The sequence below is a fragment of the Tenacibaculum sp. HL-MS23 genome (genome assembly GCF_032463465.1).
Taxonomy (GTDB): domain Bacteria; phylum Bacteroidota; class Bacteroidia; order Flavobacteriales; family Flavobacteriaceae; genus Polaribacter; species Polaribacter bernardetii.
Genome location: NZ_CP135989.1, coordinates 2,030,759 through 2,475,000, shown reverse-complemented (window position 1 = coordinate 2,475,000; position 444,242 = coordinate 2,030,759). Strand labels below are relative to the sequence as shown.

411 protein-coding genes, 10 tRNA genes and 4 pseudogenes (2 of these 425 running past the window's edge) are annotated in these 444,242 nt (G+C 31.5%); 217 read left to right on the top strand and 208 right to left on the bottom strand.

Features of this window, described 5'->3' with window-relative positions; all coding sequences use genetic code 11:
* From thrS to RRF68_RS11555, 5 genes and pseudogenes are all read left to right on the top strand, one after another.
* A protein-coding gene (thrS, locus tag RRF68_RS11575; RefSeq protein WP_315944451.1) for a threonine--tRNA ligase crosses the window boundary here: on the top strand, positions 1-1,837 show its 3' portion. It extends 110 nt beyond the left edge of the window; the window shows 1,837 of its 1,947 coding nt (coding positions 111-1,947); the start codon falls outside the window, past its left edge; it ends in the stop codon at positions 1,835-1,837.
* A 72-nt stretch (positions 1,838-1,909) separates the two neighbouring features.
* Positions 1,910-2,428 carry a translation initiation factor IF-3 gene (gene infC, locus RRF68_RS11570; protein WP_315945378.1) on the top strand — a complete coding sequence of 173 codons (519 nt, stop codon included), beginning with the start codon at positions 1,910-1,912 and terminating at the stop codon, positions 2,426-2,428.
* Positions 2,429-2,476: 48 nt separating this feature from the next.
* Positions 2,477-2,674 (top strand): 50S ribosomal protein L35, encoded by a 198-nt coding sequence (rpmI, locus tag RRF68_RS11565; RefSeq protein WP_315944450.1) that lies wholly within the window; start codon positions 2,477-2,479, stop codon positions 2,672-2,674.
* A gap of 105 nt (positions 2,675-2,779) precedes the next feature.
* Positions 2,780-3,123 (top strand): annotated as a pseudogene (gene rplT, locus RRF68_RS11560) (50S ribosomal protein L20).
* A gap of 93 nt (positions 3,124-3,216) precedes the next feature.
* Entirely contained in the window at positions 3,217-3,816 is a 600-nt protein-coding gene (locus tag RRF68_RS11555) for a hypothetical protein (RefSeq protein WP_315944449.1), read from the top strand.
* Positions 3,817-3,890: 74 nt separating this feature from the next.
* Here the strand turns inward: RRF68_RS11555 and RRF68_RS11550 are convergent, their stop codons facing one another.
* Entirely contained in the window at positions 3,891-5,567 is a 1,677-nt protein-coding gene (locus tag RRF68_RS11550; protein ID WP_315944448.1) for a formate--tetrahydrofolate ligase, read from the bottom strand.
* A 207-nt stretch (positions 5,568-5,774) separates the two neighbouring features.
* Here RRF68_RS11550 and secDF point away from each other — a divergent pair, with 207 nt between their 5' ends.
* From secDF to RRF68_RS11530, 4 genes are all read left to right on the top strand, one after another.
* Complete coding sequence (gene secDF, locus RRF68_RS11545; protein WP_315944447.1) at positions 5,775-8,753, top strand: protein translocase subunit SecDF; 2,979 nt, start codon at positions 5,775-5,777, stop codon at positions 8,751-8,753.
* Between the two features lie 87 nt (positions 8,754-8,840).
* On the top strand, positions 8,841-9,959 hold the full coding sequence (locus RRF68_RS11540) for an adenylate kinase (RefSeq protein WP_315944446.1): 1,119 nt from the start codon (positions 8,841-8,843) through the stop codon (positions 9,957-9,959).
* Between the two features lie 125 nt (positions 9,960-10,084).
* The gene (gene obgE / locus RRF68_RS11535; RefSeq protein WP_315944445.1) at positions 10,085-11,074 is read left to right on the top strand and encodes a GTPase ObgE; all 990 of its coding nucleotides are present in this window, start codon (positions 10,085-10,087) and stop codon (positions 11,072-11,074) included.
* A 125-nt stretch (positions 11,075-11,199) separates the two neighbouring features.
* Positions 11,200-11,829, top strand: a complete 630-nt coding sequence (locus RRF68_RS11530; RefSeq protein WP_218772262.1) for a hypothetical protein — start codon at positions 11,200-11,202, stop codon at positions 11,827-11,829.
* A gap of 20 nt (positions 11,830-11,849) precedes the next feature.
* On the opposite strand, the gene RRF68_RS11525 is transcribed toward RRF68_RS11530, so the two are convergent.
* The 5 genes from RRF68_RS11525 to surE form a co-directional block, all read right to left on the bottom strand.
* Positions 11,850-12,320 (bottom strand): C40 family peptidase, encoded by a 471-nt coding sequence (locus tag RRF68_RS11525; RefSeq protein WP_315944444.1) that lies wholly within the window; start codon positions 12,318-12,320, stop codon positions 11,850-11,852.
* 3 nt (positions 12,321-12,323) lie between these two features.
* Complete coding sequence (locus tag RRF68_RS11520) at positions 12,324-12,839, bottom strand: C40 family peptidase (protein ID WP_315944443.1); 516 nt, start codon at positions 12,837-12,839, stop codon at positions 12,324-12,326.
* A 79-nt stretch (positions 12,840-12,918) separates the two neighbouring features.
* Positions 12,919-14,028: a lipid-A-disaccharide synthase gene (gene lpxB, locus RRF68_RS11515; RefSeq protein ID WP_315944442.1), complete on the bottom strand. Its 1,110-nt coding sequence runs from the start codon at positions 14,026-14,028 to the stop codon at positions 12,919-12,921.
* Between the two features lie 12 nt (positions 14,029-14,040).
* The gene (locus RRF68_RS11510) at positions 14,041-14,328 is read right to left on the bottom strand and encodes a hypothetical protein (protein WP_315944441.1); all 288 of its coding nucleotides are present in this window, start codon (positions 14,326-14,328) and stop codon (positions 14,041-14,043) included.
* On the bottom strand, positions 14,316-15,086 hold the full coding sequence (surE, locus tag RRF68_RS11505) for a 5'/3'-nucleotidase SurE (RefSeq protein WP_315944440.1): 771 nt from the start codon (positions 15,084-15,086) through the stop codon (positions 14,316-14,318). Before surE ends, RRF68_RS11510 begins: the two co-directional genes overlap by 13 nt.
* A gap of 351 nt (positions 15,087-15,437) precedes the next feature.
* Here surE and RRF68_RS11500 point away from each other — a divergent pair, with 351 nt between their 5' ends.
* Complete coding sequence (locus tag RRF68_RS11500; protein ID WP_315944439.1) at positions 15,438-17,558, top strand: carboxy terminal-processing peptidase; 2,121 nt, start codon at positions 15,438-15,440, stop codon at positions 17,556-17,558.
* A gap of 116 nt (positions 17,559-17,674) precedes the next feature.
* Here the strand turns inward: RRF68_RS11500 and RRF68_RS11495 are convergent, their stop codons facing one another.
* Positions 17,675-18,469: a DUF2797 domain-containing protein gene (locus RRF68_RS11495; RefSeq protein WP_315944438.1), complete on the bottom strand. Its 795-nt coding sequence runs from the start codon at positions 18,467-18,469 to the stop codon at positions 17,675-17,677.
* A gap of 65 nt (positions 18,470-18,534) precedes the next feature.
* Between RRF68_RS11495 and RRF68_RS11490 the strand changes: the two genes are divergently transcribed.
* Positions 18,535-20,043 (top strand): GH3 auxin-responsive promoter family protein, encoded by a 1,509-nt coding sequence (locus RRF68_RS11490; protein WP_315944437.1) that lies wholly within the window; start codon positions 18,535-18,537, stop codon positions 20,041-20,043.
* A gap of 2 nt (positions 20,044-20,045) precedes the next feature.
* On the opposite strand, the gene RRF68_RS11485 is transcribed toward RRF68_RS11490, so the two are convergent.
* The 5 genes from RRF68_RS11485 to RRF68_RS11465 all read right to left on the bottom strand — a co-directional run bounded on the left by RRF68_RS11485 (position 20,046) and on the right by RRF68_RS11465 (position 24,439).
* Positions 20,046-20,510, bottom strand: a complete 465-nt coding sequence (locus RRF68_RS11485) for a hypothetical protein (RefSeq protein ID WP_315944436.1) — start codon at positions 20,508-20,510, stop codon at positions 20,046-20,048.
* A 35-nt stretch (positions 20,511-20,545) separates the two neighbouring features.
* Positions 20,546-21,799: a tetratricopeptide repeat protein gene (locus tag RRF68_RS11480; RefSeq protein WP_315944435.1), complete on the bottom strand. Its 1,254-nt coding sequence runs from the start codon at positions 21,797-21,799 to the stop codon at positions 20,546-20,548.
* A gap of 8 nt (positions 21,800-21,807) precedes the next feature.
* On the bottom strand, positions 21,808-23,049 hold the full coding sequence (locus RRF68_RS11475) for a M56 family metallopeptidase (RefSeq protein ID WP_315944434.1): 1,242 nt from the start codon (positions 23,047-23,049) through the stop codon (positions 21,808-21,810).
* A 106-nt stretch (positions 23,050-23,155) separates the two neighbouring features.
* Positions 23,156-23,518 (bottom strand): BlaI/MecI/CopY family transcriptional regulator, encoded by a 363-nt coding sequence (locus RRF68_RS11470; RefSeq protein WP_218772250.1) that lies wholly within the window; start codon positions 23,516-23,518, stop codon positions 23,156-23,158.
* 3 nt (positions 23,519-23,521) lie between these two features.
* Entirely contained in the window at positions 23,522-24,439 is a 918-nt protein-coding gene (locus tag RRF68_RS11465) for a hypothetical protein (protein ID WP_315944433.1), read from the bottom strand.
* A gap of 479 nt (positions 24,440-24,918) precedes the next feature.
* Between RRF68_RS11465 and RRF68_RS11460 the strand changes: the two genes are divergently transcribed.
* Positions 24,919-25,419 carry a DUF456 domain-containing protein gene (locus RRF68_RS11460; RefSeq protein ID WP_315944432.1) on the top strand — a complete coding sequence of 167 codons (501 nt, stop codon included), beginning with the start codon at positions 24,919-24,921 and terminating at the stop codon, positions 25,417-25,419.
* A gap of 367 nt (positions 25,420-25,786) precedes the next feature.
* Positions 25,787-27,484, top strand: a complete 1,698-nt coding sequence (lysS, locus tag RRF68_RS11455; RefSeq protein WP_315944431.1) for a lysine--tRNA ligase — start codon at positions 25,787-25,789, stop codon at positions 27,482-27,484.
* 105 nt (positions 27,485-27,589) lie between these two features.
* Here the strand turns inward: lysS and RRF68_RS11450 are convergent, their stop codons facing one another.
* On the bottom strand, positions 27,590-28,387 hold the full coding sequence (locus RRF68_RS11450) for an energy transducer TonB (RefSeq protein WP_315944430.1): 798 nt from the start codon (positions 28,385-28,387) through the stop codon (positions 27,590-27,592).
* A 131-nt stretch (positions 28,388-28,518) separates the two neighbouring features.
* On the opposite strand from RRF68_RS11450, the gene RRF68_RS11445 reads away from it, so the two are divergent.
* Entirely contained in the window at positions 28,519-30,540 is a 2,022-nt protein-coding gene (locus RRF68_RS11445) for a ComEC/Rec2 family competence protein (protein ID WP_315944429.1), read from the top strand.
* 46 nt (positions 30,541-30,586) lie between these two features.
* Here RRF68_RS11445 and RRF68_RS11440 read toward each other — a convergent pair whose 3' ends face one another.
* The 4 genes from RRF68_RS11440 to RRF68_RS11425 form a co-directional block, all read right to left on the bottom strand.
* On the bottom strand, positions 30,587-31,105 hold the full coding sequence (locus RRF68_RS11440; RefSeq protein WP_315944428.1) for a thioredoxin family protein: 519 nt from the start codon (positions 31,103-31,105) through the stop codon (positions 30,587-30,589).
* 105 nt (positions 31,106-31,210) lie between these two features.
* Complete coding sequence (locus tag RRF68_RS11435) at positions 31,211-32,794, bottom strand: peptide MFS transporter (RefSeq protein ID WP_315944427.1); 1,584 nt, start codon at positions 32,792-32,794, stop codon at positions 31,211-31,213.
* A 70-nt stretch (positions 32,795-32,864) separates the two neighbouring features.
* Entirely contained in the window at positions 32,865-34,268 is a 1,404-nt protein-coding gene (locus RRF68_RS11430; RefSeq protein WP_218772241.1) for a peptide MFS transporter, read from the bottom strand.
* Between the two features lie 17 nt (positions 34,269-34,285).
* Positions 34,286-36,430, bottom strand: a complete 2,145-nt coding sequence (locus tag RRF68_RS11425) for a S9 family peptidase (RefSeq protein WP_315944426.1) — start codon at positions 36,428-36,430, stop codon at positions 34,286-34,288.
* A gap of 142 nt (positions 36,431-36,572) precedes the next feature.
* Here RRF68_RS11425 and RRF68_RS11420 point away from each other — a divergent pair, with 142 nt between their 5' ends.
* The 3 genes from RRF68_RS11420 (at position 36,573) to RRF68_RS11410 (ending at position 40,173) form a co-directional block, all read left to right on the top strand.
* Positions 36,573-37,844, top strand: a complete 1,272-nt coding sequence (locus RRF68_RS11420) for a hydroxymethylglutaryl-CoA reductase, degradative (RefSeq protein ID WP_315944425.1) — start codon at positions 36,573-36,575, stop codon at positions 37,842-37,844.
* An 85-nt stretch (positions 37,845-37,929) separates the two neighbouring features.
* On the top strand, positions 37,930-38,880 hold the full coding sequence (locus tag RRF68_RS11415) for a GYDIA family GHMP kinase (protein WP_315944424.1): 951 nt from the start codon (positions 37,930-37,932) through the stop codon (positions 38,878-38,880).
* Between the two features lie 84 nt (positions 38,881-38,964).
* On the top strand, positions 38,965-40,173 hold the full coding sequence (locus RRF68_RS11410) for an NAD(P)/FAD-dependent oxidoreductase (protein WP_218772237.1): 1,209 nt from the start codon (positions 38,965-38,967) through the stop codon (positions 40,171-40,173).
* A 77-nt stretch (positions 40,174-40,250) separates the two neighbouring features.
* Here the strand turns inward: RRF68_RS11410 and RRF68_RS11405 are convergent, their stop codons facing one another.
* The 6 genes from RRF68_RS11405 to RRF68_RS11380 form a co-directional block, all read right to left on the bottom strand.
* A complete protein-coding gene (locus RRF68_RS11405; protein ID WP_315944423.1) occupies positions 40,251-40,697 on the bottom strand; it encodes a KTSC domain-containing protein in 447 nt (148 codons plus the stop codon).
* A gap of 82 nt (positions 40,698-40,779) precedes the next feature.
* The gene (locus tag RRF68_RS11400) at positions 40,780-41,238 is read right to left on the bottom strand and encodes a hypothetical protein (protein ID WP_315944422.1); all 459 of its coding nucleotides are present in this window, start codon (positions 41,236-41,238) and stop codon (positions 40,780-40,782) included.
* Positions 41,239-41,454: 216 nt separating this feature from the next.
* Entirely contained in the window at positions 41,455-41,739 is a 285-nt protein-coding gene (locus tag RRF68_RS11395) for a hypothetical protein (RefSeq protein WP_275316494.1), read from the bottom strand.
* 22 nt (positions 41,740-41,761) lie between these two features.
* A complete protein-coding gene (locus RRF68_RS11390) occupies positions 41,762-41,995 on the bottom strand; it encodes a hypothetical protein (protein WP_218772233.1) in 234 nt (77 codons plus the stop codon).
* Positions 41,996-42,074: 79 nt separating this feature from the next.
* Positions 42,075-43,121 carry a serine hydrolase domain-containing protein gene (locus RRF68_RS11385; RefSeq protein ID WP_315944421.1) on the bottom strand — a complete coding sequence of 349 codons (1,047 nt, stop codon included), beginning with the start codon at positions 43,119-43,121 and terminating at the stop codon, positions 42,075-42,077.
* A gap of 12 nt (positions 43,122-43,133) precedes the next feature.
* Complete coding sequence (locus RRF68_RS11380) at positions 43,134-43,499, bottom strand: MotA/TolQ/ExbB proton channel family protein (RefSeq protein WP_315944420.1); 366 nt, start codon at positions 43,497-43,499, stop codon at positions 43,134-43,136.
* 211 nt (positions 43,500-43,710) lie between these two features.
* Here RRF68_RS11380 and RRF68_RS11375 point away from each other — a divergent pair, with 211 nt between their 5' ends.
* The 7 genes from RRF68_RS11375 to RRF68_RS11345 are packed head-to-tail and all read left to right on the top strand — an operon-like array spanning position 43,711 to position 49,985.
* Complete coding sequence (locus tag RRF68_RS11375) at positions 43,711-44,769, top strand: sensor histidine kinase (RefSeq protein ID WP_315944419.1); 1,059 nt, start codon at positions 43,711-43,713, stop codon at positions 44,767-44,769.
* Entirely contained in the window at positions 44,762-45,469 is a 708-nt protein-coding gene (locus tag RRF68_RS11370) for a LytTR family DNA-binding domain-containing protein (protein WP_315944418.1), read from the top strand. Before RRF68_RS11375 ends, RRF68_RS11370 begins: the two co-directional genes overlap by 8 nt.
* A gap of 34 nt (positions 45,470-45,503) precedes the next feature.
* Positions 45,504-46,583 (top strand): diphosphomevalonate decarboxylase, encoded by a 1,080-nt coding sequence (locus RRF68_RS11365; protein WP_315944417.1) that lies wholly within the window; start codon positions 45,504-45,506, stop codon positions 46,581-46,583.
* A gap of 19 nt (positions 46,584-46,602) precedes the next feature.
* Entirely contained in the window at positions 46,603-47,097 is a 495-nt protein-coding gene (locus RRF68_RS11360; protein WP_275316487.1) for a toxin-antitoxin system YwqK family antitoxin, read from the top strand.
* A gap of 50 nt (positions 47,098-47,147) precedes the next feature.
* The gene (locus tag RRF68_RS11355; protein ID WP_218772226.1) at positions 47,148-48,074 is read left to right on the top strand and encodes a mevalonate kinase; all 927 of its coding nucleotides are present in this window, start codon (positions 47,148-47,150) and stop codon (positions 48,072-48,074) included.
* 9 nt (positions 48,075-48,083) lie between these two features.
* The gene (locus RRF68_RS11350; protein WP_315944416.1) at positions 48,084-49,001 is read left to right on the top strand and encodes a geranylgeranylglycerol-phosphate geranylgeranyltransferase; all 918 of its coding nucleotides are present in this window, start codon (positions 48,084-48,086) and stop codon (positions 48,999-49,001) included.
* A gap of 45 nt (positions 49,002-49,046) precedes the next feature.
* Positions 49,047-49,985, top strand: a complete 939-nt coding sequence (locus RRF68_RS11345; protein WP_218772224.1) for a pseudouridine synthase — start codon at positions 49,047-49,049, stop codon at positions 49,983-49,985.
* A gap of 40 nt (positions 49,986-50,025) precedes the next feature.
* Here RRF68_RS11345 and RRF68_RS11340 read toward each other — a convergent pair whose 3' ends face one another.
* The 3 genes from RRF68_RS11340 to RRF68_RS11330 are packed head-to-tail and all read right to left on the bottom strand — an operon-like array spanning position 50,026 to position 53,111.
* Positions 50,026-50,397: a heavy-metal-associated domain-containing protein gene (locus tag RRF68_RS11340; RefSeq protein WP_218772223.1), complete on the bottom strand. Its 372-nt coding sequence runs from the start codon at positions 50,395-50,397 to the stop codon at positions 50,026-50,028.
* Position 50,398: 1 nt separating this feature from the next.
* Positions 50,399-52,648: a TonB-dependent receptor domain-containing protein gene (locus RRF68_RS11335; RefSeq protein WP_315944415.1), complete on the bottom strand. Its 2,250-nt coding sequence runs from the start codon at positions 52,646-52,648 to the stop codon at positions 50,399-50,401.
* 55 nt (positions 52,649-52,703) lie between these two features.
* Positions 52,704-53,111, bottom strand: a complete 408-nt coding sequence (locus RRF68_RS11330; protein ID WP_315944414.1) for an HYC_CC_PP family protein — start codon at positions 53,109-53,111, stop codon at positions 52,704-52,706.
* 110 nt (positions 53,112-53,221) lie between these two features.
* On the opposite strand from RRF68_RS11330, the gene RRF68_RS11325 reads away from it, so the two are divergent.
* The 8 genes from RRF68_RS11325 to rodA all read left to right on the top strand — a co-directional run bounded on the left by RRF68_RS11325 (position 53,222) and on the right by rodA (position 61,176).
* Positions 53,222-53,674, top strand: coding sequence for a GAF domain-containing protein (locus RRF68_RS11325; protein WP_275316480.1), 453 nt, complete (start codon positions 53,222-53,224; stop codon positions 53,672-53,674).
* Positions 53,675-53,753: 79 nt separating this feature from the next.
* On the top strand, positions 53,754-53,879 hold the full coding sequence (locus tag RRF68_RS11320) for a hypothetical protein (protein WP_255554302.1): 126 nt from the start codon (positions 53,754-53,756) through the stop codon (positions 53,877-53,879).
* A gap of 137 nt (positions 53,880-54,016) precedes the next feature.
* Positions 54,017-55,543, top strand: coding sequence for a bifunctional phosphoribosylaminoimidazolecarboxamide formyltransferase/IMP cyclohydrolase (gene purH, locus RRF68_RS11315; protein ID WP_315944413.1), 1,527 nt, complete (start codon positions 54,017-54,019; stop codon positions 55,541-55,543).
* Between the two features lie 82 nt (positions 55,544-55,625).
* The gene (locus RRF68_RS11310) at positions 55,626-56,654 is read left to right on the top strand and encodes a rod shape-determining protein (RefSeq protein ID WP_218772219.1); all 1,029 of its coding nucleotides are present in this window, start codon (positions 55,626-55,628) and stop codon (positions 56,652-56,654) included.
* 20 nt (positions 56,655-56,674) lie between these two features.
* Positions 56,675-57,481, top strand: coding sequence for a rod shape-determining protein MreC (gene mreC / locus RRF68_RS11305; RefSeq protein WP_315944412.1), 807 nt, complete (start codon positions 56,675-56,677; stop codon positions 57,479-57,481).
* Positions 57,474-57,980: a rod shape-determining protein MreD gene (gene mreD / locus RRF68_RS11300; RefSeq protein WP_315944411.1), complete on the top strand. Its 507-nt coding sequence runs from the start codon at positions 57,474-57,476 to the stop codon at positions 57,978-57,980. The genes mreC and mreD overlap by 8 nt, the downstream gene beginning before the upstream one ends.
* Before the next feature lie 54 nt (positions 57,981-58,034).
* Positions 58,035-59,918 (top strand): penicillin-binding protein 2, encoded by a 1,884-nt coding sequence (gene mrdA / locus RRF68_RS11295; RefSeq protein WP_315944410.1) that lies wholly within the window; start codon positions 58,035-58,037, stop codon positions 59,916-59,918.
* A complete protein-coding gene (rodA, locus tag RRF68_RS11290) occupies positions 59,899-61,176 on the top strand; it encodes a rod shape-determining protein RodA (protein ID WP_315944409.1) in 1,278 nt (425 codons plus the stop codon). Before mrdA ends, rodA begins: the two co-directional genes overlap by 20 nt.
* 178 nt (positions 61,177-61,354) lie before the next feature.
* On the opposite strand, the gene rpsT is transcribed toward rodA, so the two are convergent.
* The 4 genes from rpsT to proS form a co-directional block, all read right to left on the bottom strand.
* Positions 61,355-61,606 carry a 30S ribosomal protein S20 gene (gene rpsT, locus RRF68_RS11285; protein WP_218772214.1) on the bottom strand — a complete coding sequence of 84 codons (252 nt, stop codon included), beginning with the start codon at positions 61,604-61,606 and terminating at the stop codon, positions 61,355-61,357.
* A gap of 35 nt (positions 61,607-61,641) precedes the next feature.
* Positions 61,642-61,713 (bottom strand) — tRNA-Glu (locus RRF68_RS11280).
* Positions 61,714-61,834: 121 nt separating this feature from the next.
* A tRNA-Glu gene (locus RRF68_RS11275) sits at positions 61,835-61,906 on the bottom strand.
* 342 nt (positions 61,907-62,248) lie between these two features.
* Positions 62,249-63,727: a proline--tRNA ligase gene (gene proS / locus RRF68_RS11270; RefSeq protein WP_315944408.1), complete on the bottom strand. Its 1,479-nt coding sequence runs from the start codon at positions 63,725-63,727 to the stop codon at positions 62,249-62,251.
* A gap of 145 nt (positions 63,728-63,872) precedes the next feature.
* Between proS and RRF68_RS11265 the strand changes: the two genes are divergently transcribed.
* From RRF68_RS11265 to RRF68_RS11245, 5 genes are all read left to right on the top strand, one after another.
* Positions 63,873-65,033, top strand: coding sequence for a hypothetical protein (locus tag RRF68_RS11265; RefSeq protein ID WP_315944407.1), 1,161 nt, complete (start codon positions 63,873-63,875; stop codon positions 65,031-65,033).
* Between the two features lie 48 nt (positions 65,034-65,081).
* Entirely contained in the window at positions 65,082-66,434 is a 1,353-nt protein-coding gene (locus RRF68_RS11260) for a hemin receptor (RefSeq protein ID WP_315944406.1), read from the top strand.
* A gap of 103 nt (positions 66,435-66,537) precedes the next feature.
* Complete coding sequence (locus RRF68_RS11255) at positions 66,538-67,431, top strand: NifU family protein (RefSeq protein ID WP_315944405.1); 894 nt, start codon at positions 66,538-66,540, stop codon at positions 67,429-67,431.
* 12 nt (positions 67,432-67,443) lie between these two features.
* Complete coding sequence (gene ubiE, locus RRF68_RS11250; RefSeq protein WP_218772209.1) at positions 67,444-68,172, top strand: bifunctional demethylmenaquinone methyltransferase/2-methoxy-6-polyprenyl-1,4-benzoquinol methylase UbiE; 729 nt, start codon at positions 67,444-67,446, stop codon at positions 68,170-68,172.
* Between the two features lies 1 nt (position 68,173).
* Positions 68,174-68,875, top strand: a complete 702-nt coding sequence (locus tag RRF68_RS11245; protein ID WP_218772208.1) for a porin family protein — start codon at positions 68,174-68,176, stop codon at positions 68,873-68,875.
* A 307-nt stretch (positions 68,876-69,182) separates the two neighbouring features.
* Here the strand turns inward: RRF68_RS11245 and RRF68_RS11240 are convergent, their stop codons facing one another.
* The 5 genes from RRF68_RS11240 to RRF68_RS11220 all read right to left on the bottom strand — a co-directional run bounded on the left by RRF68_RS11240 (position 69,183) and on the right by RRF68_RS11220 (position 71,505).
* Positions 69,183-70,001, bottom strand: a complete 819-nt coding sequence (locus tag RRF68_RS11240) for a mechanosensitive ion channel family protein (RefSeq protein WP_315944404.1) — start codon at positions 69,999-70,001, stop codon at positions 69,183-69,185.
* An 18-nt stretch (positions 70,002-70,019) separates the two neighbouring features.
* Positions 70,020-70,214, bottom strand: a complete 195-nt coding sequence (locus tag RRF68_RS11235; RefSeq protein ID WP_218772206.1) for a hypothetical protein — start codon at positions 70,212-70,214, stop codon at positions 70,020-70,022.
* Positions 70,215-70,219: 5 nt separating this feature from the next.
* Positions 70,220-70,789: a sigma-70 family RNA polymerase sigma factor gene (locus RRF68_RS11230; RefSeq protein WP_315944403.1), complete on the bottom strand. Its 570-nt coding sequence runs from the start codon at positions 70,787-70,789 to the stop codon at positions 70,220-70,222.
* 150 nt (positions 70,790-70,939) lie between these two features.
* On the bottom strand, positions 70,940-71,065 hold the full coding sequence (locus tag RRF68_RS11225; RefSeq protein WP_315944402.1) for a sigma-70 region 4 domain-containing protein: 126 nt from the start codon (positions 71,063-71,065) through the stop codon (positions 70,940-70,942).
* 134 nt (positions 71,066-71,199) lie between these two features.
* Positions 71,200-71,505 (bottom strand): RNA polymerase sigma factor, encoded by a 306-nt coding sequence (locus tag RRF68_RS11220; protein ID WP_315944401.1) that lies wholly within the window; start codon positions 71,503-71,505, stop codon positions 71,200-71,202.
* Between the two features lie 221 nt (positions 71,506-71,726).
* On the opposite strand from RRF68_RS11220, the gene RRF68_RS11215 reads away from it, so the two are divergent.
* From RRF68_RS11215 to RRF68_RS11185, 7 genes are all read left to right on the top strand, one after another.
* Positions 71,727-72,590: an RNA polymerase sigma factor RpoD/SigA gene (locus RRF68_RS11215; RefSeq protein ID WP_028890199.1), complete on the top strand. Its 864-nt coding sequence runs from the start codon at positions 71,727-71,729 to the stop codon at positions 72,588-72,590.
* Positions 72,591-73,618: 1,028 nt separating this feature from the next.
* On the top strand, positions 73,619-74,275 hold the full coding sequence (rpe, locus tag RRF68_RS11210; protein ID WP_315944400.1) for a ribulose-phosphate 3-epimerase: 657 nt from the start codon (positions 73,619-73,621) through the stop codon (positions 74,273-74,275).
* Between the two features lie 12 nt (positions 74,276-74,287).
* Positions 74,288-74,920: a Crp/Fnr family transcriptional regulator gene (locus RRF68_RS11205; protein WP_218772202.1), complete on the top strand. Its 633-nt coding sequence runs from the start codon at positions 74,288-74,290 to the stop codon at positions 74,918-74,920.
* 265 nt (positions 74,921-75,185) lie between these two features.
* The gene (locus RRF68_RS11200; protein ID WP_315944399.1) at positions 75,186-76,703 is read left to right on the top strand and encodes a hypothetical protein; all 1,518 of its coding nucleotides are present in this window, start codon (positions 75,186-75,188) and stop codon (positions 76,701-76,703) included.
* 457 nt (positions 76,704-77,160) lie between these two features.
* A complete protein-coding gene (locus RRF68_RS11195) occupies positions 77,161-77,436 on the top strand; it encodes a helix-turn-helix domain-containing protein (protein ID WP_315944398.1) in 276 nt (91 codons plus the stop codon).
* An 8-nt stretch (positions 77,437-77,444) separates the two neighbouring features.
* Positions 77,445-77,828: a hypothetical protein gene (locus RRF68_RS11190; RefSeq protein WP_315944397.1), complete on the top strand. Its 384-nt coding sequence runs from the start codon at positions 77,445-77,447 to the stop codon at positions 77,826-77,828.
* 100 nt (positions 77,829-77,928) lie between these two features.
* The gene (locus RRF68_RS11185; RefSeq protein ID WP_315944396.1) at positions 77,929-79,335 is read left to right on the top strand and encodes a hypothetical protein; all 1,407 of its coding nucleotides are present in this window, start codon (positions 77,929-77,931) and stop codon (positions 79,333-79,335) included.
* A gap of 281 nt (positions 79,336-79,616) precedes the next feature.
* Here the strand turns inward: RRF68_RS11185 and RRF68_RS11180 are convergent.
* From RRF68_RS11180 to mraZ, 15 genes and pseudogenes are all read right to left on the bottom strand, one after another.
* Positions 79,617-79,690: transfer RNA gene (locus RRF68_RS11180), tRNA-Arg, on the bottom strand.
* Positions 79,691-79,697: 7 nt separating this feature from the next.
* Positions 79,698-80,144, bottom strand: coding sequence for a GatB/YqeY domain-containing protein (locus tag RRF68_RS11175; protein WP_315944395.1), 447 nt, complete (start codon positions 80,142-80,144; stop codon positions 79,698-79,700).
* Between the two features lie 68 nt (positions 80,145-80,212).
* Positions 80,213-82,080 (bottom strand): annotated as a pseudogene (ftsZ, locus tag RRF68_RS11170) (cell division protein FtsZ).
* 79 nt (positions 82,081-82,159) lie between these two features.
* Positions 82,160-83,503 carry a cell division protein FtsA gene (gene ftsA, locus RRF68_RS11165; RefSeq protein ID WP_218772199.1) on the bottom strand — a complete coding sequence of 448 codons (1,344 nt, stop codon included), beginning with the start codon at positions 83,501-83,503 and terminating at the stop codon, positions 82,160-82,162.
* Positions 83,493-84,230, bottom strand: coding sequence for a cell division protein FtsQ (locus RRF68_RS11160; RefSeq protein ID WP_315944394.1), 738 nt, complete (start codon positions 84,228-84,230; stop codon positions 83,493-83,495). Before RRF68_RS11160 ends, ftsA begins: the two co-directional genes overlap by 11 nt.
* 2 nt (positions 84,231-84,232) lie before the next feature.
* A complete protein-coding gene (gene murC, locus RRF68_RS11155) occupies positions 84,233-85,579 on the bottom strand; it encodes a UDP-N-acetylmuramate--L-alanine ligase (protein WP_315944393.1) in 1,347 nt (448 codons plus the stop codon).
* Positions 85,576-86,670 (bottom strand): undecaprenyldiphospho-muramoylpentapeptide beta-N-acetylglucosaminyltransferase, encoded by a 1,095-nt coding sequence (gene murG / locus RRF68_RS11150; protein ID WP_315944392.1) that lies wholly within the window; start codon positions 86,668-86,670, stop codon positions 85,576-85,578. Before murG ends, murC begins: the two co-directional genes overlap by 4 nt.
* Positions 86,654-87,844, bottom strand: coding sequence for an FtsW/RodA/SpoVE family cell cycle protein (locus RRF68_RS11145; RefSeq protein WP_275315493.1), 1,191 nt, complete (start codon positions 87,842-87,844; stop codon positions 86,654-86,656). Before RRF68_RS11145 ends, murG begins: the two co-directional genes overlap by 17 nt.
* 14 nt (positions 87,845-87,858) lie before the next feature.
* On the bottom strand, positions 87,859-89,193 hold the full coding sequence (murD, locus tag RRF68_RS11140; protein WP_315944391.1) for a UDP-N-acetylmuramoyl-L-alanine--D-glutamate ligase: 1,335 nt from the start codon (positions 89,191-89,193) through the stop codon (positions 87,859-87,861).
* A 1-nt stretch (position 89,194) separates the two neighbouring features.
* Positions 89,195-90,421 carry a phospho-N-acetylmuramoyl-pentapeptide-transferase gene (gene mraY, locus RRF68_RS11135; RefSeq protein ID WP_315944390.1) on the bottom strand — a complete coding sequence of 409 codons (1,227 nt, stop codon included), beginning with the start codon at positions 90,419-90,421 and terminating at the stop codon, positions 89,195-89,197.
* A gap of 3 nt (positions 90,422-90,424) precedes the next feature.
* Positions 90,425-91,891 (bottom strand): UDP-N-acetylmuramoyl-L-alanyl-D-glutamate--2,6-diaminopimelate ligase, encoded by a 1,467-nt coding sequence (locus RRF68_RS11130; RefSeq protein ID WP_315944389.1) that lies wholly within the window; start codon positions 91,889-91,891, stop codon positions 90,425-90,427.
* Positions 91,892-93,904 carry a penicillin-binding protein gene (locus tag RRF68_RS11125; protein WP_315944388.1) on the bottom strand — a complete coding sequence of 671 codons (2,013 nt, stop codon included), beginning with the start codon at positions 93,902-93,904 and terminating at the stop codon, positions 91,892-91,894. It abuts the gene before it with no gap.
* A gap of 6 nt (positions 93,905-93,910) precedes the next feature.
* Entirely contained in the window at positions 93,911-94,240 is a 330-nt protein-coding gene (locus RRF68_RS11120) for an FtsL-like putative cell division protein (protein WP_218772191.1), read from the bottom strand.
* Positions 94,240-95,136 carry a 16S rRNA (cytosine(1402)-N(4))-methyltransferase RsmH gene (gene rsmH, locus RRF68_RS11115; protein ID WP_315944387.1) on the bottom strand — a complete coding sequence of 299 codons (897 nt, stop codon included), beginning with the start codon at positions 95,134-95,136 and terminating at the stop codon, positions 94,240-94,242. Before rsmH ends, RRF68_RS11120 begins: the two co-directional genes overlap by 1 nt.
* Entirely contained in the window at positions 95,123-95,590 is a 468-nt protein-coding gene (gene mraZ / locus RRF68_RS11110) for a division/cell wall cluster transcriptional repressor MraZ (RefSeq protein WP_275315486.1), read from the bottom strand. Before mraZ ends, rsmH begins: the two co-directional genes overlap by 14 nt.
* A 203-nt stretch (positions 95,591-95,793) precedes the next feature.
* Between mraZ and RRF68_RS11105 the strand changes: the two genes are divergently transcribed.
* The 7 genes from RRF68_RS11105 to RRF68_RS11075 all read left to right on the top strand — a co-directional run bounded on the left by RRF68_RS11105 (position 95,794) and on the right by RRF68_RS11075 (position 101,411).
* Positions 95,794-96,558 carry an alpha/beta fold hydrolase gene (locus RRF68_RS11105; RefSeq protein ID WP_218772188.1) on the top strand — a complete coding sequence of 255 codons (765 nt, stop codon included), beginning with the start codon at positions 95,794-95,796 and terminating at the stop codon, positions 96,556-96,558.
* A gap of 18 nt (positions 96,559-96,576) precedes the next feature.
* Positions 96,577-97,188 carry a ribosome biogenesis GTP-binding protein YihA/YsxC gene (yihA, locus tag RRF68_RS11100; RefSeq protein WP_275315485.1) on the top strand — a complete coding sequence of 204 codons (612 nt, stop codon included), beginning with the start codon at positions 96,577-96,579 and terminating at the stop codon, positions 97,186-97,188.
* Between the two features lie 33 nt (positions 97,189-97,221).
* On the top strand, positions 97,222-97,908 hold the full coding sequence (locus tag RRF68_RS11095) for an RluA family pseudouridine synthase (protein WP_275315484.1): 687 nt from the start codon (positions 97,222-97,224) through the stop codon (positions 97,906-97,908).
* Between the two features lie 26 nt (positions 97,909-97,934).
* Positions 97,935-98,966, top strand: coding sequence for an alkane 1-monooxygenase (locus RRF68_RS11090; RefSeq protein WP_315944386.1), 1,032 nt, complete (start codon positions 97,935-97,937; stop codon positions 98,964-98,966).
* A 4-nt stretch (positions 98,967-98,970) separates the two neighbouring features.
* Positions 98,971-100,344 carry an aldehyde dehydrogenase gene (locus RRF68_RS11085; protein WP_315944385.1) on the top strand — a complete coding sequence of 458 codons (1,374 nt, stop codon included), beginning with the start codon at positions 98,971-98,973 and terminating at the stop codon, positions 100,342-100,344.
* 35 nt (positions 100,345-100,379) lie between these two features.
* Positions 100,380-101,114, top strand: coding sequence for a nitroreductase family protein (locus RRF68_RS11080; protein ID WP_315944384.1), 735 nt, complete (start codon positions 100,380-100,382; stop codon positions 101,112-101,114).
* Positions 101,115-101,198: 84 nt separating this feature from the next.
* Entirely contained in the window at positions 101,199-101,411 is a 213-nt protein-coding gene (locus tag RRF68_RS11075; protein ID WP_315944383.1) for a hypothetical protein, read from the top strand.
* A 48-nt stretch (positions 101,412-101,459) separates the two neighbouring features.
* Here the strand turns inward: RRF68_RS11075 and RRF68_RS11070 are convergent, their stop codons facing one another.
* Entirely contained in the window at positions 101,460-103,841 is a 2,382-nt protein-coding gene (locus RRF68_RS11070) for a penicillin acylase family protein (RefSeq protein ID WP_315944382.1), read from the bottom strand.
* A 70-nt stretch (positions 103,842-103,911) separates the two neighbouring features.
* Between RRF68_RS11070 and RRF68_RS11065 the strand changes: the two genes are divergently transcribed.
* Together RRF68_RS11065 and RRF68_RS11060 are read left to right on the top strand one after the other, a co-directional pair.
* Positions 103,912-105,063 (top strand): DegT/DnrJ/EryC1/StrS family aminotransferase, encoded by a 1,152-nt coding sequence (locus RRF68_RS11065; RefSeq protein WP_218772180.1) that lies wholly within the window; start codon positions 103,912-103,914, stop codon positions 105,061-105,063.
* Positions 105,064-105,069: 6 nt separating this feature from the next.
* Positions 105,070-105,480: an MFS transporter gene (locus tag RRF68_RS11060; protein WP_218772179.1), complete on the top strand. Its 411-nt coding sequence runs from the start codon at positions 105,070-105,072 to the stop codon at positions 105,478-105,480.
* 60 nt (positions 105,481-105,540) lie between these two features.
* Here RRF68_RS11060 and fabD read toward each other — a convergent pair whose 3' ends face one another.
* Entirely contained in the window at positions 105,541-106,428 is an 888-nt protein-coding gene (gene fabD / locus RRF68_RS11055) for an ACP S-malonyltransferase (protein WP_218772178.1), read from the bottom strand.
* 130 nt (positions 106,429-106,558) lie between these two features.
* Here fabD and RRF68_RS11050 point away from each other — a divergent pair, with 130 nt between their 5' ends.
* From RRF68_RS11050 to RRF68_RS11030, 5 genes are all read left to right on the top strand, one after another.
* Complete coding sequence (locus tag RRF68_RS11050) at positions 106,559-107,254, top strand: queuosine precursor transporter (RefSeq protein WP_218772177.1); 696 nt, start codon at positions 106,559-106,561, stop codon at positions 107,252-107,254.
* 8 nt (positions 107,255-107,262) lie between these two features.
* On the top strand, positions 107,263-108,552 hold the full coding sequence (locus RRF68_RS11045) for a mechanosensitive ion channel family protein (RefSeq protein WP_218772176.1): 1,290 nt from the start codon (positions 107,263-107,265) through the stop codon (positions 108,550-108,552).
* Entirely contained in the window at positions 108,542-109,624 is a 1,083-nt protein-coding gene (locus RRF68_RS11040) for an ABC transporter permease (protein ID WP_315944381.1), read from the top strand. Before RRF68_RS11045 ends, RRF68_RS11040 begins: the two co-directional genes overlap by 11 nt.
* Before the next feature lie 170 nt (positions 109,625-109,794).
* Positions 109,795-110,238 (top strand): acyl-CoA thioesterase, encoded by a 444-nt coding sequence (locus tag RRF68_RS11035; protein WP_218772174.1) that lies wholly within the window; start codon positions 109,795-109,797, stop codon positions 110,236-110,238.
* Positions 110,238-111,038 (top strand): DNA/RNA non-specific endonuclease, encoded by an 801-nt coding sequence (locus RRF68_RS11030; protein WP_315944380.1) that lies wholly within the window; start codon positions 110,238-110,240, stop codon positions 111,036-111,038. Before RRF68_RS11035 ends, RRF68_RS11030 begins: the two co-directional genes overlap by 1 nt.
* Before the next feature lie 62 nt (positions 111,039-111,100).
* On the opposite strand, the gene RRF68_RS11025 is transcribed toward RRF68_RS11030, so the two are convergent.
* Positions 111,101-111,182, bottom strand: a tRNA-Leu gene (locus tag RRF68_RS11025).
* A 101-nt stretch (positions 111,183-111,283) separates the two neighbouring features.
* Between RRF68_RS11025 and RRF68_RS11020 the strand changes: the two genes are divergently transcribed.
* The 4 genes from RRF68_RS11020 (at position 111,284) to RRF68_RS11005 (ending at position 117,008) form a co-directional block, all read left to right on the top strand.
* A complete protein-coding gene (locus RRF68_RS11020; RefSeq protein WP_315944379.1) occupies positions 111,284-112,672 on the top strand; it encodes a dipeptidase in 1,389 nt (462 codons plus the stop codon).
* Between the two features lie 461 nt (positions 112,673-113,133).
* Entirely contained in the window at positions 113,134-113,502 is a 369-nt protein-coding gene (locus RRF68_RS11015) for a BlaI/MecI/CopY family transcriptional regulator (RefSeq protein WP_218772171.1), read from the top strand.
* Positions 113,502-115,823, top strand: coding sequence for a M56 family metallopeptidase (locus RRF68_RS11010; protein ID WP_315944378.1), 2,322 nt, complete (start codon positions 113,502-113,504; stop codon positions 115,821-115,823). Before RRF68_RS11015 ends, RRF68_RS11010 begins: the two co-directional genes overlap by 1 nt.
* An 84-nt stretch (positions 115,824-115,907) precedes the next feature.
* Positions 115,908-117,008, top strand: a complete 1,101-nt coding sequence (locus tag RRF68_RS11005; RefSeq protein WP_315944377.1) for a DUF4407 domain-containing protein — start codon at positions 115,908-115,910, stop codon at positions 117,006-117,008.
* On the opposite strand, the gene RRF68_RS11000 is transcribed toward RRF68_RS11005, so the two are convergent.
* The gene (locus tag RRF68_RS11000; RefSeq protein WP_315944376.1) at positions 117,003-117,461 is read right to left on the bottom strand and encodes an Lrp/AsnC family transcriptional regulator; all 459 of its coding nucleotides are present in this window, start codon (positions 117,459-117,461) and stop codon (positions 117,003-117,005) included. The two genes, RRF68_RS11005 and RRF68_RS11000, sit on opposite strands and share 6 nt — an antisense overlap.
* 164 nt (positions 117,462-117,625) lie before the next feature.
* Between RRF68_RS11000 and RRF68_RS10995 the strand changes: the two genes are divergently transcribed.
* Positions 117,626-118,825, top strand: a complete 1,200-nt coding sequence (locus RRF68_RS10995; protein WP_315944375.1) for an aminotransferase class I/II-fold pyridoxal phosphate-dependent enzyme — start codon at positions 117,626-117,628, stop codon at positions 118,823-118,825.
* A 10-nt stretch (positions 118,826-118,835) separates the two neighbouring features.
* Positions 118,836-119,474, top strand: coding sequence for a MarC family protein (locus RRF68_RS10990; protein WP_315944374.1), 639 nt, complete (start codon positions 118,836-118,838; stop codon positions 119,472-119,474).
* Here the strand turns inward: RRF68_RS10990 and RRF68_RS10985 are convergent.
* The gene (locus RRF68_RS10985) at positions 119,471-120,493 is read right to left on the bottom strand and encodes a metal-dependent hydrolase (RefSeq protein WP_315944373.1); all 1,023 of its coding nucleotides are present in this window, start codon (positions 120,491-120,493) and stop codon (positions 119,471-119,473) included. The two genes, RRF68_RS10990 and RRF68_RS10985, sit on opposite strands and share 4 nt — an antisense overlap.
* Positions 120,494-120,573: 80 nt before the next feature.
* Between RRF68_RS10985 and nhaC the strand changes: the two genes are divergently transcribed.
* A complete protein-coding gene (gene nhaC, locus RRF68_RS10980; protein ID WP_218772163.1) occupies positions 120,574-122,040 on the top strand; it encodes a Na+/H+ antiporter NhaC in 1,467 nt (488 codons plus the stop codon).
* Between the two features lie 103 nt (positions 122,041-122,143).
* Complete coding sequence (locus RRF68_RS10975) at positions 122,144-122,596, top strand: GNAT family N-acetyltransferase (RefSeq protein WP_315944372.1); 453 nt, start codon at positions 122,144-122,146, stop codon at positions 122,594-122,596.
* Here RRF68_RS10975 and RRF68_RS10970 read toward each other — a convergent pair.
* Positions 122,547-122,801, bottom strand: a complete 255-nt coding sequence (locus tag RRF68_RS10970) for a hypothetical protein (protein WP_218772161.1) — start codon at positions 122,799-122,801, stop codon at positions 122,547-122,549. The genes RRF68_RS10975 and RRF68_RS10970 overlap by 50 nt on opposite strands.
* Before the next feature lie 280 nt (positions 122,802-123,081).
* Positions 123,082-125,046 carry a putative porin gene (locus RRF68_RS10965; protein WP_315944371.1) on the bottom strand — a complete coding sequence of 655 codons (1,965 nt, stop codon included), beginning with the start codon at positions 125,044-125,046 and terminating at the stop codon, positions 123,082-123,084.
* A gap of 70 nt (positions 125,047-125,116) precedes the next feature.
* On the opposite strand from RRF68_RS10965, the gene RRF68_RS10960 reads away from it, so the two are divergent.
* Both RRF68_RS10960 and RRF68_RS10955 read left to right on the top strand, forming a co-directional pair.
* A complete protein-coding gene (locus RRF68_RS10960; RefSeq protein ID WP_315944370.1) occupies positions 125,117-125,716 on the top strand; it encodes a ribonuclease HII in 600 nt (199 codons plus the stop codon).
* A 33-nt stretch (positions 125,717-125,749) separates the two neighbouring features.
* Positions 125,750-126,799, top strand: a complete 1,050-nt coding sequence (locus tag RRF68_RS10955; protein ID WP_218772158.1) for a nucleoid-associated protein — start codon at positions 125,750-125,752, stop codon at positions 126,797-126,799.
* 141 nt (positions 126,800-126,940) lie between these two features.
* Here RRF68_RS10955 and RRF68_RS10950 read toward each other — a convergent pair whose 3' ends face one another.
* From RRF68_RS10950 to RRF68_RS10930, 5 genes are all read right to left on the bottom strand, one after another.
* A complete protein-coding gene (locus RRF68_RS10950; RefSeq protein WP_315944369.1) occupies positions 126,941-127,366 on the bottom strand; it encodes a hypothetical protein in 426 nt (141 codons plus the stop codon).
* A gap of 45 nt (positions 127,367-127,411) precedes the next feature.
* Positions 127,412-128,002, bottom strand: a complete 591-nt coding sequence (locus tag RRF68_RS10945; RefSeq protein WP_315944368.1) for a PhnA domain-containing protein — start codon at positions 128,000-128,002, stop codon at positions 127,412-127,414.
* A 162-nt stretch (positions 128,003-128,164) separates the two neighbouring features.
* Positions 128,165-128,695: a ribosome maturation factor RimM gene (gene rimM, locus RRF68_RS10940; RefSeq protein ID WP_218773529.1), complete on the bottom strand. Its 531-nt coding sequence runs from the start codon at positions 128,693-128,695 to the stop codon at positions 128,165-128,167.
* A gap of 20 nt (positions 128,696-128,715) precedes the next feature.
* Positions 128,716-129,225 (bottom strand): 30S ribosomal protein S16, encoded by a 510-nt coding sequence (locus RRF68_RS10935; RefSeq protein WP_315944367.1) that lies wholly within the window; start codon positions 129,223-129,225, stop codon positions 128,716-128,718.
* A gap of 173 nt (positions 129,226-129,398) precedes the next feature.
* Positions 129,399-129,590, bottom strand: coding sequence for a cold-shock protein (locus RRF68_RS10930; protein WP_218772155.1), 192 nt, complete (start codon positions 129,588-129,590; stop codon positions 129,399-129,401).
* 239 nt (positions 129,591-129,829) lie between these two features.
* Here RRF68_RS10930 and dnaE point away from each other — a divergent pair, with 239 nt between their 5' ends.
* Both dnaE and RRF68_RS10920 read left to right on the top strand, forming a co-directional pair.
* On the top strand, positions 129,830-134,203 hold the full coding sequence (dnaE, locus tag RRF68_RS10925; RefSeq protein WP_315944366.1) for a DNA polymerase III subunit alpha: 4,374 nt from the start codon (positions 129,830-129,832) through the stop codon (positions 134,201-134,203).
* 2 nt (positions 134,204-134,205) lie between these two features.
* Positions 134,206-134,562, top strand: a complete 357-nt coding sequence (locus tag RRF68_RS10920; RefSeq protein WP_218772153.1) for a hypothetical protein — start codon at positions 134,206-134,208, stop codon at positions 134,560-134,562.
* Here RRF68_RS10920 and RRF68_RS10915 read toward each other — a convergent pair whose 3' ends face one another.
* The 9 genes from RRF68_RS10915 to RRF68_RS10875 form a co-directional block, all read right to left on the bottom strand.
* A complete protein-coding gene (locus RRF68_RS10915; protein WP_315944365.1) occupies positions 134,563-135,405 on the bottom strand; it encodes an alpha/beta hydrolase in 843 nt (280 codons plus the stop codon).
* 13 nt (positions 135,406-135,418) lie between these two features.
* The gene (gldA, locus tag RRF68_RS10910; RefSeq protein ID WP_315944364.1) at positions 135,419-136,312 is read right to left on the bottom strand and encodes a gliding motility-associated ABC transporter ATP-binding subunit GldA; all 894 of its coding nucleotides are present in this window, start codon (positions 136,310-136,312) and stop codon (positions 135,419-135,421) included.
* A 123-nt stretch (positions 136,313-136,435) separates the two neighbouring features.
* A complete protein-coding gene (locus RRF68_RS10905; protein ID WP_315944363.1) occupies positions 136,436-136,924 on the bottom strand; it encodes a dihydrofolate reductase in 489 nt (162 codons plus the stop codon).
* 20 nt (positions 136,925-136,944) lie between these two features.
* On the bottom strand, positions 136,945-137,130 hold the full coding sequence (locus tag RRF68_RS10900) for a hypothetical protein (RefSeq protein ID WP_315944362.1): 186 nt from the start codon (positions 137,128-137,130) through the stop codon (positions 136,945-136,947).
* Between the two features lie 63 nt (positions 137,131-137,193).
* On the bottom strand, positions 137,194-138,018 hold the full coding sequence (locus RRF68_RS10895) for a thymidylate synthase (RefSeq protein ID WP_218772148.1): 825 nt from the start codon (positions 138,016-138,018) through the stop codon (positions 137,194-137,196).
* A gap of 111 nt (positions 138,019-138,129) precedes the next feature.
* A complete protein-coding gene (locus RRF68_RS10890) occupies positions 138,130-139,848 on the bottom strand; it encodes a NupC/NupG family nucleoside CNT transporter (protein ID WP_315944361.1) in 1,719 nt (572 codons plus the stop codon).
* 13 nt (positions 139,849-139,861) lie between these two features.
* On the bottom strand, positions 139,862-140,470 hold the full coding sequence (locus RRF68_RS10885; protein ID WP_218772146.1) for a bifunctional nuclease family protein: 609 nt from the start codon (positions 140,468-140,470) through the stop codon (positions 139,862-139,864).
* Positions 140,471-140,611: 141 nt separating this feature from the next.
* A complete protein-coding gene (locus RRF68_RS10880) occupies positions 140,612-141,565 on the bottom strand; it encodes an electron transfer flavoprotein subunit alpha/FixB family protein (RefSeq protein WP_315944360.1) in 954 nt (317 codons plus the stop codon).
* 93 nt (positions 141,566-141,658) lie between these two features.
* On the bottom strand, positions 141,659-142,399 hold the full coding sequence (locus RRF68_RS10875) for an electron transfer flavoprotein subunit beta/FixA family protein (protein ID WP_315944359.1): 741 nt from the start codon (positions 142,397-142,399) through the stop codon (positions 141,659-141,661).
* A 213-nt stretch (positions 142,400-142,612) separates the two neighbouring features.
* Here RRF68_RS10875 and RRF68_RS10870 point away from each other — a divergent pair, with 213 nt between their 5' ends.
* From RRF68_RS10870 to RRF68_RS10815, 12 genes are all read left to right on the top strand, one after another.
* The gene (locus RRF68_RS10870) at positions 142,613-143,596 is read left to right on the top strand and encodes a pyruvate dehydrogenase complex E1 component subunit beta (RefSeq protein WP_315944358.1); all 984 of its coding nucleotides are present in this window, start codon (positions 142,613-142,615) and stop codon (positions 143,594-143,596) included.
* 75 nt (positions 143,597-143,671) lie between these two features.
* Positions 143,672-146,200 (top strand): DUF5686 and carboxypeptidase-like regulatory domain-containing protein, encoded by a 2,529-nt coding sequence (locus tag RRF68_RS10865; protein WP_275315440.1) that lies wholly within the window; start codon positions 143,672-143,674, stop codon positions 146,198-146,200.
* Positions 146,201-146,303: 103 nt separating this feature from the next.
* Positions 146,304-146,831 (top strand): inorganic diphosphatase, encoded by a 528-nt coding sequence (locus tag RRF68_RS10860; protein ID WP_275315439.1) that lies wholly within the window; start codon positions 146,304-146,306, stop codon positions 146,829-146,831.
* Between the two features lie 118 nt (positions 146,832-146,949).
* Positions 146,950-149,442 (top strand): sodium-translocating pyrophosphatase, encoded by a 2,493-nt coding sequence (locus RRF68_RS10855; protein ID WP_315944357.1) that lies wholly within the window; start codon positions 146,950-146,952, stop codon positions 149,440-149,442.
* Between the two features lie 115 nt (positions 149,443-149,557).
* Complete coding sequence (locus RRF68_RS10850; RefSeq protein ID WP_315944356.1) at positions 149,558-150,880, top strand: anthranilate synthase component I family protein; 1,323 nt, start codon at positions 149,558-149,560, stop codon at positions 150,878-150,880.
* A 35-nt stretch (positions 150,881-150,915) separates the two neighbouring features.
* Complete coding sequence (locus RRF68_RS10845; protein WP_275315435.1) at positions 150,916-151,836, top strand: sterol desaturase family protein; 921 nt, start codon at positions 150,916-150,918, stop codon at positions 151,834-151,836.
* Positions 151,837-151,841: 5 nt separating this feature from the next.
* A complete protein-coding gene (locus RRF68_RS10840; RefSeq protein WP_218772137.1) occupies positions 151,842-152,075 on the top strand; it encodes a hypothetical protein in 234 nt (77 codons plus the stop codon).
* Positions 152,076-152,078: 3 nt separating this feature from the next.
* On the top strand, positions 152,079-152,900 hold the full coding sequence (locus RRF68_RS10835; RefSeq protein WP_315944355.1) for a lysophospholipase: 822 nt from the start codon (positions 152,079-152,081) through the stop codon (positions 152,898-152,900).
* A gap of 16 nt (positions 152,901-152,916) precedes the next feature.
* Positions 152,917-154,230, top strand: a complete 1,314-nt coding sequence (gene tilS / locus RRF68_RS10830) for a tRNA lysidine(34) synthetase TilS (RefSeq protein WP_315944354.1) — start codon at positions 152,917-152,919, stop codon at positions 154,228-154,230.
* Positions 154,231-154,256: 26 nt separating this feature from the next.
* Complete coding sequence (locus RRF68_RS10825; RefSeq protein WP_218772134.1) at positions 154,257-156,221, top strand: protein-disulfide reductase DsbD family protein; 1,965 nt, start codon at positions 154,257-154,259, stop codon at positions 156,219-156,221.
* 136 nt (positions 156,222-156,357) lie between these two features.
* The gene (locus tag RRF68_RS10820; protein WP_218772133.1) at positions 156,358-157,896 is read left to right on the top strand and encodes a YifB family Mg chelatase-like AAA ATPase; all 1,539 of its coding nucleotides are present in this window, start codon (positions 156,358-156,360) and stop codon (positions 157,894-157,896) included.
* Between the two features lie 77 nt (positions 157,897-157,973).
* Positions 157,974-158,981 (top strand): TlpA family protein disulfide reductase, encoded by a 1,008-nt coding sequence (locus RRF68_RS10815; RefSeq protein ID WP_315944353.1) that lies wholly within the window; start codon positions 157,974-157,976, stop codon positions 158,979-158,981.
* Between the two features lie 1,726 nt (positions 158,982-160,707).
* Here RRF68_RS10815 and ahcY read toward each other — a convergent pair.
* Positions 160,708-162,024: an adenosylhomocysteinase gene (gene ahcY / locus RRF68_RS10810; protein ID WP_218772131.1), complete on the bottom strand. Its 1,317-nt coding sequence runs from the start codon at positions 162,022-162,024 to the stop codon at positions 160,708-160,710.
* A gap of 63 nt (positions 162,025-162,087) precedes the next feature.
* On the opposite strand from ahcY, the gene RRF68_RS10805 reads away from it, so the two are divergent.
* The 8 genes from RRF68_RS10805 (at position 162,088) to cysM (ending at position 169,340) form a co-directional block, all read left to right on the top strand.
* Positions 162,088-162,714 carry a 4'-phosphopantetheinyl transferase family protein gene (locus tag RRF68_RS10805; protein ID WP_315944352.1) on the top strand — a complete coding sequence of 209 codons (627 nt, stop codon included), beginning with the start codon at positions 162,088-162,090 and terminating at the stop codon, positions 162,712-162,714.
* A gap of 80 nt (positions 162,715-162,794) precedes the next feature.
* Entirely contained in the window at positions 162,795-163,055 is a 261-nt protein-coding gene (locus RRF68_RS10800) for a thiamine-binding protein (protein WP_218772129.1), read from the top strand.
* Positions 163,039-163,671, top strand: coding sequence for a nicotinamide riboside transporter PnuC (pnuC, locus tag RRF68_RS10795; protein ID WP_315944351.1), 633 nt, complete (start codon positions 163,039-163,041; stop codon positions 163,669-163,671). Before RRF68_RS10800 ends, pnuC begins: the two co-directional genes overlap by 17 nt.
* Positions 163,632-164,243, top strand: a complete 612-nt coding sequence (locus RRF68_RS10790; protein WP_315944350.1) for an ATP-binding protein — start codon at positions 163,632-163,634, stop codon at positions 164,241-164,243. The genes pnuC and RRF68_RS10790 overlap by 40 nt, the downstream gene beginning before the upstream one ends.
* A 2-nt stretch (positions 164,244-164,245) precedes the next feature.
* A complete protein-coding gene (arfB, locus tag RRF68_RS10785; RefSeq protein ID WP_315944349.1) occupies positions 164,246-164,650 on the top strand; it encodes an alternative ribosome rescue aminoacyl-tRNA hydrolase ArfB in 405 nt (134 codons plus the stop codon).
* A 483-nt stretch (positions 164,651-165,133) separates the two neighbouring features.
* Positions 165,134-167,455, top strand: coding sequence for a TonB-dependent receptor (locus tag RRF68_RS10780; protein WP_315945377.1), 2,322 nt, complete (start codon positions 165,134-165,136; stop codon positions 167,453-167,455).
* A gap of 188 nt (positions 167,456-167,643) precedes the next feature.
* Positions 167,644-168,462: a serine O-acetyltransferase EpsC gene (gene epsC, locus RRF68_RS10775; protein ID WP_315944348.1), complete on the top strand. Its 819-nt coding sequence runs from the start codon at positions 167,644-167,646 to the stop codon at positions 168,460-168,462.
* The gene (cysM, locus tag RRF68_RS10770; protein ID WP_315944347.1) at positions 168,462-169,340 is read left to right on the top strand and encodes a cysteine synthase CysM; all 879 of its coding nucleotides are present in this window, start codon (positions 168,462-168,464) and stop codon (positions 169,338-169,340) included. Before epsC ends, cysM begins: the two co-directional genes overlap by 1 nt.
* 251 nt (positions 169,341-169,591) lie before the next feature.
* On the opposite strand, the gene RRF68_RS10765 is transcribed toward cysM, so the two are convergent.
* The 16 genes from RRF68_RS10765 to RRF68_RS10690 form a co-directional block, all read right to left on the bottom strand.
* Positions 169,592-172,306 carry a carboxypeptidase-like regulatory domain-containing protein gene (locus RRF68_RS10765; protein ID WP_315944346.1) on the bottom strand — a complete coding sequence of 905 codons (2,715 nt, stop codon included), beginning with the start codon at positions 172,304-172,306 and terminating at the stop codon, positions 169,592-169,594.
* A gap of 49 nt (positions 172,307-172,355) precedes the next feature.
* Positions 172,356-173,192 carry a GLPGLI family protein gene (locus RRF68_RS10760; protein ID WP_315944345.1) on the bottom strand — a complete coding sequence of 279 codons (837 nt, stop codon included), beginning with the start codon at positions 173,190-173,192 and terminating at the stop codon, positions 172,356-172,358.
* Between the two features lie 187 nt (positions 173,193-173,379).
* A complete protein-coding gene (locus RRF68_RS10755; RefSeq protein WP_315944344.1) occupies positions 173,380-173,763 on the bottom strand; it encodes a rhodanese-like domain-containing protein in 384 nt (127 codons plus the stop codon).
* 6 nt (positions 173,764-173,769) lie between these two features.
* The gene (locus tag RRF68_RS10750; protein ID WP_315944343.1) at positions 173,770-175,176 is read right to left on the bottom strand and encodes an MBL fold metallo-hydrolase; all 1,407 of its coding nucleotides are present in this window, start codon (positions 175,174-175,176) and stop codon (positions 173,770-173,772) included.
* Between the two features lie 8 nt (positions 175,177-175,184).
* Positions 175,185-176,915 (bottom strand): SulP family inorganic anion transporter, encoded by a 1,731-nt coding sequence (locus RRF68_RS10745; protein ID WP_218772121.1) that lies wholly within the window; start codon positions 176,913-176,915, stop codon positions 175,185-175,187.
* 35 nt (positions 176,916-176,950) lie between these two features.
* Entirely contained in the window at positions 176,951-177,679 is a 729-nt protein-coding gene (locus RRF68_RS10740; RefSeq protein WP_315944342.1) for a hypothetical protein, read from the bottom strand.
* Entirely contained in the window at positions 177,676-178,263 is a 588-nt protein-coding gene (locus RRF68_RS10735) for a hypothetical protein (protein WP_315944341.1), read from the bottom strand. Before RRF68_RS10735 ends, RRF68_RS10740 begins: the two co-directional genes overlap by 4 nt.
* 19 nt (positions 178,264-178,282) lie before the next feature.
* Positions 178,283-179,305: a Holliday junction branch migration DNA helicase RuvB gene (ruvB, locus tag RRF68_RS10730; RefSeq protein ID WP_218772119.1), complete on the bottom strand. Its 1,023-nt coding sequence runs from the start codon at positions 179,303-179,305 to the stop codon at positions 178,283-178,285.
* Positions 179,306-179,455: 150 nt separating this feature from the next.
* Positions 179,456-181,243, bottom strand: coding sequence for a cbb3-type cytochrome c oxidase subunit I (locus RRF68_RS10725; RefSeq protein WP_315944340.1), 1,788 nt, complete (start codon positions 181,241-181,243; stop codon positions 179,456-179,458).
* 27 nt (positions 181,244-181,270) lie between these two features.
* Positions 181,271-182,278, bottom strand: a complete 1,008-nt coding sequence (locus tag RRF68_RS10720) for a cytochrome c oxidase subunit II (RefSeq protein WP_275315405.1) — start codon at positions 182,276-182,278, stop codon at positions 181,271-181,273.
* A 34-nt stretch (positions 182,279-182,312) separates the two neighbouring features.
* Complete coding sequence (locus RRF68_RS10715) at positions 182,313-183,875, bottom strand: quinol:cytochrome C oxidoreductase (protein ID WP_315944339.1); 1,563 nt, start codon at positions 183,873-183,875, stop codon at positions 182,313-182,315.
* A gap of 22 nt (positions 183,876-183,897) precedes the next feature.
* Positions 183,898-184,446 carry a c-type cytochrome gene (locus RRF68_RS10710; protein ID WP_218772115.1) on the bottom strand — a complete coding sequence of 183 codons (549 nt, stop codon included), beginning with the start codon at positions 184,444-184,446 and terminating at the stop codon, positions 183,898-183,900.
* 9 nt (positions 184,447-184,455) lie between these two features.
* Positions 184,456-184,983, bottom strand: a complete 528-nt coding sequence (locus RRF68_RS10705) for a DUF3341 domain-containing protein (RefSeq protein WP_218772114.1) — start codon at positions 184,981-184,983, stop codon at positions 184,456-184,458.
* The gene (gene nrfD, locus RRF68_RS10700) at positions 184,973-186,373 is read right to left on the bottom strand and encodes an NrfD/PsrC family molybdoenzyme membrane anchor subunit (protein WP_218772113.1); all 1,401 of its coding nucleotides are present in this window, start codon (positions 186,371-186,373) and stop codon (positions 184,973-184,975) included. Before nrfD ends, RRF68_RS10705 begins: the two co-directional genes overlap by 11 nt.
* 27 nt (positions 186,374-186,400) lie before the next feature.
* Positions 186,401-189,541: a TAT-variant-translocated molybdopterin oxidoreductase gene (locus tag RRF68_RS10695; protein ID WP_315944338.1), complete on the bottom strand. Its 3,141-nt coding sequence runs from the start codon at positions 189,539-189,541 to the stop codon at positions 186,401-186,403.
* 31 nt (positions 189,542-189,572) lie between these two features.
* Positions 189,573-190,862: a cytochrome c3 family protein gene (locus RRF68_RS10690; RefSeq protein WP_315944337.1), complete on the bottom strand. Its 1,290-nt coding sequence runs from the start codon at positions 190,860-190,862 to the stop codon at positions 189,573-189,575.
* Positions 190,863-191,077: 215 nt separating this feature from the next.
* Between RRF68_RS10690 and RRF68_RS10685 the strand changes: the two genes are divergently transcribed.
* Positions 191,078-191,440: an SPOR domain-containing protein gene (locus tag RRF68_RS10685; RefSeq protein ID WP_315944336.1), complete on the top strand. Its 363-nt coding sequence runs from the start codon at positions 191,078-191,080 to the stop codon at positions 191,438-191,440.
* A 78-nt stretch (positions 191,441-191,518) separates the two neighbouring features.
* On the opposite strand, the gene RRF68_RS10680 is transcribed toward RRF68_RS10685, so the two are convergent.
* Both RRF68_RS10680 and RRF68_RS10675 read right to left on the bottom strand, forming a co-directional pair.
* The gene (locus RRF68_RS10680) at positions 191,519-193,417 is read right to left on the bottom strand and encodes an amidophosphoribosyltransferase (protein WP_315944335.1); all 1,899 of its coding nucleotides are present in this window, start codon (positions 193,415-193,417) and stop codon (positions 191,519-191,521) included.
* A 75-nt stretch (positions 193,418-193,492) separates the two neighbouring features.
* Positions 193,493-194,419, bottom strand: a complete 927-nt coding sequence (locus RRF68_RS10675; protein ID WP_275315395.1) for a PfkB family carbohydrate kinase — start codon at positions 194,417-194,419, stop codon at positions 193,493-193,495.
* Positions 194,420-194,492: 73 nt separating this feature from the next.
* Between RRF68_RS10675 and RRF68_RS10670 the strand changes: the two genes are divergently transcribed.
* The 6 genes from RRF68_RS10670 (at position 194,493) to RRF68_RS10645 (ending at position 198,781) form a co-directional block, all read left to right on the top strand.
* Entirely contained in the window at positions 194,493-194,918 is a 426-nt protein-coding gene (locus RRF68_RS10670; RefSeq protein ID WP_315944334.1) for a SufE family protein, read from the top strand.
* 11 nt (positions 194,919-194,929) lie between these two features.
* Positions 194,930-195,250: an iron-sulfur cluster assembly protein gene (locus tag RRF68_RS10665; RefSeq protein ID WP_275315392.1), complete on the top strand. Its 321-nt coding sequence runs from the start codon at positions 194,930-194,932 to the stop codon at positions 195,248-195,250.
* Between the two features lie 83 nt (positions 195,251-195,333).
* On the top strand, positions 195,334-195,843 hold the full coding sequence (locus tag RRF68_RS10660) for a DUF2480 family protein (protein ID WP_218772105.1): 510 nt from the start codon (positions 195,334-195,336) through the stop codon (positions 195,841-195,843).
* Between the two features lie 19 nt (positions 195,844-195,862).
* Positions 195,863-196,714 (top strand): DUF3078 domain-containing protein, encoded by an 852-nt coding sequence (locus RRF68_RS10655; protein ID WP_275315391.1) that lies wholly within the window; start codon positions 195,863-195,865, stop codon positions 196,712-196,714.
* A 69-nt stretch (positions 196,715-196,783) separates the two neighbouring features.
* Positions 196,784-197,623 carry a DUF3078 domain-containing protein gene (locus tag RRF68_RS10650; protein ID WP_315944333.1) on the top strand — a complete coding sequence of 280 codons (840 nt, stop codon included), beginning with the start codon at positions 196,784-196,786 and terminating at the stop codon, positions 197,621-197,623.
* A 90-nt stretch (positions 197,624-197,713) separates the two neighbouring features.
* Positions 197,714-198,781, top strand: coding sequence for a CNNM domain-containing protein (locus RRF68_RS10645; protein WP_218772102.1), 1,068 nt, complete (start codon positions 197,714-197,716; stop codon positions 198,779-198,781).
* A gap of 335 nt (positions 198,782-199,116) precedes the next feature.
* Here RRF68_RS10645 and RRF68_RS10640 read toward each other — a convergent pair whose 3' ends face one another.
* From RRF68_RS10640 to RRF68_RS10585, 12 genes are all read right to left on the bottom strand, one after another.
* Positions 199,117-201,798, bottom strand: coding sequence for a TonB-dependent receptor (locus RRF68_RS10640; RefSeq protein ID WP_315944332.1), 2,682 nt, complete (start codon positions 201,796-201,798; stop codon positions 199,117-199,119).
* A 38-nt stretch (positions 201,799-201,836) separates the two neighbouring features.
* Positions 201,837-202,568, bottom strand: a complete 732-nt coding sequence (locus tag RRF68_RS10635; protein WP_218772100.1) for an energy transducer TonB — start codon at positions 202,566-202,568, stop codon at positions 201,837-201,839.
* A gap of 153 nt (positions 202,569-202,721) precedes the next feature.
* Positions 202,722-203,402, bottom strand: coding sequence for an energy transducer TonB (locus tag RRF68_RS10630; protein ID WP_315944331.1), 681 nt, complete (start codon positions 203,400-203,402; stop codon positions 202,722-202,724).
* 298 nt (positions 203,403-203,700) lie between these two features.
* Positions 203,701-204,906, bottom strand: a complete 1,206-nt coding sequence (gene hflX, locus RRF68_RS10625) for a GTPase HflX (protein ID WP_218772098.1) — start codon at positions 204,904-204,906, stop codon at positions 203,701-203,703.
* Positions 204,907-205,514: 608 nt separating this feature from the next.
* Positions 205,515-205,874, bottom strand: coding sequence for a Na(+)-translocating NADH-quinone reductase subunit F (locus RRF68_RS10620; RefSeq protein ID WP_218772097.1), 360 nt, complete (start codon positions 205,872-205,874; stop codon positions 205,515-205,517).
* Complete coding sequence (locus RRF68_RS10615) at positions 205,874-207,229, bottom strand: DEAD/DEAH box helicase (RefSeq protein WP_410016831.1); 1,356 nt, start codon at positions 207,227-207,229, stop codon at positions 205,874-205,876. The genes RRF68_RS10620 and RRF68_RS10615 overlap by 1 nt, the downstream gene beginning before the upstream one ends.
* Before the next feature lie 234 nt (positions 207,230-207,463).
* Complete coding sequence (gene nqrF / locus RRF68_RS10610; protein WP_275315385.1) at positions 207,464-208,777, bottom strand: NADH:ubiquinone reductase (Na(+)-transporting) subunit F; 1,314 nt, start codon at positions 208,775-208,777, stop codon at positions 207,464-207,466.
* Positions 208,777-209,535 carry an NADH:ubiquinone reductase (Na(+)-transporting) subunit E gene (nqrE, locus tag RRF68_RS10605; RefSeq protein WP_218772094.1) on the bottom strand — a complete coding sequence of 253 codons (759 nt, stop codon included), beginning with the start codon at positions 209,533-209,535 and terminating at the stop codon, positions 208,777-208,779. The genes nqrF and nqrE overlap by 1 nt, the downstream gene beginning before the upstream one ends.
* 31 nt (positions 209,536-209,566) lie before the next feature.
* Positions 209,567-210,211, bottom strand: coding sequence for an NADH:ubiquinone reductase (Na(+)-transporting) subunit D (locus tag RRF68_RS10600; RefSeq protein WP_218772093.1), 645 nt, complete (start codon positions 210,209-210,211; stop codon positions 209,567-209,569).
* Positions 210,212-210,213: 2 nt separating this feature from the next.
* Positions 210,214-210,954 carry a Na(+)-translocating NADH-quinone reductase subunit C gene (locus RRF68_RS10595; protein WP_315944330.1) on the bottom strand — a complete coding sequence of 247 codons (741 nt, stop codon included), beginning with the start codon at positions 210,952-210,954 and terminating at the stop codon, positions 210,214-210,216.
* Between the two features lie 2 nt (positions 210,955-210,956).
* Positions 210,957-212,162, bottom strand: coding sequence for an NADH:ubiquinone reductase (Na(+)-transporting) subunit B (locus RRF68_RS10590; RefSeq protein WP_315944329.1), 1,206 nt, complete (start codon positions 212,160-212,162; stop codon positions 210,957-210,959).
* Positions 212,163-212,165: 3 nt separating this feature from the next.
* The gene (locus RRF68_RS10585) at positions 212,166-213,518 is read right to left on the bottom strand and encodes a Na(+)-translocating NADH-quinone reductase subunit A (RefSeq protein ID WP_315944328.1); all 1,353 of its coding nucleotides are present in this window, start codon (positions 213,516-213,518) and stop codon (positions 212,166-212,168) included.
* Positions 213,519-213,675: 157 nt separating this feature from the next.
* On the opposite strand from RRF68_RS10585, the gene RRF68_RS10580 reads away from it, so the two are divergent.
* From RRF68_RS10580 to RRF68_RS10570, 3 genes are read left to right on the top strand one after another with little or no spacing between them, the layout of a single operon-like run.
* A complete protein-coding gene (locus tag RRF68_RS10580) occupies positions 213,676-214,896 on the top strand; it encodes a DUF5103 domain-containing protein (protein ID WP_315944327.1) in 1,221 nt (406 codons plus the stop codon).
* A 51-nt stretch (positions 214,897-214,947) separates the two neighbouring features.
* Positions 214,948-215,334, top strand: a complete 387-nt coding sequence (gene apaG / locus RRF68_RS10575) for a Co2+/Mg2+ efflux protein ApaG (protein ID WP_275315379.1) — start codon at positions 214,948-214,950, stop codon at positions 215,332-215,334.
* Positions 215,334-216,449 (top strand): DUF3667 domain-containing protein, encoded by a 1,116-nt coding sequence (locus RRF68_RS10570; RefSeq protein WP_315944326.1) that lies wholly within the window; start codon positions 215,334-215,336, stop codon positions 216,447-216,449. The genes apaG and RRF68_RS10570 overlap by 1 nt, the downstream gene beginning before the upstream one ends.
* On the opposite strand, the gene RRF68_RS10565 is transcribed toward RRF68_RS10570, so the two are convergent.
* Entirely contained in the window at positions 216,427-217,137 is a 711-nt protein-coding gene (locus tag RRF68_RS10565) for an NRDE family protein (protein WP_315944325.1), read from the bottom strand. The two genes, RRF68_RS10570 and RRF68_RS10565, sit on opposite strands and share 23 nt — an antisense overlap.
* A gap of 196 nt (positions 217,138-217,333) precedes the next feature.
* On the opposite strand from RRF68_RS10565, the gene pruA reads away from it, so the two are divergent.
* The 10 genes from pruA to RRF68_RS10515 all read left to right on the top strand — a co-directional run bounded on the left by pruA (position 217,334) and on the right by RRF68_RS10515 (position 231,965).
* Positions 217,334-218,959 carry an L-glutamate gamma-semialdehyde dehydrogenase gene (gene pruA / locus RRF68_RS10560; RefSeq protein ID WP_315944324.1) on the top strand — a complete coding sequence of 542 codons (1,626 nt, stop codon included), beginning with the start codon at positions 217,334-217,336 and terminating at the stop codon, positions 218,957-218,959.
* 137 nt (positions 218,960-219,096) lie between these two features.
* Positions 219,097-221,931 carry a pitrilysin family protein gene (locus RRF68_RS10555; RefSeq protein ID WP_315944323.1) on the top strand — a complete coding sequence of 945 codons (2,835 nt, stop codon included), beginning with the start codon at positions 219,097-219,099 and terminating at the stop codon, positions 221,929-221,931.
* A gap of 119 nt (positions 221,932-222,050) precedes the next feature.
* Positions 222,051-222,965, top strand: coding sequence for a glutaminase (locus tag RRF68_RS10550; protein ID WP_315944322.1), 915 nt, complete (start codon positions 222,051-222,053; stop codon positions 222,963-222,965).
* 193 nt (positions 222,966-223,158) lie between these two features.
* A complete protein-coding gene (locus tag RRF68_RS10545) occupies positions 223,159-225,459 on the top strand; it encodes an MrcB family domain-containing protein (protein ID WP_315944321.1) in 2,301 nt (766 codons plus the stop codon).
* A 3-nt stretch (positions 225,460-225,462) separates the two neighbouring features.
* Positions 225,463-227,766 carry a DUF2357 domain-containing protein gene (locus RRF68_RS10540; RefSeq protein ID WP_315944320.1) on the top strand — a complete coding sequence of 768 codons (2,304 nt, stop codon included), beginning with the start codon at positions 225,463-225,465 and terminating at the stop codon, positions 227,764-227,766.
* A gap of 35 nt (positions 227,767-227,801) precedes the next feature.
* Positions 227,802-228,923 carry a chromate efflux transporter gene (gene chrA / locus RRF68_RS10535; protein WP_315944319.1) on the top strand — a complete coding sequence of 374 codons (1,122 nt, stop codon included), beginning with the start codon at positions 227,802-227,804 and terminating at the stop codon, positions 228,921-228,923.
* Between the two features lie 68 nt (positions 228,924-228,991).
* On the top strand, positions 228,992-230,230 hold the full coding sequence (locus tag RRF68_RS10530) for a DEAD/DEAH box helicase (RefSeq protein WP_315944318.1): 1,239 nt from the start codon (positions 228,992-228,994) through the stop codon (positions 230,228-230,230).
* 267 nt (positions 230,231-230,497) lie between these two features.
* On the top strand, positions 230,498-230,827 hold the full coding sequence (locus tag RRF68_RS10525) for an ArsR/SmtB family transcription factor (RefSeq protein WP_218772078.1): 330 nt from the start codon (positions 230,498-230,500) through the stop codon (positions 230,825-230,827).
* Between the two features lie 49 nt (positions 230,828-230,876).
* Positions 230,877-231,344, top strand: coding sequence for a DUF6428 family protein (locus RRF68_RS10520; protein WP_315944317.1), 468 nt, complete (start codon positions 230,877-230,879; stop codon positions 231,342-231,344).
* An 18-nt stretch (positions 231,345-231,362) separates the two neighbouring features.
* The gene (locus RRF68_RS10515) at positions 231,363-231,965 is read left to right on the top strand and encodes a protein-tyrosine-phosphatase (protein WP_315944316.1); all 603 of its coding nucleotides are present in this window, start codon (positions 231,363-231,365) and stop codon (positions 231,963-231,965) included.
* Here RRF68_RS10515 and rsmG read toward each other — a convergent pair whose 3' ends face one another.
* The gene (rsmG, locus tag RRF68_RS10510; RefSeq protein WP_218772075.1) at positions 231,966-232,595 is read right to left on the bottom strand and encodes a 16S rRNA (guanine(527)-N(7))-methyltransferase RsmG; all 630 of its coding nucleotides are present in this window, start codon (positions 232,593-232,595) and stop codon (positions 231,966-231,968) included.
* Between the two features lie 146 nt (positions 232,596-232,741).
* Here rsmG and RRF68_RS10505 point away from each other — a divergent pair, with 146 nt between their 5' ends.
* Both RRF68_RS10505 and RRF68_RS10500 read left to right on the top strand, forming a co-directional pair.
* A complete protein-coding gene (locus RRF68_RS10505) occupies positions 232,742-233,833 on the top strand; it encodes a fatty acid desaturase family protein (RefSeq protein ID WP_275315364.1) in 1,092 nt (363 codons plus the stop codon).
* A gap of 23 nt (positions 233,834-233,856) precedes the next feature.
* Positions 233,857-235,044: a pyridoxal phosphate-dependent aminotransferase gene (locus tag RRF68_RS10500; protein ID WP_315944315.1), complete on the top strand. Its 1,188-nt coding sequence runs from the start codon at positions 233,857-233,859 to the stop codon at positions 235,042-235,044.
* 88 nt (positions 235,045-235,132) lie between these two features.
* Here RRF68_RS10500 and RRF68_RS10495 read toward each other — a convergent pair whose 3' ends face one another.
* Positions 235,133-235,348, bottom strand: coding sequence for a hypothetical protein (locus tag RRF68_RS10495; protein ID WP_275315360.1), 216 nt, complete (start codon positions 235,346-235,348; stop codon positions 235,133-235,135).
* Between the two features lie 209 nt (positions 235,349-235,557).
* The gene (locus RRF68_RS10490) at positions 235,558-236,040 is read right to left on the bottom strand and encodes a retropepsin-like aspartic protease (RefSeq protein ID WP_315944314.1); all 483 of its coding nucleotides are present in this window, start codon (positions 236,038-236,040) and stop codon (positions 235,558-235,560) included.
* 115 nt (positions 236,041-236,155) lie between these two features.
* Between RRF68_RS10490 and RRF68_RS10485 the strand changes: the two genes are divergently transcribed.
* Entirely contained in the window at positions 236,156-236,920 is a 765-nt protein-coding gene (locus RRF68_RS10485) for a TatD family hydrolase (RefSeq protein WP_315944313.1), read from the top strand.
* Positions 236,913-237,413: a methylated-DNA--[protein]-cysteine S-methyltransferase gene (locus tag RRF68_RS10480; RefSeq protein ID WP_315944312.1), complete on the top strand. Its 501-nt coding sequence runs from the start codon at positions 236,913-236,915 to the stop codon at positions 237,411-237,413. The genes RRF68_RS10485 and RRF68_RS10480 overlap by 8 nt, the downstream gene beginning before the upstream one ends.
* Positions 237,414-237,450: 37 nt before the next feature.
* On the opposite strand, the gene RRF68_RS10475 is transcribed toward RRF68_RS10480, so the two are convergent.
* Complete coding sequence (locus RRF68_RS10475; RefSeq protein ID WP_218772068.1) at positions 237,451-237,903, bottom strand: nucleoside deaminase; 453 nt, start codon at positions 237,901-237,903, stop codon at positions 237,451-237,453.
* Between the two features lie 63 nt (positions 237,904-237,966).
* On the opposite strand from RRF68_RS10475, the gene RRF68_RS10470 reads away from it, so the two are divergent.
* From RRF68_RS10470 to RRF68_RS10380, 19 genes and pseudogenes are all read left to right on the top strand, one after another.
* Complete coding sequence (locus tag RRF68_RS10470; RefSeq protein WP_315944311.1) at positions 237,967-238,731, top strand: UDP-2,3-diacylglucosamine diphosphatase; 765 nt, start codon at positions 237,967-237,969, stop codon at positions 238,729-238,731.
* Positions 238,732-238,829: 98 nt separating this feature from the next.
* Positions 238,830-239,819, top strand: coding sequence for an AAA family ATPase (locus RRF68_RS10465; protein WP_275315354.1), 990 nt, complete (start codon positions 238,830-238,832; stop codon positions 239,817-239,819).
* Positions 239,820-239,893: 74 nt separating this feature from the next.
* Positions 239,894-240,757 (top strand): DUF58 domain-containing protein, encoded by an 864-nt coding sequence (locus RRF68_RS10460; protein WP_275315353.1) that lies wholly within the window; start codon positions 239,894-239,896, stop codon positions 240,755-240,757.
* A 30-nt stretch (positions 240,758-240,787) separates the two neighbouring features.
* A complete protein-coding gene (locus tag RRF68_RS10455) occupies positions 240,788-241,705 on the top strand; it encodes a hypothetical protein (RefSeq protein ID WP_218772064.1) in 918 nt (305 codons plus the stop codon).
* Complete coding sequence (locus RRF68_RS10450) at positions 241,692-242,699, top strand: VWA domain-containing protein (protein ID WP_315944310.1); 1,008 nt, start codon at positions 241,692-241,694, stop codon at positions 242,697-242,699. Before RRF68_RS10455 ends, RRF68_RS10450 begins: the two co-directional genes overlap by 14 nt.
* A 3-nt stretch (positions 242,700-242,702) precedes the next feature.
* Positions 242,703-243,743: a VWA domain-containing protein gene (locus tag RRF68_RS10445; protein ID WP_315944309.1), complete on the top strand. Its 1,041-nt coding sequence runs from the start codon at positions 242,703-242,705 to the stop codon at positions 243,741-243,743.
* A 16-nt stretch (positions 243,744-243,759) separates the two neighbouring features.
* The gene (locus RRF68_RS10440; protein WP_315944308.1) at positions 243,760-244,560 is read left to right on the top strand and encodes a tetratricopeptide repeat protein; all 801 of its coding nucleotides are present in this window, start codon (positions 243,760-243,762) and stop codon (positions 244,558-244,560) included.
* Positions 244,561-244,611: 51 nt separating this feature from the next.
* Complete coding sequence (locus RRF68_RS10435) at positions 244,612-246,372, top strand: BatD family protein (RefSeq protein ID WP_315944307.1); 1,761 nt, start codon at positions 244,612-244,614, stop codon at positions 246,370-246,372.
* Complete coding sequence (locus RRF68_RS10430; protein WP_315944306.1) at positions 246,372-247,133, top strand: tetratricopeptide repeat protein; 762 nt, start codon at positions 246,372-246,374, stop codon at positions 247,131-247,133. Before RRF68_RS10435 ends, RRF68_RS10430 begins: the two co-directional genes overlap by 1 nt.
* Before the next feature lie 56 nt (positions 247,134-247,189).
* A complete protein-coding gene (locus RRF68_RS10425) occupies positions 247,190-247,486 on the top strand; it encodes a hypothetical protein (RefSeq protein ID WP_315944305.1) in 297 nt (98 codons plus the stop codon).
* A 77-nt stretch (positions 247,487-247,563) separates the two neighbouring features.
* A complete protein-coding gene (locus RRF68_RS10420; RefSeq protein ID WP_315944304.1) occupies positions 247,564-249,147 on the top strand; it encodes a SulP family inorganic anion transporter in 1,584 nt (527 codons plus the stop codon).
* Positions 249,148-249,156: 9 nt separating this feature from the next.
* Positions 249,157-249,927, top strand: coding sequence for a universal stress protein (locus tag RRF68_RS10415; RefSeq protein WP_315944303.1), 771 nt, complete (start codon positions 249,157-249,159; stop codon positions 249,925-249,927).
* Between the two features lie 67 nt (positions 249,928-249,994).
* Positions 249,995-251,862: pseudogene (locus RRF68_RS10410) on the top strand (SulP family inorganic anion transporter).
* A 5-nt stretch (positions 251,863-251,867) separates the two neighbouring features.
* A complete protein-coding gene (locus RRF68_RS10405) occupies positions 251,868-252,497 on the top strand; it encodes a carbonic anhydrase family protein (RefSeq protein ID WP_218772058.1) in 630 nt (209 codons plus the stop codon).
* Positions 252,498-252,840: 343 nt separating this feature from the next.
* Positions 252,841-252,969 carry a hypothetical protein gene (locus RRF68_RS10400; RefSeq protein WP_315944302.1) on the top strand — a complete coding sequence of 43 codons (129 nt, stop codon included), beginning with the start codon at positions 252,841-252,843 and terminating at the stop codon, positions 252,967-252,969.
* 90 nt (positions 252,970-253,059) lie between these two features.
* A complete protein-coding gene (locus RRF68_RS10395) occupies positions 253,060-253,821 on the top strand; it encodes a GLPGLI family protein (RefSeq protein ID WP_218772057.1) in 762 nt (253 codons plus the stop codon).
* 120 nt (positions 253,822-253,941) lie between these two features.
* Positions 253,942-254,073, top strand: coding sequence for a hypothetical protein (locus RRF68_RS10390; RefSeq protein ID WP_315944301.1), 132 nt, complete (start codon positions 253,942-253,944; stop codon positions 254,071-254,073).
* A gap of 2 nt (positions 254,074-254,075) precedes the next feature.
* A complete protein-coding gene (locus tag RRF68_RS10385) occupies positions 254,076-254,708 on the top strand; it encodes a GLPGLI family protein (protein WP_315945375.1) in 633 nt (210 codons plus the stop codon).
* Positions 254,687-257,359: a carboxypeptidase-like regulatory domain-containing protein gene (locus tag RRF68_RS10380; protein ID WP_315944300.1), complete on the top strand. Its 2,673-nt coding sequence runs from the start codon at positions 254,687-254,689 to the stop codon at positions 257,357-257,359. Before RRF68_RS10385 ends, RRF68_RS10380 begins: the two co-directional genes overlap by 22 nt.
* 35 nt (positions 257,360-257,394) lie before the next feature.
* On the opposite strand, the gene RRF68_RS10375 is transcribed toward RRF68_RS10380, so the two are convergent.
* The gene (locus tag RRF68_RS10375; RefSeq protein ID WP_315944299.1) at positions 257,395-257,928 is read right to left on the bottom strand and encodes a CvpA family protein; all 534 of its coding nucleotides are present in this window, start codon (positions 257,926-257,928) and stop codon (positions 257,395-257,397) included.
* A 114-nt stretch (positions 257,929-258,042) separates the two neighbouring features.
* Between RRF68_RS10375 and RRF68_RS10370 the strand changes: the two genes are divergently transcribed.
* Positions 258,043-258,399 carry a hypothetical protein gene (locus RRF68_RS10370; RefSeq protein WP_275315331.1) on the top strand — a complete coding sequence of 119 codons (357 nt, stop codon included), beginning with the start codon at positions 258,043-258,045 and terminating at the stop codon, positions 258,397-258,399.
* Between the two features lie 101 nt (positions 258,400-258,500).
* On the opposite strand, the gene RRF68_RS10365 is transcribed toward RRF68_RS10370, so the two are convergent.
* Positions 258,501-259,295 carry an SDR family oxidoreductase gene (locus RRF68_RS10365; protein WP_315944298.1) on the bottom strand — a complete coding sequence of 265 codons (795 nt, stop codon included), beginning with the start codon at positions 259,293-259,295 and terminating at the stop codon, positions 258,501-258,503.
* Between the two features lie 125 nt (positions 259,296-259,420).
* On the opposite strand from RRF68_RS10365, the gene RRF68_RS10360 reads away from it, so the two are divergent.
* Complete coding sequence (locus RRF68_RS10360; RefSeq protein WP_218772051.1) at positions 259,421-260,794, top strand: TlpA disulfide reductase family protein; 1,374 nt, start codon at positions 259,421-259,423, stop codon at positions 260,792-260,794.
* 58 nt (positions 260,795-260,852) lie between these two features.
* Here RRF68_RS10360 and RRF68_RS10355 read toward each other — a convergent pair whose 3' ends face one another.
* Together RRF68_RS10355 and RRF68_RS10350 are read right to left on the bottom strand one after the other, a co-directional pair.
* Positions 260,853-261,212 (bottom strand): YraN family protein, encoded by a 360-nt coding sequence (locus tag RRF68_RS10355; protein ID WP_315944297.1) that lies wholly within the window; start codon positions 261,210-261,212, stop codon positions 260,853-260,855.
* A 3-nt stretch (positions 261,213-261,215) separates the two neighbouring features.
* The gene (locus RRF68_RS10350; protein WP_315944296.1) at positions 261,216-262,127 is read right to left on the bottom strand and encodes an LD-carboxypeptidase; all 912 of its coding nucleotides are present in this window, start codon (positions 262,125-262,127) and stop codon (positions 261,216-261,218) included.
* A 191-nt stretch (positions 262,128-262,318) separates the two neighbouring features.
* Between RRF68_RS10350 and metG the strand changes: the two genes are divergently transcribed.
* Positions 262,319-264,454, top strand: coding sequence for a methionine--tRNA ligase (gene metG / locus RRF68_RS10345; protein WP_315944295.1), 2,136 nt, complete (start codon positions 262,319-262,321; stop codon positions 264,452-264,454).
* A gap of 74 nt (positions 264,455-264,528) precedes the next feature.
* Positions 264,529-266,661, top strand: coding sequence for a Tex family protein (locus RRF68_RS10340; RefSeq protein WP_315944294.1), 2,133 nt, complete (start codon positions 264,529-264,531; stop codon positions 266,659-266,661).
* A 116-nt stretch (positions 266,662-266,777) separates the two neighbouring features.
* On the opposite strand, the gene RRF68_RS10335 is transcribed toward RRF68_RS10340, so the two are convergent.
* The 3 genes from RRF68_RS10335 to RRF68_RS10325 form a co-directional block, all read right to left on the bottom strand.
* A complete protein-coding gene (locus tag RRF68_RS10335; protein WP_218772046.1) occupies positions 266,778-269,660 on the bottom strand; it encodes a TonB-dependent receptor plug domain-containing protein in 2,883 nt (960 codons plus the stop codon).
* Between the two features lie 29 nt (positions 269,661-269,689).
* Positions 269,690-270,499: an energy transducer TonB gene (locus tag RRF68_RS10330; protein ID WP_315944293.1), complete on the bottom strand. Its 810-nt coding sequence runs from the start codon at positions 270,497-270,499 to the stop codon at positions 269,690-269,692.
* A 125-nt stretch (positions 270,500-270,624) separates the two neighbouring features.
* Positions 270,625-270,960: a single-stranded DNA-binding protein gene (locus tag RRF68_RS10325; RefSeq protein WP_218772044.1), complete on the bottom strand. Its 336-nt coding sequence runs from the start codon at positions 270,958-270,960 to the stop codon at positions 270,625-270,627.
* A gap of 161 nt (positions 270,961-271,121) precedes the next feature.
* Here RRF68_RS10325 and RRF68_RS10320 point away from each other — a divergent pair, with 161 nt between their 5' ends.
* The 3 genes from RRF68_RS10320 to RRF68_RS10310 are packed head-to-tail and all read left to right on the top strand — an operon-like array spanning position 271,122 to position 272,003.
* A complete protein-coding gene (locus tag RRF68_RS10320) occupies positions 271,122-271,511 on the top strand; it encodes a GNAT family N-acetyltransferase (RefSeq protein ID WP_315944292.1) in 390 nt (129 codons plus the stop codon).
* Positions 271,508-271,663 (top strand): hypothetical protein, encoded by a 156-nt coding sequence (locus tag RRF68_RS10315; RefSeq protein ID WP_315944291.1) that lies wholly within the window; start codon positions 271,508-271,510, stop codon positions 271,661-271,663. Before RRF68_RS10320 ends, RRF68_RS10315 begins: the two co-directional genes overlap by 4 nt.
* On the top strand, positions 271,653-272,003 hold the full coding sequence (locus tag RRF68_RS10310) for a hypothetical protein (RefSeq protein ID WP_218772042.1): 351 nt from the start codon (positions 271,653-271,655) through the stop codon (positions 272,001-272,003). The genes RRF68_RS10315 and RRF68_RS10310 overlap by 11 nt, the downstream gene beginning before the upstream one ends.
* On the opposite strand, the gene RRF68_RS10305 is transcribed toward RRF68_RS10310, so the two are convergent.
* Positions 272,000-272,470, bottom strand: a complete 471-nt coding sequence (locus RRF68_RS10305) for a CBS domain-containing protein (protein WP_315944290.1) — start codon at positions 272,468-272,470, stop codon at positions 272,000-272,002. The genes RRF68_RS10310 and RRF68_RS10305 overlap by 4 nt on opposite strands.
* A gap of 105 nt (positions 272,471-272,575) precedes the next feature.
* Here RRF68_RS10305 and RRF68_RS10300 point away from each other — a divergent pair, with 105 nt between their 5' ends.
* On the top strand, positions 272,576-274,876 hold the full coding sequence (locus RRF68_RS10300; protein WP_315944289.1) for a M20/M25/M40 family metallo-hydrolase: 2,301 nt from the start codon (positions 272,576-272,578) through the stop codon (positions 274,874-274,876).
* Between the two features lie 58 nt (positions 274,877-274,934).
* On the opposite strand, the gene pyk is transcribed toward RRF68_RS10300, so the two are convergent.
* From pyk to RRF68_RS10275, 5 genes are all read right to left on the bottom strand, one after another.
* Complete coding sequence (pyk, locus tag RRF68_RS10295; RefSeq protein WP_315944288.1) at positions 274,935-276,362, bottom strand: pyruvate kinase; 1,428 nt, start codon at positions 276,360-276,362, stop codon at positions 274,935-274,937.
* Positions 276,363-276,365: 3 nt separating this feature from the next.
* Positions 276,366-276,836 (bottom strand): IPExxxVDY family protein, encoded by a 471-nt coding sequence (locus RRF68_RS10290; RefSeq protein WP_315944287.1) that lies wholly within the window; start codon positions 276,834-276,836, stop codon positions 276,366-276,368.
* An 84-nt stretch (positions 276,837-276,920) separates the two neighbouring features.
* Positions 276,921-277,658: a ribonuclease III gene (gene rnc, locus RRF68_RS10285; protein ID WP_275315315.1), complete on the bottom strand. Its 738-nt coding sequence runs from the start codon at positions 277,656-277,658 to the stop codon at positions 276,921-276,923.
* A gap of 6 nt (positions 277,659-277,664) precedes the next feature.
* Positions 277,665-278,915 (bottom strand): beta-ketoacyl-ACP synthase II, encoded by a 1,251-nt coding sequence (gene fabF / locus RRF68_RS10280; protein ID WP_315944286.1) that lies wholly within the window; start codon positions 278,913-278,915, stop codon positions 277,665-277,667.
* 7 nt (positions 278,916-278,922) lie between these two features.
* Positions 278,923-279,159: an acyl carrier protein gene (locus RRF68_RS10275; protein ID WP_068702406.1), complete on the bottom strand. Its 237-nt coding sequence runs from the start codon at positions 279,157-279,159 to the stop codon at positions 278,923-278,925.
* Positions 279,160-279,337: 178 nt separating this feature from the next.
* Between RRF68_RS10275 and RRF68_RS10270 the strand changes: the two genes are divergently transcribed.
* Together RRF68_RS10270 and RRF68_RS10265 are read left to right on the top strand one after the other, a co-directional pair.
* On the top strand, positions 279,338-279,907 hold the full coding sequence (locus RRF68_RS10270) for a phosphoribosylglycinamide formyltransferase (RefSeq protein ID WP_315944285.1): 570 nt from the start codon (positions 279,338-279,340) through the stop codon (positions 279,905-279,907).
* The gene (locus tag RRF68_RS10265; RefSeq protein ID WP_218772034.1) at positions 279,900-280,538 is read left to right on the top strand and encodes a viroplasmin family protein; all 639 of its coding nucleotides are present in this window, start codon (positions 279,900-279,902) and stop codon (positions 280,536-280,538) included. The genes RRF68_RS10270 and RRF68_RS10265 overlap by 8 nt, the downstream gene beginning before the upstream one ends.
* Positions 280,539-280,592: 54 nt before the next feature.
* Here the strand turns inward: RRF68_RS10265 and RRF68_RS10260 are convergent, their stop codons facing one another.
* The gene (locus RRF68_RS10260) at positions 280,593-280,940 is read right to left on the bottom strand and encodes a nicotinic acid mononucleotide adenyltransferase (protein WP_315944284.1); all 348 of its coding nucleotides are present in this window, start codon (positions 280,938-280,940) and stop codon (positions 280,593-280,595) included.
* A 166-nt stretch (positions 280,941-281,106) separates the two neighbouring features.
* Between RRF68_RS10260 and RRF68_RS10255 the strand changes: the two genes are divergently transcribed.
* Both RRF68_RS10255 and RRF68_RS10250 read left to right on the top strand, forming a co-directional pair.
* Positions 281,107-281,460, top strand: coding sequence for a DUF1304 domain-containing protein (locus tag RRF68_RS10255; RefSeq protein ID WP_218772032.1), 354 nt, complete (start codon positions 281,107-281,109; stop codon positions 281,458-281,460).
* Positions 281,461-281,526: 66 nt separating this feature from the next.
* Positions 281,527-282,333: a mechanosensitive ion channel family protein gene (locus RRF68_RS10250; RefSeq protein WP_315944283.1), complete on the top strand. Its 807-nt coding sequence runs from the start codon at positions 281,527-281,529 to the stop codon at positions 282,331-282,333.
* On the opposite strand, the gene tsaB is transcribed toward RRF68_RS10250, so the two are convergent.
* The 10 genes from tsaB to cyoE form a co-directional block, all read right to left on the bottom strand.
* Positions 282,330-283,007 carry a tRNA (adenosine(37)-N6)-threonylcarbamoyltransferase complex dimerization subunit type 1 TsaB gene (gene tsaB / locus RRF68_RS10245; RefSeq protein WP_218772030.1) on the bottom strand — a complete coding sequence of 226 codons (678 nt, stop codon included), beginning with the start codon at positions 283,005-283,007 and terminating at the stop codon, positions 282,330-282,332. The genes RRF68_RS10250 and tsaB overlap by 4 nt on opposite strands.
* Positions 283,008-283,097: 90 nt before the next feature.
* Complete coding sequence (locus tag RRF68_RS10240) at positions 283,098-284,432, bottom strand: TolC family protein (RefSeq protein ID WP_315944282.1); 1,335 nt, start codon at positions 284,430-284,432, stop codon at positions 283,098-283,100.
* 203 nt (positions 284,433-284,635) lie between these two features.
* Positions 284,636-284,794: a hypothetical protein gene (locus RRF68_RS10235; RefSeq protein ID WP_315944281.1), complete on the bottom strand. Its 159-nt coding sequence runs from the start codon at positions 284,792-284,794 to the stop codon at positions 284,636-284,638.
* A gap of 58 nt (positions 284,795-284,852) precedes the next feature.
* On the bottom strand, positions 284,853-285,341 hold the full coding sequence (locus tag RRF68_RS10230) for a DUF420 domain-containing protein (RefSeq protein WP_315945374.1): 489 nt from the start codon (positions 285,339-285,341) through the stop codon (positions 284,853-284,855).
* Positions 285,342-285,374: 33 nt separating this feature from the next.
* The gene (locus RRF68_RS10225) at positions 285,375-286,022 is read right to left on the bottom strand and encodes an SCO family protein (protein WP_315944280.1); all 648 of its coding nucleotides are present in this window, start codon (positions 286,020-286,022) and stop codon (positions 285,375-285,377) included.
* The gene (locus tag RRF68_RS10220) at positions 286,009-286,689 is read right to left on the bottom strand and encodes a hypothetical protein (RefSeq protein ID WP_315944279.1); all 681 of its coding nucleotides are present in this window, start codon (positions 286,687-286,689) and stop codon (positions 286,009-286,011) included. Before RRF68_RS10220 ends, RRF68_RS10225 begins: the two co-directional genes overlap by 14 nt.
* Before the next feature lie 64 nt (positions 286,690-286,753).
* A complete protein-coding gene (locus RRF68_RS10215; protein ID WP_218772024.1) occupies positions 286,754-287,092 on the bottom strand; it encodes a cytochrome C oxidase subunit IV family protein in 339 nt (112 codons plus the stop codon).
* A 19-nt stretch (positions 287,093-287,111) separates the two neighbouring features.
* On the bottom strand, positions 287,112-288,125 hold the full coding sequence (locus tag RRF68_RS10210) for a cytochrome c oxidase subunit 3 (protein WP_315944278.1): 1,014 nt from the start codon (positions 288,123-288,125) through the stop codon (positions 287,112-287,114).
* A gap of 56 nt (positions 288,126-288,181) precedes the next feature.
* A complete protein-coding gene (locus RRF68_RS10205; protein ID WP_315944277.1) occupies positions 288,182-288,766 on the bottom strand; it encodes a cytochrome c oxidase subunit 3 in 585 nt (194 codons plus the stop codon).
* On the bottom strand, positions 288,766-289,623 hold the full coding sequence (gene cyoE / locus RRF68_RS10200; RefSeq protein ID WP_315944276.1) for a heme o synthase: 858 nt from the start codon (positions 289,621-289,623) through the stop codon (positions 288,766-288,768). Before cyoE ends, RRF68_RS10205 begins: the two co-directional genes overlap by 1 nt.
* A 216-nt stretch (positions 289,624-289,839) precedes the next feature.
* On the opposite strand from cyoE, the gene RRF68_RS10195 reads away from it, so the two are divergent.
* The 13 genes from RRF68_RS10195 (at position 289,840) to RRF68_RS10135 (ending at position 300,232) form a co-directional block, all read left to right on the top strand.
* Positions 289,840-289,911 (top strand) — tRNA-Gly (locus RRF68_RS10195).
* A 53-nt stretch (positions 289,912-289,964) separates the two neighbouring features.
* Positions 289,965-290,048: transfer RNA gene (locus RRF68_RS10190), tRNA-Leu, on the top strand.
* Between the two features lie 65 nt (positions 290,049-290,113).
* Positions 290,114-290,197, top strand: a tRNA-Leu gene (locus tag RRF68_RS10185).
* Positions 290,198-290,440: 243 nt separating this feature from the next.
* Positions 290,441-291,148, top strand: coding sequence for a DUF547 domain-containing protein (locus RRF68_RS10180; RefSeq protein WP_315944275.1), 708 nt, complete (start codon positions 290,441-290,443; stop codon positions 291,146-291,148).
* A gap of 73 nt (positions 291,149-291,221) precedes the next feature.
* Positions 291,222-291,557: an arsenosugar biosynthesis-associated peroxidase-like protein gene (locus RRF68_RS10175; protein WP_218772019.1), complete on the top strand. Its 336-nt coding sequence runs from the start codon at positions 291,222-291,224 to the stop codon at positions 291,555-291,557.
* Between the two features lie 135 nt (positions 291,558-291,692).
* Entirely contained in the window at positions 291,693-292,745 is a 1,053-nt protein-coding gene (gene arsS / locus RRF68_RS10170) for an arsenosugar biosynthesis radical SAM (seleno)protein ArsS (protein WP_315944274.1), read from the top strand.
* Between the two features lie 115 nt (positions 292,746-292,860).
* On the top strand, positions 292,861-293,355 hold the full coding sequence (locus RRF68_RS10165) for a rhodanese-like domain-containing protein (RefSeq protein WP_315944273.1): 495 nt from the start codon (positions 292,861-292,863) through the stop codon (positions 293,353-293,355).
* Positions 293,348-293,947 (top strand): TIGR04282 family arsenosugar biosynthesis glycosyltransferase, encoded by a 600-nt coding sequence (locus RRF68_RS10160; RefSeq protein WP_315944272.1) that lies wholly within the window; start codon positions 293,348-293,350, stop codon positions 293,945-293,947. Before RRF68_RS10165 ends, RRF68_RS10160 begins: the two co-directional genes overlap by 8 nt.
* Positions 293,948-294,037: 90 nt before the next feature.
* Positions 294,038-294,853, top strand: a complete 816-nt coding sequence (locus RRF68_RS10155) for a purine-nucleoside phosphorylase (protein WP_315944271.1) — start codon at positions 294,038-294,040, stop codon at positions 294,851-294,853.
* Positions 294,854-294,925: 72 nt separating this feature from the next.
* The gene (arsM, locus tag RRF68_RS10150) at positions 294,926-295,894 is read left to right on the top strand and encodes an arsenosugar biosynthesis arsenite methyltransferase ArsM (RefSeq protein WP_218772014.1); all 969 of its coding nucleotides are present in this window, start codon (positions 294,926-294,928) and stop codon (positions 295,892-295,894) included.
* 138 nt (positions 295,895-296,032) lie between these two features.
* A complete protein-coding gene (locus RRF68_RS10145; RefSeq protein WP_315944270.1) occupies positions 296,033-296,863 on the top strand; it encodes a hypothetical protein in 831 nt (276 codons plus the stop codon).
* Between the two features lie 65 nt (positions 296,864-296,928).
* The gene (locus tag RRF68_RS10140) at positions 296,929-299,124 is read left to right on the top strand and encodes a transglycosylase domain-containing protein (protein ID WP_315944269.1); all 2,196 of its coding nucleotides are present in this window, start codon (positions 296,929-296,931) and stop codon (positions 299,122-299,124) included.
* Positions 299,125-299,239: 115 nt separating this feature from the next.
* A complete protein-coding gene (locus tag RRF68_RS10135; protein ID WP_315944268.1) occupies positions 299,240-300,232 on the top strand; it encodes a YaaC family protein in 993 nt (330 codons plus the stop codon).
* Positions 300,233-300,271: 39 nt separating this feature from the next.
* On the opposite strand, the gene radA is transcribed toward RRF68_RS10135, so the two are convergent.
* From radA to panC, 4 genes are all read right to left on the bottom strand, one after another.
* A complete protein-coding gene (radA, locus tag RRF68_RS10130) occupies positions 300,272-301,633 on the bottom strand; it encodes a DNA repair protein RadA (RefSeq protein WP_315944267.1) in 1,362 nt (453 codons plus the stop codon).
* 365 nt (positions 301,634-301,998) lie between these two features.
* On the bottom strand, positions 301,999-302,946 hold the full coding sequence (locus RRF68_RS10125; protein WP_315944266.1) for a lysylphosphatidylglycerol synthase transmembrane domain-containing protein: 948 nt from the start codon (positions 302,944-302,946) through the stop codon (positions 301,999-302,001).
* Between the two features lie 2 nt (positions 302,947-302,948).
* On the bottom strand, positions 302,949-303,299 hold the full coding sequence (gene panD / locus RRF68_RS10120) for an aspartate 1-decarboxylase (protein WP_218772008.1): 351 nt from the start codon (positions 303,297-303,299) through the stop codon (positions 302,949-302,951).
* Between the two features lie 48 nt (positions 303,300-303,347).
* Entirely contained in the window at positions 303,348-304,193 is an 846-nt protein-coding gene (gene panC / locus RRF68_RS10115) for a pantoate--beta-alanine ligase (protein ID WP_218772007.1), read from the bottom strand.
* Positions 304,194-304,289: 96 nt separating this feature from the next.
* Here panC and RRF68_RS10110 point away from each other — a divergent pair, with 96 nt between their 5' ends.
* From RRF68_RS10110 to glmS, 3 genes are read left to right on the top strand one after another with little or no spacing between them, the layout of a single operon-like run.
* Positions 304,290-305,108: a glycogen/starch synthase gene (locus tag RRF68_RS10110; protein ID WP_218772006.1), complete on the top strand. Its 819-nt coding sequence runs from the start codon at positions 304,290-304,292 to the stop codon at positions 305,106-305,108.
* Positions 305,109-305,116: 8 nt separating this feature from the next.
* On the top strand, positions 305,117-306,715 hold the full coding sequence (locus RRF68_RS10105) for a DUF4270 family protein (protein ID WP_315944265.1): 1,599 nt from the start codon (positions 305,117-305,119) through the stop codon (positions 306,713-306,715).
* Positions 306,716-306,722: 7 nt separating this feature from the next.
* Positions 306,723-308,579, top strand: coding sequence for a glutamine--fructose-6-phosphate transaminase (isomerizing) (gene glmS, locus RRF68_RS10100; RefSeq protein WP_315944264.1), 1,857 nt, complete (start codon positions 306,723-306,725; stop codon positions 308,577-308,579).
* A gap of 53 nt (positions 308,580-308,632) precedes the next feature.
* Here glmS and RRF68_RS10095 read toward each other — a convergent pair whose 3' ends face one another.
* Complete coding sequence (locus RRF68_RS10095) at positions 308,633-309,592, bottom strand: endonuclease/exonuclease/phosphatase family protein (protein ID WP_315944263.1); 960 nt, start codon at positions 309,590-309,592, stop codon at positions 308,633-308,635.
* Positions 309,593-309,672: 80 nt separating this feature from the next.
* A complete protein-coding gene (gdhA, locus tag RRF68_RS10090) occupies positions 309,673-311,016 on the bottom strand; it encodes an NADP-specific glutamate dehydrogenase (RefSeq protein ID WP_315944262.1) in 1,344 nt (447 codons plus the stop codon).
* A gap of 223 nt (positions 311,017-311,239) precedes the next feature.
* Between gdhA and pheS the strand changes: the two genes are divergently transcribed.
* The 3 genes from pheS to RRF68_RS10075 all read left to right on the top strand — a co-directional run bounded on the left by pheS (position 311,240) and on the right by RRF68_RS10075 (position 314,190).
* Positions 311,240-312,259: a phenylalanine--tRNA ligase subunit alpha gene (pheS, locus tag RRF68_RS10085; protein WP_315944261.1), complete on the top strand. Its 1,020-nt coding sequence runs from the start codon at positions 311,240-311,242 to the stop codon at positions 312,257-312,259.
* An 82-nt stretch (positions 312,260-312,341) separates the two neighbouring features.
* Positions 312,342-312,737: a hypothetical protein gene (locus RRF68_RS10080; protein WP_315944260.1), complete on the top strand. Its 396-nt coding sequence runs from the start codon at positions 312,342-312,344 to the stop codon at positions 312,735-312,737.
* Between the two features lie 85 nt (positions 312,738-312,822).
* Positions 312,823-314,190 carry an alanine/glycine:cation symporter family protein gene (locus RRF68_RS10075; RefSeq protein WP_315944259.1) on the top strand — a complete coding sequence of 456 codons (1,368 nt, stop codon included), beginning with the start codon at positions 312,823-312,825 and terminating at the stop codon, positions 314,188-314,190.
* 715 nt (positions 314,191-314,905) lie between these two features.
* On the opposite strand, the gene RRF68_RS10070 is transcribed toward RRF68_RS10075, so the two are convergent.
* Positions 314,906-315,844, bottom strand: coding sequence for a zinc metalloprotease (locus RRF68_RS10070; protein WP_315944258.1), 939 nt, complete (start codon positions 315,842-315,844; stop codon positions 314,906-314,908).
* A 498-nt stretch (positions 315,845-316,342) separates the two neighbouring features.
* On the opposite strand from RRF68_RS10070, the gene RRF68_RS10065 reads away from it, so the two are divergent.
* Positions 316,343-317,044, top strand: a complete 702-nt coding sequence (locus RRF68_RS10065; protein ID WP_315944257.1) for a Bax inhibitor-1 family protein — start codon at positions 316,343-316,345, stop codon at positions 317,042-317,044.
* Between the two features lie 366 nt (positions 317,045-317,410).
* On the opposite strand, the gene RRF68_RS10060 is transcribed toward RRF68_RS10065, so the two are convergent.
* On the bottom strand, positions 317,411-318,622 hold the full coding sequence (locus RRF68_RS10060) for a cysteine desulfurase (RefSeq protein WP_315944256.1): 1,212 nt from the start codon (positions 318,620-318,622) through the stop codon (positions 317,411-317,413).
* Between the two features lie 93 nt (positions 318,623-318,715).
* Here RRF68_RS10060 and RRF68_RS10055 point away from each other — a divergent pair, with 93 nt between their 5' ends.
* Both RRF68_RS10055 and RRF68_RS10050 read left to right on the top strand, forming a co-directional pair.
* Positions 318,716-320,041, top strand: coding sequence for a serine hydrolase (locus RRF68_RS10055; RefSeq protein WP_315944255.1), 1,326 nt, complete (start codon positions 318,716-318,718; stop codon positions 320,039-320,041).
* Between the two features lie 3 nt (positions 320,042-320,044).
* A complete protein-coding gene (locus RRF68_RS10050) occupies positions 320,045-320,389 on the top strand; it encodes an SdpI family protein (protein ID WP_315944254.1) in 345 nt (114 codons plus the stop codon).
* A gap of 81 nt (positions 320,390-320,470) precedes the next feature.
* Here RRF68_RS10050 and RRF68_RS10045 read toward each other — a convergent pair whose 3' ends face one another.
* Entirely contained in the window at positions 320,471-321,148 is a 678-nt protein-coding gene (locus RRF68_RS10045) for an SCO family protein (RefSeq protein WP_315944253.1), read from the bottom strand.
* A gap of 158 nt (positions 321,149-321,306) precedes the next feature.
* Here RRF68_RS10045 and rseP point away from each other — a divergent pair, with 158 nt between their 5' ends.
* The gene (gene rseP / locus RRF68_RS10040; RefSeq protein ID WP_218771992.1) at positions 321,307-322,653 is read left to right on the top strand and encodes an RIP metalloprotease RseP; all 1,347 of its coding nucleotides are present in this window, start codon (positions 321,307-321,309) and stop codon (positions 322,651-322,653) included.
* Positions 322,654-322,930: 277 nt separating this feature from the next.
* Here the strand turns inward: rseP and RRF68_RS10035 are convergent, their stop codons facing one another.
* The 3 genes from RRF68_RS10035 to RRF68_RS10025 are packed head-to-tail and all read right to left on the bottom strand — an operon-like array spanning position 322,931 to position 326,455.
* On the bottom strand, positions 322,931-324,739 hold the full coding sequence (locus RRF68_RS10035) for a GNAT family N-acyltransferase (RefSeq protein ID WP_218771991.1): 1,809 nt from the start codon (positions 324,737-324,739) through the stop codon (positions 322,931-322,933).
* A 56-nt stretch (positions 324,740-324,795) separates the two neighbouring features.
* Complete coding sequence (locus RRF68_RS10030; protein ID WP_315944252.1) at positions 324,796-326,040, bottom strand: aspartate kinase; 1,245 nt, start codon at positions 326,038-326,040, stop codon at positions 324,796-324,798.
* On the bottom strand, positions 326,027-326,455 hold the full coding sequence (locus RRF68_RS10025) for a GNAT family N-acetyltransferase (protein ID WP_315945373.1): 429 nt from the start codon (positions 326,453-326,455) through the stop codon (positions 326,027-326,029). The genes RRF68_RS10030 and RRF68_RS10025 overlap by 14 nt, the downstream gene beginning before the upstream one ends.
* Before the next feature lie 214 nt (positions 326,456-326,669).
* Here RRF68_RS10025 and fbp point away from each other — a divergent pair, with 214 nt between their 5' ends.
* Both fbp and RRF68_RS10015 read left to right on the top strand, forming a co-directional pair.
* On the top strand, positions 326,670-327,704 hold the full coding sequence (fbp, locus tag RRF68_RS10020; RefSeq protein WP_218771988.1) for a class 1 fructose-bisphosphatase: 1,035 nt from the start codon (positions 326,670-326,672) through the stop codon (positions 327,702-327,704).
* 123 nt (positions 327,705-327,827) lie between these two features.
* Complete coding sequence (locus RRF68_RS10015) at positions 327,828-328,436, top strand: superoxide dismutase (protein WP_275316813.1); 609 nt, start codon at positions 327,828-327,830, stop codon at positions 328,434-328,436.
* Between the two features lie 93 nt (positions 328,437-328,529).
* Here RRF68_RS10015 and RRF68_RS10010 read toward each other — a convergent pair whose 3' ends face one another.
* Together RRF68_RS10010 and RRF68_RS10005 are read right to left on the bottom strand one after the other, a co-directional pair.
* Positions 328,530-329,678 carry a cystathionine gamma-synthase gene (locus RRF68_RS10010; protein WP_315944251.1) on the bottom strand — a complete coding sequence of 383 codons (1,149 nt, stop codon included), beginning with the start codon at positions 329,676-329,678 and terminating at the stop codon, positions 328,530-328,532.
* 46 nt (positions 329,679-329,724) lie between these two features.
* Complete coding sequence (locus tag RRF68_RS10005; RefSeq protein ID WP_315944250.1) at positions 329,725-330,204, bottom strand: DinB family protein; 480 nt, start codon at positions 330,202-330,204, stop codon at positions 329,725-329,727.
* Positions 330,205-330,223: 19 nt separating this feature from the next.
* Between RRF68_RS10005 and RRF68_RS10000 the strand changes: the two genes are divergently transcribed.
* On the top strand, positions 330,224-330,571 hold the full coding sequence (locus RRF68_RS10000) for an arsenate reductase family protein (RefSeq protein WP_275316810.1): 348 nt from the start codon (positions 330,224-330,226) through the stop codon (positions 330,569-330,571).
* A 58-nt stretch (positions 330,572-330,629) separates the two neighbouring features.
* Here the strand turns inward: RRF68_RS10000 and RRF68_RS09995 are convergent.
* Together RRF68_RS09995 and RRF68_RS09990 are read right to left on the bottom strand one after the other, a co-directional pair.
* Positions 330,630-330,701: transfer RNA gene (locus RRF68_RS09995), tRNA-Gln, on the bottom strand.
* 94 nt (positions 330,702-330,795) lie between these two features.
* Positions 330,796-330,867 (bottom strand) — tRNA-Gln (locus RRF68_RS09990).
* A gap of 182 nt (positions 330,868-331,049) precedes the next feature.
* On the opposite strand from RRF68_RS09990, the gene RRF68_RS09985 reads away from it, so the two are divergent.
* Complete coding sequence (locus RRF68_RS09985; protein ID WP_315944249.1) at positions 331,050-334,169, top strand: DUF2723 domain-containing protein; 3,120 nt, start codon at positions 331,050-331,052, stop codon at positions 334,167-334,169.
* Between the two features lie 176 nt (positions 334,170-334,345).
* Here RRF68_RS09985 and RRF68_RS09980 read toward each other — a convergent pair whose 3' ends face one another.
* Both RRF68_RS09980 and RRF68_RS09975 read right to left on the bottom strand, forming a co-directional pair.
* Positions 334,346-334,639: a thioredoxin family protein gene (locus RRF68_RS09980; RefSeq protein ID WP_218771982.1), complete on the bottom strand. Its 294-nt coding sequence runs from the start codon at positions 334,637-334,639 to the stop codon at positions 334,346-334,348.
* An 85-nt stretch (positions 334,640-334,724) separates the two neighbouring features.
* Positions 334,725-335,948: a metallophosphoesterase gene (locus RRF68_RS09975; RefSeq protein ID WP_315944248.1), complete on the bottom strand. Its 1,224-nt coding sequence runs from the start codon at positions 335,946-335,948 to the stop codon at positions 334,725-334,727.
* Positions 335,949-336,054: 106 nt separating this feature from the next.
* Between RRF68_RS09975 and polA the strand changes: the two genes are divergently transcribed.
* Both polA and RRF68_RS09965 read left to right on the top strand, forming a co-directional pair.
* Complete coding sequence (gene polA, locus RRF68_RS09970; protein WP_315944247.1) at positions 336,055-338,895, top strand: DNA polymerase I; 2,841 nt, start codon at positions 336,055-336,057, stop codon at positions 338,893-338,895.
* Positions 338,896-338,907: 12 nt separating this feature from the next.
* The gene (locus tag RRF68_RS09965) at positions 338,908-339,297 is read left to right on the top strand and encodes a hypothetical protein (protein ID WP_275316025.1); all 390 of its coding nucleotides are present in this window, start codon (positions 338,908-338,910) and stop codon (positions 339,295-339,297) included.
* A 27-nt stretch (positions 339,298-339,324) separates the two neighbouring features.
* Here RRF68_RS09965 and RRF68_RS09960 read toward each other — a convergent pair whose 3' ends face one another.
* The 3 genes from RRF68_RS09960 to RRF68_RS09950 all read right to left on the bottom strand — a co-directional run bounded on the left by RRF68_RS09960 (position 339,325) and on the right by RRF68_RS09950 (position 341,664).
* Positions 339,325-340,920 carry an Ig-like domain-containing protein gene (locus tag RRF68_RS09960; RefSeq protein ID WP_315944246.1) on the bottom strand — a complete coding sequence of 532 codons (1,596 nt, stop codon included), beginning with the start codon at positions 340,918-340,920 and terminating at the stop codon, positions 339,325-339,327.
* 52 nt (positions 340,921-340,972) lie between these two features.
* Positions 340,973-341,194, bottom strand: a complete 222-nt coding sequence (locus tag RRF68_RS09955) for a ComF family protein (RefSeq protein ID WP_410016847.1) — start codon at positions 341,192-341,194, stop codon at positions 340,973-340,975.
* Between the two features lie 95 nt (positions 341,195-341,289).
* Complete coding sequence (locus RRF68_RS09950) at positions 341,290-341,664, bottom strand: hypothetical protein (RefSeq protein WP_315944245.1); 375 nt, start codon at positions 341,662-341,664, stop codon at positions 341,290-341,292.
* 52 nt (positions 341,665-341,716) lie between these two features.
* Between RRF68_RS09950 and RRF68_RS09945 the strand changes: the two genes are divergently transcribed.
* The 5 genes from RRF68_RS09945 to RRF68_RS09925 all read left to right on the top strand — a co-directional run bounded on the left by RRF68_RS09945 (position 341,717) and on the right by RRF68_RS09925 (position 346,119).
* Complete coding sequence (locus tag RRF68_RS09945; RefSeq protein WP_255554380.1) at positions 341,717-342,301, top strand: class I SAM-dependent methyltransferase; 585 nt, start codon at positions 341,717-341,719, stop codon at positions 342,299-342,301.
* Between the two features lie 18 nt (positions 342,302-342,319).
* The gene (locus RRF68_RS09940) at positions 342,320-343,222 is read left to right on the top strand and encodes a hypothetical protein (RefSeq protein ID WP_315944244.1); all 903 of its coding nucleotides are present in this window, start codon (positions 342,320-342,322) and stop codon (positions 343,220-343,222) included.
* A gap of 33 nt (positions 343,223-343,255) precedes the next feature.
* Entirely contained in the window at positions 343,256-344,155 is a 900-nt protein-coding gene (locus RRF68_RS09935) for a hypothetical protein (RefSeq protein ID WP_315944243.1), read from the top strand.
* A 99-nt stretch (positions 344,156-344,254) separates the two neighbouring features.
* On the top strand, positions 344,255-345,796 hold the full coding sequence (locus RRF68_RS09930) for a glycine--tRNA ligase (protein WP_315944242.1): 1,542 nt from the start codon (positions 344,255-344,257) through the stop codon (positions 345,794-345,796).
* A gap of 86 nt (positions 345,797-345,882) precedes the next feature.
* The gene (locus RRF68_RS09925; RefSeq protein WP_218771972.1) at positions 345,883-346,119 is read left to right on the top strand and encodes a hypothetical protein; all 237 of its coding nucleotides are present in this window, start codon (positions 345,883-345,885) and stop codon (positions 346,117-346,119) included.
* A 79-nt stretch (positions 346,120-346,198) separates the two neighbouring features.
* Here RRF68_RS09925 and RRF68_RS09920 read toward each other — a convergent pair whose 3' ends face one another.
* Complete coding sequence (locus RRF68_RS09920) at positions 346,199-349,084, bottom strand: TonB-dependent receptor (RefSeq protein ID WP_315944241.1); 2,886 nt, start codon at positions 349,082-349,084, stop codon at positions 346,199-346,201.
* A gap of 191 nt (positions 349,085-349,275) precedes the next feature.
* On the opposite strand from RRF68_RS09920, the pseudogene RRF68_RS09915 reads away from it, so the two are divergent.
* Positions 349,276-350,204 (top strand): annotated as a pseudogene (locus RRF68_RS09915) (bifunctional riboflavin kinase/FAD synthetase).
* 62 nt (positions 350,205-350,266) lie between these two features.
* Positions 350,267-351,541, top strand: coding sequence for a serine--tRNA ligase (serS, locus tag RRF68_RS09910; protein ID WP_315944240.1), 1,275 nt, complete (start codon positions 350,267-350,269; stop codon positions 351,539-351,541).
* Between the two features lie 100 nt (positions 351,542-351,641).
* Here the strand turns inward: serS and RRF68_RS09905 are convergent, their stop codons facing one another.
* Positions 351,642-351,785 (bottom strand): hypothetical protein, encoded by a 144-nt coding sequence (locus RRF68_RS09905; RefSeq protein WP_218771968.1) that lies wholly within the window; start codon positions 351,783-351,785, stop codon positions 351,642-351,644.
* A 121-nt stretch (positions 351,786-351,906) separates the two neighbouring features.
* Here RRF68_RS09905 and RRF68_RS09900 point away from each other — a divergent pair, with 121 nt between their 5' ends.
* From RRF68_RS09900 to mgtE, 5 genes are all read left to right on the top strand, one after another.
* Positions 351,907-353,685, top strand: coding sequence for a tetratricopeptide repeat protein (locus tag RRF68_RS09900; protein ID WP_315944239.1), 1,779 nt, complete (start codon positions 351,907-351,909; stop codon positions 353,683-353,685).
* Positions 353,686-353,760: 75 nt separating this feature from the next.
* Complete coding sequence (locus RRF68_RS09895; RefSeq protein WP_218771966.1) at positions 353,761-354,090, top strand: DUF4286 family protein; 330 nt, start codon at positions 353,761-353,763, stop codon at positions 354,088-354,090.
* A gap of 2 nt (positions 354,091-354,092) precedes the next feature.
* A complete protein-coding gene (locus RRF68_RS09890; RefSeq protein ID WP_315944238.1) occupies positions 354,093-354,281 on the top strand; it encodes a hypothetical protein in 189 nt (62 codons plus the stop codon).
* A 225-nt stretch (positions 354,282-354,506) separates the two neighbouring features.
* Positions 354,507-355,310, top strand: coding sequence for a 16S rRNA (adenine(1518)-N(6)/adenine(1519)-N(6))-dimethyltransferase RsmA (gene rsmA / locus RRF68_RS09885; protein WP_275316013.1), 804 nt, complete (start codon positions 354,507-354,509; stop codon positions 355,308-355,310).
* A gap of 77 nt (positions 355,311-355,387) precedes the next feature.
* Positions 355,388-356,737 (top strand): magnesium transporter, encoded by a 1,350-nt coding sequence (gene mgtE / locus RRF68_RS09880; protein ID WP_218771964.1) that lies wholly within the window; start codon positions 355,388-355,390, stop codon positions 356,735-356,737.
* On the opposite strand, the gene RRF68_RS09875 is transcribed toward mgtE, so the two are convergent.
* Positions 356,734-357,417, bottom strand: a complete 684-nt coding sequence (locus RRF68_RS09875) for a LysE family translocator (RefSeq protein WP_275316011.1) — start codon at positions 357,415-357,417, stop codon at positions 356,734-356,736. The two genes, mgtE and RRF68_RS09875, sit on opposite strands and share 4 nt — an antisense overlap.
* A gap of 25 nt (positions 357,418-357,442) precedes the next feature.
* Positions 357,443-358,492: a ferredoxin--NADP reductase gene (locus RRF68_RS09870; RefSeq protein WP_315944237.1), complete on the bottom strand. Its 1,050-nt coding sequence runs from the start codon at positions 358,490-358,492 to the stop codon at positions 357,443-357,445.
* 203 nt (positions 358,493-358,695) lie between these two features.
* On the opposite strand from RRF68_RS09870, the gene RRF68_RS09865 reads away from it, so the two are divergent.
* From RRF68_RS09865 to RRF68_RS09840, 6 genes are read left to right on the top strand one after another with little or no spacing between them, the layout of a single operon-like run.
* A complete protein-coding gene (locus RRF68_RS09865) occupies positions 358,696-359,034 on the top strand; it encodes a PadR family transcriptional regulator (protein WP_260585497.1) in 339 nt (112 codons plus the stop codon).
* 1 nt (position 359,035) lies between these two features.
* On the top strand, positions 359,036-359,695 hold the full coding sequence (locus RRF68_RS09860; protein WP_315944236.1) for a hypothetical protein: 660 nt from the start codon (positions 359,036-359,038) through the stop codon (positions 359,693-359,695).
* Positions 359,696-359,699: 4 nt separating this feature from the next.
* Positions 359,700-359,828 (top strand): hypothetical protein, encoded by a 129-nt coding sequence (locus RRF68_RS09855; protein WP_315944235.1) that lies wholly within the window; start codon positions 359,700-359,702, stop codon positions 359,826-359,828.
* A complete protein-coding gene (locus RRF68_RS09850) occupies positions 359,821-360,378 on the top strand; it encodes a hypothetical protein (RefSeq protein WP_315944234.1) in 558 nt (185 codons plus the stop codon). Before RRF68_RS09855 ends, RRF68_RS09850 begins: the two co-directional genes overlap by 8 nt.
* A gap of 3 nt (positions 360,379-360,381) precedes the next feature.
* Positions 360,382-361,077: a hypothetical protein gene (locus tag RRF68_RS09845; RefSeq protein WP_315944233.1), complete on the top strand. Its 696-nt coding sequence runs from the start codon at positions 360,382-360,384 to the stop codon at positions 361,075-361,077.
* A complete protein-coding gene (locus RRF68_RS09840) occupies positions 361,078-361,776 on the top strand; it encodes a hypothetical protein (RefSeq protein ID WP_218771955.1) in 699 nt (232 codons plus the stop codon).
* Positions 361,777-361,900: 124 nt separating this feature from the next.
* On the opposite strand, the gene rsmI is transcribed toward RRF68_RS09840, so the two are convergent.
* On the bottom strand, positions 361,901-362,572 hold the full coding sequence (gene rsmI, locus RRF68_RS09835) for a 16S rRNA (cytidine(1402)-2'-O)-methyltransferase (protein ID WP_315944232.1): 672 nt from the start codon (positions 362,570-362,572) through the stop codon (positions 361,901-361,903).
* 38 nt (positions 362,573-362,610) lie between these two features.
* Between rsmI and dxs the strand changes: the two genes are divergently transcribed.
* Together dxs and RRF68_RS09825 are read left to right on the top strand one after the other, a co-directional pair.
* Positions 362,611-364,383: a 1-deoxy-D-xylulose-5-phosphate synthase gene (dxs, locus tag RRF68_RS09830; RefSeq protein ID WP_315944231.1), complete on the top strand. Its 1,773-nt coding sequence runs from the start codon at positions 362,611-362,613 to the stop codon at positions 364,381-364,383.
* Between the two features lie 94 nt (positions 364,384-364,477).
* Positions 364,478-365,815, top strand: a complete 1,338-nt coding sequence (locus RRF68_RS09825) for a cytochrome-c peroxidase (protein WP_315944230.1) — start codon at positions 364,478-364,480, stop codon at positions 365,813-365,815.
* 63 nt (positions 365,816-365,878) lie between these two features.
* Here RRF68_RS09825 and atpG read toward each other — a convergent pair whose 3' ends face one another.
* From atpG to RRF68_RS12820, 10 genes are all read right to left on the bottom strand, one after another.
* Positions 365,879-366,739, bottom strand: coding sequence for an ATP synthase F1 subunit gamma (gene atpG, locus RRF68_RS09820; RefSeq protein ID WP_218771951.1), 861 nt, complete (start codon positions 366,737-366,739; stop codon positions 365,879-365,881).
* A 72-nt stretch (positions 366,740-366,811) separates the two neighbouring features.
* Complete coding sequence (atpA, locus tag RRF68_RS09815; RefSeq protein WP_218771950.1) at positions 366,812-368,392, bottom strand: F0F1 ATP synthase subunit alpha; 1,581 nt, start codon at positions 368,390-368,392, stop codon at positions 366,812-366,814.
* A 19-nt stretch (positions 368,393-368,411) separates the two neighbouring features.
* Positions 368,412-368,969 carry an ATP synthase F1 subunit delta gene (gene atpH / locus RRF68_RS09810; protein ID WP_218771949.1) on the bottom strand — a complete coding sequence of 186 codons (558 nt, stop codon included), beginning with the start codon at positions 368,967-368,969 and terminating at the stop codon, positions 368,412-368,414.
* A gap of 7 nt (positions 368,970-368,976) precedes the next feature.
* Positions 368,977-369,474 (bottom strand): F0F1 ATP synthase subunit B, encoded by a 498-nt coding sequence (locus RRF68_RS09805; protein ID WP_218771948.1) that lies wholly within the window; start codon positions 369,472-369,474, stop codon positions 368,977-368,979.
* An 87-nt stretch (positions 369,475-369,561) separates the two neighbouring features.
* Positions 369,562-369,750 (bottom strand): hypothetical protein, encoded by a 189-nt coding sequence (locus RRF68_RS09800; protein ID WP_218771947.1) that lies wholly within the window; start codon positions 369,748-369,750, stop codon positions 369,562-369,564.
* A gap of 45 nt (positions 369,751-369,795) precedes the next feature.
* Complete coding sequence (atpB, locus tag RRF68_RS09795) at positions 369,796-370,917, bottom strand: F0F1 ATP synthase subunit A (protein WP_315944229.1); 1,122 nt, start codon at positions 370,915-370,917, stop codon at positions 369,796-369,798.
* 139 nt (positions 370,918-371,056) lie between these two features.
* Positions 371,057-371,437 carry a DUF6168 family protein gene (locus RRF68_RS09790; RefSeq protein WP_275316001.1) on the bottom strand — a complete coding sequence of 127 codons (381 nt, stop codon included), beginning with the start codon at positions 371,435-371,437 and terminating at the stop codon, positions 371,057-371,059.
* Positions 371,430-371,660, bottom strand: a complete 231-nt coding sequence (locus tag RRF68_RS09785) for an AtpZ/AtpI family protein (RefSeq protein ID WP_218771944.1) — start codon at positions 371,658-371,660, stop codon at positions 371,430-371,432. Before RRF68_RS09785 ends, RRF68_RS09790 begins: the two co-directional genes overlap by 8 nt.
* Positions 371,629-372,036 carry a polymer-forming cytoskeletal protein gene (locus RRF68_RS09780; protein ID WP_218771943.1) on the bottom strand — a complete coding sequence of 136 codons (408 nt, stop codon included), beginning with the start codon at positions 372,034-372,036 and terminating at the stop codon, positions 371,629-371,631. The genes RRF68_RS09785 and RRF68_RS09780 overlap by 32 nt, the downstream gene beginning before the upstream one ends.
* Positions 372,037-372,055: 19 nt before the next feature.
* Positions 372,056-372,985 (bottom strand): tetratricopeptide repeat protein, encoded by a 930-nt coding sequence (locus RRF68_RS12820; protein WP_410016846.1) that lies wholly within the window; start codon positions 372,983-372,985, stop codon positions 372,056-372,058.
* Positions 372,986-373,625: 640 nt separating this feature from the next.
* Between RRF68_RS12820 and RRF68_RS12815 the strand changes: the two genes are divergently transcribed.
* On the top strand, positions 373,626-373,799 hold the full coding sequence (locus RRF68_RS12815) for a SipW-dependent-type signal peptide-containing protein (protein WP_410016845.1): 174 nt from the start codon (positions 373,626-373,628) through the stop codon (positions 373,797-373,799).
* Positions 373,800-374,461: 662 nt separating this feature from the next.
* On the opposite strand, the gene RRF68_RS09770 is transcribed toward RRF68_RS12815, so the two are convergent.
* The 22 genes from RRF68_RS09770 to RRF68_RS09665 all read right to left on the bottom strand — a co-directional run bounded on the left by RRF68_RS09770 (position 374,462) and on the right by RRF68_RS09665 (position 397,659).
* Entirely contained in the window at positions 374,462-375,157 is a 696-nt protein-coding gene (locus RRF68_RS09770; RefSeq protein WP_218771941.1) for an ABC transporter ATP-binding protein, read from the bottom strand.
* Between the two features lie 26 nt (positions 375,158-375,183).
* Positions 375,184-376,650: a DUF5687 family protein gene (locus tag RRF68_RS09765; protein WP_315944227.1), complete on the bottom strand. Its 1,467-nt coding sequence runs from the start codon at positions 376,648-376,650 to the stop codon at positions 375,184-375,186.
* A 115-nt stretch (positions 376,651-376,765) separates the two neighbouring features.
* Positions 376,766-377,263, bottom strand: a complete 498-nt coding sequence (locus RRF68_RS09760; protein ID WP_218771939.1) for a DUF1761 domain-containing protein — start codon at positions 377,261-377,263, stop codon at positions 376,766-376,768.
* Positions 377,264-377,354: 91 nt separating this feature from the next.
* Positions 377,355-378,347: a DUF4837 family protein gene (locus RRF68_RS09755; protein ID WP_218771938.1), complete on the bottom strand. Its 993-nt coding sequence runs from the start codon at positions 378,345-378,347 to the stop codon at positions 377,355-377,357.
* A gap of 27 nt (positions 378,348-378,374) precedes the next feature.
* Complete coding sequence (locus tag RRF68_RS09750; RefSeq protein ID WP_315944226.1) at positions 378,375-379,901, bottom strand: lytic transglycosylase domain-containing protein; 1,527 nt, start codon at positions 379,899-379,901, stop codon at positions 378,375-378,377.
* Positions 379,902-379,910: 9 nt separating this feature from the next.
* Positions 379,911-380,672, bottom strand: a complete 762-nt coding sequence (locus RRF68_RS09745) for an exodeoxyribonuclease III (RefSeq protein WP_218771936.1) — start codon at positions 380,670-380,672, stop codon at positions 379,911-379,913.
* Positions 380,672-380,902, bottom strand: a complete 231-nt coding sequence (locus RRF68_RS09740) for a hypothetical protein (RefSeq protein WP_315944225.1) — start codon at positions 380,900-380,902, stop codon at positions 380,672-380,674. The genes RRF68_RS09745 and RRF68_RS09740 overlap by 1 nt, the downstream gene beginning before the upstream one ends.
* Positions 380,903-381,130, bottom strand: a complete 228-nt coding sequence (locus RRF68_RS09735; protein ID WP_315944224.1) for a hypothetical protein — start codon at positions 381,128-381,130, stop codon at positions 380,903-380,905.
* A 1-nt stretch (position 381,131) separates the two neighbouring features.
* On the bottom strand, positions 381,132-381,788 hold the full coding sequence (locus tag RRF68_RS09730) for a CoA transferase subunit B (protein WP_315944223.1): 657 nt from the start codon (positions 381,786-381,788) through the stop codon (positions 381,132-381,134).
* A gap of 4 nt (positions 381,789-381,792) precedes the next feature.
* Complete coding sequence (locus RRF68_RS09725; RefSeq protein ID WP_275315996.1) at positions 381,793-382,494, bottom strand: CoA transferase subunit A; 702 nt, start codon at positions 382,492-382,494, stop codon at positions 381,793-381,795.
* Between the two features lie 60 nt (positions 382,495-382,554).
* Positions 382,555-384,852, bottom strand: a complete 2,298-nt coding sequence (locus RRF68_RS09720; RefSeq protein WP_315944222.1) for a transglycosylase domain-containing protein — start codon at positions 384,850-384,852, stop codon at positions 382,555-382,557.
* Positions 384,852-385,340 carry a gliding motility lipoprotein GldH gene (locus RRF68_RS09715; protein ID WP_218771930.1) on the bottom strand — a complete coding sequence of 163 codons (489 nt, stop codon included), beginning with the start codon at positions 385,338-385,340 and terminating at the stop codon, positions 384,852-384,854. Before RRF68_RS09715 ends, RRF68_RS09720 begins: the two co-directional genes overlap by 1 nt.
* A complete protein-coding gene (gene ricT, locus RRF68_RS09710) occupies positions 385,327-386,892 on the bottom strand; it encodes a regulatory iron-sulfur-containing complex subunit RicT (RefSeq protein ID WP_315944221.1) in 1,566 nt (521 codons plus the stop codon). The genes RRF68_RS09715 and ricT overlap by 14 nt, the downstream gene beginning before the upstream one ends.
* 224 nt (positions 386,893-387,116) lie before the next feature.
* Positions 387,117-388,805, bottom strand: coding sequence for a glutamine--tRNA ligase/YqeY domain fusion protein (locus tag RRF68_RS09705; RefSeq protein WP_218771928.1), 1,689 nt, complete (start codon positions 388,803-388,805; stop codon positions 387,117-387,119).
* Positions 388,806-389,130: 325 nt separating this feature from the next.
* Complete coding sequence (locus tag RRF68_RS09700) at positions 389,131-390,978, bottom strand: M1 family metallopeptidase (RefSeq protein ID WP_315944220.1); 1,848 nt, start codon at positions 390,976-390,978, stop codon at positions 389,131-389,133.
* A gap of 1 nt (position 390,979) precedes the next feature.
* Positions 390,980-391,384 (bottom strand): DUF2101 family protein, encoded by a 405-nt coding sequence (locus RRF68_RS09695; RefSeq protein ID WP_218771926.1) that lies wholly within the window; start codon positions 391,382-391,384, stop codon positions 390,980-390,982.
* 64 nt (positions 391,385-391,448) lie between these two features.
* Entirely contained in the window at positions 391,449-393,092 is a 1,644-nt protein-coding gene (locus RRF68_RS09690) for a S8 family peptidase (protein WP_315944219.1), read from the bottom strand.
* A 10-nt stretch (positions 393,093-393,102) separates the two neighbouring features.
* Positions 393,103-393,948: an MBL fold metallo-hydrolase gene (locus RRF68_RS09685; protein ID WP_315944218.1), complete on the bottom strand. Its 846-nt coding sequence runs from the start codon at positions 393,946-393,948 to the stop codon at positions 393,103-393,105.
* A gap of 82 nt (positions 393,949-394,030) precedes the next feature.
* Positions 394,031-394,101 (bottom strand) — tRNA-Cys (locus RRF68_RS09680).
* A 55-nt stretch (positions 394,102-394,156) separates the two neighbouring features.
* The gene (gene folB, locus RRF68_RS09675; RefSeq protein ID WP_315944217.1) at positions 394,157-394,519 is read right to left on the bottom strand and encodes a dihydroneopterin aldolase; all 363 of its coding nucleotides are present in this window, start codon (positions 394,517-394,519) and stop codon (positions 394,157-394,159) included.
* Positions 394,520-394,573: 54 nt separating this feature from the next.
* Positions 394,574-394,786, bottom strand: coding sequence for a zinc ribbon domain-containing protein (locus tag RRF68_RS09670; RefSeq protein ID WP_218771922.1), 213 nt, complete (start codon positions 394,784-394,786; stop codon positions 394,574-394,576).
* Positions 394,787-394,842: 56 nt separating this feature from the next.
* Complete coding sequence (locus RRF68_RS09665) at positions 394,843-397,659, bottom strand: VPS10 domain-containing protein (RefSeq protein WP_315944216.1); 2,817 nt, start codon at positions 397,657-397,659, stop codon at positions 394,843-394,845.
* A gap of 146 nt (positions 397,660-397,805) precedes the next feature.
* On the opposite strand from RRF68_RS09665, the gene RRF68_RS09660 reads away from it, so the two are divergent.
* The 9 genes from RRF68_RS09660 to RRF68_RS09620 all read left to right on the top strand — a co-directional run bounded on the left by RRF68_RS09660 (position 397,806) and on the right by RRF68_RS09620 (position 405,312).
* Entirely contained in the window at positions 397,806-398,717 is a 912-nt protein-coding gene (locus tag RRF68_RS09660) for a RimK family alpha-L-glutamate ligase (RefSeq protein ID WP_315944215.1), read from the top strand.
* A 236-nt stretch (positions 398,718-398,953) separates the two neighbouring features.
* The gene (locus RRF68_RS09655; protein WP_315944214.1) at positions 398,954-399,325 is read left to right on the top strand and encodes a succinylglutamate desuccinylase/aspartoacylase family protein; all 372 of its coding nucleotides are present in this window, start codon (positions 398,954-398,956) and stop codon (positions 399,323-399,325) included.
* Entirely contained in the window at positions 399,322-399,594 is a 273-nt protein-coding gene (locus RRF68_RS09650) for a succinylglutamate desuccinylase/aspartoacylase family protein (protein WP_275315986.1), read from the top strand. The genes RRF68_RS09655 and RRF68_RS09650 overlap by 4 nt, the downstream gene beginning before the upstream one ends.
* 265 nt (positions 399,595-399,859) lie before the next feature.
* The gene (locus RRF68_RS09645; protein ID WP_218771917.1) at positions 399,860-400,567 is read left to right on the top strand and encodes a hypothetical protein; all 708 of its coding nucleotides are present in this window, start codon (positions 399,860-399,862) and stop codon (positions 400,565-400,567) included.
* A gap of 28 nt (positions 400,568-400,595) precedes the next feature.
* Positions 400,596-401,186, top strand: coding sequence for a hypothetical protein (locus tag RRF68_RS09640; protein ID WP_315944213.1), 591 nt, complete (start codon positions 400,596-400,598; stop codon positions 401,184-401,186).
* A complete protein-coding gene (locus RRF68_RS09635) occupies positions 401,146-401,790 on the top strand; it encodes a YiiX/YebB-like N1pC/P60 family cysteine hydrolase (protein ID WP_218771915.1) in 645 nt (214 codons plus the stop codon). The genes RRF68_RS09640 and RRF68_RS09635 overlap by 41 nt, the downstream gene beginning before the upstream one ends.
* 274 nt (positions 401,791-402,064) lie before the next feature.
* Positions 402,065-403,375 carry a DEAD/DEAH box helicase gene (locus tag RRF68_RS09630; RefSeq protein ID WP_275315984.1) on the top strand — a complete coding sequence of 437 codons (1,311 nt, stop codon included), beginning with the start codon at positions 402,065-402,067 and terminating at the stop codon, positions 403,373-403,375.
* 118 nt (positions 403,376-403,493) lie between these two features.
* Entirely contained in the window at positions 403,494-403,952 is a 459-nt protein-coding gene (locus RRF68_RS09625; protein ID WP_255554375.1) for a Crp/Fnr family transcriptional regulator, read from the top strand.
* A gap of 67 nt (positions 403,953-404,019) precedes the next feature.
* A complete protein-coding gene (locus RRF68_RS09620; protein WP_315944212.1) occupies positions 404,020-405,312 on the top strand; it encodes an aminopeptidase P family protein in 1,293 nt (430 codons plus the stop codon).
* Positions 405,313-405,386: 74 nt separating this feature from the next.
* Here the strand turns inward: RRF68_RS09620 and RRF68_RS09615 are convergent, their stop codons facing one another.
* The 3 genes from RRF68_RS09615 to RRF68_RS09605 all read right to left on the bottom strand — a co-directional run bounded on the left by RRF68_RS09615 (position 405,387) and on the right by RRF68_RS09605 (position 408,107).
* A complete protein-coding gene (locus RRF68_RS09615; RefSeq protein WP_315944211.1) occupies positions 405,387-405,749 on the bottom strand; it encodes a cupredoxin domain-containing protein in 363 nt (120 codons plus the stop codon).
* Between the two features lie 38 nt (positions 405,750-405,787).
* The gene (locus RRF68_RS09610) at positions 405,788-406,345 is read right to left on the bottom strand and encodes a carboxymuconolactone decarboxylase family protein (RefSeq protein ID WP_218771910.1); all 558 of its coding nucleotides are present in this window, start codon (positions 406,343-406,345) and stop codon (positions 405,788-405,790) included.
* 925 nt (positions 406,346-407,270) lie between these two features.
* Positions 407,271-408,107, bottom strand: coding sequence for a helix-turn-helix domain-containing protein (locus tag RRF68_RS09605; RefSeq protein WP_315944210.1), 837 nt, complete (start codon positions 408,105-408,107; stop codon positions 407,271-407,273).
* An 84-nt stretch (positions 408,108-408,191) separates the two neighbouring features.
* Here RRF68_RS09605 and RRF68_RS09600 point away from each other — a divergent pair, with 84 nt between their 5' ends.
* The 7 genes from RRF68_RS09600 to RRF68_RS09570 all read left to right on the top strand — a co-directional run bounded on the left by RRF68_RS09600 (position 408,192) and on the right by RRF68_RS09570 (position 414,717).
* Positions 408,192-408,815: a DUF6973 domain-containing protein gene (locus RRF68_RS09600; protein WP_218771908.1), complete on the top strand. Its 624-nt coding sequence runs from the start codon at positions 408,192-408,194 to the stop codon at positions 408,813-408,815.
* The gene (locus RRF68_RS09595; RefSeq protein ID WP_218771907.1) at positions 408,815-409,501 is read left to right on the top strand and encodes an alpha/beta fold hydrolase; all 687 of its coding nucleotides are present in this window, start codon (positions 408,815-408,817) and stop codon (positions 409,499-409,501) included. Before RRF68_RS09600 ends, RRF68_RS09595 begins: the two co-directional genes overlap by 1 nt.
* A 105-nt stretch (positions 409,502-409,606) precedes the next feature.
* On the top strand, positions 409,607-410,671 hold the full coding sequence (gene corA, locus RRF68_RS09590) for a magnesium/cobalt transporter CorA (protein WP_218771906.1): 1,065 nt from the start codon (positions 409,607-409,609) through the stop codon (positions 410,669-410,671).
* A 21-nt stretch (positions 410,672-410,692) separates the two neighbouring features.
* Positions 410,693-411,100: an NUDIX domain-containing protein gene (locus RRF68_RS09585; RefSeq protein ID WP_315944209.1), complete on the top strand. Its 408-nt coding sequence runs from the start codon at positions 410,693-410,695 to the stop codon at positions 411,098-411,100.
* A 143-nt stretch (positions 411,101-411,243) separates the two neighbouring features.
* Positions 411,244-411,936 carry a succinate dehydrogenase cytochrome b subunit gene (locus RRF68_RS09580; RefSeq protein WP_218773521.1) on the top strand — a complete coding sequence of 231 codons (693 nt, stop codon included), beginning with the start codon at positions 411,244-411,246 and terminating at the stop codon, positions 411,934-411,936.
* A 12-nt stretch (positions 411,937-411,948) separates the two neighbouring features.
* The gene (locus RRF68_RS09575; RefSeq protein WP_218771904.1) at positions 411,949-413,961 is read left to right on the top strand and encodes a fumarate reductase/succinate dehydrogenase flavoprotein subunit; all 2,013 of its coding nucleotides are present in this window, start codon (positions 411,949-411,951) and stop codon (positions 413,959-413,961) included.
* Positions 413,962-413,970: 9 nt separating this feature from the next.
* Positions 413,971-414,717 carry a succinate dehydrogenase/fumarate reductase iron-sulfur subunit gene (locus RRF68_RS09570; RefSeq protein WP_218771903.1) on the top strand — a complete coding sequence of 249 codons (747 nt, stop codon included), beginning with the start codon at positions 413,971-413,973 and terminating at the stop codon, positions 414,715-414,717.
* A gap of 52 nt (positions 414,718-414,769) precedes the next feature.
* Here RRF68_RS09570 and RRF68_RS09565 read toward each other — a convergent pair whose 3' ends face one another.
* Together RRF68_RS09565 and RRF68_RS09560 are read right to left on the bottom strand one after the other, a co-directional pair.
* The gene (locus RRF68_RS09565; protein WP_315944208.1) at positions 414,770-415,153 is read right to left on the bottom strand and encodes a DUF1573 domain-containing protein; all 384 of its coding nucleotides are present in this window, start codon (positions 415,151-415,153) and stop codon (positions 414,770-414,772) included.
* A gap of 51 nt (positions 415,154-415,204) precedes the next feature.
* A complete protein-coding gene (locus RRF68_RS09560; RefSeq protein WP_315944207.1) occupies positions 415,205-416,089 on the bottom strand; it encodes a thioredoxin domain-containing protein in 885 nt (294 codons plus the stop codon).
* Positions 416,090-416,664: 575 nt separating this feature from the next.
* On the opposite strand from RRF68_RS09560, the gene RRF68_RS09555 reads away from it, so the two are divergent.
* Positions 416,665-417,249: a sensor histidine kinase gene (locus RRF68_RS09555; protein ID WP_315944206.1), complete on the top strand. Its 585-nt coding sequence runs from the start codon at positions 416,665-416,667 to the stop codon at positions 417,247-417,249.
* Complete coding sequence (locus RRF68_RS09550; RefSeq protein ID WP_315944205.1) at positions 417,246-417,932, top strand: LytTR family DNA-binding domain-containing protein; 687 nt, start codon at positions 417,246-417,248, stop codon at positions 417,930-417,932. Before RRF68_RS09555 ends, RRF68_RS09550 begins: the two co-directional genes overlap by 4 nt.
* A 29-nt stretch (positions 417,933-417,961) precedes the next feature.
* Here RRF68_RS09550 and RRF68_RS09545 read toward each other — a convergent pair whose 3' ends face one another.
* Genes RRF68_RS09545 through RRF68_RS09535 form a run of 3 tightly spaced genes read right to left on the bottom strand, consistent with a single transcriptional unit; the run spans position 417,962 to position 420,542 of the window.
* On the bottom strand, positions 417,962-419,329 hold the full coding sequence (locus RRF68_RS09545; RefSeq protein WP_315944204.1) for an endonuclease: 1,368 nt from the start codon (positions 419,327-419,329) through the stop codon (positions 417,962-417,964).
* Positions 419,330-419,345: 16 nt separating this feature from the next.
* Positions 419,346-419,960, bottom strand: coding sequence for an NAD(P)/FAD-dependent oxidoreductase (locus RRF68_RS09540; protein WP_315944203.1), 615 nt, complete (start codon positions 419,958-419,960; stop codon positions 419,346-419,348).
* The gene (locus RRF68_RS09535) at positions 419,961-420,542 is read right to left on the bottom strand and encodes a MarC family protein (protein ID WP_218771897.1); all 582 of its coding nucleotides are present in this window, start codon (positions 420,540-420,542) and stop codon (positions 419,961-419,963) included.
* A 110-nt stretch (positions 420,543-420,652) separates the two neighbouring features.
* On the opposite strand from RRF68_RS09535, the gene RRF68_RS09530 reads away from it, so the two are divergent.
* Entirely contained in the window at positions 420,653-421,222 is a 570-nt protein-coding gene (locus tag RRF68_RS09530) for a DUF3109 family protein (protein ID WP_275315968.1), read from the top strand.
* Positions 421,223-421,295: 73 nt separating this feature from the next.
* Here RRF68_RS09530 and RRF68_RS09525 read toward each other — a convergent pair whose 3' ends face one another.
* The 8 genes from RRF68_RS09525 to trxA all read right to left on the bottom strand — a co-directional run bounded on the left by RRF68_RS09525 (position 421,296) and on the right by trxA (position 433,352).
* On the bottom strand, positions 421,296-422,003 hold the full coding sequence (locus RRF68_RS09525; protein ID WP_218771895.1) for a hypothetical protein: 708 nt from the start codon (positions 422,001-422,003) through the stop codon (positions 421,296-421,298).
* Positions 422,000-426,232, bottom strand: coding sequence for a thrombospondin type 3 repeat-containing protein (locus tag RRF68_RS09520; RefSeq protein WP_315944202.1), 4,233 nt, complete (start codon positions 426,230-426,232; stop codon positions 422,000-422,002). The genes RRF68_RS09525 and RRF68_RS09520 overlap by 4 nt, the downstream gene beginning before the upstream one ends.
* A 111-nt stretch (positions 426,233-426,343) precedes the next feature.
* Positions 426,344-427,681 (bottom strand): deoxyguanosinetriphosphate triphosphohydrolase, encoded by a 1,338-nt coding sequence (locus RRF68_RS09515; protein ID WP_218773520.1) that lies wholly within the window; start codon positions 427,679-427,681, stop codon positions 426,344-426,346.
* Positions 427,682-427,692: 11 nt separating this feature from the next.
* The gene (locus RRF68_RS09510) at positions 427,693-428,430 is read right to left on the bottom strand and encodes a hypothetical protein (RefSeq protein ID WP_218771893.1); all 738 of its coding nucleotides are present in this window, start codon (positions 428,428-428,430) and stop codon (positions 427,693-427,695) included.
* Between the two features lie 62 nt (positions 428,431-428,492).
* Complete coding sequence (locus RRF68_RS09505) at positions 428,493-428,717, bottom strand: hypothetical protein (RefSeq protein ID WP_218771892.1); 225 nt, start codon at positions 428,715-428,717, stop codon at positions 428,493-428,495.
* A gap of 431 nt (positions 428,718-429,148) precedes the next feature.
* Positions 429,149-431,548: a ribonucleoside-diphosphate reductase subunit alpha gene (locus tag RRF68_RS09500; RefSeq protein WP_315944201.1), complete on the bottom strand. Its 2,400-nt coding sequence runs from the start codon at positions 431,546-431,548 to the stop codon at positions 429,149-429,151.
* Between the two features lie 177 nt (positions 431,549-431,725).
* Positions 431,726-432,697: a ribonucleotide-diphosphate reductase subunit beta gene (locus RRF68_RS09495; protein ID WP_218771890.1), complete on the bottom strand. Its 972-nt coding sequence runs from the start codon at positions 432,695-432,697 to the stop codon at positions 431,726-431,728.
* Between the two features lie 295 nt (positions 432,698-432,992).
* On the bottom strand, positions 432,993-433,352 hold the full coding sequence (trxA, locus tag RRF68_RS09490; protein ID WP_260587305.1) for a thioredoxin: 360 nt from the start codon (positions 433,350-433,352) through the stop codon (positions 432,993-432,995).
* Between the two features lie 164 nt (positions 433,353-433,516).
* Between trxA and RRF68_RS09485 the strand changes: the two genes are divergently transcribed.
* The 3 genes from RRF68_RS09485 (at position 433,517) to glpQ (ending at position 438,913) form a co-directional block, all read left to right on the top strand.
* Positions 433,517-435,673 (top strand): prolyl oligopeptidase family serine peptidase, encoded by a 2,157-nt coding sequence (locus RRF68_RS09485; protein ID WP_315944200.1) that lies wholly within the window; start codon positions 433,517-433,519, stop codon positions 435,671-435,673.
* A gap of 176 nt (positions 435,674-435,849) precedes the next feature.
* A complete protein-coding gene (locus RRF68_RS09480; RefSeq protein ID WP_315944199.1) occupies positions 435,850-437,814 on the top strand; it encodes a M13 family metallopeptidase in 1,965 nt (654 codons plus the stop codon).
* Between the two features lie 97 nt (positions 437,815-437,911).
* Positions 437,912-438,913 (top strand): glycerophosphodiester phosphodiesterase, encoded by a 1,002-nt coding sequence (gene glpQ / locus RRF68_RS09475; RefSeq protein WP_315944198.1) that lies wholly within the window; start codon positions 437,912-437,914, stop codon positions 438,911-438,913.
* Here glpQ and RRF68_RS09470 read toward each other — a convergent pair.
* The 3 genes in view from RRF68_RS09470 to RRF68_RS09460 are tightly spaced (at most 31 nt apart) and all read right to left on the bottom strand, a layout consistent with a single transcriptional unit that may run on beyond the window.
* A complete protein-coding gene (locus RRF68_RS09470; RefSeq protein WP_315944197.1) occupies positions 438,903-440,678 on the bottom strand; it encodes a chloride channel protein in 1,776 nt (591 codons plus the stop codon). The genes glpQ and RRF68_RS09470 overlap by 11 nt on opposite strands.
* Positions 440,679-440,709: 31 nt before the next feature.
* Complete coding sequence (locus tag RRF68_RS09465; protein ID WP_315944196.1) at positions 440,710-441,948, bottom strand: hypothetical protein; 1,239 nt, start codon at positions 441,946-441,948, stop codon at positions 440,710-440,712.
* On the bottom strand, positions 441,935-444,242 hold the 3' portion of the coding sequence (locus RRF68_RS09460; protein ID WP_315944195.1) for a DUF2339 domain-containing protein. The gene runs 167 nt beyond the window's last position; the window shows 2,308 of its 2,475 coding nt (coding positions 168-2,475); its start codon lies beyond the right edge, outside the window — the gene reads right to left on this strand; the stop codon is at positions 441,935-441,937. Before RRF68_RS09460 ends, RRF68_RS09465 begins: the two co-directional genes overlap by 14 nt.

The following is a 444,242-nucleotide window of genomic DNA, read 5'->3' as shown; positions in this document are numbered from 1 at the left end:
TGCAAATTTTAATGGTACCACTATCGAAACCTCCACTCCGCTTACGACAGATGGTTCTTTAATACTATATACCTTTAATGACGAAGGTGGTAAGAAGGCTTTTTGGCATTCTTCTGCGCACGTGTTAGCTCAGGCTATTTTAGAGTTTCACCCAAATGCTAAATTAACAATAGGACCAGCAATTGATAATGGTTTTTATTATGATGTTGATTTAGGAGAGGGAACTATTTCTGATAAGGATTTCTCTGCTATTGAAAAAAAGTTTTTAGAATTTGCTAGAGGAAAGCATGAGTTTAAATTACGTTCTATTTCTAAAGCAGATGCCCTAGCCTACTATAAAGAAGAAGGAAATGAATATAAAGTTGAATTAATTGAAAATTTAACTGACAGTGACATTACTTTTTGTGACCATAGTGACTTTACTGATTTATGTAGAGGTGGACATGTTCCTAACACAGGAATACTAAAAGCCATTAAAGTGATGAGTGTTGCTGGTGCTTATTGGAGAGGTGATGAAAAAAACAAGCAATTAACTCGTATATATGGGATCTCTTTTCCGAAACAAAAAATGCTTACGGAGTATTTAGAGTTATTGGAAGAGGCTAAAAAACGTGATCATAGAAAACTAGGTAAAGAATTAGAGCTATTTACATTCTCTCAGAAAGTAGGAGCTGGTTTACCTTTGTGGTTACCTAAAGGAGCTGCTTTACGAAATCGCTTAGAAGAGTTTTTAAAGAAGGCTCAAAAGAAAGCTGGTTACGAAATGGTAATGACTCCGCATATCGGACAAAAGGAGCTATATGTTACTTCTGGTCATTATGCTAAATACGGTGAAGATAGTTTTCAGCCTATAAAAACTCCTAAAATGGATGAAGAGTTTTTATTAAAGCCTATGAATTGCCCACATCACTGTGAAGTTTACAACTTTAAACCTCATTCTTATAAAGATTTACCAAAACGTTTTGCTGAATTCGGAACTGTTTACAGGTACGAACAAAGTGGAGAATTACATGGATTAACCCGTGTAAGAGGTTTTACACAAGATGATGCTCATATTTTCTGTACTCCAGAACAATTAGATCAAGAATTTAAAGACGTAATTGATTTAGTACTTTATGTATTTAAGTCTCTAGGCTTTGAAGACTTTACCGCGCAGGTTTCTATCAGAGATATGGCAAATCCTGATAAATACATAGGTGATGTTAAAACATGGGAACTTGCTGAACAAGCAATTATAAATGCAGCAACAGATAAAGGTTTAGATTTTGTTATTGAAGAAGGTGAAGCTGCCTTTTACGGTCCGAAATTAGACTTTATGGTAAAAGATGCTTTAGGTAGAAGTTGGCAGCTTGGAACTATTCAGGTTGATTACAATTTACCAGAACGTTTTGACTTAAATTACAAAGGAAGTGACAACGAATTACATCGACCAGTAATGATTCACCGCGCACCTTTTGGGTCGATGGAACGATTTATTGCCGTGTTATTAGAGCATACAGGAGGTAATTTTCCTCTTTGGTTAACGCCAGAGCAGGTTATTATACTGCCAATCAGTGAGAAATATCAAAAATATACTAAAAAAGTTTTAACTTTGTTAGAAAATTCCGAAATTCGCGCCCTGGTAGATAACCGAAGCGAGAAAACTGGAAGAAAGATTCGTGACGCTGAAGTAAGCAAAATTCCATTTATGGTAATTGTTGGTGAAAAGGAAGAACAAGATGGCACGGTATCTGTAAGAAAACACGGAGAAGGAGATATAGGAACATTTACAATAGAAGAGTTTATATCTCTAATACAAAAAGAAGTTAGTGAAGTATTGGTTCCTTTTGGAAACTAAAAAATAAATAATAATTTAAATATATAGGTCATAGCAATTAGAAGAAGAGGCGGACGTAGACCGCTCAGAGTAATCAAAGAAGATCAACATAGAATTAATGATAAAATTAAATATGTTGAGGAAGTTCGTCTTGTTGGCGAAAACATCGAAGTAGGTGTTTATGCTTTGGAAAAAGCCAAAGAGATAGCACGTGAACAAGAGTTAGATTTAGTTGAAATTTCACCTAAAGCCGTACCTCCTGTTTGTAAAGTTATTGATTATAAAAAGTTTTTATACGAACAGAAAAAACGTGATAAAGCTTTAAAATCAAAAGCAACTAAAGTTATTGTAAAAGAGATTCGTTTCGGACCTCAAACTGATGAGCATGATTATGAGTTTAAAAAGAAACATGCTATTAAGTTTTTACAAGACGGTGCAAAGTTGAAAGCATTTGTTTTCTTCAAAGGACGTTCGATTGTTTTTAAAGAACAAGGGCAAATTTTATTATTAAAATTAGCTCAAGAATTAGAAGATTACGGTAAGGTAGAGCAAATGCCTAAGTTAGAAGGAAAACGTATGATTATGTTTCTTGCTCCTAAAAAGAGTAAATAAACTAAAAATCGTTCATAATATATAAGCAAGATAAACTAAAAAACAAAGATGCCTAAAATTAAAACAAAGTCTAGTGCCAAGAAACGTTTCAAGTTAACTGGTTCTGGAAAGATCAAAAGAAAGCACGCGTTCAAAAGCCATATCTTAACAAAGAAGTCTAAAAAACGTAAGCTTGCTTTAACTCATGCAACATTAGTACACAAGTCTGATGTAGCAAACATTAAGCAACAATTAGTTTTAAGATAATATCTTAACCTAATTTGTTAGCCAGGGAATTTAATTATTAACCATGGAGTTAGGCTCAATTAAGTATCGATATTCGGTCGCCTACTACAAAAAACCATTTGAATTATGCCAAGATCAGTAAATTCAGTAGCCTCAAGAAAAAGAAGAAAAAAATCTTGAAGGCAGCAAAAGGTTACTTTGGAAGACGTAAAAACGTTTACACAGTAGCAAAGAATGCGGTAGAAAAAGCGATGACATATGCTTATCGTGACCGTAAAAACAATAAGAGAAACTTCCGTTCATTATGGATTCAACGTATTAACGCTGGAGCTCGTCAGTTTGGAATGTCTTATTCTCAGTTTATGGGGAAAGTTAAAGCTAACAACATCGAATTAAACCGTAAGGTTTTAGCCGATTTAGCTATGAACAACCCAGAAGCTTTTAAGGCCATTGTAGAAAAAGTAAAATAAGTTTCATATACTTGCTTATACTAAAAACCCAAACTTAAACGTTTGGGTTTTTTTAAACCTATTATACTCAATATTTACATAAAATTCTCATCTATGAAAACTTTAAGAATTCTATTTTTAATTATCATAACACAAAACATTACAGCACAAAGTCGTTTATCTAAAAGTCAAGTAGATTCTTTGCCTAATACTATAGAAAATCAGTTTACAAAAATTTACAGATTATCTAACAATTGGCAAGAGTACAAAATGATTAAAAGAACTCAATTTGTGAGTTTTGAAAAAAACATACTTGATAGTGTTTCTGCTATAAAGAAAGACGTAATTACAAAGCAGCTTAAAATAAACGAACAATTAAAAAACTCTAATTCTTTAAAAAAAGAAATTACAACATTAAAAGGTAATTTATCTGTATCTCTTGAAAAAGAAGATGCTATTTCTTTTTTAGGAATACCTTTAAACAAAGCAACCTATAATACTATTCTTTGGAGTATTATTGGTGGTTTACTTATTGGATTGGCTTTTTTTATTTTTAAGTTTAACGGAAGCTACTCTATTACAAAAGAAACAAAAGATTTATTAGTTGATGTTGAGCATGAATTTGAACAGTACAAAAGAAGCTCTATTAGTAAAGAACAAAAGTTAAGACGTCAGTTACAAGATGAAATTAACAAACAACGTGGTGTGAATTAATTTTTTAACCCGATATAAAACAACAAACCCCGAGTTAAATAACTCGGGGTTTGTTGTTTTTAATTGAGGCTTATTTATGACAACCCTGAAATTACACCATTACTATCGATACTCATATTCTCGGAAGCTGGTGTTGCCGGTAAACCAGGCATACGCATCATTTTACCTAAAATAGGAATTACAAATTGTGCCCCTGCTGCAATCTCTATTTCACGAACATTAATGGTAAAACCCTCTGGTCTTCCTATCAACTTATCATCATCAGAAAAAGATTTTTGGGTTTTTGCCATACAAACCGCAAAATCATTAAACCCTAATCTATCAATTCTTCTTAAATTCAATTCTGCTTTTTTATCATAAGTAACAGCATCGGCACCATAAATTTCTTTTGCAATCTTTTCTATTTTATCTTTTACAGGACTTTTCCAATCATATAAAGGTTTAAATTGTGTTTCTCTATTTTCAACCACATTAACCACTGCTTTTGCTAAGTTTTTGGTTCCTTCTCCTCCTTTTTCCCAACCTTCTGAAACTACAGCTTCAACACCTAGTTTTTTACAAGCAGCAATTACAAAACTAACCTCTTCATCAGAGTCAGAAATAAATGAATTGATTGCAACTACTGGCTCGATATTGAACTTGCGAATATTTTCTATATGTTTTTCAAGATTTTTAAACCCGTCTTTAACTTTCTCCAAGTTAAGAGTATTATATTCTTCTTTCTTAGCTCCACCATGATGGCGCAATGCTCTAATAGTTGCAACCAACACAACACACTTCGGATTTAATCCTGCGTATGCAGATTTAATATTTAAAAACTTCTCTGCTCCTAAATCGGCTCCAAAACCCGCTTCGGTAACCACATAATTAGACAATGACAATCCCATTTTAGTAGCAATAATTGTATTTGTTCCTTGTGCTATGTTTGCAAAAGGCCCTCCATGAATAATTGCAGGGTTCTCTTCTAGCGTTTGTACTAGGTTTGGTTTAATAGCATCTTTTAGTAAAATAGCCATGGCGTCTTGCGCATTTAAATCAGCAGCAAAAACAGGCTTTTTATCAAAAGTAAATCCGATAAATATATTACCTAATCGCTTTTTTAAATCATCAAAATTCATCGCCATACAAAGTATTGCCATTACTTCGGATGCTGGCGTAATATTAAAACCATCTTCACGAGGAATACCGTTTGCTGTTCCGCCTAAACCAATCGTAATTTGACGCAATGCACGATCGTTCATATCAATAACACGTTTCCATAAAATAGTACGCGGATCTATATTTAAATTATTCGTTTGGCTTTGTAAATTATTATCTATCAAAGCCGATAATAAATTATTTGCTTTTTCAATGGCGTTAAAATCACCCGTAAAATGCAAATTGATATCTTCCATTGGCACTACTTGTGAATAACCACCTCCAGCAGCACCACCTTTAATTCCGAATACCGGCCCTAACGAAGGCTCTCTTAAAACTACAGTAGCTTGTTTACCTATCTTATTCAATCCTTCGGTTAACCCGATAGAAACTGTGGTTTTACCTTCTCCTGCAGGTGTAGGCGTTAAGGCAGTTACTAAAACTAAATTATTCTCTTTTATTCTATCTTCATCAATTAAATGTAAAGGCAATTTAGCTTTATATTTACCATACATTTCTAGATCATCTTCTTCTACTTTTAGCTTATTGGCTATATACTTAATATGTTGTAAATCTTTTGCTTGCGCTATCTCTATATCGCTTAAATGTGCCATAGCTTATTTTTTTATTTTTAGTTATTGATTATTTATAAATCGAGAAAGTAAATGTACATAATATAATCCCTACAAAAACTGACATTTATTAGCTTTATATAACTAAACTTGGTAGATTCAGATAAATATGATAAAAGAATTGGCAAATCTTTTTTGAAATACTATATTTGCACGTTTTAAAAAAGAACTCGAATTAAACTATTATAGATGCAGAACAAAGGTCTTATTAAATTATTTGCTGTCCTTTTCGGATTAGTAAGCTTGTACCAACTGTCGTTTACATTTTTTGCTAATAAAGTAGAAGATAGCGCTAAAGTATATGCAAAGGAAAACGTTAAAGATAACAAAGGTAGAGAGTTAGCTAGATTTGAGAGAAAATATCTTGACAGTGTTGCTAACGATAAAATAGTAAATTTAGGCGTTGCTGAGTACTCTTATAACGACATTAAGGAGCGTGAAATGAACCTTGGTTTAGACTTAAAAGGAGGTATAAATGCTATTTTACAAGTATCTGTAAAAGATATTTTAGTTGCTTTAGCAAATAACTCTAATAACAGCGTTTTTAGAGAAGCTTTAGAGAAAGCTAACGAAGCTCAAAAAGCAAGTCAAGATAATTACTTAGATTTATTTTTTAGCGAATTCGAAACATTAAGTAACGGAACCGTTAAATTAAGTGACCCTGCAATATTCGGAACAAAGTCTTTACGTGAAAAAATCGACTTTAATAAAACGAATGCTGAAGTAAAAGTTGTTCTTCAAGAAGAAATTAATACATCTATCAATACTTCTTTTGAAGTACTACGTAGTCGTATTGATAAATTTGGGGTAACACAACCAAACATACAACGTATTGGTAACTCTGGTAGAATTCAAATTGAATTAGCAGGAGCTAAAGATATAGAACGTGTTACTAAATTAATTACAAGTACTGCTGAATTACAGTTTTGGGAAGTATATACCAATGCTGAAGTTCAAAACTTTTTCTTTGCTGCAAATGCAAAGGTTGCTGAAATCTTAAAAGATGATTCAACTACTGAAAAAGTTAAAGATTCTACAAAAACTGATGACATCGATGATTTATTAGGTGCATCTGCTGATTCAACTAAAGTTGACAATCAAAAAAACTTATTTACTTACTTGTTTCCTAATGTAGCTCAAAACCAACAACAAATGAGCTCTTTAGTTGCACAAGCTAGAGTACAAGACACTGCTAAAGTTAACAGCTTATTAGCAGATAAAAGCGTAAGAGCTTTATTACCTACTAATTTAAAGTACGTTAAATTCTTATGGGACTACAAAGCACAACCTAGTACTGATGGTTCTGCAGAAATTATAGGTTTATATGCCATAAAATCTAACAGAAACGACAAACCTGCAATTGATGGAGATGTAATAGCTGACGCAAAACAAGATTATGATGAGCTAAGTAAGCCAGTTGTTTCTATGTTAATGAATGGTACAGGAACTAAAAAATGGTCAAAAATGACTAGCGAAAACGTTGGTAAATTTGTTGCTGTTGTTTTAGATGATTACGTTTATACTGCACCTGTTGTAAACGGCGCAATTACTGGAGGAAGTACTCAGATTTCTGGAGGGACAATGAGTGTTACAGAAGCACAAGATATTTCTACAGTATTAAAAGCTGGTAAATTACCTGCTCCTGCAAGAATTATTCAAATGGAAGTTGTTGGTCCATCATTAGGTCAAGAATCTATTGATGCAAGTATCTGGTCATTCGGATTAGCAATCTTATTAATCTTAATATGGATGATTTTATATTATGGTAAAGCTGGTTTATATGCAAACATTGCTTTATTAGTAAACATCTTATTTATCTTCGGATGGTTGGTATCGTTTAACGCGGTATTAACATTACCTGGTATTGCTGGTATTATCTTAACCATAGGTATGTCGGTAGATGCAAACGTAATTATTTTCGAAAGAATTAAAGAAGCCTTAAGAGGTGGTAAAAGTTTAGATACAGCAGTTAGTGAAGGATTTAGTTTTAAAGGAGCTTTATCTGCAATTATCGATGCAAACATTACCACTTTCTTAACAGGTCTTATCTTATTTATATTTGGTACAGGACCAATTAAAGGTTTTGCTTATACTTTAATGTTAGGTATTGCAACTTCATTATTTACTGCAATTTTTATTACTCGTTTATTAATAGACGGATCAGTAAATAAAAAAGCTAACTTAACTTTTAATACAAATATTTCTAAAAACTGGTTTAACAATATCAATATCGAATTCTTAAAGAAACGTAAGTTAGCTTACATTATTTCAGGATTCTTTATTCTTGCTGGTTTAGTTTCTATTTTTACTTTAGGATTAAAGCAAGGAGTAGATTTTAAAGGAGGTCGTTCTTATGTTGTTCGTTTCGATCAGCCAATGAACGCTACTGAAGTTGCTGCTTCTTTACAAGGTGCTTTTGAAGCTGCTCCTGAGGTTAAAACTTACGGTTCAGATAATCAATTAAAAATAACTACAGCTTTTAAAATTGATGAAGAAGGTACTGAGGTTGATGAACAAGTTCAGAATGCTTTATACAGCGGATTAAAATCTTATTTAGGTACAACTTCTTACGAAGACTTTAAACCTGGATTCGAAAAAGCTGGTAGCGGAATTATGAGCTACATGAAAGTAGAGCCAACCATTGCTGATGATATTAAAAAATCTGCATTATGGGCGGTAATCGGTTCATTACTTGTAGTATTCTTATATATCTTATTACGTTTTAGAAAAATGTCTTACTCTATTGGTGCAGTAGCAGCAGTATTTCACGATGTATTAGTGGTATTAGGAGTATTTTCTATCTGTTACAAATTCATGCCTTTTGATATGGAAATCGGACAATCTTTTATCGCAGCTATCTTAACAGTTGTTGGATACTCATTAAATGATACCGTGGTAATTTTCGATAGAATTAGAGAATATGCAGGCGAAAGCAAAACATTTACTGCTGGTTTAGTAGACAAAGCATTAAGTAGCACTTTAGGAAGAACAATAAATACTTCTTTAACTACATTATTAGTAATGTTAGCTATCTTTTTCTTCGGAGGAGATTCTATTAAAGGATTTATGTTCGCATTAATCGTAGGTGTAGTTGTAGGTACGTATTCATCATTATTCGTAGCAACACCAATTATGTTTGATGCTTCTAAAAAAGAAGACAAAGAGTAACATTCTTATATAGATTACAAAAACCGTTTTGAATATTATTCAAAACGGTTTTTTCATTTACAATCAAGCAACTATCTTTGCAGTCTGATGAAAATTACAAAACTCCACGATTTATACTTTAAAGAATTCATTTCTTCAAATGAAATCTCAACGATTGCCAAAAAATTAGCGCAACAAGTAAAAGCTGATTTACCAAAAAATGAAGTACCACTATTTATTGGTATTTTAAACGGATGCTTTGTTTTTACTGCCGATTTTTTACGTGCATACAAAGGCGATTGTGAAATTAGTTTTGTAAAATTAGCTTCTTATGCAGGAACAACATCAACAGATGATGTAAAAAAACTAATCGGTATTAATGAAGATATAACGAACCGTACGGTTATTATATTAGAAGATATTATTGATACTGGCGCAACATTACAGGAGATTTACGAAATCTTCAAAACAAAAAACATAAAAGAATTAAAAATAGTAACACTTTTTTACAAGCCAGATGTATATCGAAAAGAGTTGCCTATAAATTATATCGGAAAGAGTATTGAAGATAAATTTATTGTAGGTTACGGATTAGATTACAAAGGCTATGGTAGAAACTTGCCTGCTATTTACCAATTAACAACACAACCTAAAATGAAAAACATCGTATTATTTGGCCCTCCCGGTGCCGGAAAAGGAACACAAGCCGATTTATTAAAAGAAAAATATAATTTAGTTCATATTTCTACTGGTGATGTTTTCCGTTTCAATATCAAAAATAAAACGGAACTAGGCTTACTTGCTAAAACGTATATGGATGACGGAAATTTAGTTCCGGATGAAGTAACCATTAATATGTTAAAAGCGGAAGTAGAAAGAAATGCAGATGCTAACGGATTTATCTTTGATGGTTTTCCTAGAACAGAATCACAAGCAGAGGCTTTAGACACTTTTTTAGGTGAAAAGAACGAAAGAATTAACGGTATGGTTGCTTTAGAAGTTTCTGAAGATTTATTAGTTGATCGCTTATTAGAAAGAGGCAAAACAAGTGGTAGAACTGATGATACTGATGAAAGTAAAATTAGAAATCGTTTTAACGAATACAATACAAAAACAGCTATTTTAAAAGACTATTACCAAGAACAAGGTAATTATTACGGGGTAAACGGAGTAGGTTCTATTGAGGAGATTACACAACGTTTATCAACCGTGTTTGATACATTATAAGACTCACGTCATTCCGAATGAAATGAAGGAATCTTTAAATAGATTGCTTCAAAATTAACATTTATAGGATAGACGTCAATTAACTTAGTTCTGTTTAAATAAAAACAGAAAACAACTTAGAAACAATGACTGAAGGAAATTTTGTTGACTATATAAAAATCTACGCATCTTCTGGTAAAGGAGGTCGAGGATCAGTACACTTACATCGTGAGAAATTTATTACTAAAGGTGGACCTGATGGAGGTGACGGTGGTCGTGGAGGTCACATTATTTTACGTGGCGATAAAAGTATGTGGACACTTTTTCATTTAAAATTTAAACGCCATTTTAGAGCAGAACCGGGTGGTGATGGTAGTGCGAGTCGAAGTACTGGGCATGATGCAAAAGACATTATTGTTCCTGTACCGTTAGGAACTATTATTCGCGATGCCGATACTGACGAAATTTTATACGAAGTTACGCACCATGATCAAGATATTACCTTATTAAAAGGAGGTAAAGGTGGTCGTGGAAACTGGCACTTTAAATCATCTACAAACCAAGCTCCGCGTTATGCACAACCTGGTATTGATGGTGTAGATGGATGGTTTCGAATAGAACTTAAATTATTAGCTGATGTTGGTTTAGTTGGTTTTCCTAATGCAGGTAAATCTACTTTATTATCAGTAATTACAGCAGCAAAGCCAAAAATTGCAGATTATGCTTTTACAACCCTTAAACCAAATTTAGGTATTGTAGAACACCGTAATCATAAAAGTTTTGTGGTAGCAGATATTCCTGGAATTATAGAAGGAGCGGCTGAAGGAAAAGGTTTAGGGCATTATTTTTTACGTCATATTGAGCGTAACTCAACCTTGCTTTTCTTAATTCCTGCGGATAGCGATGACATTAAAAAGGAATATGAAATTCTGTTAAACGAATTACGCAAACACAATCCTGAATTGTTAGACAAAGATCGTTTGTTAGCTATTTCTAAATCAGATATGTTAGATGACGAATTAAAAGAAGAAATTAAACAAGATTTACCAGAAGGTATTGATGCTTTGTTTATTTCGTCTGTAGCACAATTAGGACTACAAGAACTGAAGGATAAATTGTGGGATATATTAAATTAATATTCTTTCAATAATAAATTTTATAAAAAGCAACCTCAAATGAGGTTGCTTTTTTGTTTTGGCTTTAGGCTGGTTTTCGATAACTATACTATCCATGTCCTAAATGATTTTTCACAAGCTAATAAATGAAACTACAAGAATTAAATAATTGGTTGAAAGAACTAAAATTTATAATAATTGATTTAAACATCTCAATTAATAGCTCTAAATATTTAATTAAGGAAGAAGGCACTAAAACTGTAGAATCGATTAAAGAGCTCAGCTTTTTTAAGCACTATACTTATCAATTAAAATTTATAACTATTATTCAACTTTCCAAATTTTTTGGGAAGAGTAAAAATCAAAAAACCAACATAAACAAACTTTTAAATAAACTGAAAAACGAAGGATATGATACAGATTTAAACAATCTACTTTTAAAAAATTTGAATTCTAACAATGGATATAAGCATAAACAAGATATTATAAAATCTATTAATTTTTTAGAAAAAGAAATACAAAAATCAGAAGCAACTATAGCTAAATTGGTAGACTTAAGGGACAAGGTATATGCCCATAATCAACCAAACAAGGTACTTAAAGACGTATATTGGAATGAATTAGAATTGTTAATAATATTAGCTGCAAAATGTTATGATGAGGTATATAAAAATTTGCATCACATTGAAGTTAAATTTGAAAAAACATTACCTTGGGAAGTGAAAAGAATCATTGTAGGCTTAGCTTATTACAAAGACTTTTATAATAATAACTAACAATTTCTAAATAATATAAACTACAATACTCGTGTCGCTTTTACAAACTCATTTTCCCAATAAGTTTCCTTCATTGAAGAAGTGACTACGCCTTTTGATGTGGTAGAATGCATAAAAAATATTTCATCATTCTCTATTAAAGTTATCAAGCCAACATGGTTTATTTCGCCTTTTAAACGTGCAATATCAAAAAAAAGTAAATCCCCTACTCTCACATCAATTAAAGCAATCTCTTTCCCTTTAACACTCATCGCTTTTGATGAACGTGGTAATTGAATACCTACTTGTTTAAACGATGTATTTACAAGCCCCGAACAATCCATTCCGTTTTTAGTTGTTCCACCTGCTTTGTAAGAAACACCCGTATACGAATTGGCTATTTCTAGTAATTTATTAATTTTAGTATTTGCTATTTTATCGTTTCCTTGAATCGAAAACCTAAAAATAATAAACACCATAATCACAATAAATAAAAGCAGGTTTTTGTTCATTTCTTATAAAATTCTTTTTGCCTTTATAAATGCTTTTTTCCAGTAATCATTATACAAGGAAGTAACAAGAACTCCGCGAGAAGTTGTTGAGTGTATAAACTTAATATTACCGTTATCTATAGATGTTACCAAACCAACGTGATTAACTTTACCTCTTTTTCTAGAAGTTTTAAAGAATAATAAATCTCCTCGTTTCACTTTACGCAAAGAAATATCACGACTTTTACTGTACAACTCTCCAGATGTTCTTGGAACAGTAACATTACGTTGTTTAAAAGATGTATAAATTAAACCAGAACAATCCATGCCTTTTCTGTTCATTCCTCCATACCTGTATGGAACACCTTTATAAGTTACCGCTGTCCAAACAACTTTATCTGCAATTGTTGGATTTTTTAGTGAACTAGCTGATTTATTCTTTACTTTTTTAGGTTTTTTGTAAGTACTTATGTTTTTTGATGATCCGCAGGAAACCATTAAAAAAGAAAGTAGTATTATATAGATTGCTTTTTTTATCATATTATTATCAAATCGAGCGCAGTCGAGAGTTAATTCTACCTATTTTTATATCTCTCGACTGCGCTCGAGAAGACATACATTATTGCAATCCGCTTACAATTAATTTTGCTGTTTTTTCAGAGGCTCCTTTACCTCCTAATTTTTGTTCTAAATCGAAATAAGATAAAAACAATTCTTCTCGATGTTTAGTGTCTAGAATATGCTTTAGCTCCTTTGCAAGCTTCTTTTTTGTAAAATCATTCTGAATCAACTCAGTCACCACCTCTTTATCCATAATTAAATTCACCAACGAAATATACTTTAAAGTAATAATTCGTTTTGCTATTTGATATGAAATATTACTTCCTTTATAACAAACTACTTGCGGCACTTTAAACAATGCTGTTTCTAAAGTTGCCGTTCCTGATGCTACTAAAGCTGCATGCGAAATACTTAATAAATCGTATGTTTTATTGTTAATAAACTTAACGTTAGAATCTCTAATAAATTCTTTGTAAAACTCATAAGGCTGACTCGGCGCTCCGGCAACCACAAATTGGTAATTAGGAAAATCGTCCACTAAAGAAAGCATTACGGATAACATCTTTGTTATTTCTTGCTTTCTACTTCCAGGTAACAAAACAACAATATCTTTGTTACCTAAATTATGTTCCGATCTAAAATCTTTTACGTTTACTTGCTTTCTTCCTGCAATTCCGTCTATTAACGGATGCCCTACAAAATGCACATCGTAGTTATATTTTTGATAAAATTCTTTTTCAAACGGAAGGATAACAAACATAGCATCAACATCACGCTTTATATCTTTTACCCTGCCTGCTCTACTTGCCCAAACTTGTGGAGAAATGTAATAATTGGTTTTAAAACCCTGTTCTTTTGCCCATTTTGCTATCCGAAGATTAAAACCTGAATTATCTATTAAAATTAACACATCTGGCTTAAAATTAGCAATATCTTTTTTACAGAAAGACATCATGCCTAATATCTTTCGTAAATTCATTAACACTTCTAAAAACCCCATAAAAGCTCGTTCTTTATAGTGCTTTACAAGCGTACCTCCTACTTCTTGCATTAAATCACCACCCCAAAAACGAATTTCTGCGGATGGATCTTCTTTTAATAAAGCTTTCATCAAGTTAGCGCCGTGTAAATCACCCGAAGCTTCACCTACAAGAATGTAATATTTCATGAATAGTAATTGTTATATAAATTTTAAAACAAGGGTTATTAAGGCAACAACGATTGTTGTCATTAAAACTCCTCTTGCTCTATAATCTTGATTCTTTTTTAAAAACACCCAAAAAACAAATAAATTAGGAATTGCAGCCAATGCCAAAACAGGTCCTAAAACACCGCCTTCTATTACTTTTTTAAATGTTTCTGCCATTGTATCGTCCGATATAAATTCTAAATAAATAAAAAGACCACACAAAGTTGCGACTATAGATGTTAAAACTCCTATTACAACTTCTTTACTTATATGTCCCATGAGTTTAATTTTTGAATTGCATGATGTGCCGTCATATCAAAATGAACGGGAACCATTGAGATGTAACCGTTTTCTAAGGCCCAAATATCTGTATCTTGTCCTTTATCTCTATTTACAAACTCCCCTGATAGCCAATAGTATTCTTTACCATACGGACTCTTACGTTTATCGAAATTTTCTTTCCAATAACCATTTGCTTGGCGACAAACACGTATCCCTTTAATATCATCTTCCTTTAACTTCGGAATATTTACATTTAACACTACACCTTCTGGCAAACCGTTTAATAAAACATTCAACACTATTTTTTCAATATATTTTTTAGCTGCTCTAAAATCGGCATGCCAATCAAAATCTAATAACGAAAAACCAATTGCAGGAATTCCTTCAATACCTGCTTCTACGGCAGCACTCATCGTACCAGAGTAAAGAACATTAATTGATGAATTTGCGCCATGATTAATTCCTGAAACACATAAATCTGGCGTACGATTTAAAATTTCGTTTTTTGCCATTTTCACACAATCAGCCGGAGTGCCAGAACAACTGTATTCTATTTGTGGTCCGTCGTCAATTGTAATAGGATTACAGTGCAAAACATTGTCTACCGTAATTGCATGTCCCATTCCGCTTTGCGGACTATCGGGTGCCACAACAACTACGTCACCAATTTTATTCATTATTTCTATCAACATACGAATACCAGGTGCGGTAATTCCGTCGTCGTTTGTTACCAAGATTAAGGGTCTTTCTTGCATAGTGTGTTAGTTTTACAACAAATGTAACATAAAAAAAGCACTATTATTTTAACATTTTTTAAAGACAGAATCCTTTATTTTATGCGTAAAATTGTAGTAATCAAACACAAACAACATGGTACGTTTTATTGTTTATTTAACTGTTTTTATTATTTCTATATTTTTTTCGATAATAATCACTTAAAAAACAGATATTAGTTATAATAGTGCCCTTTTTTATTCATAATTTTAAATTAACAAAAATATTAACGATACCTATTAAATCATTTTAAAAAAAATGCCTCACTTAAAAAGTGGCATTATTTTAGTAGTTTAGTATCGCCAAGCACATAATTAAAAGACAGAAGATATATGAAGACGAAATTTATAATTCCTTTTTTAGCTATTACGCTATTATTTTCAAACGCAACTTATTCGAATACGGCTTCTGAACCAGATCCTGATAAAGACAGAGTAATTGTATATGTTTTAAAAAATATTTTAAGCAGGTATCATTATGTTCAAAAAGAACTAAATGATGATTTTTCTGAACATGTTTACAATACATTTATTGATGGTTTAGACCCTAATAAAAGGTATTTTACACAAGAAGATTTAAAAGAATTTTCTCAATTTAAATACCAAATAGATAACCAATTAAAAGACACTAAAATTGATTTTTACAAATTAGTATACAATCGATTTTTAGCAAAACTAGGTACTGCAAAGGATAATTACCGCGCATTATTAGCACAGTCTTTTAATTATAAAAAGAATGAGGTTATTGATGTTGATTACGACAAAATACCATTTGCTAAAAATGAAAGTGAATTAGTTGATTACTGGAGAAAACAGTTAAAACTTTCTATTTTAAGTAGAGTTGAAGATGCTGAAGACTTACAAAATGGTAAAGCTAAAAAAGACACAACTTTTAAAAAGAAAACATTTTCTGAACTTGAAAAAGAAGCTAGAAAAGATGTTTTAAAGAATATGAATGAATTATACCAACGTATTGATGAATTAGAAAATTCGGATTGGTATTCTACCTTCTTAAACAGTGTAGTTAGTGGTTTCGATCCACATACAACTTATATGTCTCCTCGTATTAAATCTCGTTTCGATCAAGAAATGTCAGGTAAATTAGAAGGTATTGGTGCCCGTTTACAGAAAAAAGGAATTTATACACACATTGTTGAACTAATTTCTGGAGGTCCAGCTTGGAAACAAGGCGATTTAGAACCTGAAGATATTATTTTAAAGGTGGCACAAGGAGATGCAGAACCTTTAGATATTGTTGGTATGCGTTTAGATGATGCTATTAAATTCATCAAAGGAAAAAAAGGAACTGAAGTTCGCTTAACAGTTAAGAAAAAAATTGATGGCTCAATTAAAACAATTCCTATTATTAGAGATGTCGTTGAATTGGATGAGACTTTTGTAAAATCGAGTATTGTTGAAAAAGATGGTGAGAAATACGGGGTTATAGATCTACCTAGATTTTATATTGATTTTAATGACTTAAGCCGCAGAGATGCCGCAAAAGACATGGAGAAAGAAATTGAGCGATTAAAAAGCGAAAACGTAAAAGGATTAATTGTTGATTTACGTGATAATGGTGGTGGTTCTTTAAAAACTGCTATTGAAATTGGTGGTTTATTTATTGAAAAAGGACCAATTGTGCAAGTAAAATATAGAGATGAAGCTCCTTTAGTAAAGAATGATACTGATGCTAAAATTCAATGGAATGGACCTTTAGTTGTAATGGTGAATGAATTTTCTGCTTCGGCTTCTGAAATTTTTGCTGCTGCAATGCAAGATTATAAGCGTGGTGTAATTATAGGTGGTAAACAAACTTATGGTAAAGGAACCGTGCAAAATGTGTTGCCTATTAACCGTTTTTATGAAAAATACCCGAGTGATTTAGGCGCGTTGAAAATGACCATTCAAAAATTTTACAGAATAAATGGTGGGTCTACTCAAATTGAAGGTGTGTATTCTGATATATCATTACCTACAAGATATAGCTACATGAAATTTGGTGAGCGTGATTTAGACGGCGCTTTACCTTGGGATAAGGTAGAACAAGCCAAATATAGCACAACAAATACCTATAGTAATTTTGCAGATGCTATTTATAAGAGTCAACAACGTGTTCTTAACGATGAAAAATTCAAGAAAATTAATGAGTATGCTAAATGGTTGAAGAAAAATCAAGAAGAAAGAATCTATTCTTTAAAATATAGCACTTACAAAAAAGAAAGTGAGAACAAAACAAAAGAAGCTGAACAGTTTAAAGACCTTTATAAATTTGATTCTAACTTAACTTTTAACTCACCAAAATACGAGCTAAACTTATTTACAAAAGATACTGTTTTAAAAGAAAAACGTGTTGTATGGCATAAGAACTTAAAAAAAGATATTTATTTAAACGAAGCGCTTAATGTGCTGAGTGAATTAAAAATGAATAAAAATTATACCATTGTAAAACAATAAAAAAAGCAGCCTACGGGCTGCTTTTTTTATTATAGCTGTTTCAAATTATAATCTAACGTCATTCTGAAACTGATTCCGAAACTCATAATAATAATAATAATAATAATAATTACTTACTAAACCAACTCTAATTTAACCACCAAACCTTCGTTAGCTCTAACGTTAAAAACAGTTTCATCTTCAAAAATTAAATATTGCCCTTTAACACCAACCAAAACACCCGTATAAGTTTGTTCTTTTACAATATTTAAACTTTTAGGTTTTAATGGATATTTAGCAACAGGAAAATTAATAATAGTCTCTTTATTATTTTCTATAATGTACTCTTGCGCCTCTGCAGGTATAAACTCTCTTAATTTCTCTTGCCAAGACACTAGGCTTTCATCTACAACATCATTCTTAAGCATTTTTCGCCAATTGGTTTTATCAGCTACATGCTCTTTTAAAGCTACTTCTGTAATTCCTGCTAAATAACGATTAGGAACCTCAACAATTTCAATTGCCTCATGTGCCCCTTGATCTATCCAACGTGTTGGTACTTGTTGTTTTCTGGTAACTCCAACTTTTACATTACTAGAGTTTGCCAAATAAACAATATGCGGTTTTAATTGCACTTTTTTCTCATACTCTATATCGCGATCTTCAATTCCTAAATGCGCTTTACTTAATTCAGGTCGCATAATCCAATCTCCAGCATTTGGTGTTTCAAAAAAGCAACTTTTACAAAACCCTTGACGGTATACCTCTTTTTCTAAATGACAGTTTAAACACTCATAGGTAACAAAACTTAATGTGATGCTTTTATTTAGCAACTGATTCACATTTATAAAATCAGATTTCATATCTAAATAATACTGAACTGTCTCTAAATTTTCAGTTGTCATTTTTTTTAAAACTCCTTGGTATTGCATGTCTTAAATTTTATTACTTTTAGCTTCACAAACTTACAGTAAATAATTAAATTAAGAGGTAATATATGTCGTTTCCATTTATAAATTCTATCATTTCTTGGTTTTTAAAAAAGCGTAAACATCAAGTAGAATTATTTTTAAAATATCCTGTTGATGTACAAGATGAACTACTACAAAAATTACTAAATACTGCCAAGAATACCGAATTTGGAAAACAACATTCTTTTGCATCCATACATAATTACACTGATTTTTCTAACAATGTTCCTATTCAGAAATACGAAAGTATAGAACCTCTTATTGAGCGTTGTAGAAAAGGAGAACAAAATTTATTTTGGCCTACGCCTATTCATTGGTTTGCAAAAAGTAGCGGAACTACAAATGCCAAAAGTAAATTTATACCTGTTAGTGATGAAGCGCTAGAAGGCTGTCATCTAAAAGCAGGAAAAGACATGCTGTGTTTATACATTAATAATAATGAAGACACACAAATGTTTAAAGGTAAAGGATTAAAATTAGGAGGGAGTACAGCTATTTACGAAGACAATAATTCTTATTTCGGCGATTTATCTGCAATTATAACCGAAAACTTACCTTTTTGGGCAGATTTTAGCTCTGCTCCTAGCCAGGAAGTTTCTTTAATGGCTGAATGGGAAACTAAAATGGAAGCTATTATTGATGAAACTATCGATGAAAACATTACGAGTTTAGTTGGGGTTCCTAGCTGGATGTTGGTTTTATTAAATCGTGTTTTAGAAAAAACAGGAAAAGACAATATTTTAGAAGTTTGGCCAAACCTAGAAGTTTATTTTCATGGTGGCGTAAACTTTAGTCCATACCGTGAACAATATAAAAAACTGATTCCGAAAAAGGATTTCAAATACTATGAAACCTATAACGCTTCAGAAGGTTTTTTTGGAATTCAGGACAGAAATAATTCTGATGAAATGCTACTAATGTTAGATTATGGTATTTTTTATGAGTTTATTCCGATGAATACTTATGACGGAGAAAACTCAACTGCAATTTCACTTTCCGAAGTTAAAAAAGGCGTGAATTATGCCATTGTAATTACTACAAATGGTGGCTTATGGCGTTATTTAATTGGTGATACTATTAAGTTTACTTCAACAGACCCTTATCGCATTAAAATTACCGGCCGAACCAAACATCATATTAATGTTTTTGGTGAAGAACTAATTATCGAAAATGCTGAAAAAGCATTAAAAGCGGCTAGTGAAAAAACCGATGCAAACATTAAAGATTACACTGTTGGTCCTATTTTTATGGATGGTAAAAAAAGTGGCGGTCATGAGTGGATTATCGAATTTAGTAAACCGCCTAAAAACATTAAATACTTTACCGAATTGTTAGATAACTCTTTAAAAACTATCAATTCAGATTACGAGGCTAAACGCTACAACAATTTAACATTGGCAATGCCGATTATACATGAAGCTCGTGAAAATTTATTTTACGATTGGCTACGAGAAAAAGGAAAACTTGGTGGCCAACATAAAGTACCTCGCTTATCTAACAAACGTGATTTTGTAGAGGAACTGTTAAACTTATAAATTTAATAAACCTCAAATTTTAAAGGCAATTGATATTGTGTTGTTACCGGAATACCTCTTTTAAAAGCAGGAGTAATTCTTGGTAATTTCTTAATAGCACTTCTTAAAACACTATCTAATTTAGGTAGTTGATTTTTAATAGCTATCGATGCTGTAATTTTTTTAAGCCTAAAATTACCTTTGTTATCAATTAATAAATCAATTAAAACAGTTTCATTAATAGTTTGTTCGGTTACGAAGTTATACGTTATTAAAGAAGCTTGCATTCTTTTATGTATCTCTTCACTAAAACAAACGCTATTTTTTTTAATCGATAAATTTTTACAGTTTTTAAAAGTCGGAGAAACATCTACCTGCGTATAATCAATAACTGTATTTAAGTTGTGATTTTTATCATCTTCTGATAAAAAACCACAACTCAAACTTGTAAAAATTACTATAAAAAAAATCACATAAAAAAATCTCATCTCCTTGATTTTGAGATGAAAATACAAAAAATGATTTACTCTAGCAGTTCTCCTTTTAAGAAATAAAACTTTTTAATTTCTTTTAAACGTGTTTTTACCTGACTCGTTAGTAAAGAGTCACTAGTTCTAAACTTATTCAGGTAGTTTTTATAATACTTGTACGCTATTTTTTTATCCTTATAAAAATTTTCTGATGTATTTGCTAACTGAAATAATGCTCTGTAATTCTTAAAATTTTCTTCATAAGCATCTCGGTAAGCATTCATTTCTTCTTTTGCCTTGCCTAATTCTTTATAAGCTCTTGCTAACTGATAATATTCTGTATCACGCGCTTCTTTACCTACGTATGTTGCAAACCAATAATTAAAACGAGCACTTTTATAGTCTTTTTCAGCAAAATCAATATCACCTAAATACGTGTACGATTTAAAATCTGCTCTATCTATTTTTAGTGCTTTCTTAAAATTATTTCTTGCTTTTTCATAATCTTTCAACTTAAAAAAACTGCGTCCTAACATCTTTTTTGTGTAGTGCTCGTTTGGCTCTAGTGAATCATTTTTTTCCAATAAGTCAATAGCATTTAAGTATTTTTTATTTCTATATAAATTATTAATTTTTAATCTATTTAACGCAATATGGTTTGCGTTTACCTTTAAACCTTTATCAATAAATAAATTGGCAGAATCTTTATCTCTTAAAAGTGTATACGCAACTGCCAATTGGTGAATTGCTTTTATATGTTCGTTGTCGTTTTTATAAGTTGCTAAAAAACTATTAATTTTTAAATCTCTCTTTTTAAGTAACGTATATACAATTGCCATTTGATAATGATAGTTTGCATTGCTTTCATCTTTTTTTATGAGCTCCTCAAAAATAAACTTTGCTTTCTTAGGTTGTTTTGTTTGTAAATACAGTTTTCCTAATTGATAATTTATTAATGAATTATCTGAATCGGTAGTTGTAATTTCTTCAAAAACTGTAATTGCTTTTTGTAACTTTTTTTCTTTTTGATAACTTTTTCCTAAAGCTACTTTAACCGAATACTCGTTGTTTAGCAACAGTGCTTTTTCGTAATATTTAGATGCTTGTTTATAGTTATCAATAGAACTATAAATACTTGCAATTTTTTTGTTTGATTGATAACTCTCTGGCATTTTTTTAAGTTGTATTAATGCTTTTTGATAACGCCCAATATGTACCAAGCTATCTACAGTAATAAAAGTCGAGGTTTGCGCCCCGACTTTAAAAAATGAAATAATAAGAACAATAGTTAAAATTTTCTTTTTCATAGTTAAATTTACTTTATCTCAAATGTAATAGGAAGTGTATAGCCTGTTCTAACTTTTCTTCCAGCTTTTTCTCCTGGTTTCATTTTTGGTAACTTTTTTAGCATCTCAATAGCTTGTTCTTTTAACTTCGGATGGGGAGCACGTGCATTTACACTAACAATACTACCATCTGTATCAATCTTAAACTGCACATAGATTCTTTTTTTACCAGGAACTAACCCCAAAGAATCTTTGTTTTTAATTTTAAAATTTTCAGCTGTAAACTTAGCCATACTTTTATTAAAACAAACTTTATCTCCTTCTTCACATCCTGGGAAAGTTGGGTATTTATCTAAAGTAGAAAATGGGACATCTTGTACTTCTACGACCTCTATAATTTCAACTTTTTTAGTAACTTTTTTAGTACTTGAACAAGAAGCATACAACACCATACTAGCCAACAACGGAATTAATAATAGATACTTTAATTGCTTTACTTGTTTTGATTTTCCTTTTGTCATCATAATAACTCTTTTTTTAATTAATGAATGTTTGTAAAATTGATTTACGAATGAGATGTTTTCTACCTGAAAAATATCAGATAATAAATTGTTGATGTAGTTTTCTTTTTCGGTTGATTTCGTTACTACATCGTCTGAAATATATTCGTGTACCAACGATATACGGTTTTGATACACATACACCATCGGATTAAACCACATGAATATTCTTAAAAACTCGAAAAGCAATAAATCGAAGGTGTGTTTTTGCGAACTATGCACTAACTCGTGTTCAATGATCTTTTCTTGTTTCGCTGCCGGAATTCCTTTTCCCAAAAAGATATAGTTAAAAAACGAAAATGCTTTGGCGTTTTTAGGCAACAACACTAATTTGTATGCCTGTCTGTTTTCACTTCCGTATTTAAAAATTAAACGGACTATTCGCTGTAGTTTTATAATAAAAATTGTTAAAAAAAGTAAACTCCCCGCTATAAATAAAACATCTAAATAATTTATAGATTGATACCAAGCTGCTTTTTCTATTACTCGCTGAGGCGACAAAACTACTTCGGGTAATAAAATGGTGTATTCTAACGGAACTACTTTTTGTATGGTTGGTATTTTAAAAAGCGGTAATAAAAATGAAATAACCGATGTACTTAATAAATACCACCTGTTTTTGGTAAAAAAAGTTTCTTTACTTAAAAAGAAATCATAAACGGCAACAAACAATGTCTGAAATAAGATGACTTGAATTATATAATTTATCATGACTTTTTGTTTTATGTTATAACTTCGAGTTTTATTGATAGAAATAAACTTGTAAAATGTTCTCGATACAAATTTTTTATGCTTCAAAATTTACTCGAACTGACAGTTATTTTTTATTTTTATTAGCTTCCTTTAAAATGCTTTCAAGCTCGTTAATGTTCATTTCGTTTTCTTTCATAAAAAACGACACCATACTTTTAAATGACCCTCCAAAATAACCGTCCATTAACTTATGTAAACTTTGGTTGCTATAAGACGATTTTTCTATTAACGGATAATACACATAACCTCTACCTTTCGTTTTATGCCCTACAAATTCTTTGGTTTCTAAAATTCTGATAATTGTAGAAACCGTATTGTATGCCGGTTTAGGAATCGGTAATTCTTCTATTACACTTTTTACAGATGCTTCTTGCAATTGCCATAAAACTTGCATTATCTGTTCTTCTGCTTTTGTTAATTGTTTCATCTGTTAGTTTTTACTTAACCAGAATACTAAATTTCTGATAAATTCTAAATTATTGGGTGCACTTTCCGCATGGAATCCAAACTTATAAGTCCCCGTATTATTTGTTATTGTCTGAGCCGTAAACATTGCTGCTTCGCCAAAAACTGCTATTTTTCCTTTTCCGTATGTTAAAATTGCGCCTTGGTATTTGTCTTTTAAACCGTGTCTTGGAGTTTCATCATTAAACTGCCAAGCAATTGCTGGCGCTAAACAATAATCATCTTTTTTGAATTTTAAAATTCCTTTTGCTGAATTCGGAATTGTAAAAGCCGAGCCTGTAAAAGTTGTTATCGCATTTATTTTTTCACCTAAAGTTCCGTTTGTAATTTCTGAGCTTACCAATCGCTCGTTATCTTCCGAAAAAACATCCGGCAAGTTTCTTTCTTCTTTTTGTAAATAAGCAAAACCATCGCAAAAATTAAAACCAAAAGCATTTGCTAAATTGTTTGCTGCTCCGGCAAAAGGCATGTGATCTGCAATTAATAATAAGCTACCTCCTTTTTGAACCCAACTTTGTATATACTTAATTTCGTTTTTCGCAAACGCTGTATGAATTGGCTGTCTCCAATTCCTAACATTTTTTTGATGTATCGGATTTGAAATCACCAAAATATCATTGCTCTTTAATATTTTTAAATTGATGAGACTATCTACTTTATAACCATCAGCAGTTAATAAATCAGAAAAAGGTTTGAATCTACCTTCTTTTTGATGAAAATTTTGATGCGTTTGATCTATATATATTGTAGGTCCTGCTGATTTTAAAAACCTAGGATTTTTAATTTTTGGCACATCAATATTAGCAGCTCTTTGTTGTGAGAAACAAAAACTTGTTAAAAAGATTACTACAAAAACTATGTTCCGTTTCTTTATTATGGTCATTTTATAAATTTTAACTCTTCAAATATAACTAAAAAATTAGTTTAAACTAGTTTTTTAGTTATAAATATATGTAACAAACAATTATTGTATTCGTCTTATAATATATAAGTAGGGGTTCTTTAAAAAATAAAGCCTCCTGTTTTTAAACATTAACCAATGCCTATATTTATTCTATAATGAACTTTCAAAATAAATGACACACATTATGCATTAGGGTAAAACGCTGTCAATTCGAGTGAATTTTATGATTGGAATGAGTCAAATTTGTATCGAGAATTTCAGCTTTACTTCGCTAACTTGTTCTCGATACAATTTTATACCGTTATCACTTTATAAAACCACTCGAACTAACATTTTAAAACGGCTATAAATCAAAATACATAATGCGCTAAATAGCGTATTATAATAGGAAGCTAAAAAAGTTTAAATTAACACAAGCTGAATTAGCACTAATTAGAGACAATGAAAAAAATTAAACTATGGATATATTTCTAGCCATTCTCGGCTTCTGTTTTGTGTGTTTAGGAATTATAGGTTCTTTTTTACCGGTATTGCCAGGGCCAATTACAAGTTGGATTGGCTTGTTGTTGTTACATTTAACAAATGCTGTTCCGCAAAACTGGACTTTCCTTGGAATTACCTTAGTGATTGCTATTATTATTTTTATTCTTGATTATTTTATTCCTGCTATGGGGACAAAACGCTTTGGAGGAACTAAATACGGAGTGTACGGAACTACGATCGGACTTATTATAGGTTTGCTGTCTCCTATTCCTTTCGGAATTATAATTGGTGCTTTTTTCGGTGCGCTTATTGGTGAGTTACTTTTTGATAGCAAAGATATCAACAGAGCTATTAAAGCTTCGGTCGGTGCCTTATTAGGTTTTCTTACCTCTGCTACTATTAAATTCTCAATCGCTTTTGTTTATTTTATCTTGTTTTTTACGACACTTTGGGAATATAAAAGTTCATTTATATAATGCTTTATACTTAATAAATATACCTAGCCCCGATTGTAGCATTTGTTTGAGCTCCTCGCAGAGAGCGAGTGCGAAAAGCGGGAAATAGCTTCAAAAAAAAAGTAAAAACTTAAATTTAGGGCAAAAAAAAGCAACCCATCTCAGGGAAGCTTTCCATTGGTTAACAAAACCATGACACTATTTAAAGTGCCTAACAACACAACTAAATGCTACCTTTAAAAAAAAGCAGCCTGCAAATATACAACCTTTTTTAACTTTACCAAAATTTTTTGATTTTTTTACAAAAAACACGAATTTGTTTAGCGTTGTTTAAGTCTGCAATTGATTGTATCTTTGCGGCTTCATTAAAAATTATAAAAAACAACCCATGCAATTATCAGAACAAGAAGTTGTACGTAGAGAAAAGTTAGGGAAACTACGTGAATTAGGTATTAATCCGTACCCTGCTGATTTATTTCCATTAGATTCGAATTCGAAAGTTATTAAAAACGGATTTGAAGAAGGAAAAAAGGTGGTAATTGCTGGTAGATTAATGAGTCGCCGTATTCAAGGTAAAGCATCGTTTGCTGAATTACAAGATAGCGAAGGTCGTATACAAGTTTATTTTAATCGCGACGAAATTTGTGCCGGAGAAGACAAAACATTATATAACGAGGTTTATAAAAAATTACTAGATATTGGTGATTTCATTGGTATTGAGGGTGAGTTATTCACGACTCAAGTTGGTGAAAAAACAGTAATGGTAAAAGGGTTTAAATTATTAAGTAAATCTTTAAAACCATTGCCTTTACCAAAGGTTGATGCCGAAGGAAATACATTTGACGGATTTACAGATCCTGAGATGCGTTACCGTCAGCGTTATGCCGATTTAGTAGTGAACCCACACGTAAAAGAAGTTTTTGTAAAGCGTACGAAGTTATTTACTGCGATGCGTAACTTCTTTAACGACTCAGGTTATTTTGAAGTTGAAACTCCGGTTTTACAACCTATTGCAGGTGGTGCTTCTGCAAGACCTTTTGTAACACATCACAATGCTTTAGATGTACCTTTATACATGCGAATTGCGAACGAGTTATATCTTAAAAGGTTAATTGTTGGTGGTTTTGATGGTGTGTATGAGTTTTCTAAAAACTTTAGAAATGAAGGAATGGATAGAACTCATAATCCTGAATTTACAGCAATGGAAATTTATGTAGCCTACAAAGACTACAACTGGATGATGGATTTTACTGAAAAGTTATTAGAGCATTGTGCTATTGCTGTAAACGGAACAACCGAAACAACTTTTGGAGAACATAAGGTTGATTTTAAAGCGCCGTATGCAAGAGTTACCATGGCAGATTCTATAAAACATTTTACTGGTTTTGATATTATCGGTAAATCTGAAAGCGAGCTTTTTGAAGCTGCTAGAGGAATGGGAATTGAGGTTGATGCAACCATGGGTAAAGGAAAATTAATTGATGAAATGTTTGGTGAAAAATGTGAAGGAAACTACATTCAGCCAACTTTTATTACTGATTATCCGAAGGAAATGTCTCCTTTATGTAAAGAACACAGAGACAACCCTGAATTAACAGAACGTTTTGAATTAATGGTTTGTGGTAAAGAAATTGCAAATGCATATTCTGAATTAAACGATCCTATTGATCAGCGTGAGCGTTTTGAAGCACAACTTAAATTAGCTGAACGTGGTGATGATGAAGCAAGTGAATTTATAGATCATGATTTTTTACGTGCTTTAGAATACGGAATGCCTCCAACATCTGGTTTAGGAATTGGTATGGATCGTTTGATCATGTATTTAACTAACAATGCGTCTATACAAGAAGTATTGTTTTTTCCTCAAATGAGACCTGAGAAAAAAGCGCCTGCTGTTGAATTAAACGATGATGAAAAAGCAGTGTTGGCTTTGATTGAAAAAGCTGAAAAGATTGCTTTAAATGATTTAAAAACACAATCGGGTTTATCTAATAAGAAATGGGACAAAACTATTAAAGGTTTAACTAAAAACAAATTAGCTAAAGTTGAAAAAACTGACGAAGGTTTATTTGTTGAAATAGCATAATACCTTTTTAAATATATTAAAAAAAGCAACCTTATTTAGGTTGCTTTTTTGGTTTATGATATTCATAAATAAGTTAAAATTATATATTATGACAATATATCTTAATTAACAACCTGTATCGCCAATTGTTAATTCAAATTTTTGTTGTACTGATTTTCCTTTACTGTTTTTCGCTGGTTTCCATTTTGGCATTTGCTCTAGCAATTGCTTAATTGCTTTATCAATTGATATGATATCTGAAGATTCTACAATATTTACATTAATTGCGTCTCCATTTTCATCAATCATAAAAGTAGCAGTAGCACTTTGTGTTGGATTAAACTTCCAATTCTTAATTTCTGTAGAACTGTTGTTTGTTAAATAAGATTCTAAAGCATTTTCTGCTCCTTTAAAACAAGCCGAGATATCTGGAACAATAGTTAGGGTCTTTTTTATTTCGCTTGTATTTAAAGAATTCTTAGCCGCGTTCTTGGTTTTATAAACAATTTTAATACGTATATCATCTCCAACTTTTGCATTTCTTAAAAGTGCTTGTTGTTTTGTATTTAAAACAATACTCTTGCATACTTCCTTAATCTCTTTGCTGTTCGTTACTCGGGTAATTTCTATGAATACATATTCTTCAATCCAACTAGTAGGATAATGTTCAAATACTGCTTTTAAGGTTTTTACGTTACTTAATTCACCTTCTGTAATTGTTTTGTTATTCGCCCCTCTTACAAAGTAAGTTAGTTTTCTTACAGGTGCTGATTTTAAAATAGTATTTTCAAAACCAGTAGAAATTGCTTCTGCAGATGCTACTGAAGTTATTTCTTTTTTTGTTTCCTTTTTGTTTACAAATCCGAGAACAACAAAACTTATTATCATTACTAAAATTGCGGCAACGGTTATTCTTGTTTTCATAATCTACTATTTTAAGATGCTACACCACAAATATACGCTTGTATCTATAAGTTACTGAAAATGAATTGTAAAAAAAGTGTGAAAAGAAGTCAAAAACATAGCTAATTATTTTTTATTAACTTTAATGGGTTATGAAAAAGTTGTTACAATATTCTCCTTTCCATTTTTTAAGCTGTTTAATAATCGGAATTATTTTACAGTTTTACACGAATATATGGCGCTATGATTTCAACTTTTTAATCGTCTTTATGTTCTCTTTTTTGCTTCTGCTGTTTCTATTAAAGAGAAATAACAAACGTAAATTATTTTCTATTGTTACACTTTTATTTTTTATCGTTGTTGGGGTTTCAACTTCATTGATACACAACTCTAAAAATAATGATAACTACTATCAACGTCATATTAATGACAACTCAGGAGTAATTGTAAAAATTCGTAAAGTTCTAAAATCAGGAAATTATAATCGCAAATTTATCGCTGATGTAATTCAGGTTGATACTAAAATAACAAGCGGAACTATTTTATTAAATCTAAAAAAAGACAGCATATCAAGAGTTTTAAATGTTGATGATCGTATCTTTTTGAAATCAGAGTTTAAAAACTTAGCCGATCCTTTAAACCCATATCAATTTAATTATAAAGATTATTTAGTAAAGCAATACATCTATCAACAAATATTTATCCAAAAAAAAGATTACAAAAGATTAGAAAAAGGAACTGTTTCTATTTACGGATTATCAGCTCAATTCAGAAACAAGGTTCAAACTTCCTTAAAAAAACATTCTTTTAGTAAAGATGAACTTTCGGTGATTAACGCCTTGTTATTAGGGCAACGACAAGATATTTCTAAAAACCTTTTGGAAAGTTATATCAATGCCGGTGCCGTTCATATTTTGGCAATTTCAGGTTTGCATATCGGAATTATCTTACTCGTATTATCATCGTTATTTAAACCTTTAGAACGATTAAAACATGGCGTAATCATAAAAGCTGTTCTAATCGTTATCTTACTATGGATGTTTGCTTTTATAGCTGGTTTATCGGCTTCTGTCGTTAGAGCAGTAACTATGTTTACTTTTATTGCTGTTGGTGCCTCTTTTAAAAAGAAAAGAATCGTAGAATATTCGCTAATCAGTTCGATGTTTTTCTTATTATTAATTAAACCTTTATTTTTGTTTGATGTTGGATTTCAGTTGAGCTACCTCGCTGTTTTCGGAATTATTTGGGTACAACCCCTACTCTACAAATTATGGAAACCTAAAATTTGGTTGCTAGATAAGATTTGGAGTTTAATTACAGTCTCACTTGCCGCTCAAGTAGGAATATTACCTATTAGCTTGTATTATTTTCATCAATTTCCAGGGCTTTTTATAATATCAAACATCTTAATTATTCCGTTTTTAGGTGGGATTTTAATTGGCGGAATCTTAGTAATACTGCTTGCGTTGTTAAATTTACTTCCGCAGATTTTTGTTGATATTTACGGATTCGTTATTTCTTTAATGAATAAAATAGTTGATTGGGTTTCAAATCAAGAAGGGTTTCTATGGCAAGAAATATCGATGTCTTTTTACGAAATGTTTGGTTGGTATTTTATAATCGTATTTGCGTATCAATTCGTTATTATCAAAAAAACAACACAATTATTATTTTTACTTGCATCCATAGTGATGCTACAAACTGTTTTCATTTTCGAAAAAAAGAATCGACATCAAAAGCAAGAAATTATAGTTTTTAATAAAAGTAGGAAAAACATGTTAGGAAAAAGAAACGGAAAACAATTACATGTTTTTCACAACTTGGATAGTCTTAAAACAACTACTGATAAAGCAATTATAGATTATCGGATAAATGAGAATATAAATAGTTATTTTATCAATAAAACACCTAATTACTTTAAGTTTAATTCTGATAACATTTTAATAATTGATAGTTTAGGTGTTTATAATATTGCGATTAAAAATCCTATTGTACTACTACAACATTCCCCTAAAATTAACTTAACTCGATTGATAAAAACCTTAAAACCAAAGAAAATAATTGCTGATGGAAGTAATTACAGAAGTTATATAAATAGATGGAAATTGACTTGTAAGAAACAAAAAACTCCGTTTCACCATACAGGGCAAAACGGAGCTTATATATTAAAATAACTGTAAGCAAATTGAATCCTTCCTCACAATGATAAACTATTATTGTTTAGATTGAACCTTTAAAGTTCTTTGAGAACTTTGCCCATTTAGTATTCTTGTAATTATCTTTTGCAAAATAGGCTAAAACCATTTCGAATTTCTTTTCATCTAAATACCCAGGAACTGTTTGAATTAATTGTTCTTCTGCGCTAAAAAAAGCGGTAGAAGGGTAACTCATTTTCCCTTTCATAATTGTTGCAGCTAATTCATGATATTTACTTCTTCCTTGCTGAACAAACTTATATGTTTTTCCTTTAAAACTGATATCTTCTTTACCTTCACCATCCATTTTTACAGCATAAAAGTTGTCATTTATAAACTTTACAATTACATCGTTTTTGTAAGTGGTTTTATCCATTTTTTTACACCAACCACACCAATCTGTATACAAATCGACTAAAATAGGTTTTGGTGTTTCTTTGTTTTTTTCTATCGCTTCTTCAAAAGTTAACCAATTAACTTCTTGTTGTGCTTTTACTCCAACTGAAATAAATACAAATACGGTTACTAAAATTAATTTCTTCATATCTCTTAGGTCTCAATAAGTATTCCAAATTTACAAAAAAACCTGTCAATTATTAATAATTGACAGGCTGTAAAGTTTTTTTAACTTTTTTATAAGAGTTTAATACTACTTAACTCCGTGCATTAATTTTTTAACCAATGGTGTTAGGCTCATTAAAATAAACCCGGCAAGAACTGGTACAATCGTAAATATTAAAAAGAATGTACTCATATCATAAGCTGTAGTAATTTTATCAATCATACCTCCCATAGATCCTGCTGCTTTATTACCCATACCTATTGCAATATACCAAAGTCCGAACATTACACCAATTGTAGATGCTGGAACCAGTTTAGAAACATATGATAAACCGACAGGTGACAAACATAATTCACCTAAAGTATGTAATAAATAAGCTAATATTAACCAAATCATACTTACAGAAGCTGTTTGCGCTCCTTGTGGAATTTCTGCAGAACCATAAGCTAACACTCCAAAACCTAACCCTAAAAGCACTAATCCCATTCCGAATTTCACAGTTGCATGTGGGTTAAATTTACTTTCCCATATTTTTGAAATTAATGGCGCAAAAGCAATGATATAAAATGAATTTAAAATAGAGAACCACGATGCTGGCACTTCTGTTTTAACATCACTAAATTGATTTTTCAACATCCAAATAACAACACACCAAATAATAGCAAAACTTGTACCTAAGAAAATATTAGATAATGCATATTTTTTAAAAGTTATTTTAAATAATTGAATTAAAACATATGTTATTATTAATAAAGGTATTACTGTTAATAATGTATTTGCAACTCTAAAGATATCAGCAGAACTTCCTTGTAAAACCCTATTTGTGTAATCACCTGCAAAAATAGTCATAGAACCACCTGCTTGTTCAAAAGCAGCCCAAAAGAAAATTGTAAAAAAGGCAAGAATACCTACAACAATATAACGATCTCTCTGAACATTTGCTGGTACTTTCTCTTCTACAATTGTTGTCTTTTCATCAACATTTTCAATGGCGTCATTATATTCAATTGTTTTAGATGGAGACAATCCTATGCTACCAAAAATTCCTTGAGCAAACCAAAACTGCAACATTCCTAAAAACATAAATATACCTGCTAATCCGAATCCATAATGCCATCCTGCTGTTTCACCAACATAACCACAAAGTAAAATACCAACAAAAGCACCCGCGTTTACTCCCATATAGAATATCGTAAAAGCGCCATCTTTTTTATCTTGGGCATTTTTATAAACACCATTAATAATAGATGTAATATTCGGTTTAAACAAACCATTTCCTGCTACTAACAAACCAATACCTAAATACAAACTCCAAGGTGTGTTTAAAGCCATAGCTGCGTGTCCGAATGTCATTATAAATGCACCGATTGCTACCGAAAATCGATATCCTAAAAACTTATCCGCTAAATACCCTCCAATAATTGGAGAAAAGTAAACTAGCATTGTATATGTTCCGTATAAACCTAATGCATCTTCTCTTGACCATCCCCAACCAGGATTATCTCCTGTAACTGCAGAAGTTAAAAACAATACTAAGATTGCTCTCATTCCGTAATAAGAAAAACGTTCCCACATTTCAGTAAAGAAAAGAACAAATAAACCTGATGGGTGTCCCATCAGTAACTTACGGTTCATTTCTGAACCTTCAAATCTAACAGTGTTTGTACTCATATTTTTGTTATATAATTTATGAATAAAAAAACCTTGCAATAGTAAATATCACAAGGTTTTGTTTTTATTTTTAGTTATTCTCCGCTAATTCAAATCCTTCAGCTTCATTCTTAGAGTGATCTTTAATATCTTCAGCTCCATGTGTTAATCGTTTTAGAGGTTTTAATATTAAAATAATCAATGCTCCAAAAATAGTACAGAAAACTGCAATTCCTGTAAACACCTGAAATTCACCTGCGCCTTCAGACATGGCTCCAACCATTCCTGCTACTTTATTTCCTAATCCTGTAGCTGCAAAGTAAGCCCCCATCATAAAAGATGCATATTTTACTGGTGCTAACTTTGTAATAAATGATAAAGCTACTGGCGAAGCACATAACTCACCAATTGTGTGAAATAAATATGCCAACACTAACCATATCATTGCTGATTTTTCAATTACTTTATCTCCATCCATAACAACTTCTGTACTAGCTTTACTCATAAAGAAAAAACCAAAAGCCATAATAATTACACCGATAGCCATTTTAAATAATGATGAAGATTCTTTTCCTTTTCTCCCCCATTTATGCCAAAATGCTCCAACTGCTGTACCAAATACAATGATAAAAAAAGCATTAATTGATTGGAATGTAGCTGCTGGAACTTCATAACCAATAAAAGCAAGTAATCTATCTGTTTTTTGCTCAGTATATAAACTCATTAATCCACCAGCTTGCTCAAAAGCTCCCCAGAAAACAATAATAATTAAGAATGATAAAAACATTACCAACATTCTGTCTTTTTCAACTGCATTTAATGGTTTGTTCATTAATTCTTTATTAGGAGAGTCTTGTTGACCAATAAAATCACCAACTCCTTCTAAATATTTTAAACCGTACATGTATACAACTTGTCCTAAAGCCATACCGATACCAGCAAGACCAAAACCATAATGCCATCCATATTCTGCTGCAACGATACCAACTGCTAAAGCTCCTAAAAAAGCTCCTAAGTTAATTCCTATATAAAACACATAAAAACCTTTATCTCTTCTATCATCTCCTTTTGAGTATAATCCACCAACCATTGTAGAAATATTTGGCTTTAAGAACCCAACACCTATCACAATAAACAATAACCCCGTAAAGAATGCCCATTGAGCATCAACTGCAAGAATACCATGACCTATACATAATAGAATACCTCCTAACATTACGGCTTTTTTCTGACCAATGTATTTATCTGCAATCCAACCACCAGGTATTGATGTTAAATAAACAAGCATCGTATATGTACCGTAGAAAGATATTGTTTCTGCGTTTGTCCATCCAAAACCTGACTGTGGACTTCCTAATAATATAGGAGCCGCTAAATACAATGTTAAGATGGCTCTCATACCGTAATATGAAAAACGCTCCCACATTTCTACAAAAAATAATACATATAGTCCTTTAGGATGTCCCAAGAAATCTTCTTGTTTAACTGTGTTCATATTTTATATTTTATATTTTATAAGTTATTTTTAATAAAATTCGTCATTTTCGTATACAAGTGTATACGTGTATTACCACCGTAAATTCCGTGATTTTTATCAGGATACACTCCCCATTCGAATTGCTTGTTGGCTTGTATTAAAGCTTCTGCCATTCTAAATGCATTTTGTACATGTACATTATCATCAGCTGTACCATGAATTAACAAGTACTTTCCTTTTAGTAATTCTGGATAATTTAATGGAGAGTTCTCATCATAACCTGTAGGATTCTCTTCAGGTGTTTGCATGTAACGCTCAGTATAAATACTATCATAAAAACGCCAAGTAGTTACCGGTGCAACTGCTATTGCTGCCGCAAATACATCGTTTCCTTTTAAAATACAGTTAGTACTCATAAAACCACCGTAAGACCAACCCCAAATTCCAATTCTATTTGCATCTACATATGATAAGTTTGCTAATTCTTTAGCGACTGCTATTTGATCTTCAACTTCGTATTTACCTAATTGCTTTTGAGTGATTTTTTTAAAATCTCTACCCTTTAAACCTGTTCCTCTACCATCAACACAAACAATCATGTAACCGTTTTGAGCCAACATTTGGTGCCAATAATCGTTAGATCCGTTCCAACTATTTGATACATTTTGAGATCCTGGCCCAGAATATTGATACATTAATACTGGATATTTTTTATTTGAATCGAAATTAACAGGCTTTATTGTATACATATTTAAGTCGTTTCCGTTTATATTAATGGTAGAAAACTCTTTTTCACTTAAATTATATCCTGCAATAACTTCTTTTAAAGCTGCATTGTCTTTTACTATTTTTAATACTTTACCCGTATCGTTTCTTAAAGAATATACATTTGGCGTATTCGCATCAGAAAATGTATTTATAAAATAATGCATGTTCTTACTAAACGATGCGCTATTTGTTCCTAAAGGATTACTTATTATATTTTTATTCTCACCCGTTAAAGAGACACTATAAACACCTCTATTTATAGATCCGTTTTCTACTGATTGATAGTAAATTGTTTTTTTATCAGCATCAAAACCATAATAAGAAGTTACCTCCCAGTTTCCTTTTGTTACCTGATTTATTAATTCACCTTTATTATTGTAGTGATAGATATGATTGTAACCGTCTTTTTCACTCGTCCAGATAAAACTATTATCATTTAAAAATGTTAAATCGTCCGTTACATCCACATAAGCTTCATCCGTTTCTGTTAATATTAATGTAGTATCATATGTTTTAGCATTAATAAAATACATTTTCAAATCATTTTGATGACGATTTAAAGTACGTACCGCTAAAATGTTACCATCCTTTGTCCAATTAATTCTAGGGATGTATTCATACTCTCCGAAAATAATTTTAGCTGTTCCGTTAGTATCTAAAGAATACACATGTAAGGTAACTTTCGCATTATCTTCTCCTGCCTTTGGATATTTAAAAACATCTTGAGTTGGGTATTTCCCTTTACCATAAACATCCATTGAAAATGTTTTTACAGCACTTTCATCAAAACGTAAAAAAGCTAGATTGCTTCCGTCAGCACTCCATTCAAAAGCACGCACAAATCCAAATTCTTCTTCGTAAACCCAGTCGGTAATACCATTTATAATTTTATTTTTCTCACCGTCTTTTGTTATTTGAACAATTGTATTGCTAGAAAAATCTCTAATAAATAAGTTATTGTCTTTTGCATAGGCAACTCTTTTGCTATCTGGCGAAAAAGTTGGTCGCTGAATATCTTCTCCTATTAACTTTAATGTTTTTGAAGCGATATCATATACATAAAATGTACCTAAGAAAGAACGACGGAATATTGGTTTGAAGTTTGTTCCTAAAATCAACTTCGTTTCATCACTATTAAAACTATATGATCTAAATGTATTTAAACCATTTAAATCTTTACTATTAACAATTGTTTCAACTTTTTCTAAAGTTTTATAATTGTATTTATCTACCGACGAATTTCCGTTTTCGTAATTTAATAAAGAATAAAAATCACCATTCATTGAGTTTAATGAATTCATGTAATCGGCTCTAAATGTGCCTTTTTTCCAAATATCTTCTAAAGAAATATCTTTTTTCTGTGCTTGTAACAGCGAAGATAATCCTATGAAAAGCAGTAATATTTTTTTCATCTTAAGTTGTTGTTTATCTAAAAAGTTTGCCAAGTTTACGGAAAAATCGCCATAAAACACATCAAAAAAGTTAGAAATACTAAATATGAAAGCTATTTTAACAAGATTCATTTATCTTTGAGCCACCTAAATTTTATAGACAATGTCTAAAATTATTACTGGATTTTCTAAACTTACTAAAGAGGAAAAAATAAATTGGTTGGCTAAAACTTATTTTAACAACCAACCAGAAATTACACAAACACTAAAACAGTATTGGAATGTAGATGAAAAATTACAACAACTACATGACGATTTTATAGAAAATACGCTTTCTAATTTTTACATGCCGTATGGTATTGCGCCTAACTTTGTAATAAACAATCGCGATTATGTAGTACCGATGGTTATTGAAGAAAGTTCGGTTGTTGCAGCAGCTTCGTTAGTTGCAAAATATTGGAGTACGCGCGGTGGTTTTAAAACTGAAGTTATTGCTACCACCAAAATCGGACAAGTACATTTTATGTATGAAGGTGATAAGACGGAATTAGAAAACTATTTTGATCAACAAAAATCTAAATTATACGACGCAACAGCTTCCATTACAAAAAACATGGAAAAACGCGGTGGAGGTATTTTAGACATTCAATTAGTTGATAAAACTAATAAACTTGCAAATTACTACCAGTTACATGTTACTTTTGAAACAAAAGATAGCATGGGCGCGAATTTTATTAATTCGTGTTTAGAAGCAATGGCTAATCAGTTTAGACGTGATGATATTGAAATCGTAATGAGCATCCTTTCTAACTACGTTACAGATTGTGTGGTTAAAGCAGAAGTGAGCTGTAAAATAGAAGATTTAGGAGGTAAAGACCCTCATAAATTTGCACAGAAATTCGAGCAAGCGGTAAAAATAGCCGAAATAGAACCTTACCGAGCCGTTACGCACAACAAAGGAATTATGAACGGTATAGACGCCGTTGTTTTAGCTACCGGTAATGACTTTAGAGCGATTGAAGCTGGTGCACATGCCTACGCTTCTAAAGACGGACAGTATAAAAGTTTAACACATTGTGAAATTAAAGAAGGCATTTTTAAATTTTGGATTGAAATTCCTTTAGCACTCGGAACCGTTGGTGGTTTAACAGCTTTACATCCGATGGCAAAATTATCGTTAGATATGATGCAAAAACCATCTGCAAGAGAATTAATGCAAATTATTGCTGCTGCTGGTTTAGCTCAGAATTTCGCTGCATTACGCGCTTTAACAACTAAAGGAATTCAGCATGGGCACATGAAAATGCACTTGCAAAATATTTTAAATCAATTAGAAGCAACTGCTGAAGAAAGAGATACTATAACTGCTTATTTTGATAAAAGAACCGTTTCTCATAGCGCTGTAGTTGATAAATTTAAAGAGTTAAGAAAATAGTATTAATTGTCTCCTCGAGCGCAGTCGAGAGGTCAGATTACAAACATTAAAAGAGGTCTCGACTGCGCTCGACCTGACAATTGTATTGGGAAAATATTATTCTAACGGAAAATTATTATTAACAGGTGAATATGTAGTTCTTGACGGAGCAACATCTTTAGCGGTGCCTACTAAGTTTGGTCAAGATTTAATTATCGAACCGATAAAAGAATCACAACTTATTTGGGCTAGCTTTACTAATACAGGCGAATGCTGGTTTGAAGCTACTTTCGATTTACCAAAATTGCGTTTAACCTCAGCTACTTTTAATGCTGATAAACAAGGAAATGCGGAAGTTATTGCAGAAACCTTATCTGATATTTTACATGAAGCTAAAAAGTTAAATCCTGATTTTTTAAATTCTGACGGTGGTTTTATGGTAAAAACGAACTTAACTTTTCCTCAGAATTGGGGATTAGGAAGCTCATCTACATTGATAAACAACATTGCTAATTGGGCAAATGTGAATCCGTTTACCTTATTATGGAATGCCTTTTCTGGTAGTGGGTATGATATTGCTTGCGCTAGTAATAACAACCCTATCTTATATCAATTAAAAAAGAACCTCTCGACTGCGCTCGAGATGACACCTATTGTTAGTGAGGTAAAATTCAACCCCGATTTTAAAGATGAGTTGTTTTTTGTGTATTTAAATCAGAAGCAAAATAGCAGAGAAGGAATCGCACAATATAAAGAACATCGAGAAGAAGCTAAAAAGCTAATTCCGGAAATAAATGAGCTAACTCAAGAGTTTTTAAAGGCTAATTCTTCTAAGAGTTTAGCTAAAATAATAATTGAGCATGAGCAAATAATTAGCTCAATTATTAAACAAACTCCAGTTAAAAAACGTCTTTTTCCTGATTATTTCGGTGAAATAAAAAGTTTAGGTGCTTGGGGTGGCGATTTTGTTTTAGCTGCGGGTAATGAAAATACCTCAACATATTTTAAAGAAAAAGGCTACAATACAATTGTTCCTTACAAAGAAATGATTTTATAAATCAAAACAGGTCTCGACTGCGCTCGACCTGACAAGTTAATCTTAAAATGTCTCCTCGAGTGCAGTCGAGAGGTTTTTCTACAAATGAAAAAAGTAATTATAATTGGCGGTGGTGCAGCAGGTTTTTTCACGGCTATAAACGCTAAAGAAAATAATCCTGAATTAGACATTACCATTCTCGAAAAAGGAAAAGAAGTTTTGCAAAAAGTAAAAATTTCTGGTGGTGGTCGTTGTAACGTTACTCATGCTTGTTTTGAACCTAAGGAACTTGTAAAATTTTATCCGAGAGGAGAAAAAGAATTACTAGGACCTTTTCATCAGTTTATGACTGGTGATACTTTTGAGTGGTTTGACGACAGAGGAATTCCTTTAAAAATTGAAAGTGATAATCGTGTTTTTCCTGAAGCAAACACCTCACAAGCCATTATAGATTGTTTTCAGAATGCTGTTGATAACCTTGGTATTACGGTGTTAAAAAATCACGGTGTAAATTCAGTTTATCAACAAGAAAACAAGTGGGTTATCAACACAAAAGAACAACAATTTGAGGCTAATTCTTTAGTTATCGCCGCGGGTAGTTCTAAGAAAGTTTGGGATTTATGTAAAACCTTAGACCATGCGATTATAGAACCTGTGCCTTCTTTGTTTACTTTTAATATAAAAGATAAACGAATTATCGATTTAGGCGGAATATCAGTGCCAAATGCCGGGGTAAAATTAGTGGGAACAAATCTAGAAAACTCAGGACCTTTATTAATTACGCATTGGGGATTAAGCGGACCCGCAATTTTAAAACTCTCTGCTTTTGGTGCACGAATTTTAGCTGATAAAAACTATCAATACAATGTTGAAGTAAATTGGTTAGGACAAGATTTTGATAGTGTTTTAGATGAATTATCTGATCTTAAAAACGCACAAGCCAGAAAACAAGTGAATTTAAAATCACCTTTTGCAGATATTCCTCGTCGTTTATGGGAACGTTTTGTTGCAGCTGCAGAAATTAAAACGGCTCAGAATTGGGGCGATTTAAGTAATAAACAATTAAATAATTTAGCTACTCAATTAACAAAAGGTTTATTTAATGCAAACGGTCGTACAACTTTTAAAGATGAATTTGTAACAGCTGGTGGTGTAGATTTAAAAGGAATAAACTTTAAGCGATTTGAAAGTAAGCTACATAAAAACCTCTTTTTTGTAGGTGAAGTTTTAAATATTGATGCCGTTACTGGCGGATTTAATTTTCAAAACGCGTGGACAGGCGGATATATTTGTGCGAAAAGCATTGCTGAATAACATTATTTTACACATAAAAAAGACCATTTACTAAACATAGTAAATGGTCTTTTTTAATAATATCGTTTAATTTTATATTAAACTGTAGCTGACGCTTTCATTGATTTTCTGTAGGTAAAAGAATTAAAAATATTTCTTTTTCCGAAGTTATTTATCGATTTAGCGTTTAAAAATTTTAAAAACATTTTTTTAGTAACTCCAAAATACTCGTAGGTATTTCCATCAGTAAAAGTAACTTCTAACAACATACTTTTATGGTGATAATCAGCTACTTTAAACTCAGTAATAGTGGTGTGATATGCTGCTGCATTTGCTTCTTTAGTTTCAGGAGCAATACTTACTAAAAAATGATAACCATCAATAATTTTAGTACTTACATCTTCTGCCTCTAACCTCTTTTCTTCTTCCTGAAATTTATCTGGGTGCCATTCTTTTACCAATCCTCGGTACGTTTTTTTCAAGTCCTTTAAATCGATAGCTCCTTCAACACTAAAAAGCTTTTTATATTCTTTAATACGTTTCATTTGTATGAAATAATTTAGCCCGCGAAATTACTTAAAATATCTGAATATGAGACAGAAAGCTACTTAAATTTCAAAAAAATATTTAATAGCTCATAACGGTACCAAAATACAATAACTGAAATGTCTTAACATCTAAAAGCAAACAGTTCATTGCCATCATAATGCCATAATTAGATTTATCATAAAAACGATATTCAAAATAATCTAATTCATTTTCATCAAAATCATAAAAAACATCATTTGTTTTAAAGTGGCCATTATAAAAATTATCAAGCTGAGATAATTTATGCACATTAATTTTAACGGCATGATTATATAAACTATCTATTTTAGTTTTTAACTTCATTCCTTTAAAACTTAAATCTTTGTCGTTTTTAAACAAGATGTTTTTATAAAAATCTCGCGTTAGCATATCGTACAAAACTTGCTCGGTATTTACCTCTTTCTGAATTACTTCTATATATCTTGAAACATTGTTTGACAATCTATTAAACTCTGCAATTTTTATTTTTGTATTCTGAAACATTAATGGTTTTGCCAATGCCTGTTTTTCAAAAAAGAAGTTCTACCAGCTATTAATTCGTTGTTTATTCGAATTGCTTCTGTTATTGATTTATGTGCTGTATATGTGGAGAATTTATGCTGCGAAAACCCAGCAATAGACATTAAAAGTGTCGTACAAAAAAGAAGACTACCTTTCATAACATTTTTTGTTTGAAAGATAGTCAATTTTATAACAGTTTTTTAAAAACAAAGATTATTCCTCTTCGTAACAATTAAAAACAATTGTGTAACCGTACTCAATTGCTTCTTCATAAAATTCTTTTTGATCTTCGTCAACATCATCTGCAGAATCTAAAGTAAAATATTCTTCTTCTATTTCTGATACTTTCCAACCTTCATCTTTTATGTAATGCTTTGCTAATTTAAGAGCTCCTTCGATATCTTTATAATCGATATATAAGCTTACATAAGCTCCTACAACTTCATTATAATGTTCTGATGATTTTTTTGGTTTTGCTAAAGCGTTTATTAAAAACATAATTTTATTTTATTTAAATTAATTAAGCTAATTCCCCTCTATGAGGCTTTAAAGCGTCTCTAAAAATTTTCATATCACTTTCATCTACTACAATAAAAGCAATGGTGTGCATTGGGTTTAACTCTGTATGATTTACCTCATAATACGTTAAACTATCTATTTGTGCAAATTCTTTTAAATGAATACAATGGTGCTTTGCGGTTGCTAAGCCATCTGGACCTTTAAAGTCCCATATCAGTTTTATTTTTCTACTCATATCAATATGTATTTACAAACACAAAAATACCCATTTTTGTGCTAAAAATGGGTATTTTAAAAAACTAACCAGAAAACGATTACTTCTTTTGATTGATGGTATATTTATACGATTTGAAAATTTGCATTAATTTTTGTGTTGATGAACCTGAAGATGCATTAAAAGTAAATGAAATAGTAAGTTTTAATTCAGGAATATATGCTGCCATCGATCTAAAACCATCAATAGCGCCATCGTGCCCATAAACAACCATACCATTAAACTCATCTACAGAAATACCCATACCCATTTTTTCTTTTGGAGTTGTCATTAACTCTAAGCTTTTTTCTGACAACAGTTTACCTGTAAAAAGCGCATTATAAAAAACACTTACTTCGTTTGCGGTTGCTGTAATTCCTCCCGCTCCCATGGTTCCTAATAAATTTGTATGAAAAGTTATTGGATGCCATTTATTGTTTTCTGGGTAGTAACACATTGCTTCGTTGTTAGAAAAGTCAATATCTTTTCCGAAAGCTGTTTTAGATACTCCTATTTTTTTGACTATTCTGTTTTGAATAATATCTGCAAATGTTTCCTTATCTACATCTTCTGCTATATATGCTAATAAAATATAATTAGAATTAGAATACTCAGTTATAGAATTTGGCGTAAATAAGCTTTGATACTCTTTGATTTTCGCAATCACTTCTGCTCTATCTCGAGGTTCGCTAATCCAAACTTCAAAATTTTTATCAGTTGTTATATTAAAGATTCCGCTACGGTGATACAGCATATCAGAAATTGTAATATTCTCTGAATTAGGAATCGTAGGGAAGAAATCTTTTAGTTTCGTATTTAAAGAAAGTTTACCTTCATCTACCAACTGTAATATAATTGTTGCCGTGTACGTTTTACTAATAGAGCCTATTCGGAATTTTGTTTCAGAATTGTTTTTTTTATTTAAATTGATATTTGAATAACCAATAGACTTTGTATAAAACTCTTTTCCTTCTTTAAAAACAGAAACAGTTCCCATTGCCTTTTTTTCTTTTTCTAGTGATGCTAAATAATCGTCTAAATTTTGATTTTTTGCGCAACTTAAAAAAGAACACACAACCACGATAGTAATTATAAACTTATTTTTCATACTATTATAGTTTTAGTGTTTATTATTCTTTAATGTTAAACCGATAAGCCCCAATCTTGTTATTAAGAACACAAACATACCAAAAGAAGGTGAAAGTAATCCGATTTTTAAACCTCCTGCTAAAATAGGAGAAGCAATATCTCCATTTAAACTAGATATCGAATCAAATGCTTGAATCATCCCCATCATAAATCCAAAAAAACCATAAACTAGTGCAAATAAACTTATGTGCTTAATTAGTAACACTACTTTATCATTTTCAGTGCTTCTTAAGAAGGCTTTTGCAATTAAAGCAATGCAGATAATTAATATAAATAATAACGGGTACATAAACATTGCTCCGCCATCTTGTAATAAATTGATAATTAAAAAATTCATATTAGTAAGTTTTAAAGTTATTATGATTCAAAAGTATCTTTAAAGCTTATACCTTTCTATTTATTTCGATAATTGCAAAGAAAAAAACCGTAAACAACAAGTTTAAAGCATATTTTAGTAAAAATAGGTAAATTGGTATCCTACCTACAAATAAGCGAATTTTATCTCAAAAAAACATAAAACAACGTAAAAAAGTAGATATTGCAAGCGTATGAAAAAACGACACTTTATACCTAAATTTATTATAGAAACAGTAATCCATCTTTTATTTTGGATAGCCGTATATTTATTTTATACTTATTTTTTAGGTTACGGAAGTGAAAACATCGCATACATAAATCGTTTTTCGCTGTTCTTAATGCCAATTACTATTGGTAGTAGTTATTTTTTTTATTTTTATTTAATCCCTAAATATTTACTTCTTAAAAAACAGCAACTATTTATTTTATATACTGCGTACACTTTTATAATTTCTTTCTTTTTTATTCTTGTATCGATATTTTATGGCTTAGTTTTTTCTGACAACTTAAAAACAGGGGATGGCACACCAATTACAAAAGGGCTTATATTTATAACTTTAGCAGTATATTTTATTTTTTTTGTTGCAATTAGTATTGGATTAATTATAAATAATTACAAGTCTGTATTAAAAAACGAAGACTTAAAAAACAAATTCTTAGCAACGCAACTACAACTAAAAGAACAAGAATTAAAGTTTTTAAAAATGCAAATTCATCCACATTTTTTATTCAACACTCTTAATACTTTATATGGTTTTGCTTTAAAAAAGTCTGATGAAGCTCCTGATATGATTTTAAAACTTTCTAATTTATTAGATTATATTTTATATCAGGTAGAAAAGCCATTAGTGTTTTTAAATGATGAAGTTAATCATATTGAAGATTATATCTCGTTAGAAAAAATGCGCTTTCGTGAAAGTTTATTCGTAAGTTTTGATAAAGAAATACATCAAGAAAACATTCAAATTGCCCCGATGTTATTATTGCCATTTGTAGAGAATTCTTTTAAACATGGAGCACAAGTAGATGCTGTTTTAAAGGTTGACATCAAATTAAAAACAGCTAACAATTTACTTTTTTTTGAAATAAAAAATTCAACAAAAAACAATACGTCATCAAAAAAAGGAATCGGGCTAGAAAATATAAAAAAACGATTAGAGATGCTATACGGGAAATCGTATCATTTAGATATTTCACAAACAAAAAACAGTTTTAGAGTTGAATTAAAAACGCCTTTAAAAAATGATTGATAAATTACGCTGTGTTATTGTTGATGATGAACCTATGGCTAGAGAAATAATAGCTTCATTCATTGAAAAAACACCAAACTTAGAGCTTATTAAAATGTGTAAAAATGCTGCTGAGGCAATTATTTTTATGCAAAATGAATCTGTAGATTTATATTTCTTAGATATTAATATGCCCGAAATTACAGGCTTAAGTTTAGCAAAAATTATCAATAAAAAATCTAAAATAATTTTCACAACTGCTTATAGAGATTATGCCGTAGACGGATTTAATTTAAACGTGGTAGATTATTTATTAAAACCAATTGCTTTTGATCGTTTCTTACAAGCTACTCAAAAAGTGCTAGATATAAACACCCCTAAAATCATAGAAAAAACTAAAGAAATTAAGTCTGATTATATGTTTGTAAGAGCAGACAGAAAGATGGTTAAAATAAACTTTAGCGATGTTTTGTATATAGAAAGTCTAGGCGATTATGTAAAAATATTTACCGAAACAAACACAATTGTTACGAGAGAAAGTATTAGTAATTTAGAATTAAAAATGCCTTTAAATAATTTTATTCGAATTCATAGATCGTACATCGTATCTACAAAGCAAATAACCTCTTATACAAACGAATTTATTGAGATTAGTAAAAAGGCAATTCCTATAAGCAGAAGCTACAAAGAATCCGTTTTACAAAAATTAGCAAAAGTGTAGTCTAAATTTTATCTTTACTGCAAAATTTAAACCTTTGAATACAGCACTTTTTATTTCAAAAGAATCAAATAAAACAATTGAAAAAGCTACATATACATGGCAAACACCAAGTAATATCGCTTTAGTAAAATATTGGGGAAAAAGCAATCCGCAAATTCCCAAAAATGCATCGATAAGTTTTACACTTAACAACTGCCATACAATTACTACGATTGAGTTTTTAAAAATTGAAAAATCAAGCGAAGCAAAATTCGAATTGTTTTTTGAAGGAAAAAAGAAGGATGATTTTAAACCAAAAATTGCTGAATTTTTTAAGCGAATAGAAAAATACTGCCCTTATATTTTAGAATATAAAATGGTGATTTCTTCAGAGAATTCTTTTCCTCACAGTAGCGGAATTGCCTCTTCTGCAAGCGGAATGAGTGCTATTGCAATGTGTTTATTAAACCTTGAAAAAGAATTAAATTCTGATTTAACAGACGAATTTATTAACAAAAAAGCTTCTTTTTTAGCCCGTTTAGGCTCTGGTAGTGCCAGTAGAAGTATTGAAGGTCCTTTGGTCGTTTGGGGAGAACACCCAGAAATTGAAGGAAGTTCAGATTTATTCGGAGTAAAATTTCCATATAAAATACACCCTATTTTCGAAAACTATTGCGATACTATTTTATTGGTTGATAAAGGAGAGAAACAAGTTTCATCTACAGTTGGTCATAACTTAATGCACAACCATCCGTATGCCGAACAACGCTTTACACAGGCAAACGAAAATTTATCTAAAATATCTACTATTCTTCAAAACGGAGACATAAAAGAGTTTATTAATTTAGTTGAAAGTGAAGCATTAACCTTGCATGCAATGATGCTTACAAGTAACCCGTATTTTATATTAATGAAGCCTAATACGTTAGAGGTGATTAATAAAATTTGGGAATACAGAGCGCAAAACAACAGTAATATTTGCTTTACTCTCGATGCAGGAGCAAATGTTCATGTACTATACCCAAACACCGAAAAGACTGAGGTAGAGTCTTTTATTAAAAACACCTTAACTGTTTACTGCCAAAAAAATCAGTATATTTGTGATAACACGGGTTTTGGCGCAAAACCCAATTAACCTTAAAATCCCTATTATCATGAGAACATTCACACTACTAATAGTTATGTTTATTGGGTTTTTATCAACCACAGTAACAGCACAAAACACAATTTACCTTGATGGTAACTGGCAAGAAACATCAAAAGAAAATCACGAATATTATAGGCCTGCTCCTAAAGCAATAAATGATGGATTTTGGATTGTTGATTATTACAAAAATGGTCAAGTTCAAATGGAAGGATACAGCACAAATAAACAACTTAACAAGGAAGTCTTTGACGGTTTAATAATGTATTACCATGCTAATGGTAAGCTTTTTCATAAAGCTAATTACGTAAGTGGTAAATTAGACGGTGACCGTAAAGTGTTTTACGAAACTGGCGAACTTAAAGAGCAAGGAAAATATACAAACGGACAAAGAGATGGTGTTTGGAAAACCTTTTATAAAAACGGAAAAATAGAAACAAAAGGAAAGTACCGCGACAATGAAAAAGTTGGCGTTTGGAAAACTTTTTACAAAAACGTATACTAGTTTGTAAACTAGTACTTTTACTTGTACTTTTGCTAAGCAATTAAAAATTTATGAAAGGACCTTTATTTTACGCAAAAATATTACTCTTCGGAGAATATGGAATCATAAAAGATTCTAAAGGACTAGCGATTCCTTTTAACTCATACAAAGGTGTGTTAAAGTCTGCTAGTAACTTAACTGGTGAAGCTAAAAAATCGAATACTAATTTAATTAAGTTTTACACTTATTTAAATAGCTTGAATTCTGATTTAGTTTCTTTTGATTTGCTTTCATTTAAAAATGATATTGATAATGGTATGTACTTCGATTCATCTATACCACAAGGATATGGTGTAGGAAGCTCTGGTGCTTTAGTTGCTGCTATCTACGATCAATATGCAAATAATAAAATTACTGTTTTAGAAAACTTAACACGTGATAAACTGTTAATTTTAAAGCAAGTATTTTCTTTAATGGAATCATTTTTTCACGGAAAAAGTTCAGGACTAGACCCTTTAAATTCATATTTAAGTTTACCTATTTTAATCAACTCAAAAGAACATATAGAGCCTGCAGGGATTCCATCTCAAAAAGAAGGAAAAGGAGCTGTTTTCTTATTAGATTCTGAGCAAGTTGGTGAAACTGAACCAATGGTAAACATCTTTATGAATAAGATGAAAAACGAAGGATTCCGTAAAATGTTAAGCGAAGAATTTTCTTTACATACCGATGCTTGTATTGATGATTTCTTACAAGGTGATATAAAATCATTATTTGGTAACGTAAAAAAATTATCGAAAGTAGTTTTAACAAACTTCAAACCGATGATTCCTTCTGCTTTTCATAAGGTTTGGGAAAAAGGAATTCAAACTAACGAATACTACCTAAAACTTTGTGGTTCTGGTGGTGGTGGTTATATCTTAGGTTTCACTGAAGATTACGAAAAAGCACAAACAAGCTTAAAAGATTATAAATTAGAATTGGTATATAGATTTTAAAATACTACAATGAGTATATTAAAAGTTAATACATTTCTAAAAAAAATATTTAGCCTTCTATCAGTCATTAGAGGTTATAACATTTTAGTACTAATAGCAGCCCAATACTTGGCTGCTATTTTTATTTTCTCTGATCACAAATCTGTAAAACCAGTACTTTTCGATTGGCATTTACTTTACTTAGTTATTGCTACGGTAGCTACTGTAGCGGCAGGATACATCATCAATAATTTTTACGACAAAAAATCTGATCAAATAAACAGACCCATAAAATCGAACTTAGACTCATACATAAAACAAGAAACTAAATTATCTTTATACTTTACCTTAAACTTTATCGGTTTTGGTTTTGGTTGGTTAGTATCCTGGAGAGCTGCTTTCTTTTTTGCTATATATATATTCGGAATTTGGTTTTATTCACACAAATTAAAAAAACACCCTTTTATAGGTTTACTAAGTGTTACTATTTTAACGATACTTCCTTTTTTTGTGGTTTTTGTGCATTTTAAAAATTTTTCGAAAGTAATTTTTGTGCATGCAATCTTTCTGTTTCTAATTATAATGATTCGCGAATTAATCAAAAATTTAGAGAACATTAAAGGAGCCATAATAAATAACTACACTACTTTCCCTATTAAATACGGAGAAAAAAATACAAAAAAGTTAATCATCTTATTAATGGTCTTAACCTTAATTCCGATAGGTGTTTTATTTTACTACCCCGCAATAGAGTACATGAAATATTATTTTTACTTAGCAGCTCTTGTTTTGTTCTTTATAGGTTTTTACACATGGAAAGCAACAAAAACGAATCAATACCGCCTTTTACACAACATTTTAAAGATATTATTGTTAATAGGAGTATTTAGTTTACTGTTTATTGATAAGTCTTTAATTCTAGACAAAGTAGTTATCGCTTTAGATTAGAAATCAAATAATTACCGTACATTTGCACCCTTTTAAAATTTAATTATGAATTCAAAAAACTCGTCGAGAGGACGACAGGCTGATAGAAACAGCAATCCTCGTGAAAAAAAATCATTTAGATCTGATAATAGATCTGACAGAACCGACAGACCTGTTAGAAAATCATCTGAAAAACCAAGATTTGCAACTAGCTCTTCTGACAACAAAAAACAATTTAATAGAGACCTTAAAAAATCAGCTGCTAATAAACCAAAGCAAACTAGCTCTGATGAAAGCACAGGGATTCGTTTAAACAAATACATTTCTAATTCTGGAGTGTGTTCACGAAGAGAAGCTGATACTTATATAGAACATGGTAGTGTTGCTGTTAATGGTAAATTAATGACTCAAATGGGCTACAAAGTACAACCTACTGATGAAGTTCGTTTCGACGGAACATTAATTTCTATAGAACAAAAACGTTATATATTATTAAACAAGCCAAAAAACTATATTACTACCATGGAGGATGATCGTGGTCGTAAAACAGTAATGGAAATTGTAGCCAATGCAACCAAAGAACGTATTTATCCTGTTGGAAGATTAGACAGAAATACTACTGGTTTGTTATTATTCACAAACGATGGTGAGCTAGCTAAGAAATTAACACACCCAAAACATGATGTACGTAAACTATATCATGCTTCTTTAGATAAAAAATTATCAATATCTGATTTAGATAAATTACGTGGTGATGTTATTATTGAAGGTAAAAAAGTTTTTATTGATGCCGTTTCTTATGTAGAAGGTGAAAGAAAAACAGAAGTTGGTATTGAAATACATTCTGGAAGAAACAGAATTGTTCGTAAAATATTTGAAAACTTCGGATATGCAGTAACAAAACTAGATCGTGTTGTTTTTGCAGGTATGACTAAACGTAATTTACCTCGTGGTAGATGGCGTGAGTTAACCGAATTAGAAGTTAATTCATTAAAAATGTTATAAATAAAAAAATCCCGAGTTTAAAACTCGGGATTTTTTTTATTTACTTCTTTTCGTTTTTATGATCGTCTTGTATCTCTTCACTTCGATACTTACAACAACCGTGTAAGCCATCGTAAGCTTCCTTTGTTGCTTTTACTGCTTTCGTATCATGACCAACATTTGCTACATTTTGCTGAATCGTTTTAACATCCGTCTTACGTTCATCAATAATTAATTTTAGCTCATGTGTTTGTACATTCCACTGCGCATATTTTACACCTTTAGTATTTAAAGCTGCCTTTTCAATACGTCCTTTACACATCATACAAACACCATCTACATCAATAGATACTTTGGCATTTTTCTTCTTTTCTTGTGCTGATAAAGATATACTCATCAACAAAACTGTTATTACTAATACTATTTTTTTCATCTTAATCTATTTTAAATCTTAAACCTGCGTAATAATTACTTCCAAATACGGGCGCATATATAATTGTGGTATCAAAACTTGAACCAAAAGGATTATCGCTTCCCAATATCGGATTTTTTTGTTTGTAGTTTGTTAAATTTTCTGCTCCCGCATATAATTCAAACTTTTTAGAAAACACTTTTGTTACCTGAGTGTTTAACAAATTATAACTTTTTGAAAATTCTGGTAATCTGTATTGAGCTGGATTTGACTGCGTGTTTGGTAAACGTTGCTTCCCTATCCAATTATAAGTAACATCAAATTTCCAATGCGCATCATTTTCCTTTTTCTCTGTCTCATAAGAAACATTTGCAAAAAATCGGTGTTTTGCCTGTAATGCCTTATCTAAATTCCCTGATTTATAATCCGTATTTACATCGTAGTATTTATATGAAAAACGAGTATTAAAATATGGTACTATATTTTGATTTACTTCTAACTGAAAACTATTAGCAACACTTTTTCCGTCTAAATTATAAAAAGATATTTCCTGCGGATTTTCCCAATCTACCACAACTTGATTTTCGAAATCTGTTCTGTAAAAATCAAAAGTAATATCTCCTTTTTTACCAAACAATTTATAACCTTGTAAAAAAGATAATCCATAATTCCAAGCTGTTTCCGGACTTAAACCATAAACCTCCCCTCCTACATCATCAATATTAACTTGTCTTGAAGACGCAAAAAATTGTTGATTTTCAGCAAAAATATTTGCACTTCTTCTTCCTTTTCCTATCGATGTTCTAAATACTCCTTGTTCCCAAGGTACATAACGAATATGTAAACGAGGCGTTACAAAGACTCCTAATATACTATGTGTATCAATTCTTAATCCCGCAGTAATACTTATATCATCAGCATTATCATAAGCATATTCGAAAAAGGCACCTACAGAGTTTTCTTTACGATCATAATTACTTGCCGTGGTAACGTTTACAAACTCGTCATACTTATCATACGTAAAACTAAGTCCTGTTTTAAACTTACTTCTAGTATCTCCTATAATTGAATTAAAAATAAAACTACTGTAAAAACTTTGATGTTGAATATTATAATCATTTAATCCAAAATACGAATCTTGTTTATGATTACTATAGGCAGCCTGTACGCCCATACTTTGAAAAGGTAAATCAGGAAAAACGTACCCTAATTTAGCAGAAGTATCAAAGCGTTTTGTTTTAATTTCGCTTCCCCAAACAGTAGTAGATCCTTTATCTAAATCAGGATTAAAATTAACTTCACCTACTTGCTTCTCATCATCTAAATATCTAAAATTAATAAAACTCACCCATCCTTTTTGCGCATCTACATACTGCCAGCGGTTCATGATATTAATTTGCTTTGCTAGCGGATTATCTAAAAAGTTATCATCATTTTTATCAAATTTTTCTCCTCGGTAATTCCCGTGAACATACAAACCTGTTTGCCACTTAACACTTACTTTTTGATTAAAATGGGTGTTAAATTCCATTCTTCCTCCAGCTGATCCGTAAGCATTTACAAAAAAACGATGATTCGTATATGGCTTTACCAATTCGGCATTTATTTGTCCCGAAATACTTTCATAACCATTTACAACACTACCCGCACCTTTTGTTATCTGGATACTTTCTACCCAAGTACCTGGCGTAAAAGAAAGTCCGAATGCCTGTGATGCACCCCGTATAGATGGAATATTTTCTTGCGTAATTAACAAATACGGACTCGTTAAACCTAACATTTGAATTTGCTTTGTTCCTGTTAATGCATCCGAATAATTAACATCAATTGATGGATTGGTTTCAAAGCTCTCCGCTAAATTACAACAAGCCGCTTTTAATAATTCCGCACTGTTAATCATCATTACATTTTGAGCTTGCAAATATGATTTTTGAGTAGCACTTTTTTTTGATTTAACAGTTATCTCTTTTAAAGTATTGTTGTCTGTTAAAAAATGATGGATCGGTTTTAACGAATTAATAGTAATTGTATCCGTTTTAAAACCAACAAAACTAACAACCAATTTCTTATACTCTTGTTGATAAGGAATTGTAAACCATCCTTTTTCGTTTGTAGTTACGCCTACGTTAGTATTCAACCAATGCACACTTGCTCCGTAAACACCTAAATTATCTTTAGATCCGTTTTTATCCATAATCATACCTTTAAACTTCTCTTGAGCAAAGGTGATACTAGATATCAGTATTAAAATACTGAATATATTTATTTTCATTATTTTATATCATATTAAATTTTACAACTCTTACTTATTTAAAAGAATTATAAAATCATATAATATATACTTCGTGAAGTACCTGAATATCATAAACTAAATCAGGTTGAGAATAATATTGATGAAAATTGGGTTGATTTTCATCGTTTTCAAATAATAGATCGTAAGAACTATAAAAAGCTACAAATAATTTAACTTGCTGAAAACTTATTTTTTTTGAAGATACTTTTTGTATTTTATCCTGTCCATCTATCTGATGCACTTCATCTTTACAGCATTTCTTTTTAATTACTGTTGCGCAATCATCTTTTTCACCTTCATTACAACTACTAGTTTCTCCTACATAAGAAACATCAACTAAAAAATCACCACAATAATGTTTAGCTACCGTAAAAGAAAAGGTAGAAAACAACACTAATAAGGCTAATGTTATGGTTGATATTTTAGTAATTACTTGTTTCATTGAATGCAAAGATACGAAAAATTAAAAATTTGTTTTTTAAAACAATTGTTAAAACTATTTTTGTAAGTTATTAGCTCGAATTACGAATAAGACTAAAAAACGTATCAATAATGAATTTACAAGAATTAAAAAACAATATAGATCAGATAACTGAAAGCAATGCTATTAAAGGAGAGAAGTTACAGCAAATTTGCGATTACTTAGCTGCTGAAGTTTCATATTACGATTGGGTAGGTTTTTACTTTAGAAATGGAGATAAAGAGGAATTAAAATTAGCTGAATTTAATGGCGAACCTACAGAACATACGATTATACCTTTTGGTAAAGGTATCTGTGGACAAGTTGCGGTTAGTAATGAAAATTTTGTAGTACAAGACACCAAAGAACAAGATAATTATATTTCTTGTGGTTGGAAAGTAAAATCTGAAATTGTAATCCCTATTTTTGTTAATAACGAGAACATTGGTCAAATAGACATTGACTCTCACACTATTAACCCTTTTACGGCAAATGACGAAGAATTATTAGAGTATGTTTGTAAAAAAGTAGCTTCTTTTATATAAATTTCACGTAAACGTTTGATTATTAGGTTTTTTATCCTTAAGTTTGTATTCTTATTAACCCCACATAATCCCCTAAATTATGAGTACCAAAGAATATCCCTCTTATGCTGCGTTAGGCAATCCTAATGCTCGTACAAAAACACGACAATCTTTTTTCGAAAAAATTACAGTATGGTTTCACGATTTCTTAGAAAACGCTGAATAATACTTTTGTTTTTTTGCAAAAAACACCACCAAATCTCTTAGAGATTTGGTGGTGTTTTCGTTTTACAATAAGCAAAAATAATTATTGTATAACCTTTACTGTTTTAGTAGCTTTGTTCACTTAACAACACAACAACAATGAACAATACAAAAACTATTAAATCTGCCCTAATTTCGGTATTTCATAAAGACGGATTAGCCCCTATAGTAAAAAAACTTAATGACTTAGGTGTTATTATATACTCTACCGGAGGAACTGAGAAATTTATAAAAGATTTAGGAATTAACGTAGTGCCTGTAGAAGAAGTAACTTCTTATCCTTCAATTTTAGGAGGTCGCGTAAAAACATTACACCCTAAAGTATTTGGAGGTATTTTAAACCGTCAAGACCACAAAGGTGATGTTGCTGAAATGCAAGAGTATAATATTCCTCAATTAGATTTAGTAATTGTAGATTTATATCCTTTTGAAAAAACAGTAGCTTCTGGTGCTCCAGAACAAGATATTATTGAGAAAATTGATATCGGAGGTATTTCATTAATCCGTGCAGCTGCAAAAAACTTTAAAGACACTGTGCTTGTTTCTTCAATGGAGCAATACAGCGATTTTTTAAACCTTATTACAGAGAGTAACGGAAATACATCAATTAGCGATAGAAAAAAATTAGCTGCTAAAGCTTTTAATATTTCTTCTCACTACGATACGGCTATCTTTAATTATTTTAATGAAGATGAAGTTGTATACAAAGCAAGTGAAACCAACTCTAAAACCTTAAGATATGGTGAAAACCCACATCAAAAAGGATATTTCTTTGGTGACTTAGAGGCTATGTTCGATAAATTACATGGTAAAGAATTAAGCTATAACAATCTTTTAGATGTTGATGCTGCAGTTAACTTAATGAACGAGTTTTCGGGTGAAGCACCAACTTTCGCTATTTTAAAACACAATAACGCATGTGGTTTCGCACAAAGAAAAACAATTCACCAAGCTTATGTAGATGCCTTGGCAGGTGATCCTACTTCTGCTTTTGGAGGTGTTTTAATATCAAATACTAAAATAAATAAAGTTACCGCCGAAGAAATTCATAAACTATTTTGCGAGGTAGTAATTGCTCCTTCTTATGACTCCGATGCTTTAGAAATTTTAAAAGGTAAGAAAAACAGGGTTTTATTAATTCAGAAAGCAGTAACATTACCTACCCAAACTGTTAGAACTGCGTTAAACGGAGTTTTAATACAAGATAAAGATAACATTACTGATAAATTAGAAGATTTATCATATCCTACAAATACGAAACCATCAGAAAGTGAGTTAGATGATTTGCTATTTGCGTCAAAGCTGTGTAAAAACACAAAATCGAATACAATTATTTTAGTAAAAAACAAACAACTACTTGCTGGCGGAACAGGACAAACGAGTAGAGTTGATGCTTTAAAACAAGCTATTGACAAAGCAACTAGTTTTAATTTTGATTTAAAAGGAGCGGTTATGGCAAGTGATGCCTTTTTTCCTTTTCCTGATTGTGTAGAGATTGCAAATAACGCAGGAATACAAAGTGTAATTCAACCAGGTGGTTCTATTAAAGATCAATTAAGTATAGATTACTGTAATAACAACAATGTTTCTATGGTTTTTACAGGTACAAGACATTTTAAACATTAAGTAACATTGAGTGTAAAATACCCGCAGATTTTTATTAGATTTGTGAGAATACATTAGAAACAGGTAAAACAAAGGAGTTTATATGGGATTTTTCGATTTTATGACAGAAGATATTGCAGTCGATTTAGGTACTGCAAACACGCTTATCATTCACAATGGTAAAGTTGTTATCGACAATCCGTCCATCGTTGCACGTAACCGATTGACTGGTAAAATTATTGCCACGGGTCATGAAGCAAGCAGAATGCAAGGAAAAACTCACGAGAACATAAAGACTATACGTCCTTTAAAAGACGGAGTGATTGCTGATTTTCAAGCATCTGAAGAGATGATTAAAGAATTTGTAAAGCAAATCCCGGCTATCAAAAAGAAGTTTTTTCCTCCTTCATTACGAATGGTTATTTGTATTCCTTCAGGAATTACAGAGGTTGAAAAACGAGCAGTTATAGACTCTGGTCGCCATATGAATGCGAAAGAGATATATTTAATTTTCGAACCAATGGCTGCTGCAATTGGTGTTGGTATCGATATTATGGAGCCGAAAGGAAACATGATTATAGATATAGGTGGTGGTACTACTGAGATTGCGGTAATTGCCTTAGCTGGTATTGTATGTGATCAATCAGTAAAAGTTGCTGGTGATTTATTTACGAGTGACATTATGTATTACATGCGTACACAACACAATTTACACGTTGGTGAAACTACTGCCGAGAAAATAAAGTTACAAATTGGCTCTGCGACTGAAGACCTTGACAATCCTCCAGAAGATATGATGGTACAAGGACGTGATTTATTAAGTGGTAAACCTAAACAAGTGCAAGTATCTTATAGAGAAATTGCAAAAGCATTAGACAAATCGATATTACGTATTGAAGATGCTGTTATGGAAACATTATCTAAAACTCCGCCCGAATTAGCTGCTGATATTTATAACACTGGTATTTATTTAGCTGGTGGTGGTTCTATGCTTAGAGGATTAGATAAACGCTTATCTAGAAAAACAGATTTACCCGTATACATTGCCGAAGATCCACTTCGTGCCGTAGTAAGAGGAACTGGTATTGCTTTAAAAAACCTTGAAAAATACAAGTCTGTATTGATCAAATAAATATTGAATGATTATTATATATGCAACAGCTTATCTATTTCTTTCAGAGGTATAAAAACTTCTTGTTTTTTCTATTTCTAGAAATTATTGCTGTTGCATTAATCATTAACAACCATTCTTTTCATAAAAGTAAATTTATTAGTTCTACTAATTTTATAACTGGTGGTGTTTATCAAAAATCATCAGAATTATCCGAATACCTTAGCTTAAAAAGCAGAAACAAAGAATTATCCGAAGAAAATACGCGTCTTAAAAATAAATTGGATCAACTTTCTATAATTACTGATACTATTAGCAAAACGATTGATAGTGACCAAAACTTCTTATACATTAACGGAAAAATCACAAATAACTCCTACAGTAAACCAAATAACTTTATCACTATAAACAAAGGTTCTGCACATGGTGTTAATGCTGAGATGGCTGTTATAAATAGTAAGGGAATTATTGGCATTACAGATAATACAAGCGCTAAATTCGCAAGAGTACAGTCTATTTTAAATTCTAATAGTAGAATTAATGTTGGGTTTAAGAACAACAATTATTATGGTACACTAAAGTGGGACGGACTAGATTACAACAGTGTTCAGATAACAGATATACCACGCCAGGCAGTTTTTAAAATAGGTGATACCATTATTACAGGTGGTAAATCTACTATTTTTCCTAAAGGAATTCCTGTTGGTACTATTAGTGAAGTTCCTGAAAACCTTTCTGCTTCAAACACTATTGATGTGAAGTTATTTAACGACATGGCTAACTTAGGGCATATTTATATTATTACCAGTCTTAACAAAGAAGAAATTAAAAGAATTGAAGATGAATAGAACGATTTATATCATATTTTTATTTTTTTTCCTTTTATTATTACAAGTACTTGTGCTAAACAATGTTTTGTTTTTGGGGTATATAAATCCGTACTTGTACATTGTCTTTGTTTTTTTATACCCTTTAAACTCTAATAGATTTCCTTTTTTAACTTTAGCCTTTATATTAGGATTATCTGTTGATGCTTTTTCTAACTCAGGCGGAATACATGGTTTTTCTATTTTATGTATCGCTTATATAAGGCTTTTTTTTATCAAAACAATCTTTAAAAAGCACGAACCTGATTATTTATTATTCAGTTTAAGGCTCGAAACATTTGATAAAGTTTTTAATTATACCGTAATTTTAACACTAATTCACCACTTCATTTTATTTAGTTTAGTTAACTTTAGTTTTTACAATTTATCAGAAGTACTTCTAAACACAATATATTCGAGTGTGTTTACGTTAGTATTGTATTTTTTAGGTCGCTTTATATTTAGAAAAAAGCTAACTTAAGTCTTCTTAAACTAAAAACTATTTCTTTTTAACTAGTAAAATCACTAATAATAAATGAAACGTAGTTTCTTACTTATATTTTTAATCACCCTTATTGGACTAATTTATATTGTTAGGTTGTTTCAATTGCAAGTTATTCGTGGCACAGACCAAAACCCAACACAAAGCTCTGCTGTTAAGATTGAATATGATTACCCAGAACGTGGTTATATATACGATCGTAATAACAAATTATTAGTAGCAAATCAATTATCATATGATGTAATGGTAGTTCCTAAAGATGTGGAACCATTAGATACTCTAGAGTTTTGCGCCCTTTTAAAAATAACAAAAGAAGACTTTAAAAAAAGATATAACAAAGCTGAAAAATATGCTCGATGGCTACCTTCTAAGTTTCTAAAACAATTAGCGAAAGAAGATTTTGCTTATCTACAAGAAAAACTACCAAAATACAAAGGTTTTTACATTCAAAAACGTATTATTAGAAATTACCCTATTGATACTGGCGCCAATATTTTAGGTTTTATTGCTGAAGTAAACGAAAAAAAAGCAAGAACAAATGATTACTATGAACAAGGAGAGTTAATAGGTAAACTTGGGGTAGAAAAACAATACGAAGGAGTTCTTAGAGGTGTTAAAGGTAAAAAGCGTTTTAAAAGAAATAACTTAAATAAAATTACCGGTTCGTATAAAGATGGTAAATTCGATACACTTGCTGTTACCGGTAAAGATTTAACACTTACTATTGATAGCGAATTACAACAATACGGCGAATTATTAATGAAAGGAAAAAGAGGTGGTATTGTAGCTATCGAACCAAAAACTGGTGAGATTTTAGCTTTAATAACAGCACCTTCTTACGACCCTAATTTATTGGTTGGTAGAAAAAGATCTCCTAATTCAGTAAAATTATTTAATGATACCATAAACATGCCAACTTTTGACCGTGGATTGCAAGCTATGTACCCTCCTGGCTCTCCATTTAAAATTCTGAATGGATTAATTGGCTTACAAGAAGAGGTTATTGATAAAGACTTTGGTGTGTATTGTCACCATGGATACAGATACGGAGCACGTAAAAATGAGTTCATGGGATGCCACTGTGGTATTACAGGTAGACCAATTCGTTTAAAAACCGCTATTGCCAAATCATGTAACAGTTATTTTGCCACAACTTATAAGAAAATTATTGATAAAACTGGTGATCCTAAAGAAGGAATGGAAAACTGGAACAAACACGTTGAAAGTTTTGGTCTCGGAAATTACCTTGGCTATGACTTACCTGCAGGAAGAAAAGGAATGGTACCTAATGCTGATTTTTACAACAAGTGGTATAAAAATAAATGGCAATCAACCTATACTATTTCAAACTCAATTGGTCAGGGTGAAATACTTGCAACTCCTATGCAACTAGCAAACATGACTGCTGCAATTGCTAATAAAGGTTACTTTTACACACCACATATTGTAAAAAAAATTGATAATAAAACAGTTACAGATTCTGCATATTCTACTCGTAGAAATACTACTATAGACCCTAAACATTTTCCTATCGCTATCGAAGCAATGCACGAAGTTTTTACATACGGAACCGCTAAGTGGTATCAAATAAAAGGAATTGAAATTTGTGGAAAAACAGGAACTGCTGAAAATAAAATTAAAATGATAGATGGAGAAAAGGTACAAGCCCAAGATCATTCTATTTTTATTGCTTTTGCCCCTAAAGATAATCCTAAAATCGCTATTGCAATTTTTGTAGAAAATGGAGGGTATGGCTCAACAATAGCAGGACCAGTAACTAGCCTTCTCATTGAAAAATACCTTAGAGGCTCAATTACAAATAAGCGCCTTGAAGACCGTATGATTAATATGAGTCTTCAAAAAGAATATGATAAATTAATTAAAAAGAAAGACACCCTTGCGTCAGGAACGAAATAACATATTTGAAGGCATCGATTGGTTGCTAGTTTTTATCTATATTATACTTGTTGGTTTCGGCTGGATGAATATTTACGCATCTTCATCAACAGATGAAACTAGAGATGTTTTCGACTTTTCTACTAAGTACGGGAAACAATTAATTTTTATATCCTTAACAATTCCTGTTATTATTCTTATTCTTTTCTTTAATTCGAAATTTTACGAGCAATTTGCAAGTGTTTTATATATATTCTCTTTAATACTACTAGCCGGGGTTTTTGTTTTCGGAAAAAAAATTAACGGAGCTACATCTTGGTATAATTTCGGTGGCATTGGTTTACAACCTTCAGAATTTGCAAAGGCATTTACTGCATTAGCGCTTGCTAAACTAATGAGTGACCGTAAGTACAACTTAAAACTAATAAAAAACCAAGTAAAAACATTTGTTATAATATTTTTACCTGCATTTCTTATTGCATTACAGCCAGATATGGGTTCTGTTTTAATTTACTTTGCTTTCTTTTTTGTCTTAAACAGAGAGGGATTAAGTTTAGTATATTTAATATTTGGTGCCGTATCTATACTTTTATTTATATTAACTATTTATTTCGGAGCCAAACTAATCCTTATTATTTGTTTAGCCCTCATCACTCTTGCAACCATCTATGCTGTATATAAAAATAAACGATTTATTAGGTTTAACGCCTTTAGAATAGTTGCTCTGTATATATTTACAAGTTTATTTGTTTTTGGCATTGGCTATATGTATGATAACATTCTAGAACAACATCAAAAAGACAGATTTGATATTTTATTAGGAAAGGTTACAGATACAAAAGGAATTGGATACAACTCTTATCAATCAGAATTAACAATTAGTTCTGGTGGTTTTTTTGGTAAAGGTTTCTTACAAGGCGATCGAACACAAGGAGATTTTGTTCCTGAGCAACATACAGATTATATATATAGTACAGTTGGGGAAGAATGGGGATTCTTAGGAAGTTCTCTCGTAATAATACTATTTATGTTACTTTTATATCGTATTATATACTTATCAGAAAAGCAAAATAATAAATTTAGCCGTATATACGGTTATGGCATAGCCTCTATCATATTCTTTCACTTAATTGTAAATATAGGTATGGTTATAGGCTTACTACCAACTATCGGAATCCCTTTACCTTTTTTCAGTTACGGAGGCTCTTCTTTATGGGGTTTTACACTACTCCTATTTATTTTCATAAGATTAGACGCTCACAAGAAATACGATTGGTAAAACAACCGTTATTAATCTCTTGCAGACACTAGGATAAAACTTAATACACGTATTCTAAAAAGGTTTTTAGTAAAATCTATACCATAAATCAAACATCTTATTTATATCAAACAAGAGCGCACAAAAAAACGCTTCGATAAAATCGAAGCGTTTTTTTATTTTGTAGCTTTAAATTGTCTTATAAAGATGCAACGTGCTTAGCTAATTTAGATTTTAAGTTAGCTGCTTTATTCTTATGAATAATGTTATTTTTAGCTAATTTATCTAACATAGATACAACAGTAGAAAACATACCTTCTGCTTCCTTCTTGTCTTCAGACGCTTTTAATCTCCTAACAGCATTACGAGTTGTTTTATGCTGATATTTGTTTCTTAAACGCTTAGCGTCGTTACTTCTAATTCTTTTTATTGCTGACTTGTGATTTGCCATTATACTAGATTCTTAATTGTTTATAAAAAACTTTGTAGTCCGTACGGGAATCGAACCCGTGTTACATGGATGAAAACCATGCGTCCTAACCCCTAGACGAACGGACCAAAACAATCATTCTGATTGCGGGTGCAAATATACAATACTTTTTGATATTTGCAATAATTTTATTTTTTTTAATTAACTAATAAAAGATTTAAACTCTTTTAAAAAACTAACTAAACTTTGTAGTCCGTACGGGAATCGAACCCGTGTTACATGGATGAAAACCATGCGTCCTAACCCCTAGACGAACGGACCAAAACAAGCAGTTTTTCCTGATTGCGGGTGCAAATATAGTAACAGTTTTTATTCCTACAAAGCTTTTTTATTTTTTTTTGCTGTTTTTTATATCACTTTAAAATACCCTATCTTAAAAACAAAACCTAATAAGATAGTTTTCAGTACTATTTCGATACAAAAAGGTAAAAATTACCCACAAAAAAACATGAAATAATTTCATTTGACTTCAATTAAATTACCTTACGAATCTATTTTAAGGTTAAAAAACATATGATAATCTAAAATAAGATTTGCCCTTATAAACTTTAGCGGAAAAAATAAGAATAAAAAACCCTGCGTTTGCAGGGTTTTTTATTCTTATTAATATGCTTTCGCAAAAAGAACCTTTTTAGAGGATGGGTTCCCTGTAAATATACACTTCCCTACTTCCTCTTTAGCATCGTTAGGAATACACCTAATGGTTGCTTTTGTTAATTCCTGAATCTTATCTTCTGTCTCAGTCGTTCCGTCCCAGTGAGCAGACACGAAGCCTCCTTTATTTTCTATTACATCTTTAAATTCATCAAAAGTTGCAACCTCAGTAGTGTGAGCTGCTCTATAATCTAAAGCTTTTTTAAATAAGCTCTCCTGAATCTCTTCTAATAGATTAGCAACAACATTTACTACTTCATCTATAGCAATCGTTTGCTTCTCGAAAGTATCACGACGTGCAACTTCAACAGTACCATTTTCTAAATCGCGGTTACCCATTGCAATTCTAACCGGCACACCTTTTAGTTCATATTCAGCAAACTTAGCTCCTGGTCTATAAGTATCTCTATCATCAAACTTAACAGAAACTCCTTTTTTACGCAATTCTTTAACGATTACGTCTACTTTCTCTGAAATAGCAGCTAATTGCTCTTCTCCTTTATATATAGGGACAATAACAACTTGAATTGGCGCTAATCTCGGAGGCAAAACTAATCCTGCATCATCTGAATGTGTCATAATTAAACCACCAATTAAACGTGTTGAAACTCCCCAAGATGTAGCCCAAACGTATTCTTTCTTTCCTTCTTTAGAGGTATATTTCACATCAAAAGCTTTTGCAAAATTCTGACCTAAAAAGTGAGATGTTCCTGCCTGTAAGGCCTTTCCATCTTGCATTAATGCTTCAATAGTTAAAGTATCATCTGCACCTGCAAAACGTTCACTTTCAGATTTAGCTCCTTTTACTACTGGCATTGCCATAAACTCTTCAGCAAATGTTGCATACACTTCTTGCATTTGTTTTGCTTCAGAAATAGCTTCTGCTTTTGTAGCGTGTGCGGTATGCCCTTCTTGCCATAAAAATTCGGCAGTACGTAAAAATAAACGTGTACGCATTTCCCAACGAACTACATTTGCCCATTGATTTATTAATAATGGTAAATCACGGTATGATTGTATCCAACCTTTATAGGTATTCCATATAATAGCCTCAGAAGTAGGACGAACCACTAATTCTTCCTCTAACTTAGCTTCAGGATCTACTCTTAATTTCCCTGGTTTATCAGGATCACTCTGCAAACGATAATGCGTTACAACAGCACATTCTTTTGCGAATCCTTCTGCATTTTTCTCTTCAGCCTCAAATAAACTTTTAGGTACAAAAAGCGGGAAATAAGCATTTTCATGCCCAGTTTCCTTAAACATTCTGTCTAATTCTGCTTGCATTTTTTCCCAAATAGCAAATCCGTAAGGTTTTATAACCATACATCCTCTTACTGCCGAGTTCTCAGCTAAATCAGCTTTTACAACTAATTCGTTATACCATTTAGAGTAATCTTCTTCTCTTTTTGTCAAATGTTTGCCCATAATCAAAAGTTTGGCATAAATATTGTTATTTTTTATGCGTAAATTGTCTATGCAAAACTACATTAAAAAGGGTACAAGCCCAACAAAGAAATAATATTTTGCAACAGATTTTCGAATTAGTTTTTAATAACCTAAAAAATCAGCCATGAAGTTATATTACGCCAAAACCAAGCTCCCTATTTATATTCTATCTTTATTTATGATAATAACACTTGTTTCTTGCGGAACAATGCAAACGGTTGCTGACAGTGGTGATGGTATTTATGCTGACACTCCTCAAGAACAACCTCAAAGAAGAGTTATTATTGCTGATGAAAATGAATATCAGGAATATGAAGAAAACTATTTTACCAAAGAAATTGAACGTTTAGGCGCTTTAAACGGCACCGATATTTTTACTGACATTGAAAACTACACTTCTGATGACGCTGATTACAATGAAGAAGAAGATGTTATATATGAAGAAGAAAATAATATTAATTATAACAATAATGAACCTTGGGGTTATAATGATAGTAATAGTGATGTTGTAATAAACATAAACACTTCACCAAGATGGGGTTATTACAATCAATGGGATAATTTTTACGGATATAATAACTTCAACAATCCTTGGTGGGGACCAAGACATTATGGTTACGGTTGGGGATATAACAATTACTGGAGTCCTTATGATTATAGAAGGTTTAATAACCGAGGTTTTTATGTTGGTTTTGGAGGTTTTTATAACCCGTATTACAGAAATAACTTTTACAATAATCGTTATTATAGAAACAATCCTTATTACAGACCTTATAGAGGTGCTAATTATTATAGAGGCTATAGAACAGCTTCAAACTCAAGAAGAGGAACAATTGGATACAGAAAAGGCTATACTAATAATAACCGAAAATATTCTACTTCTAGAAGGTCTTCAAAAACCTACAGAAGAAGCAACACTAATTCTACACGCTCTACACAAGGTATAAAATCAAGAAGAAGCTCTAACAAAAGATACACAAAAGGATATAACCCTAACGGAAACAGATCTGTAAAAGGAACAAGAGGTAACCGAAGTAGTCGTAGCAGTTCTACAAGAAGTACTAAAAACAACAGATCTTCTTCTAAATCGAACAAAGGAAGCTCTTCTAGTTACAGAAAAAGTAAACAGCCTAAGAGCAATAGTAACTATTCTTCGCGAAGCAAAAGTTCAAGAAGTTATTCTACTCCATCTAGGAGCTCAAATAGCTCTTCGTCTAGAAGTAGTTCCAGTAGAAGTTCAAGAAGCTCTTCTAGTAGCAGAAGCTCTAGGGGCGGTAGGAGATAATTATAATCCATTTTTCTAAATAGATTTTAAAACTAATTAACAAAAAACATGAAAAGAATTTTAATTTTCGCGACTCTGATCGCTAGTACTTATAGTGCCTTTTCTCAATCATTAAGCTATAATGATTTAGGTATTCTTTTTTCTAAAGATGGTAATTACGGAACAGCTCGTTTTGAAAGTATGAGTGGCGCATTCGGTGCTTTAGGAGGTGATATTTCTTCTTTTAGCGTTAACCCTGCAGGTGCTGCCGTTGCGCAAAAAAGTGTATTTTCAGTAACTCTAGGCAACAGAAACACCGAGTATTCATCTATGTATTACGGTAACACCACAAACACACAAGACAATTATTTTGACGTTAGCCAAGCTGGTGGTATTTTAACTTTTGACACCGCTTATAACAGTGATTGGAATCGTTTTGCATTAAGTTTTAATTACAGAATTAAAAAAGATTTTAACGCATTTTATTCAGCTGAAGGTAATAGTAATCGCCTATTCTACAACGAACATGTTGCTGACACAAAACCCACAAAAACACAGTTTGATGCAAGTGTCGACCAATATAACTCTAGCAAAACAGAAGGTGAAGCAAGTGTATTTAATATAGGGTTCTCTGCCGTACACCAAAACAAATTATTTGTAGGAGCCTCTTTAAACTTTCATGATTTAGAGTTTTACAGAGAAGCTTATTTTAATGAAGTTAATGACGATGTTGACGGGAATATTTTAGATGTAGAAAGTTATACAGAAACTTACATACAAGGAAGCGGATTTTCTCTTGGCTTAGGTTTCATCTATAAAGTAAATCAAAACATAAGAATTGGTTTAGCTTATGAAACTCCAACTTGGTATCAAGAAGTTATTGAAGATTATTATGATGAATTGATAATGAATGAAGTTGATGCTTTAAATATTGATGAAGATTTTGATGTTATTGGTCCAGATTCTTATGCTTATAAATTTAAATCACCTGGAAGACTAACTGCCAGTGGTGCTTATATTTTTGGTAAACAAGGTTTAATTAGTGTTGATTATACCTATAAAGATTATAAAAACATTAAATTTAATGATGGTGATTTTAATCAAGAAAACGCAAACTTCTCAAATGACTATCGAAATACACACGCTTTAAACATTGGTACAGAATGGCGTTTCGACAAAATGAGTATTCGAGGTGGATATCATTATGAAAAGGACCCAAACTTACTTTTAGGAGGCAATACCAATAAAGATAATATCAAAGGATATTCAGCTGGTTTAGGTTACAACTTCGGAAACATGAAGTTTGATTTATCTTACAGTAATTACGAAAACAGACAATATTATACAATCTATAATCCTGGTGATTTAAACATAGATAACAATACTAGTAGAATTTCAGGAACCCTTACTTTTAGCCTATAATTCTATCCTAAACAATATATATAAAACATCCTGCTTTTGCAGGATGTTTTATATATACATATCTCACTTTTTTACCGTAATTTTGCACTTTACTTTACAACCTATGAGCACACTAAAAATAACATTACAAGAAACTAATAACGAAACCATTCTTAAATTTGTGAGTAACAAAATTTTAGTAAACGGTGGTAGTTACGAGTTTAACAATATAGACGATGCTAAAAACTCACCTTTAGCGCAACAACTTTTTTACCTTCCTTTTGTAAAAAAAATACTAATCACTGCTAACTTCATTGCTATTCAGCGTTTTGATATTGTTCAATGGGATGATGTTGAAGAAGAAGTTCGCCAACAAATAGAAAACTATTTACAAGAAGGTAATACGCTTGTACAAGAGGAAACAACTAAAAAAGATGCTGTTGAAGTGTATGCTGAAGTTACGCCAAACCCGGCTGTAATGAAGTTTGGTTCAAACAAAGCACTTACGCAAACAGATGTTGAGTTTAAAAACATTGAAGAAGCTAGTAAATCATCTCCTTTAGCAACAGAATTATTTGGATTCTCATTTGTTAAAGAAATTTTCATTTCTGAAAACTACGTATCTATTACAAAATACGATATGATAGAATGGAATGAAGTTCATCAAGAAATTCGTTCATTTATTAGAACCTATATTCAAGACGGAAAAACAATTATACAAGAACTTCCGAAACAGCAAACAACGCAAAATGTTGAAATCCCGAAAGAAGATTTAACAGAGACAGAAGCTAAAATAGTTGACATTTTAGATGAATACATAAAACCTGCTGTAGCTTCAGATGGAGGAAACATTGCGTTTCAATCCTACGATAAAGAAACAAAAAGAGTGAGTGTAATTCTTCAAGGCGCTTGTAGCGGATGCCCGTCATCAACTGTTACTTTAAAAAATGGTATTGAAACCATGCTTAAAGATATGCTACCAAATCAGATTAACGAAGTAGTTGCTATTAACGGATAATTTTAAAATCACATGTCTAAAACCATCAAACCATACAAAAATTCTGAATTAGGAAAAAAAGAACAAGTAGCAAAAATGTTCGATAATATTTCTGAAGATTACGATGGCCTAAACCGCGTTATCTCTTTAGGAATTGATGTAAGTTGGCGAAAAAAAGTGGTGAAATTAGTTGGCGAAAATAATCCGCAGCAAATATTAGATATTGCTACCGGAACAGGCGATTTAGCTTTAATGATGGCGAAATTAAATCCGCAAAGAATTGTAGGTTTAGATATATCTGCAGGAATGCTAGAAGTTGGAAAACAAAAAATAGCAAAAGCAGACTTAAGTGATAAGATTGAAATGATTGTTGGCGATAGCGAAGACATGCCTTTTGATGATAATACTTTCGATGCCATTACAGTTTCTTTTGGAGTTCGTAATTTCGAAAACCTAGATAAAGGTTTAACTGAAATATACCGTATTTTAAAACCCGGAGGTAAATTTGTGGTCTTAGAAACCTCTAACCCTACTAAGTTTCCTTTTAAACAAGGTTATAAGTTTTACACCAATTTTATCTTACCCATTATTGGTAAAATATTTTCAAAAGACAAAGTTGCTTACTCTTATTTATCAGAAAGTGCAAATTCTTTTCCTTTTGGAGAAGCCTTTAACAATATTTTACAAAAAAACGGGTTTAACAATGCAAAGAATTTACCTGTGACTTTTGGAGTCGCATCAATTTATACCGCTTTAAAATAGTATGTTAAAAAAACTTTTGTTCTTCGGATTTTTCGCATTTATCACAATTAGCTTTCAAGCGCAAAGTGAAAAGATATTAAACCTTCCTAGTTTTGATAAACCGATATTTCATTATGGTTTTTACCTAGGTTTAAATAATAATGGATATAAAGTTGCCTACAAACCTAGCTCATTTAATAATGCTGAGATAGAAGTAAGTTCATCTATTGGGTTTAATGTTGGTTTAATTGCTGATTTAAGGTTACATAACAATATTAACCTGCGTTTTGAGCCTGGTTTAATGTCTAACACTAAAACATTGCGTTTTAAACATATTGTTGGAACAGAAAATCAGAAAGAAAGAGAAGTCGGTGCCACATATTTACGTCTACCTTTTATCTTAAAACTTAGCACCAACAGACTTAATAATATTAGACCTTATGTATTAGGAGGTATATCATATGATTATAATTTTTCTAGTAACGAAAGTAATAGTGATGATAATTTTGGTGGTGAATTTAGAACCACTTCTAGCAATATAATGTACGAAGTTGGTATTGGAATAGATATTTACTTAAGTTACTTTAAGTTCTCCCCTTCTATTAGAGGAGTATTTGCTGTTAATAACGAAGCTGTTTACGATAATACAAGCCCAAGTCAATGGACAGATCCTATTGACTTCTTAGGTACAAGAGGAGTGTTTTTACACTTATCTTTCGAATAACAAAAAGCCACTGTTAACAGTGGCTTTTTTATGCTCTTAATTTACTTAAAAGAAAAAATGACTTCCGTTACCGGAAGTCATTTTAGTTAACTACTAGATGATAGATCCCCCCGAATCTATCATCTAGCAGTTTGACACCTCTTTTTTAATTAAGTCACTTTTTTTACAAAAAAAATGACCATCTTTCGATGGTCATAACGACAAAGATAAATCTTTATCTATAAGATAGAAGTCCCCCGAAATCTATCATTTTCTTAATTTACTTTTCATTATTATCAACAAATATAAAATAAAAACCGACAAATCATTAATTTTTAACAACTATTTTACTGTCTACCACCTCCTTAATAGGAAAAACGACTTTTCCTTCAGCTGTTTTAATGGTTAAACAAATATTATCTATAGCTATTACAACACCTTCAACATCACCTATAATAACTTCTTTACCAATACTTACATTTTTCCTCGAATAATAACCATAAAGTAATCTTGTAACCACCTCTTTTGCTCCTAAACCAAAGGCTAAAGTGAACGCTAATAGAACAGAACCTATTAAAAGAGTTAGGTTGCTTTTAATTACTGATGTATCTACACCTGCTTGATCTAGTGCTGTTATTGACAGAAAAATTACTATTAAATAAAAAGCGATATTTCCTACAAGGTTTCCTCCTGATATTTCTAACGATTTAAACATTGTTTGTATTGCCTTCTTAACCATTGTACCTAAATAGGCCCCAGCTACAAAAATACCTAACGCTGTTAATAGTTTTGGTAAATATGCAAAAAAGCTTGTAATACCTTCTGAAACAACTATCAAACCAAAGATATTAGATCCAGCCATTACAAAGGTTAAAATTAAAAACCATTTTAAAACCGCGAGTATTGCATTTGTTAATACTATATTTATGGTAGAATTACCAAATATTTGAGTTTCACTTAATTTTTTAGACCATTCATCAATCTTTGTTTTTGTTAATGCTTTTCTAACAATAAACAAAAAGAGTTTGATGATTAACCATGATAACAATACAAAGCAGATAAAACCAAGTACTGTTGGTAGTGAATCAATAATATTCTGAAAAATATTTTTAAAAGGCTTAATAATATCAATTTGTAATATAATCATAGTTTCGTATTGGTTCTGTTATTCGTTGCTGTTAAATTCATTTTTAGATGCACCACCACCTAATAAATCAGCAATTGTACTTGGGTATTTAACCACAAATAAATCAGCGATATCTATCGATAGTTTAATCATTGCCACATCGTTTAGCACTTTTCCTTTAAGTGCCTCTGGCAATTCTTCATTATGTAATATTTTCTTAAATGGGTTCTCCATAATTATTACAGTGCATTATATGCTTTTATAACTTTTTCTTTTGCTCTTTTTAAACGCATTTTTACTGCGCTATCTCCTAATTCTAATGCTTCTGAAATTTCTCTTATACTCATATCATCTTGATATTTCATTAATAAAATCATCTTTTCTGAAACCTGTATTTTCTCGAGTGCCTTTGCTAACTTATCAGCTTTTAACTCAAATAACGATTCATCATCAATTTCATCTTCATTACTCTCTTCTTTAATATTGTCTGTTACAACAGTTACTTTTTCTTTTTTCTTCTCTTTATTTCTTTGTACATAATTTACACAAAAATTATAGGTAAAAGAATACAACCATGTAGAAAACTTAGACCTTCCTTTAAAAGTTCTTAATTTTATAAATAATTTAATGAACACATCATGTGTTAAATCTTGGGCCTCTTCTTTATTATTTGAAAAACCATAACATTTGTTATACACAATACCAGCGTATCGGTCATATAAAACAGCGAATAAATGAGTGTCATTTTTTTCTACTATTTTACTAACTAGCTCCTCATCGCTTAGTTTTGTATCATCAATGGGTTTCAATAGCTAATTTTGGTTCTAGATTTGCAATTAGGCATCTAATCAATTTAGACACTTCTTTACAAAAAAGGTTACTATATATTTGTTATACATGACAAATTTAACATTTCATCATCAATAAAAATTTTTTTTAAAGAAAAAAATATGAAGTTATTATAGTTCATTATAAATTTTTACAACTTTTTCTTTTGTTCTTTTCAATCGCATTTTTACTGCGCTATCCCCTATATTTAATATTTCTGAAATTTCTTTAATACTCATATCTTTTAGATATTTCATGATTAATAATTCCCTCTCTAAAACACATAAAATATTTAAACTTCTTTGTAATTTAAGAATCTTTAGCTCAGAATAGACAATATTTTCTATTTCATCTTGATTAGTTTTTTCCTTAATATTATCTGTTACTATTGTTACTTTTTCTTTTTTTTCTCCTTATTTCTTTGTATGTAATTCACACAGAAATTATAGGTAAAGGAATATAGCCACGTAGAAAATTTAGACACACCTTTAAAATTTTTTAATTTTAAAAATAACATAACAAATACATCTTGTTTTAAGTCTTCTGCTTCTTCTTTATTTTTAGAAAAGCCATAACAATTAATATATACAAACTTTGAAAAGCGTTGATATAATTCTGCAAAAAGCATGTTATTATTAGTTCTAATTATTTCAAAAACTAAATCTTCATCTGTCATTTCTAATATAATATCATTCATTCTATTTATGTATTTATTACACAAATTAAATGAACGTTTAATCTCAAAAATTTTAAAAACGTTTAGGCAGCATCATTTATCTTCCAAACAACATAATGTATCGGTGAATCGTTTTAAATTTATATTTCGAAAAAGTTTTATTTTTTTTGTAACATTATTGAAACTTCATACGTATAAGCTAATGTAGACGGATAGATGAATTAAAAATAGTACTTAATTAGATGAGACAACTAAAGATTACCAAGCAGGTTACTAATAGAGAAACCGCATCATTAGATAAATATTTACAAGAAATAGGAAAGGTAGATTTAATTACTGCTGATGAAGAAGTTGAATTGGCACAAAGAATTAAAGCTGGTGACCAAAGAGCTTTAGAAAAATTAACGAAGGCCAACTTGCGTTTCGTTGTTTCGGTAGCAAAGCAATATCAAAATCAAGGTTTAACATTACCTGATTTAATTAATGAAGGTAACTTAGGTTTAATTAAAGCGGCAAAACGTTTTGATGAAACTCGTGGTTTTAAATTTATCTCTTATGCTGTATGGTGGATTCGTCAATCGATATTACAAGCATTAGCAGAACAATCTCGTATTGTACGTTTACCGTTAAACAAGATTGGTTCTATCAACAAGATTAACAAAATGTATGCTTTCTTAGAGCAAGAAAACGAAAGACCGCCAAGTCCTGAAGAAATTGCTAAGAAGTTAGATATGACAGTGAACGATGTAAAAGAGTCTATGAAAAACTCTGGTCGTCACGTATCAATGGATGCTCCTTTAATTGAGGGTGAAGACTCTAACCTGTACGATGTATTAAACTCAGGTGAATCTCCAAACCCAGATAAAACATTATTACATGAATCTTTACGTATCGAAATTAACCGTGCGTTAGAAACATTAACACCTCGTGAGGCTGATGTTGTAAAATTATACTTCGGTTTAGGAGAACACCAACCAATGACTTTAGAAGAAATCGGTGAAACGTTCGATTTAACTCGTGAACGTGTGCGTCAGATTAAAGAAAAAGCAATCAGAAGATTAAAACACACTTCTAGAAGTAAAATTTTAATGACTTACTTAGGATAGAAGTCATAGACTTCTTTTAGTATCTCAGTTATGCTTCACAAAAGCATCAAACATATATAAAACTCTCAAATTCATTTTCGGGAGTTTTTTTATTTGAAGCTATTTCCCGCTTTCCTCTCTATCTTTTTATGCTGCTATTCCGAAGCTTGTATTTTACAAACTTTAGTAATCTTATAATTAAAAAGTAGATTGCTTCGTACATCACAATGACGCTTATTTATTTTAAGCATAAAAAGGATGTCACTTCAAATACAACGTATTCAACAACGCTATAAAATATAAAAGCGGAGTTAATCTGAGCTAAAACTATTTACCAAATTTATTATATACTTTATATTAAAGTGTTTTTTTTAGATATAAACGTCATGCTGAATTTATTTCAGCATCACATAAAACTAAGAACTATGGTAAATCAGGATGCGAAACTGAAATAAATTCAGTTTGACAGATTTGATTTTTTAACGATAAGAGGTTTTTAAATGAAGTTTAAACAAGTTCTAAATAAAATAGTAAAACTCTCAAATTCATTTTTCGGGAGTTTTTTTATTTGAAGCTATTTCCCGCTTTCCTCTCTATCTTTTTATGCTGCTATTCCGAAGCTTGTATTTTACAAACTTTAGTAATCTTATAATTAAAAAGTAGATTGCTTCGTACGTCGCAATGACGCTTATTTATTTTAAGCATAAAAAGGATGTCACTTCAAATACAACGTATTCAACAACGCTATAAAATATAAAAGCGGAGTTAATCCGGACTAAACTTAAACCTTTTACAATGGCATACTTTTAATTTTTGCTAGAATTCAAATTGTATGAAACGGCAAGCATCCAAAGAACGTAGTGGTCTGGATGCAATAGTGGAATACAATGCTAGAATTCAAAAAAATTAAAATAAGACTAGATTTTTGTTTCTTTTCAGCAATGGAAAAGAAAAAAAGAGAATTAAAATTACCATTCTTATATTTAAATTTCAAAAAGCAAAGCCTAATTAATTATCTTTACACTACATAACAACACAACAACAAACAAATGAGTAAATTAATTGCACCATCAATTTTAGCGGCAGATTTTGCAAATCTTCAAAGGGACATCGAAATGGTAAACAATAGTGATGCCGATTGGTTTCATATTGATATTATGGACGGCGTTTTTGTACCAAACATATCTTTCGGAATGCCTGTTTTAAAAGCGATAACGAAACACGCCAAGAAAACAATCGATGTACATTTGATGATTGTTAATCCTGATCAGTACATTCAAACATTTGCAGATTTAGGAGCCGATATTTTAACGGTACATTACGAAGCTTGTACACATTTACATAGAACAATTCAAGCTATAAAAGCTGCAGGAATGAAAGCCGGAATTGCCTTAAACCCCCACACACCAATTGCTGTTATAGAAGACGTAATTGCCGATTTAGACTTGGTTTGTATTATGAGTGTAAATCCTGGTTTTGGCGGACAATCTTTCATAGAAAATACCTATAAAAAAGTAACTCAATTAAAACATTTAATCGAGTTTTCGAATTCTGAATGTCAAATAGAAATTGACGGGGGAGTAACCAATAAAAACGCGAACAAACTTATTGAAGCTGGCGCTGATGTTTTAGTAGCTGGTAGCTATGTTTTTAAAAGTGATAACCCTGCCGAAACTATTAAAACACTAAAAGAATTGGCTAACTAAAACTAAAATAAATTGATAGAAAAAATTAAACAACATTACGGTTACTTATTTGAAGATGATTTAATTAACGAAATCGCTAATGTTGCCGTTTATAAAGAATTTAAAGAAGACACTATTATTATTGATGTTGATAGTAATATGGTCTCTATTCCTTTAATAATTAGCGGCGCTATTAAAATTTTAAGAGAAGATAAAGAGGGAGAAGAATTAGTTTTATATTATATAGAAAAGGGAGATACTTGTGCGATGACACTTTCTTGTTGTATGGGAGAAACAAAAAGTAAAATCAAAGCAATTGCCGAGACGGATGTTACATTATTAATGATACCTAAAAACAAAATGTCCGAGTGGTTAAGTAAATACAAAAGTTGGCAAGAGTATATTTTACTAAGCTATCATTCTAGACTTAATGAATTCATTGAAGCTGTAGATTCTATTGCTTTTTTAAATATGGATGAGCGTTTATATAAATACCTTAAAGATAAGGCTATGGTCGTTGGCAATGATGTCTTAAATGTTACTCATTTACAAGTAGCTAATGACTTACACACTTCTAGAGTTGTCATCTCTAGATTATTGAAAGCTTTAGAGAAACAATCGAAGATAGAATTACATAGAAATCAAATAAAAATACTAGCTCTTTAATTTTAAGAAAATTAATATGTTATGTAACTTAAGTTACATAACATAAAATAATTCTTATATACTTTAGCACTTTATTAAAAAAGTTCCCCTTTTTATATTCCCCTAAAAAAGCAGTAGATATTTCTACTGCTTTTTTGTTCTTTTTGTGACCGCGAAGGGATTCGAACCCCTAAATATGGCAAAACCTCAAATAACCTCTACAACCACTATAAACAGTACAAAAACACTTCTTACCGTTTAAAAAGATTTAACGAAATCTAAAATAATGGTACATAATCGTGCCAAATATCGTACCAAAACTTTATATTCGTATTATTCTAACTTTGACACTATGGCAACCATTACTTTTTTATACAGGAGCGCAAAAGAAACAGGTAATTTATCTATTCGATTAATTCAAGGAACAGAAATAGATTTACGAGTATCTACAAAAATTCAATCAAAAAAACTTTACTGGTTTAAAAGAACTACTATAAAAGGCAAAACCAAATTAAAACACCTTAGAGTTGAAAACATATCTAATACTCATTTAGGAGCAACAAAACACAAAGAGTTTTTAAAAGAGGTTAAAAAAGAAATAACAAACAAACTTTTAATTGACTACAACAATGGCAAACCAATAAACAAAGAGTGGTTAAAAGGTGCAACCTTAGATGTTACCAAAATATTAGACACTACCGATAAAATAACAACGGAAGCAAACAACATAATAAACAAAGAAGAAGCAATTCGTTTAGAGGACGAACGTATTAAAACAGCCAATTTATTAACGTCAGCAGTTGAAAATATGTTTATTAAGTATGCAACAAACCCTAACGAACTAAAGAAATATAAGGTAACCCACAATTTACTTTTAAAGTATCAAAAGAAGAAAAAGAAGAAGTTTACAATATTTGATTTAGGTAGTAAGTTCGCACAATCATTTATTAACTGGTGCATCTTAGAAATGGAGTATCAAAAGTCTTACACTAACTCACAATTAAAAAGACTTAGAAAGTCAGCAGTAGATACTTATGAAGCCGATGACGAATATATTATAAAAGTTAGTAAAACGTTGAGGTCTTTTGATTTATGTAAAGATGTTTATAAAGGTAAAATTGTTATTACACTTGACTACAACGAACTTGATAAAATTGACGATCAAAATATTAAAGGCGTTAAATTAATGGATGCAAAAAGGGCGTTGTTAATTGGATGCGAAACAGGTTTAAGGTATTCAGATATGAACCAACTAATAGACGAAAACATAAAAGAAGTAAAAGGTGTTAAGTACTGGAAGTTTAAGGCAAAGAAAACGGATGCGGTCGTACAAATAACAATATCTAAACGAATAACATATTTAATTGATAAATATGGACTACCTACAACAAATTACCCTGATAACGGCGTTAAATTGAATTTAAACATAAAAGAAGTATGCAGGCTTTCGGGAATAGATGAAAAAGTAAAAGGTAGTAAAACGATTGTTAAAATAATAGACGGCGAAAAAGTAAACAGAAAACAAACAGACCTACACGAAAAACATAAACTAATAACTTCACGAACTTTTAGACGTTCTTTTGCCACTAACTACTATGGTAAAATAGACACTTCACTAATTACAGCAATAACAGGACACAGTACAGAAAATCAACTTCGTGCTTATATATCAAACAACGACGTTACGAACATAGGACGAACCAAAGAACAAATTGACAAATTCCACGAATTAAGAGAACACGAAAAACAACAAGCAAAAGAAAACCCTACAATGCGAGTAATTAAAAACGCATCTAATCAATAAACTACTAAGTTGATTAAAAAACACTATTTAAAAACTAATTGACAACATATAATACAATCCTACACATTACGAATTAGCGTTTTTTACGCAGAATTTGACTAAATTAAAACCAACAATCAGTAAAAAACCTATCTTTTTTACTACTTTAAGAAATAAAAAAACACGTATTTCTTTTATTTTAAACCTCTTTTTATAAAATATTTTTTAAAATTAATGATTATTGCCACGTAGTCAATTAAAGTTCTTTAAAACGCTTTAAAATCGCTTAAAATGAATTATATTTGTATGCACCTCTTTAGGTAGCAAACAAAAAAAAACGGTAACCGTAAACAAAAGTTTAAAGAAACCGTATATTATATTTAAAGTTATATTTTGACCGACATAACTTTTGCAAATATACGATTTTCTACAAAACTGATGTACTACTTGTTGCCAAAACACAAAACACATTTTTAATATGGCAGTAATTCAATTTATTCAGTTAACACCACAAGAACTACAAAACGCAATTTTAACAGGCGTTAAAGAACAGTTAAACGAGTTAAAAAACTCATTCCAACCCAAAGAACCAACTACCTATTTAACCCGCACGGAAGTATCAAAACTGTTGTCGGTAGATATTAGTACGGTTCACAACCTATCCGTAAAAGGTATATTACAGAAATATCAAATAGGTGGTCGCATCCTTTACAAACGCAATGAAGTTGAAGATGCTATTGTAAAACTAAACTAAGTAATACAATGGCAACACATAACACACCAGTAACTTATATTTATAAAGAAATAAATACAGGAAGATACACGAGCGTAAAACATTACGAACTTATATCAGAAAGCGGAACTACAAGCGACCTATCTACACACTTAAACATAAGTGAAAATAGAAATTGCGCACAATCTACACCAGACTATTGGTTAAAGAAAAAGAACGGTAAAAAGTGGAGTAAATACCTTACAGGACTATTTAAAACCTCAACAAAACAGGTTTTTAGGGGCGATTTACAGAAAAAGAAACACCTTTTACTATTTAGGTTTTTAGATGACGGACAAACTCTAAAAATACTCTACTTCAAAGACTACTACAAAAGGGATTTAACGAACGTTTTACCTCTAATCATAGAGTAACATCAAAAAAGCACAAGGGGACGTTAAAACCCCCTTTTTAACTTATTCATTAATTGGGTATGTATGGCAATCTACACCCTAAATTTAAAATCATTACTCTATGATAGACTACGTAAAAATATTATTTAAAAATATAGATATCAATCAATTATACAATTTACCTTATTTAGATTTTGAAACTATTGTTAATTTAAAAACAGGAGAACCAACAACAAAAAAAACGGTTATGTATCATTTCTGTAAGATTACCATATACGAAAACGGAACAGTATTATTTACTGGCAGTATCCATAAGTTTCACAACTCTTTAAAAGGCATAAAAGCACCTAACTACAACGAGCAATCAACATACAAAGGTTACAACGGTAACCAGTTCACAATCAATGATATTTTTGCCATAAGAACACACTTACAGAATTTATTTAATTGCAGTGCTGGGCAAATGGTATTTCAAAATATTGAATTTGGAGTTAATACAACACCTTATTTTAACCCTCAATTATTTATTAAAGGCTTGTTATTTCATAAAGGCAAACTCTTTGAATACAGATACAAAGACAGGTTTGCACAAGTTAAACACCAAAGGTATTACGTGAAGATTTACAACAAATCGGAACAGTACGGAATAACAGAAAATACGTTACGTATTGAACTAAAGATAATGAAAACCGAATTTCTAAAACAAACAGGAATAAGAACGTTTGCAGAAGTTACCGAAGAAACACTAAACAAAGCAAAAGAACTGCTCTTAAAAGTTTTTGATGAGGTTAACTACTATGACTACACAGTTATAAAAAAGGATTTAAGCAAACTACAAAAAGAAAGTTTAAAAAACTACTCAAACCCTCGTTACTGGATTTATGATTTAAAACCTCAACACAGACACCGACACATTAAAAAACTGAACCACTTTATAACAACATATTCTAACAATTTGCAGACGTTTATAAAGCAAGATATTAATCAAAAGTGTGTAATAATTAACCGACTATTTAAAGAGCCTAACTGTGTAATAATTAACACTTCATATATAAGGTTAAATACTACACAAAAGGACTCTATAAAATCAGTTAATAAATGTATTGTTACTGGTATTGATTTAAGTAAAGAAAAAGACGATGCAAAGTACATAAGAGTAACAACGTTAAAATACTTAATGCAATACGAGATAAAAACATTTTACAAACTTTGTTCTTTATTCTTAAAAAACACTAAACCAAATCATACAAGATATGAAAACAACCTAATAACACACTTGGCGAAACAGATACGAAATAGGTTTTACAATAAATACGAAATAAAGCAAACAGGCTATAAGTCTAAAATATATAATAATCAATACACTTTAAATTTCACACAGCAAACTGCAAGACCTAGACACTATAAAAAAGAGATACTAAATAATTTTACCACCCTGTATAAAAACCACGTTTTGGACACAATAAAAAAAGAAGTTCAAATAAGTAGTGTTCGAGCCTATAAAAAAGAAAACATTATAGAAACATAAAGAGTTCTCTTACATTATAAAAACTAAGTTTTGAACAATATAAAAAAGAATCGAGTTTTAACCATTGCGTTATTACTCGATTTTTAGATATACAAAACCTAAAATCAAAACAATACACGTCGGCGCACGAGTTTAAAACAGGCAACACCCTTGAAGAAAACAAACCACAAAGCAATACAATCAACGCATAATCGTTCCAAATATCGTACCAAATAACACTTAAACCAAAATCAAAAAACACTTAACATACTGCAAAACAGCAAATTAAGCGTTTATAATTGTGACCGCGAAGGGATTCGAACCCCCAACCATCAGAGCCGAAATCTGATATTCTATCCAGTTGAACTACGCAGCCATTATTATTAAGCTAAGCTTTTTTTAACAATCATTGAAATAGTTTTGCCATCAGCCTTTCCTGCTAATTGTTTTGAAACCATCCCCATTACTTTTCCCATATCTTTCATCCCTTCTGCTCCGACTTTAACAATAGTTTCGTTTACCACTTTTTCAATTTCATCTTCAGATAAAGCTTCAGGTAAAAACTGTTCTAAAACGGCTGCTTCTGCCAATTCAGGATCTGCCAAATCTGCCCTACCTTGTTGAGAAAAAACTACGGCACTATCTTTACGTTGTTTTACTTGTTTCTGAATAATTTTCAATTCATCTGCTTCAGAAACTTTATCTGATCCTGTCTCAGTATTTGCCAACATAAAAGCCGATTTTAATGCTCTAAGTGCTGTTAAAGCAACTGTATCTTTCGATTTCATTGCTTCTTTCATCTTATCCATCACTTGTTTTTGTAAACTCATCTTTCTTTTTTTATGATTAAAAAATTCCCGACAAGGCGGGAATTTTAAAAAAGTATATTCTTATTTTATTAATCTACATTATCATGTAAAAACGAATTATTAGAACGTAACAAATCGTTATTATCTGTATTTAATGCAGTATCTGATCTACTAATATCAGAACCTGTATTAATATCTACACCTAATCTTTTGTAGGCTGGTTGACGCTCAATTTCATCAATATTTTTACTAACTTGATCGTTGAACTTATAATTAAACCCTTTCATTTTATCACGTCTTTCTTGCGTTCTTTTTTGCAATTCCGATATGGTAATTTCTAAAGGTGAAACCTCTTCGCTTGTCGTTTCTATATTATTAATTTCTTCTTTAGTTTTAGTCTTCACTTTAAATTGTAAAGCTTCTTCAACTTCCTCTTTTATAACCGGAGTAGAACTTTTACCAATGGTTGGCTGCGCATTAAAATCATCTAAAACATAACGCTTTTCTATTTGATGAACCTGAGGTTTTACTTCTTGAGCTACAACTTTTATGTTTTTAATTTCATTTGTTGTTGTTACAATTGGCGCTACTGGTGTAATTTCTTCATATGAATTTACCGGTAAGTCAAACAATAAGTCTTGTTGAACAGGCTGTTGTTGTACTTCTTGCTTAACAACTTCTTGCTCAGCAATATTTGTAATAATAAAATCGTCTTCAGAAATTGTTTCTATAGCAACCTCTTCATAAACAACATTAATCTTTTTTATAGCCTCTGTTGTAGGAATTAAATTTGATTTTGGCGCTTCTTTTTCTTCCTCTAAAACATGAACAACTTTACTAGGTGTTGCTGAAGCAAAAGGTTGATTAAGACCTGGTGCTACCTGTACTTTTTTTCTCCAAAATTATAGGTAGCCTTCTGTTCATCTTCTAAGGTGTGAACAATTTTTTTCACCTCAGTATCTGTAATTGTTCCTTGTTGATCTGCAGTAAAACCCGTTGCAACAATAGTAACAGCAATACCATCATCTAAAGACTCATCTTCACCAACTCCCATAATGATGTTTGCATCATAACCTGCTTCATCTTGAATATAGTCATTAATTTCTCCGATTTCATCTAAAGTAACTTCATTAGCACCTGAAACAATTAATAGTAAAACGTTCTTAGCTCCCGTAATTTTGTTATCATTTAACAACGGTGAATCTAATGCTTTTACTATAGCGTTTTTAGCTCGGTTATCTCCTGTTTCTTTAGCAGATCCCATAATTGCAGTCCCACTATTAGAAAGCACAGTTTTAGCATCGTGTAAATCAATATTTTGTTTATAGTGATGTGTTATTACTTCTGCAATACCTTTAGCTGCTGTTGCTAAAACTTCATCCGCTTTAGAAAAACCTGCTTTAAAACCTAAGTTTCCGTAAACTTCACGTAACTTATTATTATTTATAACAATAAGTGAATCTACATTTTGACGTAGTTCATCTATACCTTTTTGAGCTTGTTTGGTACGCATTCTACCTTCAAACTGAAATGGCATTGTAACGATACCTACCGTTAAAACATCCATATCTTTTGCAATCTTTGCTATAATAGGCGCGGCTCCTGTACCTGTACCACCACCCATACCGGCAGTAATGAATACCATTTTAGTATGCGTGCTTAACATTTGCTGAATCTCCTGGATACTTTCTGCTGCTGCTTGTGCACCAACATCAGGATTAGCTCCTGCCCCTAAACCAGAAGTTAGATGTGCTCCTAATTGAATTTTATTCGGAATAGGACTGCTTTCTAACGCTTGCGCATCGGTATTACAAATTACGAAATCTACTCCGTGAATTTGTTTACTAAACATGTGGTCTACAGCATTGCTTCCACCCCCACCAACACCAATCACTTTAATAGCATTCGATTGTGTTTTTGGCATGTCGAATGAAATGTTATTGAATTCTGTACTCATAATAACTTTCCTTTTAATTTTTATTCATTTACTTTCTTTTTCTAGGGGATAAAAAAGAACACTTAATTTATATACTTACTTATTCCGCGTTGTCTAGAAACTCCGTAAATCTTTCTCTAAATTTATCAAAAATAGATTTTGTTTTCCCTCTAACCACTTGTTTTTCAACATTCAATTCCTCCGAAACATTTTCTGCTTCTATAATATTTTGTGTCTCAGCAACTATGGGCTCCTTAGCAACTTCTTCTTCTACCTTGTAAGCATCTTTACGTAAACCCTCCATTAACAAACCTACTGCAGTTGCATATGACGGACTAGATAAAACCTCGTCAGAATCACCTGCTAGGTGCTCATTCGGGTATCCAATACGAACGTCCATACCTGTAATATATTCTACTAGTTGACGTAAATGTTTTAACTGAGATCCTCCTCCTGTTAAAACGATCCCTGCTATTAGTTTTCCTTTCTGAGTTTCGTGCCCGTAATTTTTTATTTCTAAATACACATGCTCTATAATTTCCTGTACTCTAGCATGAATTATTTTCGATAAATTTTTAAGAGTAATCTCTTTAGGCTCTCTTCCTCGTAATCCTGGAATAGAAACAATTTCTGTTTCTTTATTTTCTCCTGGCCAAGCAGATCCGAATTTAACTTTTAACAATTCAGCTTGCTTTTCAATTATAGAACAGCCTTCTTTAATATCTTCAGTTATAACATTTCCTCCAAAAGGAATCACTGCTGTATGGCGAATAATACCATCTTTAAAAATTGCCAAATCAGTTGTACCACCTCCAATATCAATTAAAGCAACACCTGCTTCTTTTTCTTCTTGACTTAAAACTGCTGATGCTGATGCCAATGGCTCTAATGTTATATCTGACAAACTTAAACCAGCACTTTTAACACATCTCCCTATATTTCTGATAGAAGAAACCTGACCAACAACTACGTGAAAGTTAGCTTCTAACCTACCTCCATACATACCAATAGGCTCTTTAATTTCCGCCTGACTATCAACCTTAAAGTCCTGGGGTAAAACATGAATAATTTCTTCACCCGGAAGCATAACCAATTTGTGTACCTGATTTACTAAACTTTCTATATCTGCTTCATTAATTACTTCATCTGATTTTTCACGAGTTATATAATCACTATGATGTAAGCTCCTAATATGCTGACCTGCAATACCCACAACTACATTTTCAATCATCTGGCCAGAAACACTTTGTGCTTCATCTACTGCCTGTTGAATAGATTGAATAGTTTGGGTTATATTGTTTACCACTCCTCGTTTTACACCTAAACTCTTAGCCTTACCAATACCCAAAACCTCTAATTTGTCGTACTCGTTCTTACGACCAATCATAGCAACAATTTTGGTGGTACCAATATCTAAACCAACTGCAATTTTATTATTCTCCATCTTGCTTTTGTTTTGTGCACACAACTTGGTTGTGGTATTTTACATTTATTGTCTTATAATTTTTAATTGTTTTATCAATCAATGCTTTATTATAAAAAGCTATTAACTTTTTAAATTTTACATTTATATTTTCTAGCTTACCAAAAATTATTTGATACTCACCACTTCTAACTGTAAAAACATATTCATCTTGAGTATTTTTTTGAATTGCAATAATTTCTTTACTTAAAAAATCATTGCTTTCAATTACTTTTATCAAGTTTATTAACTCACTGATGTCTTTAATACTCTTTACTCCCGAAACCAACGGAACTCTTGCTGAAAAATTCATCGATAAGGGAATTTTCACTCCAAACTTATCTACATAATAAGACTCATCTTTATTAATAACACGAGCTATTGGTGTACGTTGTTTTATCAGTGTTTTTAAGACGCCATTAATTGTTAAAAAAACAGCTGCTTTTTCAACATAAGGATTCTCAGAAACCTTGGTTTCTAAAAGGTGTAAATCTACTACTCTTTTTGGTTGATTTTTAACAAATTTTTTATTTTGTATTAACAATTTATCAACCATACTGTGTGTCAAAAAGTTATTGTTACCTGCTTCAAATTCAACCACAGTGTTTTCTACCTTTTTAACCCCATTTTTACTAGTTGTAAAGCCATATAAAAAGCCCATAAACACCAGTAACACGAAAAAAGAAAGATATGTTGCTACTTTTTTCATTCTTAAATATTATATTTTTTCTCTAAACTATTCTTTACTTCGTCAACCAATAAACCAATATCTCCCGCTCCTAACATTACTATAATTTTCGATTCAGATTTTAAGATTTCTCTCTCTAAGTTTTCTTTAGATACCAACGCCTTATTAACTGAATTTATTTTATCTAATAACCAAGCAGCAGTAATTCCTTTTATAGGCAGTTCTCTTGCCGGATAAATATCTAATAACAACACTTCATCAAACTTAGAAAGCGCAGTTGAAAAATCTTCTACAAAATCTTTTGTTCTCGTATATAAATGCGGTTGAAAAACAGCCAACACTTTTTCTTTCGGATACATTTCTCGCACAGAATGTTCTACGGCATTAATCTCTGTTGGATGATGTGCATAATCATCAATCAACACTATGCTTTCATTTTTGATTTTATATGAAAATCTACGCTGAACACCTTTAAAAGTTCTTAATTGCTCTTTAATACTTTCTAACGAAACACCATAAACATCAGCCATTGCTAAAGCAGCCAGAGCATTCATCATGTTGTGCTTTCCTGGCAAATGGAATTCTATATTTTTTATTTCTGATGTTGGTGTTTGCACATCAAAAACATACTTCCCTGTTTCAACTTTTACATTGTATGCTCTGTAATCTGCAACATCATCTACAGCATATGTTAATCCTTTTAAAGGCAATCCTTTTGCTACAATTAATGTATCAGAAACTTTATTTGCAAATTCTCTAAACGACTGTTGCAACATTTCATTTTCTCCATAAATATCTAAATGATCAGCATCCATAGAAGTAACGCACGCAATATTTGGAGATAACTTTAAAAATGAACGATCAAACTCATCTGCCTCTACAACTGATATTTTATCTTCACCTAAAATTAAATTCGAGTTATAGTTTTCTGCAATTCCACCTAAAAAAGATGTTGCCTTTTCAGGCTGCATTATATGACCTAGGATTGAAGACGTTGTGGTTTTACCATGCGTACCTGCAACACCTAAACAAAAAGTATTTTTTGTTATTTCTCCTAAAATCTCAGCCCTTTTTAAAATCTCAAATCCGCTATTGATAAAATAATTTAATTCTTGATGCTCACTCGGAATTGCTGGCGTATAAACCACCAACGTTTGTTTTTTATCTAAACAAGAAATATCGATATTTTTAACAGCATCTTCAAAATGGATTTTAACACCAATCTCCTCCAATTTTTTAGTAATCGGACTTGGTGTTTTATCGTAACCAAACACTTGTTTTCCGTTCACAGCAAAATAACGAGCAATAGCACTCATACCAATTCCTCCGACACCTATAAAATAAACGTTATGTACTGTTTTTAAATTCACCTATTTATTAATTTTTCTACCTCGTTAACAATATCACTCGTTGCATTAGGCAACGCTAACTCATTTATATTTTCACTTAAACTCTGCTGTTTTCCTTTATCTTTTAATAATGTTTCTATTACAATCGGAAAAGTATCTAGTTCACTTTCTTTTACTAAAATAGCACCATGTTTATCTACAATAGATTTGGCATTTTTTGTTTGATGATCTTCTGCCACATTTGGTGACGGAATAAAAACAGTTGGTTTACCTACAATGCATAATTCAGATACCGAACTTGCACCCGCTCTTGAAACCACAAAATCTGCCGCCGCATAAGCTAAATCCATTCTATTTAAAAACTGATGTACCTGTACATTTTCAACTTCATTATGTTTTTTATAATCTTCAAAATACAACTTACCACATTGCCAGATTAATTGAATGTTTTGATTTTTAAAAAAGTCTAGATTTTCTTCTATTAGTTGATTTATCTTTCTTGCCCCTAAACTTCCCCCTAAAATTAGCATTGTTTTTTTAGAAGTATCTAATTCAAAAAACTCCTTTCCTTCTGCAGTTTTTGTATGAATACTTAACAAATCTTGACGAACAGGATTTCCTGTTTTTACAATTTTATCCTTCGGGAAAAAACGCTCTAAATTATCATAAGCAACACATATTTTACCTGCTTTTTTACTTAGTAACTTATTTGTAATTCCTGGATATGAATTTTGCTCTTGCACCACAGTAGGAATTCCTTTTTTATTAGCAACCATTAACGTTGGTCCGCTTGCAAAACCACCAGTGCCAATCACTATGTTTGGTTTAAATTTTTTGATAATTCTATGCGCTTTCCATAAACTGCTCAGCAACTTAAAAGGAAACATTAAATTAGCAACTGTCAACTTTCTTTGAATACCTGAGATCCACAATCCTTTTATATTATAACCAGCTTGTGGAACTTTTTCCATCTCCATTTTATCCTTCGCTCCAACAAACAAAATATTAGCCGCTGGATAACGGACTTTTATTTCGTTTGCAATTGCTATTGCCGGATAAATATGCCCGCCTGTACCACCACCACTTATAATAACGTTAATCGATTGTTTCATGTAAGACACTTAAAGGATTATCATCTAGAATTGTTTCTTCTGTTTCATTTTTATGAGCACTAACACTCAATATCATTCCCAAAGCAAAACAAGTCATCCAAATAGAGGTACCTCCACTACTAATTAGTGGTAATGTTTGCCCCGTTACTGGCAATATGTTTACAGCTACAGCCATATTAATCATTGCCTGAAAAACAATTGGTATCCCTACTCCCAACACCATCAACGTCGCAAAGATTGTAGTTGCTTTTTTAGCTGTTATTAAAATTCTAAATAGCAATAAAAAATAAATGAATACAACAATAACAGCTCCTACCAAACCATATTCTTCAACAATAATCGCATATATAAAATCGGAAGATGACTGCGGTAAAAAGTTTTTCTGAACACTTTTTCCTGGTCCATTTCCTAACATACCGCCAGTGGCTATTGCTATTTTTGCTTTTTCTACTTGGTAATTCTCTTTTCCGCCTGAATCAGAAAACCCTTCTAACCTACTCTGCCAAGTACTTACTCTGTTTGGCATTGCATCTGGAAAAGCCTTTGCTACAAGTATGAAAAAAAGCAACGAGAAAAGGCCTAACCCTAATATATACCCTATATACTTTAATGGATATCCTCCTATAAAAGCTAATAATAAAATCATAAAAAAAACAATAGCTGTTGTAGAGAAGTTCGCAGGAAGCACCAACAATAGTATTAAAGCTACAGGCAACCACAGTTGAACTAAACTATCTCTAAACGATATTAATTTCTCTTTATTTTTTGCTAAATATCTAGATACATATACCATTAACACTAAGCCTGCCAACGTAGAAGTCTGAAAACCAATACCTACAAACGGTATACGAATCCACCTACTTGCGTTCGCCCCTCCAATTGTTGTTCCTTGAGCCAATGTAAAACCCAATAACAGCACCACTATCGGTAACATTATAACTGAACCTCCACTGAAATACCTATACGGAACTTTATGTACCCCATAAATTACCGCAAAACCAGTAATTAACAAGACAACATGCTTTACTAAATGCCCTAATGTAGAACCATTACCAACCACATAAACTAAATTGGTACTAGCACTGTAAATAGGCATAAATGAAAATATTGCCAACACAGCAACAATAGCCCAAATAGCCCTGTCTCCTTTTATATGTTGAAAAATGGTTTTCATTAATCTACTTATTTTTATAAATTTTTAATAGCTTCTTTAAACTTATTACCTCTGTCCTCGTAGTTTTCAAACAAATCAAAACTAGCGCATGCTGGAGATAACAAAACAACATCTCCTGCTTTTGCTACTTTATTTGCAACCTTAACAGCTTCTTCCGCTCCAGCTGTCTCAACCATAACGTCTACAACACTACCAAAGGTTTCTATAATCTTTTGATTATCTAAACCTAAACAAACAATTGCTTTTACCTTCTCTCTTACCAATGGTAATAAATCGGTATAATCGTTTCCTTTATCAACACCTCCAACTATCCAAACTGTAGGGCTATCCATACATTCTAATGCATAAAAAACAGCATTTATATTTGTAGCTTTACTATCGTTTATAAATTGTACACCATTAATTTTTTGCACATATTCTAAACGATGCGCTACACCCTCAAAATCCAATAAACTTTCGGCTATTGTTTCTTTTCTTACCTGTAACAATCTTGCAGCCATAGATGCAGCCATTGCATTTTTAGTGTTGTGTTTTCCTTTTAATGCTAATTCAGAAACGTTCATCAATATTTCTTCTGTTGTTAATTTCATTATTATTTTATCTTGTCTTAAAAAAGCACCATATTCTAATTCTTTTTCAACCGAAAAAGGCACTTTTTTTGCGTTAACTTTATTTTTACTTAACCAATTTTGTATCGCTTCATCATCTGCATCATATATTAAAAAATCGTCTTTCGTTTGATTTTTTGTTATTTGAAACTTTGATGCTATATACTTATCAAAACTATACTCGTATCTATCTAAATGATCTGCTGATATATTTGTTATAATTGCAATATGTGGTTTAAACTCTATAATTCCATCTAACTGAAAACTACTTAATTCTAACACATATTCACTGTAATCTCTCTGTGCAACCTGCTGCGCAAAACTATCACCTATATTTCCTCCTACACCAACGTTTAACCCCGATCTTTTAAGTACATGACCTGCTAACAGAGTGGTCGTTGTTTTTCCGTTTGAACCTGTAATTCCGATTATTTTTGCCTTTGTAAATTCAGCCGCAAATTCAATTTCAGAAATTACTTTTATTCCTTTTGAAATCAATTCTTGAACTAACTTTACGCCATCAGGAATACCAGGACTTTTCATTACTACATCGGCATTAAAAATTTTACTTTCTGTATGCTTATTTTCTTCAAAATCGATTGAATTATGTAAAAGAACTTTTTTGTACCTCTCTGCAATACAACCTTTATCAGAAACAAAAACTTCAAATCCTTTTTCTTTTCCTAATAATGCTGTACCAACACCACTTTCTCCTGCGCCAAGAACTACCAACCTTTTCATTTTATCTTAATTTCATGGTTATAATAGTTAACACAGCTAATAAGATTCCCACAATCCAAAAACGGGTAACTATTTTACTTTCGTGGTAATTTAATTTTTGATAATGATGATGTAATGGTGCCATTTTAAAAATTCTCTTTCCTACTCCAAATCGTTTTTTGGTGTATTTAAAATAAAACACCTGAAGAATTACTGATAAATTCTCAACGACAAAAATTCCTGCTAAAATTGGCAACAATAATTCTTTACGAATTGCAATAGCAATAACCGCTATAATTCCTCCGATTGTTAAACTACCTGTATCTCCCATAAAAACCTGTGCAGGATATGTATTGTACCAAAGAAACCCAATTAAAGCGCCTGCAAATGCGAATATAAATACTGTCATTTCTCCAGAATTTGGGATATACATTACATCGAGATAATCTGCAAAAATTATATTTCCTGATACCCATGCAAATATTGCCAATGCGATCACCATAATTGCGGATGTACCAGCCGCTAACCCATCGATTCCATCTGTTAGGTTTGCGCCATTTGATATTCCGGTTACAATAAAAACAACTACGAAGATGAAAACAACCCATCCGTATTTTTCATAACCATCACCTAAAAAGTTAAACGCTTTTGCATAATCTAATTCATTGTTCTTTAAAAACGGAACGGTTGTTTTTGTTGATTTATGTGCCTCACCAAAAACCTTTACTTTTCCGTTTACTTGCTCTACTTGTTGTAAAATAGGAAGCTGCTCTTTAATTGTTACATCTGGATGAAAATAAAGCATAGAACCTACAATTATTCCTAAACCGACTTGGCCTAACACTTTAAATTTACCCTTTAAGCCTGCCTTATCTTTTTTAAATACTTTTATATAATCATCCGTAAAACCTATCACACCCATCCAAACGGTAGTAATTAACAAGATGACGATGTAAATGTTTTCTAATTTTGCCAATAACAAAACCGGTACTAAAGTGGCAAGAATTATAATAAGTCCGCCCATCGTTGGCGTTCCTGCTTTTTGCACCTGCCCCATTAAACCTAAATCTCTTACTGTTTCACCAATTTGTTGTTTTCTTAAAAAATTAATTATTTTTTTCCCGAATATAGTTGATATCAACAAAGACAAAATAAATGCGATTGCAGCACGAAACGTAATAAACTGAAACACACTTGCTCCTGTTAAATTAAATTCACTCTCTAAATATTGAAATATATAATACAGCATGCTCTATGTGTTTTTTAGTTGATTGAAACAATTCTCTACTTCCTCTAAATCATCAAAATGATGTTTTACACCATTTATATCTTGATAATTTTCATGTCCTTTTCCAGCAATCAATATTATATCTCCTTTTACTGCCAATTTGCATGCTGTTTTAATTGCTTGCTTTCTATTTACAATCGACAATGTTTTTTTATAGTTTTCTGGAGACACTCCTGCTTCCATTTCATCAATAATCACCTGAGCATCTTCTGTTCTTGGATTATCTGAGGTAAAAATCGCCTGACCACTTAGTTGAGAAGCAATCAACGCCATTTTTGGTCGCTTTGTTTTATCCCTGTCACCTCCACAACCTATGACAGTAATTACCTTTTCGTTACCTGTACGGATATCATTTATAGTTTGTAACACATTTTTAAGTGCATCTGGTGTGTGCGCATAATCAACAACAGCAGTTACTCCGCCATCCGACACCGTATACTGAAAACGTCCATCTACACTTTCTAACTCACTTATAAGCCTTAAGATTTCTAATTTCTCTAAGCCTAATAAATCTGCAACTCCAAAAATTGCCAATAAATTAGAAGCGTTAAATTCACCGATTAACTTTGTCCAAACCTCAATATTATTAATCGTTAATAAACTTCCTGAAAAACTTTTTTCTAACACTTTAGCTTTAAAATCACCCAATGTTTTTAATGCATAGGTTTGCTTGTTTGCTTTGGTATTTTGCAGCATTATCTGCCCGTTCTTATCATCAATATTTACCAATGCAAATGCTGATTTTGGCAACGAATCAAAAAATGATTTTTTTACATCTCTGTACCCTGCAAATGTTTCATGATAATCTAAATGATCGTGTGATAAGTTTGTAAAAACCCCACCTACAAAGCTCAATCCTTCAGTTCTTTTTTGATGAATTCCGTGAGAACTAACTTCCATAAAGCAATACTCAACACCTGCATCAATCATTAACGATAAGTATTTATTTATCGCTAAAGAATTTGGTGTTGTATGTGTTGACTTATGCGTTTCATCAGCAACCATTATTTTAACTGTTGATAATAAACCAACTTTATAACCTGCTTTTTTAAATAACTGATATAATAAGGTAGCTATTGTTGTTTTTCCGTTTGTACCTGTAACACCTACCAATTGTAATTTACTTGACGGATTCTCATAAAAATTGGCAGCCATAATTGCTAATGCAATATTAGAATCATTAACCTCAACATAAGTTACCCCCTCTTTTTTATCCGCAGGAATACTTTCACAAACAACAACAGTGGCACCTAAGTTCAATGTTTTTTCTATAAACTGATGCCCATCAACAGTAACTCCTTTTTGCGCGACAAACAAGTCGTTTTTTTGCACCAATCGGCTATCAAACTGAATATTGTTGATTGCAACATCAGTATCTCCATAAATTTTATTTACAGCTACTTTATATAATATGTCTTTTAACTTTCTCAATTATGATAACTTTAAATAAACAGTTGCTCCTTTTGATACTTTTAGCCCATTATCTATAGATTGCTCTGTTACTTTTCCCATTCCTGAGAACCTAACCTTCAATCCCATGTTTTCTAATAAAGCAACCGCATCCATTCCACTCATACCTAAAACCCTAGGCATAATTGTTTTATATTTTCTTAATTTCTTATAATAATCCTGGTATTCATTATCAATACTTGTTGATGAAATCTCATCAGATACTAATTGATTATTTACAGGAGTTGTTGTGTATATTTTCTGTGCGATATCCTTAAAAACAGGAGCAGCAACTATAGCTCCGTAATATCCTTTTTCCTTCTTCGGACTATGAACAACTACGATACATGAATATTTAGGCTCATCAGCAGGGAAAAAACCAGCAAAAGATGCTACGTATTTTTTACTAGAATAATGACCATAAACAGTTTTACCATTTTCATCCTTGTACTTAGGAATCCATTTTTTTGCCGTCCCTGTTTTACCTGCCATAGAAAAATTTGAAGAATACACATTCATTGCCGTACCTTTTTCTACAACATTTTCCATAACTTTTCTCACCTTATTCAGGGTCGTTTGAGAGGCTATTTTTTCTTTTAAAACCTGAGTACCAAAACTTTTCTCCGTTTTCCCACCAACTCTTAACTCTTTAACAAAGTAAGGCTTTACCAGTTTTCCGTTATTAGCAACAGCGTTATAAAAAGCCAATGTTTGTAATGGTGTAAGAGAAACTCCATACCCCCAAGCCATCCATTCTAATGAAATCGGACTCCAGCTTTTTTCTGAAGAATTCGGAATGTACGGTTTACCTTCTCCTTTTATTTTAACACCAGTTAACTGGTCTAAACCAAAAGACTTAATCCGTTTTGTAAACTTCTCAGGGTTTTTATCGTAATGTTTTTTAATTGTTTTTACAATACCAACATTAGAGGAAACCTCAAAAACACGCGCTAATGATATTTTACCATACCCACCTCTTTTACTATCCTCTACCTTTCTGTTGTTAATATAAATTCTACCTTTTTCGCAATCAACTACATCCGAAGTATCAGCAACTTTATCTTCTAAGGCAGCCATTAAACTTGCTAGTTTAAATGTAGAACCAGGCTCGTGGCTTTCCCAAACTGCGTAATTTCTTTTTTCGTAGTATTTTCCTTTAGACGTTCTTCCTAAATTCGAAATTGCTTTTATCTCACCCGTTGCTACTTCCATCACCACTGCACAACCATGATCTGCTTCAAAATACTCTAATTGACTAAGCAATGCATGATGCGTTATATCTTGAATATTTACATCGATTGTTGTTATTACATCACTACCATCTATTGGTTCTTTTTCATTTACATCATTAATAGGTCTCCATTGCCCTTTTGCAATCTTTTGTTTCAAACGCCAACCATTTTCTCCCTGCATATAATCAGCAAAAGCACCCTCTATTCCTGCTCCACCTCTTTTATTATCATAGCCAATAGTTCTTTCTGCTATTTTACCTATCGGATGTACTCTTACCGTGCTTTGCTCTGCAATAAAACCACCTCTATAAATTCCCTCTTTAAAAATCGGGAACTTTCTCATTCTTACATAATCGTTGTACCCCACATTACGAGCGATTAATAAATAACGGTTCTGTTGTTTTTTTGCTTGTCTTATTTTTTTCTGATAGTAACTTGTAGATTTACCTAACATCGCCGACAATGATTCCGACAACCCTCGAATGTTCTTCTCAAACACTTCGGATTTTACAGCAACAACATCCATACGAATTGTATATTTTGACATTGAAGTCGCCAATAAATTTCCATCCGCAGCATATACATTACCTCGGTTTGCAAATATAGTGTCGTTTTTTACTGTTTTTTCTTGAGATAGCTTTCTATACTTATCACCATCTACATACTGAAGATTAAATACTCTAAAAACAATAACCACAAAGAAAAGCGTCATTAAAACAACTACCACATAGAGTTTGTTTAATATCCCTTTCTTTTCTACCATGCTTATTTATTCTTTTTTAGTTGTTACTTTTATTTTCTGAGGAGGTTTCTCAGCCGGAAACAATCCTTTTTCTTTTACTCTTTTCCGAATACTACTTTCTAACTTCATCCTTGTTAACTCGGTACTCGTATCAAAATCTTCTGCTCGCAATTCTCTTTTCAGCTTATTTAGCTCCGCAATCTTCACCACTTTCGCATCTAAACTATGAGAACTCGATATCATGATTAATAATAACACTACTACAAAAATTAATATCCGCCAATTATTAAAAGAACTATCATCCGTTAAAAAGCGCCCTCGCAAAACATCGTAAATACCTTCTCTTACCTTAGACATTATTTAAGTGTTGCTGCTCTTAATTTTGCACTCCTGGCCCTATTATTCACTTTCACTTCCTCTCTAGCTGGTATAATCATTTTACCAACCTTCTTTAAAGGAACACTAATGTTTCCGTAAAAATCTTTTTCTGGCTCACCACTAAACAACCCTGTTCTTATAAATCGCTTTACCAACCTATCTTCTAACGAATGATAAGAAATAACACTTAATCGCCCATCTTCCTTTAACAAATCTGGCATTTGCTGTAAGAATTCTTTTAAAACCTCAAGTTCCTGATTCACCTCTATTCTTACTGCCTGAAAAATTTGCGCTAATATCTTATGCTCTTTAGCCTGCGGCAAAAACTCTTTTAAAACTTCTTTTAACTGAAAACTTGTAGCAATTTCTTCTTCTTGTCTTGCCTCCACAATCTTCTTAGCCAGTGTTCGTGCATTTCTTAACTCTCCATACAAAAACAACACATCCGCTAATCTTTCTTCACTGTATTTATTGATAATTTTTTTTGCTGATAAATCCGATTTCTGATCCATCCTCATATCTAAATCAGCATCAAATCTTGTAGAAAAACCTCTTTCTGCCTCATCAAATTGATGAGAAGAAACTCCTAAATCAGCCAAAACACCATCTACCTTACGAATTCCGTAAAAACGAAGAAATCTCGATATAAATCGAAAATTCTCTCCAATAAGCACAAAGCGCTCATCATTAATTGCATTTTGCTGCGCATCTGGATCCTGATCAAAAGCAAACAACTTTCCGCTCTTACCCAATCTACTTAATATCTCTCTTGAATGACCTCCGCCACCAAAAGTAACATCAACATACACCCCATCCTCTTTAATATTAAGCGCATCTACACTTTCTTTCAATAAAACTGGACTATGATAATTCATCTACATCTGTATTTCCCATTACCTCTTCCGCTAAATCAGCAAAATCAACAACAGCATCATCTATTACTTTCTCGTACTTATCTTTATCCCAGATCTCAATAATATTTACAGCAGAAGAAAGCACAACTTGCTTTCCTATACCCGCAAACTGACAGAGATCTTTTGGCACCAAAATCCTACCCGAAGCATCTACATCAACAGTTTTCACACCCGCCGTAAACCTTCTAATAAAATCATTATTCTTCTTTACAAATCGATTTAATTTATTAATCTTTTGCATCATTAAATCCCACTCCTTCATCGGATACAACTCCAAACAAGGCTGAAAAACAGAACGCTTAACCACAAAACCATCTTGCAACACAGCAGACAATTGCTTCTTGAAAGCCGATGACATCATCAACCTTCCTTTAGCATCTACTTTACACTCGTATGTTCCAATTAAATTCACCACGTTACACGCTCATAGTTTGCATCAAAAATAAAGAATTTTTACCACTTTTTACCACTTTTTACCACTTTGTTGATAAGTTTTGAGTTTTAAGCTAAAAAACTGACAGTAAGAGTAGTTAACTTCGCTAATGAGTATGAAATAATAAAAGTGAAATTTTAACAAAAAAGGACTACATTTGTGGTTAAGTCAAACCTATAATATCAATGACTGATTTTTTAAAAAAAGAAGGCGATTTTACATATGCAGAGGCAGGTGAAGGAAGAGCATTAATCGTATTACACGGATTAATGGGGGCTCTTAGTAACTTTGACGAGACTTTTAAACATTTCTCTAAAAAAGGATATCGAGTTTTAATTCCCGAATTACCTTTATACACCTTACCATTACTTAAAACAAATGTAAAACAACTAGCTAGTTACTTACATGATTTTATTGAGTACAAAGAACTTAAAGACGTTGTTCTTTTAGGAAATTCTTTAGGTGGTCATATTGCTTTATATTACACTAAGCATTACCCAAAAGATGTTGGCGCACTGGTTTTAACCGGTAGTTCTGGCTTATATGAAAAATCTATGGGAGATAGTTATCCTAAAAGAGGTAATTATGAGTATATCGAAACAAAAGCTCAGGAAGTTTTTTACGACCCAAAAATAGCTACAAAAGAATTAGTTGATGATATATACAGTATTGTAAATGATAGAGTTAAAGCTTTAAAAACACTTTCTATCGCCAAAAGTGCCATTCGTCATAACATGGCAAATGACTTGCCAAACATGCAACAACCAACATGTCTTATCTGGGGAAAACAAGATGGCGTAACTCCGCCAGAAGTAGCCAATGATTTCCATAAATTATTACCAGATTCTGATTTGTTTTGGATAGACAAATGCGGGCATGCAGCAATGATGGAAACGCCAACAGAATTTAATGAAATTTTAGAAAGCTGGCTTTCTAAACGAAATATATAATAGTATAACTTAGTATTTATGAAAATAAAATCTGCCGATTTTGTGATGAGTAACAGTAATGTTATGAAAGCTCCTAAAGACAGAATACCTGAGTATGCTTTTATAGGACGCTCTAATGTTGGTAAATCTTCATTAATCAACATGTTGATGGAACGTAAAAGTTTAGCTAAAACATCTGGTAAACCCGGTAAAACACAACTTATCAATCACTTTAAAATAAATGAAGAGTGGTTTTTAGTCGATTTACCTGGTTACGGTTACGCTCAAATTTCTAAAAAGAAAAGAACTATTTTTCAGTTTTTCATTGAAAACTATTTCAAAGAAAGAGAACAACTAGTTTTTACATTTGTTTTGATAGATTCTCGTCATGATCCTCAAAAAATAGATTTAGAGTTTATGCAGTTTCTAGGAGAAAACCAAATTCCGTTTGGAATCGTTTTTACAAAAGCTGATAAATTAGGGAGTTCTAAAATAAATCAACAAATTGCTTCTTATAAAAAGAAACTATTAAAACATTGGGAAATTCTTCCAACCTCATTTATTACCTCATCTGAAACAGGTGTAGGACGTGATGAATTCTTAAAATTCATTGACGATACTAATGAAGCTATAGCTAAAGACTTTAAATAATTTCTCGACCAAGCTCGAAGTGATACTTTAAAAATGCATTCTAACAAAGACAATTTACAAGTTTTACATGAAGATAATCACCTCGTGGTTATTAACAAAAGAGCAGGTGACATTGTTCAGGGTGATAAAACAGGAGACAAACCACTTTCAGACGTTGTTAAAGAATACATTAAAGATAAATACAATAAGCCTGGCGCTGTTTATTTAGGAACCGTTCATCGTTTAGACAGGCCAACATCTGGCGTTGTAATTTATGCACGTACCTCAAAAGCTTTAGAGCGTTTAAATAAAATGCTTCGCGAAAAAACCATCAAAAAAACATATTGGGCTGTTGTAAAAAACGAACCTAAGAAAAGCGAAGGCACTCTTATTAATTTTTTAAAGAAAAACCCTAAAAACAATAAGTCTACTGCCTATCCTAAAGAAATTGACGGTAGTAAAAAAGCGATTCTTCATTATAAAATTCTTAAAAAACTAGACAATTATTCTTTACTTGAAATTGACTTAGAAACCGGTCGTCATCATCAAATTCGTGTACAATTATCAAATATCGGTGCTACTATTAAAGGCGATTTAAAGTACGGTGCAAAAAGAAGCAATAAAGATGGTAGTATTCATTTACATGCTCGTAAAATTGAGTTTATTCATCCTGTAAGTAAAGAGCTAATAAGAATTACCGCTCCAACCCCAAAAGAAGCTATTTGGGATGCTTGTTTGTAAGTTGTATCTTTAGGGAAATTTCAAGTATGAAACCCCTTAAATATTTATCAATAGTTATTTTACCAATTACGGTATTTTTAGCTTTTACCAATAAAGGATGGATTACATTCTTACCTATACTAACTTTTTTTGTTGCAGTTCCTTTTGCCGAACTTTTTTTTAAAACAGATAAAAAAAACCTAAACAAAGAAGAAGCGCTAATTGAAAAAGAGAATAAATTATATACACTAATTTTATACGCTACAATACCTATTCAACTACTATTTGTTGGATGGTTTTTTTATGTTATTCAAGAAATTAACCTAACAACTACAGAAATTACAGGTCGTATTCTTGCCTTAGGAGTTATGTGCGGAGTTATAGGTATAAATGTTGGTCATGAATTAGGCCATCGCAATAATCGCTTTGATGAATTTTTAGGAGAACTCTTATTATTAACGTCTTTAAATACACATTTTTTACCTTATCATAATGCTGGGCATCACTTAAATGTAGCTACACCTAAAGACGCTGCAACTGCCAGAAAAAATGAAGTTTTATATTTATTTTGGATACGCTCACACATTACAAGTTATTACCAAGCTTGGCAAAGCGAAAATAAACGTTTAAAAAGCACAGGTAGAAATTGGTTTCATTACCAAAACAGAATGGTTATTTATACTGTTTGCAACCTATTATTTCTCGGATTAATCTATTTTTCCTTTACTCCGTTTGTACTATTCGCTTTTATAGGAGCTGCTGTTTTCGGAATAATATTACTAGAAACAATAAATTATATTGAACATTATGGTTTATTAAGAAAGCAACTTGAAAACGGAAGATATGAGCGCGTAAAAAGAATACATTCTTGGAACTCTGATCATGTAATCGGGCAAGTATTATTATTTAATTTATCACGTCATTCAGACCATCATTATAACGGATCTAAACATTATCAATTATTAAAAACAGTTCCTGAAAGTCCGCAAATGCCAACCGGTTATCCTGGTATGATGCTACTTTCTTTGATTCCGCCTTTATGGTTTTTAGTAATGAATAAAAAACTACAAGAAATTTAATTTTATGGATATATCACAATTGGTTAAATCCCAAAAAAACTTTTTTAAAACGCAACAAACTAAAGACATTTCCTTTAGAAAAAATGCCTTAAAAAAACTACAGAAAGAACTTATCAGAAGAGAAAAAGACATCGTTGAGGCACTTTATAATGATTTTAAAAAATCGGAATATGAAGCTTTAATGACAGAAACATCTATTGTTTTAGCCGAGCTAAAAATGACTATTAAAAACATTCATTCTTGGAGCAAGCCAAAACGTGTTTTACCGTCTTTATTAAATTTTCCTTCTTCTGCTAAAATTCATAGCGAACCTTACGGAACAATATTAATTATTGCACCCTGGAATTACCCTTATCAATTAGCTTTCGCACCTCTTTTAGGAGCAATTGCTGCAGGAAATAATGTGGTCTTAAAACCATCTGAATTAACACCTCACACAAGCAAAGTAACCAAAGAAATTATTGAAGCTGTTTTTAATAAAAACCATGTTGCAGTAGTAGAAGGCGGTGTTGCTGTTTCTCAAGAATTATTAGCACAACGTTGGGATTATATATTTTTTACAGGAAGTGTACCCGTAGGTAAAATTGTAGCTAAAGCTGCCGCAGAATATCTTACGCCTGTTACATTAGAGTTAGGAGGAAAAAGCCCTTGTATTGTAGATGAAACCGCTAATATAAAATTGGCCGCTAAACGTTTAGTTTGGGGTAAATTTATTAACGGTGGACAAACTTGTATTGCTCCTGATTATTTATTGATTCATACTTCAGTAAAAGAAGAATTTATAAATCATTTTAAAAAGGAAATCATAAACGCTTATGGTGAAAACCCCGAAGCTTCTAAAGATTATCCGCGTATTGTAAATACCCGTAATTTCGACAGACTTGCCGCACTTTTACAAGGTGAAAAAATTGCTATTGGAGGACAAATAAATAGAGATGATAACTATATCGCTCCTACTGTTATTGATGAACCTAGTTTAGACAGTGAAGTTATGAAAGGTGAAATATTCGGACCAATATTTCCTTTAATTTCATACGAAACAGAAGAAGAATTCGACGCTATTATTGCTAAATACGACAAACCTTTAGCTTTATATGTTTTTACAACACGAAACCGTTTCGCTAAAAAAATAATTACTAAATATTCTTTCGGTGGCGGAACAATTAACGATACCACTGTTCACTTTGCAAACCATCGCTTACCTTTCGGAGGTGTTGGTGAAAGTGGAATTGGAGGCTATCATGGTAAAAAAACATTTGATACTTTCTCTCATAAAAAGGGTGTAGTTACAAGAGGTAACTGGTTGGATGTTCCTACGCGTTATGCACCTTACAAAGGAAAGTTAAAACAACTAAAATTCTTAATGAAGATAAGTTAATTACCCGCTATTAAAAATAAGAAATAACATAAAAGATGACAGAAAAAACAGTTTCAGCGGCAATTAATTATCGTCGCTCTGTAAGAATATTTGATGCAGAAAGAGCTATTGACACCAATATCGTAAAAAAATGTATTGAGCAAGCAAGTTTAGCTCCAACAAGTAGTAATATGCAATTGTGGGAATTTTATCATATTACGTCTAAAGAAACTATTGCTAAAATTGCACCGTTGTGTTTTAACCAAAACGCTGCAAAAACCGCGCAACAATTAGTTGTTTTTGTTACTCGAAAAGATTTATGGCGTAAACGCGCAAAAGCAAATTTAGCCTTTATGGATAAAACTTTTGGAAAAGATAATCCGAAGGAAGCACAAAGCAGTAGAGAAAAAGTAGCTAGAAATTATTACGGAAAAGTGATTCCGTTTATCTATTTCGATTTTTTAGGGATTTTTGGTTGGTTAAAATACTTGGTAACATTAATTACGGGCTTGTTTAGACCAACATATCGTGAGGTTCGTAATAGTGATATGCGAATAGTAGCACAAAAAACTACAGGATTAGCAGCACAAAATTTTATGATATCTATGGCTGCTGAAGGTTATGACACTTGCCCGATGGAAGGCTCTGATACTTGGCGTGTAAAGCGGTTATTAAAATTACCTAGAGGCGCGAAAATTAACATGATTGTTAGTTGTGGTATTAGAACAGATAAAGGAGTATATGGTGAGCGTTTTAGAATTCCTTTTAATGATGTTTATAAAGAAATTTAATAAATGACTCGCAAAAAAATCACTCTCATTTTCATAGGAATCAGTATTGTAATGGTTGTAATCCTTATCACATCATATAAAGTTGTGACCAAGTTTAATAATATAAATCAAAATAAAGGTGAAGATATTATTGAGAAACACCAAGAGTGGATGCATCAAATAATTACGCTATCAGATACAATCCCTATTAAAACAAAAAACCATAGAGATTCTATAATAAAAGCTGAGTTAAAGTTTTTAAAAACAAACGACAGCTTACTTAAATTAAATAAAAAAAGAGAAACTGTAAAAAATTAGCAGTTTCTCTTTTGTATGTATTTTGTTTAGTTTTAATTGAAACAATTGTTAATCCTTCGGAGAAAAAATCAATTTATTTTCACTCTCTTTAATGCTCGACTGATTCAATTTCATCTTCACAAACTCACCGTTTAAATATTTTTTAGCTTGATCTTTATAGTGCGTACTAAATACATTACCCGATTGCCCTGTTGGTAAAATAGCAATACTGTTTTCTACATCAGAAAAATCTACAATTCTTCGTGTAGAAGGTCCTGCTTTTATGTTATAAACACCTGTACTATCAATTGTATAAATCTGATTGTTAATTACCTGATCGCCTCCATTTGTTTCAAAAGGACCTACATTAAAAAACCTACGCAATAACCCACCTGCTTTTCCTATTGGGTGCTCATACTCTACCGAAGTTACTCTTTTCCAATGCCAACCTTCAACGTTTTCACCTAATTGTTTTTGTAAAAAAGCAACCGTATTCTGAAAAGACTTTGTTACTATGGCTTCTTTATCTTCTATCTTTTTGGTAGTAATATCGTCCCACCAAACAGATTGCTCTTTCTTTACCTGACTCGCTACTGCTTTTTCCTCTAAAGGTGTATTTGCAAACTGCTTAAAAGCCGCACCCATTTCATCTTTATAAGTATTTTTAACAAACTCATACCACAAACGAGTGTAAATAACAGGAGCTATTTCTTCTTTTCCATAATAGCCTTTCCAATTTTTTAGAATATGAAATGCCTTTTTCTCACTTGGCGTAAGCTGAGATCTATTTACACTTCTACTTAAATACATAATAATTTCTGGCACTACTGGCGAGGTAACATCATAAATCATTTCACCAACATCTTCTTTTGTCCAATCGTTTTTAGGAGCTAACAAATCAACAATTCTTCGTGCTCTATCTTCTGATAAATAATACCCTGGATATAGCATTCCTACAATAGAATCTGGCTGATTATTTGCTGAATACACATAATTTAAACTCGGGTTTATCGCTTGAGGATTTTCCTTAAAATCTAACCACTCTTTAATTTCATCTTTTCCTGAAGCTCCGTTTAAAATCAGTTTTGTGTTTAAACTATCTCTATACTTGTATAATTTACCAGAAGCAAACCAAGCAATATTGTCTTTGGCATCTCCATACATTATATTTAAACCAGGAGCATGTAATTTACTCGCTCCGTTTTTAAACTCTTGCAACGATTTAGCGTGCGACATTTCGTAAGAAACGCTTAATAATTGATTGTTTAATTTAGTATAAATCCACTGCATTGCAATTGGTCGCTCATCATCAATAAAATCAATTAAACCATTCATTACAGGTCCGTGCTTACTTACTTTTACTTGAAAAGTAGTATCAGCATCACCTTTAACTTTTATTTTTTTATCAATTAATTTATATTTCTCATATCCAAACGGAGTTTTATATTCCATCGGATTATTAGGATTGTTTTCCTCGTAATAAAAATCAACATCATCGTTTTCAAACATTGTTAATCCATAAGCATAATCACGATTATGACCTAATAAAGGAAATGGAGTTAACGCTAAATTGAATCCGTATATCTCATAATCTGGAGTTTTAATATGTGATTGATACCAAACAGAAGGTTGTGAGAACCCAATGTGTGGATCATTAGCAAAAATTACTTTTCCGCTTTTCGTTTTCTCAGGTCCTAAAACCCACGAATTACTTCCTATAAAAGGTGAAATTGGTAACTTGTCTAATAATGTATTCATTGCTTGTGCAAAACTGGCATTCAACTCAGGTTTTTTCTCACTTTTGATAAATGTAAGATTTTCATAATTTGCCCCGTTTAATTCTTTAAAATAAGCATCGCCTAGTTTTTCTTTTACTTCTGTTAGTAACGGATCTGTTTTATGAGCAACTGCAAAACTAAAAGCCATATAACCGAATACATTATACACATCTTTAATCGTATATTTTTCTTTTTCGAGACCTACTAAATAAAATTCTAACGGAGTGGCTCCTTCTTCTATAAACTGATTTATTCCGTTTAAATAAGCTTCTGTTAATTTATATGCTTCAGAATTTCTATCTAAATTATGAATCGTTTTATTCGCTGCTTCTTCAATTCCTAATCCAGAGAAAAAAGTATCAGTTTTAAGTAATTCTTTTCCAAAAACCTCAGCTAATCTTCCTGCTGCAATTCTTCTAATCAACTCCATTTGCCAAAGTCTATCTTGCGCATGTACATAACCTAAAGCTGTATAAGCATCTTGTTGATTTTTAGCTTCTATATGCGGCACACCAACCTCATCATAATGCACGGTAACTTTATCTGAAATGGCCGATAATTCTAACTCCCCGCTATAAGTAGGATGTAAAGTTTTAGAAAACAACCAAACGGCAGCGACTACTAAAATTAATAATATCAATATAATTTTAAAAAGCTTTTTAAATAACTTCATTTACTAAGGTTTTTCTTCAAAGATAACAGAAATTTAATTCGTATTTTTGAATTCTATAAAATCATGTTAAATGAAAAAAATTCAGATGGTTGACCTGCAAGGTCAATACGCAAAAATAAAACCACAAGTAAATAAGGCTTTCGAAAGTGTTTTAGACACCGCTTATTATATTGGTGGTCCTGAAGTTAAAGGCTTCGGAACTGATTTAGAAAAATACTTAGATGTAAAACATGTAATACCATGTGCTAACGGAACTGATGCATTGCAAATTGCAATGATGGGATTAGGTTTAGAGCAAGGTGATGAAGTTATTACTGCCGATTTTACTTTTGCCGCTACCGTAGAGGTAATTGCGTTGTTAAAATTAACGCCGGTTTTAGTAGATGTTGATGCTGATACTTTTAACATTAATATTGATGCTTTAAAAAAGGCTATTACTCCAAAGACCAAAGCTATCGTTCCTGTTCATTTATTCGGACAGTGTGCAAATATGGAAGCGGTTATGGAAATTGCCAAAGAGCATAACCTATTTGTTATTGAAGATAATGCTCAAGCAATTGGTGCTGATTATACATTTTCTGACGGAACAAAAAAGAAATCTGGAACTATTGGTAATGTAGGTACAACATCATTTTTTCCTTCTAAAAACTTAGGTTGTTATGGTGATGGTGGTGCAATTTTTACCAACGATGATGATTTAGCACATACTATTAGAGGAATTGTAAACCACGGAATGTACAAGCGTTATTACCACGATGTTGTTGGTGTAAATTCTCGTTTAGATAGTTTACAAGCTGCCGTTTTACAAATAAAACTACCTTTATTAGATAGTTTTTGTGATGCCCGTAGAAAAGCTGCTAGATATTATAATAATGCCTTTACTAATAATCCAAATATAATAACACCTTCTACAAGTTCTTGTGGTAACAATATATGCGACACTTGTAATTGCCATGTTTTTCATCAATATACTTTAAGAATTACGAATGGAAAACGTGATGAATTACACCAGTATTTATTAGATAATAATATTCCGAATGCAATTTATTATCCTGTTCCTTTACATGCTCAAAAAGCGTATAAAGATGAACGTTATAATGAAGATGATTTTACGGTTACCAATCAGTTAATTGATGAAGTAATTTCATTACCAATGCATACTGAGTTAGATGAAGAACAATTAGCTTTTATTACAGAAAAAATTAATGCTTTTGTTCAATAAACAACTATGAATCAAAAAATAAAAACACTTAAAATAATTCACCTCGCGTTAATAGCTGGAGTTACTTTAGCTTATTTTTTAATTGGTGATTTTAAAAATATCTTAAATTTAGAAATAGACAATGCTTCATTAATCTATTCTTTTATTCCTGCTGTTGCATACGTGCTTAGCAACTTTATATTTAAAAACACTTTAAATAAAATAAAAGAAGGTGATAGTGATGATGAAAAGTTTGCAATTTATCAAAGTGCCTCTATTTTTAAATGGGCCATTATAGAAGCTGCGTGTTTTATAATTCTATTACTAAAACCAGATTTTATTCTTTTTGGAGTTATTCTTTTATTTTATATGATTCTTTTAGCGCCTAAAGAAGATAAAATATATCAGCTTTTAAAAATTAAAAATCCTGAATTATAGATATTAAAAAAGCGAACTCAAAATTGAGTTCGCTTTTTTAATACTTTATAAATAATTTATCTAAGCGTCAATACTAGCTCCGCTAGCCGCTACACTTCTATCTATTTTACGCATAAGACCCTGTAATACTTTACCAGGACCTACCTCTACAAACTCAGTTCCTCCATCAGCAATCATTGCTTGGATACACTGTGTCCATTTTACCGGAGCTGTTAATTGCGCCATTAAATTTTCTTTTATTTCTGCAGGATTTGTAACTGCTTTTGCAACTACATTTTGATATACTGGACATGTTGGCTCACTAAAAACAGTTTCTTCAATTGCTTTTGCTAACTCTTCACGAGCAGGCTCCATCATTGGTGAATGAAATGCGCCTCCAACAGGTAAAACCAAAGCTCTACGTGCTCCTTTTTCAGTTAACACCTCACAAGCTTTTTCTATAGCTTCTACTTCTCCTGAAATTACCAACTGACCAGGACAATTATAATTTGCAGCAACTACAACTCCGTCAATCTCTGCACAAGTATCTTCAACTATTTTATCCTCTAAACCTAAAACAGCTGCCATAGTAGATGGCTTAATTTCACACGCTTTTTGCATAGCTAAAGCACGTTTAGAAACTAATGTTAATCCGTCTTCAAAAGATAACACTCCGTTTGCTACCAAAGCTGATAATTCTCCTAACGAATGACCCGCAACCATTTCTGGCTTAAAATCATCTCCTAGTACTTTTGCTAAAATTACCGAATGTAAAAATATTGCAGGTTGTGTTACTTTTGTTTCTTTTAATGCTTCTGGTGTACCCTCAAACATTACATCTGTAATACTAAAACCTAGTATATCGTTTGCCTTTTCAAAAAGTTCTTGAGCTAATGGAGATTTTTCATATAAATCTAATCCCATTCCCGTAAATTGCGCTCCTTGACCCGGAAAAATATATGCTTTCATCTGTTTTTCTCTAATTTGTTATTATTTTTTGATATAATCGATAAAAAAAATTATGTCGTTTAATTATCGTAAAATATAAGTTGCAAACATACACAATTTTAAAATCATTATTAATTAGTAATTTCGCTCTATGACTGAACATTTAAAAAATAAAGCGCAACTTATCTATTTAGTTTTAGCTGCATTATTTATTGCTTCTTTGGTTACTTCTAATTTAATTTTTCAGAAATTTTTTTATTGGGAACCATTTAATTTGTATCGCTTTGAAATTTCTGCAGGAATTTTACCGTACCCTATTACCTTTTTAATTACAGATATTTTATCTGAGATTTACGGAAAAAAGAAAGCCAATCAGGTTGTAATAGCCGGTATTTTTGCGTCGTTCTTTTCTATGTTAATTATTTTAGTTGCAGATAATGTTCCTGCAATTAACAGTTCTCCTATTAACAATAAAACCTTTTCTACTGTATTTGGTTTATCTCCACTTGCTGTATTAGCATCTATGCTTGCCTATTTATTTGCTCAGTTTATAGATATTCGTATTTTTCATTTTTGGAAAAAATTAACCAACGGAAAACATTTGTGGTTACGTAATAACTTCTCTACTTTTCTTTCTCAATTTATAGATACTTTTACCGTTGTTTTTTTATTATGCTCTTTTAAAATTCTTCCTTGGGATATTTTTACAAGTTTATTAATTAGCGGATTTTTATTTAAAGTTATTATAGCTGCTTTAGATACACCTATTTTATATCTAATTGTTTTTTGGTTTCGAAAAAAATTCAACTTAAAAGTTGGCCAAGAAATACCTACTTTTGATTCTTAAACTAAATTATGCCAGATAAATTTTTTTATAATCTTTTTAAAGAACAGTTATCACTTTCTGAAACATTAGCAACCTATTTAAACCTTATAGCAAACCTTATTGTTTTTCTTGTTTTAGGTTTTATTCTTTTTAGAGTAATTAGGTATGTTGGTAGAAAAGCTATTCATAAAATAGCTGATAAAACAGGCACTCAGTTAGATGATATGCTTATTAAAAATAGGGTGTTTTTAAATTTTTCTAGAAGTGTAATCTTAGTTGTTATCTTTAATTTCATAAAAGAACTTTTAGCAGATTTCCCCAATGTATTATCCGCTTCCGAGCGCATTCTTAGTATTGCTATTATATTTTCTGTTGTTTGGTTTTTAAAAAGTGTGCTTAACAGTATTAAAGACTTTTTAAGAACTATGGATGCTTTTAAAGACAAACCTTTAGATAGTTATGTGCAAATTTTTATGATTGCATTATGGCTTATAAGTATCATCTTATCTTTCTCTGTATTAACAGGAAAACCTCTTATTAAATTCTTAACTGCATTAGGAGCATTTTCTGCCGTATTATTACTTATTTTTAAAGACACTATTCTTGGTTTTGTTGCCAGTATTCAGGTTGCCGTAAATGACACTGTTAGGATTGGGGATTGGATTACTATGGATAAATACGGTGCCGATGGTGATGTTGTAGAGATTAACCTAACATCGGTTATTATTAGAAATTTTGACAATACCATTTCTAGTATCCCAACCTACTATTTAACTTCAGATTCTTTTAAAAACTGGAGAACAATGAGCAATTCTGGTGGAAGAAGAATTAAACGTGCTATATTGATTAAAATCAATAGTATTCGCTTTTTAACGGAATCGGACATTGAAAATTTCAAGAAAATTGCTTTAATTACTGATTATATCAATGAGGCAAGTGGTAAGGTAAATAATTACAACACCGAACATAACATTGATAAGACCGTTTTATTAAATGGTAGAAACTTAACCAATTTTGGTTCTTTTAGGGTATATTTAGATCATTACATTCAAAATCACCCACAAATAAATCAAGATATGCTATTAATGTCTCGTCAATTAGAACCAACTCCTAACGGAATTCCTTTAGAAATTTATGCTTTTAGTAAAGAAAAAGTATGGGAAGATTACGAACGTGTTATGGCTAATATTTTTGATCATATTTTAGCTTCTGTTAAATATTTCGATTTAGAAATTTTTCAAAATCCATCAAGTATTGATATACAAAATCTAAGAGACCTTTCGGTTACTAAACAAGAAAATACTGTACGTGAAAAATAATCTAAGCAACTCTTTATGGCAATTAGCAATCAAAAAATTTAAGCAAAGTAAAATTGGTGTTTTTAGCTTTTTGTTTATCGTTTTTTGTGGATTAACAGCTGTTTTTTGTTATGTGATTGCGCCAGATAATAGTAATTCTGCAAACCAGATGCATTTAGAAATTCACTCTAAGTCTCCAGGTTTTTCAGTATTGATGCTTAGCATTCCGTCCAAATCTAAACAAGAACAATCGTGGTTTTCTGTTTTTATGGATGGAAAGCAGCATTCACCTACCGAAATACCTATAAAATCATACGAGTTAACAGAGAATCAATTAGAAGTCTTAAAATATTCCGACGGTTTAGCTAAAACTTATCCGTTATCTTTATTCAAGAATCAACCTACAGCATATATTCAGCAAAAAACCTTTTGGTTTGGTACCGATAAATACGGACGCGATTTATTAAGCAGGTTATTAATCGGAGCAAGAATTTCTTTTTTTATCGGATTTATAGCCGTGTTTATTTCGTTGTTAATCGGAATTCCGGTTGGAGCAATCGCGGGTTATTTTGGTGGAAAGGTTGATACTTTTATTATGTGGATTATTAACATTACATGGTCTATACCTACGTTATTATTAGTAATCGCCATCACTTTAGCATTAGGAAAAGGTTTTTGGCAAGTGTTTATTGCCGTTGGTTTAACCATGTGGGTAGAAGTTGCTCGTGTGGTACGCGGACAAGTAATTACCACCAAACAACAACAATATGTTGAAGCTGCAAAAGCATTAGGATTTTCTGATTTCAGAATTATTTTTAAACATATATTACCAAATATTTTAGCGCCTATAATTGTAATATCGGCGGCTAATTTTGCTGCGGCAATTTTAATTGAAAGTGGTTTGAGTTTTTTAGGAATCGGTGCGCAACCTCCTACTCCATCTTGGGGAGCCATGATTAAAAATCATTATAACTATATTATTTTAGGAAAACCATTTTTAGCGTTAATTCCGGGATTGGCAATTATGAGTTTAGTTATGGCTTTTATGTTAATAGGAAATACACTTCGTGATGCTTTAGATGTAAAATCTTAATTTTAACACTTCATTAAAAGTTAATAACTGTATTTGCGTTAGGGATTGTAGCATTTGTTTGAGCTCTTTTGTGAGGCACGAACAAAAAGCGAGTGCGAAAAGCCCGACCCTCTTGGTAACGCTAAAAAAATGAAAATTTGTATCTTCGCTTTTCAAAAAAAAATACAAAAATGAGTTTTAGTGTAGATTTTAAAACAAGATGGTCAGATTTCGATGCCAATATACATATGCGACACACAGCATACAACGATTATGCTGCCGAAGTAAGATTGCGTTTTTTTAAAGAACATAATATTACTATACAGGATTTTACAAAAGAAAAAACAGGTCCGATTTTATTTGAGGAGAACACCAAATTTCTACGTGAGGTTCATATGGGAACCGATATTTCTGTAAATCTTAAAGTAATTGGGTTATCGAGTAAAGGAGAACGTTGGAAAATACAACATGAAGTTTTTAATGAAGCAGGGAAATTATCGGCAGTAATTACCGTGTACGGAGCTTGGTTAGATTTGGTAAAAAGAAAACTATCGGTGCCTCCAACCAAATTTCAAACAATATTTGATCAGGTAGAAAAAACGGATGATTTTAAAGAGATTCTGCTAAAAAGTTAATGAGTACTTCTAAAAAAATAAAATTAGTAGTTGCTATTATCGTTTTAATCGTTGGTTATTATTTAAAACCTCAAGAAAATACTATTGATTTTCCTGCGGATATAGTAATTGAAGATGTAAATGGTTTTAATTATTTACCAAGCTCAACAACAGGTGTAATTATAAAACACGATGGATATCAGTTATCTTATAATGAGGAACACGAACAAGCGGAATGGGTTGCGTATTCTTTAAGTAAAAACGATATTGTTTATAATGATTTTAAGCGTCCTTACTTTATTAATGACCCGAAAGTAAAGACAAAATCTGCCAATTGGAGGAGTTATAAAAAATCTGGATATGATAAAGGGCATTTATGCCCTGCTGCGGATAAACGTTATTCTAAAGAAGCTCATGACGAAACTTTTTACACCTCTAATATTACGCCACAGAAACACGATTTTAATGCTGGTATCTGGAACAAATTAGAGCAAAAAACACGGTACTGGGCTAAAAAGAACCAACATTTATATGTAATAACTGGTGGTATTTTAAAACCGAACTTAAAAACTATTGGAAAAAATAAAGTAAGTGTTCCTACTGAATTTTATAAGATACTCTTAGATTATTCACAGCCAGAAATAAAGGCTATTGCTTTTTTATTTCCTCATGAAGAAAGTAAAAAACCTTTATATGATTTTGTAGTTTCTATTGATACCTTAGAAGAAAAAACTGGAATCGATTTTTTTCCTGAATTACCAGATGCTATCGAAATAAAACTAGAAGCTTCTAGTAATTATAAAAACTGGAGTTTTAGGTAATTGAATGTAACTTTTTAAACAATAAAAAAGCTTCTCGTAAATGAGAAGCTTTTTTTAATCTGTACGGGCAAAGAGACTCGAACTCTCACACCTTGCGGCACTAGATCCTAAGTCTAGCGTGTCTACCAATTCCACCACACCCGCATACAAATTTAATTGTGGCTGCAAATATAAACAATACTTGTAAACTACAAAGGAGAAGCACAAAATTTTTATTATTTTTGATGCTTACTAAATTACAACACATGAAAAACGTACAAGATTATATTGTTCAACATAAAGATAGATTTATAAACGAGCTTATCGATTTATTAAAAATTCCTTCTGTAAGTGCAGATCCAGCCTTTAGCAAAGATGTATTAAACACTGCTGATGTTGTTAAAAACAGTTTAGAAAAAGCGGGATGTGATAAAGTAGAAATTTGCGAAACTCCTGGATATCCTATTATTTATGGTGAAAAAATAATTGACCCAAATTTACCAACCGTTTTGGTGTATGGTCATTATGATGTACAACCTGCGGATCCTATTGATTTATGGACTTCACCTCCTTTTGAGCCTGTAATTAAAAAAACAGACATTCACCCTGAAGGTGCAATTTTTGCGCGTGGTGCTTGTGATGATAAAGGGCAAATGTATATGCACGTAAAAGCAATGGAATACATGACAAGTACAGGAAACTTACCTTGTAATGTAAAATTCATGATTGAAGGTGAAGAAGAAGTAGGTTCTGAAAGTTTAGCTTGGTTTGTACCAAGAAACAAAGAAAAATTAGCCAACGATGTGATCTTAATTTCTGATACAGGAATGATCGCTAACGATATTCCTTCAATCACTACAGGTTTACGTGGTTTAAGTTATGTAGAAGTTGAAGTTACGGGTCCAAATCGCGATTTACACTCAGGTTTATATGGTGGTGCAGTAGCAAACCCAATCAATATTTTAACAAAAATGATTGCTTCATTACATGATGAAAATAACCATATTACTATTCCTGGTTTTTATGACAATGTAGAAGAATTATCTCGTGAAGAGCGTGCTGAAATGGCAAAAGCGCCTTTTTCTTTAGATAAATATAAAGATGCTTTAAAAATTGAAGATGTACATGGGGAAGCTGGTTACACAACCAACGAACGCAATTCTATTCGCCCTACTTTAGATGTAAACGGAATTTGGGGTGGTTATACCGGTGAAGGTGCAAAAACAGTAATTGCAAGTAAAGCGTACGCTAAAATATCAATGCGTTTAGTACCAAATCAAGAATGGAGAGCAATTACCGAATTGTTTAAAAATCATTTCGAAAGCATTGCACCGAAATCTGTAACCGTAAAAGTTACGCCGCATCACGGTGGCCAAGGTTATGTTACACCTATCGATAATATCGCTTATAAAGCAGCAAGCAAAGCGTATACCGAAACTTTTGGAAAAACACCTATTCCGCAACGTAGCGGAGGAAGTATTCCTATCGTAGCTTTATTTGAGCAAGAATTAAAAAGTAAAACTATTTTAATGGGATTCGGATTAGATTCGGATGCAATTCACTCACCAAACGAGCATTTTGGTATTTGGAATTACCTTAAAGGAATTGAAACAATTCCTTATTTTTATAAGTATTTTACTGAATTATCTAAGTAAATATCTCTTTGAGTGCAGTTGTAAAGTTTTAAAAGTTCTCGACTGCGCTCGAACAGACATTATCATCATAAATAAAATCCGTTCAGCAATGAGCGGATTTTTTTATGCTTGTCATTTCGAGTGATTTTATTGAAGTATGAAATAAAATTGTATCGAGAAATTGGGCGTTCCGTAATTATTTTGATAATAATTAAGGCAGGCTTTCAACTATATCTTTTTTCCTAGTAAATCTTAATGCCATTGCAAACAACATAAAGTAATTTCAAACCCCAATGAGATTACTTCGTCGTACCTCCTCGTAATGACGAATATTTAATAATCATAAAAAAGGATGCCGTTTCAATCCTTAACACAAACAGATTTATCAACTTTAAAACCAAAATCAATAAAAATATTTAAACTCTACATTTGTAGAATTAAATTATTTACTCTATGTTTGTAGAGCAAAAAAGAAGTGTACTATGCAATTATCAAAAACCGAAGAACAAGTGATGCAATTATTATGGAAGCTAGAAAAAGCTTTTATGAAAGATTTATTAGCGGAGTTTCCAGAACCTAAACCAGCAACAACAACGGTAGCTACTTTGTTAAAAAGAATGAATGATAAGGGTTTTATTGCCTATAATTTATTCGGAAAATCTAGAGAATATTATCCGTTAGTTAAAAAAACAGATTATTTCTCGAAACATGTAAACGGATTGATAAAAAATTTCTTTAACGATTCTGCTAGTCAGTTTGCTTCTTTCTTTACCAAAGAAACTGATTTATCTGTTTCTGAATTAGAAAGCTTAAAAAAAATTATCGATAGTCAAATTAAAAAGCAACAATAATGATTAGTTATTTCATAAAATCTGCAATTTGTTTAACGCTACTACTACTTTTTTATCATTTGGTGTTAGAGCGAGAAAAAATGCACAAATTCAATCGTTTTTATTTGTTAGGTAGTGTATTATTTTCATTTTTAGCGCCATTATTTATAATTTACACAGAAGCTTCTCCTTTACAAATTATAGAGACTATGAAAGCAACAACAGAACAACCTATTGTTTTTGAAACTGCAGAAGTCATTGAAACACCTGTTAATTATTTTAATTACTTCATATACTTCTCCATTTTTATATCGACAATTTTATTAATTCGGTTTATAAAAAATGTAGTTACTATTTATCAAAAAACTAGAGAAAACTGCACGATAAAACATCAAAAAGCAACGTTGGTTTTAGTTGATGATGAAATAAGTCCGCACACATTTTGGAATTATATTTTCATCAATAAAACTGCATATGATTCACAGAAAATTGAAGAAGAATTATTTACGCACGAACTTACACATGCTACACAAAAACACACTTTTGATGTATTGCTTATTGAAGTTTTAAAAATTGTTTTTTGGTTTAACCCTATTTTTTACTTCTTAAAAAAAACAATACAATTAAATCACGAGTTTTTAGCAGACACAAAAGTGATTTCTAATCATAAAAATATTTCTGAGTATCAACATTTATTATTGAATAAAACTGCTTGGAACAACGATTATTACTTGGCCAGTAATTTGAATTATTTATTAACGAAAAAAAGATTACTAATGATGACAAAACAAAGTTCACGAACCAAAGTCTTATTAAAAAAACTGGCTGTAATACCAGTTACAGTAGGATTCGTATTCTTGTTTGCTGAAAGAGTTGAAGCACAAGAAACAATTATCGAAGAAATTACAGAGGATGTTCCTTTAAAAGAAGGAAAACTATCTGATAGTGAAATTTACAAAAGTTATTTTTACAGAAATAGTTTTAACATTAAAAAAGATAAAAACGGAAACAAAGTTAAAAAACGATTTGATGAGTTAACAAAAAAAGAAAAAGCGCAACTACCTCCTCCACCTCCTTTAAAAACTAAAAAGAAAGTACCAAGTCAAAAATTAATTGAAGATTTAAAGAACAACAAAGAGTATGCAATTTGGATTGATGAAAAAGTGGTAAAAAACGAAATCCTTAATAATTACAAAGCTTCAGATTTCTCTAACTATTCTGTTAGTTTTGTGTACAAAAATGCACGCAGTAAACGTTTTCCTCAAGAACATCAGGCAAGCTTATATACTAAAAAATATTTTGATTATCAAAATAAGAAAAGAGAAAAAGCTTTTTTAAATTACTTAAAAAACGAGTATAAAATTGAAGAGATAACGATTAAAGAAGATCCAAAGAAAAAATATATAGATGCACCTATTAAAAGAGAATCTTCAAAACAAAGTATTGCTTCTGAATCAGTTTTAGATGATGTTAAGCTGAAATTAGAAAACGCTGATGCTCTTAAGTTAAGTATCCAAAATAAAGATACCATTTTACCGCCTCCACCACCAAGGCCTGCAAGTATAAAAGTAATTAAAAAAGGTGAAAAATCTAATATTCCACCGCCACTTGCTCCAATTGTAAAGAAAGGTGAGGTATCCAATATTCCTCCTCCGTCTCCTGCAATAAAAAAAGGTTGGGTAGTAAAAAACGACTTACAAATAATTAAAGATGAAAATTTTAAAAACATAACTTTTTATTTAAACGGAAAAATAATCGCCTATGAAAATTTAAATAAAATTCATCCAAAAGACATTAAAACTACCTCCGTTAAAAAAAACAAAGATGGGTCAGGAAAAATTTATATAACTACTAAAACAAATTCTGACTCTTTTAAAACAAATAAAGAAAACAACAAATCTAAAACTCTAACTTCATCCAAAGAAAAGGCAAAAAACAAATGGGTAGTTGGAAATGAAGTGCATATAATAGAAGATGTAAACTTAGAGAAATTAGCTGCTAAACCACAAGTAAAAACAAAAAACAACTGGGTAGTCGAAGACGAGGTACATATAGTAGAAGATGTAAATACTGAAACCGGCGACGTTTATAAGAGAAAAGACACAAAAGAAAAACCAACATCTAACAAGTCTACTGAATTTAAAAAACTAGATGAAACGTTTAAAAAAAATTATTTTATAGAAGATAAAAAAACATCTAAAAAAGATTTTTTTAATCATCTTAAAAATAATAAAGATTATCATTATGGTTCCGCTTATACTGGTAAAGAAAAAACTGCTATAAATTTGTATATCTCTAAAATTCAGGACAAAATTATAAAGTTAATGCAAAAAGGATATTAAAAAAAATGTTAAAAGCCTCTTAATTGAGGCTTTTTTTGTAACATTTCTTTGAAAGTATCGTTCTTATAGTATACACTTATTTTTATGTTAAAACAATTTTTCTTAATTTGTTCGGGAGTAGACTTACTTTTAATTAAAGATTGCGCTAACGGAGAACAAAACAAATACGCAGGTATTGGTGCTACTGTTTTTTTTACAGCGCTAATGGCAACCATTGCTTGTAGCTATGCTTTATTTACAGTTTTCGACAACTTATACTCCGCTATCTTTTTTGGATTCATTTGGGGGTTGCTAATCTTTAATTTAGATCGTTTTATTGTTTCAACCCTCAAAAAAAAAGAATCTAAACGTCAAGAAATAGCACAGGTAATTCCGCGGTTGTTTTTAGCATTTATTATTGCTGTGGTAATTTCTAAACCTTTGGAATTAAAGATTTTCGAAAAAGAAATAAATCAAGTTTTGCTTACCGAGAAAAATCAAATGACGTTAGCTAATAAATCGCAAATTGCGCAACAGTTTACACCCGAAATAAACAATATTAATTCAGAAATTGCAATTTTAAAAAATGAAATTCTTGCAAAAGAAGGCGAAACAAATTCTCTTTACGAAACATATATTGCAGAAGCTGAAGGCACAAAAGGAACGAAGCGTTTAGGAAAAGGCCCTGTATACAAAGAAAAACGAGCCAAACACGATGCTGCTTTAGCTGAGCTACAATTATTAAAGGAAAGTAATAACAAAAAAATTAAAGCAAAAGAATTAGCGATTATAAACTTACAAGAAAATCAGAAATTAACAGAAACGAAAACCCAACCCATAATTTCTAATTTCGACGGATTAATGGCGCGTATAGAGGCCTTAAATAAACTTCCTTTGTTGCCATCTTTCTTTATTTTCTTGTTATTCTTAGCTATTGAAACTGCGCCTATTTTCTCGAAACTCATCAGCTCTAAAGGAGAATATGATTATAAACTCGAAAACCAGGAATCAATTATAAAAACGTGGATTCAGCAACAAGTACAGCAACGAGAAGCTATTTTAAAAACAGACATTGATATCAACAATAAAGTATATTCCGATTTAAAAACGGAAGAAGAATTATACAATTATAAGCAAAAAATGGCTCGTAATCTCATGAAACTTCAGGCTGATACTTTTTACAAAAACGAACAAAATATCTTATAAAATTATTGCATTAGAACTCTTAACCTTTCCTATAGTAAAAGTACTATGAGTACTCGCTATATGTTTTAAAGTAGTTAATTTATTTACCATAAAATCACGATATTCATCCATGTCTTTTACATAAATCTTTAAAATATAATCGTAATCTCCACTTACATGAAAACATTCTATTACTTCTTCTAGTTTATTAATTTCTCTTTCAAAAACTACAATGTTTTCTTTGGTATGTTTTTCAAGTTTTAAATGGCAAAAAACTAGAAAAGATTTTCCTATTTTATTTTTATCTAATAACGCTACATACTTTGTTATTACTCCTTCTCTTTCTAACTTTTTAACACGCTCGTATACTGCAGTAACCGACAAACCTAAACTTAAAGAAAGTTGTTTAGACGTTTGTTTACTATCTTTTTGAAGTAACACCAAAAGTTTTTTATCTATTGTATCTATTTTCATCTGAAAATCTAACTCCTTTTTTTTAATAAAGAAACAAAAAACGCTCTTTAAATCTGAAATTAATCTAATTTAAAGAAAAATAATCTAAAAGCGTATTATTTTATTGATTTACATTCAAAAAAAGAAGTGTTTTACAGCTTAATAAACAACTAACATTTTTTCCTATGGATTTTAAACCTGCAAACAATATTCAAGATTTACAATATTTTGGAGAATTTGGTGGAGTAAACCCTTCTATTTCTGATTCTTCTACCTATACTTTTTTAGAAGCAAAAACAATGCTCGATACTTTTGAAGGCAATACAGACGGGTGTTACTTATATTCTCGTCATACCTCACCTTCAAACTTATATTTAAGTGAAGCTTTGGCTGCTATGGAAGGAACTGAGGCTGCAAATGTTGCAGGTTCTGGTATGGGAGCAATTACACCAACAATTTTACAAGTTTGTAGTGCTGGAGATCATATTGTATCTAGCAGAACAATTTATGGGGGAACTTATGCCTTCTTAAAGAATTTTACTCCTCGCATGGGTATAAATACATCGTTTGTAAACATTACAAGGTTAGATATAGTAGAAGCTGCTATTAACGAAAATACTAAAATGATTTATTGCGAATCTGTTAGTAACCCGTTATTAGAAGTAGCAGATATAAAAGGATTAGCTGCTTTAGCTAAAAAACACCATTTAAAATTGGTGGTTGATAATACATTTTCGCCCTTATCAATTTCTCCTGCTCAATTAGGAGCAGATGTTGTGATTCATAGTTTAACAAAATTTATTAATGGATCTTCTGATACTATGGGAGGCGTTGTTTGTGCTTCTGCAGATTTTATAAACTCACAAAAAAGTGTGATTGACGGAGCTAGTATGCTATTAGGTTCTTCGATGGACTCTTTACGCTCTTCTTCAATATTAAAAAACATGAGAACTTTACATATTCGTATGAAAAAGCATAGTGAAAATGCTACCTTTTTAGCTAAGAAGTTTGAAGCTGATGGATTAAAAACAGTATATCCTGGATTAAAATCTCATCCTTCTTATGAAATTTTTAAATCTATGATGAACAAAGAATACGGTTATGGAGGAATGCTAACTATTGATGCAGGTTCTTTAGAGAAAGCAAATGCTTTGATGGAATTAATGCAAGAAAAAAACTTAGGCTACTTAGCTGTTAGTTTAGGTTTTTACAAAACATTGTTCTCTGCTCCTGGCACCTCTACTTCATCAGAAATACCTGAAGATGAACAAAAAGAAATGGGCTTATCTAATGGATTAATCCGTTTTTCTATTGGTTTAGACAACGATATTGAAAGAACATATCAAATGATGAAAGATTGCATGTTAAATACTGGAGTTTTATAAATAGTAAACTATGAATGAAGTAATCGCTTTTGGAATTTTATCTTTTACGTCTTTTTTTACGTTGATAAATCCTTTTGGTACCATGCCTATTTTTATGACAATGACAGCCGACTTAGATCAGAGTCATAGAACAAAAACGGCAAAAAAAGCATCGATAGTTAGTTTTATTACTATTTTAATTTTTGCTTTTTCTGGTCAATTATTATTCAACTTTTTTGGAATATCCGTTAATAGTTTTAGAATTGTAGGTGGTGTAATTTTCTTTTTAATGGGAATGGATATGCTGCACGCAAGGTTAGGGAAAGTAAAATTGAAAGATCCTGAAGTAAAAAACTATGTAAACGACATCTCTGTAACACCCCTGGCAATCCCTATGATATGTGGCCCTGGTGCTTTAACAAACGCAATTGTTATGATGGAAGATGCCGATTCTCTTGAGAAAAAAGTAGCACTAATTTTTACGGCTTTCTTAGTAATTTTATTAACTTATATAATACTATATAGTTCTTCTAAAATCATTAAAATACTTGGTCAAACAGGTATTAATGTAATGATGCGTTTAATGGGATTAATTGTTATGGTTATTGCTGTAGAATTTTTCTTTAGCGGATTAAAACCAATATTATTAGATATTTTTAGAGCGCTTTAAATTCCCTTAAATCGTTTTAAAAACTCGTTTAAGTCTTTTTTAGAAGGTGGATTTCCTGAAAACGGAACCATATCCCAGCGATTTCCATCTTTTTTTAATTCAAACTTAAATACTGATGTTGTAAAGTCTTTAGGATTTAATAACGGATAGCGTAAATCTAAATATTGTACGTTTTCTGAAGAATCTATTGGCACTAAATTGTAATAACCATTACTAAACCAAGTTAGGGTTTTTATATCTGGATGATTTACATCTAACAATTTTCTGTTTTTAGGAATCGTTAGTATTGTGTCTACTTTTACTTTGGTGTCTAATAAAGAATAGAATCCTATTTTATAATTCTTCTCTGTTTCTGCAACTCCGTACCACAAAACATTATTAAATATTGTTGGTTGTGTAGAAAATCTGCTATAAGAAATACCTGCTTCATCAAATGATTTTTTAAACACCCTATTTATATAAATCTTATTCCCTAAAGTAAATAACATGTAAGCCGAACTAATATAAACACCTGTTTTTACCCAGGCTACTCTTCTTGTTCTTTTTCGATTATAAAATATCGCAACAACTAAACATATTAAAAACGGCAATGTGTATAAAGGATCTACCACCGAAATATTATTAAATGCAACTCTATAATCAGAAAAAGGTAAAAACAATTGTGTACCGTAAGGTGTAAAACTATCTAAAAGAGGATGCGTGAAAATTGCTAAAAAATAAAGCCAAATCCAATTTTTTAATGTCGTTGTCTCGCTACGTTTACCTTTATTGTATAACTTAAAAGTGATCCATCCGAAGAGAAAAGAACTAAACACAGCAAATAAAATGGAATGCATAAACCCTCGGTGAAAAGCCATCGCATCAATTTCATTACTATACAACCATCCGCCAATAAACACATCTAAATCGGGGATTGTACCACCAATGGCTCCGAATAACAATGCTTTATTTCCAATCTTTTTACCAAGCACTAATTCGCCACAAGCAGCACCTAAAACAATTTGAGTTAATGAATCCATAAAAGCAAATGTAGTAAACGAATTCTACTTGTATAATTCTATACAAAATCGTAACATTACAAACCGAAAAAAAAGATACAATGCAAGACGATAAAAACTTATCTGAAATTAATATAGATAGCCAAAAAATTATTGATAATAAAGAATTAAATATTTGGGAAGCTTTAATTCCTGTAATCATTTTAATGAGTTTATTGGCGTATAATATTTTTTATGCAGACGGCGCTTGGTTAGGAGATTATTCTAATCAATATATTTTATTAATAGGAGGCTTAGTTGCTGCTGGTGTTGGGTTTTACAATAAAGTATCACTTAAAAAAATGGTTTCTGAAGTTTTAGAAAACTGGAAAAGTGTTTTCGTTCCTATTATGATTTTGTTTTTAGTTGGAGCTTTAGCAGGAACTTGGTTGGTAAGTGGAATTATACCTGCCATGGTATATTACGGATTACAAGTATTAAGTCCTGAAATATTTTTACCTGCATCGGTAATAATTGCAGCAATTATATCGGTAGCTACAGGAAGTTCTTGGACCACCTCAGCAACGGTAGGTATTGCATTGGTAGGAATTGGTAGTGCATTAGGAATTCCGACAGGAATGATTGCTGGTGCTGTAATTTCTGGAGCTTATTTTGGCGATAAAATGTCGCCTCTTTCTGACACTACAAATTTAGCTCCTGCTATGGCTGGCACCGATTTATTTACACATATTAAATATATGGCATATACCACAGTGCCAACAATTACAATTACACTTATTGTTTTTGCTATATTAAGTGCAACAATTGATACTACAGGAAGTACAGATATAAGTAATTTATTAGCGAGTATTAAAAATACGTTTCATATTTCACCGGTATTATTTATTGTTCCTGCAGTAGTTATTGCCATGATTTTATTAAAAACAAAACCATTAGTTGCCTTAGGTACTGGAGTTGTTTTAGCTGCTGTTTTTGCTTTTATTTTTCAAGGTGATGTACTAGATGCTTTATCTGAATCTAGATATCAATCAGTTTTAAATGCTGTTATAACAGATACTCAAGTACAAACGGATAATGAAAAGTTAACCGAATTATTTAGCGCAGGTGGTGTTGTTGGAATGCTATGGACCATCTTATTGATTATATGTGCTATGGTTTTTGGTGGAGTTATGGATGCTATTGGTGCCTTAGCAAAACTTACAAAAGAATTATTAGCAATAGCAACTTCTGTATTCGGATTATTTGCAAGTACCGTTATTAGCTGTTTAGGGTTAAATATTATTGCTTCAGATCAATATTTAGCGATAGTAATTCCTGGTAAAATGTTTAAACAAGCTTATGAAGACAAAGGTTTAGCGCCTGAGAATTTAAGTAGAACCTTAGAAGATTCAGGAACCGTAACTTCGGTATTAATTCCGTGGAACACCTGTGGTGCTTACCAAGCTGGTGTTTTAGGTGTTGGTGTTGGCGAGTATGCTTTATACGCCATATTTAATTACTTAAGTCCGTTTATGACGTTGTTGTTTGCTGCTTTTAGAATTAAAATCAGACAAATCGCTAAAAAATAAATACGTTATTACGAAGAATTTTTATTCCGAAGTAATCTTACAATCAAAAAACTATATTTTATAGATTCCGTCACTTTGTTCAGAATGAGGGAATCTTTTTTATATGATACAAAAAGCCACCATAAACGATAGGAATTTATTAACCAATATTGCTTTAACCTCTAAGGGGTATTGGGGCTATTCTAATGAATTAATAGAAAGTTGGCGAAGTGATTTAACTGTTACATCTAAAATGATTGAAGATGTATTTGTTTATAAATTTCTTCAAAAGGATAAAATTGCAGGCTTTTACATTTTAAACCAACCCATAGAAAATAAAATTGAACTAGAAATGCTGTTTATTCTTCCTGAATTTATTGGAAAAGGAATTGGTAAAAATTTATTATTACACGCTTTTACAAAAGCGCGTAACCTAAAAGTAAACAAACTAACTTTATTAGCCGATCCAAATGCGGTGGACTTCTATAAAAGCCAAGGGTTTGTTATAATTGACAAAAAGGAGAGTTCTATTCCGAATCGGTTTTTACCAATAATGCAGAAAGATTTAATAGCATAGATACTGTTAAAAGCAACCAAGGTAATCCGTGTAATAAAACATCAAACCAATCCTTAAATTGCATTGCTTGTTCACCTGAAAAAGCATTTCCTCCTAAAATCCATTTTAGTTTACCAACAATATGTGGCGGATTAAAAGGAGCCAATCCTAAGGTTAAACTAGCTATTAAAAATAGTTTCCAATTATTTTTTAATTGATTTTTCATTTTTTAGATATTATATGATATTTATAAATAGCGAAAAGAAAAATCAAAAATGAATGGAGCGTTATTAACAATAATATCTTAAAATAAAATCCAAATTCTATTTTATCACTTTCTCTAAAATAAATTAATAGTGTGTAAAAAAATAGAATTACGATATTACATGAAATAAAAGAGAATAACTCTTTCCATCTTGCCAGAAAAAAAATACTCAAAAAACTGAATGTTAATGAGAGTATAAGAAAAATCAAAATAAACAACATACGTAATAGTTCTTATTTAATTATATAAACCAATTCCAAACAATTCCAAAACGGATTACAAAATCTCTGTATGGGTTGTTAGAATCAGATAAATAATTCTTTTTTAAGAAAAAAGAACTCACATTGTCTGCCTTAAAGTAAATACGTGTTCTACGCACTCTTGCGTTAAAAAACACATCAACCGTAGGATAACCTATTTCAGTATCATTTTGCAGCCTGAATTCAGCTAATAACGGATTATAAGTATTGGCTTTGTATTCTGAAAAATAATTTAACGTAGTTCCTATTTGCACATATAAAGGATCTCCTTTAAACCAACTATCAGAATAATACAACGTATTTCTTGTTACAATCTCTGGCACTCTAAATACATCATTACCATTTGCTATTTTTTGATACATTACTGTGTTATCCAAAGCAAATTTTCCGAAAGTAAATTCTTTGGCTACTTTTGCTTTTAAATAATTAACACTCCCCGAAAATTGTTGCGGAGAACTTGTTTCATCAAAATAAGTATAATTATCAATATTTGTAATATCTACAGATGCATTTCCCCATTTAGATTCAAACACACCGCCTAATGTTCTTGTTCCTACAGCAGCAAAATCGTTTTCCCAATTATAGTCGTTATAACTACTTTGGTGCAGTAAAAAGTTAAAGTTTGGTAATTTGTTACTTATTTCTAAATGCACTTTTATCGTAAATAAACTATCCTTTTTATAAAAGGCTTCAGCTTTTAAATCGTTTCCAGAAAGTCTTGCGCTACCTGGTGTTAAATTACCAGAGGCATTTATATAAAAGTTTTTTATTTTTCCGTTCCAATTTGCACCAAAAGAAACTGCTTTTCCTATTAACTTATTCTTAGTAATTCCAACTAAATTATTCTGTAGGTTTTCATACCCATAACTATACGAGGTATATCCTGTTTTTACGCGGAACTTCCCCAATATATATTTAGAATTAAAATCTAAAAAAACTTCATTATTGTAAAGTAAATAACTGGCTTTATCATTTATGCTTCCTGATGTGTTTGCGTCACCAAAATAAGATGGTGTTGCAGTTGACTGGTTGAAACGATAGTATTTAGAATCTCTTGTAAAAGAATGTCCTATTTTTAAATTCGAAAAATCATTTTCATGTAAGCTATCTTTTGCTGATAGTAGCTTAAAGGTATGTTCAAAATACAAACGTTTTCCTTCTAGTGTATTTTCGGCATCATTTAAATTCACATCTAATCTACCTCTATTACCACTAAAGTTAGGATCGTCGTTTAAGAAAGCCTCTAAAGAAGTAGCTGTTAAACCTCCGTTTTCTTGATTAAAAAAATCTTGATTAACTGCCTGACCTTTTATAGCATATTGTCCTTTAGGAGTTTCATATTTAAAACTCATTCTAAAATTACCTGAACTTGATAATGCGCGCCTGTAAGCACCTAACGAACGAATCCCTTTGTAGGACAAGCCTACATTAAATCGTTTTGAAAAATTTGTGGTAAATAAAATATCTAAAACTTGTCCTTGCTCTAATCCTGTTCTATATAAAACTTCGGTTGTTGGTGTTGGCACATGGTAATAATCTACATCTTCTTTTTCGAAATAATTAAACTGTTTTGCTCGAAAACCAATATCAGGGAACTGAGAAATACCTTTAAAATTATATCCTAAATTATTAAATGTTTGTCCTTGGTTATGAAAGGGTAATAACTCGAAATTATCCTTTCTTAAAAAATTAAACTTATAATGCTTCTTTAACGTTAACGTAGTATCTACAATTGTAGTATCGTTTTTAAAAGAGATTATCTTATAATCGGTATACTTTGTTTTACCGCTAAGTTTTACATTAACCTCTCCTTCATATATAGAATCATTGCTCTGATTAAAACCACCTCTATTCCCTACATTTAAACCTCTCGGAAGGTCTCTTTTCTGAGAATACATTTGAGCGCTTAACACTAATAAAATAATGATTATAAAAAATTTCTTCATAATGACAAAAGTAAAATAATTAAACGACAAAAATTGTGAATAATTTCTTTGAAAACTGTTAATTTGTAATATGTTGAAATTAAATTATAGCGGACATATTTTAGAGGCAGGAACAGATGAAGCTGGTAGAGGTTGCCTATCTGGACCTGTGGTTGCAGCAGCCGTTATTTTGCCTGAAAATTTTCATCATGAATTACTGAATGATTCTAAGCAAATTTCAGAAAAAAAGCGTCGTGAATTACGCCCTTATATCGAAGAACATGCCTTAGCCTTTGGCGTTGCTTTTGTAGATCATAAAGAAGTAGATGAGATAAATGTTTTACAGGCATCTATAACTGGTATGCAACGCTCTATAGAACAACTTTCTCCGCAACCTGCATTTATTATTGTTGATGGTAATAAATTTAAACCTTATAAAGAAATTCCGCACGAAACAATTGTAAAAGGTGATGCTAAATTTATGAGTATTGCAGCAGCATCTGTATTAGCAAAAACATATAGAGATGAATATATGGAAAAAATTCATCAAGAATATCCGCAATATAATTGGCGAAAAAATAAAGGCTACCCAACAAAAGAACATCGAAACGCAATTCGTGAATTTGGTGCAACTCCTTATCACAGAATGACTTTTAAATTACTTCCCGAACAATTTAAATTAAAACTTTAGTTTCTCTATTTTTGTCTTCCAATATTTTAGAAGATGATTAAAAGAACGCGTGCAGAAATTAGCAAATGTATTATTCATAAAGTTGCTAATAAATACAATAGTGGCCAAAATGCTTTTTCAGAAAGCTTAGTTCGTTTCGATGAGGAAAGCTACGAATTATTGATGCCTTTTTTATTAAAAAACTTTGGTACAGTAACACAAAGTTATCGTTTTAACCATCATGCTGATGTTCGTTTAAACGAAATTAACAAATACACTTCTGATATTTTTGAAGATGAAAACACGTTCATAGAGCATTCTAAAAACATTGTAAATCACTTATACGAACAATCAAATTCTGCCAATATAAAAACAGGTGATGTTTTGGTGGTTTATTTCGAAGGCATCGAATATAAAGACATATTAACCGAAGCTGTTGGTGTTTTTAAAATTGAAAGTAAAGTAGATTTTTTACAAACATATTTAGATGATGATAGTTTTGATGTGGTTGTTCAGAAAGGAATTTCAACTAAAAAATTAGACAAAGGATGTTTAATCATAAATTCTTCTGATACTGAAGGAACCGTAATCTTATCAGTAGATAACAATAATTATGATGCGCAATATTGGATTAAAAATTTCTTAAATGCAAAATTTGCAGATGATCGTAATTTACATACTCAGAATTATTTAGAAATGTGTAAAGATTTTTCTGAAGAAATTATAAAACCTGAATTCGGAAAACATGAACAAAGCAATTTCTTAGCCAATACGGTTGATTATTTTAAAGAGCATGAAAACGTAGATTATCATGGTTTTAAAGAAGAAATTTTTGAAGACGAGAAACATAAAGGCATGTTTGAAGACTACAAAAAACATTTTGAAGGTTTGAATGATGTTTTAATCCGTAATAACTTTGAAGTTTCAGATGCGGTATTAAAAAAAGAAAAAAGTAAGTTTAAAACAGAATTTAAACTCGATACAAATATTCTAATTAAAATTGATGTAGACGCACCTGATGCTTCTTCAGAATATCTAGAACAAGGTTATGATGAAGAGAAAAAAATGAAATATTATAAAGTATTTTATAATACTGAAAAATAAGAATTAAAAAAGGGAACGTTTAAAATGCTCCCTTTTTTGTTACTTAATAAAATAAATTAAAGCCATACGTTGAATTATGTCTCTGATCAGACACTTCTGTTATATAAACTTGTATTGGTTCATTTTTCAACATAATTTTACCTAGTTTATTTCTTTTTTTATTCTTAATCCCCCAGTTTTAAGAAAGGGAACTCCTTTCCTTGTAATATTACCTTTCTTATCTTTAAAACTTACTAAAACAAAATTATACTCCCCTCCATATAGAATTGCCTCTGGAGGACTATCATATTCAAATAAGCTAATGTGGAAATATTTTTTATACTCAGTAATTCTAACAGTTAAATTACTATTAGTAGTTGCACTATTACCAAACTTCCCCTTTGTCAAATAGACCCTTGCTTTTCTTCCTGTGTTGTCTCCAAACTCATCTTTAAAACTAGTTTCTATCCATTCATTATAATTGTCCGTTTTTTTCTCTTGCGAAATAACATTACCACAAATAAAAATTATTAATAGAATTAATAATTTATCGATTATATTATTTTTAATTCCTTTCTTTATTTTCATTTTATGAATTTTTAATATTTTCTATACAAGAATAAAATACATTAACTACTCTTTCTCAGCCATTTTCTTAACGTAATCAGTAATAATAACGATTTGAGTTGGCCCTACTTTACCTTCAATATAATTTGCGTTTTCATGATCTAAAGAAATTCTACGAACAGCAGTACCTTGTTTGGCAACCATACTAGAACCTTTTACTTTTAAATCTTTAATTAATACTACAGAATCTCCTGCTTGTAAAATTACTCCGTTTGCATCTCTGTGAATTATTTTTTCACTTTCATCTAAATGATCTCCACTTTCTTTAGCATAACGTAAATCATCATCTTCTAAATACAACATATCTAACAAATCCTGAGGCCAACCTTCTTTACGAAGTCTAGATAACATTCTCCAAGCAATAACCTTTACGGCTCTAAACTCACTCCACATACTATCATTTAAACAACGCCAATGGTTTGCTTCTGTTTTTTCAACATCTTCAATTTGTTCAACACAAGTATCACAAGCTAATAAGCTACCATCAACACCACCAATAGCCATTGGTTTAACTTCATAAATTGATAAATTATCTTTTGAAGTACATAACTCACATTGATTGTCACTTCTATCTTGTAATTCTTCTAATAAACTCATTCTTTTAATCTATAAATTAAGGTCTGTAAAAATACATTTTTATTTTTCTTCAAGCTTTTATAATAGTTAAAAAGTAATTTTATCCTTCAGTAAAACAAAAAAAGCCTAGAAGATTAAATCTTCTAGGCTTTTTTTATTAATTTATTTTCTAAAAGGAAAAAGTTAATCTTCTAAATACAATTCGATTAATCCTTTTGGCGTTTCTACTTCAATTGTTTTATTCTCTCTATCAACTTTTTTAATAAAGTCATCAATCATAGGAATAAAAATTTCGGTATCTCCATTTTCAATTTCAAAAAGAGGTTGCGCTGCTTTATCATTTATATATGCTAAAGTACCTACCTCTCCGTAATTTTTATCAATAATCGTAAAACCTATAACTTCGTGGTAATAAAATTTATTTCCAGTAAGTTTTGGTAGTAAATTTAAAGGCAAATAAATTCCTGCTCGCATAATAGCATCAGCATCTTGCTCGGTATCTACATCTTCAAATTTTACACGAAACATAGTGCTTTTACTTAACGAAGATTTTTCAATAAAAAAAGGAACCAGATTATTGCCTAAATCGACAAAAACTGATTCCAAATTTTCGTAAAGATCGGGTTCATCAGTGTCTAACTTAATAACCACTTCCCCCTTAAAACTATGTTTTTTAACGATTTTGCCAAGATAAAAACACTCTTCTTTTTGCATCATCATTGTAGTACAGTTTTTTATTCTTCGCTATCTGCTTCGTTATCTGCAGCTACTTCTTCACTATCTGCAACAGGTGCAGCAGGAGTATTAGCAGCAATACGTGCAGCGTTTACAGCTTTTTCAGCTTCTAAAGCTTTTGCTTTTGCATCAGCATCTGCCTTTGCTAAACCATCAACTTTACCAGCTACTAAACCAGTTTTTTCCTCTAACCAAGCAGCAAATTTAGTATCTGCTTGTTCTTGTGTTAAAGCTCCTTTTTTAACTCCACCAGCTAAATGATTCTTTAATAAAACACCTTTATAAGATAAAATGTTTCTTGCAGTATCAGTTGGTTGAGCACCTTTTTGTAACCATTCTACAGCTGTATCAACATCTAAGTCAATTACTGCTGGGTTAGTGTTAGGGTTGTACGTTCCGATTTTTTCTAAATAACGACCATCTCTTTTTGATCTTGAATCAGCAGCTACTACCCAGTAAAAAGGTTTTCCTTTTTTACCGTGTCTTTGTAATCTAATTTTTACAGGCATAATTTTTAATTTTTAAGGTACGCGACCTTGATTATTAACAAATCTCATCATCTCGTGATAAGTGGGCGCAAATGTATAGCTTTTTTTTTATTAAAAATTAAAAACGTAACATTATTGCAATAAAAAAGAGCCTGAAAAACAAGCTCTTAAGAAAATTTTGGTGAGTTTAGATATTACAACACTCTAACGTCAACTGCGTTTAAACCTTTTTTTCCTTCTTTAAGATCATACTCTACTGTATCTCCTTCTCTAATCTCATCGATTAAACCTGATACATGTACAAAATACTCTGTGTTTGATCCTGACTCAGTAATAAATCCAAAACCTTTAGATTCATTAAAGAACTTTACTGTTCCTTCTTTCATTGTAAAAAAATATTATATTTAATAAAGTGCAAAGATACTTCTATAATTCGATTCTTAATTAATTTTATATCAATAAAACTAAAACTTAACATCTACGTAACAATAGATTATGTGTATTTATTGACTATAAAACTCAATATCACGTTACAAACTCGTTAATAACTTCTACTAAAAACAACACAAATTCTTCGTATTTTTACACTTTACTTATACCTAAACGCTTCAATAAAACACTCTAGATGTATTTAATTTTTGATACTGAAACTACCGGACTACCTAAAAGTTGGAATGCGCCTATTACTGACACTAATAATTGGCCTAGAGCTACTCAAATCGCGTGGCAATTACATGATGAATTAGGTAATTTAGTTGAGCATAACGATTTTTTAATTAAACCTGACGGATTTAATATTCCGTATGATGCAGAAAGAATTCATGGTATCTCTACCGATTTAGCGCAGGAGCAAGGAATTGAACTTTCTGAAGGTTTAGCGTTATTTAATGAAGCTTTAAGTAAAACAAAATTTATAGTTGGGCAAAATCTTGCTTTCGACATTAATATTATAGGGTGTGAATTCCATCGTTTAGGTGTTGATAACAACTTAACAAAACTACCAATATTAGATACTTGTACCGAGCATACAGCAAAAATGTGTCAGATTCCTGGTGGTCGTGGTGGTAAATTTAAATTACCAACATTAACCGAATTACACCAACATTTATTTGGAGACGGTTTTGGAGATGCGCACAACGCAACTGCCGATGTAGAAGCAACAACTAGATGTTTTTTAGAATTAATTCGTTTACGTCAGTTTACCAAAGAACAACTTCAGGTTACAGACGATTTTTTTGATCGCTACACTCAAAACAACCCAAGTGTTACTCAAATAATCGGACTAAATCACTTAAATCTTAAAAGAGAAAGTGAAAAAATTCGCGCTAGAAAAGAAAAAGCAAAAGGAGATACAACAACTATAAGTACTAATGAAGGTTTAGCTGAGTTAAAAGATAGTAAGTTCGCACACCTTCATAATCATACACAATATTCTGTTTTACAATCTACCATACAAATTGGTAATATTGTAAAAGCTGCTGCAAAAGATAACATGTCGGCAGTAGCAATGACCGATACAGGTAATATGATGGCTGCTTTTCATTTCGTACAAGCAGTTTTAAATCATAACAAAGCTGTTGATTCGGCTAATATTGAAGCTATAGAAAAAGGAGAAGAACCTACTCAAAAACCTTTAAAACCAATTGTTGGTTGTGAATTTAATATTTGTAACGATCACACTAATAAAAGTCAGAAAGACAACGGTTACCAAGTTGTTTTATTAGCTAAAAACAAAAAAGGATATCACAACTTAGCAAAAATGTCGTCTATTGCTTTTGTTGATGGTTTTTATTACATCCCTAGAATTGATAAAAAAGTAGTAGAACAATATAAAGAAGATATTATTGTACTTACTGGTAGTTTGTACGGTGAAGTGCCAAGTAAAATATTAAATGTTGGTGAAGCGCAAGCTGAAGAAGCATTAATTTGGTGGAAAGAACAATTCGGTGATGATTTGTACATCGAATTGATGCGCCATAATCAAGAAGATGAAAAAGTTGTTAATGAAACACTCTTAAAGTTTTCTAAAAAGCATAACGTAAAAACAGTTGCATCTAACAACACATTTTATTTAAGCAAAGAAGATGCCAATGCGCATGATATTTTACTTTGTGTAAAAGACGGTGAAAAACAAGCAACACCTAAAGGTAGAGGTCGTGGTTATCGTTATGGTTTACCTAACGACGAGTACTACTTTAAATCATCTGAAGAGATGAAAACTTTATTTGCAGATCTTCCTGAAGCCATCATTAATATTCAGGAAATTGTAGATAAAATAGAACCTTATACTTTAGCTCGTGATGTTTTATTACCTGCTTTTGATATTGCTGACGAATTTAAAGATGAAAAAGATAATGAAGACGGAGGTAAACGAGGTGAGAATAATTTCTTACGCCATTTAACATACGAAGGTGCAAAAAAACGATATGGCGAAATAACTGATAGTATTCGTGAACGTTTAGATTTTGAGTTGGAAGTAATTGAAAAAACTGGATATCCTGGTTACTTCTTAATTGTTGAAGATTTTATCCGCGAAGCGAGAAACATGGATGTTTCTGTAGGGCCAGGACGTGGTTCTGCCGCTGGATCTGTAGTTGCCTATTGTTTATGGATTACCAATATAGACCCTATTAAATACGATTTACTTTTTGAGCGTTTCTTAAATCCCGAACGTGTATCAATGCCCGATATCGATATTGATTTTGATGATGAAGGGCGTGGTCGTGTAATGGATTATGTAATCGACAAATACGGTGCAAATCAGGTAGCACAAATTATTACCTACGGTACCATGGCTGCAAAATCTTCTATTAGAGATACTGCTCGTGTATTAGATTTACCGCTTTTTGAAGCTGATAGAATTGCCAAGTTAATTCCTGGAATGAAGCTAAAGAAAATATTCTCTTTGGATGAAAAAACGTTAAAAGAAAAACTTAGGGCTGAAGAAATAGAATTAGTAAACGAACTAAAAAGACTTTCTAATGGAAATGATTTAATGGCAGAGACCATTAATAAAGCTCGGATACTAGAAGGATCGGTTCGTAACACAGGTATTCATGCTTGTGGTGTAATTATTACACCAGATGATATTACCAAATTCGTACCTGTTGCACTTGCCAAAGATTCTGACATGTATGTAACTCAGTTCGACAACTCGGTTGTTGAAGATGCTGGTTTACTAAAAATGGATTTCTTGGGATTAAAAACGTTAACCTTGATTAAGGATACCGTTAAAATTGTAAAAGCACGACACGATGTTCTTTTAGACCCTGAGACCTTTCCGTTAGATGATGTAAAAACCTATGAACTTTTCCAAAGAGGAGAAACTGTTGGTATTTTTCAATATGAATCTCCAGGAATGCAAAAACACATGAGATCTTTAAAACCTACCGTTTTTGAAGATTTAATTGCCATGAATGCCTTGTATCGTCCAGGACCGATGGAATACATCCCTTCTTTTATCCGAAGAAAACACGGAGATGAAGAAATTGAGTACGATTTACCTGCCATGGAAGAATACCTAGCTGAAACCTACGGAATTACCGTATACCAAGAGCAGGTAATGTTACTTTCGCAAAAATTAGCCGATTTTACCAAAGGTGAAGCCGATGTTTTACGTAAGGCAATGGGTAAAAAACAAATTGCGGTTCTTGATAAAATGAAACCAAAGTTTGTTAAACAAGCAATTGCAAACGGACATGATGAAAAAAAATTAGAAAAAATTTGGACAGACTGGGAAGCCTTTGCTTCTTATGCTTTTAACAAATCGCACTCTACTTGTTATGCTTGGATCGCTTATCAAACTGCCTATTTAAAAGCCCATTACCCAGCTGAATATATGGCTGCGGTTCTTTCTAACAATATGAACGATATCAAATCGGTTTCATTTTTTATGGAAGAATGTAAGCGTGCCGGAATTACTGTTTTAGGCCCTGATGTAAATGAATCTTTTTCTAAATTCTCGGTAAATAAAGAAGGAGCAATCCGTTTTGGAATGGCTGCAATTAAAGGTGTTGGTGGTCTTGCCGTAAAGGCAATTATTAATGAACGTGAAGAGAATGGTCATTTTTCTTCTGTTTTTGATCTTGCTAAACGAGTTGATTTACGGGTGGCAAATAAAAAAGCATTTGAAGGTTTAATTTTAGCTGGCGGTTTCGATTCTTTTACAAATACACACAGAGCACAATATTTTGTAGAAGATGAAAAGAATCAAAAATTTATAGAAAAAGCATTACGTTTTGGTAACAAATATCAAGAAAATCAGAATTCTTCTCAGGTTTCTTTATTTGGTGGTGGCTCTGAAGAAGAAATGCCTGAACCAATTATTCCTACTTGTGATACTTGGGGAACCATGGAGCTATTAGGAAGAGAGAAAGAAGTAGTAGGTATTTATATTTCTGCGCATCCGTTAGATGATTTTAAAAACGAATTAAAATTTTGTAACGCTGCACTATCTCATTATAACGACCTTCCTAAATACGAAGGCATGGCATTGTCTTTTGGTGGTATTGTAACCGATGTACAGCATCGTATTTCGAAAGCAGGTAAAGGTTGGGCTACTTTTTTTATTGAAGATTATAGTGAGAATTTTGAGTTTAGAATTTTTGGTGAAGAATATCTTCGTTTTAAACACTTTTTGGTTCCTAATTCTTTCTTATTTGTAAAAACAATGGTAAAACCAGGTTGGACAAATAAAGAAGGTATAAAAGGAGAACCAAGAGTCAGCTTTAACGAGTTTTTATTACTTCATGATATTATGGATAAAATGTGTAAAAAAATAACCATAAAAATGCCTTTACAAGATGTAAAAGAAAACAGAATTAAAGATTTACAGCATTTATTTGCAACTAATAGAGGTTCTCAAAATTTACATTTTACTATTTGGGACACCGAAGAAAAAATAGAGCTGAATTTACCAAGCAGAAATACTAAAATTAAAATTTCTAATGAATTTTTAAAGTTATTGGATGAGCAACATATTAATTATAAATTGAATTAAAAATGCTTTCTAAACATCTTAACAGTGATGCTTTATTAGTAAAGGCAGTTAATGAAAAACTGTATGCAAATTTAATTACTCAGTTAAATAAAGATTTTAGCTTAGCCAATTTAGCAATTAATTTAACTAAAAACAGCACACCAACTACATTAAAGGACGAGTTAACAAAAGTAATAAAGCATTTAATTCTGGCGGATTTAAACAGCTATAAAAATCTTTTATACATTGTTGATATTCCTGAAACAATGACTTATAAAAAAGAAGCATCAAATATTGACACCTATACCGAAAGTATTGTCTTTTTAATATTAAAAAGAGTTTGGAAAAAAGTATGGTTTCGAGCTAATTATTCTAATTAGTTATTTCTCTAAGAAGTGTAAAATAATTTCACTCACTTTTTCTAATTCAGCAGGTAACTGAGTTTCATTCCAAGGATGTTTTACATTAAAAACATGATCTGCTCCTTCAATAACTTGTAGTTTACTTTTAGGATTCCATTCATGCAGTTCTTTTGCTTCATTAATAGAGATTGAAGTGTCATTATCTCCATGGATAATTAAATGCGGAATCTTTAATTGTTCTTCAGCAGATTTGATATTAAGGCGTTTTTCATTATCTTTAAAATCAGTATAAAACTGATAATAATGTGGCATTTGTTGTTTCGTTCTTCCATTTACAACATATTTAACACCAGATTCTTTCCATTCTTTTAAGTTACCAACAGTAGCAGTCCGTTTGCCTAAATCACTAACACTTGCTAATGTAATAAGTTTTGTAATTCTATTATCTTCTGATGCTTTTATTATTGCAATGCCGCCGCCTCTACTATGACCTATTAAATTAATATCGCTTGTATTAAAACTTTCACTGTCTTTAAAATAAGAAGCCGCCCAATCTAACACATCATTTAAATCGTCAAGTTCTTTCGTGTAGTTATTATTCCCGAAGGCTTCTAAATCTGTAAAATCAATAGGATTTTCTATAGTTCCTCCGTTATGAGAGAAGTTAAATTTAACAAAACAAAATCCTACATTAGCAAAATATTCAGCCATTAAATTCCAAGCCCCCCAATCTTTAAAACCTTTATAACCATGACAAAAAATAACAATCGGTTGATTACTCTTTTCTCTTGAAGAAAACACATCAATTAAAATAGATTTTTTATCAACTCTATCTAGAATTATGTTCTTTTTGATTTCCATAATAGGAGTTATTCTAATTAGTCAATTCTCTAAACAAGCTTTCTAAATTTTTATTTTCGGTATTTAAACCAAGAATTTTAAGTCCATTTTCTTGCGCAAAATCAAAAATTACTGGGCGCATATCTTCTGGTGTTTCAAAAGTAAGTATCCAGTTATTTTCTACCGTATTTTTATAATAAACAATATTTGGTAAACGCTGTATAAATTGTTCTTCTAACTTATAATCAAACGTAACTTTAATTGTTTGTTGCTTGCTTGTTTTAAGTTCAGAAATTGGTTTATCAATAACCAACTCCCCTTTATTTATAATAATTACGCGATCGCAAACCGCCTCTACCTCTTGCATTATATGTGTAGACAATAAAACCGTTTTATCTTTTCCGAGTTCTTTAATCAACTCACGAATTTCAACTAATTGATTCGGATCTAAACCTGTAGTTGGTTCATCTAAAACTAACACTTCTGGGTTGTGTAAAATAGCAGCTGCTAAACCCACTCTTTGACGGTATCCTTTTGATAGTTGCACTATTTTTTTATGTGATTCAATCGTTAATCCTACTTTTTCAATTACCTCCGCTATACTCTTTTTATCAACTTTATAAATTGCTGCTTGAAATTGTAAATACTCACGCACATACATATCTAAATACAACGGATTGTGTTCAGGTAAATAACCTATTTTTTTCTGTGCTTCAATAGGGTTTTTAACAACATCTATTCCGCTTACAAAAACAGTTCCTTCACTTGGCTGAATAAATCCGGTTAAGATTTTCATAGTGGTAGATTTTCCTGCTCCGTTTGGACCTAAAAACCCCACTATTTCTCCTTTTCTTGCTTTAAAAGAAATATCATTGACTGCTTTTTGTGTTCCGTAAATTTTGGATATAGAAGTAAGTTGTATTGACATATTTTTATCAATTGAGGTTCTGAAATAAAATCAGAATAACATAAATTATCGTGTCTCTTCGAGCGCAGTCGAGAAGTATTTTATACGGTCTCGACTGCGCTCGACTTGACATTTAAAAACCGTTTATTTTCTTTTGTAAGAAACGAAACTGTAATCGTATTTATTTTTTTCATCAGCTTTACAATCTTCTCTAGATATTTCTTTCCAAACATCTAAATCAATTGTTGGAAAAAAAACATCTGCTTCAAAATCGTGATGAACAATCGTAATATCTAATTGATCAACCAACCCTTTTTCAATGGCTTGTTTATAAACCTGGGCTCCTCCAATTATAAAAACATCCGAAGCTGATTTTGATAATTCAATAGCCTCTTCAATTGAGTTCGCGACCAAACATCCATCTTTAAAATAATCATTATTCCTAGTTATAATAACCGATGTACGATTAGGTAATGGTTTTCCAATACTTTCGAAAGTATTACGCCCCATTAAAATATAATGTCCCGAAGTAACTTTCTTAAATCGTTTTAAATCCGCAGGCAAATGCCAAATTAAATCATTATCTTTTCCTAAAGCATTGTTATTTGCTATTGCAGCAATTATTGTAATCATAGATTGTATTTAATAAATGGCTAGACACTCTTTGCCCACTCTTTAATATAACTTGTTAAATCTCTTTTACTTGTAGTAGCTTCGCCTAAAACATCTGTTTTTATATTATCAACTAAAGTTTCTATTGCTTCTAAAACCTTTTCATCATTAATATCAGCTATTTTATCATACAGAGCATCTTTTAAAACATCAACATTTGTAGTCATTTTCTATATTTTTTAGGTTCCTATTACAAAGCTACTAAAGAAATTATAAAAAATAATGTTAAATTATACTGCTACAGCACCTTTAATATGTGGATGCGGATTATAATCTACTAATTCGAAATCTTCAAAAGTAAAATCTTCAATGTTTTTGATTTCAGGATTCATTTTCATTTTTGGTAATGCCCTTGTTTCTCGAGACAATTGCAATTCTAATTGTTCGATATGATTGCTGTAGATATGTGCATCTCCAAAAGTATGAATAAACTCTCCTGCTTCATAACCACAAACCTGAGCAATCATCATTGTAAATAAAGCATATGAAGCGATATTAAACGGAACACCTAAAAATATATCAGCACTTCGTTGGTATAACTGGCAAGATAATTTTCCGTCTGCTACATAAAACTGAAAAAATGCATGACACGGTGGTAAAGCTGCTTTATCGTTAGCAACGTTTTCAGAAAATGATTTTGAAGTATCAGGCATTACAGAAGGATTCCATGCAGAAACTAACATTCTACGACTGTTCGGATTCGTTTTTAGTGTTTCAATAACATCTTTTAATTGATCAATTTCATCACTATTCCAATTACGCCATTGATGACCATAAACAGGTCCTAAATCGCCGTTTTCATCAGCCCAAGAATTCCATATTTTAACACCGTTTTCTTGTAGATACTTAATATTTGTATCACCTTTTATAAACCAAAGCAACTCATATATAATCGATTTTAAGTGCAACTTCTTTGTAGTTACCATCGGAAAACCTTCACTTAAATCAAAACGCATTTGATAACCAAAAACACTTTTTGTTCCTGTTCCTGTTCTATCACCTTTCTCGTTTCCGTTTTCTAAAACGTGTTTTACTAAATCTAGATATTGCTTCATCTTCTACTTTTGATTTCTGTAAAAATAAAAAAGCTTCAACATTTAATGCTGAAGCTTTTAAAATTATATTAATAAGTTATTAACTATTTAGTTATCTGTGGCGACTCGCCACTACCCAATAATCATACCGGCTATGGTTGCAGACATTAAAGAAGCTATTGTTCCTCCAATTAAAGCCTTAATACCAAATTCTGATAATGTTTTACGTTGCCCTGGTGCTAATGACCCAATACCACCAATTTGAATACCAATGGATGCAAAATTTGCAAATCCGCATAACATATAAGTTGCCATAATAATAGATTTATTATACGTTAAATGCGTTGCGTTTGCAATATTTTTAAGTTCTGCTAACTGAATATACCCAACAAATTCACTTGCAGCTAATTTAATACCTAACAATTGCCCCATTAAAGCCATATCTTCTTTTGCAACACCAATCAACCACATTAAAGGAGCAAAAACATATCCTAAAATTGCCTCTAAAGAAAACTTAGTATAACTTGTATTTGCCGCCATCCAAGTGTTTAGTGATGTGACATCTCCTACCCAACCTAAAACACCATTTATCATAGCTATGAAAGCAATAAAAACTAATAACATTGCTGCTACATTCATTGCTAATTGCAAACCTTCTGTTGTTCCGTTAGCAATAGCATCTAATATATTCGAACCTATTTTATCAGACGAAACCTCAACTTCTGTATTTACTTTTTCTGTTTGTGGATACAAAATTTTAGATATAATTATGGCTCCGGGTGCTGCCATTACTGACGCAGCCAACAAATGCTTTGCATACAATAATCGTAAACCTTCGTCTTCACCTCCCAAAAACCCAATATAAGCTGCTAAAACAGCTCCGGCTACTGTTGCCATACCACCAATCATTACTAATAGTATTTCTGATCGGTTCATTTTTTCTAAATATGCCTTAATCAATAAAGGAGCTTCTGTTTGACCTAAAAATATATTTCCTGCAACAGATAAACTTTCTGCACCTGATATTTTTAACACTTTAGATAAAAGCCATGCTAACGCTTTTACTACTTTTTGAATTAAGCCAAGGTAAAATAATAATGATGTTAATGCCGAAAAGAAAATAATGGTAGGTAATACTTGAAAGGCAAAAATGAATCCGTAAGAACTCATATCTGATACCAAACCACTAAATAGAAATTCACTTCCTGCTCTTGTAAAATCTAACACGCTTACAAATAAACCTCCAACTATTTCAAAAGCTGTTTGAACAAAAGGAACTCTTAAAACACCTATGGCAATAACCAACTGAAAAGCCAATCCTAAACCAACCGTTTTCCAATCAATCCCTTTTCTATTGGCACTAAATAAAAATGCGATAATTAATAAAGAAACCATTCCTAAAACACCACGCCATAAACTCTGTATAGAAAATCCACTACTTGGTATAATAGCTTCTGACATCTCTGTTTTTTCTTTACCTTGATTTGCTATAAACACTGCGTTATTGCTAGATGTAAAACTATATAACACATCTTTTTCTGCTAATACTAATGCTTCTTCTGTTAATTCAACTACATTATAATAACGAACTGTATCATTAGGTTGTTTGTGATTAAGAATTAATAAATTATTCTGATGAATATAATTTCCTGCTGCTTGTAAACTGTCTTTAGCGAGTATAGAATAATTAAAATCACCTCTAGTTAAGTTTAAAACATCTGATGGATTTACGGCAACTACCGAATTACCATCAGTAGTAGTAATCGATGAAAAACTCCACTTTTTCTCTATGCTCTGACCAAAAGTTAGTATTGATGCACAAAGCATTATGAGAGTAAATAATTTCTTCATTTTATATATTTTATTAAGAACGTTTGCTTATTTCGTCGCGAAGTTCTGCTGCTAACTCATAATCTTCGTTAACTACAGCTTCATTAAGTTGTTCGTGTAATTCTTGTAATGATAAATGCGTATATCCCTTTTCCTCTTCAAACTCATCTTCTAAAGAGAATTCTATCTCGTCAGATTCTAGATCTTCTTCTATAATTAACTCTTCGTCTAGCTTTAAGTAAACACCTGCTTTATCTAAAATATTTTCATAAGTAAAAATAGGTGCTTGAAAACGAACTGCCAGTGCAATTGCATCAGAAGTACGAGTATCAATAACTTCTTCAACTCCTTCTCGCTCGCAAATTAAACTAGAGTAAAAAACACCATCAACAAGTTTATGAATAATAACCTGAGTTACTTTGATAGAGAATTTATCAGAAAATGTTTTAAATAAATCGTGTGTAAGTGGTCTTGGTGGTCGAATTTCTTTCTCTAAAGCGATTGCTATAGATTGTGCTTCGAATGCTCCAATAATAATAGGGAGTGTTCTTGTACCGTCCATTTCACTCAGCACTAATGCATAAGCTCCACTTTGAGTTTGGCTATACGAAATCCCTTTAATAGTTAGTTTTATTAAACTCATGTACAATTATAAAATAACAAAAAGCTGTCTAATTTTAGGCTCTACGCTTCAAATTTAGACAGCCTTCTTAAGTGGGCACAATTTACTAAAAATTATGAGTTGAACTCTAATTTCTATAAAAAGAAAATTTACCCACTAAAATTATGCTTGTTTAAAAGCTTTTAATTTTTCTATTAACTGCGGTACAACTTCAAAAGCATCACCTACAATTCCGTAATCTGCAGCTTTAAAGAAAGGCGCCTCTGGATCTGTATTGATAACCACTTTTACTTTTGATGCATTAATACCAGCTAAGTGCTGAATTGCACCCGAAATACCAATGGCAATATATAAATTTGAAGCTACTGGCTTACCAGTTTGCCCTACGTGTTCACTATGAGGACGCCATCCTAAATCAGAAACTGGCTTAGAACATGCTGTTGCAGCTCCTAAAACAGTTGCTAACTCTTCAATCATTCCCCAGTTCTCAGGCCCTTTCATTCCACGACCTGCAGAAACCACGATATCAGCATCAGCAATAGTTACTGTACCACTAGCTTTATTAATACTTTCTGATTTTACTCCTAGCTCTGGCAAAGTTGCATCAAAACTCTCTGTCGATCCGCTTACCGAATTTTCGTGAGCTCCGTATGAATTCTTTGCTACTCCAACTACTTTTTTCTCTGTTGAGATTTCAGTATTGTTAAATCCTTTATTTGAAAAAGCTTTTCTTCTTACAACAAACGGACTAACACTAGCTGGTAAAGCAACAACGTTAGATGCATATCCTGCCTCTAAACCTACGGCAACTAAAGGAGCTACTGTGAAACCATCAATACTAGAATCTATAATTATTGTATTTGCTGATTTTGATTCTGCTACTTGCTTAATAATAGAAGCGTATGCTTTTGCATTAAAAGATGCTACGTCATTTTTTACTTCAATTACTTTTTCTGCTCCGTATGCATATAATTCAGAAGCATCTCCACCGTTGATAGTTAATACCAACATGTCGCTTCCTAATTGTTCTGCTACTTTTTTTCCGTATGAAACTACTTCAAAAGCAGTTTTTTTAAATTTTCCTTCCGATGCATCGGCAAAAACTAATACAGACATATTTTTATATTTTTTTATGTTATTGCGAAAAAAATAATTTTTAAAACAAACTACCTCACTTTATTCGCAACAACGTGGTTTTAAATCTTACTATTAAATTGCTTTTGCTTCGTTGTGTAACAAGTCGATTAATTCATCAACAGTATCAACTAACTTTACAGCTCCTTTTTCAGCAGGCTTCTCAAAATTTTGAGTAGCAGTACTTGCAGCAACACCTGTTGGTTCTACTAAAGCTAAAGGTTTTTTACGAGCCATCATAATTCCACGCATATTTGGTATACGTAAATCTTTTTCTTCTACTAACCCTTTTTGCCCCGCAATTACCATTGGTAAAGTTGAAGAAACTTTCTCTTCTCCTCCATCAATCTCTCTTCTTAAAGAAACATTTACCCCATCTATTTCTGCACCTACACAAGCATTTACAAAATTAAAATCAACTAAAGAAGCTAACATCCCTGGTACCATTTGACCGTTGTAATCTGCTGATTCTTTACCTGCTAAAACTAAATCGTAACCACCGCTTTTAACAACAGCTGCTAATTCTTTAGCAACCATAAAACCATCGGTAGGTTCTGCGTTTATACGAATTGCATCATCTGCACCAATAGCTAAAGCTTTACGTAAAGTTGGTTCTGTTGAAGCACCTCCTACATTTACAACTGTTACACTAGCACCTTGCTTTTCTTTAAACCACATAGCACGAGTTAAACTAAACTCGTCATAAGGATTTATAACATATTGAACTCCGTTAGTATCAAACTTTGTATTGTTATCTGTAAAGTTAATTTTCGAAGTAGTATCAGGTACATGACTGATACAAACTAATATTTTCATATATCGTTGTTTTTAAGAAACTTAATTTTTGAGCTACGAAGTTACGGTTTTTTTTTAATTTACTATGCATGCATAGTATTTTTTTTAACTTCCTAATTATTTAATAACAGAAGGTTACAAAGGTAAGTAACGATTTGTTTAAGTTAAAAACCTATTTCTTATTTCTATTTTTGTTATTTTTGCAATCTTGATAAACAACTACTAATATAACGTATGAAAACAATACAATTTAGAGAGGCTATTTGCGAAGCTATGAGTGAAGAAATGCGAAGAGACGAGAGCATTTACTTAATGGGTGAAGAAGTAGCTGAATATAACGGAGCTTATAAAGCTTCAAAAGGGATGCTAGATGAATTTGGTGAGAAAAGAGTTATTGATACTCCTATTGCTGAATTAGGTTTTGGTGGTATTGCAGTTGGATCTGCAATGAATGGAAATCGTCCTATTGTTGAATACATGACTTTTAACTTCTCTTTAGTTGGTATTGATCAAATTATTAACAATGCTGCTAAAATTCGTCAAATGAGTGGTGGACAACTAAATTGTCCTATTGTTTTTCGTGGCCCAACAGGTTCTGCCGGTCAATTAGGTGCTACACATTCACAAGCTTTTGAAAACTGGTTTGCAAACACACCAGGTTTAAAGGTTATCGTACCATCTAATCCTTATGATGCAAAAGGTCTATTAAAAGCAGCTATACGTGATGATGATCCAGTTATTTTTATGGAATCTGAACAAATGTATGGTGATAAAATGGAAGTTCCAGAAGGTGAATATATCATTCCTATTGGTGTTGCAGATATTAAAAGAGAGGGTACAGATGTAACGGTAGTTTCTTTTGGTAAAATTATTAAAGAAGCTTATAAAGCTGCGGATGAATTAGCTAAAGAAGGTATTTCTGTTGAAATTATCGACCTACGTACTGTTCGCCCAATGGATCATAACGCAATTTTAAAATCTGTAAAGAAAACTAACAGACTAGTAATACTAGAAGAAGCATGGCCTTTTGGTAGTGTATCTTCAGAAATTACTTTTAGAGTACAAGACGAAGCTTTTGATTATTTAGATGCTCCTATAAAAAGAATTACAACTGCTGATACACCAGCACCATATTCACCAGTTTTATTAGCTGAGTGGCTACCAAATGCTAGTGATGTTGTTAAAGCTGTTAAAGATGTTTTATATCTTAACAAGTAATAGAGAAATAAGAAATTAAAAAGAAACAAAAATCCTTTTGACATTTGTCAAAAGGATTTTGCAGTATTAAAAAAAATGAAGAAATCACTCCTAATCCTACTTCTACTCATTACCAGTTCTTTATATTCTCAAATCACATTAAAAGGTAAAGTTGTTGATGAATTTAACAACCCTATGCCTTTTGTTACTGTATTTTTAAAAAATACAGTATTCGGAACGACCACCAACGATGATGGAACATTTTTTTTAAAAACAAAGAGATTTAGAGGTACTCTAGAAGTCTCTTTTATTGGTTTTCAAACACAAACTTTAAAAGTTAATAAAAAAACTAAATACTTAAATATTTCTCTTAAAGAAGAAGCTGATCAATTAGATGAGGTAATAATTGTTTCGAAACCTAAAAAACGATTAAAGAAAAAAGAGAACCCTGCATATCGTATTTTAAAAGAAATCTGGAAAAGAAAACGAAAAAACGGACTTGATTTAGTTGATAATTATCAATATAAGAGACAAAGCACTATTGAATTAGGTCTTAACAATTTAGATACTATTTTTTTAAAAAACATTTTTAAAGATGAATATCAAAAAACAATAGATAAGGTAAAATACGATAGTGATGGTGTTAATTATTACATTCCAATTTATTTAAACGAAGAAGTAGCGAATATATATGGAGATAATAAAAACGAGAATATCAGAGAAGATATTGAAGCTGAAAAATCTGAAGGACTAGGCACGAAAGGTTTTGTTTTTGATAGAATGTCAAACACTTTTCAAGATGTTGATGTCTTTAAAAACAACATCAACTTATTAAGAAAATCTTTTATAAGCCCTTTATCTAACGATGGTTTTGCTACATACGATTATGTACTTTATGACAGCATCGTGAAAAATAACAAAAAATCATACAACATATACTTTTTTCCTATCAGAGATGGGGATCTAGCTTTTCAAGGGAACTTTTGGGTATCTGATAAAACATTTTCTATCGAAAAAATAAAAATGAAAGTCCATAAAAGCATCAACTTAAACTTTGTTAGAGGCTTATCATTTGAAAAAGAGTTTGAAGTAAGAAACGATAGTATTTACATACCTACTAAAAATGCCTATGTAGGTGATTTTACATTTCTTGACAAAAATGAAAGCAACAAAGGGTTAACAATCAAAAAAACAATTCTTTACAACGACTATATATTAGACAAACCACTTGCTAAGGATTTTTACACACAAGAGATTGTTAAAATAAGACCCAACCAATACAGAAAAGAAGACTCCTATTGGAAATCAAAACAAAATGAAGAAAGCAACTCAACATATAATTTTATAAGTATTGTAAAAGAAAAAAAACAAATTAAAAACATAACTGGCTTAATAAATACGGTTGCTAGTGGATTTATAAATACGCCAGCCGGAATTCAGTTTGGACCATTATGGACAATCTTTGCCAACAACCAAGTAGAAGGCTTCAGAACCAAAGTTGGCTTCAGAACCTTTAAATCTAAAGATGATCGTTTTCGTTTAGGTGGTCACTTAGCCTATGGTTTTAAAGACAAGGAATTTAAATACGGTTTAGAAGGTCGCTATTTATTATCATACAAACCAAGAATAGCAGTTGGGTTGGCATATCAGAAAGATATAGAACAATTAGGAAGTGTTTTATTGAATACTACGCAACTCTTAGGTTCCTCTTTTGGTACCGACGCTTTATTTTCTAGAGGTGACAACTTCTTTTTATCTAAAGTAGAAAAAATTGCTACTAATTTCGATTATCAGATTAAAACCAATTTACACGTAGGTGTTAACTTTTCACATGCAACCATAGAATCTGCATCACCGAAAGATTTCTCTATGGATTATCTTGATGAAAACGGAAATATTAGATCTGGAATAACAGATGTTGCTTCTGATCTTTACATTTCTTATACACCTGGTCGATTTGTATACGGACTAGGAGTTGAAAGACGTTTTGGGCGTAATATTTTTCCGACTTTAGTCTTAAATTATCGCAGAGGATACAAAGGAGTATTTAACGGATCACATACTTACGATAAATTACAGTTTAAATATAACCAACCTATTCTTTTAAGTAAATTCGGAGTTTTAGATGCTACTCTAGAAGCAGGTAAAACATTTGGTACACTACCAATAGGTTTATTAAACGTAATACCAGCAAACCAAACATTATCATTAACAAAAAACACATTTGCCTTACTAAATTACTATGATTTTGTTACCGACTCTTATTTAGCGACACATTTCGAGCAGCATTTTAATGGCTTCCTCTTAAACAGGGTTCCTTTACTAAAAAAACTTAAGCTACGTAGTTTGGTTACTTTTAGAGCTGCATACGGAACCATATCTAAAGAAAACAGAGCTATTAACGATGGTTTAGTAAATAGTAGTGGCGCTGCAAATATTAACTACAACACTCCTAATAAACTCTATTATGAATACAGTGTTGGTCTTGAGAATATTGGGTATGGTAACTTACGTTTTTTACGTATAGATGCTATTTGGAGAAGCAACTACACACCTCCCGCAGGCTCATTTGCTCCACCAACTCCGAAGTTCGCAATACGAATAGGAATTAAACCAGGCTTATAATCATTAGTTTAACAATAAAATAATAGTTCTTTTTTGTTAAAAAACACTAATAAATTATTACTTTTGCAAACCGATTTTTAGAAACGAAGAAAAGCAAGATAATATGACTGCAAAAGAAAGAAAAACAGTAGATGTTTTAATTGAAATACCAAAAGGAAGTAGAAATAAATACGAATACGATTTTGACTTAGGAAAAATTCGTTTCGATAGAATGTTATTTTCATCAATGATGTACCCTGGAGATTATGGTTTCATTCCTGAAACTTTAGCTTTAGATAACGACCCATTAGATGTATTAGTTTTAGGAGCTGAACCAACTTTTCCTATGTGTGTTATGGAAGTAAAACCTATCGGTGTTTTCCATATGGCAGATGAAAAAGGACAAGATGAAAAAATTATCTGTGTTCCTGTTTCTGATCCTATCTGGAGTCAATTAAACGACTTAAAAGATATGAACCCTCACCAAGTTAAAGAAATTACTCACTTTTTTCAAGTTTATAAAGATTTAGAAAAGAAAAAAGTAGATGTTGGTGGTTGGGGAGACGCAAACGAAGCTTATGAAATCTTAGATAAGTGTATCGAGCGTTACGAAAACAGCGAGCATAAAGCAAACGGAGATTTCACTATTTAACCAGTAAAATTCTATATAAATTACCAAAACCTCTCAGAACATTCTGAGAGGTTTTTTGTTTAGTCACTGATTTCGTTATATTTACGAACATCAATTAACTAATCAAAACATAATTTATATGGAATCAATAATGATTTGGATGCCAATTGCAGCTGCTGTAATAGGATTACTTTACATGCTCGTTAAGAAAAAATGGGTAATGAAACAGAATTCTGGAGATGGGAAAATGAAAGAAATTTCTGACCATATTTACGAAGGTGCCTTAGCTTTCTTAAATGCAGAATACAAACTATTAACAGTTTTTGTAATTATCGTTAGTATATTACTGGCAATTGTAGCCTACTTCGTTCCAACAACAAGCTATTTAATCGTAATTGCATTTATATGCGGTGCTATTTTTTCTGCTTTCGCAGGAAACATGGGTATGAAAATAGCGACCAAAACAAATGTAAGAACTACGCAAGCAGCAAAAACAAGTTTACCTAATGCCCTTAAAATTTCTTTTGGAGGCGGAACCGTAATGGGACTCGGCGTTGCCGGATTAGCAGTTTTGGGATTAACTACATTCTTTATCGCTTTCTTTTACTTCTTTACGGGAGGTGTTTGGACAAACACCATGGACATGACAATTGTTCTTGAAACTTTAGCTGGTTTCTCTTTAGGTGCTGAAAGTATTGCTTTATTTGCTCGTGTTGGTGGAGGGATCTATACAAAAGCTGCAGATGTTGGTGCCGATTTAGTAGGTAAAGTTGAAGCTGGTATTCCAGAAGATGACCCACGTAACCCTGCTACAATAGCAGATAATGTAGGTGATAACGTCGGTGATGTTGCCGGTATGGGCGCAGATTTATTCGGTTCGTATGTTGCAACAGTTTTAGCTGCAATGGTTCTAGGAAATTATGTTATTAAAGATATGGGAGGAAGTATTTCTGATGCCTTTGGCGGAATTGGACCTATATTATTACCAATGGCAATTGCGGGTATCGGAATTATAATTTCGATGATCGGAACCATGTTGGTAAAAATTAAAAGTAATGATGCTAAAGAGTCTCAAGTAATGGGCGCCTTAAACTTAGGTAATTGGGTTTCTATTGCTTTAGTAGCAATCGCTTGTTTTATTTTATGCAAATGGATGCTTCCAGAAAACATGAAAATGGAATTCTTTGGTGAAGGTTTACAAGACATCTCATCTATGAGAGTATTTTACGCAACATTGGTTGGCTTGGTTGTTGGTGCTGTTATTTCTTCAGTAACTGAATATTATACTGGCTTAGGAAAATCTCCTATTTTAAAAATAGTACAACAATCTTCTACGGGGGCCGGAACAAATATTATTGCCGGTTTAGCAACAGGTATGATTTCTACATTCCCTTCTGTTTTATTATTTGCTGCCGCAATTTGGTCTTCTTATGCTTTGGCAGGATTTTACGGAGTAGCACTAGCCGCGTCCGCAATGATGGCAACTACCGCTATGCAATTAGCTATTGATGCTTTCGGACCAATTGCAGATAATGCTGGTGGAATTGCAGAAATGAGCGAACAAGAACCAATCGTTAGAGAGCGTACAGATATTTTAGATGCCGTTGGTAACACAACTGCCGCAACAGGGAAAGGTTTCGCAATTGCTTCTGCCGCATTAACATCATTAGCTTTATTTGCTGCTTATGTAACGTTTACAGGAATAGACGGAATTAATATTTTTAAAGCACCTGTATTAGCAATGTTGTTTGTAGGAGGAATGGTTCCTGTAGTTTTTTCCGCTTTAGCGATGAATGCCGTTGGTAAAGCAGCCATGGAAATGGTACAAGAAGTAAGACGCCAGTTTAAAGAGATTCCAGGAATAATGGAAGGTACTGGGAAACCAGAATACGATAAATGTGTCGCAATTTCTACAGAAGCTTCTTTAAGGGAGATGATGTTACCAGGATTGTTAACAATCGGATTTCCTTTAATTATTGCTTTTGTTCCAATGTTATTCGGAATGAATAATTTAGCGATTGCCGAAATGTTAGGTGGCTATATGGCTGGTGTTACAGTTTCGGGTGTACTTTGGGCAATATTTCAGAACAATGCTGGTGGCGCATGGGATAATGCTAAAAAATCTTTTGAAGCTGGTGTAGAGATCGACGGAAAAATGACTTATAAAGGTTCAGATGCTCACAAGGCAGCGGTTACTGGTGATACGGTTGGTGATCCTTTTAAAGACACTTCTGGTCCATCAATGAATATTTTAATCAAACTTACCTGCCTAATTGGCTTGGTAATTGCTCCTATTTTAGGCGGACACAATATTGATGCAAATTCTCATTCCGAAGATATTACTATCACAAAAGATGGTGAAACAGTTAAAGTGGAACTTAAAAATGTTACCTATATTGATGATGACGGTAAAACAACCGTCATCAAAAACGAAATCAGTAAAATTGTAAAAGTAGACATTAGTAAAAATGATGACGGAACTGCAAAAGCCATAATCACGACAGCTACAACCGAAAACGGAGAAGAGATTACAAAAGAAGAAGTTATAGAAGGAACTTTAGCCGAGGTAAAAAAGAAAATAAAAGCCTTTGAAAAAAGCGGAGAGAGAATTAAAATTAACGTTACGGAATAAGATCATAAAATCGTTAAAGAAATAATCGTTGATGTTGAAAAAGTAAAATAATTTAACAACTATATTTTATAGAAACCCGATAGTTATATTCTATCGGGTTTCTTATTTTTGTAAGATGTCTAAAAGAACCCAATCTGATTTTAAAATAGAGAACCCGAAAGAGTTTAAGCAAAAATTATTTGCTTGGTCTAAACAGTTTGAAACTGCTATTTGGTTGGATTCTAATAAGTACGAGCAAAAATATTCTTCGTTCGATTGTTGTTTGGCTGCAGATGAATTTACATCGATAAAAACTGATGCTCATAATGCTTTTGATAAATTAAAAGAATATCAATCATACACCAAAGATTATCTTTTTGGCTATATTTCTTATGATGTAAAAAATGATGTTGAAAAACTACAATCCACTAATTTTGACGGGCTTCATTTTCCTGACTTATATTTTTTTCAACCTCAAAAGTTAATTTTCATTAAAGGAAATACGGTTGAATTTCATTATTTACAAATGATAGATGATGAGCTAGAAGAAGATTTTAATGACATCTTAGAAACGAATCCTAATCTTATTTTGAATGAAATCGAAAAATCATCAGAAGAAGAGAAAATCAAAATAAAACTTCGTATTCACAAAGATGAGTACCATCAAAAAGTAACAAAAATTTTAAAACATATTCATAGAGGCGATATTTATGAAGCTAATTTCTGTCAAGAATTTTATGCTGAAAATACCAATATCAATCCTTATAAAATATACACGCATTTAAACGACATATCAGAACCACCTTTTGCTACTTTTTTCAGGCACGAAAACCTGTATTTATTATCAGCAACACCAGAAAGGTATTTAAGAAAAGAAGGAACAAAAATTATATCACAACCAATTAAAGGTACCGCAAAACGATTAATCGATGTTATTGAAGATGATAAAATAGCTTTCGATTTATCACGCGATGAAAAAGAACGAGCAGAAAATGTGATGATTGTAGATCTGGTTCGCAATGATTTATCAAAAACTGCAAAAAAAGGAAGTGTTATTGTTGAAGAACTTTGTAAGGTGCATTCTTTTAAACAAGTGCATCAAATGATATCAACCATAGTTTCTGAGGTAGAAAAAACCATACACCCTGTTGATGTTATTAAAGATACATTTCCGATGGGAAGTATGACGGGAGCTCCGAAAGTATCAGCTATGAAAATTATTGAAGAATTAGAAGAGACCAAACGCGGATTGTATTCAGGAACCCTTGGTTATTTTACGCCTAATGGCGACTTTGACTTTAATGTAATTATTAGAAGTATTTTATACAATACAAACAAAAAATACGTTTCATATTCAGTTGGTGGCGCAATTACAGCCAAGTCAACTCCCGAAAAAGAATATGAAGAGTGCCTACTAAAAGCAAAAGCAATGAAATATGTGCTATTAAACTCAAAGTAGTTCACTATATTGAACCCTCAATATTTAAAAATTCCATGAATTTTACCAATCCATTAGTATATGGCATACCTTGTTTTTTGGGTCTCATTTTATTAGAACTTACTTATAGTAAAACACACAATAAAAAAGACTTATATAACTGGAAAGATTTAGCCTCTAGCCTAACAATGGGAGTTGGATCTGTAATTTTAGCTCCTTTAATTAAAACTATTTCGGCAATTATTATCTTTAATTATGTGTATGAAATTTTTAATCCGCTAGTAAATGGTGTTCGTATGAATATTATGGGTTGGGAGTCTTTTGGATATGCTTGGTATGTTTGGATTGCTTGCCAATTGTTAGATGATTTTAGCTACTATTGGTTTCACAGACAAAATCATATGGTTCGTTTTTTATGGGCGGCACATATTGTTCATCATTCATCAAATAACTTTAATTTAGGAACCGCCGTTCGTAATGGTTGGTTTACCATTTTATACAAACCTTTTTTTTATATGTGGTTACCTGCAATTGGTTTCCCACCAGAAATGGTAGTCGTTTGTTTGGGAATTGAAGCTTTATGGCAATTTCAATTACATTCGGTTTACATATCAAAAATTAAATATATTGATGTAATTTTTAACACACATACAATGCACCAAGTACATCACGCAAAAAATATTGAATATATGGATAAAAATCATGGAGGATTTTTAAACATTTTTGATAGAATATTTGGTACGTGGAAAGAATTAGATGAAGAAATTGATATTGAATACGGTGTAACTCATGCTCCTAATTCATATAATCCTTGGGTAATTTTAACCCATGAATATAAAGATATTTTTAACGATACCAAAAAGTCTAGTAATTGGATTCATAAATTTATGTATATTTTTGGTCCTCCGGGATGGAGTCATGACGGAAGTACGATTAGTGTTAAAGAGATGCGAAAACTTATCGCCCAAAAAAAATAGGAGTAATGATTATAGATCAAGAAGAAAAATTTAAAGAAGTACTTCCTAAAATAGAAGGAAGCGTAAATGAACAAAGTTTTTTTAATAAATTTTTAGAACTGTATCCTGAAGCTTGGAAACAACATAAAATTACATTCTCTAAATTTAAGAGAGGTAAACAATTTGGAAAAACAATTCCGTTACCAAAACCCGAAGTTTCTTTGAGAAAAGAAATAAGAATCTGGTTACAAAAACAATAAACTATGACGCATCAAGGATTCAATTTCGATTATCATAAAACTACTTTTTTTGGTCAGTTTTGGCAACCCGAAACAGTAAAAGCTGTCGTGGTTATTATTCACGGAATGGGAGAACACTCTGGTCGTTACCAACATGTTGCTAAAAAACTAACAGATAATAATTTTGGTGTTATTGCTTTTGATCATTTTGGCCATGGTAAAACTACCGGAAAAAGAGGTCATAATCCTGGTTTTGATACCGTCTTAGAAAGTATATCAAAGTTAATTACAAAAGCAAAAGAGGTTTTCGGAGCTAAACCAATCTTTTTATACGGACATTCTATGGGCGGAAACGCAGTAATTAACTATACACTTCGTAAAGAAAATGACTTAACAGGAATCATTGCCACTAGCCCAATGCTAAAATTAGCTTTTGATCCGCCAGCATGGAAACTTTCTTTAGGTAAAATGATGCAAAAAATTGCTCCGTCAATAACTTTAGGAAATGAACTAGATGCTAATGATGTTTCTCGCGATAAAACTGAAGTAGCAAAATACATTAACGATCCGTTAGTGCATGATAAAATTAGTCCGAATTTTTCTTTATCATTTATTGACTCCGGTGAATGGGCTATTGAAAACGCATCAACTTTAAAAAAACCAATGTTATTATTACATGGAACTGGCGATAAAATTATCGATTATAAAGGAACCGAAGCTTTTGCCAATGCTACAGAAAAAGCAAGCTTAAAACTTTATAAAGGCGGTTACCATGAGCTACAACATGATTTATGTAAAGAAGAAATGATGCAAGACATTGTTAACTGGTTAAATAATCAACTATAAAAATATAGTTTATAAAATGTTACAACAATTAGCGGAACATATTGATAATCATTTTTCGTTTTTAAAAGAAAGAAAACTCTTAATTGCAATCTCTGGTGGAGTTGACAGCGTTGTTTTAACACATTTATTACATCAATTAAACTTTACTATTTCTTTAGCACATTGTAATTTTCAGCTAAGAGATGAAGAAAGCAATTTAGATGAACTGTCTGTTAAAGAGCTAGCCAAAAATCTAAACATTCCTTTTTTCTCAGTACTATTTGAAACATCCAAGCATGCTGAAGAACATAAGTTATCAACCCAAATAGCTGCTAGGAAGCTTCGATACAACTGGTTTGATGAATTGATAAAAGAACATAATTTCGACTATATTTTAACTGGTCATCATGCTGATGATAATCTAGAAACTTTTATTATTAATTTAACCCGAGGAACAGGTTTAGATGGCTTAACAGGTATTCCAGCTATAAACGGAAAAATCGTTCGTCCTTTATTAATTTTCTCACGAGAACAAATAGAAACATACGCCACAGATAACAACATTCAATGGCGAGAAGATGCTAGTAATTCTGAAATAAAATATATCAGAAATAAAATAAGGCATCAAATAGTCCCTCTTTTAAAAGAGCTAAACCCTAGTTTTTCAAAAACACACCTTAAAACTACTACCTTCCTTAAACAGTCTCAGCAAATTGTTACTGATAAAATGGAAGAAGTATCATCCAAAACACTAAGTAAAAAAGGAGCTCTATTAAAAGTAAATATTCTAGAACTACTCAAGTTATCAGATCCAAAAATTTATTTATATCAACTTTTAAAAGAGTATAAATTCACAGAATGGAATGATGTTTACAACTTAATTTATGCCCAATCAGGCAAGAAAGTCGTAACAAATTCACATACTTTATTAAAAGATAGAGATTTTTTACTACTTTTACCCACTAATGAGCAAGATACTATTGAAAATGAAGAGGTTATAATTCATAAGGATAAAATAAGAATAACAAATCCGATTAACTTGTTATTCGAAAAGGTTCTTAAAAAAACAATTATTGATACAAATTGTATTTTTGTTGATAAAATTTTGTTAAATTACCCCCTCGTCATTAGAAAACAAAAAGCTGGCGATTATTTCTACCCAACAGGTATGTTAGGTAAGAAAAAGGTTAGCAAGTATTTTAAAGATGAAAAATTATCTCTTTTTGATAAAAACAACACGTGGTTGCTTTGCTCAAATGATGATAAAATTATATGGATTATTGGAAGGCGACAAGACAAACGTTTTTTACCTTCAAATAAAACAACACAATTATTAAGAATAACTAATTAAAAACAACCCCTTATAAACTAACTCGAATGAAAAAATTCTTTACTCTATTTTTATTATTCATCGGTTTAACGGTATTTTCCCAATCTGATGACAATCCTATTGTGGTAACACCTACCGTTGAAAAAATTTCGGATACAGAATACGACTTAATTTTCGATATTGAAATTGCAGAAGACTGGCATTTATACTCACAGTACAACCCAGAAGATGCTTCTTTACCAATGTCAATTTCTCCAGCTGAAGGACAAACAGGTTACACTCTTAACGGAAAAGCAAAAGAAGGTGATACTGAAACTGAATTTAGTGAAATTTGGGGGAAAGATGAAATATTCTTCGTAGATGAAGGTAGGTTAGTACAAAGAATTACAGTTTCTGATGCTAGCTTAACACAAATAACACTTAATTTAGATGCACAAGTTTGTAAAGAATATTGTCTGCCTTTTGATGAAGATTTTACTTTTTCATTAATTGGAGAAGAAGTTGTACAAACTGTTGTTGAAGTTGATGACAAGAGTCAATCTTTAGCGCAATCTTTAAACCTAAACTTAAAAAACACTGCTTTATTAAAAAGCACAACTCAAAAATCTTCTGAAGAAGACGGAGATAGTTTACTTAACATATTCTTACTAGGATTTGTTGGAGGTTTACTTGCTTTTTTAACTCCTTGTGTTTTCCCTATGGTACCTTTAACGGTATCTTACTTTACTAAGCATAATGAGAAAAAAGGAAAAGGGATTCGTAGTGCTATTCTATATGGTTTCTTTATTGTGTTAATATACGGTTTATTAAGCTTACCTTTTCACTACTTAGATACTTTAGATCCTGAGATTTTAAATAGTATTTCAACAAATATGTGGTTGAATTTATTTTTCTTTACTGTATTAATATTCTTTGCAGGTTCATTCTTCGGATTTTACGAATTAACACTACCTAGCTCATGGAGTAATAAAGCAGATAGCGCCTCTAGTATAGGAGGAATTATTGGTATATTCTTTATGGCTTTAACTTTAGCTATTGTTTCTTTTTCTTGTACAGGACCTATTTTAGGGTCATTATTAGCAGGCTCTTTAGGAAGTGATGGTGGTGCGATGCAATTATCAGCAGGTATGATTGGTTTTGGAGCAGCTTTAGCATTACCTTTTGCTTTATTTGCAATGTTCCCTAAATGGTTAAATTCTTTACCAAAATCAGGAGGCTGGTTAAATACTGTAAAAGTATTTTTAGGTTTCTTAGAATTAGCTTTTGCTTTTAAATTCTTATCAAACGCCGATTTAGTAGGTCACTGGGATTTATTAAAAAGAGAAGTATTTATCGGTATTTGGGCTTTTATATCATTATTAACTGCATTATATTTATTCGGTTTCATAGGTAAAAAGTACGGTAAAATTACTTTTTTTAGAGTATTATTAGGAATGGGTTCTTTAGCTTTAGCTATATACTTAGCTCCTGGTGTAATGGAAAAACCGGTATGGAATCAAAATGCTCTATTAAGTGGGTTTGCTCCACCTCAATTTCATAGTATTTACAAAAAAGACAACAAATGTCCTTTAGGATTAAATTGTTTTAAAGATTTTGAAGAAGGTATTGCTTATGCAAAATCAGTTAACAAACCAGTATTATTAGATTTTACAGGATGGGCATGTGTTAACTGTCGTAAAATGGAAGAAAATATTTGGGTTAAACCAGAAATCTATTCTTTAATTAGTGATGATTATGTTTTAATATCTTTATATGTTGATGATCACGAAAGACAATTACCTGAAGAAGAACAATTCGATTTTATTAAACCAAATGGTAAAGTAAAAAGAATTAGAACTTATGGTGATAAATGGGCTACTTTACAAGTTGCTAACTTTAAAACAGCATCTCAACCATTTTATATATTAATGAGCCCAAATTTAGAGCTTTTAAACTCACCTCAACAATATACAGATCATACATCATACTATAACTGGTTAAAAACAGGATTAGATAATTTTAACAATAACTAATCCATTACAATATATATTTAAAAAACACCTCTTTAATAAAGAGGTGTTTTTTTGTTAGACTAACTAGTAATAACATCACAATCTATAATTAAAAAAAGATAATAATTTTAGCTATCTTTAACAGAAAGAGAAAGTTATGCTAATAAAAACCTATGGATCTGCTGTTTTTGGTATTGAAGCCACAACTATAACTATAGAGGTTAATATAGATAAAGGAGTAGGTTATCATTTGGTAGGTTTACCAGACAATGCAGTTCGCGAAAGCTCATATCGTATTTCTGCAGCATTAAATAATAATGGATTTAAGCTTCCCGGGAAAAAAATAATTATAAATATGGCTCCTGCCGATATTCGTAAAGAAGGCGCCGCTTACGACTTAACCTTAGCTGTTGGTATTCTTGCTGCTTCTAATCAAATTAAAACCACAAATATTAACGAGTACATTATAATGGGAGAACTTTCTTTAGACGGAAGTCTGCAACCCATTAAAGGGGCTTTACCAATTGCTATTAAAGCTAGAGAAGAAGGTTACAAGCATTTTATACTACCAAAAGAAAACGCAAAAGAAGCTGCAATCGTTAATGATTTAAATGTACTAGCGGTTGATAATATTATGCAAGTTATTAATCACTTAGAAAATAAAGAATTAATAACGCCTACAATAGTTGATACTCGTGCAGAATTTTTCAAGCATATTGATTTTCCTGAGTTTGATTTTTCTGATGTAAAGGGACAAGAAAGTATAAAACGCTGTATGGAAATAGCTGCCTCTGGCGGACATAACATTATTTTAATTGGTCCGCCAGGAGCAGGAAAAACAATGTTAGCAAAAAGACTCCCTTCCATATTGCCACCAATGACATTGCAAGAAGCGTTAGAAACTACCAAAATACATTCTGTTGTTGGTAAAATAAAAAATTCGGGATTACAGTTTAGTCGTCCTTTTAGATCTCCACACCACAGCTGCTCGGATATCGCTTTAATTGGTGGTGGAAATAACTTACCTCAACCGGGTGAAATTTCCTTAGCTCATAATGGTGTTTTATTTTTAGATGAATTACCAGAGTTTAAACGCGGAGTTTTAGAAGTAATGCGACAACCTTTAGAAGACAGAGAAGTAACAATATCAAGAGCTAAATTCACAGTAAACTATCCAAGTAGTTTTATGTTGGTTGCTAGTATGAATCCTAGTCCATCTGGTTTTTTTAACGATCCTAGCTCACCAATGACATCTTCGCCTGCAGAAATGCAGCGCTATTTAAGTAAAATATCCGGACCCTTATTAGATCGAATTGATATACATATTGAAGTAACTCCGGTTCCGTTTGATAAATTATCAGAAGAAAGAAAAGGAGAACCTAGTGTAGAAATAAGAAAAAGAGTAACAAAAACTCGTGAAATACAAACAGCACGTTTTAGTAATTCGGATACTGTACATTACAACGCCCAGATGAATGTAAAACAAATTCGTGAGTTTTGTAAACTATCCACCGAAAGTAAAAATTTACTAAAAAGGGCTATGGAAAAACTAAATTTATCTGCAAGAGCTTATGATCGAATTTTAAAAGTAGCACGTACAATTGCAGATATTGATGCATCTATAAATATAAAATCTGATCATCTAACAGAAGCAATTCAATATCGAAGTTTAGATAGAGAAGGCTGGTTGGGATAAAAAGTTAAAACATCGTGTTTGTACAGAAAAATCAGTAATTTAGTAACTTATAAAAAACAATTAAATAGATCAAACCAATGAAAAAAATAGTTTATTTAATGGCAATTGCCATTGCTATAATTTCTTGTAAAAAAGAATCAAATAATTTTGTTACTTTTTCTGGAAAAATAACAAATCAAAATTCTGATTCTATCGTTATTTCTAATCCTCAATTAAAATTTAGTAGAGTAATTAAGGTTAACGAAAACGGCGCTTTTAAAGACACGATGAACCTTAAAGATGGTTTTTATCGTCTATTTGACGGACAAGAATCAACAACTTTATATTTAAAAAACGGTGCAAATGTTAACATGACAATTGACTCAAAAGAATTTGATGAAACTGTTACTTATACAGGTGAAGGCTCTGATGAAAGTAATTTCTTAGCAAAAACATCACTATTGCAAGAAAACCTTTTAAATGATAAAGATTTATTTACATTACCAAAAGATAAGTTTGATACGAAAGTAAATAATTATACTGCTGATTTTAACAAAAGAATAGCAGATACTAAATTAGATTCTACTTTTGTTGCTTCCCAAAAACAAAACATTACAGGGTTAACAAATTACTTAAACAAAACACATGCCGACAAGTTATATTTAGCTACTAAATTAGCAAAAGGTATTGAGTCGCCTAAGTTTGTTGATTACGAGAATTTTAAAGGAGGTACCACTTCTTTAGATGATTTAAAAGGTAAATATGTTTATGTTGATATGTGGGCTACTTGGTGTAACCCTTGTAAACAAGAAATTCCTTTTTTACAAAAAGTAGAAAAGCAATACCATAACAAAGACATTGAGTTTGTAAGTATTTCTGTTGATAGTGAAAGAGATTACGAAACTTGGAAAAAAATGGTAGCTGACAAAAACTTAACCGGAATTCAATTGTATTCTAAAAGAGATAAAAGCTTTGCTGGTGCCTATAAAGTAAATAGCATACCGCGTTTTATCTTAATCGACCCACAAGGTAATATTGTAGATGCAAATGCACCTAGGCCTTCTAGCCCAAGGTTAATTGAATTATTTAATTCTTTAAAGATATAATTCAAGTTTAAAACTTATATAAAAAATCCTGCAACTTAGTTGTAGGATTTTTTTTTGAAGCCAATTCCCGCTTTCCGCACTCGATCTCTGCGAGGAGCTCAAACAAATGCTTCAATCGGGGCTAGGCATTTTAATGCGTTTAATTTTAAAACAATTAGTTACTCTAGTTTATTAATAATGAGTTAACTTATTAGATGTGATTCTGAAATAAATTCAGAATGACGCTATAAAAAAACATATTTGTGTTTAAAGACAAGAACTAAAACCTTTCTCTATAATTATTAATAAAACGTCATTACGAGAGAAACGAAACAATCTTATTATTAGAGATAGATTGCCACAGTTTAAAAAAATAAACTTCGCAATGACGATTACAAAATAGCAAAATCTCTGAAAATGTAATTTTATACTAAGACTAAGTATAAAACCTATTTATACTTCTTAAACAAACGTCATTACGAGAGAAACGAAGTAATCTTATTATTAGAGATAGATTGCCACAGTTTAAAAAAATAAACTTCGCAATGACGATTACAAAATAGCAAAATCTGTGAAAATGTAATTTTATACTAAGACTAGGTATAAAACCTATTTATACTTCTTAAACAAACGTCATTACGAGAGAAACGAAGTAATCTTCTTCTTAAAATAGAATAGCTCCGAAATTCAACATTATTAACTATAATACCAAAACAATTAAAACACAACCTTTCGACTGCGCTCAAGGTGACAGGATTTATTGTTACGAATCGAATCCGTCAAACTGAACTTGTTTCAGGTTCGCATAATTAATAGCAGGTTTCAAGTGATTCTGAAATAAATTCAGAATGACGCTATAAAAAACATATTGGTGTTTAAAGACAAGAACTAAAACCTTTCTCTATAATTCTTAATAAAACGTCATTACGAGAAAACCGAAGTAATCTTATTATTAGAGATAGATTGCCACAGTTTAAAAAAATAAACTTCGCAATGACGATTACAAAATAGCAAAATCTCTGAAAATGTAATTTTATACTAAGACTAAGTATAAAACCTATTTATACTTCTTAAACAAACGTCATTACGAGAGAAACGAAGTAATCTTATTATTAGAGATAGATTGCCACAGTTTAAAAAAATAAACTTCGCAATGACGATTACAAAATAGCAAAATCTCTGAAAATGTAATTTTATACTAAGACTAAGTATAAAACCTATTTATACTTCTTAAACAAACGTCATTACGAGAGAAACGAAGTAATCTTATTATTAGAGATAGATTGCCACAGTTTAAAAAAATAAACTTCGCGATGACGATTACAAAATAGCAAAATCTCTGAAAATGTAATTTTATACTAAGACTAGGTATAAAACCTATTTATACTTCTTAAACAAACGTCATTACGAGAGAAACGAAGTAATCTTCTTCTTAAAATAGAATAGCTCCGAAATTCAATATTATTAGCTATAATACCAAAACAATTAAACACAACCTTTCGACTGCGCCCAAGGTGACAGGAAACAAAATGGAGTTATAATAAATTATTGTTGTGAAACTAAAGCTGCGTTAAGGATAGTAGCGGCATCCTTTTTGAGCCACGAAAAAAGATATAGTGGATAGCCTGTTAAAAATGCCAAAGAAAAACCCTTACAAGTTAATACAAGGGTTTTAAGTTTATGTATGATAAAATTCTAAAACAACCTTTCGACTGCGCTCAAGGTGACAATTTTAGAATAATGAAATTTAGTATCTGTAGTGTTCTGGCTTATAAGGCCCTTCAACAGTTACACCAATATAAGATGCTTGCTCAGAACGTAATTCTGTAAGCTCTACTCCTATTTTAGCTAAGTGTAATTTTGCTACTTTTTCATCTAAATGCTTAGGTAACATGTATACATCATTTTCGTAAGCATCTTTGTTTTTCCAAAGTTCGATTTGTGCTAAAGTTTGGTTTGTAAATGAGTTACTCATTACAAAACTTGGGTGACCAGTTGCACAACCTAAGTTTACTAAACGTCCTTCTGCTAATAAAATAATATCGTTTCCGTTGATGTTATATTTATCAACCTGAGGTTTGATAGTGTCTTTTGTATTACCATGGTTTTTATTTAACCAAGCCATATCAATTTCGTTATCGAAGTGCCCAATGTTACAAACAATAACTTTGTCTTTCATTGCTTCGAAATGACGTCCTTGAATAATGTCTTTGTTACCTGTAGTTGTAATAATAATATCAGAATTACCAACAACAGTTTCTAATCTTTTAACTTCAAAACCGTCCATTGCAGCTTGTAATGCACAAATAGGATCAATTTCTGTAACTGTAACGATAGAACCTGCACCTTTAAAAGAAGCCGCGGTACCTTTACCTACATCACCATAACCACAAACTGTAACACGTTTACCTGCTAACATAATATCAGTTGCACGACGAATTGCATCAACTGCAGATTCTTTACATCCGTATTTGTTATCAAATTTAGATTTAGTTACAGAATCGTTTACGTTAATTGCTGGCATTGGTAAAGTTCCTGCCTTTACTCTGTCATACAATCTGTGAACTCCTGTAGTAGTTTCTTCTGATAACCCGTTAATTCCTGCAGCTAATTCAGGATAACGATCTAATACCATATTTGTTAAATCTCCACCATCATCTAAAATTAAATTCAATGGTTTTTTATCTTCACCAAAGAATAAAGTTTGTTCGATACACCAGTCAAATTCTTCTTCTGTCATATCTTTCCAAGCATATACAGGTGTTCCTGTAGCAGCAATTGCAGCAGCAGCCTGATCTTGTGTAGAAAAAATATTACAAGAACTCCAAGTTACCTCAGCACCTAAAGCCTGTAAAGTTTCAATTAAAACAGCAGTTTGAATCGTCATGTGTAAACACCCTGCAATTCTAGCTCCTTTTAATGGTTGCTCATCTTTATATTCTTCACGTAAACTCATTAATCCTGGCATTTCAGCTTCTGCCAATAAAATTTCTTTCCTTCCCCAATCAGCTAAAGTGATATCTTTAACTTTAAAAGGAACGTATGTAGCGTTTTTTGTGCTCATATTTATGTATATTTATATATCTAAATTTCTAAGTCGCAAAATTACGAAATAACTTTCTAAAATATGCCTGTTCACAAAACATTAACGGTAAACGAAACCACTAAAGTATTGATTTGGAAGATTGAAGAATCTTTTGAAAATTTATCTGAAGGCATTGAACTTACTCAGAGTAGTAAAGACCGAGTTAACAACATGAAATCGGATTTACACCGTAGGGGTTTTTTAAGCGTTCGTCACTTACTAAATAAGTTTGGCTATACCGATGCAGACTTAGTATATGATGAATACGGAAAACCGCATTTAAAAGACGGTAAATTTATTTCGATCACACATTCTTTTACTTTTTCAGGTATTATAATTTCTGATGATAAACCCGTAGGTATCGATATTGAAAAACAACGAGATAAAATTTTAAAAATAGCACATAAATTCACGCCAATTGAAGAATATAAATCGATCGCAAACCATGACGCTTTAGTGAGTAAACTAACGGTTGTTTGGGGAGCCAAAGAGAGTTTGTATAAAATTTACGGAAAGAAAAAATTACTCTTTTTAGACAATATTTACATTGAAGATTTCTCTTTTGAAACAAACGAAACTTCTGGTAAAATTTTATACGAAGGTGTTACCGATGAATATAAAATTTACTTTTTAGAAACCGAAGGTTTTACTTGTGTGTATGCTAGTTAAAAGAACACCTTTAAAAGATCTCTTTCTTCAATAAAATGACAGCTACAAAGTTTGTAACTTCGCTTTTTGAAACTTTTTTTATGAAAATATCTGTAGAACTTACCTTAACGCCACTTCAAAATAAATTTGAAGAACCAATTATCAATTTTATAAAAAAACTAAGAGCTTCTGGCTTAACTGTACTTGAAAATCCTTTAAGCACACAAGTGTATGGAGATTACGATACCGTAATGCAAGTGGTTACTACAGAATTAAAAAACTCCTTCGAATTAATCGATAGCGGAATCTTATTTATGAAAATTGTAAAATCTGACCGTAGCGACTATGAACCAAGTTTTTGATTTTCTTTTTAATCAGTACACAACTTACTCGACCTCAGATATTTGCTTAGAAGTTATTGCCGTAATTTTTGGTTTTTTATCTGTTTGGTTCTCTAAACAGAATAAAATTTGGGTATTTCCTACCGGAATGATTAGCACCGCTATTTTTGTGTATCTGTTATTAAAATGGCAACTATTAGGCGATATGATGATAAATGGCTACTATTTTATCATGAGTATTTACGGTTGGTATATTTGGACTCGTAATGTAGATGCAACTCATGTTACTCCTATTTCAAGAACAACTACAAAAGAAAAGAAAACTAGTGTTTTTATCTTTTTTGCAACTCTAATTTTTGTATTTGCTGTATATACTTATTTTGATAAATGGAACAATTGGACAGCCTATGTAGATACGTTTACTACCGCTACTTTCTTTGTAGGAATGTGGTTGATGGCGAAACGTAAAATTGAAAATTGGATTTATTGGATTATCGGAGATATTATCTCTGTGCCTCTTTATTTTTACAAAGGCTTTACGTTTACAAGTTTTCAATATTTAATTTTTACCTTTATTGCCGTTAGCGGGTATTTAGCATGGAAAAAAAGCTTAAACAAAAAAACAGCAACCTTGTAAAGGTTGTTTTATTCGGACCTGAAAGCACAGGTAAGACAACGCTTTCTGGGCAATTAGCACGTTATTACAGTACCGTTTGGACACCAGAATTTGCGCGCGAGTATTTGCAAGACAAATGGAATAACGAGCGTAAAATTTGTGAACAAAAAGACATAATACCAATTGCCGAAGGACAAATAAAACTAGAAAACGATTTATCGCTAAAAGCGGATAAAGTTTTAATTTGCGACACCGACTTACTCGAAACAAAAGTATATTCAGAAGAATATTATGGTGGTTTTGTAGATCCTATACTCGATGAAGCTGCTATTGAAAACTCTTATGATATTTATTTCTTAACTTATATTGATACTCCTTGGGAAGCTGATGATTTACGTGATAAACCAGGCGAACGTTTAGAAATGTTTACTGCTTTTGAAAACACCTTAAAAAAATACAATCGACCATATATTTTATTAAAAGGAGATAAAGAAACGCGATTAAAAAAAGCAATCGAAATTATTGATGGATTACTTTCTAAAAAAGAAAATCTGTATTCTTTTTCTACTACTTTAAACAAACCTTCTTTATAATTATGAATTCGCACGAACTGGTTAAAGAACTAAAGTTTAAAGCAATAAGAAGCTCTGGTGCTGGCGGACAACATGTAAATAAAGTATCGTCTAAAATCGAATTAACTTTTGATCTTGCGAACTCTAAACAATTATCTGAAAGGCAAAAAGAGATACTCTTTAAAAAACTAGCTTCTCGACTTACCAAAGAAAATATTTTATTGCTGTCTTCTGATGAAACACGTTCTCAACACAGAAACAAAGACCTTGCTATAAAACGTTTTTTAGCGCTAATTACCCAAGGCTTAAAAAGACCTAAAATAAGAAGGACTACGAAACCAAGTAGAGGATCTGTTTTAAGAAAAGCTGAGAACAAGAAAAGAACCTCCGTTAAAAAAACATTGAGAAAGAAACCAAAACTCGATTAAACAGCTAAATACTTCGCAAAAATCTTAGCCCTGATTGAACGGTTTGTTTAAGCTCTTTTGAGGCACGAAAAAAGCGAGTAGAGAAAGCAGGAAATAGCTTCGAAAAAATATTGCTATACTTTTAAATGCTTTATGTTAACTACTTTTTACCAACCTTAACATTACACTTAAAATTATCTATTCTTTTGTTTTCAATTATAAAATTCGCTTTACCTTTGCCGCGTTCTCGTAAAGGGGTGCCTATATCGGCTGAGATCATACCCAATGAACCTAGAACAGGTAATGCTGTTTAGGGAGGCGATAATCGCCATTTTGTAAATAAACTGTTGTAAACCAGGTAACGTAATCTTTATGTAAAAGATATTTTCGCTACCCTCACAATAACGTAAGCAATCAATTATTCAACAATAACAAGGAATAATTACCTCTTTTTATTCGATTTTATTTTATAAAAAAATGAGACCGATGTCTTTTAGTAAACAAATGAAAGCTGTAGCTTTTTTAATCGTATTATTTACTGCTATAACAGTAAATGCACAAAACTTTATTATAACGGGTAAAGTAGTTAACAATAATCAAGAAGCGCTTGTAGGTGCTACCATTGCTGTAAAAGAATTAAAAAAAGGAACCGCTACCGATTTTGACGGAAACTTTAAATTAAAACTAGAAAAAGGAACATATGGTGTTGAAATTTCTTTTGTAGGTTTTAAAACTTTAGTTAAAAAAATAGCTGTTTTAAAAGATCAAAATATTACCTTTCAATTAACTTCTGATGCTACTCTTTTAGAAGAAGTATTAGTTTCTGCAGTGCGTGTACAAGCTGATGCACCTGTAACACACTCTAACTTATCTAAAAAAGAAATTTCGAAACGTAATTTAGGTCAAGACATTCCTGTTTTATTAAACTATTTACCAAACGTTGTTTCTTCTTCAGATGCTGGTGCTGGTGTAGGTTATACCTACATGAGTGTTCGTGGGTCTGATGCTACAAGAGTAAATGTTACGATAAATGGAATTCCGTATAACGATGCCGAAAGTCAAGGAACTTTTTGGGTAAATTTAGGAGATTTTGCTTCATCTACACAAAGTTTACAATTACAACGTGGTGTTGGTACCTCTACAAATGGTGCGGGTGCTTTTGGTGCAAGTTTAAATATTCTTACAGATGCTAGTGCCGAAAAAGCTGGTGGAGAAATTTCTAATTCTTTTGGTTCTTTTAACACAAGAAAGCACACTGTAAAATTTACGACAGGAAAACTAAACAAGCACTTTGAATTTGCAGGGCGTGTATCTAACATTTATTCTGATGGATATATAGATAGAGCTTCTACCGATTTAAAATCGTACTTTTTACAAGGTAGTTATACGGATGAAAATACGTTAATTAAAGCTTTAGTTTTTGGAGGAAAAGAAGAAACATACCAAGCTTGGGACGGAATTTCTGCACAACAATTAAAAGAAGATAGAAGACAGAATCCGTTAACCTACGATAACGAGGTTGACAACTATCAACAAGACCATTATCAATTACATTGGAACGAAAAATTAACTAATAATTGGACCACCAACCTTGGTTTAAACTATACACGTGGTAAAGGTTATTTCGAGCAATTTAAAGACGGTAGAGATGCTGAAGATTATAATAACTTAATTGTTGATGGTAGTGATGTTATTGTTCGTCGTTGGTTAGACAATCATTTTTATGTTGGTAATTTTAATGCTACTTATAAAAATAAAGGTTTAGAAATTATATCGGGAGGTTCTTTTAGTAACTTTAAAAACGATCATTACGGTGAACTTATTTGGGGTAGCGATTTAGCTGCAAATACCAATATTAGAGACCGATACTATGAAGGAAAATCAACTAAAAACGACTTTAGTGTTTTCTCTAAAGTGTCTTTTAATATTACCGAAAAACTTAGAACTTTTATCGATTTACAAGGACGTTTTATTTCTTATAAAACAAACGGATTAACCTCTAAAAGAAAACCTTTAAATGTTGATGAAAATTTTAAATTCTTTAATCCAAAAGTAGGTTTAACTTACAAACTAAATGACCAAAATAGTTTTTACGCATCTTTTGCAAAAGCAAATAGAGAACCAAATAGAAGCGATTTTAAAGCGGGAGTAAATACTTCGGAAAGTTTAAATGACTACGAATTAGGTTGGCGTTTAAAAAATGACTTCGTTAAATTAAATACCAATGTTTACTTTATGGATTATCAGAATCAATTAGTCTTAACTGGTGAAATTGATGATACTGGAGATCCTTTACGTGGTACAAGTGGTAACAGTTATAGATTAGGTTTAGAAATTGATGCAGATATTCGTTTAACAGAGCAGTTTTCTGTACGCCAAAACATTGCGGTAAGTAAAAACAAAAACGTCGATTTCTTTACTAATAGAGACGGATCTTTACAAGAATTAGGAAATACTACTATTGCAAATTCACCAAATATTGTTGCTGGTAACGCATTTACCTATCAACCTTCTGATAATTTTCAGATAGCTTTTTTAACAAAATTTGTTGGAGAGCAATACTTAAGTAATACGGATACAAAAGCATCAAAATTAGATAGCTATTACACAAGTGATTTAAATGTGATGTATGAATTAAAAACAGCATCAATTTTTAAATCAATTGTATTTACAGGTTTGGTAAACAATGTTTTTAACAAAGAATATGTAGATAGAGGTTATATTTATTTAGATGATTGGTCTACTCCTGGAACTACACAAGAAGCACAAGGATATTATCCGCAGGCAACTATTAACTTTTTAGTAGGTGTTACTTTAAAGTTTTAAAAAACTTAAATTTATTGAATCACAAAAAAAACCTGAGTTATAACTCAGGTTTTTTTGATTACTAATTTCTTTTTACCATTGTTTATACTTGGGTGTAAACCTAAATAAATTACCTTATTGAGATAATCAACTAATATTTATAGATTGAGTCTGAAAAATAATTTTTATCTTAAAGATTATTAAAAATAATGACTGAACTTTGTAATAAAGTTTTGAATATCATGGACCATACACGTTTAATTGAAGTTATTAATAGCCAAAAAGCAGCTATTAAAATATCATCTACACTAAAAGCAGAGTCACAACGCTTTACACAATTAATGTTTAATACGTTTTTTGATAGTGAAACTGACACCGAAAAATCATTAATTGATTTAAAAGCGTTATTTATAAAAATAAGAGATATTGCTTGCCCAGAAATTAAAGGTAAGCCCTGTAAAACTTGGAACGATTTTATTAAAGGCATTCCAAACTTATTTTGTAATCTAAAAAAAGATGCAGAAGCTATTTTTAATAATGATCCTGCTGCTAAATCTCTTAACGAAGTATATCTAGCATATCCTGGTTTTTTTGCCATTTCAATCTTTAGAATGGCTAAAGAATTTAACCGTTTAGGCCTTCCTTTAATACCTAGGCTTATGACGGAATATGCTCATCAACTAACTGGTATTGATATTCACCCAGGTGCAACTATAGGTGAATCATTTTTTATAGATCACGGTACTGGAGTGGTTATTGGCGAAACAGTTATCATACATAATAATGTTAAAATATTTCAAGGAGTTACGCTTGGTGCACTTAAGGTAAAAAAAGGACTTATAAATAGTAAAAGACACCCAACAATTGAAGATAACGTAATTATTTACGCAAATGCCACGATCCTAGGAGGAAATACTGTCATTGGGCAAAATAGTATTATCGGGGGTAACGCTTGGGTTACAAGTTCTGTCGCAAAAAATTCTATTGTGACACATAATCCTCTAATTGAAATAATTCCTATGAAATAATGAGTAAAACACTAATAAATCAAATTGGTAACACACCAATAGTAGAATCAATAGCTTTAAATTCTAATCCGAATGTAAAATTATATTTTAAATTAGAAGGCAACAATCCGGGGGGAAGTGTAAAAGACCGCGCTGCCTACAACATGATTAAAACAGCTTTAGATTCTAAAAAAATAAGCACCTCTACAAAATTAATAGAAGCTACTAGTGGCAACACAGGTATTGCTTTAGCTATGATTGCAGGTATATTTAACCTCGATATTGAATTGGTAATGCCCGAAACAGCTACTAAAGAGCGAGTTCAAACCATGAAAGCTTATGGTGCCAAGGTTACCTTACATCCCGATGGTATTGAAGGTGCTCGTGATTACGTAGAAAATAAGGTAAAAGATGAAGGTTTTTATTCTTTCAATCAATTTGCGAATGAAGATAACTGGAAAGCTCATTATAAAACTACTGGACCAGAGATATGGAGAGATACTAACGGAGAAGTAACTCACTTTGTCTCTTCTATGGGAACTACAGGAACTATTATGGGTACTTCTACCTATTTAAAAGAAAAAAATAAAGCTATTCAAATTGTTGGTGTGCAACCAACCGAAGGATCAAAAATTCCTGGTATACGCAAATGGCCTAAAGAATATTTACCAAAAATTTTCGATGCTTCTAAAGTCGATAGCGTTTATGAGGTAAGTAGAGAAGAGGCAATTTTAATGTCGAGAAGATTAGCTAAAGAAGAAGGTATTTTTGCAGGTATGAGCAGCGGTGGTGCTACAACTGCAGCCCTAAGACTTGCCAGCGAACTAAAGGAAGGTGTAATTGTTACCATAATATGTGATCGTGGTGATCGTTATTTATCTTCTGAACTATTTGAATAGTAGCTACAAAATTAGAGTTCTCTAATTTTTGATAATTTATTTTTTCAATATTAGATCTATTCAGCTGTAATAATTTTATTTCATACTGATATAAGAGCTTATGTTGATGTTAAATTTACCAATACAGGCCTAAACATAAGTAATTACAAGTAAACATAAAAAAATAGGGCTATTAGCATCTTAAATGAAACTAATAGCCCTATTTTTAGTATACAATACTTTTATTTAAACTTATAAAATCATCCCAAAAACTACAAAGTATACACAAACCTAAATGTTACAAATCGCGGTTGTATAAATGTTTCTGAACTAAAAACAGAAAGATTGTTAGCGCTATTTCTTACTTGAGAATCAATATTTAAAAGGTTTGTAGCTTTAATTTCATACTCCCATTTTGCATCTCTATCCTTTCTATACGATAAAGTAGCATCCCAGTTCTGAAAAGATTGCGAATTACCGTTGCCTAAATCTTGATTTGTATAGGTATAATTGGTTTTAAATGTGATTCTTTTTTTAATATAAGCATCAAATTCTATTGAAGGTGCATTGGTTGTAAATGTAGTACTTCTGCTTCCTTGGTCATTATTTGTAATACTATAACGGTATCTTAAACTTACATTTGGTGCTTCTCTATAATTAGTTCTTACACCTGGCGTATAACTTTGTGTATAACCCTTATTTAACGACTGAGTTCCCTGTATTAATTGATTTATTTTGCTGTAATTAAAACTTGCATTTAAGCTTGCTCTTATTTTACCAAAAGTTCGTTGTACGCGTCCAAATACATTAACATTTTCATCTGCAAAATTCGAATTAAAAAAAGTACTTGTTCGTATAACATTTTCAAAATTTGTTAAACTTCTTACCTGATCTATATTGCTAGAATATGCCGCTCTGGCAAAAACATTCGTATAATTAAAAAGATTAAAGCTACTGTAAAATAAACTCACATTATGCGATAATGCATTTTGCAAATCTGGCTCACCAAATTGAATACTATTATAGTTATTTAATACCAAACCTTCTGCTAATCTTGTAACATCTGTAAACTGATTTCGCATTTCATATCGCAAAGTTAAAGACTCACTTTTCTTAAACTGAATTCGAGTTTCGAAATCAGGCAAAACTCTAAAAAAGTTATCTTCATACGTTTCTCCGAACTGTACGTTTTCGTTTCCGTATGCATGCAAAGAAAAACCTGGTGTTATTGTAAATTTACCTGCTTTTAATCGATAGTGTACACCTAAATAAATATCACTAAAATTATATGTTATATCGTTAGATGCTTTTCCGTCATTAAAATTCGGCGTAGGCACAAATTTAGATCCATCGTTTAAAAACTGAAATATTGAAGAATTAAATTCCTGTTTACTTATAATTGTTCCTAATGTAAGGTTAAGGTTACTTTTTGTATTTAAAATATTAAAGTAATCTAATTTAGCATCTAGTTGATTAGATTTTATACGCCTATTCTGCCCTAAATCATAAGTATTTAATGATGTGTCTAAACCTAAAGCATCTGCTGTTGTATCAAAAGGATCCTCTCCATTTGGGTCATTACCTAAAACAGCATTGTAAAAAGGATCTTCATTCTTAATTAAATGCTGCGCCTCGAAAGCAAAAATGTTGGTTTCGTTAAGCGTATAATAATAATTTATTTTTTGATTGATGCTAAAAGGTGTTACTTCTTCTAGTTGATTTGTGTTGCCTAATACTGATGAAAAAATACGTTGATCTTGTGTGTCGTTAGATACACGAGCTATAATATCGTATTCTAATTGATTGTTCATGTTCGGCTTATAAGACGCGCTTAATTTTAACAAACCTTGATTAGAGCGCTCAGTACCATTCTGAGTGGTTTCCTCATCAGGAATACCTAAATCAGGATTTGTGTATTGCACAAAACTTGTTTCTTTAGACAGTATACGACTGCTATTGTAAATTAAAAACCCACTAAGATCTAGTGTCTTTTTTGGTGAATAGCTAAAATTTCCTGTAGCTAACTTATTATCTACTTGTAAAGTATTTGCCTGATTTGTTAAAAAATTAAGGCTGTTATCTCCTAAATTAATACTTGTTCCGCTGCTACTACTTGGCGCTCTAAAACCGCCACCAAAACCTCTAATATCTCTACGAGTTAAAGCTAGTTCACCTATATTATTAAGGTCTCCAATAAAGTTAATACTATATTCCGGATTGTAATAAAAAAGCTTAGGTTGCACTAAGTAAAGTTCTTTATCGGGTGAAGATCCGCCGCCTACAGTTACATTACCAAACCAAAAATTCTCTTTCCCTTCTTTTAACTTTATATTTAAAGCTACATTGTTCTGATTGTTACTTACGGCTCTTAATTGACCTACTTCAGAGTAATTACGTAAAACCTCAATCTTATCTACAGCCTTAGATGGTATATTTTTGGTTGCTAGCTTTGTATCGCCATCAAAAAAATCCTTACCATTTACCATTAATTTATTTACAACCTTACCTTCTACTTCTATTTGCCCATTTTCATTAATCTCTACACCTGGTAATTTTTCGAGTACATCTTCTAACTTTCGTTCTGTTCCGTTTTTAAAAGAATCTGCATTATAAATTAAAGTATCACCTTTTACTGTAACAGGCATTTCGTAGGTAATTTCTACTTCATCTAGCGTATTATCTGATAAGAGTATAAAATCTCTATTTAAATCATCTTCTTTAGTTGATATAACCTCTTCAAAGGTTTTCATACCTATATAACTAATTTGAATCTTATAGGTTCCGTTTTTACCTAAACTTAACTTATATTTTCCTTTCTCATCTGTAATACCGTATGCTTCTAAAACACTTGTTTCTTCATTTATAGCAATCACATTGGCTAAATCTAAAGACACGTTTAAACTATCTTTAACAACACCTTCGAGTTTAATTTGCGAAAATGAAATACTAACTAAAAAAAACAAGGCAACAGAAAGTGCTTTTTTCATGATTATATGGTATTGGTTATATTTAATTAAGATATTTTTCTAAAGGATATTAATTTCTTCTTCTTCCTCGATTGTTACGCATCTCAATCATTTTACCTTTAATTGTTGCCTGATAATCATTTTTAGTTATTTCTTTTCCTTTACTAGGCGCTTCTATTTCTATTTTATCTTGTGGATTCATTACAATTTTTGAACACAATAATGTTGTATTACCTGCGCTTACTTCTAAAATAAGACCCGGTAAACCCCAGTATTCTCCCGGACCATGACTTACTGGTATTTTTGGAGTATACCAAGCTTCAACAGCTGTCATTTCTATTGCTGGCTCTGCTGATTTAACGGCTAAAGAATCTGTCTTTTTAGTAGAAGAAGATCTTAAATCTGCCCATGAAAAATTAAACCAAGTAAGTTCTTTGGTTGGTATTAAGGCTGTAGCTTTAAAACATAAATACTGTCCTATTTGCTTTGACTCCTTACCCATTTTCCATTTTATAACTTGTAACTGATCTTTTACTAAAAATTGCTTTCCATAAAACTCTTGACTTTGCACTAAAGCATTTTCCTTTATGTTTTTATATTGATCTCCTTGCGTAAAATTCTTACCCCAAGAGTCTGTTGCTCCAGAAATGGCGTCTAACTTATCTTCCTCTAAAAATATCGATTTCTCTTTATTAAAATTAAGCACATATCTTTTCTCTAACCGATTCTTTAATCGTGCTTGTATTTGTTTCTTTTGAGCTTCACTCATTCGAGCTCCCCAACTACCAAGTTCCATTTTAGATTTAGAAAAATAAAAGGCTTGTCCTTGAAACTCTTGACTATTTGGCGTAAAAGACACTAATAAGACAGACGTTAACAAGATTAATTTTAAGAAAAGTGGTTTCATAATTTATTTTTTTGTTCAACAAATGTAACAAAACATTAAACAATTTATTCAGTTTGTGAAAAATTTAACATTAATGCGGTTTCACCTAAAGCAATATACTCTAAACTTTTAACTTATTTAATACTTATAAAAACCAAAAAACGAGCTTCTAGCTCGTTTTTTGGTTTTTATAAGTACTATGAAATTATTATTTTTTAACTATTTCTTTTTCCCATGCTTTATAACCGCCTAAAACATTATATGGTTGAAATCCTTTTTTTAATAATAACTCTGATGCTATTTTAGATCTACCTCCTGATCGGCAATAGATATATACTGGTTTTGTTTTATCTAATTTAGCCAATGCCTTTTTTTCAAAATCACTACCTGTTACATTTATTTCTATCGCATTTTTAATAGTCCCTTCTACCCATTCTTCTGGTGTACGAACATCTACTAGCTGAACATTTTCATTGTTCTTTAATACAACTTGTAAATCATTAATAGAAATATCTTTCACTCCATCTTCTTTTGAAGCACAAGACATTATTATCGTTAAAATTAATCCTAAATAAAGAATATTTTTTTTCATGTCGTTTTATTTTAATGTTGACGGACAAACATTGACTGTTCTATTGATTGTTGTTTTTTTAATGGCTCCATAACCACCTGCTACATCAATTACATTATGATATCCTCTCGATTTTAAAATAGACGCTGCTATTACCGAACGATACCCTCCCGCACAATGAATATAAAAATCTTCCTTTTTTGGAAATTCAGATATATGGTCATTTAAAAAATCTAATGGTGTGTTTGGCACATCGATAATATGTTCGTTTGCATATTCCCCCGGTTTTCGGGCATCAAAAACTTTCGCTTTATTTTTTATCGCTCCTTCTAAATCATTTGCCGATACAGAACGTAAAGTATCTATTTCTTTTCCTGATTTTTGCCAAGTATCAAAACCACCTTCTAAATATCCTAATACATTATCAAAACCTACGCGAGATAAACGTGTTATTGCTGTTTTTTCTTCTCCTAAAGGAGTTATTAATAAAATTGGCTGAGTTACATCTTTAATTAAAGCACCAACCCAAGGTGCAAAGGCTCCTCCTAAACCAATAAAAATTGATTGCGGTATAAATCCTTTTACAAAATCGAATTGATGGCGTACATCTAAAATGATGGCATCTGTTGAATTACTTACTTTTTCAAAATCTTCGGCAGATAATGCAATTGCTCCTTTTTTAATAACTTCATCAATTGATTCATATCCTTCTTTATTCAACTTTACATTTAAAGGAAAATAGGCTGGTGGTGGCGCTAAACCATCCGTTACTTCTTTTACAAACTCAGCCTTAGTCATATCTGCTCTTAAAGCATAATTGGTTTTCTTTTGATCACCAATAGATCCTACCGTTTCTTTACTTAAGTTTTTTCCACAAGCAGAACCTGCTCCGTGCGCAGGATATACAATAACGTCATCCTCTAAAGTCATTATTTTTGTGCGCAAGCTGTCATATAAAAATCCCGCTAAATCATCTTGAGTAAGTGTTCCTTTCTGCGCTAAATCTGGACGCCCAACATCACCTAAAAATAAGGTGTCTCCACTAAAAACTGCGTGGTTTTTCCCGTTTTCATCTTTCAATAAATACGAAGTACTTTCCATCGTATGCCCTGGTGTGTGCATTGCTGTAATGGTAATATTACCTACTTTAAAAACTTCCCCATCGGTTGCTATATGAGATTTGTAATTTGTTTTAGCCGTTGGACCGTATACAATTGTTGCTCCTGTTTTTTCTGCTAAGGTTACGTGGCCACTTACAAAATCTGCATGAAAATGAGTTTCAAAAATATATTTAATATTCCCGTTAGCTTCTGCTGCTTTTTTTATGTAAGGTGCTACTTCGCGTAACGGATCTATAATTGCTATTTCTCCATTACTTTCTATATAATACGCTCCTTGTGCTAAACAACCTGTATAAATTTGCTCTATATTCATAATCTTATTTATTCGTACGCTTGATGTATATACTGTGCGTATTTTTTTTGATTTTTATTATCTCCTGTTTTAAAAAAATTTACTGCGCCATTGGCACGCATAAAAAAGTGATCTATACTTGCCACTTCTAAAAGACCTCCTCTAAAAAAAGCGTCTCTAACGGGTCCTTTTACTCCTGCAAAATAAAATGCAATGTTTCTTTTATTGTAATATTTTATACGCTCTTTAAGCATTTCTACCCCAGTACTATCAACTCTATTAATACTTTCGGCGTCTAAGACAATTAATTTTAATAATTTTCCTTTTTCCCCGACCATTTCATCTAGTTTTTCATGAAAATAATTTGAGTTGGCATAAAACAATTGTGCATCAAAACGAAATACTAAAATTTTATCATCAATAATTACATCTTTAAATCTGTTTTTATTTCTGTAAAAATCAGAGTTTGGCACCTTTCCTAATTCTATTACATAAGGTCGTGATGTTCTAAAAATTAAGATTACTAAAGACAAGCTTACACCTATTAAAATACCGTATTCAATACCAAAAAAAATAGTCGCTAAGAATGTTGCAATCAACAACCAAAAATCTAAATTATTAGCTGTCCAAAGTCGTTTAGCTTCTTTTATATTTATTAAATTAAATACAGCTACTATGATAATAGCGGCCAATATTGTTTTTGGTAAGTGATAAAATACTGGTGTCAAGAAAAGCAATGTGAGTACAACTATTAGTACCGATACAATTGCTGATATACCTGTTTTACCACCTGCTTCTTCATTAATGGCCGAACGAGAAAAGCTTGATGTTGATGGATAGGATTGAAATAACGAACCTACAACATTGCTTAAACCTAAAGCAATAAGTTCTTGATTTGGTCTTATTCTATATTCATCTTGCTTTGCTTCTAATGTTTTTCCTATCGATATAATTTCTAAATACCCAACCATAACTAAGGTTATTGCTATTGGTAATAATTCTCTTATTAATGCGATATCTATAACCGGAATACTAAAACCTGGTAATCCAGATGGAATCCCTTTTACAATTGCTACATCTATAAAATAATCTTTAGAAAAACGAATTACCAATATCCCTATTACTACAACTATTAAAGCATTGGGTATTTTTTTATTGATCTTTCTAAAAATCATAATTATAATACATGCAATAATTCCGATTACCGCTGTGTTGGTATTAAAATATGAAACTCTTTTAAAGATGTCTTCAATAAGAATATGTACCTGATCACTCTGTAAAAAATCTACTCCTAATAAGTTTCTAAATTGATTTAACCCTATAATTAATGCTACCGCAGATGTAAATCCTACTATTACAGGTCTTGATAAAAAATTAACAATAAAACCTAAACGAAAAAGCCCCATTAAAAGCTGAATACCACCCACCATTAATGCCAATAAAATAGCAATAGCAATGTAACTTTCTGATCCCATTAAGGCCAATGTTGAAACTCCTGTAGCTACAATTAAAGAATCCATTGCTACTGGACCAATTGCTACTTGGCGAGACGAACCAAAAATTGCATACATTAATTGCGGTACCAAAGCAGCATATAAACCATAAATAGGTGGTAAACCTGCAATTAATGCATAAGCAATTCCTTGCGGAATTAAAACCGTTGCTACAGTTATACCTGCTACAACATCACCTCTAAGTTGAGATTTTTTGTAGTTTGGTAACCACTCTAAAATTGGTATGAATTTTTTTAATAATTTCATTAAAATATCAACTTTACTTTTTTTAAAAAATGAGATTAGTTGTTTGTTACTTTGTAAAACTTAATTTTCCATTTCAAGGTTTCCGAATTTTTAAGCTCTTTCCTTACTTTAATAGTATGTATTCCTTTTTTTAAGTTCGAAATATCTAAATAAGAAATGATTCCTGCTTGTTTAGTTCTAGAATGTCCATGTTGCCGCAGAAAATCTGCTGTAATTTTTTCATTATCTATATAAATATGATAATACTCTTTATAACAATTTAAAGTAAAGGCATCCATTTCTTCTCTTGCCAACTCAAATGATTTATCATCCTCTTTTTCTAAAGTACCACACAGTTGAGTTCTTACGTTTTTTTCATAACTAAAAACAGGGATAAAAATCTTTAAAACATCCGAAGTTACTTTGTCTGATTCTATTTCTGGTGTTAATAAAAACGTATTTGTTTTATTTTCGTCTTTATAAAAACTTGCATAAACCTTCGTTGTATTAAAATATTTTTGATGAGATACTAAATAAAATATATTTGTTTTTATTATTTGATTCATTGTTAAAAATAAACCTACAAAAACAAATGATAAAACTAGATATACCAACGATTTCTTCTTTTTAAAATTAGAACCGAAAATCATTGTTATTTGTAAAATTGATTTATATAATGGTCCGAAAGTTAACATTGAAACAAACTTATTTATTTTAAAAGTGATTGTTTGTATTTTCTCTTTTTCTTTATTTACTTTTAAATTAGAAATAAGTGTTATGATCATTTGCAGGAATAAGCAAAACGTAAAAAAGCCTGCAGGATTAATAAAATATATGAAGCTATATATTTTGATAAAAGGTTATATACAAACAAATAAACACTTGCAAAAAGAGACATATATGCGTACATAAACAACAATGTAAATGCTGCTGAAAAAATTACGCTACATAGCTCATCTGTTTTTTGTATTGATTCTTTTAACTTTGGTAAGACTTCTAATATTTTTTTTGTGTAAATTTTAGAATACACACTATCCTCAATACTGTAATCAGGGAAAACAGAATTCAACCCTACCAAACCTATCCAATAAGCTCGTAAAACAAAGTGTATTACAAACATTGCTGCTAACATACTTACCGCCAAAAGACCAAAAGTTACAATGAAATAAGCTATAAAATATTGATTAGGATTTAACACATCAATAAAAAAATTGGTTGCCCAACTAACAATATCAAAAAGCTTAAAAGTTCCGAAAATAGCGATAGCAGAAACCAGTAATTCAGCTTCCCAACTCTCTTCTTTTAACCTTTGTATCCATCCGTTAGATGGCTCTTTAGATATATTTTTATTAATATTTTCTTTTTCCATTTAGAAGTTTAATAATTACTTAAAATAATTCACCTTGATTCTTCCCTTTAATTCGCCCTAAATGTTGGTAAGCCAAATCGGTTACTTCTCTACCTCTTGGAGTACGCATTATAAAACCTTGTTGAATTAAAAACGGTTCATAAACTTCTTCAATGGTTTCTGTATTCTCACTAACTGCTGTTGCAATTGTACTAATTCCTACAGGGCCGCCTTTAAATTTATCAATTATAGTTACTAAAATCTTATTATCCATTTCATCCAATCCATGAGCATCTACATTCAATGCTTTTAAAGCATAAACTGCTATTTCTATAGTAATACTTCCATTACCTTTTATTTGTGCAAAATCTCTAACTCTTCGTAATAATGCATTTGCTATTCTTGGTGTTCCTCTACTTCTACCAGCAATTTCTATAGCTGCTTCCATAGAAATTGGTACGCCTAATATTTGCGAACTTCTTTGAATAATAGTAGTAAGTAATTCTGTTGAATAATAATGTAATCGACTACTGATTCCAAAACGAGCTCTCATTGGTGCTGTTAACAATCCAGATCGAGTCGTAGCTCCTACTAATGTAAACGGTTCTAAATTTATTTGAACCGTACGTGCGTTGGGTCCAGATTCAATCATAATATCGATTTTATAGTCTTCCATTGCAGAATATAAGTACTCTTCTACAATCGGACTTAATCGATGAATTTCATCTATAAATAACACATCTCGTTCATCAAGATTTGTTAACAATCCTGCCAAATCTCCTGGTTTGTCTAAAACAGGTCCTGAGGTAACTTTAATACCCACACCTAACTCATTGGCTAAAATATGTGCCAAGGTTGTTTTGCCCAATCCCGGAGGACCGTGAAACAAAGTATGATCTAAAGCTTCATCTCGTTGATTGGCTGCTTCAACAAATATTTTTAAATTATCAATTGCTTGATCTTGTCCTGAAAAGTCATCAAAAGAAAGCGGACGTAGTTTTTTTTCTACATCTAAATCGTCATTTGATAGATTCGTATTTTCAGGATTTAAGTTTTCGTTCATATAGGTACAAATATACTTGAAATATAATTTTTGCTTTGTAATAATTGTTACGCAACAACATTACCAATGCTAAGGTACATAATAGCATTTAGAATTGTAAAACAAAAAAGCCTTCCAATATTGGAAGGCTTTTTTAAATGCTTTTATTTATTAAGATGGTTCTTCTCCATCTAACAATGGTGTAGTTTGTAATACGAAATCTTTTCCGTGCACATACTCTCCAAATCTAAGATCATTTTCATCATCCCATACTTTACTATAATCATACGCCCATCTGTGAACTTCTGGAATAGCACCTGGCCAGTTTCCGTGAATATGTTCAACAGGTGTAGTCCACTCTAAAGTATTCGATTTCCAAGGATTCTGTTCTGCTTTATTACCTCTATACATTGAGATAAAGAAGTTTGCTAAAAATATTAACTGAGCAGCACCTCCTAAAAATGCCATTAAAGTCATAAATACGTTGATTTCAATTAAATCATCAAACATTGGAAAGTTTGAGTTTGTATAATAACGACGAGGTAAACCAGCTAGTCCAACAAAGTGCATCGGGAAAAATACTCCGTAAGCAGAGATAATTGTTAACCAAAAGTGCCAGTAACCTAATGTTTTATTCATCATTCTACCATACATTTTAGGGAACCAGTGATACACACCAGCAAACATTCCTAATAAAGCAGATACACCCATTACTAAGTGGAAATGCGCTACTACGAAATAAGTATCGTGTACGTTAATATCTAATGCAGAATCTCCTAAAACTAATCCTGTTAAACCACCTGTTACGAATGTAGAAACTAATCCGATAGAGAATAACATGGCTGGATTTAATTGTAAATTACCTTTCCATAATGTTGTAACATAATTAAATGCTTTTACTGCAGATGGAATTGCAATTAATACCGTTGTAAATGTAAATACAGATCCTAAGAAAGGATTCATTCCTGTAACAAACATGTGGTGCCCCCATACAATTGTTGATAAGAAAGCAATCGCGATGATTGACCCAATCATTGCACGGTATCCAAAAATTGGCTTACGAGCATTTGTTGATATTACTTCTGAAGTAAGACCTAATGCTGGTAATAAAATAATATATACTTCTGGGTGCCCTAAGAACCAAAATAAGTGTTCAAATAATACAGGTGATCCTCCTTGGTAATGTAATACTTCACCTGAGATAAAAATATCTGACAAGAAAAATGAGGTTCCGAAACTTCTATCAAAAATTAATAATAAAGCCGCAGATAACAATACTGGGAACGAAATAACACCAATAATAGCTGTAACAAAGAATGCCCACATTGTTAATGGCAATCTTGTCATTTTCATTCCTTTTGTACGTAAGTTTAAAATTGTTACGATGTAGTTTAACGATCCTATTAATGATGACGCAACGAAAATTGCCATAGATACTAACCATAATGTCATACCTGTACCTGAACCAGGAATTGCTTGTGGCAAGGCTGATAAAGGTGGATAAATTGTCCATCCAGCTGATGCAGGTCCTGCCTCAACAAATAATGAAATTATCATTATTACCGATGATAAGAAAAACAACCAGTAAGATACCATGTTTAAGAAACCAGAAGCCATATCACGTGCCCCGATTTGCAATGGAATTAATAAGTTTGAAAACGTACCACTTAAACCGGCAGTTAATACAAAGAATACCATTATTGTACCGTGAATTGTAACCAATGCTAAGTACATATCAGGATTCATAATTCCATCTGTTTGATGGTTACCTAAGAATGCTTCAATAATTGAAAATGATGTTTCTGGCCATGCAATTTGCAAACGAAATAACATAGACATAAAACCTCCTATAACACCCATAAATATACCCGTAACAAGAAATTGTTTCGAGATCATTTTATGATCTTGACTGAAGATGTATTTGGTTACAAATGTTTCTTTGTGATGATGATCTGACATAATCTATATATACTTTTAAAAAATATCTTATTTAATAACTTGAGCTAATGTTTTTTGTTCTGATAACCACTTGTTGTATTCAGCTTCTTCAACAACAGTAATTTTCATTTGCATATTGTAGTGAGATGCACCACAAATTTTATTACACAATAACAAATAATCAAATTCGTAAAGGTCTTCACCTTTTGCTTTTCTAATTTTATTAATTCCATCTGTTTTAGCAATTACCTCAGAGCTTTTACGCATCTCTTCAGTAGTAAACTTAGGTGTAAATGCAAATTGAGTAACCATACCTGGTACACAGTTCATTTGCGCTCTAAAGTGAGGCATATAAGCTGAGTGTAATACATCTTGAGAACGGAACTTAAATAAAATCTTTTTCCCTTTTGGTAAAACTAGTTCTGTTACTTTTTTATCATCCTGAGAATTTGGATCAGACATATCAACTCCCATTGAGTTAATACCTTTTATAAAGTTAACATTTCCTAAACCTAATTCATTATCTGCTCCTGCGTAACGTGCTTGCCAATCGAATTGTCTTGAATATACTTCAATTTCGATAGGGTTTTCGTCATCACCAACATACATAATATTATTCCAAGCCCATAAACCATAACCAATTAAGATTACAATTGTTACTGCAGGAATAGTAGTCCATATTAATTCTAATTTATGACTATCTGCATAAAACAATGCTTTGTTTCCTTTTTTACCTCTATACTTATATGTAAAAAAGAAAATTAAGAATTGCATTGCAAACTGAACAACACCAATTAACCAAAATGTAATGTTAAATAAGTTATCATCATGTTCTCCTTCAATAGAAGCAGACTCTGGTAACATTACTACATTCATTGCTATTAAACAATAAACCATCATTGCATAAAGGGCTACTAAAAACCCTATAGCTAATTTACCTTGTGTTTCATTGTCTTTGTCTGTAGCTATTACAGAGCGAAAATTCATTATACGAGTAATTTGCCAGAAACTAACTCCTATTGCAATTGCTATGAAAATATAAAATAAAGCGAGCATATTATCTAAACTATTTGTTTATTAATTATAATTATTAATGGTCATTACTATCTTCACCACTGTGTTCGATATTGTAGTAATGATAAGTTTCACTTTCGTGTAAGAATGGGTTTCCTTTTGCCAATGTATTTGCTTTTGCAAACGCGCTAAAGGTAGCATAAATAAATAAGCCTAAGAAGAATAAAATCCCGCTTATTTCACCAATCCCAAATCCGTATTGAGCACCAACAGTTCCTGGCATGATCATTACAAATAAGTCTAAATAATGACCTGCTAATATTACAACTCCTCCTATTGTTACAAACCAAGGAACGCTTTTAAAGTCGCTATTGATTAATAATAATATTGGAAAGATAAAGTTCATAACTACCATTGCTAAAAATGGAACTTTATATTCATTGAAACGCAATAAGAAATAAGTTGTTTCTTCTGGAATATCTGCATACCAAATTAACATAAACTGAGCAAACCATAAGTAGGTCCAGAATACTGAAAAACCAAACATATACTTCGCTAAATCATGAATATGACTATCATTTACAAAAGGTAAATGACCTTGCGCTCTTAAATATATTGTTACAAAAGCTATTACTGTTAAAGCAGATACTAAGAAAGTAGCTAAAACATACCAACCAAATAATGTAGAGAACCAGTGAGGGTCTATACCCATAATCCAATCCCAAGACATCATAGATTCTGTAATCATAAATAAGAATAAGAAAACTACAGAAATATTATAATTTCTCTTATGTAATTTTAAGTCACCATTATCTTGAGCTATAGAGCCTTTTCTAATAAAGAAACGATATACATTCCAAACAGTTAAATAAAAGATACTTCTCATTAACCAACCTGGCGTATTTAAAAACCATTTTTTTCCGTCTACAACAGAATCGTAGTTTGGACTTTGAGGGTCAAAAACACCTTCAGCCATCCAAGGGAATAAATGATTCATATGCATAAAAGTAGCGATTAAAAACACTAACATTATAGCACTTACATAGTGTAGATTTGCTGTAATAGCTTCCATTACTCTAAATAATACGATAGACCAACCTGCTTGTGCTACTCTTTGTATTGCATAAAAAGCTAATACTAATAATGTAACTCCTAAAAAGAACATTAAAGCAACAAAAAAAGCTGCCCAAGGACGGTTTTGCATTTGATGAAAAGCGTGTTCAGCATGTTCATCTTCATGGTTTTCTCCGTGTGCCTGTGTAGCATCTGTATGTTTTACAACTGCATCAGCATGCTGTTCTTTTACTTCTTCTTTATGTTCTGCATTAGTTGAATCTGCTACATGTGCAACTTCAGCACTTTCTGTATGAACAGCTATACTATCAGAAACATGATTTTCTTCCTCATGTATTTCTGTTGTAGTCTGTGCTTCTTCTTTAGCGTTTTCAACGTGAGTTGTTGCTTTATGAGAATCAGCAGTAGCATGATCTCCATGATGAGCACCGTGCTGATTTGCTAAAATTTCCTTTGCTTCTTCTAATGTTTTAGGTGCACTATAAAAACTATAAACAGTTCCTATAAGTCCTACAGCCATTAAAATAATAGCAAGCATTTTTAATTTTCCTGAAAACTTGTACATATCTTAACTATCTATTATATACTTATTTTAATTCGCTTCTTAATTTCTCTACATACTGTACAACTTGCCAACGCTCTTTGTACTGTAACTGACTTGAATGGGAACCCATTAAGTTTTTACCATACATAAGTACATGATAAATATTACCTGGAGTTAGGTCTCTATCTTTGTAGTTAGGTATACCATTAAACTTATCTCTTTGAGATAAAACTCCGTTACCATCACCTTTTTTACCATGGCATGTAGCACAATAGATTGTATACAATTCTTTACCCTTTGCCAAGTTCTTTTCAGAAGCTTCGAAAGGATTCTTTAATTCAGCTTTAGCTTTCTCGTATCCTTCATTTGTATCGGGAATATCATAAGCTACTATACCGTTTCTACTTACGGTACCTGCAACAGGCAATCTGTCTGATGTACTGTTAGAAACACCTGTATCCCCATTCGCATCGTAAGGAATAGATACATACATATCAGGCATATACTGTAATTGAGGTGTACGTTTATCTCCGCATGAAATAACACTTGTTATTACAACTAAAGCGACGATTATTTTTACAAAACTTTTCATATCTCTTTATTAGTGCTTTTCTACTATGTTAATTTCTACAGCCCCAGTTGATTCAACCAATGCTTTTAACTCGTCTTCATTACCATGAACAGGAATCTCCATTAAGAAGTGATCATCGGTAGTTCTTGGATCTGGATTTTCTGCTTCTTTAAATGGCCATATTCTACTTCTCATATAAAAAGTAATTACCATTAAGTGGGCTGCAAAAAACACTGTTAATTCAAACATAATTGGCACAAACGCTGGCATATTTGTAAACCAACTAAAGTTAGGCTTACCACCAATATCTTGTGGCCAATCTTGAATCATCATATAATTAGTCATCCAAATAGCAAAGCATAAACCTGTAATTCCGTAAAAGAATGCAGTGATTGCTAAACGCGTTGGTGCTAATCCTAATGCTTTGTCTAGTCCATGGACGGGAAAAGGACAAAATACTTCTTCGATGTGGTGATGTTCTCCTTTGATTTTCTTAACGGCATCCATTAAGATATCATCATCATTATAAAATGCGTGAATTACTTTATTAGTGCTCATTGTTCTCCTCTCTTAATTTTTTATAATTCTCTCCTGAAGATTTCAAGATTGTCTTAACTTCTGCTTGTGCTATTACTGGGAATGTTCTTGCATATAATAAGAATAATACAAAGAAAAACCCGATAGTTCCTACAAAAATACCTACATCAACAAATGTTGGCTCAAAACGCCACCATGTAGATGGTAGATGTCCTTTACTTAATACAATTGCGATAATATCAAAACGCTCAAACCACATACCAATATTAATTATGATTGAAATGATAAAAGAAAAGATAAAGCTTCTTCTTAATTTCTTAATCCATAAAAACTGTGGTAAGATAATATTACACCATAATAGTGACCAAAATGCCCACCCGTAAGGTCCTGCTTCAGCTCCAAATGATAAGTAAGTATAGTTTTCATAAGGTGATCCTGTATACCATGCGATAAAGAATTCTGTTGCATACGCTACAGCTACAATACCACCTGTTAAAAGGATTACGATATTCATATATTCAACGTGTAAACGTGTAATATAAGCTTCCATATTAGTAACCTTACGCATAATACCTAATAAGGTTTGCACCATTGCAAATCCTGAAAAGATTGCTCCAGCTACGAAGTAAGGTGGAAATATAGTAGAGTGCCATCCTGGGTTAATAGAAGTAGCAAAATCCATAGATACAATTGTGTGTACAGAAAGTACTAATGGTGTTGCTAAACCTGCTAATACTAAAGATACCTCTTCAAAACGTTGCCAGTCTTTTGCTCTACCAGACCATCCGAAAGATAATAAAGCATATATTTTTTTCTGAAAAGGCTTTACTGCTCTATCACGAATCATTGCAAAATCTGGTAATAAACCTGTCCACCAGAAAACTAATGATACAGATAAATAGGTTGATATTGCAAATACATCCCATAGTAATGGCGAGTTAAAGTTTACCCATAACGAACCAAATTGGTTTGGCATTGGTAACACCCAATATCCATTCCATGGACGTCCCATGTGGATAATTGGAAACAATCCTGCTTGAAAAACCGCAAAAATTGTCATCGCTTCTGCAGAACGGTTAATTGCCATTCTCCATTTTTGACGGAATAGTAATAGCACCGCCGAAATCAATGTTCCTGCGTGACCAATACCTACCCACCATACGAAGTTGGTAATATCCCAAGCCCATCCTATGTTTTTATTTAATCCCCACACACCGATACCTGTACCGACCGTGTAGAAAATACATCCAAATCCCCATAGCATTGCTGCCAAAGAAATATAAAATGCGATATACCAATTTTGATTTGCCTTACCTTCGATAGGTTTTGCAATGTCTTCAGTGATATCATGGTAACTTTTGTTACCCAACACTAAAGGTTCTCTATAAGATGATTCGTAATGAGACGACATAAATCTATATACTTATTAATTATATTATTAAGCTTCGTTTGTATTTCTAACTTTTACTTGGTAAACTACATTTGGTTTTGTACCAATATAATCTAACACGTGGAAAGCTCTATTATCTTCTTTTAATGCTGTTATAGCATCTTCAGAATTGTTTACATCTCCAAACACCATTGCTCCTGTAGAACAAGCTGATGAACATGCTGTTTCAAATTCGTCTTTATTTACAGCTCTACCTTCTTTTTTAGCTTTTAAGATAGTTGCTTGAGTCATTTGAATACACATAGAACATTTTTCCATAACTCCACGAGAACGAACTACTACATCTGGGTTTAACACCATTTTACCGTATTCGTTATTCATATTGAAATCGAATTCGTTGTTTTCAGCATAGTTGAACCAGTTAAAACGACGAACTCTATATGGACAGTTGTTTGCACAATACCTTGTACCAACACATCTGTTATATGCCATTTGATTTTGACCTTGACGACCATGAGATGTTGCTGCAACCGGACAAACTGTTTCACATGGTGCGTGATTACAGTGCTGACACATCATTGGTTGGAAAGCTACTTCTGGGTTTTCAGCAGAATTTTCTAAAGCGTCAAATAAATCACCTTTACTTAATTCTAAAACTCTTTCTGTATACTTTCTTTCAACGTCTTTGTTCGCTAAATTAGGGTTCTCTGCTTTGAATTCTTCAATAGTCATTGAAGCTTCATGTTGTTTATCTGCAACAGTAGAAGAATAGTAACGATCGATACGCAACCAGTGCATATCTCTACCTACACGTACTTCATCTTTACCTACAACAGGCACATTGTTTTCTGCATGACATGCTACTACACACGCCCCACAACCTGTACAAGATGTTAAATCGATAGATAGGTTAAAGTGATGACCTATTTCACGATTATGTTCATCCCATAAATCTATTTTACTAGCCGCTGTTTCTTGGTGATCATAAGAAACCATTGCTGGTTTATTCCAAGTATGTTTTGGATCTAAATTTTTGTTATTTACTTGTTGTAATGTAGCTTCCTTTAAAATATCATGACGACCCGCTAGTGTACTTTGTACCTGAGTACAAGCAAACTTATGCCATCCTGAAGTTTTCTCGATAGCAACATTGTATTGTACATTGTTACCATCTTTTAAGAAAGGATACGCGTTGATACCAACTTGCATTTCTTCTTTTAAACCTTCAGTTCTACCGTAACCTAATGCTAAACCAACTGATCCTTTTGCTTGACCTGGTTGAATCATCACAGGAACATTCTTAATTGTTACTCCATTTACTGTTACGCTAGCGTAGTTACCATTAATTGCTCCGTTATCTTTTACTGGGTTTTCAAAACCTAATTCTCTAGCATCAGTCATAGAAACGGTTAAGTAGTTATCCCATGATGCACGAGTAATAGGATCTGGTAATTCTTGTAACCAAGGGTTATTCGCTTGTTTACCATCACCTAATGCAGTTGACGAATATAAGTTTAATTCGAAACCTGAAGATGCGCTTGCTGCTTTAACTAATTCAGCTACTGAAGCAGCTATAGCTACTGAAGTTTCAAAAGCTTCTTCTTCTAACATCATTTCTGACTTAAAGAAACCATCATGTAATGCTTGATTCCATGATGCACCTGCTAAAACAGTAGTACTCCAAAATTCTTTTAAAGTATCATAATAGTTTACAGAACTACCTGACCATTTTAATAACACATCTTGTAACTGACGTGTATTAAATAACGGAGAAATAGTAGGCTGCATTAAACTATAAGTACCTGCTGTTACCGTAACATCTCCCCAACTTTCTAAGTTATGAGGTGCTGGTAATGTATATTGTGTTGCCTTAGCTGTTACATCATTCTGAGTAGCTATTGCAACAGATAGTTTTAACTTTTTAATTCCTTCTGCTAATTCAGATGCATTTGCTAATGTATATAAAGGGTTTGTGTTATAAGTAACTAAACCTTTAACCTTACCACTTTTAATATCTGCAACTAATTCAGCTACCTGAGTATCGTTACCTTGACGCGTTAAATTAACTGCTTTAGTATCGAAAATCTCACTATTTAATTTCTCATTAATTGCAAAAGCAATTAACTGAGCGTTTTTATCATTTAAACCTGTAACTACAACTCCTTTTGAACCTGCTTTCTTTAAATCGCTAGCTAGCTTTTTAATTTCTGCATCAAATTTAGTTGCTTTAGATGGAAGTGATTCTCCTGCTACAGCATTATATAAATTAACCAAAGCATATACTTGATCAGAAGGCTTTACAACCATTCTTTTATCAGCATTTGCTCCTGCTAAAGACATGTTACTTTCTATTTGAACATGGTAAGACATTTTACCAGAATCAGCTCTACGCCCATCTGCATAAGACTTTTCATATCCACCTTGCCAGTCACCAATAAAATCAGCCCCAACAGAAACAATAACCTCTGCCTTACTAAAATCATAGTTAGGCACAGCGCGCTTACCATACATTGCTTCAAAAGCATCGGCAGTTGCACTTTCTGAAATCGCATCATAAACAACGTGTTTAACGTTTGGATATGCTGCAATAAAATTAGCAATTACTTTTTCAGTAGAAGGACTCGCTAAAGTACCTGTTAATAAAACTACTGATTCGTTTGCTTCTTTTAATTGATTAAGTTTAGCTACAATTTCTTTATCGGCATCTGCCCAAGAAATTTCAGCTTCTCCTTTTTTAGGTTCTTTTAAGCGTAATTCGCTATCATATAATGATAAAACAGATGCTTGAGTACGTGCATTTGTTTCTCCTCCCGCTTGCTTATTAGGCATTACAAGAATAGGACGACCTTCGCGTGTTTTTACTAATACGTTTGCAAAATCAAAACCATCAGCAATTGTAGTTGCATACCAATCAGCAACACCTACAACGATATCATTTGGTTGCACTACATAAGGGATTGATTTTCTTACGGGACCTTCACAAGCAGCTAATGATGCAGCTGCCGTTGTAAATCCAACGTATTTTAAGAAATCTCTACGTGATGTAGATGATGTTTCTAATGTTTCTTTATCACCTAAAAACTCATCTGTAGGAATATCTTGTACAAACTCATTATTACGCAGCGTTTCAACAACAGAACTACCTTTAAGTTCTTCAACACTTTGCCAGTATTTTTTGTTTGAAGCCATTTATATACGTGTTTTTCTACTTTCTAATTGATTAATAGTGGCACTTACCACACTCTTTTCCTCCTAGTTGAGCAATTGTAACTTGATCAACACCATACTTTGCCGCTAATTCTTTATGAATTTTAGCATAATACTCATTACCCTTTAAATCAACCTTGGTTGCTTTATGACAATCTATACACCAACCCATTGTTAATGAAGAGTATTGATATACTTCTTCCATTTCCTCAACAGGACCGTGACATTTCTGACAAGCTACTCCTCCTACAGTTACGTGTTGTGAGTGATTAAAGTATGCAAAATCTGGTAAATTATGTACTCTAACCCATTTTACAGGCTTAGTGTTACCAGTATATTCTAAGTTTTCAGCATCCCAACCAGCTGCTTCGTATATCTTAGCTATCTCTTTATCTAAATCTGACTTCACTAGAGTATGATCATCCATCACCACTTTAGTATCATCTGCTACTTCAGAAATATTTTTATGACAATTCATACAAACATTTACAGACGGTATACCTGAATGCTTACTATGTTTTGCTGATGAGTGACAGTATTGACAATCTATCTTATTATCACCTGCGTGAATTTTATGAGAGAATGCTATAGGCTGTATTGGTTGATAACCTTCATCAACACCTACTTGGAACAAGGTTCCGAATAAGATATAAATCCCAATTAAAGCTCCAAATAGAACAGCTAAAACATGTAAAAAAGTATTCTTTTTAATACCTGCCCATAACTCAGCCGACTGACCAAGCATACCAGGTGTTTTAGGAGCTCCTTTTAACTCACTAATTGTTTTTAATAAATTAGCAATAATTAAGAAAGCTACAATAATAGCTGCTGCTAAAACATACAACAACCATCTTGGCGAATCTCCTTTTTCAGTACCACCAGCAGCCACTGCTACTTGACCTGGTTTAGCAATCTCACCAACAGTTGTGTAATAAAGAATATCATCGATATTCTGATCTGTTAATTGAGGAAAAGCGGTCATATTAGAACCTTTATACTCTTCAAAAATTGCAATTGCGTCTTTATCTCCAGAAGCTCTTAACGCGGCATTGTCTTTAATCCAAGACTTTAACCAATCGTTCTCTCTTCTCTCTTCAATCCCACCTAATTTAGGACCCACAAGTTTCTTGTCTAACTTGTGACATGAGGCACATAAAGACTTAAATAATTTCTTCCCTTCTTTCTGGCGAGCTTCGTCAACATCTTGAGAAAACGCTGAAAAGCTTATAAATAAAACTAAAAAGAAAGCTAAACTCTTTACGAGTTTTTGGGTTAATTTACTGTGATGTTTCACACTTTTCATACTGTTAAATATAAGTTTTGTAACTGTTTTGGCACATTTTTTTCTATAACGCTATTCTAAAAACAGCAAATAGAAAGTCAGACAAAAGTACTACTTCTCTCTAAATTGTGAAATGTTAAGAGATTGCTAATTTATAATTTATATTTATTCTAAATAACTTAAGCAGACAATCTATTAAATTGCAAGTCGTTACTTTTGTGAAAAGTTTTAATAAAATGAAAAAAAGAAGCATTATACTAAGTTTAATTTTAGGTATTATTATTGGCGTTTTTAATAGTAATGCTCAAGATAACATTACTGAAAATAAAGATATTACTGCACTAATCAATAAAAAAAGACAATACAACAAATACAACGGAACAGGTTATAGAATTCAGTTATACAACGGATTGGAAAGAAAAGCAAAAAGCTTGCGAAGCAGATTTCAGGTTGAATATCCAGGTGTTTATACTAAGTTAGTTTACAAATCTCCTGAATGGAAAGTACAAGTTGGCAACTACAAAACAAGATTAGAAGCAGACAGATCTTTAAATGAAATTAGAGAACAATTTAACGGAGCGATTGTTATTCCATTATAAATTTAAAATAGTAAAGCATAAAAAAAGCGAAATCAATTGGTTTCGCTTTTTTTTGTGTTTTTAATTTAAGAACTATTTTTAATAAGCTCGCTGATCACTTCCTTCATAAAAGTTAATAAAAGCTTGGTTTACCACACGATTACCACCGTCTGTTGGGTAATCACCTGTAAAATACCAATCTCCTAAATTATCTGGACATGCTTTATGCAAACCACTAACAGGTTGAAAAATAACTTCTACTTCAGACTTTATTTCAGGTGTTTTTAACATTTGTGCAATTTTAGCCGAGATTTGCTCATCTTTAAAAGGTGCATAAATTTCTTTTACATAATTTACAACATCTTTATCTTCGCTAACCTCTTGCTTTTTACACTTAGCATATACGGTATCTATAATATGATATTGATTTGTTTCTTTCAACAATTCTAATGTTGCTTTAAAAGCTATAAAATCATTGATTTTTGCCATATCGATACCATAACAATCTGGATAACGAATTTGAGGAGCTGAAGAAACTACTACTATTTTCTTCGGATTTAAACGATCTAATATTTTTATGATACTTTTCTTTAAAGTTGTACCACGCACAATACTATCATCAATAATCACTAAATTATCAGTTTCTTTTACAACTCCATATGTTACATCGTAAACATGGGCCACCAAATCATTACGACTGCTATCATCTGTAATAAAAGTTCTAAGCTTTGCATCTTTAATAGCAATTTTTTCGAAACGTGGTCTTTTTGATAAAATATCTACAACTTCATCTTTCGTCAACTTACCATCACCTGCTAAAATAGCTGCTGTTTTTTGCTGATTTAAAACATCCTCAGCTGCTTCCATCATTCCGAAAAAAGATGTTTCTGCTGTGTTTGGTATGTATGAAAAAACGGCATTTTCTATATCGTTATCAATAGATTTTAAAACTTCTGGAAAAACATATTTTCCTAGATTTTTACGTTCTTCATAAATTGAAGCATCGCTTCCTCTAGAGAAATAAATACGTTCGAAAGAACATGATTTCTTTGGACGCTGCTCTAAAACTGGCGACATTGATGTTTCGCCATTCTTTTTAATAATTAAAGCATGCCCTCTATCGATCTCTTTAATTTTACCAATAGGCACATTAAATACTGTTTGAATTGCCGGACGTTCAGACGCTACAACAACCACTTCATCATCTTGATAATAAAAAGCGGGTCTGATTGCTGATGGATCTCTTAATACAAACGCATCTCCATGACCTAATAAACCAGCCATAGCATAACCACCATCCCAATTTTTTGCAGAACGTTTTAATATATTTTGAATATTTAAATTCTCTTCTATATAACCTGAAGCATCTTTTTTGCTATAACCTTCTTCTTTGGCTTTGATATATAGTTCAGAAACTTCATCCTCTAAAAAATGTCCGATTTTTTCCATAACAGTAACAGTGTCTGTAAACTCTTTTGGATGCTGACCTAAATCTACCAAATCGTTTAACAACTGTTTAGAGTTGGTCATGTTAAAATTACCTGCAACAATTAAGTTTTGATGTTTCCAATTTCTTTGACGTAAAAAAGGATGTACACTTTCTATAGAATTTTTACCAAAAGTACCATACCGAACGTGCCCTAAAAAAAGATTCCCTAAATATGGCACATTTTCTTCTTGCCACTTGATATCATTTGTTTTAGCTGGATTTTCTTCTAAAACACCTGCAATTCTTTCATTAATCTTTCCAAAAATATCCTGAATAGGTTGTGATTGGTTAGATCGTATTCTACTAATATATCTTGTCCCCGGTGCTACATTAAATTTAATACTAGCCAACCCTGCGCCATCTTGCCCACGATTGTGTTGCTTCTCCATTAACAAGTACATTTTATTTACACCATAAAATGCAGTTCCGTATTTATCTTTATAATATTGCAATGGTTTTAATAATCTAACCATGGCAATACCGCATTCGTGCTTTATAGCATCACTCATTTGAAATATTTTTAATTGTGTTGTTGCTGTTTTGTTGTAAAAAAAAATCCGCAGCAAAAAGCGCGGATTTTTTATTTATGATAACTCTATATCAAATTGTGTTAATTCTTTAAAAGCTTGTAAACGTGTTTGCACTTCGTCTTTTGTTAGCTCTTCCATTCGTTGTGTACCGAATTTTTCTACACAAAACGAAGCTAAATTAGAACCATATATAATTCCGTTTTTCATATTCTCAAACGAAATATCTTCAGTTTTTGCTAAATACCCACAAAAACCTCCTGCAAAAGTATCTCCTGCTCCTGTTGGATCAAAAACATCTGCTAATGGCAATGCTGGTGCAAAGAACATTTTACCTTCATTAAATAATAAAGCTCCGTGTTCTCCTTTTTTAATTACTACATATTTAGGACCCATTTCATGAATTTTCTTCGCTGCATTAACCAACGAGTATTCTCCACTTAACTGACGTGCTTCTTCATCATTAATTGTAATAACATCTACACGTTTTAAAACGGTATGTAAATCAGCTAAAGCAATGTCCATCCAAAAATTCATAGTATCTAAAACTACTAATTTAGGTCTTTCGATCATTTGATCTAAAACTGATGCTTGTGTTAATGGGTGTAAATTACCTAACATTACAATACCTGCATCTTTAAAAGCATCTGGTACAACTGGCTGAAAATGCTCCAATACATTTAACTCTGTAATTAAAGTATCGCGAGAATTCATGTCATTATGATATTTACCGCTCCAAAAGAAAGTTTTACCTTCTTTAATTACTTCAATACCATCAGTATTAATTCCTTTATTATTCATCATATCTAAATATGACTTCGGAAAATCTCCACCAACAACAGAAACAACGCCTGTTTTAACACCAAATTGAGAAGCTGCTAAACCTACAAAAGTTCCTGAACCTCCTAAAATCTTATCTGTTTTACCAAAAGGTGTTTCAATAGCATCAAAAGCTACGGTACCTACTGCTAATAATTTACTCATTTCTTATTTTTTTACTGTAATTTTGCTCTTTTAAATATAGTGTCTTTAGACACTGCAAAAATAGTTTTAAAAAATGACTATCAAAGAAATACAAGAAGAAATTATTGACGAGTTTTCTATGTTTGATGACTGGATGGGACGTTATGAATATATAATTGACTTAGGAAAATCTTTACCTTTAATAAACGACACCTATAAATTAGATGAAAATTTAATTAAAGGTTGTCAATCTAAAGTGTGGTTATATTCTGAATTACAAGAAGACACTATTAATTTTACAGCCGATAGTGATGCTATTTTAACAAAAGGTATTGTAGCATTATTACTAAGAGTATATTCTAACCAAACTCCGCAAGCTATTATTGAAGCTAAAACCGACTTTATTGATGAAATTGGCTTAAAAGAACACTTAAGTCCAACAAGAGCAAACGGTTTAGTTTCTATGGTAAAGCAAATAAAAATGTATGCGATTGCACAGCAATCTAAATTAACAGAATAAAGAAGTAGATTATGACCGATAAAGAATTAGAAGTATTAGGAGATAAAATTGTAGGTGTTTTAAAAACAATTTACGATCCTGAAATACCAGTAGACATATATGAGTTAGGCTTAATTTATGATGTATTTGTCTCTGAAGAATACAATGCTAAAATCTTAATGACTTTAACTTCACCCAACTGCCCAGTAGCAGAAAGTTTACCTGTTGATATTGAAGAGAAAGTAAAATCGTTAAAAGAAATTAACGCTTGCGAAGTAGAAATTACTTTCGATCCTACATGGACTCAAGAAATGATGAGCGAAGAGGCGAAGTTAGAATTAGGAATGCTTTAAATAAATTTGTCATTGCGAACAAGAACGAAACTATCTGTTATAAAGATTGCTTAATTTTTATTCGCAATGACGTTTCAAAAAATATGGCTGAAGAAATTATAAACAAAATAGCAACCAGTAAATTAATTACTATTGACCTTGAAGATTATTATCCGAAAGGCCAACGTATTGTTTTTGATATTAAAAGTTGGTTATATGAAGAATTAATTCTTCGTGAAAAAGATTTTAGAGAACAAGTTAAAAATCATGATTGGTCGCAATATAAAGACACTTATATTGCTTTAACATGTTCTTCGGATGCTATTATTCCCTCTTGGGCCTATTTATTATTAACAGCACATTTGTCTGGATTTGCTAAAAAAATAGTTGTTGGTAATTTAGAGTTGCTAGAAACTACTATTTACCAAGAATTAATTAATGAATTAGATAGTACACAATACCAAGACAAACCCGTAATCATTAAAGGATGTACAAATAAACCGATACCTCCATCTGCTTATACATTTTTAATACAAAAACTACAAACTGTAGCAAAAAACATCATGTTTGGTGAAGCTTGCTCAACTGTTCCGTTATTTAGAAAAAACAAATAACCTTCTTGTCCTATTTTTAATGAAAAAACTACTAATAATATTGCTAACTTGGTTCTCTTTCAATATTTTTTCACAAGAAATAAAAAAAGATAGCATACCTAAAAGACTAACCGTAACTGGTAAATACACTTTTTTATTCAATCAATCTTCTTTTTCTAATTGGGCTGCCGGAGGAAGTAATACCATCGCCGGAAATATGGGACTTGAATATGATTTTAATTATAAAAAGAATAAGTGGAACTGGGACAATAAGTTAATTACAAGTTATGGGTTAAGTCATATAAGCGAAAAAGGATTAAGAAAAACAGATGATAATTTTGAATACAATTCTCTGCTAGGGTTAAAAACGTCTAAACTTTGGTTTATCTCTTTTTTTACAAACCTAAAAACACAATACACCAGGGGATATGAATACAAGGAAGGCGTAAAAAAGCCCATCTCAGATTTTTTCTCACCTGCATATTGGAGTTTTGGCCCCGGTATGTTATGGAAAAAATCCGATGAAAGACGAATAAATATTGCTCCCGCAACGGCTCGTTTTACTTTTGTTTCTCGTCAATTTTCAGGAAAATATGGAGTTAAAAAAGGTGAAAAAATAAATTTCGGTTTAGGATTCAATTTATCTGGTTACTTTAAACATGAAGTGATGAAAGATATTACGATAGAAAACGTTCTTGCTGTGTATTCCGATTATTTAAATAAGCCTTTTAATATTGATATTAACTATCAGTTAAACTTTATTGTAAAAATAAACGACTATATATCTACAAATCTTGGCCTACACACTATTATTGATGATGATGCTTCTAGTAAAATACAATTTAAAGAGATATTTGGACTTGGAGTAAATTATATCTTCCATAAAACGTGACTTTTTTATACTAACATTGTCTAAACTAAAAATAGAGATGTAATTTTACATCTTAAAAAAAACTTTATAATGAAAAAAATATTAGCTGTAGCTATTTTATTCGGTGCATTATCAATAAATGCTCAAGAAAAGAAAAAAGAAGAAACCAAAGATGGTTGGAATAAAGAAGGTAACATCTCATTTTTATTCAATCAATCTGCATTTAATAACTGGTTAGCTGGTGGAGTAAATAATATTTCCGGAACTTTAAGTTTGAATTATGACTTCAACTATACCAAAAATGATTGGACTTGGGATAATAAATTAATTGCTTCTTACGGATTAACAAAAATAAAAAAAGAAGAGCTTCAAAAAACAGATGACCGTTTAGAGTTAAACTCTCTTGTTGGTAAAAAAGCATCTAAATACTGGTATTACTCAGCGTTTTTGAATTTTAAAACGCAAATGTCATCAACCGATGTTGACGGTATACAAACATCACATTTTTTCTCTCCAGCTTATTTCCAATTAGGTCCTGGTATGTTGTGGAAAAAATCTGACAAACTAAAAGTTAATTTCGCTCCTGCTACCTCTAAACTAATTTTAGTACATTCTCATTTAACTGATCTTGGGTCAGCCTTTGGCGTAGATCAAGGAGAAAGTTCAAGATATGAATTAGGTGCTTCTATTAGTGGATATTACAAGGCAGAAATTATGAAAAACGTTAGCATTGAAAATATTTTAAACCTATATAGTAACTATCTAGAAGATGCTCAAAATGTAGATATTGATTATACTTTAAACATAGTAATGAAAGTAAATAAATATTTATCTGCCAATCTATCTATGCAAGCTATTTATGACGACAATGCCTTTCAAGGATTTCAGACAAAAGAAGTATTCGGTTTAGGTATAAATTACGGATTCTAACAAACAATTATTCAAAAAAAAAGAAAACCTTAAAGAGTCATATCTTTAAGGTTTTCTTTTTTGCTTACTTTTGCTTAAAATTTAAAAAGAATGACTTTACTACTAATATACGCAACAGTATCAATATTTTTCTCTTTCATATGTTCCATATTAGAAGCTGTTTTACTGAGTGTAACACCAACTTTCGTTAATGTAAAAAAGAAAGAAGGTGTAGGTTTTGCTACTCAGCTAGAAGCATTAAAAAAAGATGTAGACAAGCCTTTAATTGCCATTCTAACCTTAAATACTCTTGCACATACCGTAGGAGCTATATTAGTTGGTACTGAAGCTAAAAAGATATTTAATGACGATGGTTACGGTGTATTTATTGTTTCTGCAGCAATGACTATATTAATTTTAGTTGCTTCAGAAATCATTCCGAAAACAATAGGTGCAACCTACTGGAAACAACTTGCTAGCTTTACCACAACAGCTTTAAAAGTAATGATATTCCCGTTAAAGTGGACAGGTATTTTATGGATACTACAATTAACTACAAAATTGATTGGTGGTAAAGGCGGTCACGGCGAAAGTATTTTAAGCAGGGAAGATTTCACTGCAATGACTGATATTGCTGAACAAGAAGGTGTTTTTCAGCAAAATGAAAGTAATGTAATAAGGAATATGCTTAATTTTAAAGATATACAGGCAAAGCACATTATGACACCTCGCACAGTTATTAAAATTGCTGATGAAAACGAATCAATTGAATCTTTTTTTGAAAATAATAAACTATTGAATTTCTCTAGAATACCTGTTTTTTCTAAAAACCCTGATAACATAACTGGCTACATATTAAAAGATCAACTCTTATTAGCTTTAATTGATAAAAAAGGAGCCGAACCGTTAAAGTCAATTAAAAGAGATATTATTATCGCAGATAGGGATTTATCAATTCCGGGCTTATTTAAGAAGCTAATTGAACAACGAGAACACCTAGCTTTAATTGTTGATGAATATGGCTCTGTAAGCGGATTAATAACTCAAGAAGATGTAATAGAAACCTTATTAGGTTATGAAATTATGGATGAAAGTGATAATGTTGCTAACTTACAAAGCTTAGCTAGAAAAAATTGGAAAAAGAGATTAGGAATTATAAATGATTTAGAAAAGAAGTAATCTTAAAAACAAGTTAGGTCAACAATACATACAACTATAAATAATTAAACCAGAGATTTACATCTCTGGTTTTTTGCTGTGTGAAAATAAGTGTAATTTATAAAAACGAAATGCACATGTGTTACATCTATACCTCAATTACTTTACCCCTAATCAAATTAGTTATAGTTATTGATGTCATTTATAAATTTATAACTGATTACAGGAGGTCGTAATTGTCTTTTTTAACTATTAGATAATATGACTTGAATCTATTTTCTTGCAATAATTATAAGTAAAAACCAAAAAAGGGAGTGATTTAAATCACTCCCTTTTTTATATAATTGTATTTTCAATTAATCATTAATCGTCCAAGATATGTAATACATAGAACCTATTAATCCAGATCCTGGTGCAACGGCATATTCTTTTTTGGTTAAATTAGTTCCACCAACTTTAATTCTTGATTTTAAAGAAGGAATTCTATAATTAATTTGTGCATCTAATACTGTTCTACTATCAACATTTCTACTTAAGAAACCAGACTGCCATAAAAATTCATTTTGCCACCTAGCATTTACATTAAATCCAAAATTATTAAATAAATTTTCATTTCCAAACATCACCTTTACTTGATGCTCTGGTGTATTAAACCCTGGTTCGAATTCTACATCTTCTTCTTGGTCGAAAACTAGCTTACTTAAAGTATAATTGGCTCCAAAGTTAAATGTTCTAAATAATTTTGTATTTAATCCAATACCAATACCATATGATTGAACATCTGCTGTTGTATTAGAGTTTAAGGCAAATTCTGTCGCATCGACTGGACTACCAAGAGGACCTGTAAGAATAGTGTTTCCATAATTAGGAACAATTACATTCTTAGTCGCCACAAAATTTTCATATTGATTATAATAACCATTTACGTCTAACTCTAAAATATTAGTATCTGTTATATTTACTATACTTCTATAACCTAATTCGTAAGATGATACTCTTTCTGGCTTAATAGCCGTAGGTGTTACACTTACATAAGCCCCATTATCTAATACAAATGCTTTTTCAAATACTTGCGCTCCTGTAATAGTATTTGTTGTACCATCATTGTTTAATACTTGCGCAGAAAAACGTTCGATATTATCTAAAGATGTACCTAAAAGAAATTTATTAGGACCAGATCTCAATCCGAAATACTGCTCTATTGTACTAGGTGTTCTAAATCCTGTTTGGTATGAAATTCTTAGTATTTTATTTTCTTTAATTGAGTAGTTTAATGCTACCCTTGGAGAAAAATCCCCTTCAAAATTAGATGATTTATCATAACGAACAGAACCTGTGAACTTTAAACGTTCATCTAAAAACTTCTTTTGTATCTGTGAATAAACACCATACATATCAAATTCAATAGGGCTATTCTCATCAGTAAATAAAGTACCTTGAGAGTTAATATTAAATTTACGATATGAACCACCAATTTGTATTTCACCCCATTTAATTAAATCTCTAAAATTATAATTTGCGTCTGCATGGTAAAAACTTGTTTCATCTTTAACACCTGCTCCACCCTGTGATATAGGTGTTGTAACAGCTTCATCTAATGCTTGATTAAAAGCTGCGGTTCCTGGCTGTAACCTATTTCTATCTGCAAAAGCTCTTGCTGATGCATCATTACCAGGAGTTACTCCTGGAACACCTCCTGCAAAAGCAGTTCCATATTCACCGAACCAAGTTCTATTATCATTATATTTAGAGTTTAAAGCAAGACCTAAAAATCGAACATCATGTGTTCTGTCTCCTCCATCATTACCATTAAAATATCCACGGACAAAAAAGTTTTTACCCAATACTTCTAATTTGTGTTGCTCTACATAATAATCTTCTTGCGAAAATCTGTTTACAGCCTGATACAAGTTATTTCCTTTTGAAAAACGAGAGTTATAAACTATTTCTAGCTTATCATTACCCATTGGTCTAAAATGTAATGATCCGTCAAATTTTAATCCGTAACCATCGTAATCGTATAAATCAGTTTCAGCATATCCTGTCCTACTTACTTTTCCAATACCAGGAAAAGTAAAAGTAGCTTCATCTCCATAAAAATTTACACCGTCATAATCGGGAGTATTATTTCTATTTCCTGCAATAATCTCACCTCCAACACCTGTTGTATTAGAATCATCATTTGCATGCCATTCTTCAGCTTTATAAACTGTTAAATTAACTTTTGCTGCGAAATAATCACTAAATTTATGAGCCATTCTAATACCTACATCATAAAACTGATCAGATCCTGATTGCTCTTGTTCAATAAAACCTGTTTTAAAATATGTACTAATTCCATCATATTTAAAAGGGTTTTTACTTCTCATTAATAAGATACCATTAAATGCATTTGCACCATATAAGGCAGAAGAAGCTCCTGGTAATATCTCAACATCTTTTACATCTAACTCAGATAAACCAACTATGTTACCTGCCGAGAAGTTAAGTGCTGGTATTGATGTTTCAACACCATCTACTAACTGTACAAATCTTGTATTATCAAAACTAGAAAAACCACGTGAGTTTACAGATTTAAATCCATAACTTGCTTCTCTAGAGGTTATCCCTTTTAAGTTAGTTACACCATCATAAAAAGAAATTGAAGTTCCTTTTTTAATATCATTAATACCTAATCTTTCAATAGTTACTGGCGATTCAATAACTCGTTCAGGAGATCTAGAGGCAGAAATTACAACTTCATCTAGACTTGTATTTTCTTTTAATATAATATTTATCTCTTGATCTTTAGAAGTTACTTCTATAACCTCTGTTTTATACCCAAAAGCTGATACTTGAATTGAAAAAGGAAAATTTGACTTTACAGACAAGGTGAAATTTCCGTCAATATCAGAAGTAGTTTTACCTTGTAAAGAATTTATTAAAGCACTAGGAAAAGGCTCTAAGTACTCATCATAAACTTTTCCTGTTACTGCAACTTGTGCTGATAATGCAATACTGCAAGTAACAAAAAAAACTAATAGTAGTTTTTTAAGCATATTATTTGGTTTTAATTGATTGTTCTTATTTGTAAAAATTACTCTTCTAAAGCAAAAGCTATAGGAAAGCCATACTTAACCGAGGTTCTACCTCCGTCTTTCTTTGCAGGAGTAAATTGAGGCAATTTAGAAACTACTCTAACCGCTTCTCTATTTAAAATTTCTCCGTTCTTTGGCCCTAAAGTTTTTATGTTCTTAACTTCCCCGTTCTTATCGATCACAAAACGAACCCATACTTCTCCTTGAATAGATTCCTTAATTGCATCACTAGGGTATCTAAAATGCTTAGATATATGATTCACCATTTGTTCATTAAAACAATCTACTTGCTCTCCTTTTTTCACATTTTTACAAGAGTTAAATAAAGGAATTTTATCGACTGTACTAAATTTAGATGCTTTTCTTAATTCCTCTGCAGACATCTTATTTTTAATATCTTCGATATTATTTTTCAACGATTCTACGGGCTTTACAACAGCTATTTGCTCTGTTGTTTTCTCAATTTCAGCAACGCTTAAAGTTCCAAGACCAGCTGCTTTTTGTTTTTTAATAGGTTCTCTTTTTTTAAGGTACCTTCTGCTTGCAGATACCTTTACTGTAATCTGTCTTGATTTTTTATTTTTCTTGTCTTTTTCTTTAATAGTACACTTAGTTATACTAATACTATTTAAATCTAATTCTGCTTCATCAGGAGTTTCACAAACCTCTTGCTGAGACATAATGCTAATAGGGAAAGCACATACCAATATTAATAATAATAATTTCTTCATCACTTTGGGGTATTACAATCTAAATCAAACACTTACATGAAACATACCTGCAAGCTGAATTAGCCCACAAATATATTTATTTTTTTTTATAAAAAAATGTTAAAATGTAAAAAACAGGAAAAAACCCTATATATTTTATAGGCTATTATTATTTTAATCTAACGTAAAGTTTATAGGGAATTTATAGGAAACAGATATTTTACGCCCTTTATGCTCTCCAGGTATAAAATTTGGCAATAATAACACTATTCTTTGTGCTTCTTTCTTTAATAGACCACTATTGTCAGCTCCCTTAACTTCAACTTTACTTACTATCCCATTTGCATTAATAATAAAACTAACCTCAAGATTACCTTCTATCTCTTTTTCTAACGCCTTTTTAGGATAAATAAAATTATCTATTAAGTGCTTTTGCATTTGATAATTAAAACAATCAACCTTATTTAAATCACTTTCTTTACAAGATATAAATAAAGGTATTGTTTCAACAACATCAAATGATACTTCTTCTACTATTGGTTCTTTAATTAAAACCGCTAATAATTTATCATCTACTTTATTTACAGCCGTTATATTTACAACTGCTTTTGATTGTAAGTTACTTGCAGAATAAACCGTTTGATTTAGATACACTCGCTTTTTTAAATACCTCCTACTTGACATTTGAATATCTTTAGTAGTTTTTACTTTCGGTTTATTTTCCGATATCTCACATTTATTGTTATCAAGAGCATTAACATCAATTAACATCTTCTCCTCAACAACGCACAATTCTTGTGAGAAAAGTTGCTGCACACATAAATTAAATAACGCTATTATAATTATTTTTTTCATTACAATTCTTTTTAAGAACCAGAGATAATAATCCTATATTTTAAAAAACAGCATATTATCAAACTGAATTAATTTAAAATATTAGATAAGAATATGTAATTGAAACTTTACTTTGAATGGTATTGTCGATAAAAAAATTTGACAACCCTAAGTGGTTGGAGTTATTATTTTTCATTTTCTGGGGGGATAAAATGTTAAAATATTATTGTAAATTTTCGCTGAGCGAATATAAATATAAGCAAAAAAGAATAAGAACACAAAATTCTTATTCTTTTTTCATTCAAAATACAGTTTTAATTTACCCTAAATCATCCTGATACAAGAAATTATTATAAGGAAAACGTTGAATATGTATCTTTTTTACCTCTTCATAAACTTTATCTTTAAAGTCTTCTAAATTATCTTTATTCAAGGCAGATATAAAAAGACTTTCTTGACCAAGGTCATTCATCCATGTCTTTTTCCAATCGTCAAGCGTATAATGAATTTTTGATTTCTCAGTAATTAAATCATCCTCTGCAATAGTTTCATGCGTATAAGCATCAATCTTATTAAAAACCATAAGAGTAGGTTTATTTGCACTACCTATTTCATCTAAAATTTTATTTACTGATGCTATATGATCTTCAAAATTAGGATGACAAATATCTACCACATGTAATAATAAATCTGATTCACGAACCTCGTCTAAAGTAGATTTAAAAGATTCTACTAATTGCGTTGGTAATTTTCTAATGAATCCAACAGTATCTGTCATTAAAAAAGGAATATTTTTTATAACAACCTTTCTTACTGTCGTATCAAGAGTTGCAAATAGTTTATTTTCTGCAAAAACATCACTTTTACTAATTACATTCATTAAGGTTGATTTACCAACATTGGTATACCCAACTAATGATACACGTACCATTTTACCTCTGTTTTTTCTCTGAACTGCCATTTGCCTATCAATGGTAGCCAATTTTTTCTTTAACAAAGTAATCTTCTCTCTAATGATACGACGGTCTGTTTCAATTTCTGTTTCTCCAGGTCCACGCATACCAATTCCACCCTTTTGCTTATCAAGGTGTGTCCAAAGTCGTGTTAATCTTGGTAATAAATATTGGCATTGCGCCAGCTCTACCTGTGCTTTTGCAGAACTTGTTTGGGCTCTTCCTGCAAAAATATCAAGAATTAAATTTGTTCTATCTAATACTTTACAATCTAATTCGTTTTCTATATTTCTTAGCTGTGCAGGTGATAATTCATCATCGAAAATTGCGGTACCAATACCATGAGATTCTATATATGCTCTAACCTCTTCTAATTTACCTGTTCCTAAAAAAGTTTTAGGATTCGGCTTCTCCATCTTTTGCACAAAACGCTTTACAGCAACTCCTCCTGCTGTTAAAGTTAAAAATTCTAACTCGTCTAAATATTCGTCAGACTGTTTTTCGTTTTGATGCTGGGTTATAATACCAATTAAAACCGCTTTTTCTGATATTGCTTCACGTGTTTCTACCATAGAATGCAAAAGTACAAATTTATCAACTTAAGAAATCTAAATTATCAATCTTACTTTTCTTTTTAATTATGGGGCTACATCTTTCTTAAACGATGAGTTTTTTATGAACCAAAATCTATTTCTAGTTGATGGATATAATGTGCTAAAATTAATCACGATCAATCTTTCAATATATTACTTGTTTATTTTATCATCCAAGCTTTAAAACTATAAATAAGGCATAAAAAAAACACTCGCCTTTCTTAAAGCGAGTGTTTTTCTTCAAAACTATGTTTTAATTAATGGTTAATTGCATAACCTGCACCTTTACCAAATTCGGCTAGTTGCTCTAAAATGTTTCTGAAAAAGTTTTGAATCCCCTTAAATAATTGTTTTTTCATAATTGTAGTTTTTAATTTCCCCACTACAAATATACATACTTAAACAACTAACATAAACATAAACACCTAACAATGTGTGAATTACATTAAATCATGTATAATTGGTTATGTATATCGTCTTTTTCTACAGAAATTAAAAATTATCCAACACAAAAAAAACATAAAAACCTTGCTAACAAACAATTACCCATTAAATATAAGGATAAAATTAAGGTTTTATGGTAGTGTTTAAATTTTAATAAAGTCGTTAAACGCTATATAATAAGGTTTATCTTTAAACACAGGTAAATCAATACTTTCTGAATTTGCAATACCAATACCCGCAAACCACACTTTTGCGTTTTGCTTTTTAGCATGTTCTTTAAATGTTTCCATCCATAAAACATCATATTCTTCTGGTGATTGAATATTATTTGTGGTTTTTACTAAAACGAAAATGGTAGGCTCACCTTTTTTAAATAAAACAAACTGCGGATGTTTTTTAAGTTCGCTATTAATAGCTACAAACTCATAACCCATTTCTTGTAGTTTTTTACCTACAATATTCATCCCTAAATTATGAAGTTCTTGCTTTGTAAGTGCCTGCATTATTTTCTCTTGCGTCGTAGGTTAAAGTTTTTATCTCCCTTTGTTTTGGGTTTCTTATATTTTTTAGCAATCTCCCTACGATAAGAACCTCCTTGGTTTGTTTTGCTGTTTTTTTCACTCTTTTCATGAAAAGCAGGACCAGGTACATACTCTAAAGAAGTTCTGTTTTTATTGCGTTCTCCCTCTTCTTTCGGCCTCTCTTCTTCTGTTAATTGCTTAGTGATTTCAACTTGTTCAGGAATTTCAGCTTTCGGGATTTCATAATTCATTAATTCCTCAATACGCTGCTTAGCTTCTTGCTCTTTTGCTGTTGAAAAAAGAATTGTTTTACCTTCATGCTCTGCACGACCAGTACGACCAATTCTGTGCATATAATTTTCAGGAAAATGTGGTGTATTAAAGTTAATTACGTGTGTAACTTCTTCTAAATCTAATCCACGAGCAATAACATCGGTAGCTATTAAAATTCGTTTTTCACCTTTATTAAACTGCTCAATAGAACGCATACGATAGTTTTGCGTTTTATTAGAGTGAATTACACATGTCTCTGAAGGGAATTCTTCTTTCACACATTCAAATAACCTGTCAGCGTTTCTTTTATTCGGCGCAAAAACTAGCACTTTACTAAATTCTTGTTTACTACGCAGTAATTCACTTAATAAATTAACCTTTGTATAAAAGTTTGGTACATCGTAGCTAATTTGTTGAATATTATCTAGTGGTGTTCCACTTACTGCTATAAAAATTTTCTTAGGTGCTGTAAAGAAGTCATCAATCAATGCTTCAACATCTTCTGTCATTGTTGCAGAAAACATGATGTTTTGACGGCGTTCTGGCAATAAATCAAAAATATTTAATAGTTGAAATCTAAATCCTAAATCTAGCATTACATCAACTTCATCAATCACTAACTTCTGAATTGACCTAAGTTTTAACATATTACTAACCGCTAAATCATACAAACGTCCTGGAGTAGCTACAATAATATCTGCACCTTGGGCAACGGCTTCTTTGTGTCTGCTTAAAGGAATACCTCCAAACACACCAACCGTATGTATGCTCATAAATTCTGTAAGCTTTTCAATTTCACTAACAACTTGCACTACTAATTCACGTGTTGGTACAACAACTAAAACTCTAGGGTGCACTTGCTTCGAAAATTTTAAATCGCGAAGTATCGGTAACATATAGGCAAACGTTTTACCTGTACCTGTTTGTGCAATACCTACAACGTCTTTACCCGATCGTATAATCGGAAAAGCTTCTTCTTGAATTGGTGTTGGGTTAACAAAACCTAATTCTTCAATTGAATTTCGTAATGGATTTGATAAATCTAAATCTTGAAAAGTAATCATTTACAGTAATTTGCCGCAAAGGTACGCTTTCTATACTCAAATACCATAAGTATATTACTTTGCCTGAATCTGTAACAGAAAGTCTTACTGTTATACAAGAATTAAGACAGTAATAATAGTTACAAAAGCAAAAAACCGATACATTTCTGTATCGGTTTTTTATATATTATAAAATAATCTATTTATTATTGAAAAGATTACTTCGTCATACTTCCTCGTAATGACATTGAGTTCTTATCCTCCAAAGTCATCAAAACGGATATTCTCGTCTGCAAGACCGAAATCTTCTCCCATTTTCTGAACAGCATTGTTCATTAATGGTGGACCACAGAAATACAATTCTAAGTCTTCTGGTGCTTCATGGTGATTTAAGTAGTTTTCTATTACACAATTGTGAATAAACCCTACAAACCCGTCTCCATCTTCATCACTAATGTCTTTTTTAACTTTCCAATTATCAGCCTCTGTTGGGTCAGATAATGCGATATAAAACTTAAAGTTTGGAAAATCTTTTTCTAATGCTCTAAAGTGTTCTATATAGAATAATTCAGCCTTAGAACGACCACCGTACCAATATGTTACTGTTCTTCCTGTTTTTAATGTTCTGAATAAATGATATAAATGTGAACGCATTGGCGCCATACCTGCTCCACCACCTACATATAACATTTCTGCTTCAGATTCATTAATAAAGAATTCACCATAAGGTCCAGAAATAGTACACTTATCACCCTTCTTTAAGTTAAAAATATAAGAAGAGGCAACTCCTGGATTTACATCCATCCATCCACCTTTTACTCTATCGAATGGTGGTGTTGCAATACGTACATTTAACATAATTTCTCTCCCTTCGGCAGGATAAGAAGCCATAGAATATGCTCTTTCTACAGTTTCAGAGTTTTTCATTACCAATGGTCTTAAACCAAATTTATCCCATTCAGCTTCAAACTTATCTGGTGTATCATGCTCTTCTGGGTGCGCAGTTATATCCATATCTGAATACTTTACTTCACAGTTTGGAATTTCAATTTGAATATACCCACCTGCTTTATAGCCCATATCTTCTGGAATTTCAACTACAAATTCCTTAATAAATGTTGCTACGTTATAGTTTCTTACAACTACTGCTTCCCATTTCTTAATTCCGAAAATTTCTTCTGGAATAGAAATATCCATGTCTTGTTTTACTTTTACCTGACAAGATAAACGTACTCCTGCTGCTAACTCTTTACGAGTAAAGTGTGGTGTTTCTGTTGGTAAAGCTTCCCCACCACCAGAGTTTACATGACATTCACACTGCACACAAGATCCACCTCCACCACAAGCTGATGGTAAGAAAATCTTTTCATTTCCTAAAGTAGATAACAATGTACCTCCTGAAGCAACTTCAATTGTTTTATCTCCGTTAATTGTAATTTTTACGGGTCCTGATGGTGCTAGTTTTTGTTTTACAAATAATAACAATCCTACTAAAATTAATAAGATTATTAAAAAAGATATAACTGTTACAGCTACTGTACCTCCTGTACTTACTTCTAAAAATACCATTATTCTATAATTTTTTTAGGGTTATCAGCTAATTTTTCAGCTTCTTCTTTTTGTGCTACTTCCTTTACAGCTTCGTTCTCATTTATATTAGAAGTTACTACTGATGTTTTAGGAGCTTCTTCTTTCTTTACTTCATCATCGCCACCTGTTAACATACCCCCAAAGCTCATAAACCCTATTGCCATTAAACCTGTAATGATAAAAGTAATTCCTAATCCTCTTAAAGCTGGCGGTACAGATGAATATCTAATTTTTTCACGAATTGCTGCAATGGCAACAATTGCTAAAAACCATCCAATTCCAGAACCAATACCATAGGTTAATGATAAACCTAAAGTTGGTATTTCACGAGATTGCATAAATAAAGACCCTCCTAAAATTGCACAGTTTACTGCAATTAATGGTAAGAAAATACCTAAAGAGTTATACAATGCTGGTGCAAACTTCTCTACAATTATTTCTACTAATTGTACCATGGTTGCAATCGTTGCAATAAACATGATAAATGATAAGAAACTTAAATCGTAATCTGCATATTCTGCTCCTAACCAAGATAATGCTCCTGGTTGTAGTAAATATTGATCTAATAACCAGTTAACAGGTACTGTTACGGCTAATACAAAAATAACTGCAGCTCCTAAACCTACGGCTGTTGTTACTTTTTTAGATACTGCTAGGTAAGAGCACATTCCTAAGAAGGTTGCAAATACCATGTTATCAATAAATATCGACTTGAAAAATAATTCTATATGTTCCATTTTTCTATATTTTTAATGATTCCTAACAAGGTTAGTCTTCAATTAGTGCTTTGTTTTTACTACGCTGTATCCAAATAATAATACCTACAACAATTAATGCCATTGGTGATAATAACATGAATCCGTTATTTTCATATCCTAAAGCATACAATCCTGTTAATTCAATTGGATCTCCTAAAACTTTAAATCCTAACAAAGTACCAGAACCTAATAATTCTCTAAAGAAACCTACTGCAATTAAAATAGCACCGTAACCTAATGAGTTTCCAATTCCATCTAAGAAAGCTCTCCATGGTCCGTTTCCTAAAGCAAAAGCCTCAAAACGCCCCATAATAATACAGTTTGTAATAATTAATCCAACAAATACCGATAGTGTTTTACTCAATTCGTAAGCAAACGCTTTTAATACTTGGTCAACAATAATTACTAAAGCAGCAACTACGATTAACTGTACTATAATTCTAATTTTTGATGGAATGATATTTCTCATTAAAGAGATTACTACGTTTCCTATACCTAATACAAATAATACAGAAACTGCCATTACTATAGAAGCTTTAAGCTCTGCTGTAATTGCTAATGCTGAACAGATACCTAATACTTGAATCGTAATTGGGTTGTTATCCAATAACGGATCTGTAATTAATACTGCGTCTTTTTTTGATAAAAGTCCCATATTTATTTCAATGTTTTAAAGTAAGGCACGTATAAACCTAATTCAGATTTAATCATTGCTGCAACACCGTCTCCAGTAATTGTTGCTCCTGCAATTGCATCTACCTCGTTATCATTTTTATCTTTATTCTTTGGATCATTGTTTGATTTAGAAACTGCGATTCCTTTAAAAGAACCATTGTTCATTAAATCTTCTCCAATAAAATCATCCATAAAATAGCGTTGCTTAATATTTGCTCCTAAACCTGGTGTTTCTCCTTTATGATCGAAAAAAGCACCCTGAACTACCATATTTTTATCCATTGCAACATATGCCCAAATAGCATCCCATAATCCTTTACCTCTAATTGGCGCGATATAAAACGCTTTACCGTCTTTTTCACCAACAAATAATGGTAATTTCCTTACTTCTCCTGCTTTTGCTGCTGTTTGCTGCTTTTTTACATCAATTAAATACGCTTCAGCATCTTCAGTAGTTTTATCACCTTCAATAACTAATTGCTTTTTGATGTATTTTGAAAACTCGTCAGCTACTTTGTCTTTAGAAACAAAAACTGCACTGCTTTCATCATTGTCATTTACACCCATAGCATACAAAATGTTTTGTTGCTTTTCGATACGTTTATTTGCATCTATCATTGGGCGAAGCGATGAAGCTGTAAAAGCTAACAACGCACCTACTACTAATACCATACCGATGGCAAAAAGTAGCGTATATCCATTACTGTCTGTATTTTTACTCATAATTAGGCAGTTTTAACTTTAGCTCGTTTTAATCTTCTCTTTACATTTCCTTGAACCACATAATGGTCAATAGTTGGAGCAAAAACGTTCATTAATAAAATAGCTAACATTACTCCTTCTGGATAGGCTGGGTTGAATACACGTATCATAATCGAAATAAATCCGATTAAGAAACCGTAAATCCATTTTCCTTTATTGGTTTGTGATGCTGATACAGGATCAGTTGCCATATAAACGGCTCCAAATGCAAAACCTCCAATTAATAAATGCTTCCAAAAATCTAAACTCATTAATCCGTAAAACTTACTTGTTTCACCAATCCAACCTAAATCAACAACTTGATTAAAGATGAATCCCATTACTAAGGCTCCGATTACTGCAGATAACATAATTCTCCAGCTTCCAACCTTTGTAAAGATTAAGAAAAGCCCTCCTAATAAAATTAATAATGTTGATGTTTCTCCTACAGATCCCGGAATAAATCCGAAGAACATATCAGAAACTGAATGTGTTAATGGTTGTGATTGCGCTAAGCTTCCTAAAACTGTCTCACCAGAAATAGCATCAGCAGTTCCTGCCAATTCTCTTGCGCCTTCTACCCATACTTTATCTCCCGACATCCAAGTTGGATATGCGAAGAATAAAAATGCACGTATAGTTAAAGCTGGGTTTAAGATATTCATCCCTGTACCACCAAACACTTCTTTACCGATAACTACACCGAAAATTACGGCTACAGCTAACATCCATAAAGGTAAATCGATTGGTACAATTAACGGTACTAACATACCTGTTACCAAATACCCCTCTTCTACTTCGTGACCTTTGATTACAGCAAAAATAAATTCTACTACTAATCCTACCACATATGATACAATTACTAATGGTAAAATTTTAACTAAACCTATTAAGAAATTATCCATATTCCAGAAATCTCCACTAAAGAAAGACATTCCTTCTGTAAATCCGTTTACAGCAGCGTTATGTTGATAACCTGCATTGAACATCCCGAAGATTAAACATGGTACTAATGCCATAATAACTATGTTCATTGTACGTTTTAAATCATCGGCCGCCTTTATATGAGTTCCTCCGTGAGTCGTCTCATTAGGTAAATATAAAAAGGTGTGGATTGCGTTAAACGCAGGTGCCATCTTAGTACCTTTATATTTTTCTTTTAAATTATGTAAGTTTTGTTTTAAGCCCATATCTTATCCTAGTTCTTCTCTCATTAAATCTAATCCTTCACGAATTATCTTCTGGTGAGGTTGTTTAGATACACAAATAAATTCTGTTAAAGCGAAATCTTCTGGTGCAACTTCGTAAGCTCCTAATCCTTCCATTTCGTCAAGATCTTTGTACATACTCGCTTTTAATAATTGCATCGGATAGATATCTAACGGAAACACTTCTTCATACGACCCTGTAACCACAAATGCTCTGTGCTCACCGTTTGTATTCGTATTTAAGTCGTATTTTTTCTTTGGTGTTAACCAAGAGAACGTAAATGCTCTAGAAGTAGAAACTTTATCAAAAACTGGCTTATTCCATCCAAAAAATTCATAATCATCTCCTTCAGGAATTGCAGTTACTATATTTTCGTAGTATCCTAAATATCCTTCTTCGCCAACCTGCGTTCCACTTAACACATTACCGCTAATTACACGCGCATTATCAGCATCTAAATTTCCTTTTACCAAACCAGCAATACTTGCTCCTGCTATGGCAGTAACGTATTGTGGCTTGTTAAATTTAGCTCCTGCTAAAGCAATTGTACGCTTTGCGTTAAATTTACCTGTTAACAATAATTCACCGATTACCACTAAATCTTGCGGAGTAACTACCCACACAACTTCTCCTTTATTAATAGGATCTATTTGTGCTATTTGAGTACTTACATTACCAATAGGATGCGGGCCAGAAACTTTATGCAATTCAACTCCTTTTAGCTCTTTAAACGGAGATAAATTTGAGTCTTTTGCAACTGAAACATGTACTTTACCTGCTGTTAACTTTGTTAACGCTGTTAAAGCAGCTTGTAACTCAGCTTCTTTACCTTTTAGTGCATAATCATAATCTGCTGCTAAAGGTGCACTTGCGTATGCAGATACAAAAATTGCTTTTGGAGCTTGATTCGGATTTGCAACAACATCGTAAGGACGTTGCTTTACAAATGGCCAACAACCTGAAGTAAATAAGTGATTTTTCACTTCTTCACCAGACATTGCATCAATATCTTTTTTACCAAAATCTTTGTATTGCTGCTGTGCATCAGCAGTGATTTTAAATGCTAAAACTTTTCTTCTGTCTCCACGAACGATCTCTGTAACTTTACCACTTACCGGACTAGGAAACAAAATACGCTCATCACTTTTTGAATAAAAAAGTGCTTCACCTGCTTTTACTTCGGTACCTTCTTTTGCTAAAATTTTTGGAATAACGCCATGAAAATCGCTAGGCTTAATTGCAAATGCGCTACCCAACGAAAGTTCAGTAGTGATTTGCTCTGCGTCGCCAACGAGCTTGATGTCCAAGCCTTTCTTAATACGGATGTCTTTTGACATAGGAACTGATTAAATTGATTTTCTAAAAACACGCAAATTTACAGATTTTCATTTTTTCGGGTAAGTATTTACATTTTTATCTTTTCGATAGCTCTTTATTTATATCTATTCTAAATAAATATTTGTCTTTGGTCTACATTTTGATACCTTTGCATTTATGATAAAACATCTTGTAATCTTCCTATTCAGTGCGTTATACATAACTGTAAATGCTCAAAATATTAAAACAATTCAACTACAACCTAAGCACAATACAAATCAGTATTCTGCAATTGTAAGGTTAGGTGAGGTTTTAAAATTGTCTTTTGATGATTTAGATGCCGATAATAAAGAATACAAGTATAAAATTGAGCATATGACGCATGATTGGAAACCAAGCAACCTAACTTCTAATCAGTATATAAACGGATTTAATGAAAATGAAATCATTAATATTTCTAACTCTTTTAACACCTTACAACCTTACACGCATTACTCGGTTGAAATACCAAATCAGAATACCGTTATTACGAAAAGTGGTAACTATCTACTTTCTGTTTTAAATGATGATTACGAAATAGTATTTTCTAGACGTTGTGTTTTTTATGAAGACATTACTACAGTTGGCGTGGCAGTTTTTAGAAGTAGAGATACCAAACATAACATGCAAAAACAAACAGTTCAATTCTCTGTAAATCATCCAGAATTGGTAATTAACAATCCAAATCAAGAAATTAATATTTCGTTATTTCAAAATCATAATTGGGCAACCGTTATTAACAACATTCAACCTCAATTTATAAAACCTCAACAATTAGTATACAATCACCTCCTTAAAACAGATTTTTGGGGAGGAAATGAGTTTTTAAATTTTGATAGCAAACACATACGAAGCACAAGTTTAAACATTGCAAAAACCGAAAGAAAAGACATCTATCATAGTTATTTATATACTGATGAACAAAGAGCTGATAAAATTTACACTTACAATCCTGATATTAACGGACAGTTTGTTGTTAGAACTTTAGAAGCAAATGACGCTAAGACTGAAGCCGATTACTCAATGCTTCATTTTTCTTTAGATGCTTTTGAGCCTTTTTACGACAAACAAGTATTTGTATACGGAGCTTTTAATAACTATCAATTATCAAACGAAAACAAAATGAAATACAATGCTGTTGACGAAAGATACTACGCCCAAATTAAATTTAAACAAGGGTTTTACAATTATAGTTATGTTACTTTAGATAAAAATAACACGATTGATTTAAATGAGGTAGATGGCTCTTTTTATCAGACAGAAAATGAATATACTGTAATCGTTTATTATAAACCTTTTGGCGGAATTTACGACAGGGTTATAGGCGTAGGAAACGGTTATTTAAATCAAAACAGGTAATTTAATTTTAAAATAATTGACTGAAAACCTAAAAAAGTTTATATTTAGACAATGTTTCAACAAATAACTAAAGGCATAAAAATATCTGTCAAGACCACATTTAATGGTCTAATTTATCGTGGCTATCAACAATATTATTCTTTTAGCTATTATGTTTTTATTGAAAACAACTCAAAAGACACCGTAAAACTTTTAGAACGTTTTTGGGTAATTTTCGATTCTCTTAACGACACCGAATACATAGAGGGTGAAGGCGTTATTGGAGAAACTCCTGTTCTTAAACCCAACGAAACTTATAATTACCGATCTAACTGTTTTTTACTTTCTACAGCAGGCGCTATGAAAGGAAATTACAAAATGATTAATCCAGATACCTTAGAAGAGTTTCTGGTAATCATACCAACATTTCAATTAACTACCACTCCTACTTTAAACTAATGGCTAAGAAAACCAAGGTTGCAATTATCAAAGAACCTAATTGCTTAAATTGCGGATATCCGTTTTCTCAAAACGAAAAATTCTGCCCAGAATGTGGTCAAAAAAATAAAGGTAAAAAAATTACATTAACTAGTTTTATTCGCGAAGTATTTGCGGGTTTCTTTTCTTGGGATGCGAGGTTTTGGAGGACATTAATTCCACTTTTAATAAAACCCGGAAAAGTATCTAAAGATTATATCAACGGAAAAAGAGATCGCTATTCTAATCCTTTTCGATTTTACTTAACCGTTTCTATTTTGTTCTTTTTAATTATAGGAGTTACCGAAAGCTACGATAAGTTTAACGAATTACAGAGTGGTATTATCTCTAAAAACACCACATCGCAAATAAAAATTAACGAAAACGGCATAAAAGCACTAGAGGTAGATTTAGATTCGATTCAAAAAGAAATCTTTAAAGAAATAAACAAACAAGACTCTACAAAAGCTAACTTAATTAAACAAAGTATTGACTCTTTAAAAATTGACGGAAACTCTAAACAACCAATAGTAAACATTGGATTTGGAAATTCTAATCAACTTTCAAAAATTATTAAATTCCAAAAAAAACACCCAAATATTCATGTTAACAATGCATTAGATAGCTTAGAAATGGACAAAACTTTTACGAATAGATTCCTCTATTCACGTACCGAGGTTTTAAATTCATTTTTATCTAAAAGAGGAGAAACCGATAAGTTTTACCGTCAAATACTATCTTACGCGTCGATAGCCTTATTTATCTTATTACCGCTTTTTACATTATTCTTAAAAATAATTTACATCCGAAGAAAATACACCTATGTAGAGCATTTAGTTTTTGTTTTTCACACCCAAACAGTCTTCTTTTTACTCTCTTCTGTGTTTTATTTAATCGGTTATTTTAAAGAAGCTGAATTTTTATTAGGTATTTTCTTATTGCTTTTTATTATTTATTTATTCATGGCTATGAAAAGGTTTTATGGGCAAGGATATTTTAAAACTTTCGTAAAATACCTTATGGCAAACTTTGTATTTACTATGCTTGCTTTAATAGGTTCTTTTATAATTTCATTTATTGCTTTTGCATTGTATTAGTTCTGTTTTCATTTATAACATCAATATAATCAACTGCAACCTTTTCTGCCGTTTTTTGCACTGAAGTAACACTTACAGTTTCTACCTGTGGCCGTTTCATTTTTAATGAAATTTCCTTATCTCCTTTTGTTTCATCTTTATGAAAAGCAATTATGTTTTCTTGTTTAAAAACAGGGTTTTCCCTTTGCCAATCTGCAAACCAATCGCGTCGTAATAGCTTCACTTCTTCGGTATATAATGTTGATGATGACCATATTTTTGGTGCACTATCTAATTCTTGAAAATGCTTTTTTACGCCATCCCAAACCAACTCATAAGCATTTAAGTTCTTTTCCCAATCAACTAAAACAATCGTAAAAGGCTCAATTCCTTCAAAATTAAAATGATTTATAATTTCCACAGGGTTATCAACCTTTAATAGTTGTTTTACAATTACACCTCTACTTAACCTATAACTATCTGCTCGTTTATGTTTTTCGAAACCACCATTTAGCAAACAAATTAATCGATTTTTATCAGATAAGCCAATCCACGTTCCGCCAGCAAGTTCATCTTTTGGATATATTAATTTTACTCCATCTTCATCATATTCTTTCGGTGCAATAGTTTTTCTTTTTGGATCTTCATCTCTATTTGATGTTAATATAAAATCCTGACCTCCTAAAGGCAAATAAGTTACCGTACACATATTGTATTCTTTTTTGATAAATGAGATATAAAAACAGCTTAGTATTTCTTAAAATAAATGCTAACTTTGTTCTATATAAAAATTATAGCTTTTTTGATTAAAGCAACAACATAATCATTGCAAATTAATGCCATTAGATTTTGTTTATTCGTTTTTAATTAAAAATATTTTTTAAACATACAAACAACATACTAAAATGACAAGAGGATTTTTTAATGTTCCAAAAGCAGTAAACGAACCTGTAAAAGGGTATGCTCCTGGATCTCCAGAAAGAGAAGAGTTATTAGCAACATACAAATCGATGTTTAACAGTAACGTTGATGTGCCTATGTACATTAACGGTGAAGAAGTTAGAACCGGTAATACAAAAAACATCACACCACCACATGATCACAAACATGTAGTTGGTCAATATCATACCGCAGATAAATCGCACGTAGATGAAGCTATTTCAACTGCATTGGCTGCAAGAGAAGCATGGTCTAACGTTAGTTGGATGGAAAGAGCTTCTATTTTCTTAAAAGCTGCTGAATTATTAGCTGGTCCTTATAGAGCAAGAATGAATGCTGCAACAATGATTGCACAATCTAAAAACGTGTTTCAAGCAGAAATTGATGCTGCTTGTGAAATGATAGATTTCTTCCGTTTTAACGTAGAGTATATGACTGATATTTTTAAAGATCAGCCAACATCTTCACCAGGCGTTTGGAACAGAGTTGAATACAGACCTTTAGAAGGTTTTATCTATGCAATTTCTCCATTTAATTTTACATCTATTGCTGCAAACTTACCAGCATCAGCTGCCTTAATGGGTAACGTTGTTGTTTGGAAACCATCTGATCACCAAGCATATTCTGCACAAGTAATTGTAGATTTATTTAAAGAAGCTGGTTTACCTGATGGTGTAATTAACGTTGTATACGGAGATCCAGTTATGATTTCTGATACTGTTTTAGCGTCTCCAGATTTCTCTGGACTACACTTTACAGGATCTACACATGTTTTTAAAGAATTATGGAAACAAATTGGTAACAATATTCATACCTATAAAACATACCCAAGAATTGTTGGAGAAACTGGTGGAAAAGATTTCATTTGGGTTCACAACTCTTCTAACCCATTACAAGTTGCAACAGCAATGACAAGAGGTGCTTTCGAATACCAAGGTCAAAAATGTTCTGCTGCTTCACGTTCTTACATTCCTGCATCACTTTGGCCAGAAGTTAAAAAACATTTAACAGCACAAGTAGGTGAATTAAAAATGGGTTCTCCTGAAGATACTTCTAACTTTGTAAATGCAGTTATTCACGAAGGTTCTTTTGATAAAATCGCAAGCTATATAGATGCAGCTAAAACTGATAAGGATGCAGAAATTATTATTGGTGGAAACCACGATAAATCTGTAGGTTACTTTATAGAGCCAACTGTAATTGTTACTACATCGCCTAAATATGCAACTATGCATACAGAGTTATTTGGCCCTGTAATGACAGTTTATGTTTACGAAGATGCTGATTGGGAAGCTTCATTAAAATTAGTTGATGAAACTTCTGAATACGGATTAACAGGTGCTATCTTTTCTACAGATAGATATATTGTTGAAAAAGCATCTAAAGCTTTAGAAAACGCTGCAGGAAACTTTTATATTAACGACAAACCTTCTGGTGCAGTTGTTGGTCAGCAACCATTTGGTGGGGCAAGAGCTTCTGGTACAAATGACAAAGCAGGTTCTGCACAAAACTTATTACGTTGGACATCTGTTCGCTTAATAAAAGAAACATTAGTATCGCCTACAGATTACAAATACCCTTTCTTAGGATAAGAAAATAAATATATAGTTTTTTAAAACCTCATCAGCTTCTGGTGAGGTTTTTCTTTGCCATAAATTCTAGCATTTATTTAACAATATTCATTTTCATTATTATGTATATTTATCAGCATCAAAAAACAACCAAAACAATGATAAAAAAAGTGCTACTATTTATAGCTGTAATATTCTTTATTGCCTGTAATACCGAACAAAAAGAAAAGAAAACATCCTTAAATGTTCCTTTTGAAAAATTTGAATTAGATAACGGACTTCAAGTTGTTTTACATACCGACAAGTCAGACCCTGTTGTAGCCGTAGAATTGATGGTTCACGTAGGTTCGGCAAGAGAAATTGAAGGAAGAACTGGTTTTGCTCATTTATTTGAACATTTATTGTTTTTAGAATCTGAAAACCTTGGTAAAGGTGGTTTAGATAAAATGAGCGCACGTATTGGTGGTTCTGGTGCCAACGGATCAACATCAAGAGACCGAACAAACTATTTACAAACCGTACCAAATGATGCTTTGGAAAAAATGATTTGGGCAGAAGCGGATAAACTAGGTTGGTTTATAAACACCGTAACTGAACCTGTTTTGGCAAAAGAAAAACAAGTTGTTAAAAACGAAAAAAGACAAAGTGTTGATAACCGTCCGTATGGATTCAATCAACAAATTATCGATCGTAATTTATACCCTAAAGATCATCCATACAATTGGCAAGTAATAGGTTCGTTAGAACATTTACAAAATGCTACTTTAAGCGATGTAAAAGCATTCTTTAAAAAATGGTATGTTCCTAACAATGCAACTTTAGTTTTATCAGGAGATTTTGATTCTGCGAAAGCAAAAGAATGGGTTCGTAAATATTTTAACGAGATTCCTAGAGGTGAAGAAATTACGCCTTTGGTTAAAAAATCAGGAAAAGTTAATGAATCGAAATCTTTGTATTTTGAAGATAACTTTGCACGATTACCAATGCTAACATTGGCATGGCCAACGGTTGAACTGTATCATAAAGATTCATATGCTTTAGATATCTTAACAGAATATTTATCACAAGGAAAAAAAGCACCTTTAAACAAGGTTTTAGTAGATGATTTAAAACTTACCGCAAACACAAGTATGTGGAACTGGTCATCGGAATTAGCAGGACAATCGCAATTAAGTATCCGAGGATTTAATAACGTTGATTTAAATAAAATTAATGACGGAATAAAAACAGCGTTTAAAAACTTTGAAGAAACAGGTATTTCTGATAAAGACTTAAACAGAATTAAAGCTGGTTTAGAAACTAGTTTTTACAATAGCTTATCTAGCGTATTAGGAAAAGGAACAAACTTAGCTTCTTACAACACCTATGCCGGTGATCCTGGTTTTATCAACAAAGAAATTGATTTAACCTTAAATGTTACCAAAGAAGATGTAATGCGTGTTTACAACACCTACATTAAAGGTAAAAACTTTATTGCTACTAGTTTTGTACCTAAAGGGATGAAAAACCTTGCTTTAAAAGATGCTAAAGAAGCAATTATAAAAGAAGAAAAAATTGTTATTGGAGCCGAAGAAAAATTCGATGCTAAAGTTACCGCTCAATACGAAAAAACACCTTCTAAGATTAGCAGAGCAACCGAACCTGCGTATGGTAAATCACCTGCTTTAAGCGTACCAAATGTATGGAATGATGAATTAGCAAACGGAATTAAAGTATTTGGTATTAAAAATAGTGAAGTTCCTTTAGTTCGTTTTAACTTGGTAATTGATGGTGGTCAGTTATTAGAAAAAATGGACAAATTAGGTGTTGCCAACTTAACTGCTCGTTTAATGAACCGCGGTACAAAAAATAAAACCGTGGCGCAGTTAGAAGAAGCTATTCAAGAATTAGGCGCTTCTATTAGTGTGTATTCATCTAAAGAAAACATTACCATAAGCGGTACTACCTTAGCTAAAAACTATACGGAAACTATAAACTTGGTTGAAGAAATGTTGCTAGAGCCACGTTGGGATACAACAGAATTTGAATTGATTAAAAAATCGGTTGTAGGTAATTTACGTCAGCAAGAAGCAAACCCAACTACAGTAACACGAAATGTTTATAATGAATTGATTTACGGAAAAGATAATATCCGCTCTAAAAACACCTTAGGAACAATTGCTTCTGTAGAAAAAATTAGTTTAGACGATTTAAAAGCATATTATACTAATTACATCTCTCCATCTGTTGCAAAAATGCATATTGTTGGTGATGTAAATCAAGAAAAAGCTTTGGCTTCTTTAACAAACTTAACCACTAAATGGACTGCAAAAGAAGTAACGATTCCGGTTTTTAAAACTCCACAAGCTCCTAATAAGCCAACTGTTTATTTTTACGACGTACCAAAAGCAAAACAATCGGTAATTAGTTTTGGCGCACCAGCTTTAGCAGTAACTGATGAAGATTATTATCCGGCAACGGTTATGAATTACATTCTTGGTGGTGGTGGTTTTGCTTCTCAATTAACACAAGAGTTAAGAGAAGGAAAAGGGTATACGTACGGTATTTATTCTCAATTTTCAGGCACAAAAGCTAAAGGTCCTTTTACTATTTCTAGCAGAGTAAGAAGTAATGTTACCCTAGAGTCTGCTCAATCAGTAAAAGACATCATTACAAATTACCCAACCAATTATTCTGAAAAAGATTTAGCAACAACCAAAGGTTTTTTAATTAAAAGTAACGCTCGTCGTTTTGAAACCATGGGTGCTAAATTAAACATGTTAGAAAACATTAGCGCTTACAATTTAAATGCCGACTATGTTAAAGATAGAGAGAAAATTGTAAATGAAATGACTATTGAAAAAGTACAAGAATTGGCAAAGAAATATGTGAACCCTAATAAAATGATTTGGTTATTTGTAGGAGATGCAGAAACACAATTAGAGCGTTTAAATGAATTAGGTTTTGGTAAACCTGTTTTATTAAACAACACCAAAGAAGAAATTAAACTATAAAACAAGTTTTACTTATTTTATAAAAAACAACCTCAGCTGAGGTTGTTTTTTTATGACTTTAAAAGCAATTCCTATTAATTTTGTTTTTATTATTGCCTACCTAAAGTGAACTCAACAACATGAATCATCAAAAAATAATACAAGAAGTATTTTCTAAAGTTAATACATTAGAAAGCAAAGGAAACCTTGCTTCTTATATACCAGAATTAGCCAATTTAAATCCTGATAAATTTGGTGTTCATATTTCTACCACTTCTTCCATAAAATATGGCTTAGGAGATTATAAAGAAAAGTTTTCTATTCAAAGTATTGCTAAAGTGTTATCACTTTGTTTAGCTTTTAAAACATTTGATGGTAATATATGGGAGCGCGTTGATGTTGAACCTTCCGGTACGGCATTTAATTCGCTTGTACAATTAGAGAGTGATAACGGAATACCAAGAAATCCTTTTATAAATGCTGGTGCCATGGTTATTTGCGATATTCTTATTAGCAATCTTAAAAACCCTAAAGAAGATTTACTTGCCTTTATTAAAAGTCTTTCTGCTAACAACGACATTAACTATTCCGCCAAAATAGCTGCTTCAGAAAAATCTGTAGGTTATAGAAACGTCGCGCTATGTAATTTCATTAAATCATTCGGCAACATTAAAAACGACCCCAATGAGGTCCTCGACTTTTATTTCGATTTATGTTCTTTAGAATTAAGCTGCGAGCATCTTTCTGACTTGTTTTTGTTTTTAGCTAACAACGGTAAAACGCCTCATAACAATAAACAAATATTAACAAAAGCACAGTCTCAAAGAGTTAATGCACTAATGCAAACTTGTGGTTTTTACGACGAATCTGGCGAATTTGCTTTTAAAGTAGGCTTGGCAGGTAAAAGTGGTGTTGGCGGCGGTATTATTGCCATATTACCAAACGAATATAGTATTGTGGTTTGGAGCCCGAAATTAAATGAAAAAGGAAATTCTTATAAAGGGATGAAGTTTTTAGAGAATTTTACAACATTGACGGAGCAGTCTCTTTTTTAGTAGAAAAGGTGTTATTAGAACTTAACTAAAAGTAACTTACTTAACCCATTATAATATCACATAAGAACTAAGATATAACAATGACTATTTCTGCTACTATTCAGTGAACTTTTGTAAATTGCTGAAAATCATTAAATGATATTCAAACATAAGACGTTTAAAAAAAAGAGAAGAGCCACAAAAAAGAAAGAAAATGAGTAAAAATAAATTTAGTTGGGTAGAAACACACAAACAAATAACTGAGTTTTTAAAACAAAAAGAATACTCTCAAACTGAATTAATTGATTTACTTAAATCAGTTGGAATAACCCCATTTAATGATAAAGAACTTGATGGAAAGCATGATATTGAATTAAGTGAAATTGACCCGTTTACATTTTTCTGTTATATATACAAATATGGAGCTGAAAGAAGGCTTAAGTATTTACAAGAAATTGCAAAAAAGATAGGAGCATCAATTCCTTCTGATGAAAAAGGAATTCCTTCTGCACAGGCGCAAAAAGTTTGGTTATTTCCTTATAAGTATGAAAGGGTTAACAATGAAGTATCTAGGCTGTGGACTTTCTTTAATAAAGCTCTAGATAATACTATAGAAAATATTGATTTTGAAAATGTTTTAAAAATAAGAAGTGTTGGTAAAACCAAATTATCAGAAGCCCTTTTCTACATTAATCCAATCAAATACCTTCCCATTAACGGACCTACAAAGCCATATATTAATGAGGTTTTAAAGATTGATTCTAATTTCAACACATATTCAGAATATATCTCTTTACTGGAAAAAATAAAAGCAAAAACTGATGTTCCTTTTTATAAATTATCATTTAAAGCTTGGGAATGGAATGAAGGCAAGAAAAAAGACATGAATAACTCTAATATGTATTCAGATCAACTAATTAATTTTTTAGAACAAGCAAAAACAGACAATCTCAAAACAAAACATTTTAATAAACATTATAAAGGTACAAAAGTCAAGGTGAGTTTTGGCCAAGGAGTATCAGCTCGTATTCCTTGGATTTCATTCTTAAAGGAACCATTTACAACTAGTGAAGGTATCTATCCGGTTTATTTATACTATAAAAATGAAAATAAACTTGTTTTGGCATATGGAATAAGTGAGACAAAAAAACCTCAAATTGATTGGGAAATAAGTAATCCAATAACAATCAAAGATTACTTTGTTGAGACTTCATTAAATAGACCTGATAGATACGGAGATTCTTTCCTTTTCAAAATATACGATACTAAGACTCTTCCCCCTAATGAAATTTTAGATTCTGATTTAAACCAAATTATTGAACAATATCAATCTATAAATATGGAAAATGATAAGCTAGTAATTTCTCAAACAGATTTCAATATTTCAAACTTCCGCCAAGACTGTAGAACAGCCAATCTAAAATACTCTAACCAATTAGTTACAAGATATATTTCATCATTAGCAACCAAACCTTTTGTATTACTAAGTGGTTTATCTGGTTCTGGTAAAACCAAATTGGCACAAAGTTTTGCACAATGGATATGTGAAGACTCAACACAATATTGCATTGTACCAGTTGGAGCTGATTGGACGAATAGAGAACCTTTATTAGGTTATGTAAATGCACTAAATCCGGAAGAATATATTTTACCAGAAAATGGAGCTTTACAGTTAGTTATTGAAGCTAATAAAGATGAAAATCAAAATAAACCTTATTTCTTGATATTAGATGAAATGAATTTGAGTCATGTAGAACGTTATTTTTCTGACTTTTTAAGTGTTATGGAATCTAAAGATAAATTCAAACTACATTCTGATAGGGATAATGAAAAATCAAATGTTCCTTTTGAGTTAAGTTGGCCAAAAAATTTATTTGTAGTCGGTACGGTTAATATAGATGAAACAACCTATATGTTTAGCCCAAAAGTACTGGATAGAGCAAATGCTATAGAATTTAGAGTAACAGAAAAAGAAATTAGCAACTTTTTAAAATCACCAAACCAAATTGACTTGACACAATTAGAATCAAAAGGAGCTAATATGGCTGCTGATTTTATTAAAGCTGCAAGAAACAACGAATTTAAAGAAATTAATACTGATGATTTAAATGATACTCTAGTAAATTTCTTTGGTCAACTACAAAAAACAGGTGCAGAATTTGGCTATAGAACAGGAATGGAAATTCATAGATTATACCAGCAATTAACTGTAATAAATGAAGACATTTCAGAAAATGAAAAAATAGATATTGCTGTAATGCAGAAATTATTACCAAAACTACATGGCTCAAGACGTAAACTATGTCCAATTTTAGAAACATTGGGTAATATTTGTGTTAACGATATAAATGTTAAAAAAGCCATCTTTGAAAATGAGGATTTTAAACTTTATAAAGAAGTTGGTGGTAAATCAGTTTTAACAGATGGTGTTTTATATCCATTATCCTTAGAAAAAATCACAAGAATGTACAAGGGTGCTATTGATAACGGTTTTGCTAGTTATGCTGAAGCTTAATCTATGCAAAAAGTAAAAAACATAGAGATTGATTTAGCACATATAGAAAAGAATCTTATTCTTTACATTGATGCCAAAAAAGAAACGGATATTGAAATTGATGAAAACAATCAATATACAAATGAACCTCAATTTCAGTTAAAAGAAGGTTGTTTTTATGATTATGAATTCTCAAATAAAGACTATCGTTTAACTTGTAATGATCAAGAGAATATTGTTCAAAAAAGAGCTAGAAACGAACATATTGGTCGTATTTCTCCTAATATTTTTGTGGGAACACTTTCTCTTGAAATTTTCAACACAAATGAACCTAATAAAAAGTGGGAGCAAAAATTAGAGGTTCAATCCACCAAAACAAGTTATAGAAAGGACTATCAGTACATGCTAAATTCTATTACAGAAAAATGTACCGATCTAATATTACAAGCTAATTCTCCTGTTAGCCATTCTTTTGAAACAGACTTTAATGCGGATAATAAAACATTATACCAGCGGTTTGCTTTTGTAAAATCTATTATCAATTCGGAAGAATTTGAAGATGCTATTCACAGAATTATCAGCTCTCCTACTACAAAGTGGTCAGAAGAAGCAGAAGAGACAGATGTAAGAAAGATAAAACGTTTTAGAAACAGTGAAATTAAACAGTTAATTAACGCTAACAATAGAACTAAATTATCATCTAACCATACACTCTATTCATCTAAATTAAAATCTGTAGCTACTAAAATCAGCTCTTATAAGAAAATAGAAAGTGTAGACACTTCCGAGAACCGTTTTATTAAACATGCTCTCGAAAGTTTTTCTAAGTTCTGCATGGACATTGGCAATCATCCAAACGCAGGTCAAAGATTAAAACATGAAGCAAATGTTGTAACTGAAAAATTAGAAAACCACCTACAACATTCACTTTTTAAAGAAATATCAAGACCAACTACTTTAAAACTAAATAGTCCTACTTTACAAAAAAGAGAAGGTTATAGAGAAATATTAAAAGTTTGGTTAAAATTTGATTTAGCTGCGAAGTTAATTTGGGATGGTGGAGAAGATGTTTATAGTGGAGGCAAAAAAGACATTGCTACACTTTATGAATATTGGTTATTTTTCAAACTTTTAGATGTGTTAAAATCAATCTTTGAAATTGAACCAAAAGAATTAGAAAAATTAATTATTTCAAACTCTAATAATTTAAACCTACAATTAAAACAAGGAAAGTTTACAGCTCTTAAAGGAACTTATACAAAAGAACATAGAGACTTAAATATTCGTTTTAATTACAATAGAAGTTTTGTTGGAAACGATAATATTTCGAAAGCAGGAAGTTGGACAACTACGTTAAGACCAGATTATACTTTATCTATTTGGCCAACTAACTTAAATGAGAAAGATGCAGAAGAAAAAGAGCAAATAGTTCATGTTCATTTTGATGCGAAATACAAAATTGCTAATATCAATCAAATAATTGAAGGCAACCAAGATGAAGAACATCTAAACAATGAAAAGAAAGCCAATTTAAAAGGCATTTATAAAAATGCAGATTTATTAAAGATGCACGCATATAAAGATGCCATAAGAAGAACTAGTGGTGCTTATGTTCTTTATCCTGGTGACACGAACAAACGATTGAAAGGTTTTCATGAAGTTTTACCAGGTTTAGGTGCCTTTCCTATTAAACCATCAGAGAACAGTAATGAAACTATTCATTTAGAAAATTTTTTAAAAGAAGTATTGAGTCACTTTTTAAACAATGCTTCCCAGCGTGAAAACCTTGCTACCAAATCATATAATATTCATAAAAATGATTCTCCAAATATTATAAATGAGCCGATACCTGAATACATTAAAGGTAAAAAGTTAATACCAGATGAAACTTATGTGCTAGTTGGGTTTGCAAAAAATAATAAGCGCTTAAATTGGTATAAAGAAAACTCTAAATATAACTTTAGAATGAATGACGAAAGAGGTTCTTTAATTTTTTTACCGAAAGTAGTTAATGCTAAATTTTTACTATTACGTGAAAGCGGTAAATCAAAAGCATCTATATTATATCAACTAAAAGAAGGAATTCGTGTCTTTTCAAAAGAACATTTAGCCGAATTAGGTCATCCTGAAGCGAATAAAGAGCATTACTTAATATATGAATTTGAACAAAACTCTAAAGACTTAGAAATTTTCAAAAACATGAAATGGAACTTTAAAAATTTAGAGCAATATAAAAAAACAATTGAAGGTAAAAACTTTCGCTCAGCTGCCGGAGCGCCTTTTACAGTATCTCTAACAGAATTAATGCAAGTAAAATGCAATGATTAATTTCACTTCTAATGCTAAACCTAAAATAACCCCAAATGTCTCAAAAAAACGATTTAAAAGAAATAGCTAAACTCTTTTTTAAATTAGGGAGCATCGCTTTTGGTGGTCCTGCCGCGCATATTGCCATGATGGAAGATGAAGTAGTGAAAAAGAGAAAATGGATGACCCAAGAACATTTCTTAGATCTTATTGGAGCTACTAATTTAATTCCTGGGCCAAACTCTACAGAAATGACGATGCACTGCGGTCATGAAAGAGCAGGTTGGAAAGGGTTAGTCGTTGCAGGCTTCTGTTTTATTTTTCCTGCGGTAGTTATTACCTCTGTTTTTGCGTGGTTGTATCAAGAATATGGACAGCTACCAAAAGTTGAACCTTTTATTTACGGTATAAAACCGGCAGTAATTGCTATTATAATTATGGCAGGCTACAGGCTTGGTAAAAAAGCAATTAAAAATACCGAATTGGCTGTTTTAGGAGCAATCGCATTAGTGGCTTGTTTATTAGGTGTTAATGAAATTATAACGCTTTTGGGGTGTGGTCTTTTAGGTTTAGGTTTGTATTTCTTCAAAAGAAACAAAAACAATTTACATAGTTTTGTTCCGCTATTACTATTTCAAGCAAGCGAATTTGCAAACTTAAACAACATAAAAATTCTTTTAACTTTCTTAAAAATCGGAGCGATTTTATACGGTAGTGGTTATGTACTATTTGCTTTTTTAGACTCTGAATTAGTGGCAAATGGTTGGTTAACGCGCCAGGCATTAATTGACGCTGTTGCTGTGGGGCAAATTACTCCCGGACCTGTTTTATCTACCGCAACTTTTATTGGGTGGCAACTAAACGGAATAACTGGTGCAATTGTAGCAACTTTAGGTATATTTTTACCTTCTTTTATATTTGTGTTGGTATTGAATCCGTTAATTCCTAAAATGAGAAATTCTAAAGTTATTCGTTCGGTTTTAGATGCAGTAAATGTTGCTGCCGTAGCTTTAATTATAGCTGTTTGTATAAACATGGCAAAAGATACTTTAGTAGATTGGCGAACAATTGTTATTGCTATTGTGAGTTTAATTGTTGTTTTTGGTTTTAAAAAACTAAACAGTGCTTTTATCGTTTTAGGAGGATCTATACTTGGTTTTGCATTAACTTTTTTTTAGATTTTTGCTCACACAATAATCGAACCTATATTGTTTGATTTAGAGTATCTTTGCAAAAAAAATAATCAATGCAATTTTCAGACTTACATCTTAATCCATCTATTTTAAAAGCATTAAGCGAAGAAAAATATCACACAGCTACGTTAGTACAGCAAAAAGTGATTCCGTTAGTGCTAGATAAAAAAGATGTAATTGTTGGTTCGCAAACAGGATCGGGTAAAACCGCAGCTTTTGCATTGCCTATTATCCATAATTTAGTGCAAGAATTAGCTTTAGTTCCTGAAAGAGGGCCTAAAAAAATAAAAGCTTTAATTGTAAGCCCTACCAGAGAATTGGCAATTCAAATTGAAGAAAGCTTTAACACTTACGCGAAACATACAAATATACTTACCGGTGTTGTATACGGAGGAATATCAACAAAAGCGCAAAAAGAAATTTTAGCAAAAGGAGTAGATGTTTTAGTAGCAACTCCTGGTCGTTTAATCGATTTACATGAACAAGGAAGTGTAGATTTAACGACCTTAAAAACTTTTGTTTTAGATGAAGCTGATTTAATGTTAGACATGGGTTTTATTCAAGATGTAAAAAAGATTGAAGCCTTATGTCCGCGTAAAAAACAAACGCTTTTATACTCGGCAACCATGCCCGAAAAAGTGAGTGATTTGGCTAAACAAATGCTATATAAGCCAGAAATAGTTAACGTGATTCCCACTGATAACACGGTTAACAAAATTGGGCAGTTATTATATTACACGCCTAAAAAACATAAAGTAGATTTATGTTTACACTTACTACGCAATACGATTCAAGGTCGTATTCTTATTTTTAGACGTACTAAATTTGGTGTTGATAAATTAGAGCAAACACTTATAAAAAACGGCTACAAAGTAACGAGTGTTCACGGAGATAAAACACAAATTTTACGTAACCAAGCTATTGAAGATTTTAAAAACAATAAAGCTAATATTTTAATTGCTACAGATGTTGCTGCTCGAGGTATTGATATTCATAAAATTGATGCTGTTATTAATGTAGATATACCAAATGTACCTGAAACCTACGTTCACCGAATTGGTAGAACTGGTAGAGCAGGAAAATCGGGTATCGCATTTTCTTTTTGTAGTGCCGATGAAACTAGCTACATAAAAGGAATTCAGGAATTTTTAAAGAGACCGATAAAAATCATTGAAGATCACCCGTTTCTTTTAGTAAAACCAAAACACATAAAACAACCGAATACCATCAGTAAAAATAAAAAAGGACGAAAGTCTGACGCTTCTAAAAAGAAGAAAAAACGCTGGTATTAATATCTTAAGAGATAAAAAAAAACCTTACGCTAAACAGCTATAGTTTTATATTACGATGTCTGTTCGAGCGAAGTCGAGAACTTTTCTTAGTACCGATATATTCTAAACCCTGCTCTAATTGACAAGATTAACTAAATATTTAGCAGTAATTATTTGCTAACAAATGCTGTTTATAAAGTAACAAAATGCTCCGATAACAAAATATTATCGGAGCATTTTGTTTTAAATCAATTATTAATCGTAATATTGCAATATAATAATTAAACAATGGGAGTTACCAAATCAGAAAAATTTACACCACAGCAAAACGATCTTGCTAAAATAGCTAAAGTACTAGGTCATCCTGCTCGTATTGCTATTTTGCAACACTTATTTAAAATAAATTCGTGTGTTTGTGGAGATTTAGTAAATGAAATAGGATTGGCGCAACCTACCATTTCTCAGCATTTAAAAGAGTTGAAAAATTTAAAATTGATAAAAGGTAACATTGAAGGAACCAGTGTTTGTTATTGTATTGACCAAGAGAATTGGACAACCATAAAATCTTTATTAAATAACTTTTTAAACCTCGACAGCGAATCGAATAATTGCTGTTAAAAAAAATTTACATTAATCCATCGCAATATTACAATTAAAATAAAAAGACATGAAATTATCAGAAATTAAAAAACATTTAGCATCCTTAAAAACAATTGCTTTTCAATTACCAAATGGAGATTTAGTACCAAACCATTTTCACGTAACAGAAGTTGGTCGTGTAACTAAAAACTTTATCGATTGTGGCGGAACTGTAAGAAACGAAGAAGTAGCAAACTTTCAGTTATGGGAAGAAGATGATTATGATCACAGATTGCATCCAGAAAAATTAACAAACATTATTGAGCTATCTGAAAAAGTATTAAATATTGCCGATTTAGATATTGAAGTAGAATATCAAGGTGCAACAATTGGTAAATATGGATTAGATTTTAACGGAACAAACTTCGTATTAACAGCAACTAAAACAGATTGCTTGGCAAAAGATAATTGTGGTATTCCGCAAGAAAAACCTAAAATGAAGCTAGCGCAGATACAAACACAAAATGCTTGCTCACCAGAATCAGGTTGTTGTTAATTTTATAAATTGATAAAAATGTATCCAGCGATAAATAAAACAATATTGGATTTACCTTTTGTTTCCGAAGAAAGAAAACAAATATTGAATCCTTTACTACAATACATTCAAGAAAAAGCAACTAAAAAAGAGCCTATAAATCTTAATTTTATATGTACTCATAACTCAAGGCGAAGTCATTTAGCACAAGTTTGGGCGCAAACTATGGCGCATTATTATGCGGTTTCTTTTGTAAATAGTTATTCGGGCGGTACCGAAGCTACAAGTATGAATAGTACAATTGTTGCGACATTAAGAGATAACGGATTTAAAATTGAATCATTATCAGCAAACACAAACCCAGTTTATACTATTAAACACAGTGATAACTTGCCTGCTATAATCGGTTTTTCTAAAAAGTATGATGATGACTTTAATCCGGTCTCGGCTTTTTGTGCAATCATGACGTGTTCACAAGCAGATGAAGGTTGTCCGTTTATTTCTGGAGCAGAAAAAAGGGTCCCAATTACTTTTGAAGACCCTAAAATATATGATAACACTCCGCAAGAAAAAGAAAAATATTTAGAGCGTAGTTTACAAATTGCAGCAGAAATGCATTATGTATTTTATACTATAAAATAATTATGCTTTAAATTTCATTCCTAAATGAACAACCTTTTTAGTTTCAAAGAATTCTTCTTCAAAGAAATCTGGTAAATCATAAATAGTTGCAGATGTATATTTCTCTAACTCTTCAGTTAAATCACCACCTTTTAAATACAGAATACCGTTTTTTAAATCGTGGTTTTGTTTTTTAGCAATTTTTCCTTTTGTCCATCCAACAAAAGTTTCCATTTGCGCCACTGCTCTACTTACAATAAAATCATACGTGTCTTTTACTTCTTCAACACGACCATTCGTAGTTTTAACGTTTTGCAAACCTAAACCTTCAGCTACTTCATTTACTACTTTTATTTTCTTACCAATAGAATCTACTAAATGAAACTGCGTTTCAGGAAATAAAATTGCCAACGGAATACCAGGAAAACCTCCACCTGTACCAACATCCATCACTTTAGAACCTGGCTTAAACTGCATAACCTTTGCTATTCCTAATGAATGTAATACATGTCGCAAGTACAATTCATCAATATCTTTACGCGAAACCACGTTAATTTTTAAGTTCCAATCTTCGTACAATTCTTGTAGTTTAGAGAACTGTTCTAACTGTGTTTCAGTTAAATCGGTAAAGTATTTTTTTATAAGTTCCATTGATTATTTTTTTCGTTGCAAAAGTAAAAAACTAATTCGTAATAGTCATTTATCTATCAAAAGATATGTTTATTGTTAAAAATTTGCCACTAAGCAATAACCATAGGCTAAAAACGTTTATTTTTGCGATCCCTAATATACAATAAATGAAAACAATAAATTTTTCAAGAATAGATAACGCTAAGTTCTTTAGGACTCTAAACAAGCGTGTTAACTCATATTTTAAAGAAAACAACATTAAGCGTACGGGTAATTGGAAGTTATATTCTAAGGCAATTATCATGTTTGCTACCTTTTTAATCCCTTTTATTTTAATTTTAACCGTAACAATGCCACAATGGGTAATGCTATTACTTATAACAATTACCGGTATTGGTATGGCTGGTGTTGGTATGAATGTAATGCACGATGCTAATCACGAATCATTTTCGAGTAAAAAATGGTTGAATAAATTAATGGGAAGTAGTATTTACATTTTAGCAGGAAACGTATATAATTGGAAAGTACAACACAATGTATTACACCATACGTTTACCAACGTTAAAGGACATGATGAAGATATTGATGCAGGTAGAATTATTCGTTTCTCTAAGCACTCTAAATGGTTACCAATACACAAGTTTCAAAAATTTTACTCTATATTTTTATATGGATTATTAACAATTAACTGGGCTATAACTACCGATTTTAAGCAAATGAGTAGTTATTTAAAACGTAAATTATCGTACGGTAAATTTCCGAACCCTAAAGTAGAATGGACAAAGTTAGTAATCTCTAAAGTGGTATATTATTCTTTGTGGATTGTATTACCTTTAGTGGTAGTAAATATAGCTTGGTGGAAAGTTTTACTAGGTTTTTTTATTATGCATTATACAGCAGGTATGATTTTAAGTGTTGTTTTTCAATTAGCGCATGTTGTACCAAACACTAAAATGCCGTTACCTGATAAAGAAGGAAACTTAGAACATACTTGGGCAGTTCACCAACTATATACAACCTCTAACTTTGCTCCTAAAAACTGGTTAGTTAACTTTTATACTGGTGGATTAAATCACCAGGTAGAGCATCATATTTTTCCACATATTTCGCATGTTCACTATAATAAATTAGCTAAAATTGTAAAAGAAACAGCACAAGAGTTTAACTTGCCATATAACGAATATAAAACAATGACAAGAGCCCTTGCCGAGCACTTTAAGCAATTAAGCTCTTTAGGTAAAGAACCTCAACTAGCATAAACAACACACAACATAACAACACAATGTCAAACGCATTATCAAACAGAATTAACAGCTTACCGATATCACAAACCTTAGCAATGGCTGCTAAAGCAAGAGAATTAAAAGCAGCTGGTAGAGATATTATTAGTTTAAGTTTAGGAGAACCTGATTTTAACACTCCTGAATTCATTAAAGATGCTGCTATTGAAGCAATTAATCAAGATTATAATTCATACACTCCAGTTGATGGGTATGTAGAGTTAAAGGAAGCTATTTGCGTAAAGTTTAAACGTGATAATGATTTAACATATAATCCTAACCAGATTGTAGTATCAACAGGAGCAAAACAATCTATTGCAAATATTGCTCAGGTATTATTAAATCCTGGTGATGAGGTTTTATTACCTGCTCCTTATTGGGTAAGTTATTCTGCAATTGCTACTTTATGTGAAGCTAAATTTGTTGAAATCCCTTCTTCTATCGATAGTGATTTTAAAATTACTCCAGCGCAATTAGAAGCAGCGATTACGCCTAAAACAAAAATGATTTTCTTTAACTCGCCAAACAACCCAAGTGGAACTATTTACAGTGAGGCAGAATACAGAGCGTTAGCAAAAGTATTAGAAAATCATCCGCAGATATATATATTATCTGACGAAATTTACGAACATATTAATTACGGAACGAAACCATTTAGTTTTGCCGCTATCGAAAACATGTTCGATCGTACTATTACCGTAAACGGATTGGCAAAAGCCTTTGCTATGACAGGATGGAGAATTGGTTTTATTGGAGCTCCTGAGTGGATTGCTAAGGCATGCACTAAGATGCAAGGTCAAATTACATCAGGAACAAACTGTATCGCGCAACGTGCTGCAATTACAGCTGTTTTAGCAGAGCCTGTTAAAGTACAATATATGGTTGATGAATTTAAAACTCGTAGAGATATGATTTTAGGTTTATTAGGAGAAATAGACGGATTTAAGCTAAACGTACCTGAAGGCGCTTTTTATGTTTTTCCAGATATTTCTGCTTTCTTCGGAAAAACGATTAAAGGAACTGAAATTAAAAATGCAAACGATTTTTCTATGTTATTATTAGAAGAAGCAAATGTTGCAACCGTTACTGGTGAAGCTTTTGGCGCACCAAACTGTATTCGTTTATCATATGCTGCTTCTGAATTACAATTACGCGAAGCTGTAAAAAGAATTAAAGAAGTATTATCGTAACATCATTACAAACAAAGTGACGTAATTTCTTTATAGTATGCTATAAATTTTAAAAATCTCATAACATCACGTTGTGAGATTTTTACTTTTAAAATACAATTACAACTAAAGCTACTACAAACATAGCAACCTTTAAAATAGTAGCCGTTTCACTATACAAGTTAGTGCTACTACTTCTTAATTTATTTTTAATTCTAAATAAAGATTCAATCTTCATAGAATTTATATTAGCTCTTATTTCTTGTTTATAGGCTGATGTTAAGATTCCTCTTTCTACGACTAAGTTACTTGCTCTTGATTTCATGGTTGTTGATTTTAATTGACTACACTAGTTCGACGGTAGTCAGCAAAAAATGTTACAGCCATTTTTATCGCAACACTCAATTAATCAACAATAAATCTATATGAAATTCATGCTATAATTCAGTAATAATAGTTTACTCTAATTATTTTTTAACATCAAAAAGCACTATTCAAACAATTTAATTTTAACACTTTTTAACTAATTTTATTCTAAAACGGAATCTTAAATAACGCCTCTTTTTTCGATTTTTTTAACTTTTTTAAGTACAATACTTTTTTATCATAATCAATAAAAGCTTTTCCACTTTCTAAAATATCTGCACCAATAATTCCGTCTACTTTTTTAGCTTTATGTAATGTTAAGGCTGTGTTTACATGTGTTAAATCAAACAAAACTAAATTACATTGATTCGTTTTCCACTTTCCTATTTTCAACGAGTTATTTTCCGATTTTCTTGTTTCCATATCGGTTGCTCCTGCTCCTGCGGCTTTCACTTCACTTTCTTCGGACATCAACTTAAACCGTTCAATTAAATCTAGTCCAACACACGAATTTGATGCGCCAGTATCTAAAATAAACTTCCCCTTAACACCATTTATTTCTGCCTTGAGTTCTAAATGATTGGTGACTATTTTTTTAAGTTTTATTTTAATGTATTTCTTTTTCTTTAATATTTTTTTCAGACTTGCCATTTCTTGTACTTTTGTAACGTATATACAAACATACGTCATTACGAACAAAGTGAAATAATCTGAATATTCAGATTGCTTTGGTTCATTTCAATTGCAATGACAAATAACATTAAAAATGATCACCGATACTCACACTCACCTATACTCAGAACAATTCGACGAAGACAGAAACGAAATGATACAGCGCGCTAAAGAAGCCGGTGTTTCTCGCTTTTTTATTCCTGCCATAGATAGTTCTTATACAGAGCGAATGCTCGATTTAGAAAAAAACTACCCGAAAGACGTGTTTTTAATGATGGGCTTACACCCTACTTCTGTTAAAGAAAATTATAAAGAAGAACTGGCACATGTAAGAGAATGGATTGATAAACGTAATTTTTATGCAATTGGTGAAATCGGAATTGATTTATATTGGGATAAAACATTTTTACCCCAACAGCAAGAAGTTTTCAGGACTCAAATTCAATGGGCGAAAGAAAAAAAATTACCCATCGTAATTCATTGCCGTGATGCCTTTGATGAAATTTTTGAAGTGTTAGAAAGTGAAAAAGGAACTGATTTATTCGGAATTTTTCATTGTTTCACAGGAAATATAGAACAAGCCAAAAAAGCTATTTCTTACAACATGAAATTAGGAATTGGAGGTGTAGCAACATTTAAAAACGGTAAAATAGATAAATTCTTAAACGAAATTGACATTAAACATATCGTTCTAGAAACCGATTCACCGTATTTAGCGCCAACTCCCTACCGAGGAAAACGCAACGAAACTTCATACATTACAAATGTAGTTGACAAGTTGGTTGATATTTACGGATTAACTTTCAATGAAATTGCTGAAATAACCACTCAGAATTCAAAAGATATTTTTGGTGTCTGATTTACAAACCACATATTATAAAACACCTATAGGAACCGCAAAAATTGTGGGAAATGAAAACGGAATTCAAAGTGTTTCTGTTTTAGATAATGAATTCTCGACTCAGCTCGAAGTAACAAGCACTAAAGACATTTCAACTTGTTTGCAAAATTGCGTAACACAATTAGAAGAGTATTTTACAGGAACAAGAACTGAATTTAATCTAAAATTGAATCCGCAAGGCACAGCGTTTCAACAAAAGGTTTGGAATGAATTATTAAATATTCCTTTTAATAAAAGTAGTACTTACTTAAAGCAAACCAAACAAATTGGTGACCCGAAAGCGATTAGAGCCGTAGCATCTGCCAACGGCAAAAATCCTATTTGGATAATCATTCCCTGTCACCGAGTAATTGGCTCAGATGGTTCTTTAACAGGATATGCTGGCGGAATATGGCGTAAAAAATGGTTATTAGAACATGAAAGCGGTTGCAAACAACAAACCTTGTTTTAAATTACCATCGTCATTACGAACGTAGTGAAGTAATCTGTTAATTCAAATTACGTTTTTCAACAAAAAACTTCTTTAACAACAAACCACACGCTTCTTCTAGAACACCTGTTACGACTTTCGTTTTCGGATGTAGTTTTGTTTGCAATACACTAAAACCTAATTTTGGCTCACTGGCTCCGTATACTATTTTCCCTATTTGTGTCCAATAACTTGCCCCTGCACACATCTGGCAAGGTTCTAACGTAACATACAGCACACAATCTTTTAAATATTTTCCACCTAAAAAATCAGAAGCTGCAGTAAAAGCTTGCATTTCGGCGTGCGCAGTTACATCATTTAACATTTCTGTTAAGTTATGAGCCCTTGCTATTATTTGATCTTTAAAAACCACCACTGCACCTACAGGAACTTCTCCTTTATCAAAAGCTGTTTCAGCTTCTTGCAACGCTTTTTTCATAAAATAAGTATCGTCAAACGGATTTATTTCCATGGTATTGGTAGTGTTTTCTACAAAAGTAGCTCAAATTAGTTATTTTTACCAAAAATTACAATTTTGATTTCTATCAACACCACCAAAAATAAAAAAGTTTATTTCGCTTCTGATCAACATTTAGGCGCACCAACTGCCGAAGCTAGCTTTCCTAGAGAGCAAAAGTTTGTTCGCTGGTTAAATGAAGTTAAAGAAGATGCTGAAGCTATTTTTTTATTAGGTGATTTATTTGATTTTTGGTTTGAATATAAAACCGTGGTTCCAAAAGGGTTTGTACGTGTTTTAGGAAAATTAGCCGAAATTAAAGATAGCGGAATTCCGATTTATTTCTTCGTGGGAAATCACGATTTATGGATGGCGGATTATTTTGAAAAGGAATTAAACATCCCTGTCTTTCATAATCCACAAGAATTTTCTATAAACGGAAAAACTCTATTAGTTGGTCATGGTGACGGCTTAGGCCCAGAAGACAAAGGTTATAAACGCATGAAAAAAGTGTTTACCTTTAAACCTTTTAAATGGTTGTTTCGCTGGTTACATCCAGATCTAGGAGTTCGCTTAGGACAATACATGTCTGTTAAAAATAAAATGATTTCTGGTGATGAAGATTTTAAATTTTTAGGAGAAGATAAAGAATGGTTAGTTCAATATTGCAAGCGCAAATTAGAAACAAAGCATTATGATTATTTTATTTTTGGTCACCGACATCTTCCTTTAGAAATAAAACTACAAGAAAATAGTAGATACATAAACACGGGGGATTGGGTACAATATTTTACCTATGGTGTTTTTAACAATAATACTATTCGCTTAACTACTTATAATTAAAATTTTGTTAACTCAATACCTTTAACCAACTTTTAACATCTAAAAAAGACGTATTATTGTAGCTTTGTTTCACAAAATTATAATATACTTTAATTACTATGGATGTAGATGTAAGAGCTATTAATGAAAAGATAGAAAGAGAAAGCGCATTTGTTGACTTATTAACAAATGAAATGAGTAAAGTTATTGTTGGTCAGAAATATATGATTGAACGATTACTTATAGGACTTCTTGGTAACGGACACATTTTACTAGAAGGTGTGCCTGGTTTAGCAAAAACTCTTGCCATTAACACACTATCTAAAGCAGTACAAGGTAGTTTTAGTCGTGTTCAGTTTACGCCTGATTTATTACCTGCAGATATTGTTGGAACGATGATCTATAACATGAAAGAAAATGATTTCATGATTAAAAAAGGTCCAATCTTTGCCAATTTTGTTTTAGCTGATGAGATTAACCGTGCGCCTGCTAAAGTTCAATCTGCTTTATTAGAAGCAATGCAAGAGCGTCAGATTACCATTGGTGATGAAACTTTTAAGCTACAAGAACCTTTTTTAGTAATGGCAACTCAAAATCCTGTTGAACAAGAAGGAACATACCCGCTTCCTGAAGCTCAGGTTGACCGTTTTATGTTAAAAACAGTGATTGATTATCCGAAATTAGAAGATGAACAAACAATTATGCGCGCCAATCTAAGCGGAACTTTTGAAAAAGTTAATCCGGTTATCTCTGTAGATCAGATTATAAAAGCTCGTGAAGTTGTTAACGAAGTATATATGGATGAGAAAATAGAAAAATATATTCTAGACATCGTATTTGCCACTCGTTATCCTGAACGCTATAATTTAGAAAAATTAAAACCTTTAATTAGTTTCGGAGCTTCGCCTCGTGGAAGTATCAATTTAGCAAAAGCAGCAAAATGTTACGCTTTTATTAAACGAAGAGGTTATGTAATACCTGAAGATGTTCGCGCAATTGTAAACGATGTTTTACGTCACAGAATTGGAATTACCTACGAAGCTGAAGCCGAAAATATTACTTCTTTAGATATTATAAACTCAATAATTAACGAAGTACAAGTGCCATAATCAATTATCAAGAAACAACAATCAGTATTAAAAACTACTGAATATAAAACTTGTTAATTGACAATTGAAAAGAAATGGATACAAAAGAATTACTAAAAAAAGTTCGGAAAATAGAAATTAAGACACGTCGTTTGTCTAATCATATTTTTGGAGGAGAATACCATTCAACCTTTAAAGGACGTGGTATGACTTTTTCTGAAGTACGCCAATATCAATACGGAGACGATATTAGAGCGATTGATTGGAATGTAACTGCGCGCTATAACGAACCTTACATAAAAGTTTTTGAAGAAGAGCGTGAACTTACCATGATGTTGGTGGTGGATATTTCTGGCTCTGAATCTTTTGGTACTTCTAATCAATTTAAAAAAGATACCGTTACCGAGATTGCTGCAACACTAGCTTTTTCAGCCACACAAAATAATGATAAAGTCGGATTGATCTTATTTTCTGATCAGGTAGAACTTTATATTCCTCCTAAAAAAGGGAAAAGTCATGTATTGCGTATTATTCGAGAATTAATCGAATTTAAACCTAAAAGCAAACAAACAGATATTAGTGAAGCTTTAAAATTTTTATCAAATGTTATGAAAAAGAAAGCCATTGTTTTTATGCTTTCTGATTTTATGGATGACGGTTATGAGCGCACACTAAAACTCGTTGGTAATAAACATGATGTTACTGGTATTAGAGTGTATGACAAACATGATGAGGAAATTCCGAATTTAGGAATGGTTCCAATGCTTGATGCCGAAACTGGAACTACACATTTAGTAAACACAAGTTCGTCATCTGTAAGAAATCAATACAAAGCAAATGCTTTAAGATTGACTGACTATTTCGAAACTACTTTTAAGAAAAGTGGTTCAGGAACTATAAATACACGCGTAGATGAAAGCTATGTAACAAAATTATTAGGCTATTTTAAACGAAAATAAAAACTACCTATTTTAATCGACAAGATAAAAATGAAGACTAAATTACTCTACATATTCTTACTTATTTATGGTGTTGGATTTTCACAATCTAACAAAATAAAAGTTGAAATTGACACTACCAATATTAGAATTGGAGAGCAATTTCAATACAAAATTTCGGTAGATGAAACTGAAAACGTTATCCTTCCTAAATTGAATAATTTAAAAGGATTAGAGGTAATTGATACTTTAAAAATAGATACTGTTAAAAATAAACTGATTCAAAAATATATTTTAACAGGTTTTGATAGTGGTGCTTTTTACATTCCGCAACAACAAGTTTTCATTAAAAACCAACCTTATTTAACAGATAGTTTATTAATTAATGTAGCAACGGTTGCTATTGACACCACTAAAATTAAAAAATTTCCTATTAAGGCAATCAAAGGAGAACCATATCAATTTGATGATTTTAAAAATTATTTCTGGTGGACATTAGCTATCCTTATTGTAATAGGATTGTTACTTTATTTCTTTGTTATCAAAAAGAAAAAAGAAGCCAAAGAAGAAATTATTGTTCCGTTATTACCGCCTTATGAAGAGGCGATTGAAAAACTGCAAGAGTTAGATAAAAAACTATTGTGGCAAAACAATAAAATTAAAAAATACTACAGTGAACTAACCGAAATTGTAAGAGGTTATATAGAAAGGGAATTAAACATACCTGCACTAGAAATTACTACGGATGAATTGGTAGCTATTTTAGACGATTTAAACGAAATAAAATCGATTGAAACAGATAAAGAAACGATATATAAGTTACGAAAATTATTACAAGAATCTGATTTAGTAAAGTTTGCTAAATCTAAACCGATGGCACATCAAATTGAAGGAGATCGTAAAGATGCCAAGAGTGTATTAGATAATTTGAAACCTAAAAAAGAAGTAAAAGAAGATGAAGTGGAATAATTTTGAATTTCATAATCCCGAATTTTTATGGTTGCTGATATTAATTCCGTTATTAGCTTTCTGGAATTACTATTCTAGAAAAAAAGATAGTGCACAATTAACAATATCTAGCGTTAAAGGTTTTAAAGTACAAGGTTCTATTTTATCTAAATTAAAGCCTTTATTGTACTTATTACGACTCGCTGCTTTAACATGTTTGGTTATTGCTTTAGCAAGACCAAGAAACGTAGCGGTAAGTAAAAAAACGAAAACAAATAAAGGTATTGATATTGTTATGGCAATTGATGTATCGGCAAGTATGTTGGCTAAAGATTTAAAGCCAAATCGACTAGAAGCGCTAAAAAAAGTGGCGGTTGATTTTGTAAATCGTCGACCAAATGACCGAATCGGTATTGTAGTTTATGCTGGGGAGAGTTTTACTCAAACACCAATTACAAGCGACAAATCTATCATTAAAAGAACCATTTCTGAAATTAAATGGGGACAGTTAGAAGGTGGAACAGCTATTGGTATGGGATTAGGATCTGCAGTAAACAGATTAAAGGAAAGCAAAGCGAAAAGTAAAGTTATTATTCTTTTAACAGATGGTGTAAACAACGCAGGTTTTGTAGATCCGAAAACAGCAACAGATTTAGCAAAAGGAAACGATATTAAGGTATATACTATCGGAATTGGAACTAATGGAATGGCAGATTTTCCTTGGGCAAAAGATCCTCGAACAGGTAAAATTTCTTTTAGAAAACAACAAGTTGAAATAGATGAAGATTTATTAAAGCATATTGCAAAAGAAACAGATGGTAAATATTTTAGAGCTACCGACAATTCTAAATTAAAAGCCATTTATGATGAAATTGACAAGCTTGAAAAAACAAAAATAGAAGAATTTAAATACTATAATTATACTGAAAAATACAGATTACTAGTATTTTTAGCCGGTATCTTTTTATTACTAGAATTCACATTAAAAAACACTTTATTTAAAAGCTTTATATAAACAATGTATCGTATAGAAGAACCAATATATTTTTATCTGTTTGCAATTATTCCAATAATAGTTGTTATTTTCTTGTTGGTTTTATGGTGGAAAAAACGCACTCAGAAAAAATTTGCAAGCGCAAAGTTATTAGCACAAATTGCTCCGAATTCATCTACATTTAAATCGGTTGTAAAATTGATTTTCTTATTAATCGGACTCTCTTTTTTAATTATCTCCTTGGTAAACCCTAAAATGGGAACCAAGTTAAAAACAGTAAAAAGAGAAGGTGTTGATGTTGTTTTTGCCCTAGATGTTTCTAAAAGTATGTTGGCTGAAGATATTGCTCCAAATAGATTAGAAAAATCAAAACAAATTATTTCTAAAATTATTGATAAGTTAGGAAGCGACAGAGTCGGAATTATAATTTATGCAGGTAATGCGTATCCGTTATTACCAATTACAACCGATCATGCTGCGGCTAAAATGTTTTTGCAAAATGCGAATCCAGATATGGTTTCGAGCCAAGGAACCGCCATAAACGAAGCTTTAAACTTAGCAAAAACCTATTATAATAATGACGAGCAAACCAATCGTTTTTTAATTATTATTTCTGATGGTGAAGATCATCAAGAGGAAACAAAACAAGTTGCTCAGAATATTGCTAACGAAGGCGTAAAAGTATACACCATTGGTGTTGGTACAGAAAAAGGAGGGCCTATTCCTATAAAATTAAACGGCGCACTTATTGGTTATAAAAAAGATAGAAAAGGAGAAACCGTAATTACCAAAAGAACAACAACTGTTTTACAAGATATTGCGGAAGCATCCGAAGGAAAATATATTGACGGTAATAGAACTGATAATCCTGTTGATATTATTGAAAACATTATTGCAAACGCTCAGAAAAGTGAGTTTGAAACAAAACAATTTTCTGATTACAAAGATCAATTTCAGTGGTTTTTAGGAATCGGATTGCTATTTTTAATTATTGATTTGTTCTTTTTCGAAAAGAAAACCAAATGGGTTAAAAAAGCAGATTTATTTAACGAAGAAGGTTCATAGAACTTATTTATAAGAAATGAAACAACTACAAAACATACTATTATTATTTTTAATGTTGATTACTATAAATGTATCAGCACAGCTAGACACCTTAAAACTGCAGCGTGAAGCAAGAAGTTTATTGCGTGAAGGTAATAAGCTATATAACAAACAAAAATTTAGTGATGCCGCTATTTCTTACCGAAAAGCACTAGGAAAAAACAGCACCTACGATAAGGCGAGTTACAATTTCGGAAATACGTTGTATCAAGAAAAAAAATATAAAGAAGCTGTTGCGCAGTTTGAAGTAACCGCAAAAACATCGAAAGATAAGTTCGATAAAGCAGAAGCATATCACAATATTGGAAATGCACAAATGGAGCAAAAACAATATCAGCAAGCCGTAGATGCTTATAAAAATGCCTTAAGAAGAAATCCGAATGATGATGAAACCCGTTATAACTTGGCTGTAGCTCAAAAAGATTTAAAAAAGCAACAAGAGCAAGACAAAAAAGATAAGGACAAGGATAAAAAAGACGACAAAGACAAAAAGGATCAGAAGGACGATAAGGACAAAAAGAAAGATCAGAATAAAGATAAAAAAGGCGACGACAAAGATAAGAAGGACGATAAAAAAGATCCGGAAAATAAAGACAAACAAGATCAAAAAAAGCCTGAAAAGAAAGATCAAAAACCGCAGCCAAAACAAGCACAAATGTCTCCTGAGCAAATGAAGCAATTGTTAGAGAGTTTGAATAACGAGGAAAAGAAGACGCAAAAGAAAATGAATGTTAAAAAATCGAAAGGAAAAAAGGTAAAACAAGAAAAAGATTGGTAATCTTATCTTTTTTTACACTTAACTCTTTTTAATGTTTTTTTGAAAATGAATATGAAGTTGAAAATATATACATCATTATTACTCCTTTTTATAACCCTAACTATTAATGCGCAAGAACCTGCATTAAAAGCAACTGTTAGTAAAAACAAACTAGGTGTTAACCAACGTTTACGGGTTGAGTTTTCGACCAATAAACAAGGAGCGGATAATTTTAAAGCGCCTAACTTTAAAAACTTCAAAATAGTTGGCGGCCCAAGTCAATCTGTTAGTCAATCCTGGATAAACGGAAAGGTTACCTTCTCTAAATCTTACACTTATATTATTCAGCCCAAACGAAAAGGTGAATTTAATATTCCACCAGCAACTATAGAAATTGGTGGGGAAATTATAAAATCGAATACCGTAAAAGTTATTGTTTTAGGCGCTGTTGATATTCCTAAAAACCCTAACGACCCGAATTATATAGCACAACAAAACATCCATTTAGTTGCAGAACTTTCTAAGTCGCAACCTTATGTTGGTGAAAGTGTTTATGTTGAATATCGACTTTATTTTAGTGATAACGTTGGTATTTATGACAATGCAATTACTGAGGCTCCGCAATATAACGGCTTTTGGAATCAAGAAATAAAAAGAAACGGAACCCCTGTAAAAACAGGAATGTATAATGGTGAACGTTATAGATATGCGGTACTTCATAAAGCTTTATTAGTACCAACCAAAAACGGAAGATTAACAATAGATCCTATGAAAATGGATATTATTGTTGCCGTGCCTACAGGGCGTGCAGATTTTTTTGGGAATGTAATTACAAAACAAGTTAGAAGAGAATTTTCTTCTGCTAAAAAAGTAGTTCGCGCAAAAGCCTTACCTCTTAACAATAAACCTGAGAATTTTACAGGCGCAGTTGGTGATTTTTCTTTTGATGTTTCACTTAACAAAGGCTCTTTAAAAGCAAACGAATCTTCGTTAATAAAAGTAGAAGTTAACGGAAAAGGAAACTTAAAACTATTTGAGCTTCCTAAAATAGAGACACCTGAAGAGCTTGAAATTTATCAACCAGAAAGAAAAGAAAAGATTAGCGTTACTTCTAGCGGAATAAATGGATCTGTTAGCGACACATACACTGTTGTACCTGAATTTAAAGGGAAATACAAGATTCCGAAAACGAGCTTTTCTTATTTTGACCCGAAGGAAAAAACGTATAAAACCATAGTTACAGATGATTTATATGTTGATGTATTAGAGGGTAAACCATTGCCAAAAAACCAGTCTGATATTGTTATAAAACAAGATGTAAAAATTACTGGAGATGATTTTAAGTACTTACAAACTACTACAAGTTTTGAACCTGTAAAAACAACTATCTTTTTTAATTCTATCTTATTTTATATTTTATTATTCCTACCAATAATTTCGATTCCTGTTGCTATTTTTATCAATAAGAAAAAAGAAGAACGAGATGGTGATATTGTTGGGAATAAAAAACGAAAAGCAGATAGATTGGCTAAAAAGTATTTATCAGAAGCACAAAAAGAATTAGGAAATAAAGAAGCATTTTATGAAGCTTTAGAAAGAGCATTGCACAATTATTTAAAGGCTAAACTAGGCATAGAAACCTTGGATATTAGCAGTGAAAAAATTACCTTTTTACTACAAGATAAAAAAGTAGATAATACCACTATAAATAGTTTTATAGAGGTTTTAAACGATTGTGATTTTGCTAGGTATACACCAATTACAAACCTACAAATGGAGCAAGAGTATGAAAAGGCAAAAGAAATAATAACACAATTAGACAAACAATTATAATGAGACAGGCTATTGTATTAATATTGTTTTTTATATCAACCGTTGTATTAGCGCAAAACGCTAATGAATTGTTTGTAACTGCAAATACGCTATATAAAGACGGAAAATACCAGGAAGCTATTAAATTATATGAAAAAATAGAAGCTTCTAAAAAGGTGTCGTCTGAATTGTATTATAATTTGGGAAATGCTTATTATAAATTAAATAAAGTCGCACCTTCTATTTACAATTACGAAAAAGCAATTCTTTTAAACCCTTTAAATGAAGACGCTAAAAATAATTTAGTTATAGCAAAAAAGTTAACTTTAGATAGAATTGAAGAATTACCTAAATCTGTTTTTCAAAGGATAAATGAAAATTTCTTACAAAAAATCACTTATAATACTTGGGCTATAATCGTTCTTTTACTTTCTTTTTCAGCGGCAATTTTATACTTATTTTTTTACTTTTCGGATACTCCTAATAAAAAAAGGTTCTTTTTTACAACTAGTATTTTATCTTTTATACTATTAATTGCTGCTTTCGCAATTACATATTCACAATATAATCAATCTAAAAACACCATAAAAGCGATTGTTTTTTCTGAAGAAGTTGATGTAAAGAATGCGCCAACTAAAGATGCTGATGAGATTTTCATGTTGCATGAAGGCACCAAGGTTAAAGTATTAGATACGGTTGACAAATGGAATAAAATTAAACTAGTCGATGGAAAAATAGGTTGGGTTATTAGCAAGGAAATAAAACTGTTAAATAAACTATAATTTATTAAAAGATATAAAAACCTTTCTTATTTTTGTAAACGGTTAAAAAAAATCAATTGAAAGTAAAAATTGCACTCTTCTTCTCAATCTTGTTTATAAGCATGATTATTACACCTACAATTATCACGTTAGTTGATGAAAGTCAAGATATTTCAATTTTTTTAAATTTAACTGAAGAAGAAGAAGAAAAGCACTCTAAAGAGACTTACAAAGAGCTAAAGGTATATCATAATACTGATTTGAATATTTTTTTTAGAAAAATTCAAAAGAAAAAGAACGTGGTTTTTTTCTCTAAAAATTATGTGTCCGAATACCTAAAAATTACTACTCCTCCACCAGAATTTGTTCTGTAATTTATAAAAAAAATCTTCATTAATTATAAAAACAATACTCTAAGTAAATAACACTTAGAGATAAATTATATACATATATGTTTAAATATATTAAAAACGATTTACCAGCAAGTGTAGTCGTATTTTTCGTAGCATTACCTTTATGTTTAGGTATTGCATTGGCAAGTGGCGCACCTCTTTTTTCTGGTTTAATTGCAGGTATTATTGGTGGTACTATCGTCGGGGGATTAAGTGGCTCTAAAATAGGTGTAAGTGGTCCCGCAGCTGGTTTAGCTGCAATTGTATTAACAGCAATAGGAACTCTAGGTGGTTATGAAAATTTTTTAGTTGCTGTAGTTTTAGGGGGAATAATTCAAATCGTTTTTGGCCTTTTAAAAGCAGGAATTATTGGTTATTACTTTCCTTCTTCCGTAATTAAAGGAATGTTAACAGGAATTGGAATTATTATTATTTTAAAGCAAATTCCACATTTCTTTGGATATGATGCAGAAGCAGAAGGAGCAGACAGTTTTATAGAAGCTTCAGGGGAAAATACATTTTCTGCCATTTTAAATATTACAGATAATATTACTTTAGGATCTACTATTATTGGTTTTATAGGTTTGGGAATTTTATTACTTTGGAGTAATATTCTTTCTAAAAAAGGAAAATTTTTTAACATCATTCAAGGACCATTAGTAGCAGTTGTTGCTGGTATTGTGTATTTTTATATAACTGGAGAAAATTCTAAATATGGTATCAATTCGGAGCATTTAGTAAGCGTTCCTGTACCTGATAGTTTCGATTCATTTTTAGGACAGTTTAGTTTTCCTAATTTTAGTGCTATTACAAATCCACAAGTTTGGGTAACGGCATTTACAATTGCTTTGGTTGCTAGTTTAGAAACACTTTTATGTGTAGAAGCTACAGATAAGTTAGATCCTCATAAAAATGTAACCCCAACAAATAGAGAGTTATTAGCACAAGGAACAGGAAATGTTATTTCTGGTTTAATTGGTGGTTTACCAATTACACAAGTTATTGTAAGAAGTTCTGCAAATATTCAGTCTGGTGGAAGAACGAAATTATCTGCAATAATTCATGGGTTTTTATTATTGATTTCTGTAATACTCATACCGACTTTGTTAAATAAAATTCCTTTATCTGTATTGGCAGCAATCTTACTAATTGTTGGTTATAAATTGGCAAAACCATCCGTATTTAAAGAAATGGTTAAATTAGGCTGGAAACAATGGATTCCGTTTTTTGTAACAGTTATTGGTATTGTTTTCGCAGATTTATTAATAGGTATTGCATTAGGTTTAGCTGTTGGTATTGTAGTAATTTTAATTAAAAGTTTCCAAAACTCTCACTTTTTACATATTGAAGATAAAAGTAATGGTAAACATAGTATTAAAATGACACTTGCAGAAGAAGTAACATTCTTTAATAAAGGTGCTATTTTAAAAGAATTAGATAGTTTACCAAGAGAAACTCATTTAGAATTAGATGTTAGAAAAACCAGATATTTAGATAACGATATTATTGAGATATTAGAAGATTTTGCATTTAAAGCAAAAGAGCGAAATATTGATATTCGTTTAGTATCTGAAAGAGGTATTGTAGAAAACCCTCCTAGTTACATAGAGTTTTTTAACCTAAGACCTAAAAAGGTTGCTTAAAATACCTGAATGGAAAATCAATATAAAATTTTAGTTTTATCAGATATAGGTAAATCTTCTGAAACCATGCTAAAAACTAGTATGAATATAGCAAAAATGGTAGAAGGTGAAATAGATATTCTTTGTGTAAAAAAGCCTACTGATCTTGTTGAAAAAGAAAGTCAACTTTCTGCAATGAGAACTATTAATGAAAGTTTTATTAAAGCTGATAATAAAATCAAAACAATTAAAAAAGAGCTTTCTAAAAATACTCAAGTTAATATTAAGCACAAAATATCTTTTGGGAACTTAAAAGATGAAATTAGCAATCATCTTACAGAAACTAGACCTGATATTGTTATTTTAGGAAAAAGAAAATCTAATCTATTATCTTTTTTAGGAGATAACATGGTTAATTTTCTTTTAAAAAAACACAAAGGAACCGTAATTGTTACTGATAACAAAAACATATTAGAAACAAGTTCTGAACTTTCTTTAGGTTTGCTTAATGACATAAATCAAAGTGTAGATAGGTTTACTAAAAAGCTAATATCACAGACTAAAAAGCCTTTAAAACCTTTTCAGACATCAAATAAGAAATCAGTTTTAAACAAAATGATGACTGGTAATAAAATGGCTGAATTTATTTTTGATAAAAAGAGCTCTGAGCTTAAAAATATTGGTGATTCTGTAAGCAAAAACAACATTGATCTATTGTTAGTAAATAGAAATCAAGAAGATATTAATTTTGGCCGTATTGTAAATAACACAGGTTGTTCATTCTTATTTACAAAAGAATAAATCTGTTGATAGAATGTAAAATAGATTCATTATATTGTCTAGTGCATTAATAATCAATAAAAAACGAATGAAAAAATTATTCTCAAATTTTAAAGGAGATTTATTTGGTGGTATCACGGCCGGAATTGTAGCACTTCCATTAGCATTAGCTTTTGGTGTTAGCTCTGGCTTAGGCCCAAGTGCAGGTTTATATGGTGCTATATTTATTTCGTTTTTTGCTGCTCTTTTTGGTGGTACAGACACACAAATATCAGGACCTACCGCACCAATGACAGCAGTAAGTATGGTAGTTATTGCTGGTATTATAGCTGCGAATGAAGGTGATGTTTCAAAAGCATTACCTGCAATTTTAACCATATTCTTATTGGCTGGTTTATTTCAGGTTGCCTTAGGGGTTTTAGGTTTAGGTAAATATATACGTTATATTCCGTACCCTGTGGTGTCAGGGTTTATGACTGCCATTGGTGTGATTATATTAGTTACACAAATTTTACCTGCTGTAGGTTATTATGCAAAAGAAGACAGTCAATTTGTTGAACAATTTAAACCTCTTGCCGAAGAATTAATTTTAGAAAACATTTTAAAAGATGAAGCTGGGGAAAAAATATTAGTGTTAGAAAACTTCGAAGAAACAGTTTCTAGAGCAAAAAAAATAACACAAGCAGACATTTTAAAAGAGAGCGAAACATTAGCGGGTAAAGAATCTTCTGGTGTTTTAGGTACTTTTAAAGTATTACCAAGAGCTTTAAAAAATATTAGTTGGCTTGAATTAATATTAGCATTAGGAACTATATTTATTATCTACGGATTTAAACGTATTACTACCGCAGTGCCTAGCACATTAGTTGCTTTAGTAGTTATGACAAGTATTGCCATTGGTTTCTCTTTGCCTTATCGTGCAATTCAAGAAATTCCAGGAGGGTTCCCTATGCCGAATATGAAAATTTTTACCAACTTTAGTTTTTCTAGTATTACTCCTTATATTTTTACAGCATTAACATTATCTTTATTAGGAGCAATCGATTCATTATTAACATCAGTAGTTGCTGATAATATGACAAAAACAAAGCACAAACCAGATAAAGAATTAATAGGACAAGGAATTGGTAATAGTATTGCTGCTATTTTTGGTGGAATACCAGGTGCAGGAGCAACAATTCGTACTGTGGTAAACATTAACTCTGGTGGTAAAACCAAATTATCTGGTATGGTGGCTGGACTTATGTTATTAGTTATTTTATTAGGACTAGGACCTATTGCTTCTAAAATCCCTGCTGCAGTATTAGCTGGTATTTTAATTACAGTAGGTATTGGTGTTATGGATTATAAAGGCTTAAAAGCAATACCTAACTTACCTCGTGATGCTAAAATCGGACCTTTTAAAATAAGTTCTGAGGTTATTATTATGTTAGTTGTAATGCTCTTATCTACTTTTTGGAATTTAGTATACGCCGTAGGTATTGGTTTAGTAATTGCTTCTTTAATGTTTATGAAAAAAATTGGGGATTTAACAGCCGAACGATCAGATTTAAAATCATTAGATGAAGAAGCTTGGCCGGATGAAATAGATTTTCCGAAAGAATTAAAACAAGAAATCTTTATAAAACACATAAAAGGACCTTTATTTTTTGGATCTACTAGCGATTTCCAAGCACTTGCAAAACAAATACCCGATACAGCTTCTACAGTAATTATGCGTTTAGGTAGAATGCAATATATGGATCAATCTGGTTTATATGCCATGGAAGATATGTTGCAGGATTTAAAGAAAAAAATATTGACGTCTTGTTTGTTAACTTACTAAAACAACCAAGATATATGATGGAACGAATAGGTATCATTCCAAATTTTATTCCCAAAGAACACATCTTTAAAAATTTTAACACTTGTGTTAAATGGATAAAAGAAAACGTAAAAGACGAATTTAAAAATTAAAAAAAATGAGAAATACAGCAATAACTAAAAATGTGCAAAGTGCTTTAACACCTAAAGGCGTTTTACAAAACCTTTTAGAAGGTAATGAACGTTATGTTGCAAATAACTTAACCGCAAGTAATGTACCTGAATTAGTAAAGCAAACTATAGATGGGCAATTTCCAAAAGCAGTAATTTTATCTTGTATAGATTCACGTGTACCGGTAGAAATGGTTTTCGACCAAACAATTGGTGATGTTTTCGTAGCTCGTGTAGCTGGAAATTTCGAAAATGTTGACATTTTAGGATCGATGGAATATTCTTGTGCAGTTGCAGGAAGTAAATTGGTATTTGTTTTAGGTCACGAAAGTTGTGGGGCTGTAAAAGCAGCTTGTGATGGTGTAGAACTTGGTAATATTACTGCAATGTTAGATAATATTGTACCAGCTGCAAAAATGGCTTCTGAACAAGTTGATGGCGAAGCAAACTCAACAAACAGTGCGTTTGTTGCTAAAACGGTTGAAAACAATGTAAAATTAACTATGGAGCGTATTCGCGAAAAAAGTAAAATTTTACAAGAAATGGAAGATAACGGAGAAATTACCATCGTTGGTGGTGTATACTCTTTACATACAGGTAAAGTTACCATGTTGTAATACTACCTACTTTATAAAATTAAAAAATCCGAAGCTAATAACTTCGGATTTTTTTATATCTACAATTAGAATTATAGATATTATAAAACACAAATGTTAAAGAAAAGTTAACAAAAATAGGGTTACCCCTATTTAACTACCCAATACCCCTAACAAACAAATAGGGATATTGGGTATTGTATACTGTATGCTGGGACTGTATGTTTGTATAAGTAATAATTATATTTATTAAAACAAATTTACTAGCAACAACTAGTTACCTAGTAAACCAATACTTAAGCGTAATTAATTTATTGTCCGGTCTTAAACTAATCATTCAAGATCTTAAGGAGATATAAATAGTGTGAAAAAAGTAATTTTTATTTTAGCTTTTATGCTAATGATAACCTATGCAAATAACAAAGCGAACTGTAAAGCTGCAGCTGATGCGGCAGAAGAAAACGCACGTTTAAAAGCTGCCGTTTTAGAATAGGCAGTACATAAACAAGCTCACTTTGTGAGCTTGTTTATCAAAATATGAAAAAGAATTATTACTATAAGATTAACAAATTGAACATCGTAAATGAAAAAAATAATTATACTAATATCATTATACTTTATAACCTCAACTATTTTTGGACAGAATTCTATAGAAGCGACCTACCAAGTAATTAGCAATACTAGTTACAAAGCAGTAGCTATTTTAAAAATAGATAATGATAAGTCTCATTATACTGTTTTGAAAAACAAAAATGGGTTAAAAAAAATTAAAGAAAGAGTTATAGATGGTCAATTAAATCTTTTAATTCCTGATTCTGATAGAAGACCTCAAGTTTTTACAGACATTAGCACTAAAATACTTATTAGTTCAGTACCAATGTTTAGAAAAAACAACATTCTAAAGGAACAATTACCAAAAATTAATTGGAAAATAGTTGATGAATTTAAAAAGATAGGTGACTATAACTGCCAAAAAGCAATAGGATACTTTAGAGGCAGAACCTATACTACATATTTTACAACTAAAATACCTGTACCATTTGGCCCATGGAAACTACAAGGTTTACCAGGTTTAATTATAGAAGCTACAGATGAAAAAGCACAATTTTCATTTAATGTTACTTCTATTCGTTTTAAAGAACATGAACTTACTATTAATATACCTAGTAAAGAAAAAGCAATACCATTTAGAAAATTTTTTGAAGTTATTGTACCAAATAAATTTAAAGCTCTAGATTCAAAATTTAATTCAAGAAATGGTGATAGAAATACAACTGTAACTTCAAAAATTCATAGAGATACAGATAAAGAAATGATATACGAATGGGAAGAAAAACAAAATTAAGGGCGATAACCAAATAATTTCACATCGAGTAAAAAAAGGTACAAAAATTGCAGCAATTCAATTAACAAAATTGAATAATGAACTTATATCTAATTGAAAAAGTAAAATTTCTTTAAAAAAATGAAAAACATAACTCTAAATCTATTTTTATTTTTAATAACAGCAACTGTTATGGGGCAAAACTCATTAGAGGTACAATATGATGTTATTACAAATATTAGTCACTTGTATAAAAAACCACTGGAGTTTTAAAAATAGATAATAATAAATCGCATTATATTGTATTAAAAACAAGTAATGGATTTAAAAAAGAGACTAAAAAAAGGGTAAATGGAAATCTTAATATTACCCTACCCGACTCTGATAATAGACCGCAAGTTTTTACTGATATTAATAAGAACCTATTATTATCTGGTTATACCAAAACAAAGTCGTCTCTTAAAGAACAATTGCCTAAAATTAATTGGAAAATAACAAATGAGTTTAAAAAGATAGGTGAATATAAATGCCAAAAAGCAACTGGGTATTTTAGAGGTAGAACCTATACTACTTGGTTTACAAATAAAATACCGGTACCATTTGGCCCGTGGAAATTACAAGGATTACCAGGTTTAATAATTGAAGTAAAAGATGATAAAAAAGAAGTGTATTTTAGGGTTACTAAAGTGAGTTTTAAAGATACTATAACTATTAACAACTTCCCTAATGAAGAAAAAGCAATACCTTTAAGAAAGTATATTGAGGTTATTGTTCCTAATAGAGATAAAGAAAGAACCGCAAAAATAAATGCAAAAAATAGCGATAGAGGCACTACTGTAATAAAATCGTCTACAGATAGAAATTCTGCTAAAGAGATTATATACGAATGGGAAGAAAAACAAAAATAAATACTTTATTTTTTTTCTTAATATGTACTTATAGTTTTTCACAAACTATAATTTCAGGTACTTTAAAAGATAGCAAGAATAACGTAATAGCAGGAAATGTAATTTTAAAAGATAGTTTACTTAAAGAATATATTTCATATACTTATTCAAACAACAAAGGTTATTATCAACTTAAAACAAATAAAACAGGAAGTTTTAATTTAGTTTTTTCATCCTTAGGATTTAAGCCTAAAACAACCCCAATAGTAGTTAATAAAAACCAAGCTAAAATTACTATTAATGCAGTTTTACAAGAGGATGCTATCAGTTTAGATGAAGTAATTATAAAAGCAGAAAAAGCTGTTTTTATACAAAAAGATACCATTCGTTTCAGAACAAAAGCATTTACCAATGGTACCGAGCAAACGGTAGAAGATTTACTTAAAAAAATACCTGGTTTAAATATTGATAGTGAAGGAAGAATAAAAGTAGGAAATCAAGAAATAGAAAAACTAATGGTTGATGGTGATGATTTTTTTGAAAAAGGCTATCAAATACTATCTAAAAACATGCCTGCACATCCTATTGAAGAAGTAGAGGTATTAAAAAGATATTCTAATAACCATCTTTTAAAAGGCATAGAAAATAGTGATAAAGTTGCTTTAAATTTAAAATTAAACGAAAAAGCAAAACGTATTTGGTTTGGTAACATCAGTTTAGGCTATGGTTTGTTTTCTGAAAATCGTTACGAAACAAAGGCCAACCTAATGAACTTCGGAAAAAAGAATAAATACTTTTTTCTAACAAGCCTTAACAATACAGGTATCGATGTTACGGGTAACATAAACCATTTAATAAACCCCACTAGTTATAACGAACCAGGTAGTATTGGTGATAATCAATCTACCAGAAACTTATTAAACTTATCTATTTTTAATTCATTTTTCGATAAAGAAAGAACCAATTTTAACAATACCGAATTGGCTTCTTTAAACGCCATTTTTAATCCCTCAAAAAAACTAAAAATAAAAGCCTTAAGCTTTTTAAATTGGGATGAAAATAGTGATACCGAAACAAGTATTGATAATATAAATACTGCCAACACCAATTTTACAAACACTGAAAACACTAAATTAAATAATGAAAGCAACATTGCTTTTGGTAAAGTTGATGTAATTTATAACATCAATAAAAATAAAATGCTAGCAACTACTACCAAATATAAGTTTGGTGATTTTAACGATACTTCTAATTTAACTTTTAACGGTAATAGTACTATCGAAAATTTAAAACATCAAAATAATATTTTTGATCAAAAAATAATATTTACAAATAAGCTCAATCAAAAAAACGTTTATGTAACAACAGCACGTTTTATTACTGAAAAATCACCTCAAAATTATCAAACAAATCAATTTTTATTTCAAGATTTATTTCCAAGTTCTACTAATGCAAATAACATACAACAATTAAGCGATAGCGAAATGACATTTGCTGGTTTTAATACACATTTACTAACCAGAAAAGAAAACGGTGATTTATTAGAGCTGCAATTAGGTAATGAATATAGAGCCGATAAATTAAACACACAACTTACTTTATTAGAAAATAATACAATTGTAAATACTCCAGCTGCTTATAAAAACACAACTGAGTACAAGGTTAATGATGCGTATTTAAAAAGTAAATATCATTTAAAAATTAAAAATTTGAGTGTTATTGGTAAATTAAACTTTCACAACCTTACTAACAGTTTAAATGACAATACTCTTAGTAAAAGTGAAAACTACTTTTATATAAATCCAAGTATTGGTATTAATTGGAAAATAAATGATAGCAATAAAATAACCTCTTCAATTTCTTACAATACTACAAATGCAAAAATAGTAGATGTTTATAACAATTTTGCATTAACAAGTTTCCGATCTTTTTCTAAAGGTACCGGTAATTTTAATCAATTAAATTCATCAACTGCAAATTTAAACTACTCGCTAGGTAATTATAGTGATCGCTTTTTTGCTTATTTTAGTTTAATGTATACCAAAAATTACGATTTCTTTTCGAGCAATAGTTTAATACAACAAAACTATAATCAAGCTGAAAAAATTGTAGTAAAAGATAGAGAATATGTAAGCTTAAACTCTAAAATAGATTATTATTTTAAATCGATTTCTTCTAACCTTAAATTAGATGTTGGCTATACTAAAAGCGAGTTTAAAAATAGTGTAAACAATACTGGCTTAAGAAAAGTAACTTCGAACAATTATAATTATGGTGTAAACTTACGCTCTGGCTTTAGAGGTTTTTTTAATTATCACTTTGGTACAAAGTGGAACACTTCTAAAATACAACAATCTGGTTTTAAGAATTCATTTACAAATAATAAAAGCTTCTTAGATTTATCTTTTATTTTTAGCAAGAAATTTAATGCTGATATACAATCTGAACGCTATTATTTCGGAAACTTAGAAAAAGATGCTACTTATAATTTTATAGATGTTAGCCTTACTTACAACCTTATAGAGAATAAATTAACACTTTACCTAACGGGTAAAAACTTATTAAATACTAAAACATTTAAGAGTTTTTCTATTAGTGATATCGGAACATCAACAACAGAATACAGGCTTTTACCAAGGTTTGCATTGCTAAAATTAAAATATAGATTTTAAACAAAAAATCCGAAGTTAATAACTTCGGATTTTTTTTATATCTCAACTTCTAAAGTTTCTTCAATCTCAGGAATTGTTAATTCTCCATCATCTTTAATTATTGATGGAAAAATTGTTGGTGCTATCTTTTTAACAGGAGCATATAAAATAGATTCCTCTAAATTTTCTTTGTTTACAAACGGAATCGTATCATTCATTTTTCCGAAGAAAATAAAAACAACACTTAAAATCAAACCTATTTTTAAAGCGCCAAAAACACCGCCTAAAATTTTATTAATTATTCCTAAAGAAGCAAAATCGGCTATTTTAGTTAATATTTTACCCAATAGAGAAATTGTAATTATAATAACAATAAATGTTGCAGCAAAAGCAGCTAATGAAATATATTTCTCGTCCCAAGAAACGCTATCTTTTAACCAATCGGCAATAAAATACGAAAAATGTATTGCGCCATAAACTCCAGCTACTAAAGCAACCAAAGAAGCAACCTCAACAAATAACCCCTTCATTAATCCTCTTATAAAACCGAAAAGAAGTAAAGCTGCAATAATAATATCAAACGTATTCATAAATATAAAATAATAGCATTTTAATGAAAATATACACACTAAATAATTATGTGTGCACATTCTGCACCAAATATACACAACTCATTTGTATCTTTGCTAACTCAAAAAAAACAGATGGAGAAAGAAGTTAACTTAAAGGAAAAATGGGATTTTCTGGTAAAAAATTTATCAGATCAATTTGCCGACGGTGATGAGTTAAATGTAGATGCGGTTATTTATTTAATTGGTGTACAAGAATTAGGACAAGGGCAACGTAAATTTAAAAAGGACGAAAAAGTAAATCTAATGCATATTGCTATTTGCAAGCTTTTAGAGCCTTACGGATATTACGAATTCGATTTTTTTGATGAAGATGGTTGGCCTCATTATAAAACTTTAACTGAATTACCAAGTTTAAAACCCGGTGAACAATCCGTTTTAATAAAAGAAGCAATTATTAATTATTTTGAATTGATTGACTTTTTTAAGTAGTTTTTATAAACTCGTCATTACGAGGAAGAATAACGAAGTAATCTTTATCTCAATTAAAAAGATTGCTTCATTTTCTTAGCAATAAATTATATACCTTTTATTTAAGTAACACTTAGTTTACGAATCATTTTTGATAAAATTTTAGGAAAAAAACGTTTTACATATACGGCTAACCTTTCTTTGGCTCCGCCGATATATACTTCTTCTCGTTTATTTTTAATAGCTTTTAGCATTAGTTTAGCAAAACGGTCAGGATCAATTCCGTTTGCCGTTGCGCTGTCCATTTTATTTTGCGGAGTTCCATCTCCTGTAAGTGCATTTTTAGAAACATTGGTCGTTACAAAGCCAGGGCAAACCAACGTTACCGAAATAGTATCGTTGTGATGTTCGGCTCGTAAACTATCAAAAAAACCATGTAATGCATGTTTTGTTGCCGCATAAGATGATCGTAACGGAGTACCAATTTTACCAACAATACTTGTAGTTACCACAAAATGACCAGATTTATTTTTAATAAAATAAGGTAATAATGCTTTTGTTAACGCCACGGTTCCTAAATAATTAACATCCATTAAGCGTTTATCTACAGAAATATCAGTGTTTACAACCAATGAACGTTGACTTAAACCTCCGTTATTTACTAGAACATCAATCGCTCCAAAGCACAATAATGCCTCTTTAACTTTAGAATTCATATTTTCATATTTCTCTAAATCAAGCGTAACTATTTTTACTTTCGATATGTTTTTACACTTATTTTTAACCTCTTCCAACGCATTTTTATTTCTTGATGATAAAATTAAATTCACATCGTAGTTAGATAATTCTATTGCTAGAGATTTACCAATGCCCGATGAAGCTCCGGTAATCCAAAACACTTTGTTTTTCAGCTGCATATTTCTATTTTATAAATAAACTTTTTTAAAAATAAGCAAGAAAAAATAAAATTGGTACACTTCTTGGAAAGAAGTTAGCAAATGATTAGTTTTAAATCCTATTTACAAACCTTTAAATTATAATGATGAAAAAATTACTGGCGCTATTAATACTTGCCACTTCTATAGCTAACGCTCAATATACAGTTAAAGGAACCTTAACTCCACCTGAGAAAACCGACTGGGTTATTCTTTATAAAATAGAAGGAGCTAAGCAAAAATTCGTAGCAAATACGACTATAGAATTTGATACTATTGCAGTTGGTGGAGAAAATCAAGTGTTAGGTAGGTTTCAATTCGAGTTAAAAGACGATGCTAAACCTGGTGCATATAGAGCTACTTACAGAAATAAAGGTGCTGGTTTTGTAGATTTTTATTTTAATAAAGAAAATGTAGAATTTATATTTAACCCTAAATACCCAGATCAATCTGTTGTATTTACTGCTTCTAGAGAGAACAAATTATTAAACGAATACTCAATAGCTTACGCAGAAATTCAAAATAAAGTTGACCTAAACCAAGCAACTTTTATAACTGAAGAAAATAAAGATGCCAAAAAAGCTTACAAAAAAGCATTAGATGAGCTTGAGGATTTACAAGACATGTATGAGAATAAATCGGAAGGTATGCTAGTAAATCACTTTATTAAAGCCTCTCAAAGATACAATGAGTCTAATCCGTTTGATAATATGGAAGAGTATTTAGCTGCTACAAATGAGAACTTTTTTAAATATATTGATTTTAAAAGTGATGCTCTTTACAATTCTTCTTTTTTAGTTGATCGTATTTCTGATTTTGTTTTTTACCTAAATTCATCTGAAGATAGCCAAATGCAAAGAAAGTTATTAAGACGATCTATTCTTAAAGTTATGGATGAAGTTCCTAATGGTAAATTAAGAAAAGCTGTTACCGAATTTTTAATTACTTCTTTAACAGATAAACGTAATGGTGAAGCTGTAGATTGGTTATTTGAAAAATACTATGATGTTTTACCAGCCGATCAGTTTGATGCGGAATTTAAAAAAGAAAAAGTACAGTTATTAAGTGCAACTGTTGGTAGAATTGCTCCTGATTTTTCTTGGAAAGAAGGTGATAAAGAAATGAAATTATCTACTTTAAATGATGGTGAAAAATACTTATTAGTATTTTGGAGTACTGGTTGCCCTCATTGTGTTGATGAAGTTCCTGAACTACATGATTATATGAATGCAAACCATGAAAATGTTTCAGTAATTACATTCGGAATTGAAAATGACGAAGCAGATTGGACAGCGTTTATTAAGAAATTACCACATTCTCATAACGCAATAGGAACGCATCCTGATTATAAGTTTGATAATGAAACAGTGCAAAAATATAATTTATTAGGTACGCCTTCTTATTTTATATTAGATGCCAACAAAAAAATAATTGCAATGCCTAACTTGTTAGATGATGTGAAAAATTATTTAAATAAATAATAATAATACTTAAAATAAACAAAAAGCCCAACAATTAAATTGTTGGGCTTTTTTGTGTTTAAAAATATAAGAAAGCGTCTTCTATATGATGTATGTTATAAGTATCTTTATTTTTTAATACAGCAATAATATCAAACCGAACCTCTATATCCAAATCTTTTTCGATTACATAATTATCTATCGCCATAACTAGTAATTTTATTTTCTTTGGGTGTACAAAATCTTGTGGATTTCCGAAATAAGTACTCGATCGTGTTTTAACTTCTATCGCCACTAAAACACCTTCTTTTTGTGCAATAATATCAACCTCAGCTTTTTTAAATCGGTAGTTTTTTTCAATAATAGCATAGCCATTATCCTGCAAATAAGTAATTGCTAACTCCTCCCCTTTTTTACCAAGATCGTTATGCTGTGCCACTATTTAAAAATTTACCGTTGCTGTTTTTTCTTTGATGTTTAACGTAATATTTCTTCCCATAATTAAAGCTCTATTATCAGGTTCATGACCTGCAGGGAAATTAAATAATACTGGTACATCATTCGGAATCACATCTAAAATTAATTGCTCTATTGAAGTTCCCCAAGGCGTAGTATTTTTCTTAACCTTAGTCATATCACCAACAATAATTCCTTTTACTTTCGTAAAATAGCCTGCACGCTTTAAGCTTTGCAGCATACGATCAATAGAATATTTATATTCGCCTATTTCTTCAATAAATAAAATTTTACCATCCGTAGACATTTGACTCGTTGATCCTAGCATAGATGCTAAAATGGCAATATTTCCTCCTACTAATTCTCCATTTACTTTTCCTGATCGATTGTGTTTTGAATTCGAAATTTCATACGCTAAACTCTCTCCAAACAATGCTCTTTTAAGCGATTCAACACTTTTTGCTATTACTTCAGGTGCATCTTGCATGCTTGTCCCCATAATTCCGTGAATGGTTTCTACACCCACATTATGAATATGATTATGAAACGCAGTTATATCAGAATAACCAATCACCCACTTCGGATTTTCTTTAAACTTCGTAAAATCTAATTTATCTAATATCCGAACAGAACCATAACCTCCTCGAGCCGCCCAAATTGCTTTTATATTCGGGTTATCTAAAGCTTCTTGAAAATCTTCACAACGCTCTTCATCAGTTCCTGCAAAATGATGCGCTTGGTTAAACAAATGCTTTCCGTACACAACTTCTAAACCCCAACTTTGCGCTAATTTCTTTGCTTTATCTATAACATGCTTTCTGTTTTTTAATATTCCTGCAGGTGCTACAATCGCAATTGTATCTCCTTTTTGTAAAGAAGGCGGCGTTATTAATTTCATAGTTTTTGTTTGCGAAAAAGCTATTAAAGCTGTTAAGAAAAAAGATAATACTAGTACACTTCTCTTCAAAATAGTGTCTTATTTTTTTATACTATTAATATATAAAGTCTAATCTATCAAATGTACCCATTTTATAACAGTTTAAAAAATTGCTTTTTCGTACTTTTGCACTTTAATTTTAGCAGAAGAAAATGAGTACACCAAAAAGATATACAATTACAGCAGCATTACCTTATACAAACGGACCAATTCATATTGGTCATTTAGCAGGTGTGTATGTTCCTGGAGATATTTATACACGTTTTTTACGTCAAAAAGGTAAAGATGTAATTTACATTTGTGGTTCTGATGAACACGGTGTAGCGATACCGATGCGTGCAAAAAAAGAAGGTGTTACTCCGCAAAATATTATTGATAAATACCACGGAATCATCAAAAAATCTTTTGTTGATTTCGGAATTTCATTTGACAACTACTCTCGTACATCATCTGAAATTCATCATAAAACAGCCTCTGATTTTTTTATAAAGATGTACAATGATGGTGAGTTTATCGAAGAAGTTACAGAGCAGTTATACGATGCCGAAGCGAACCAATATTTAGCAGATCGTTTTGTTGTTGGTACGTGTCCGAAATGCGGAAACGAAGAAAGCTACGGTGATCAATGTGAAAAATGTGGTACAAGTCATAATGCCACTGATTTAATCAACCCTAAATCGGCAATTACAGGAAATGTTCCTTCTTTAAAAGAAACAAAACACTGGTTTTTACCTTTAGATAAACACGAAGATTTTTTACGTAAATGGATCGTTGAAGGTCATAAACATGATTGGAAACCTAATGTTTTAGGACAATGTAAATCTTGGATTGATGACGGATTACGCCCAAGAGCTGTAACACGTGATTTAGATTGGGGAATTCCGGTGCCTATTGAAGGAGCAGACGGAAAAGTACTATATGTTTGGTTTGATGCGCCTATCGGATATATTTCTGCCACCAAAGAATGGGCAGCTCGCGAAGGCAAAAACTGGGAGGATTATTGGAAAAAAGACGACACGAAATTAGTACACTTTATTGGTAAAGATAATATTGTATTTCACTGTTTAATTTTTCCATCGATGTTAAAAGCACATGGCGATTTTATTTTACCAGAAAATGTGCCAGCAAACGAGTTTTTAAATTTAGAAGGAAATAAATTATCAACGTCTAAAAACTGGGCGGTTTGGTTACACGAATATTTAGAAGATTTTCCGAATCAGCAAGATGTTTTACGTTATACTTTAACGGCAAATGCTCCAGAAAGCAAAGACAACGATTTTACTTGGAAAGATTTTCAAGCAAAAAATAATAACGAATTAGTAGCTATCTTCGGTAACTTTATAAACCGTGTAGTTGTTTTAACGAATAAATATTACAACGGGCAAGTTCCTGCTGCAGGAGAATTTTCTGAAGTTGATGAAGATACTTTAGCGAGCTTAAAAGAATTTCCGAATGTAATTGCAAAATCTATTGAGCGTTATCGTTTTAGAGAAGCATCTCAAGAATTAATGAATTTAGCTCGTTTAGGTAATAAATATTTAGCTGATGAAGAACCTTGGAAAATGATTAAGGTTGATGCAGAACGTACTAAAACGATTATGAATGTAGCTTTACAAATTGCTGCTGGATTAGCAGTTTTATCAGAACCTTTTTTACCGTTTACTTCTGCTAAATTGAAAAACATCTTAAATATTCGTCATAACGACGAGTTTTCCGACGAAGTTATCTCTTCTGATAATGAGATTGCCACATCAAGCAGAAAAAACTTGACTCGCAATGACGAATTAACTTGGTCAGCTATTTCTGAAAAAAATATTTTAATTGCTGATAATCATCAAATAAATAAAGCTGAATTATTATTCGCTAAAATTGAAGATACTGAAATTCAGGCGCAATTAGATAAGTTAGAAGCTACCAAAAAAGCAAACGAAGCTGAAAACAGAGTTTTAGAGCCTCAAAAAGAAACCATTGAATTTGATGATTTTACAAAAATAGACATTCGTGTTGGTACAATTATCGAAGCTGAAAAAGTAGCCAAGACTAAAAAGCTTTTAAAGCTTACTGTTGATGTTGGCTTAGATACCAGAACAATTGTTTCTGGTATTGCCGAAAGCTTCAAACCTGCCGATATTATTGGACAACAAGTTAGTGTGGTTTGTAATCTAGCACCACGTAAATTAAAAGGTATAGAAAGCCAAGGAATGATTTTAATGACCGATACTCCTGATGGTAAATTAGCCTTTGTACAACCTTCTGAAAAGGTAACTAACGGTGAATTTATTTCTTAGATAAAAACAACATTTTAGTATATTCGTAACCTCGCAAATTATTGCGAGGTTTTTTATTTTTCAAACATTACGCTATGCAACTCCTCAATTATATAATTTCTCATACAACTATTTCACAAAAATCAATTCAAAGTACTATTGAATTGCTAAATGAAGATTGTACCATTCCGTTTATTGCGCGTTACCGAAAAGAAAAAACTGGGAATTTAGACGAAGTTGAAATCGGACAAATAGTACAGTTAAAAGAACAATTTGAAGCTTTAGAAAAAAGAAAAGCTACAATTCTTAAAGCGCTGGAAGAACAAGATGTTTTAACCAATGAGTTAAAAGCGAAAATCGAAAAAACTAGCGATCTTACTGCGTTAGAAGATATTTATCTCCCATATAAAAAGAAACGTAAAACCAAAGCCGAAACTGCACGTAAAAACGGGTTAGAACCGTTGGCTAAGATGATTATGAGTCAGCGCGTAAATGATTTAAGTTTTACCGCTTCGAAATATATAAATGATGCAGTAGATTCGGAAGACAAAGTTTTAGAAGGTGCTCGCCATATTATTGCTGAATGGATTAATGAACGTACTGATATTCGTAACAATATCCGTCATCAATTAGAACGTTATGCTTCCATTTCTACAAAGATCATCAAAACTAAAATAACCGAAGAGAAAGCACAGAAATTCAAAGATTATTTTGAGTGGGAAGAAAATCTAAATCGCATTCCGTCTCACCGATTATTAGCCATTCTTCGTGCCGAAAAAGAAGGCTTTATCCGTGTAAAAATCGCTATTGATAATGAAAGAACGCTTCAGAAAATTGAAGATAGAGTTATCAACTCTCAAAACGATTGTGCTACTCAAATTGAGTTAGCAGTTGCAGATGCTTATAAGCGATTACTATTACCTTCTTTAACCAACGAAGCAATGACGCTTGCAAAGGATAAAGCGGATGAAAACGCGATAACCGTATTCGCTAAAAATTTACAACAATTGTTATTAGGTTCTCCTTTAGGTGAAAAACGAATTTTAGCAATAGATCCTGGTTTTAGATCGGGTTGTAAAGTGGTTTGCTTAAACCAACAAGGTGATTTATTACATAACGAAAATATTTATCCACATGCACCTCAACATCAATCATCAGAAGCTAAAAATAAAATTAATTCACTAGTTGATAAATATCAAATAGAAGCAATTGCAATTGGTAACGGAACTGCATCAAGAGAAACTGAACAATTAATAAAAAGTATTCCGTTTAAAAACAACGTTGATATTTTTGTGATAAGTGAAGCCGGAGCTTCTATTTATTCAGCCTCTGAAATTGCAAGAGATGAGTTTCCTGATTATGATGTTACCGTTCGTGGAGCAATTTCTATCGGAAGAAGATTGGCAGATCCTTTAGCTGAATTGGTAAAAATTGATGCAAAATCAATCGGAGTTGGGCAGTATCAACACGATGTAGAACAATCAAAATTAAATAAATCGTTAGATACCGTTGTAGAGCATTGTGTAAATAAAGTAGGTGTTAATATAAATACAGCAAGTGCTTCGTTGTTAAGTTATGTTTCTGGTATTGGTCCGAAATTAGCAGAAAACATTGTGAATTATCGAAACGAGAATGGCGCATTTAAAAATAGAATTGGCATTAAAAAAGTGCCACGTTTAAGCGGAAAAGCATTTGAGCAATCTGCCGGATTTTTACGTATTAAAAACAGCGATAATCCTTTAGATAATTCTGCCGTACACCCAGAACGTTATACTTTAATAAAACAAATGGCAAAAGATGCTGGTTGTAAATTAGCAGATTTAATAGGCAATACAACTGCTTTAAAACAGCTAAAGCTACAACACTACATTACTGATTCTTTTGGTTTGCCTACGTTACAAGATATTGTAAAAGAATTGGAAAAACCCGGACTAGATCCGCGGGAAAAAGCAAAAGCATTTAGTTTTAACCAACATATTAAAACCATCGATGATGTAAGATCTGGAATGATACTTCCGGGAATCGTAAACAACATTACTAACTTTGGTTGTTTTGTAGATATTGGCGTTAAAGAAAGTGGCTTAGTACATGTTTCTAACCTTTCTAATACATTTGTTAAAGATGTTAGTGAGCATGTAAGCTTGCAGCAACATGTAGAAGTAAAAGTGCTAGAAGTGGATGTGCAAAGAAAAAGAATACAGCTTTCTATGAGTTATAGCCATTCTTAAAAAACTGTTTTATCTCTCTAAATAACCTTAACACCTCAATTTATTATAAAAAAATAAGCTCAGCGTTAAAATTAACGCTGAGCTTATTTATATAAAAATATTACTTTCTTGTTACCTTAGTTATTAATTATCCATGAAAAATAATATAATTTACCAATTTGTCCAGTTCCTGGAGCAACAAAGTATTCTTTACCAAACAAGTTCGTTCCACCTATTTTAAATTTAGATTTCATTGATGGTATTTTATAATTTAATTGTGCATCTATAACTGTTCTTGCATCTACTTGACCTTTTACAAAAGTTGAAACCCATCTAAATTCGTCTTGCCATCTTGCATTTACATTAAATCCAAAATTTTTAAAAAGCTTCTCATTTCCAAATTGAGCTTTTACAGTGTGCTTAGGTGTATTAAAATTTGGCTCAAATGATCCAAAATCTAAATCCTCTTTCATTTCATAATTTGCGAAATTATAGTTGAAACCTAAACTGTAATTTTTAAACATTTTTGTTTGCACACCTAAACCTAATCCATATGAGTGCACTTGTGATTTAGCATTTGTAATTAAATTAAACTCACTTACATTACCAATTAATACTGCATTATTTGCATCAGCATCTAATTGTCCTGTTGCTATAACTTCACCAATATTAGGAACAGTAATATCTTGATAAAATACAAAATCGTTATGAAAACTATAATAAGTATTAAAATCTAAATATAAATTTGACCCTGCAACATTTAAAAGCCCTCTATAACCTAGCTCAAAAGTTTTAACTTCTTCTGCCACTATACTATTGTATTCTGACTTAATTAAGAACTGGTTATTTGTTATAAACTCTTGGTCATAAATTGATCTTGTTAACAATGCGTTATTAATTAAATCACCCCCCGTTACAGCTGTTGTAGTTCCATCAATTCTTCTTAGATTGTCATAAACAGAACCTACAGTAGTTTTCCTTGCTGAAGGAGCGAACATATATTGCTCTTGAATAGTAGGGTTTCTAAATCCCGTCTGAAAAGAAGCTCTTACAATTTGATCATTGCTTTCTCCTAATGCATAATTAAGTGCAACTCTTGGTGAATAATTGGCTTTAAAATTTTCAGACTTATCATAACGAATAGACCCTGTGAACTTTAATTTATCATCTAAAAATTTCTTTTGAATTTGCGTGTAAAAACCATACTCTTCAATACTAATTTCTTCTACGGCATCATTAAAAATAGTTCCTTTAGAATCAGGATTGTAATTTCTATAAGATCCTCCTAACTGAACGTCAGCCCAATCATCCAATAAACTTTTAAGGTTGTAATTACCATCAACATGCGAATAAGAACTTCTGTCATAAATCTTACTTCCTCCTTCAGTTACCAATGTTGAAGTAACTGAATTAAACCCATTATTAAACTCTTGCGTACCTGGGTTTAATCTATATTGATCTGCTGATGCTCTAGCTAATATCCTTACACTCTGGTCCACATCACTCACATTAAATGGATTACCTGAAGGTCCAATAAGTCCTGAGTAATTAGAAACTAAAGCATCTATATAGTTAACCGCATAATTATCACCCCAAGTTGGTATGTAACCTGTTGTACCAGCTAAAACTGGTATTTTAGCATCTGCTAATCTATTTAATCCTTGAGCTGTTCTTGTTAAATCATAAGTATCTCCTGCATCATTACGAGTGTAATATCCTCTAACAAAAAAGTTATCTCCTTTTATTTCTAACTTAGATTGGCCTATATAATAATTACGTTGTGCAAATCTTGATGTTATTCCTTGAAACATATTATCTCCCTTAGCCAATCTCGTTGCTAAAATAACCTCTAATGATTCATCTTTAAAAGGACGGTAATGTAAAGATGTTGAAAACTTCAAATTCTTAGATTTATAATCTCTTAGTAGCTCTCTTTCTGTATATCCTTTTCTACTTACATGAGTTCCTGTAGGGAAATTAAACGTTGAGTCTGGATCTGATGATGAAGCTGGTAAATAACCTAAAAAAACAAGTATTGGAGTCGAGCTTGCTAAATCAGCAAAATCTTCATCGCCATAAGTATTAATCCCGTCATAATCCACTGGAGTATCAAGACGTCCATCAATCATTTCATTAGTATCAATCTTCTTATTTCTAGAATCCGTAGCATGCCATTCTTCAGCCTCGTAATATGAAAAATTTACTTTAGCTGCAAAAGCATCACTAAACTTATATGCCATACGAACTGTAGCGTCATAAAAAGGGTTATTACCTGCTGCTTTCTGACTAGTAGTACCACTTTTTAACAAGAAACTTATTCCTGAATAATCAAAAGGGTTCTTAGTATTCATTAGCATAATACCATTATAAGCATTTGCACCATATAATGCTGAAGATGCTCCTGGTAATACTTCTACACTCTTAATATCTAGCTCTGAAATACCTGATAAGTTACCTGCACTAAAGTTTAAAGCAGGTGCTGCCGTATCCATACCATCAACTAATTGCACAAATCTTGAGTTACCAAAATCTGCGAAACCTCTAGTGTTTATAGATTTGTATCCATAACTAATTTCTCTAGCATCTACTCCTTTTAAATTGGCTAATCCGTCGTAAAAAGAATTTGAACTACTCTTTTTTATATCTGTTAAACCTAATCGTTCTATTGTAACCGGAGATTCTATAATTCTCTCTGGCACTCTTGATGCAGATATAACTACTTGATCTAATAAAAGATTTTCTTTAAGAATTACATTTACACTATTTTCTGATGTAACCACAATAGTCTCTGTTCTATAACCAAAAGCAGAAACATTTATTGTTTGAGGAAATTTACCATCTAATAAAATTGTAAACACACCCTCTTCATCTGATGTTGTACCTTTATTACCTCCTACAATTTCAGCACCGTAAAATGGCTCTAAATACTCATCATATACTATTCCTTTTATTTTTACTTGTGAATACATTGTTGCAATGCACAAAGTAAAAACAATAATCATTAATTGTTTTTTTAACATTTTTTAAATTATTATAAAGTTTTGAAAAATTATTCTTCTAATGAAAAGTTTATAGGAAAACCATATTTAACAGATACTGTTTTTCCATTGTTTTTGGCTGGTTTGAAATTAGGTAATTCAAACACAACTCTCTTTGCTTCTTCGTTTAATATCTCCCCATTATTTGGGCCAATAGCTTTTACGTTTCTTACATAACCGTTTTTATCGATTATAAAACGAACCCAAACCTCACCTTGTATTTGGCTTCTAACTGCCTCACTAGGATAAACAAAATACTTATTAATATGTTTAATCATCTCTGCATTAAAGCAATCTAACTCCTCACTTTTTTTAGTATTTAAACACCCTTTAAATGTAGGAATATTATCTACGTAATAAAGTTTTGATGCTTTCATAACCTCTTCCTTCGATAACTTCTCTTTTAAGCTATTAATACTTTTTTTCAGAGTATAAATAGCTTTTTGACCATTATTCTTATTGATACTTTCAGAAACATTTACCGCTGTTTTTTTAGTTTCTATTATTTCTGTTGGCTCAACAGGAACATTAGCCTTTATTCCATTCTCTAGTAATTTTACTGGCTTTGCAATTTGTGCTACTTTTACAACCTTTCTTTTCTTTAAAAATCGTCTGTTTGCTGATATTTTAACTTTTATCTGCCTATTTTTATTTTTATTTTTATTTTTATTTGAATCTTTAACAGGCTCAATAGAACATTTTGTTACAGATATACTGTTCATATCTATAGAAGATTCATCTGGAGTTAAACAGACCTCGTTTTGGCCATAGAAGTTTAAAATAGTGAACATAAACACTATAAGGGAAAATTGTTTTTTCATTTTTTTATATGTGATGTTAATTCATTTATTAAAGGGGGTGCAAATTTACATTTAAATAAATTCATAAAAAATAAAATAAAACACTACTAATCAACAACTTACTAAAAGCGTCTATTTTTAAAAACCTACTTATTACCTAACATTAAAAGTTCGCTTACCACAACTTCGGTTATATAACGTTTTTCGCCTGCTGAAGTTTCATAAGACCTTGATGTTAGTTTACCTTCAATCATTATTTCTCTTCCTTTGGTTAAATACTTTTCTACAATATCTGCTGTTTTATTCCAAGCAACTAAATTATGCCATTGTGTATCTGTAATTTTTTCTCCTGCAGCGTTTTTATAAGTTTCATTCGTTGCTATTGATAGTTTTGCTACTTTTTTCCCGCTTTCTAAAGTAATAATTTCTGGGTCATTACCTAAGTTTCCTATTAACTGTACTTTGTTTCTTAACGTATTCATAAGATAAGTTTTAAATGGTTATTATTTGCCAATTCGTTTTGACACTGCAAAGATGAAGTACCATGCTAATTAAAAACGGTTAGTAATCATTTGTTTTCGTTTGTAAATGAATGTAAATGTTTAATTAGATTTAATATCTTTGTTTATCAAACACTTAACTTATGGAATTTCATTTAGAAACTGATCGATTAATTTTAAGAGAAATACGAAAAACAGATACTAACGGAATGTTCGAGTTAGATTCTAATGAAAAAGTGCACGAATATTTAGGCAAAAACCCCATAAATACAATTCTACAAGCTGAAGAGAATATTCAGTTTATTCATCAGCAATATCAAGAGTTAGGCATCGGGCGATTTGCCTGTATTGAAAAAGAAACTGGAGAATTTATAGGTTGGTCTGGCTTAAAATTAAATACAGGCACAAAAGAAGCGTTAAACGGTTATCAAGATTTTGTGGATATCGGTTATCGTTTTATTCCGCGTTTTTGGGGTAAAGGATATGCCTCTGAAACTGCTTTTGCTTCTTTAGAATTCGGATTTAAAAAATGAATTATGATGTTATTTACGGTGCCGCAGACACCAATAATATTGGGTCGAATAAAATTTTAAACAAAATCGGATTGCAGTTTGTAAATCAATTTAATTACAAAGAAGTAAAAGTAAATTGGTACGAACTTAAAAAAGCTAACTATGGAAAATAAAAAATGTTTAGAGTGCGAAGAAAAAGTAATTGGGAGAGTTGATAAAAAATTCTGCTCAGATTATTGCCGAAATTCTTACAATAACAAAGTAAATAAAGACAGTAAAAACCTTATTAGAAATACCAATAATCGCTTACGAAAAAACTATAAAATTCTTACAGATTTAAATATTTCTGGTAAAACAAAAGTAAGCAGGCGTAAGTTGTTTGATAAAGGTTTCGACTTTAAATTTATTACATCCATTTATCACACAAAAACAGGCAACACCTATTATTACGTATATGACCAAGGTTATTTAGAGTTAGAAAGCGAATTGTTTTTATTAGTAAAACAAGATTAACTTCCCCAAGTATTTCCTTTAATTTTTAATGCTGCTTTTAACACATCCTTCTGGCTAATTTGCCCAACTAATTTTCCGTTTTCCACAATAGGAAAACGCCTTCTCTTAGATTCTAAAAACTTATTTGCAGCATCAAATATGTTCATATTACCATCAATGGTTTCTACTATTTTAACCATTGCTTTTTCAACTGTATTATTTTTATCAATAGGTAAATTATGATATCTACTATCTGATATTTGTTTTAAACAGTCTCCTTCAGAGATAATACCAACCAACTCATTATTTTCATTTATAACCGGGCCTCCAGAAATTTTATTTTTAATTAATAAATCAATAACTTGCTCTATAGATTCATTTTCTTTAAACGTAATTAAATCTCTGGTCATATAATCTGAAACCAAAAATGGTTCTGTTTTATTTCCTGATTGATTTGTTCGTTTTCCTTGAAAATTTTTAATTGCCATAAATATTATTTTTTTACACTTTAAATATACTGATTTTTAGTCGGTTAATTATTCAACCACTTAAAAGATAATTTTCCTTATTTTTATACTCACATAAAATCTACTATGAAATCATCAAACAATTTTATTGCAGTAATAATTATTCTTTTAACTGTTTATTGGAGTTTTAGCGATATAACACCTACAGTTATGGCTGCTGATGAAGAATTAAAAACAACTGATTTCTCATTAGTTAATGCGCTTTATCATTTAAAAAACATCTCTCAAAAAACACACCATACAGGTTCTCCTGAACATAAAGTAGTACAAGATTATATTGTAAACGAACTTCATAAATTAGGATTAGAAACTGAAATTCAACAAAAAACTGTCATAAATAAAAAATGGAGAGCAAGTACAACTCCCCAAAATATTATTGCCAAAATTAAAGGTACCGAAAACGGAAAATCATTGTTGCTTTTAACGCATTACGATTCGAATCCGCATTCTTCTCTAGGTGCCAGCGATGCTGGTTCTGGCGTTGTAACCATTTTAGAAGGTCTTCGTGCTTTTTTAGCTAAAAAAGAGCAACCTAAAAACGATATTATTATCCTTTTTTCTGATGCTGAAGAATTAGGATTACTCGGTGCTCAGGCTTTTGTGGAAAACCATCCTCTTGCAAAAAATATTGGATTGGTTTTAAATTTTGAAGCCAGAGGTAGTGGTGGTGCTAGTTATATGCTAATGGAAACAAACGGTAAGAATAAAACAATATTAACCGAATTTTTAAACTCTAACCCTAAGTATCCTGCTGCCAATTCTTTAATGTACAGCATCTATAAAAAATTGCCAAACGATACAGATTTAACGGTTTTTAGAGAAAACGGAAACATAAACGGCTTTAATTTTGCCTTTATTGATGATCACTTTGATTATCATACAGCGCAAGATTCTTATGAAAGACTCGATAGGGAAACACTACAGCATCAAGCAGAATACTTTACAACATCTTTAAATTATTTTTCGAATTCTGATTTAACAAACACCAATAGTGATAAAGATTATATCTATGTAAATTTTCCTTTTACAAAGCTTTTAACGTATCCGTTTTCTTGGGTTTTACCCATGTTTATAATCGCTTTACTATTTTTTATAGCTTTAATTTTCTTCGGATTAAAAAGAGAAAAAATAACTATTAACGGATTATTAAAAGGTTTTATTCCATATACCATCGCACTAGTTCTTTGTATTGGTTTATCATATGGATTATGGTTATTAATTTTAATGATACATCCCCAATATGCCGATATGCTACATGGTTTTACCTATAATGGATATCAATATATAATGGCATTTGTATGTTTAAATAGTTGGATTTTGTTTAAAATATATAACACCTGTAAAGAAGCTAAAACTACCGATTTATTTATCGCTCCGATTTTTATGGGGCTTGTTTTAAATTATGTAATAACACAATATTTACCAGGCGCAGGATTTTTTATCATTCCTATTTATGCTTCTTTATTAATGCTAGCTATTTTAATTTTCCTGAATGTTAATACCAGAACAAGTGCTACCTTATTTGCCATTATAGCAATACCTACAATATATATAATTGCACCTATGTTACAATTATTTCCTGTTGCATTAGGTTTAAAAATACTATTTGTATCTGCTTTTTTATTGGTACTAATATTCGGATTTATTTTACCTGTTTTTCATCAACAAAAAAAGAAAAACAACTGGCAAAAAATTACAGGATTAACAACTATTTTTCTCTTCGGATTAGCAACTTTTAATAGCGGGTTTTCAATTGACAATAAAAAACCCAACAGCATTGTTTTTATACAAAACTCTGACACCGATACTTCTTATTGGGCAACCTACAACAAAACCTTAGATGGTTTTATAAAACAAGTTTTTAAAGATGATTTTACAGAAGGAAACCTACCTTCTATAAAAGGAAAAAGCAAATACAATACGAACTTTAGTTTTCATAAAAAAACAGCAAACAAAAATTTTAGCACTTCTATTATAACCATAAACGAAGATGTTGTTATTGGTAATGAAAGAAAATTAATTTTTACGATAACACCTACTAGAAAAATAAATAGATACGAGTTTAACAACAATGAGACTATTCCTATAAAAAACCTAAAAGTAAATGGTGCTTTTTATGATAATGGAAAAGAGTTTATTGCTGATGAAGGGACGCTTTTAATTTATCAAATGGCAAATTCAGATAAAAATATTACGATGTCTTTTACAATTGATAAAAACGTAAAACCTAACATTACATTAAATGAAATATCATACGATTTGTTATTTAATAAGAAAATGAATTTAAAACCGCGAAGTGAAATTATGATGCCAATGCCATTTATAATAAATGATGCTATTATTGTTTCTAAAAAATTAACGTTTTAAAACAAAAAAGCGCTTAACTAAAATTAGTTAAGCGCTTTTTTGTGGTTTTTATAGTTTATTAATCTATGTGAGAAACACGTAATGTGTTTACCATTCCTTTTGCTTTTACAGGCATAGATGATAAATTAATCATAAAGTCACCAGTTTTAACAAACCCTTTTTCTTTACATATTTCATTAATATCTTCTAGAGTATCATCAGTACTTAATTCACGGTCGTAATAATAAGCTCTAACACCCCATAATAGATTTAACTTACCTAATATTCTTTTTTCTGAAGAAAAGGCTAATACGTGCGATTTTGGCCTCCAGGCAGAAACCTGAAAAGCAGTATATCCACTATTTGTTAAGGTAGTAATTGCAGCTGCATTAATATCATCAGCCATTAAAGCTGCATGATGACAAACCGATTTTGTAATAAATCTGTTCGTACGAATATGTGGTGCTTCTTGTGGCACTTTAATTAAATCAGAAAATTCAACACTACCAATAATTTCTGTCATCTTTTTAATAACACGTATTGGGTGTTTTCCTACAGATGTTTCTCCAGAAAGCATTACTGCATCTGCTCCATCCATAATTGAATTTGCAACATCATTTACCTCTGCTCTTGTTGGCACCGCATTTTCAATCATTGTTTCCATCATTTGCGTTGCAATGATTACAGGAATTCTTGCTTGCTTTGCTCTTCTTACCAACATTTTCTGAATCAACGGAACGTCTTGCATTGGTACTTCTACGCCTAAATCTCCACGAGCCACCATTAATCCATCACAATACGGAATTAAAGCATCAATATTTTCAACAGCTTCTGGTTTTTCAATTTTTGCAATTACCGGAACTCTGTATCTTGATTTTTGCTTAATTAAATCGCGTAACATTCTTAAATCCTCTGGGTTTCTAACAAATGATAATGCAATCCAATCTACTTCTTGCTCTAAAGCAAAAACAACATCTTTTTTATCTTTTTCTGTTAATGCTGGTAATGATATATTGGTGTTTGGTAAATTAACTCCTTTTTTAGATTTTAAAGCACCACCTACAATAACCTTGGTAACAACTTCTGTTCTCTTATCTGTAGAAACTACTTCGAATAATAATTTACCGTCATCAACTAAAATTTGTTCACCTGCTTTTACGTCTTTCGGAAAACGCTGATAGGTCATAAAAGCTTTTTCTTTGGTTCCTTTACATTCTTCTGTCGTAAAAGTAAAAGTATCTCCTGCTTTTAATTCTACTCCATCATTCATTACTCCAACTCTAAGCTTAGGTCCTTGTAAATCTGCTAAAATAGCTACATTATAACCTTGCTCTTCATTAATTTCTCGTATTTGACGAATACGTTGTTTTACATCTTCATAATCGGCATGAGAAAAATTAACTCTAAAAACATTTACTCCAGAAGCTGCCATTTCAGCTAAAATTTCTTTTGTATTTGTTGCAGGTCCTAGGGTTGCTACAATTTTTGTTTTTTTGTTATGTGGCATAATTTAAAATATTAAAAAATCTTTCGACTTTAGGGATTCTACTTCTATTTTATAAGAAGTAATAATTTGAGGTATTTTATTTATCATATCAATTGTTTTCACAATGTATTCTAAATCAAAATCTCCTTCTATTTTTAAAAAGAAATCAACTTTTTTTTTCTCAGGAACAAGATGTGTTATTGAATCGCTCTCAGAGAAAAAACCTGTTGTTACTGTTTTTTGGGTTAACTTATAAACATTGGCTATTAAAAACCAATCGTTATCTAACTCTGTATTTGTATATTCATATACCGAGTAAAAAGATTGCGTATTTTTTTTTGTGAAATCTAAATCATAACTCGCTTTACTAAAGCTGGTATGTAAATACTTATTTAGTAAATACGCTAGTTTATACTCATTAAGTACCGTATGAATACCTATTAATGCATAATCACTTGCACAAAACTCGTTAATATTCAATGTATAAGTAGCCATAAAAACAACTATTTGCTTTTGGCTAAATTACTGAATGTATCTAAAATATAATGTGAAATTTATGAAAACGTTTTCGTGCTAATGTTAAGAATTTTCCATTTGACTTTGCATTGCAAAATATACTCTTTTTGCAGCAATTTCTTCGGCTTTCTTTTTAGAGGTAGCTCTTCCTTTACCTATAATGTTTCCATCAATACTAACGCGCACACTAAAGTGTCTCTTACTTTGGTTTCCTGAATCTTCGTATGATTCGAATTTATACTTTTTCTTATTCTTTTGGCACCATTCTATAACAAATCCTTTATAACTAGATATTTTTCCCTCTAACCTTTCAATATCTACATAAGGCAATACTACTTGATCGTAAATAAATTGATTACAATAATTATAACCTCTATCTAAATAAATAGCACCAATTAGTGCCTCAAATATATTACCGTAAATATTATTACTAATATTAGCTGGTGGAATGTTACTTTTTACAAAACGAAGTAATTCTAAATCTTTACCTAAAGTATTTAAATGTGCCCTACTTACAACTTTAGATCGCATTTGAGTTAAATATCCTTCATCTCCTTCCGGAACTTTTTTATACAGGTAAGATGCCATTACTGACCCTAAAATAGCGTCACCTAAAAACTCTAATCGTTCGTAATTAATGGGGCGTCCTTTTTCATCCACTAATTTTAATGACCTATGTGTAAACGCTTTCTTATAATGTGAAAGTGTTATAGGTTTAAAATTGAGCAGCTCTTTTAATTCGTAGTAAAAATTTTCATCCTCTTTATTTTGTGGCTTAACTATTCTACGAAGAAAATTCATAAGAAATTAATCTAATTTTCTAAATACTACACAAGCATTATGACCACCAAAACCAAACGTGTTACTCATTGCTACTTTAACCTCTCTCTCTTGAGGTTTGTTTAACGTTAAGTTTAACTCAGAATTGATATTTTCATCAACATTTACATGATTAATTGTTGGAGGGATAACTCCGTGTTCCATCGCTAATATAGAAGCAATCGACTCTACCGCTCCAGCAGCACCAAGTAAGTGCCCTGTCATAGATTTTGTTGAATTAATATTGATGTTTTTAGCGTGTTTACCAAAAACTTCAGATATCGCTTTTAATTCTGCAACATCACCTAAAGGTGTAGAAGTACCATGTGTATTAATATGGTCTACATCTTCTGGCTTTAAACCTGCATTTTCAAGACAATTTTTCATTACAGCTATTACACCAATTCCATCAGGATGTGGTGCTGTCATATGGTAAGCGTCAGATGACATTCCTCCACCAATAACTTCTGCATAAATTTTTGCTCCACGTGCCTTAGCATGTTCGTATTCTTCTAACACAAGCGCTCCTGCTCCTTCTCCTAAAACAAAACCATCACGTTCGCCATCAAAAGGTTTTGAGGCTGATTTATAGTTTTCATTATTTGTAGAAAGTGCGTGCATTGCATTAAAACCTCCAACACCTGCATATGTAATAGCAGCTTCACTACCACCTGTTACAATAACATCACAGTGTCCGAGTCTTATGTAATTTAATGCATCGATCATCGCGTTTGCTGATGATGCACATGCAGATACCGTTGTATAATTAGGCCCCATAAATCCATTTTTAATAGAAATATGACCTGGTGCGATATCAGCAATCATTTTAGGAATAAAAAATGGGTTAAATCTTGGTGTACCGTCTCCAGCACCAAACTCCATAGCTTCGTTTTGAAAAGTTTCTAAACCTCCAATACCAGCTCCCCAAATTACTCCTACTCTAAACTTGTTAATTTCGTCTAGGTTTAGTTTCGAATCTACTATTGCTTCATCAGAAGCTACCATAGCATATTGCGTAAACCTATCCATTTTACGCGCATCTTTTCTGTTGATGAAATCTGTCGCGTTAAAGTTTTTTAACTCACATGCAAAACGAGTTTTGAACTTGGCAGCATCGAAATATGTTATAGGCGCAGCTCCGCTAACTCCGTTAACCAAGCTATCCCAATACTCTTCTATATTGTTTCCTATTGGCGTTAATGCGCCAAGTCCAGTTACTACAACTCGTTTTAATTGCATATAAATATTATTTTTTAGCTTCTTCGATATAGCTTACTGCCTGACCTACTGTACCAATGTTTTCTGCTTGATCGTCTGGAATTTGGATATCAAATTCTTTTTCGAATTCCATAATTAATTCTACAGTATCTAAAGAATCTGCTCCTAAATCATTTGTGAAGCTTGCTTCGTTAGTTACTTCGTTATCGTCTACTCCTAATTTATCTACGATAATCGCTTTTACTCTTGATGCTATGTCTGACATAATTTGTTTGTTTTAAAATTTAAAATCGAGGCAAAAATACAAATCTTAACTATTAATTCTAACTTTTGCTCAAAAATGTGAGCTCTAATATAAAAAAAATATTGAATATTTTGCTACAAACACCACCGTTGTTAATAATTATTCTTTTTTTTGTAGTAACAAAATACTTCTATTTATCATGAAACGTATCGTAATTTTTGCTTCTGGTTCTGGTTCTAATGCCGAAAACATCATAAAACACTTTCAAAATTCCAATATTGCTACTGTTACTCACGTGTTATCTAACAATGAACATGCCAAGGTTTTTGAAAGATGCGAACGTTTAAATGTAAATGCATCTTTGTTTGATAAAGAAAATTTTGAGAAAGAAGATACTGTTTTAAACTTTTTACATGTTGAAGCTGATATAATTATACTCGCTGGTTTTTTATGGCGCATTCCTGCTAAAATAGTTGCTGCTTTTCCTAATAAAATAATTAATATTCACCCTGCATTATTACCAAAATACGGCGGAAAAGGCATGTATGGCATGAATGTTCATAAGGCTGTAAAAGAAAACAATGAAACAGAAACGGGAATTACAATTCATTATGTAAACGAGAATTATGACGAAGGTGCTATTATTTCTCAAACAAAAACTGCACTTACAAATACCGATACTACTGGTGATATTGCAAATAAAATTCACCTGTTAGAACAAGAGCATTTCCCTAAAGTTATTGAAAATATAATTTTACAAAATGTCTAAAAAGAAAAAATACTACGTTGTTTGGAGAGGTAAAAAAACAGGTGTTTTTAACTCTTGGGATGTTTGCAAAAAACAAATCACAGGTTTTGAAAACGCACAGTATAAAGCCTTCATAGACAAAACTGCTGCTGAAATTGCTTTTACAAAAAGCTATAATGAATACATAGGTAAAGACACTAAAAAAGTTATTTTATCTGCTGAAGAAAAAGCCAAATGCGGAATTCCTGATTTAGAAAGTATTTCTGTAGATGCTGCTTGTGCTGGAAATCCTGGCGTAATGGAATACCGAGGAGTTTTAACAAAAACTAAAAAAGAAATCTTTAAAATGGGACCTTATAAAAAAGGAACCAATAATATTGGTGAGTTTTTGGCTTTGGTGCACGGAATTGCGCTCTTAAAGAATAAAAAAATGGACAACTATCCTATTTATTCAGATTCTAGAACAGCAATGAGTTGGGTTAAAAAAAAACAATGTAGAACTAACGTAACTTTTGACGCCAGTAATAAAGAGATTTTAGATCTAATAAAACGTGCCGAAAAATGGCTCAAAGAAAACACCTTTACAAACCCAATATTAAAATGGGAAACGAAGGCTTGGGGAGAGATTCCTGCTGATTTTGGTAGAAAATAAAATAACCGAGTAAAAAACTCGGTTATTTATATAAATCAATAAACTAACTAAATACTATTTAACTGCCATTTTTGTTTCTTCTCTCCAGGTCTGAACACTCGCTATAACATTATCTGAGTAATCAATTTCCTTTAAACCATCTTCTTTCCACATAAACCACTTCCCTACTTTTTTACCAGCATTGTAGTGTGCAATTGTTTTTTTATTTCCATTGGCATCAAAAGACGTCCAAGTTCCTGATAATTTTTTATCCTTAAAAAACCCTTGCTCTTTTACCTTACCATCTTTATAAAAATAAGTTGCTTTTACTAAATCACCTGATTTTTCAAATTTTGGTTCTATATCTTGAGCTCGTAGTAATGATACTGATAAAATACAAGCTGCTATTATTAATTTTTTCATATCTAAATTTTTATAATTAACACTTATAATCCAAATATATAAAAATATTTACACAATACAAACATTTAGATAACATTAATTTAACATTGCGATTATTCTTTTATGAATGAGTATTAATTTTTAAATTTGATTTTTAATGACTTAATCTTATAATTTTATTTACAACATGAATATTTCACAATATATTTTAACAGGGTTGGTTGCTTTAATTCATATATACATTATGATTTTAGAAATGGTTTTATGGACAAGACCTAAAGGAATAAAAACGTTTGGTTTAAAAAATAAAGAATTTGCTGAAGAAACAAAAGTACTCGCAGCAAACCAGGGTTTGTATAATGGTTTTTTAGCTGCTGGTTTAATTTGGGCTATATGCTCACAAAAAACAGATGTCGCTATTTTCTTTTTAACTTGTGTTTTTATAGCAGGTATTTATGGTTCTTATTCTACAAAAAAACCTAGAATTTTTATTATTCAATCTGTACCTGCTTTAATTGGTATTGTCTTGTTGATGCTGTAAATTGCAGTCACATAAAAGAAATAGTACTCGATACTAACTTTATTTATTAATTTTTAAATTATATACATGAAAGAATATTTAGATGAACTTCAAGTTTTATTAATAGAATACACTCCAAAACTTATAACGGCTATTGCTATTTTAGTTATTGGTTTGTTTATGATTAAAATGATGGTTAAGCTTTCTAAAAAAGTAATGACCAAACAAAATGTCGATCTAACGCTTCAAAAGTTTCTAGGTGATTTAGTTAGCTGGTCACTTAAAGCCTTATTGTTTGTTACCGTTATATCTCAACTAGGTGTTGCAACTACATCATTTGCTGCTATTTTAGGAGCCGCTGGTTTAGCCGTTGGTTTAGCATTACAAGGATCACTTGCTAATTTTGCTGGTGGTGCTTTAATTATGATGTTTAAGCCGTTTAAAATTGGTGATTTAATAGAAGCTCAAGGAATAACTGGTGTCGTAAAAGAAATACAAATCTTTAAAACTCATGTAAATACTCCTGGTAATAAATTAGCTATTATTCCTAACGGATCATTATCTAACGGAAATATTATTAATTATACTGCGGAAGGAAACTTAAGAGTAGATTTAACTTTTGGTGTTTCTTACGATGCAGATATTAAACAAACTAAAGAAGTTTTCTTGAAAGTTTTAACTTCTAATCCAAAAGTATTAAAAGACCCAGCACCGACAGCAAAAGTATCTGAGCTAGCAGATAGTTCTGTAAACTTTGCGGTTAGACCTTGGGTAAAAACTGAAGATTATTGGGATGTGCATTTTGAAACTATCGAAAGTGTAAAACTTGCCTTAGACGAAGCTGGAATAGACATTCCTTATCCACATACTGTTGAAATTCAGAAACAAGGTTAAACTTTCTTTTTTTCAGGAATAGCAATAAAATCTTTTAAGTAAAAGGGTTCAAAATAAGCGACATCTTCGATGTCGTTTTTTTTATACTTATTGTAACTCAATACTGCCATTTCTTTGGCTGACGGAAATTCATCTTCAATAAATACAGCGTTATCATGAATAATTACCTCTTTACATTTAGCTGCTCCATCACCTAAAAAATAAACTTTTCCTTTTGATAATTCCTCTTTAAAAGAATCTTCAGTAATTATTTCTGCTTTAATTTCTCTTACTTGCTCGTAAATTGAATTATAAACAGCTGAATATACTTCCATTCTTCGCGCATCTAGTAATGGCACTATCAATCCTTCTTCAATAGAAATACTATGTGCAAGTGATTTTAAAGTTTCTATAGAAATTAATGGCTTATCAATAGCAAAACACATTCCTTTTGCTGCAGAAACTCCTATGCGAAGCCCTGTATAAGACCCAGGACCTTTACTAACTGCTACTGCATCAAGATTACTTGTTATTACGTTAGCTTCTTTTAAAAGATCTTGAATAAAAGGGTGTAATTTTTCTGCATGAGAATAATTACCATCATTTAATTCTCTAATAGCTAAAACTTCTCCGTTTTTAGCCAAACTAACCGAACAATTTTTAGTTGCAGTTTCTATGTTAAGTATCAATGCCAAGTTGTAAAATTTTGAGCAAAGATAGTCTTAAAAAACAAAAAACTCATCAGCTAAAAAGCGATGAGTTTTATTAAAATATTGATTATGTTTTTAATCTAATAGAATATCTTCTCCGTAGTAAAACTTTAATACTTTGGTTGTAAATACGTAGTTATACTTTGCTCTAATCATTGTTCCTTCAGCGTTTACTAAACGATTACGAACCTGATCATAATCAAATTGTGTCATAGAACCATAATCATAACTTACTTGTGCATTTTTAAAAGCTTCTTTCTGTGCTTTTAGTGAAAGTTCTGATGCCTCAAATGATTTTGCCGCTGCTTTTGCATCCTGATAAGATTGCTCTATTGTTTGTTGTAATTGTAATTTTTGGCTATCTAATCTTGTTTCTGTAATTAGCTTACTAATTTTAGAACGTTGCACACTAGCATCCGTTTTAAAACCGTTAAAAATTGGAATATTAACATTAAAACCAACTCCATAACCTAAATTATTATCTAATTGAGTTAAAAAATCAGGATTAGAAAAACCTGTTGGTAAGTCTAAATTATATCCATAATTTGTTCCAACACTACCCGAAGCTGTTACAGATGGCATATATGCCGATCTTGCGATTGCAATAGAAAGATCTGCATTTTTAATATTTAATTTTGCTCTAGCAATTTCTGGCCTATTTGTTAAAGCCTTTTTATACACCTCTTCTGAAGTACTATATAACATTGCTGAAGATGGTGAATCTATTTCTATTTTCGCTACATCAAAATTATTAAAAGGCACTTGTAATAACTGTGATATATTAAGTAATGCTAAATTCAAAGCATTTTCTTGAGTAATTACGTTTTGTGCATCATTTGCCGCGGTAGACTGTACGTTTAACAAATCGCTTTTAGGAACTGCGCCAGCATCAAATTGTGCTTTTGCTCTCTCTATTTGCTTCTGGCTAATAGTTGCTTGAGTTGTTGCGACAAGTAAGTTTTCTTTAGCAAACAAAGCATTTAAATAAGAATTAACAACTCGTAAAGCTATATCATTCTCAATTACTTGTAAATCTAACTTACTTCCTTCTACACCTAATTGTGCTTGTTTATAGGTATTTAAAACTCTGTAACCATTAAAAACAGTAATACCCGAAGACAAACCAAAAGAACCACCAAAGTTACTTGTAGAAACTCTGTTGTTTGTAACAGGATCAAAACCTGAACCAAATCTTAAATTACCTCCTGTAGAAGCATTTAAAGATGGTAATTTATTTCCTTTGGCATTTTTAACATCTGTTTCTGCAATATCAATATTAAGCTGATTCTGCTTTATGGTAATATTGTTTTCTAGTGCGTGAGTAACACACTCTTTAAGTGTCCATTGTTTCTGAGAAAAACCAGCTAACGTTGTAAATAAAGCTGCTACTAATACAAATTTTGTTTTCAAGACGAATATTTTTTTGTTCATTATAGTTAGTCAATTTATGTTCCAAAAAAGGAACAAAACATAATTACCTATATGAGAGATAATTACGAAAATTGAAATCTTTTTAACTGTTTGATTATGAACGTTAATAGTCACAAAATCGAACAATTACTTTTTAGATTTTTTTATATGACGACTAAAAATAGAATTTGTTACAAAAACTCTTAGTTTAAAGTTTTATTTTTTGTCTTTTTATTATATCTGTAAATAAAGTATGCTAAAGTACCCACTAAGATATATGGAAAAACCATTAAATAGGTGATTCCGTTGTTAACTCCTTCAGCAATATCCTCACTACCACCTTCAACAACTGCCTTACACATAGCACATTGTGCTGATGCACTTGCGGAAAGAATTAGCAGAACAATAATTGAAAAATTTTTATACATAGTATGGAGATATCATTAAATATACAATTACACCAGTTACAGCAACATACAACCATAAAGGAAAAGTAATTTTTGCTATTTTTTTATGCTCAGGAAAATTCCCTAACCGTGCTCTCATAAACGTTATTAAAACAAAAGGAATTACTACGATAGATAGTATAATATGAGTTATTAAAATAAAAAAATAAATATATTTTACTACTCCTTCACCCCCAAAATTAGTAGAATCTGAGGTCATATGGTACGCTACATACATCACTAAAAATAATGCTGAACAGATAATTGCTAAGGTATTTAATTGTTCGTGTAACTTTTTATTTCCTTTTTTTATTGCAATAACTGACGCTACTAATAATACTGCTGTTAATCCGTTTACACTCGCATATATTGGAGGCAAAAATGACAACGGCTCAACGTTTGGAATTTTAATTCCGAATAAAGCTGCAACAGCTAACGGAATTAAAATTGAAACGATGGTTATTAATCTTTTATATTTTTTTCTTCAGTATTCATTTTATTCCTTCAATAATAATTTAATATCCTGTTTCAATTCTGTAATTTGATTTCCAAAACCGTGTTCATCTAATGCGCGATAATACATAATCGGGTTTCCATGTTCGTCATAACGAGAACGTATGTATCCATTTTTATCAACTAAAGCAAATAAACCTGAATGTTCAAATCCGCCATGAGAAACCTCTCCTTTACCTGCAAACAATTTAAAACCTTCGTTAGATAAACCATATACCGTCTCTTCTGATTTGCCAGTTAGTAAGTGCCAATTTTTATGGTTAATTCCATTTTTTTGGGCGTACATTTTTAATTGATTTGGAGTATCAATTTCTGGTGTGATAGAAAAAGAGGCGATTCCGAAGTTAGGATTCCCCATAAATTCATTCTGAATGGTAACCATTTCAGCATTCATTAAAGGGCAAATTGTTGGACAAGTAGCAAAGAAAAACTCGACAACAAAAACCTTATCATCAAAATTCTTATTCGTAATTGTTTTACCATCTTGATTTATAAATTCAAAAGCAGGAACTTTATTGAATTTGTGTAAATCAGCAGTTTGAAAATGTTTTATAATCTTTGGTACGGCATAGATACCAAACAATAAAATAATAAAAGAAATACCTACGTATGAATATTTATTTTTTTTCATTTGAAATGCTGTTTTTTCTTCGATCATCACTACTGTTATTCTTCTTCAATGCTAACTTATATTCTACTAAAACAACGCTGATATCATCAACCATATCGTTTTTAAGTTCTGCTACAGATTTCATTGTATAGCCAAATAAGTTTTTATCTTCTAAACTATTAATAGTTGATTTACCTCTTCTTAAATTAAGTTCTTTATCTATAATATAAGCTTTTGGTGAATGAAAATTTTCATCTAAGGTACTTTTAGTTTTAAAACTTTCATGTAACGCCTGCATCTCTTCAGGAGAAGCAAATACAAAGTTCCATCGAGTTAAATCGGTATTAACACTTAACATTTTTTTCAAGTCTTCTACTGCTTCTCTTTGACTCTCGTCAACTAAAGAAATCATTTGAAAACTTACATAATTAGAAAAATTATTGTAAATTTTTTCCTTTAAATTATAAACCTCTCCTTTTACGAAGTTAATATCGTTTCCTAAAAAAGTAACTACGGTAACTCTTTTATCAAAAGAAATGCTTTTATCAATTAAAGAAATATCTATAACATCTTTAGATACTATTGGTAATTTCCCAAAATTATGTGTTCCTAATTGTAATAATACATAGAATAACAATGGCACTATAAATAGTGCAAACAAGACAATAAATTTTTTAGCTTTACCCATTTCAGTTCTAATTAAAGTCAAAAAAAGGTGGTTAAAACCACCTTTTTTTAAAAATATTATTTGATTACCATTTTACTAATGGCGCCAATGTTTCATGTAAATAACCTCCTTCTATTAAAACTATAAATAATAGATAAGAAACTAAAAAGACTAATACCCAAACAATTGCTCTTCTAAACCATGTTTTTTCACCCTCTAAGTGCATAAATGCCCAAGCAATATAGTATGCTTTTACTAGCGTTAAGATGATAAAAAACCAGTTTAACCAGCTCGTTCCCCATCCATGTAAATGCATTGCATCTGGTTTAACAATACCAAAAGCTACTTCTACAGTCGTTATAATTGTTAAGATTGCTAAAACAATCCAAATTCTTTTTTTATTTGATTCGTGTGCGTGACCCATTTTTAATATCGCTTTTAAATTATACTAAGTAGAAGAAGGTAAATACAAATACCCAAACTAAATCTACAAAGTGCCAATATAAACCTACTTTTTCTACCATTTCATAATGTCCTCTACGCTCGTATGTACCTAGTACAACGTTAAAGAAGATAATGATATTAATGATGATTCCTGATAATACGTGAAAACCATGAAAACCTGTAATAAAGAAAAAGAAATCTGCAAAGATTGGATTACCATATTCATTCACCTCTAAGTTTGCTCCTTCAACAACTTGATTTGCTAAAGCTAATTTCGCTAAACTTTCTGCTCTTGATAAAATTACTTTTTGCTTCGTTTTAGGGTTTAATTGCTCTGTTCTAATTAACAAAGATGGATCTGCTTTAAAAGCCTCTTGAACTTGTGCTACTGAATACTGAGAAATTGTTTCTTCTTTTTCAAACCACAATCCGTTTTCACGAGTATGCTCTACTCTATCATCTTTTCTCTCAACATGTACAAAGTCAGCTAAAGCGATTTGATGGTACTTAGGTTTACCTTCATCATCAACACCATCTTGCTTTGCAAACTGTAAAATATGATTGTTAGAAGTTTTAACCGCTCCGTAAGAACCGTTAATAAAATTTTTCCATTCCCATGCCTGAGATCCAACGAAAATAATTCCGAAAATAATGGTAGCAAACATGTACCAAGCTACTTTCTTCTTTTTCATTTGATGACCAGCATCAACAGCTAATACCATTGTTACCGATGATATAATTAAAATAAATGTCATTAGCGCAACATAATACATCGGTGCATGTACACCATGTAGTCCCGGAAAGTGAGTAAACACCTCATCGGCAATTGGCCATGAATCAATAAATTTAAAACGTGTTAAACCATACGCTGCTAAAAAACCTGAAAAAGTTAATGCATCAGAAACGATGAAAAACCACATCATCATTTTACCATAACTAGCGCCAAATGGTTTTTCACCACCTCCGCTCCAAGTTTCTTTGTTATCAGAATTTACAGCATTATTTGCTTCCATAAATCTCTTTTTGTTAATTTTTGTTAAAACAGTGCGCCAAAATTACGCATTTTTCATCATCTTATGAAATAGAAAAAGAAAAATAGATAAATCCATAAAACATCTACGAAATGCCAAAAGATTCCACCTAGCTCAAACCCAAGCATATCCGATGCTGAATATTTCTTTTTAAAATGATTATAAATAACCACCAAGAGCACAATTATACCCGCTAACAGGTGTAAAACGTGCATAAATGTTATCCCTAATATAAAAGATGTAGACACAGTACTCTCTGGTCCGGTAAAATATAACCCTACAGATTTTAATTCATTAAAACCTACATATTGATACCATACAAACCCTAAACCCAATATTAAAGCGACCAATAAAAGCCCTAATGAAGCTTTTAAATTATCTTTTTTTAAAAATTTTTGAGAGAAAATTAAGGTAATACTGCTTAACACTATTAAAACAGTACTAATATAAAAAGCTTGAGGTAAATCGAAACTAACCCAATCATCACGCTTCATACTTATAACATAAGCACTTGTTAATCCTGCAAAAAACATTACCATACTAATCATCGAAACCCATAACATTGGTTTTGCTGATTTTCTCTTACCTGCTTTTAATTCTTCTTGTAACGTTTGTTTACTCATTAGTGTAAAAATTTATCTACCACATAAATTATGGGTACGATTGTAATATAAAAAACACTGGCTAGCATTAATTTTCTAGCATCTGTATTTTCTTCTGATTTGTATAATTGAAAAGCGTAATACAACATTAACACACCTAGCAATAATACTATTACTGCTGTTAATGGATAAATGTAAAAACTACCTGTTACTTTTAAAACCGGAGCAACCGACATTAAAATCATAATACAGGTATAAAAAATTATTTGCACAATAGCTCCTTTGTCTTTTTTATCCATAGGAAGCATATGAAGACCTGCTTTATTATACTCTTCAAACTGTAACCAACCTATTGCCCAAAAATGTGGGAATTGCCAAAAAAACTGAATCATAAATAAAAAACCAGCTTCAACACCAAACTCGCCTGTTGCAGCAACCCATCCTAGCATAAAAGGAATTGCACCAGGAATGGCACCTACAAAAACAGCTAAAGGTGTTACAGCCTTTAAAGGCGTATAAGCACTTGTGTATAAAAAAATAGAAATTGCACCAAACAAAGCACATTTAGGATCTATTACATATAATATACCAATACCTGCAATCGTAAAAACAATTGCAATTGTTAACGCTACCGTTACGCTCATTCTACCTGCTGGCAAAGGGCGATTTTTAGTACGCTGCATTAACGAATCAATATCTTTCTCTATAACTTGGTTAAATGCATTAGATGCACCTACCATTAAGTACCCTCCCAATGACAATAATAAAACTATAGTATAATCAATTATTTCTGCCCCCAACAAATAACCTGTAACTGATGTAAAAACAACACTTATAGACAAACCAACCTTGGTTAATTGTTTAAAATCGTTAAACATTGATTTGAAAGAGGGTTTAATATGTACTGGTGAGATAGAATCCACTTCTAGTTTTATTTTTCGCAAAGATATTTCTTTCTTCTTTAATGACCATAAAAAAAAATAGTAATCGAAATATAAAAAAATTAAAAAATTATTTTGCCGTTTAAAAAAAGGTGTTATATTTGCACCCGCATTGAAAGCAATGCAACGTTCTTTAAAATAATTTTTGACTACGCGAAAGTAGCTCAGGGGTAGAGCATCACCTTGCCAAGGTGGGGGTCGCGGGTTCAAATCCCGTCTTTCGCTCTGAGACTTTCTTAAAAAATATACCAAGTTTGATTGTAATGCAATCAAATCACGCTGAAGTGGTGGAATTGGTAGACACGTTGGACTTAAAATCCAATGACCCTTGGGTCGTGCGGGTTCAAGTCCCGCCTTCAGTACTAAACCTCGCTTTTATTAGCGAGGTTTATTTTAAGAAAGCAGTCAAAAACATATAGATATACCAGCTGAAGTGGTGGAATTGGTAGACACGTTGGACTTAAAATCCAATGACCCTTGGGTCGTGCGGGTTCAAGTCCCGCCTTCAGTACTAAACCTTAACATTTATTTGTTAAGGTTTTTTTATTTTATAAACTTCCCTCCTATCTCTTTATATAAGATTCCTATAATTTTTGTTTCGTTTTAAAGCTTAACTCGAGTATTATCCCTAAATTAAAACCCTTAAAAAGCTAACCGATTACATGCATGCAAATTGTTTTTATTTAAAACGGCATATAATTTGTAATTAATTAGGCACCTCAACGTCTATCTTATTAGATTAAAACAAAAAATTATGCGTAAAATATTTTTATTACTAAGCTTAACTTTTTTTATAAACTCATTTGGTCAAACAAGTGTTTTTAATACTTTACTAAAAGAACATGTTAATAGCACTGGATTTGTAGATTATAAGAAACTACAAAAAAATGAAGTTAAACTTGATTCTTATTTAAGCTATTTAAATAAAACAACACCTCAAAGAAATTGGTCTGCAGCAAAAACCAAAGCCTTTTGGGTAAACGCTTATAATGCTTACACGATAAAAATAATCTTAGATAACTACCCTTTAAAAAGTATTTTAAATATTAAAAAAGAAGGAAAGGATGCGTGGAATATTCCGTTTGCTAAAGTTGGAGGTAAAACTTACACTTTAAATCATATTGAGCATCAAATTTTACGTAAAAATTTTAATGATCCAAAAATTCATGTTGGTGTAAATTGTGCTTCAGGTTCTTGTCCGCAATTAGGTAATTTTGCTTTTACGGAAGCAAATTACGAAAGCAAAACCAATAACTTAATGAAAAAATTCATTAATGATTCTTCAAGAAATAAGATATCAGAAAACGACGTACAGCTTTCAAAAATTTTCGAATGGTTTAAAGGAGACTTCACCAAAAAAAGCTCTTTAATCGATTTTATCAACAAATACTCTAATACCAAAGTAGATGCAAAAGCAAATGTTAGTTTTTTAAAATATGACTGGAGTTTAAACGGAAAATAAATAAGATCATATCTTTTTAACAAGGAAACCTTTAAACAATTTGTATTTTTACTTTTCAATCTAAAAAAAACACATGTCAAAAACATATTACGATCCGGCGGACTTGCGTAAGTTCGGAAAAATATCAGAATGGAATGAAGAGCTTGGTACTAAGTTTTTTGATTACTACGGAAAAGTATTTGAAGAAGGTGCTTTAACAGCTCGTGAAAAAAGTTTAATTGCCTTAGCTGTTGCACATACAGAACAATGCCCATACTGTATAGATGCTTATACAAAAGATGGTTTAGAGCGCGGAATTACCAAAGAAGAAATGATGGAAGCATTACATGTTGGTGCTGCAATTAAAAGCGGTGCAACACTGGTTCATGGAGTTCAAATGATGAATAAAGTGAATAAGTTAGAAATGTAAAAACTATCTTCAAAAGTGTCTCTTCGAGAATTACTAAAATAAAGTTAGCTTTATTGAAAGTAGTGAACGTAGTTTATCAAGAGGTAATATTTAGCTCTCGACTGCTCTCGACTTGACAGAAACTAAAATATAAAGATGAAAAAGTCCCTTCAAGCAAGAAATAACGACTTGGCAAATACACAACGTCAATTAGAAATTTTATCAAACGGAATTTTCGCTAATGGAGAATTGCCAACGTTTGCTAAAAAAATAAAGGAAACAAATCAGTTTCCGCTTCGCCCTAAAAAGCTAGAAATTCTTCAAATTAACTTAGGTTATATGTGTAACCAGGTTTGTGCGCACTGCCATGTAGATGCTGGCCCTGATCGTAAAGAGATCATGACAACCGAAACCATGCAGCAATGCTTAGATGTTATTAAAAAAACAGAAGCACATACGTTAGATTTAACAGGTGGCGCACCAGAAATGAACCCTAATTTTAGATGGTTTGTTGAAGAAGCATCAAAAGCAGGAATTAAAGATTTTATTGTGCGCTCTAACTTAACTATTATAAGGGCAAATAAAAAATACTACGATTTACCTGAGTTCTTTAAAAAACACAATGTACACGTAGTTTCTTCAATGCCGCACTGGACACGTGGAAAAACTGACAAGCAACGCGGTGATGGTGTTTTTGATAAATCTATTAAAGCGCTTCAAATGCTGAATGATGTTGGATACGGAACTGAAGGGTCTGATTTAAAATTAGATTTAGTTTACAATCCATCAGGAGCTTTTTTACCTGGGGATCAAGCCGCTTTAGAGAACGACTTTAAAAAAGCTTTGAAAGATGATTTTAATATTGATTTTCACAATTTATTTGCCATCACAAACTTACCTATAAGTAGATTTTTAGACTATTTAATTGCTTCAGAAAATTATGAAGAATATATGCATTCTTTGGTAGAGGCTTATAATCCGATGGCTGTTGAAAACGTAATGTGTACAAATACATTATCGATAAGCTGGGACGGAAATTTGTATGACTGTGATTTTAATCAAATGTTAAACTTAAAAGTTAACTCGAAAGTAAAACACATTTCAGAATACAACGAAGAGTTATTACAAGATAGAGATATAATTATCAATCAACATTGTTATGGTTGTACTGCCGGCGCTGGTAGTAGTTGCCAAGGTGTTGTTGCTTAACTTTAATGTAACAATTTTTGTAAATAAGCCTAGCCCTGATTGAAGCATTTGTTTGAGCTCCTCGCAGAGAGCGAGTGCAGAAAGCAGGAAACAGCTTCTAATTATGTATAGTAAAATGAACAAACTTATTTTCTTTTTCTTGTTGATTTCTCTAAGCTCTTTTTCTCAGAAGGATTTAAATCAATTATTAAAAAAACACAACACTAAAAACGTTCCATATATATCTGTAGAAACTTTAGCTTTACCCAACACAAAAACCATTTTGTTAGACGCTAGAGAAGCCGAAGAGTTTAAGGTTAGTCATTTAAAAAATGCCATTTTAGTGGGTTATAATAATTTTAAGCTCTCAGAAATTACACAAAAATTACCCGACGATAAAGACGCTAAAATTGTAGTTTATTGCTCTTTAGGAATTCGTTCTGAAGCAATTGCTCTTAAATTAATAAAAGAAGGGTATACAAATGTTTATAATCTTTACGGAGGAATTTTTGAATGGAAAAACGCAAACTTTAAAGTACAAGATACTTTAGGTAATAATACAGAAAAAATACATACTTTTAACAAACGATGGAGCAAGTGGCTCTTAAAAGGAGAAAAAGTTTATGACTAAAAACTTATTATTAATCTTCACAAGAAACCCTGAATTAGGAAAAGCAAAAACACGCTTAGCCAAAACAGTTGGTGATGAAACTGCTTTAGATATTTACAAATTCCTGCTCGATAAAACCAAAGAAGTTACAACCAATTTACCTTGCGATAAAGCGGTTTACTACTCGGTTAAAGTTCGTGAAAATGATATTTGGAATAACGATGTATTTAAAAAACACCAGCAAGAAGGCGAAGATTTAGGCATTAGAATGTTAAATGCTTTTAAAGACGGATTTGAAGCAGGTTATGAAAAAATAATGATTGTTGGTAGCGATTTATACGATTTAACTCCAAATCACATCAACGATGCCTTTTCTAAACTAGATACTAATGATGTAGTAATTGGCCCTGCTGAAGATGGTGGTTATTATCTTTTAGGAATGAAAAATCTGCAATCCGCTATTTTTAAAAATAAAAAATGGGGCACAGCAACAGTAAGAAAAGACACACTTAAGGACTTACATAAAGTAAGCGTGCATTTATTAGAAGAACTTAATGATGTTGATGTTTTTGATGACATTAAAAACCACAAAGCATTTCAACACTTTTTATAAATAATGTTTTCTCGAGCGCAGTCGAGAGATTTTAATTAAGGTCTCGACTGCGCTCGACCTAACAAAAGAACTTAAATAAGTTCAGTACAAATGAAAAAACAACAACTACAAGAAACAACAGATTTTTTAAAATCTAACGGAATTATAAATCCTGAAATCGGAATTGTTTTAGGAACAGGTTTAGGAAAATTAGTTAACGAGATAAATATCGAAAAAGAAATCGCGTATGCTGATATTCCTAATTTTCCACAAGCAACAGTCGAATTTCATTCAGGTAAATTAATTTACGGAACTTTATCAGGAAAAAAAGTACTCGTGATGTCTGGGCGTTTTCATGTATACGAAGGCTACAATCTTTGGGAAGTTACCTATGGAATTAGAACAATGCATAGTTTAGGAATCAATACTCTATTAATTTCTAATGCTGCAGGTGCCATTAATCTTACTTATAAAAAAGGAGATTTAATGTTATTAGAAGATCATTTAAACCTTCAAGGAGGTTCGCCATTAGCATTTAAAGGAGCCAATGATTTCGGAAACATTTTTGCGGATATGCTTGAGCCTTATTCGAAAAAAATTAATGGTCTGCTGAAAGAAATTGCAATAGCAAACGACATTCAGTTACATGAAGGAATGTATGCAAGTGTTGTAGGTCCGCAATTAGAAACCAGAGCCGAATACCGAATGCTGCAAATTTTAGAAGCTGATGCTGTTGGTATGAGTACGGTACCAGAAGTTATTGTTGCAAAACAGTTAAATTTACCATGTGCTGCTATTTCGGTTTTAACAGACGAATGTGACCCTAAGGATTTACAACCTGTAGATATTGCCGAAATCATTGCTGTTGCTGGTAAAGCAGAACCAAAAATGATTACTTTATTTAAAGAACTAATTAATAAATTATAAAGTCATTCCGAACGAAGTTAAGGAATCTATTCCCTTATTATACTTCTTCGCATTAACATAAACACAAAACAAATGAGTTACTTAGAAACCACACACAATGTATATAAAGAAGCAGCTTTAACGCCAGATGTTGGCTTGTGCTGTACCACAAATCCTATTTGGGAATTACCTGGTTTAAAAATTCCTAAAATCATGCAAGAAATGAACTACGGTTGTGGTTCTACAGTACATGCACGCGATTTAACCAACAATCCAAAAATGTTATATGTTGGTGTTGGTGGCGGAATGGAATTATTACAATTTGCCTATTTCAACAGAAATAAAGGTGGGGTTATTGGTTTAGATGTAGTTGATGAAATGTTAGAAGCATCTCGCAAAAACTTTATCGTTGCCGAAGAACAAAACGATTGGTTTAAAAGCGATTTTGTTGATTTACGCAAAGGTGATGCTATGAACTTACCTGTTGATGATAATTCAATTGATGTTGCTGCCCAAAACTGTTTATTCAACATTTTTAAATCGGATGATTTAAAGAAGGCAATTGCAGAAATGTACCGAGTAATAAAGCCTCACGGAAAATTAGTGATGAGCGACCCTACTTGTGAGCAAGAGATGAATGAAGAATTACGTAACGACGAACGTTTACGTGCCTTATGTTTAAGCGGTAGTTTAACAATTGCCGATTATGTAAAAGCATTAACAGATGCTGGTTTCGGAACCATAGAAATTAGAGCTCGTAAGCCATACCGTATTTTAGACCCAAAGAATTATCCAACAGATGAATTAATTTATATAGAATCTATTGAAGTTGCCGCAATTAAAGATCCAATGCCAGCGGATGGTCCTTGTATTTTTACAGGAAAAGCAGCTATATATTACGGTGATGAAGATTATTTTGATGACGGATTAGGACATACTTTATTAAAAAATCAGCCACTAGCTATTTGCGATAAAACTGCCGCAGCTTTAAAAGCTTTAGGCAGAGATGATATTTTCTTCTCAGAATCTACCTATCATTATGATGGTGGTGGATGTTGTTAAAAACAGTAAAACCTATAAAGAACCTCATGTAATTATGAGGTTCTTTTTGTTTAATAAAAAAAGTTTTAACCTTCACCCCTTTTCTAATAGCTTTGCATAAAATTAGCTACTAGACAATAATATTAAAAAACAACAAAAATGAGAATACTCATAGCAATTTGCATCACTGCAATACTTACTTTATCTTCTTGTAAACAAAACATCAAAAAAGATATAACAGAAATAAAACCAGCTATAGCAACAAACAATATTCAATTTAAAAACAAAGCACATCAATTAGTATATCAAACGGTAGAAAAAACAGGTAATTACAGTAAACTTTCATCAAAGAAAGATGTGATTTATACGTATACTTATAAAACTCCGGATGGCAAAACAGATACATCAACCGAAAAATATATATTTAATAACGAGTTGTCTTATGGTTTGTATACTAAACACGAAAGAACGCTTACGCATTTATCAGGTAATATCGAGCAAGGTTATGATGGTAAAGAATTTTGGCTAAAAAATAACGGAAAAATTATTTTAGATTCTGTTGCTTTAAAAAGAGTTGCTTTTAACAGACCTACCAACTTTTATTGGTTTACCATGATTCAGAAATTATTAGATCCAGGTGTAAATTATGAATACTTAAAAGAAGAAAACATTGGTAATAACGAATATGATATTGTTAAAATTACGTTTAATTCTAAAGACAATAAACCAAAGGATGTATATCAATTATACATTAATAAAAACACTAAATTAATAGATCAGTTTCTTTTTACTGTTGTTGATTTTGGTAAAACTGATCCTTTTTTAATGAAATTGCAGTACGAAAATATTGAAGGCTTACTTATACCTACAAAAAGAAAATACAAAAACTCTAATTGGAATGCAGAAGTAACCAATAAACCTTGGATATTTGTAAACTGGACAAACATAAAGTTTAACAACGGTATAAAAATTGCTGAGTTTAAAAAATAAATTAAGAGTTCTTTAAAACTCTAAGTAATAAAAATCTTGAAAAACAGAATTTGACTAATAGCCTGATGAAAACATTTAAAGAAATATACCATAAGCTTATAGAAAAGAAAACTTTAATCCGTTTATTAAAATACGTAACGGCTTTGGCTATTTTTATATTGCTATTAATAATGCTACTATTCTCTTTGGTGTATTTTGAAGTGTTTGGCGCTTTACCTAACAACGAAAAATTATCATCTGTAATAAATGAAGAAGCCTCTTTAATATATTCTTCGGATGATGTAATTATCGGTAAAATCTTTACAGAAAACCGAACTAACATCAACATATCACAAATACCAAATCATTTAAAAGAAGCTTTAGTTGCTACTGAAGATAAACGTTTTTATACTCATAATGGTTACGATGGTCAGAGCTATGCAAGAGTATTATTTAAAAGTATTTTAATGCAAGATGCTTCTGGTGGTGGCGGAAGTACAATTACGCAACAATTAATTAAAAACTTATACGGACGAAAATATCACGGTTTTTTAAGCCTGCCCATAAATAAGATTAAAGAACTTATTATTGCTAGTAGAATGGAAGGCTTATATTCTAAAAACGAGATACTTCAATTGTATTTTAATTCGGTTCCTTTTGGTGAAAATATTTTTGGGATAGAATCTGCCGCTAATCGATTTTTTAACAAAAAGACAAATGAGTTAAATGCTGAAGAATCTGCGGTGTTGGTTGGTATGTTAAAAGCAAACACCTATTACAACCCAAGGTTGAACCCTGAAAATGCTTTAAGCAGAAGAAATATTGTGCTGCAGCTTATGAAAAACGAACAGTATTTAACTACCAAAACTACAGACAGTTTACAAAAATTACCACTCACACTAAGCTATAAAAACCTCGATTTAAAAACAACTGCTGGTTATTTTTCTTATCAAGTAAAGAAAAAAGCTATTAAAATAATAGATAGCATTAATAAAACAAGAAACATAAAACACAATATAGAGGCCGACGGTTTAAAAATATACACTACGTTAAATTACAAAGTTCAAAAAATCGCCGAAAAATCCGCTAAAGAGCAACTTATAGTTAAACAAAAAGAGCTAGATAAAGAATTACTATCAAATATTTTAAAAAACAGTTGGTTAAAAAAGAATCGTTTTTCTTCTGAAAAAGACAAACAAAACAAAACCTTTAAGTTGTTCGACTGGGACAGCACTAAAACAATAACAGGTACTAAAATTGATAGTTTATGGCATTATGCAAAAATGCTTAACGCGTCTGTATTGGTTACAAATCCTAAAAACGGAGCAGTAATTAGTTGGGTTGGTGGTAATAATTTTAAAATGCTTCCTTTTGATATGGTTTTATCGCATCGTCAAATAGCTTCTGCTTTTAAACCAGTTTTATATGCTACCGCATTAGAAAATGGTATTTCGCCTTGCGACTATTTTGACAACGAAGAAAAAACATATCCCGAATTTAATAATTGGAAACCTCAAAATGCCGATTATAAAACTACTCCAGATAATAAAGTTGCACTATGGAATGCCTTAATTCATTCTATGAATTTACCAACTATCGATCTTTATTTTAAGCTCGAAAGAGAATTATTAATCAATTACTGTGAAAAACTACAGTTTCCTAAAATTACCAATAACGCTCCGTCTATTGCTTTAGGAACCTTAGACTTATCATTGTCTGAAATAACAAAAGCGTACGGGAGCTTTGCTAATAATGGTAATATGAACGACTTGTACATGATTACTAAAATTACTGATAAAGAAGGTGCTATTATTTATGAAAGTAAAGAACAGAAGGCCGAAGAAGTCTTTAAAAAAGAAACTACTGAGACACTAACAGCTATTTTACAAAAAGCTGTTGATCAAGGTACGGGAGCTAAGATTAGAAACACTTATAAAATTAAAAGTCAGCTCGCTGCAAAAACAGGTACCGCGCAAGATTATACAGATGCATGGTTTCTTGCCTATACGCCCAATATTGTTTTTGGTACTTGGGTAGGAACTTCAAAAAACACCATACATTTTAAAAGCGGAAAAGGTTCTGGCTCGTCATTGGCCTTACCTATTGTTGCCAATATTATTAAAGAAATAGAGAAAGATGCCGAGCTAAGTAAAAAATACTTGACCGATTTTGATATTCCGCAAGATGTTTACGAATCAATAAAATGCCCTCCTTACAGACAAAAAGGAATTAAGGGTTTTTTTAATAGACTTTTTGGTAAGAAGAAAAAGAAGGAAGAGTAGTCTTTACATTTTTGAAGTGCTTAGTTTTATTTTTAACTTGTTTTACTATAACTTAGCTAACAACTGAGTTAGCGAATTTAAACTTGGGACATAATAAAATTAGCTATAATTTAAGATGAACGATACTTGGCACTTTTTAAGAGAGTTTGAAAGTAAGGATTTAGTAAAAAGATATATTAAAAAAAAATATGATTTTGAACTGAACTCAACTAAAGCATACGAAATAGTTTCTGCATTCAAACAAGGAAGAGGCTATTTTGACTCTGTTAAAGTTGCTAATATTTCAGTAAAACCTTTACTTCTATATTATGGAATTGTTTCTCTAAGTAGAGGTCTCATTTTAATTTTAAATAAAAAAGCAAGAGAAAACAATATTAAACCTTCTCATGGCTTAAAAATAACCAATTGGTCAAAAATTGCAGAGTCTGGAAAATTGGAAGATATTATTGTAAAAAGCTCTAATGGAACTTTCAAAGAATTAATTACTGCAACTAAAAACAAATCTTATTTTCGTGCTGGAAGTAATGGAATTAATTGGCACGCAGAATATCTTATCTATGAAGGTGACTATGAATTTAATTTAAAAGAATTATCTTATTCTTTTCCTGATTTAAAAAAATCTACTGAATCTTGGTTGGGGCTTAAAATTCCTTCAAGAAAATTAAATAATCTAAAACGTAAAGAAATTTCGAAAACAGAGATTGAGGTTCAGGGTAAAGAATTATTGAATATAATATTTCCTGATAACGTCTTCAGAAATTCTGTAATCACCGAGGGGAATTTAATTTCAAAAATAATTTATGACGGAAAATTTCACCCTCATTTATGTCAAAAATGGGCAAGTTCTTTTGATGTAATAGGTGCCCCCTATGTAATTCCACCCTTTAATGAGTATATATTTATGAATGATATATCTAAAATGTTCGCAATTTCATTTATTTTTGGAACGATATCAAGGTATTACCCAACCACTTGGAACAATATTAATAGCGGAATTAAAAACGACAGTATTCTTCCTTTCACAACTAATTTAATGGACTTCTTACAAGAAAAATATCCACAAATAATTATAGATTTTATCGAATCTCCCTTTGAGTTTGAAAAGTAAAAATTATTGCAAGAGATGATATTAAGTCGTTAACAAAATCTAAGCAAACAACGTAGCAAAAGCCTCTTCTATTTTACCAACCAAAACTAGTTTTATACCGTGGTTTTTAGAAGATATTTTATTGTATTTCGAGGCTACTAAAGTTTTATACCCTAGTTTTTCAGCTTCTAAAATACGTTGATCTATTTTAGAAACTGGTCGTATTTCTCCTGCCAAACCAACTTCAGCAGCAAAACAAACATTCGGATTAATCGCTAAATCTTGATTCGATGATAAAATCGCTGCAACAACCGCTAAATCAATAGCAGGATCATCTACATGAATTCCGCCTGTAACATTTAAAAAAACATCTTTTGCTCCTAATTTAAAACCTGCTCTTTTTTCTAGAACAGCTAAAATCATGTGCAATCTTTTTAAATTATAACCTGTTGTAGAGCGTTGTGGCGTACCGTAAACTGCGGTAGAAACCAAGGCCTGAATTTCGATCATTAAAGGACGAATACCTTCTAAAGTTGATGCAATTGCGGTTCCGCTTAAATCAGCATCTTTTTTTGAAATTAATATTTCAGACGGATTAGATACTTCTCGTAATCCGGTTGATAGCATTTCGTAAATTCCGAGTTCGGCAGTAGAACCAAATCGGTTTTTCTGTGAGCGTAAAATACGATACGTATGATTTCTGTCGCCTTCAAACTGTAAAACAACATCTACCATGTGTTCTAAAATTTTAGGACCAGCAATGTGTCCTTCTTTATTAATATGACCAATTAATAATACCGGAGTTGAAGTTTCTTTGGCGAATTTTATAAGTTCTGCTGAAGTTTCACGGATTTGAGAAATACTTCCCGGTGAAGCTTCAATAGAATTTGTATGTAGGGTTTGAATAGAATCAATCACCAAAACATCTGGTTTAACTTCTTCTATATTTTTAAATATTTGCTGTGTATTGGTTTCAGTAAGAATTAAGCAATTAGAATTTGTAGCTTCTAAACGTTCCGCACGCATTTTAATTTGCGACTGACTTTCTTCACCCGAAACGTACAATACTTTTTGGGGAATTTTTAAAGCGATTTGCAATAACAACGTCGATTTACCAATTCCGGGTTCACCACCTAATAAAACAACGGCACCTTTTACAATTCCGCCACCTAAAACAGTGTCTAATTCGTTATTTTTTGTTTCAACACGTTCTTCAGGGTTTAACTGAATATCTTGTACTCTTAAAGGTGTAGAAACTCTTTTTTTATTGTTTTCAGGACTTTTCCAAACTCGTTTTTCTTCTTTCTGAATTACCTCTTCAACAATGGTATTCCATTCTTTACAAGTATTACATTGTCCTGCCCATTGCGCATGTTGCGCTCCGCAGTTTTGACAGAAAAAAGTAGTTTTGGTTTTGGCCATTTAAAATAGATTGGAAGTTTTAAAATACTCAATAGTAATGTTCAAAGTTACAAACTAATATCTAATACTATTGATTATTTTTAGCGACTGTATAAATTTTATTCTAAAAAATATTGATCCCTAAAACTGAATTTATTTTAGTTTCTAATTTACCAAAGTTATGCGATGCTGAAATAAATTTAGTATGACGGTACTATGATTTTTATAATCACGAAAACAGCTTCTTAAACACGGCCGAACAAAAATAGTTTATAACTAAAATTTATAAAGAAACTGCGTTAGCGATTGAGCGGCATGTTTGAGCTCTTTTTTGTTTTTTAAAAAAAAGCGAGTAGCGAAAGCGCGACCTGGAAGGTAACGCCCTATTACTTTTTATTTTTATTGTAGATAGGTAATAACAAGAATGCTAAGCCTCCAAAAACAATAATCATTGCCGTTTGGGCTGTCCACATAATCCAACCAAAAGCGGTTGCTGGTTCTTCTGCAATACCAAATAAAGCCAATGCACCTGCAACAGCTACCGGATATAAACCGATACCTCCGTTGGTTGCTGCTATACTAAATCCGCCTGCAATAAAACCAATTAAAACACCTCCTAAAGGAACACTTAAGCCATCTATTGCGGGTATTGTTGCCCAAAACATAAGTATATACATTAACCAAATAAATACGGTATGAAAAATAAATGCCCATTTATTCTTCATTTTAAATATGCTCATAACTCCTTCAACTAATCCTGAAATAAAGTTTTTTATTTTTAGACCAATTCCTGATGTTGCTTTTTTTACATATCTCAAAAAGATAAATCCAACTAAGATAAGAACTGCTAATATCGCCCCTATTTTAAGTGGATTAAAATTCTTTGTTAATAATTCATATATAAAATCGAACTGTACAAATAATGTAATTGCGATGATACTTAACATCATAATTAAATCCGCCATTCTTTCGGCTACAATAGTTCCGAAGCCTTTTTCGAAAGGAATGTTTTCATAATTTGTCATAACCGCAGCACGAGAAACCTCTCCTGCTCTTGGCACTGCATAATTAACTAAGTATGCTACTAAAACCGACATGGTGCTATTACCAAAGTCTGGCTTATATCCCATTGGTTCTAGTAAAAATTTCCAACGATATGCTCTAGACAAGTGACTTAAAATTCCGAAAAATAACCCTAAAGCTATCCACCAATAATTTGCCTCTTTAAAGTAATCTAACAAAGTTGCTATAGACACTTTTGATAAAGAGTACCAAACCAAAAAACCTCCCAAAACGAGAGGTAGTATAATTTTTAATGCTTTTTTAATATTCAAAATTACGTAAGGGTATTATCTTCTTCGTTAGGAAAAACCAAAGAAGGTTTAAAATTTTTAGCCTCTTCAAGTTCCATAAAAGCGTATACGATTAGTATTAACACATCGCCTTTTGCTACTTTTCTGGCAGCTGCACCGTTTAAGGTAATTTCTCCACTATTTCTTGGTCCTGGAATTGCATATGTTTCTAAACGTTCGCCATTATTGTTATTCACAATCTGAACACGTTCGCCTTCAATAATTCCCGCTGCATCCATTAAATCTTCATCAATGGTAATGCTTCCTATATAATTTAAATCGGCACCCGTAACTTTTACGCGGTGGATTTTAGATTTTACTACTTGTACTAACATAATGCAAAAATAGTTTTTTAATGATTAATGAGTTGTTTTTGAATGATTTTATTTTAAACGGATATTATCTATCAATCTAATTTCTCCTGCAAAAACAGCAATAAAAGCTCTATATTTATGTTCAGGCTCTTTTTTTACAATGGTCTCTAACGTTTTTTCATTAGCTATTGTAAAATACTCTAATTCTAATAAAGAATGTTTATGAAACTGTTTTTGTACCCATTCAGTAACTTCTACTGCACTATTTATGCCAAATTTCTTCTTTGCTTTTTTAAGTGTTTTATATATAAAAGGAGCTAATTTTCGATGTTCTTTTGTTAATCTTGTATTACGTGAGCTCATTGCTAAACCATCTTCTTCTCTATAAATATTACAGCCTTTTATCTTTACCGGAAGCGCATTTTTTTCAACCATCTTTTTGATGATTTGTAACTGCTGAAAATCTTTTTTCCCGAAATAAGCAACGTCAGGTTCCACAATTTCAAATAATGTTTTTACAATAGTTCCGACTCCGTTAAAATGACCATCACGAAATTTCCCTTCCATTTGATGCTCTAAACCATCGAAACTAAAAGACTCTGATTCAATATTTTCACTATACATTTCTTCTACAGACGGAAAAAACAAAACATCGCAATCAACACTTTCCAAAAGCATAAAATCGTTATCAAATGTTTTTGGGTACTTAACTAAATCCTCCTTATTATCGAATTGAGTAGGGTTCACAAAAATACTCACAACCGTTATGTCGTTCTTTTGTTTTGCCTTTTCAACAAGTGATAAATGCCCTTCGTGCAAAGCACCCATAGTAGGAACGAATCCGATAGATTTATTCTTGATTTTTACTTTTGATAAAAATTCTTTTAATTCTGATTTAGTTTTATAAACTTTCATTCTATTATAGTTGAAATGCGTGCAAAATTAGCAATTTAACATCATTTTAGCATAAATTTTCGTATTTTTGCATCTTCAATAAAATAGACGAATTTAATGAAGGATAAGAGAATATTATATGTTTCATCAGAGGTAATACCTTATTTACCTGAAACAGAATTATCATCTACTGCATTTAATGTTGCTAAAAACGCACATTCTAAAGGAGTTCAAACCCGTATTTTTATGCCTCGTTATGGGGTAATAAATGAGCGAAGACATCAATTACATGAAGTAATTCGTTTATCTGGTATGAATTTAATAATTAATGATATGGATATGCCATTGATTATTAAAGTTGCTTCTATTCCGAAAGAAAGAATGCAAGTGTATTTCATTGATAACGACGAATACTTTAAGCGTAAAGCTGTATATTCTGATGAAGATGACAAAATGTTTAGTGATAACGACGAACGTATGATTTTCTTTGCTAAAGGAGTCGTAGAAACCGTTAAAAAACTAAATTGGGCGCCAGATATTATTCATGTTCATGGGTGGATGGCCTCTTTACTTCCATTATATTTAAAGGAATTTTACAAAGAAGAACCACTTTTTACAGAAAGTAAAATTGTAACTTCTATTTACAACAATAATTTTGAAGGTGAATTAGAAGGCGATCTAGCCAAAAAGGTTCGTTTTGATAAAGTTAATGAATCTAAAATAACAACTTTAGCTACTCCAAACGAAATTAGCATCTTAAAAAGTGCTATTGAAAACTCTGACGCTATTATAAAAGGTAGTGAAGTGTTGCCAGATGAAATTAATGCTTTTATCGATGAAAAAGATACAAAAGTTTTAGAATATCAATCTGAAGAAGTTTTATCAGAAGCTTACTTACAATTTTATAAAGAAAACGTTTTAGAAATAAGCGAATAACAATACAAATGATTAGAAAAATTGGTGTTTTAGGTATTAGCTTGCTATGTTTAGCAACTTTAGTATCGTGTGAAAAAGATTTTAGTGACGTAGGAAGTAGTGTTGTTAACAATACTAAATTTGAAACAGGAGAAATATTATTAGATGTAGAAATTGAAACAATTGATATTTCTGAATCGAATCCTTTACCTATATACAAATCAGTTAGAGCCGATAATATAAGTATCGGTGCTTTAGGCGACTATTGGCTTGGTGTATATAATAATGACAATTACAAGACAATAGAAGCTTCTTTTGTTAGTCAGTTATCACTAGCAACTAGTCCAAGAATAAAAGATTTACAGCCTGCTACTGCAAACGGAGAAATAGATTCTGTTTTTGTACTAGATAAAGTTGTTCTTAAACTACCTTACAAAGCTACAAATACAGGTACAGGTACTACTGAAAGACCAATTTTTAGGCTAGATTCTGTTTTAGGTAATAAAGACATTGCAACCTCTTTAAAGGTATATAGAAATGGTACTTTTCTAAATAGATTAGACCCAGATAATCCTACGAAATCTAATAGCTTTCAGTCTAATCATGACTACGACCAACTCGAGTTATTAAATGAGGATATTGGATTTACTTTTAAACCGAATCCTTCTGATACTGCACTAGTATTAACAAGAGGCATTAGCAGCGGTAATACATATGAAAATACTATAAGACTAGCGAACAAAGCTCCTTTCCTAACCATTCCCTTAGATATGGAAAAAATGAAAAGTCTTTTCTGGGATAAACTTGATGGTGATGAGTTTAAAACTACTGATGCTTTTAATTCTTACTTTAAAGGATTAATTGTTAAAGCTGAAGGAAACAACGGAGCGATGGTGCCTCTAAATATAAATGGAAGCATTACTTCTGCTACGCTAGATTTTCACTACACAATCACTAGGTCTGAAAAACAAGAAGGTATTACTGATTTAGTATTTAAGGACAATTTACCGAAAACTATTTCATATTCTTTATCTGGTGTAAGAAACAGTATTTATAAATCGAGTCCTGCTACAATTACTCCTTCTGCAAATAACTTTACTGTGCAGGGAACAACAGGAACAATGGCTAGAATTAAAATTCTTGATGATGTAAAACTTCAGGAATTAAGAGCTAATAACTGGCTAATTAATGATGCATTATTATCTTTTTATATAAATAAAACAATTAACACTGATAAGAACATTATTCCACAACGCTTATTCATCTATCAGGAAAAAGATAACGGAAGTGGTAGTATATCTCCTACACAACTTTCTGACGCATATAAAGAAGCTCCTACTTTTGACGGTAATTTAAGTTTAACTGATGATGGAACTCCTGAAAAATATTCTTTTAGATTAACAGATTACTTATCTGATTTATTAGACGGCACAACAAACGACAACTCTCCATTAGTCTTAAAAACATATAATAACCCTACAGATAACCCTGTAATAAATGGTGTTTTAGATACAAATGTTAGCACCTACAACTGGAATCCTAGAGGAGTTACCTTATTAGACGGAAGCGAAACTGCTAACGGTACAAAAAGAGCTGTTTTAAAAATATCATACACAAAAGAAAAGTAAAAACATTATGTGCGGAATCACAGGATACATAGGACATAGAGATGCTTACCCAATTGTTATAAACGGGTTAAAACGCCTTGAGTACAGAGGCTATGATAGTGCAGGAATAATGATGTACGATGGTGAAAAAATTCACTTATCAAAAACTAAAGGAAAAGTTTCTGATCTAGAAATCATCACCAATAATGATGAAAAAAGAAAAAAAGGAACTATAGGAATCGGGCACACTCGTTGGGCAACTCATGGAGTTCCTAATGATACGAATTCTCATCCTCATTTTTCAAAATCAGAAGACTTAGTTATTGTTCATAATGGAATTATAGAAAATTATGACACTATAAAAAAAGAATTAATTTCAAGAGGTTACACCTTTAAAAGTGATACTGATACTGAGGTTTTAATAAACCTTATTGAAGAAGTTAAAAAAAATGAAGGTTGTAAATTAGGAAAAGCAGTACAATTAGCACTTACAAATGTTATTGGAGCGTATGCTATTGCTGTTTTTGATAAAAACAAACCTAACGAGCTAATTGTAGCCAGGCTAGGAAGTCCTATTGCAATTGGCGTAGGAAAGAACAACGAAGAGTTTTTTGTTGCTTCTGATGCTTCTCCTTTTATTGAATATACTAAAGATGCCATTTATTTAGAAGATGGTGAATTAGCTATCATCAAAAAAAATAAAGGTATAAAAATTCGTAAAATCGAAACAGATAAAGAAATCGATGCAAATATCCAAAAACTTCAATTAAGCTTAGAGCAAATTGAAAAAGGAGGTTATGATCACTTTATGCTAAAAGAAATTTACGAACAACCTAAAGCAATCATTGATACCTACAGAGGAAGAATGTTACCTAATGAAGGGATAATTCGTATGGCTGGTATTGATGATAACATTTCTAAGTTTACCAATGCAAGCCGAATTATAATTGTTGCTTGTGGTACTTCTTGGCATGCCGGATTAGTAGGAGAGTATCTTTTTGAAGATATGGCTCGTATTCCTGTTGAAGTGGAGTATGCATCTGAATTTAGATATCGCAATCCGATTATTAACGAAAATGATGTGGTTATTGCTATTTCTCAATCAGGAGAAACAGCTGATACTTTAGCGGCAATTAAATTAGCAAAATCTAAAGGTGCATTTGTTTTCGGAATCTGTAATGTTGTTGGTTCTTCTATCGCTAGAGAAACACATGCTGGTGCTTATACGCATGCTGGTCCTGAAATTGGAGTTGCATCAACAAAAGCATTTACAACACAAATAACAGTACTTTCTTTAATTGCTTTAAAATTAGCTAAGGCAAAAGGTACTTTATCAACTTCTGCTGTAAATAGTTACTTACAAGCCTTACAACAAATTCCAGCGCAAGTAGAAAAACTACTAAAAACCGATGTACAAATTAAAGAAATAGCAAAGGTTTATAAAGATGCTAAAAACTGTTTATATTTAGGTAGAGGATTTAACTTTCCTGTGGCTTTAGAAGGCGCATTAAAACTAAAAGAAATTTCATACATACATGCAGAAGGTTATCCTGCTGCAGAAATGAAACATGGTCCTATTGCTTTAATTGATGAAAATATGCCAATTTTTGTAATAGCAACAAGTAGAGGACATTATGAAAAAGTGGTTAGTAATATTCAGGAAATAAAGTCTAGAAGTGGTAAAATAATAGCCATCGTAACTGAAGGTGACATGACTGTAAAAGAAATTGCAGATCATGTTATAGAAATTCCTGATACTGAAGAAGCTTTTACTCCTTTATTAACTACAATTCCTTTTCAATTACTATCATATCATATAGCTGTGATGTTAGAAAAAAATGTAGATCAGCCTAGAAATTTAGCTAAATCTGTAACTGTTGAATAAATAGTTATCATTATATACATAAAAAAATCCCGAGATAGTATCTCGGGATTTTTTTATACTTCTTTTTCGAAAGTAAGGTACACAGGAAAATGATCTGAATAACCTCCTTGATACCATGGTCCAACATATGTTCTAAACTGGCTATTTTTAAACTTCCCTTTATAAAACCGCAACCATTCTTTATTTAAAATATCGGCCTTTACAAAAGTAAATCTGCTTTTACTCGAATCAAAAAAATCTCTTGAAAATATAATTTGATCGAACAAATGCCATTCTTTATAAAAAGTAGAAGTTCCTTTTCCTTTTTTAAATAGAGGTTTCATAGGATTGTATAAATCATCAGTAACCAAAAAATTATTAACACTTTCACTTATTGGATTATCATTAAAGTCGCCCATAATAATAAACTTAGCGTTTTTTTCTTTTAATTTAATATTCTTTATTACTTCCTGGGCTTGTTTAGCTGCTTTAATACGTTTTAAACTTGTTTCTTCATCTCCATCTCTTCTCGATGGCCAATGATTGACCAAAACATGTACTAATTCGCCATTTAACTTTCCTTTTACAACTAATAAATCCCGCGTATAATCAACCTCACCTTCAGAATCTTTTAGATAGAGAGAATGTGTATTTGTAGAAATAACTTTAAAAAAATCTTTATTATAAATAAAAGCTACATCGATACCTCTTTCATCAGGCGAATCGTAATGAACATAACTATAATTATATTTTGATAAATTTTTATGCCGAATTAAATCCTTAACCACTTTTGCATTTTCAACCTCTGCTAAACCAACTATAATAGGCGGATAAGCCGATTGATTACTCCCTATTTGACTTACAACTGAGGTTAGTTTTTTAATTTTATGAAGATACTTTTGATGATTCCAATTTCGTTTACTCTTAGGCGTAAAATCGTCATCCGCTGTTAAAGGATTATTAACGGTATCAAATAAATTTTCTACATTATAAAAAGCAATGGTAAATGTATTTTTTCTTTTAGATCTACTCATTATAAAAATTTTCATCGAAAGTACTAAATAAAAAAGCACGCTATAAATAGCGTGCTTTAAAATATAATAAAAAGTAATAATTATACTACTCCTTGATCTAACATTGCATCGGCAACTTTCACGAAACCTGCAATATTTGCTCCTTTTACGTAATCAACAAAACCGTTTTCATCAGTACCATATTCAACACAAGAAGCGTGAATATCATTCATTATTTGATTTAATTTAGCATCAACTTCTTCTCTTGTCCAGTTATAACGTAATGAGTTCTGACTCATTTCTAAACCAGAAGTTGCAACTCCACCTGCATTTGATGCTTTTCCTGGAGCGAATAAAATTTTCGCTTCTTGAAATGCTTCAACAGCTTCTGGTGTAGAAGGCATGTTTGCTCCTTCTGCAACACAAATACATCCATTTGCTAATAATGTTTTAGCTTCCTCACCATTTAACTCATTTTGAGTTGCACATGGTAAAGCTACATCACATTTAATTGCCCAAGGTCTTTCACCTGCAAAGAATTTAGCATTTGGATATTTATCAACATATTCGCTAATTCTACCTCTGCGAACATTTTTAATTTCCATCACATAAGCTAATTTATCAGCATCTATTCCATCAGCATCATAAATATAACCTGAAGAATCTGACATAGTAACCACTTTAGCTCCTAATTCAGTAGCCTTTTCAGTTGCATATTGAGCTACATTTCCAGAACCTGAAACAACAACTGTTTTACCGTTAAAAGAATCGTTTTTAGTTTTCAACATATTTTGTGCAAAATACACATCACCATAACCTGTAGCTTCTGGTCTTATTAAAGATCCACCCCAAGAACGGCCTTTACCTGTTAAAACACCAACGAATTCGTTACGTAATTTTTTATATTGACCGAACATAAATCCGATTTCTCTACCTCCAACTCCAATATCTCCTGCAGGAACATCAGTATTAGCTCCAATATGACGGAATAACTCAGACATAAAAGCTTGACAAAATGCCATTACTTCACGATCAGATTTTCCTTTTGGATTAAAGTCAGAACCTCCTTTTCCTCCACCCATTGGCAAAGTAGTTAATGAATTTTTGAATACTTGCTCGAATCCTAAGAATTTTAAAATTGATAAGTTTACAGATGGGTGAAAACGTAAACCTCCTTTATAAGGTCCAATTGCCGAGTTAAACTCAACTCTGTAACCTCTGTTAACTTGTGTTTCTCCTTTATCATCAACCCAAGCAACTCTAAACAATAAAGTTCTCTCTGGCTCTACCATTCTTTCTAACAATTTCTTATCCTGGTACTTAGGATTGTTTTCTATAAATGGAATTACAGTTTCTGCAACTTCATGTACAGCTTGTAAAAATTCTGGCTCATTAGAATTACGTTCTTTAACGTATTCTATAAATGCATTTATTTTAGATTCCATAATTTTAATTATGTTGTATTATGATTTAAACAATTTTGTTAGGCAAATATAATTAATTTACAATTTGTTAAATTTAAAAAAAACAATTATTTACCTATTTTCTTAAAAATACCAATAGTTTTTATTCTATTGAGCTCAATAGTCGAGAACTCTTCTAAAAACCAACACTTTTTTTCATTAAAAAAGCATAAATTTGCAACCTAAATATTCCGAAAAAATTAAGATGTTAGATAAGGTAAAAGAATTGATTGGTGATGTAAAGGCTTTTCAAGCAACTTCTAAAGATGAAGTTGAAGCTTTCAGAATAAAATATTTGGGTAGCAAAGGTTTGTTAAAAGATTTATTTGCTGAATTCAAAAATGTAGATGCTGCCATGCGTAAAGACTTTGGTCAGGCATTAAACAATTTAAAAAAATCTGCTGAAGAAAAAGTAACCGAATTAAACGATACTTTAGAAAGTGCTGTTGAAGAAAATGGTATTTATGGCGATTTAACGCGTCCGTCTGAAGCAATAAACTTAGGTTCTCGTCACCCAATATCTTTAGTTAAAAACAAGATTATTGAAGTTTTTAATCGAATTGGATTTACAGTTTCTGAAGGTCCAGAAATTGAAGATGATTGGCATAATTTTACCGCATTAAATTTACCAGAATATCACCCTGCACGTGATATGCAGGATACTTTTTTTATTGATAAAAATCCAGATACTTTATTAAGAACGCATACCTCATCGGTACAAGTTCGTTATATGGAAAACAATACGCCGCCTATTAGAACAATTTCTCCAGGTCGTGTTTTTCGTAATGAAGATATTTCATCAAGATCGCACTGTATTTTTCATCAAGTAGAAGGTTTATATATTGATACTGATGTTTCATTTGCCGATTTAAAGCAAACCTTATTATATTTTACCAAAGAGATGTTCGGTAAGTCTAAAATTCGTTTAAGACCTTCTTACTTTCCATTTACAGAGCCAAGTGCTGAAGTAGATATTTACTGGGGACTAGAAACTGAAACAGATTACAGAATTACAAAAGGAACAGGTTGGTTAGAAATTATGGGGTGCGGTATGGTAGATCCTAATGTATTAAAGAATGCGAATATAGATCCTACAGTATATTCTGGATATGCTTTTGGAATGGGGATTGAACGTATAGCAATGCTATTATATCAAATACCAGATATTCGTATGTTTTATGAAAATGATAAACGTTTCTTAGAACAATTTAAATCTGTAATTTAATTACTACAAAAAATAAAGCAAAAGTTGAAAAGCATAGATTCAGTTCTACTTTTCAACTTTTTGCATTTAACAACTATATAAAATGAAGAAAGACATTAAAATCCCTAAAGTAGAAAATGTTGAAATAGCCATTACTTTAGAAAAAAATGAGCAAGACAGCGCTAATGAATGGTGCGTATATATCATCAATAAAAAAGAAGTTCCTTTAGAAATGATTGTTATTGTTTCGCAAGGCTTTTCAGAAACAAAAAAAACATCATTGTTCCGTAGAAAAATAGATGTATTACCTGCTAATTCGTTTTCTAAATTCGAAATAATGCAACCTGAATTATTTGCATTAGACAACCAATTTCAGGTTACATTTTTTGAAAATAATGTACTACACGATAAAACATTTATTTTTCAAGCAGGCACAATTCAAGAAGGATTTTTTAGAGATATTGATCTCTTAAATAAAAAAGGAGTTAGTATTAAATAAAAAGAACTTCTTTCAATAATAAAATTTATAAGAGAGGTTACATTTTCAATCTCTCTTTATTATTTACCTATAAAACAACGTATTTATGCTTACAGATATTCAAGATATAGTCGCCAATTTTTCATCATGGATTTGGGGAATGCCACTATTAATATTATTAATAGGTGGTGGACTGTACTTGTTTGTATACTCTGGCCTAGTTCCTTTTAAATACATGGGCCATGCTATTGCAATTTTAAGAGGTAAATATGATAAAAAAGATTCTCCTGGAGATTTATCGCACTACGAAGCACTATCATCTGCAATTGCTGCAACGGTAGGAATGGGAAACATCAGTGGTGTAGCAATTGCTATTGCCATGGGGGGGCCTGGCGCCATTTTTTGGATGTGGGTAAGTGCCTTTGTAGGTATGGCTACTAAGTTTTTCACCTGTACTTTAGCTATTATGTATAGAGGAGAAGATGAAGAAGGAAATGCAAAAGGAGGCCCAATGTATGTAATTACAGAAGGTTTAGGTAAAAAATGGAAACCTTTAGCTATGTTTTTCGCTACTGCTGGTTTGGTAGGAACTTTACCCGCTTTTCAAGCAAATCAATTAACACAAACAATGATTGATGTTTTTAATGTGAACGAAGCAAATGAGTTTTCGGCTAAATTACTAATAGGAATAACCATTGCTGCCATTGTTTCTACCGTAATTTTTGGCGGAATTCAACGGATAGGAAAAGTTGCAGGTAAATTAGTTCCTTTAATGGTGGTTATCTATTTATTAACCGTTATAACTATTTTATTTATAAAAATAGATGAGATTCCTTCAATAATTTCTTTAATTTTTACAGATGCCTTTTCTGGTAATGCTGTTTTAGGTGGTGCCTTAGGTGCTTTAATAATTACAGGTGTAAAACGTGCTGCTTTTTCTAACGAAGCAGGTTTAGGAACCGCACCAATGATGCATGGAACTGCAAAGACAGACGAACCAATTAGAGAAGGTTTAGTTGCTATGTTAGGCCCAGCAATAGACACCTTGTTAGTGTGTACATTAACGGCATTGGCAATTTTATCATCAGGTGTTTGGCAAAGTTTTGACGGAAACGGTATCTCAATGACTTTAGCTGCCTTCGATTCGGTATTACCTTTTCACTCAGGAAGCATTATTTTAACTATCTGTGTGTTAATTTTCGCCTTTTCTACCCTATTCACCTATTCATTTTACGGATTTAGTTGTTTAAGTTATTTAACAAGTGTTAAAACTGGTAAATACTACAATCATTTTTATGTTTTAGTAATTATAGTAGCCTCAATTATTAAACTAGATTTTGTAATTAATTTAATGGACAGTGCTTATGCTTTAATGGCAATTCCAACCGTACTTTCTACGCTTATTTTAGCTCCAAAAGTTAAAAAAGCGGCTAGTGTATATTTTCAGAAATTAAAATCAGGCGCTTTTAACTAAGTATTCTTTTATCGACTTTATAACAAAACAGCTATTGTAATTATCACATCTAAAATAAGGTTAATAATAAATTATCAAGAAAAGGAATCTTGTTAACTCAATTATTTACTAAAAAACTATCTATAAAAAGCTAAAATTAAAAAGAGTTATTACAACCCAAGTACAGACTCCTAAATCGGTCTAGGAGATATATTGATAGTAGGTTAAGAAGAAGTTTGAGTTAGTGATATTGCTAATATTTGAGGTAAGCAAACCCCAAGTTGTTAAACCCTCAACTAATTCCTATTCTAAAGAAATATTATAAGGAAAGATGTCCCTAATAACGTAGAAGAAGCGTTCTTTAAGTGTTTTATAATTACTTAAAGGTAAATGAAAAAACTGGATTGATTATTCAGGTTGAGCTTTAAATATCATGTTTTAATCGTTTTTAAAAAAATAAAATATAACATGTACTACCAGGCAAATCCTAACAAAATGCACTCTTTTTTAAAACACAATAAATAAAAGAGCTATTGGTTTTTAAGAAGACTGAATTGATTAAAATACAATTGCCTCTATCATAAAAAATACGAACACCTAATAACTACAAGTATTCTTAAAATAAATTAAAAATTAAAACCTATAAAATATTAAAGGGAGTAATATAAAATCACTCCCTTTAACACTATATTATGTAACATTATTTTAAAATGCTAAAATTTAAAGAATATGTTTTCTAGTTTAACATAGAAGCTCTTGAACCTCCTACTGCAAAAATAGCTCTCATTCTAGATTTTTGACCTTCAGAGAACATACTCATACAAGTATCATCAGTATAATCCATATAGTTCATTGTCATGTCGTTAGATTTACAATTAACTGTTGGATAAGAAGGACAACCATAGTTAGGTGCATCAGAAGATGGAGTATCAGCTACAAAATCATCTTGACGACACCTACCATCACCCCAAATATGACGTAAGTTTAAGTAATGACCAACTTCGTGAGTCATAGTACGACCACCATTAAACGGAGCAGATACATAACCTGTAGTTCCGAAATATTGAGGAGAACAAACAACACCATCAGTAGCAGAACTACCTCTTGGGAATTGAGCATATCCTAAAATACCACCACCAATATTAGCAACCCAAATATTTAAGTGAGTAGCTGGTGTTACTGGAGGATAAGCAGATTTCACTGCATTATTAGTTCCCCAAGACGAAGTAGAGTTAGAATGTCTGAAAGTACCTGCTAAAGAAAAAGAAATTTCTGAATCAGCAGCCAATCCTGAAAACTCAGATGATGTGTTACCTGCGTCAGAATTTTGCTTTCTAAAGTCAGCATTTAAAACTGTAATTTGCGAAGCTATCTGTGCATTACTTATGTTTTGTTGAGAATTACTGTAAACAACGTGTACATATACAGCTATATTAACAACTCCTAAATTATCTGGTTCTGGAGTCGTACCTCCACCACCATTACCACCGCCACCTTTTACTGGCTTTCCTTTAGCAGCAATAAGTTTACGTGTAGCATACTCGATATCGTACATTTTTTTGTACAACCCTGGGTTTTCTTTTAATTGACGATTTAAAACTTTCATAGAATGACATTTGTCATTAGCCCCACCTCTTGCTTGATTATCATCTGTTGTTAAATAAAAGTCGCCCATATCAACAACTGTTTCTTGCTCAGGTAAAACAGCATCGTTAGCATTGTCTTGACATCCTACTAAAATGGAAGCAGCTACCGCTAATGTTAAAAAAATTCTTTTTATGTTGTAAAAAATTTAAATTAGTTTAATTAATAATCATTCCCTTTGGACAATACTTTGCTAAAAACCTAATTAAATAAATAATCACAAACAAAAAAGTTAATTTATTAATAATTAATTAATAATTTGAAGGGTTTATTAACGATGAGTAATCTACACTTTTTCATTAAAAAGTTAATAAAACAACAATTTCCTTTAAAAATCACTTGTAGCGCTTGCTATCAAACAAAATGAATTGTTTAATTTTTATATCAAAAAAAGAATAAACGTCAATTTTAAACACAAATAGATAAAAACAATTCATTTTTAACATTAAAAAATTACATTTATATCAAAATCAAACTACAGAAATAAATTCTACATAAACAACTATCTTTATCTTCTAAAAAAACATTTATGGAAAACTCATTTAACAATAAAGTTCTTGTGGCTCAAGTATCAGAAACAGATAGAGTTGCTTTTTACAAAAAAACCTATGCGCACGTTGGTTTAGGTGTGCTTTTATTTATCGTATTTGAATATTTATTATTGCAAAATGCCACAATAGTGGAGTTTGCTTTATCGATGACCCAAGGTTATAAATGGCTATTATTATTAGGAGGCTTTATGTTAATTACCAATTATGCAGAAAGCACGGCTTTAAAAACATCGGACAAGAACTTACAATATTTAGCATATTCGGGATACGTGTTTGCAGAAGCATTTATTTTTATCCCGCTTATATATATGGCCATTTCTTATACCAATAATTTTGAAATTATTAAACAAGCCGGAATCGTAACCTTAGGCTTGTTTGTAGGAATATCATCAATTGTATTTATCACCAAAAAAGATTTTTCTTTTATAAAAGCAGGCTTAAGTATTGGTTTTTTTATTGCAATCGCACTTATTATTGCGGGTACTTTATTCGGTTTTAACTTAGGTTTGTGGTTTTCTGTAGGAATGTGTGTTTTAGCCGCAGGTGCTATCTTATACCAAACTTCTAACTTGGTTAACAAATTTTCTACCGACGATTATATACCGGCTGCATTAGGCTTATTTGCTTCTTTAATGTTGTTGTTTTGGTATGTTTTACAGATTTTTATGTCGAGAGATTAAGAACCTGTAAAATTAATTTGAAGCTATTTCCCGCTTTCTGCACTCGCTTTTTTTAAGAAAAATAAAAAAGAGCTCAAACAAATGCTTCAATCGGGGCTAGGCATTTTTACACGATTGTATATTTAAATAAGACTAAATTATCGTCATGGTAAATTTGGTTCAGCATCGCATAAAAAGTAGAACTGTGGCAAATCAGGATGTGAACCTGAAATAAGTTCAGATTGACGGATTCTATTTATTATATTTTATGTTATATTTTTTTTAGCGAAAATTTAAACAGACTCTAAATTAAAAAGACCTCACAGATTTTTAAATTCTGTGAGGTTTTTTTGTTTGATACAAAATGTTATTCGCTAAAAGAATGTTTTAACTCAACATCATTTGTGCTCTTTTTAAAGCAGCTACCAAAACATCTATTTCTTCTTTGGTATTGTAAAAAGCAAATGACGCTCTTACCGTACCCGGAATACAATAAAAATTCATAATAGGCTGTGCACAATGATGCCCTGTACGAACAGCAACACCCAATTTATCTAAAATACTACCAATATCATAAGGGTGAATTCCTTCGATATTAAATGATATTACAGATGCTTTATTAGTGGTTCCGTATATTTTTAAATTTTCTATTTTCTCTAATTCTTCCGTCCCGTATGCTAACAGTTCACTTTCTTGTTTTGCAATGTTTTCAAAGCCAATTTCATTCATATAATCTATGGCTGCTCCAAAAGCAATTCCTCCACAAATATTAGGTGTTCCTGCTTCAAATTTATGAGGCAAACCTGCGTAGGTAGTTTTTTCGAAAGTTACGGTTTCAATCATCTCACCCCCTCCTTGGTATGGCGGCAGTAAGTTTAACAACTCTTCTTTACCGTATAATAAACCAACACCTGTTGGGCCACACATTTTATGAGCAGAAGCTACATAAAAATCAGCATCTAACTCCTGAACATCTGGTTTTATATGCGGTACCGCTTGTGCACCATCAATTAAAACATAAGCTCCGAATTTATGAGCTGCATGAATAATTTCCTTTATCGGATTTATGGTTCCTAATGCATTTGATACATGATTACAAAAAACCAATTTCGTTTTTGCATTTAATAACTCGTGATACACATCCATTCGTAATGAACCGTCTTCATCCATCGGAATCACTTTTAAAATCGCTCCTGTTTTTTCACAAAGCATTTGCCAAGGAACAATATTCGAGTGGTGTTCTAAAGCAGAAACGATAACTTCATCTCCCTCTTTTAACAAAGCTGCAAATCCTGAAGCTACAATATTAATACTATGCGTTGTACCTGCTGTTAAAATAATCTCGTACGACTGTTTTGCGTTAAAGTGCTTCTGAACTTTAAGACGTGCTTCTTCATACTTATCAGTTGCTTCCTGACTTAAAGTATGTACGCCTCTATGAATATTCGCATTGTAATTAGAGTAATAATCAACAATAGCATCAATAACCACTTGTGGCGTTTGTGAAGTTGCGCCATTATCAAAATACACTAATTTTTTTCCGTGTACCTCTCTATTAAGAATAGGAAAATCAGCTCTAATTTCGTCTACATTAAACATATAAAAATCATTATTTTAAACAAAGGTACTGCTTGCTTTTTCAAATACAAACATCAAACAATTAAATTCTTACATTTGCTAAAATTGTTTTATATGAAGAATTTAAAAAGAATACTCTTACTAGTTGTTGTAATATTAGTTGTGGCTGTTTATTTTAATTATCCGAAGTTAAATATTTTGGCGGGTTACTCTGCAAAAAACACTGCTTCCTCAGTTTTTTTAGCGGATAGAAGTTTAGCATTTACTGATGAAAACGACAATAATTTTTCTCCTATTAACTTAACTTCTGATGCTATAAATAAAGAAGAAAAATCGGCTACTGGTAGTGCTTTTGGTCTTTTAAAAAGAAAGGCTGTTTACAGAGAAGGTTTAGGTGCTGTTTTAATAAATGATAATTACGATGCTTCTAAAAAAACACTAGTTCCTAAACGTAGTAAACCTAATAATTCTACGCCGTTTCCGTATGGAAATGCTGATCAAAAAGATACGCTATTTTCAAATATTGATTATAAAAAGCTTAACGAAACTATTGATACTATTTTTAACGATGTAAATCAAACTCGTTCGGTTTTAGTTATCTATAAAGATCAAATTATTGCTGAAAAATATAGCGACGGATTTGATAAAAACTCTAAACAATTAGGTTGGTCGATGACCAAAAGTATTGCGAGTACTATTGTTGGAATTTTGCAATGCGAACGAAAATTATATGTGAATTCTGATAATTTATTTGAGGAGTGGAAAGGTGATGAACGAAAAAACATTACGCTTCATAATTTACTACAAATGAATTCTGGTTTAGAATGGTTGGAAGATTATAACACAATCTCTGATGTTAGTAAAATGCTTTTTCTTGAGGAAGATATGACTAAAAGTCAAGTAAAGAAACCTCTTGCAGGAAAACCTAACGAAACATGGAACTATTCTTCGGGAACCACCAATTTAATTTCAGGGTTAATTCGTAACCAATTTAACACGCATCAAGAATATTTAGATTTTTGGTACAGCGCGTTAATCGATAAAATTGGTATGAATTCTATGGTGATAGAAACCGATATGAGTGGTAATTATGTAGGCTCTTCTTATGGTTGGGCTACGGCAAGAGATTGGTCTAAACTTGGACTTTTATACTTGCATAATGGAGAATGGAATGGCGAGCATCTTTTTGATAAAGATTGGGTAGATTATGCGACTACTCCAACTCCTGGTTCTGACGGATGGTATGGTGCACAAATTTGGTTAAATGCAGGTAACAGGTATCCTGATGTACCAAAAAACATGTATTCATTTAATGGTTATAAAGGACAAAATGTATTTATCTTGCCAAACGAAAATTTGGTAGTCGTTCGTACCGGTCTTACCAAAAATGCCGATATGAATATTTTACTAAAAGGAATTATTTCTTCAATTAAAAAATAAACAATGAATCCATATTATTACGTACTTTCTGTAAACGGAATCCTCTTAGTATTCAGTATTCTTTTTTATATGTTTCCACCTAAAAAGATAAATGCTATTTATGGTTACCGAACCAATAGAGCCATGAAAAATGAGGTTGTTTGGCAGTTTGCTAATTCATACTTTAATAAACAATTCTTAATTTATTCTGCACTTTCACTTATTGCTTCATTAATATTGGCATATATAGCTAAAGAATTAACGTGGCAACCAATGGCTATTATGTTATTATCTTTAGCGGTATCTGTAATTAAAACAGAACAAGAAGTTAATAAGAATTTCGATGAAGAAGGAGAAAAAATAAAATAAAAAACACAGATCAATTAAACAAAAAACGTCCTTATAACTATATGTAAGAAGGACGTTTTTATATTTTGATAACTAAACTAATTACTTTACATATTCTTGCTTTAATAAGGTAATATCGTCAATGATTTTTTGCATATTCTCTTTTTTGGTTCCATCATACGAACCTCTAATTTGTCCTTTTTTATCAATTAAAACAAAGTTTTCGGTGTGCACCCAATCGTTTTCTCCGCCATCACCTTCATCTAAAACAGCAAAATAATGTTTACGAGCTAAATTATAAATGTGTTTTTTATCGCCTGTAGTAACATTCCATTTTCCGTCAATTACACCTTTCGCATCCGCATATTTTCTTAATTGAGGCACACTATCCATAACCGGAGTTACCGAATGTGATAAAAACATAATATCATCATCATTTTTATAATGTGTTTGTAATTCGCTCATATTATAAGCCATTACAATACAAATTGTTTGACAACGCGTAAAAAAGAAATCAGCTATATAAATTTTATCTTTATAATCGGCATTAGTAATTGTTTCTCCGTTTTGATTGATCAATTTAAAATCACCTATTTTATGATTTTTTGACTTTTTTCTAACAGAAACATCTACCAATCTTGGATTAATATCTGCTGGATTATAAACAGGTAACTTTTCTTCTACTTTTACCAAATGATAAAAAACAGGAATACCCACCGCACAAAAAGCAATTAAAAAAATGATGGTACTTTTTGATTTTTTAAAGAATATTAAATCCATTTTAGTGTATTTTTTGCAAAAATACGACTAAAAACAAGGCTTATATATCTTATATCATAAAAGATTTGTTAAAACCAAACCTCATCTATACTACAAACTTTTACAGCTCTTATGAAAAACGTACATTTGTCCGATTTTAAATTTAGATATACACCTTTATGGAAATTTTAATAAAAGCATCACAATTTATTTTAAGCTTATCGCTTTTAATCGTTTTACACGAATTAGGGCATTTTATTCCTGCTAAAATATTTAAAACTAAAGTAGAAAAGTTCTATTTATTTTTCGATTATAAGTTTTCATTATTCAAAAAGAAAATAGGTGATACTGTTTATGGTATTGGTTGGATTCCGTTAGGAGGATATGTAAAAATATCTGGAATGATTGATGAAAGTATGGATACTGAGCAAATGGCATTACCACCACAACCTTGGGAATTTCGTTCTAAACCAGCTTGGCAACGTTTAATAATTATGTTAGGTGGTGTGATTGTAAACTTTATTTTAGGTATCGTTATATACATTTGCTTAATGTATGCTTATGGTGAAAAATTTTTACCAAACGAAAGTTTAAAAGATGGTATTTGGGTACAAGATCAGTTAGGTAAAGATTTAGGTTTACAAACAGGTGATAAAATACTTTCTGTTGATGGTGAACAAATTCAGAAATTTAGAGAACTTCCTTTAGAGTTTATTAATGGAAATAATTATACTGTTGAAAGAAATGGTGTAAAAGTAGAAAAAGTAATTCCTGTTGATTTTATTTCTAAATTAATAGATCGCGGTAAAAATGCTGGTAGCTTTATCGCGCCAAGATATCCTTTCATAATTGCTGGTTTACAAAAAGACTCATTAAATGCTGATGCAAATATTCTTAAAAAAGATATTATCACTGCAATTAACGGACAAACAATAAAATATTACGATCAAGCAAAACCTATTTTAAAAAGCTTAAAAGGGCAAGACATTACTGTTACTTTAAAAAGAAATAAAGAGGTTTTAAACGTGCCTGTTAAAGTTTCTGAACACGGAAACTTAGGGGTTGTTTGGGGAGCTGCATCGTTACCTGATTTAGAAAAATTAGGATATTACGAATTAGCTGAGAAATCATATTCTTTTGGTGAAGCGATTCCTGCCGGAACAACAAAAGCATGGACTACCTTAACAAACTATATTAAGCAAATGAAAAAGGTTTTTAACCCGAGTACAGGTGCTTATAAAGGTTTAGGTGGATTTATTTCTATCGGTAGCGTATTTCCTGCTGAATTTAGCTGGCAATCTTTTTGGAACATCACCGCTTTCTTATCTATCATGTTAGGTTTTATGAATTTATTACCGATACCTGCTTTAGATGGTGGACACGTAGTATTTACCTTATGGGAAATGATTACCGGTAAAAAACCTGGCGACAAGTTTTTAGAGTATGCACAGTTAACAGGTTTTGTTTTACTTATTATTCTATTACTATTTGCTAACGGAAATGATATTTTTAGGTTATTCAAATAAGGAAACCTAAATTTTATAAAACAGAAAAGCATCGTAATTTTTACGATGCTTTTCTGTTTATATATCAGTAGTAAAATTACTTAGTATAAAACTATTTTCTTTTTTATAAAAAGACTAATATGATTATTAAAAATTAAATACTCTTATTTTATTGCTTAAAAAAACAAGTCTTCAAGGTAAAAAAAACATATATAAAATTCTTTTTATTACGTTTTAAGCAACAAAAAAGCATCCTACCAAGTAGAATGCTTTTTTGTTTATCTAAGTAGTTAATCTACTATTTATTCATGTTTTCAGTGGCGCGTCTTTCTAGCTCGGCCTGAAACTCTTCCATTACTGGTTTCACAGTACTTTCTGGTATTTCTGCTACCTTAATATACATTAACCCATCTATTGCGTTATTAAACTTAGGATCTACGTTAAAAGCAACCAAACGTGCATTTTGCTTCACATATTTCTTAATTAAAACAGGCATACGTAATGTTCCTGGTTCAATTTCATCAATAATCTTATCAAACTTCTGCATATCAGCTTCTGTAGAATCAAATACAAAATCTTTATCAGCATCCTTTAACTTTACTTTATATTCCTTTTTAGGATGAATGTACTGTGCAACATACGGGTCGTAGTAATGAGATTTCATAAACTCAATCATTAACGATTTAGAAAAGTCAGAAAACTGATTACTAATACTTACTCCGCCCATTAAATATTTATACTCTGGGTATCTTAATGTTGTATGCACAATTCCTTTCCATAATAAAAACAAAGGCATTGGTTTTTGTTGATAGCTTTTAGCTATAAAAGCCCTACCTAATTCAATTGTATTTTGCATCATCGGATACAACTCTGGCTCTATTCTAAATAAAGTATGAATATAAAAACCGTTAATTCCATGTTTTTTATAAATATCTTTACCTAGACCCATTCTATAAGAACCTACCAATTCATTTTGCACATTATCCCACAAGAAAAGGTGGTGATAATACCTGTCGAATTTATCTAAATCAATTGCTTTATTGGTTCCTTCACCTACTTCTCTGAAAGTAATTTCTCGTAATCGACCAATTTCATGTAAAAGATTCGGTATTTCTTTTGCGCTCGCAAAAAACACTTCGTAATTCTTACTTTGTAACAGTCTACTTCCTTTTTCTCTTAGGTCGTTTACTTCTTTAATAAATAAATCAGGAACTCTTTGAGAGGTTATTTTACTTATTTTTTTAGGTATTTTTAAATTCTTGCTTGATAAAATTTTCTGTGAAGCTTTCTCAAACGGATTTGCCAACATATATGTTTTTCTTCTTATAAACTCATAAAAAGAAGGTATATCTTTATATTGTTCTTGGTCTTTTACCGAAATAGGTTTTCCTATCCTTACTTTTATTACTCTCTTTTTACTTGAAATTACTTCTGATGGAAGTTTAGCCGTTCTTAACGTACCGCTAATTTTAGATAACACGTAAAATAACGGACTGTTCTTAGCATGAAAATAAATAGGTATTACAGGCACTTTTGCTTTTTTAATTAAGCGCACAGCTCCTTCTTCCCAAGGTTTATCTACCATTAATTTTCCATCTCGGTAGGTAGAAACTTCTCCTGCTGGAAAAATACCTAATGGTTTTCCTTCACGTAAATGCAATAATGCTCCTTTAATACCTGCCACACTAGATTTTGCATCTTTTCGGCTCTCGAAAGGATTTACAGGCATTATATAAGGCTTTAAAGGCTCTGCTCTATGTAATAAAAAGTTGGCAATGATTTTATAGTCTGCTCTTTTTTCAACTAGTAATTTCAACAATAAAATACCATCAATCCCTCCTAAGGGATGGTTAGATATTGTTATAAAAGGACCTGTTTTTGGAATTCTTTTAAAATCTTCTTCGGGTACTTCGAACTCAATTTTACAATCATCTAAAAGACCGTTTAAAAAATCTAAATCCGATTTATCCTTATTATTATCATACAATCTGTTAACCGCAGAAATACGTAAAATTTTCATCAACGTCCAACCCAAAAAAGTTCCGGCAGCACCGAACTTATCAACTCCAATAACTTTAGCAATTTCTTTTGATGTAACTAATCCCATTAATTCAAATTTGGCATAAATGCAAATATAACTGAATTTTGCGATATTTTCATTTTTTATTGTATTACCAACTGCGCTGTCTCAGTATTAATCTGACTAATAATCGATTTTCCTTTTTTTCTTATTTCTTTTATTGCTTCTTCATTAAAATGACGAATAGTATAAAGAGTTACCTCTTTATAAGATTTTATATTAAATTTTGTCTTTAAATCGCTATAAAAAGCATCAAAGTTGTTGTACTTATCATCAACACAAACCGAAAAACTGATTGCTGAGTTTTGAATTAGATTTACTTTCAACTTATAATTATCTAGTTTTTTAAAAATATCACTAATATTACTCTCTACCATAAAAGAGAAATCTTTTGCTGATATCGAAACCAAAATCTGATTTTTTTTCACAATAAAACAAGGAACTTCGGGTGTTATTTTATTTCCTCTACCAACACAAGTTCCTTTATTAGAAAGATCATCAAAAGAACGAACAAATAACGGAATGTCTTTTTGTTCTAATGGCTGAATTGTTTTTGGATGAATTACCGATGCTCCATAAAAAGCCATTTCTATAGCTTCGGTATACGAAATTTCATGTAATAATTCTGTTTTAGTAAATACACGAGGGTCTGCATTTAAAACTCCATCAACATCTTTCCAAATCGTAACACTTTCGGCATCTAAACAATAAGCAAAAATTCCTGCGGTATAATCAGAACCTTCTCTTCCTAAGGTTGTTGTTTCTACACCAACACTACCAATAAAACCCTGAGTTATATTTAATTGTGAAGTAGCTACATTTTCTTTAATTATCTTCTCTGTTAATTCCCAATTAACTTTTGCATCTCTATAATTAACATCTGTTTTTATATAATCTCTTACATCTAAAAACTTATTGTTTATTCCAATTTCTAATAAATATGCACTTACGATATTTGTAGATAATAACTCACCATACCCAATCATTTGATCGTATACATAATTGTATTCTTGTGATTTATTACGAGCCATAAAACCGCTTAAATCACCTAATAAAGAATCTACTTTAGTATAAATTTGATGATTTTTTGGAAATAAGTCTTCAATAATTTTTTTATGAAAATCTTCAACAAAATCTATAGTGCTTTTTAGATTTTCTTTTTTATAAAAATACGCATCTATAATTTTCTCAAAAGCGTTTGTCATTTTCCCCATAGCAGAAATAACAATCAATACACCATTTATACCTTCTTGTTGTAAAACACGACTTACATTTTTTACTCCATCAGCGTCTTTTACCGATGCACCACCAAACTTAAATATTCTCATTGCAAAATTGTGTTAAGCTTTGTTCATTCATATGGCAAACTCTCCACTGGTCATATACTGTTGCGCCTGTGTTTTTATAAAACTCTATCGCATTTACATTCCAGTCTAACACCTCCCAAGCAACTCTTTTAAAGCTGTTTTCTTGTGCATATTTCATAATTGAAGTATATAATTTTTTTCCTGCTCCTATTCCTCTTTTAGCTTCAGTAACCATTAAATCTTCTAAATGAAGTGTTTTTCCTTTCCATGTAGAATAACGCTCATAAAAAAGTGCCATTCCTACAATTGTACCATCTAACTCTTCTGCTACGAACGTTTTAAATTTAGGTTTATTTGAAAATCCATCACGAATTATATCATCAACAGTAATTTCTACCGCATTAGGTTCTTTTTCAAAAACAGCTAATTCAACAATTAAATTAAGTATTGATGCCGCATCTTTTTTTCTCCTGATCTAACTTTAAAACTCATTATAAAAATTTTTGTGTAAAGATAATTTTTATAATATTCCTTTAAAACAAATAGGAAATTAAAACACATCGTATGTTTTTGTTAAAAATTTTAAAATACTAAATCGTTGTAGAAACGTAAAAAAGTTGGCATCTTTGTACACAACACAAAAATTCGACATGAATAACAAGCACATGACTCTTGGAGAGTTTATTATTGGAAATCAAAGAGATTTTAAATATTCTTCGGGAGAGTTATCTCGTTTAATAAACTCTATACGACTGGCTGCCAAAGTGGTAAACCACGAAATTAGAAAAGCAGGGTTAGTTGATATTACTGGTGCAGCCGGTGATGTTAATATTCAAGGTGAAGCACAGCAAAAACTAGATGTTTTGGCTAATGATCTTTTTAAACAAACACTAATTAACCGTGAAATTGTTTGTGGTATTGCAAGCGAAGAAGAAGATGATTTTGTAATTGTTGAAGGTCAAAGTAAAACAAACGAAAACAAATATGTGTTATTGATGGATCCTTTAGATGGTTCATCTAATATTGATGTAAACGTATCTGTTGGAACCATTTTTTCTATTTACAGAAGAGTTTCTCCAGACGGCACACCTGTTACTAAAGAAGATTTTTTACAAAAAGGAAGCGAACAAGTGGCTGCAGGTTATGTTGCCTACGGTACCTCTACAATGTTAGTTTTTACAACTGGTAATGGCGTAAACGGGTTTACATTAAATCCAGCTATCGGTACTTTTTACTTATCTCATCCAAATATGCAATTTCCTGAAATTGGTAAAATATACTCAGTAAGCGAAGGGTATTTTACGTATTTTCAAGAAGGAATGAAGCGTTTTTTAATTCACTGTAAAGAATTAAACGAAGCTGATAACAGGCCTTATACCGCTCGTTACGTGGGTTCATTAGTTACCGATTTTCATAGAAACATGATTAAAGGTGGAATTTACGTATATCCATCAACAAAAATAACACCTAACGGTAAATTACGTTTATTATACGAATGTAACCCTATGGCATTTATATGTGAGCAAGCTGGTGGTAAAGCAACTGATGGTTTTACAAGAATAATGGATATCAACCCAACCGAATTACACCAACGTGTTCCTTTTTATTGTGGTAGTAAACAAATGGTAGAAAAAGCCGAAGGATTTATGAATGAGTTTTCTGCCGATGAAAAACCAACTTACTAAAGAATAACTATTATTTATACCTAAATAAATTATCGATAAGGCAAACAGTTGTTTGCCTTATTTTTTTGGGTTAAATTTACAATTATATTAATGAATTATTAACTTATTAAAAAACATACAATTATGGCTTTTGACTTACCGAAATTAGGATATGCATATGATGCATTAGAACCAAATATAGATGCTAAAACTATGGAAATTCACCATAGCAAACACCATAACGGATATACTACAAAATTAAATGCTGCTGTTGCTGGTACTGATTTAGAAGGAAAATCTATTGAAGATATTCTTGCTAATTTAGATATGAGTAATGGTGCAGTTCGTAATAATGGAGGTGGATTTTACAATCACTCTTTATTCTGGACAGTAATGAATCCAGAAGATAGAGGTTATTTATCAGGAGATTTAAAAGATGCTATTGAAGCTGAATTTGGATCTAAAGATGCTTTTATCGAAGCTTTTTCTAAGGCTGCTGCAACTCAGTTTGGTTCAGGATGGGCTTGGTTATGTGTGCATCCAGGTGGAAAAGTAGAAGTTTGTTCTACTCCAAACCAAGACAACCCATTAATGCCAGGTGTAACTTGTGGCGGAACTCCAATTTTAGGATTAGATGTTTGGGAACATGCTTATTACTTAAACTACCAAAACCGTCGTCCTGATTATATTGATGCTTTCTTTAAAGTAATTAACTGGAACGAGGTTGAAAAAAGATATGCTGACGCTAAATAAGTAACCTTGTTACTTTTTACAGTTCACGCTTATAAAAAAATCCGAAGTTTAAAAACTTCGGATTTTTTATTGCTTATATATTTAACGCTCAAACTATTTTAAAAGAGCTTGCTCTAAATCAGCAATTAAATCTGTTATATCCTCTACCCCAACACTCAAACGGATAAGAGAATCTGTAATTCCTATTTTTAAACGCGCTTCTTCTGGTATAGATCCGTGCGACATTGTTACAGGGTGATTTACCAAACTTTCTACACCGCCTAAAGATTCTGCCAATGTAAATAATTTAGTATTCTCTAGAAACGTAAAAGCTGCCTGTTTACTTTCATCCTTTAAACGGAAAGAAACCATTCCACCAAAATCATCCATTTGTTTTTTTGCGATATCATGGTTTGGATGATTCGCTAAACCTGGATAATAAACATCACTTACTTTTGGGTGTTTCACTAAATATGCTGCTATAGCTTTACCGTTTTCACAATGACGCTGCATGCGTAAATGCAATGTTTTAATACCTCTTAAAGCTAAAAATGAATCCATCGGGCCTGCGATAGCACCAGCAGCAAATTGTATAAAATGTAACTCTTCTGCCAACTTAGCGTCTTTAACCATTAGGGCTCCCATTATTAAATCGGAATGCCCGCCTAAATATTTTGTTGCAGAATGCATTGTTATATCTGCACCTAAATCTAAAGGACGTTGTAAATATGGCGTTGCAAATGTATTATCAACACCTACTAAAACAGTAGATTTTATAGCCTTTACAGCTTTAGTTATCAATGCTATGTCTGCTATTTTCATTAACGGATTAGTTGGTGTTTCTAACCAAACTAACTTAGTGTTTTCTGATATTGCATTTGTTATATTTTCAACAATATCTGTATCAACAAACTTAAAGTTTAAGCCATATTTCTCAAACATTCTAGTAAATAATCGATACGTTCCGCCATATAAATCATCACCTGCAATAACCTCATCACCGGAGTTTAAGGTTCTTAAAACACAATCGATTGCTGCTAAACCTGATGAAAAAGCAAAACCATGTGTTCCGTTTTCTAACGAAGCAAAAGCTTTTTCGAGCGCAGTTCGTGACGGATTTCCTCCTCTAGAGTATCCATAACCTTTATGAATACCTGGGCTAGATTGCGCATATGTAGAGGTTTGAAATATAGGTGGCATTACAGCACCTGTAGCCTCTTCATGCTCCTGACCGCCGTGTATTGTTTTTGTGTTGAATTTCATCTTTATCTAAATTTAAAAACAAATTCTTAATTAAATCAATAAGTATTTACACTAACTTTAATAAAGCCATTATAGTTCCTAAATGAATTCCTTCATGTAAGTTATTAAAAGAAATTGCTGATTCAATAGAGTCTAACGTAAAACCAAGGCTTGTTTCATACTCATTAAATTCAGTAAAAATTCCAGCTTCATAATCTTCCTGCAACGTATCTGGTAATCCTACTAACAATTCTTTTACCTCTTCAAACTCTTCTTCTGAAAATGTCTCTGTAGGTAACGTTCCTTTTTTATAAGCTTCTATTAACTCATCAGAAGCCAAACAGTTTAAGCCCGATAATTTATAATTCAATAATTGCTGTGTTACTACCAAATGAGCAACATTCCATGCAATATTATTTTTAAATCCTTCAGGAATTTTATGTAATTGCTCTATTGATAAATGATCGATTTTTTTTAAAACTAATTCTCTCGATTTTTTTAAAATTTCAAATTGCGTATTCATTATTCTACTTATTTTAGCGTACATCAAAGATAATTATTAAACCATGAAGAAAGTATATTTTTTACAAACTTGTGATACTTGCCGACGTATATTAAAAGAAGTAAATATTGACGGATTTGAAAAGCATGAAATAAAAACAAATGCTGTAACTATTAATCAGCTAGAAGAAATGAGAAAGCTAACAGATAGCTATGAAAGTTTGTTTAATAAAAGAGCTAGGTTATACAAAGAACGAGATTTAAAGAACAAAACAATTACCGAAGACGAGTACAAACAGTTTATTTTAGAAGAATATACTTTTTTAAAGCGTCCTGTTTTTATAGTTGATGATAAAATTTTTATTGGAAATAGTAAAAAAGTCATCGAAGCGCTAAAAGAAGTAGTCAATTAAAAAAATACTTAGTAAACTAAAAAAAGCTTCAAAATCTTACGATTAAGAAGCTTTTTTGTTGGCCTACAAGGACTCGAACCTTGAATGTCGGTACCAAAAACCGGTGTGTTACCAATTACACCATAGGCCAATAAGTTATTTACAAATATAAAAACAATGTTTTAAAATTAAAACAGAATAATCAGTTTTTATAAGAAATCCTCACGAACTTCGTAAGGATTAAGTTGGCCTACAAGGACTCGAACCTTGAATGTCGGTACCAAAAACCGGTGTGTTACCAATTACACCATAGGCCAATAACTTATTGCGGGTGCAAATATAATACAAAGTTTTATTTCGGCAAATTTTTTATGCTTTTTTTCATTTAACACAATTTTATATCAACTTTTGATTCATTAACTACCTCAAAATTATATTTTTGTTTTCAGTAAAAAACCAACAGTTATTAATACTTTCGTATTTTATTACACAGAAAACTATGAACGAATTTAACTACAAAAAATGGAATGTCCTTTTAGGATGGTTTTCATTTGCCGTGGCACTAATCACATATACACTAACCTTAGAGCCTACAGTTAGTTCTTGGGATTGTGGAGAATACATTTCTACCGCAGTAAAACTAGAGGTTGGGCATCCACCAGGTGCGCCGTTATTTCAAATGTTAGGTGCATTCTTTGCTATGTTTAGCAACGACCCAAGTCAGTGGGCTAAAATGGTAAACTTCATGTCTGGTTTAGCCAGTGCGTTTACAATTTTATTTATGTTTTGGACAATTACCAACTTAGCTAAAAAAATGGCTATTAAAAATGGTAAGTTCAGTAAAAGTGAAGCTATTGCCGTTTTAGGAAGCGGATTAGTAGGTGCTTTAGCTTATACATTTTCTGATAGTTTTTGGTTTAGTGCCGTAGAAGGTGAAGTGTATGCAATGTCATCTTTTTTAATGGCTTTATTATTTTGGCTAGGATTAAGATGGGAAAGTGAAATAAATACGCCTAGAGGAAACAAATGGTTGGTAGTAATTAGTTTTGTAGTAGGACTTTCATTCGGAGTTCATATTTTATCACTTTTAGTAATTCCTTCTATTGTTTTATTATATTTCTTTAAAACCTACAATAACATCAATATAAAAACAACTGCAATCGCAACACTTATTTCAATACTTGTTTTAGCTTTTGTTTTTAAATTTTTATTTCCGTTTACACTCAAATTTTTTAGTGTTTCAGAATTGTTTTTCATCAATCAAATAGGATTACCATATAATACAGGAACCATTATTGCTGGTATTGTTTTAATCGCCTTATTTTTCTTCGGATTAAAATATACACGTACAAAAAACTTAGTAATGGCAAACACTCTTGTGCTGTCTGTACTATTTATTATGATTGGTTTTTCGTCTTGGTTAATGTTACCAATTCGTGCAAATGCAGATACGGTTATTAACGAAAACAATCCGTCAAGCGCACGTGAATTATTAGCCTATTATAACCGTGAACAATATGGTGATGCGAATGTTTTTTATGACAAGTATTATTCTGTTTCTTACGACAGAACGCAAGATGCAGATCAACCGTATAAAGACGATAAACCTAAATACGAAAAGAAAGACGGAAAATATGTTATTGTAAATAAATACAAGAACGTATTGCCAAACTATTCTAGCAAACACAAAGGTTTTATACCTCGTATGGTAAATCCTGCGTCGGAAAAAGAATATAAAAGAATTGCCGGAATTCCTGCCCGAAGTAAAAGACGACCTACATTTGTTGAGAACATGAAATTCATGATTGATTATCAATTCGGATACATGTATGGGCGTTATTTTATGTGGAACTTTGTAGGACGACAAAACGATGCACAAGGACATTTAGATATTGAAAATGGTAATTGGTTAAGCGGAATCGATTTTATTGATGAAATGCGCTTAGGATCGCAACAAAACCTACCAGACGACATTGAAAACAACAAAGGACGTAACAAATACTTCTTCTTACCTTTAATTTTAGGATTAATTGGTTTGTTTTATCAATCTAAAAAAGACAAAAAGAATTTATACACCCTTGCCCTATTCTTTGCTTTTACTGGTTTTGCTATTATATTTTATACCAACCCAAAGCCTTTTGAGCCTCGTGAACGTGATTACGCCGTAGTAGGATCGTTTTATGTATTTGCTATTTGGATAGGTTTTGGAGTATTCGCATTATATGATTACCTAAAAAGTTACGCAAACAAAAGAACCGTTGCAATTGCCGTTTCAGCCGTTTCACTATTAGCGGTTCCTGTTTTAATGGGCGTTCAGAATTGGGATGATCATGATAGAGGTGATCGTTATGTATCTCAACTAAACGCACAAACGTATTTAGAAAGTTGCGACCCAAATGCTATAATTTTTACTATTGGAGATAATGATACTTTTCCGCTTTGGTACATGCAGCAGGTAGAAGGCGTGCGACAAGATATTAAGATTGTAAATACTAGTCTTTTTCAAACGGCTTGGTATATCGACCAGATGAAAAAGAAAACCTATGAAGCAGATCCTATTCCGTCGCAATTAACACACGATCAGTATAAATACGGAACTTTAGACGTTGCCTATTATTACCCACTGCCTCAGTTAAAAGACTCAATTCTTCCTATTAAAGATTTTATGCGATGGATTGCAAGCGATAATGATGCTACATATTTAGAAGTTACTGAAGACTCTAAAGAAAAGTTTTACCCAACCAACAGAATTAGAATTCCTGTAAACAAAGAAAATGTTTTAAAAACAGGATTGGTAGCACAGAAAGATGCTGATAAAATTTTAGACTACATAGATATTACTGTTGATGAGCAAGGTTTAACAAAAAATAGAATCTTAATGCTCGATATTTTAAATAATTTCGATTGGAAACGCCCAATTTATTTTACCGGTGGCGCCAATGCTGATGAAGAGTATATTTGGTTGAAAGATTATTTACAATTAGATGGAATGTCTTACAAATTAGTGCCGATCAAAACATCTAACAGAGGAAAATCTATATTCGACATGGGACGCATCGATCCTAAAAAAATGTATGACAACGTTAAAAAATGGAATTGGAAAACCATTAATAATGGTAAAATTTATTTAGATGAACAAAGCAAGCGTAACGCGATATCTATTCGTAACAACTTAATGCGTTTATCTGAAGAGTTCTTAAAAGAAGGTGATTCTGTTAACGCGAAAGATGTATTAGATTTATCATTATACAAAATGCCAATTAACGATTTTGGGCATTATAGTATTTCTTTAGGATATCCTGAATTATACTATCGCATAGGTGATAAAGACAAAGCACGTGAAACTGCAGAAACATTAATAAATATCTTTCAACAAAAATTAAAGTATTACAGCACTTTTAAAGATAGTGATGTTGATTTAATTCTTGATAATTTAGAAACTAACTTATATATGTATCAAAACATCATACAACAAGTCACAAAATATGATAAAGATATGGACTATGGTAAAAAAGCTTTTGAAGGATACTTAAATCATGCGCGTTTGTTTAAACACTTGATGTCCGACGAAGAGGAACAAGAACAGTTTCCGCAAGAATTAGACACTATTAAACCTTAATTTTTGAGGTATATTTTATAAAAAAGCAGCGCAACTAAAATTAGTTGCGCTGCTTTTTTATATAAATATGTTATATGCATTTGAGATAAGATTACAGCAATAAAATACAGTACCGTTCTCACGATAGTTAAGAAAAATAATTCTTTTAAAGAATATCCTAAGTTTAAAACAACAACTTAAACGTACTGTTGTACTAAACCAATTAAAGTATTAGCATCTTGCTCTCCTGTTTGACGCCATTTCATCTCTCCTTGTTTATAAATCATAAACGTAGGGTTTCCTTTAACGCGCAAAGCTTCTGCTAAAATTTCGTTCTGTCTGATATCAATCTTTATCACTTTTGCCTTATCACCTAAAGCAGCAGCAACATCACGAAGGGTATCTAAACTAGGCTCTAACTCACTCCAATCGGTGTAAAAATCAATTAAAACTGGCTTATTTATACTTATAATTTCACCAAACTTTGTCATTCTATATAATATTTATATGTAATATCATTCAAAATTACTGTTTTTTTTCTAATTAGATATTAACATTTGTTAAAAACACTGAAAATCAACCTTTTTTCAGTTCAATTACTGTAATTTCTGGCCAAATACCAACTCTACCAGGAAAAGCATGATAACCAAAACCTCTATTTACATTAATATATCGCCCAAATTCATTGTATAAACCAGCCCATTGTTTGTATACGTATTGAGACGGACTCCATTTAATCCATCCTGGTATTTCAATCCCGAATTGCAAACCATGCGTATGTCCACTTAAAGTTAACTGATAGTTAAAATCGTCTTTTTTCACCTTATATTCCCAATGACTCGGGTCGTGGCTCATTAAGATTTTAAAATCTTCTTTCTTTATTCCTTCGGATGCTTTTTTAAGATCTCCTTTTTGATTGAAACCTTTTCCCCAATTTTCTACACCAACCAAGGCTATTCTTTGTCCGTCTTTTTCTATATATTTATTTTCATTCAGTAATAAATCGAACCCAATTTTCGGATGCAGTTCTTTTATCGCATTAAAATTTTCAGCCTTATCTTCCTCAGTTTTCCATTTAGAATAATCTCCGTAATCATGATTTCCTAAAACAGCATATTTACCAACAGGAGCAGCTATTTTCTTAAAAACATCAATCCATTCATCCATTTCGTAAGCAAAATTATTTACAAGATCTCCTGTAAATAAAATCATATCTGATTTTTGTTCGTTAATTAAATCAACACCATAAGATATTTCTTCTTTATTCGTAAAACTACCCGAATGTATATCTGTTATGTGTGTAATTGTAAATCCGTCAAAAGCTTCTGGCAAATCTTTAAACGACAATTGATATTTTATCACTTTATAATTGTACTTACCTCTAAAAATACCATACAATATACTAGCAAACGGAATCGCAGCAATACCCAAAGCTAGTTTAGCCACAAAAGCCCTTCTGCCCGCTAAAGGTTTTGTTTCGTTTGATGATAAAAAAGAAATTCCCTTTCCTATCAACCGAACTACATCTTCACCAATCATAAATATCAAAATAAACAACTTAGGTAATAATACTACCAAAAGCGCTCCTACCGCCATTTGAAATTGCGGGGTTTGCCCCGAGCTTCTATCCGAAGAAAACACCACGTAAAAAAAGTTAACATACGCTAACAAACCTAAAAGTAGCCATCCATAACGAATAAATTTATTCTTTGTTATGGTCTTAATTGCCTGAAAAGCATAGGCTTCAAAAGCAACAATAAGTAATGAAATAATTATAATTGATAGCAACCAACGAGACATGTTTATTTTTTTTAAAAGTCGAACAAAGATAGGTTGATTATTGAAAATCAATTTTTAACATCTTGTTAAAGTTTCGTAGTTTTACAATCTTCAACTATAGAAACAAATGGCAGATCAAAAACGACTTTTTTTACTAGATGCTTTCGCATTAATATTTAGAGGATATTACGCTTTTATAAAAAATCCCCGAATTAACTCGAAAGGAATGGATGTTTCTGCAATTTTGGGTTTTACAAATTCGTTGTTAGATGTTATAAAACGTGAGCGTCCTGATCATTTAGCAGTATGTTTTGATCGCGGCGGATCGGTTGCCAGAGTTGATGCTTTCCCTGGATATAAAGCGAACAGACAAGAAACACCCGAGGCGATAAAAATTGCAGTGCCGTATATCGAAGAAATTTTAAAAGCAATGAATATTCCTGCTATTATAAAAACAGGATATGAAGCTGATGATATTATTGGAACTTTAGCTAAAAAAGCCGAAAAAGAAGGTTATAAAACCTATATGGTAACGCCCGATAAGGATTTTGCACAATTAGTTTCTGAAAATATTTTTATGTATCGACCACGTTTTGGTGGTGGGTATGAAACTTGGGGAATACCCGAAGTACAAGAGAAATTTGGCGTAGAAAGACCAGAACAAGTGATTGATTTCTTAGGAATGATGGGAGATTCTGTTGATAATATTCCCGGTTTACCTGGTGTTGGTGAAAAAACAGCCAAGAAATTTTTAGCAAAATATGGCTCAATGGAAAATCTGCTTGCAAACACAGCAGATTTAAAAGGTAAAATGAAAGAAAAAGTAGAGGCGAATGCCGAACTTGGAATTTTATCAAAAGAATTAGCAACGATTATGTTGGATGTTCCTGTTGAATTTCATCAGGAAGATTTTGAAATGTGCCAACCAAATATCGAAGCAACTAAAGAAATTTTCACCAATTTAGAGTTCCGTCGTTTAACTGATAATTTCTTAAAAGCTTTTGGGGTTACCGAAAATACATCCGAAGTAAAAAAAGATGAAAAAACAGCTGCCAAACCAAAAAAAGTAGCTGATAAAAGTACTGCTGGACAATTCGATTTATTTGCTGCTCCGGGTGCCGGAACTATTACCGAGGTTGAAATTGCTTCTGGTTACAGAAACATTAACAACACCAAGCATCTTTATCAGCATGTAAACTCTCCTTTATCAAGAAAGCTATTATTAAACAAGTTAATGCAACAAGAATCTGTTTGTTTTGATACAGAAACTACAGGTTTAAAAGCGCTAGAAGTTGAATTAATCGGGATTTCTTTTTCTTGGGAAATTGGCAAAGGATATTATGTTTCTTTTCCAGAAGATCAAGAAGAAACAGCTGCAATTTTAGAAGAATTTCGTGCTTTTTTTGAAACATCAACGATTGAAAAAATTGGTCATAATTTAAAATATGACATCAAAGTTTTATCAAACTACAATATTCCTGTAAAAGGAAAATTATTTGATACCATGATTGCGCATTATCTAATAAACCCTGATATGCGACACGGAATGGATATTTTAGCAGAAACTTATTTAAATTATCAGCCTGTTCCTATTACAGAATTGATTGGTAAAAAAGGGAAAAATCAACTTTCTATGCGAACTGTTGCTATTGCTAAACAAACCGAATATGCCGTTGAAGATGCCGATATTACTTTGCAGTTAAAAGAACATTTTACCAATGAATTAGAAAGCGGAAACGTTACTAAATTATTTAACACGATTGAGACTCCGTTAGTTTCGGTTTTAACAGCTATGGAAATAGAGGGAATCAACTTAAATATTCCTTTCTTAAAAGAGCTTTCGGTTGATTTAGCAAACGATATTGAACGTTTAGAAAAAAGTATTTACGAGCAAGCAGGCGAAGAGTTTAACATTGCTTCACCAAAACAATTAGGTATTGTTTTGTTTGAAAATATGCAATTGGTAGAGAAGCCTAAAAAGACAAAAACAGGGCAATATTCTACTGCCGAAGATGTGTTATCTTTCTTAGCAAAAGAGCATCAAATTATTAGAGATATTCAAGAATATCGTCAGTATAAAAAATTACAAAGCACTTATGTAGATGCTTTACCAAATGAGATAAACACTAAAACCGGTCGTATTCATACTTCATACGCGCAAGCAGTTGCGGCAACAGGAAGATTGAGTTCTAATAACCCGAACTTACAAAACATTCCTGTTCGTACAAAACGCGGACAAGAGGTTCGTAAAGCTTTTATTCCTAGAGATGAAAACCATGTATTAGTTGCTGCGGATTATTCTCAAATTGAATTGCGAATTATTGCTGCTTTAAGTGAAGAAGAAACCATGATTGAAGCCTTTAAAAATGGCGAAGATATTCACGCTTCTACCGCTGCAAAAGTTTTTAATGTTCCGTTAAGTGAAGTTACTCGCGAGCAACGTAGCAATGCAAAAACGGTAAATTTCGGAATTGTATATGGTGTTTCTGCCTTCGGATTAAGCAATCAAACCGATTTATCTCGTAAAGAAGCAAAAGCTTTGATAGATACGTATTACGAAACGTATCCTAAATTACGTAATTACATGGCAGCACAAGTAGATTTTGCTCGTGAAAACGGCTATGTAGAAACCGTTTTAAACCGTCGTAGGTATTTAAAAAACATCAATTCTCAAAATGCTATTGTTCGTGGTGCTGCAGAACGTAACGCAGTAAATGCGCCTATACAAGGAAGTGCTGCCGATATTATTAAATTAGCCATGATTAACATTTACAATCGATTTAAAAAAGAAGGTTTTAAATCGAAAATGCTATTACAAGTGCATGATGAATTGGTTTTTGATGCGCATAAAGACGAGTTAGAAATTATTAAACCAATAATTAAGGAAGAAATGGAAAATGCCTTTAAAATGGCTGTTCCTTTAGATGTTGAAATTGGTGAAGGAGAAAATTGGCTACAAGCACATTAATTAAGAAAGAAGATGGAGTTAGATTATATAGAAAATGTAAATGGTTTTGATGAACATGTTGTTCGTTTATACAATTTCGACAAAACCGAGGCGATTAAATTTAGGGATTTAATTAAAGAAACTATTATTGAAAAAAGACAAAAATTAGATTTAGCTGAAGTTGACTTCATAGAACCTCGTAATTGTAATTTAATTTTCGGTTTGTTTAAATCTGACGAAGGAATACTTACGAAAGACAGTGAAACGTTTTTCTGCGTATTAACTTTAAACGGATTTAATACGATGCTAAAACTGATAGAACCTTATTGTAATAAAGACTCAAGGAGTTATCAATATTTATATGATATCGACAATCCAACCGAATTATTATTCTGCCCTAGTGCAACGTCTTATGATGAGTAATAAAGCATGGGGAAATTAATGAAGAGTTTACTTAATAACAAACTCTTCATTCTGAATCCAATTTGCTCTAAGTTTAAAAACTGTTTCAAAGTAAATTACTTGTTCTGGTTGCTTTCTTGATAAGAAATTACCGGTATCCCAAACATGGTTATTGTTTTTATCAATAATTGCTCTAACGGTATATTCTTTAGGTTCTAGTAAGTTGAATTCGATTTTTTGAGAAGTTGAAATATACCTTGTTTTTACAATCTTTTTATTACTTAAAAGTTGAATTATAACTGGGTGTTCTGTTTCTTTTTTTACCTCTAAAATTATGCTTCCATAATCTTCAATAGTAAGTGTTTTAAATTGATAGTTTAATGTATCGTTTGTTGTTTCATATAAATCGATAATTCCTTTCGGTAAAACATTAAATTTATAATTCATTTTAGGCGTTTTCTTAAACAAAACAGCCAACTTATTTATCGTTTGCTTTTTTACATCAAAATCTACATTCACTGTATCCTTATCTACTAATGAAAATTTAGATTTATCTAATGAAACAATTGGATTATTAGTATTTAAAAATATGGTATCATTTAAATGTAAATTTATACCTACAGTTGATGATACACTTAAAGAATCTATTTTATTTTTACGCAAACTAACAGTAACAGTATCTATAAATTTCTTATTGCGAACTATAAAGTTTAAAGAATCTTGTGCTACAGGTGTAAACCAATAATTAAGCGTGTCTTTGTCTTTTTCGAACTCTGAAAACGATTTAAATGTTTCTGGAACTGCAGACAGTAAATCAATTTTCATCTCTTCTCTTTCGCCTTCATAACCGAATTGTATTTTACCTTTTACAACTTCTTTTCCTCTTTTAAATTTATACGGTTGTAACTCTTTAAAAAGACGGATTGGTTTCATTATCAACGTATCTTTTGGCAAAGAAATAGTATCCGTATAAAAACCTATTTCATCTGTTTTGCCATTAAAAAGATAATCGTTTGATGCTTCTTTTAATGCTAACAACAAATACTTTCCGTCACGCAAATTGGTAAACTCAAAATTGGTAGAATCTAACGTGCTAGTCACATAATTTGGTTTTTCCTTGTAGATAATCGAATCGTTGTAAGTACTATCTAATCGATATAATAAAACCGATATATTTTTTAATTTCTCTTTTTTAAACGAACCCGTAACTGCTCCTTTAATCTTTAAAGAATCGATATAATTGCCTGTTGAAAACACATATTTAAAGCTTTCTAACTTGTTATTTTCGTTGTTGTCTTGAACTGCGTTTCCGAAATTAAAAGTATAGGTTGTGTTTGTTCTTAAAGTGTCTAAAATTTTAATATTAACAGACTTGCTTGGTGTTCCTTGCGGTGTAATTACCGGTGGGTATTTTAAAGGTGGAGAAACCACCAACTGTTTCGTTAAATCTTTTAAAACAATATATTCGTTAAATTGAATTTTGATGTTTTTTTTATCAAAATTAATCGTTTCATAAGGTGGATTCGCAGTCATCATAATTGGTGCATCTTCATCTTTCGGGCCACCTTCGGGTCTTCCCTTTCGAGCGCAACTTAATATGATTATAGATACAAAAACGACTAAAAATAATAACTTATTTTTCACAAATTGATTGTTTAATTCCAACATCAAAAGTACTAAAATAACAGCAACAAAATCAACCTTTTTTAGTATACGCTATGGTTGCTATACTGATGGTAATATTTTTTACTTTTAACAATTCATTACAACAAGCAACTAAAGTTGCACCTGTAGTTATTACGTCATCTATTAAAAGAATATGTTTGTTTTCAAAAACTTTAAAATCTGTTAACTTAAATTTTGTTTTAGAATCTGAAAAGCGCTCAAAACGATGTTTAAATGTTTGTGTTTTTGCTATGGATGACTTAATTAAAACCTGTTCTTCATATTCAATATTTAAAATACTACTTAACGTTTTTCCAAATTTCGTAAGTTGATTATAACCTCTCTTCTTTAGCTTTTTTTATGTAGTGGCACCGGAACAATATAATCAACATCCTTAAAAATAGCCGATTCCTTTAACTGACTACCAAACCAATTAGCAATGAACTCTCCTATTTCTGGTTGATTCTTATATTTTAACTCGTGAATGATTTTTTTTGCAATTCCATGTTTCTGATAATACATAAAACAACGCACATTATTAATTAGCACTTTACCATAAAAAGGAGCTAAAAGCGTACTATTTACATACTCATTATTTTCAATAATAGGTATTTCATTACTACAAAATGTACATAAATACTTTTCGCTTTCTAATAAATTTACAGCACAATTAACACATAAATTAGGATAAAATAAGTAGAATATATCTTTTAAATATTGCATCTTTACCAGCACTTTTAGTAGAAATATACAAAAAACATCATAAAACATTATTTTGGGTAAAAAATTTAATTTTTTTAAAGAAGCAGTTAAAAACTACAAAACATCTGGTACAGTTGCTCCTAGCTCTAAATATTTAGCCAAGAAAATGCTTAGAGAAATTGATTTTTCTACAGCTAAAGTTATTATAGAATTAGGTCCTGGTAACGGTGCAATAACAAACACTATTTTAAACGAAATAGAACCTAACACAGTTTTAATTTGTTTTGAAATTAATGATGCTTTTTATAAAGAATTAAAAAAGATTAAACATCCTCAATTAATTGTTATCAAAGCCTCTGCTGAAAACATGCGTGGAGAGATTAAAAAACTAGGATATAATGAGGTAAATTACATTGTTTCTAGCTTACCTCTAACTATTATACCTAAAGAAGTTTCACACAATATTTTACAAGAAAGCTATCTGCTTTTAAACACTAAAGGTATATTCATACAATACCAATATAGTCTTACATATTACAAAAAATTAAAAGGTGTTTTTGGAGATAATATTCAGTTAAGTTTTGAACCGCTCAATTTTCCGCCAGCATTTATTTACAACTGTGTAAAAAATAGTATATTAGCCCGCGAACGCACCTAATTGTTCTTCATACCCCAAATGATTATCAATTCCCAAATAAAGAATAACGGCTTTATTGCTTTTTTACTTCTATTAGTAATTGCAATTGGCTTATTATCATACCAAAATGCTAGTGAATATTCTGAACTAAAAAAGGTTTTTAAATTAGAAAAAATAGAGCTAGAGTCTGAATTAAATAGCGTTATAAAAAATTATGAGAATGCTATATATCAAAAAGAAGATATCTCTTTAAATTTACGAGATAAGCTTCATAAAATAATTAAACTTAGAGACACTATAAATAATTTAAAAACCACGGACTATGGTTTGTTTCGTCTTTATAGAAAACGCATTTCTGGTTTAGCAAAACAGAATAAAATTCTTTTCGCTCATATAGATTCTCTTAATGCAGTAAATAATCAATTATTAACAAAAAACGATAGTGTTAAAGACATTCTAATTCAAAAAGAAGGTTTATATACAAGGTTAAAAAATAAAAACCAATCACTAGATTTAGAAAAGAAAGTACTAAAAGAAAAAATTGCAATTGCTGAAATTATTGAAACATCATCAATAAAAGTAGTCGCTATGAAAAAAAGACGTAGTGGAAAACACACCTCCACCTCGTACTCTAGTAAAACGGATGCTTTTAAAATAGAGTTTAACTTACTTGAAAATAATATCATTAGTTCAGGTGAAAAATCTATTTATATACAAATTGTAAATAACGATAAAGTTATTGCACCTGCACAAGAAGTAAAACTAAAAAATAAAGAAAAAATACTTTGCAACGATAAGTTTAAAGCAAAATATAACAATAAACAATTAGCTGTAATTTCATTCATCGATGTAGATCGTGATATGATAAATAAAGGTTCTTACAAAATAAATGTTTTTATAGATGGTGTTTTTACTAATAGCACACTTATAGAACTTAAATAAAATTAATACCCCCTTACTTTAATCCCCTTTATTATGACCCCAAAAAAAAGAAGAAGTATATTAATTGTAGCGCTCTTAGCACTTACTTTATTTCTAACAATCTATTCTTTACAAAAATCTAACCAATACAACAACCTTCAAGAAGTCTTTGAACAGGAAAAAGCTGATCTAGAAAAAGAATTAGATGAAATGATTAAAGATTATACGGATGTTATTGTTCGTAAAAAACGCCTTTCTACAAGATTGAGAGTTGAAATTGTTAAGATGAACAATTTACGTGATTCAATTAAAAACCTACAGATAGATAAGTATAGCTTGATCAGAAAATACAGAAAAAAAATTAGCAGCTTAGAACGTGAAAACCGAAACCTATTTGTAAAAGTAGACTCTCTTAGTACTGCCAACCAAGTATTATCTCAAGAAAATATAATTACTAATGAAATTTTGCTTCAAAAAGAATCAATAAATACTTCTTTAACAGAAAAAAATATAGAATTAGAAGAAAAGCAAAAAACTCTTGAAACTAAAATTGCTATTGGTGGAGTCATAAAAACAAGTACCCTTAAAGTTGAAACTTTAAAAGAACGTAGCAGTGGAAAATTAACATCTACATCTAGATCAAACAGAACTGATGCTTTTAAAGTAAACTTCGATTTATTAAAAAATGTAGTAGCATACGCTGGTGAGAAGTCTGTTTATATTCAAATTATAGATAAAAACAAAAATGTGATTGCTCCAAAAGGAATTACCAATTTAAAAGATGGTGGTAAAATTCAATATTCCGATTCAATTGAAATTAACTACAACAATGACCGATTAAGCCTTGTTTCACTTATTTTGGTGAACAGAGACGATATTAACAAAGGAGAATACACTGTAAGTGCTTTTGTAGACGGTGTTTATTCTGGCGCTACCACCGTAAACTTAAAATAAAACACCTAAAAATATTATTAAAAGTGAAGAATTCATTTAATTCTTCACTTTTTTCATTTAGAATAGTATTAGTTAAAATCCTTATTTTATTTTTGCATTATGGCAAAACAAGAAGATCAATTTAGAAAAGTATTATCGCACGCAAAAGAATACGGTTATGTATTTCAATCATCTGAAATTTATGACGGGCTAAGTGCGGTATATGACTATGCTCAAAACGGAGTTGAGTTAAAGAAAAATATTAGAGATTATTGGTGGAAAGCAATGGTGCAAATGCACGAAAATATTGTTGGTATTGATGCGTCTATCTTAATGCATCCAACCACTTGGAAAGCTTCAGGCCATGTAGATGCCTTTAACGATCCTTTAATTGATAATAAAGATTCTAAAAAAAGATATAGAGCAGATGTTTTAGTAGAAGACTACTGTCTTAAAATTGAAGGTAAAATTGAAAAAGAAGTTAAGAAAGCAGCTAAACGTTTTGGTGATGCCTTTAACAAAGAAGAATTTATTGCTACCAATGGCCGTGTTTTAGGATATCAAGAAAAAATAAATACTATTTTATCTCGTTTAGGTAAATCTTTAGAAAAAGAAGATTTAGCTGACGTAAAATTATTAATTGAAGAGTTAGAAATTGCAGATCCATTAACGGGTTCTAAAAACTGGACAGAAGTTAAACAATTTAACTTAATGTTTGGAACAAAACTAGGAGCCTCTGCAGAAAGCGCAATGGATTTATATTTACGTCCTGAAACTGCACAGGGAATTTTTGTAAACTTCTTAAACGTACAAAAAACTGGTAGAATGAAAATTCCTTTCGGAATTGCACAAACCGGTAAAGCTTTTCGTAACGAAATTGTTGCGCGTCAGTTTATATTTAGAATGCGTGAATTTGAGCAAATGGAAATGCAATTTTTTGTAAAACCAGGAACTCAAACAGAATGGTATAACAAATGGAAAGAAACGCGTTTAAATTGGCACTTATCATTAGGTATGGGCGCTGAAAACTACCGTTTTCATGATCATGAAAAATTAGCCCATTATGCAGACAATGCTGCTGATATTGAATTTAAATTCCCTTTCGGATTTAAAGAACTAGAAGGGATTCACTCACGTACCGATTTCGATTTAAAAGCACACGAAGAACATTCAGGTAAGAAATTACAATATTTCGATCACGAAGAGAATAAAAGTTACACACCTTATGTTGTGGAAACATCTATCGGATTAGATAGAATGTTTTTAGCCGTATTCTCTAATTCTTTACAAGAAGAAGAATTAGAAAACGGTACCACAAGAACTGTATTAAAATTACCTGCTATTTTAGCACCTGTAAAAGCTGCTATTTTACCATTGGTTAAAAAAGATGGTTTACCAGAAGTTGCTCGTAAAATAATGGAAGATTTAAAGTGGGATTTTAATGTATCTTATGATGAAAAAGATGCTGTAGGGCGTCGTTACCGTCGTCAAGATGCTAATGGTACACCTTTCTGTATTACTGTTGATCATGACACATTAAATGACGATAGTGTTACGATTCGTCATAGAGATACGATGGAGCAAAAACGTGTTAAAATTTCTGAATTATCAGCAATTATAAAACAAGAAGTAGATGTAAGGAACTGGTTACAAAAAATGTAATTTTTATTTCTTTTAAAATTTCAATAAGAAAATCCTAAACAATACGTTTAGGATTTTTATTTTTACAGCAATTAAATTCATCAATAATGAAAATTTTAATACGAATTTTATTTATTATCTTTTTATGTTGGATGGCTGTTGGAGCTTATCTATTAAACTCAGAACATCCAAAAGCACAAATTATAATGGGTTTAGGCGTTATGTATATGGCTTTTATATTAATGCCTGTGTTTATTTATTACAGGTATAGAGATAACAAATACAAAAAATATATTATCAATGATCAAAAGATAAAAGAATGGATTGATAATAGTAACGAATAAAAAAAGGCTTCATTTTATAAATGAAGCCTTTTTAGTTTATGGATCTGTAACACTATAATTAGGTTACATAAAATTATTCTTAGTTATTGATTGTCCAAGAAACAAAGTATTGAGAACCTGTTGCCCCAACACCTGGCGCACTAAAGTATTCTTTACCACCAATATTAGCAGCTCCTACTTTAAATGCTGATTTAATAGAAGGAACTCTATAGCTAATTTGAGCATCTACAACAGTTCTAGCATCTACCATACCATCGTAGAAAGCAGATTCCCATAAAAATTCATCTTGCCATCTTACGTTTACATTAAAACCTAAGTTTTCAATTAAATCTGTTTTACCAAACTGAAACTTAACTTTGTGTTCTGGAGTATTAAAACCTGCCTCAAAATCAGAAGATTCGCTTATATCAATTTTAGAATAGGTATAATTTAAACCTAAGTTGAATCCGTTTAATACTTTCGTATTTAAACCAATTGTAGCTCCATAAGAACTTACATCTTCTTTAGAGTTACTATCTAAAGAAACACCTTTAAAATCTCCATTTTGTAATGCAACTAAACTAATTGGTGTACCTGCAGCGCCTCCTAATGGAGTTAAGTCTACTTGATCAGATAAATTTACATTTCCATACAATGGCGCTACTACGTTTTCAGCAGCAATAAAATCTTTATACTTATTATAGTAAACGTTTAAATCGATTGCAATTCCTTTTACAACACCTCTATAACCAACTTCAAAAGCAGTTACATGTTCTGGCTTTACAAACTCTACATCAGACTTCGCTAAATCAGCTGGGTTCCCAGTTGCTAAAAATGCTCCAATTGAAGCCTCCGTCCAAGAATTTTCATAAGCCATCCTACCTGTTAAAGTACCTGTAGAACCAATCATAGAACCAGTAGCTCCATTTATATATCCTGCTAAACCTGGATTAATACCTAAATCAAATGGGTTTGAAATATATCTATCAATGTTATCTGGAGCTGTACCTAATAAAATACCATTACCAGCATCTAAACCAATATATTGATCTTGTGTTGTAGGGTTTCTGAAACCTGTTTGTACAGATGCTCTAAAGTTATGATTTTTATCTTCTCCAACAGCATATGATAATGATAAACGAGGTGATACATTTCCATCAAAGTTTTGAGCTTTGTCATAACGAGCAGAAGCTGTAACTTTTAAACGATCATCTTCTAAAAACTTCTTTTGAACTTGTGTATATAATCCAAATTCATCATAATCGATAGTACCATCGTAATCTGTAAAGATTGTACCTCCTGAGTTTAATATATATTGTCTGTAAGAACCTCCTAGTTGCACCTCAGCCCAACTAATATAATCTTGTAAATTTAAGTTTGCATCTACATGATATAGTTTTGTTTGATCTTGAAATTTAGATCCTGTTGCTAAAGAAGGATCTTGCTTAACCTTTTCAAAAGTTGAATTAAAAGCACTTGAACCTGGTTCGTATCTTCCCATATCAGCTTGAGACCTTGCTACAGAGTGAGCTACATTAGTGCTTCCTGCTGGTACACCAGGGATTAAACCTGCCATTGCTTGAGCATAGGCACCTACATATTCACCAAACCATTGAGAATCTCCTTTCCAAGCTCTGTTAATATTAATACCTGCAAAACGAGTATCATAAGAATCTCCTGCATCTTCTTTAGTCATATAACCACGAACCATAAAGCTTTTTCCTTTAAACTCTAATTTATGTTGTTCCATAAAAAAGTTTTGGATGTTATACCTATTTTGCCCTTGATAAATTGTGTTACCTGTACCGTACTTAGAGTTCCATATAATCTCTAAACGATCGTTACCCCAAGGTCTATAATGTAAAGATCCTCCAAACTTTACACTCTTCGCTTCGTTTGTCATTAAATCAACATCGTTATACCCTGTTCTACTTACAGATTGATTTGCAGGAAGAAAAGGTAATAAAGCTGCTGGTAAAACACCTGCATCAACTAATTTATTTCCTACAGATTGCATATTTTGAGAAACCTCATCACCATATACATTTAACCCATTATAATTAGGGTTTGTAGTATGGTCTAAAGAAGTTAAATCTGTTTCATCTCTATAATCAGTTGCATGCCATTCTTCACCTTTCAAGTAAGATAATGTTGCTTTTGCAGCAAATTTATCACTAAAAACGTGTGCCATACGAATACTTGTATCGTAAAAAGTATTATCACCTGCAGCTTTTTGGCTTGTCATACCCGACTTTATAACATAACTAATCCCTTGATCATTAAAAGGGCTTTTACTTGTCATAAACATAATACCATTAAAAGCATTTGCACCATATAATGCTGAAGATGCTCCTGGTAATAACTCTACTGTTTTTACATCTAATTCAGACATCCCTAAAAGGTTACCTAAAGCAAAGTTTAATGCAGGAGATGAGTTATCCATCCCATCAACTAATTGCATGAAACGTTCGTTTGCAAAAGTTGCAAATCCACGTGTATTTACAGATTTAAAAGTTAAACTGTTAGAGTTAATATCTACTCCTTTTAAGTTCTCTAATCCGTCATAAAAAGAAGGAGAAGAGGTATTTCTAATCGCTCTAGCATCCATTCTTTCAACCGTAACTGGAGATTCCATAATACGCTCTGGCGTTCTAGAAGCAGAAACTACAACTTCGTCTAAAGAAGTAGCATTTTCTGTTAAGCTAACTTCAACAACTTGGTTGTTTTTAGTTATTTCAACATTTTTTGACTGATACCCTAATGAAGAAACCTCTATTGTAAAAGGCGGAGTATCTGTAACTGTCATTGTAAATTTTCCATCGAAATCAGTAGATGTTCCCACAGATTTTCTTAAAACTTTAATGTTTGCTCCTGGTAGTCCTTCTCCAAGAGATGCGTCATTGACCTTACCAGTTATGGTAGTCTGAGCAACAATTGTCATTGTACCAAATAGTACAAATGCAACAAGTAATAGTTTTTTCATCATAATGTATAATAATTTGTTAACTGTAGCGAAAATACAATTTTTTTTTATTTATGAAATATTTAACCTTCTTTTTATCAAATTACACTAATTAATGTCTAATTTTTAAACATTTCTTAATTTTACTAATTTTTCTGTAATCATGATTTAACATATTTTTACAAATTGTATTTTTGCATAAACACGTACTTAACTTGGAAATAATACACTCTATTTTTGATTTTACTACTACTCAAAAAACAATAGTAACCATTGGTACTTTTGATGGCGTTCATATTGGACATCAAAAAATTATCAAGGAATTAATTGACGAGGCTAAATCAACTAATAAAAAATCGGTTTTATTAACTTTTTTCCGCATCCGCGGATGGTCTTACAAAAAGATGTGTCTATCAAATTAATTAATACGATTGATGAACGTGCTGCGCATCTTGAGCAGTTAGGATTAGATTACTTAATAATTCATCCTTTTAGTAAAGAATTTTCAAGACTTACTGCTTTAGATTTTGTTCGTGATCTTTTAGTAAATCAATTAAATACTTCTAAACTAATTATTGGTTACGATCATCATTTTGGCAAAAACAGAGAAGGAAATATAGAACAACTAACAGAGTATTCTCATTTATATGATTTCACGGTACAAGAAATTCCTGCACAAGATATTGACGAGGTTTCGGTAAGTTCTACCAAAATTAGAAAAGCACTAACTAACGGACATTTAAAAACCGCTAACAATTATTTAGGATATAATTTTTCATTAACAGGAAAAGTAGTTAACGGAAAAAAATTAGGCGGCACAATAGGATTTCCTACCGCTAATATTGATATTTTAGAGGATTATAAACTAATACCTAAAACAGGGGTTTATGTTGTAAAAGCTGTTATTAAAAATATAACTGTTTTCGGAATGATGAACATCGGTAACCGACCTACGGTTAATGGAGATCATCAAACAATTGAAATTCATTTTTTCGATTTTAATGCCGATTTATATAATGAGAATCTTACCGTAGAGTTACTTTACTTTTTAAGAGATGAACAAAAATTCGATTCGATAAACGATTTAGTTATTCAACTAAAAAAAGACAAAGAAACCTCACTAACCTACCTTAAAAACAATTAGTCGTTAGCATTGCCAAAGTCTGTCGCTTCTTATATCTTTGCGGTTCTTAAAAATTTAAAAAGATGTTACAGGTTCAGTTTATTAGAGAAAACAAACAAGCTGTTTTAGACGGATTAGCAAAACGTAATTTTGCCAATGCCGAAGCAATTATTAATGAAGTATTAACTTCTGATGAAACTCGTAGAGCTACACAAGTTTCTTTAGATAATATATTAGCTGAATCTAACAAAATCTCCAAAGAAATTGGTGGTCTTTTTAAATCTGGCGAAGTTCAGAAAGCTAACTTGTTAAAAGAAAAAACAGGTGAATTAAAAGAACAATCTAAGCAATTAACGGAAGCATTAAATACTGCTACCGATAGATTACAAGAATTATTATATACAATTCCGAATATTCCTCATGCATCTGTAAAAGCAGGGAAAAGTGAAGAAGATAATGAGAAAATTTTTAGTGAAGGAATAATTCCCGAATTAGGCGAAAATGCATTACCTCACTGGGAATTAGCTAAGAAATATGATATTATCGATTTTGAATTAGGAACCAAAATTGCTGGCGCTGGTTTTCCTGTTTATAAAGGAAAAGGAGCTCGTTTACAACGTGCATTAATCAACTATTTTTTAGATAAAAATACAGCTGCTGGCTATAACGAAGTACAAGTTCCTCATTTAGTTAACGAAGCTTCAGGAATTGCAACAGGTCAATTACCAGATAAAGAAGGTCAAATGTATCATTCGACAGTAGATGATTTATATTTAATTCCTACCGGTGAAGTGCCAATTACCAACATTCACAGAAATGATTTGGTTAAAGAAGCTGATTTACCAATTAAATATACTGGTTATACCCCTTGTTTTCGTCGTGAAGCAGGTAGTTATGGTGCGCATGTTCGTGGCTTAAATCGTTTACATCAATTCGATAAAGTAGAAATTGTTCGTGTAGAGCATCCTAATAATTCTTACCATGCTTTAAGCGGAATGGTAGAACATATTAAAGATATTTTACGTGATTTAAAATTACCATACCGTATTTTGCGTTTGTGTGGTGGTGATACTGGTTTTACATCAGCTTTAACTTTTGATTTCGAATTATATTCAACTGCGCAAGAGCGTTGGTTAGAAATTAGTTCGGCTTCAAATTTTGAAACTTACCAAGCAAATCGTTTAAAATTACGTTTTAAGAACAAAGATGGTAAAAGTCAGTTTGTTCATACATTAAACGGAAGTTCTTTAGCGTTACCTAGAGTTTTAGCGGGAATTTTAGAAAACTATCAAACTGCTGACGGAATTAAAATTCCTGAGGTATTAGTTCCTTATTGTGGTTTTGATATGATTGATTAAATAAAAATCGACTCGTATAAAAATAAAAAATGCCAAGTTTCAATCAAGAAACTTGGCATTTTTAGTAATCCACCCTTCAAAATGAATTAATTTTATATCTTTAGTTGGCAACCACAGCGACCATTAACCTTTTGTATTTATTCATTTCTAATAACGCTTCAAAATACTTTGTTATTTGTCCGTTATTCATAAACTCATTTGCATTGTTCTTTGCTACCTGATATTGTGTGTTAAAGTTTTTCATAGTATAAATTGTTTGGTGTTATTATCAGTAAGACAAAGTTCGTGCCAAAATGTTACAAGACTTTCAAAAAAAGGAAGCCTTTTAGTATAAATTTAACAATATTGTTCTGTATTTTTGATTGATGAGAAAAGCTGTTATTCTATTTAATTTACTGATTTTTAGTTTATTTTGTTACGCACAACAAAACGAATTTATTCTTGCTGAAAATTATTTTAGAAATAATGAATATGAAAAAGCAATTCAGCTCTACAAGAAACTACACGATAAAAGTCCGTATAACACCACTTATCTAAAAAGACTCGTAACCTGTTACCAAGAAACAGATCAGTTTATGAACGCTGAAGTTTTATTATCAAAAGAACTAAATGAAAGACCAAGTTTAAGCTACCTAAATGTTATTAGAGGTTATAATTTCGAACGACAACAGAATGATATCGAAGCCGATAAACAATATAAAATTGCTCTTAAATCTTTAGATAACAGAAGTACTTATGGTAATATTATTGCAAGCCTTTTTAAAAATTATAATCAGTTAGATTATGCTATTGAAGCCTATACAAAAGTAATGGCAAATAATCCAGATGCGAATTACGGATTTCAATTAGCGCAAATTTATGGTGAAAAAGGAAACTTCTCTAAAATGTTTGAATCGTATGTTGATTTGGTTGATAAAAACGAAAGTTACCTTAACAACGTAAAGCGTTTTACAAGCCGATATATTAATGATGATGCCGAAAATGAAAAGAATATTTTATTTAAAAAAGCATTGCTGAGAAAATCAATTAGTAATCCAAAAAATATTTGGAACGTTTTATTATCCTGGCTATTTGTTAAGCAAAAACAATACAATAAAGCACTTATTCAGCACAAAGCATTACTAGCCAGAGATGCTGATAATTTAGGCAAAATTGCTGAATTAGGTAAAATAGCACTAGACAATGAAGATTACGAAACAGCAAAAGAATGTTTCGATTTAATGATTGAAAAAACCAATTATCCGAGTGATAAGTTTAATGCCATCAATAATAATTTAAAAATAGCTATTGAAACAAAACAAACGGATGTTGACATTCGCTTTAAAGAAGTATTTGATGAATACGGAATTAACAAACTCACGTTTCGTACACAAATAGCCTATGCTAATTACGTAACATTTACCAAAAACAATCCTGAAGAAGCTTCTAAAATTTTAGAAAAAGCAATGACTTTTGCGAGTTCTAGGTATACAAAAGCAATGGTAAAACTTAAACTAGGCGAGGTTTTAGTATATACTAATAAGTTTAACAAGGCATTAATTTATTTTTCTCAAGTTCAAACAAAATTTAAAAATCATTTTTTAGGGCAAGAAGCACGATTTAAAGTTGCACAAACCTCTTATTTTAAACATGATTTTAAATGGGCAAAAGCACAGTTAAAAGTTTTAAAAGGTTCAGCCACGCAATTAATTGCTAACGATGCCGCAAATTTATTTTTAACAATTTCTGATAACGAACCAAAAGATAGTATTCCCTCAGGCTTAAAAGAATATGCTAAAGCCGACTTGTTGGCTTTTCAGAATAAAGATAACGAAGCGATTACTATTTTAAACGAGATTATTACAAAATACAAAGGCCAACCTATTGAAGATGAAGCATTGTTTAAACAAGCTAAACTTTTTGTAAAACAACAAAAATACGATGAAGCCATTTTAAGCTTTAATAAAATAATCACTTTAGATAAAAAAGGAATTTATGTTGATGATACGTATTATCAATTAGCAGAATTATACAATATAAAATTAAATAACCTCGAAAAGGCTAAAGAATACTATCAAAAGATTATTTTTGACCACGCTTCTAGCATCTATTTAGTTGATGCTCGTAAAAAGTTTAGAAAACTAAGAGGTGACCAAATTAATTAACCTATGTATCAATAAGTTAATGCAACATTTATTGTTGCAAAATATAATTGCTACATCTTTACATTAAATAACAAAATGTATATATATAACGTAACTATAAGTATTGACGAGAGTGTGCATGACAAATGGATTGTTTGGATAAAAAACCACATCCCTAAAGTTTTGGCTACTGGTCGTTTTTTAAGTGCAAAATTAACACAAGTTTTAGTTGAGGAAGAAATGGGCGGAATAACATACTCTGTACAATATACGGCAAAAACACGTGAAGATTTAGACGATTATTACAAACACGATGCTAATGAACTACGTTCTGATAGTATTAAAATGTTTGCTGATAAAATGCTAGCTTTTCGTACCGAGTTACGAGTAATAAATGAATTTTTTCCTGTTGAAGCGAGTAATTAAACATGAAACAGAAAATTTATAAAAACAGAAAAAAGATATTATTTACAGGTATCTTTCTAACTGTTTTAGGTGTTATTATAGTTTACTGCACATACGGAACCGAACCTTGGGAAACCATTGGTGGTTTTTTAAGTGGTTTTGGCGTAGCAACATCAATCATAACATTCGGTATTCAAAAATCCGAGAAATAATTAATTAAAAAATAGCAATACAAGGATTTTTATTTACTCTTGTTACTAGTATTTTTAAATCAGCATCTGTTTTAATTATAACATAATATCAGCACGTTATTCTGAATTTATTTCAGAATCACATTTTTATAATAAACAGTATGTTTTGTTAAGTACCTGAAGCAACTTCAGGTTGACGTAAATATTGGTTATTACCGACAATCAAAATCTTTTATCATAAAAACTATGACAGTAAGAGCAAAAAAACATTTAGGACAGCATTTTTTAACCGATGAAGATATTGCTAAAAAAATAGCGGATGCATTAACCGAAAATGGATATGATGATGTATTAGAAATTGGTCCTGGAATGGGTGTTTTAACGAAATACTTATTAGAAAAAAAACCAAAAATTACGGTAATGGAGCTCGATTATGATTCGGTTGCCTATTTAAAAGATACTTTTCCGTTAGAACATATCAAGTTGGATACCACTGCTAAAAAGTTCGAAATTCTTGAAGGTGATTTTCTAAAAAAGAATATTGTAGATATTTTTAAAGAAAAGCAAGTAGCTATTATTGGTAACTTTCCCTATAATATTTCTACTCAAATTGTATTTAAAGCTATAGAAAATAGAGAATTTGTTCCTGAATTTGCAGGAATGTTTCAAAAAGAAGTAGCCAAAAGAATTGCAGAAAAAGAAGGAAGTAAAGTTTACGGAATCATGTCTGTCTTAACACAAGCTTTTTATGATGTAGAATATTTATTTACGGTTCCGCCAACCGTTTTTAATCCGCCGCCAAAAGTAGATTCAGGTGTTATAAGACTTATCAGAAAAGAAAATTATACGTTACCTGTTGATGAAAAGTTATTTTTCAGAGTCGTAAAAACATCTTTTAATCAAAGAAGAAAAATGTTGCGTTCTAGCCTAAAATCCTTTAATATTTCTGACTCTTTAAAAGAAGACCCTATCTTTACAATGCGTCCCGAACAATTATCGGTAAACCGATTTATAGAGTTGACTCAAAAAATTGCTAACGACAGTAACTAAAGAGTATTTAAAATAAAACTTACTATTCAGAATTTAACCATTCCGAATATTTAAATTATCGACTAAAATTGCAAAATATGGCATTTGAAATCACCCAAGAACTTCTAGAAAATGTAACCGAACACATCGAAACTAAAAACGATGCTGGTCTTAAAGAGCTCTTTAAGGAAATTCACCATGCCGATATTGCTGAGATATTAGACGAATTGCCTTTTGAAGAATCGGTTTACATTATTCGTTTATTAAAAAGTGAAACAACATCTGAAGTATTAATGGATGTTGATGATGATGTTCGTGAAAAAATACTAGAACAATTAACTGCAAAAGAAATTGCAGAAGAAATAGATGAACTTGATACCGATGATGCTGCCGACGTAATTTCTGAACTTCCTGACAACAGGAAAAAAGCAGTAATGCGTGAAATTGATGATGAGGAGCACGCCAAAGAAATTGTAGAGTTATTACGTTACGACGAAAATTCTGCCGGTGGATTAATGGCAAAGGAATTAGTAAAGGTTAACGAAAACTGGACGATTCCGCGTTGCGTAAAAGAAATGCGCCTTCAAGCAGAAGAAGTTACAAGAGTGCACTCTATTTATGTAATTGATGATAATAACAAGCTTAAGGGTCGTTTATCTTTAAAAGACTTATTAATGGCGTCTACAAAGGCAACAATTGCAGAGGTATACATACCAAAAGTAGATTTTGTAAACGTAACTGATGAAGCCGAAGATGTTGCTAATATTATGCGCAAGTATGATTTAGAAGCAATACCCGTTGTAGATGAACTAGGTGCTTTAGTGGGTAGAATTACGATTGATGATATTGTAGATGTTATAAAAGATGAAGCTGATAAAGATTACCAATTAGCAGCCGGTATTACACAAGGTGTAGAGGCTGATGATACTATTTGGGAATTAACACGTGCTCGTTTACCTTGGTTATTTTTAGGTTTATTGGGTGGTGTTGGAGCAGCAAGTATTATGGGAGTTTTTGAAGGTGCTATGGTAGATAATGCAATCTTATTTATGTTTACACCGTTAATTGCGGCAATGGCTGGTAATGTTGGTGTGCAATCATCTGCAATTATTGTACAAGGAATTGCTAATGATGATATAAGAGGTAGTATTACTAGCAGATTATTAAAAGAAGTTTCTTTAGCAATGGTAAATGGATTAGCGTTAGCTATTTTATTATTCTTATTTATTTTTATAACCGAACAAGATATAAAAGTCGCAGCTGCTATTTCTACGTCACTTTTTGTGGTGATAATTGTAGCAGGTTTAATAGGAACTTTTATTCCGTTATTTTTAGATAAACGAGGTATAGATCCTGCAATTGCAACAGGACCATTTATTACAACAAGTAATGATATTTTCGGAATTCTTATTTATTTCGGAATTGCAAAAATGATTATTGGTTTCTAAAAAAATTGTGCAACTTTTACACCTTCAAATAAAGTATCAATTTGATCTTTAGGTATAAAACCTTTTAGCATTAATGCGGCTCCGAATACGATTAATAAAACACCCATTCCACGTTTTATTCTGTATATAACTAAAGGCGTTAATTTGTTTTTCAGTTGTTTTGCAAGTAGTATTTTACCTAAATCGGTAACTGCATAACCTAAAATTACGGTACCAAAATACCAAAATAAATACTTCGGATTCATATCGTAAGTAGGGCCAACAACTACAATTAAACCTAACCAAAAGGCAAGTACACCTATATTTATAAAGTTTAAAAAGAATCCTTTTAATAATAATTTTATATAATTATTACTGGCAGGTAAAACTACATCTGGCGCTTCCGATTCTTTTTTGTTGTTTTTATCTAAATACGTTATCAATCCGTAAATAATAAGCACAAGACCACCAACAAGAAATAACCTCGGGTCGTCTTTAATTTTTTCTAATAAACTTCTACTACCAAAATAGGCAATTAACATAAAAGAGATATCGCCTAAAATCACACCAATATCAAAAGCAATAGCTGCCCTTGCTCCTTTTAAAACACTTGTTTTTAAAAGCATAAAAAATACTGGCCCAATCATAAAAGCCATGAAAACACCTACTAAAAAGGCGTTTTTAAAATCGTAAAAATCCATTTTATAAAAATATAATTTTTAATGGCTATACATCATCAAAATCAACTACTACTTTTGGTGTTGTTGGATGCGCCATACAGGTTAAAATAAAACCTTCTACTAATTCATCATCTGTTAAAATAGAGTTTTTAGACATTACTGCTCTTCCTTCTGTAACTTTTGCAATACAACTGCTACAAACTCCTCCTTGACAAGAATACGGAGCATCTAGCTTATTACGTAAAGAAGCTGATAAAATAGTATCTGTTTTCTCCATCGAAAAAGTAGTTTCTTCATCATCTAACAATACTGTGATTTCAGATTTCCCATCAGGATACATAATAGGAATTTCATCTTCTGTTGTACTTGCTGTAAATAATTCGAAATGAATACTTTCTTTCTTAAAATCGTTTTCTTGTAATGTTTCTGAAACCAAATTAATCATAGCTTCTGGTCCACATAAATAAGCGGTATCAAAAGAAATATCTTTATGAATATTTTTCATAAAATAATTTATATGATTAATATCTATTCTTCCGAACTTACTATTATTACGAACTTCTTGACTAAAAATATAATGCAAGTTAAATTGTGTAGGATATTGTGTTTCCAACGCATTTAACTCATCAAAAAAGATAGTTGTTTCTGCTTTTTTATTACCAAAAACTAAGGTAAATGTTGCTGTTGGCTCGTTTTCTAACACTGCTTTTATCATCGATAAAACTGGTGTTATTCCACTACCCGCTGCAAAAGCGATGTAATTTTTATCCGCCGCAGGCTCTAATATAAACTTACCTTCTGGTTCAGAAATTTCTATTGAGGTGTTTTCTTTCAGCTTTGTAGTTGCATAGGTAGAAAATGTTCCTTTCTCTACCGCTTTAACCGCTACTTTAACCTGATTGCTATTTGGTGATGCACAGATAGAATACGCTCTTCGTATTTCTTTATCGTTTATTTTAGTTTTTATGGTTATATACTGACCCGCTACAAAAGAATATGCTTCTTTTAGTTCGTCAGGAATTGTAAATAAGATAGAAACAGCATCGGCAGTTTCTTTAATTATTTTTTCTATTGTTAGATTATGAAATGTAGACATGTATTGTATTTAGAAATACAAAAATAAGCAATACTAAACGAACCTTTTGTTAGGAATAACATAAAAAACAATACCTAAGATTATTATACATAAGAAAATTATGTATATTTGTTGCGACTAATTTAGAATGTCATTGCGAATAAAATGAAGCAATCTTATCATTTAGTAAAGATTACTTACTCGTAATAACTAAAACAATAAAAATGGGAAATCAGAAATTATATAAAGGTTCGTTACAAACCATCATTTTAAAGCTATTGGCACAAAATGACAAAATGTATGGTTATGAAATTACACAAAAAGTAAAAGAACTAACCAAAGGGGAGTTAAAGATTACCGAAGGTGCTTTGTACCCTGCCTTACATAAATTAGAAGCCGAAGGTTTGTTAGATGTAGAAGTTGCTAAAGTGGGAAATCGTTTACGCAAATACTACAAACTTACCGAAAGCGGCACCAAAGAAACTGCCAATAAATTGGAGGAAATGCAAGAGTTTTTAAAAACAATGCAGCAATTGGTGAATCCTAAATTTAGCTTGGAGTAAGATGGAAAACAAATACGAAATCACGGAAAAGCAATTGACTTTTTTGGAAGGTTACATCAAAAGAAAAAAGAAATTCACTGAACCTGAAGATGTTTATGAATTGATGGATCATTTAATTAATGATTTTGAAGCAACCACTGAAGATGGAAATTTATCGCAGTATTTGTCAACCAAATCTCATTTTATTTTCAAATACACTGGTAGCCTAAAAAATAAAGAAGAAGCAATTCATTGGGAATATCAAAAAGAGTTATACAAACAGTTTTTTAGTTTTTTTTATAATTTAAAACACTTACCATTTACAGCTTTATTATTTGCGTTTTTATATTTATTTTTTATTCACTTTAGTTTTTCTAATAAAGATTTAGCGGGAGTTTTTGTAAGCTTAATCGCGTTACCTATGATAACAGGTTTTGTAATTATGTATCACAAAAACAAAAAAATTAAAAAATTAGTTTCTTTTAAATACTTAGCAAATATTATGCTTTTACCTATGCTATTTTTGCAGTGCTTTAGCTTTATTTCTGATTATTTAAAAGAGAACCGATTTTGGTTTTTAACATACACTTTTATAGGTGTTATCTTATATTTTTCTGCAATTATAGTTTTGTTAGAAAAAAGAAAAGAAATACTTAAAAAATATAAACACTTGTTAGACTAACACTATGGAATTAACAAACCTACAAATACAAGAAATTGATAATTACATTACTGTTTGCGGAATAAAATACTACGATGTAAAAACAGAAATTATAGATCATTTTGCTTCAATAATTAGAACTTCGTTTGGATGAAAATCCTGATTTAGATTTTAAAGAAACAATTATTGAAGAGCATAAAAAATTTAGCGATCGCGGATTTAAAAGGTTATTAGAAACAAAGACAAAAACAACGCACAATCGTTTTATAAAACAAACTATCGTAAATTTCACATCGTTTTTTAAACTTCCTAAAATCATTATTACAATTTGCTGTTACTTATTATTGTATAAAATGATGACTTATTTTAATGATGTAAAAACTTTTTTTAGGGTATTAACAGGCTTAGGTTTTGTAATGATTCTTCAATTAGGTATTCGAATATTTATCAATCATAAACGAAAAAAAGAGGAGTTTTTAACTTTAAACAGAATGACATTATTTTATCAAATAGTAAGCAATATGTTTATTTTATTTAACTGTATTCTTTCTTTTAGGACTGATAAAAGCTTTTTAAATAATGGCTATAACAATATTCATTTGGGTGTTTTTGTGTTGATGCTATTATTGTATTGGAGCATGGAATATGTATACCAAGAAAACAGACAACAAATACAAAAACAATACCCAAATGCATTTATTTAAAACATGAAACTCACCGAACAAAATATAGATAATTTATACAAATTCACGCGTCAGCATTATGTTGAGCATTACGATGTGCAAACCGAATTGGTAGATCATTTAGCTAATGACATTGAACAAATCTGGGATGAAAAGCCAACCTTATCTTTTGAGCAAGCACGCGATATTTCTTTTAAAAAATTCGGAATTTTTGGGTTTATGGATGTTGTTGAGAAAAAACAAAGGCAGTTAGGAAAAAAATACAAAACCATTTTGTGGCGTTATGTAAAAGAATGGTTTCAATTTCCTAAAATAGTTGTAACCACAAGTGTTTTCGCTTTCTATTTTTGCTGTTTACAATTTAAAGCTGGCCTTTATTTATGTATTACTTCTGTAATTTGCCTTGCTATTATTGATTTATACATTGTACATAAACTACAAAAAGAAGTTAAAAATCGTTTTGCAAAAAATAATAAGAAATGGATGTTAGAAGACACTCTTTTTAATGTAGCTAGTTTTGGCGGTGTTATGGTTGGCTCGAACATACCGCATTTTATAAACCAAGCAATAAATGATACACCTTCTAGTACAGCTGCATTTTTTATTGCGCTGTTTTTAACATCAGCTATTATATATTCGTATGTAACGTTGATTGTTATTCCGCAAAAAGCAGAACAATTATTAGAAGAACATTATCCTGAATATAAAATCGCTCGATAAATGAAACTAACCGAACAAAACATAGATAATTTATACAAATTCACGCGTCAGCATTATGTTGAGCATTACGACGTGCAAACCGAATTGGTAGATCATTTAGCTAATGACATTGAAAAAATATTAGCAGAACAACCTACATTATCTTTTGAGCAAGCGCGCGATGTTTCTTTTAAAAAATTCGGAATTTTCGGGTTTATGGATGTTGTTGATCAAAAAATAGTGCAATTAAATAAAAAATACTTTAGGCTTATTTTAAGTTTTGTAAAACAATGGTTTCGATTGCCTAAAATTATACTTACTTTTTGTTTTATAGCACTGTTTTATGTACTGCAACAAGCACCCAGTGCCTATTATATTTATACTGGAGTTTTTTTTAGTGTTATCTTTTTAGAAACAATTAAAATGTTTCATTCAAAAAGAAAAATCAAAAAAAAAGGGGCATTAACGGGTAAAAAATGGCTATTAGAAGATATTTATTTAAGACAGAGTTTAGGAAACTTAGCTATAATTATGTTTTACACCTATGATTGGTTTTTACCACACGATACTGGTTTTATTGAAATGAATGAGTTTAGTCGTTGGTTTTCCGCAGCTTTAATCGTTTTAATAATTTTGATTGGTTATATCACCCTAATCGTGATTCCAAACAAATCAGAAGAATTACTAGCTAATCATTATCCAGAATATAAACTGACTTAATAAGTTCTCGATACAATTTTTCGTGCCTCAAAATCACTCGAACTGACATTTTTATTCATTCTTGTCAATTCGAGTGAATTTCAGGATTGAAATGAATAAAATTTGTATCGAGAATGAAGATTATTTACTTTTTACCATCCACAACAATAACAATCTCGCCTTTTGCAGGCTTCGCTGTATAATATGATAAAACTTCTACTACTGTTCCTCGCTTGGTTTCTTCAAACATTTTTGTCAATTCTCTAGAAACTGACACTTGTCTATCTTCTCCAAAATATTCTGAAAAATGAGCTAATGTTTTTAATAATTTATGCGGACTCTCATAAAAAATCATGGTACGCGTTTCTTCCGCTAACAAGTTTAAACGTGTTTGTCGTCCTTTTTTTACAGGTAAAAATCCTTCGAAAACAAATTTATCATTCGGTAAGCCCGAATTTACCAATGCAGGTACAAAAGCGGTAGCACCAGGCAAACATTCCACTTCAATATTTTGTTGCACACAAGCTCTGGTTAATAAAAAACCAGGATCAGAAATTGCAGGCGTTCCAGCATCAGAAATTAAAGCACATGTTTCACCATTTTTTAATCGATTTAAAACACCATCTACCGATTTATGTTCGTTATGCATATGATGGCTGTACATTTGTGTAGCAATCTCAAAATGCTTTAATAACTTACCACTTGTACGCGTGTCTTCCGCTAAAATAAAATCAACTTCTTTTAAGATTCTAAGTGCTCTTAAGGTAATATCTTCTAAATTTCCAATAGGTGTTGGCACCAAATACAATTTGCTCATACGGCAAAGCTACAACAAAGTTTTAGTACATTTGTGCTATGCCAAAAAAGCTGTTAAAAAATATTTATTTTCCTTCGGATGTAAGGCGTTTGTCTGCTGATGATTTGCCGTTATTGGCAAAAGAATTGCGTGACTTTATTATTGATGTAATTGCAACTAAAGAAGGTCATTTAGGCGCAAGTTTAGGTGTAATAGAACTTACTATTGCCTTGCATTATTTGTTTGACACTCCAAACGATCAATTAGTTTGGGATGTTGGGCACCAGGCATACGGACATAAAATTTTAACAGGCCGAAAAGATATTTTTCATACCAACAGGCAGTTAGGTGGAATTTCAGGATTCCCAAAACGAAGCGAAAGTGAATACGACACTTTTGGTGTTGGGCATTCGTCTACATCAATTTCTGCAGCTTTGGGTATGGCAATTGCTTCTAAATTACAAGGAAGTAACAAACATCATATTGCTATTATCGGTGACGCTTCTATTGCTAGCGGAATGGCTTTTGAAGCCTTAAACCATGCTGGCGATACGAATGCCAATTTACTAGTCATTTTAAATGACAATGCTATTGGTATCGATCCTTCGGTAGGCGCTTTAAAAGATTATTTAACTCGGATAAAATCACCAAGGGCTGATATTGAGCAGCACAATATTTTTGAAGGATTAAATTTTAATTACTCCGGACCTATTGATGGCCATAATTTTGAAGAGCTCTTATCAGAATTAAATAGATTGAAGCAAATTGATGGTCCAAAATTATTACATGTAATTACCACCAAAGGAAAAGGACTGCGACAAGCAGAACTAGATCAAGTAAAATACCATGCGCCAGGTAAATTTGATAAAATATCGGGAGATGTTTTACCTAAAGAAGCAAGTAAATTTACAAAATTTCAGGATGTTTTCGGAAAAACAATTGTCGAGTTAGCACATAAAAATAAAAAAATAGTAGGTATTACACCTGCCATGTTAAGCGGAAGTTCTTTAAAACGAATGTTAGATGAATTTCCCGACCGTACTTTTGATGTTGGTATTGCCGAACAACATGCTGTTACTTTGGCGGCTGGTATGACAACGCAAGGTATTATTCCGTTTTGTAATATTTATTCTACTTTTTTACAGCGCTCTTACGATCAAATAATTCACGATGTTGCCTTGCAAAAACTACCAGTAATATTTTGTTTAGACAGAGCTGGTTTGGTTGGTGAAGACGGTGCAACACATCACGGAGTATTCGATTTGGCCTATTTACGTTGTATCCCGAATTTAATCATATTTGCGCCTCGTAACGAAATTGAACTGCGAAACATTTTATTTACAGCTCAATTGGGCTTAGAAAATCCGATTGCAATTCGGTATCCGAGAGGCTATGGAAAACTAGAAAAATGGCAACTTCCTTTTGAAAAAATTCAAACAGGAAAAAGCACCTGTTTAAAAGAAGGAAATGAAATAGCAATACTTTCTATAGGAACCATAGCTAACAACGTTTCAAACGCTATACATCAGTTAGAAAACAGCAAAGAAGTGGCGCATTACGATATGCGATTTGTAAAACCTTTAGATAAAACGCTTTTAAATAGTGTTTTTAATCAATTTGATAAAATAATTACTGTAGAAGACGGAACTATAACTGGCGGATTTGGTACTGCTATTTTAGAATATGCTTCAGAACAAAACTACAAAGGCTTTATAAAACTTTTAGGTATTCCTGATAAATTTATAGATCATGGAACTGTTAATGAGCTGCAAAAAGCTTGTGGTATAGATTCAATTTCTATTCAAACCATGATAAAACAGTTATTAAACTAAGCTTTATCAGGGATTTTCCTTTTTTATTCTATTAGTTAGTAAGTAAATTTGAGCACACCTCATTATCCACTAACCTTTCCCCGTATATAAAATCATGAAAAAACTAATACAATTAGTTATATGCACATTCGTAATTGTGTCGTGTAACAACGAGGAAAATTATTTACCTGTTTCGAAAATTGATACTCAACTAAGTGAACTCCTCTTTAAAAGAGCTGGTAATTCTGAAAAATCCTATTTTATATTGCCATCAAGCAATGACTACTCCAAAATTCCGCAAGACCCTAAGAATCCAATTACAGAAGCGAAAGTTATTTTAGGTAAGTTATTGTTTCACGAAACTGCGTTGGCACAAAGCCCTAAACATACTGATGGTATTGGTACGTATTCATGCGCAAGCTGTCATCATGCTAAGGCAGGTTTTCAATCGTGTAAAAAACAAGCTATTGGTGATGGAGGTTTCGGATTTGGAGCTTCAGGTGAAATAAGAACAATGGCCGAAAATTATACCAATGAAATGGTAGATGTACAACCTATAAAATCGCCAACAATATTAAACAGTGCCTATCAAAAAGTAACTCTTTGGAATGGTCAGTTTGGTGCTACAGGGATGAATATAAACACTCAGGCACAATGGACAACAGGAACACCCAAAGAAACCAATAATTTAGGCTTTGAAGGCTTAGAAACACAAGCCATTGCAGGTTTAACTGTTCATAGACTTGAAATAAATTCTTCTTTAATTGAAAATTTAGGTTATAAAACATTATTTGACGATGCTTTTGCTAATGTAAATGAAGAAAAGCGCTATACTTTTAAAAATGCCGGATTAGCAATTGCTGCTTATGAAAGAACAGTGATAGCAAATGAAGCTCCTTTTCAAGAGTGGTTAAAAGGTGATCTAAATGCAATGACAAATACTGAAAAAAAAGGGGCTATTTTATTTTTTGACAAAGGAAAATGTTATCAATGTCATAGTGGACCGTCCTTAAACTCGATGGATTTTATCGCTTTAGGAATGAAAGATTTAGAAGGCGGAGACATTCTAGGAAGCCCTGTAGATGAAGCTACTAAAAAAGGACGTGGTGGCTTTACACAAAATACAAATGATAACTACAAGTTTAAAGTACCACAATTATATAGTGTAAAATACAATGGTTTTTATGGTCATGGATCATCATTTACATCAATAAAAGAAATTATAGCTTATAAAAACAACGGTATAAAAGAAAATCAAGATGTACCCGATACTAGTTTAGATACACGATTTAAACCTCTTAATTTATCTGAAGAAGAAGTAAATTTAATTACACTTTTTGTAGAAAAAAGCTTGGATGACAAAAACTTAAAAAGATATACACCAGAAAGGGTATTGTCGGACAATTGTATTCCTAATAACGATGTACAATCACAAGAAGATATTTGTAATTAAAAGAATATAATAAAAAAACCGAAACATAAATGTTTCGGTTTTTTTTAATAGAATACTATTTTCTTAATTATTTAAAGCTTCTGCACCACCAACAATCTCAAGGATTTCGTTAGTAATTGCTGCCTGACGCGCTTTGTTATATGTTAATAATAACTCATCACGTAATTCAGTTGCATTATCGGTTGCTTTATGCATTGCTGTCATACGAGCACCGTGCTCTGAAGCGAAAGAATCGCGAATTGCTTTATACAATTGTGTTTTTAATGATTTAGGAATCAACTCTAAAACAATTTCTTCTTTAGAAGGCTCAAAAAGATAATCTAAAGTTACGTTTTCATCACTTTCTACTGGTTCAATTGGTAAGAATTGCTCAACCTGTGGAATTTGTGTTGCTGCGTTTTTAAATTGATTATAAACAAGTTCTATTTTATCATAAGAACCAACTACATATAAATTCATCAACTTTTCAGCAATTTCAGCAACGTTATCAAAAGTTAAATCATCATAGATATCACTTCTGTTTTCAATAACATTGTGCTCTTTCGATAAAATATCATTCCCTTTTTTACCAATCGTTAATAAATCAACAGTTACACCATTGTATTTATTATCGATAGTTTTAATTGTTTCTTTAACAATAGAAGAATTAAAACCACCACACAAACCTCTGTTTGAAGTAACTGCAACTAGTAATACATTCTGTACTTCTCTTTGTGTTGAATACTCTCCACTAGCATCACTATCTAAAGTAGCGCTTAAGCTTTGTAATAATTCAGTAAGCTTAGATGAATACGGGCGCATTGCTGTAATTGCATCTTGAGCTTTCTTTAACTTTGCAGCCGATACCATTTTCATGGCAGAGGTAATCTGCATTGTTGATTTAATCGAAGTAATTCTGTTACGTATTTCTTTTAAATTCGCCATACGAATAGTGTTGAGTATTAAATTTTAAGTATTGAGAAACAATTTCTCAATACTTAAAATTAAAGTCTTTTATTAAGCTGAAAATTTTGCTGAAACTTCTTTTGCAGCTGCTGTTAAAGTATCAATTACTTCATCAGTTAATTTACCTGCTTTTAAAGTATCTAAAGTATCTCTATGCTTTGCATTTAAATACTCGATATAATCTCTTTCAAATTCTTTTACCTTTTCTACTGGTACATCTCTTAACAAGTTCTTAGAACCTGCATAAATGATTGAAATTTGGTCTTCAACAGTATAAGGATCGTTTTGTGCTTGCTTTAAGATTTCAACATTACGTTGACCTTTAGAAATCACATTCATAGTAGCTGCATCTAAATCAGAACCAAACTTAGCGAATGCTTCTAATTCACGATATTGGGCTTGATCTAATTTTAACGTACCAGATACTTTTTTCATTGCTTTAATCTGAGCGTTACCACCAACACGAGATACAGAAATACCTACGTTAATTGCTGGACGAACACCAGAGTTAAATAAATCTCCATCTAAGAAAATTTGTCCATCAGTAATCGAAATTACGTTTGTTGGAATATATGCTGAAACGTCTCCTGCTTGTGTTTCAATAATTGGTAATGCAGTTAAAGAACCTCCACCTTTTACAATTCCTTTTAAAGAATCTGGTAAATCGTTCATTTCACTAGCAATCTTATCATCATTGATTAATTTTGCAGCACGCTCTAATAATCTTGAGTGTAAGTAAAATACATCTCCAGGATATGCCTCACGTCCCGGTGGTCTTCTTAATAATAAAGAAATCTCACGGTATGCTACTGCTTGTTTTGATAAATCATCAAATACAATTAAAGCTGGTCTACCTGTATCTCTAAAAAACTCTCCAATTGCAGCTCCAGCAAATGGTGCATATACTTGCATTGCTGCAGGATCTGATGCATTTGCTGCTACGATTGTAGTATAAGCCATTGCGCCTCTTTCTTCCAACATATTAGCAATAGCTGCTACTGTTGAAGCTTTCTGACCGATAGCTACGTATATACAATATACTGGTTGCCCAGCATCGTAAAATTCTTTTTGATTTAAAATGGTATCAATTGCAACTGTTGATTTACCAGTTTGACGGTCACCAATAATCAACTCTCGTTGACCACGACCTACAGGAATCATTGCATCAATAGATTTAATACCAGTTTGCATTGGTTCAGTTACTGGCTCACGATAAATAACTCCAGGAGCTCTACGCTCTAAAGGCATTTCGTAAGTAGTACCTTCAATTGGTCCTTTACCATCAATAGGCTGACCTAATGTGTTAACAACACGACCAACAATACCTTCACCTGCTCTTAAAGAAGCAATACGTTTTGTACGCTTTACTGTAGAACCTTCTCTTACTGTTGTTGAAGTTCCTAATAATACAACACCTGCATTATCATCTTCTAAGTTTAATACGATACCTTCTAATCCGCCATCGAATTCTACTAATTCACCGTATTCTACATTAGATAAACCGTAAACACGAGCAATACCATCACCTACTTGTAATACTGTACCTACTTCGTTTAACGTTGCTTTCGCTTCGAAATTTGTTAATTGTTCCTTTAAAATTGCTGAAACTTCAGCTGGTTTAATTGCCGCCATCTTTTATAATTTGATGTAATTAAATTTGTGGAATATAATGACTATTGTCAAATTCTCTTCTTAACTCGTTGAATTGATTAGAAATACTTGCATCATACTGCACATCTCCAACACGTAAAATAAATCCTCCTATAATATTCGGATTTACTATATTTTCTATACCTGCGCTATTTCCTGTAATTTCTACAATCTTTGCTTGTATTTTATCTTCTAATTCTTTTGTTAAAACTACTGCTGTAGTAACTTTAGCTACTTGTATTTTATTATCCTGATCATAAATAAGAGCATATTGCTTTGCAATAGATTCTAACATGATCATACGTTTATTTTCTTCTAACAAGTTAAATAAACCCTTAACAATAGTATTTACTTTATCACCAAAAAGCGCTAGTAAAACCTTATGTTTCTCTGTAGCTTTAACCACAGGGCTTTTAAGCATTCTTTTTAAATCATTACTATCTGCAATAGTACCTGCGATAAACTTCATATTATCGTTTACTAAAGAATCACTATTAGTTTCTTTAGCAAGATTTAATATTGCTTTTGCGTAACGTAATGCTGGTCTTGCTCCTTTCATCGATTGCTTAGTTTAAAGTAACCTCTTTTAACATTCCTTCAACAAGCTTTAATTGCTCGTCATTAGAAGCTAATTCTTTTCTTACTAATTGCTGAGCGATATCTATAGACAAATTTGCTACATTTTTCTTTAATTCAGCGATTGCAGCTTGTTGTTCTTGTTTTATTGTTGCTTTAGCATTTTCTATCATGATAGAAGTTTGGCCTTCTGCTTCTTCTTTTGCTTCAGCAAGAATACTTTCTTTAATATCACGAGCATCTTTCATCATTGCATCTCTTTCTGCACGTGCTTCTTTGATCATTCTCTCATTATCTGCTTGCAAGTTTTGTATTTCCTTACGAGCATTGTCTGCTTGATCTAATGCAGTTTGAATACCTTCTTCTCTATCATTTAATGCAGATAGAATAGGTTTCCAAGCAAATTTCATCATCAAAAAAATCAAGATTAATAAGATAAAAGCTTGCATTGCAAACAACCCTATTGAAAAATCATTAAAAATTTCCATACTACTTAATTTTGTATTTTTTTATTGTTTAATAAAACACTTCTGCAACCAACCGTTGCAGAAAGTGTTTGTTTTTAATTTTTCGGATTATTTTCCTAAAAGTAAAGCACCAAATGCTAAACCTTCTAATAATGCTCCGATAATAATCATTGCAGTTTGAATTTTATTAGCTGCTTCAGGTTGACGAGCAATAGCTTCCATTGCGCTACCACCAATTTTTCCTAAACCTAAACCACCTCCAATTACGATTAAACCTGCTCCTATTAAATTGTACATACTAATTGATTTATATTAAATTAAACAAAATTTTTATTCTACTTCTTAATGGTGCTCATGCTCTTCTACAGCCATACCAATAAACAATGACGATAGCATTGTAAAAATATACGCTTGTAAGAACGCTACCAAAACTTCAATTAACGTTAAGAACAGTGTTAAGAATACAGAAACTCCTGTAGCTCCTGCTGTTCCAAACTGTGCTTTTAATGTAATCATTAAAGCTGCAATACCCATAACTACTGCATGCCCTGCGGTAATGTTCGCAAATAAACGAACAAATAACGAAAAAGGTTTTGTTAACATACCTAATACTTCAATAGGTGCTAAAACAATTTTCATTAATACTGGTACACCTGGCATCCAAAAAATATGTTTCCAATAATCTTTATTTCCTGAAAACTGCACTATTATAAAGGTAAATAATGCTAAACATACTGTAACAGCTAATTGACCTGTAATATTAAAACCTAACGGAGTTAATCCTAATATGTTAGATACCCAGATAAAAAAGAAAACAGTAAGTAAAAAACTCATAAACTTACGATAATGCTTCTCACCTATATTTGGTCTTGCTATTTCATCTCTAACATATAAAACCAAAGGTTCTAAGACTCTAGAAAAACCAGTTGGTATTGCTCCTTTTTTATATCCTTTTGCTAATGACCTAAACCCGAAGATCATCAATAAACCTACTAGTAGCATTCCAAAAACACTTTTTGTTATAGAAAAATCTAATAACTTATGCGCTTTTACTGGATGATGCTCTTCATCAAAAGAAACTACGGTAGCTCCTTCTTCTAATTCGTAAATCTTACTATGTACTTTAGCTAATTTAACACCTCCTGCATCTACAACAATTTTTCCATCATCATTATGATGAAATGCTGAAGACATAAAAGTCTTTAACCCTTTACTTGTCCATACAATTACTGGCAAAGGAAAACCGATGTGTACTCTCTCATTTGCATCATTTGTATATGAAAACAATGAAAAATCATGCGAATCTGCTAAGTGATGCTTCTTATAAGCTTCTATCTCTTCCTTTGTATTTACACGACCACCATCTTGCGAAGGGTCATCTTTTTCATTACCAAAAATTGAAAAAGAAGTAAAAACTAAAACAAGTATTGTTAAAAAATTGATAGATTTTTTTGCTATCATCATATCTTTAATTTGAATATACGATTAAGGTCTGTAAATTTCCGTGCAAAGGTACATATTGTAATTAAAACTACAAACCGTTTTTTTATTTAGTTTTTCTATTGTTATTTCGTCTTGTTATTTTCATCAAAAAACGACGAAACTATTTACTACTCAGTAGTTTCGAAACGGCAATAGCTTCTGAAATTAAAAATATAAACAACGGAATTACCAATGAAAACCTTTCTGGCTGTGTAAGTTCTTCGTTTGCAAAAACCGAAACCTTGAAAATCAAGACAAAAAATCCGATTTTTAAAAATACAGAGGCTAAATATGCATATCCTGCTTGATTAATTAATTTAGAGGCTACTAGCTCTACAATCGCATACACAATCACCGTAGCGATAAGATGAAACAGGTATATTGAAAACAATGAATATGAGAGAGAAATTTCTTTAGACTGTAAAATATAATCGTGAGGAAAATAACTTACTGCGAATACTATAAAAATAGCAGTAAGGAAAAACAAAATTCTTTTAATCATTATCTTTTGAAATTTTTGTTACTTGACGTATTACCGAGAACATTGCTAAAAAGACTGCCGCAAGTGTGCATATTTTAGAATATAATTCTCCATTGTTAGGATATTGTACATCTAACCACTTACCTAGTAAATTACCTAAGTAAATCGTCAAACCCATTTGAAGAGCAATACTGGTAAACCGAATGTATTTATTAAGCGGTTTTACCTTTGGTTTTTTGCTCATCTTTATTTAGTTCTTTTACAGCTCCTTTCATAGCACATGTTGCATTAAATGAGGCACCTGGCTCTACAGAAAGCTTACCAATAACTACATCTCCATTAATATTTGCTGATGTTTTTACTGTTAATGTGTTCGAAACAACTAATTCTCCAGAAAACTTACCTTCTACATCAGCGTTTGCACATTCAATCTTTCCTTTTACAAAACCAGATTCACCAATAATAACTCTACCGTTGGTTTTAATTGTTCCTTCTAAAGTTCCATCAATTCTAAAATCTCCTTCAGAAATAATATCTCCTGTTATTTGCGTGTTTTTACCAACAATGTTTCTTTCTGAAACTTTATTGTCACTTGTTTTTTTATTTTCTTTACTAAACATGATTCGGGGAATTAGTGTATTATTTGTTTAATTGATCTAAAATTTCCTTTGCTTTTACACCTTCTTCTTTTGTTGCATAACTAATAGCTACAAATTCTAGTGCTTTTTTATAAACCTCTTTATTCTCGTACTTACCTATAGATAAAGCTTTTAAGAGTGCGAATTTAGGAATTAATTCTGAATTACTTATTGTTGGTAAAAAAGCGGTTACCTCTTTTACAACCTCTTCAAATTTATTCTCTTTAAAAATATAATAAATTTCTTTATACTTATCTAAAACAGCATCTTCTTTTTTACCTCCTTTTAATTTTTCCTCCGGATTTAATATTATTTGAGCGAATGTTGTTTCGGGATACTTATTTAAAATAACGTCTTTATATCGGTTTGATTTTTCTTGATCACCAATACTTTTATAAACTTGATATAAATGATAACTAATCGGCAACTCCAATTCTTTATTTGTTTGCTCTTTTTGTACGCGTTCTAAATTTTTAATAGCAAGATCTGTGTTTTTAAATTGCTCTTTATAAATTAATCCTAATTTATACAAAGCATCATTACGATCTTCCGTTAAAGTGGTTATTACTTTTTTATCAGTAGGAATTTCGTTTAAATAAGTTGCTAATACATATCGCTTATTTACAATTGGTTCTGATGATGTTTCTTCAACATCATTCGTTGCAATGGTAGATTTATCAGACAAACGCCAGTTATCTTCTAAAGGACGCGTACCCCACACTCTCTGAAATTCTGATTCACCAAAGCCTAATGCCTGAGTATTATAAAAATACCATTTTCCTTTATTACTCGAATTGTTTACTGACGATCCTCCACCAAAAGAACTTCCGAAGTTTTGTGCATTTAACAGCTGTTGCTTGTTCTCTTCGTCTTCTTTTTTAATTTTTGCTATATAATTTTCAAAAAATACGGTTCTTTCATCTGTCGTCATTGCAACTAACTTAAGAATGCTATCGTTATTTTTTACAACCTCTTCATATTTTCTTAAAGTTGTTAGTCCTTTGTTTTTTCTTCTGATTCTTCTAATTCTCTTTTCTTGATCAAATTCTTTTGACGTTACCTGTAAAACACTATCGTAATACGAACCTGCTAATACATAGTTTTCTTTATCAAATGCAATATTTCCTAAACCTTCGTAGGCATATGTTTTTTGATAATTATTATTAGTCTTTGCGGCTATTGATTCTTTAAAATAGTCAATAGCATTTGCTGTTTTATTTCTTCCTACTTCTAAAACACCTGCCTGATAATAAAGTGCATTTAAAAATTTACGGTTATCTGAATTTCTAATTAATTTTTTTAATCTAGCTAAAACAACTATCGATGCTGAATCGTTTTCAGTGTTTTTAGCCATTTCAATATTTGCGCGTATACGGTATTTGTAAGGTGCCTTTTTTGCTTCAGCTAATTTATTAAACACCACTCGCGCTGAGTCTCTGTGATTTAATTCGCTGTAAATTTGCCCTAAAACAAACATATTACGAGCAGATTGCTCTTTGTTTTTAAATATTTTAGTAGCTGCTGTTAAATGTTCTATAACTTTTTGAATCGTATCTGTTTTTTGATACGCCATTGCCATTGCAGTATGTGCTTGTTCTCTTATAGCATCAGGAAGTTCTTCTTCGTTTTCTTCAACTTCTAATAAGAACTTTAAAGATTCTATGGCTAGTTTTTCATTATCTAAACGAATATTTGTTTTTGCTCTCCAAATTTTCGTCTCGTTAATTAAATTAGCATTCGGATAATTTACTATAATGTAATTAAAAGATTCTATCGCAGGAATAAAACGCTGTGTGTAATATCTAGATTTTCCTAAAAGTAGATAAGCATCATCAATTTGACGGTTTTTTTCATAACCGTTTATATTCATCGTGTGCTTTTGAATAGCCTTTACAGCTTTTTCTTCTGCTTTATCAAAAGACGTTAAGTTTTCAACCTCTTCTTCTTCGTTTTCATTAAAACCAGTACCAGGCTGCAAAACAGGAACTACTATTTTATTCTCATCAAAACTAATTGGTTCTATTTGTAAACGTTTCCAAAAATTATCTTCGTGCTTGCTTTCAATCTCTTCGAGCCCTTTTAAATAAGCTTGCTCTCCGTTAAAAAGAATATTATACTTAGTGGTAAGTGCGTGAAAATTTCTATTTATAAAAGCATCTTTTTTTACACTACACGAATATATTAGTGCTAAAAAAAGGGTAAAAACTAAAAGTTTGGATAGTTTATTCATATAGTTATACTTTTACTGTACAACAACTATATTCGTTAGTTTATTGTATGTAAAAACGTAAAAATAACAATAATAAAATAATTTTAGTGCTCGTAATGCTATTTAAAATAAATCTTAGAGGTTAATTAAAATAGTATACATTTTAGTTAACCTCTTTTTATTGATATATTTTATTAATTATACAGAAAAATAGCTTTCTAATTCTTGCAACGTTTCTGGTGATGTATTTATGTCTTTTACCACATTTCCTTTATCTAAAACAACTATTCGCTCACATACTTCAGTAACGTGACTTAAGTCGTGACTAGATACTAACACGGTAACTTCTTCATTTTCTGTTAAACTCTTTAGTATTTTTTTAAGTCTGATTTGAGTAGTTGGATCTAAATTCGCAAAAGGCTCATCTAAAATTACTACTTGTGGATTTCCCATTAAAGCAGCTATAATTCCTGCTTTTTTCTGATTTCCTTTACTTAAATCGCGTAAATATTTTTTCTTGCCCAGAATTTCGTCATTAAAAAACTCTTTAAAAGGCGCTAAAAATGCTATAACATCCGCTTTATTCATTCCTCGTAAATCTCCAATAAAGTCGAAATATTCTTCGGGAGTTAAATATCCTATTAAAAAAGATTCATCAATAAAAGATCCTGTAAAAGTTTTCCAATCTTCACTTTTATTTACAACTACATCGTTGTTTGTAATTTCTCCTGTTGTTGGTCTTATCAAATCTAGTAAAATATTAAATAACGTAGTTTTTCCGGCGCCATTATTACCAACCAAACCAAAGCTTTGTCCGCTAGGAATTTCTATTTTATCTACATTTAAAACCTCTGCTTGTCCGTATTTTTTTGAAACTGTATCTATTGTAATCATACTATTTTCTTTAAATTTTGTTTTGTTTATGCTTCTTTTCCGAAAGCGTTAATCATCGCGTATTTGTCTTTGATATATTTTTTTTCTATCAAATTCATAAAGTAATTCTTAAAAACTAAACCAAGTACTCCCAATAAAGCAACTAAAATATACCCTGAGTTATAACCAACAAAACTGTTAAATACCCAAAATATAGCCATTGGTAATAACATTAATGGTATAATAATAAGAAACTGCGTTGCGCTTGTTCCTTGTGTGTTTCCGAAACCTCCCTTTGTTAAATCGATTCGTTTTCTATTAAAAGATCCTGCATATAACAAAAACAGTGAATTAAAACCGATATTAAAAATAGCCCCCACGGTAATCATTAAAAATATTTTTGTTCCGAAATATAAATAAGGAAAACTTAAACAGTATAAAACTGTAGTCATCGCAACCATTAAAAACCACTTAGAATCTAAGAATTTACGATATCTAAAACTCTGACTCATTAGCATTTTATAATGTGCACTATCCCAAGCCGGAATAAACTGACCGTAATTTAATGTAAAACCTCCTGTTACAAACAAGCCCGCAAACATTAACATTGCTGGCATTTTCTGATAAGTTTCTTGTGTAAAGAAAATCAACCCATAAAAAAGGAATAAGAACGACATTAAAAAAACTGTTTTTGTTCTTTTGTTTCGCCAAATTAATCGGATATCATTTTTTATAAATGGTGCGATATCTCCTAATTTTTCTGTCCACGATAAATCTGCTGTGTTCGCTTCTTCAGTTTTAACTGCAACTAAATCATCTAAATAAACTCTTGCTCTTAATAGTTTAAAATTTACATAATATAACACTACTGCAATAACAAAGGGAACTAATGCTAAAATTGGATTTACTACAATTGCATCAAATATTTGTTGACTATATAGTGAAACATTAAAGCTAGTAAACTTTTGCAATGCCAATAAAGCAACTAGTAATGTAGCAATAAATGCAAATACACTATTATTCTTATTGATTAAAAAGTTTAAAAAATTAGTTACTTGAATTATAAAAAACATAGCGGTTAACCAACCTAAAACTCCACCCACATTATAATCTTGACTAATTAAAACTACACTAAAAGGAATATAAAAAAACAAGGACATGAAGTTGAATCCTGAAAATGCCGATTTACCTAAAACATAGTGTACTAATTTTTCTTTCTTTATAGGAAGTATTAATAGAGGTTTAATATTCATTACTGGTAATTTTTGCATTAAATAGCGGAAAATTAAATCTCCCAGTATAGCAAAAACTAACATTGAGTTTACAATTTGTAACGGATCTTGTTCTGGATACATTTTCTTTAAAAGAAAAAAACCTCCAATACCAATTCCTAAAAAAACAGCTAAAATATATAGGATAAAAAAGCCCATTATAATTTTTAACGCAATTCCTTTTTGCCAATATGAAGAGCGAAAATATTGTTTCCATTCTAATTTTAAAAAATGTGCAATCATTTGGTTTGATTTTTAATTGATTGATAATAAGAGTCTATTATGTACTATTTGTTACATAAAAAAAGCATCAATTTTAAAAATTGATGCTTCTTGGTGTTTTTTACCTTTATAAAAATTAAACCCATTTACATAATACACCTCCCATAATAGCTAAACTTACTACCCAATAACCTACGTTAATTGCAATATATTTAAAACTTTTTCTTTCAAATAATCCGTTAATTGTAATTATAGATCCTGCTAATAATAAGCCAATCATGGTTCCGTGTAAAGCACCGTGACCAAAAGTTCTAAATCGATCACCAAAATTTGACATGAATTCTTGAAAATAGGTAGATGCTCCTCCTGATCCTTCTGTAAAACCTGGTTCTCCCATTAAAGTAGAAAAAGCTCCCCATTGGTGAATAACCAACGTTTGTAATACAAATGCTATTAAAAAACTGCACACATACGATAATCCGAAAATTTTAAGCATATTACCACCTTTTAAACTTTCTTCTGTGAAACCCATTTCTTTCATCCATGCTTTTCCAAAAAGTGGTCCATACCAAACAAATCCTATTATCATTGGTACCAATGCTGCTAGTGCGCATATTAAAAAATTAAATTTCATAAATATAAAGTTTTGGTTTATAGTCAAATATAACAAAAAAGCATCAAATATAAATTTGATGCTTTTTTGTTATTTATCGTTAAAATAAATTTTATTTTATTTTCATTGATTTAGCAATTGCTTCCAATTCAAACAAAAAATCACGTTTATTTACCGATGGTGCATACGTAAAACCTTCAAAAACCACTAAGCGATTATTTTTCTTATCAATTATCGTGTAGTTTATAAATGGTCCTGCCATAAAATCGTTTTTAACTTCCCATTTACCACGAGTTTCATATGCTTTTTTACCATCTATAACAGCATCAAAAGTAAACGGAGTGTATGCTTGTTCGGTAATCATATACATACCCTCTTTACTACCTGGTATGTATTTTTTACCAATTGTATCTCGTACTGCTGTAATATTATCGGCAACAGTTGTTTCATCTTCTAAAGGAACCGTGTATATTAATACATTATTAGTCCCGTCTCCTCGTGCTATACCACTAGATAAATGCTGACGAAACCAAATAAAATTACCCGCATCTTCAACCAATTTATATCTCTTAGGAATATCTATTGTTAAACCTATATTTTTAATCGTTTTAAACTTCGTTTCATCAATACGTTCTTTTTTAAAAATACGTTGTGAAAACTTAATATCTTCATCTTTAAACAACTTGATAATCTCTTTTCCTCGAGTATCTAAAAGGTTTATAATCCCAGCTTTATTCTTTGCAGTTGCATGTACAATAATTTGAGGTGCTGCATACTTGTTTTTTTCAACAGTAATACTTTCTTCTTTACCTTCTTTAATCATTAAAACCGCTTTTCCATGTCGCATGAAACTACCAAAACCCACAGGATCTATTTGGCTAACCGATAACAAGGTTTCTGGTTGAGGCAAACCTACTTGATGCTCACCAAAAACTTTACGTATTTGATCTCCAACTTTTCCTTCCCAATCTATTCCTTTAACAACCACCATTATTTTATTGGTGTTACCATTAGATGTTGGCAAAACATAACTGTCTTTTCCATTACCTGTATTGCATGATATCGCTAAGAATATCGAAAAAAGTAAGATTATTGTTTTTTTCATAGTTTGTAGTTTTTAGTAGTGTATTTTTTAACCTTTAAAAATTTTAAGCTTCATTCCTGGCTTTAGACTTTTAGCACTCCAAATATTGTTCCACTTTTTTATTTGCTCAATAGAAACTGATGGATATTTTTTAGAGATTGTCCATAATGAATCTCCATTTTGCACTACATAAATATCGTGCTTGCCGGTCGGAACCTTATACTTCTTTTTAGACACCTTCTTAGTAACACCTATTTTCTTCGGATAAATACTTAAACGTTGCCCTATTTTTAAACGATGATTACGCATACCGTTCCATCGTTTTATATCGCTAACTCTTACGCCAAACTTATTTGCTATTTTCCCTAAATAATCTCCGCTACGTACTTTATAACGAATGCGTTTATCCATTTCAAAATACTTAGGCAAAGGTTTTTCTCTTTTACCTTCATCTTCTTTTGCCAAAACATAAATCTCTTTCTCCTTATCAAGAAAATCTATCATGTTTTTTCGAGGCAAACGAACTGCGTAATTTTTGTTTTTTATATATGGAATAATATCTAATTTATACGCCGGATTTAAGAAAGACAGCAACTCAGTATCGATCTTCGTTTTCTCTGAAATTTGATCGAAAGTGATTGTTCTTTTTACGCGAACTGTATCGGTTTCGAAATGGAAGATATTTGGTGGCTCAGGGTAAATCCCGTGTTCTTCGGCATATTCAAAAATATACATCGTTGCATAAAATGCAGGAACATAACCCGCAGTTTCACGTGGTAAAAACGGACGAATATTCCAGTAATTACGATATCCTCCAGAGCGTTTTATTGCTTTCGAAACATTTCCTGGTCCTGAGTTATAAGCGGCCAATGCCAAATCCCAATCTCCAAAAATTTTATATAACTGACTTAAATATTTACAAGCTGCAATAGTTGCTTTTACCGGGTCTTGACGTTCATCTACATACGAACTTACCTTTAGGTTAAACTGCACTCCTGTACCGTACATAAACTGCCACAAACCTGTTGCACCAACTCTAGAACGAGCTGCAGGGCGCAAAGCAGATTCTACAATAGCCAAATATTTCATTTCTAACGGAACATCGAACTGATCTAAATACTGCTCGAACATCGGAAAATAATATTGTGCCTTTGCCATTAACGCCGGATAATATTTTTTTCGGTATTTTAAATAACTATTAATCACCTTTTCTAATGCAGGGTTGTATGCTAAATGAAATGGTGTTTGTAAATCTAAATCTGTTAACCGTTTTTTTAATAAATCCGAAGAAAGTATGGTTGTTGTATTACCAATAATATCTTTATCATTAATTACATACTGAATACTATCAAATAATGATGAATTAAACTTTTCTTCAATCAATAAACTATCAATAATTTTTAAATCAGCATCAGAATATAAATCTTCTAACTGTTTTATTTTGATAGTGTCTATTGCTATTAAAGTAGAATCACTTATTATTTGTACACTTTTTTCGGGCACCAAAAGGCTATCAACAGGTTGTTGCGCAAAGATTGATGTTGTAAAAAAAAGTAGTATTAGTAGGTTTCGCATATTTTTATTTTAAATATCTAATTCAACCACAATCGGGCAGTGATCTGAATGTTTTGCTTCAGGTAAAATATAGGCTCTTGAAATTTTTTCTTTTAACGGCTCAGAAACCATCGCATAATCTAAACGCCAACCTTTGTTATTGGCTCTAGAATTTGCGCGATAACTCCACCAAGAATATTCTTGCCTTTCTGGATTTAAATAACGAAAACTATCTGTAAAACCGCTATCAATAAATTTAGTTAACCACTCACGTTCTTCTGGTAAAAATCCAGAAACTCCTTTCATTTTTGGGTTATGAATATCAATGGCTTCGTGACAAATGTTATAATCACCGCAAATCACTAAATTCGGAATCGTTTTTCTCAAATCAGCGGCATATGCTAAGATTTCATCCATATAATTGAATTTATAATCTAGTCTTGCAGCATTGGTTCCCGAAGGTAAATACATACTCATTACCGAGACCTCTTCAAAGTCTACACGAAGGTTTCTACCTTCAAAATCCATAGATTCAATTCCCGTTCCGTATTCAATATGTTTAGGTTCTTCTTTACAAAAAACAGCTACTGATGAGTAGCCTTTTTTTTGTGCTGAAAACCAATAATGATATGGATAGCCAGCGTTCTCGAATTCTGTTACATCTAACTGTTCTTTATGCGCTTTGGTTTCTTGAATACAAATCACATCTGGATTTGCAGCTTGTAACCAATCGATGAATCCTTTTTTTAATGCGGCACGAATTCCGTTTACGTTGTATGAGATTATTTTCATTAATCTAAAAAAATTGGTTTTTTAAGAAAAATCCAGGTTAACTGTTTCTTTTCTCCTGTTTGCGTTTGTATTATTTTTTTTCTTGGTGATAAAAAATACCCTAAAGCAATTGCTACCGCAATTCGTAGCCAATCTGGCTCTACATGAAATGCTTTATCTAAAATCAGTAAAAAAAAGATTGCTAAAAGAGGATAAATAATTCTGTGGATTTTCTTTATTAATTGTATCATTTAATCTAAAATAATAGGCTTTTTTAGAAAAAACCAAGTAATTTGAGTTTTCTCTCCTGTCTGAGTTTGAATTTTCTTTTTTCTAGGAGAAACCAGTACTGCAAAAAAAGCAGAAACAGCTATTCTAATTCCTAAACTTTCAATATTAAATACTTTATCTAGAATTGCACTTACAAGAAGTACGACCAGAAAAACTACAATAAAGCTGTTTTTAGCTAAAAACTTCATCCTAAATATTCATTTCAGGAACTTCTCCGTTTACAATTAAAGTTCCTGCTGTAGCATTCTGAATTTCTTCAACAGATACTCCTGGAGCTCTTTCTAATAAATGAAATGCACCTTCTTTAACTTCTAACACCGCTAAATTGGTAACCACTTTAGTTACGCAACCAACACCTGTTAAAGGCAATGAACATTCTTTTAATATTTTAGATTCGCCACGCTTATTGGTATGCATCATCGCAACAATAATATTTTCTGCTGATGCAACTAAATCCATCGCGCCACCCATTCCTTTTACCATTTTTCCTGGAATTTTCCAGTTAGCGATATCTCCGTTCTGAGCAACTTCCATCGCTCCTAAAACAGTTAACTGAACGTGTTTACCACGAATCATAGAAAAACTTGTTGCTGAATCGAAAATAGAACCACCATCTAAAACAGTAACCGTTTGTTTACCTGCGTTTATTAAATCTGCATCTTCTGTTCCTTCAACAGGAAAAGGTCCCATACCTAATAATCCGTTTTCAGATTGAAACTCAACCTCAATGCCTTCAGGAATATAATTAGCTACTAAAGTCGGAATTCCGATACCTAAATTAACGTACCATTTATCTTGTAATTCTTTCGCTATTCTCTGTGCTATTTGTTGTTTTGATAAAGCCATTTTCTTACAATTTTGGGGTTACAGTACGTTGCTCAATTCTCTTTTCATATTTTTCTCCTTGAAAAATACGTTGTACGAAAATTCCTGGAATATGAATTTGATTAGGATCTAATGTTCCTGCTGGCACTAATTCTTCTACCTCAGCAACTGTTATGGTTGCAGCACCACACATATTCGGGTTAAAATTACGTGCTGTTCCTTTAAAAATTAAATTCCCTGCAGTATCTCCTTTCCATGCTTTAACAAAAGCAAAATCTGCTTTAAAAGCTGGTTCTAAAACATACATTTTTCCGTCGAACTCACGTGTTTCTTTTCCTTCTGCAACTTCTGTTCCGTAACCTGCCGGCGTATAAAATGCAGGAAAACCTGCTTGTGCAGCTCTACACTTTTCTGCTAAAGTTCCTTGTGGAGTTAATTCTACATCCAACTCACCAGATAACATCTGGCGTTCAAACTCATCATTCTCTCCTACATAAGAAGAAATCATTTTTTTAATCTGTTTATTTTGAAGTAATAAACCTAATCCGAAATCATCTACACCTGCATTATTAGAAATACAGGTAACATCTCTTACATTTAATTTTACTAACTCTGCAATAGCGTTTTCTGGTATTCCGCACAAACCGAAACCTCCTAACATAAAAGTCATAGAGTCTTTTACACCAGCTACGGCTTCTTGTACGTTATTTACTTTTTTATTTATCATTGTAGTTGTTTGTTTTATATTAAAAAAGCTTCTTTGATTCTCATCATCAAAACAAATTCGTTAAAAATCAGTATCGCCTTCTTCTACCTTTATTTCCTCACCTTCTTTAACATCTTCCTCTTTTACCTCATCACAATTAACATTGATAGAAAGCGCTTCTGAAGGTTTTTCAAAATCTTCCTGACTTATATTTAAACTTTCATCAGCATAACATTTTTTCATAAATAATGCCCATGTTGGCAAAGACATTGCTGCTCCTTGTCCTTTTGCTATTCCTGCAAAATGCGTTGCTCTATCTTCACCTCCTGTCCAAACGCCTGTAACTAAATTAGGCACAATTCCCATAAACCAACCATCAGACTGGTTTTGAGTTGTTCCTGTTTTTCCTGCAATAGGATTTGTAAAGTTATATGGATGTCCTGTAATATAATCTGGATATTTATATGGCAAGCGTAAACGGATACCTGAACCGCCTGTTGTTACACCTTTCATTAAATCAAGAATAACATATGATGATTCTTCACTTAAAACCTCTTTTGTTTCTGGCACAAACTCTTCTAAAACTGTTCCGTTTTTATCTTCTATACGAGTAATCATCATGGGACTTACACGTAATCCTTTATTTGCAAAAGTAGAATAGGCACTTACCATTTCGATTAACGATAAATCAACTGCTCCTAAAGCAATTGATGGATTGGCATCAACTTTTGATGTTATTCCTGCTGATTCTGCTAAACGCGCTACATTTACAGGAGAGACTTTATCTATTAATTGTGCTGAGATAACATTTACTGATCCTGCCAAACCTTTTTTTAATGTTAATTCACCACCATATTCATTACTAGCATTTTTAGGTGTCCAGTCTTCTGGCATTCCATATTTTTCCTTCGGAATTGTATACAATACATTAGGCAATTTATCGCAAGGAGACATTTTTAACTGATTAATAGCAGTTGCATATACAAAAGGTTTAAATGTAGAACCTACTTGTCTTTTTTGTTGCTCTACAGCATCGTATTTAAAATATTTATTACTAATACCGCCTACCCAAGCTTTAATATGACCTGTTTGAGGCTCGATAGAAACTAATCCTGAACGCAAGAAGTGTTTATAATAACGGATAGAATCATATGGTGTCATTACCGTATCACGATCTCCTTTCCAAGAAAACACACGCATGTCAACATCAGTTTTAAAAGATTTTTCAATTTCTTTTTCTGATTTTCCATTAATTTTCATGCGTTTATAACGAACAGATCTTCGCTTAGCACGTTTCATATTATTTAAAATCTCTTTTTTATCTAAATCATAAAAAGGTGCTGTTTTATTTCTTTTTTGCTCCTCAAAGAAATAAGATTGCAAATTAGACATATGCTCTCTACTTGCCTCTTCGGCATATTTCTGCATACGAGAATCTATAGTAACATATACTTTTAATCCGTCTTTATAAATATTATAAGCCTGGCCATTGTCTTTCGGGTTTTCTTTAGCCCATTTTTTTAAGCGTTGTTTTAGGTTTTCTCTAAAATAAGTAGCTAACCCGTCGCTATGACTTTCTGGAGTGAAATTTATTCTTAAAGGTGTTTTTTGTAGCGAATCTTTTTCTTCTTCGGTTATAACTCCATTTTTTTCCATTTGAGAAAACACCGTATTTCTTCGTCCTAATGATTTTTCTTTAGAGCGTTCTCTATGCGGATTGTATTGCCTCGGATTTTTTAACATTGCAACTAAAATAGCGGCCTCTTGCACATCTAAATCTCTAGGTTCTTTGCCAAAATAAATACGTGCCGCAGAACGAATACCTGTTGCATTAAAAAGAAAACCCTGTGTGTTTAAATACATGGTTGCTATTTCTTCTTTAGTGTATTGACGCTCTAATTTTACCGCAACTACCCATTCTTTTAATTTTTGAGTAAGTCTTACTAACTTATTACTTGTACCTCCTTGATTAAATAGGTTTTTAGCCAACTGTTGGGTAATTGTACTTGCACCTCCTTCGGTTCCTAATTTAGATACTGCTCTTGCCAATCCTCTAAAATCAATACCTGAATGTTCATAAAAACGTTCATCTTCGGTAGCTATTAAAGCTTTCAATAAAATTGGAGGTAAATCTTTATATTTTATAGGTGTTCTGTTTGCTTTAACATAATACTTTCCTAATGTTTTTCCGTCAGCTGAAATAACTTCTGTTGCTAAATCACTTTTAGGGTTTTCTAATTCTGCAAAAGATGGTAAATCTCCAAAAACACCCCAAGAAGCTAATAAAAACAATAGACATATAAAAAGGAACCCTCCTAATATAATGCCCCAAAACCATTTGATATATGTACTAAAATTAATTGTTTTTTTCTTTGTCATTACTGTGTTTTTTCAATTCTAAATCCTACTTGAGATATTCCTTCAAGTTCTTCAATCCCTTCAATATTGCCATTTTTTCTCATGGCTTGTTTAACTTTAAATATATAATCTCCTGTATTAGGAAATATTATATTTTCTTTATAAAAAAGTTTATTTTCTTTAATTGTAGAAAATCCTTCCCCCAAAAACTTACCGGAAACATCTGCCATATCATACTCTAACGTATCTATAATTATTTGACCGTCTGGAAAGTTAATTTGAGCGATTAAAAACAAATTACTGTAATTATATTCATTATTATTTCTAAGGTTTATAAAAAGATTTTTCTTGTTTATAGAATCTTTTACCGAGAAATTAAAAGTAACAGCATTGCTCTTATTCCACGAACTTTCAGGCAACGTTATATACTCATCATATATTCTATCTGAATCACATGATACAATTGTAAAAACTGTTAAAAAAAGTATTAGTAAACTATTCTTTTTCATTTTTATTGTCCGTGTTTTCGTTAGGCTTCTTTCTTCTTTGATTATTGCTTCGTCTTTTCGGAGCGTTTGGCTTCTTATTTTCTGGCTTAATATTTTTATCGCCTTGTACTTTTTCTGTTTTTGACTTATTGCTTCTAGGATTATTTCTTGGTTTTGGTTTCCTATTATCAATCCCCTCTTTATCTGCGCTCTTATTCGCTTCTTTATTTATCGGTCTCCTTTTTTGAGGTTTTCTATTTGGGCTAACTTCAGACGGTTTAGCTCCTTCAACTTTGTTTACTGGCTTCCTTTGGGGTTTTCTTCTAGGCCTAGGTGTAGCTGCAGAATTATCATCAGTTTTACTTACTGGTTTTCTCTGAGGTCTCCTTTTTGGTCCTGCATCAGCAGGTTTAACTGGCTCTTTTTTATTTAAAGGCTTTCTTGTTTTTCGTCTATTATTACGCGATTTCTTTGGCGCATCAAAACGAGTTAAACTATCTTGTCCTACAACATTTTCAAAATCAACAACAGTCTCTGTAACTATTTCTAATTCATATTCATCTAACGGTAAAGCCAGTTCATTATTTTTATTTAATTCAATAATTTCTTGAACTTGCTCTAATGATAATTGAAACCACTTAAAACTTTCATGCTTATAAGTATACCAAAGTATTTTTTTAAAGATATCCATCTTAACAAAAACGGCATCTCCTTTTTCAGTTTTTAGTATTTTATCTTGTTTCGGAAAACTTTGTAAAGCATCCAAATACGTATCTAGCTCAAAATTTAAACAACACTTTAATTTACCACATTGCCCTGCTAACTTTAAAGGGTTTAGTGATAATTGCTGATAACGTGCTGCCGCGGTATTTACTTTTCTAAAATCAGTTAACCAAGTAGAGCAACAAAGCTCTCTACCACATGAACCAACACCTCCTAAACGTGCTGCTTCTTGGCGCATACCAACTTGTTTCATTTCTACACGAATAGAAAAAGTTCCTGCTAAATCTCTAATTAACTGACGAAAATCTACACGTTCATCGGCTGTATAATAAAAAGTTGCTTTGGTTCCGTCTCCTTGATACTCTACATCTGAAAGTTTCATTTTTAAGCCTAAACGGCTAATAATCTCTCTTCCTTTTCGCTGAGTTTCTTGTTCTCTATCTCTGGCTGTATGCCAAATATCAATATCCTTTTGAGTAGCTTTTCTGTAAATCTTTTTAACATCTTCACTATTCTCAGAAACTTTTCGCTTCTTCATTTGAACTTTAACTAGCTCTCCTGCCAACGCAACAATACCAATATCGTGACCAGATGATCCTTCAACTGCCACAACATCACCCATCGAAACTGTTAATTTTTCGGTGTTTTTATAAAAATGCTTTCGTCCGTTTTTAAATCGAACTTCAAAAATATTAAATGGAGCTTCACCTGTAGGTAAAGTCATATTCGACAGCCAATCAAAAACGGCCAATTTATTTCCACTTCCACAGGTACCAGAGGCACAATTCCCATTGCTTTTACATCCGTTTGGTACACCGTCTTTACTGGTTGAACAACTGTTACAACTCATAATATAGTATATTTTTACAAGCGTTTTTTAAATCTGAATTATCCCAGTATCAAAAAACACTTTTTATTATTGATTTTCAGCTAGATAAACTTTTTTATTCTAACCTCCCTTAATCAGTAAAGATACATATTCTATCGAAAATTAAAAATGGATTTGACTTATAAAAAAACACCTCGAAGTTTTATGAAACTTTGAGGTGTTTTAATTAAAAATATTATTTCTATTTAGTTCTTTTTTGCCCAGTTATCTCGTAAACCAACTGTTTTATTAAATACTAAATTTTCGGTAGTAGAATCATCATCTACATTAAAATATCCTAAACGTTGAAACTGAAATTGTTGCCCTATTTTTGCTGTTTGTAAACTTGGTTCTACAAAAGCAGTAATTTTTTCTAATGAATTAGGATTCACAAATTCCATAAAATCTTTGTCTTTATGGTTATCTGGAGCTTCATCTAAAAACAAACGATCGTATGCTCTTACCTCAGCTTTTACAGCGTGTTTTACAGATACCCAATGTAAGGTTCCTTTTACTTTTCGCTTGCTTTCTTCTGTATCACTTCCCGATTTTGTTTTCGGGTCATATGTACAGTGAATTACCGTAATTTCTCCGTTTTCATCTTTTTCACAACTTGTTGCAGTAATAAAATAAGCATTTTTTAAACGAACTTCTTTTCCTAATTTTAATCTAAAAAACTTCTTATTTGCTTCCTCTCTAAAATCTTCTCTTTCGATATAAATTTCTCTTGCGAAAGGAATAATTCTTGTGCCAGAATTTTCATCCTCAGGATTGTTTTCTGCAATTAAAATCTCTTCTTTATCTTCAGGATAATTATCTATAATTACTTTTACAGGATCTAAAACTCCCATAACCCTGTTTGCTGTTTTGTTTAAATCTTCTCGAATCTTAAACTCTAACAGCGAAACATCAATAATATTTTCTCTTTTTGATACTCCAACAGTTTCTATAAAATTACGGATTGATGCTGGTGTGTAACCACGTCTTCTTAATCCAGAAATTGTTGGCATTCTTGGATCATCCCATCCATTTACAATTCCTTTTTCTACCAATGTTAACAACTTACGCTTACTCATAATAGTATAGCTTAAGTTTAAACGAGAAAACTCGCGTTGCTTTGGCGGATTTGGTAATTCGGTTTTACTGTATTCGTAAACATTGTCGCGAAACCAGTTGTATAATTCTCTATGAGGTTTAAATTCTAAAGAACATAAAGAATGTGAAATCTGCTCTAAATAATCACTCTCACCATGCGTCCAATCATACATTGGGTAAATAACCCAATCGTTTCCTGTTCTGTGGTGTGTTTTCTTTAAAATACGATACATTAACGGATCACGTAATAACATATTAGGCGATTCCATATCTATTTTAGCTCTTAAAACATGCGTTCCTTCTTCAAATTCACCAGCTTTCATTCGGCTAAATAAATCTAAATTTTCTTCAACAGATCTGCTTCTAAAAGGACTATTTGTTCCAACCTTTGTTGGTGTTCCTTTTTGAGCGCGCATTTCTTCAGAAGATTGACTATCGACATACGCTTTACCATCTTTTATTAATAAAACAGCCCAATCGTATAATTGCTGAAAGTAATCAGATGAGTACAATTCATTTGCCCATTTATACCCTAACCAAGTAACATCTTCTTTAATAGCATCTACATACTCTTGCTCTTCTTTAGCAGGGTTTGTATCATCAAAACGTAAGTTTACTGGCGCATTGTATTTTTCACCTAAACCAAAGCTAATTCCGATAGCTTTTGTGTGACCGATATGTAAATATCCGTTAGGTTCTGGCGGAAAACGAAAACGTAAATTCTCTTTTGGTAATCCGTTTGCAATATCCTCTTCAATAATTTGTTCTAAAAAATTCAATGATTTTTTTTCTTCTGACATCTTCTGTTGAAATTGAAGTGCAAAATTACGGAAAATTTTATCCAAAAAAAGAAAAGCGAAAACCCTTTATAGAGTTTTCGCTTTCAATCTAAATATCTTTCGTTAAATAACGATCAATCCGTATGATGTGATTCTGAAATAAATTTAGAATAACGTTAAAAATTACAATTCCTTAACCAGAATTTGTTATAGATTCTTATAGCAAAACTGGTTCTCGATACAATTTTATTCCGTTAGCACTTCTTAAAATCACTCGAACTGACAGTTCGTAAATTTTAATACCTAAAAATAGGCAACAGGTTAAATTTACCTTTTGTACTACTTATTATTTTCCGAACGAGTTATTTTCTTGATTGATATCTGCCATTAATTTTGACGGATCAATTTGTACAGATTTTACTTCTTTTGAAGTTGTAAATGTATATGTTGGGTGTGCAAACGTCCAATCTGCAATTTTAGTTGCGTTGGTTGGTTTTTCGCCACGCATCATACGTAAAGGAATGTTAAACGCTTCTTTGCTTCCATCAACATAAGTAACCTCAACATCTATAGGCATTGGCATTTGACCAATTCTCTCTAAAGTAACAGCTTTACCAGAAACAGCTTTTACACCATAATCAATCGTATGTATGGTTTGTGTCCATTCGTTTAAATACCAATCTAAATGAATTCCTGAAACTTTTTCAGCAGTTCGTTTAATATCGTTTGGCGTTGGATGCTTAAAAGAGAAATCGTTAAAATATTTTTTTAATGTTTTAGCTACATTCTCTTCTCCGATAACATATTCTAATTGTGATAAGAAAATATTTCCTTTAGAATAACTCGCTACTCCGTATGCAGTATTTGTATGATATCTATCTGCATGTGTAGTTAATGGCTCTTCTATGTTGTTTTTTACCACATAATTATAACCTCTATAAGAACCTGCATGTGGATTTTCTACATTTTTACCAGAAATTTCATTTTCTGCTTTGTTAGAAATGTAAGATGTGAATCCTTCATCCATCCAAGGATGTTTACTTTCGTTTGTTGCTAATAAAAACTGAAACCAAGTATGTGCCATTTCATGAGAGGTAACACCAAATAAACTTCCCCAACTACGTTTTCCTGTAATTAAAGTACTCATAGCGTATTCCATTCCGCCATCACCTCCTTGAATAACTGAATACTGCTTGTATGGATATTGTCCAATATTTTCACTAAAATAAGTCATTAATTCAGCCGTTTTAGGCTGTAGCTTTTTCCAGCTTTCTAAATATTTAGCGTCTAATGTTTTCTTGTATAAGAAATGTAAATCGATACCGTTATCCATCGTTAACATATCGTGCTTATATTCTGGATCTGCTGCCCAAGTAAAATCGTGTACGTTTGGCGCTTTAAAATTCCAAGTTAACTTTTCTCCTGACGGAATATTTAAAGCTTCCTTTTTGTTTTCATAACCATGCCCAACTTCTTGTGCATTTTGTAAATATCCTGTACCACCAACTACGTAGTTTTTATCAATGTGTAAAGTAACTTCAAAATTACCCCAAACACCATGATATTCACGACCTAAGTAAGGTGGCGTATGCCATCCTTCAAAATCATATTCGGCCATTTTAGGATACCATTGCGCCATAGACAAAGCAACTCCTTCTGCATTATTACGTCCTGAACGACGAATTTGATTAGGAACCTGTGCATCAAAAATCATATCGAAAGTTACACTTTCTCCTGGTTGAATAGCTTTGCTTAAAGTAACTTCTAATATAGTACCAACAGTTTCATGCTTAACAACAGTTCCGTTTTGTTTTAATGAATTTACCTTGATGTATCCTATTTCAGACGGAGATAATTTTACAATTTTATCTGCAATTTTACTACTCGGATCTTTAATATTTCTCGAACGAACATCCATTTGAGAATTTGGCTGAAAGGCATTAAAATACAAGTGATAAAACACTTTATCTAAAACATCAGGTGAATTGTTTGTGTACACCAATTTCTGTGTTCCTTTATATTGAAATGTCTTTACATCCATATCAATATCCATTGTATAATCAACATGTTGTTGCCAATAATTTTGATTTGTTGATTTATTTACTGACGACTTTACTGTACTGTTGTTTGTTGTGCTAGTAGAAGCACAAGAAACTATCGATAATAATGAAAGTCCTAAAATTATTTTTTTCATATTAAATTGATTTAATTCCTATTGTGGTTAGGGTGTTTTTTAAGTTATTTAATTCGTTTTCATTTTTAAGTATCGTAAAGCTGCGTTTTTTTCCGTTGTGTAATTTTAAAAACACACGTTCTCTTCCTAAAACTTTCTTAACCTCTAACCCTTCAATTTCTGAAAGATTGTAATTGGTTTTCCAAGATCTTTTAAAGAGATAAAAAAACACTGCAACTACTGATACTATTGCCAATAAAAGCATCAAAATAAAAAGAAATTCGTTTTTATAATAACGCATCGAAAACAACTGAACACCCATATTAAGCGCATTAACTAACATTAATACGATTACCAATTTCGAATGAGATGGCACCTCATCTTTAATTTTTAACCGCTCTTTTTGTTTATCAAACTCTAACTGCATAGGTGTTATTATAACAAAAAAAGAGCATCAAAATAATGCTCTTTTTTTAAATAGTATTCTGTTTTTATTTTCTTCCGTTTACCATTCTGTCAGCCATTAAAACTGCATTGTATGCATTTACAATACGACCAGAAACTGATAAATCTGCAAAAGGAACTAAATCTCCTGCTGGATTTGCTCTAGACGTAGATCCTGGTTTTGTAACCATTAAATCGATCTTTGTACCAGAGTTCATAATAATATGCTTTACCTGGCTTGCAGATAACTGTGGATAGTAAGAACGTATTAATGCCGCTACACCTGCTGTTGCTGGAGAAGCCATTGATGTTCCACTAATTTTTTGATATTTGTTATCAGGAAAAGTTGAGTGTATTTGAACTCCAGGAGCAAAAATATCTACATTTACTTTACCATAGTTTGAAAAACCTGCAGGTAATTTTTCATTATAATTAGCACTCATTGCACCAATCGTTAAGAAATTATCAGAAACCTCTGTTAATTGATCTGGAGCATCGTTTGGAAATGTTTTATCTACATCGATGTTTTCTCCTGAATTTCCTGCTGCGTTTACAATTAACACATCTTTAGAAGCTGCATATTTAATTGCATCGTAAACCCATTCTTTATTTGGTGAAAAAGCTTTACCAAAACTAGTGTTAATTACTTTTGCACCATTATCAACCGCATAACGAATACCTAAAGCAACATCTTTATCATATTCATCTCCGTCTGATACCGAACGTACAGCCATCATTTTTACATTAGTAGCAACACCGTTCATACCTTTATCATTGTTACGAGTTGCACCAATAATACCTGTTACGTGCGTACCGTGGATTTCTCCTTCTTCAGAGTGTCCAGTATTTGCATCTCCATAACCAGGTTTATCGTTAATATCGTATGCGTTATCGCCTACAACTGTACGGTAATCTGTTTTTAAATTAGCTCCACTAACTACATCTGAAGCCGTTTTAACTAATTTACTTAATTGCTCTTTTGCTTCACTTAAAGAACCAATTCCGAAACCATACATTTGCTTAGCTCCTGTTACTGCTTGGTTTAAACCTGCATCTGTTGTTTTAATTGCTAAAACTTCTTCTTTTGTATAATCTGATTTTCCGAAGTGTTTTGCTAAAGCATCATCTGCCATTGTTACTCCAGCTAACATTTGTCCGTAACGCGCTTCATTCTTTTTTGCTGCCTCCACTTTTGTTTCTTGTAAAGCTTTTACCGCTTTTAAAGTTTCTGCATCTGCAATTGATGGGTTCATTAAAATACGTTCATATTCTAAATGCTCTTTATACGATTTTCCTAAAAAGTTCCATCCGTTAATATCATCAACGTATCCGTTTTTGTCATCATCAATTCCGTTTCCTGCAATTTCTTTAGTGTTTATCCAAGCAACGTCTACTAAATCTTCATGTTTTAAATCACTACCAGAATCTACAACTCCAACAACAACTTCAACACCTTTTTTACCTTTTAAGAATTCGTATGCTTTATCAACACTCATTCCTGGAATAGAATCGGTTGCTAAATCTAAATGATGCCAGTTATCTTTTTCATACGCTGTTAATTCAGCTTTCTTCTCTGACATAGTAACTACTGTGTTACTTCCGGTTGGCACTACCTTTTTACTTACTGATGAACAACCTACTAAAGAGGTAATTGCAATTGCTGAGTAAAATACGGGTTTTAAAATTCTCATAATGTTTCTCTTAATTAAATATATCTGTAAAATTATAACTCTCATTTAAACGCACTCCTTTTTCGGTGTGCTTTACTGTTATTAACTCGTTGTAAGCATCGTGCTCTAAAAACAAGTAAAATTCTTTGTCTGCAGCCTCTTTTAAAAAGATTTCTTTTTCCTGTAAAGTTAATAACGGTCGTGTATCATAACCCATTACGTAAGGTAAAGGAATATGACCTGCGGTTGGTAATAAATCGGCCATAAAAACAACTGTTTTCCCTTGATATTGAATTTTAGGTAACATTTGTTTTTCGGTATGACCATCCATAAACAATAAATCAAAACCTACTTGATTCTGGCTATTTTTATTGATGAAATTTAGCTGTCCGTTTTCTTTTATAGGCTGTATGTTTTCTTTTAAAAAAGATGCTTTTTCACGTGCGTTAGGCTCAATTGCCCATTGCCAATGATTTTCATTACTCCAAACTTTCGCATTTTTAAAGGCAGGCATAAAACCCGTTTTATCGTTATTCCATTGAATAACACCTCCGCAATGATCAAAATGTAAGTGTGTTAAAAACACATCTGTAATATCATCTCTATGAAAACCATATTTAGCAAGTGATACATCTAGTGAAAAATCACCAAACATGTAATAATATCCAAAAAATTTATCTGATTGTTTGTTTCCTATTCCGGTATCTACCAACGTAAGTCTATCTCCATCTTCAATAAGCATACAGCGCATACCCATTGAAATCATGTTTTTATCGTCTGCCGGATTTGTTTTTTGCCAAATCGCTTTTGGTACCACGCCAAACATAGCGCCACCGTCTAATTTAAAGTTTCCTGTTTCTATTGGATAAATTCGCATAGCTACAAAGATGCAGATTTTTAACGAATTTTTTTGTTAAGAAAAACAAAAAAGCGCATCTTAAAAAGATACGCTTTTGTTGAGGTGTCTAGCGGATTCGAACCGCTGTACATGGTTTTGCAAACCATTGCCTAGCCACTCGGCCAAGACACCTTTTATTAATTAGGACTGCAAATTTACAGTTTTTATTTTTTAACGCAAGCTTTTTTTAACTTTTACGCACATCTTTTAATACAATTACTACTTCTGCAGCATTACCACCAATTGGCGGATTGATTTTAGCTACGCTAACTTCCGCCTCTTCAACCAGTTGTATCTCATTAAAAATTCTATCAATAATTCTCTGAGCAACATGTTCTAATAATTTAGATCGGATTGCCATTTCTTCTTTTACAATATGATTTAAATGTACATAATCAACAGTATCAACCAATTCATCTGTTTTTGCCGATTTTTGCAAATCTGCTTTCACCTCTATATCTACTCTATATTCCGAGCCTATCTTAGCTTCTTCTTCTAAACATCCGTGGTTTGTAAATAATCGGATGTTGTTTACACGTATAATTCCCATAGCCACAAAAGTACCAATGTTTCTTAATTAATCAACTATCTTATGTCAGTTGCTTTAACTTGTAAAAAAGTCAAAAACATTACTTAACGCACTCGTACTAGCTTTATAAAACTCAGTATAACTACATCGTTGGCATGTTACGCTTGTAAATTTTTTATTCTGAATATCAAAAATTTTAGACAACGTACCTCCTGTTGCTCTCATTTCGCTTACTTCATAGGTGTGGTTACTGCATTTCGGGCAAGTATAATTTAATGGCTTACTCATCTGTTTTATTTTATGTTTATACTTATTAGAGTATTAAAACAAACAAATGTTACAATTTACTTTATTTCAAAAGCTTGTTCTTTATCGTTTATTACCGCCTTATATTTTCCTTTAGGTAAATAATAAACACCGTTTTTAGCTTTTTTAATGACATTATCTTCATGTTTTTTAAGATATGTTTTTCTTCCTTTTTTAGAGAAGGAAGCATCATAAACCACTTCATTAAATCCTTTTTCTGCTTGTATTTTAATGGTATTTACTAAAATAGTTTCTGAAAATAATTTTACTGAAACTTCTTTACTTTCTGATGAGTAAAACGGAATCGTAATTTCTGGAGTATTCGGTTTTAACCACTTACTCCATGAGCTTCCCCAAGAACTTCTTTTTCTAATATTTTTGATTGAAAACACCGTTGCTTCATTTTTAAAATCTTGCAACGAAGTAATATCAGCTTTATATAAACTTCGACCATGCGTAGCTACAATTAAATGTTTTGCTGTTGGCTGAATTACTAAATCGTGTACAGCTACGTTTGGTAATCCGTTTTTAAAAGGTTGCCATTGTGCACCATTATCAAAAGAAACATACAAACCATTATCGGTTCCTAAGTATAAAATATTTTCTTTCTTCGTATCTTCTTTTATCACATTTACTGGTGATGTTGGCAAAGATTCTCCAATATTTTTCCAGGTTTTACCAAAATCATCAGACATATACACATAGCTTGTAAAATCATCAAATCGATATCCGTTTAAGGTTACATACACTCTTTCTTTTTTATGTTTTGAGGCAATTACACGACTTACCCATAAATTTTGTGGTAATGTATTTGATGTTTTTTCCCAACTTCCGCCTCCGTTTTTGCTAACATGCACCAATCCGTCATCAGAACCAACATATAACAATCCGAATTGAAACGGACTTTCAGATATTGATGTTAATGTTCCGTATGCAACATTCCCTTTTTTTCCGCCCTGTGTTAAATCACCCGAAATTGCTTCCCAAGTATCTCCTTTATCTAATGATCTGTGTAATTTATTTCCTCCTAAATATAAAATATCTTGATTATGTTTTGATAACTGAATTGGGGTTTGCCAGTTAAAACGATACGGAGTTTCACCCAACGTATGTTTTGGTTGAATATATTTCTGACTTCCTGATGCTCTATCAATACGGTAATAATTTCCGAACTGATAACCCGTATAAACAATATTCGGATTGCGATCATCAACCGCAACTTGCATTCCGTCTCCACCCATTATACTTTCGTACGGATTTTTACCTGATTGCTTCCAACCTTTATCAATTTTTGCATTGTGGTTTGCTACCCAAACCCCATTATCTTGCAAACCACCATATACTTTATAGTTTTTTTGATTATCAGCATACACCGTATAAAACTGTCCTACTGCTGGCTGATTTGCTTTTATCCAACTTTCACCATCATCATAAGAAATATTTAAACCACCGTCATTTCCTTCTACTAAATGTCCTTGTTTATTAGGATTTACCCACAACGCCTGATGATCGGCATGTACATTTTCTTTACTAATTGATGTAAATGTTTTTCCACCATCTTTCGATTTTAAAATTGGTACTCCTAATACGTAAATTCCGTTTTCGTCCTGCGGATCTACTCTAATTTCACCAAAATAATATCCGTAAGAATAATATAAATCATCTAAATAACCATCGTGTGTTTTTTTCCATGATTTTCCGCCATTGGTCGTTTTAAAAACCTCAGCTCCAATAACAGGTGTGTCAAATAATAAGGTGTTTGCATCTTCTAAATACTTGGCTAAATCGATTGGTTTTACAGAGCCTGCACGCACCATTTGTTTTACATTTTCGGCACGGTATTTTTCTTGAAAACCATTCATTTTTAAATAACTGTTCAGCTTTTTATCCTTCAACATTAAAAACGCATCCACAGTCATGGTTTTAAAATCTTCTTTAGTTAAAGCATTTGAAGTTTGTTCTTTCTTGGCTGTTTTTTCTCTTCGAAATTGACTGTCATGAAACGCATACACCGTATTTTCATTAAAAACCGCTAAACCAATTCTTCCGACACCTTCTCCTTTCGGAAAACCATTATTATCAGAAATCTTGACCCAAGAATTTCCTAAATCGATAGATTTGTAGATTGCAGAGTTTTTTCCGTCTCCATCAAAATTCCACGCTTTACGTTCGCGTTCCCAAGCAGCGGCATATAAAATATTAAAGTTATTCGGTGCCGGTTGCACATCTATAATTCCTGTGTTTTCATTGATGAATAAGGTTTTATTCCATGTTTTTCCTCCATCGGTGGTTTTAAAAATTCCACGTTCGTTATTTGAAGAATATAAATGCCCGATTACTCCAATTACAACCTCATCCGGATTTTTAGGGTTGATTAATATTCTACCGATATGATGTGAATCTGTCAACCCAACATTTACCCAGGTTTTACCTTTATCCGTAGATTTTAAAATTCCGATTCCTGCATAACTAGAACGAGAAGAATTATTTTCTCCTGTTCCTACCCAAAGTGTTCCGTTTTTCCAATCAACAGCAATATCACCTATGTTTTGTGTTGGCGAACTATCTAAAACAGGTGTAAATGTTGTTCCGTTATTGTTCGTATACCACAATCCTCCAGAGGCGTAACCCACATAAAATTCAGTAGTATTTTCTGGATTTACATCAATATCAACCACACGACCACTCATTACCGTTGGTCCGATATTTTTAAAAGCAATATTTTTAACAATAGATGTTTTTGTTAAAGCTTCTTTTTTGATTAATGCTTGTTGTGTTTGTTGCGCCTTGGTAGGCTGTTGTGCTACTGTAGCCAATGTAAAAAGGGCTACAAAAACGGTAAAAACGGTTTTCATTTATTGTTTGTTTAGATGTGATGAAATTACTGCAAGTAAATGCGAAATCAAAAAAATTAACAAAATATTGATTTTTAGCCTTTTTAAAATTCCCTTTTTTCACTCAAAAAAAAGAGTAGCTTTGTAATGTTAAGAACATCAATGCTATGACTATTTTTATTCTTTCTGTTAGCGATCAAATATATTCTACGCAAAGAATATATAAAGAAGCTAGTCGCCGTGGACATAATGTTAGGGTTATAAATCATTTAAAATGTGCTATAAAACTAACAAACGGGAAACCTGAAATAATTTATAACGGAGAAAACATTATTGACATTCCTGATGTAATAATTCCAAGAATTGGAGCTTCTTCTACACGTCATGGTGCAGCAGTTGTTAAGGAATTTGAACTAAACGGCGTATATAGTACAGCTACATCTTTAGGTATTTTACAATCTCAAAATAAGGTTCGCACATTACAGATCATGAACCGAAAAAACATTCCGATTCCTGACACGTTGTTTTCTGTAAACCCAGAAAATATAGGTGAACAAATAGATTTGTTAGGAGGTGCGCCAATAATCATAAAACTACAAGAAGGTACGCATGGCGCTGGTGTTATTTTAGCTGAAAGTAAAAAATCAGCAAAATCGATTATTGACACGATGTATAGTACTAATGCAAACATTTTGCTACAAGAATTTATACAAGAAAGTAATAGCGAAGATATTCGCGCATTTGTGGTTGGCAATAAAGTAGTTTCATCTATGAAGCGAAAAGGCTTAGAAGATGATTTTCGCTCGAATATTCACCAAGGCGGAAGCGGTTTTAAAGTAACTTTATCTGAAGAAGAAAAAGAAATAGCTGTAAAAGCTGCACAATATTTAAGCTTACCAGTTACGGGAGTTGATTTAATTCGTTCAAAAAGAGGTTCTTTACTAATTGAAGTAAATTCAACGCCAGGTTTGCAAGGAATTGAAGCATATACCAAAGATAATATCGCTAAAGCCATTATTAAATTTCTAGAAGAAAATTGTTCGGACAAGAGGTCAAAAAATGAGTTTAGGAAAATCTAAACTCATTTAAATACCAGTTGATAGACTACCTACGGGAACTCAGATTGAAATTCCTATTTATATATTAAATGGTAATGAAGCTGGACCTACTATTTTATCACAAGGAAGTTTACATAGTAATGAAGTTAATAGTGCTGAATTGGTTAGTAGAATGCTAATTGATAAGTCTTATAAAACACATCGAGCTTCTGTTATTGTAACTCCTTTACTAAACGTTTTTTTATTTATCACGTGATATGCATGGTAAAGGTGTAAACAGAAGCTTTCCTCGATCAAAAAAAGGTTCGCTGACAAGCAGAATGGCGTATTACTTAATGAAAGAATTTCTTAATAATGTAGATTTAGCAATCGACTTTCATACTGGTGGCTCACAACGAAATAATTTCCCGAAAATTAGATATAAACCTGAAGATGCAAGAGGTTTTGAATTAGCAAAAATATTTAATACTCCTTTAATTTTTAACTCAAAATTGATACCGAAATCTTTTAAAAATCAATGTTATAAAAATAACATTCTTGTTATTGTTTACGAAGGTGGAGAATCTTTACGTTTAGAAGAAAATGTTACTCAACTAGGAATAAATGGTAAGCCTCGTATTTTAAAATGATCAATAAGGATATTAATACTCCTGAGAGCTCTAAATCAATTCATTTATATAAAAGAAAATGGATACGAGCTACAGTAGCTGGTCTTTTTAATTGTACAGTAAAAAATGGTTCTAATATTAAAAAAGGTCAAATTTTAGGGCATATTATGGGCACTTACGGAGAAATTAATTTTACTGTAAAAACACCTACAAATGGATATATAATTGTAAAAAATAATTTTCCAATTATAAATATGGGAGATGCTTTACTTCATACAGGAAGAACTTAAGTAGCTGATTTAATTTTTGTTAAGAAATATTTGCATATATATATATTTACTGTATATTTATAAAAATTAATCAATTATATATATCACTAGCTAGTGAAAGAGAAGGAAATTTTGTAAAAATTGCTTACACTTTTTCTTAATTTTAATGACCATAACACTTATTGTTTAATAAGTGATGTTACTTTTTACTTAAAAAGTATATTTAAACCACAAAATTACTTTTGAGGTTGGTTATCAACACAAAAATTTAAATAAATTAAAAATTATGAAAACAAAAATTAGTTTAATACTTGCTTTATTCTTATTGAGTTTTTCAAACTGTACTTCTGAAAATGAAAAAGTTAGTAATGAAGAAATTAATTATGCGAAAAAATCTAAAATTAATGCCAATAAAATTCTATCCAGCTACCAATTTAACTCCTTTATAAATGGAAAAGATTTTTTATCAAAAAATGAAAATTCTGAATATATTATTACTCAAGACAAGTTAAAAGAGCTTCTTGATTTAACAAATTTTTCTGAAGAAGAAAAAGCTAAAGTGACAGTAGAATTTACTAATAACATTATAAAAACTATTGTAGAAGCAAAGAAAAACGGAGGGTTAACTAAAGATTTTATATCTTCTTTTCCTATCTCCGAGCCTTCAGAAAAAGCAATCATTCAAATGTTAGATGAAAATAAAATACAAAAAGTAGAAAGTCTTATTCCTTTTAATACAATTTCAGTAAAAGAACAGGGTATGTTAAGTGTTGTAAATGATTTTAGAAACGATTATTTAACTGAAAACAAGAATAGATTAGAGCATAGAGATTGTTTTATGTCTGGACCTACAGGTAGTGGATATATGAGTTGTGGTACTGCTGGTGGTATAATTGGCGGACTTATAGGGGGTAGTTGTTGTGGTGTAGTAGGTCTTGGAGTAGGTGCTGGAGTAGGCTATTTAGTTGGTAAATTAATAGGTGATGTAAGCTAAATATATCTTCCCATAAAAAAAATTAACAATGAAAAAATTATTTATTTTATCAATAGTATTATTTAATTCTTTTTTAATTTTTTCTCAAAAAACTAAAAAAGACATCAACCATATTTCTATTACATTTCAAAGCGGTATAGGGTATAGTAAAATACAACAAAATAATTCAATTCTTTATGGTTTTTCTAAACGTGATGCCGTTCATATAAATTATAATTTAAAGAATGGTTTAAAACTTATTACAGGTATTGGTTTTAACAACTATAATTCTAACACTTCTGTAAAACAAATTTCTTATGTTGATATTCCTTTAAAAGTTGGTTTTAATTTAGGGTTTAATGGAGATTTAACATCAAAAGTTTACTTATTAGCTGCTTTGGGTTTTAATTATAATATTTTCTCTGATATAATCCTTGAGAATCAAACAATAAATTTTAACAAAAACAATTTTGGGTTAGTTGGAGATTTAGGTGTGAATTTTCCGCTTTCTAAAAAAATGTTTTTGAATTTATTTTTTAGTTTTTCAAATAATTTAACTAAAGCTAAACTAACCAATAACGATGATTTTAAAATAAAAGATGATAAGAAAGTTAATATTTCTATTGGTTATTCTTTTTAGTGGTTATTTTATTGTTATTCATTTTCATACAATATCCCTCAAACTATATTTAAATAAGGTTGAAGAGTATGAAAATGGTGTTTATCTCTTTATAACAGGAGTAAACAACAAAATTTCTAATAGGATTAAACAAAATTTTAATTATGCTAAAAAATCAAAATATAATCATATAGGTTTACTATTTGTCAAAAAAGAAGAACTGTTTTTAGTAGATGTACAACCCTCGAAAATTATAAAAAATTCGTTTCTAAAAAAGCAAAACATATATGACTATATAAGTTTTTTAAAAAAAGATTTAAACCATATAGCTATTTGGAAAGTAAAAAATGTTTCAGTAAAATCTGTTTTAAGCAAAATAAACTTTAGAGAAAAAATATACTATGATTATAATTTTGACAATTCTACTGATTCAGAATTATATTGCTCAGAGTTTGTTGTTAAAACTTTAAATAAAAGTATGAAAAATCAACACTTTATTTCTTTAGAAAAAGAACTTACTTTTGGTGAAAAGCTGTTTATAAATAAAGATATTATTAAATATTATCCAGTAGATTTTTTTATAGAAAACAAAAACTTTTCTCAAATAAGTGAATGGAGTAAGTAACTGATTTTATTTACTTTATTAATTAATTTTCACTTCCTTTAGAATCAATTAACTAATTAAAACTAAAAATTTATGGAATTACTTATTTAGTGGTGGTGTTTTAATGGTTATTATCGGGCTTGTTAAAAGTGCTATGAAAAAATAAACGCATAAATTATTTAAAAAAACGTCTTTTAAAGGGCGTTTTTTTATTTACAAAACTTCCTAATAAATTAGCAGTACCTTTGCGGGTTCAAAGAGATGCTTATTTTAGAGTGTTTCTAAAATAACATATATGACATTTAAATCTTTAGGATTATCTGATGCTTTATTAAAGGCCATCAGCGAAAAAGGATACGATACTCCATCACCAATTCAAGCAAAAGCAATACCACCTATTTTAGAAGGAAAAGACGTATTGGCTTCTGCACAAACAGGAACAGGAAAAACAGCAGGTTTTACACTACCTGTTTTACAACGTTTAGCAGATTCAAAACACCCAAAATACCGTCCTGTAAGAGCGTTAGTATTAACACCAACAAGAGAACTTGCTGCTCAGGTACATGATAATGTAAGAGAATATAGTAAGTATTTAGATATTAGATCGGCCGTAGTTTTTGGAGGTGTAAAAGCTGCCAGTCAAATAAAAACGCTAAGACAAGGAGTTGATATATTAGTAGCCACTCCTGGTAGATTATTAGATTTACACGATCAAAAAGCAGTATCTTTTAACAGAATAGATGTACTTATTTTAGATGAAGCAGACCGTATGTTAGACATGGGTTTTGTTAGAGATATTAACAAAATTATTAGTTACATGCCTACAAAGCGTCAAAATTTACTATTTTCTGCTACATTTTCATCAGAAATTAAAAGATTAGCTTCAGGTATTTTAAGAAATCCTATTTCTGTAGAAGCTGCTCCGCAAAACTCAACGGCTGATAAGGTTTCTCAAAAAGTATATACTGTTGATAAAGGTAAAAAGACGGAGGTTGTTATTAACTTAATTAAAGATGGTAACTGGAGTCAGGTTTTAATTTTTACAAGAACCAAGCACGGAGCCAATAAATTAACTGAAAAACTAGTAAAAGCAGGAGTTTCTGCTGCTGCAATTCACGGTAATAAAAGTCAGGGTGCACGTACAAAAGCATTGGCTAACTTTAAGAGTAATTCTATTCGTGTTTTAGTGGCAACTGATATTGCTGCTCGTGGTATTGATATTCCGTTATTACCACACGTTATCAACTTCGAATTACCAAATGTACCAGAAGATTATGTACACAGAATTGGTAGAACCGGTAGAGCAGGTGCAAAAGGAGAAGCTATTTCTTTAGTTTGTAGTGAAGAAACTGAATACCAAAAAGAAATAGAAAAAATACTAAAGCAAAAATTAAAGACAGAAGTTATTGAAGGTTACGAACCTAAAGACACTGCTGGTCCTAAAAGAGCTGCAACACAAAAGAAAAAATCTGGAAACGGAAAGAAAAAAGGTGTAGGCGCAACGCACAGAGGTGCTGCAGAAGGAACTAGAAAACCAAAAAGAGAACGTCCTAGCGATCCTTCAAGAAGAAGCGATGGAGCTCCAAGGAAAAATAGAAGAAGGTAATATTTAAATGAATTTTTCTTCTTACATAAAGAATATATTAAAATCTCAGGAACTTGATAGTCAAGTTTCTGAGATTTTGAGTTTTTTTACACCACTAACATTAACTAAAAACAGTTTTTTGGTTGAAAAAGATACTATTTGCAAATACTTTTGTTTTATTGAAAGCGGAATTCTACAGCACGCTATTAATATATTAGAAGAAGAAAAAACAACGTATTTAGCGTTAAAAAACTCCTGTACATCTGCCTTAAAAAGCTTCTTACAAGAAACTCCTTCGCGTAAAAACATTAAGGCATTAAGTGATTGTAATTTACAAGTGATTTTAGTAAAAGATTTTAAATACCTGTTAGAAAACAACACTGCTTTTCATCGATTTTATTATACTTTAATTGAAAAACAAATTTTTTTAATTGATGATTATCGCATCGATTTACTTACGCTTAGTGCAGAAGAACGTTACACTAAACTACTTACAAACGAAGCTGAACTGCTACAAGAAGTTCCGCTACACTACCTGGCTTCTTTTTTAGGAATTTCTAATAGGCATATGAGTAGAATTCGAAAAAACATAAAATAGTGCCAAATGGCTAGGCAATTAAATGTTTCTTTTATTTATTTTTGAGAACATTTTAATTGTTAGCATTATGAAATACAATCCAATAAACCGTGACCTTTTTATAAAAAACCGCAAAAACTTTATGGCGCAAATGAAGCCAAATAGTCTAGCTGTTTTTAACTCTAATGATGTATATCCGGTAAGTGCAGATAGTACACTTCCGTTCGAGCAACATCGCGATATATTTTTCTTAAGTGGTGTTGATCAAGAAGAAAGTATTTTAATACTATTTCCTAATTGCCCGAAAGAAAATTTACGTGAAGTATTATTTTTACGTGAAACAAATGAACATATTGCTGTTTGGGAAGGTGAAAAATTAACCAAAGAAAAAGCATTAACAACAACAGGTATTAAATCTGTTTTTTGGTTACAAGATTTAGAAAAAGTAGTTGCAGAAATGATGGCGCTTGCCGAAACTGTGTATATAAACACCAATGAACATTATCGTGCTTCTGTAGAAACCGAAACTCGCGAAGCTCGCTTTACGAAATGGTTACTAGCAAAATACCCGGCACATTCTGTTGCTAAAAGTAATCCTATATTACAACGCTTACGTTCACTAAAAGACCCGATAGAACTAGATTTAATGCAGCAAGCCTGCGATATTACCGAAAAAGGTTTTAGACGTGTGTTAGACTTCGTAAAACCTGGTGTTTGGGAATATGAGATTGAAGCTGAGTTTATTCATGAATTCTTAAGAAATCGTTCTAAAAAATTCGCCTACACGCCTATTATCGCTTCAGGAAACAATGCAAACGTATTACATTATATCGAAAACAATCAACAGTGTAAGGCAGGTGATTTAATTTTAATGGATGTTGGTGCAGAATATGCAAATTACTCTGCAGATATGTCGAGAACAGTTCCTGTTTCCGGTCGTTTTTCTGATCGTCAAAAAGAAGTATATAATGCTGTAAATCGTGTAAAAAATGATGCAACAAAATTATTAGTTCCTGGTACTATTTGGGCAGATTACCATGTTGAAGTTGGTAAATTAATGACTTCTGAATTATTAGGTTTAGGTTTATTAGATAAAGCCGATGTGCAAAATGAAGATAAAAACTGGCCAGCATATAAAAAATACTTTATGCACGGTACTTCTCACCATATAGGACTAGACACCCATGATTACGGATTATTACACCAACCTATGGAAGCTAATATGGTATTTACCGTAGAGCCTGGTATATACATACCTAACGAAGGTTTTGGTATTCGTTTAGAAGATGATTTAGTGATTCAAGAAAAAGGAGAGCCTTTTAACTTAATGGGCAACATACCTATTGAAGCTGACGAAATTGAAGATATTATGAATTCTTAATTCGTTTCAAATAAACATAAAAAAAGCCTCTGAAGTTTTCAGAGGCTTTTCTTTTACTAACAATTAAATAAAAATTATTCAACCGTTAAAGTATATTGTGGTGTAGGGTTTAAAGGGCAAAAATATACATATTCTCCTTTTTTTAAGACCACTTCTTTAGTTGTAGATTTTGTATTGTTTTTTACTAAAGAGGTTACATAAGCTTCTTTAATATGATGTTCTGCCTCTATCTTTCCTTTTTCAGTTAAAACAAAACCAACATCATGACCTACATTTTTATTTGCTATTTCAAAAATATAAGTTCCTTCTTTTAAGCTTATTTTCTTTTGAGTAAATTCACCTTTAGTTTGTTCTAAAGACACTGTTTTAACTTCTTGTGCATTTGCATTTAATGCGAAACTTAATAAAATTGCTACTACTGCTATTACTTTTTTCATGATTTGCTTTTTAAAATTTGTCAATAATCTTTTTATGTTTATGAATTTGTTGTGAATTCTCCTGCTTTTACACTCGGAAAATCAACCTCTGTTTGTGCAATATGATTTACATAATTTGTTAATGTATTAGAAACAACATTTAAAACAATTTCTAAAATATCACCGTCGTTGTATCCTGCTACTTTTGCTGCAGCTATCTCATCCGAACTTACTTTTCCTTTGTTTTTAGTAACACTTTGTGCAAAATTTAAACCTGCCTGTATTTTTTCATCAGCTGCTAAACCTTGTCTATTTTGTTCTGTTTCAGCATCTGTTAAGCCATTCAGTTTACCGATTGCTGTATGTGCAGATAAACAATAGTCACACTCGTTTTCTTCGGCAATTGCCAATGCTAACTGTTCTCTAAATTTATTAGAGAAATTTCCACTTGCAGTTAATTCACCTAAACTTAAATAGGTTTGTAAGGTTGCTGGTGAATTACCAAATACCTTAATTAGATTGGGAATAAAGCCCAACTTTTTTTGTACTGCATCAAATAATTCTTTTGATTTTCCTTTAGTAGTTTCCGGGTTTAAAGTTTTAATTCTTGTACTCATTTTTATTATTTTTAAAATTACTTATTTTCATTATTACAATTACAGTTTTCTCTTTCTGAAAATTGTTCATTATACTCTTGATACCCCCAGCAGTTAGGGCATTGATATGCTTCGTTTGTTTTCATTACATTGATATTTGTAAACTAAAAAGTGTTAGTTTTAATTATACTACAAAGATGCGGAGGAAGTACTCTTTTAAAAATGGACAAAAGTTCCTTAAACTTGGACTTTAATTATTTTCTTAACCTATGTTAAGAAAATAATTAATAAATGTGTTATATATTTGCATTGTTATTATCTGTAAGATATCCCCAATATATTACAGCCCCCTAAGTAATAACAATCCCTTAAAAAAATACCCCCAACTCGTGGCCCTTGTGTGTTACGAGTTTTTTTATGCCCTTTTTTATAATAAAAATCAATATTGTTATTTTTGAAATTGTTTTAGAGATTGACCTGTTGCCTTGATAAAAAACAGTTTAATTCACTTATTAACATAGGTTAATTAACTATTAATAAATGTGTTATATATTTGTAGTGTTATTATGTATAGCGTATCCCCAACATGTTATAGTCCCCTAAGTAATAGCATCCCCTTAAAAAACAACCCCCCAACTCGTGGCCCTTGTGTGTTACGAGTTTTTTTGTGCCCTTTTTTATATAAAAAAATAACGATTGTTCTTTTTGAAATTATTTTAGAGATTGACCTGTTGCCTCTATAAAAAACAGTTTAATTCACTTATTAACATAGGTTAATTAACTATTAATAAATGTGTTATATATTTGTAGTGTTATTATGTATAGCGTATCCCCAATATGTTATAATCCCCTAAGTAATAGCATCCCCTTAAAAAACAACCCCCAACTCGTGGCCCTTGTGTGTTACGAGTTTTTTTATGCACTTTTTTATACAACAAAATCACTATTATTCTTTTTGAAATTGTTTTGGAGATTGACCTGTTGCTTTGGTAAAAAAACGAGAAAAATAAGCAGGATCGTTAAATCCTAAATCAAAAGCTATATGTTTTACAGCCTTTGTTGAGTATAGTAACTGACGCTTTGCTTCGATTATTATCCTATTCTTAATAAAATCACTTGGAGTTTTATTGTTTGTTTTTTTTAAATGCTTTGTTAGTGATTTAGAAGAAATACCCAAACGATTGGCATAATCACTTACACTGTGTAATTTCTTAAAATTTAATTCTACTAATAAACTAAAATCTTTAAACAACTTTGTTTCTGCATCTTCTTTAACTATAAAATCTTCTTTTTTAATACGAACTGAATGAATGATAAATTGTTTTAAATAGGCCTGTAACATATCATATTGTGCTGTCTGATTATTTTCAAATTCATCTATTAAGCTCTCAATAATAAAACTCAACTTTTTAACATCTTTCTCTTTAGGCTTAACAAAGGGTGTTTCATATATATTGTTAAATAAAACGCCGTTACAAGCAACTTCAGTGTCATGAGTTTGTATACAGTAAAAATCTTGAATGAAATTTAATTGATAAGCTACTTTTATTTCTTCTGAATCTACAGAAAAAACTTGTCCTGGTGATAAAAAAAACAAAACACCGTCGTTAAAAGAATAACTTTCAAAATCGATATGATAAGTACCGCTACCTTCTTTTATCCAAAAAATCTTATAGGTATTTATTTGTTCTGGTTTATTAACTACACAAGTTTTTTCGAATTTTACTTCTTCTAATTTAAAAACATCTTTATACTTATAGGTTTTTATTTCTTGAATAGCCATTGTTTTATTTCATTTTATTCTTGGTCGAAAAAATATGATTAGCTAACAAAACAAGGCTATCTTTGGTATAAAATTAAAGTTATATTGTGTAAGAATTATTTATATATCGTTTTACTGTTTTTCAGCTTTTCATTATTCTCACAATCTAACTGGAAAAAATTCAAGGAACTTTCTCCTCCAAAGAAAACCTGGGTTATATTACATCCTTTAAAAGCTAAAAAAGCTTTGCTAATCTCTGAAAAAGCTTACCAAATAGCCGATTCAATTAAAAAAACGCCCTTGCTAGATGGTGATGCCTCAGGAGGACAAGTAGATGCCTTTCGCCATGCTTTTTGGATGGCAATTTTACGCCAAGAAATAGGGAAAACTGCGGCGCGTTCTTTAGGTAAATCACACGAAAAAGAAAACTATAGAACTTATAAAAAAAGTAAACTAGAAGACGGCGTTGTTCCTGATAAAATAGCAACTACCATGGATTTATTCAACAATGAAGTAGGTCTTTCTCTTACCCGAAAAGGAGGTGAAATCCCTGAGAAAAGTTTAATATATCGTGTTATAAATGAAATTTATTTTGGCAGACTAAAAGTCATAAAAAAAGATAGTGTTGGTAATTTTTTAACATGTAATAACAAACCTATTTCACTAAAGTCTTTAAAAGGTAAATGGGAGAATAATAAATGTTTGGTAAATTCTAATTATAAAAAATAATGCAAAAAGTATATTTTATTTCTGGTACTATGTGTACAATTGATTTATGGCAATTTGTGTTTCCTAAATTAGAAAACATAGTACCTATTTATATAGATATTACTTCGGCAACTTGTTTTGATGAAATTAATAAAATAATAGTAGCTAAAATTGAAGCTCCTGCCTTAATTGTTGGGTTTTCTTTAGGTGGGTTTTCAGCTTTAAACTTTGCTGTTCATTATCCACAAAAAGTAAAAAAATTAGTAATAATTGCAGCAAATACAAACGGATTAAATGAAAAAGAAATAGCGCTAAGAAAAAGTACTATTTCTTTTTTAGAAGAACATAAATATAACGGAATTTCAAAAGCAAGGATTCAACAATTTTTACATTCTGATAATCATCAAAATAAAGAAATCACTGCTATAATTAAAAAAATGGATGCCGATTTAGGTAAAGATGTTTTAATTCGCCAGTTAAAAGCTACGTCTGTTAGATTAGATATCTCAAAACAAGTTTTAAAACTAAATATCCCGATAGTTTTTATTGCTGCTGAAAATGATAATTTAATTCCTGTTAAAAACATAAAGCTTCTTGTAAGTAAATTAAAAAAAGGCAGGTTTATTAGCATTAAAAACTGCGGACACATGATTACCTTAGAAAAACCAAAAGAATTATCTGGGGTAATAAATAGTGTTGTTTTTTAACTTATTTTCTAATAACTTCGCTATCACTTTACTCATAATCTTTAATCAGGTAATTATAAAAACTTTAAAAGATTGAAAAATCACTTAAGTTAAGTGCATAAGAATATGACAAGATTTATTAAAAAACATAAAAAAGAAATTGGTCTTGCTCCTGATGATTTAATCTTTAGAGGAGAAAAAAAAACAGATTCAATTTCACTTAGAATTATTGATTTCGATTCTAAAAATTTAACTGAAAATACTGCCAAAACGGTAAAAGAAATCAGTGAATTTCAGCATAAAGAAACTGTTACTTGGATAAATGTAGATGGGCTTCATAACACTTCTATTATGCAAGAAATAACAACTGCTTTTAAGCTAGATACTTTAGTTTTACCCGAAGTTTTAAATACAGAAGCGAGACCCAGAGTTATTGAGTATGACAATTGTACATTAATATCAATTAAGATGTTAATGTTAGATGAAAAACAAGGCAAAACAGTTGTTGAAAACTTAAGTTTAATTCTTACTAAAACGGTGTTAATGTCTTTTCAGGAGCAAAAAGGAGATGTGTTTGAACCTGTAAGAGAAAGAATACGAAAACAGAAAAAAAGAATACGAACCGGAGGAACCGATTATTTAACCTTTGCCTTATTAGATATTGTAGTTGATAACTACCTATATGTAATTAGTGTTTTAGGTGAAAAAATAGAAACTTTAGAAGAAAACCTACTATTAAACCCTAGCAAGGATACTATTAGAGAAATAAATAATTATAAACGTGAACTAAACTTCTTAAGAAAAAACATAAAACCAGCGAAAGAAATGATTTTTTCTTTGGCAAAAACTGATTCTGATTTTATTACCGAAAGCACTTATGTTCACTTTAAAGAGCTTGAAGATAATATTAGCCAAGCAAATGATGCTACAGACAGTTACCGTGAAATTTTATCTGACCAATTAAATGTATATCACACCACAATTAGTAGTAAGCTAAACGATATCATGAAATTTTTAACGGTGTTTTCTGTAATTTTTATTCCGTTAACTTTTATCGCAGGTATTTATGGTACAAATTTCGAATATGTACCAGAACTTACTTACAAATACAGTTATTTTATCATGTGGTTTGTCATGATAATAATTGCTGTTGCTATGCTTATATTTTTCAAGAAAAAGAAATGGTTTTAATCCATTTATAGTTTTTTTACGATGAAAAACAACAAAGAAATAGATAAAATAGCCTTTATTGAAATTAAAGACGGGAAGATTTTAAGCACACTATCTAAAGGTAAAACTAAATATTACATACCTGGCGGCAAACGTGAAAGTGCTGAAAGTGATAAACAAACTCTTGTTAGAGAAGTATTTGAAGAATTAAGTGTTAAAATATTACCAGATACTGCAGAATACATAGGTACTTTTTCGGCACAATCAGACGGAGAAAAAGAAGGAATAAGTGTAATAATGACGTGTTATAGAGCTAAATATTCTGGAGAATTAAAAGCGAGTAGTGAAATTGAGGAAATAAGGTGGTTAAATTTAAAAGATCTTCAAATTATTTCTGCCGTTGATAAAAAGATATTCACTTTTCTTAATCAAAAAGGAGAGTTGATGTAAAATGAAAACAACTTAATTAAACATCAAAAAAAGATACATTTTATTTAAACACATTCTAAATGTGCCACAAAAAAAATAAGATAGTTTGTTCGGCTAAGAGTTATAGCTTAAATTTGTGTTATATTTTTTAATCAATAAATAAAATAATGGGATTATTAAAATCTTCTATTGGAAGAAAATTTGCCATGGCACTTTCGGCGTTCTTCTTGATGTTCTTTTTATTACAACATTTTGCAATAAACATCACTTCAATTTTTCCGGACGACGGAGCAACATTTAACAAGTTATCTCATTTTATGGGAACCAACCCGTTAATTCAATATGTAATGCAACCTGTCTTAATTTTTGGTGTAGTTTTTCACTTTGTAATGGGGTTCGTCTTAGAATTAAAGAACAACAGTGCTCGTAAAGTAAGTTATGCGAAAAATAACGGAGGTGCAAATTCTACTTGGATGAGTAGAAACATGATTTGGTCTGGTATTGCAATTTTAGCATTTGTAGTATTACACTTTATCGATTTCTGGTTTCCTGAATTGAATACAAAATTCATTAAAGGAGACATGTCTGGTCTTATCAACCCTGATGTTGCTGATAGCGGACTTAGATACTTTGAGGAATTACAGCACAAATTTGTAAACCCTATTAGAGTAGGAGCTTACGTATTAGCGTTTGTATTTTTAGCAATGCACTTATTACATGGTTTTACTTCGGCTTTCCAATCGGTTGGAGCAAACAACAAATACACTAAAGGATTGAAAACATTCTGTAAAATTTATGCAATTGGTTTACCTGTAGGATTTATCATTATTGCATTATTTCACCATTTCAATCATTAATACGAAACAAGTATGGCTTTAGATTCAAAAATACCAAAAGGTCCATTAAAAGATAAATGGACAGATTATAAAAATCATATCGATTTAGTAAATCCAGCTAACAAACGTAACATTGATGTTATTGTAGTTGGTACAGGATTAGCAGGTGGTTCTGCTTCAGCAACTTTAGCTGAATTAGGCTACAACGTAAAAGCATTTGCTTATCAAGATTCTCCTCGTAGAGCGCATTCAATTGCGGCACAAGGTGGAATTAATGCAGCAAAAAATTACCAAGGTGATGGAGATTCTTTTTACAGATTATTTTACGATACTGTTAAAGGAGGAGATTACCGTTCTCGTGAAGCAAACGTACACCGTTTGGCAGAGGTTTCGGCAAATATTATTGATCAATGTGTAGCACAAGGAGTTCCTTTTGCACGTGATTATGGTGGTTTGTTAGATAACCGTTCGTTTGGTGGAGTATTAGTTTCTCGTACTTTTTATGCGAAAGGACAAACCGGGCAACAATTATTATTAGGTGCTTATTCTGCAATGAACCGTCAAATTGCTCGTGGTAAGATTGAAATGTTCAATCGTCATGAAATGTTAGATGTTGTTTTAGTTGATGGGAAAGCTCGTGGAATTATCGCCCGTAACTTAGTTACTGGTGAAATAGAACGTCACTCGGCACATGCAGTTGTTATTGCTTCTGGTGGATACGGAAATGTATATTTCTTATCAACTAACGCAATGGGATCTAACGCAACTGCAGCTTGGAAAATACATAAAAAAGGAGCGTATTTCGCAAATCCTTGTTATACACAAATTCACCCAACATGTATTCCTCGTTCGGGAGATTACCAATCGAAACTGACCTTAATGTCAGAATCATTACGTAATGATGGTCGAATTTGGGTTCCTAAAAATATGGAAGATGTATTGGCTATTAGAGAAGGTCGTAAAAAACCAACTCAATTAACCGAAGACGAAAGAGATTATTATTTAGAAAGACGTTATCCTGCGTTTGGTAACTTAGTACCACGTGATGTTGCCTCTAGAGCAGCTAAAGAACGTTGTGATGCTGGTTACGGAGTAAATGCAACAGGTGAAGCAGTTTATTTAGATTTTGCTTCTGCTATACAGCGTTATGGTGCTGAACAAGCAAAAATTCAAAATATTGTAAACCCATCTGATGCAAAAGTATATGAATTAGGGAAAGCAATTGTTGAAGCTAAATATGGTAACTTATTTCAGATGTACAATAAAATTGTAGATCAAGACCCATATAAAACCCCAATGATGATTTACCCTGCAGTGCACTACACAATGGGTGGTGTTTGGGTTGATTATAACTTAATGACTACTGTTGACGGGTTATACTGTTTAGGAGAGGCCAACTTCTCTGATCATGGTGCAAATCGTTTAGGAGCTTCTGCTTTAATGCAAGGTTTATCAGATGGTTATTTTGTATTACCTTATACTATTGGAGATTATTTATCTGGAGATATTAGAACAGGTAAAATACCAACAGATACAAAAGAATTTGATGAGGCTGTAAACGAAGTTACAGACCGTATTAATACATTTATTAACAATAAAGGAGAACATTCAGTAGATTATTACCACAAAAAATTAGGTAAAATTATGTGGGAAAAATGCGGAATGTCTCGTAACGAAAAAGGGTTAAAAGAAGCTATGGCAGAAATTAAAGCTTTACGTGAAGATTTTTGGAAAAATGTAAATGTACCAGGTAATGCTAATGAAATGAATCCTGAATTAGAAAAAGCAGGTCGTGTAGCAGATTTCTTAGAGTTAGGTGAATTATTTGCTAAAGATGCATTAGATAGAAATGAATCATGTGGTGGTCACTTTAGAGAAGAGTCTGTTGAGTTAGATGGTTTACAAAAAGGAGAAGCTAAACGTAACGATAAAGATTACGCTTATGTTGCTGCTTGGGAGTACAGAGGAGAACCTGCAGATGCAGTTTTACATAAAGAAGAATTAGAGTTTAACGATATTGAATTAAAACAACGTTCATACAAATAAGAGGATATTATGAATTTAACACTTAAAATTTGGCGTCAAAAAAACGCAAGTGATAAAGGGAAAATGGTCGATTATAAAGTAACCGATATCTCTGAACACATGTCTTTCTTAGAAATGATGGATGTTTTAAACGAGCAGATTATTAATAAAGGTGAAGAACCTGTTGCTTTTGATCATGATTGTCGTGAAGGAATTTGCGGTATGTGTTCTATGTATATTAATGGTGAGGCACATGGTCCTGATCGTGGTGTTACTACTTGTCAGTTACATATGCGTATGTTTAAAGATGGAGATACTATAACTATAGAACCATTTAGAGCTGCTGCATTTCCAGTAATTAAAGATTTAACGGTAGACAGATCAGCATTTGATAGAATTCAACATGCGGGTGGATATATTTCAGTAAACACTTCTGGTAATACACAAGATGCAAACTCAATTCCTATCTCTAAAGAAGCTGCAGATAAAGCAATGGATGCAGCAACTTGTATTGGTTGTGGTGCGTGTGTTGCAACTTGTAAAAATTCTTCTGCAATGTTATTTGTTGGAGCTAAAGTATCGCAATATGCTTTATTACCACAAGGGCAAGTAGAAGCTACAGATCGTGTTTTAAACATGGTAGCCCAAATGGATGCTGAAGGTTTTGGTAACTGTACAAATACAGGAGCTTGTGAAGTTGAATGCCCGAAAGGAATTTCATTAGAAAACATTGCTCGTATGAATACTGAGTTTATGAAAGCTAGCTTAAAAGGATAAAACCTTTTTTATATATAAAATTAAAATCCCGAGTTTACACTCGGGATTTTTTTTATTTAGAAGCAATTACATTTTTTTCTGTAACAAACCCTTTAATTTTTATTCGTGTTCGTTTTATTTTTGCATTTGATATGATGGTAAACATTTTAGAAAAACCACCTATTCTATTCGTATCATAAGTAACCTCTATACTTCCATTTTTACCTGGCATAATTGGCTTTTCTGGTTTCTTTGGCACGGCACAACCACAAGTGGATGCAACTTGTTTTATGATTAAAGAAGCGTTACCAATATTAGTAAACTCAAAAACTCGTTTCTTTTCTGATCCTTGTGTTATTTTACCATAATCGATGGTAGTATTTACAAATTTAAACTCTTGGGCATTGGCAGCCATTGTTACTAAACAAACGGTCATTAATGTTAAAATTGATTTCATTTATTTTGGATTTTAGTATTATATTCTTATTTCTAAATTTTATACATGAAGTTAGATTACTTTTTTAATCTTTTTAATCATTGATAGCGCATTGGCATCATTTGGTTTTAATTGTAAAACCTTATTATAATTCTTTAATGACTCCTTATAATTTTTAATAGTAAAATAAGCTTCTCCCATACTATCATAAACAGGATATTTGTATGGATACATTTTAGTATTTAGTTGAAAAACAAACAATGCTTTTTCTGTGTTTTTAGATTTAAGTAATTTATAACCATATGTATTTAATTCTCTACTTCCTTTAGTAAATTCAGCAAACGAAATCACTAAGTTATTTTCTTCTTTTTGTAGTTCTTTTATGGTTTTTACTTTCATTAAAGCATGTAATCGCTCAACAACAATATAATTAGGTGTGTAATTTTTACCATTAATAATAGTAAGTATATCACGTTCGAAATCTTGTTTTGGTGATTCAACAATTCTGCCAATTTCTTTATCATTTTTATAAAAAATAAAAGTAGGAACTCGGTGAATATTCAACCCTTTTTCTTCTCCGTTTGGTGATGCTTTATAAGCTTCTGGTTTTTTATCAACAGCAATCATCGATAATTTCTTGGTATCAAAACCAACTTCATCTATTACTTTATAAAATTTAGGGATTTCTCTTTTACTATCACCACACCAGCTTCCATAAAAAGCTTTAATTGTATAATTTGTAAGAGGTTTTTTTAATCGACTAACTACTTTATCATTCGTTAAATATTGATTGTAATTATCTTGAAACCAAGAAAAATCATCAGTATTAAAAGCTTTTTTATCAGTTCTACCTAATAACATCAGTGTGCCTTTACTGTCTTTTGTTGTATTATTAATCTGTTGTCCGAAAGCAATACTGTTAATTAACAAGCATAGTAATATGGTGGATTTTTTCATTTATTTATGTTTTACTCGAAAGTCCATATTTCTTACATTAAAAAAAAATCAGAAGTATATACATCAAAAAAAAAGGTATCAACTGCAATAGCGCATTAAAAAGCGGCAGTATGTACTTTGTAAATAACCTTTGGTACCTATTATTTTGCCGAATGGCTTAATTTTAGTTACTTACAATCACTATGATTAAACTAAGTAGAAAGCACAGCGCAGAGCTCTTAATACACGTACTTTTTTGGGTGTTATTTGTATTTGTATCACTATTTGTTTTTACGCCTTATTATTGGGCTGAAAATCCGTTTTTACAGTATTTTTTTATCCTAGTTGTTATTGTTTATGTGAACAATCAAGTTTTACTACCTTTTTTCGTGAAAAAGAAATGGTATTTATTCTATTCCCTCATTTTTACATTCATATCGTTTTTAGCCACACAATTGTATTGTTATGTTTTTGCACGCTGCGGATGCACAATCATGAAATGCTTAAGTGATTATTTGTGGCAGACTTTAACTCCACTTTTATTTTTCTCTTTTATATGGATGTTATTTCGATACATCGATCAATCAGAAAAAGTATTGAAAATAGAACAGGAAAGAACTGAAATGGAATTAAAGTTCCTAAAATCACAAATTAATCCACATGTATTGTTTAACAATTTAAACACCATTTATTCGTATGCGATTGAGAAACCAGACAAAGCACCCGATTTGATTTTAAGATTATCAGACAATTTAAAACATGTGTTGTACGAGAGCAATACCGAAAAAGTAAATCTTGATAAGGAAATTCAGTTTATAGATAATTACATAGCATTTCATAAAATCAGAACTGAAGGAGTTAAACAAATTATTTACCAAACCTCAACAGACAATAATCTTTATGAGATTGCACCATTGTTATTAATAACAATTATAGAAAACGCCTTTAAACACAGTATTTTTAATAGTGTTATTGATATAAATATTAAGGCAGAACAAAATAAATTAACCTGTATTTGTGAAAACCATTACAATGAAAAATTAATAAAAAGTACAGACGCAATTGGCTTAGATAATCTTAAAAAACGTTTAGATTTATTATACAAAAACAAGTATGAATTAAATATTAATAATACTGGCACTTTTAGAGTATCGTTAGTGGTAAATATTAATTATATATGAATTGTATTATTATAGAAGACGAGCTTCCGGCACAAAATATTGTGAAGAATTATATACGTAAAATTCCCGATTTAGAATTAATAGCTGCTTTTCAAACAGCAACTAGTGCGAATGAGTTTTTAAAAAGCAATACAGTAGATATTATTTTTTTAGATATTAATTTACCTGATATACCTGGATTAGATTTTATAAAAACAATTAGAAATCCGCCGAAAATAATTATTACAACTGCCTATCCTGATTATGCAGTTTCTAGTTTCGAATTGGATACAATTGTAGATTATTTAGTAAAACCTTTTTCTTTTGATCGCTTTTTAAAAGCAGTAACAAAAGCAGAAAATCAAGTAAATAATATAAAAATTAAAAATAAGGAAGTAATTTACTTAAATATAGATAAAACCATCCATAAAGTATATTTAGAAGAAATATTGTATTTAGAATCTGATAGAAATTATGTCACTTTTTTTACTATTGATAGAAAACTAACAATTATAGATTCTTTAAAAAATTGGAAAGATACTTTAGACACCCGTTTATTTGTACAAATTCACAAGTCGTATGTTGTAAATGTAAAAAGAGTTGAGAAGTTTACAGGAACTAACTTATGTATTAAAAACAAAATTCTGCCAATTGGCAGAACATATAAAAAAGAACTATTGGCTAGCTTAAAAGCTAACCAATAGTTCATTTTTTCATTATAAGAATTAAAAACTTATTCCCAAGTATTAATTGCTGCATCTCCTCCCCAAGTTATAGTAACTAAGTAAGGATTATCTATAAAAGGGTTTCTGTTTCCTTGTACATCATAAATTACATTATTTCTTTGTCTTTCGAAATCAGAAACTGGGTCTTCTTTATTCCACTTTATAAATAACTCTATAGAACCAACCTTATCAAAAGTTTCACCATATCTCGCGTTTAAATAAAATACCATTCTTGCTATATCTCCTTTCCATTCATCACCAGGAAACCAAGTACTGCCTTCTCTTTTATATGTTCCAGTACCATCAATAAAAGGATAATTAAGCCTTTGAGTATTAACAGTAGCATCACATGAACGTAAGTGGTGTAAATCAGCCTCTGATACGTCATAATTCGAAGAGGAAAGTTTAGATTTAGGATACACATGCTCAGTATTAAAAGTTTGTGTAGCATAAGAATTAGAACCCGACGTATACTCTCTTTCATCTCTACTTTCGCTCGTATACATTAAAATAACGTTAGCTACATTAGCTAAATCTTCATCCGCATTATATAAATAATTATGTCTTTCGCCATAAGTTAATATATTAGTGTGAGAGCTCGTAACTAAATCTCTTAAAGTATTGTAGTTGGTGTTTTCATCATCTATAAAAGATACTCCGTTATAATAAGCAGCTAATTCGGCAGGTATATTAAAAGATATTACTTCAACAACATTAATAGTTATTGTTGCTGTTGCACAAGTTGCTGTTGCATCGTTGTCACATAAAGAATATGTGAATGTATCTTCACCAGAAAAATCTGTTTGTGGTGTATATGATATTGTTCCGTCGCTATTTAAAGTTACAGTACCATTTGTACTTGTATCATCTAAAGAATCAACTTTAGCACCATCTATAATGGTATCATTATCTAGGTGGCTACTAATATTAATTGTAGAATTAATACCTACATTATAACTATCGTTAACGGCTTCTGGACTGCCTTTATCTGCAACATTAATTGTAACAGTAGCTGTAGAACAAATTTCAGGTGACACTTTACTACAAATAGTATAGCTAAAAGTATCTTCGCCAGAAAAATTATTTGATGGGGTGTATGTGTATGTAATACGGTCTACTTCAATAGTACCTCCATTAGCTGTTGCATCATCAAAGGTAATAGTAATTCCTGTAGATGGGTATTCATCGTTAGTTAAAAAACTAGGTAGCTCTAAAAAAGTACCTTCATTAGCTTCAAAAACATCATCTTTTGCTATTATTACTATTTCTTCATCTATTGGATCAGGAGTAGGATCTGGTTTTACAACATCTGATTCATTTCCTCCACAATTGATAAGTAACAAGGTTAAAAAACCAAGAAATAATACTTTTTTCATCATTAAATTATTTTAATTATTGTTTTATTATTTTATCATGTACTTTGGTTGGAATATTATCATTCCACACTGTTAATATATCTGTAGCTACACTTGCTCCGCTACCTGCTGCTATAGCAAACTGACTGCGTATACCTGATAAAGTACCGCAAACATACAAACCTTTTTTAATTAAATAGTTAAAATTGCGCAATTGTACTCTGTCTTTCATCACATTAGCTCTCATATGAGGCTCAATATACTGCTCTAGTCCTGCTATTTCAAATGGTTTAGAGTAATTTAAGGCTATAACTACCTTTTTACTGTAATATTCATTTTTGTTGGTTATAACTTTATAACCTTCTTCACTATCTAAAACCGATAATACTTTTTCATTTTGAATTTGAGAAACATGTGGATATTGATTAGACAATTGCTCTTTACCTTGCTCTAAAATATCACTACCTAAAGTACCAACAGGTAATCCTAAAACATTATTAAACAAAGCATTTTGTAAATGAGATATTCGTTGATGCATTAAAATACCAACTTTTTTATTTTTTGCATATTCTTTTTTATAAGCAGAGCCTATAACTAGTGCGCATTGCATACCAGAAACTCCACCTCCTATAATTAAGCAATCAAAACTCATTTATGCTAATAATACTTTTATGTTCTCTGCAAATAATCTTACTGCAATAGCTAGTAAGATTACTCCAAAAATCTTTCTAATAATTTTAATTCCGTTATTACCTATAATTTTTTCTATTCTAGATGATGTTTTTAATACAATGTAAATAACTATTACGTTTAATAAAACGGCTATAATTATATTTGATATATGGAACTCTGCTCGCAAAGATAAAAGAGTTGTTAAACTACCCGGCCCTGCTATTAAAGGAAATGCTAAGGGAAAAACAGTTGCTGTTAATGTTTCATCCTCATCATCTTTATATAAAGTGATTCCTAAAATCATTTCTAAAGCGATAAAAAATAAAATAAATGCACCTGCAACGGCGAAAGAATGTACATCTACACCTATAACTCCTAATAATTCTTTACCTACAAATAAAAACAGAATCATTATAGCCCCAGCAATAACAGATGCTTTTTCAGACTGTATATGCCCAACCTTTTTACGTAAGTCGATAATAATAGGAATGTTACCTATAATATCAATTACTGCAAACAACACCATAAACGCAGTAAAAACTTCTTTTATGCTAAAATCCATAATATCTTTTTTTTCAGCTGCAAAATTATATAAGTAATGTCACAATCTAGTATTTTTGCACCTAAATTTTATGTGAAGTTATTGTTAACTTGCACTTTTAAATATATTTTATGTTTCAATTAGGAAAAACTATCGTTTCAGAAGATCTTATCGATAAAGATTTTGTTTGTAATTTATCTGCCTGTAAAGGAGCTTGTTGTATTGACGGAGATGCTGGCGCACCTTTAGAAAAAGAGGAAACAAAGATTTTAGAAGATATATATCCTAAAATTAAACCCTTCCTCCGTAAAGAAGGTATTGAGGCTATTGAGAAACAAGGTGTATGGATTACTAGTGACTTTGGTGAACTAGAAACTCCTTTAATAAATAATGCCGATTGTGCTTATGTTATTTTTGATGATAAAAACACTGCATTATGTGCTATAGAAGAGGCTTACAACCAAGGTATTGTAGATTGGAAAAAACCTGTTTCTTGTCACCTTTATCCTGTTAGAGTGAAGGATTACAGTGAGTTTTCTGCTGTTAATTATGATAAGTGGGAAATTTGTGATGATGCTTGTTCTTTAGGTAAAGAATTACAAGTACCAGTTTATAAATTTGTAAAACAAGCACTAGTTAGAAAGTTTGGGCAAAATTGGTATGATGAATTAGAACAAATTGCAGAAAAAAGAAATAGATAATCTAATATATTATTATAATAAAAAAACGACGCTAAATAGCGTCGTTTTTTATTATTTTCAAAGTATTATTATTCTAATTAACACTAAAACTCCAAACTTGCCCTATAGACTTTGCTCCTGAGTTATCAATCGTATTAACTTTCCAGTAATATGTTTTACCTGTTGCAACAGTTACATTATATAATTCTTCATCTTGAGAACTTGTTACATCTGTTAAGTCTGCATCTTGGCCAAAGAAAACCTCATATGATAATGTGTCATCTGTATTAGAATCTGCGCCCGTCCATTTTAAATCAACAGATACAGTTGATGCATCTAATGCTGATTCAGCGGCTGGACTAATTAATTCTGCTGTAAAAGGAGCATTATTTGCTTCTCCTGTTCCTTTCGTATAAAATGCAAATACTGAAGATGCTTCTCCCGATAAGCCTTTACTGTCGGTAGCGGTTACTCTCCAATAATATGCAACGCCCTTGTCTAAATTAATAGATTTAGTGGAAGAACTTGCTGTTTCTGTTTTAATTATAGTAGCCATGTCACGGCTATTAGAAAATTCAACTTTATAACTAATAGCATCGTTATTAGCATCTGTAGCATCGCTCCAATCAAAAGCAATTGTATTATCTATACATAATAAATCTTGTGTTGGGTATGCTAAACTAACTTTACTTGGAGCTTCGTTAACCACCTCTGGTTCTCCTCCGCCTTTACTACTTCCACCTCCACAGGCAACAAATAATGGAAGTGAAAATAATGCGATTTTTTTTATTGCTTTTCTCATTTTTTTAAGATTTTAAAAGTATTAGTCTTATCGTTTCCTAATTTCAGTATATAAATACCTGCTTTATAACTATTGAATGGAATTGATAATTCGTTTCCTTGTCTTTCTATTGTTTTATCTAAAACAACTTTACCTGTTACATCAAACACAATAACTTTAACATTATTTGATGTATCAACCGGTAATAATAATTCGATAGATTCTGTTACTGGATTGTTTCTTAAGAAAACATTATCAATAACTGTTTTAAATTTACCTTCACATGCTTTTGCTGTAGTTACCTCTAAAACACCTTTTCCTTCAACCTTAACGTTAAATGTTGATTGCTCGAATGTATTAATTAAATCGCCATTTAAAAACACTTTATAAGGTGCCGTTCCTGAACTTACATTTACGGTGTAATCTCTAGATTGGTTGTTTTTAGCCACTCTTAATGAAAAAGCTTCAGCTGCTTTTATATTTATTTCAAAACATTGCTTATAATCTTTACCGTCAATCTCTACACAAATTTCATAGCTACCAGGAGTTAAATTTTCGAAAGTAAACGATGTAGATGTCAATGCTGTGGTTTCTTCTTTACCCTCTCCTTTTAATGTTACCGTATAGTTTACAAAAATTTGCTGAACATTAATGGTAATTTTACCATCGCTTTCACCTGCACAAGTTTCTGAAATAGACTCAATTTTAATGTTATCTGTATCTAAATAACTAGTATCACAAGTATCTCCAACTCCGTTTCCGTTAGTATCTGTTTGATCTGAGTTTGCAGTATTTATACAGTTATCAACATCATCCATAATACCATCGTCATCGGTATCTTGACAAGCATCTCCAACTCCATTTCCATCTGTATCTTTTTGATCTGGGTTTGCTGCATTAACACAATTATCTACACTATCTAAAATACCATCTTCATCTGTATCTTGACAAACATCTCCTACACCATTTCCATCAGTATCTAATTGATCAGGGTTTGCAGTACCTGGACAGTTATCAACATCATCCATAATACCATCTTCATCGGTATCCTGACAAGCATCTCCGATTCCGTCGTTGTTAAAATCTTTTTGATCTGCATTTTTAGTATCTATACAATTATCAACATCGTCCATAATACCATCTTCATCGGTATCCTGACAAGCATCTCCTACACCATCTCCGTCAGTATCTAATTGATCAGGATTTGCAGTATTTATACAATTATCTACGTCATCCATAACACCATCTTCATCGCTATCTTCACAAGCGTCTCCGATTCCATTTTCATTTGCATCCAATTGATCAGCATTAGCTGTGCTTGGGCAATTATCTACCCCATTTAATACCCCATCACCATCATCATCTCCTGTTGGGTCTGATATAAATTTACCTGAAAAAACCCCTCTTCCATAAGTTGCTGCAAAAACAGTATTATCATCACGCAAATCTAAATCTAAAACAGGAACATTGCTCATTCCGTTATATGACTGTGTCCAACTAGGTGAAACTGCATTAAAGTTTTTTGTTTTCCATACACCTAAATCAGTTCCTATAATTACTTCATTTGTACTAATTGGATTTTGTAATATTGATTTTACTGGTAAGTCTGGCAAATCCCCTTCTTTATTAGCCCAGTTAATTCCTCCATCTGCAGAGTACCAAATATTTACAACACCATAATTATGCATTGTTACAAAAATTTCATCTTCATTTTCTCCTAATTCAATATCTGATACCGTTCCTACAAAATCAGCCCCGGTAATTTCAGACCAAATACTACTGTCTGTATCTGCATTTTCTATTTTTAATACCTTTCCGTTTTTTAAACCTGCAAAAAGTAGACTTGATGTTGTTGTATAAGTAGATATTTTCAGAGTAGATGGCGCTGAATCCATTAACGAATTTGAAAGTGTACTTTTCTGAGGAACTATTGTTAATATATCTGAGTATCTTCTAATAGAAATACCTGTAGAACCTGAATAGTTTGAATATAGAATATTAAGATTTGAATCTAATTCCTCTTGATTAATAAAATCTCCATTAGATGAATCTTCATCATTAATCGTATAAGATTGTTCCGTTTTATAATCATACAAAACAATACTTTGATTATAAACATAATTAGATATAAAGTATTGATCATTTCCGTCAGTATCAAAGAAACTAGCAGCTCCATCACCTCCTGCAGCTCTTATAGAACTATTAATTCCTGCTCTAGCTGTTTCTACTAGTTGAGTTCCGTTGTCTTGAGCTCCTGCAATGAAATACTCTTCACCTGCAAATGCTGTTGATGGTGCTACACCTACGGTATAAAATTGTAATGTATTATAGTTATTATTTCTTGCCGAAATAATACTTCCTGCATTATTTGAAAAATATACTCCACCGTCGTTACCAAAAACCATTCTTGACGAAGAGGCAAAGGCTAAACCATGCTGATCTGCATGCACATTTTGAGAACCAAAACCTCCATACCAATGTGAGCGTTGATCCCAGGTTTGACCTGCATCTGTAGATTTAAATAAATCTATACCTCCAACATAAAGAATATTTTCATTATTTGGATCTACTTTTAGTAATAAATCATAAAAAGCTTGACCTCTCGTAAAATCATTTGCAGGAATACCTGTGTCTTTATCATCTGGTAATGGTAATTCATTTACTGTCGCAAAATCATCAGTTGTTTTAAACATTTTAACTGGTGTTACAGAACTATTTATTTGAGACAAAACATAAACTGTACCTGCATTAGATGGTGAAACAGCTATTTCTGTTCTTGACCCTGTTTCTACGGAATATATTAAATTAAAAGTATCACCATTAACTGATTTTAAAATAGCTCCACCTCCATCTCCATAAGTATAACTAGAAGTTGTACTTAAATAGATAGAATTATCAGCACCTAATTCAAAATTATTCGGCTCATATTCATTTCCTGCACTTGTTTTTGGCATGTTTAATTTAGAGAAGTTTACACCGTCTGTAGATTTATAAACACCATAACTGTCTCCCCCTAATGAAACACCCCCTAAGTAGCCAGATTCACCTGCTGCTATATAAACTTCTGAAACTCCTGAATTATTTCTTATAACAATATCATTAATATGTTGTATTCCAGGAACAACTAATACATTTGTTGCATTACTTCTACCTTTGGTTAAAGTAATATTAACCGCTTCAGTTGATAGAGCGTTTATTATTGCATTACCGGCTGTTCTGGTTGTCATAACTGCTGGTATTGTGACTGAAGCATCATCCCCTCCCATTGGTATTGGATTTCCATCAACATTATTTACCATAACAACTGCTATAGCACCCGCAGTTTCCGCTTGCTTAACTTTTAAATCAAAATCACAACTACCTCTCCTTATTACTGCTATTTTACCATCTAACTCACTTGCGTTAGTCAATTCCTCACAACCATTATCAAATGGTGCTGTTATATCATTAACTAAAACTACGTCTCCAGTAACTGAAGCTCTTAAATCTCCACCAAAGGCAGTAGCCAAGGTTGATATATATTCTCCTGAAATACTTGCTGGACTATTAACCGTAACCTTTGAGTTTGCATCTAAGAAAGAAGCTCCATCAATACCTCCAAAAATATTAGACCATGTAACTCCACCATCGGTAGATTTCCATAAACCATCTCCGTTTACATCTCCGCTTACATAAGATTCTCCAGTACCTACATAAAATATATTTGGATTATTTGGATCAGCTGCAATACAAGATACTGCTAGATTTTCAGGGATTCCTACACGAATCCATTTAGAGTTTACATCTGATATTTTAGTGTTTTTCCATAAACCGCCACTAACTCCTCCGGCAAAAACAGTTTCATCTGTAGTATCATTTGGATCAAATAAAAGTGCTCGTGTTCTTCCTCCTACATTATCAGGACCTCTTTCTTCCCAAGCATTAGTAGCTTCACCAGGAACTTTTTGACCTGCTCTTAGCTTACTCAACTCCTTTTGAAGTCTTAAAACATCTTTCTTATAAGTTCTTCCTGTATTAGGGTTTATTTCACTTAAATATTTTTGTTCGAAATAAGCATTTGGAGGTAATCCTTGTGCTTTTCTTTCTTTTTTAGGAAGTTTTCCTATTTTCTGAAAAGGGTGATTTTTCAAAAATTCTGCGTGTTGACTTCTCAATTTGTCGGCAGCTGTCTCTTTAGTGCCTATTGAATTAAAGACAACACCACCTACAGCTAAAACAAGTAAGCCAACAAATAGTATTTTTTTATTCATGGTAAAGTTATTTATGATATATAACAGTTAGTGTTAAAATTACCCTAACTTTTTTAACAAAAAGCTAAAATATAGATTATATTTACTAATAAAGCTTAATTTAATAATTAATTACGCAATATTTCCTTTTGTTTTTTTAAATAATCGTATTGCAAAACTATCCGACAAACCAGATACATAACTACAAATTTGCATAACCCTATCATAAAGTGCGGCTTTTTCTTGCTGATATTCATCAGGAAGTAAATTCAACACCAGTGTATCGTAGTTAGATTGTGTTCCGTTATACTTATTGTTTAACGCTGTTACAAAAACATCTAATAGGTCTGCAATAATCTTATACCCAGCAACTTCTTTTTCGATGACATCTTTACTACGGTATATTTTTTCTATACTTATTTTAATGATATCGTTAATTTGTGCTTCGTATATACATTTATCTAGTAATGATTTTTCGAAACTACCGTTTAAAATAGCTGTTTCATTTTCTAAAAAGATATCAACTGCTTCGTTAATTAACACACCTATTGCTAAAGCTCGTAAATAACTAATACGGTCTTTTGTGTATTTTAACGAATGATATTTTTTACTATCAATCGTGTTTTTAACCAACTTAATCATATACTCTAAAGCATAATCTTCATCGATTAGCCCTAAATTAATTCCGTCTTCAAAATCGATAATTGTATAACAAATATCATCTGCAGCTTCTACTAAATATGCTAATGGATGACGATAATAGGATATACCGTCACTTTCTTTTTTCTGTAAACCTAAATCGTTCGCAACATCTAAAAAACCTGCTGTTTCCGACTGAAAAAAGCCATATTTTTTATCGACTATATGTTTTGTTGGTTTCTTCGGAAGTGATTCTTTAGGGTATTTCATAAATGCTCCTAAAGTTGCATAACTTAAACGCAAACCTCCTTCGCTACCTGGCTTATTTTCGGTTAAAATCTTGAATCCGTTTGCATTTCCTTCAAAATCTATTAAATCTTGATATTCTTTTTCGGTAAGTTGCTCTTTATATTTTAATCCGTTACCGGTTTTAAAATACTCTCCGATGGCTTTTTCACCTGAATGCCCAAAAGGCGGATTCCCAATATCATGTGTTACGGATGCCGCAGCAACAATCGCTCCGAAATCATTAAAAGTGTAGCCTAAATCTACTAAATTCGGGTGGCGTTCTAACAATACTTTACCAACACGTCTTCCTAAGGTTCTACCAACTACCGACACTTCTAAACTGTGTGTTAATCGGGTGTGTACAAAGTCGGTTTTTGATAACGGAATTACCTGTGTTTTATCTTGTAAACTACGAAAGGCTGATGAAAATATAATTCTATCAAAATCTACTTCAAAGCCTAAACGGGTTTCGTCTTGTAATATGCGTTCACGTTTTTGTGTATCACCAAAACGTTTTAAAGAAAGGAGTTGTTCCCAGTTCATTGGTTTCATTTTTATAATAAATCTAAATCTATTAACATATTAAATGCTTTTGCATTTCCTTTTTTATGGGCTTTTTTAAGGTAAGTTATTCCTTGTTCCCTTTTATTAATTGAAATATAATAGGCTCCTAAATGTGCATATGCATCATAATTTCCTAAAAAAAATGCTTTTTTTGCGTAGTTAACTAGCTTAGTGTTAATTTTAGTATTTTTCTTTAATAGTTTTTCTAGGTTACTAATACCTTCTTCTCTTTTTAAAAGCAACATGCAAGACTCTACCACATTGCGCTTGCATAAATTATTGTATTTACTTACTGTATTTTTAGTGTATACTAAAAGACTTGTTTTAGAATGAGTTTTTTGCAAATCGTAAAATGAACTTAGTAATTGGGCTCGGGTACTTGCTTTTTTATTATTTTTTCTGTTGTTTTTAACAGTTTTACCACTGCTATTAACCCATAAAACATCTTTTGTCCATTTACCAACTCCTTTAAGAGTTTTGTTATTTACAATTTTAAATATTAAAATTCCTTTATCTGGAAAAACAAACAAGCTATCGTTTCTATGAAAATAATTTGCCTTAATTTTAGTAAATGGCGCTATGGCTACTTTTCCGTTAGCATCAAATGTAAATGATGTATACATTGATTTACCTACTACCTTAAAATTTCCATATAAATTATTATTACAATTTTGAGCCTTTGCAGCTAGTGTAAAAAGTAATAATGTTATTATAATACTGTTTTTCATGCTTCAAATTTACAAAAAAAGAGAAGCCTTTCGACTTCTCTTTGGTAAACTCTACAACTTCTTTAAAAAAGGTCTTGAAGATTTAAGAATTCATATAATTTAAAGAATCCTAAAATATTAATTAGATAATATATTCCCTTCAATAATTTATCTAAATTAAAAGAAATTCTATTATCTATTTTTGAAATATTTTGAATTACTGTTATATTATTAACTATTATAATTGTACTTTTAAAATTCTCTTTATTTCCTATTTTAGTAATTAATTTATCTTTGCTATATATCATTTAACTATTGTTTTAGGCTATCAACAATTTATTTTTTTTGTTAATAACAATTTAACGTAGCTCCCTAGTTGTTTTTAAAAGGGGTATGCTACTTACAATTTATTTTATAAATATTTAACTTGATAGAAAGAGCATTGTTTTGTACTTTTGTAAAACAAATGGAGACGAGGTAATCTCTTCTTCTCTAATTTTGTAATATTATTGGGCGGCAATCCAAAAAATATTTAAAAAAAATCAAGAGGGATATTTAATTATGTTCCTTTTTTTTATGCTTTTTATTTACTACCTCAGCAAATGACTTTAATGATTCATAAAAAAAAGAGAAGTCAAAAGACTTCTCTTTTTTCACTTTTAATCTAATTTATGTCATTACAAACAAGAAAATCTAATTAACAGATTGCTTCACTTTGCTCGCAATGACCTATTATCTTCTAAGACCCACACATTAAACAATCGTCGTCTGGAGCTCCGTTTTTAGATGCATCAACCATGGCTTTAAATTCTGTAGCGCTCATTGGTTTTTCTTCTTCAACTATAGCTTCTTTCTTTTCGATATTTAACGTAAACTGTTTTGCGTTTACTGCCGATTTTGTACGTAAATAGTACATTCCTGTTTTTAAACCACTTTTCCAAGCATAAAAATGCATAGAAGTTAACTTAGCATAATCTGGGTCTTTCATAAATAAGTTTAACGACTGAGATTGATCGATAAAGTATCCTCTATGGCGCGCCATATCGATAATATCTTTCATACTCATTTCCCAAACTGTTTTGTATAAATCTTTTAAGTCTTGCGGAATAGCATCAATATGTTGGATAGATCCGTTTGCACGCATAATATCTTCCTTCATATTATTATCCCATAAATTTAACTCTACTAAATCTTCTAATAAGTGCTTGTTTACTACAATAAACTCACCAGATAATACTCTACGAGTATAAATATTAGAAGTATATGGTTCGAAAGCTTCGTTATTTCCTAAAATTTGTGAAGTAGATGCTGTTGGCATTGGCGCCACTAATAACGAGTTACGAACACCGTGTTCCATCACTTTTTTACGCAAAGCATTCCAGTCCCAACGACCACTTAAATCGTCTTCTTTAATTCCCCACATATTGTGCTGAAATTCTCCTTGAGACATTGGCGAACCTTTAAATGTTGAATATGGTTCTTTTGCTTTTGCAATTTCCATTGATGAAGTTACAGATGCAAAATACAAGGTTTCGAATATTTCTTGGTTTAACTTCTTAGCTTCATCAGATGTAAACGGTAAACGCAACATGATAAACGCATCTGCTAATCCTTGAATCCCTAATCCTACCGGACGGTGACGAACGTTAGAGTTTTCTGCTTCAATAACCGGATAATAGTTACGATCAATAACGGTATCTAAGTTTCTAATTACTTTTTTAGTTACTTTAAATAGCTTTTTATGATCAAAAAATTTGTTTCCGTTTTCATCTTCACCAACAAACATTGGTACTGCAATGGATGCTAAATTACATACTGCTACCTCATCTTTGGCAGTATATTCCATAATCTCAGTACATAAATTTGAAGAACGAATAGTTCCTAAATTCTTCTGATTTGATTTACGGTTAGCAGCATCTTTATACAACATGTACGGTGTACCTGTTTCTATTTGCGACTCTAAGATTTTCTCCCATAAATCACGTGCTTTTATTGTTTTTCTACCTTTACCAGCAGCTTCATAGCTTGTATATAAACGCTCGAACTCTTCTCCATAAGTATCAAATAAATGCGGACATTCATGAGGACACATCAACGTCCAGTCTGCATCTTTTTGTACACGCTCCATAAATAAATCAGAAATCCACATTGCATAAAATAAATCACGTGCTCTCATTTCTTCTTTACCATGATTTTTCTTTAAATCAAGAAAATCATAAATATCAGCATGCCAAGGCTCTAAATACATTGCGAAAGAACCTTTACGTTTTCCTCCTCCTTGATCTACATAACGTGCTGTATCGTTAAATACCTTTAGCATTGGTACAATTCCGTTTGATGTACCGTTAGTACCAGCAATATAACTTCCTGTTGCACGAATGTTATGTAAAGACAAACCAATACCTCCTGCAGATTGCGAAATCTTAGCAGTTTGTTTTAGTGTATCGTAAATACCTTCTATACTGTCATCTTGCATTTGTAATAAAAAACAAGACGACATTTGTGGTTTTGGTGTACCTGCGTTAAATAATGTTGGCGTAGCATGGGTAAAATATTTTTTACTCATTAACTCGTATGTAGCGATTGCTTCGTCAATATCTTCTTTATGAATACCTATAGATACACGCATTAACATGTGCTGTGGACGCTCAACAATGTTACCGTTTAACTTTAATAAATAAGAACGCTCTAAGGTTTTAAATCCAAAATAATCGTAGTTAAAATCACGACTATAAATAATAGTAGAGTCTAATTTATCAGCATTTTTCATGATAATGTCATACACATCATCTGCTAATAAAGGAGATTTTTTTTCTGTACGAGGGTTTACGTATTCGTACAAATCAACCATCGTTTCTGAAAACGACTTTTTAGTGTTTTTATGTAAATTAGATACGGCAATTCTTGCAGCTAATTTTGCATAATCAGGGTGTGCAGTTGTTAATGTTGCAGCAACCTCAGCAGCTAAATTATCTAATTCAGATGTTGTTACACCGTCATATAAACCTTCAATAACACGCATTGCAACTTTTACGGGGTCAACAATCTTGTTTAATCCGTAACACATTTTTCTAACCCTCGCTGTGATCTTATCAAACATCACAAGCTCTCTTTTACCGTCTCTTTTTGCTACATACATATTATTACTCTTGTTTTTAATTTGGTTATAAGAATCACACAGGTTTTACTCTAAGAGCGACTCTTACATGTTAAAATATTTTTGTTTCTTTTTTGAAACTATATTTAGCTTAAACGCCTTCGTGTTTTTAGCTAAACTTTACCGCATGTAGGGGTTAGCAGTAGTGTTATTCTTTTTTTAAAAATCAGCATCGAAACTAATGTCTCCTGTACCACCTGATGATACTCCTGCTTTTTGATATTCTGAAACTCTTTTTTCGAAGAAGTTCGTTTTTCCTTCTAATGAAATCATTTCCATAAAGTCAAAAGGGTTTGTAGCTTCATACTCTTTATCACATCCAAACTCTAGTAATAATCTATCGGTTACATACTCTAAGTATTGTGTCATTAACTTAGCATTCATACCAATTAAACTTACCGGTAAAGATTCTGTAATAAATTCTCTTTCGATAGTAAGTGCATCTAAAATAATTTCGCGAATACGATCTTTAGGCACTTTATTTACCATGTGATGGTTGTGTAAATGAACTGCAAAGTCACAGTGCATTCCTTCATCACGAGAAATTAATTCGTTAGAAAATGCCAATCCTGGCAACAAACCTCTTTTCTTTAACCAAAAAATAGAACAAAAAGATCCTGAAAAGAAAATACCTTCAACAGCTGCAAAAGCAATTAATCTTTCTGCAAACGAATCAGACTCTATCCATTTTAATGCCCAATCGGCTTTCTTTTTAATCGCTGGAAAAATTTCTATTGCCTTAAACAATTTATCTTTTTCTGCATCATTCTTTACATAAGTATCTATTAATAATGAATACGTTTCAGAATGCACGTTTTCCATCATTATTTGAAAACCATAAAAGAATTTTGCTTCAGAATATTGTACTTCGTTTACGAAGTTTTCTGCTAAATTTTCATTTACAATTCCGTCAGAAGCTGCAAAAAAAGCTAAAACATGCTTAATGAAATAACGTTCATCGTCAGTTAACTTTGTTTCCCAATCGATAACATCTACTGATAAATCAATTTCTTCGGCGGTCCAAAAACAAGCTTGTTGTTTTTTATACCATTCCCATAAATCGTCATGTTGAATTGGAAAAATTACAAATCTATCTTTGTTTTCTTGTAAAATTGGTTCGATGAAAGCCATTATATATTTGTGCTAAATTTTAATGTTATTTTTATTTTCTAGAGGGGTTAACAAAGATTCAAAAAATTACTAAAAACTGAAAGCCTTACTTATTCACAAATCCCTTGAAGTTTTCAACAAATTGAAAAAAAAACACAAAAGAGCGTCATTTCAACAAAAGCACAACTTATTTAAAAACAAGTATTTAAAATTAAAAAACAAGCTTGAGTAGTGATAATCACTGAGTTTCCTATTTTGGTTTTTTTGCATAAAAAAAGTGATGTTTTTACATCACTTTTTCACTTTATTTTTAGACCTATTTCTCTACCTTTAAAACATCTTTTATAATTTCTTCTATTTGTTTTTTTGGTAATGCTCCGTTTGCCATTTGAGGCTGTTCACCTGCTTTACAAAATAACATTGAAGGAATGCTACGAATTCCAAAAGCGGCAGACAATTCTTGTTCTGCTTCTGTATCAATTTTATAAATATCAATTTTACCTTCGTATTCTTTACTCAATTCTTCTAAAATCGGAGCCAAAGTTTTACATGGTCCACACCAATCTGCATAAAAATCAATTAATGCTGGTTTGTCTCCTTCAAACTTCCACTCTTTGTTCTCTTCAAAATTAAATACTTTTTCTAAAAAAGTTGCCTTTGTTAAATTTTCTGTCATGCTGTTTTTATTAATTATTTACTTGAAAATTTTCAAGCTTAAAGGTAGTCGTTTTTATTTCTTAAAGATTACAAGAACACTATTTAGTGTTAAAAACGTCATAAAAAATAGGATTCTCATACTTTTTTCTGCTAACTTTGAAAGAATTAACTAATTTTTAAACCATGAAAAAAATCCTTTTTTCGATTCTTTGTGCGAGTACTATTTTAGTGTCTTGCAAACAAGAAAATCAACCTAAAAATACAATTACTGTGAAGTATCCAGAAACTGCTAAAAAAGCTGTTATAGACACCTTATTCGGAACTGCTGTCACCGATAACTATCGTTGGTTAGAAGATGATAGAAGCAAAGAAACTGAAAATTGGGTTAAAGCTGAGAATGAAGTAACCTTTGATTATTTAAGTAAAATACCATATCGCGAGCAGCTAAAAAATCGTTTATCTGAATTATGGAACTATGAAAAAATAGGGACTCCTTTTAAAGAAGGCGAATACACCTACTTTTATAAAAACAACGGATTACAAAATCAGTATGTTTTATATAGGAAAGACAAAGAAGGTAAAGAAGAAGTTTTCTTAGATCCAAATACGTTCTCTGAAGACGCAACAACATCATTAGGTTCTGTTAGTTTTTCTAAAAACAGCGAAACAGTTGCCTATTCAATTTCTGAAGGAGGTAGCGATTGGCGTAAAATAATCGTTATGAATGCCAAGAGCAAACAAATTATTGGTGATACTTTAATTGATGTAAAGTTCTCTGGAATTTCTTGGTACAAAAATGAAGGTTTCTATTATTCTAGTTACGATAAGCCAAAAGGAAGTGAATTATCTGCAAAAACAGATCAACATAAATTATACTACCATAAATTAGGAACGGCACAAAAAGAAGATACTGTTGTTTTTGGAGCAACTCCTCAAGAAAAACATCGTTACGTTGGTGGTAGTGTTACTGAAGATAATAATTACCTTGTAATTACAGCAAGCGTATCAACATCAGGAAATAAATTATTTTTTAAAGATCTTTCTAAGCCTGATAGTTCTTTAATAACAATTTTAGATCATACAGATAGTGATACCTACCCGATAGATAATATTGGCTCTAAAATATACTTGGTAACCAACCTTAATGCGCCTAATAAAAAAGTAGTTACTGTAGATATTTCTAATCCAACTACTGAAAATTGGAAAGATTTTATTCCTGAAACAAAGAATGTTTTAAATGCATCAACAGGTGCCGGTTATTTCTTTGCAGAATATATGGTTGATGCGGTTTCTAAAGTAATACAATATGATTATGACGGAAAATTAATTCGTGAAGTAAAATTACCTGGCGTAGGATCTGCCGGTGGTTTTGGCGGAAAAGCAACTGCTAAAGAATTGTATTTTTCATTTACAAACTACAACACACCTAGTTCATCTTATAAATTCGATCCGAAAGAAGGAACGTATGCTGTTTATTGGAAACCTGCAATTTCTTTTAATGGGGATGCTTATGAAAGCAAACAAATATTTTATTCTTCGAAAGACGGAACAAAAGTTCCGATGATTATCACCTATAAAAAGGGATTAGAATTAAATGGTAAAAACCCAACTATTTTATACGGTTATGGCGGATTCAATGTTAGTTTAACTCCAAGTTTTAGTATTGCAAATGCCGTTTGGATGGAACAAGGTGGTGTTTACGCCGTACCAAACTTGCGTGGTGGAGGTGAATACGGTAAAAAATGGCACGATGCCGGAACACAATTAAAAAAGCAAAATGTATTTGACGATTTTATTGCTGCAGCCGAATATTTAATCAACCAAAAATATACCTCATCAGATTTTCTTGCCATTCGTGGTGGATCTAATGGTGGTTTATTAGTGGGAGCAACCATGACGCAACGACCAGATTTAATGAAAGTAGCATTGCCAGCAGTTGGAGTTTTAGATATGTTACGTTATCATACATTTACTGCAGGAGCAGGTTGGGCGTACGATTACGGAACCGCAGAGCAAAGCAAAGAGATGTTCGATTATTTAAAAGGCTATTCTCCTGTGCACAATGTTAAAAAAGTTGCGTATCCAGCAACCATGGTAACTACTGGTGATCATGATGATCGTGTGGTACCAGCGCATAGTTTTAAATTTGCTGCCGAGTTACAAGACAAACAACAAGGAGAGAATCCGGTATTAATTCGTATCGAAACAAATGCTGGTCATGGTGCCGGAACACCGGTTGCAAAAACAATAGAACAGTATGCTGATATTTTCGGATTCACCTTATTTAATATGGGGTTTGATCAGTTACCAAATCCACCAAAATCTAAAATTAAGAGTTAAAATTTGTAACAGCTTAAAAATTACAGATACTAATACATAAATCAATCTAAATTAAACACAATGAAAACCATTCACAAAATGCTGTTTACTACTGCAGTCGCTTCCATAGCAATTGCTTCGTGTAAAACAGAAAGTAAGCCTGAAGAAAAAAATCTCAGGGAATTATTATTGAAAACATGGATACTTCTGTTAAACCAACAGATGATTTCTTTAGATACGTAAACGGAACTTGGATGGATAAAACCGAGATTCCTGCTGACAGAACTTCTTGGGGTGGTTTTGGTGAATTACGTAAAAAAACGGATGCTGATGTATTGGTTATTTTAAATGATGCTATTCAAGAAAGAGATTTTCCGAAGGTAAAAGACGCTGAAGGAAATGAAATAGATTCTGATCAAGAAAAAGCAGTAAACTATTACGAAACTATAATGGATACTGTTGCTAGAAACAAGCAAGGTACCGAGCCAATTAAGCCTTTTTTAGCTAAAATTGAAGAAATTAAAACTAAAAAAGATGTAGAAAACTATATTACAAACATGGCACCTTATGGTGGTGGTGGTTTTTATGGTTTTGGCGTTTATAACGATTTAAAAAACAGTAGCCAATACGCAGGTTATATGGGCGCTGGTGGTTTAGGTTTATCTCGTGATTATTATATGGATGCTAAAGTTGCCGATAAATTAGCTAAATATCAAGAGTTTGTTGCTAAAACATTAATGACTTTTGGTGATGATGAAGCTACTGCTAAAAAGAATGCAGCTACTATTGTTGCTTTCGAAAAAAGTTTAGCAGCACCAATGATGACCAAAGAAGAGCGTAGAGATACACGTAAAATGTATAACCCTATGACGGTTGCCGAATTAACTGAATTAGCTCCTGCAATTGATTGGGCAGCACATTTAGAAGGTATTGGTGTTACTGATCTTGATAAAATAATTGTTACCGATCTTGGATACTTTAAAGCATTAAGCGGAATTTTAGATGCTCGTTCTGTAGAGGATATTAAATTGTTATTCCGTTGGAATACAATTAACAATTCACTTGGTTTATTATCTACCGATTTAGAAACTGCTAATTGGGAGTTTTACAGCAAAGAAATGCGCGGTGCAAAGCAACAACGTCCAAGAAACGAACGTGCTTTAGGTAATTTAAATGGTGCTGTTGGTGAAGCTTTAGGTAAGTTGTATGTTGATAAAATGTTTCCACCAGAAGCAAAAGCAAAAGCGAAAGAAATGATCGACAATGTAATGTTAGGTTTCGAAAAACGTATTGCTGGTTTAGAGTGGATGAGTGAAGAAACTAAAACTAAAGCATTAGAAAAGTTACATAAGTTAACTGTTAAAATCGCCTATCCTGATGTTTGGAAAGACTATTCTGAATTACAAGTAAAAGGATTAACAGAAGGTGGTTCTTACTTCGAAAACGCTAAAAACGTTACTAAGTGGAATTATAACAAGAACATGGAAAAATTAGGAAAAGCTGTAGACAGAACAGAATGGGGAATGTCTCCTCAAACTGTAAATGCTTACTTTAATCCTGTAAACAACGAAATCGTTTTTCCTGCTGCAATTTTACAACCTCCTTTTTATGATTACAAAGCTGATGAAGCTGTAAATTATGGTGGTATCGGAGCCGTAATTGGTCACGAAATTTCTCATAGTTTCGATGATTCTGGTGCTCGTTTTGATGGCGATGGAAACCTTAAAAACTGGTGGACTGAACAAGATTCTGAAAAATTTGCTGTAATTGGTAAGCAATTGGTAAAACAATATAGCGACATTATTGCTATCGATAGTATGCACTTAAACGGTGAATTTACTTTAGGTGAAAATATTGGTGATTTAGGTGGTGTACAAGCTGCTTACGAAGGTTTACAAATTTTCTTAGAAAAGAACGGAAAACCTGCTGATATTGATGGTTATACTGCAAACCAACGTTTTTTCCTTTCTTGGGGAACAATCTGGAGAACAAAAATGCGTGATGAAGCTTTAAAGAACTTAATTATGACAAACACACACGCTCCAGGTCAATATAGAGCGTATATGCCACTTAAAAACGTTGATGCTTTCTATGAAGCTTTTGATGTTAAAGAAGGTGATAAAATGTATTTAAAACCAGAAGAAAGAGTTAGAATTTGGTAAGATCACAGACCTTTTTGATATGATTCTCTTTATGAAAGTCATAAAATAAAATGATAAAACCGATACAGAAATGTATCGGTTTATTTATTTTTATAAAATGAATTATCTTAAAATAATCACAGCAGTAATATTACTTTTAGCAACATTATTTTTGCTAGTAAGTTGTAACCAAGAGAAGTTAAACAATAAAATGAATTCAAGGAAAATAGTAATTGCACATCGTGGCGCATCCGCATATTTACCAGAACATACTATGGAGGCAAAAGCAATGGCTTATGCTATGAATCCTGATTATATTGAGCAAGATTTAGTGTTAAGCAAAGACAATGTTCCTGTAGTAATTCATGATATTTACCTAGATGATGTTACCAATGTTACTGAGGTTTTTCCTGATAAAAAAAGAAAAGACAATCGTTATTATGTAATTGATTTTACATTTGATGAGTTGCAGCAGTTACAAGTTACAGAACGTTTTAACCCAAAAACAGGAAAACAGTTTTATCCAACGCGTTTTCCCAAAAATAAAGGAAATTTTAAATTACATTCTTTTGAGCAAGAGATAGAATTGATTCAGGGATTAAATTATAGTACAGGGAAAAATATCGGAATTTATCCAGAAATTAAAAATCCGGAATTTCATTATGAAAACGGAAAAGACATTGCTAAAATTACCCTAGATATTCTTTCAGATTACGGATATAAAACAAAAAACGACAACTGTATTTTTCAATGTTTTGACGCCAAAGAATTAGAAAGGGTTAGAACAGAATTAAAATCTGATTTATTTTTAGTGCAATTGATGGAGTTTCCTGAGGAAACAAAAAAACTACAACATTTTGCAACATATGCAGACGGAATTGGACCTTGGTACAAGCAAATTATTGATAAAAAAGAAAACGGAAAATGGTTGTTTACTTCTTTGGTTTCAGATGCTCATAAACTCGGATTAAAAGTACATCCATATACTTTTAGAGGCGATCAATTAGGCGAGTTTTCTTCTTTTAATGAGATGCTAGAAGTGTTATTTTTTGAAGCAAATATTGACGGTGGTTTTACCGATTTCCCCGATAAAATAGTTGAATTTTTAGCTAAGAAGTAACTTCAATCAGTTTTGATCGATAAGCAGATAGTAATTTAGATTTAGAGATAAAGCCAAGGTATTTTCCGTTTTTGATAACAGGTAAATTCCAAACACCACTTTCTTTAAATTTCTGCATTACTTTTTCAACAGAATCCGTGTGCTGAATAATCGATGGCGCACTTCTCATAAAAGTTTCTACTGTAACTTTATCGTACATTTCGGTATCAAACATAATAGGCCTAATATCATCTAACAAAACAATTCCTAAAAACTGTTTGTCCTTTTCAGTTACAGGGAAAATATTTCTGTTAGAATTAGAAACCGCTTTTTTAAGCATGTCACCTAAAAGCATTTCTGGATGAACAGCTTTAAAATTTGTTTCTATCAATTTGTTAATCTTCATCATCATTAGCACATTTTTATCTTTGTTATGTGTAATGAGTTCGCCTCGTTCAGCTAATTCTACCGTGTAAATAGAGTTGGATATAAAGTATTTTGTAACCGCAAAAGAAATTGCGGCAACCAACATTAAAGGAACAAATAGATTATAACCACCAGTAATTTCTGCAATTAAAAAAATAGCGGTTAAAGGGGCATGTAATACGCCTGCCATTAAACCAGTCATACCTATTAAAGTAAAGTTAGATTCTGATACATTACCGCCTAATTGATTAATGATTTTTGCAGATACATTTCCTAAAGCACTTCCCATAACTAATGTAGGAATAAAGATTCCGCCAACACCACCAGCAGCAAATGTCGTAGTCATGGCTATGGCTTTAAATAGCGTAATTAGTAATAAGAAACCGATAACAATCCAAACATTTTCGAAATCTACATTATACGGAATGTCTTTTAAGGCAGCCAAAGCGTTTCCTTCTAATAAATTATTAATTAATCCGTAACCTTCACCATATAAAGGCGGAATTAAATACAACATTACTCCAATTGCAATTCCGCCAATAATAAATTTATGGATTGGTTTTTTAATCCGTTTAAAGAAATTGGTAATACTAAAATAAATTTTCGAAAAATACACAGAAGCTAATCCGGTAACAAAACCCAACAACACATAATAAAAAATATCTTTTATTTGAAAGGCATCTATCAATTTGAAACCTAATAAAGCATCTTTTTCAAAAAAGAAATAAGAAGTTATAACAGCAGAAACTGACGCCAATAATAAAGGAACCAATGAGGCAAAAGCTAAATCTAAACTAAAAATTTCGATAGCAAATATTATCGCAGCAACAGGCGCTTTAAACATAGATGACATTGCACCGGCCGTTGCACAACCAATTAAAAGCATTCTTGTTTTTTGATTCATATGAAACAACTGAGAAACCGTTGATCCTAATGCGGCACCAGTACTTACAGCCGGACCTTGTAAACCAACAGAACCACCAAAACCAACAGTAATTGGTGCGGTAATTAGAGAGGCATAAATTTTATATCTCTCTATGATTCCGCTACGTTTAGAAATAGCATGAAGTGTTGTAGAGATACCATGACCAATCTCTTTTTTAATGAATCTTTTTTTAATGTAATACACTAAAGCGAGCCCTATAATTGGAAAAATAAAATAAAGAGAATGATGAATATCCTTAATAAACTTACCTTCTAAAATAGTTTGAAAAAAAGAAGTCATATTCTTTAGAATAAGCGTTCCAATTCCGGCTAAAAAACCCACAAAAACACTTAATACATATATAAATTGTCGTTCAGAAATATTTTTATACCTCCAAATTAATATTTTTTTGAATATGTTTCTAGGCTTTGGCATTCATCAATTATAATAAGAGCTTTATGTTAAATTACGACTTTTCTTGAGTGCTGATATCTTTTATCAAACCAAAGGCAAAATAAACAACTAAGAATCCACCAAAAACAATACAAAGCCACATAAAAATTTTAGTTTCCCAAAAAGGAGTGGTTTTTATTTTTATTGCTTCTTGTTTAACTTTCGAGAAGTTTAAAACGCTTGCTTCTTTTAAGGCAATTGTTTTGTTAGATATAAAATTACCTAGGTCGTACGAAGGTTTAATAAGTGTAGTATCAATTACTATGGTGTATTTTTCTTGCTGCTTTAAATTAGCGATTACGTATACTGGTTTTTGTAATAATTGTACGTTTTCTATCGCCAAAGGCGGATTGTCTTTGTTTTCGATTTCGATACTAAATTCTTTTTCATTTAAATTGTTAAGAACAAACGTATTTTTGTTTTTAGAGTTCAATTGAAATCTAGCAATTACCTGATCATAAGTTTCAAAACGTTTTTTAATTTTACGAGTTCTCTTTACGATAACCTTTGCGTTGCGCAGAAAAAAATCAGTAGTAATATTAAACGAAATAGTATTTATTTTATGCGCATTTTCTGACGAAAATTTAAGTTGAGTTACCTTTTTATCTTTTAAAGTAACCGTTTTTTGTTTGTAGTTAAAAACCTCTAAAGGTGCTTGTGTAAAAAACTTACTTTCATAAACACCAGCTTCTAAAATATTGATAGGTAATGAGTTTTTATCGTTAAAGTTAATACGTAAAAAAGCATAGGTGTTTAGCGGGAAATCTATCGTTTTTTCTAAAAACACTTTTCCGGATGTCGTTTTACTAGGAATATTTATATACGATAGTTTTTTGTCTGAAACCAAACCAAACCAATCTTTGCCGTTATCACTACCATACACATTATAGCTTTTTCTGATTTTAGTATTTGCTATTTTAAATATAATATAATCTTGCTTTTTACCACTTTCATTTTTTATAATAATAGAAGTAACAGAGTCTTTAATTACTTTTTTAGAAGCTATTTTAATCGTTTTAAAAGTAGAGAAATTCCTGTCGTTATTATAAATTAAAACATACGGAACTTCATTTTTTTCAGCATCTTTAATTCGTAAAAAATTAAAATTATCATTACTTGAAGCACGTATCTTTTGAGATAGCATTATCTTATGTAAACCATCTTCTTTAATTGTATCTAAAGATCCTTTATAGCTTTGGCTAAAACCAGTAATTGTAATAAATAAGGCTGCTAATAAACTATATTGCTTCATTATTGTCTTCTTTTTCTGAGGTTTCATCAACTACTAATTTTTTAATTTTTTGATACACAAAAGAAATCACTAATATTAAAATTCCTAATAAAATAAAAGCAATTATTTTTCCGGTTTCTGATACGTTTTTAATATCGTACATAAACAATTTAACAATCGTTAAACCCAATAATGAAAGTGCAATTACTCGCAATGTTTTCCATTGTCTTCGTATTCCTATAATTAAAAATATAAAAGAGAAAACACCCCAAAGTATCGGATATCCTATTTTTATAATTTGTGTTTTAGTTTCTTGTACTTGGGTGTTTACAAAATTGCTTTTTAAATATTGATTATCTTCAGTATTGGGAAATTTTTCGGCTAACTCAACTGTATCAATCGTATTAGAAATATATAAACCGTGGGTCATTATTTCATTGCTTAACACATAAACAATCGCAAAAGTAAATAACCATGGCAACCATTTGCTTTTCGTTGCATTAATATTAAAAAGAGGTGGTGTTTTTTTAAATAGTTGATATCCGAAATAAACCAAACACGCTAAAACAATATAATGAAAGTAAAAAGCATATTTAGTATTGGTGTTACCTATAAAATTTTGAGCCATTTCGTTTGCCGAAAACTTATAAAATGAAAGAATATAAAATAAGATAGAAAAACTACTTATTAATAATACGAACTTCGAAAATACTTTGTTTTTGAACATTGCCGTTAAGTATAATAAGACAGCCACAAAAACAAAATGATAAACTAGTGGGAAAGATAACACTGAAAAAGTGTTTTCTAAAAATTGATCTGCTTGATAAAAGATTTCTAAAATCCCCGTGAAATAACTTACAAGAATGGCAAGTATTAAAACCAATTTTTTGTAAAAATTAATATTCAGTACAAAAACTTTAGCAACAACTTCCTTTTCTTTTTGTAATAACCAATACGTTAAAAACAACGAAACACTTACCGTAAAACCAGCAATAAATAACGGATTAAAGACCACTGATAATTCTTCGGATGAACCATAACGATCCCAATCTATTAATAAACTAAAAAACGTTAGCGTTTGTACAATTACAGCGCCTATTTTAAAAGAATTAATTTTCGATTTTTGAGACAACCAAAATAACAACACCGCTTCTGCAGCCCAAAATAAGGTAATATGATTTCCTTCAAATTGAATTGGTATTGTAAGTGTAACAAAAGTAAGCGCTAAGCCAATTAAGAGATATATTGCGTTTTTATCTAATCCGAATTTTTTATATAAAACTGTGGCATAGCCTAAATTATAAACCGCTAATAACAATGTAAATAATCCAGTAAGATTAGAGTCTAAATCATTTAGTATTAACATTCCCGTTCCGAAAAATACAAACGTATTCGCAACCAAAATAAGATATTCTATAGCAGAGAAAACACCTTTATTTTTAAGGTTGTTTAAAACAATGGTAATACTAAATATAAAATAAAAGATAGTTGCAAAAGTTAAAGCACCTGTATGTGAAAATGATGGTTCTCCTATTTTTAAGGCGCACCAGCTAGTAAATAATATGGTAGTAAAAATGTAGGCTAAAATGGTAGAAACTTTCCATTTTTTAAAATAAGAAATCCCTAATATACCAATGTTTAAAATGGCAATATAAGTGAACAATATAATGTAATTACCTTCACCAGTACTCACCATAAAAGGTGCCGCAAATCCACCAATTAATGATAAAACAGCTAGTTCTTGACGGTTGTAAGAAACAGAAACTAAACTACTAAAGGCAGTAATCACTGCCATTATACTAAAAGCAATGGTTTGACTAAATAGTTGGTATTCGTTAAACGCAATATAAATAGTAAAATAAAAGATACTAATTGCTCCGGCTACTAAAACCGAGCTAAAAGAGGCGTAATTTTTCTTTAGTTTATGAGCAATAGCCATAACAAGCGAACCGCATAAAATACCAATACCAACTCTTGCCGGTTCGTTTATCCAATCTTTATCAATCGCATATTTAACGAAGAAACTAATTCCCAATACTAAAATTAAGATTCCGAGTTTATTAATTAAGTTTTCACCTATAAACTTTTCTAAATCAGGATTTTTCTCCTTAAATGATTTTAACCAAGACTTTTTTGGAACTGTTTTAACTTTTTGCTGTACAACTTGTTTTTGAGTTTTCGTTAGCGTTGGTTTTTGTGGAATACCAACAACTGGTTGTATTGTTTTTTCGATGCTTTTTTCAGGGACAATAGTAGTAGCTTTTACTACTTTAATAGGTTCATTCTTTACAGGTTCTTTGGCTACAACAACTGTT

Excerpts from the sequence above, each read along its gene's own strand:
- rpmI (WP_315944450.1), top strand. The coding sequence starts at position 2,477 with ATGCCTAAAATTAAAACAAAGTCTAGTGCCAAGAAACGTTTCAAGTTA.
- RRF68_RS11555 (WP_315944449.1), top strand. The coding sequence starts at position 3,217 with ATGAAAACTTTAAGAATTCTATTTTTAATTATCATAACACAAAACATT.
- RRF68_RS11550 (WP_315944448.1), bottom strand. The coding sequence starts at position 5,567 with ATGGCACATTTAAGCGATATAGAGATAGCGCAAGCAAAAGATTTACAA.
- secDF (WP_315944447.1), top strand. The coding sequence starts at position 5,775 with ATGCAGAACAAAGGTCTTATTAAATTATTTGCTGTCCTTTTCGGATTA.
- RRF68_RS11540 (WP_315944446.1), top strand. The coding sequence starts at position 8,841 with ATGAAAATTACAAAACTCCACGATTTATACTTTAAAGAATTCATTTCT.
- obgE (WP_315944445.1), top strand. The coding sequence starts at position 10,085 with ATGACTGAAGGAAATTTTGTTGACTATATAAAAATCTACGCATCTTCT.
- RRF68_RS11530 (WP_218772262.1), top strand. The coding sequence starts at position 11,200 with ATGAAACTACAAGAATTAAATAATTGGTTGAAAGAACTAAAATTTATA.
- RRF68_RS11525 (WP_315944444.1), bottom strand. The coding sequence starts at position 12,320 with ATGAACAAAAACCTGCTTTTATTTATTGTGATTATGGTGTTTATTATT.
- RRF68_RS11520 (WP_315944443.1), bottom strand. The coding sequence starts at position 12,839 with ATGATAAAAAAAGCAATCTATATAATACTACTTTCTTTTTTAATGGTT.
- lpxB (WP_315944442.1), bottom strand. The coding sequence starts at position 14,028 with ATGAAATATTACATTCTTGTAGGTGAAGCTTCGGGTGATTTACACGGC.
- RRF68_RS11510 (WP_315944441.1), bottom strand. The coding sequence starts at position 14,328 with ATGGGACATATAAGTAAAGAAGTTGTAATAGGAGTTTTAACATCTATA.
- surE (WP_315944440.1), bottom strand. The coding sequence starts at position 15,086 with ATGCAAGAAAGACCCTTAATCTTGGTAACAAACGACGACGGAATTACC.
- RRF68_RS11500 (WP_315944439.1), top strand. The coding sequence starts at position 15,438 with ATGAAGACGAAATTTATAATTCCTTTTTTAGCTATTACGCTATTATTT.
- RRF68_RS11495 (WP_315944438.1), bottom strand. The coding sequence starts at position 18,469 with ATGCAATACCAAGGAGTTTTAAAAAAAATGACAACTGAAAATTTAGAG.
- RRF68_RS11490 (WP_315944437.1), top strand. The coding sequence starts at position 18,535 with ATGTCGTTTCCATTTATAAATTCTATCATTTCTTGGTTTTTAAAAAAG.
- RRF68_RS11485 (WP_315944436.1), bottom strand. The coding sequence starts at position 20,510 with ATGAGATTTTTTTATGTGATTTTTTTTATAGTAATTTTTACAAGTTTG.
- RRF68_RS11480 (WP_315944435.1), bottom strand. The coding sequence starts at position 21,799 with ATGAAAAAGAAAATTTTAACTATTGTTCTTATTATTTCATTTTTTAAA.
- RRF68_RS11475 (WP_315944434.1), bottom strand. The coding sequence starts at position 23,049 with ATGATAAATTATATAATTCAAGTCATCTTATTTCAGACATTGTTTGTT.
- RRF68_RS11470 (WP_218772250.1), bottom strand. The coding sequence starts at position 23,518 with ATGAAACAATTAACAAAAGCAGAAGAACAGATAATGCAAGTTTTATGG.
- RRF68_RS11465 (WP_315944433.1), bottom strand. The coding sequence starts at position 24,439 with ATGACCATAATAAAGAAACGGAACATAGTTTTTGTAGTAATCTTTTTA.
- RRF68_RS11460 (WP_315944432.1), top strand. The coding sequence starts at position 24,919 with ATGGATATATTTCTAGCCATTCTCGGCTTCTGTTTTGTGTGTTTAGGA.
- lysS (WP_315944431.1), top strand. The coding sequence starts at position 25,787 with ATGCAATTATCAGAACAAGAAGTTGTACGTAGAGAAAAGTTAGGGAAA.
- RRF68_RS11450 (WP_315944430.1), bottom strand. The coding sequence starts at position 28,387 with ATGAAAACAAGAATAACCGTTGCCGCAATTTTAGTAATGATAATAAGT.
- RRF68_RS11445 (WP_315944429.1), top strand. The coding sequence starts at position 28,519 with ATGAAAAAGTTGTTACAATATTCTCCTTTCCATTTTTTAAGCTGTTTA.
- RRF68_RS11440 (WP_315944428.1), bottom strand. The coding sequence starts at position 31,105 with ATGAAGAAATTAATTTTAGTAACCGTATTTGTATTTATTTCAGTTGGA.
- RRF68_RS11435 (WP_315944427.1), bottom strand. The coding sequence starts at position 32,794 with ATGAGTACAAACACTGTTAGATTTGAAGGTTCAGAAATGAACCGTAAG.
- RRF68_RS11430 (WP_218772241.1), bottom strand. The coding sequence starts at position 34,268 with ATGAACACAGTTAAACAAGAAGATTTCTTGGGACATCCTAAAGGACTA.
- RRF68_RS11425 (WP_315944426.1), bottom strand. The coding sequence starts at position 36,430 with ATGAAAAAAATATTACTGCTTTTCATAGGATTATCTTCGCTGTTACAA.
- RRF68_RS11420 (WP_315944425.1), top strand. The coding sequence starts at position 36,573 with ATGTCTAAAATTATTACTGGATTTTCTAAACTTACTAAAGAGGAAAAA.
- RRF68_RS11410 (WP_218772237.1), top strand. The coding sequence starts at position 38,965 with ATGAAAAAAGTAATTATAATTGGCGGTGGTGCAGCAGGTTTTTTCACG.
- RRF68_RS11405 (WP_315944423.1), bottom strand. The coding sequence starts at position 40,697 with ATGAAACGTATTAAAGAATATAAAAAGCTTTTTAGTGTTGAAGGAGCT.
- RRF68_RS11395 (WP_275316494.1), bottom strand. The coding sequence starts at position 41,739 with ATGTTTTTAATAAACGCTTTAGCAAAACCAAAAAAATCATCAGAACAT.
- RRF68_RS11390 (WP_218772233.1), bottom strand. The coding sequence starts at position 41,995 with ATGAGTAGAAAAATAAAACTGATATGGGACTTTAAAGGTCCAGATGGC.
- RRF68_RS11385 (WP_315944421.1), bottom strand. The coding sequence starts at position 43,121 with ATGAAAAATAAGTTTATAATTACTATCGTGGTTGTGTGTTCTTTTTTA.
- RRF68_RS11380 (WP_315944420.1), bottom strand. The coding sequence starts at position 43,499 with ATGAATTTTTTAATTATCAATTTATTACAAGATGGCGGAGCAATGTTT.
- RRF68_RS11375 (WP_315944419.1), top strand. The coding sequence starts at position 43,711 with ATGAAAAAACGACACTTTATACCTAAATTTATTATAGAAACAGTAATC.
- RRF68_RS11370 (WP_315944418.1), top strand. The coding sequence starts at position 44,762 with ATGATTGATAAATTACGCTGTGTTATTGTTGATGATGAACCTATGGCT.
- RRF68_RS11360 (WP_275316487.1), top strand. The coding sequence starts at position 46,603 with ATGAGAACATTCACACTACTAATAGTTATGTTTATTGGGTTTTTATCA.
- RRF68_RS11355 (WP_218772226.1), top strand. The coding sequence starts at position 47,148 with ATGAAAGGACCTTTATTTTACGCAAAAATATTACTCTTCGGAGAATAT.
- RRF68_RS11350 (WP_315944416.1), top strand. The coding sequence starts at position 48,084 with ATGAGTATATTAAAAGTTAATACATTTCTAAAAAAAATATTTAGCCTT.
- RRF68_RS11345 (WP_218772224.1), top strand. The coding sequence starts at position 49,047 with ATGAATTCAAAAAACTCGTCGAGAGGACGACAGGCTGATAGAAACAGC.
- RRF68_RS11340 (WP_218772223.1), bottom strand. The coding sequence starts at position 50,397 with ATGAAAAAAATAGTATTAGTAATAACAGTTTTGTTGATGAGTATATCT.
- RRF68_RS11335 (WP_315944415.1), bottom strand. The coding sequence starts at position 52,648 with ATGAAAATAAATATATTCAGTATTTTAATACTGATATCTAGTATCACC.
- RRF68_RS11330 (WP_315944414.1), bottom strand. The coding sequence starts at position 53,111 with ATGAAACAAGTAATTACTAAAATATCAACCATAACATTAGCCTTATTA.
- RRF68_RS11325 (WP_275316480.1), top strand. The coding sequence starts at position 53,222 with ATGAATTTACAAGAATTAAAAAACAATATAGATCAGATAACTGAAAGC.
- RRF68_RS11320 (WP_255554302.1), top strand. The coding sequence starts at position 53,754 with ATGAGTACCAAAGAATATCCCTCTTATGCTGCGTTAGGCAATCCTAAT.
- purH (WP_315944413.1), top strand. The coding sequence starts at position 54,017 with ATGAACAATACAAAAACTATTAAATCTGCCCTAATTTCGGTATTTCAT.
- RRF68_RS11310 (WP_218772219.1), top strand. The coding sequence starts at position 55,626 with ATGGGATTTTTCGATTTTATGACAGAAGATATTGCAGTCGATTTAGGT.
- mreC (WP_315944412.1), top strand. The coding sequence starts at position 56,675 with ATGCAACAGCTTATCTATTTCTTTCAGAGGTATAAAAACTTCTTGTTT.
- mreD (WP_315944411.1), top strand. The coding sequence starts at position 57,474 with ATGAATAGAACGATTTATATCATATTTTTATTTTTTTTCCTTTTATTA.
- mrdA (WP_315944410.1), top strand. The coding sequence starts at position 58,035 with ATGAAACGTAGTTTCTTACTTATATTTTTAATCACCCTTATTGGACTA.
- rpsT (WP_218772214.1), bottom strand. The coding sequence starts at position 61,606 with ATGGCAAATCACAAGTCAGCAATAAAAAGAATTAGAAGTAACGACGCT.
- proS (WP_315944408.1), bottom strand. The coding sequence starts at position 63,727 with ATGGGCAAACATTTGACAAAAAGAGAAGAAGATTACTCTAAATGGTAT.
- RRF68_RS11265 (WP_315944407.1), top strand. The coding sequence starts at position 63,873 with ATGAAGTTATATTACGCCAAAACCAAGCTCCCTATTTATATTCTATCT.
- RRF68_RS11260 (WP_315944406.1), top strand. The coding sequence starts at position 65,082 with ATGAAAAGAATTTTAATTTTCGCGACTCTGATCGCTAGTACTTATAGT.
- RRF68_RS11255 (WP_315944405.1), top strand. The coding sequence starts at position 66,538 with ATGAGCACACTAAAAATAACATTACAAGAAACTAATAACGAAACCATT.
- ubiE (WP_218772209.1), top strand. The coding sequence starts at position 67,444 with ATGTCTAAAACCATCAAACCATACAAAAATTCTGAATTAGGAAAAAAA.
- RRF68_RS11245 (WP_218772208.1), top strand. The coding sequence starts at position 68,174 with ATGTTAAAAAAACTTTTGTTCTTCGGATTTTTCGCATTTATCACAATT.
- RRF68_RS11240 (WP_315944404.1), bottom strand. The coding sequence starts at position 70,001 with ATGATTATATTACAAATTGATATTATTAAGCCTTTTAAAAATATTTTT.
- RRF68_RS11235 (WP_218772206.1), bottom strand. The coding sequence starts at position 70,214 with ATGGAGAACCCATTTAAGAAAATATTACATAATGAAGAATTGCCAGAG.
- RRF68_RS11225 (WP_315944402.1), bottom strand. The coding sequence starts at position 71,065 with ATGAAATATCTAAAAGATATGAGTATTAAAGAAATTTCAGAAATATTA.
- RRF68_RS11220 (WP_315944401.1), bottom strand. The coding sequence starts at position 71,505 with ATGAATGATATTATATTAGAAATGACAGATGAAGATTTAGTTTTTGAA.
- RRF68_RS11215 (WP_028890199.1), top strand. The coding sequence starts at position 71,727 with ATGAGACAACTAAAGATTACCAAGCAGGTTACTAATAGAGAAACCGCA.
- rpe (WP_315944400.1), top strand. The coding sequence starts at position 73,619 with ATGAGTAAATTAATTGCACCATCAATTTTAGCGGCAGATTTTGCAAAT.
- RRF68_RS11200 (WP_315944399.1), top strand. The coding sequence starts at position 75,186 with ATGGTACATAATCGTGCCAAATATCGTACCAAAACTTTATATTCGTAT.
- RRF68_RS11195 (WP_315944398.1), top strand. The coding sequence starts at position 77,161 with ATGGCAGTAATTCAATTTATTCAGTTAACACCACAAGAACTACAAAAC.
- RRF68_RS11190 (WP_315944397.1), top strand. The coding sequence starts at position 77,445 with ATGGCAACACATAACACACCAGTAACTTATATTTATAAAGAAATAAAT.
- RRF68_RS11185 (WP_315944396.1), top strand. The coding sequence starts at position 77,929 with ATGATAGACTACGTAAAAATATTATTTAAAAATATAGATATCAATCAA.
- RRF68_RS11175 (WP_315944395.1), bottom strand. The coding sequence starts at position 80,144 with ATGAGTTTACAAAAACAAGTGATGGATAAGATGAAAGAAGCAATGAAA.
- ftsA (WP_218772199.1), bottom strand. The coding sequence starts at position 83,503 with ATGGAGAATAATAAAATTGCAGTTGGTTTAGATATTGGTACCACCAAA.
- RRF68_RS11160 (WP_315944394.1), bottom strand. The coding sequence starts at position 84,230 with ATGAAAAAAGTAGCAACATATCTTTCTTTTTTCGTGTTACTGGTGTTT.
- murG (WP_315944392.1), bottom strand. The coding sequence starts at position 86,670 with ATGAAACAATCGATTAACGTTATTATAAGTGGTGGTGGTACAGGCGGG.
- RRF68_RS11145 (WP_275315493.1), bottom strand. The coding sequence starts at position 87,844 with ATGAAAACCATTTTTCAACATATAAAAGGAGACAGGGCTATTTGGGCT.
- murD (WP_315944391.1), bottom strand. The coding sequence starts at position 89,193 with ATGAAAAGGTTGGTAGTTCTTGGCGCAGGAGAAAGTGGTGTTGGTACA.
- mraY (WP_315944390.1), bottom strand. The coding sequence starts at position 90,421 with ATGCTGTATTATATATTTCAATATTTAGAGAGTGAATTTAATTTAACA.
- RRF68_RS11125 (WP_315944388.1), bottom strand. The coding sequence starts at position 93,904 with ATGGTAGAAAAGAAAGGGATATTAAACAAACTCTATGTGGTAGTTGTT.
- RRF68_RS11120 (WP_218772191.1), bottom strand. The coding sequence starts at position 94,240 with ATGTCTAAGGTAAGAGAAGGTATTTACGATGTTTTGCGAGGGCGCTTT.
- rsmH (WP_315944387.1), bottom strand. The coding sequence starts at position 95,136 with ATGAATTATCATAGTCCAGTTTTATTGAAAGAAAGTGTAGATGCGCTT.
- RRF68_RS11105 (WP_218772188.1), top strand. The coding sequence starts at position 95,794 with ATGACTGATTTTTTAAAAAAAGAAGGCGATTTTACATATGCAGAGGCA.
- yihA (WP_275315485.1), top strand. The coding sequence starts at position 96,577 with ATGAAAATAAAATCTGCCGATTTTGTGATGAGTAACAGTAATGTTATG.
- RRF68_RS11095 (WP_275315484.1), top strand. The coding sequence starts at position 97,222 with ATGCATTCTAACAAAGACAATTTACAAGTTTTACATGAAGATAATCAC.
- RRF68_RS11090 (WP_315944386.1), top strand. The coding sequence starts at position 97,935 with ATGAAACCCCTTAAATATTTATCAATAGTTATTTTACCAATTACGGTA.
- RRF68_RS11085 (WP_315944385.1), top strand. The coding sequence starts at position 98,971 with ATGGATATATCACAATTGGTTAAATCCCAAAAAAACTTTTTTAAAACG.
- RRF68_RS11080 (WP_315944384.1), top strand. The coding sequence starts at position 100,380 with ATGACAGAAAAAACAGTTTCAGCGGCAATTAATTATCGTCGCTCTGTA.
- RRF68_RS11070 (WP_315944382.1), bottom strand. The coding sequence starts at position 103,841 with ATGAAGTTATTTAAAAAGCTTTTTAAAATTATATTGATATTATTAATT.
- RRF68_RS11065 (WP_218772180.1), top strand. The coding sequence starts at position 103,912 with ATGAAAAAAATTCAGATGGTTGACCTGCAAGGTCAATACGCAAAAATA.
- RRF68_RS11060 (WP_218772179.1), top strand. The coding sequence starts at position 105,070 with ATGAATCAAAAAATAAAAACACTTAAAATAATTCACCTCGCGTTAATA.
- fabD (WP_218772178.1), bottom strand. The coding sequence starts at position 106,428 with ATGAAAGCATATATTTTTCCGGGTCAAGGAGCGCAATTTACGGGAATG.
- RRF68_RS11050 (WP_218772177.1), top strand. The coding sequence starts at position 106,559 with ATGACTGAACATTTAAAAAATAAAGCGCAACTTATCTATTTAGTTTTA.
- RRF68_RS11045 (WP_218772176.1), top strand. The coding sequence starts at position 107,263 with ATGCCAGATAAATTTTTTTATAATCTTTTTAAAGAACAGTTATCACTT.
- RRF68_RS11035 (WP_218772174.1), top strand. The coding sequence starts at position 109,795 with ATGAGTTTTAGTGTAGATTTTAAAACAAGATGGTCAGATTTCGATGCC.
- RRF68_RS11030 (WP_315944380.1), top strand. The coding sequence starts at position 110,238 with ATGAGTACTTCTAAAAAAATAAAATTAGTAGTTGCTATTATCGTTTTA.
- RRF68_RS11020 (WP_315944379.1), top strand. The coding sequence starts at position 111,284 with ATGAAAAACGTACAAGATTATATTGTTCAACATAAAGATAGATTTATA.
- RRF68_RS11015 (WP_218772171.1), top strand. The coding sequence starts at position 113,134 with ATGCAATTATCAAAAACCGAAGAACAAGTGATGCAATTATTATGGAAG.
- RRF68_RS11010 (WP_315944378.1), top strand. The coding sequence starts at position 113,502 with ATGATTAGTTATTTCATAAAATCTGCAATTTGTTTAACGCTACTACTA.
- RRF68_RS11005 (WP_315944377.1), top strand. The coding sequence starts at position 115,908 with ATGTTAAAACAATTTTTCTTAATTTGTTCGGGAGTAGACTTACTTTTA.
- RRF68_RS11000 (WP_315944376.1), bottom strand. The coding sequence starts at position 117,461 with ATGAAAATAGATACAATAGATAAAAAACTTTTGGTGTTACTTCAAAAA.
- RRF68_RS10995 (WP_315944375.1), top strand. The coding sequence starts at position 117,626 with ATGGATTTTAAACCTGCAAACAATATTCAAGATTTACAATATTTTGGA.
- RRF68_RS10990 (WP_315944374.1), top strand. The coding sequence starts at position 118,836 with ATGAATGAAGTAATCGCTTTTGGAATTTTATCTTTTACGTCTTTTTTT.
- RRF68_RS10985 (WP_315944373.1), bottom strand. The coding sequence starts at position 120,493 with ATGGATTCATTAACTCAAATTGTTTTAGGTGCTGCTTGTGGCGAATTA.
- nhaC (WP_218772163.1), top strand. The coding sequence starts at position 120,574 with ATGCAAGACGATAAAAACTTATCTGAAATTAATATAGATAGCCAAAAA.
- RRF68_RS10975 (WP_315944372.1), top strand. The coding sequence starts at position 122,144 with ATGATACAAAAAGCCACCATAAACGATAGGAATTTATTAACCAATATT.
- RRF68_RS10970 (WP_218772161.1), bottom strand. The coding sequence starts at position 122,801 with ATGAAAAATCAATTAAAAAATAATTGGAAACTATTTTTAATAGCTAGT.
- RRF68_RS10965 (WP_315944371.1), bottom strand. The coding sequence starts at position 125,046 with ATGAAGAAATTTTTTATAATCATTATTTTATTAGTGTTAAGCGCTCAA.
- RRF68_RS10960 (WP_315944370.1), top strand. The coding sequence starts at position 125,117 with ATGTTGAAATTAAATTATAGCGGACATATTTTAGAGGCAGGAACAGAT.
- RRF68_RS10955 (WP_218772158.1), top strand. The coding sequence starts at position 125,750 with ATGATTAAAAGAACGCGTGCAGAAATTAGCAAATGTATTATTCATAAA.
- RRF68_RS10950 (WP_315944369.1), bottom strand. The coding sequence starts at position 127,366 with ATGAAAATAAAGAAAGGAATTAAAAATAATATAATCGATAAATTATTA.
- RRF68_RS10945 (WP_315944368.1), bottom strand. The coding sequence starts at position 128,002 with ATGAGTTTATTAGAAGAATTACAAGATAGAAGTGACAATCAATGTGAG.
- rimM (WP_218773529.1), bottom strand. The coding sequence starts at position 128,695 with ATGCAAAAAGAAGAGTGTTTTTATCTTGGCAAAATCGTTAAAAAACAT.
- RRF68_RS10935 (WP_315944367.1), bottom strand. The coding sequence starts at position 129,225 with ATGCCTGTAAAAATTAGATTACAAAGACACGGTAAAAAAGGAAAACCT.
- RRF68_RS10930 (WP_218772155.1), bottom strand. The coding sequence starts at position 129,590 with ATGAAAGAAGGAACAGTAAAGTTCTTTAATGAATCTAAAGGTTTTGGA.
- dnaE (WP_315944366.1), top strand. The coding sequence starts at position 129,830 with ATGTATTTAATTTTTGATACTGAAACTACCGGACTACCTAAAAGTTGG.
- RRF68_RS10920 (WP_218772153.1), top strand. The coding sequence starts at position 134,206 with ATGCTTTCTAAACATCTTAACAGTGATGCTTTATTAGTAAAGGCAGTT.
- RRF68_RS10915 (WP_315944365.1), bottom strand. The coding sequence starts at position 135,405 with ATGGAAATCAAAAAGAACATAATTCTAGATAGAGTTGATAAAAAATCT.
- gldA (WP_315944364.1), bottom strand. The coding sequence starts at position 136,312 with ATGTCAATACAACTTACTTCTATATCCAAAATTTACGGAACACAAAAA.
- RRF68_RS10905 (WP_315944363.1), bottom strand. The coding sequence starts at position 136,924 with ATGATTACAATAATTGCTGCAATAGCAAATAACAATGCTTTAGGAAAA.
- RRF68_RS10900 (WP_315944362.1), bottom strand. The coding sequence starts at position 137,130 with ATGACTACAAATGTTGATGTTTTAAAAGATGCTCTGTATGATAAAATA.
- RRF68_RS10895 (WP_218772148.1), bottom strand. The coding sequence starts at position 138,018 with ATGAAGCAATATCTAGATTTAGTAAAACACGTTTTAGAAAACGGAAAC.
- RRF68_RS10890 (WP_315944361.1), bottom strand. The coding sequence starts at position 139,848 with ATGAAGAAATTATTTACTCTCATAATGCTTTGTGCATCAATACTAACT.
- RRF68_RS10885 (WP_218772146.1), bottom strand. The coding sequence starts at position 140,470 with ATGAGTTTAATAAAACTAACTATTAAAGGGATTTCGTATAGCCAAACT.
- RRF68_RS10880 (WP_315944360.1), bottom strand. The coding sequence starts at position 141,565 with ATGTCTGTATTAGTTTTTGCCGATGCATCGGAAGGAAAATTTAAAAAA.
- RRF68_RS10875 (WP_315944359.1), bottom strand. The coding sequence starts at position 142,399 with ATGAAAATATTAGTTTGTATCAGTCATGTACCTGATACTACTTCGAAA.
- RRF68_RS10870 (WP_315944358.1), top strand. The coding sequence starts at position 142,613 with ATGAAAACAATACAATTTAGAGAGGCTATTTGCGAAGCTATGAGTGAA.
- RRF68_RS10865 (WP_275315440.1), top strand. The coding sequence starts at position 143,672 with ATGAAGAAATCACTCCTAATCCTACTTCTACTCATTACCAGTTCTTTA.
- RRF68_RS10860 (WP_275315439.1), top strand. The coding sequence starts at position 146,304 with ATGACTGCAAAAGAAAGAAAAACAGTAGATGTTTTAATTGAAATACCA.
- RRF68_RS10855 (WP_315944357.1), top strand. The coding sequence starts at position 146,950 with ATGGAATCAATAATGATTTGGATGCCAATTGCAGCTGCTGTAATAGGA.
- RRF68_RS10850 (WP_315944356.1), top strand. The coding sequence starts at position 149,558 with ATGTCTAAAAGAACCCAATCTGATTTTAAAATAGAGAACCCGAAAGAG.
- RRF68_RS10845 (WP_275315435.1), top strand. The coding sequence starts at position 150,916 with ATGAATTTTACCAATCCATTAGTATATGGCATACCTTGTTTTTTGGGT.
- RRF68_RS10840 (WP_218772137.1), top strand. The coding sequence starts at position 151,842 with ATGATTATAGATCAAGAAGAAAAATTTAAAGAAGTACTTCCTAAAATA.
- RRF68_RS10835 (WP_315944355.1), top strand. The coding sequence starts at position 152,079 with ATGACGCATCAAGGATTCAATTTCGATTATCATAAAACTACTTTTTTT.
- tilS (WP_315944354.1), top strand. The coding sequence starts at position 152,917 with ATGTTACAACAATTAGCGGAACATATTGATAATCATTTTTCGTTTTTA.
- RRF68_RS10825 (WP_218772134.1), top strand. The coding sequence starts at position 154,257 with ATGAAAAAATTCTTTACTCTATTTTTATTATTCATCGGTTTAACGGTA.
- RRF68_RS10820 (WP_218772133.1), top strand. The coding sequence starts at position 156,358 with ATGCTAATAAAAACCTATGGATCTGCTGTTTTTGGTATTGAAGCCACA.
- RRF68_RS10815 (WP_315944353.1), top strand. The coding sequence starts at position 157,974 with ATGAAAAAAATAGTTTATTTAATGGCAATTGCCATTGCTATAATTTCT.
- ahcY (WP_218772131.1), bottom strand. The coding sequence starts at position 162,024 with ATGAGCACAAAAAACGCTACATACGTTCCTTTTAAAGTTAAAGATATC.
- RRF68_RS10805 (WP_315944352.1), top strand. The coding sequence starts at position 162,088 with ATGCCTGTTCACAAAACATTAACGGTAAACGAAACCACTAAAGTATTG.
- RRF68_RS10800 (WP_218772129.1), top strand. The coding sequence starts at position 162,795 with ATGAAAATATCTGTAGAACTTACCTTAACGCCACTTCAAAATAAATTT.
- pnuC (WP_315944351.1), top strand. The coding sequence starts at position 163,039 with ATGAACCAAGTTTTTGATTTTCTTTTTAATCAGTACACAACTTACTCG.
- RRF68_RS10790 (WP_315944350.1), top strand. The coding sequence starts at position 163,632 with ATGGAAAAAAAGCTTAAACAAAAAAACAGCAACCTTGTAAAGGTTGTT.
- arfB (WP_315944349.1), top strand. The coding sequence starts at position 164,246 with ATGAATTCGCACGAACTGGTTAAAGAACTAAAGTTTAAAGCAATAAGA.
- RRF68_RS10780 (WP_315945377.1), top strand. The coding sequence starts at position 165,134 with ATGAAAGCTGTAGCTTTTTTAATCGTATTATTTACTGCTATAACAGTA.
- epsC (WP_315944348.1), top strand. The coding sequence starts at position 167,644 with ATGACTGAACTTTGTAATAAAGTTTTGAATATCATGGACCATACACGT.
- cysM (WP_315944347.1), top strand. The coding sequence starts at position 168,462 with ATGAGTAAAACACTAATAAATCAAATTGGTAACACACCAATAGTAGAA.
- RRF68_RS10765 (WP_315944346.1), bottom strand. The coding sequence starts at position 172,306 with ATGAAAAAAGCACTTTCTGTTGCCTTGTTTTTTTTAGTTAGTATTTCA.
- RRF68_RS10760 (WP_315944345.1), bottom strand. The coding sequence starts at position 173,192 with ATGAAACCACTTTTCTTAAAATTAATCTTGTTAACGTCTGTCTTATTA.
- RRF68_RS10755 (WP_315944344.1), bottom strand. The coding sequence starts at position 173,763 with ATGAAAAAAAATATTCTTTATTTAGGATTAATTTTAACGATAATAATG.
- RRF68_RS10750 (WP_315944343.1), bottom strand. The coding sequence starts at position 175,176 with ATGAATATAGAGCAAATTTATACAGGTTGTTTAGCACAAGGAGCGTAT.
- RRF68_RS10745 (WP_218772121.1), bottom strand. The coding sequence starts at position 176,915 with ATGAAATTATTAAAAAAATTCATACCAATTTTAGAGTGGTTACCAAAC.
- RRF68_RS10740 (WP_315944342.1), bottom strand. The coding sequence starts at position 177,679 with ATGATCATAACACTTATTTCTAATTTAAAAGTAAATAAAGAAAAAGAG.
- RRF68_RS10735 (WP_315944341.1), bottom strand. The coding sequence starts at position 178,263 with ATGGAAAAAGAAAATATTAATAAAAATATATCTAAAGAGCCATCTAAC.
- ruvB (WP_218772119.1), bottom strand. The coding sequence starts at position 179,305 with ATGAACGAAAACTTAAATCCTGAAAATACGAATCTATCAAATGACGAT.
- RRF68_RS10725 (WP_315944340.1), bottom strand. The coding sequence starts at position 181,243 with ATGTCAGATCATCATCACAAAGAAACATTTGTAACCAAATACATCTTC.
- RRF68_RS10720 (WP_275315405.1), bottom strand. The coding sequence starts at position 182,278 with ATGCTCGCTTTATTTTATATTTTCATAGCAATTGCAATAGGAGTTAGT.
- RRF68_RS10715 (WP_315944339.1), bottom strand. The coding sequence starts at position 183,875 with ATGTACAAGTTTTCAGGAAAATTAAAAATGCTTGCTATTATTTTAATG.
- RRF68_RS10710 (WP_218772115.1), bottom strand. The coding sequence starts at position 184,446 with ATGAAAAGTTTTGTAAAAATAATCGTCGCTTTAGTTGTAATAACAAGT.
- RRF68_RS10705 (WP_218772114.1), bottom strand. The coding sequence starts at position 184,983 with ATGAGCACTAATAAAGTAATTCACGCATTTTATAATGATGATGATATC.
- nrfD (WP_218772113.1), bottom strand. The coding sequence starts at position 186,373 with ATGTCGTCTCATTACGAATCATCTTATAGAGAACCTTTAGTGTTGGGT.
- RRF68_RS10695 (WP_315944338.1), bottom strand. The coding sequence starts at position 189,541 with ATGGCTTCAAACAAAAAATACTGGCAAAGTGTTGAAGAACTTAAAGGT.
- RRF68_RS10690 (WP_315944337.1), bottom strand. The coding sequence starts at position 190,862 with ATGAAAAGTGTGAAACATCACAGTAAATTAACCCAAAAACTCGTAAAG.
- RRF68_RS10685 (WP_315944336.1), top strand. The coding sequence starts at position 191,078 with ATGAAAAAAAGAAGCATTATACTAAGTTTAATTTTAGGTATTATTATT.
- RRF68_RS10680 (WP_315944335.1), bottom strand. The coding sequence starts at position 193,417 with ATGAGTGATGCTATAAAGCACGAATGCGGTATTGCCATGGTTAGATTA.
- RRF68_RS10675 (WP_275315395.1), bottom strand. The coding sequence starts at position 194,419 with ATGAGTAAATTATTAGCAGTAGGTACCGTAGCTTTTGATGCTATTGAA.
- RRF68_RS10670 (WP_315944334.1), top strand. The coding sequence starts at position 194,493 with ATGACTATCAAAGAAATACAAGAAGAAATTATTGACGAGTTTTCTATG.
- RRF68_RS10665 (WP_275315392.1), top strand. The coding sequence starts at position 194,930 with ATGACCGATAAAGAATTAGAAGTATTAGGAGATAAAATTGTAGGTGTT.
- RRF68_RS10660 (WP_218772105.1), top strand. The coding sequence starts at position 195,334 with ATGGCTGAAGAAATTATAAACAAAATAGCAACCAGTAAATTAATTACT.
- RRF68_RS10655 (WP_275315391.1), top strand. The coding sequence starts at position 195,863 with ATGAAAAAACTACTAATAATATTGCTAACTTGGTTCTCTTTCAATATT.
- RRF68_RS10650 (WP_315944333.1), top strand. The coding sequence starts at position 196,784 with ATGAAAAAAATATTAGCTGTAGCTATTTTATTCGGTGCATTATCAATA.
- RRF68_RS10645 (WP_218772102.1), top strand. The coding sequence starts at position 197,714 with ATGACTTTACTACTAATATACGCAACAGTATCAATATTTTTCTCTTTC.
- RRF68_RS10640 (WP_315944332.1), bottom strand. The coding sequence starts at position 201,798 with ATGCTTAAAAAACTACTATTAGTTTTTTTTGTTACTTGCAGTATTGCA.
- RRF68_RS10635 (WP_218772100.1), bottom strand. The coding sequence starts at position 202,568 with ATGAAGAAATTATTATTATTAATATTGGTATGTGCTTTCCCTATTAGC.
- RRF68_RS10630 (WP_315944331.1), bottom strand. The coding sequence starts at position 203,402 with ATGAAAAAAATAATTATAATAGCGTTATTTAATTTATGTGTGCAGCAA.
- hflX (WP_218772098.1), bottom strand. The coding sequence starts at position 204,906 with ATGGTAGAAACACGTGAAGCAATATCAGAAAAAGCGGTTTTAATTGGT.
- RRF68_RS10620 (WP_218772097.1), bottom strand. The coding sequence starts at position 205,874 with ATGCAGGCACTTACAAAGCAAGAACTTCATAATTTAGGGATGAATATT.
- RRF68_RS10615 (WP_410016831.1), bottom strand. The coding sequence starts at position 207,229 with ATGATTACTTTTCAAGATTTAGATTTATCAAATCCATTACGAAATTCA.
- nqrF (WP_275315385.1), bottom strand. The coding sequence starts at position 208,777 with ATGGTATTTTTAGAAGTAAGTACAGGAGGTACAGTAGCTGTAACAGTT.
- nqrE (WP_218772094.1), bottom strand. The coding sequence starts at position 209,535 with ATGGAACATATAGAATTATTTTTCAAGTCGATATTTATTGATAACATG.
- RRF68_RS10600 (WP_218772093.1), bottom strand. The coding sequence starts at position 210,211 with ATGGGACTTTTATCAAAAAAAGACGCAGTATTAATTACAGATCCGTTA.
- RRF68_RS10595 (WP_315944330.1), bottom strand. The coding sequence starts at position 210,954 with ATGAGTAAAAATACAGACAGTAATGGATATACGCTACTTTTTGCCATC.
- RRF68_RS10590 (WP_315944329.1), bottom strand. The coding sequence starts at position 212,162 with ATGGGCTTAAAACAAAACTTACATAATTTAAAAGAAAAATATAAAGGT.
- RRF68_RS10585 (WP_315944328.1), bottom strand. The coding sequence starts at position 213,518 with ATGTCAAAAGACATCCGTATTAAGAAAGGCTTGGACATCAAGCTCGTT.
- RRF68_RS10580 (WP_315944327.1), top strand. The coding sequence starts at position 213,676 with ATGATAAAACATCTTGTAATCTTCCTATTCAGTGCGTTATACATAACT.
- apaG (WP_275315379.1), top strand. The coding sequence starts at position 214,948 with ATGTTTCAACAAATAACTAAAGGCATAAAAATATCTGTCAAGACCACA.
- RRF68_RS10570 (WP_315944326.1), top strand. The coding sequence starts at position 215,334 with ATGGCTAAGAAAACCAAGGTTGCAATTATCAAAGAACCTAATTGCTTA.
- RRF68_RS10565 (WP_315944325.1), bottom strand. The coding sequence starts at position 217,137 with ATGTGTACGGTAACTTATTTGCCTTTAGGAGGTCAGGATTTTATATTA.
- pruA (WP_315944324.1), top strand. The coding sequence starts at position 217,334 with ATGACAAGAGGATTTTTTAATGTTCCAAAAGCAGTAAACGAACCTGTA.
- RRF68_RS10555 (WP_315944323.1), top strand. The coding sequence starts at position 219,097 with ATGATAAAAAAAGTGCTACTATTTATAGCTGTAATATTCTTTATTGCC.
- RRF68_RS10550 (WP_315944322.1), top strand. The coding sequence starts at position 222,051 with ATGAATCATCAAAAAATAATACAAGAAGTATTTTCTAAAGTTAATACA.
- RRF68_RS10545 (WP_315944321.1), top strand. The coding sequence starts at position 223,159 with ATGAGTAAAAATAAATTTAGTTGGGTAGAAACACACAAACAAATAACT.
- RRF68_RS10540 (WP_315944320.1), top strand. The coding sequence starts at position 225,463 with ATGCAAAAAGTAAAAAACATAGAGATTGATTTAGCACATATAGAAAAG.
- chrA (WP_315944319.1), top strand. The coding sequence starts at position 227,802 with ATGTCTCAAAAAAACGATTTAAAAGAAATAGCTAAACTCTTTTTTAAA.
- RRF68_RS10530 (WP_315944318.1), top strand. The coding sequence starts at position 228,992 with ATGCAATTTTCAGACTTACATCTTAATCCATCTATTTTAAAAGCATTA.
- RRF68_RS10525 (WP_218772078.1), top strand. The coding sequence starts at position 230,498 with ATGGGAGTTACCAAATCAGAAAAATTTACACCACAGCAAAACGATCTT.
- RRF68_RS10520 (WP_315944317.1), top strand. The coding sequence starts at position 230,877 with ATGAAATTATCAGAAATTAAAAAACATTTAGCATCCTTAAAAACAATT.
- RRF68_RS10515 (WP_315944316.1), top strand. The coding sequence starts at position 231,363 with ATGTATCCAGCGATAAATAAAACAATATTGGATTTACCTTTTGTTTCC.
- rsmG (WP_218772075.1), bottom strand. The coding sequence starts at position 232,595 with ATGGAACTTATAAAAAAATACTTTACCGATTTAACTGAAACACAGTTA.
- RRF68_RS10505 (WP_275315364.1), top strand. The coding sequence starts at position 232,742 with ATGAAAACAATAAATTTTTCAAGAATAGATAACGCTAAGTTCTTTAGG.
- RRF68_RS10500 (WP_315944315.1), top strand. The coding sequence starts at position 233,857 with ATGTCAAACGCATTATCAAACAGAATTAACAGCTTACCGATATCACAA.
- RRF68_RS10495 (WP_275315360.1), bottom strand. The coding sequence starts at position 235,348 with ATGAAATCAAGAGCAAGTAACTTAGTCGTAGAAAGAGGAATCTTAACA.
- RRF68_RS10490 (WP_315944314.1), bottom strand. The coding sequence starts at position 236,040 with ATGGCAAGTCTGAAAAAAATATTAAAGAAAAAGAAATACATTAAAATA.
- RRF68_RS10485 (WP_315944313.1), top strand. The coding sequence starts at position 236,156 with ATGATCACCGATACTCACACTCACCTATACTCAGAACAATTCGACGAA.
- RRF68_RS10475 (WP_218772068.1), bottom strand. The coding sequence starts at position 237,903 with ATGGAAATAAATCCGTTTGACGATACTTATTTTATGAAAAAAGCGTTG.
- RRF68_RS10465 (WP_275315354.1), top strand. The coding sequence starts at position 238,830 with ATGGATGTAGATGTAAGAGCTATTAATGAAAAGATAGAAAGAGAAAGC.
- RRF68_RS10460 (WP_275315353.1), top strand. The coding sequence starts at position 239,894 with ATGGATACAAAAGAATTACTAAAAAAAGTTCGGAAAATAGAAATTAAG.
- RRF68_RS10455 (WP_218772064.1), top strand. The coding sequence starts at position 240,788 with ATGAAGACTAAATTACTCTACATATTCTTACTTATTTATGGTGTTGGA.
- RRF68_RS10450 (WP_315944310.1), top strand. The coding sequence starts at position 241,692 with ATGAAGTGGAATAATTTTGAATTTCATAATCCCGAATTTTTATGGTTG.
- RRF68_RS10445 (WP_315944309.1), top strand. The coding sequence starts at position 242,703 with ATGTATCGTATAGAAGAACCAATATATTTTTATCTGTTTGCAATTATT.
- RRF68_RS10440 (WP_315944308.1), top strand. The coding sequence starts at position 243,760 with ATGAAACAACTACAAAACATACTATTATTATTTTTAATGTTGATTACT.
- RRF68_RS10435 (WP_315944307.1), top strand. The coding sequence starts at position 244,612 with ATGAAGTTGAAAATATATACATCATTATTACTCCTTTTTATAACCCTA.
- RRF68_RS10430 (WP_315944306.1), top strand. The coding sequence starts at position 246,372 with ATGAGACAGGCTATTGTATTAATATTGTTTTTTATATCAACCGTTGTA.
- RRF68_RS10420 (WP_315944304.1), top strand. The coding sequence starts at position 247,564 with ATGTTTAAATATATTAAAAACGATTTACCAGCAAGTGTAGTCGTATTT.
- RRF68_RS10415 (WP_315944303.1), top strand. The coding sequence starts at position 249,157 with ATGGAAAATCAATATAAAATTTTAGTTTTATCAGATATAGGTAAATCT.
- RRF68_RS10405 (WP_218772058.1), top strand. The coding sequence starts at position 251,868 with ATGAGAAATACAGCAATAACTAAAAATGTGCAAAGTGCTTTAACACCT.
- RRF68_RS10395 (WP_218772057.1), top strand. The coding sequence starts at position 253,060 with ATGAAAAAAATAATTATACTAATATCATTATACTTTATAACCTCAACT.
- RRF68_RS10390 (WP_315944301.1), top strand. The coding sequence starts at position 253,942 with ATGAAAAACATAACTCTAAATCTATTTTTATTTTTAATAACAGCAACT.
- RRF68_RS10380 (WP_315944300.1), top strand. The coding sequence starts at position 254,687 with ATGGGAAGAAAAACAAAAATAAATACTTTATTTTTTTTCTTAATATGT.
- RRF68_RS10375 (WP_315944299.1), bottom strand. The coding sequence starts at position 257,928 with ATGAATACGTTTGATATTATTATTGCAGCTTTACTTCTTTTCGGTTTT.
- RRF68_RS10370 (WP_275315331.1), top strand. The coding sequence starts at position 258,043 with ATGGAGAAAGAAGTTAACTTAAAGGAAAAATGGGATTTTCTGGTAAAA.
- RRF68_RS10365 (WP_315944298.1), bottom strand. The coding sequence starts at position 259,295 with ATGCAGCTGAAAAACAAAGTGTTTTGGATTACCGGAGCTTCATCGGGC.
- RRF68_RS10360 (WP_218772051.1), top strand. The coding sequence starts at position 259,421 with ATGAAAAAATTACTGGCGCTATTAATACTTGCCACTTCTATAGCTAAC.
- RRF68_RS10350 (WP_315944296.1), bottom strand. The coding sequence starts at position 262,127 with ATGAAATTAATAACGCCGCCTTCTTTACAAAAAGGAGATACAATTGCG.
- metG (WP_315944295.1), top strand. The coding sequence starts at position 262,319 with ATGAGTACACCAAAAAGATATACAATTACAGCAGCATTACCTTATACA.
- RRF68_RS10340 (WP_315944294.1), top strand. The coding sequence starts at position 264,529 with ATGCAACTCCTCAATTATATAATTTCTCATACAACTATTTCACAAAAA.
- RRF68_RS10335 (WP_218772046.1), bottom strand. The coding sequence starts at position 269,660 with ATGTTAAAAAAACAATTAATGATTATTGTTTTTACTTTGTGCATTGCA.
- RRF68_RS10330 (WP_315944293.1), bottom strand. The coding sequence starts at position 270,499 with ATGAAAAAACAATTTTCCCTTATAGTGTTTATGTTCACTATTTTAAAC.
- RRF68_RS10325 (WP_218772044.1), bottom strand. The coding sequence starts at position 270,960 with ATGAATACGTTAAGAAACAAAGTACAGTTAATAGGAAACTTAGGTAAT.
- RRF68_RS10320 (WP_315944292.1), top strand. The coding sequence starts at position 271,122 with ATGGAATTTCATTTAGAAACTGATCGATTAATTTTAAGAGAAATACGA.
- RRF68_RS10315 (WP_315944291.1), top strand. The coding sequence starts at position 271,508 with ATGAATTATGATGTTATTTACGGTGCCGCAGACACCAATAATATTGGG.
- RRF68_RS10310 (WP_218772042.1), top strand. The coding sequence starts at position 271,653 with ATGGAAAATAAAAAATGTTTAGAGTGCGAAGAAAAAGTAATTGGGAGA.
- RRF68_RS10305 (WP_315944290.1), bottom strand. The coding sequence starts at position 272,470 with ATGGCAATTAAAAATTTTCAAGGAAAACGAACAAATCAATCAGGAAAT.
- RRF68_RS10300 (WP_315944289.1), top strand. The coding sequence starts at position 272,576 with ATGAAATCATCAAACAATTTTATTGCAGTAATAATTATTCTTTTAACT.
- pyk (WP_315944288.1), bottom strand. The coding sequence starts at position 276,362 with ATGCCACATAACAAAAAAACAAAAATTGTAGCAACCCTAGGACCTGCA.
- RRF68_RS10290 (WP_315944287.1), bottom strand. The coding sequence starts at position 276,836 with ATGGCTACTTATACATTGAATATTAACGAGTTTTGTGCAAGTGATTAT.
- rnc (WP_275315315.1), bottom strand. The coding sequence starts at position 277,658 with ATGAATTTTCTTCGTAGAATAGTTAAGCCACAAAATAAAGAGGATGAA.
- fabF (WP_315944286.1), bottom strand. The coding sequence starts at position 278,915 with ATGCAATTAAAACGAGTTGTAGTAACTGGACTTGGCGCATTAACGCCA.
- RRF68_RS10275 (WP_068702406.1), bottom strand. The coding sequence starts at position 279,159 with ATGTCAGACATAGCATCAAGAGTAAAAGCGATTATCGTAGATAAATTA.
- RRF68_RS10270 (WP_315944285.1), top strand. The coding sequence starts at position 279,338 with ATGAAACGTATCGTAATTTTTGCTTCTGGTTCTGGTTCTAATGCCGAA.
- RRF68_RS10265 (WP_218772034.1), top strand. The coding sequence starts at position 279,900 with ATGTCTAAAAAGAAAAAATACTACGTTGTTTGGAGAGGTAAAAAAACA.
- RRF68_RS10260 (WP_315944284.1), bottom strand. The coding sequence starts at position 280,940 with ATGAAAAAATTAATAATAGCAGCTTGTATTTTATCAGTATCATTACTA.
- RRF68_RS10255 (WP_218772032.1), top strand. The coding sequence starts at position 281,107 with ATGAATATTTCACAATATATTTTAACAGGGTTGGTTGCTTTAATTCAT.
- RRF68_RS10250 (WP_315944283.1), top strand. The coding sequence starts at position 281,527 with ATGAAAGAATATTTAGATGAACTTCAAGTTTTATTAATAGAATACACT.
- RRF68_RS10235 (WP_315944281.1), bottom strand. The coding sequence starts at position 284,794 with ATGTGTAAGGCAGTTGTTGAAGGTGGTAGTGAGGATATTGCTGAAGGA.
- RRF68_RS10225 (WP_315944280.1), bottom strand. The coding sequence starts at position 286,022 with ATGAAAAAAAATAAATATTCATACGTAGGTATTTCTTTTATTATTTTA.
- RRF68_RS10220 (WP_315944279.1), bottom strand. The coding sequence starts at position 286,689 with ATGGGTAAAGCTAAAAAATTTATTGTCTTGTTTGCACTATTTATAGTG.
- RRF68_RS10215 (WP_218772024.1), bottom strand. The coding sequence starts at position 287,092 with ATGGGTCACGCACACGAATCAAATAAAAAAAGAATTTGGATTGTTTTA.
- RRF68_RS10210 (WP_315944278.1), bottom strand. The coding sequence starts at position 288,125 with ATGGAAGCAAATAATGCTGTAAATTCTGATAACAAAGAAACTTGGAGC.
- RRF68_RS10205 (WP_315944277.1), bottom strand. The coding sequence starts at position 288,766 with ATGAGTAAACAAACGTTACAAGAAGAATTAAAAGCAGGTAAGAGAAAA.
- cyoE (WP_315944276.1), bottom strand. The coding sequence starts at position 289,623 with ATGTTTAACGATTTTAAACAATTAACCAAGGTTGGTTTGTCTATAAGT.
- RRF68_RS10180 (WP_315944275.1), top strand. The coding sequence starts at position 290,441 with ATGCGTAAAATATTTTTATTACTAAGCTTAACTTTTTTTATAAACTCA.
- RRF68_RS10175 (WP_218772019.1), top strand. The coding sequence starts at position 291,222 with ATGTCAAAAACATATTACGATCCGGCGGACTTGCGTAAGTTCGGAAAA.
- arsS (WP_315944274.1), top strand. The coding sequence starts at position 291,693 with ATGAAAAAGTCCCTTCAAGCAAGAAATAACGACTTGGCAAATACACAA.
- RRF68_RS10165 (WP_315944273.1), top strand. The coding sequence starts at position 292,861 with ATGAACAAACTTATTTTCTTTTTCTTGTTGATTTCTCTAAGCTCTTTT.
- RRF68_RS10160 (WP_315944272.1), top strand. The coding sequence starts at position 293,348 with ATGACTAAAAACTTATTATTAATCTTCACAAGAAACCCTGAATTAGGA.
- RRF68_RS10155 (WP_315944271.1), top strand. The coding sequence starts at position 294,038 with ATGAAAAAACAACAACTACAAGAAACAACAGATTTTTTAAAATCTAAC.
- arsM (WP_218772014.1), top strand. The coding sequence starts at position 294,926 with ATGAGTTACTTAGAAACCACACACAATGTATATAAAGAAGCAGCTTTA.
- RRF68_RS10145 (WP_315944270.1), top strand. The coding sequence starts at position 296,033 with ATGAGAATACTCATAGCAATTTGCATCACTGCAATACTTACTTTATCT.
- RRF68_RS10140 (WP_315944269.1), top strand. The coding sequence starts at position 296,929 with ATGAAAACATTTAAAGAAATATACCATAAGCTTATAGAAAAGAAAACT.
- RRF68_RS10135 (WP_315944268.1), top strand. The coding sequence starts at position 299,240 with ATGAACGATACTTGGCACTTTTTAAGAGAGTTTGAAAGTAAGGATTTA.
- radA (WP_315944267.1), bottom strand. The coding sequence starts at position 301,633 with ATGGCCAAAACCAAAACTACTTTTTTCTGTCAAAACTGCGGAGCGCAA.
- panD (WP_218772008.1), bottom strand. The coding sequence starts at position 303,299 with ATGTTAGTACAAGTAGTAAAATCTAAAATCCACCGCGTAAAAGTTACG.
- panC (WP_218772007.1), bottom strand. The coding sequence starts at position 304,193 with ATGAAAGTTTATAAAACTAAATCAGAATTAAAAGAATTTTTATCAAAA.
- RRF68_RS10110 (WP_218772006.1), top strand. The coding sequence starts at position 304,290 with ATGAAGGATAAGAGAATATTATATGTTTCATCAGAGGTAATACCTTAT.
- RRF68_RS10105 (WP_315944265.1), top strand. The coding sequence starts at position 305,117 with ATGATTAGAAAAATTGGTGTTTTAGGTATTAGCTTGCTATGTTTAGCA.
- glmS (WP_315944264.1), top strand. The coding sequence starts at position 306,723 with ATGTGCGGAATCACAGGATACATAGGACATAGAGATGCTTACCCAATT.
- RRF68_RS10095 (WP_315944263.1), bottom strand. The coding sequence starts at position 309,592 with ATGAGTAGATCTAAAAGAAAAAATACATTTACCATTGCTTTTTATAAT.
- gdhA (WP_315944262.1), bottom strand. The coding sequence starts at position 311,016 with ATGGAATCTAAAATAAATGCATTTATAGAATACGTTAAAGAACGTAAT.
- pheS (WP_315944261.1), top strand. The coding sequence starts at position 311,240 with ATGTTAGATAAGGTAAAAGAATTGATTGGTGATGTAAAGGCTTTTCAA.
- RRF68_RS10080 (WP_315944260.1), top strand. The coding sequence starts at position 312,342 with ATGAAGAAAGACATTAAAATCCCTAAAGTAGAAAATGTTGAAATAGCC.
- RRF68_RS10075 (WP_315944259.1), top strand. The coding sequence starts at position 312,823 with ATGCTTACAGATATTCAAGATATAGTCGCCAATTTTTCATCATGGATT.
- RRF68_RS10070 (WP_315944258.1), bottom strand. The coding sequence starts at position 315,844 with ATGGGCGACTTTTATTTAACAACAGATGATAATCAAGCAAGAGGTGGG.
- RRF68_RS10065 (WP_315944257.1), top strand. The coding sequence starts at position 316,343 with ATGGAAAACTCATTTAACAATAAAGTTCTTGTGGCTCAAGTATCAGAA.
- RRF68_RS10060 (WP_315944256.1), bottom strand. The coding sequence starts at position 318,622 with ATGTTTAATGTAGACGAAATTAGAGCTGATTTTCCTATTCTTAATAGA.
- RRF68_RS10055 (WP_315944255.1), top strand. The coding sequence starts at position 318,716 with ATGAAGAATTTAAAAAGAATACTCTTACTAGTTGTTGTAATATTAGTT.
- RRF68_RS10050 (WP_315944254.1), top strand. The coding sequence starts at position 320,045 with ATGAATCCATATTATTACGTACTTTCTGTAAACGGAATCCTCTTAGTA.
- RRF68_RS10045 (WP_315944253.1), bottom strand. The coding sequence starts at position 321,148 with ATGGATTTAATATTCTTTAAAAAATCAAAAAGTACCATCATTTTTTTA.
- rseP (WP_218771992.1), top strand. The coding sequence starts at position 321,307 with ATGGAAATTTTAATAAAAGCATCACAATTTATTTTAAGCTTATCGCTT.
- RRF68_RS10035 (WP_218771991.1), bottom strand. The coding sequence starts at position 324,739 with ATGGGATTAGTTACATCAAAAGAAATTGCTAAAGTTATTGGAGTTGAT.
- RRF68_RS10030 (WP_315944252.1), bottom strand. The coding sequence starts at position 326,040 with ATGAGAATATTTAAGTTTGGTGGTGCATCGGTAAAAGACGCTGATGGA.
- fbp (WP_218771988.1), top strand. The coding sequence starts at position 326,670 with ATGAATAACAAGCACATGACTCTTGGAGAGTTTATTATTGGAAATCAA.
- RRF68_RS10015 (WP_275316813.1), top strand. The coding sequence starts at position 327,828 with ATGGCTTTTGACTTACCGAAATTAGGATATGCATATGATGCATTAGAA.
- RRF68_RS10010 (WP_315944251.1), bottom strand. The coding sequence starts at position 329,678 with ATGAAATTCAACACAAAAACAATACACGGCGGTCAGGAGCATGAAGAG.
- RRF68_RS10005 (WP_315944250.1), bottom strand. The coding sequence starts at position 330,204 with ATGTACGCTAAAATAAGTAGAATAATGAATACGCAATTTGAAATTTTA.
- RRF68_RS10000 (WP_275316810.1), top strand. The coding sequence starts at position 330,224 with ATGAAGAAAGTATATTTTTTACAAACTTGTGATACTTGCCGACGTATA.
- RRF68_RS09985 (WP_315944249.1), top strand. The coding sequence starts at position 331,050 with ATGAACGAATTTAACTACAAAAAATGGAATGTCCTTTTAGGATGGTTT.
- RRF68_RS09980 (WP_218771982.1), bottom strand. The coding sequence starts at position 334,639 with ATGACAAAGTTTGGTGAAATTATAAGTATAAATAAGCCAGTTTTAATT.
- RRF68_RS09975 (WP_315944248.1), bottom strand. The coding sequence starts at position 335,948 with ATGTCTCGTTGGTTGCTATCAATTATAATTATTTCATTACTTATTGTT.
- polA (WP_315944247.1), top strand. The coding sequence starts at position 336,055 with ATGGCAGATCAAAAACGACTTTTTTTACTAGATGCTTTCGCATTAATA.
- RRF68_RS09965 (WP_275316025.1), top strand. The coding sequence starts at position 338,908 with ATGGAGTTAGATTATATAGAAAATGTAAATGGTTTTGATGAACATGTT.
- RRF68_RS09950 (WP_315944245.1), bottom strand. The coding sequence starts at position 341,664 with ATGCAATATTTAAAAGATATATTCTACTTATTTTATCCTAATTTATGT.
- RRF68_RS09940 (WP_315944244.1), top strand. The coding sequence starts at position 342,320 with ATGATTATCAATTCCCAAATAAAGAATAACGGCTTTATTGCTTTTTTA.
- RRF68_RS09935 (WP_315944243.1), top strand. The coding sequence starts at position 343,256 with ATGACCCCAAAAAAAAGAAGAAGTATATTAATTGTAGCGCTCTTAGCA.
- RRF68_RS09930 (WP_315944242.1), top strand. The coding sequence starts at position 344,255 with ATGGCAAAACAAGAAGATCAATTTAGAAAAGTATTATCGCACGCAAAA.
- RRF68_RS09925 (WP_218771972.1), top strand. The coding sequence starts at position 345,883 with ATGAAAATTTTAATACGAATTTTATTTATTATCTTTTTATGTTGGATG.
- RRF68_RS09920 (WP_315944241.1), bottom strand. The coding sequence starts at position 349,084 with ATGATGAAAAAACTATTACTTGTTGCATTTGTACTATTTGGTACAATG.
- serS (WP_315944240.1), top strand. The coding sequence starts at position 350,267 with ATGTTACAGGTTCAGTTTATTAGAGAAAACAAACAAGCTGTTTTAGAC.
- RRF68_RS09905 (WP_218771968.1), bottom strand. The coding sequence starts at position 351,785 with ATGAAAAACTTTAACACACAATATCAGGTAGCAAAGAACAATGCAAAT.
- RRF68_RS09900 (WP_315944239.1), top strand. The coding sequence starts at position 351,907 with ATGAGAAAAGCTGTTATTCTATTTAATTTACTGATTTTTAGTTTATTT.
- RRF68_RS09895 (WP_218771966.1), top strand. The coding sequence starts at position 353,761 with ATGTATATATATAACGTAACTATAAGTATTGACGAGAGTGTGCATGAC.
- RRF68_RS09890 (WP_315944238.1), top strand. The coding sequence starts at position 354,093 with ATGAAACAGAAAATTTATAAAAACAGAAAAAAGATATTATTTACAGGT.
- rsmA (WP_275316013.1), top strand. The coding sequence starts at position 354,507 with ATGACAGTAAGAGCAAAAAAACATTTAGGACAGCATTTTTTAACCGAT.
- mgtE (WP_218771964.1), top strand. The coding sequence starts at position 355,388 with ATGGCATTTGAAATCACCCAAGAACTTCTAGAAAATGTAACCGAACAC.
- RRF68_RS09875 (WP_275316011.1), bottom strand. The coding sequence starts at position 357,417 with ATGGATTTTTACGATTTTAAAAACGCCTTTTTAGTAGGTGTTTTCATG.
- RRF68_RS09870 (WP_315944237.1), bottom strand. The coding sequence starts at position 358,492 with ATGTCTACATTTCATAATCTAACAATAGAAAAAATAATTAAAGAAACT.
- RRF68_RS09865 (WP_260585497.1), top strand. The coding sequence starts at position 358,696 with ATGGGAAATCAGAAATTATATAAAGGTTCGTTACAAACCATCATTTTA.
- RRF68_RS09860 (WP_315944236.1), top strand. The coding sequence starts at position 359,036 with ATGGAAAACAAATACGAAATCACGGAAAAGCAATTGACTTTTTTGGAA.
- RRF68_RS09855 (WP_315944235.1), top strand. The coding sequence starts at position 359,700 with ATGGAATTAACAAACCTACAAATACAAGAAATTGATAATTACATTACT.
- RRF68_RS09845 (WP_315944233.1), top strand. The coding sequence starts at position 360,382 with ATGAAACTCACCGAACAAAATATAGATAATTTATACAAATTCACGCGT.
- RRF68_RS09840 (WP_218771955.1), top strand. The coding sequence starts at position 361,078 with ATGAAACTAACCGAACAAAACATAGATAATTTATACAAATTCACGCGT.
- rsmI (WP_315944232.1), bottom strand. The coding sequence starts at position 362,572 with ATGAGCAAATTGTATTTGGTGCCAACACCTATTGGAAATTTAGAAGAT.
- dxs (WP_315944231.1), top strand. The coding sequence starts at position 362,611 with ATGCCAAAAAAGCTGTTAAAAAATATTTATTTTCCTTCGGATGTAAGG.
- RRF68_RS09825 (WP_315944230.1), top strand. The coding sequence starts at position 364,478 with ATGAAAAAACTAATACAATTAGTTATATGCACATTCGTAATTGTGTCG.
- atpG (WP_218771951.1), bottom strand. The coding sequence starts at position 366,739 with ATGGCGAATTTAAAAGAAATACGTAACAGAATTACTTCGATTAAATCA.
- atpA (WP_218771950.1), bottom strand. The coding sequence starts at position 368,392 with ATGGCGGCAATTAAACCAGCTGAAGTTTCAGCAATTTTAAAGGAACAA.
- atpH (WP_218771949.1), bottom strand. The coding sequence starts at position 368,969 with ATGAAAGGAGCAAGACCAGCATTACGTTACGCAAAAGCAATATTAAAT.
- RRF68_RS09805 (WP_218771948.1), bottom strand. The coding sequence starts at position 369,474 with ATGGAAATTTTTAATGATTTTTCAATAGGGTTGTTTGCAATGCAAGCT.
- RRF68_RS09800 (WP_218771947.1), bottom strand. The coding sequence starts at position 369,750 with ATGTACAATTTAATAGGAGCAGGTTTAATCGTAATTGGAGGTGGTTTA.
- atpB (WP_315944229.1), bottom strand. The coding sequence starts at position 370,917 with ATGATGATAGCAAAAAAATCTATCAATTTTTTAACAATACTTGTTTTA.
- RRF68_RS09790 (WP_275316001.1), bottom strand. The coding sequence starts at position 371,437 with ATGATTAAAAGAATTTTGTTTTTCCTTACTGCTATTTTTATAGTATTC.
- RRF68_RS09785 (WP_218771944.1), bottom strand. The coding sequence starts at position 371,660 with ATGAGCAAAAAACCAAAGGTAAAACCGCTTAATAAATACATTCGGTTT.
- RRF68_RS09780 (WP_218771943.1), bottom strand. The coding sequence starts at position 372,036 with ATGTTTAGTAAAGAAAATAAAAAAACAAGTGACAATAAAGTTTCAGAA.
- RRF68_RS12820 (WP_410016846.1), bottom strand. The coding sequence starts at position 372,985 with ATGACGACAGATGAAAGAACCGTATTTTTTGAAAATTATATAGCAAAA.
- RRF68_RS09770 (WP_218771941.1), bottom strand. The coding sequence starts at position 375,157 with ATGATTACAATAGATACAGTTTCAAAAAAATACGGACAAGCAGAGGTT.
- RRF68_RS09765 (WP_315944227.1), bottom strand. The coding sequence starts at position 376,650 with ATGATTGCACATTTTTTAAAATTAGAATGGAAACAATATTTTCGCTCT.
- RRF68_RS09760 (WP_218771939.1), bottom strand. The coding sequence starts at position 377,263 with ATGAAATTTAATTTTTTAATATGCGCACTAGCAGCATTGGTACCAATG.
- RRF68_RS09755 (WP_218771938.1), bottom strand. The coding sequence starts at position 378,347 with ATGAAAAAAACAATAATCTTACTTTTTTCGATATTCTTAGCGATATCA.
- RRF68_RS09750 (WP_315944226.1), bottom strand. The coding sequence starts at position 379,901 with ATGCGAAACCTACTAATACTACTTTTTTTTACAACATCAATCTTTGCG.
- RRF68_RS09745 (WP_218771936.1), bottom strand. The coding sequence starts at position 380,672 with ATGAAAATAATCTCATACAACGTAAACGGAATTCGTGCCGCATTAAAA.
- RRF68_RS09740 (WP_315944225.1), bottom strand. The coding sequence starts at position 380,902 with ATGATACAATTAATAAAGAAAATCCACAGAATTATTTATCCTCTTTTA.
- RRF68_RS09735 (WP_315944224.1), bottom strand. The coding sequence starts at position 381,130 with ATGAAGTTTTTAGCTAAAAACAGCTTTATTGTAGTTTTTCTGGTCGTA.
- RRF68_RS09730 (WP_315944223.1), bottom strand. The coding sequence starts at position 381,788 with ATGGCTTTATCAAAACAACAAATAGCACAGAGAATAGCGAAAGAATTA.
- RRF68_RS09725 (WP_275315996.1), bottom strand. The coding sequence starts at position 382,494 with ATGATAAATAAAAAAGTAAATAACGTACAAGAAGCCGTAGCTGGTGTA.
- RRF68_RS09720 (WP_315944222.1), bottom strand. The coding sequence starts at position 384,852 with ATGACAAAGAAAAAAACAATTAATTTTAGTACATATATCAAATGGTTT.
- RRF68_RS09715 (WP_218771930.1), bottom strand. The coding sequence starts at position 385,340 with ATGAAAAAGAATAGTTTACTAATACTTTTTTTAACAGTTTTTACAATT.
- ricT (WP_315944221.1), bottom strand. The coding sequence starts at position 386,892 with ATGAGTTGTAACAGTTGTTCAACCAGTAAAGACGGTGTACCAAACGGA.
- RRF68_RS09705 (WP_218771928.1), bottom strand. The coding sequence starts at position 388,805 with ATGTCAGAAGAAAAAAAATCATTGAATTTTTTAGAACAAATTATTGAA.
- RRF68_RS09700 (WP_315944220.1), bottom strand. The coding sequence starts at position 390,978 with ATGAAAAAAATAATTTTAGGACTTTCATTATTATCGATAGTTTCTTGT.
- RRF68_RS09695 (WP_218771926.1), bottom strand. The coding sequence starts at position 391,384 with ATGCAGTTAGAGTTTGATAAACAAAAAGAGCGGTTAAAAATTAAAGAT.
- RRF68_RS09690 (WP_315944219.1), bottom strand. The coding sequence starts at position 393,092 with ATGAGAATTTTAAAACCCGTATTTTACTCAGCAATTGCAATTACCTCT.
- RRF68_RS09685 (WP_315944218.1), bottom strand. The coding sequence starts at position 393,948 with ATGCGAATTTATCCAATAGAAACAGGAAACTTTAAATTAGACGGTGGC.
- folB (WP_315944217.1), bottom strand. The coding sequence starts at position 394,519 with ATGGGAATTATACGTGTAAACAACATCCGATTATTTACAAACCACGGA.
- RRF68_RS09670 (WP_218771922.1), bottom strand. The coding sequence starts at position 394,786 with ATGAGTAAGCCATTAAATTATACTTGCCCGAAATGCAGTAACCACACC.
- RRF68_RS09665 (WP_315944216.1), bottom strand. The coding sequence starts at position 397,659 with ATGAAAACCGTTTTTACCGTTTTTGTAGCCCTTTTTACATTGGCTACA.
- RRF68_RS09660 (WP_315944215.1), top strand. The coding sequence starts at position 397,806 with ATGACTATTTTTATTCTTTCTGTTAGCGATCAAATATATTCTACGCAA.
- RRF68_RS09655 (WP_315944214.1), top strand. The coding sequence starts at position 398,954 with ATGCATGGTAAAGGTGTAAACAGAAGCTTTCCTCGATCAAAAAAAGGT.
- RRF68_RS09650 (WP_275315986.1), top strand. The coding sequence starts at position 399,322 with ATGATCAATAAGGATATTAATACTCCTGAGAGCTCTAAATCAATTCAT.
- RRF68_RS09645 (WP_218771917.1), top strand. The coding sequence starts at position 399,860 with ATGAAAACAAAAATTAGTTTAATACTTGCTTTATTCTTATTGAGTTTT.
- RRF68_RS09640 (WP_315944213.1), top strand. The coding sequence starts at position 400,596 with ATGAAAAAATTATTTATTTTATCAATAGTATTATTTAATTCTTTTTTA.
- RRF68_RS09635 (WP_218771915.1), top strand. The coding sequence starts at position 401,146 with ATGATAAGAAAGTTAATATTTCTATTGGTTATTCTTTTTAGTGGTTAT.
- RRF68_RS09630 (WP_275315984.1), top strand. The coding sequence starts at position 402,065 with ATGACATTTAAATCTTTAGGATTATCTGATGCTTTATTAAAGGCCATC.
- RRF68_RS09620 (WP_315944212.1), top strand. The coding sequence starts at position 404,020 with ATGAAATACAATCCAATAAACCGTGACCTTTTTATAAAAAACCGCAAA.
- RRF68_RS09615 (WP_315944211.1), bottom strand. The coding sequence starts at position 405,749 with ATGAAAAAAGTAATAGCAGTAGTAGCAATTTTATTAAGTTTCGCATTA.
- RRF68_RS09610 (WP_218771910.1), bottom strand. The coding sequence starts at position 406,345 with ATGAGTACAAGAATTAAAACTTTAAACCCGGAAACTACTAAAGGAAAA.
- RRF68_RS09605 (WP_315944210.1), bottom strand. The coding sequence starts at position 408,107 with ATGGCTATTCAAGAAATAAAAACCTATAAGTATAAAGATGTTTTTAAA.
- RRF68_RS09595 (WP_218771907.1), top strand. The coding sequence starts at position 408,815 with ATGCAAAAAGTATATTTTATTTCTGGTACTATGTGTACAATTGATTTA.
- corA (WP_218771906.1), top strand. The coding sequence starts at position 409,607 with ATGACAAGATTTATTAAAAAACATAAAAAAGAAATTGGTCTTGCTCCT.
- RRF68_RS09585 (WP_315944209.1), top strand. The coding sequence starts at position 410,693 with ATGAAAAACAACAAAGAAATAGATAAAATAGCCTTTATTGAAATTAAA.
- RRF68_RS09575 (WP_218771904.1), top strand. The coding sequence starts at position 411,949 with ATGGCTTTAGATTCAAAAATACCAAAAGGTCCATTAAAAGATAAATGG.
- RRF68_RS09570 (WP_218771903.1), top strand. The coding sequence starts at position 413,971 with ATGAATTTAACACTTAAAATTTGGCGTCAAAAAAACGCAAGTGATAAA.
- RRF68_RS09565 (WP_315944208.1), bottom strand. The coding sequence starts at position 415,153 with ATGAAATCAATTTTAACATTAATGACCGTTTGTTTAGTAACAATGGCT.
- RRF68_RS09560 (WP_315944207.1), bottom strand. The coding sequence starts at position 416,089 with ATGAAAAAATCCACCATATTACTATGCTTGTTAATTAACAGTATTGCT.
- RRF68_RS09550 (WP_315944205.1), top strand. The coding sequence starts at position 417,246 with ATGAATTGTATTATTATAGAAGACGAGCTTCCGGCACAAAATATTGTG.
- RRF68_RS09545 (WP_315944204.1), bottom strand. The coding sequence starts at position 419,329 with ATGAAAAAAGTATTATTTCTTGGTTTTTTAACCTTGTTACTTATCAAT.
- RRF68_RS09540 (WP_315944203.1), bottom strand. The coding sequence starts at position 419,960 with ATGAGTTTTGATTGCTTAATTATAGGAGGTGGAGTTTCTGGTATGCAA.
- RRF68_RS09535 (WP_218771897.1), bottom strand. The coding sequence starts at position 420,542 with ATGGATTTTAGCATAAAAGAAGTTTTTACTGCGTTTATGGTGTTGTTT.
- RRF68_RS09530 (WP_275315968.1), top strand. The coding sequence starts at position 420,653 with ATGTTTCAATTAGGAAAAACTATCGTTTCAGAAGATCTTATCGATAAA.
- RRF68_RS09525 (WP_218771895.1), bottom strand. The coding sequence starts at position 422,003 with ATGAGAAAAGCAATAAAAAAAATCGCATTATTTTCACTTCCATTATTT.
- RRF68_RS09520 (WP_315944202.1), bottom strand. The coding sequence starts at position 426,232 with ATGAATAAAAAAATACTATTTGTTGGCTTACTTGTTTTAGCTGTAGGT.
- RRF68_RS09515 (WP_218773520.1), bottom strand. The coding sequence starts at position 427,681 with ATGAACTGGGAACAACTCCTTTCTTTAAAACGTTTTGGTGATACACAA.
- RRF68_RS09510 (WP_218771893.1), bottom strand. The coding sequence starts at position 428,430 with ATGAAAAACAGTATTATAATAACATTATTACTTTTTACACTAGCTGCA.
- RRF68_RS09505 (WP_218771892.1), bottom strand. The coding sequence starts at position 428,717 with ATGATATATAGCAAAGATAAATTAATTACTAAAATAGGAAATAAAGAG.
- RRF68_RS09500 (WP_315944201.1), bottom strand. The coding sequence starts at position 431,548 with ATGTATGTAGCAAAAAGAGACGGTAAAAGAGAGCTTGTGATGTTTGAT.
- RRF68_RS09495 (WP_218771890.1), bottom strand. The coding sequence starts at position 432,697 with ATGGCTTTCATCGAACCAATTTTACAAGAAAACAAAGATAGATTTGTA.
- trxA (WP_260587305.1), bottom strand. The coding sequence starts at position 433,352 with ATGACAGAAAATTTAACAAAGGCAACTTTTTTAGAAAAAGTATTTAAT.
- RRF68_RS09485 (WP_315944200.1), top strand. The coding sequence starts at position 433,517 with ATGAAAAAAATCCTTTTTTCGATTCTTTGTGCGAGTACTATTTTAGTG.
- RRF68_RS09480 (WP_315944199.1), top strand. The coding sequence starts at position 435,850 with ATGGATACTTCTGTTAAACCAACAGATGATTTCTTTAGATACGTAAAC.
- glpQ (WP_315944198.1), top strand. The coding sequence starts at position 437,912 with ATGAATTATCTTAAAATAATCACAGCAGTAATATTACTTTTAGCAACA.
- RRF68_RS09470 (WP_315944197.1), bottom strand. The coding sequence starts at position 440,678 with ATGCCAAAGCCTAGAAACATATTCAAAAAAATATTAATTTGGAGGTAT.
- RRF68_RS09465 (WP_315944196.1), bottom strand. The coding sequence starts at position 441,948 with ATGAAGCAATATAGTTTATTAGCAGCCTTATTTATTACAATTACTGGT.